A 421898-nucleotide genomic window follows, 5' to 3' on the forward strand; every position below is an offset into this window, starting at 1 on the left:
GAGAACCTCGAAACGCTGGCGGAACACGGGTTCCTCGGGATCAACTTCGACGAAGAGTACGGCGGCGCGGGGATGTCCGAGTTCGAAGCGATGCTCCTCAACGAGCGGTCGGTCGGGTCTGCCCGGACACGGCGTCGTTCCTGAACTCGCTGCATATGGTCGCTCCGCGCGCGATCGATATGTTCGGAACGCCCGAAGCGAAGGCGGCGTATCTCCCGCCGCTGACCGAGGGGAATGACTTCATCGCGATCTGTATCTCCGAACCGGAGGCCGGCTCCGACGTTCACTCGATGAACACGACGATCGAGGAACGCGACGGCGACCTCGTTCTCAACGGCGAGAAGACGTGGGTCTCACGCTTCGACGAGGCGTCGGCGGGGCGTGACGTGGGTGAAGTTCCCCGACGGACTCGGCACCGTCATCGTCGACTTCGACGACCCCGGCGTCGAAGTGAGCAACCACTACACGAACATGGCCGGCCACGAACAGACCCACTACTACATGGAAGACGTCGTGATTCCGCCCGAAAACGTCCTCACCCGCGGCGAAGACGCCTTCAAAGAACAGCTGAAGGCCCTCAACTGGGAGCGACTCGCCGTCGCGTCGATCTCGAACACGTGGGCGCTGGCCGCGCTCGAACACGCGCTCGAGTACGCTCAGGATCGCGAACAGTTCGGGCAGCCGATTGCCGAGTTCCAGGGCCTCGAGTGGAAGTTGTCCGAGATGGTGACACACCTCGAGGCGTCTCGCGCGCTCACGTACCGGGCAGCCGAGGACGCAGTGGCACGGGGCCGCGTGCCCGATCCCCTACAGACCGGCGCGGCCAACCTCTTTTCGGGACAGACCGCCGAGACAGTCATCAGCGAAGCGCTCCAGATCTGCGGGGCGAACGGCTACCAGCAGGGGCACCCGCTCGAGTACCTGTACCGACTCCAGCGCGGCTGGCGGTTCGCCGGCGGGACCGACGAGGTACAGAAGAATACGATCGCCCGGTGGCTCAAACGCGGCGGTGCGCCGTCGCTGCTGAACTGACGGCGACTCGGCCGCGGACGAGGGTAGCCACCGAAAGTCAACGCACAGCCGATCGTATAACGGCTATGCGACCGGTGTGCAAATCGTTTCAGTGGCTACTATAGAACGTATTCATGCGTCGTTCTGTAGCGGCGTATCGAGTGTCGATACGTTCCGCATTTCGGAATTCGCCTTTTCATCGACTCAGCTGGCGTTAAATCCGGCATTTATCGAATCTACGATCGATGACGAGGAGAGTATCGAGGAGTATTTACATCTATATGGTTGTAAAAACTGGGTCGTCTCGCACGCGCTGGGTCTTTGCCCCAGTGTCCAGTTCGGACGAACGGAACGAAGATATTCATGCGTGAATCCACCGCCGTGCGCTAGCAGCCGAACGTAGTGAGAGTATCGGCGAGATAAGGCGGTTTCTATATACGGAACAAAGTATCATACTACGCCCTCCAGTACGGGAAGTGGAGACGAGTTACTGTCGGTAGGCAGTGTAGTTGTATCCGGCGACCTCATGTAGGGACGGAGACGGCACGCTCACCGAGAACTCCCGCGATCACGGCAGAAAACGGGAAACCAACCGACGGTCCTCGATCGCGATCGCAAGCGGTCAGTAGAACGTCTCGTCGTTCTTCGCCTTCTCGACGAGCAGGTCACACGGCAGCGTCTCGGCGAGTTTGTTCGTGTCCCCGTGGCGGCTGGCGACTTCGGTTAGCTTCTCGAGGACGACGTCGGTGCCAACTTCGTCTGCCTTCTCGAGCGGGCCGATCGGCCAATTCCCGCCGAGGCGGGCACCGGTGTCGACGTCCTCGACGCTGGCGACGTCGTTTTCGACCATTTTGGCGGCTTCGTTGATGATCGGTGCCCAGACGAGCAGCGTGTCGAAGCCCTGGCCCGCATCGACGGCGATCTGCGGCTCGTCGCGTTCGTCGTAGTCGTAGTAGCCGGCGTCGGCCTTTCGACCGTATCGCCCCTTGTCGTAGAGCTGATGGAGGATCGGGCAGACCTCCGTGTCGTAGGACATCGGCCGATCGTCCTCGAGGTGGTCCTGTTCGCCCTCGACCCGGAGCTGGATGCCGCCCGTATAGTCGGCGAGTTCGAACGGCCCCATGGGGAATCCCTCCGCGTACTTCATCGCGGAGTCGATCTCCTCGATCGAGTGTTCGCCTCGATAGACCATCCAGGCCGGCCCCTCGCCGTACGGGCGCATCAGCCGGTTGACGATGAACGAGGGGATATCGATCTTGCACCGAATCGGCGTCTTATCGAACGAGTCGACGAGCGCCTCGGCGGTGTCGGCCACGCCGTCGGGCGTGTGTTCGGTCATGATCACTTCGACCAGTTCCATCAGCATCGGCGGGTTGAACCAGTGGGTCCCGACGACCTGCTCGGGGCGGTCCGTCGTCTCGGCGAGCCTGGTAATGTTGAGCCCGGACGTGTTCGTCGCGAGGATTGCGTCCTCGGGAGCCGTCTCGTCGAGGTTCTCGAAGACGTCCTCCTTGACCGATTGCTGCTCGACCGCCGCCTCGGTGACGAACTCCGCGTCGCCGACCGCCTCCTCGAGGTCGGTCGTAAAGGAGAGGCGCTCGAGCGCGTCGTCGATCTCCGACTCGGCCGCGGCCCCGTTCTCGACGGACTTCTCGTACGACCACTCGATCTGTTCTCTCGCTTCCTCGAGTTGTGATTCGTCGATATCGTTGATGTACGCCTCGTAGCCGGCCAGCGCGGCCACGGCACCGATGCCGCGACCCATCTGTCCGCTACCGATCACTGCGACGGTCTCGATATCGTTGATACCTACCACCATACCCGTGAAATCTCAAACGACGCTCAAAAATGTACCGTTCGAACCGGAATCCGGCGGGACGTATCGTGGTCCAATGTCGGGTCGAGAGCGGGACCGCCGTATCCGACAAGAATATGTGTGTCGACGAGTGAAATCGCATCAGTATGTTCGATTGTAGCAAGCGGACTCGCTACCCCGTTCGAGCGGGACCTTCGTTCCTTCGTGCGAAACCGTCGACGGTCGCTCAGACCGTGGGTACCCGCACGGACGCTACGCCGTCCGGCCAAAAGCGACCACCGAAACGGGGGCACCGATGCTCGCGTTAGATGATATCACCGTTCTCAGCCTCGAGAGCGGCGTGAGTGCGCCGCTGTGTACCCGGATGCTCGGCGATTTCGGCGCCGAAGTGATCAAGGTCGAACGTCCCGACGTCGGCGACGTCAACCGACACTGGGACTCGGCCGTCTACGGGGACTCGTCGGCCCACGTCTGGGTCGACCGAAACAAGCTCAGCATCGAGTTGGATCTCAAGTCCGACGACGGATCGAAGATATTCTCCGAACTCGCCGCCGAAGCGGACATCGTCGTCCAAAACTACGCGCCGGGCGTCGTCGAGCGGCTCGGGGTCGATTACGACTCCGTCTCGGAGATCAACGAGAATGTGATCTATCTGAACATCTCCGGATACGGTCGAACCGGCCCGTACAGCGACAGAAAAGCGTACGATCTCGTCATGCAGGGCGAATCCGGCGCGATTCTCCTGAACGGGTCGCCCGACGAACCGGCGAAAATCCCGATCAGTATCTGCGATATCAACGCCGCGACCTACGGGACGATCGCCACGCTGCTTTCGCTGTTCCATCGCGAACGGACGGGCAACGGCGACGAAATCGACGTCACGATGTTCGGGGGCATGCTCTCCTGGATGGGCTATTTCCCACACAAGTACTGGCACAACGACGAACTCCCCGAGCGAATGGGGACGCGTCATCACCTGATCACACCGTACGGCCCGTACGAAACGGCCGACGACCAGTACGTCAATTTCGCAATCCTCAGCGAGGCCCACTGGAAGGAGTTCTGCGTCGATATCATCGACCGTCCCGCCCTCCTCACGGATGACCGCTTCGAGACGAACGAGGACAGGATCGACAACAGGGACGTACTCGAGTCCACGATCGAATCGGTCATCGAAAGCGAGCCCCGTGATCACTGGGCCGATCTCCTCTCCGAAAGCAGCATTCCGTGGGGCGACGTCAACGAACTCGACGACGTACTCGATCACCCCCAGACGGAACACCTCGACCTCGTGAAAGAACTCGAAACCGACGACGGTCCCGTCCCGTACGTCGACAACCCGATCTCGTTCGGCGACCTCGAGACGACAACCGATCGGATGCCGGACCTCGGCGAACACACGAACGACATCCTCGAGGCGATCGGGTACACCAGCGAGCAGATAGACGAGTTGCACGCGAAAGACGTCGTGTAGAGCGACGGATTACGTCGGGTTCATTTCGCCGATTCAGGCACCGTCTACTTAGCGCAGTTTGAGGAACGAGCAGATCGTAGAGTGAGTTTGGACTATGCTTGCAGACCTGCTCAGCGAGTGCTACGCGGCGGAATTTGATGAATATCGGGAGCGTGAGCGAACGGCGACGCCCATCAGAGCGTTCGCCGTCCGACTCCACGCGACCGGTTGTTCACTTCGATAGACACAAGCAATTCTTCGTTCACTCGGTATCGAACGTTCTCATTAAGCGATCTAGCAGTAAATATATTGGCTGGATGATAGCATGACAGACCCGCCGACCGCTTCGCCGTCGCGGGTCGCGGTTGACGAAACCGCTGTCAGTATTAACGGTGATCGATCTGGACGGATACTGCAATAGACCTGGCACGAAACTCCTTCTTGATCTCGCACTCTTCGGACGGCAGGCACCGATCCAACTGCTGCGTTTCTGCATGGACTCGCCGGGAAACACGATCTCTCCGAGGCTGCGTTCTCGTCGATGGTGCTGGCTATCTGACTGCCGTCTCTCGTTTCGGATTAAACGGTCACCTCGACTACGTTGCTCGAAACCAGATCGAAAAGTGGTTTCATACCCTCAAAATGCGGGTTGACCGCTTCGATAATTCATGGGTGGGCAGTCGGGCGGCCGTCAGAGAGTTACTTGAACAGTTTGTACACTACTATAACACGCAGCGACCGCACCAGCCACTCAACGGACAGACGCCAACAGAGGTGCTAAACTATAGTAGCCACTGGAAGTCATTGCACACCTGATCGCGCGATGTCGTCACGATCAGTGTGTAAATCGTTTCAGTGGCTACTATAGACAGTGCCTTCTAATCGACGAGTCGGACCACCGTGTCCGGAACCCGTCCCGGGTTCCGTCGTCTCCGTCGTCGCGTTTCGAGTTCGGTTACTTTCGGTGTCCAACGACGATAGTTGGGTTTTGATCGGAATCGCCCTTCTCGACCGAATGAAATAACGGACTAAGGTCGTTATATTCGGGAGTGTCAATTCGAGTACCAAAATCAACGGAAAGTAATACTCAAAAGAGTTTATTTGGCGAGAGCCGGTCAGACGGAGAACGACGTCGGCCCGAATAGGCGACAGCGAAGCGGCCCTTCGAACCCGGCGATCACAAACCACTATAAGCGATTCGAACGATTCCCGCGTATGGTAGCGACTGACGTTCTCGTGATAGGCGGTGGACCGGGCGGCTACAGCGCTGCGATTCGCGCCGCTCAACGCGACTGCCACGTCACGCTCGTCGACCGCGACGGGATCGGCGGGACCTGTCTCAACAACGGCTGTATCCCCTCGAAGGCGCTGCTGACCGCATCGAACCTCGTCACCGAATTCGAGTCGGCCTCTCGGATGGGGATCTACGCCGAGCCGTTCGTCGAGGTCGGCGAGATGATCAGCTGGAAAAACGAGGTCGTCGACCAGCTCACGGGCGGCGTCGAAACGCTCTGTAAGGCGAACGGCGTTACCCTGCGAGAGGGAACGGCGCGTTTTATGGGCGACCACACCGCCGAAATCACCTCGGGGGACGGGTCCCCCACCGAACTCGAGTTCGAAAACGCGATCGTCGCGACCGGGAGTCGACCGATGGAACTCCCGGAATTCCCGTTCGACGCCGATCCGATTCTGAACTCCCGGCAGGCGCTGGCGCTCGAGACGGCGCCGCGTTCGCTGGTCGTCGTCGGGGCGGGCTACATCGGGACGGAACTCGCGACGGTGTTCGCGAAGCTCGGGACGGACGTGACGGTCATCGAGATGGAAGACGACGTGTTACCGGGGTACGAATCGGATCTCACTCGGCCCGTCAAGGAGCGGGCCGAGTCGGTGGGCGTCGACTTCCGGTTCGGTCAGGTCGCGGCCGACTGGACTCGAGCGGACGACGGGACCGTCACCCTCTCGACTGACGGGACGAACGGGAACAGTCTCGAAATGACCGCCGAGAAGTTCCTCGTCGCGATCGGTCGGGAGCCAGTCTCCGATACGCTCGACCTCGAGTCGGTCGGCGTGGCGCCGACCGATGGCGGGTTCCTCGAGACCGACGATCGGATGCGGACGAGTCGCGATCACGTCTTCGCGGTCGGTGACGTGGCCGGCGAACCGATGCTCGCACACGAGGCGATCGCCGAAGGACTCGTCGCCGCGGAGGTCGCGTCGGGCGGCGACGCCGCGCTTCGCGACGCCGCGATCCCGACGGCGGTGTTCGTGGATCCGGAAATCGCGACCGTCGGACTGACGGAAGCGGAAGCGCGCGACGCCGGCCACTCACCGGTCGTCGGTGAGTTCTCGTTCGACGCCAGCGGCCGAGCGCTCACGCTGTCGGAGACGGACGGGTTCGTCCGCGTCGTCGCCGGAGAGGACGGCGGCCGACTCCTCGGCGCACAGATCGCGGGTCCGGAGGCGTCCGAGTTGATCGGCGAACTCGGACTGGCGGTCGAGACGGGACTGACGCTCGAGGACGTCGCCGGCACCGTCCACATGCACCCGACGCTCTCGGAGGCGGTCATGGAGGCCTGCGAGAACGCGCTCGGACGGGCGATACACACGCTGAACCGGTGACCGACGGCGCGACCGCGACTCGCATCAGGGCTCGACGAGTACTTTGATACGATCGCTGTCGGGATCGCGAAGCTGCTCGAACGCCGATTCGGTCTCCTCGAGCGAAACGGTTCCGGAGATCATCGGTTCGGGATCGATGCGCCCGTCGGCCACGTAGTCCAGCGCGGTCGCGAACTCCGACCGCGAGGCGAGCGGGCCGCCCTGGAACCCGAACGAGCCGACGAGTTCCCGCTCCGCCTGCATGACGTCGTTGGGGTGGATCGGGACCTCCTCCTCGAAAACGCTGAGGACGACGACCCGTTCCCCGTACGCGGTACTCCGGAGCGCGTCCGTGAGCGTCGCGGCCGTTCCGGCACACTCGAACGAGACGTCCACGCGGTCAGTGTCCCGTTGAATCTCCTCGACGGCGTCGACGGCAGTCGGGTCGATGACGACGTCGGCTCCGAGCGCCGCCGCGGCCTCTCGACGGGCCGCTCGCGGTTCGCTGACGTAGATCTCACGGGCACCGGCCGCGGCAGCGCCGGCGACGACGCCGAGACCGATCGGACCGGCGCCGAACACCGCGACGCGATCGGTCGGCTCAAGGCCCGATCGGCGAACGCCTCGAAGCGAGACGCCGAGGGGTTCCGCGAGCGCAGCGTGGCGAAGCGACACCTCGTCCGGAACGGGAACCGCCATCGAAGACGGGACAACGATCCGATCCGCGAATCCCCGGCTGGCGACGACGCCGCCGTCCCCCTGCTCGCAGAGGTGGTACTTGCCGTCCGCACAGTAGCGGCAGTCGTGGCAGGCAGTGACCATATTCAACGTGATCCGATCGCCGACGCGAACGTCGTCGACGTTCGCGCCCGGCATCTTCCGGATCTCCTCGACCTCCGCGAAGACCGTCTCCGTGAGTCGGTTCCGCGGAACGACGCGATTGACCATTCCCAACTCCGCCGCTCGCTGCGCGTCGACAACCTTGCCGGAGAGCAGCAGTTCCGTCGCCTCGTGGAGGTTCGTGACGAAGGGGTAGACCAGCGTCGGCGGGACCCCGGCCATCCGCAATCCCGGGTAGCCGAACGACGATTCCTCGGTCGCGATCACGAGGTCGGACGCCATCGCCAGATCGCTTCCGCCGGCGAGACAGTAGCCGTCGACCGCCGCGATCACCGGTTTATCACACTCCCAGACTGCGTGGACGTGATCGGTCGCGGCGTCGAACTCGTCGAAAACGGAACCCTCGAGCCGGTCGTCCACGAGCGATACTCGCTCGCGGAAGCCGATCGGGCGTTCGCCGACATGGCGGATCGCAACGCAGTCGGGAAGCTCGTCGTGGAGCCCTGATCGGCGGTCCGCGAGCGGGGGTCAGGCGAGTTCGTTCTTCAGCACCTTGCCGGTGGGATTCCGCGGTAGCTCGTCTCTGAACTCGACCTCGCGGGGCTTCTTGAATCCGGCCAGGTTCGCCCCGACGTGGTCGACGACGTCGTCCTCGGACAGCGCGGCTCCGTCTTCGGGAACGACGACGGCTTTCACCCGTTCGCCCCACTGGTCGTCGGGGACGCCGACGACCGCGACCTCGTCTACCCCCTCGAGGTCGTGGAGTACCTCCTCGATCTCCGCGGGATGGACGTTCTCGCCGCCGGTGATGATCATGTCGTCGGCCCGGCCGACGAAGTAGACGAAGCCGTCCTCGTCCATCCGGACGAGATCGTCGGAGACGAACCAATCGTCGTCGAACACCTCGGTCGTCTGCTCCGGCATGCCGTAGTACTCTTTGAACACCGTCGGACCGCGGTAGGCGATCCGTCCCGCCTCGCCGGTCTCGACCTCGTTGCCGGCCTCGTCGACGACCTTGACTTCGACGTTGATGATCGGTCGCCCCACGCTGTCGGGCTTCTCGAGCGCGTTCTCCGGGCGCAGCATCGTCGTCGACGGCGAGAGTTCGGTCTGACCGAAGACGTCGTAGAGGTTACAGTCGAAGGTCTCGATGATCGCCTCCTTGAGAGAGCGCTCCGAGGGCGCCGCGCCGGTCATGTAGTGTTCGAACGACGAGAGGTCGTAGGACTCGGGGTCGGCCGACAGCACCGCACGGCTCATCATCGGGACCATGAACGTCGCCGTCACGGACTCGTCCTCGAGGACCGAGAGGACCGACGCCGGTTCGAAGTCGTCGACCAGAATCGTCGTCCCGCCGACGTAGAACGACATCATGAACAACCCGAACGCGGCGATGTGGAACAGCGGCGTCACCACCATGAACCGGGCGTCGCGGGAGAGGTTCACCTCGTAGAGGGAGTTCTCCGCTGCCTGAACGACGTTATCGTGCGTGAGGACACAGCCCTTCGGCTTGCCGGTCGTCCCGCTCGTGTACATGATGGCCGCCTCGTCGGCCCTGGCGGGGACGACGTCGACGGGATCGGCCGACGCGTCGTCCCGTACCGTCTCGTAGTCGGTCGCGAACGCCGGTGTCGACTCACCGACGTGCAGGTACTCCTCGACCGGCGAATCGAACTCGTCGTGGACGCCGGCGATCGTCTCGCGGCCGGCCTCGTCGAAGATACACAGCGCCGCGTCGCTGTCCTCGAGAACGTAGTTCACCTCGCCGGCTTTGAACCGATGATTGATCGGTACCGGCAAGGCACCGAGCTTCATCGTCGCGAGATAGCTCTCGATCGTCTCGATTCGGTTCCCCGTGTACGTCGCGACCGTCGCTCCCGCTTCGATACCCCGTTCCGCGAGCGCGTTCGCCAGTTGATCTACCCTGCGGTTGAGTTCCTCGAAGGTCTCCGCCTCGGTTCGCTCACCGTCCGCTCGTTGAACGACGGCGTCGCCGTCCGGCTGCGTACGCGCGTTCCGTTCCGCGAGGTAGCCGACTGTGAGTCCGTCCATATAGTGTTTGATGATAACATAACTCAAAAAGTTATGGCTCGGTGCGGTGGATCGGCGAGGTGTCCTCGCCGGTGCGTTCGCGCTCGGAGCGCTTCGAGATCGGTCTCCAGATCGTGGAGGATCGGATCCTCGGTTCGAGCGATCTCGTGGTCGATCAACACAGCGCAGTCAGGACAGTGGAATCGCCGGACAAGGACGGAGCCACCGCAGACGACCCGGACAGCGGCCAACACTGTGGGCTCAGTCGGACAGATTGTCCAACTCGAGCCAGTCGTTGCTGCGTCCGGCCCCGAAGGCGTACGGGAGGAACGATTCGGGGTCGACGGTGGTCACGTTCTCCTGTGTCGTGCGCAAGTCCGCTTCGGTGTACGACGCGCCGAGGACTTCCGCTATTTCGAGGTCACTGAGCGGGCCGTTCGGGCCCTCGCCCAGCGAAAGCGATCCGGTACCGGACTCGTACGCGGCGAGATCGCTGTCCAACGTGACCCGCACCAGCGTCGGGTCGAACTGGAACCCCCGCCCGGTCGCGTCGGGAAGTGCCTTGTAGTGATAGACCGTCTGCGACGTCGGTTCGGGTTCCCGTTTCGCGTCGATAGTCGCGTCGATCTCGATGAGCGACTCGCCTCGACGGCTCACTCGCCCGCGCACCTCGTCGCCGGTGCGCTCGAGCGAGATGGTAGCTTTCGTCTTCGGTTCGCCGAACAGCTCTCGGCCCCACGCGATCGCTTCCTCCGTCGACATCGGCATGGTTACGCAGTACTCTCCGACGTGGCCGTCGTGCTGCGCACGGACGTAGACGCCGCCGCCGCGGAACGAGCCGACGCAGTTACTGCGTCCGACGTCGACGACGTCGGCTCGCATCACCGGGTCCTCGATCGGTTCCAGACCGGGCGGGAGAATCCGCTCGACAGTCGACTCGCGAGTGCGAAACCTGATCGCCACCTGCTTCGCGTCGTAGAATCGGTTCTCCGCCATCCGTTCTTGAATCGCTTCGATCTCGTCTCTCGACCGAACGAGTCCGGACATGGTCCGTGGTCACCGTCCCGGATATTAACGGTTCGCCTCGGGGGGACGCCGTCGAGTCCGAACGCGTCCGTCGACCGGTTCGCGGGCGACCGAACGGGACCGCTGTCCCACCCGAACGCTAATGTATCAGCTCCGAATGTCACTATGTATGGATTTCGGGATCCCGGAGCCGCTCCAGCAGTTGCTCGACGAACTCGACGCGTTCATCGAAGCGGAGATCGAACCCCTCCAGCGGGAACACGACCGGTTCTTCGATCATCGACGCGAGGACGCGCGGACGAACTGGGAGGACGGTACGCCGACGGCCGAGTGGGAGGCGTTGCTCGAGGAGATGCGCCGACGCGCCGACGAAGCCGGGTTCTACCGGTACATGCTTCCCGAGGAGTACGGCGGCCGGGACGGGAGCAACCTCGGAATGGCGGTGATTCGGGAACACCTCGCCAGCAAGGGCGTCGGCCTGCACAACGTCTTGCAGCAGGAGGCCGCCGTCGTCGGCAACTTCAACGTCGCCGAGTTGGTACTCGAGTTCGGGAGCGAAGAGCGAAAAGAGCGCCACCTCGAGGACCTCATCGAGGGCGAGACCACCGCCGCGTTCGGCCTGTCCGAACCCGAACACGGCAGCGACGCGACGCACATGGACACCACGGCCGAGAAAGCGGGCGACGAGTGGGTGATCAACGGCGCCAAGCGCTGGAACAGCGGGATGCACACCGCCGACTACGACGTCATCTTCGCTCGGACCGACGGCGAGGACGGCGACCACGAAGGGATCACCGCGTTCTGGGTGCCGACGGACGCGGACGGGGTCGACGTCGAGTACTTCCACTGGACGTTCAACATGCCGACCGACCACGCCGAGGTGACCCTCGACGACGTTCGCGTTCCCGACGACGCGATCCTCGGCGAGGAAGGGAAAGGGCTCCAGCAGGCGTCGTACTTCGTCCACGAGGGCCGCATCAGGCAGGCCGCCTCGAGCGTCGGGGCCGCCCAGTACTGTATCGACGAGGCGGTCGAGTTCGCGAAGGACCGCCACACCTGGGACGAACCGCTCGCGAAGCGACAGGGGATCCAGTTCCCGCTCGCCGACCTGCACACGGAGGCCGAGCTGGTTCGAAACCTGGTGTACAAGACGGCGTGGCAACTCGACGAGGGCAGTCAACAGAGTGTCAGCGACAAGGTCTCGATGGCGAACTACCGCGCGAACCTGCTGGCGTGTGACGCCGCCGACCGGGCGATGCAGGTCCACGGCGGACAGGGGTACACGCGCCACAAGCCGTTCGAACACGTCTACCGTCACCACCGGCGCTACCGTATCACCGAGGGATCGGAGGAGATCCAGAAGCGCAACGTCGCCGGGCACCTGTTCGACTACCTCGGGTAGGGGTGACCCGCAGTTTTTTGTAACGATACCGTACTATACCAAGGTATGCCATACCTCGATCCGGAGCTGATACTGGACCGGTTCGCGGCGTTCACCCGCGAGGAAGTCCGACCCGCCGTCACCGACGACGAGTTCGTCCACGCACAGGTCGGCTCGATGGCGTCGACGCTCCAGTTCTTGGCCGGCGACGTCGGTGGGCGGGAGGCCGCCGTTCGAGTACAGCGCCGAACCCTCCGCGAGAGCCTGACCGAACTCGAGTCGGCACTCGATCGACACGACGTCGGCTCGTCGGCAGTGCGAACTGCGGTCGACGACGCTCGGAGCGACCTCGAGACCGCAGACGGACCGACGAGAGACGTCGAGGAGACGCTGGTGGCCGTCGCGGACGACGTCCTGACGACGATCGACGCGGAGTTAGACGGGGACGCTGCGGCGGTTGCCCGGCGACCGCTGTACGACTTCCTCCGAACGCGCGTCGACGAGCAGCTCCGACTACTCGGCCGGGAGGACGACGAATGACGGACTTTTCGTCCGACGCGCTCTCGACGTATCTCTCCGGGACACTCGGCGACGGGGGCGTGACCGTCGACGACGTCGTCGCCCACACCGAGGGATGGTCTCGAGACACGGTGTCGTTCACGGCTCGCTATCGCGAGGGAGGCGACGAGGTGACCGAACGGCTCGTCCTGCGAGCCGAGAACGAACTCCAGCACGACATCGACGACGAGTCGCTGCCCGGCAACGACATTCGGACGGAGTACGAGACGGTCGCGGCGGCGCAAGACGCACCCGTTCCGGTCCCGCGGGTTCGCTGGTTCGACGAGACCGGCGGGCCGTTCGGACGCGGCCTCTTCGTCATGGATCACCTCGAGGGGGAGCCGCCGATCACGTGGGATCCGCGCGACCGGCAGGACTTGTACGACGCGTGGGACTCGGACGACCGACGCCTTCCGAACCGGTTCGTCGACGCCGCCGCGGGCGTCCATTCGATCGACGGCGCGGCGATTCCGGGGATCGAAGACGTCCCGCCCGACGAGGTCGTAACTCGCGAGATCGACCGCTGGGAGGAACTGTACCGGAGCGCCGAACTGAAGCGGGAGCCGGCGGTCGAGGAGGCGATCCGCTGGTTCCGCGCGAACGCGCCGACGGTTCCCGAAACGACGCTGGTCCACGGCGACTTCCGGATCGGCAACGCCCTCATCGACGGCGATCGGATCACCGGGCTGCTCGACTGGGAGTTCGCCCGCGTCGGCGATCCCCTGTTCGACCTCGGCTACGCGAGTACGCGGTACTTCGCCGGAAAACTCGTCGAGCCGATCGAGCGGCCCGAACTGGCCTGTTCGCTGCTCGAGCGGGAGTGGTTCTACGACGAGTACGAGCGCCGGACGGGACGGACCGTCGACCGCGAGCGCGTCCGCTACTGGCAGGCGTTCTCGGCGTTCGTCATGCTCACCATCTGCTGCTGGGGTGCCAGTCAGTACGAGACCGGCTCGAGCGACGACGTCCGCAACGCCTGGTTCCAGTACCCCGTCCCGGGGCTGATCGAGGACCTGCTCGCCATCATCGAGGACGACCGTCTCTGAGAGACCGAGACTCGACCCCTCGGAGAACCGCCCCGTTCCGAAGCGACCGCTCCGCCGGTACTCCTCGTCCCGTACAGCCCTCGCCGCTGTAGCCCATTGATAACAGTTACCACAACATATATTGGACCGGCTGTGGACACCGGAGACGAACAGTACATGTATACGCTTGGCATGGACATCGGCGGGACCTTCACGGACTTCACGCTGGTCGATCGGGAGTCCGGCGACGTCACCGTCGACAAGGAGCCGACGACGCCGGCCAATCCAGCGGAGGGGGCGCTGACCGGTGCCCACCGGATCCTCGAGGAGAACGGCGTCGCGTTCGGAGAGTTGGACACCGTTATTCACGGAACGACGTTGGTCTCGAACACGCTCATCGAAGGGACCGGCGCGACGACGGGACTGTTGACGACCGACGGGATCCGCGATACGCTCGAGTTGCGGCGCGGATCGCGGTACGACATGTTCGACTGGGAGATGGAGTACCCCGATCCGCTGGTCCCCCGCCAGCGCCGGCTCGAACTGAACGAGCGGCTGAACGACGCGGGGGAAGTCGTCGAACCGCTCGACCGCGAGGAAGTCCGCGAGCGGACCCGAACGCTGGTCGAGGACCACGACGTCGACTCCGTCGCCGTCTCGCTGCTCCACTCCTACGAATCGGACGAACACGAACGGATCGTGGCGGACGTCATCGCGGAGGAATACCCCGACCTGAACGTCTCGCTGTCCTCGGCGGTCGTCCCGGTCATCAGGGAGTACGAGCGGACGTCGACCACCGTCATCAACGCCTACGTCGCGCCCGTCGTGGCGGACTACCTCGAGTTCCTCCGCTCGGAGCTGGAATCGGAGGGGTTCGCGGGCGAGGTCTACATGATGACCTCGTCGGGCGGTATCGTCGACGTTCGAACGGCGAAGGCGGAGCCGATTCGGCTCGTCGAGTCCGGGCCGGCGGCGGGCGTCCTCGCCTCGCGCATCTTCGGCGAGAACCACGGCAACGACGACGTGTTCTCGTTCGACATGGGCGGCACCACTGCGAAGGGCTCGATCGTCGAAGACGGCGACGTGCGGATGAAATACGAGGCCGACGTCGCTCGCGTCCACCGGTTCAAAGAAGGCAGCGGCTACGACCTCGTCTCGCCGCTGATCGACCTGACCGAGATCGGCGCCGGCGGCGGCTCGATCGCCGCCGTGAACGACGTCGGACTCATCGAAGTCGGTCCGGAATCGTCCGGATCCGACCCCGGCCCGATCTGTTACAACAGGGGCGGTGAGGATCCGACGGTGACGGACGCGTCGCTCCTGCTCGGCTACCTCAACCCGGAGAACTTCTACGGCGGACGGATGGACCTGGCCGCGGAGAAGACCCGCTCGATCTTCGAGGAACGCCTCGCCGACCCGCTCGGCGTCTCCGTCACGGAGGCGGCGTGGCGGGTGTTCGAGGTCGTCAACGAGAACATGGCGACGGCGTTCCGGCGATACGCCGCCTCCCGCGGGCTCGATACGCGCGGGCTCTCGATGACCGCGCTCGGCGGTGCGGGGCCCTCGCACGCGTTCCGGGTCGCCCGCAAACTCGACATCGACGAGGTCGTCTGCCCGTACGGCGCGGGCGTCGGCTCCTCGATCGGACTCACCGAAGCGCCGCGCATGTACGAGGCCAGTTCGACCAGCCAGGCCGTCCTCGAGACGCTGTCTACCGACGACTTCCGGCGACAGTTCGACGCCCTCCGCGAGGAGGCGGCGGCCGTTCTCGAGCGGGCCGGCATCGACCCCGACGAGACCGAGGCGTCGCTCAGCCTCGACATGCGCCACGTCGACCAGGGCCACGAGATCAAGGTCCCCCTCGAGGGGTACGACAGCGACGAGGTGACGCCCGACGTCGCTCGCGAGGCCTTCGAGCGGACGTACCGGGAGACGTTCAACCGCGAAACGCTCGAGTTCCCCGTCGAAGTCCTCACGTACCGGCTCGAACTCAGCGAGGGTGGCCGCGACGCCGAGACCGCACAGCTCGCCGTTCCCGACGACGGGAGCGACGAACCGACCAGCCGCGACGTCTACTTCGGCGCCGAAGAGGGAACGGTCACGACCGACATCTACAGCTGGGACGGGCTCGAAGCGGGCCAGACGATAGCGGGCCCTGTCGTCGTCGAGGCCGACCAGACGACGGTCGTCGCCGATCCGGATTCGAGCGTGACCGTGGCCGACAACTACGATATCACCATCGAACTATGAGCGGAACGAACGACACCGGGGCGACCGATTCGGCAGGCCTCGAGACGCAGGTGCTGTGGAACCGACTCCAAGCGACCGCCGACGAGATGTACGACGCCGCCGAGCGGCTGGCGTACTCTTTCTCCATTCGAGAGGGGGCCGACGCCTCGACGGCAGTCATGACGGCCGACGGCGACGCGATCGGCCTCTCGGACCAGTCCGTCCCCGTTCTCTCGGGGGCGCTCTCCCGGACGACGAGGATTATCCTTGCGGACTACTTCCCGCCCGAGACGCTCGAGCCCGGCGACACAATCATCACGAACGATCCCTGGAGCGGGGGCGGCCACCTGTCGGACGTGGTCGTTCTGAACCCCGTCTTCCACGACGGCGACCTCGTCAGCATCGTCGGCAGTCTGGGACACACCGACGACGTGGGCGGGAACCGCGGCGGCTGGTCGACTGACGCCGAACAGGTGTACGAGGAGGGACTCCTCGTTCCGCCCGTGAAACTCTACGAGGCTGGCGAGCGAAACGACGCTATCGACTCCGTCATCCGGAGCAACGTCCGGATCCCCCATCAGGCGCTCGGAGACCTCGAGGCATTGCGATCGGGGAACACGGTCGGCGAGGAACGAGTTCGCGAAATCGTCGACGAACGGGGCCCCGAAACGTTCGACCGCGTCGCCGACGAAGTTATCACCCGAACCGAACGGGCGCTCCGGGAGCGATTCGCCGATCTGCCCGACGGCACCTACGAGGAGTCGGTCGAGTTCGCCATCGCCGACCACGACCTCGAAATCTGCGTCGCCGCGACGATCGACGGCGACGACCTCGAGGTCGACTTCACCGGGACGTCGGCACAGGTCGAGGGCGGGATCAACTGCCCGTTCGGAAACATCGTCACCATCACCGAGTACATCGTCAAGTGCATGCTCGTCCCCGATCTGCCGAACGCGGAGGGATTCTTCCGGCCGATCGAGGTGACCGCTCCGGAGGGATCGATTCTCAACTGCGATCGGCCGAAGGCCACGATGGGACGGCACCTCACGTACTCGCGAGCGGAAGACGCGCTCATCCGCGCGCTGGGTCAGGTCGTCCCCGAATCGGCGCTCTCCGAGATGGCGGGCATTCAGCTTGCGCCGTTTTCGGGCGCCGACGAGAACGGCGACGAGTTCATCGCCGTCGGCGGGACGGCCGGCGGCCTTCCGCCCAGCGCCGACAAGGACGGCATCCCCGGCGTCTACTTCCCGTACAACGGCCAGAACACACCGATCGAAATGTTCGAACGGTACAGCCCCCTCCGCTGGGAGGAGACGGCGCTCGTCCCCGACAGCGAGGGCGCCGGGGAACACCGGTCCGGCCCGGCGATGCGGACGTCGTACCACAATCCGACCGAGCGGCGGGTGTACTTCGCGCTCACCTCCGGCCGGGCCGATGACGACCCATCGGGGTTCCGCGGTGGTCGGCCGGGCAACCGAGCGACGACCGCGTCCTCGAGCGACGAGAAGGACGTCCCGCCGAACGGGTCCGGCGTACTCGAGCCCGGCGAAACGCTCACGCTCGTCTCGGCGACGCCCGGTGGATACGGCGATCCCGAGGACCGCGACCCCGAAGCCGTCGCGGAGGACGTCGAGCAGGGGCTGCTCACCGAAGAGCGCGCCCGCGAGGTCTACGGCTACCAACCCGACGAGCCATGAACTTCGGCGGGTTCGTCGCCACCGATTCGGTGGCCGACGCGACCGAGTACGCCCGCTCGCTCGAGCGCTGGGGCTGGGACGCCCTCTGGGCGATCGACTCCCAGTAGCTCTACACCGACCTCTACGTCACGCTCACGGCGTGTGCGAGGGCGACCGACGAACTGACGCTCGCGCCCGGAATCACCAACCCGAAGAGCCGACATCCCTCCGTGACGGCGAACGCGATCGCCTCGCTGGATCAAGTTGCCGACGGCCGAACCGTCCTGGGGATCGGCGCCGGCGATAGCGCCGTCTACTCGGTCGGCAAACAGCCGGCCACGGTCGACGAACTCGCGGAGAGCGCCGGGAAGATCCGGCGGCTACTCCGCGGCGAGGAAGTCGCGTTCGGCGGCGAACCCTTCCGCCTCGAGTCGCGGCGGCGAGACGTTCCGACCTACGTCGCCGCCGAGGGGCCGCAGACGCTTCGAATGGCCGGCGAAGTGGCTGACGGCGTCATCTTCGGCGGCGGGCCGAACCCCGAGACGGTCGAGGACCTCGGACTGGCGAACGTCCGCCGCGGGGCGGAACGCGCCGGATGATCCCTCAAAGACATCGATATCGTAACGCTCACGCCGACCTGCGTCGCTGGGACTCGAGCGGAGGCGGTCGAGAAGCTCGAGTCGGTCATCGAACCGATCGCCTACCACAACTTCACGTTCTCCGTCGAGGAAGCGCCGGACGACGTGCAGGCCGATCTCCGCGCGCTCGTCGACGCACACGACATGCAGGAACACGGCGACGAGGAAGCCGATGCGCTCTCCGACATCGACGACGAGGTGTGGGAGTACCTCGGCGACCGCTTCGCCGTCGCGGGGCCGCCCGAGACGTGCCGGGAGCGACTCCGGTCCCTCGAGGACCTCGGCGTCGATCACGTCATGTGCCTGTTCCCGCCCGACCGAGTCGCGGAAAACGAGCGGTTCCACGAGGCGGTCTTCGCGGGCACCGATCTGGTGCCCTGAGAGCGACCGACTCGGGGTCCGGTCCGTCGCGCCCCGTGCTACACGGCGTCGAACGCTCGACCGGGGTACTCGAGGTACTCGGCGAGCCGGTCGAGGAACGCGCCCGAGTCGGCGCCGTCGAGGGCCCGGTGATCGATCGTCAGGCTGAACGTCATCCCGCGCTCGAATTCGACGTCGCCGTCGCGCTCGACGGGCATCGGCTTGCGGCGACCGAGCGCGAGGATCGCGACTTGTGGCGGATTGATGATCGAGTAGGAGACGTCCATGTCGAAGACGCCGACGTTGGTGACGGTGAAGGTGCCCCCCTGGAGATCCGACGGTTCGTGTTCGTTTTCGAGGACCGCGTCGACGAGCCTACGCCGTTCCGACGCTAACTCCTCGAGATCGCGATTCGGCGCGTCGTCGATCACCGGCACCACGAGCCCCTTCTCGCTGTCGACCGCGTAGCCGACGTTGACCTCGTCGATGAGTCGGTGTTCCCCGTCCTCGAAGTGGGCGTTGAACTCGGGGAGATCCTCGAGCGTCCGGCCGACGAAGTGAAGCACGAGGTCGTTCAACGAGACGTCGACGCCGTTCTCCTGCAGTCGGTCCGTGACTTCCTCGAGCCGTTCGATGCCGATCTCGCGCGTCCCCATGACGTGGGGCTTCTCTCGAGCGCTCTCGCTCAGACGCTCCGCGATCGTCTTCCGCGCGCCGGTGAGTTCCCGCGAGTCCGTCACGGTGAGGCCGTCACCGGACGACTCGCCGCTCGCGGACGCCGACGCGTCGGGCCCGTGGTCACCGCCGCCGCTCGCGAACTCGACCACGTCGTCCTCGGTGATCGCCCCCTGCGGACCCGTCCCGTCGACTCGCGACAGTTCGACGCCCTCTTCTTCCGCTCGGCGCTTCGCTCGCGGCGTCGCCTTGACGTCCGCCGTCGATCCGCCGTCGGAATCGGACTCGTCGCCGCCCCCTGCCGACGCTCCGTCGCCGCTCTCGAGGAACGCTTCGATATCGTTCTCGGTGACCGCTCCCTGGGGTCCCGTTCCGTCGATCCCCGTCAGGTCGACGTCTTCGTCGTTTGCGCGGCGCTTGGCCCGCGGCGTCGCCTTGACGTCCGCGGCCGCCGCGGCCGTGCCGCCGTTTGCCTCCGCACCGGCGGAGCCGGCGTTCGGACTCGCTGCCGCCTCATCGGCACTCGACCGGCCGTCGTCGCTTCCGCCGTCGTCTTCGAGTTCCGCTACCGACGGCGCCGACTCTCCCTCCTCGCCGATCACCGCGAGCGGTTTGCCCACCTCGATGGCGATCTCTTCGCCCTCCTCGACGTACTGCTCGAGCAAGACCTCGCTCGCCGGCGCCTCGATCTCGGCGCTGGCCTTCTCGGACTCGAGGACGGCGACGACGTCTCCCTCCTCGACGCGGTCGCCCGTATCGAACTCCCAGGCGACGAGATCGCCGTAGTCACTCAGCCCGAGCTTCGGAATCCGTACTACGTCTACCATGTTTGCTACCATGGTTCACCCTTCTATTTAAATTCTCACCCGCGTCGATCGTCGAAAGGCTGGACGCTCGGTGAACGGAGTCGCAGCCGACGGTCCTAGAAGAGCGACTCGATTCCGTCGGCGATGCGATCGGCCGAGGGCAGGGCTTCCTGCTCGAGCGGCGGACTCAGCGGAATCGGGATCTCTTTCACCCCGATGGTCTTCGGCGGCGCGTCGAGGCTGAAGAAGTCGTTCTCGACGATTTCGTTCGCGATGTGGCCCTGTGTCCCGTAGCGTTCGACGGTTTCGTCGACGACGACCAGCCGCCCCGTCTTCCGGACGCTCTCGGCGATCGTCTCGGTGTCGAGCGGGGCGAACGTCCGGGGATTGACGATCTCGACGTCGGCGTCGACCTGCGCCGCGGCTTCCTTCGCGCGGTGGAACATGAGCTGGGTCGCGACGACGGTGACGTCCTCGCCTTCCTCCTCGACCGCGGCCTCCCCGAGCGGAAGCGTGTACTCCTCCTCGGGGACTTCGCCTTTCGTCTCGCTCAGCATCTTGTGCGGGAGGAAGAAGACGGGATTGTCGTCCCGGATGGCGCTCTTGAACAGCCCCTTCGCGTCGTACGGCGTCGTCGCGGTGACGACGACCCACCCCGGGACGTTCCCGAGCCAGGAGTGGACGGACTGGGAGTGCTGTGCGCCCGCACCGATCCCGGCCCCGGACGGCGCGAAGATGGTGAGCGGGGCCTCGATCTGCCCGCCGCTGACGTAGGGCTGTTTCGGGATCTGATTGAACACCTCGTCGCCCGCCGTCGCCGCGAAGTCCGCGAACTGCAGTTCCGCGACCGGACGGATCCCCCCGACGGCGGCACCGAGGGCCATGCCCGCGATCCCGATCTCGGACAGCGGCGTGTTCCGCACGCGATCGCGACCGTGCTTCTCGTAGAGTCCCTCGGTCTCGCCGAAGTTCCCGCCGAACTCCTCGACGTCCTCGCCGAACAGGACGACGTCCTCGTCCCGCTGCAGTTCCTCGTCTATCGCCTCCGCGATCGCCTGTACGTACGTGATCTCTCGCGTCATCGTCGATCACCCTGTCCGTAGAGCGGTGTCTTGTAGACGTGTTCGTAGGCCGCTTCCGGTTCGGGTTCCGGGCTCTCGCGAGCGAACTCGACGGCCTCCTCGACCTCCGCTTCGATGTTCGCGACCATATCCTCGAGTTCGGCCTCGGTGATGACGCCGTTCTCGAGCAGTCGCTCCCGGTAGTTCTCTATCGGATCTTTCTCTTCCTTGGCCCGTTCGTAGGCTTCCTCGTCGCGGTAGGTCTCTTTGTCCCCCTCGAAGTGCGGAACGAGGCGGACGACGCGGCTCTCGATGACCGTCGGCCCTTCGCCGCTACGGGCGCGCTCGATCGCCTCGGAGACCGTGTGGTACACTTCTTCGACGTCGCTCCCGTCGATGCTCTCGGTGGGCATATTGTGCGGGATGCCGTAGTCCGAGAGGCGGTCCGGTGACAGCGATTCGGCGGGCGTCGAGATGGCCCACTCGTTGTTCTCGATGACGAACACGACCGGCAGGTCCCAGTACGCGGCGAAGACGAGCGCCGTGTGGAACGAGCCGCGGCTCGTTCCGCCGTCGCCGATGGTCGTCACCGCCACGTTGTCGGTGCCTTTCATCTCCTCGGCGAGCCCGAGTCCGACGGCCGGGTTCTGCCCGGAGCCGATCGTCGCGGCGTGCCCGTACAGCCGCCGATCGACGTCGGAGACGTGCATCTGACCGCCGTGACCCTCGTTCGATCCCCCGACGCGTCCGTAGAGTTCCGCCATGATCTCCGGGAGCGGCACGCCCTTCGCGATGTACTGTCCGATCAGCCGGGCGCCGCCGACGGCCAGCCAGTCGTCGTCGTCCATCGCGGCGCCCATTCCGACGTGTGATCCTTCGTGACCGCCACTGAGGTGTACGAATCCCGGAATCTCTCCCTCTCCGAACCGCTCTTTCGTCTCCTCCTCGAAGACGTCGATGCGGAGCATCTCCTCGAGGAAGTCTCTCGCCAGTTCGTCGTCGACGCTAACTTTTTGTGTCATGTGATCTCACAGTATGGGGTTGCTTCGGTGAGGCGTATAAAACTATCCCAGGTGATACGTCCGACGGAAGGGACCACGGGACGGTACAACTCGAGTATGGAGAACGGAGATCGAAATCGGTCCGTCGACGGACCGGTCGGCCACCCGTACTTTCTTATGGAAGACTCGCCTCTTTGGAGCCGAATGCGAGGGTTACGAGACAAGACTGCGGTGATCACGGGCGGTGCCTCGGGTATCGGACGCGCGACGGCCCACCGACTGGCAGAGGAAGGCGTCGACGTCGTCGTTACCGATATCGACGCCGACGGCGGCGAAACGACCGTCGAGCAGATCGAGACGAACGACGCGGCGGACGGGACCGCCGAGTTCCGTCCGCTCGACGTCAGCGACTACGACCGGTTCGAGGAGTGCTTGCTCGCCGTCGCGGAGAGCTACGGCGGACTGGACGTTCTGTTCAATAACGCCGGCGTCGGCGAAGCGCGCTCCTTTCGCGAAACGACGCGCGACCACAGGGACGAACTGATCGACGTGAATCTGAACGGCGTGTAGAACGGGTGTCACGCCGCCCTCCCCATCTTCGAGGAGAACGGCGGCGGAGCCGTCGTCAACACGGCGTCGATGGCGGGCTGGAAACCGGCGCCGATCACGACCTACGCGCTCACGAAAGCGGCAGTGCTTCACTTCACGCGGTCCGTCGCCGGTGAGTTCGCTCAGTACGACGTGCGCATCAACGCGGTCTGCCCGGGTCTGATCGATACGGCGATGACCGACGAGTGGTACTCCGCAGAAGAACAGGAGGCCATGCGCCGACAGACGGCGCTCGACCGCTGGGCCGACCCGGAAGAGGTCGCGTCCTGCGTCGCGTTCCTGGCCAGCGAGGACGCGTCGTACGTGACCGGCCGCACGATGAAAGTCGACGCCGGCTACGTCTGAACGGCTGGTATACGGTAGTCGGTACAGTACGCCGTCCGGTTGCTCAAAACGGGTCAAGGAAGCGGTCGGGCGTGACGAGTGACGCCACAGACCGACTCGAAGGAGATCGTGAGACACCGTCCGAAAACGGGTCTCGCCGAACGAGTCGATCGATACTAGGGCGGGAATGTGTGACACGTACTCTTATGTCGATCGCCGACGAACCGCTCAATCGCAGGGGTGAATCCCGCCTCGTAGCTGCCAAATCCAGCCACTACTGCCGCCCCTGCTCATGGAATCCCGTGTCTGGCCGGTTCCCGACGGCCGTTCACCGTTCGTTTCGGAACAACCGTTCGATCAGATCCCCTCCCGTCCTTGTGCGAGTTGGGGCACGAGAACAGTTCGGTATCGCCCTGACGAACTGAAATCGCGGCTTCAGCTACGCATTCGATCGATCGCCCTCGAGAGACCGATTGATCGGTTTCCGGCCTCTATCGAATACGTCGCACAGTCACCACAGCGTGAGAGTCGCTCGTCAACTCTCTGTTCTCATCAACCGTCGGCAGCTGTCTCGTCGAAGTACTCCGCTCGGCGAGCGGCTTTCCGTTTCTGTCGCTGCTGCTGTGCTTCCTCGGCCATCATCCCCGTGTGCCAGTCGACGCCTTCGTCCGTCTCGAGAGTGACGGACGTCACCCCCTCGATGGCCCCGACCCGCTCGTCGATTTCCTCGACGAAGTAGGGGAGTTGCATACAGAAGGGCGTGGTGAGTCGCATCGAGACGGTAACGTGGCCCTCATCGATGTCGACTGCGTCGAGGAGGCCCATCTCGATAATACTGAGGTCCGTTCCGTTGGCCGCGCTACACGGGTCGACAACCTCGTCCAGTCGCTCGCGGATCCGGTCCTCTAGGGCGGACATCACGCCACCTCGCCGTTCGTCGTCGAGTACGGTTCTGCAAGTTCTCCGTCCGGTTGTGCAACATCGAACTCGTCGTCCTCGAGACGAGCGCGGGCCTCGTCGATGTCGAGACCGATGAGATTCGCGTAGTTCTCGCCGAGGATCTTCCGCTTGTGGTCGTCGGTGATCTGCGGGAGTTCACCCATCATACTGGTGTTCTTGCGGACCGCCTCGGAGAACTCGAAGTCGCGGAACGCTTCGAGTTGGGGCCGCGGGTGGACGGACATCGCTCCCGAACTCCAGAACAGCCGGTCCATACCGTCTTCGCCAAGGAAACTGATCAATTCGGCCAACAACTCGCCGAACCGCCGTTCGTTACCGAGCAGAATAGCCGGCAGTCCCTCGAGGTTGACGTAGACGTTCGGGAAACGAGCGAGCTGCCAGGCGGTCTCTTCGGTGAACGAATAGCCGCCGTGGACGATACTGAACGTGAGGTCGGGAAAGCTCTCGGCCGCTTCGTCGACGTCTCCGGGGTGATACGGCCCTCGCGGGACGGGCCCGAACGGAATGGCTTTGTGGATATCGATGAGTTCGATGCCGAGGTCGTGAGCCTTCTCGAAAACGGGGAACGCGACCTCCGGATCTCCCATGCTCCAACCTTCGTGATGGTCCTCGCTCCAGTGGGACGGATACAGTTTGATCCCGAGCGGGTCGAAGTCCCGGATCTGCGCCTCGAGTTCCTCCTCCCACTCGTCTCGGAGCGGATCCACGCAGGCGTAGGAACGGAACCGATCGGGCCATCGGTCCACGACCTCGCCCGCTTTGTCGTTGGCGACCAATCCGTCGTGGAAGGCGTACATCGGAACTGGATGGAACGTCGCCATGTCCGTGTAGCTCTCTTCGAACAGCATGGTCGCCGTCTCTTCGACGCCCCAGTCTCGCACGAACCCCTCCGGAGTGAGAGTGTACTCGTCGGAAACGACGCTCGACACGTTCCCGAAGAGCATCTCCGTGATTCCCTCGGCGTGCTGTTCGTTCCGGTAGTTCGATGGGGCCATGTTGTACGAGTGCGTTACGGCGTCGTACACGAACGTCTCCTCGAGGTCTAACATAGGTACTCCCCGCCTCGTTCTCGGTTTCGTTGCTCGAATTCACACGGAACTGCCCGCATAGTGTTTGACATTGTATATGTTGTTTGTTAACAGATCACTATTAATAGCTTCGGACGAGACTCAAATAGTGATTCGACAGGAGTGATGCGGGACAGGAGAGGGTCTGTCAATCACCGTCAACTGCCTCTGAACAGGAACTTCCACAGGCGAATTTTTCGGTACTGTGACGGCTGCGACGATGAGACAGCACCTCTCCACCACCGAACCCGAACGCGAAGACGAGCAGGGACAGACGGCCGTCACGGTGAGAGTGGGAGTCCGCCCGGCCCCGAAAACGGGTAATACGTTCTCTACTCAGCAATCTACCGAAAGCGCTAACGGGAACGGGAGAAGCGTTCGCCGCTAGACCCGCTCGAGGATCGTGGCGATCCCCTGTCCGAAGCCGATGCACATGGTCGACAGCGCCGTGTCTTGGCCCGTCCGCTCGAGTTCGTGGGCCAACTTGGTCAGCAACATCGCGCCGGTCGCGCCCAGCGGGTGGCCGTGGGCGATCGCGCCGCCGTTGACGTTGACGTCCTCCCAGGACGCGCCGGTCTCCTCGAGCCAGGCGGCGACGACCGAGGCGAAGGCCTCGTTGACCTCGAACAGATCGATGTCGCCGACCGACATGTCGGCCTGCTCGAGGACGTTCTCGGTGGCCGGAATCGGTCCCTTGAGCATCGTCACGGGGTCGACGCCGACGACCTCGGTCTGGACGATGCGGGCCATCGGGTCCCAGCCGTGTGCCTCGGCGGCCGCCTCGCTCGCGATCAGCAACGCGGCCGAGCCGTCGACGATCCCCGAGGAGTTTCCGGGGTGGTGAAAGCCCTCGCCCTCCTCGCGGAACGACAGCGGCAGTTCCGAGAGGGTTTCCATATCGGTTCCGGGACGGGGGTGTTCGTCCTGTTCGACGACCACCTCTTCCCCGTCGAGTTCGGTCTCGACCGGCGTGATCTGGTCATCGTAGCGGTCCCCGTCCCAGGCCTCCTTCCAGCGCCGTTGGGAGTCGACGGCGATCTCGTCGAGTTGCTCGCGCGTGAACCCATACTCCTCGGCGATGCGTTCGGCGCCTTCGCCTTGGTGGGTCAGCTCGTCGAAGTGTTCGAAGTAGGTGTCGGTGACGGATTCCGATCCGTCGGCGCCGGCGACGCCGTCCGACCCCATCGGCACGCGGGTCATGTGTTCGACCCCGCCCGCGATGAGGACGTCGTGCTGGCCGGCCATGACGTTCGCCGCGGCGAAGTTCGCCGCCTGCTGGCCCGATCCGCACATCCGATTGAGTTGGACGCCCGGAACGATATCGCCCCAGCCGGCGACCATCGGTGCGATTCTGGCGATGTTTAACCCCTGTTCGTCCGTCGGCGTTACGCAGCCGTAGATGACGTCTTCGACCGTCTCCGGCTCGAAGTCGTTGCGCTCGCGCAGCGCCTCGAGGGGTTCGGCCGCGAGGTCCTGAGGATGGGTGTCGCGGAACGATCCGTCTCGTTTTCCGAACGGCGTCCGAACTGCGTCGACGATAACTGCGTTTCTTATTGTCACGTGTCTCGTTAACTACCGGCTCGGTAATAGGCTTTGTTCCCGTTCGTCGCGGTAGACGGTCCTCTTAGCGTCTCGTTCGATCGTTTATCGACACCATGTGACGTTATAACAACTAACGCTCCCGTTGGCTTTCCGGCGGACTTGACCGCGAATCGGACGATCAAATAACGAACTAAGTCAGTTATCTTTTCGACCGGTGTTGTGGATCCAAACACCGACTATTGTATATGGTATCTAATATCGAACTGACGTTCCACATACGGAAGGCACCGAATCTGAGCCGCGCTTTCGAACGACTCGTCGCCCTGCGCATCGCGGCGTATACCGAACGAGCAGTCACCTCGGGAAGACGCGGCGACCGGCGAAGAAGGGGTTCGGTAACTGAGAGCGCCCCACGATCGCCTCGTTCGGTCGCGAGAGGCGTGTTACGAATCCGTGATCCCCGCTCGCTCGCGCAGCGTCTGACGGCGTACCTTGCCGGTAGACGTCTTCGGGAGTTCGTCGACGAATTCGATCGTCCGCGGGTATTCGTAGGGCGCGAGTCCGTCCTTGACACGGTCCCCGATCCGCTCTTTCAGTTCGGGCGTCTGTCGGTCCTCGTCGGTCGTGACGACGAACGCTTTCGGCACCGTCCCCCGCTCGTCGTCGGGGACCCCAATCACCGCGGCGTCCGCGACGGCGGGGTGATCCGCGATCGCCCCCTCGACCTCTTGGGGGCTTACGCGGTACCCCGACGTGATGATCACGTCGTCCTTGCGGCCCTCGAACGAGAAGAACCCGTCTTCGTCGACCGATCCCAGGTCCTCGGTCAACAGCCAACCGTTTCTGACTTTTCGGTCAGTCAGGTCCGGTTTCTCCCAGTACTCCTCGAAGCAGACCGGATTACCCTCGTATCGGACCGCAATTTCGCCGACCGTCCCCGGTTCGTCGATCGGCTCGGCGGTCTCGGGATCGACGATCGCCACCTCGTGGCCCGGGGCCGCGAGCCCCATCTTCCCGACTCGAGGCCGTTCCAGCGATCCGCAGTCGGCGACGACGAGGTTCGCCTCGGTCTGACCGTAGAGTTCTTCGACGGCTGCGCCGTCGAACGTCTCCTCCGCCCAGTCGACGACCCCCTCACCGACCGCCTCGCCGCCCGCGCCGACGCGCCGAACAGATTTCAGGTCGTATCGCTCCGCCGGTGCGTCGACTTGCATCATCATTCGCAGGGCGGTCGGCGGCGACCCGAGATCGGTCACTTCGTACCGCTCGAGGAGTTCGGACGCCGACTCGGCGTCGAACCGGTCGGCGTCGTACGCGACCACCGGCCGCCCGTAGTACAGCGCCGGCATCACGAGCGAGAACAGCGATCCGATCCACGACCACTCGACCGGCGTCCAGAACACGGTTCCGTCCGAGGTTCCCTCCTCGAGGAAGCTCTCGGCGAACGCCGGCAGGTGGCCGAGTAGCAGTCGTTGTGCGTGAAGCACTCCTTTGGGGTCGCCCGTGGTTCCGCTCGTGTAGATGAGGAGCGCATCGTCGTCAGCGTCAGTCGCCGCCGTTTCGAAGTCCTTCGGTGACCGCCGTTGCACTGAATCCCACGTCGTCTCGGTCGGAACCGGATCGCAGTCGACGGTCACCACCGTGTCCAGCGACGCGAGGTCGTCGCGGATCGAACGGAATGTTTCGACGCTCGAGTCGCCGACGACACAGGCCGTTGCGCGACAGTCGTCGAGTCGGACGCCCCGATTACTCCTCGAGCGCGGACCGCTTGATCTTGCCGCTGGCGGTCTTGGGAAGTTCGTCGAGGAACTCGACCTCGCGGGGGTACTCGTGTTTCGAGAGTTCGGACCGCGCGAACTCCTGCAGTTCCTCGCCCAGGTCGTCGCCGGGCTCGTGATCGCCGACGAGTGTGACGTACGCCTTGACGATCTCGCCGCGGGTCTCGTGGTCGACGCCGACGACCGCGGCCTCCTCGACCGCGGGATGGTCCAAGAGCGTTTCCTCGACCTCCGCGGGGCCGATCCGGTAGCCCGCCGAGATGATGACGTCGTCGGCCCGGCTGACGTACCAGTAGTAGCCGTCCTCGTCCCGCCGCGCCAGATCGCCGGTCCGGAGCCAGCGGCCCGTGAACGTCTCGAGGGTCGCTTCGGGTCGCCCCCAGTAGGATCCCCGCGCGTCCTCGTCGCGCTCGATCGCGATCTCGCCGACCTCGCCCTGCTCGACGCGGTCGCCGTCCTCGTCCACCAGCGCCACTTCCTCGCCCGGCGTCACCTTCCCCATACTCCCCGGCTTCACGTCCCAGTCATCGAACGCGAAGTTACAGATCGCCATGCCGACCTCGGTCAGTCCGTAGGCGTCCTGAGGCGGCGCGCCCAGCCCCTCCTCACACCAGACGACGGTCTCCTCGTCCAGCGACTCGCCGGCCGAAATCAGCACCCGGAGGTCGATGTCGTACTCCTCGAGATCCATCCCGGCGGCCCGCGCCTGCCGGAGCGCCGTCGGCGGGACCATGGCGTTATCGACGTCCCACTCCTCGAGAGTCTCGAAGAACGTGTGGGGATCGAACTCCCCGCAATAGCACCCGATCGCCGTCCCGCGGATCCCGGACATGATCGTTCCCATGTTGAGTCCGTACGACCACGACGGCGACGCGGCGACGAGATAGACGTCGTCCGGCCGCAAATCGACGACGTACTCCGTGTACGCGTACAGTTCGATCGGGCCGCGATGCGCACTGAGGACCCCCTTCGGCGGGCCGGTCGTCCCGGACGTGTACGTCAGCGTATAGGGATCGTTCGGATGCGTCTCGCCGGTCTCGAAGTCGTCGGAGCGGTCCCGGACCGCGTCGTAGTCGTCGACCGTCACGTCGCCGTCGAAGGCGCCGTCGCCCACACCGTCGACCGTGACAACGCGTTCGAGCGTCGAGGGTCCCGTCGGCGACCGCACACCCGTCCGCCGTCGTGAACAGGACGGCCGCCCCGGAGTCCTCGAGGCGATAGTTCAGTGCGTCGGGCCCGAACACCGGAGCGAGCGGCGTGTAGATCCGACCGGCTTTGATGGTTCCGAAGACGACGGCGTACAGTTCGAACCGCGTCGGCAGCATCGCACCGACCCGGTCGCCTCGATCGGTGTGTGTCTCCAGGTAGTTACTCACGTCGTTCGTCGCCGCGTCGAGTTCGGCGAAGGTGTAGGTGCGGGTCTCGCCGGTCTCGAAGTCCCGGATTCGAAGTCCGGTCGACGACGACGCGTGCCGACCCAACGCCTCCTCGGCGACGTTGAGTGCCTCTCTGTCGCCGACGTGTGCGTGTTCGTCCCAACTCTCGTCGGTCTCGTACCGATCGGAGATCGTTTCGTAGATGCTTCTATATGACCTACGGTACCACTTATCACGATATACGATATGGGTTTTTCGTCTGTCAGAAAAGCAGGATCGACCGGACGGGGACTGCGGTCACCGGTTCGCAACGCACCGTTAGTACGACCGCGGGAGACCGAGGTGGTGTTTCGCGATGTTGGCTTTCCGACGAGGAATGGATTCGCCCGTACGACCCTACGGCGAGTCGAGAGTCCCGCGAGCCGTTCACTTGCTCTCGTAGAACCGAACGCCGTCGTCGAGAACGCTCCGGACAGCACCCCCGTCCTCGAGGTATTCGACGAGTCCGACGGTCTCCGCCAAGATCCGGCTGATTCCGCGTTTCGTGCCCGCTCTCTCCGCCGCGATCTGAAAAGCCGTCACTCGGCCCGATTCGATCCGGTCGAGACACTGCTCGAGTTTGGACTCCAGATCAGCGATAGATCGATCGAGACACTTCTCGTACCGATCGTGTACCGGGCCGTGACCCGGGAACACGCGCTCGAACTGATACGTCTTGAGTCGCTCGAGCGTCGCGTAAAACGTTCGCACACTGTCTTCGACTCCGTCGTCGAAATTGACGAGTAGCGACGGCGCGCGGAACGGTTCCATCGCCATGTCGCCGGAGAAAACGACTCGATCACCATCGAGAGTCGTCCCGAAGCAGGAGTGACTGATGTGATGGCCCGGTGAATAGATCGGGTCGATTTCGCGCGTCCCGACCGTAAACGGGTCGTCGTCGATCCAGACGTCGACCGCGTCCGCGGGAAGCGCCTCGCGTACCGTGCGGTGAGCGGAAAGCAGGCGGTCACTGGCCGAATCGAGGTACTCGGGCTCGAGGCCGGCCTCGAGTAGATTCGTCCGAGTCCGCTCGGCGACCGTTTCCATATCCCGCTCGTATCGATCGCGTAGTTGCGTCGGCGCATAGACGGTCGGCGACCCGGCCTCGAGCAGCGTCGGCGTCTGACCGACGTGGTCCGTGTGACCGTGCGTGAGTACGACGTGGTCGATGTCCGACGGTGCGTACCCGTGGTCATCCAGTTCGGCGCGTAACTCCTCGGCGCCGCGCTCACCGGGCGTCCCCGCGTCGATGAGAATCGGTTCATCGCCCGGAATCACGTACGCCGCCGCGTGGCCAGGCGGCCACTCGACGGTGAACTCCAGTCGGTGGACCCTCGCATCGCGGTCGGTCTCGTCGGTCCGGTTCGTTCCGCTCATGGCGATAGCTACGGTCATCCACGATGGATAAGCTTCGATTAGCGGCAAAGTCGTCCAGAAAGGGTACCGGCTCGACGGACGTCTCGGTACTGGACTCGAGGTCCGCCCCTGTCGTCCGGTCTACGTTTCCACGCCGTATTGCTTCGCGATCGTGTTGAGCTGGATCTCGTCGGTCCCTTCGACGATCCGCTGGATCCGTGCGCGGTGAAGTCGATCCATGAAGAGGTTCTCCTCGGCGAGTCCGTTGGCGCCGTGAAGCTGGACGACGTCGTCGGCGATCTCCCAGAACGCGTTGGTCGCGAACCACTTGAGGATCGACGATTCGGCGATCGCGGGGTCGCCCTGATCGAGCAGCCACGCGCACTTGAGGCCGACAGTGTCGGCCGCCATCGCGTTCGCTCGACCGCGCGCGATCTTGTGCGATACCGCCTGATACCGGCCGATATGCTCGCCGAACGCTTCGCGTTCGTTCGCGTACTCAGTGGCCTTGTCGAGCAGCCCTTCCGCGTGGCCGACCGCCGTCGCACCGATCTCGACGCGGCCGAGTCCGAGGAACGACATCGCGTCGTAGAACGCGTTGTCGACGCTCCCGAGGACGCGGTCGGCCGGAAGCCGGACGTCGTCGAGGTGGACCTCCGCCTGAACGCCGGTCGCACCGACGGCGTTGTTCAGCGTCCCGATCTCGTACTCGTCTTCCTCGACGATGAAACACGTGATGCCGCCGTGTCTGCCGGCCTCCTCCTGGGGCGTCGTCCGCGCGAACACCTGAATGAAGTCCGCGTAGGGGGCGTTCGTGATCCACTGCTTCGTTCCGTTCAGCTCCCACTCGTCGCCGTCCTTCTCGGCTCGCGTCTCCATGTTCGGCGAGTCCGATCCGACCCCGGGCTCCGTCTGCCCGAACGCGGTCGTCTTCTCCCCTCGCATCGCCGGCTCGAGGTATCGCTCGACCTGCTGTCCCTCGGCCTGTGCGAGCAACGGCTTCGGGCCCTCCGGACCGGCGAGAACGTCCGACGCCAGCGGCACGTCCTTCGTCGCGAGGCGTTTGTTCGCCCGGTACCAGGTCACGGCCGACACGTCCTCGCCGCCGACCGCTTCGGGCATGTTCATCGCGTAGAATCCGGCCTCGGCGCTCTTTCGTCGCACTTCGTCTTTCGCCTCGAGGACCTCGTCGGTCAGACGGCCATCGGGCTCGTGTCCGAGTCTGGGGTTGGTGAGCGTCTCGCCGAGTTCGTCGGCGAGGGGCTCGACTTCCTGCTCGACGAACTCGTCGAGGCTCTCGAGGATGAGTTCCGTCTCGTCGGCGGTCCCGAACGAAACGCCGGAACCGGTCTCCGCTGATCGTGCCATGCGTACGCACTCCGTTAGTCCGAATACACATATAAATCTCGCCATCGACAGAGGAATGCTGTCAACTACGACCGGCCGCCGGCCCGGGACCGTGCCTCGAACCGTTCGACTCGAGGGGCGAAGCGGCGGTACAATTAAGGCGAATCTGGTCGTCCCTCCGGTATGCGAGAGGTTGGCACTGGTCACGTACTCGTGGACGTCGACGGCCACCGCGCCGACGTCGTTCTGAACCGTCCGGACAAGCGAAACGCGATGAACGAGGCCCTCCTGTCGGACCTGAAGCGAGCGTTCGAGACGGTCGACGCGAACGAGGACGTTCGCGCCGTCGCACTGCTCGGCGAGGGGCCCGTCTTCTGTGCGGGGATGGACCTCGAGATGATGCGCGATCGAGGCGAGCAGGCCCAGGAAGGAGAGCGTCGCGGAGACGATAGCGCCGGCGACCTGCTCGGAGACGTCGTCGAGGCCATCGATACCGCACGCGTTCCGACCGTCGTCGGGATCAAGCGCGCCGCGCCCGCCGGCGCGTTCGAGCTGTCGCTGCCCGCCGACTTCCGCGTCATCTCCGAAGACGCGAACTACGGCGTCATCGAGGTCAAACTCGGTACCTTCCCGCACGGCGGTGCGACCCAACGGCTGCCCCGCATGATCGGGCTGGCGAAGGCGAAGGAACTGGTTCTGGGCGGGGAGTTCATCGACCCCGCGGAAGCCGAGCGGATCGGGCTCGTCAACGAGGTCTGCGACGCGGACGCGGTCGACGACCGCGCTCGCGAACTGGCCGACGACCTCGCCGAGAACGCGCCGCTGGGAATGGAACGTGCCCGAGAGGCCCTCAATGCGGCGCTCGAGATGCCGCTCGATGACGGACTCGCCTACGAGCGCACCCTCGGAGCGCAACTCGACGACACGCACGACTATACGGAAGGGTTCACGGCCCGACTCGAGGGACGCGAACCGGAGTTCGAGGGTCGCTGAGCGACCCGACCGCCAGCGGGTCGGCGACGGCAGCGTCTCAACTGTCCTTGGGGGCCTAAGAAGCCGCGGAACGTCGGCGAAGAGGGAGAGGAAAGTCGGCTCGAGACCGCCCGTCCCCCGTCGCGTCGGCGATGCGAGCGGAGTACTCGTCGACGCCGAGAACGACGACGTCGGCTCCCTCGTCCGCGATTGTTCGACAGTCTTCACTTCCGATCCGTCCGGTGCCGCCGGTGACGACGGCAGTCCTGTCGCTGAGTCCTAGGTCCATCGCGTTTCGCACGAATGTGTCGATTCTAATACCGTTTGGTGTTCGGCGGGGTCCCCGAACGCCGCCGCTCGCTTCGTCGTCCGTTCGGCTACCACGCCGCGACGATCGAGGGGCCGGTGAACCGATCAGGAGAATTATAACGGTAGATCGTGTCCGTGGTAGCATGGCGCATTCACTGCCGGAGTGTGAGAACTTCGTCCTCGAGCGGGACGGTGCCGTCCTCTCGATCACGATCGACAGCACGACGAAATTCAACTCGCTCAACGACGGGATGGGCGACGAACTGCTCGAACTGGCGAGTTTTCTCGCCGGCGACGACGAGACCCGATGTGCCGTGATGACGGGAACGGACGGAGTCTTCTGTGCCGGTGCCGACGTCGAGAGCTTCGCCGGCGACGACCACGGACCCGACTCTGTCCGGCGCGGAGCGTCGATCCTGCACGACGCGATCGTCCAGTTCCATCAGGCGGACGTCCCGCTGGTCACCGGCGTCAACGGCGTCGCGACCGGTGCCGGCCTCGGAATCGCCCTTCTGGGCGATCTGGTCGTCGTGAGCGAGGACGCCCGGTTCGAATACGGCTATCCGCGGCTCGGACTCCCTGGGGACGGCGGGGCGACGTTCCACCTCCCGCGGCTCGTCGGTCTCAGACGGGCGAAGGAGATCGCACTGCTCGATCGACCGATCTCGCCAGCGGAGGCCGTCGACTGGGGACTGGCGACCGAATCGGTCCCCGGCGACGAACTGGACGACCGGCTCGAGGAGTTGGCGAGCGAACTGGCGTCCGGACCGACGCGAGCCTACGGTGCCGCCAAACGACTCCTCGCGCGGAGCCTCGATCGATCGCTCGAGGAGCAACTCGCAGCGGAGACCGACGCCATCGCCAGGGGAGCAGAGACCGACGATCACGCCGAAGGCGTCGCGGCGTTCGTCGAACGGCGCGAACCGAAGTTCGAGGGACACTGAAACGAACTCCCTCGAGCGACCGAGAGACCGCGACTGCGTTTTCCGGTGAGGAAACATACAAACGGTCGGCTCCCGCACTATGGAATAGAGTACCATGGCAGAGAAAATCAACCTCTCGCGGGTAGAGCAGGTACCACCGGACGCGCGGGTCTACCACTACGACGAACTGCCCGAGCGTGCGAAGACTCACCTTCCCCGCCTGGTCGACGCCGAGGCGTCGGAAGTGTTCGCCCCCGAACGGGTCGCTGAGGAACTCGAACCGTACGATCTCGTCAAGTTCACCGAATACTATCGAATCACGGTCCGCGAGGACCCGCTCTCGACGCCACAGTTTTCCTGATAGGGGCCCCCGGTACCGGCCCTGACCGACCCGATAGCATCAGGCATCGAAACCCATCGGTATCGTCCGATTCTGTCCACCGTGTCACATTGCCCGTACACTACGATGATTTGATTTCACATATCGCTTCGATCCGTCGCGAATTGAATAACGTCCTTAGTCCGTTATTCCCTCCGGTCGGAGTTGCAGTACAAATCCGCCGGGTGCGATTATCCGGACTACATCGAACGTGAAAAGTACTATAACGTTATCCCGTGAGACCGCTCCGGTCACTCTCCGATTCGGCTCCGGCACTCCGTCCGTCAGTAATTATATTACGGTGGGTACGGATGCTAGTGGTGAGGCATGACCTAGCATGAATGTCGCAGTTTTGGGAGCTGGTTTCATGGGTCACGGTATCGCCCACGTCAGCGCCCTCGGTGGACACTCGGTTATCGTTCGCGACGTCGAACAGGAACTCGTCGACGAGGGCCTCGAACAGATCGAGGCGAACCTCGAGGAAGGCATCGAACGCGAGAAGATAACGCCGGCCGAGAAGGAAGACGCCATCGAGCGACTCACCGGGACGGTCTCGCTCGAGGCGGCCGTAGAGGAGGCGGATCTCGTCATCGAGGCGGTCCCCGAACGGCTCGATATCAAGCAGGACGTCTTCGCAGACGTCGAGGAATACGCCCCCGACGACGCGGTCGTGGCGACGAACACGTCGTCGCTGTCGGTGACGGAGATCGCGAGCATACTCGACGACCCGTCCCGGTGCATCGGGCTTCACTTCTTCAATCCGGCCCACATCATGCCGCTGGTGGAGATCGTCGTCGCGGAACAGACCAGCGGCGAAACCAAAGAGTTCGCGGACCACTACGTCGAGAGCATCGAGAAGACGCCCACGACCGTTACCGACGTCCCCGGGTTCGCATCCTCGCGACTCGGCGCGATCTTCAGCCTCGAGGCGATCCGAATGGCCCAGGAGGGCGTGGCGAGTATCGAGGACATCGACGAGACGATGCGATTGGGGTACAACCTCCCGATGGGGCCGATCGAACTCGTCGATCACACCGGGATCGACGTCAACGTCGAAGTGATGGAGTACCTCAGGGAGGAGTTGGGCGAGCGATTCAAACCGCCGCAGCTGTTGAAACGCAAACTCCGCGCCGGAACGCTCGGTCGGAAGACCGGCGAAGGGTTCTATATCTGGGAGGACGGGGAGATCGCCGGTGTGAGCGACGAGGAGTAAGTCGACCGCTCGACGTTCGATTCGCAAGCGACGCCCGCGTTCGTCACGTACTTTTATTATGAATGCAGAATACGCCACAGACATGACCGATAGGGACGTCTTTCTGCCGGTCGGCGCACAGCCCACGCTCGAGGATCTCGTCGAACAAGCGGTCACGGCGGAGGAGTTGGGGTACGACCGCGCTTGGTTCCCGGAAACGTGGGGACGCGACGCCGTCACGGCGATGGCCACGGCCGCGGAACGGACCGACGAAATCGGAATCGGAACGAGTATCGCCAACATCTACTCGCGGTCGCCGGCGCTGCTCGGCCAGACGGCCGCGACGCTACAGGAGGCCACCGACGGCCGGTTCCGTCTCGGCGTCGGTCCCAGCGGCCCGATCGTCATCGAAAACTGGCACGGAATGGAGTTCGGCAATCCGCTCCGCCGGACTCGAGAGACGGTCGAGATCGTCAAACGAGTCCTCTCCGGGGATCCCGTCTCCTACGACGGCGAGTACTTCGACCTCGAGGGGTTCCGGCTCCGCTGTGATGTGCCCGAGCCCGCGCCACCGGTCGACGCGTCGGGCCTCGGTCCGAAAGCCGTCGAACTCGCCGGCCGCTTCGCCGACGGTTGGCACGCCGTCTCCTACACCAGAGACGGCCTCACCGAGCGCCTCGCGGATCTTCGACGGGGCGCCGAACTCGGCGACAGAGATCCGAACGACCTCCGCGTGACGGTTTCGGTGAGCTGTTGTGCCCTCGAGGACGGCGAACGCGCTCGCGAACTCGTCGCTCAACACACCGCCTTCTACATCGGCGGCATGGGGACGTTCTATCGCGATAACCTCGCCCGACAGGGATACGAGACGGTCGCTAACGAGATCTACGAGCGGTGGCAGGACGGCGAGAAAGAACGCGCCACGGCGATCGTCCGAGAAGAACTGCGCGACCAGATGGGGGCCGCGGGAACGTCCGACGAGGCTCGCGAGCAGTTGCGGCAGTACCTCGATCTCGACGGGCTGGACGCCGTCAACGTCTCGTTCCCTCGCGGCGCAGGACCCGAGGAAGTCCACGAAACGATGACTGCATTAGCCCCGTAATCCGACGGTTCCGACTGGCAGCGACTGTGAAGCTCCCGTTCGGACGTCCCGACTCGTCGCGGGGCCGACCGAGCCGACTCCGCGGTCGGTGCAGGTCCGTGTCTCTCCGCGAGAGACTTTAATAGGTAGTAGTCACAGTACCCGACTATGACGGCCTCATCCGACGACGATGACGTTCTCGAAATAGACGAGATCGATCGACGGATTCTCGAGATACTCGCGAACGACCCGCGGAGCCCGTACGCGGACATCGCCGACGAGTTGGCCGAGTACGACATCGAACTGAGCAGCGAGGGGGTCCGCCGCCGCGTGACGTCGCTGCTCGAGAACATGACCAGTTTCTTCTTACCGCGTCCGGAGCGAAACAGCTGGGAGATCGTCCTCGTCACGGCCAGAACGGCCGACGAAGCGAACTCGAAACGGGAGGTCTTCGAGGCGATGTCGAACATGGACTTCTGGTTCGTCGCCGAAGGGTTCGGCACCGTCGACCTGTACGGAATCGCCACGGCGAAATCGAACACCGAGATCGACGAGTTACTCGTCCAGATGCGAGCGCTCGACTCGGTGACCGAAATCGACTACTTCATCGAAACCGACCGCGCCGTGAACATCAGGAACTACCTTCCCGTGTACTGACTGCGGTCGGCGAGATGGGCCGTCGATCGGAACTCTCCGGAACGAGGTCAGTTCTGTACCGGTTGCTCGAACGAGACGGTGTCGAACTCGGTATCGACGGCGGACTCCGGATGGGTCGTCGCGACCAGGTACTCGGTTTCGTCGGCGAAGTAATCGACCAAGCGGCGGGTCCGTTCCGCATCGAACGCCCCCAGCGAGTCGAGGACGAGAACCGGCGTCACCTCGTCGACGTCGTACGTGACGAAGCCGGCGAGCGCGAGGACGAGACCGATCATCTCGCGTTCGCTCTCGGCGAGGTGTTCGATCGAGTCCGACTGCGTTCGGCCGTCGACCTCTCGAGCGACCACGAGGTCGAACTCGCCGTCGAGCCAGACGCGCTCGATCCGTTCGAACTCGAGTGCGTCCAGTAACTCGTCCATCGTCTCGTTGAACACCGTCCGGAGTTCACTTTCGAGGTTCTCGATTCGATCGGTCAACGACGTGATCTCCCCGGAGAGTTCGTCGACCTCGTCGCGCTTGCGTTCGAGGTCCGTGCGAGTTTCACGGAGCGAATCACAGGTCTCTTCGAGTCGCGTGATATCGCGCCGAAGCGTCTCGATCTCGACTCGCGTCTCCTCGATTTCGTCGGTGAGTTCCGACTGCTCGGAGCGCTGGTCGGCCGCCCGATCGTCGATTTCGTCGTCGAGTTCCGAGAGTCGGTCGCGGATCTCCTCTAACTGGTCGCGTCGTTCGTTTAGGGAGTCGCGCCGGCTCGATAGTTTCTGTTCGACGTCCTGTTTCTCCGTCTCGAGTCGCTGGATGTCCTGCTCCGAGCGCCGCACCTCTTCGATCCGCTCGGAGAGTTCTTCGATCTCGGGTTCGCGTTCGCGCTTTCGGCGCTTCTCCGCTTTGACGAGCGCCGTCAGATCTTCGATCGTTTCCTCGAGGTCCTCGGTCGGCGCCGAGCGACCACACGCCCAGCAGGTCACTTCGTCGCCCATCAGTCCCGAGTTGCGACCGAGCGCACCCGTGAATTCCGAGTCGACCATCTCCCGGTTCGCGGTCAGGACCGACTGCAACACGCCGAGACGTTCCGTCACGTCGTCGAGTTCGGCTCGTGCGGACTCGCGCTCCTGCTTGAGGGACTTGATATCCGTCTCCTCGACCGCGGCGCGTGCGTCCTCGAGTTCGTCGTCGATCTCGTCCGCTCGTTCCTCGAGACGATCGATAGCCGCTTCGAGCTGCTCGATCTGCGTCTCGCACTCGGCCTCGTTAGAGCGGACGTCGGCTCGCTCGTCGCGCAGTTTCTGAAGCGCACCGTCGGTTTTCGTCGTGTCCTGCTCTTCGTACAGTTCCTCGAGCGTCGACTCGAGTTCGTCGAGGTGGTCACGTTTTTCCGCGAGTTCCCGTTTTCGGTCCTCGAGTCGGCTCTCGACGTCTCCGGCGGACTCGATCTCGTTCGTAAGTTCTCGCTTCCGAGCCATCAGCTCCGATCGTTCCGCCTCGAGCGCCTCGATGTCCATCGGTTCTTTCAGAAGCGATTCGACGCCCTCGTTCCGGGCGACGGCGCTCCTGAGCGAGTTCGTCTCCAGCAGTCCCGCGAACCGCTCGAGAAGCGTGATGTCGTCGGCGTCCGATACCCACGCCTCGCCGCTCGTTTCGATACCTGCGTCGGTCCGTCTGGCGACCCGTTCGATGCGTTTGTCGCCGGCCGAGAGTACTGCCCGAGCCTCGTCAGTCCCGCTTCGAATCGGAACCGACGAACTTCCCAGCGCGAAGAGGAGTCCCCTGAGGAACGACGTCTTGTTCGCGGCGTTCGGTCCCTGAATGAACGTCGGCCCCGCGGTAATCGACAGTTCCTCGTGTTCGATGCCACCGATGTTTTCCAGTTCGAGGTGAAGTGTTCGGTCAGACATAATCAGTCGTCGCAACGACAGACGTATTCGCGGCGGATCGCCCGATCGACTGGGACGCGAGCGTGACAGTTCTCGCACTCGAGTTCGGCGGTCACGGAAACGCTCACGTCACCGCCGGCACTCAGCCGGCCCTTGTTCCGGAGCGAGCGGACGGCTGCTTCGATCTTCGTGGTCGCATGATCCGTCGAGATCTCGATCGCGTCCCGTTCCCAGTCCCCGCTGGAGAGGTCGACATCCGCCGACAGACACTCCTTCAGATGGGTTCGAATCACACCGTAAGAGACGAAATCGCTCCGCAGTCGCTCGATCGGAACGCCTGCATTTGCCAACTCCGACGCGACCTCCTCTGCGACCGCTTCGTCCGACCGCAGCCGCTCGTACTTGGACTCGGCTTCGTCGCCGAGCGTCGAGAGTCCCGCTCGGTCCATTTCGCGGCGCAGCATGAGCGTATTGAACCACTCGGCGAGTTGCCGATACCCCTTCCGCTGGGGGCCGTCGGCTTGCCACTGCTCGAGGAGTTGCTCCTCGTATCGCTCCATTCCGTATTCGTCTAGTATTCGGCAAACTTTACACCCGTATTCGCTCATTGGTCGTACCTACGCCCGTGGACAAATAAGGACCGCGATTCGAACTAAATCGGCCGCACTCGGTGACTTCAGCCGTCTGAACCGGATCGTTGGACTCGGTCCCGAAGGTCCGTCTTGACGACTTTTCCGACCGGGTTCCGGGGGATTTCCTCGACGACTTCCAGTCGCTCGGGACGCTTATAGACGGCGACGTCGTCGCCCATGTACCCCGTAATGTCTTCGAGCTGAAGATTTTCGCCCGGCTGTGGCACTGCGAAGACCGCGACCCGCTCGCCTAGGTCTTCGTGCGGTTCGCCGACGACGGCGGCGTCGGCGACTTTCGGATGCTCGATGACTATGTTCTCGACTTCCTTCGCGCTGATAGTGAACCCGCCCCGGATGATGACGTCCTTCTTCCGGTCGAAGAAGCTCATATAATCGTCCGCCTCGATCTGAAACAGATCGCCGGTGTAGAAGTAGCCGTCTTCGTCGAACGCGTCCGCCGTGAGGTCGGGCTGGTTGTAATAGCCGGCCATGAGTCCCGGGCCCTTGAATGCGACCTCGCCGACCTCGCCCGGTTCGGTCACGTCGTCGCCGCTCTCGGGGTCGACGATACGGATGTCGACGGTGTCGATCCGCGGGTCGTTGATGCCCCAGTCGACATCCTCGGCGAACCGCGGAAAGTCAGTCGCGCGCCGCTCGAGGGGCGTCGTCTTCGGGCCACTAATGGCTGACGTCCCCTCGTTCTGGCCCCAGATGTTGATGATTTCGATCCCCCACCGCTCGTTGAACTCCTGCATCGCCCACTCCGAGGGGGCGGCCGAGCCGGTGGTGATCGTCTCGACGTCGCTCAGATCGAACTCGTCCACGTCGGGATGTTTGAGCAACTGATTTAGCATCGTGGGGACGAGGATGGTGAACGTGACGCCCTCGTCTTGCATCTGCTCGACCATCAGCCCGAGATCGATGGGGTGGTGAAGCACGAGCGTTCCCCGAGTGAGCAGCCACGGCACGTAGTTGACGCCGAGCGCGGTCATGTTGACCAACGGCGCCGCACAGAGGACGACGTCGCCCTCGTTCATATCGCACAGCAGCGGCGTCGGGTTCGACTGCCAGTTGTTGTGCGTCATCGGGCACGCCTTGGGATCGGCGGTCGTCCCCGACGTCCACTGGAGGTTAAACACCTCGTTGGCACCGACCTCGACATCGTCGAGCGCCGCGGTGTCCGCGTCGGCTGTCGTGAACTCGCGCACGTCCGCGAACGAGATGACGTCGTCGAGCGTCGCCGACTCGTCGGCGAACGCCGTCGCCATCTCGACGTGGTCGAACCCGTCGAAATCCCGCGGCCCGACGTAGGCGACGGCCTCCGTCACATCGACCACGTGCTCGAGTTCGTGTCGCCGCCACTGGATCGGCATGGGCGACAGGACGGCGCCCGCTCGAGCGACCGCGAGGTACAACATGGCCAGTTCCCACGTGTTCGGCAATTGCGCCACGACGAAGTCGTCCTTTCCGATGCCGCGCTCGCAAAGCGACGTCGCGACGGCGTCGACGGCGTCGGCGAACTCCGTGTACGTCAATCGCTCGGGTTCTCGGTCGACCAACGCCGGCGTGTTCGGCGGATCGACGACGGCCGTCCGATCGGGATACCGTTCGGCGGTGTTCGCGAACCGCTCGAGTAGCGTCTCGTCGCCCCAGGCACCCGCGTCCTCGTATCGCGCTATCTCTTCCGGATCGTGGAACTCCATGGACATTGAGTGTAGGCAACATACACCATGATAGATGTTTCCCTCGCTGACAGTACGTCGATGCGGGCACCGTCTAGTCAGCGCAGTTTGAGGAACGAGCAGGTCGTAGAGTTGGTTTGGAATGACACTCGCAGACCTGCTCAGCGAGAGCTACGCGGCGGAATTTGATGAATGTTGGGAGCGTGAGCGGACGGCGACGCCCGTCAGGGCGTTCGCCGTCCGGCTCCACTCGACCGGCTGTTCGCTTCGAGAGACACAAGCGATTCTTCGCTCAATCGGCGTTGAACGCTCTCCTCAAGCAATCTGGCACTGAGTACATCAGCTTGCTGATAGCGTGCCAGACCCGCCGACGGCTTCGCCGTCGCGGGTCGCGGTTGACGAAACCGCTGTCAGGATTAACGGCAACCGATCTTGGCTGCACGCTGCAATAGACCTTGAGACGAAACTCATTCTCGATGTCGCACTCTTTGGTCGGCGAGGCACCGATCCAGCTGCTGCGTTTCTGCATGGACTCGCCGAGAAACACGATCTTTCCGACGCTGAGTTTCTCGTCGATGGTGGTGGCTATCTGACTGCCCTCTCTCGATTAGGGTTGAGCGGTCACTCGACTATGTCGATCGAAACCACATCGAAAAGTGGTTTCATACCCTCAAAATACGGATCGACCGCTTCCACAACTCGTGGGTTGGCAGTCGGGCCAGCACCAGCGAATGGCTTGAACAGTTTGTACACTACTATAACACACAGCGACCGCACCAGTCACTCAACAAACAACCGCCAGCGGAGGTGCTAAACTATAGTAGCCGCTGAAACGATTCACACACTGATCGCACGACAGCGCTGCGATCAGGTGTGCAATGACTTTCAGCGGCTACTATAGACAGTGCCTCAATGATGGACTTGTTAAAAGTATTACTTGAGATGCTCCAGCTGGATTGAGGGACGATCGTCTGGATTTCTCTTGATGAAAAGTCTCCGATATGCTCTACCGGCGTCGCTCTGAATTTCCCGGGACAGTCGACTCGGTGTCAGAATTCCTTTGTCAGGGCACGGGGATGTCACTCCTCGACCCATTCGCTCCGGAGCGCATAGCGGCTCATATCGTCAACATCGACCGCCAGCGTGAACTCCAACGTGATCGTTTCTTCGACGCCGATGGACTTCTTCAGCTCGAGCCCCGATCGGTGCAGCGTACCGCCGCCGTTGTCCAAGAACGTGCAGACGACTCGTGGGACCCGCCCCTCCGGCGTAATTGGCTCGACCCCCTGGTTTTCGGCTGTCACATCGACGACGACACGGGTACCGGAGTACGTCGCCTGCGTCGAGTACTCGTGGGAGAAGACGAGCGGTGTTTCATTTGAGATGACCTCCCCGTCAACTCTCGACCCGGAACAGCCCGCAAACAGTGCCCCGCAACCTGCGGCAAGCGTCCCGAGAACGGCTCGACGGTGCATACTCCAACCACCGAGCAGTCTCACTGTGAACCTATCGTCCGTAGAGTCCGTACTTCGTCGGCTTCGGGAGCTATAGTCGCTCTTGAAACGATTTACACACCGATCACAACGCTGTCCTGCGATCGGGTGTGCATTGACTTTCAAGAGCTACTATAGAAGAGAGTGACAGTCGCTGTCAGCGCTGTTCGGTCAGTACTTCAACCAGCGACCGGAGATCCGGTACCTCAGCAGTTGGCTCAACTGAGAGGGCCACGTCTGCGACGTGGTCTCGGCGGAGAAAGACCGAGTCGATATCGGCACGCCGGGCCGCGACGATGTCCTTCTCGGAATCACCAACGTACAGCGCCTCGCTCGCATCTAAGTCCGCCAGCGCCCGCTCGAGGTAATCCGACTCCGGCTTCCGTCGGGCCGCACCTGCGAGCGTCGGCTGTCGACCGTAGGCCGTCCTGAACCCGTCCAGATCATAGTGTGCGAGCAGAAACTCGATCGTTGCGTGCTGGTTGTTGCTCACTATCCCGAGAGGCAGGTCCAGCTGTCCGAGTGCCGCGACGTCGTCGTAGACTTGCTTGCCGCCATCCCGGACGTGGGCCTGCTGGGCGAGGCTGGCGGTCAACTCGCGGTGATGCCAGAACGCTTCCGGATCGAGTCCGTGTTCGCGGGCCGCCTCGATCGGGACGGTGTCCTCGGCGACCGTCCGTCGGGCGACCGACCGATCGATTTCGACGCCGAAGGCTCGAAACGAGTCCACGACGGCGTCGACGAGTACCTCGCGCTCAGTCGGGGCGACCAGCACGCCGTCGTTGTCGAAGACGACGGCATCGTAGTCATCCGCCCATCGGTCACTCACGGGCCGTCAGCTCCGTTTCGGGGGGCGTTTTGTCGGTGCCGACGCTCGTCGCCAGGTCGCCGACCGACTTCGTCTCGAAGACGAAGTAGTCCGCCGGAATCGCCTCGACGACCGACTCGTAGTCGGGAAACGGCTCGTGCTGGTCGGCAGTGCCGTCGTTATCGTGGAGGTGACAGACCCGGATCCGATGGCCAAATTCCTCCACGAACGCGCGCCAGTCGTACCCGTTGACCTTCGCGTGGCCCACGTCGAGCGTGACGCCGAGATACTGCGGTGGTACGTCGACGGTGTTCCGCATCGCCGCGAGATCTGCTGGCGTCGTAGTGTAGCGCCGCTTCTCCTCATTGATGGGCTGGTTTTCCAGACATAGTGGCACGCCAACCAGTTGAGCGTACTCTGCACACTCCGCAAGCGAGTGCAGCGCGTTCTGCTTCGCGCGGTCGCGGATCCACTCGGGGTAGCGATTCGGGACCGACCCACCGTGGACGACGACGGCCCCAGCCCTGGCCTCGGCGGCGTCATCGAGCGTCCGCTTGACCCGCTCGACGGAGTCCTGCCGGACCACTTCGTTGTAACTGCCGATGTTCCAGTTCCGGAAGGGTGCGTGGTACGTGACGCTGACGCCGTAGCGGTCGGACAGTTCCCGAATCCGCTCGGGGCCGGGCGTCTCCGGATGGCCCGCGAGGTACTCGCGTTTGAACTCCACGTGGTCCAGTCCGATGTCGGTGACGTAGCGCATGAACTCTTCGACGGTCTCCCCGAAGCGAATGTCCATCGCTGCGCCGACGCTCGGGGTCATCGCACCACCCGATCGGCGCGGTACACCGGCTGGCCGGCGACGAGCGCGCTAACGACCGTCGGTGTCGGGTCACGGTCGACGACGAGCAAGTCGGCTCGCGCCCCGACTTCGATCCGACCGCGGTCGTCGAAACCGACCGCGTCGGCGGGATTGGCGCTGACGCGGTTGACCCGCTTGGGCAGTGGTTCCCCGGTGTCGACGAACGCGGCCGCGAGCAGCGACGGCGGGTGGTAGTCGGCCACGAGAGTGTCGACGACACCGGCGTCGATGGCGTCGCCCGTCGAGAGATTGCCCCACTGGCTCTCTCCGCGGACGAGATTCGGAGCGCCCATCGCGGTCGTCATACCGAGTTCGGCCGCGCGCTCGGCGGTCTCTAACGTGATCGGATACTCCGTGATGTCCACGCCGGCATCAGCCAATCGCTCGACTTCCGCGGGATTCTCATCGTCGTGCGAGGCCGTCACTGCACCGGTGTCGTGGGCGGCCTCGACGATCTCGTCGACGCGCTCGCGCAGCGTCGCCATCGCGATGTCGGTTCGCTCTTCGATCATTTCTTCGGCCTCCTCGGCCGTGTGCTCGCTGGCGTTCTCGTAGTACCGTTTAAACGCCTCGACGTCGCGGAACTGGCCCTTGCCGGGGATGTGGCTCATCACCGAAACGAGGTCGGCGTCGCCGTTCTCGACGACTTCGAGAACCGCGTCGACACAGCGTTTCTGGGTGACTTCACAACGGGCGTGTAGGCGGTGGTCCACGAGGAGGTCGTCGGCAGCGGTGATTGCCGCTGTCAACGTCGCCGCGAGTTCGGGCGACCGATCGGCCTCCTCGTCGAGTTCGAAGGAGATGGCGTGAAACTTCGTCGTGATTCCTGCCGCAACATTCGCGCGGTCGGCCGAGGCCAGCGCCATCGGGAGCGCCATCCGCGCTCCCGAGCGCGGATGGAGGTGATTCTCGATGTCGTCGCCGTGGAGATCGACCAGGCCGGGCATGATAAGGCGGCCGTTGACGTCGATCACGGTATCAGCGTCGTCGTCGATGTCACCGACTTCGACGATCCGGTCACCCTCGATACGAACGCCGCCCTCGAGCACGGCTTCGGGCGTGATGACGCGTCCGCCAACGACGGCGACACTTCCCTCTGTGGTCTGGGTGGTTGAACTCATCCGATCACCACCTCCTCATCGTACGCCTCGATGGGGGCGACGCGCTGGAGGCGACCATCGTCCAGGACGACCACTCGATCCGCGACGGCATCGACCACATCCGTGTTGTGGAAGACGCCGATGACCGTCGTCTCCGAACCGAGATACGTTGAAAGGAGATCGATCGCGGCCTGACGGGTGTCGGGGTCGAGCGCGCTGGTCGGTTCGTCCAGCAGGAGCAGGTCCGGTTTCGGTGCGAGGGCCTGTGCGAGGTTCACTCGCTGGCGCTCGCCGCCGGAGAACGTCGCCGGATACGCCTGCCACAGCTCTTCGGGTACCGACAGCGCCGACAGCAGGTCACGAGCAGTCGACCGCGCATCCTCGCGGTCGACCCCCTGTTCGACTAGGGGCCGAGCAACCACGTCGACTGCGGGGACCCGGGGAATTTCGTCGAGGAACTGTGAGGTGTATCCAATGCTGTCCCCCCGGAGGTCGATGACCGTCCGGTCGGGACACGAGGCCAGATCGACGTCGCCGTCGGGACCGTGGTAGACGACCTCGCCCGAACTGGGATCGTAGGTTCGGTACAGACATTTCAGCAGCGAGGACTTACCGCTGCCGGATTCTCCGACGATAGCGAGGAACTCGCCCTCGCGGACGTCGAACGATACGTCGTCGAGACCGACGACCTGGGTGTCGCCGAGCACGTGCATGTCGAAGGTTTTGGAGAGACCGTCGACGGACAGGACTGTCATATTACTGAATTGATAAGGGTCTGGGTGTACTCGTGGTGCGGGTCTTCCATGATGCGATCGGTGAGACCGGACTCGACGATGCGACCGTGGCGCATCACGAGCGTCCGATCGGCGAGTAGGCGGACGACGCTCAGGTCGTGTGAGACCACAATGGCGGCGACGCCCTCTTCGCGCTGGACGCGGCGGAACATGTCCAGTACGCGGGCTTGGACGCTCACGTCGAGCCCTGTCGTCGGTTCGTCCAGCACGACCAGGTCCGGGTCGGTCGCCAGTGCGCGGGCGATCTGAACGCGCCGCTGCATCCCTCCGGAGTAGGTGCTGGTGGGGTCGTCCATCCGGGCGACCGGGATCTCCGTCTCATCGAAAAGATCCCGAACGCGCCCGCGGACATCCTCATACGAACGGTTTCCGGCCGAGAGCAGTTTCTCCGCGACGTTGCCGCCGCCAGTGAACTCGAGATTCAGGCCGTCGCGGATGTGCTGGTGGACGAGTGCGATCTCTCCCGTGCGGAGATCGTGGCGCGTTTCGTAGTCTACCCCGAGCAGATTACCGTCGTGGCCCGCGTAGTTGACCTCGCCGGCAGTTGTAGCGTCGTCGTCGCGCTCGAGCGCGAGCAGTTCCGCGAGGCTGGACTTACCGGACCCGGACTCGCCGACGATGCCCAACACCTCCCCGGCCTCGACGCTGAGGTCCGCCTCGGCACAGGCGACGACGCTACCGCAGTGGGGGCACTGGTTCGTCCCAGCGCGGTCGCCGGTCGACTCGACACAGCGGGGACAGCCGGGTCCGTAGCGCGTCTGCAAGTCGTGGGCTTCCAACAGCGTCATTCCTCGGCACCTCCCTGTTCGATCGCAGCTCCGGCGTCGTTCGTGCCCGCGTCGGGCGTTCCCGGCCCCCAGTCGACTTCCTCCTCGAGGTGATGGTCCTTCGGGAGGTCGGGATCCTCGCGGCGTTTCTCACAGAAGCTCGAGTCGTTGCAGGCGTAGCGGGTCTCGAAGGCGTCGTCTCCGTCCTCGGTGGCCTCCTCTGAGACCTCGACGAGGTATGTGTCGGTCGATCCGCAGGCGTGGCAGGCCTGCTCGGGGAAACGCTCGACGGTGAACTGCCGGTCCTCGAAGGCTAGTGGTTCGACCTCGGTGTGTGGCGGGACGGCGTAGATACGCGCCTCCCGGCCCGCAGCCAACAACGTGAGATGGTCCGCGTGATCGAGTTTCGGTACGTCCCATCGCGGGATCGGCGAGGGGTCCATCAGGTAGCGCCCGGCGACCATCGTCGGATACCGAGAGGCGATCTTGATCTCGCCGTACTCGACGATGTTCTCATAGAGGTGGACCCACATTTTCCCGTAGTTCTTGTGAGCGTGTCGCCGACGGTTGGCTGCGTCCGAGGGATCGACCGTCCGCAGCGCGTCGGTGATCGGAACCTGCAACACTAGGCGCTGCTTGTCGGTCAGTACCTCCTCGGGGATGCGGTGACGACTCTGGATCAGGTCCGCCTCAGTGGTGTCGGTCGTCGTCGCCACGTCAGCGGTGGTCTCCGCCAGCCGACGGATGTTGGCGGCGTTGACGCTCTCGTCCGCGCCCTGGTCGATCACTTTGAACGTGTCCTCGGGATCGAGGATCGATAGCGAGGCCTGAATACCGCCGGTGCCCCACCCGCGGGCCAGCGGCATCGGCCGGGAGGCGTAGGGTACCTGGTGGCCGGGGATGGCAACGGCTTTCAGTATCGAGCGTCGGACCTCGCGTTTGGTGTGCTCGTCGAGGTACGCGTAATTGTACCCTTCCAGGCCGTCACTGTCCAGGGACTCGAGAGCGGCGTCGACGGAGTCGGTCGCGACGGGCGTGCCCCCGCCGGGCGATACGTCGTCGGTTGTGGTCTGTTCAGTCATCGTCACTCGTTCCCGCGACTGCTGGGTCCGCGAGTTGTTCGTCGGTTTCGATGCGGCCGCCCTCGCTCAACCCCTTGCGCTCTCTGATGGCGCGGATGCGGTCCAGGATCGACTGGAACGTGACGTAGTGGGGCAGTTTGAGGTGTTCGATGAAGCCGAAGGAGTCCATCCCGTCGACCGTGTCGAGGACGAACTCGGCGTTCTCGGCGGGTTCCTCGTCGCTGTCGAGCTGGATTGAGGCGTCCAGAATGGTCATCCCGATGGCCTTGCGTTCGTTGCGGCCGAAGGTCAGCCCGTATCCGAACGCGAACTGTGGGTCCTCGCGCTTCTCGTAGACGGGGACGACCGCCTCGGACTCGGTGACCTCGGTGTGGGTGACGGTCACCTCCTCACCGGTGTACGGGTGTTCGATCCGGACAGGCAGGCGTCCGACCCGAACCTCCGCCAGCGTCGGATGGACCTGACCGTACCCCCGCAGCGCGGAGTAGCCCAGCGCGGTCACCGCGCCGGTCTCGCCGCGGGCCAGTTCTTGGAGGACCTCGTCGCGCTCGGGCGGGTGTGTGACCGACTCCCGGGTCGTGTCGTTGGGTTCGTCGACCACCGGTTCGTCGGGTTCGTGCAACAGCCCTTCTTCCCGAAGCAGTTCCGTGACGTTGGTCAGCCGCTCGGGATCACCCTCGTCATCGAGGTCCCACTCGGCGGTGGGGTCCTCGGGATCGTCGTCAGCGAGATCAAAATCCAGTAGTCGCTGGGTGTAGTCCTTGGTCGCACCGAGGATCTGGCCACCGGGGACGTCCTTGAACGCCGGTGAAACCCGCCTACTGGCGATCATCTCGCCCGGATCGACTGTGATCGTCTCATCGAACCGTTCCAGCGTCGAGCGGTACGCCCGCAGCAGGAACGCGGCCTCGACCGTGTCGCCCTGGGCCTGCTTGACCGCCAACGCGGCCAGTCGTGGCGCGTAGAGGCCGCCCTCACTCATCGCCTTTGCGGTGAGGCGGCCGAGTTGCCCCTCGATCTGATCGATACCGATATCGTCGGAATCGTCGTCGATGCGCTGTTTCTCGAATAACTGTTCGGCGCGCTCGATGAGTTCCTCCCCAGCAGTAACCGCGACGTACCCCACTCAGACCACCTCCATCGTTACCGACCGCGGGAGTGCAGCCACGCGATCCTCGGTGGCGAAGATAGCGTCGACGCCGCGCGGGTAGTCGGACTGGGCCGCAGCAAGTGCAGACAGTTCCGTCTCGGGTAGAGCCACCGATAGCGTTGCCGTCCCGTCGACACCTGGGCCCGAGAGGCTCAGTGTTGTTCCGTTGGCCGCGTCGTCGTCGAGTGTTTCGACGCGGTAGACCACGGTCGCACCGTCGCTGGGTTCGGTCAGCGAGCCACGCCTGCAGTCCTGTACATCCCAATCGATGTGTTCGCGGGCGTGGACGATGTCCGCCTCCCCGAACGGAGCGCGTTTGAACCGGCCCTGATCGGCCAGGGCGTCCCGCACGGTCTCGTCGTCGGTCGCAAGCGTCACCTCGTGGTCGACGAGGGTCGCGACGACGGCGTGGTCCGCGGGCGCCGGGACGGCGTGGACGGTTCCGGGCCGACTCATCGCCTCGAGTAGCCCGTCGAACGTCCGGCGAGTATCGTGAACGGGGTCGATGCCGAGGGCTCTCACTCTTGGCCCTCCATCGTCTCGAACTCGACGGCGGTGTGTTTGCTCTGTGCCCAGTCCCGGCGTCGCTGCTCGCGCTGTCGGGCCGCCACGTCCTCGAGTGCGGCGACGATCGCGGGCGTCTCCTCGTGGCCCGCGGCGACAGCAGCATCGACGATCGCGCCCGAGAGCGCGGCCCGTTCGCCCTTGCCCGGCACCATGGCAAAGCCGCGCGTCTCCTCGAGTTCCACCTCCGCGGGTGTCACCAGAACCTCGCCGAGGTTGAACGGGCGATGTTCGACCGGGTCACACACCTGTTGCATCAGTAACTGTGGCCGCGGTTCTTGACGGACCGACAGCGGCGGGTCCCCTTCGAGCACGTCGTTGGCGAACTGAGCGAGTGTCGCCCCCTCGCAGGCGGCGATCAGCTCGAACCGATCGGATCTGTCGTGTGGATCAACCATACACTCGGTCGAAACACGTCCAAACGACTGCATAAGAATTCTCTCGGTACTCTCTATGGACCGCTCGTCGTCGGGGTTGATCCCACCGATCAGTGAGCCGAGTACAGACGGGTACGTACTCCGTGTGATAGTCGGTGTCTCTATCCGGGAAGCAGACGGACCGACACGGAGCCTTCGGACTCTACCCAGCCAATCGTTATTCGGTCGATTTTCCAGTGTTGAATTGATGTGTGACAGACAGAGCAACGACAGAATGGGAGAATCAACACCCAACGGAGACAGTCGGAGCAACGCGGTCGGTCGACGCGGGTTTCTTTCCGGAACCGCGGCGACCGCCCTCACTGCGAGTCTAGCAGGCTGTGGGGGCGTCCTCGGCGGGACCGCTGACGAAAACGTCGTTACGATGCTATTGACGCCTGGGACACCGGCGGACGCTCGCCGCCGATATAAACCCGTTCAGAACCTCCTCAACGCAGAAATCGACGGTGCAGAGTTCGAGATGCAGGTTCCGACGGACTACTCGGCGATTCTCCCGGCCCTCGAGAGCGAGCAGGCCGAAATCGGCATGGACGACGTGACGGTGCTGGCGAATCCGGATAAAATGGACATCTACGGCTCGACCGTGACTGGCGGGTCGGCGTTCTACTTCTCGCTGATGGTCGTCCCACCGGAATCGGATATCGGTGGGCCCGAAGACGTCGAGGGCCAGACGTGGGCCTTCGCCGACCGTCTCTCGACCAGCGGTTCTATCTTCGCGCTGTACGCGCTCCAGGAAGCCGGGCTCGATATCGGTGACGCGCCGAAGGATGATCCGGTCGACTTCGAAGGAAGTTGGACCGACCACGACCAGGCACTCCAGCGGGTCGGGGAGGGGCAGGCCGACGGGGCGACGACCTGGGGCGGCAACGGCATCCCGCACCTGCCAGAAGATACCGAAGTGCCCGACCGCGTCGAGGAAAATAGCTCTTTCCTGGAAACGATGGGCACCGAAACGCCGGAGTTCAAGGCGGTTTGGTGGTCGTTCCCGATCCCGAAACAGCCGATGTACGCCCGGACCAGCTGGGAGTCTGATGTGAAAGAGGAGGTGGGGGAAGTTCTTCGAGGCTCTGATAAAGAGCAGATCGAAGAACACTATCCGGATGACTACAACGAGGATGAGCTACCGTTCACCACGCTCAGTGACACGTCGATAGAGGATTACCAACCAATCATCGAACGGATGAACGCAGTCGGTATCGAGCCCGGCGAATAACCACCACAATTATCATTTCTATGAGTACACTCAAAGTCGAGAACCTGTCGAAACAGTATGGCGACGTGACCGCACTCGAAGACGTATCCTTCGAGATAGAGGATGAGTTCGTCGTCCTGCTGGGTGAATCCGGCGCAGGCAAGTCGACGCTACTGCGGTGTGTGAACGGACTGACCGAACCGACCGAAGGTTCAATCTACCTCGACAACGAGGAGATATCCGGCTCGCAGACGGACGTCGGGATGATCTTCCAGCAGCACAACCTCGTAGAGGGCGTTTCGGCGTATCTCAACGCGCTAACCGGCTCGCTCAGTCGCGTCTCGATGCTCCGGAGTATGCTTCAGTGGCAATCCCAGGAGGACAAGGTCCGGGCCCTAGAAGCCCTCGAAACCGTCGGCCTGCTTGAAGAGAGCCACCAGAAGGTCGCACAGATGTCCGGCGGCCAACAGCAGCGGGTCGGTATCGCCAGAGCGCTCGTTCAGGACCCGCGACTGCTGCTGGCCGACGAGCCGGTCGCCAGTCTTGACCCTTCTAGTGCCGAGACGGTGATGACATATCTTCGTAAGGCCGCGAAGGAGCACGACGTGACCGCGCTCGTGAGCCTCCACCAAGTGAACGTCGCCGCCCACTTCGGTGATCGGTTCATCGGGCTTCGTGAGGGACAGAAGCTGTTCGATGTCGGACGCGGGGAACTCACCCCCGAGCTGATTGACGCCCTCTATGGCAGTGTAGAGACCGTCAGCCTCGCCGAGCAACCGAGCACAGTTGGGAACGAACAGGACGAGGGGGTACCGCTCGACGACATCGAGCAGGGGATCGAAGCATGAGTGCGCCACCCTCGAAGATGGACTCACTCGCGGCTTACTTCGGCTACGCTGACATCGGAGACTCGCCAGCCGAGCAGAAGCTTCAGGACATGAAACGCCGCAAAACGAAGCGGCGGCTCTGGACGCTCGGCGGACTCATCGCGACCTACCTGTTGTTCTATGCGAGCCTCCTTCTCATCGAGTTCAACGTCGCCGAACTGGTTGGCCAGCTTGATCAGTTCTACGATGCGCTGCTGGGGTACTTCCCGCCGACGACGTACTTCGGTATCCCCTTTATTGATCTGGGAGCCTACACGAGCTTCATCATCGAGGAAAATCTCATCCTCACAGTCGAGGGTGGCCAGATTGTCTGGGGTGCGATGTTCGTCACGATGGCTGTCGCCATCGTCGGGACGGTACTCGGTTTGCCGCTCGCGCTATTCTTCGGAGTCATGTCTAGCGAACGGGTCATTCCCTACCCGTTCAATTTCATCTTCCGCGGGACGATGAGTCTCATCCGTGCGATTCCGGGGCTGGTGTGGTTCCTGATCCTGATCCCGCTGGCAGGTGTTACTCCGTTCACAGGCGCCCTGGCGATTATGGTCGATACCACCGGCTACCTCGGGAGGCTCTTTACCGACGAACTCGAGGAGATCGAAGACGGTCCGATCGAGGGGATCCGTTCAACGGGTGCGAGCAGTTCACAGATTGTCTCCTTCGGTATGTTGAGTCAGGTATTCCGGCAGTTCATCGCCTGGATTGCTTTCGATCTCGAACACAACGTCAGAGCCGCGATCGGGCTCGGTATCATCGGTGCTGGTGGGCTCGGACTCGAACTGTACGTCCAACGCCAGACGTTCAACTACACCGAGATGATGGCCTGTATCATCCTCATCTTCCTGCTGGCAGCCTCCGTCGAATTGGTTAGCCAGCGCGTCCGCTCGACCCTTCGCGACGACGACGATGTCGAGAAGTCGGGAATCATCGAGGCGTTCGCTAACGCACCCAGGAATATCCTCTCCTCGACGATGGGACGACGCGGCCAATGACCTACTACCAGGACTACGGGCCGGACCGGACGCGCACGCTCGAGCCGGAACCGACGCTACACGACCCCGTCTCGATCACCGAGAGCGAACTCGGAGCGTGGACGGAGGTCCGGCATCACGCCCGGCTCAACGAGTCGGCGATCGGTGACTACACCTATCTCATGGAGCGCGTCCAACTCGATTACGCCACCGTCGGGAAGTTCGGCAACGTCGCGGCCGACGCCAGGCTCGGCCCGACGAACCACCCGATCGACCGGCCGACGGCCCACCACTTCACCTACCGGGCGGCGATGTACGACCTCGGCAGCGACGACGAATCGATCTTCGAGTGGCGGGCCGATCAGCCGGTTGAGATCGGTCACGACGTCTGGATCGGGCACGGTGCGATCGTTTTGCCCGGGGTCACTATCGGTAACGGTGCGGTCGTCGGTGCCGGTGCCGTCGTCACCAAAGACATCCCCGCCTACACGCTCGTCGCTGGAGTCCCTGCCGAACCGATCCGCCGGCGGTTCCCCGAGGACGTGGCCGCCCGCATCGAGGCGACCGAGTGGTGGCACTGGGACCACGCGACGCTGGCCGAGCGACTCGACGCGTTCCGTGATCTCGAGCGATTCCTCGCCGAGTTCGCTCCCGAAGAGAGCCGTCAGTGTGGACAGGCCGACGCGTGACCACCGAGCCGGTCGGCTCCCAACGTGAGCCCCGGCGCGGCCCGTTCAGTCTGCGAGAGCGCCACCGCGTCCTGCTGGTGACGGCGGCCGTACTGTTTCTGTCGGTGCTGGTCTGGTTTAATTACGCGGCCGTGCTGCCGCAGGTCGTCGATGACTGGGGACTGAGCGGAACGCAGGCCGGCGTCCTCTTCGGTGCGTTCCAGGCTGGGTACCTGGTCGCGATCCTCCCCGCTGGATGGCTTGCCGACCGCTACTCCCCACGGTGGGTGATCGCGGTTGGCGCGAGTGGAACCGCGCTGCCGAGCCTCGCGTTCGCCGCGGTAGCAGAGGGTGCGGTCCTCGGAACGGCCCTGCGGTTCTGCTCGGGGCTGTTCGTGGCGGGCGTCTACGTGCCGGGGATGCGGTTCATCAGCGACTGGTTTCCCGAGCGAGTCAGGGGTCGCGCGCTCGGGGCCTATATCGGGACCTTCGAGCTTGGAAGCGGGCTCGCGTTCGTCTCCGCCACAGCGGTCACTCAGATAACGGGTTGGCGGTTCGCGATCGCCGTGACGAGCGTCGGGGCGCTTCTTGTGTCGCCGCTGGTCGTCCGGTCGACGAGAGACGCGTCGAACCGTGCCCAACCCCAGTCGGGATTCGACTGGTCGCTTCTCGAAAATCGGACCTACCTGCTCGCGACCGGCGTCTACGCCTGGCACAACTGGGAGCTATTCGGCGTCCGGAGCTGGATGCTCGCCTTTCTCGTCGCGACCCCCGCTTTCGCTGCGACGGGCTCGTCTCTACTCCCCGGAGTCCTCGTGGGCGCGATGATTGTCGCGAGCGGTGTCGGTAACGTTCTCGGCGGCTGGCTCAGCGACCGAGTCGGCCGACCGATCGTCCTCGCGGTCGGGCTCGGATCGAGCGCTGCGATCAGTGCCGTAATCGGCCTGCTCGGAGCCCTCTCGAGAGCGGTGCTGATTGTTCTCATTTTGATCTACGGTCTCGTCCTCGCGCTCGATAGCGCGCCGACGTCGACGCTCGTGACCGAGGTCGTCTCCGAGGAACGCGTCGGCTCCGCGCTCTCGTTGCAGTCACTTGCTGGTTTCTCAACGACGATTGTCTCTCCGATTGTCTTCGGGCTCGCACTCGATCGGGGCGGATACGCCGCTGCCTTTCCGACGCTGGCAGCCGGCGCGGTCCTCGGGCTGTTGTTCGTCGGCGGGCTGGCGGTAAAACGGGCCAGTTAGATTGCGGTGTGATCCGGCTGGTGGCCGGAGTGAATTTGCACCGCCAGTTCCGCGGCGTCGACCCAGTAGTAGATCGCTCGCTCGAGCGCCCGTGTAACCGTCACCAGATAGCCGTACATGTCCGGATCGTACGCCGTCACGAGCTCGAACAGTTCGTCCAAGTCTCGGTGGACGGTCTCCTCCTGGTCGCGGAGCTGTCGGTGGACCGCGAGTTCACAGTCGAACAGGATTTCCGAGAAGTACTCGTTGATCCGCGTACCCGACGCGAAGATGTCTGCCATGCGCTCGCCAACGATCCCATTCGGACCGGTGCCCTCGCGGTCGACGACATCGGCGATGAAGCAGGCTCGATCCCCGACAATCTCGAGGTTCGTTGCGATGGTTGACAGGTCCGCTGCAACGCGGTTGCCCGGCCAGTCGGTCGTCAACGTGTATGACTTCAATTCCGCGAGGACCGCCGAGTAGCGCTCGTTGGTAAGCGACTCCAGAGTTTTTGCTGAGTGCTCTACGCTCTCGCCGAGAAATGCCGCGCGGGCGGCGTCGTACTGGCGCGTAGTCACTGACTCCAGGCGGTCGAGCAGTCCCAGCACTTCCGTCCCACGATCACTGGTCTCTCCGTCCGATGCTATCTCCGCGCCGTCGGCATCGTCGTTGAACAATTTTGAGATGCGTCTCGAATTGTCGTACAGCGCTGCGTCGTCGACGACGTAGCCTTTCTGGACTATCTCTTCGGCTTTGAGTTCCTGCAGCAACTCCGAGAGATACTGTTCGGAAATACCGACCGTATGCGCAAGTTCCTCTTTGGTTTCCGGTGCGATCCTGTCGATCGATTCGACGACCTGAGCACGCGTCGCGTCACGACCGCCTGTTCCCAGCGGGCGCTGCCATGTTCGATGGGACATACCTGCTGGTCACGGCTGCCAGTATTAGGGCTGGTCCACAGATTGTTCGGACGATTATATAGCTCTATGACCAAATCGAATCGATTTCGCCTTGAATCAACTCTCTTGTATATGCTGTACTGATATATGTGTCTCACTATCGGCACGGACCATTCATACCAAATCTAAGGTTTCATCGGCCCCATGATGGTTCACGTATGGAAACACGCAAAGTCCAACTCTCCGGAGGGACGACGTACACCATTTCGCTTCCGAAATCGTGGGCACAGGAACACGGCATCGACGCCGGGTCGGCGCTCTCGTTGTATCCCAACGGCGACGGTTCGCTGCTGGTCGAGGCGAAGGCCGACCGGTCGACTGAGACGCGGTCGACGACCGTGGACATCTCGACCGACTCGGACAACGCTACCAGACAGTGGATTCACGCGCTTCACGCCGTCGGCTTCGATACGGTGACGTTGGTCGACAGGACGGGCCATTCCGCCGAGCGCCGTAAGGTTGTTGAGGACACGGTCGCGAACCTCTCCGGATTCGAGTTGCTGGAGGCTGGCGATACCAGAATTCAGCTGACGAACCTCATCGACGCCGAGAACGTCGACATACGAAAGTCGACACTGCGCCTCCGCCTCGTGATGCTCGGGATGCACCGTGACGCGGTGAGTGCCGTCGTGACTGACGACGAGACGCTGGCACAGCGCGTCATCGACCGCGATAACGAAGCCGACAAGTTGTTCGCGATGGTGACCCGTCACTTCCGACGGGCACTGACGAACCTCCACGAGGTCGAGAAACTCGAGTACACCCGGGACGAACTGTTCGAATATTACTACGTCAGCCGGCAGTTCGAGCGCATTGCCGATCACGCCGAGAAAATCGCTCGCTTCACCCTCGATTCTGATGTCACGATACCGGCGAATTTCGAGGATCGAATCGATTTGCTGGCCTCGAGTTCCAGGCATGTCATCAATACTGCCGCGGACGTGATCCTTGCCGACACCGGTATCGAGGGAGCACACACAGCACTTACCGAACGGGACGATCTCACAGACGACCTCAGGGAGTTGGACCGGGAACTCTACACGCACGACGACCCCGCAGAGGCGTACGTCGTCGGTCTCCTTCTCGACAGTATCCGTCGGACCGCCGAGTACGGGGCGAACGTCGCCGGTATCGCCATTCAGCAGGTCGCACGCGACTGCGAATGTCTCGAGTAACATTGCTCGGTACAGAGCCATTGAGACCCAACTTCACCGGCGAATGAATGACATTTAATTGATTCTGATCGCCATCCGAAGCTGCCATCTTTCCATTTGCAGACATCTCTTTGGTAACGGTTCTGGCGAGTATGTTCGAGGAATGCGGGTAACAATTCTCGGCAATGTTTGTTCTGTACCGCACCGACGGTCTTGTCGTTCATAGGCTTCCCAGTCGAGCATCCCGAAGCAGTAGCTTTCACAGAGTTCGCGGACTGCCTGCGGATCCAATACGATCGCGCCGGTCGACATCGTCGCAGCTTGCAGTGTGGCCATATCTGGACCTTGCGGGGCGACCCCCGCACCCCTGCCAGAGGCAATAAACCGACGCGGGAGGTGCCTCCCTAGGCGCGGTCGGCAACGTTTTCGGTGGTACCCTGTCCGACCGAATCGGTCGGCAGATCGTCATCGCAGCCGGATTGACGGTCAGCGGGACGGTGAGCCTCTTGATCGGCGGACTCCAATGGCTCCCACTGTGGGCGCTCACGGGAGTGATCCTCGTCTATGGCATCGTCATCACCGTCGACAGCGCTCCGACGTCGACTATGATCACCGAGGTCGTCGACGACGGCCGTGTCGGGTCCGCGCTGGCGATTCAGGCGTTCGAGACGCTCGCCGGCATCGTCGCACCGGTGATTTTCGGGGCTGCTGTCGACTACAGCGGATACGGTCTCGCCTTCCAGACACTGGGGTGTCGCCGTCTTTGTCGGTGTTGGTACGGTCGTTCTCGTGCGGTCACAGTTCGATATTGAAACAAGTGCAATGGCGAGTTCCGACTAAGAGGAAACTGTCAGTCTGGGCTCCGACACGTGACATTCACGAGATGTCCCTGTACACCGAGAGAAAGCGCCGGATGTCCGATTCGGTGTTGAATCCGTGGATCGAGAGACGGATAACGTCCGGATCGCTGATCGGTTTCACCTGGATATCGTGCCTTGCCAGGCGTTCGACGGTGCGTTCTGGCGCGTCGTCGGCGATAGCGACGAGGCCCGATTCGAACGACTGCGGCGACAGGAGTGCCTCCGCCGGAAGTTCGTCTTTCAGGTGCCCAGTCAGCGACTCGATTCGGCGTTCGATCGTCGAGACACCGACTGACGTCGTTCGTTCGAGTGCCGTCCCGAGTCCGACGTAGGGGGCCGCCGATGTCGTCCCGATTTCGAGACGGCGAGCGTCGGGATGGGGGTCGAGCGTCGGCGACTCCCTGTCGACGCCTCGGTAGCTCACGTGGCGTGGACGTAACTGTGGAACGACGTCCGAATCGACGTACAGAAAGCCCGCTCCCCAGGGACCGACGAGCCACTTGTGACTCGCCGCAGCGACGTAGTCCGCCCCCCATTCGGTCACGTCGACAGGCACCTGCCCGACCGACTGAACGGCGTCGACGAGGACCTCTGCCCCCGCATCGTGGGCAATGTCAGTAATGTCGCTAATCGGCAGTCGCCGCCCGTATTTTCGTGAGATCGAGCTCACACAGACCAACCGCGCGCCGTCGACGGCGTCTTTCAGCCGATCCAAATCGACGTGACCAGCGTCCGTTTCGAGGACGTCCAGGTTCAGGTCGTGCTCGCGTTCGAGGGCGTTCCAGGGAACGACGGCAGTGGGGTGTTCGAGGTCAGTTCGGACGACCCTGTCACCGCTCTCCCACTGGATCGCGTTTGCAATACGGCTCGCCCCATCGCCGGTACTCTGCGTGAGGGCGATCTCTTCCGGGTGAGCGTTCAGGAAGTCCGCGACGTCTCGCCGTGTTTCCTCGAAAGCCTCGTAGACCGGTTGATACATGCCCTCCGCAGTCGGTGACTCGTATCCGTGCTGTTCGAGGAACGCCTGCATCGATTCGACGACGGCAACGCTGCTCGGGCTACTCGAACCCGTATTCAGGTACGTTGCCTCGTTCGCTGCTGGGAGAGTCGCTCTGAAGCCGTCTAGGTCCATCGTTTCGATGTTGGGTGTATTCGAACACTCGGAGAGTAGCTCAGTCGGTCACCCTCGGAGAGCAGTGCCGCCGATTCGTCCGCGAACGTCTTCCCTGTCACTCGCTGGGCGGCGAGAAGAGTTCATGGCCGATGTGGACGATCAGTCGTCGGAATGGAACTCGTCGAACAGGGCGACGACGCGCTGTTCGATATCGTCTCGAATCTCCCGGATCTGGTCCATGTCTTGGCCATCGGGATCTTCGAGTGCCCAGTCGCGAATATCGACCGACTCCGCATCGAGTTCGAGCGTCGAACAGCCCATGGTCGCGACGACGTCGCACGATTCGAGTTCGGCGGTCGAGACTTCCTGGGGCGTCCGCTCGGAGAGATCGAATCCCTCCTCACCCATCACGTCGACGACTTCCTCGTGGACGTGCTCGGCTGGATGGGTTCCTCCGGTGAGGATCTCGACGCTGTCTTCGAGATCGCGCCGCTCTCGCTCTCGTTCCGCGAACGCTGTCGACATCTGGCTGCGGCCGGCGTTCTGTACGCACACGAACGCGAACGTCGTCGAATCAGTAGACATGGTTACTGGTTCAGTGTCGCAGTCTTTAGCTTTCGTATGTGTACTATAGGTCCCACCGTATCTCTCAATAGAGCCGTTCGGGAGCCTCGCGTGGGGCCGCCTCATCTGCGAGATCCGTTGAGTGCGACGAGGAGTGCGTCGGCCCGCACAGTCGTCCGGGTATTTTCGCCATTTCCCGTCTTTCCGACGAGTCATGAGTCCGGCGTCGGTGATCTGCGAGAGGGCATGACTGATCGCGCTGTCGCTGACGTCGAGAAGCGGCGAAAATTCACAGACAGAGAGTTAATCATGCGTATCTCTCGTACGACGAACTCGCATCGACCATCGAGAATTCCACCGACCCACAGAAAGCGTAGATGGCCACCACACGGACACCAGCCAAAGAAGTTGTCGAGCCGAATAGCGACGACATATCCTGATGTTCCGAATACGGAACGTGGTCCAGATTATGCCAATAATCACGACCACTTTGAAGTACCCCGACGCCGTCCGGTAAGCACGAATGCTGCAATCGTCTCGTGAGGCCGCTTCCCCGGGTAGAGCCGCCATGACTGGGATGCCACTTTGCTCTGAATTTAGTTAGCGTGCGTCGACAGAATGGTTGGAAACTGACATCGATATAGAACGAACAACCTCAACCTATATTAAGAGGGTGTCATAGAACGAGTAGCACACCAAAGAGCAGGGTGAACGCTGTGGTGGATGAGCCCAGCGACCCTGCAAGAGCAGTCTTCGGTAGAGACGTTCTTCAATGTCGTGGAGACAGAGACGCTAGCGTTGTTTGAGCATCTCTCCTTCGAGTTTCTCGAAGAGTTCGACGTGTTCGCCCCGGCGGAGACGGGGCGAACACGAGATCATGAGCCACCAGAGATGATGCGTGGCTTCCTCCATTGCTACTATAAAGACATCTACGGCATCCGCCCCGTTGAACGAGAACTTCAGAATGCAGTTGTCTGTCTCAGTTGTGGCTTCGATCGACCGCCGTCGAGAGACGCGGTCGATCGCTTTCTCACCGATCTCGAACACGTCGTTGACGAAATCTTCGACCACCTCGTCGAGCAGGCCGCCCGCCGCGGCCTGCTCGACTTGACCTACTGCATCGATTCAACTGACGTGAGAACGATGCCAGCCGATCAAGATGCGTCGAAATGCTACGATCCAACCGCCGAAGAATACTACTACGGCTACGGCTGCACGATCGTCTCGACCGGACAAAAGATCCCTATTGCCGCGGAATTCACCGAGAGCAAACAAGCACCAGAAGAGACGGCGATGCGCGTCACGCGTGACGCGCTCGCCGTCGCCAAGCCGATCTGGATGGTCGGTGATAGTGCCTACGACACGCTTGACTGGCACGACCACCTGCTGGCCGCAGGGGTCGTGCCAGTCGCTCCGTACAACGCACGAAACACTGACGACCCGAAAGATATCGAGTACAGGGTCGAAGACCGCATCACTGAGCACAGTAAGGACGTTCAGTTGAAGCAGTCGACGTTAGACGAGACGTACAACCGCCGCACAGGAGTCGAACGAACCAACAATGCAGTCAAAGACTGCGGCCTCGGGCACGTCCGAGCCCGAGGCCGCGTCCATGCACGAGCGCAGGTATTTCTTGCTCTATGTCTCCGTCTCGTCGTTGCGATCACCAACTATGAACGTGGAGACAACCCAGGAAGTACCGTGATCTCGGTGTGAGAAGACTTCTATGACACCCTATATATTAAGACAAAGCACGAACTGTCGCTTATGACCGAAGATAAATCAAACTCCGAGAGCCTGATGGACCGTCAGACCACGGGTGAAGACCGTGTACGGATGGTCGCACGACAGTTGTCGGAGCCGCGGACGGCAAACTGGATCGCGTCTGAAGCGGGCTGGTCACACGAACCCACCAAGCGCGTCCTCGAGCGACTCGTCGACGACGGGATCCTTCACCGTGACGAGAGTGGCACTCATACCACGTACTATCCCGATTACCGTCGTCAGGCGATGCAAGAGGCAATGCGCCTTCGAGATAGCGGTCACACTGTCGAGGAGCTCACGGATCGGCTCGCCGACATGAAGGCACAAATCTGTGATTGGAAGGATAAGTTCGATGTCGAGTCGCCGAACCAGCTTCGTGGGACGCTCGCCAACGAGACCCTTGACGCTGACGAAGAAGACTATCGACGTGAGATCGCTCGTGAGTGGGAGCATCTCCAGCGCCGCATCAAAATCGTCGGGTTCGCCATCCGCGAGTGGGACTTCCTGTCCCCAACGACAGAGCCCGCTGAGGCCAGCAGCTAACGGATGTCGGTCCCGCATCCCGGTGGTGACCCGAACGCGAATCTCTATGCCCAGCTGAAGCGGGATGTCCTCGACCGTGTCCCACAGATCACGGCAATCGAGTACGAACGAGATCCACCACGGACGACTGTATCCCAACCTCGATGATGTCGTCGACAAAGGACTCGTCGAGAAAGGCGAGGTCGACAAACGAACGAACTACTACACGATCACAGCGCGTGGTCGGCGCGAACTCGAGGCCCGTCGGGAGTGGGAAAATCAGTACGTCGGTGAGTTACTCTCGAGTTCGAAGTAAGACGATTACAACCGCTGAGCGTGCGCGCTGGATCGAATCCCTCGAGTACTCTATCACGGCCACAGTTTCAGGATATCGTGAATGATAAGAGAGGCAGCTAGTGGTATAAAGAACCGACTAGTTTGATTAGCTTACAGCTACGTACGTATGGTATAACAAATATCATCTGGCCTGAATGGCTGGGCCATGGACGACCTTACAGGATTCCAACGAGACCTGCTGTACGTGATCGCGGGCGCCGACCGCCCATCCGGACAGGATGTTAAAGACGAGATCGAGCAGTACTACAGTTCAGAGATCAATCATGGTCGGCTGTATCCCAATCTCGATACGGTTGTGAATAAGGACCTTGTCGAGAAAGGACAACTCGACAGACGCACAAACTATTATGAGATTGCAGACGAGGGGGAGCAAGCGATCGAGGATCGCCGTGAGTGGGAATCACAATACATCGACTAAACCGAGATCAGAATCGTTCAGGATCCTTGTTTTGATTTCTCGAACCGATAAGCACAGGTGAGATAAACATCAGAATATCGCATGTTTGAATCACATCTCATCAATGACAGCGAGTATCGCACAACCAATGATGACTGTCCCTCCTGGAAATAGGATCATTAATACGGTTTCCGCCAATGGTGATCAAATTAGGTGAACGCCAAAGAACCAGTAAATTAGGGCACCGAGAAACGCAAAAAATGGCGAACCCACATAGACATATCACCTATTGTTCCACGTCCTGGAACCAAATAGTTTTCCAACTAACACATTTCGCATGCAGAAACGGAGGAATTTCTGTCAAAAATAAATTTCGTTAAGTAAGCAACTGTAGTGTGCGGATGGGATCACTGAAACAGTTGTGATGGAGTATATTTCAGAGAGTGGCTTGCAATAATAGGTGAAAGCCCCTGGCACGCTCGAGTTCCGCGTCTGGCGAGACGCACGCGTCTCGCTGCCCTTCGCTCGTTTTACTCGCGAAGACCTCGCTGCGCTCCTCACAGGCTGTGGTGCTTGCGTCGGCGGGGTTCCTCAAGCGCGCCAGCCCCTTTTAATCCCACCCACGTGGACTGATCGGGATGCTGTTGCGTTGGTTGCCTGCTCTTGGTATTCGGCCCGCCCCGCTCGCCGCGTGCCGCCCTCCGCGTCGCTCGCGACCGACCATTCCGGGCTGCGGTTCGCTCCTGGCGTCGCTCACCGTTCCGGGCTAAAATGAATCTGGTCTCGACGCCAGCATTAAGCGCGTTTTCGGTTGCGCCCCTCGCGGGCTTTCGCGCTGGACACGAACCCGCAGTTCGGGCCGGACACGAGAAACGGCTTAAAGCTGGCCGCTCGCTTCGGGCGGATCGCCGAGACGCTCACACCGTTCGCGCCTCGAGCCCTGCCTCGCTTCGCTCGGCAGGACGCCGCGCGGTGCTGGTTGGGACACCGCATTCAGGCGCGCTCTCGCTCGCGCCCAGATGGGCGCTCGCGAAGGCGCGAGCGCGAGCGCGCAGATTGATCTAGTCGGTCGGTGTCGTCGGAAAACCGCGATGCAGGGACATCGCGGTGGCAGGCGCGTGATCGCCTTTAGAGTTAGTGAACTCCAATGTCTAGTAATAACTCGAGTAGCAAGGTCGTTACGGTCGATGAACAGGCACTCAAACAGACGGACGAGCAGGCGGTCGATGAAGACTGTTTCCCGGTCGTCGACGAAACGCCGGAATTCGAGGCAACGGTCGAACAAGAGGTCCAAGCAAAGGTGGATGCGAACCACCCAGACGGAATCGTCGATACGAGCGACGACCGGATACACGGAGCCACCCTCGAACAACAAGAGCGCATTCGGGCACGAGAGGATGAGCTCGAGCGGATCAGTGCCCAGGCCGAGATAGGAACGCAAGAAGGTCGAGAGAAGCGGACGCGAACGATCGCTGCGAACCAGAACAAAGCGCGGCGTGTGGAATTCCAGAAACGGGCGGCGAGCGTGGACCCAATGGCGGACCCGGAGCGGGCGGATCCTCGTACAGAGCTCTCTCGAGAGCAGTTGGCGGCCGTGAACAAACAGTCGATGCGACTCGCGAAGGAGTTGGATGGCTGGTCTCGAGCAGCGATCAGCCGGCGGTTAAGTGAGGCCGTCGTCGGTGGTCAGGACTTGACGAGTGCAGTCGTCAACGTGTTCGAGGAGTTGCAGACGGCGCCCGGACACGTTATCCCCATTGTAAAACTCGAGGAGGTCTCTCGGAAGGAGGCGAGCATCGAAGGGCGTGTCGAAACCCTGTGGGATCCCTCACATCCGAGCATCGCGCAGGTTGGTCTCATCGCAGACGATAGTGGCCAGACACGCGTGACGATCTGGAAGTCCTCAGACGCGCCGTGGATCGAGGAAGGTGAGCAAGTGCGCATTCACAAGGCTGCCCGGAACTGGCACGAAGGTCGTGTTTCACTGGCCGTGACCGGGTGGTCGACGATCCACTTCCCCGGGCGCGGCCGCTGGTGGGAATAGCCGAAGCAGACCCCTTTTTTGCTGGTGTGAACGCAGTCACCGCCACCTCCCACCACCTCCACGGTCCGGGCTGCTCACGGCCAGTGGCCGCTGCGCTGCCGGGCTTTCGCCAGAGTGTGAGTCCAATCCCTGACGCTTCCATCATCTAGAGCAAACGTTGCGACCGGCACACTCACTGCATAGCCAGTCATGATAGCAGGCAATTTAATCATCAATAGGGAATGAGAGTCCCATTGCTTGGCGAGTGAGAGTTGTATTACGAAGTCGTGAGTCCAGTAATAACAGCCCTTATCTAGTGGTGAGACCAACGTAGTATTGTGATGGACGCACAAAACAAATCGGATAGTCAGATGGGGTCGCTCACCCGACTCCAGTGGCTCGCAGTTGTGTTAGTCGCGATTACTGGCGTGCTACACGTGTTTGCTGGCATCATCGAGGGGCGGGTTCCCGTGGCACTAGCAGGCGTTGGTTATGCCGGCGCGCTTGTACTGTTTTTCCTTAACTACCGACGCCGTCTCCTCTACCTCATCGGCGTCCCGTATACGGCCGTTCAGATCCCGATTTGGCTCGTGGCCAAGTCGGAATACGGGGTGGTTGACTACGTCGACAAGGCGGTTCAGGTCGTCTTGATCGTCGTGTTAGTTTACCTCTATCTGAACACGCCAGCTGAACCAGCCAAACCCACGGCAACGCCAGCAGACTGAACGACAGTATTTGCTATCTTCCGCCGCTCTCAGTTATCTCTGATGACCATGGTTTTTACCCGGTTCACGCCATCGAAATCACGAAGGCGGTAGGTCAGTTCTCGGACCCGCTCGCCAGCACCCTGACAGAACAGCGACTCGAGACACCACTCCCCCTGGTGGGTGTGACTGGTATTGAGGATCACGTCTTGATACTCGTGTTGGACACCGTGGAGTTCCCCGATTACCTCGTGATGCCGGTAATCGAAGGCAACGAGTGCGATGACATCATCCGTCAAGTCCTCGAGTTGTGAATACGATTCGATGTACTCCTGCATCGCTTCACGGACCGCTCGTGATCGATTGGCGAGTCCTTCATCTTGCCAGACCTGATCGAACTCTTCGACAACTGCGTCTGGGATATTGAAGCTCGTTCGCATAGATTTCTGTTCGTCGCCCTTGTACAAGAGTTCTGAGTAAAGCGATCCCCCAGTTCGGCATTAACTCGGTCCTCGTTCAATAGGTGCCTCCCAGAGCAAGATCCCCGTCGAGCTGATGATGAGGATGACACCGGCCACTGCGAGAGCGAACAATGGAGTGACGATGTCAGAGATAATGCCACTCCCGAGTTGGAAGGGGACAACTGCGAGTCCGCTGACCATCGCCATCGCGCTGAGAACAGTCGCACGTCCCATCGTCTCAATCCGGTCGTTGATGTACTGGCTAGCGAACGACCGTGTCACATCAGAAAGTCCGCGAACCAGCAGGAACGTCGGCAAGGCAAGAACCGGGACAAAATACATCCCCACCAGTGCTCCGCCGACGACGAAGGGCAGCCCTAGGAACCACATTCGCAGTCCGAGACGGTCGCGAATCGCACCAGTGTAGTAGCTCAGCCCTGCGCCGAAGAGACTATACGCCGCGTAGAACCATCCAAGCAGGGATTTAACCTGCGTCTGCGACACACCAAAGTCGAGAACGACTGTCTCGAAAATCGGCTGGAGAAACACGAACACGAGGTACGTCACCGCCGCATAGAGGACATAGTAATACAGCACGAACGCCCGTATGTTACGCTGTGAGACCGTCCGACGGATCATCGAGAGTGTCCGCCGAAAACTCAGGTCCGTGGTGTCGGCTTGTTCGTAGGTTTCAGGTTCGTCGATCGTCAGGAGGACGAACACACCGATTGCCGTCACTGTAGCAGCGACGAACCACGGATATGACAGGTCAATACTCCCGAGATAGCCACCGATAATCGCCGCACCTGCGCCAATCGCCAGTGAAACGGACTCTCCCCGCCCACGGACGTGTGCGAATTCGTCTTCCGAGAGGTCATCCGTGAGCGTATCATACAGCCAGGCATCTTCGCTTCCTGAACGGAAGTTGTAACCTGTCGACCAGCACACGTACAAGGCCACAAGGGCCCCGAAGGAACTGGACAGCCCGATCCCGAGCAGTGTGAGTGAAATGAGGGCGGTTCCGATGAGGAGACTGTTGCGCCGACCAACACGGTCACCGATATAGCCTGTTGGAATCTCCCCCAGCAGCGTCGTCAGATTGTATACCGCTTCAACAATGGCGATCTGCGTGAAGGTGAGTCCTTGGGCAAGAAAGAAGAGATACATAATCGGCCGGTAAAACTCGACCGCTTTTGTCGATTTATAGAGGTAATATTTCAGAACGCTTGGAGAGGGAAGATCAGAGGGATTCCGAGACGGAACGGCCATATCGGATATGGATACCCTGGTAAAATGGTTGTTGTGTTATGATCACTCTGGCGTTTCGTAATACTGCTGTACCGAATCGTGAGAGCTGTTCGTCAGTATCCAAGATTCAGAGTCGATTTGAAGGGCTCTGTTGAAGAGCGGTGCTGGCCAGGGCAGTCGAAATTTGAGTCGGCTTGTCACCGGTTGACGCTAGTGGTTCCAAGATTGATGTCGCTTCACCTTGGCTCAGAGGCTGCTATTCAACACGGCAATTTGAAGTCGCTTCCAATTTACTCATTCGGCTGAAACAATACCCACAGCGTCGCTAAACCCCCGTAGTCTCAACTTCCCACCAGAGAAGTTTCTGTGCCCCGTGAGTGGGGTGAGGGGCAGTCAGAGTTGTTCATTGCCCTTCTAACACCATGACCCTCAGAGAGATCTACCAGACAACATTCGACGAAGACGTCCAGCCCAACTCGAGCGCCAGTCCGTGCCCCAACTGCAACGGACGGGTGACCACCAACGCAGTCGAAATTCGTTGTGAAGACTGTGGGCTCCTTATCGAACCGCAACACTACCAGGCACAGAAAAGAGTCAATCCCACTTAGATAGAATGCCATTGGGGAAAATTACACAAGTATTAAAACAAGATATTTACTAGAGTAACAACATAGATTTGGATAATGCCAGAATGTGATTGCTGTGGCTCTCAGGTCACCGAGAACTACTACCGGGTTTTCGCCGTTGATGGTGATCTGCCAGCGTGTATCCATTGTACCAGCAACCGTGAAGCTCGAGAAGCAGGACTTCGCCAGCAATAGCGTCTCAGTGATCTCATTTCTAGATCTTCTTTACCGGACTGGGACCTGATCAAGACGCGAGACAACACGATCCACTAAGCCAATGACTGACCGAGATTCTGACTTTGAGGAGCTTCGTCCGACCGGCGAAGCGTCGCATATCCCAGACGAGACACCCAGCGAAGATGATGACGGTAAGCCTGATCGACAGCGAGTTGCGACGGCGACGGCTGGGTATCCAGGCACTCCAACGGAAACAGACACCGAGTGTCGGTCCTGTGGCGCACCGATCCCAGCTGACCGGACCAAATGCCTGTTCTGTCTCACCAACAATCTCGAGGACTGCTCTTCTAAGACAAACGCACCAGCAACAGAGTGGACACTCCTCGGTGTCGTCCACATGCTTGTTGAGTCGTCGACGTTCTACGGCGCCGTCGCGAAAGGCGCGGCTGCTGCGACGCTCCTTGCCTCGAATGCGACCGAACAGGCTGTCGACGACTGCACGATCATCTACGATTTCGAGGACGAGCCTGCAGCCCAATTGACCGATCGGTGGCCTGTACTACCCGATGCAGTACGGATCTCATCCACTGACGGTGAGCAGCTTTTCGCAGCGGCCCATGATCGAACAGCGTGGACTGACCAATCAGCGGTGGATAGTGACCACGAACCCACAACGTATCTCTACGACGAAGGTGGAACTGGCATTCGCGACGAGCAGCGGCTTGCGACGTTGCTCGACAACGCCGGCGATGATGCGTGGTTAGTCCCCGCAATTGCTCTCCAGCAGACAGCTGACGAGCGTGAACCCGAGCATCAGGACAGTTGCATTCCGACCAAACAACGCCTCGAGTGCCACCAGTGCGGACGCACAACCGATCATCGATTCAGCGGTCATGAATCAGTTCCCGACGAAACCTGGACCGGCCACGCAATCGGGGAGTGCCAGGTCTGCGGGACGCCGCGCTATGGGCCGTGCCCAGAATGACTTGCTCCGCGTCATGTCTTAACCAACAGACGGCGATGGTGCAGCGTGGCTGTTGGTTAACAGAACGGTCGCCCGTGCTATCGTGTCATGTTTGTCTGCGCCGCGATCGGCTGAGGCGATTCAATGGACCCACGAAACACACCAGGATACAGACTGCATCGTGCACTCAGCCAACTCAACCATCTCGAGGGCAATCAACTGACTGACGCAGACAGAGACCGAATCGAGGCAGCAACGGCGCTCTTGGAGGAAGTGAGTCTTCTCACTCGACCAGAGCGTGGTGAACCTACTGATACCCACAGTAACTCCTAACCGAGCATGTCATAAAACCGATCACAGGTCTATTGGACTCTGTAGTGAACGGTCAGTACAGGTGAGCGATGTAACGGAGCTGGTAGCAACATACTCAATTCCTGTCGCAAGTGCCGTGCAAGACTTAGAGAGTGAAGTTAGCACACTTCGTGTGTTATATCAGGTTGAATTAGATGTTCGAATGGACATGCAAATCGGTTAATTTTCAACGGGTGCGTCAAATTGGGGAAGGATCACCCGTTTGTAAAAGACAAAATAGGTGACCGTGACGAAAAGATACAATGCACTTATCAACAGAGGTGGCCAGTCCAGTACAAAAATCAAAAACACGGCCCAAAACCCACCTAACACGACACCACCAAGCGAAATGATATGCAGTCCCTCTGTAGACTGAACTTGTAGGTCGTTGCCAGTTGTCAGCCGAATTCCAATCATTCCGACTGTAAGAGATGCCCACGTGAGAATCGGGAGTCCGACTACCGTCCAGACGGTTGCTGGCAACTGATCGGATGTGCTGATGAGTATTGCCCAACCGAATAAACCGAGTCCGGCCCACGCAATACTCCGTAGGAACTCTTCACGGAAGATCAGATGGACTCGTGGATGATGTAGGAATTCATAGAGTGGGTTCCCTGTCTCGGCCGACTCTCGGTTCAGTGCCTGCTTTCCTTCTGGTGAGAGCGGCCACTCTGATTCCGGATGGTTGATGTAATACAGAGTCAGTGAGTCGGCAAGCGTTTCTGTTGCGATAATCCCGTGTTCTTCCAGTTCGTCCAACCGATTGCGGACAGTGACCTTCGAGACATCTGGTTTGATCTGCTGTTGAATCTGCTGTAGTGAAAAGAATGGCCGATCGGACTGATGCATTGTCTCAATGACGTGCCGTTGCGTGAGCTTCGTATTCACCCTCCTGTTTTCCGGCAATTGCTCAGAGATCCATGGAGGGAGTGACATCTGTTGTTCACAAACCGTCAGAGAAATATGGACGTTTCGGATTGGAAGACCAGTCTGCTGGTCCTGGCCTGAAGTCGCTGTCCCCGAGAAGGGACTACGTCGTCATTGGAGTGTCAACGGTATCTGATCCCACGAACCAGTACCAGAGGACGGTAATACCAGTCACGGCGACATACGCGGCAATAATCCACAGAGCAGAATACCCACCTGCTGTGACAAGATACACTGCGCCGACGCCGCCAAGCACGATCCCGAAAAGGAGGCTTATCGAGAGACCAACCGGAGTCTGAACCTGTAACTCTGTGGATGTCGCAACGCGGACGGCGATCGCGCCTGTCGTCAATAACGCCCACGTGAGCGCGGGTAGGCCAAAGACCGTCAGAGCCGTCGTATCTAACCACGCTACCTCCGAAATCACGATTGGCCATCCAACAATTCCGAGACCAATCCACGCGATACTTCGCAACAGTTCTTCCCGTATGATACGCCGTAGTTGTGGTTTCATATCTACAGGTCGACCAAGGATTGCTGCTCATAAAGCAACGTTGAGAATTTTGTGTCTGAATGGTGGAATTTTCCGGGCGGAAAACGCACTTTGCGTCTGCAAAGGCAGGTTCTGAGGCTCTTTCGGAGCAATCTCTCGTCTTGGCGATGATTCGATGAACTTGATTTGGATTCCTCTATCGGTGCGAGATACGCGTTCTATATTGCACAACTCCAAGAACATTTACCGTATCTGGCAGAACCCACACTGGTCGGTTCGCATACGCAGTTACCGGTTAGTACAGCACGGAGAGTTAGTGATCAGTACGGCCTAACGATTACTATGTAGGCAGCATACGCAGAACTACAAACATGACCAATAGAGTGAACGAGTATCTGCGGAAACGGCCTTTTCTTGGCACAGCGTTTTTTCTACTGATGTTTGTCAGTGGCAGTATCATGTGGATAGCGATAATGCAGCCGTCTCGTCCGCTATTCTCAATTTTATCCGATGGGGGAGTCTGGTTTACTATTGGCCTACTCGCAGCGCCCTCTGGACTGGTCTATTTTATCGTTTCGAAGCGGACTCACTCGCAGACCTGATTGAGGAGAGACCTTCCAGTCAATACGCACATCTACTTGCAGCTGCTTCAATCAAAAGGGGGGGTGAAGCAAACCACTTGCGCGTCTGTCTGTCATATGCTCCCTAACCAGCAACTCCACTCGAGGCAGAGGTGCAAGTTTCCGAAGGCACCCGCAGCCAATTCGAAGCTGTTGACGAGTTGAGCGACCTGACGATCGCTGTCGATGCTATTATCCATCCGGATCGCTCTACTCCATGAGACAGACGCGTTCCAACAGTGATTTTGTGCGCCGAGAATGGCTGCCGGCGCACTGAGTAAGAACAGACGAGTACTGACCAGAGCGTCGGCACAGTGAGGTATCCCAGATGCATATGATCATTTACGCACTGGTAGAGGCATCGACAGCAGACGAGGCACTGTCAACCGGAAAGACCGTGTTCGACCGACTGGTTGGCGCAGAGCCGCATTCCTGTGCAGTGTTCGACTACTCCGTCACCTTCGACGAAGAGGAGACGACAGTGGCTGGAAAAGCACGGTGGGGCGACCTGCCGACGGCTGCGCCCGTTATGTCCGACGAAGGTGAAGAACTCCTCGAGCGGGCCTGGGAGACCACGACGGAAACGTTCCAACGAAATCTGGATCGGGTGAAGAAAGCACTCGAGGAACGCAGCGACGATGAGATCATGCGCGATGAGGGCCTCGCTCGGCACGCCTTCCAGCAGGTCGGTGCTTCCCGTGGCCCGTCGATCTGCCTGTATGATCAACACGCGACAGGCATCCGCCATCGCGGACATCTCGATCGCCTCCTCGAGGACACTGACGAGCGCGAGACGTGCTGGATCGTGCCGGCAGACGTCCATTTCTGAGTGACCATGCCTCGAATCACCAACTGGACACGTGAGAGTCGAACACCCACGCAGGCATATCGAAACACGGAGACTGGAGCGCGAGCAGTCTGCATCGTGCCCCGAACTCCTACGCGTACAAGTGGCGGGCAGCGATCCTCGTCGACGGCTATCCAGTGTGGTCGCGCGGCTTCGAGACAAAAGAAGCGACCAGTGTTCGGGATGCACTCCGGGACCGACCAGCCCCCGAACTCGCTTGTCCGGAGTGTCCGAACGACAACGTCATCGTCGGCCAGAAATCTGCGGATGGTGCGAAGGTCTAACGATGGTTTGACTGTCCCAACTGTGGCTACGAAGCTCCTTCCCAGATCGTCTATGGCGCAGAACGCTAACAGCTGGTGAGAGCGCAAGCTAATCGCTCAGAGTAACCATGTGTCTCGAGGTAGCGGAGCAAGGCGTCGATTTCGTCTTCGAGGCCATACTTCACCGCCTGCTCTCGGAGGGCCGCCTCGTCGATGTCGATGTGGCTGAGCAGGAGGAGACAGTACGAGCGGTGGCGGCTGCCGTCGTCGATTAACAGTGTGTGACAGCAGAGCTCCGCCGGCGAGACTGCGTCGAGGTCCTCGGAGTAGACGTAGTAGCGGTGGCCGGTAAGCAGAAACTGGAGGTCGAAGGCCGCGAATCGAGCGAGGCCGGTTTCGTGGAACGCCTCTGCGTCGATCTCCGTCTCGGTCTGGGTGAGGAATTCGTCGTAGTCCTCCCAGAGAATCGTGCCCTTCGGGGCGACGGCTTCGAGGCGTTGACGATGCAGATGGTGTGCGAGTTCACGGGCGAACTCGTGGAGGCGGTCGAAATCGGCGTTGAAGTCATAGCGGCCGTCGGCCGTCCCGACAAGCCCACGGTCACGAAACCGCTTGAGGACGCGGTTGACCGTGTTGCGGTAATTGTCGCTTCGGTCGGCGATCTCGGAGACGGTTCGCGGCTGGTTGAAGTAGAACAGCACCTCGAGTGCCTTCCCGGTCAGCAGTTCGGGGAACTCGATGTGGGAGTGCTAGCGGACGAGGTCCCGATAGAGTTCGACGGCACGAGCATCCGACGGGACGACTTGTTTTCGCCGGCCATCGCGTTCCGTGTAGACGAGCCCCCTTCTCGACGAGGTCGCCGACGGCACGAGAGAGGTAACTCTCGCTGTGGTCGAACTTCGTCGCGAGTTCGGAGATCGTGTCGCCGCGGTCGACCGTGGCGAGGACCTCGAGTTCGATGCGCCGGAGCACGATGTAACATAGTACGAAACTTATATATAAAGAAGTTTCGAGTAGTGTTACAGTCAGCAGGCACGAGAGCCGTCTCCACCGTCTTAACCAACAAAACTATCGATTCGTGGGACGTGTTGGTTAACACGAGAGTAGCCGATGTCCTACGAACCCCCGACCCTACCGGCGAATCTCCCGACGGAGGTCGTCAACACGCTCAACGAGTCGGACCCGGAGCAGTTCCGAAACGTTGCTTTGTACGCTGAAGCGCTCGCCGAGCACAAGGAACGAGAGGCTCGTCTCGAGGAGTCGGCAGATCAAGAAGAGGTCGAAGAGCGACCAGACGATCTTCCGGACGACGTCCCTGCCAAAGCAACGATCGCGATCAAGGAGATCAACGACAATCGCTACTACTGGCAGTGGCGGGAGGGAGCGAAGATTCGTTCTCAGTACAAGGGTCCGGTCAACCCGGACGAGTAAAACTCGATGAGGGAGGACACCCACCCCACGTTTCCGTCGTAACTGGATGTGGGTGGAGGGGGTGCGGCTGATTTCGAAGGGACCACACCCCCGCGTTTCCGTCGTTTCTCCACGACGGCGTAGGGAGAGGCTACAGTTAGTAGTATACAGTCACTAATTATGTTAGCCTAAAATTAATATAAGATGAATTAACTTCTGGAATACATAGATTAAAGTAGTATAGCTAGAAAACTTTCATTAAGTGTACTTCGACCAACGAGGGGGCGAAGTACTTCGCCCCTCAGATGAAACAATCCTTTCCAGTTGCTTCTATAGACGGCCAACTTTGGACGGCTAGGCCGCTCTCGTCTTTGTAATCTTGTCGTGGACGTCTTCTTCGAGTCCCTCCCCACCTGTTCAGTGATTACGACGGAAACGTGGGGTGTGTGGGTTCTGGATTCGACATCGAGGCGACCAACGAAGCGCTTCGAGAACAACTCAGCGACTGTCAGGAGACACTCGAGCGTCGTGAGCAGTCTTCGAACCCCGAGATGGATGAGACTGGGTGCTGGTGAAGACGACTCGATCTGGGGCCGTGCACGGCGGTTCGTCGGGGATAACAACTGAAGTCCGTTCCAAAGCACTCTGACGGGTTTATCGACTCCCCGGAGGGGTGAGGCGTTCAACGATGACTGCAACCAACCAGACAGATGACCACGGCATTGTGTGGTTAGACGAACCACTCGAGGAGTGCGGGCATGATCCGATTCCAGCGACGATTGGTTCGACTGGATCACCAATCGACTGCTCGAGATGCGGCGCATCAGGCGTACTGATCAATCACTATGCAGAAATTCAAGCAGAACTGCATTCGACGGCGCTAGACGAGGATACATTAATGACGCTGCCGACCGAGTATGTAGCTAGAACCCATGGCAACTGATCGCCACAATCCCCATGCCGATCACACTGAGGAGCTCGCGACCACGATCGGGCTCTACGTGCTCGGTGAAATCTCCCTAGGGAAGGCTGCAGAGCGGGCTGATGTCACCCGCTGGGAGATGAAAGAGATTCTCACTGAGGCCGGTGTTGAGATTCGACTTGGCCCACAGACCATGGACGATCTTGAGGATGAGGTCGAGACAGCACTCGATATCGAATGAGTGAGTCGTTTTCGCCGCCGGTCATTCTTGATGCAACAGTGTTGAGCAACTTCGCGAGCACTGAGTCGGTAACGTGGCTTACGTCGGTACTTGAGAACCTAACGACTGTTCCTGCCGTTGAACAGGAACTTCAACGCGGTACCGAGAATGGGTATCCGTATCTTGAGAACGCACTCGAGGCCATTGAGACTGGACAAATTCCTCTCGAGAAGAGTGCAACAGAACAACTCGAGCAAGCGTATCCAACGATTCGAGACCAACTCGATCTAGGTGAGGCAGAGGCATTCGTTGTTGCCGATAGAACTGGTGGCACACTCGTGACCGATGACAGTGCAGCCCGAAACCTTGCTTCTACATACGAGATTGAACTTACGGGTTCTATTGGGATACTCGTTCGTGGTGTTGTACGGGAGGATCTCACTGTCGAGACAGCTGACAGTTGGCTCACAACCTGGATTGATGAATGCAGTTACTATGCACCAGTTGAGAGTGTCAGTGATGCTCTTCCTGACGAGTATACTCCAGAATAGCTTCTCTCGCTGTGGTCTCAGCAGGATTCAAGATTCGTTTCTCACGCAATCCTGTCCCTGAAGTGCACGTTTTCTTTCACCCGTTCTCGGAACGCTTATAGCCTTATACTCAATAATTTCGATATGTACGATTTGACTGGCTTTCAGCGTGATGTCCTGTATGCAATCGCCGGCCAAGACGAGCCCCACGGGCTTGCGATCAAAGACGAACTCGAGAGCTACTACGAGACAGAGATTCATCACGGCCGGCTGTATCCAAACCTCGACGAGGTCGTCGACAAGGGTCTCGTCGAGAAAGGCAAACTCGACAAGCGAACGAACTACTACACGATCACTGCCCGTGGTCAGCGCGAACTCGAGGCCCGGCGCGAGTGGGAAGACCAGTACGTCGATGGATTCGACTCGAGCGACGAGTAGCTAGCTCGGCCGGCTATCGGAGGATGGACCCTCCCTTGTCCGAATACGCCGTTTCCTCAGGTGACGCGCGTGGTCGAATTGAACAAATCCTCTCCTCACGAGTCTTGTTGTGACGCTCCTCGAGTTGCTCGCTACGCTCGCAGCGGTGGGAGGGCTGTGGGTGTCTCACGGATGGGTCTCGGCATGCCCTGCCGAGTGCTACGGCGAACGTAATCCACCTCCCTCCAGTCGTTTATCAGATACTACCTATGAATAGCAAGGTTACCGATAGTGATATGGTAATATATAGCTAAAAGACTTTTAATAGATCTGTTTGATAGGCACTATCCAGTTCTGAACCTTCTCAATCGGCGTCTTTCCATCGAGAGCTTGATGCGGTCTCTGATGATTGTAGTAATGCATGAACTGTTCAAGCCACTCGCGGACGCTCGACCGACTGCCCACCCACGAGTTATGGAAGCGGTCGATACGCATTTTGAGGGTGTGAAACCACTTTTCGATGGGGTTTCGGTCGGTATAGTTGACCTGACCGCTCAATCCTAATCGAGCAAGGGCAGTCCGATAGCCGAATTGATCAACGAGAAACTCAGCATCCGAGAGATCGTGTTTCTCGGTGAGTCGATGGAGAAACGCAGCTGCCGGATCGGTGCCATGCCGCCCAAATAACGCAACATCGAGAATCAACTTTGTCTCGGTGTCTATTGCAGCGTATAACCAAGACCACTCGCCGTTAATCTTGACAGCGGTTTCGTCAACGGCGACCCGCTTCGGCTGCGCCTCAGGCGGGTCGCGTCCGCTGTCAGCTAGCCGATGAACCCAGTTCCAAACCGCTCCGTGAGAGCGTTGAACGCCTAATTCAGCGAGAATCGTTGTTGTCTCTCGAAGCGAACAACCGGTCTGATGGAGGCGGACGGCGAACGCCCTGACGGGCGTCGCCGTCCGCTCGTTCTCCCAAGATTCTTCTAAATCCGTCTCATAACTCTCGCTGAGCAGGTCTGCGAGCATCAACCAACTCAACAGTACGACCTGCTCACTTCTCAAACTGGCTCAACTAGACAGTGCCTCGAAAGCGATGGTCCGGACAGATGGAGTCGAATACCCAACTCCATCAGTTGACGCGGTGTCCGCTCACGCTCCACAAAATCCAAATCAATCCAGCCGCTACTACCGGTGAAGCGTGCGATTTCTGCCATGAACCAGCTGGAAATCAGCACGCCTCACTTTTTACGCTTAATTATATAGTAGCTCTTGAAACGATTTACACACCGATCACAACGCTGTCCTGCGATCGGGTGGGCATTGACTTTCAGCGGCTACTATAAACACCACCGCCCGACGTGACCAAACAGTTATCCACAGCGGGCGGTAAGATAACCCTGCAATGAGAGCAGCAGTTTATTACGGACAGGAAGACGTTCGTGTCGAAGAGATTGAAGAGCCAGACGGACCTGCTGCAGATGAAGTACGTGTTGCCGTGGAAGCGTGTGGGATCTGCGGTTCGGATCTTCACGAGTATACGGCAGGTCCGATTTTCGTTCCTGACGAAGGAGAGCCAAATCCGGTAACGGGCGAAGAGCTTCCGGTTCCGATGGGTCACGAGTTCGCGGGCGAAGTAACGGAAGTGGGTGAAGAAGTGAACACCGTCTCCGTTGGCGATCGAGTGGCAGTGAATCCGATCATTTACTGCGACGAGTGCCAGCACTGTAATGCAGGGATGTATCACCTCTGCGAGTCGGGTGGATTCATCGGTCTGTCCGGTGGTGGTGGTGGACTCTCCGAGGAAGTCGTCGTTCCCGAGGAGAAAGCAATCACGCTTCCAGACTCGGTCCCTACGGAGTATGGCGCTCTTGTCGAACCGTTCAGTGTCGGATTTCATGCAGTCCAGACCAGTGATTTCGCCGCTGGCGATTCAGTTGCCGTCTATGGAACGGGTCCGATTGGGCTGACGGTGATTCAGGTGCTGCAGGCAGCCGGCGCTGGCACGATCTACGGTGTTGAACCGCAGGATTCGCGGCGTCACCTCGCAGCTGAAGTTGGAGCAGATGAGACGATAAACCCGATCGAGACTGACGCAACTGAACACATTACTGAGCAGACCGACGGCGGCGTCGACGTGGCGTTCGAAGCCGCAGGGATCGAGCAGACGGTTCAGGACGCGATCGCGTCGACCGCTCCCAGCGGGAACATTACGATCGTCAGCATCTTCGAAGACACCGTCGAACTGAATCCCAACGAGTTCGTCATGGGTGAGCGGACACTCAGTGGGACGCTCGCCTACGAAGGTGGTCCACAGTCGGACGAGGAGTTCGGTGCTGTCATCGATATGTTCGAATCGGAGGCCCTCGATCCGGAAGCGCTGATCAGCAGTCGGATCGACCTGGAGAATGTCGTCGAAGATGGGTTCGAGGCACTTCTTAACCCGGAGCGAGAAGCGGTGAAAATTCTCGTCGAACTGTAGTCGGTTGGCGTTGTAGCTGTTCTATTTTATATTTTCCAGCGGAGATCCCGATCCAACCGTGGTCGACCGTGGTTCGATGCTCCCGACGGTTCGGTTGTATAGTATTGATTAGTATAGCATAAAATATCCACTACTATGGTTGAACCCATCAGGGGCTTTCCTCCGGCTTGTATTCGTCTTTCAGCCCGTATTTGACGCCATCACATGCTACCTATCCACTAATAGTATTGTGGATCGAAGCCAATATTAGGCGCGGGGATCGAGTCTCAGTTGATGACCTACGAGTTCGAACTCCCGGAACTTGGAAACGGCACAGACGAAGGAACGTTCGTTGCCTGTCACGTCGAACCGGGCGACGTCGTTACCGAAGGCGATCTCGTCGCCGAAGTCGAAACCGACAAGTCCGTCATCGAGGTGTCGACACCGGTCGATGGGGCCGTTACCGAAGTCGTCGCTGACCTCGGCGATACCGTCTCCGTCGGCGACGTCGTCCTGCGCTTCGATCCCGACGGGCAAACCACAGGCGACACTGCCGCTGACGCGGACGACGATGATCCCACCCCGGCTGTAACGCGACTCGAGACACCGGACGAGGAAACCGACGCGGACGAGTCGGACTCCGCGGGCGTGACTCCGGTAGTCACCCGTATCGATGATGAGGCCGGATCACCCGGACCGGTAGAAGCGTCCGCGAACACCGTCGACGGCGTTCCCGCGTCGACCGAGGTACTCGTCATCGGGGCCGGTCCCGGTGGATACGTCGCGGCCATCCGCGCCGCCCAGCTCGGGCTCGAGGTCACGCTCGTCGAGAAGGACGCCTACGGGGGCACGTGCCTCAACGACGGCTGTATCCCGTCGAAGGCGCTCATCCACGGGGCAGACGTGGCCCACGAAGCGACGAGCGCGGAACATCTGGGAATCTCCGCCGAGATCAGCGTCGACGTCGATCGGCTGACCGACTGGAAAGACGGCGTGGTCGATCAGTTGACCGGCGGCGTCGAGAGCCTGTGTCGCGCAGCCGGCGTCACGCTCGTGGACGGCCACGCGGCGTTCGTCGACGACCACCGCGCCCGCATCTCGACCGACGACGGAGAGGCCACCCTCTCGTTCGAGTACGCGATCGTCGCCACCGGCAGCCGTCCCATCGAGATTCCAGGGTTCGAACCCGACGGTGAGCGGATCCTCGATTCGAGCGATGCACTCGAACTCTCGGACGCCCCCGACCGGCTGCTCGTCGTCGGCGCGGGCTACATCGGTATGGAGCTGTCGACGGCCTTCGCGAAGCTGGGTACGGACGTCACGGTTGTCGAGATGTTCGACGATGTCCTGCCGATGTACGACGACGAGATCTCGCGCGTCGTCCGCGAACGGGCCGTCGAGTACGGCGTCGAGTTCCGATTCGGCGAGCGCGCCGCCGACTGGGAGTCGACCGAGGGCGGCGTCCGCGTCACGACCGAAGACGAAGACGGCACGACGGCGGAACTCACCGCCGACGCCGTGTTAGCCGTCGCCGGGCGCGAACCGGCGACCGACACGGTGAACCTCGAGGCGGTCGGAATCGACCGCGACGAGAACGGGTTCGTGCCGACGGACGCACAGGGTCGAACGAGCCGCGACCACGTCTTCGCCGTCGGTGACGTCGCCGGCGAGCCGATGCTCGCACACAAGGCCAGTCACGAGGGCGAAGTCGCCGCGGCCGCAATCGCCGGTCAGCCGGCCGCCCTCGACCGCGAGGCGACGCCCGCAGCGGTGTTTACCGATCCGGAAGTCGCGACGGTCGGGTTGACCCGCGAAAGCGCCGCCGAATCAGGATACGACCCGGTCGTCGGTCGGATGCCACTACAGGCAAACGGTCGTGCGCTGACCGTCGAGGCGACCGATGGATTCGTTCGCGTGGTCGCCGACGCGGCGACAGAACGCGTCCTCGGCGCGCAGATCGTCGCCCCGAACGCCTCCGAACTGATCGGTGAGGTCGCTCTCGCACTCGAGGCCGATGCCGACCTCTCGATGCTCGCGGAGACGGTCCACACGCATCCGACGCTGTCGGAGGCGATCATGGAAGCCGCCGCCGACGCTCGCGACGAAGCGATCCACACCAACTGACCATCTGCTGTCGTCGGGGCAATTGGCGTCGGGTTGTTGCCGATCTGTTGTCACACCGACGTGAGTACGCCCGATCCGCAAGGTACTTTCCTGTATGGTGGATACCACACAATACAGACATGGACGACATCGCTCTAACGACGACCAGTGAAGACGGTTTCGACACCGAGAGCGTCATCGGTGATTTCGCGCTCGCTATCGATCCGATGGAAGAGACGGGCCCGAACCCGGTCTCGGTACTCGTCGCCGACTACGCGTCGTGTTTCCTCCCCGCCGTCCGAGTCGGTGCACAAAAAGCCGGCTACGACGGCCTCGGTCGGATGGAGATAAACGCATCGGCCACGCTCGACGACGAGGACGACCTCGAGGCCATCGAGTTCACGCTGAAAGTCGAGGCCGATGTCGACGATCCCGACGAGTTGGCGGCCCTCGGCGAAGAAGAATGCCACGTACACGCGGCGCTTCGCGAGGGCCTACACGCCGACATCACCGTCGAAGACGACGCGTTCTAAGCCCCCGACTCGGCGGCACGATACCCAACCGGTTTCCGACTATGCACGACAGCGCGACACTGAAAGTTCCGACTGGAAAGCTCCTCGAGGTCGCGGTCACCTACGACGAACGCGTGACGGACGCCCGTGTGACCGGTGACTTCTTTCTCGAGCCACCGGAGAGTCACGCGGCGCTCGAGGCCGCACTCGAGGGACACCCAACAGACGTGTCTCGAACGACGCTCGTCGAGGCGATCCAGGACGTCGATGCGACGTGCATCGGTTTCGACGCGGAGCATCTGGCAGATGCAACGCTAGAGGCGATCCGATGACCTACCGAATCATCGACGACGGAACGTACAGCGAGCCGGTGCAACAGGCCCTCGAGGGCGTTCTGGTCGAGCGGCTCGACGAGGGCGATCTCGAGCCGACGTTGCGGTTCTGGTATCGCGAGTCGCCCGCGGTCGCGCTCGGACGGTTTCAGGCGTACGAAGACGAAGTCGCGGTCGACTACGCCGACCAACGGGATATCGACGTCGTCCGGCGGCTCACTGGCGGCGGCGCGATGTACGTCGAACCAGGGGCGGTCATCACCTACTCGTTGTACCTGCCACGCGAGGCGGTCTCGGCCGATATCGAGGCCAGTTACGCTGAACTCGACCAGTGGGCGATCGACGCCCTCGGGAGTATCGGGCTCGAGGTCTCTCACGAGCCGTTGAACGATATCACTCATCCTGACGGCAAGATCGGCGGCTCGGCACAACTTCGCAAAGACGACGCGGTCGTCCACCACACGACGATGAGCTACGCACTCGATACGAGCGAGATGCTTCGAGTGCTCCGTATCGGCGAGGAGAAAGTCTCCGACAAGGCGATCGAGTCCGCCGAAAAGCGCGTTGCTGTCATGCGTGACTACGTCGACGCGAGCCGGGAAGAGATCATTGCTGCGCTGAAGGACACGTTCGCCGAGCGCTTCGATGCCGAGCCCGGGTCAGTGCCAAACGAGGTTATCGGTGAGGCGCGGACACGTGCCAGCGAGACGTTCGCCACCGAGGAGTGGAACCGAAAGCTCTAGACTCGACGTTCTCCCCGCCCTGAAGGGCGAGGCTTTCGCCTCGGACTTTCCGCAAATCGCCTCGGGGGGCAAGCCCCGTGACACTCGCCTTGCTCGGCTGTAGGTGATAACTGTTCTCCCGAAAATGCGGGACTGGGGTCGAGCGTGTTCAGTTAGGCGCGAAAACGGGGCGTGCTGATTCTATAGTAGCCACTGGAGTCATTGCACACCCGCTCGAACGACGGCTATGCGATCGGTGTGCCCATCGTTCAGTTGTTACGGGGATACCAAATAGCGGACCATGTCGTTCTCAAGTAAACATATCCCGTGGGCGATCCGATCGACGGCCCATGAATTCGTGTCGTGGCGAGACACCCCTCCCGATGTGTGTTTGGTATATACAAACCTATATGCCGCGGTGAAAATGAGAAATACCATGGACACCGACGACTCGAGCGATTCACCTCGTCGCATCAAATCCATTCAGACAGCGAGTGCCATCTTGGAAGCGATTCAGTATCTCGAGACGCCGACGTTTACGGACCTCTGCGACGAGGTCGAAATCTCGAAGGGGACGGTCCACACGTATCTCGAGACTCTGGAAAGCGAGGGGTTCATCACGAAATCGGGGAACGAGTATCGACTCGGGGTACGACTGGTAACGATGGGCGAGAGCGTCCGAAACCAGACGGATATCTACCGCGCGGGACAAGACGAGGTAGAAAAACTCGCCGAGAAGACCGGTGAGTGGGTTCATCTCACGGTCGAGTGTCAGGGGCAAGAAGTGACGCTGTACGAAAGTAGCGGCGACAGGGCGATCGCGATGGATTACCACCTCCGAATGCGGGAGTCACCGCAGTACCTGTACCACACGGCAGCCGGAAAGGCGATGCTCGCGTGTTTCAATCGAGACCGGGTCCGGGAGCTAGTCGACCGACAGGGATTCGTCCAGCGAACCGAAAAGACGATCACCGATATCGACACGCTGTTCGAGGAACTCGATCACATCCAGACCCAGGGGTACGCGGTTAACGACGAAGAGGAAGTGCGAGGAATGCGCTCCGTCGGAACTGCAATCACGAGACCGGACGCCACCGTCTGTGGGGCAATAAGCGTCACAGCGCCGACCAGCCGTCTCTCCGGGGACTACTTCGAATCCGAGATTCCCGAATTAGTGATGGAGGCCGCAAACATCATCGAAGTGAACCTCGAGACGGCCGGTGTCAAACAGCCACGCTGAGTCCGATACCCGAGTCGAAGACGGGACTGCTCACGAATCGCCATCGGCGATCACGTTACGAGCCGATGTCCGCCGGAGTCTATCGACCGCCCTATGGCCAGAGTCCCCGGGCTTCCTTCGCCTCGCCGATGCGGTTGAGCGCCACGATGTACGCCGCATCCCGCCAACTCACGTCCCGGTCGTCGACTTCCGCTTTCACGTCGGACCACGCGTCGAGCATCGCCGACTCGAGTTCGTCGTTGACCCGCTCTTTGGACCACTGACGGCGGTTGATGTCCTGGAGCCACTCGAAGTAGGAGACGGTGACGCCGCCCGCGTTCGCGAGGATGTCGGGAATGACGTGTTTGCCACGCTCGTGAAGGATCGTGTCCGCGGTCGAGGTCGTCGGACCGTTCGCGCCCTCGACGACGATGTCGGCTTGGATTCGATCCGCGTTGTCGGCCGTGATGACGTTCCCGATTGCGGCCGGGATGAGAACGTCCACGTCCAGTTCGAGGAGTTCCTCGTTGGAAACCGTACTCGAGCTGTCGTAACGCATCACGCCTTCCGGTTCCTCCTTGTGGGACGGAACGTCCTGTGTATTTAGGCCGTCCGGATCGTACAGCCCCCCGTTGACGTCGCTGACGGCCACGACGTCCGCACCCCACTCGTCGAGCAGGCGGGCGGCGTTCGCACCGACGCTCCCGTACCCTTGCACCGCGATCGACACGTCCTCGAGTCGCTCGTCGTAGTACTCGACTGCTTCCCGCGCGACGATGGCGACGCTCCGTCCTGGCGCTTCCTCGCGACCGTAACTCCCGCCGATGACGGGCGGTTTGCCGGTGACGACGCCGGGGATCGTTTCCCCTTCCTGCATGCTGTACGCGTCCATGAACCAGGCCATCGTCTGTGCGTCGGTCCCCATATCGGGCGCGGGGATGTCCCTGCTGGGACCGACCTCGTCACGGATCTCTTCCGCGAATCGTCGGGTCAGGCGCTCCTTCTCGTCGTCGCTGAGTTCCTTCGGATCGACGACGATACCGCCTTTCCCGCCGCCGAACGGAATATCCATCACGGCACATTTCCACGTCATCCACATCGCGAGCCCGACACACTCGTCGGCGCTCACCTCGGGGTGATAGCGGAGTCCGCCCTTGTAGGGGCCGCGAACGTCATCGTGCTGTGCGCGATAGCCGGTAAAGACGTCGACGGATCCGTCGTCTCGCTCGAGCGGAATGGAGACCTCGACGACTCTGGTCGGGTGTTTGAGGCGTTCGATGACCCCGTCGTCGACATCGGTCCGGCTCGCAGCGGTGCGGAGCTGTCGGCGCGCCGTTTCGAGGGGTGATTCGGTCGTCGATTCGCCGTCCGATTCCGCCTTGGTGGTCTGCTTCTGTGTCATTGTCAGTGGGTCGGTGTTTCGCTGGTCGTGATCGTCGTGCAACGACTGCCGTGAACGCGTAGGTACGTGCCTGAGCCGTGTCGACGGAGCTGCGTGACTCTCACCTGGGCAATCGGTTACGATTCCACGTGGTCGATCGCGTCGTCGAGTAGTTCGACGGCGATGTCGAGTTCGCGCTCGCGAACGTCGAGGGGCGGGAGCAGTCGAAGCGTCTTTTGCCCGCATCCGAGCGTCAGTAGCCCCTGTTGGAGGGCGGCATCGACGACGGCCTCTCGACGGTCTTTCGTATCGAACTCGATCGCGGTCATCAGGCCGAGTCCGCGAACGTCGACGACCGTCTCGGGGTGATCGGCCTGCAGTTCCTCGAGTTGTCCCGCGAACCGCTCGCCGGCCTGCTTCGCGTGGGTAAGGAGGTCGTGTTCCTGTATGGCTGCAACCGTGAGCGTCCCCTGAATCGACGAGAGGATATCGCCGGCACCCCACGTCGAGGAGAGGCGACTCTTCTCGTCGGGGAAGACCTCCTCGGACGCGATCGTCGCGCCGACGCGCAGCGCTTTGGCGCTCGTGATGACGTCCGGGTCGAAGTCGTAGTGGTCCGAGGCCCACATCTCACCGGTGCGGCCGACCCCGGACTGGATCTCGTCGGCGATGAGCGGGATGTCGTGTTCGGCACAGAGATCGTTGACCGCACGCATGAACTCCGGCTCCGGAACCTGGTAGCCGCCCTCGCCCTGGACCGGCTCGAGAATGAGGAAGGCGACCTGTTCCGGCGGGATGTGGCCGTGGTCGGGGTCCAGTTTCTCGCGGAGGCGTTCGACGCCGGCCAGACTGTGGGGCACGTCGTGGATGCCGCTGAGTTCGGGGAACCCACGACGATGCACGGACTTCGACCGGTTCAGTGAGAGCGTCCCGAGCGTGCGCCCGTGGAACGCCCCTTCGAACGTGAGTCCGTATTTGGGCTGCTCGCAGTTGTCGTAACAGACCTTCATCGCGTTCTCGACCGCTTCAGCCCCGGAGTTCGACAGGAAGACCGTATCCATCCCGTACTGCTCGGTGATGTCCGTCAGCGTGTCCATGAGATGGGCGGGGCCGGGAAGATCCGTGTCTGCCGGCGTTCCACCGGTACTGACGTAGAAGTCCTGTCCCGCGATCTTCAACGGATCGACGAGGTCGAACGCCCGCAGCTTGTCCATCAGCTTCGGATTGTTGTAGCCAAGCGGCGCAGCGGCGACGTGACTCGTAAAGTCGAGCAGAACGTTCCCGTCGGGATCGGTACAGAACGGCCCTGCAGCATCTTCGGTGATGTCCCAGACGAAATCGTAGACGTACGTACTCGTCGCTGCCGCCTCGCGGTGAAACTCGACCCACTCTTTGGCCTTCGGTCCTGGTAAGTTTTGGACTGATGGCTCAGCTTTTTCTCTCTGCATACATTGGCCACATCCGCTACCACGATATAAACATTTCGTCCGATGACGGTGTCTCGGTGCGATAGGACTGGCACCAATTATTTGATATAACCAAACTATTGCGGGACGAATCCGTGTCAGTCGCCGATCATCGCCATCCGAAATACGACCGAGAATTACAAACATATGGACGTATGGAAAGATCGCTCGTCCGCCGTCATCGTCTCGCCCCGTGAACGGAACTACGAGGAAACATCGACGAGTGCCGGGTACAATGTTTTGAAATTTTCAAACAGAGCCGTACTCGGATCGCCGTCAAACGGATACTCGGACGACGGCCGACCGCTGCCCGTCCCGTATTCGTTCGGTCGCCGTGGGATTGATGTCTGTTCGCTCTACACTCGTGTCACGTGGCTGCCCTTGCCGACCGCAACCGTTTCGAACGAACCCGTTGCCCGCGATATTGCCAGTTCAGTGTCCGCGCCAGAACACGAACGAGTCGCAACGAGAGTGTCACTGCAATCCGTCCGGAAAGCGGGACAGAACGCGAATTTAAACGAATAGTCCCGGCCCGGGTTCGTGTACCTCAAACGAGTGGCTCGAATATCCTGGCCGATTTCTCGGCGGAATAGCAGCGTGTAACCGCGCTGATTTCTCCCGTCTCGAGGTGAACTGGCAAGAGCGGTAAACGGCCGTCAACCGCTCTCGATGGGTCAATGGAAGGCAATCTTCGCTGTACCGTCTCGAGAACCGCTGAAGTCGTGACTCGAACCGGAAATGACGAACGCTTCGGTCGCTCGAGCGGGCATCAGGTGTGCTCCCGTACGGAACGAACGGAGCGATCAATCCAGGAGGTCACCCTCTGACCGCTACGTCGGCCGTCACACTCTCGGGTTCGTTATAATCAAACTGGGTACTGTCACATTGTGGTCGGTAACCTCATAGATATAGACACACGACGTTCTCCGAGAGCATAAGATACATAAACGATCATTGTAATCGTTGAACCGGAATGCATTGTCAACCCTACCCTTACGGAGCGGACATATCGTCGACTGGATCTCGAGGAACGGTTGTCCGGACTGCGAACGCGTCAGAATCGCGCGTGACCTGTCGTGACTGAAAACAATGGACTACGATATTCAACTCTACGACGATCTCGATCCGGATACCCGTCCCTCGTTGGGTGAGGCGTTGGTACCGGTCGCGGGGATGCTGTCGTTTCTCGCCATCGGCATCGGCATCTACGGGCTGGACCCACAGTTCCCCCTGTTCTGGGGCATCACGTTTACCGGGTTGTTCAGTTACTACTGGCTCGATATCTCGTGGGACACGTTGTACGAGGGGATCACCCAGAGTCTCCTGATGGGGATTCAGGTGGTGTTCATTCTCTTTATCGTGTACGCGCTTATTTCCACGTGGATTCAGGCGGGCACGATACCCGCGATGATGTACTACGGGCTCAGTCTACTGACGCCTGCAGTGTTCCTCCCGATGACGGCGGTGATCACCGCCGTCATCACGTTCGCCATCGGATCCTCGTGGACGGCAGCGGGGACGCTCGGCGTCGCTTTTATCGGAATCGGCTCCGGGCTCGGTCTCCCCGCACCGATGACGGCCGGAGCGATACTCACTGGGGCGTACACGGGCGACAAGCAGTCACCGCTGTCGGACACGACGAACCTCGCGGCAGCCGTTACCAACACCGATCTCTACGACCACATCAACGCGATGCGGAACGGAACGACGCTCGCGTTCGTGATCAGTGTCGCGTTATTCGCGTTCCTCGGTCTCCGCGCCTCCGGATCCATTCCGGCCGATCGGGTCGCCGAGATACAGACGGCACTCGCCGGGACGTACACGATCTCCCCGCTCGCGTTCTTCCCGATCGTGGTGACGTTCGCGCTCGCGATATACGGTATTTCCGCGATCCCGGCCCTCGGGACGGGAATCTTCGCCGGCGCAGCGACCGCGATCGGACTGCAAGGAACGGGCTTCGAGCAGATCTGGACGGCGGCCCAGAGCGGCACGAACCCCGAAACCGGACTCGAGGTCGTCAACGACCTCCTGGCGAGTGGCGGCATGGTCGGCGGCTCGTGGGCCGTTACGATCGCCATTTCCGCGCTCGCACTCGGCGGGATGCTCGAATGTACCGGTATTATCGCCGTCCTCGCTCACCATCTCGGTCGGCTGAGTCGTAGCGTCGCGAGCCTGACCGGCGTGACTGCGTTCTCGGCCGTGTCGATGAACGTTCTCGCTGCGGAGCAATACGTCAGCATCGTCGTTCCGGGAATCACGCTTCGGAATCTCTACGAAGAGAAAGGCCTCAAGAGCGAAAACCTGTCGCGAGCCATCGAGTCGTCCGGGACGGTGACGAGCGCGCTCGTCCCGTGGAACAGTGGCGCCGTCTTCATGGCGGGAACGCTCGGCGTCAGTACGTTCGACTACGCGCCGTACTATTTCCTCGGCTTCCTCTCGCCGCTGATACTCGTCCTGATGGGTGTTACTGGATGGAACATTACGCACAAGGAGACGGCAAACGCGGAGAGTTCCACAGTCGAACACGCCGAACCCGTTCCAGCCGGGGACGAGTAAGGCCACTCGGTCGTTCGACGCGACTCGACTGACGCTCGCGATCGCCGCCTCGAAGAGGTCCACGCCGACGTCGAGTTCGCGGTCGCGAACGTCAAGCGGCGGCAGCAATCGGAGCGTCTTCCGCCCACAGCCACGCGTTAACGGCCGTGCTCGAGCGCGGCAGTTACGGTACAGTTGGCTCCGCTGTTTCGCGCTGCATACCCTCTCACATTGAGACGAGTGTGTTATAAGTCAGTGTTTCGATAAGATAGTGTCCTCGCGGGCGGCGATGGGTGGCCGACAGGGAGGTCGCTTCGGCGGGGGGCCGCTACGCTGTGCCGGTCGTTTCTCCCGCAACAAGGGGACTCAAATCGAACGGTGACCGGAGCGTTACGCGATCCGCTTGCCGAGGAGGCTGGCGGCGAGTTCGGCCGCGACTTCCGCGGTGCGGTTATCCCGATCGAGAATCGGATTCACTTCGACGATGTCGACCGAGCGAAGTAGCTCCGCGCCGCGGTCGCGGTCGGCAACGCACTCGAGTGCAGCGTGGGCCTCCCTGTATTCGACGCCGCCGCGAACGGGAGTCCCGACGCCCGGTGCGACCGTCGGGTCGAGCCAGTCGAGATCGAGGCTGACGTGAACCCCGTCCACGCCGTCGGTCGCGATATCGAGGGCGTCCTCGACGACGGCGGTGATACCGCGTTCGTCGATGTCGTGCATCGTGAACACGGTGACGTCACTTTCCTCGAGGGCGACCCGTTCGGCGTCGTCGAGGCGACGAGCGCCGACAACGACCGCATTCGACGGTTCGACAGTCGGTGTCGCCGTCCAGTCGAGACCGTCGAACGCACCGTCGCCAGTGACGGCCGCCAGGGGCATCCCGTGGACGTTGCCGCTGGGAGAAGTGTCGGGCGTGTTGTAGTCCCCGTGGGCGTCGAACCAGAGGACTCCGATATTCGCCGCTCGTGCTGCGCCGCGGACGGTTCCCATCGCAGTCGCGTGATCGCCGCCCAGAGCGATCGGAACGTCGCCGTCCGCAATCGCGTCGGCGACCTCGTCGGCGAGTTCGTCGGTGACGTCGGCGATCTCGTCGAGATACTTCGCATCGTCCGCCGTGTCCGGGACGTCGCACTGCTCGAGTCGGGGGACACGCAGATCACCGAAATCGGTGCAATCAACGCCGGCTGTTTCGAGTTCGCCAGCGATATCCGCATACCGGATGGCTCGCGGTCCGATGTCGACGCCGCGCCGATCCGCTCCGAGATCGAGCGGCGCGCCGAGCAGGCGAACGGTTCGAGTCGTCGATCGGTTCGAGTGATCGGTTCTGTCCTCGGTTGATGTCGTCATACTGGTGGAAAGACTCGTCGATAGGTTCGTCTCGTCGGCGGGACGTCAGCCTTCGTGTCCCACGCGTCGCGACGTCGCTGCCACTGGATAGCACGGACGGCAGTTCGCCACGTGACGTCTCGCTTTTCGATCGCCGTCCGGTCGGCCGGCAGGGCTCGAACGGGAGTTTCCCGCTTCGTCACGGACGTACTCGAGCGATCAGCTCCGAGGGCGAGCTGCCGGAGACGCGCGTCAGTCACTCGGTTGTTTCGCGCCGTTGCTCCAGTAGCAGTTCCCGCACCTCGGTTCCGGTTCGTGAGTGTCAATAACAGTACCACACGCTGGACACCGTCGCTTGGTAGTTACAGGCATCGTTCCGTCTATCGTCACGGTAACTCTACGGCAGTATATATACTCTTTGCAACTTCCGGCTCGACGTCGAGACGGAGCAACCGTCACGCTGTGCGGTTTCGAGGGTGACCTCGATGAGAGCGGCGGTCTCCATAACGAGTTCGGGGACTGCCGACCGAAACCGCTCGTCTTTCAGCCGGCTGGCCGGTGCGCTCATACTCACACGAGGTGGACGTATTCACCGGTACGTTCGGCGAGTTCGTCGATCTCGTCGTGGCCCGCCATGGACAGACCGGTTTCGTTCGTACGTGTTCCGCGACCGTGACGAACTGTACGCTGAGTCGGTAGACGTCGTCTTCCTCCGTAAGGTAGCCACAGTTGTGAAGCGTCCGGAGATACGTATGGGCCGTCCCCTTCGTCAGATCGACTGTCTCGGTGGTCTCCGTGAGCGTCCCCTCGGTGAGTCGTTTCGTGATGGCCAGTATTTCATCGAGCTTGTGGACTGGTTTGATCTCTCGTCGACCGTTCATTTCCGTTCCGGTTCCGAACAAAACCCTTCGTCTATAGCGCTGTTTTCCGATATTTGTATATATCAAACGGATTCATCCGAGCGCGGAACCGGGACCGACCTCGAGAGGGAACCGCGAAAGGGAAAATCGTCACCGACTCGCAGCCGATCCGACTCGCGAGCCCAGTTAGTCGTCGGTCGTGATGTCGGCCGACAGTCCCTGAGCCATCTCGATCTCTTTGGAGTTGTTCATCGTCCAGGCGGTGCGTTCGGTGACGGCCTCGATCGCCTCGCGAGCGCTCGGGTAGCCGTTGCCCGATTTCTTGACGCCGCCGAACGGGAGCTGGACCTCCGCGCCGATACACGGCAGGTTCGCGTACGCGAGCCCGATATCGGCGTGATCGCGGAAGTAGTTGACTTGTCGGTAATCCTCCGAGATGATCGCCCCCGCCAGCCCGTAGGGCGTGTCGTTGTGGATCTCGACGGCGTCCTCGATCGTCCCCGAGTACTCGAGGAGGGCGACGTGGGGGCCGAAACACTCCTCGTTCAGACAGCGCAGGTCGGACTCGTAGTCGATCTCGTAGACGAACGGGCCGACCCAGTGGCCCTCCGCGTGGCCCTCGGGAATCTCCTCGGCCTCGAGTTCGAATCGATCGACCAGCACGTTCGCGCCCTCCTCGCGCGCGAGTTCGTTGTGCCGGCGGATCTTCTCGACGTGGTCGGCCTCGATCGCCGGCCCCATGAACGTCGACTCCTCGAGCGGGTCGCCGACGGCGACGTCTTCGGCGATATCGACGAACCGTTCTTTGAACTCGTCGTAGACATCGGTGTGGACGATCAGGCGCTCGGAGGAGACACAGCGCTGGCCGGTCGTCTTGAAGCTGGACATGACCGCCGCGTGGACGGCAATGTCGAGATCGGCCTCCTCGGTGACGACGATCCCGTTCTTGCCGCCCATCTCGCAGGCCGCGAGCTTGCCGGGCTCGCCGCCGACTTTGTCGGCGATCTCGTGACCGACTTCGGCCGAGCCGGTAAAGAGGACGGTATCGACGCGCTCGTCGTCGGTGATCGCCGCACCGGCGTCGCCGAAGCCCTGCACCATGTTGAAGACGCCGTCGGGAATCCCGCTGTCCTCGAACATCTCGGCGATGATCTGGGCACACCACGGGGTCTGCTCGGCGGGCTTCCAGACGACCGTGTTGCCCTCCACCAGCGCGATGGCCATGTGCCAGAACGGGATCGCGACCGGGAAGTTCCAGGGCGTGATACAGCCGACGACGCCCCGGGGCTTGCGGCGCATGTACGCGTCCTTGCTCCCGATCTCGGAGGGGACCACGTCGCCGTGTGGGTGTCGGGCGTTGCCCGCCGCCCACTCGACCATGTGCCAGGCCTCGGTCACGTCCGCTTTCCCTTCCGAAATCTCCTTGCCACACTCCCTCGAGACGATCTCGCCGAGTTCCTCGTGGCGCTCGCGCAGCTCGTGGTAAATCTCCCAGAGGTACTCCGCCCGGTCGATCGCCGACAGTTCGCGCCACTCCTCGAAGGCCTCGTCGGCCGCCTCGAGGGCCCGATCGACGTCCGCCTCGGTTCCGCGCTGGAACGTCGCCAGCGTCTCGCCGGTGGCAGGGCTTTCGCTCTCGAAAGTCTCGGAGCCGGTTCCGCTCGTCCATTCGCCGTTGATATAGTGGAGATTGGCTCCACTCGCTGTTGATCGACTCACGTTCGACCGTTCGCCGGTGGCGCATATAATTGTTCATCTTTGAGTGAGCGATCCGTGATACGGCTCGCTGGGAGATGTTTTCGTATATATCAAACACAGACTCGAACGAACGCGGCGACTGCGAGGGGAGCGAACACGAACGGTAGAGCGTGGTAGGCGGTCACCTATCGGACGCTACACGATCACACGAACCCCGAGATATTACATACATATGTTAGTAATGTAGGGCGATGCGCGTGGTTTGATATTCTGAAATGAAGCGGTATCGTGACGGGAGTTCCCGGGACCGTCGACCACGCGAACGCGAACACGGACTCGATACCATGTCATAGAACATCACCCATGGAAAGACTTATCAATAGACATGATGGAGTAAGCTCCATGGGTGAATTCGGGATACTATCCCTCGTACCACCGCTTTTAGCAATCACGTTAGCAATTACTACGAGGCGTATAATCCTTTCACTGTTCGGTAGCATCTGGTTCGGTGCCGTCATCTATACCGGCGGACTCGGCGTCGGACAGACGTTCGACTGGGTCGTCGCCGCCATCATCGCCGATGGCGGGTTTCACGCGGAAATCCTGATTTTCACGCTCCTCCTCGGGTCCGGCGTTGCGCTGATCTGGCGACTGGGCGGTGCAATCGCTATTCAGGAGATTGCGAGCGAGCGCCTCGAAACGAGACGGAAAGTCGGGGTCGTCGCCTGGCTGTTGGGTATCGCGCTGTTTTTCGACGACTACGCAAACACCGCGATCATCGGAAACACGATGCGCGAAACGTCGGACCGCGTCAACATCTCGCGCGAGAAGTTGTCCTACATCGTCGACTCGACGGCCGCTCCCGTCGCGACGATCGGAATTTCGGGATGGGTCGCGTTTCAGCTGTCGATGATCGACGAGGCGTTCGGCAATATCGAAACCGAAGCGGGCGTCCGGACACCGGACGTCTTCACCGTCTACCTCGAGTCGATCCCGTACAACGCCTATGCGATTCTCGCGATCGTCATGGTCGGCATCATCGTGGTTACACAGCGGGATTACGGCGAGATGCTCACGGCGGAGCGCCGGGCCTGGCAAACGGGCAAGGTCAACGACGACGATGCGGACCCGCTACAGGAGGTCGAGGGCAATCTCAGTGATCCGATCACTGATCGACCCATGCTTCGGACGTTCCTGCTCCCGATCGTGGTCCTGATCGCCGTTACGATCGGCAGCGCGCTCCGTACCGGGTACGACGGCCAGCCGGTGGTCGAGTCGCTGCTCGCGGGCGAGTTCGCGACGTTCGTCGAAACGGCGACGACCGTCGCCGGCAACGGGTCCTGGACGACTGCACTGGTCTGGGGCTCGTTTGCAATGGTCGCGACAGCGTTCACCATCGGTATCGTATACGACCTGTGTACGGCCGACGAAGGCGTCGACGCGGTCCTCGAAGGGTTCGAACTCATGCTGACTGCGGTGACGGTTCTGATCCTCGCGTGGTCGATCAGTACCGTCGCCGACGCGCTGGGGACGGGGGCGTACGTCGCGACGCTGGTCGAAGGTACGATTCCGATGACAGTGTTTCCCGTTGCCGTCTTCATCACCGCGACGTTCATCTCGTTCACGATGGGATCGTCGTGGGCGACCATGAGTCTGCTGACGCCCGTTGCACTCTCCGTCGCGTTCGATCTCACCGGCGGGTTCGGGCTCGCTCCCGCCACCGTGGGAGCGGTGTTCTCCGGCGCGATCTTCGGGGACCACACGTCACCGATCTCCGACACGACCGTTCTCTCGTCTACCTTTACGGGTGCCGATCTCGTCGACCACGTCCGGACGCAAGCGTACTACGCGACGACCGTTGCGACCGTCGTCGTCGTTTGCTATCTCCTGTACGGGTTCTTCGACGTGCCGCCGCGGGTATTCTTGCCGATCGGCGTCGTCCTGCTTGCCGGACTCGTATACGGTCTGTCGGAATTCGACGCTAACCGGAGAGGAATCGACGTCGGGGCAGTACGACGCGGCGTTGCCCCGGCCGAGCAGGATGCCGACTCCGACCGCGGTACGTCGCCGGAGGGGACCGACTAACGCCCGCGACGATGTCCCGGCACCCGCCGTCTCTCGGTATCGTTCCGCTCGATTCGAAAGGCGAGTCGCCCCCTCCGAACCCCCCGTCCGGAACGGATACGTAGCAACGAGCGGGCCAAACCGCTTCAGCCGGCGAAGTGATAACCGGAAGGGGAGATCATAAGTATCTGGTTTACGATGACAGTGTATGGACGTTAATCGGGCAGTGATAGAACGACTGACGAGCAATGGGATCGACACGATGTTCGGCATCCCGGGCAAACAGACGCTCCCGTTGAACGAAACGATCGGGACACGCGATGACATCCGGTTCGTCGTCGCACGCCACGAAACCGCCGTGTCCCATCAAGCGTGGGGGTACGCGGAAACGAGTGGCGCGCCGGCGGCGACGGCCGTCGTCCCCGGGCCGGGCGACATGAACGCGATGAACGGGCTGAAGAACGCGCTCAACGATTGTACCCCGCTCGTTCACATCGCCGTCGAGACCGACCCCGAGGTTCGCGGGGGTGACGGAATCCACGAGACGCCGCCGGAGACGTACGACACCGTGGTCAAGGAGAACCTGCTCGTCGAGCGTCCGGAAAGTACGGCCGCCGTCGTCGAGGAAGCCATCGCGATCGCCGAGACGCCGCCCAAGGGCCCGGTCCGGATCGGAATCCCGAAGAACTTCTTGACCATGGACGTCCCGCTGGCGACACCCGGCGAGTACGACCGGACGTACGTCGAGGGAGTCGCCGAATCGGACATCGAGGCGGCTGCGACGCTGCTGGCCGAGGCGACGGCGCCGGTCATCGTCGCCGGCGGTGGCGTCCGTGCCGCGAACGCGAGCGACTCACTTCGGCGGCTCGCCGACCGACTCGAGGCACCCGTCGTGACGACGTACAAGGGCAAGGGCGTTCTCCCCGACGACCCCGACGGGTACGTCGCCGGAACGCTCTCCGGCAGTGCGTCTCCCGAATTGCTCGAGTTGCTCGCGACCGCCGACGCGGCACTCGCGGTCGGAACGGACTTCGACGCGGTCGCGACCCGGACCTGGAGCGTCGACCTGCCCGAGGACCTCGTCCACGTGACGCTCGACGCAGACGATTTCGGGAACGGCTACGATCCCGCGGTCGGCATCGTCGCCGATGCCGGGGTGGCGCTGTCGGAACTCGGGGCCGCGCTCGCGGACCGAACGATTCGCGCCCGCGACGGGATAGAGCGGGCGACGGCGATCCGGAAGGCGACGAGCGACCGTCTCGACGCCCTCCGGGACTCGTCGCCGCCGCTGACGTCGGTGAGCGCACTCGAGAGCGTCCGGGAAGCCGTGCCACGGGACGCGATCGTCTCCGCCGACGCCGGTGGGTTTCGCGTCTGGGCGCTCAACGTCTTTGCGGCGGCCGGTCCACGGTCGTACGTCAACCCGGGGTCGTGGGCGACGATGGGGACCGGTCTACCGGCGGGAATCGGCGCACAGTTGGCCAATCCCGACGAAGACGTCGTCGTTCTCACCGGCGACGGCGGCCTCATGATGTGCATCCACGAACTCCACACGGCCGTTGCGGAGAACGTTCCGATTACGGTCGCCGTATTCACGAACGAGGACTACGCGATCATCAGCGACCAGGCGGGACGGGACTACGACCTCTCCGACGGCGAGTACAGCTGGAGCGGCGCGCCGATCTCGTTCACGTCGCTCGCGGAGAGTATGGGAATGCGCAGTGAGTGCGCCGAAACCCCCGCCGAGATACGGTCGACGATCGGGGCCGCAACCGCGGCGGACGAACCGGTCCTCGTTCGGATCCCCACCGATCCGTCGGAGCCACAGGCGAGCGACTGGATGAGTCCCGAGTGACGACTCGCCGAACGGCTTCCGTTCCGGACGCGCTGACTGGGTTTACAGCCATATTACTGTCACACCCGATCGACCGTCCGATCGAGTCGAACGGCACGAAAACGACGGCCGATGTCCCCCGATCGGCGACTCGTGGCTCATCTGATCGAGAGATCGACCTCGATCTCGTTGACTGCGGTTTCGATCTCCTCGACGAGTTCTCGCCGGTAGTCGTCGTCGAGTCGCTTGGTCGGTCCCGCGATCTCGAGGGCACCGTAGGGTCGTCCGTCGTCGTCCAGTATGGGCATCGCGATCTCGAGCAGCCCTTTGACGCTCTCCTCGCGAGCGTACGCGATGCCGTCCGTCCGGATCGTCTCGAGTTCGGCGGCGAGTTCCGCCTGGTCGGTAATCGTCCTCGGAGCCGCTTGGGGCATCCCCCATCGTTGGACGATCTCGTCGGTCCGTTCGGGTGGCAGGTGTGCGAGGATCGCCTTGCCGGTCGCGGTGTTCGTCATCCGTGCCTGGCCGCCGGGCAGGAACTGCCTGCGGATCGACCGTTCGCCCTCGGCGACGACGACGTTCGTAGCGAGACCGTTCTCCTCGACGGCGAAGTAGGCCTGTTCTCCCGTCTCAGCAGCTAACGTTTCGACCGTCGGCGAGACGATCCGGCGCAGTTCGTGTGATTGCTCGATCGTCCGACCGAGGTGAACGAGCCGGTAACTGAGACGGTAGGTACCGTCCTCGTTGATCAGATAGCCCAGCTGGTTGAGCGTCGTCAGATGCGAATGGACCGTACTCTTGGGTAGCTCGAGTCGGTCAGCGAGCCCCGAGACGCTCTCGGCCGTGTTTCGTTTGAGTGATTCGATGATCTTGAACGTCGTTCGAACGGATTGGAGCTGATTCGTTTTCGGCCCGTGTCGTGCCATACCGTATGCCATTCGGGCCGATCAATAAAGCCATCCAATAATCTCGGACGCGGGCCGATCGAGAGAAACGACCGTGGGCTCGAGTCGCAGATCCGTCCCGATCGGGTTGGACCCGCCCGCGCGAGAACAAAACCCCCTTCCGGTGAACGCCGGCTCACCTCGAGTCGGGCTCCAAACCCGTCGGCGTAGTCGTCGGTCTCGGTCAACGCCTCGCCGCGTTCGCCCTCTCGTTCGAGACCCTGCTCGAGCAGGGTATCCAGTGCGACGTTCAACAGTTCCCGGGCGTGTGTTATACCGAACGGGGCGTTTTCGGTCGACTCGTCGACCCACCCGCGAGCCCCGTCGGTCGGCGACGTGACCGGCGTCCGGGCCGCCTAGATCGGGTTGATCGATCGCTTTTTCGGCGGCCAGTCCCGGTCGCGGCCGTCGTCGGCTCGGTCGAACGCCCGCCGAATGCGGTCACGCGTCTCCTCGGGTTGGACGACGCCGTCGACGCCGACGCGTGCGGCCGCGCGGACGGCGTCGGTCCGGTCTTCGAACCTGTCGATCAGTTCCTGCCGACGGCTCTCGGGGTCGTCGGCCGACTCGATCTCGTGTCCGTAGGCGATGTCGACGGCGCCTTCGATTCCCATCGCCGCGAGTTCGGCCGTGGGCCACAGCACCGTCAACTCGGAGTCGAGCGAGCGGCCGCCGCCCATGGCGACGTAGCCGAACCCGTAGCCGCGTCGCAACACGACGTTGGCGATCGGCACCGTCGCTCGAGCCAGTTCGAACGGGAGTTTCGCCGAGTGGCGTGCGATCCCCTCCCGTTCGGAGTCCGGGCCGGGCAGGATACCGGGGACGTCGGTCAGGGTGACGATCGGCAGTCCGAACGCGTCACAGACGGCCGCGAAGTGGGCGGCCTTCTCCGAGGCGGCGGTATCGATCGTCCCCGCTTTGAACCGCGGATTGTTCGCGATGACGCCGGTCGGCTCGCCCTCGAGGCGGGCGAACGCCGTGACGATGTTGCGACCGTACGTCGGTTTGAGTTCGAACGTCGAGTCCCGATCCACGATGCCCTCAATGATCGCGTCGATGTCGTAGCCCTTTCGCGGACTCGAGGGAATGATCTCGCGCAACCGCTCTCGAGCGCTCTCGGTCGGCGGTGTCGGCTCGACGGTCGGGGGCTCACACTCCGCGTTTCGCGGCAGGTACGAGAGGTACGTCCGGATGGCGTCGAGACACGCCTCGTCGTCCTCGCAGGCGAGGTCGGCCATCCCGGTCTCGGTCGTCTGGAACCGCGCGCTGCCGAGTTCCTCCTTGGTTCCCTCGACGCCGAGGGCGGACTCGACGAGCGAGGGGCCGGCAACGCCCATCGTTCCGGTCCCCTCGACGATGGGGACGAAATCCGAGAGCGCGGCGAAGTTCGTCGGTGCCGCGAAGGCCGGCCCCATCATCGCGGAGACGACGGGGACCCAGCCCGAGAGCGCCGTCTGGAGGTTCGAGAAGCCGTTGTCGCCGCGAGCGAACGGTGCCGCGTCGAGGCCCTCCTGAATTCGGTGGCCGCCGCCGTCGTGCAGCATGATCAGCGGGATGCCACGCTCCAAGGCGCGTTCGGTCACGCGCGCGATCTTCCGGCCGCCGGCGTGGCCGATCGAGCCGCCCTTGACGGTAAAGTCCGTCGCGAAGATGGCCACGGGTCGATCGTCGATCCGACCGAATCCGGTAACGACGCCGTCGGCCGGTGCGTCCTCGCGCTCCCAGCCGGTCGTCTCCGGCGTCGTCGGCATCGGCGCGGCGAGCCGTCCGATCTCGTCGAACGACGCCGCGTCCAGCAGGTAGTCGATTCGCTCTCGAGCCGTGAGCTTACCGAGATCGTGTTGGTACTCGACGGCGTCTTCGCGGGCGTCGTCAGAGAGCGCGTCTTTCGCGTCGGCGACGGCCTCGAACGGATCGTCGTCGCTCATTCGAGGAGTCGCTCCCTGAGTTCGACCTTTCGCATCTTGTTCGTCTCCGTCGTCGGGATTTCGTCGACGAGAAACGTCTCGTCGGGATGCATGAACGACGGGATCCGCCCCTCGAGATGCGAACCGATCGTCGCTTCGGTCACCGACTCGTCGCCGCGGGGTTCGACCGCGAGCCCGATCCGGTCCTCGCCGCCTTCGGGTGCCGGAATCGGGAACACGGCGGCCGCTTCGACGGCGTCGTGAGTCGAGACGGCGTCTTGAATCTGCATCGAGGAGATGTTCTCGCCGCGCCGACGGATCACGTCGCCGAGTCGATCGACGAAGTAGAAGTTGCCGTCCGCGTCGCGGTAGGCCGCGTCGCCCGTGTGAAACCACAGGTTCGACATCGCTTCGGCCGTCCGCCCGGGTTTCGCGTGATAGCGCTCGAGCAACAGTCCCGGCCGCTTCGGCCTGATACAGAGTTCGCCGACCTCGCCCGTCTCGACCTCGCGGTCGTGTTCGTCGAGGACGGCGACCTCGACGATGTCTTCGCGAACGCGACCCATGTAGCGCTCCTCGTCGACGCTCTCGACCACGGGGAGGTTCATCTCGCGGGCTCGCTCCTCGACTGCGTCGGGCTCGAGGCCGCGGCGGTACGACGGCGGCGTTCCCCCCGCGTCGTCCGTGCGAATGACGCCGACGATCGGCGACCCGGTCTCGGTCTGGGCGAAGGCGACGGTCGCGATCTCGAATCCGAAGCGGTCGGCCAACTCCTCGTACTCCTCCGGCAGCGGCTGCATGTGGACCTTGTTGAGCGTGTTCTCGTGGTCGGAGTCGGTCCGCGGTGCGTTCATCAGCCACGGCATCATCACCGAGATGAGCGTCACCGACGTCGCCTCGTAGGTGTCGATGCGGTCCCAGAACGCCTGCGGGGAGAACCGGTCCCAGAGCGCGACCGTCCCGCCCGCGACCAGCCCGGCGACGACGTCGGCGTAGACGCCACCGATGTGGTACAGCGGCAGCGAGGTGTGGACGACGTCGTCCCCGTTCAACACCGCGCGTTTGGGCGCGATGTAGTTCGCGAAGATCCACCGGTGCGGGATGACGACCCCCTTCGGCATCCCCGTCGTCCCGGAGGTGTAGACGATACTCGCGGTGTCGTGCCAGGCGACGTCGACGTCGGGATCGATCGCCGGCTGTTCTCGCAACTCGTCGAACGACGTCGCCTCGAGGCTCGTCTCCGGACGCGGGCCGTCCGTCTCGATCACGACGAGTTCGGGGTCGGTCTCGAGGTCATCGCGGACGGCCTCGAAACGGTCGAGATACCGGTCCTCGAGAACGAAGACGTCGGGGTCGGTATCGTCGAGTTGGTAGGACAGCGTCTCGCCTTCGTACTCGAAGTTGATCGGCGAGTAGACGCCGCCGGCCTTGTTGATCCCGAACATCCCGCGCAGCGTCTCGAGCGGATGGGCGGCCATCAACGAGACGTTCGACCCCCGTTCGACGCCCAGCTCGCGGAGGCCGTTCGCGATCCGGTTTGCGGTCGCGTCGAGCTGTTCGTACGTGACGTGGATGTCGTCCGGGCCGTAGATCAGCGCCGTTTCGTCGGGGATCCGATCCGCTCGCGCCCGGAGCATGCTGTCGACCGTAATTTCGTCGATGGGTCTATCGTCCAATGTGCTTGTAACTCCCATACCCACAAATCGACAACCACCTTTGATAAACGTTCTGGTGAATAACCCGTCGATCGTGACGGGTCGCCGTCAGTATCCCGCGAACGTGCGATAATCGTTATGTAATAGCCTATTATGCCGTGGTATGAATTATTACAACAATGCGATAGCGATCGGGGAGCCGATGGCACCGTCTCCGCGTCGCTGGTTACGGACGCGCCCTCGGTCGAGAAGGTTGTTCGCGAGCGAACGACCGCTGGCGTCTGTCTCGTCGACGTCTCGTCGCTTCCTGCCGACGACGAGAGAGAACTGGCAACTCTCATGCGGACGGTCATGGACCGCCTCAAGTGTGACCCGTGGGATCTCGCCGACCATCCGCGGTTCAGGCTCGCGGTCGCACAGCGGTACAACATTCGAGCGAAGTGGCGGTACTGGTCGCGGGCGGACACGACCGGTGGTTCGGTGTCGTCCCCGTCCTGACGATCCCCGTTGTGATCGTGTGGGCCCGGTATGGTTCAGACAGATATATCGCTTTCGAGTAGTGATCAGACCCTCTATATATGGGTGGATCGTCCGGACAGATTCGCCGACGACGCCGACCGCCCAGAGCATGCGCACGTTCCGTTCGGCGACGGACCTCGTCACTGCATCGGGGTGTGATGTCCGCCCGTGGGAACGAAGGCCGACCTCGCAGCCGTTCGCAACGAGTACTCGTTCGAACTCGCGTCCGACCCGAACCCGGAGCTGATCGCCGGTACGGGCTTCACGTCCGGCGAACCGATCGAGACCGAACGAAGACGGCGATCGCGAGGTGCGCTGGGAGACACAGAGCGAGTACGGTACCGATGAGGCCCCAGTCCGATGGTTCGAGCGGAACGGTCCCGAAGTGCCGATCGAGCGGCGTGTAGAGTACCGCGAGTGGGAGCGTGATCGAAGCCGCGACGGCGGCCGCGAGCCACCGGTTCGACAGCACCGGCGTCCCACGAAGCCAGCGGCTGACGTAGAGCTTCCCGAACCGCTCCCGGCGATCAGTCCGAGCATCGGTCGGTCGATGATCCCCTGGTCGGGATCGCGCGGCGGACGATCCATCACCCCGTCGCTCGTCAGTCCGTCGGAACGCGACTCGAGGGACCCCACGACGCGTTCGGCCGCGAGTTCGTATGGCTTCTCGGACACTAATCGGCGTTCATCCCGGTACCCATAGATGTACGCGCCGGATCGGGCCACTGGATCGTGAAAGCGTGTCTATCGGCGACGTTACGACTGGTCCCCGTCGTGACGTGCCGTCGGCCGGTCCACTCCTGGCGCTCGCTGCTGGATGCCGGTGGCCCGAAGGAGAGACGGGAGTAACGTTCCTTGGACGAGCGTCCCGATGATCGCGACGCCGAAGACGACCGCGTGAATGAACTCGCGATGGGGGACCCACGCAGGGAGACCGAGCGCCAGCGAAATCGGAACGACGGTGTGTAACCCGCCCGAGACGAGGACGTGCTGATAGCTGCGGGGAAGCGGTCTCGAGACGATCTCGTTGACAGCGGCCACGAGAACGTAGACGACCGCCGCTCGGACGAACAACACGAGGACGGTGACGAGAAGCGCCGACGGCAGGTACCCGACGAGCGTGTCGATCGGAACGTGAACGCCGAGGAGTACGTAGACGGCCGTAGACAGCAGGAACGACCCGCCGGCCCAAATGTCGTGGACGAACTCGAACGCGTCCCGGTCGATACCGTCGTCAGCCTCCAGTTCCACGAACGAGCCCGCGCCGACCGTCGCGAGGATGCCACTCATGCCGACGCTCTCGGCGAGGACGTAGCTTCCGTACGCGGCCAGAACCGTGACGAGCAGGACTGCCATCCGCTCGGGAAGTCGACGGATGAACCGCGTGGTCCCGTATCCGAGGATGCACCCGAGGAAGAAGCCGCCGAGGCCGACGATCAGGAAATCCGTAACGACGCGCTCGGCGATCTCGAGGCCCGACATCGGTCCCGACTGCTCGGCGACGAGCGCAAGTAGCACGTTGACGATGGCGATCGCGACGCCGTCGTTGAACAGGCTCTCGCTGTCGATGATGACCGTCAACCGCTCGGGCGCGTCCAGGTCCTCGAACAAGGAGAGGACGGCGACCGGCTCGGTCGGAACGAGGATCGCGGCAAGCAACAGCGAAACCCCGATCGAAAGCCCGAACACGAGGTCGATGATCGGTCCCAGTAGCACGACCGCCAGCGGGATGCCAAGGCCGACCAGCGTCAGTGGGACGGCCAGGTTCTCGCGTAGCGCCGTTCGATTCAGTTCGATGACCCCGTTGAACAGGATCACCGGCAGGATGAGACCCATAATGACGTCGGTCAAGAGCCGGATTCCGACATCGACGCGCAGCAGCGAGATCGCGACCCCGACCAGAATGAGAACCACCGAATACGGCACGTCGATCCACGCGTCGACGACGATCCGAACCGCCAGCGCGAGCGCGAGCAAAGCACACACCCGGGTGAGGATCTCGAGAACGGCGACCACCGAGCTATAGTAGCTCTTGAAACGATTTACACACCGATCACAACGCTGTCCTGCGATCGGGTGTGCATTGACTTTCAAGAGCTACTATAGTACTCGAGGAACGGATCCTTGACATCTTCCCCGCCCTGACGGGGCGTTCCCCTCGTCCTTCCGTACTACCTGAGAGGCCCGGGGATCGCGTGAGCGAACGAGCGGCGACGCCGCGACTCCGAGCCGGTTCACCGAAGACGACGCGCTTCGACTCCTGCGGCGGCCGAGAACGGCAGCGAACGACCGGTCGCTCCGTGCAGTCCCGATCGTGATCATCGCATGGATCTGGACCGTACCGCGTCGGGTCCCGGGAGCCAAGCAGAAACGGTCGACCGACTTCTCTGCATCCGGCTGTGGTAGCTCGAAACGGACGGACGAGACGGTCGGCCGCCGTGGTCCCTTCGCTTGCCTGCGAAGCGATCCGTCTCGCCGTGGCCGTGTGTTTTATTGTGAAGAAAATACAATACAGAGCGATGATTCCACCGATCGGACGGGCGAAGAAACGGACGACGGGCAGGGACCGGTGCCCCGGACAGTCCTCCCGAACGTTGAGACGGTCCCCTCTGCAGTCGGGGCACTTGCCGAGCGACAGACCGAGGGACACGGGTACCCGAAGGTCCCGTAAGCGATTCCGTCGGGCCACGGGGACGCTCCAGTCGCGTGACGTCGTTCTCGAGCTGGAACCGGGGGAGGGCGGAGACGTGACGGCGTCGTCCCGAGGGACGTGCTGTTCCCGTCGGGAACACTGATTTCATCAGTGTTCCGGGGCAATACGATATTACCCTCGTTATTTCGACGATATCGAACGTTGTTCTGCATCGAGTGCGAGCGAAAGGTTGTCGTATATAATTCTTAGTAATATTGTATTAAAATTGCAACTATGTCCCCGGGGATGGGTCGCATCCTGATCGCCGACGTCGCGGCGCTCGGCGGCGGTATCGTCGCGACGGAGTCGGCCGTCCCGTGAAACTGACTCACTCTCGCGTTTGCAGTCGCGATCGCTCCGTCGGGCTCCTCGCGGGCCGGGACGCGAGAGGCGGCGCGGTTCGAAACGCCTGCCCGTCGTCGATCGATCACGGCCCTCCTCGAGACGTATATTCCCACGAATCGGTATAGGACTCGTAGACGCGACGGATCATCCCGGCGTCGGAGATCAGTTCGAGCGCGGTCGCCGGTCGCCCCGCGACGCGTCGCATCACGGTTGCGGGTCGGCGGGTGACGTCGTCGATCGTCAGTCCCTCGAGCGCCTCCGTGACGGCCGCCAAGAGGTCGATGTCCTCGTGTTCGACCCACGCGCCGCGCATCAGCCGGGCGAGGCGGTACTCGGACCGCATCAGTTCGTAGAGCTTCCGCGGATACGCCGACTCGTTCCCGTCCGCGATCAGTTCCGTGAGGAGGTACGCCGATCTGATTCCCTGACAGATCCCCTCGCCCTGATATCGGTTAGCGATCCCGGCCGCGTCGCCGACGAGAAACACCTTCGCCTCGGGATCGCAGACGCGGTCGGGACCGAGGCTCGGTCCCCTCGGGATGGTGGCGATGTTCACGTCCGCCCGGTCCGGGACCGGAAACGCGTTCCGCTCGGCGGCGGTCTCGAGCGCGGCGAAGTAGTCGGCGGGACGCCGATCGCCTGCCCAGCCGATGCCGACGTTCGCGTGGCCATCCGACTTGGGGAACGCCCACGCGTAGCCGACGTATCCCTCGAAGAAGATCCGCGGCCGGTTCCGATACGCCGAGAAGTCGCCCTCGACGGTCGCGTTGAGGGCGACCATGTCGCCGGTGTACTCGCTCGCGTTCCCGTTCGCTTTGAGCGTCAGGGACGGCTGCCCCGACGCGTCGACGACGTAGTCGTACGAGTTCACGATGTCCGCGTAGTCGGTCGGCGAGACCGATCGCCCGGTCCGGAACTCGACGCCCCTGGCCTCCAGTTCCGCCGCCCACCGTCGTTCGACGACGGGGCGTTCGCAGATGTAGCCCGACTCACAGCACACGTTCGATTTCGCGAGCGGCGGGGCGTCGAGCGGCCGGTCAGTCCCGTCGTAGACCCGGATCTGGAACCCGTCGATGTCGTTGACGAACCCGTTTTCGGGCGTCTTCGGGAGCGGTATCAACGTCGTATCGTTGATCGCCTCGCCGCAGTCGACGCGTTTGTCGTCGTACTCCTGCCGTTCGTAGACGGTCACTCGGTCGAACTCCTCGATTCGGAGCAGTCCCGTCGCCGCCGCGAGGCCGGAGACAGAGCCACCGAGTACCGCCGCAGTCGGCTGGTTGTCGTCCATCGCTGTACCGTCCGAACACAATCACGTCGACGGTAATGAGCGTAACCGATCCACCATCGGTCCGGAACAGTCACGGCGCAGTGCTGGTCTCGTTGCTCGGGCGACTCCAGCGAATCCGGCGGGGTCGAGTCGCCCTCCGGGACCATCGACGGTCAGGTGTATCCGGACGCCGACACGCTCGAGATCAGCGAGGGCGATCACGTCCGTGTGCGGATGGTAAATCGCAGTCCGGCGATCCACCCGATGGACCTCCACGGTCACTTCTTCCAGGTCGGCGACGCGGTCAAGGACACCGTTCTGGTCGCGTCCCACGGTGATCGGGTGACGTTCGAGTTCCGCGCGGACAACCCGGGCGACTGGCTGTTTCACTGTCACAACGTCTACCACCTCGAGCGGAGGATGGCCCGCGTGTTCGAATACGACTGAGCGCCACCGCCGCCTCGGGGACAGTACCCGTCTGACGACCGAACGGTGTTAGGCGATCTCGGGTCCGTCGCGACAACGAACTGTGCGGCGGCCCCGAAGCGCCGGACCGCCGGTGGGTCGCGACCTCGTGTGCAAGCGGACTCGGCCCACGTTCGGCCGGCTCGAGTCGATTACTACCGATGGGGTATATAAACAGCCAACACTGGGTGGAACAACTGTCTTTCGTCGCGGGGCTGTGGGTCAGGGAAATGACGGCACGAGAACGAACCGGTCCCCTCGACGGGCTCCGGGTCATCGACATGTCCGGGATGATAAGCGGCGCCTTCGCGACGACGATGATGGGCGATTTCGGCGCCGACATCGTCATGATCGAGCATCCCGAGAACGGTGATCCGATCCGCGAGTGGCCCCAGAAGACCGAGGAGGGCGAATCGCTGGCCTGGAAGTCACTTGGTCGTAACAAACGGTGTATCACGCTCGATCTCGGCTCCGAGCGCGGGCGCGAGATCGCTCTCCTGTTGATCGAAGACGCCGACGTCGTCTTCGAGAACTTCCGTCCGGGAACGATGGAGCGGTGGGGACTCGGTCCCGACGACGTCCACGCGGTCAACGAGGAGGCGATCATGGTCCGGCTCTCGGGCTACGGCCAGACGGGGCCGAAGTCCCAGAAACCGGGATTCGGGACGATTGCGGAAGGCATCTCCGGATGGGCTCACGCGAACGGGTTCCCCGACAGCGAGCCGCTGTTGCCCCCGATCAGCCTCGCGGACTTGACGGCAGCCCAGTTCGCGATGCAGGCCGCCATGATGGCGATCTTCGAGCGTGACGTCGGCCGCGGCGGGAGCGGCGAGGGACAGGTGATCGACGTCTCCCTCATCGAACCGCTCTGGCGGCTGTTCTTCGGCGAAGTCGAAGCCTACGACCGGATGGATCACGTCCGGGAACGGACCGGCAACCAGCACCCCAGTACCGCTCCGCGGAACATCTACGAGACCGCCGACGGCTACATGACGATGTCCGCGTCGAATCAGAAGATCTTCGAACGCGTCGCCGAGGCCATCGACAAACCCGAACTCGTCGAGGATCCGCGATTCGAAGACAACGAGGCCCGCGTCGAGAACAACGAACCGCTCAACGCGGCGATCGAGGAGTGGACGGAACGGCGAACGACCGCGGAGGCGACAGAGATTCTCGAGGCCCACGACGCCATCGTCGGCCCGGTCTACGATATGGCCGATATCTTCTCGGACGAGCAGTTCCAGGCCCGTGACAGCATCGTCGAGGTCGAGGATCCGGATATCGGATCGATCAAGACCTTCGCACCGATCCCGAAGTTCTCCCGGACGCCCGGAGCGGTGGAGTTCCTCGGACCCGGACACGGCGAACACAACGAGGACGTCTACCGGGGCGAACTCGGGATGACCGACGAGGAGTACTCGGAGCTGGAGGAGGAAGGGATCATATAGATGCAACTCACTGATGTGACGCTCCGAGAGGGCGATCAGATGCCGGGACGCGAGTACACCGCCGAGCAGAAGATCGACTGCGTCCGGGCGCTCGACCACCTCGGCGTCCCGTTCATCCAGCCCGCTTTCCCCGCGACGGGCGAGAAGGATCGGACTGTCGTCTCCGAACTGAGCGGGACGACCGACGCGACGATCGTGGCACTGGCCCGCGCCCTCGAGCGCGACATCGACGCAGCGGTCGACGCGGGCGCTGATGTCGTCGAGACGTTCGTCTCGGTCTCCGACAGACACCTCGAACATCTCCTCGATGCCTCCCGCGAGGAGATGCTGACGATGCTGACCGAAGCGGTCGATTACATCGACGAACGGGGTGCCACGCCCCACGTCACGCTCGCGGACGCCTTCCGAACGGACCACGATGATTTGGTCGACGTCTTCGAGGCGGTCCCGAAGGTCCCGTTCGTCACCCTTGCGGACTCCGTCGGCGCCCGGACGCCAGCGACGGTCAGGTCGTCGCTCGACCGACTCGGCGACGACGTGGACTTCTCCCGCGTCGGCGTTCACTTCCACGACGACATGGGCTGTGGGACGGCAAACGCTCTGGCGGCGTATCACGCCGGCGTCGCGAAGGCCGACGTGAGCGTCGCCTCCCTCGGCGAGCGGGCAGGAAACAGTTCGCTCGAGGAGGTCGTCGTCGCCTGCGCCGTCGACCTCGGGGACGACCTCGGTATCGAGACGGACGAACTCGTCCCCGCTTGCCGGGACGTACTCGACACGCTCGACGAGGAGTACGGCGACCGGAAAGCGATCCTCGGCGGGGAAATCTCCGAACACGAGTCGGGGATCCACACCGCGGCGATGCTCAGCGATCCCGCGACGCTCGAACCGTTCGACCCCGCGGCGTTCGGTGGCGAACGCCGGCTCGTGTTCGGGAAACCGACCGGGAACGACGGCGCGCGCAAACTCCTCGAACGCGCCGGCCTCGAACCCGACGACGAGACGGTGTCGTCGTTCAGAGCGACGCTGGCCGAGCGCGGCCCGCTCGAACTGGACGAGGCCCTCTCCCTCGCGAGCCGAGAGTTCGGTGACTGAGTCCCCGATCGATACCCGACTCGAGCCCCCATTAGTGGGGAATACTTAGGCAAGTATTATGTTGCGGGGATAAGTACCACACCACACGAGCAGGTAGATGTTCCAAGCCGAGATCCACCTCCAACAGGAGAAGTCCTGCGTCCTCAGCGACTTCGCGGAGTACTTCGATACGTCGTTCGACGTCGACATCGAGGAACTTCACGACCACCGCGTAACCTTCACCATTCGGATGGAAGAGCCCTACGAGGAGTACATCGAGTTCTTCGAGGACGCCGAACAGGTCGAACACGTCGAACGGCTCGACGAAGCGAACTACCTGATCACCAAGACGTCGTGTGGGGCGTACTCCGCCGTCGACCGAAACCACGGCGTCCTTCGGCGACAGAGCCGCGTCTTCGCGGACCATCGAGTCTATACCGTCCTCTTTTTCCGCCGTGAGGATCTCCGGGCCATGATCGACGATTTCAATCGGATCGGCACCGTCACGCTCGGCAAACTCACCGAATTCGAAGAGTCGAAATCGATGCTCACCGACCGTCAACTCGAGGTCGTTACCTGTGCGCTCGAGGAGGGATACTTCGAGTGGCCACGGGGGATCAGCAGCGAAGAACTCGCCGACGAGTTGGGAATCAACCGAACGACGGCGCTCGAACATCTTCGGAAGGCCCAGTCAAAGCTCTTGACGAGCGCCATCAAGGAGAATAACCACCTGCAGGGCCACGGTAAACCGTAGGCGTCGGTGACCGATGAGACGGCTGCGGCCCTGACCCGCCCTCATCGTCGGCCATGTCTTCTCTCCGTCCTTCCATCGAATGATCGTTTTGTCTGAGAACGATCGGATCGAGCCGCTAACGATACATGGAATAATCGTCATATTCGGCCTCCCCTAACTCAGGCGTCAAGTTGGCCGAGCCAGAATCGATGAGGACTTCAGACACCGTCACGCTGTCATTGAGACTTCATCGGCGAAATCGTCCGTCGTCCTTCATCCAAATCGCGGACGACGGGCGGATGAGCGCATCTGGCGACAGCAACGGAGAGGAGAGCTGTCGTACCTGCGAGGACGTGACGGCGACGCATACCGGTAATGCGGCGACGCGTTCGTCGTCCCCGCGCTCACGGATGGGAAGTCCCAGCGACTCCTCGTAGACCCCGGCGCTGGATCGAGGTGTTTGGCCTTCGGACGATTCGACGGTTGGACGAACATTCGATCGATGGACGCGAAACGATAGATAAGGAAGTGAACTCTCTTCACCTGTCCCATGAGGATCCCAGTTCCAACGAACAGGCTCGTTTCGCTCACGCTCGCCGGCGCGGTGTTGACCGGTATCGTCGCGCTCGCGCTGGCAGCCCCCGGGCTCGGACTCGGCGTCGATTCGCTGACCGACGACGAGAACCCGACGGTCGCAAGCGACGCGCCGACGGCAAACGAGGACTTCACACCGGCGGTCGGGACGCAAGGCGGCGGTGAACACGAGGACGACGAGTACGAGGAACACGAAGACGAGTACGAAGACGAATACGAGGAACACGAAGACGAGTACGAAGACGAATACGAGGAACACGAAGAGGAGGACGATTAGCAATGAGTTTGGTGGACGCCGTCACTGCCGCACGCACGCGACTCGGTGACGCCAGACTCGAGTTCCGGTGCTGTGACACCGACTTCGTCGTTCGGACGGCGGGCTACCGTGCCGACGTCGCGGCCGAGCGCGCCCGGGAAACCGCGCTATCGCTCGAGGTCGAACTCGACGCGTTCGATCCGGAAAGCGCAGTCGCGCGTCTCAACCGGACCGGACGCGTCGAGAACAAACACGTCGCTCGTCTGGTTCGGCGGGGCCTCGAATACGGCGAGCGCACTCGCGGCGTCTTCGACATCCGGCAGGGGTCGGTCGAACACGGCCTGAAGGCGTACCTGCGCGGCGACCGAGCATCGATTGCGCCGGCGTTCGAAACCGGGTCGGTGCGCGTCGACGGCGACCGCGTCGTCACCGAGACGGAACTCGACTTGAACGGCCTCGCGAAGGGGTACATCGTCGACCGTGCGACCGCCGTCGCGGCGGGGCCGGGCCGACGCGGCTTCGTCAGCGGCGGTGGCGATATGTCGCCGCCGACCGGCCCGGTCGCCGTCGAGAGCCCCTACGGGGATTCGCGCCCGCTCAAAGTCCTCGAGACCGACTGGAACGTCGCCACCTCCGGGAACTATCGCCGGGAGCGCGACGGCGTCGACCACGTCTACGATCCGACGACGGAGCGACTCGGTGCGCGCCACGAGTCGGTCACCGTCGTCGCACGGCGCGATTGCATGGAGGCCGACGCACTCGCGACGACGCTTGCTGCACTGCCACTGTCGGACGCGCTGGAGCGCGCAGCGGCGTGGCCGGCCCTCGAGGCGTTCGTGGTTCACGACGGCGTCTTTCGGACGACGGAGGGATTCGATGCACACGTCGCATAGCGGGACGATCACCGTTGTCGCGGTCGTACTCCTCGTCGCCACGGTTCCAGTGCTGTGGGGGATCGCTGACGTTCGCGAGGCGCAGGCGGTCGACCGCGAGCAGGCGGACCTCGTCGACTCGACGGTGCCGACGAGACAGGCACCGAACGATTACGACGGCGACGGGATTCGTGACGACGCGGACCAGTGCCCGACGCGACCGGAGACGACGAACGGCTTTCAGGACGGCGACGGTTGTCCGGACGTCGTCGAGACGACGGGGGCCTCGTAATGGAGATTATCTGGCATCTCGACCGGAGCGCGGCACTCGTCGCCTATCCCGCGCTGTATCTGGCGGTCCTGACGGGGATTCTCTACACCGCGCGGTCGTTCGGCCCGCTCTACCGGCTCGCCCGCAAAATCCACATCGAAGTGTCGGTGTTCGCGATGCTCGTGACGCTCCTTCACGGCGTCCTCGGCGTCCTCGACACTTGGTTCATCGTCACCGGATCGGCACCCCAGCCTGCGTACTCGACGACGTACCTGCTCGCCGGCGTCGTGGTCGGCGTCGGAGCGCTGCAGGTACTCGCCGTCGCGGCGCTTGGCTTTCTCGATGCGGAGCGGTTCGACCGTCCCTGGGGTCCGCGAATCGTCCACGCGTTCGCTTACGGTGGCTTCGCGTTCGCGACCGTCCACGCCGCGGCCGTCGGAACCGACGTCGCGGGGCTGATCCGACCAGTCTTCGGCCCGGCAATCTTGTTCCTCACCTCCGTCCTGCTGTTGCGCCTGCTGGCGGCACGGAAGTGGCTGTCGACGCCCGCGACAACGAAGCAGTAGCTAGTAGCTGTCCCACAGGTCGAACAGCCGATCGACGACTCGGTCGGTGAACGTCCGCCGGTGGATCGTGTAGAGATACTGCACGCGCTCCGGATCCCGCAGTTCGTATTCGACGCTGCGACCCTGCCGCTCCTTGGTCACGAGATCCGCGTCCTCGAGTTTCGAGAGGTGCCACGACACCGTCGACGGCGCCCGCTCGAGGCGATCGCTCAGGTCGGCGGTCGACAGCGCCCCGTCGACGGCGAGGTGGGCGACGATCCGGCGGGCGTACTCGCGTCGCAGTGCGTTCATGACGGCCTGATCGGTCTCGTCGAACTCCTCTGCCGGGTAATACCGGGTGTATTTCCCGTCGTCTGACTTCTCGAGCAACCCGTGGGTTTCCAGCCAGCGGAGGTGGTACTGCAGTGTTCCCTGCGCGTACTCGAGAGCCTCGAGGAGAGCCCGAAAGTGGATCCCGGGATTGTCACGGACGTGCTGGTAGATTCTCCGCCGCGATCGCAGTTCCAGCGCCGGGTCCGCGTCGGGATCGGAGTCCGTCATTGTCAATCCCAGCTCAGTGCGACGAAGAACGCGAGCAATCCGATCAGGATGAGTCCCGCGGAGCCGTGTTCTAACAACTCGACGGTCCGCACGGAGAAATACGGCAGGAGGTAGTACTCGAGGAAGACGACGAACCCGTAGACCGCGAACATGAGATAGCCAACGGCGACGACGGCCATGCGACGGTCGCGTTCCCGTCGCCACGCCAGCGCGCTGAGCAGTGCGAGCGCCGCGCCGAGAACGAAGATCCCGAAACTGATCGTCTGCTCGAGTTGCTGGGCCAGCGTCAGTGCAACGAACATCGTGACGAATCCCGAAATGAGCCCTGCCATTCAATACGATTCGGCAGAGGTGTCGGGAAAGCAAAAGGATTGTCGTCCAATCGTCGAATTGGACAGTTGGATCGGTCCCGGCGTCGGGTCGGGGGTCGGTTTGCTGTGGCGGCCGTCCTGTGGTGGATCGTATACGGAACGGTTTCGTGACGGTAACAAACTGGTGCGACAGAACGAGATTCCGTTGCCGTTCAGGCCAGATCCGAGAGGTCTCCCCTGCCGTAGCGACTTCCTCACCGTCGTTCCACGATGTGGGTCGCGACGTTCGAAACGTCGCCGATAGACCGCGTTCGAGGAGGGTTTGATTCGTTCGGGTCGCTCGGAGGGAAGCCGAGACCGACGGCGACGGAACGAGGGGCGACGGAGGTCCGACCGAACTGCGAGCGACCGGTACATAAATCACCATCACTGGTTGGGAGAACGCTTACTCGAACTGCTCCGGTCATGGTATTCGTACGATACCATATGGCACACAACCTAGGAGTGGACGTGGGTGGGACGTTCACTGACGTCATCGTCTTCGACGAGGACACCCACGAACTCACGACCGACAAGGTACTCTCGACGCCGTCGAACCCGTCGGAGGGGGTCATCGTGGGGGTCGAAGAGGCCGTCGAAAAGGCCGGAACGACCGTCGGCGACCTGAACCTGCTGTTCCACGGGACGACGGTCGTGACGAACATGCTACTCGAGGAGACGGGGTCTCGAGTGGGACTGCTTACCAGCGAGGGCCACGAGGACGTCCTGCACTTGGCACGTGCGTGGACGCCGGGTCCGCTCTACGGCTGGATGGACATGGAGAAACCGGCACCGCTGGCGGACCTCGTCGACACGCGCAGCGTCGGCGGGCGGATCGGTTCGCCGGAGGGGGACGAACAGGAGCCGATCGACGAGGCGGAGGTCCGAGCGGCGGTCCGGGAACTCGCCGATTCGGGCGTCGAGTCGCTGACCGTCGCCCTCCTGAACTCGTATCTGAACCCGGCCCACGAGCGACAGGTTCGAGACATCATTCGGGACGAGTGTCCCGACCTGCCGGTATCGATCTCCGCGGAGATCGTCCCGGAGTACGGCGAGTACGAGCGGACGCTGACGACGGTCATCAACGACTACGCCCGGCCGCAGGTAATCGACTACCTCGAGGACCTCGACGACTCGCTCGAGGTGGCCGGGTCGTCGGCGACGATGAACGTCGTCCGCTCCGACGGGGGGCTGATGAGTTCCGAGGCCGCGAAACACCGGCCGGTCGAACTCGCCCTGTCAGGGCCGTCGGGCGGCGTCGTCGGCGCGGCGACCATCGCCGAAAAGAAGGGCGTTCCCGACGTCCTCACTCTGGACATGGGCGGGACCTCGACTGACGTCTCCCTGGTCGAGGACGGCAAGCCCGAGACGACGCGGCAGACGAAGGTCGGCTACCGTGAGTTCAAGTCTCGGGCCGTGGACGTCAACACGGTCGGCGCGGGCGGGGGCTCCATCGCCCGCGTCCAGCTGTCGGGATCGCTTCAGGTCGGGCCCGAGAGCGCCGGTGCGGATCCGGGACCGGCCTGTTACGGACAGGGCGGCGAGGAGCCGACCGTGACCGACGCGAACGTCGTTCTCGGTCGGATTCCGTCGAACGTCCAGCTCGGCGGGACGATGGACCTCGACCGCGACGCGGCCCGGGACGCGATTCGAACGGTCGCGGACGAACGCGACAGCTCCGTCGAGGAGGCCGCACAGGCGATCCTCGACATCGTCAACGAGAACATGTACAGCGCGCTCCGCGTCGTCTCCGTCGAGCGCGGCTACGACCCGCGGGACTTCGGACTCGTCGCCTTCGGCGGTGCCGGCCCGATGCACGCCAACGCGCTGGCGGACGTGATGGACGCCTACCCGCTGATCGTCCCGCCGGGTCCGGGAGTCATGAGCGCCTTCGGCTTCCTGACCAGTGACGTCCAGAACGAGTTCTCCGAAACGTACCTGAAGACGGACCAAGACGTCGACGGTGCGGCGGTGTACGACGCGTATCAGGAACTGAAGCAGGAGGCCACCGACTGGCTCGTCTCCGAGGGCGTCGGCGAGGAGAACCACGCCTTCGAGTACTACGCCGACTGCCGGTACTACCGGCAAGACGTTCAGATGTCGATCCCGATCGACGTTTCGAACCTCCGGACCGACGAGGGCATCGCGGAGATCAAAGACGACTTCGAGACGCGCCACGAGCAGCGCTTCGGCTTCTCGCTCGACGCGCCGCTCGAGATCGCGAACCTCCGTGTCATCGGCAAAGGCACGATCCAGGGCGTCACGCTCGAGGAACGCGAGATCGGCGGCGAGGACCCGAGCGGGGCCGAGGTCGGTACGCAGGAGGTCTTCTTCGACGACGATTACCACGAGACGCCGATCTACGACCGGACGCAGTTGCGTCCCGGCAACGCTATCGCCGGCCCGGCGATCGTCACCGACGACGACTCGACGGTCGTCGTCCAGCCGGATCACACGGCGACGGTCGATCGGTACGCGAACCTCGAGATAACGCGAGGCGATTCACGATGAGCCAGCACGCAGCCGACGCCACCCCCGATTTCGTCGGCGATCACGACATCGACGCGACGACCCTCGACATCATCGAGAACACGCTCTCGAACACGCGCCACGAAATGGACCGCGTCCTCGAGACGACGGCGATCAGTCCGGTCATCAGGGAACAGTCCGATCAGTTCCCGCTGATCGCCGACCCGCAGGGACGGATGGTCATGGGACAGTTCGGCAGCGCCATCGACACGATCATCGAGAACGCCCCCTTCGGCTGGGACGAACTGAACGAGGGCGACGTCATCGCGACCAACGACCCGTACATGTGTGCCGGTGCGGTCTCACACACGCCGGACATGTTGTTGCTCCGGCCGATCTTCTACGAGGGCGACCTCGTCGGCTTCGGCAGCCAGTGGGGCAACCTGATGGACGTCGGGGGGAAGACTCCCGGCAGCATGCCCGTTCAGGCGGCGACCATCTTCGAAGAGGGGATGCGACTCCCGCCAGTCAAACTCTACAAGGGCGGCGAGTTCGACAGCGAACTCCTCGAGACGTTCGCGCACAACACGCGGCTTCCCGAGCACGCCGAGGCGGACATCAAGGCGCTCGCGGCCGGTACGGCCGTCGCCGAATCCCGCGTACAGGAACTCTGTGAACGGTTCGGGAAGGAGACCTACCTCGAGGGCTGTGACGCCATTCTCGACCGCACTCGCGACGGGATGATCGATCTCATCCGCGAGTTCGTGCCCGAAGGCGAACGCTACACCTTCGAGGACTACGTCGACGACGACGGGATGGGCAACGGGCCGATCAAACTCCACCTCGAGATCTACCGCGAGGGCGATACCGTCTACCTCGATTGGGAGGGGACCGACGACCAGGTTCCCGGAACGGTGAACTTCCTCCTGAACGAGAAGATGTTCAAGATGTTCACCGGTGTCTTTCTCATCATGGCGTTCGACCCGCTGCTGACGTTCAACGACGGGTACTACGATCTCTTCGAGGTCAACCTGCCCGAGGGGACCGTCGTTCAGCCGGAGTTCCCGGCCGCCCTGGGTAACCGGTTGCCCCTGATGGCCCGTCAGTTCGACGTCCTGCAGGCGACGTTCTCGAAGCTCATCGACGACTTCAGCGTCGCCGGCAGCTACGGAACCTCGCCGAATCTGGTCTACGCCGGCACCGACTCCGAGGGGAACGACTTCCAGATGCTCGAGATCCTCTACGGCGGCATCCCCGCTCGACCGGGCGGTGACGGCCTCGACGGTCACTCCTGGTGGCCGCTGTTCCGGACCGTCCCCGCCGAGTATCAGGAGGCCTACTACCCGCTCACGATCGACGAGTACAGCACGCGAACCGATACCGGCGGTGCCGGCCGGTACCGCGGCGGCCACGGAATAACGAAGGTCTACACCTTCGAGGAGGACGGCGCGATCACGTTTCAGGACGACCGGGCACACACCTATCCGTGGGGCGTCGACGGCGGGAAACACGCCCAGACCAGCGAGAAGAAGCTCGTCCGAACGGACGGCACCGAGGAGGAACTCCCCTCCAAGGTCGAGAACGTCGCCGTCTCGACCGGCGACAAGCTCGTCTTCCGGACCGCCGGCGGCGGCGGTCTCGGTGACCCCCTCGAGCGCGACCCGGAACTCGTCGCCGAAGAGGTCCGGCAGGGGCTCGTCTCGCCCGGCGACGCCCGCGAGGAGTACGGCGTCGTCCTCCAAGACGGAACCGTCGACGAGGCTGCGACCGACGAAGCTCGCGAGGACCGCCGCGAGACCCGCGGCGAGCCCGCGGAGTTCGATTACGGGCCGCTCCCGGACGACGAGGACCTCGCCGACCGGATCGCCGACGAGCGCCGCGAGTTCGAGGACCGACACGACTGAGAAACGCACGTCTATCATACCGCTATGAACTGGCTCGACGACACGGAGGACCGCTACGACGACCTGGAGTTCGGCGAGAGCGTCGGCATGGGGGACCGGCCGGCGCTGCTCGTCATCGACCTCATCAACGCCTTCACCGATCCGAGTTCGAACCTCGGGGCCGACGTCGACGACGTCCTCGAGCAGACAGGACGGCTGCTCGAGGCGTTCCGGGAGCGCGACCTGCCCCGATACTTCACCACCGTCGCGTTCGAGGAGTCGTACGGCGACGCGGGGATGTTCGTCGAGAAGGTCCCCGCACTCAAGGAACTCCGTCTCGGTACTGACCGCGTCGAGGTGGACGAGCGTATCGAACCGATCGACGACGAACGGGTCATCCTGAAGAAGTACGCAAGCGCCTTCTTCGGGACCGATCTCCAGTCGGAACTGACGACTAACCGCGTCGATACCCTCGTACTCGCCGGCGTTACGACCAGCGGCTGCGTCCGCGCGACGGCGGTTGACAGCCTCCAGCACGGCTATCGAACGATCGTTCCGGCAGACGCCGTGGGCGACAGAGCGGACGGCCCCCACAGGGCGAATCTCCTCGACATCGACGCGAAATACGGCGACGTCGTACCGACCGAGACCGTTCTCGAGGAGATTCCGACCTCGTCCGAGAAGTAAGAGCGGACGGACGCGCGACGAGGTGCGAACGGGAGACGGCACCGAGCGTAGTGGGATCGGGTACTACCCGTCACGCTGACCGGAACCCCCTGTCGCGTTCCTATCGCACCACACGACGGATGTAATCACGGTCTACCGCAGGGGATATACAAGTTTATTGTCCGATGACGCAAGACGATATGCATCGTGTCACTTAAACGGTCGAAACCGATCGATCGACTGTATCGCGAGGTCGCCGATTCCGACCTCGTGATCGTTCCCGACTCGCCGCTGGCGGACGCCCTCAACCGACGCCTCGAGCGGCCCCATTTCGGTCCCTTCGCGATCACGCCCCGGCGGCTCGCGACGGCGCGTCGCGAGACCGCGGAGGACCGGACCGCGTTCCTCGAGGTGATCGGCGAGACCGACCTCGGGTGGAAGGAAGTCGCGTACGCCGTCGGCAACGTTCTCCAGTGTTGGGAGTACCGGGGACGCGCCGACGCGATCCTCGAGTACGACGCGTTCGATACGCACGCGACCAGAACCGTCGTCGACGTCGTCGACTCGCTGCAGACGTCCTCGCGGCTGCTCGCGGACTACGAGATCGACGTCGGTGCGGACGGGTCGGTCGCGGTCGTCGGCGAGTCCCAACTGACGAACCTCGAGCGGTCGATCCTCCCCGACGAGTACGAGTCGATCGATCGGTTCACCGAGGACGCGTTCGCTCTCCCGCCGTTTCGGCTCTTCGAGTCGCCGGCGGCGATCGTCGACGCGATCCTCGATACCGTCACGCGGGACAACGCGGACGAGATCGGTATCGTCCTCGACGCGAGCAGCGCGTATTCCCCGCTCGTCGAATCGGCGCTCGAGACGGCGGAGATTCCGTACTACGGCGGCCCCGACTTCATGGACGATCGGGATCACCGCGCGTTCGTGCAGTTGCTGCGCCGCGTGACGGCCGGCTCCGATACCCGCGTTCGCGCCGTCAGGGCATTGCTTTCCTGTCTCGATGCAACGGTATCCGTCGAACACGACGAGAAGCGACTCGTCGACGTCGACGACCCCGAGGTCGAGTGGCTTCGCGAGTTCATCGGGCGAGCGGACGCGCTCACCTTCGAAGCGGCGTTGCACGCGTACGAGGAGCGGACGGAACGGACGCTGGAGGCGTTCCGCGACGAACTCGAGCGACTCGGCCTGCTCGCGGAACCGATCACGGCGGACGCGATCGATCGACTCATCTTCTACCTCGAGACCTACGAGGTGCCGATCGACCGGGACGACGAGGGGGTCCTGCTGGCGGACGCGAAGTCCGCCTCGTTCGTCGATCGGCCGGTCGTCTTCTATCTGGGACTCGACGAGGACTGGACCCGCGACTCGCCGAACCGGCCGTGGGTCGACCGCGACGAGGAGTACGGACGAAACGTCGACGGCTTCCAGTCGCTCCTCCAGAGCGGCGTCGAACGCCACTACCTCGTGCAGGACGCGGCCGGCGGCGCGCCCGTTACGCCGTGTCTGTACTTCGACGAACTGCTCGAGACCGAGTTCGACCGGTTCAGCGATCTCGAGTCGGTCCGTCATGCCCGGACGGCCCGACCGACCGGTGGCGGCTTCGACCGGGAGCCGCTGGCGACGGCCGTCGAATCCGAACGCCTCGAGACGATCAGTCAGTCGAGCCTGAACGCCTACGCGAACTCGCCGCGGGACTACGCGTTCGGTCGGCTCGTGGATTCGCCTGACAGGAACCGCTTCGTCGAGGGAACCCTCTTTCACGACTTCGCCGAAGTCGTCGCCACCCATCCCGGGTTCGTCGACGACGCGCGTCTCGAGGACGTCGTCGACCTCGTGATCGAGGAAACGCGGCCGTTTCATCGGTCGATCGACCTCGAGACACAGCGGACGCGGTATCGGATCGGTCTCGAGACGATCCGCGAGTACCTCGAGGGACACGCGCCGATCGAGACGGCGTTTCTGACGCCCTCGAGCGGCCGGGGAACGAATGCCGTCGCGGACTACTTCGATCGCCCCGTCGACTCGCCGGCGACCGAGCGGTGGTTCGACGACGAGTCGCTTCGGCTCAAGGGCAAGATCGACCTCGTCCGGTCGCCGACGCAGCTGGTCGATTTCAAGAGCGGGAGCCGAACGTCAGCGTCGCAGGTGACGGAACGCGCCTCGATCGAGGAGCCGAGCGACAGGCCGAACTTCCAGGCCGTGTGCTATCTCGCGTACTGGCGACGGCAACGGCCCGACGAGCGCCTCGAGTTTACGTTCTTTCACTTCCTCGAGACGCTCGACGACGTCGTCACCGGCGACGCGTCTCTCGAGGACTGCCTGACGACGGTGACGTACCGTCCCGTCGCGTTCGACGAGTTCGTCCAGTCCCGGACGGTCTTCGACGAGCTCCGAAACGATGCCGCCAACAAGTGCAACAAAACGTTCTCGAAGACCGACTACGAGACGTATCTGTCCGTCTTCGACACCCGCGACGTTCCGAGGACGCGGGACGCCGACGAGCTGGCCGACTCGCCGTTCGGCGAAGCGCTCCGCGAGCGCCTGCTCGACGCCGTCGGCGACTACAAGTACGTCAGGAAGGGCTGTACGCAAGCGTTCAGACACCTCTGTCGCTATCGGAAATCGGGGTACTTCGTCGAAGACCTCGACGCGTTCGAGCGCTTCGTCGACGAGCAACTCGAGGCGGTGAACCGCTATCGCCGCGGCGAGGACCGCTTCCCGGTCGACGGCCGCGCCGGCGAACCGAACTACCGCTACGTGGACAACCGCGAGATGCTGCTTACCGACCCCCGATCCGCTCGAGACGACACACGAACTCCGACGGGTGCCGGAGACGAGGGCGCGGAGGTGGGTCGGTGACGACACCGACCGAAGAGCGATCGGCGGGCGAGACGCCGTCGCCCAACGAGCGGCAGCGTGAACTCATCGAGGGAACTGACGGATTGTATCTCGTCGACGCCGGCGCCGGAACGGGCAAGACGTTCACGGTGACCCGGCGCTACGCGAACGTCGTCGCCCAGCCCGATGTCGAACCCGACGACGTCCTCCTGATCACGTTCACACGGAACGCGGCGACGGAGATGAAAGACCGGATCGTCGCCGAGTGCGACTACGACATGCGGGCGCTCAACGACGCGCCGATTCAGACGTTCCACAGCCTGTGTCACGACATTCTCGATCAACACGGCTTCCACGCGCCCACCTATCTCGGGATCGACGACGCGATCACCGGCTCGACGCGGATCCTCGAGAACGAGGCCATCGAGGAGGAGTACTTTCGGGAGTTCGTCGATCGGTTCGGCGACGACCGCGACGAGTACGCCGACCTCCTCCGGCCCCTCTCCGATCCGACGGACCTGCTCGAACTACTCAACACCCTCGCGTCGAAGGGGATCTTTCCGACCGCGGACGGCTGGTATCGCGACGGTCGGGAGGCGCTCGAGGGCGACTTCGAGGCGTTCAAAGCGGCGTTCGACGAGGCGAACCGGCCGCGAAACGGCGGCAGCAAGCAGTCGACGCTCCGATCGCGGCTCGGTCGCTACGGCCGGAACAAGTGTTACCTGCCGGATGCACCCGATCGGAGCGACCTCCGCGGCGAGTACGGCTCGAAGGCCGTCCCCGAGGGCGTCGCCGAACGGGTCTTCGACGAAGACCGCGACGGCCTCATCGAGTTCGTCCACGACGTCTACTTCGAGTATCTCGAGTTCGCGCTCGGGCGGAACTACCTGAACTTCTCGTTCCTCCAGCTGTTCGCGTTCGTCCTGTGCCGTGAGGACGACGACCTCCGCGAGGACCTCGCGTTCGAGTACGCGATGATCGACGAGTTCCAGGACTCGAGCGAGATCCAGTTCAAACTCGCCTTACTGTTGTCGGGAACTGACAACGTCTGCGTCGTCGGCGACTGGAAACAGAGCATCTACTCGTTCCAGTACGCGGCGATCGAGAACATCACCGAGTTCGAGTCACGGCTGAAGCGGTTCGCCGACGACCTGAACGACGGCACCGAGCGGGTCTCGTTCCCGCTCGAGCCCGTGACGACGATCGAACTCGACCGGAACTATCGCTCGACGCAGTCGATCCTGGACTTCTCCGAACGCGCGCTCGTGACGCCGGGTACCAGTACCGAATCGGTCGACCGGGAATCGGTCCTCGAGGACGTCGTCTCGCTGACCGCGAACACCGACCGCCATCACTCGCGGATCGAGGCCGTCCAGCACGCCGACGAACACGAGGCGATCCTCACGAAGATCCAGGAAATCGTCGGTAACGACGAGTACGCGGTCGACGCCGACGGCGAGTTGCGGCCGCCGACGTACGGCGATATCGCCGTTCTCACCCGAACCCGTGACTTCGGCCGTGAGCTGCTCTCGACGGCCGAGGCGTACGAGTTCCCGATGGCCTACGAGGGCGGGATCGAACTCTTCCGAACCGATCAGGCGAAGCTGCTGTTGGCGTGGCTGCGTATCCTCGAGGACGATGCGGACGCCGACCGGGGCTGGGCGGTCGTCCTCGAGCGGGCCGGCTACACGCTCGACGAGATCGAGTCCGTCCTCGATCGTGACGCCTCTCCCGACGAGATGGCGGCGTTTCGCGCTAAACTGGCCGCTCTCGAGACCCACGCGGCGGTCGCTCGCAGCGTGTTCGATCGGTACGGCTACGACGGGGCGACGGCGGACATCGTCCTCACGACGATCCAGTCGGTTCACAGCGCGACGACGACGACGACGCGTGGCGACCTGATTCGCCACATCGAACGCGGGATCGAGGATGGCGCCACCGAGGACGTGCGGGCCGCCGCCGGCGACGATTCGGTCACCGTCCAGACGATCCACTCGGTCAAGGGCCTCGAGTATCCGATCGTGATCCTCGGGAACATGAACAGCGGGACGTTCCCGCCCGATGGCGGCACCGAGGGCACGATCGCGTACTCCGAGACGACGGGGCTCCGCCAGCGGAAGTGTTACGCCGACGCCCACGGTGTCCCCCACGTCTACGACAACTGGCGAACCGACGTCCTCCGCAAGTGCCGACCGACCGACCACGACGAGGAACGGCGGCTCCTCTACGTGGCGATGACGCGGGCGGAAGATCACCTCCTGTTCGCCGGGGGCGACGAACCGAACACCTTCCTCGAGGAGTTGCCGGTCGAGGTCGCCTCGGTCGAGCCGGCCGTTTCGGCGGTCGACGTCGACGAGGAGCGTCACACGCGACTCGAGGCCGACGTTCCCGATCCGGCGGGGCCGGAGGGGTACTCGCCGCACTCGCTGATGGACGACAGCGTCTTCGAGGACGGTCCGAGTGGGAGAGGAACGGAGTTCGGCTCGCGGGTTCACGCGTTCGCCGAAGACTACGCACACGACAAGGACGTGACGCCCGCCAGTGCCGACGAAGAACACGTGGAAGCGTTCCTCGACGGGCTCTCGGGCGAACTGCGCGTCGAGGAGCGGGCGTACCTCCCGCTCGCGGTCGACGGCGAACGGGTCACGCTCTCCGGCGTTATCGACCTGGTTCACGTAACCGACGACGCCGTCGAGATCGTCGACTTCAAAACGGATCGCAGTCGGCACGCCGAATCCGAGTATCGAATCCAGCTCAGCGTCTACTACCACGTTCTCCGAGAGTGGTTCAGTGATCGTCCCGTCGCTGCGTCGCTCTTCTATACGGACGCGGACGCTCGAGTCCCGATCGACCCGCTGTCGAAAGCGAAACTCGTTGCGATAGCTGAGAGACGATCGTAACAGACAACGGGCGATCCACCCCCTTCCAAGCGGGGTGAAGCCGGTCGGTTACGTCACGAGCGAGGATGCTTCGGTCGACGGCGAACTACTCCTGTGGTACCGTCTGGCTGTGATCGCTGTGGAGGTTTTCCGGGACGTCCGCGACAGGGACTTCGATCTCGTTGGTTCGCATAAACGGCGGCGTCCACGGATCGTTGTACTGGAGTAACGCCGACTCGCCGTCCATCTCGAGATCGCGTCGCGTGAGGTCCTCGCGGAGCCGCTCCCGTTCCCGACGGACGCGCTCGTCCGTCGCGTACCACGAGAACCGGCGAACTGCGACCGTCCGCGGCGGTTCGACGACGAGTCGAACGTCGGCATCGGTCGGCGTCGGCGCGGTTTCGAACGTGTACGTCTGCGGAAGGTAGAACGCCATCGTCACGTCGCCACCGTCGGACCCCGTTCGCACGGGCGCGGTCATCGGGATCGAGGTCCCGCGGACCGTCACCGGCGCGGTCATCGCCACCTCCTCGCTGCGCGCGTTCGCGCCCGAGATGTAGCGAAAGAGGCGTCCGAACGCCGTCCGCGCGTCCCTCGCCGTCGTTTCGGCGAGAACCGTCCTGGGATAGCGACGGATCTCAACGCCGTCGAAGCGGCCCAGCGTCTCCGACGGGACGCGTTCGGTCGTTCGATCGACGTACACGCCCCACCCGATCCACAAGACGAGCAGGCCGCCGATACCGAGTAGTGCCTTTCGTGCCGATTGCATAGGGCCCGTACACCGTCCCGGTCAATAGTCCCACGGGGTCGCTTCGAGGGATTTCACATCGGTCGTCGATCGCGCAGACTGCCTCGAAGTGACGCCGTGTACCCGACGCGGGGCGACGACGGTTCGCCTGCTACGTATAAGTCACGAGACGTCGTCGCTCATTGCGTGGGCAGCGACAGTCCGGACCCGATCGAACTCGATTCCCTGACGAAATACTACGGCGACGTTCGGGGCGTCGAATCCCTCTCGTTCACCGTCGAGCGCGGGGAGAGCTTCGGCTTTCTCGGTCCGAACGGCGCGGGTAAGTCGACGGCGATCCGCGTCCTCCTCGGCCTGTTGAAGCCCACTGAGGGCACGGCGTCGTTGATGGGGCGCGACGTTACGGACCGAAACGAACTGCGCGATGCGAAACGACACCTCGGCTACCTCCCGAGCGACGTCGCCTTTTACGATCGCGTGACGGGTGCGGACGTCCTCGACCACTTCGGTCGGCTGCGTGGCGACGTACGACGCGAGGAACTCCTCGAGCGCTTTCCCGTTCCCCTCGATCGGAACGTGAAGGCCTACTCGAGCGGCAACAGGCAAAAGCTCGCCATCGTCGCGGCGTTCATGCACGAACCCGACCTGGCGATCATGGACGAGCCGACGGCCGGACTGGATCCGCTCGTTCAGAACGAGTTCTACGAACTGCTCGCGGAGCGGCGGGACGCGGGCCGGACGAGCTTCTTCTCCTCGCACATTCTGAGCGAGGTCCGTCGCGTCTGCGATCGCGTCGGCATCATCAGGAACGGTCGCTTGATCGAACTCGACACGGTCGAGAACATCCTCGCGGAAGGCGGGACGATCGCGACCGTTCGATTGGCCGAGGAGCCGCCGGCGGCGGCGCTCGAGTTCGAGGGAGTCGCACGCGTCGACCGACGGGACGGCGAGTACAGGCTCGTTCTCGCACGAGAGTTCGACGCCTTGATCGATCGGTTGCACGAGTACACCGTCCTCGAGATGGAGGTCCGTGAGGCGTCCATCGAGGACGTGTTCATGCACTTTTACGGAGGCGGTGACGAAGGGGGAGCCGATTTCGAAGCGACCGAGGGCGATACCGAACCGTGATTCGACCACGCGCGATGGACCCACCTCTCAGCGCCTGCGGACCCACCAGATCGCCGCGAGTACGAACACGAGCGCGACGGCAGCGAACGGCCCAGCGGCGTCGACGTCGGTGTCCTCGTCGTCGACGATCGTGACGGGGACCGGAACCGGTTCCGCACTCGTGCGGCCGTCGGTGTCAGTGTCGTGCGAAAGCGTGATCGTGACGCTGGTGGTCGTCTCGACCGCGTCCGGCGACGATTCGAGAGCGAACCGCGCCGTTTTCGAGTCGCCCGGCTCGAGCGTTCCGACGTACGCCGTCGGCGAGTCGCTCGACAGCGGTGGCTGGGCCTCGACCGTGGCGACGACGCCGGTTACTGTCGCCTCGCCCTCGTTCGCGATTCGAACCTCGTAGGTCCCCGTGCTATCGACGGGGATTCCGTCGTCGACGGGAGTCACATCGAACGACCGGGACTCGGTGACCGCGATCCCGAGTAGCGTCGGACCGCCGGTTCGAACGGTTTTGTCCTCCTCGTCGTCGTTCAGTTCGTCGGCGTCGTCGCGGTCGGCCCCGTCGGCAGCGGACTCGGCGTCGACGCGGTACTGAACGCTGGCAAACAGCGGATACGTCCCCGGATCGACCCGTGCGGCCGCGACCTCGACGTCGACGGTCTCGGTGTCACCGGACCCGAGTTCGGCGATAGCGATCGACCGGGTCGTCTGCGGCGCGGTTGACGGGCCGAACGTCACGGCACCGTCCGCTGTCCGCACCGTCACGACGACATCAGTCGCCTGTCGGTCGCCGTCGTTGGTTACCTCGAGCGCGATCGGCGTCGCATCGCCGGCTCGAACTGACTGGTTCTCTGCGACGGCAACGGTGACGTTTCCGTCAGGACCCTGTACGAGCTGCGGGTCCGTCGCTGGCGGCGCGGCTGCCGGCGGTGCGGACGTGTCGTTCTCGGCGAACGATTGCGCCGCGGTCCCGTTTTCGGCCGCCGTGTCGGTCGGCCGTTCGCTCTCGTTTTCCATCGGTCCGGCGACCGGGCCGGTCGTGTTCGTGTCGTCCTGTGGAAACACGTCCCGTTTCGGTGTGGCCGCTTCGGAGGTGAACGTCGCCGTAGCTGCGACGAGTCCGGTCGCCAGCAGTCCGGCGAGCAAGAGAGAACACGCCGCGATGGCCGTTTGTCGCCGCTGTCGACTCGGTGACCCCTCCCGGCCCTCCATGTCGCTTCGAGACGGACGAACGGCGATAAATCACGTCGCCCGTTCCACGTCCGAACCGTCGGTTACCGAACTGTTCCCGTGACAACTGGTCGTTACCTCGAACGGACGCAGTGTAGTTATAAGGCGACGTCTCCCGTCGGAAACCGGCGACGGTTCGATATCCGATGCTCGAGATCACTTCGTTCGAAGCCGGTCGTCGACTTCGGGGCACCCTGTTGCTCGCCGGTGCGATGGTTGCGCTGATCGCCCTCACCGTCGCACTCTTTCCGTCGATTCGGGACAGCGGTGCCGATCTCGACGCGTATCTCGAGTCGCTGCCGCCCGAAGCGACGCGCGCGTTCGTCGGGAACGTGACGACGCTGACCACGATCGAAGGCTACCTCGTTTCCCAGCTCTACCAGTTCGGGTGGGTGTTGCTGCTCGCGGTCTACTACGCGTACGCCGCGGCCTCGACGGTCGCGGGGGAGGTCGAACGCGGAACGGTAGGACTGACGCTGTCGGTACCGGTGACGCGGACGCGGGTGGTAGTCGGCAAGTTCCTGTCGCTCGTCCCGGGCGTCGTCCTCGTGAACGCGACCACGTTCATCGCGGTCGTTCTCGGCGTCGAATTCGTCGGCGAATCGATCGACGTCGGCCGCCTGTTTGCCGTCCACGCGTATTCGATCGTCTATCTGCTCGCCTGCGCCGGCGTCGGGCTCGTAGCCTCCGTCGCGTTCGATTCCGTGCGACGCGCACAGACCGTCGGTGCCGGGTCGGTCTTCGGTCTGTTCTTGCTCGATACGTTCACGTTCGATACCGACTACGAGTGGCTGGGGGACGTCGCGTTCTCCAGGCACTTCGATCCCGGTGCGATTCTCGTCGACGGCGACCTCTCGTGGTCCGATCTCTCCGTCCTCCTGGTCGCCGTCGTCGTCCTCGTCGTCGTCAGCGGCGAGTACTTCGAACGGCGCGACCTCACCGGGTGACTCGCGGCGTCCGAGAAAGGTATTGTGATCCGACTCGAGAAGGTCAGGCGTGGCGACCTCCTCGACCGAGGCGACGCGTGGAAGATTCACGGAGACCGCACTATCGCTCGTGGGAGAAAAGCGCTATTTGTGATAGTGCGTGGCAGAGCGGTGTATGGAACCGCAGGCAGAGCGCTGGTGTCACGTGTTGGTCGGCGTGTCATTGCTTCTCCTGACAGTCGGTATCGGATACGATTTCGTTTTCGGAACGAAGTTAGCGGACTTCCTGGTGATAATCGCCGGACTCTTCGTCGGGTGGGTGGCGTTTCTCTACTGCTTGGGGAACGCTTCGTTCTGGGAATAGTCCGCCCAACCATCAGGGAACACCCCCAAATAACGATTTTGGGCGTAGAACCCGTCTACCTGTCGGTGTGTACCGGTTCACAAGAGGTAGCGAATACATCACTTGAACGCCCGGGTTCGATGGGTGCCGTCAAACACAGCCTGCTGATGGGTGAGTTAGGGGCTCCGGCATTTCGAGTCAACAATCCGATACAATTCGTTCCTGTGGCTCAGAATTACCCCAGTATTCAGAAACACATCAGATATAGCACATAGTCTATATTCACGACATTACTCTGAATGAGATTATTTCCTAGCAAGGATTTATCCCGCACCAAGCTAACAATCTCATATGAACGAATGTCCAAAACCTCACAATTCGAGTTTCAGGACGCTATTCGCCCGGATAACGAGCGAGTAGACGAAGAGTACACAGCGCCAATAGAGTACGAGAACCATCCGAACGAAGAATCCTATGGGCCCATCCAGTTACGCGGGATCGAAGTTGAGTACTCAACTGCAGTCGAGTCTGTCGAAACGTTACACAGCAAGAAGCACTTAGCTGACCAACTCCATCAGCGGAACCGATCCAAGTGGGCTGACCTCGATCATCCTAACGATGGGTCAACGCTTTACAGCGTAGCCGTGCTTGAGGTCGCGGAGACGGCTCTTGCTGAAGAAAACCTCGAACTTCTCCCGTGATCAATACTCAACCGACAGTTCAAGGTCGCATTTCTTGAAAAATGTCAGTTTGTGTCGAATCAAAGTCAGTACTACAGGCATTTGCAAAATAGTCCTGCGGTCTGTGAAGCGCTTGGGTATGATACACCACAGGCCCTTCCGAGTTACAGCACCGTCAGCAATCTTCACTCGGAGATTCCGCCGGAAGTCTTCGACGAGGAGCAGGAGTTCGAAGCAGCGTTCGAGAACGCGGCTGTGCGCGCGGCGTACGCAGCGTATCGAAACGGTCTCGTTCCTCCGGAATCAGTTCGAGAAGCGTACGGGCTGAACGCGTTAATCCCGACATTCTCGGAGAAGACGCTTACGCGGGCTGATGAGCGTGAAGCACTCCGTAACTGGGTTCGATTATTGAAGCGAGAGACACTTGATCCGCTAACGTTCGGACGGGACGACCCACAGTTCACCGTGTTTGATTTCATCAGCTTGCTTGCGGCCTCGGCACGTGACGGCGCTGGTCTGGAAACTGCAGCCGACGTCGCCTTGTGGGATTACGATTACGAACAAGTCCCGAAGGGAACTGCCCTCCCGAAATACATCGCAAACGAGTTGCCCAATCCGACGTGGTTCGATTCGTACACCGATACTGCTGTGCCGACTGTCGATGAACAGTTCGCCGCGGTCCATCAGCAGACGCTGAGCTTGGCAAACGACATGGGGTTCTTTACCGATCCGGTTCCGATTGCATCAGATATTCTTGAAATCGAGTGGATTGGTGGTGAGGCACCGACCATTAGCCGGTACGGGAAACGGATGAACGATGTTACGGAAGAGTGGACGTTCTCGATCGTCAGTATCATCAACAACGAGAATCGGTTCACCCTGGGAGTCAGGTTCCTCGAAGAGAAGTCCGAGTACCAAAGTAGTGTGAGAGACATTCTGTCAGGACCAACTCAACTCTTGGACGTCGAGATGATGCTAGCAGATGCAGGGATGGTTCCCGGGGAACTCCTTGGCGTTGCCCGGTGCGCCGCTGATGGGGACTGGATAATTAGCGCACCTGATAGACCCCCAGTCAAGACGTTGAAAGGACTTACTCCGGAAGGATACGTCGGGTACACTGAGGGGGTGAAGGCAGGGGTAGTCCCGAAACCGAATTTGGTGGTGTATCCGAAAGAGGCGACAAACCCGGAAGTAGTTGAGGTTACCGCTACCGAGATCGAAAACCCGGAGATCGATGAGGAGACGATCAAGACTTACCAAAACCCCGAGGAAGCGGAGTTGCAGACACGCACCCTGAATGACTGGGAGCGGGATTCTGACGCGGACGATTCCTCAGGTTCCTCACTCACGAGCGCGTTTCCTCTCCCGTCATTCCGGGGAAAATCTCGAATCCTGCAGCAATGAAGGGCGTTGGGGTAATGGACACGCACGTTGCGTTTTTGACGGGGCGGGCACTACCAGCTCGGTCAGCAGACGGGGTTCGTGCCGATTACTTCCAGCGATGGGCGATTGAGGAGTCGATCAACCAGATTTCGAACGACTTTATGCCCGTATTAGGCGGGTCCAACCCGAAGATTCGTCGGTACGGCATCAACATCGCTGTACTCTTCCAGAACTGGCACACCATGATCAATCGGGCTCGGTCGCCAGAACTCGGGTATCGGCTGGACGGAACCCACACGGAACTACTCAAAGCGATTCAGGATGTGGCCTTCTCTTGACGTTCTCACCACCCTGAAGCGGCATGACGAGACGCGTTGCATCTCGTTGCACCCGAAAACGCGAAGCGTTTTCCAGGACGAGGATTCTCACATTGGGATATTGTAGTTTATGACGTGACTTGTTCTCGAGGCTCGAGTTCGCCAGTTCCAGGTTGTGATAGCTCGAAAGACGGTGGTGTTGAGGGACCGTAACTCGATGTCAGGGGTAATCGCGTCGCGGACATTCGAGTTGATACCATCCGCACCGACGAGAATATCAGGCTGGATCCGTGTCCCGTCTTCGAATTGGGCGACCGGTGACTTCGTGTCCTCAACCGCTGCACAGACCTTGCCTGTCTTGATTGGGGAGTCAAGTTCGTCAAGAAGTATTTGTTGAAGATCACCGCGGTGGATGGCGACGTAGCCGTAGTCGAAGTGCGTTCGTTCGACATCGTCGAGATCAAATCGCTTCAGAGTGCGGCCACTCGCCGAGAGGATCCGAGTGTCGTCGAGTGAGACTCCAACTGATAAAATTCGGTCTGCGATACCAAGGCGTTCGAACACCAGTAACGCGTTCGTCTGGAGGAGAATACCGGCACCGACTGGGCGGTATTCGGACGCTGCTTCGTACACTGTCGGCGAGAACCCTCGTCGTTCAAGCGCGAGCGCGGTCGTCAGGTACCCACCCCTAAAGGGGTTGGCTTGTCAGTGGACTCCCGCTCTGGCCACGAGACGTGGCAGACGTAAACTCGCCATTCGCGTTCAACATCCCTGACTTCAGGGCCACCCGACAGTTGGCCCGTCCAGCACCAGACTTGAGCCAGTACTGGACAAGACGCCACCCGATATTCCGAGCGGCGTTGTAATCCGCGTGCAGTTGCTTCCCGCACTTCAGGCACTCGAACTCGTCACCATCACGGTTGTCTTCATGGGTGAACCCACATTTGCCGTGACTACATCGCTGACTCGTGTATGCTGGTTGTACTGTATCAACTAGAATGCCGTCTTCTTCGGCTTTGTACTCGGTGTACTCCAGTATCGTGCGGAATGCCCACTGCTGGAATTTCAAGGCGTTCGAGATACGCTTACGGATGTTCTCCAAGTTCTCGAACGCGGTTGCAGGACAGTCGTGGCGGCGAGATTCCCGCACGATGGCTTTCGAGACACGGTGCAGGTAGTCTTCGCTCCATCGGGCGAACGTGTCCCCGAGACTCTGGATGGTGAGGTGTGCCGAGCGAGTGCCTGTTTGTTGGAGGCGGCCCCTCCGCCGTTCGTACTCGTCGCGTTTGTGGTTGAGGTAGTCGGCGTTGCCGAGGAATGCACCTGTACTGGTGACGGCGAGGTAGCCGTCTACGTTGAGGTCAACGCCGAGAACCGCTCCGTTCTCGACTGTTGACGCATCCGTCGCAGGCTCTTTCTCTACGGCGATGTGAAGGTAGTACTCGCCGTCACGCTTGTGAAGTGTGGCTTCTTTGCGTTCCCACTCGTTACACTCCCAATACTCCTCGAACGGTGTTCCTTCGCTGTCCTCTGGCGTGATGTATTCGGCTCGGATGCGGCCATCGACAGTGGCGATCGTGCAGTGGTCGTCGTTGTACGTGATGGTACGCGTGCCGTACACGACGACTGTGCCACGGAACGTGGGTTCACTTGCGTTGCCGCCGTCGAAGAGACGGTTCTGGCAGTTTGAGAGCGGGTCAGCAGCGAGACTCCGAGCTGATTGGACGTGGTCCGAGTGGAGGCCGGTGTTTTCGCGTACGTCGTCGTAGGTGGCAGCGTTGAGGTCTTGCTTGTCGGTGACGATTTCAGTCGGGTCGTTGGCCCATCCGTAGTCCGCTACGTATTGTGCAGCGTAGCGGAACTACTCGAACGTCTCGTCAAGGACGGTTTGAGCGTCCTTTGGCACGTTGAGCTTGACTTGGATGTTCCGAACGACTGCCACACCCCATATATATATATATATATATATATATATATATATATATATATATTATTACTTGAATATGGAGGCCGTGTTGGGAGTCGCCCTTGCTCTCGTCGGCGGATTGTGGGCTGGAGTGTACGCGCTTCTTCCCACGGCTAAAGCCGTGGGTTTCCGCGCTGCATCTGTATGAAGAGCGACAGACGGGCGGTCACGGTCGGATACTACGAAATACCCCGAGATGGAACTATCGCGGATATCGCAGCCGTTCTGGACTGCTCTCAGGGTACGGCGGGTGAACTAGTGCGGAAGGCAGAAGCAGCCGTGATTCACGACTACATGGGGACGGAGAGATAGCACGATACTGGACCGATCGTCCGTTCGGGTTCGCACCGTCATCCGGAAACAGCGAGCAACCGGAGAGGGCTACCTGAGACGGGCCGCTCCGGAAGCGGCTTCGACAGCGATCTCGATGCGCGTCTCGGCGACGGCAGTCACTTCGCCGTCGACGGAAGCGTGGTGGGGAATGCCGATCCCCTTCGACGGCGACGTCGCAACGGCCGTACCGGCCTCAACGCGATCACCGGGTTCGACAGCGGGTATCCCGGGACTGACTGTCCCTTCGAAGTCCGGATTCGTGAGAAGTGGGATGCGAACAATGTCCGGTTCGATCGTCGCCGTCGGTTCGGTCTCCATCGGTCCGGCCGTCCAGTCACGCGATTCGAGAACGTCAATCCGGCCGTCGCCGAGCGTGTTGTCCGCGACAGTCGATTCGTCCAGCACCAACAGCCCGTTCGTTGACTTATCGACCACGAACTCGTCCGGCGGCGTCTCAGTCTCGAAGCACCAGCCGGGGCCGCCCGAGACGAGTACTGCGTCCGACGGAAGCTCGTCCGGCGGGCGACCTGCGGCCGACAGGAGCGCACTCGCAGACGTCCCGATCGGAACCTTGAGGAATCGATGCTTCGGGACAGCCCCGTCAACGTGGACGTATGTGTGCGTAACCGGGGTCCCGTCAGTCAACGCCCGGTAGATGTTAGCCATCGTTTCGGTGTTCTGGACGAGCCAGCCGTGATCGGTCGGGAGGTCGCTGCCAACCACGGTGTCGGCGACGACGTTAAGAAGGACGCTTTCCATCCCGTACTGGTATTGAGCGTCCGTGTATGCGAACACGACACCGGATTCGCTCTCGATGTCAAGCGGCAGATCATCCGGCGGAACCACCGTCCCGTTGGTCTCGGCTTCCAGTTCGGTCATGTATTCGTCCCGGTCCGTCCACTTGGCGCTGACCACCACGGCTTCGAACGTGTCCTCGAGTAAGGCGTCGAAGAGCGCCGCGAACTCAGTCGCACGTGACTTCCCGAGCCACTTGTCAACGAAGAAGTTCGGTTCGCTTTCCTGGTGATTCACCAGCAAATAGTCCGTCGAAGCCACCTGCTCCCACTTCGCGTAGGACGGGAACCCGGCGCCGCCCGCACCCGCGATACCGGCGTTTCGAATGCGTTCGACACCGTCGCCTCGCATTGACGGCCAGTCAGACAACCGGTCGGGCTGAAGCACCTCTTGTGTCATGACGATCAGTACTACACGTCGATCGTGAGTACGAATTCTGCCGCATTAGAGAGGCTATTTTTATACCGTTCGTTGAGATACTGTGACAACATCGCAAACAGAGACAACGGACACTGTATTTCGCGCGAGCAGACTCACCATATCCCGTCAGCTACTGCCTCCACCACTCACGCGCTGCAAACCTCATGGCTCTCGGCAACTGAGCAGCATGTCTCTCCGACCGTGGGCGTGGACGCCATCCTCGTTTCAGGTTGCCTGTGGTGACCACACGTTCACTCGGCAAACCATTCGCAGCACGTCCAACACAATCACAGCGCCAGCTAGAATACCGAGATACGAGGGAAGGGGCATCACAGACACCAGGATGCCGAACACCAAGGCAGCAATGCCGACGCGAAGAACGGTGTTTCCTACCGCGTCCTGCACTACATCGTCTGGAACGGTCGAAGTCTCGTCGTAGCCCGCGATGAGGCCCGTCCACCCGCGAAATTTGATCAGTCCTCCCGCGACTATCAGGAGGCCATCGACTGCGAGCCACTCCAACGCATCGGCGGACAATTCCATCATCATTCATCACCCCGGTCGAAGAGCATCTCGACGATGGTGATTGTGTCGACGAGTCCGGTACTACTGTCCTGACCCAGAGACCCGCCGCGTAGCGACGCAGCCAGACGGTCCTCCAGACCTGGTCAGCCCAGCGTACGACCGCAGAGGCGTGTTCGTGCGATTCACGGCCGCGGTAGTGTCGTCAGGAAGGGCACTGACTTCCGTGTCCATGAGCAGGTCGGCGGTTGAGTGGTGTTGCTGTTGCATCGTCCACAGGCAGACAGTTTCCGGTATCGTTCAGTAGGCGCTCTGCCTCACCCATGGTGGAGTTTAAATACAATAGCCGTAGCTGTTTAACTACGCACACTCTAGGCTAGTGTATGCGATATCTCACGGTCCTAGTCAAACCAAAGGGAGAGGGCGCTTTCCATCCACTTGGGGAGAAACTGACAGATGAACCTTCCATCAAGCGAAGGGCCATTCATCGTGTCGAACTTCTTGGCGATGATACCGTGTTGCTATTTGCTGAAGCAAGCGGTAGCCAAGAACGGTACAAGCAAATTATGGAGACATCTCCTGCCGTTCTCGAATATCTTACCGCCGGAGAAGATCAATGGATGGCTGTCAGTCAGTTTGAACCGACAGAAGAGGTCCGCCGAGCACTAGAACTCCAGCGAGAATCACTCTTGGTAGTTGATACACCTATCCGTTTCACTTCCGAGGATTACCTGAAGATAACGTACCTAGGGACTGATGAGACATTCAGAAAACTGTCTAAATATGTTGAAGAGAGGGAATCGATAACGTTTGATATTCTCGACATGGGTGATTTTGAGACTGGCGAATCATCGTTTAACAGGCTGATCACCCCTCGGCAAGAAGAAGTGCTTGAAGCAGCAGTTGAGCTAGGATATTATAGTGAGCCTCGCCAAGCATCACTTGAGGACATTGGCGCAGTTGTCGGAATCTCTCCTGGAACGGTTGGTGAGCACCTTCGAAAAGTCGAAGCACGCGTGTTTAGCGAAATCGTTCACTGAGTGGCCTTAAATATCCCTGTCGGAGAGCAGCAACCGATCCGCGATGTCAGCCGGATCGAACCCGTGTTGCTCAACTAGACTTCACGCGAGACACAGTGCCTGCTCAGTATCGTCGGTAATCGTTCCCGCCGGCTGACTCCATGTCCCGTACCCGACCATCTCGTTGAGTTCTCCGTACTCCGCGGTGATTCCCGACGCTAATTCGAACTCGACCGGTCGTCCGAGCGCATCCCCACACGCAAGCCCGAGCAGAACATCGCGGGCATCATTCGAATCCATACCTCACCCAACGAATACGTTCAAGAAAAATGTAATGTCGCGGTCACTTGCTAGCTTCGTATCCGTCCAGAGATTCTCCAGAACGGCACGTCTGTCCGTGAATGCAGCTATTCGTCTTGGAACATTCCTACGTTAAATTCAGTTTCCCACCGCGGGCGTTCTGGCCCCGGCATCTCATCAGCACGATCGCGCAGTTCAGCCATCGTCGTCCAAGAATGACACTGGCTCATCGCCTCAAACCGTTTGAAGAAGTTCAGGTGGACCCAGCTATATTCGGCGGGCGACTCATCAATATCGCTTTGACGCTCTTTGATGAGGTCGGTGAGTTCTCTCTCGGTGATCTCAATGCCTTCCTCTTGTGCTACTGTGAGCAGTGATGCAATTTCCTCTTTCTTCTTCTCGGCGACTCGCTGCTTACTCTCAATATGATCAAAGTCAGCATAGTATACCGCCAGAGCAGCTTGGATGATATCTTCTCGTGTCTCTAGGCTATCGCGGGTGAGACCAGTATAGTCGCGTGGGAACGCGACTGTCTTATTTACGAAGAGTGCTCTGACAACACCGAGTTCCGGGCTCTCACCACCGCTTTCCTTCTCATAGACGCCAGCGATGTAATCTGCCGCCTCACTGAGGAGGTTGATCTTGATATCGAATTCGGGGACAACCGCGGTATCCAAGTCGATCGTATCCCCGAGAACGATTGATTCCGCGTTCGTTGGCATGTTGAGGCAGTTCGCGAACTCCCGCAGACGTCGTCCGTACGCGTCGCGGTAGCTGCCAAGAATCAGGTAGCTACTATCGACTTGCTCGAACCGGGGAAGCTCTTCGTTCATATACCGGACGACTTCGTGATAGTCCCCCTGCGGTGGAGAGCTAATACCTTCGAAAATACGGTTGACAGCCCGGTAAATGGCGTGTGAATTGCGTGGAATCCGTGGGCCGCTCATGTTCCTGGCTACAGAAGTATGTGGCTTAAACGTTCATACACAAGTTGGGATAATCGATATTATCCCAACTTGCCTATTCCGAACAGTTACATGAGTAGAGACGGAATAGACACCCATGAGCAATACGGCGGGGGGTCAACGAAATCCGGTCGGCGACGAGGCAGACCCATTCGGTGGTGACGACGTCCTGCCAATCGAGAAACAGCGACGGGCACACCGATTCCTCACGCAAGAAACCCGCTACCACATCATCCAAGCCGTGCTTGGGCATCCAAAGTACCTGGCGACGCTCGACGAACTTGAATATCTGGTGCCCAAGAATCGCTCCACGATCCGGGAGCATCTTGACCGGCTTGCAGAGAAGCAGGTAATGGCGAAGTACAAATACCGTGGAGATGAGGCCGGACAGAATGATCCACGGGAGTTCTGGGGAGTTACCAGTTACGGGATCACCCTCTTAGATGAGTACAGCTACCTCCGGTACGTCCCGGTTCTGCGCGCCTTACAGGAAAATCTCTATCTCACCGAAAAAATCGAACGGCATCAGGATGCGCTGCGACCAAACCTGCCAGAAGACGTTAGTGACCCCCTCAAAATCCCGGAAATAGACGACGAAACAGAGGCAATCATCGAAGACGCGCTCGCTGCCCGAGAACACGGTAGCGGCCGACTCTTCGATGCACCCCCTATTGAGCCGGTTGAAGATGTCGAGACCGAAGACGGTGCAGACCGCCCTCTCGACGAACTCTTCTAGCTCTTTGTCTACTGTCGAATTATTGCTCGCCAGAAATGCCTTAGCAGAACACTGCGGGGTCGATCCGAACCTATGCGTCAGCCAAACGTCTGACAAAATCGTATGGGGGGGTTGCGGAAATCCAAGGAGAAAGCCCCGTGCTTTAGCGCGGGGGTAAATCCGACACAACCCTTCGCAGTCCACTGTCGGCTGGCATAGCAGGATATTCCACGCTTCCCAAGCCATACTTTCAAGTAGAGGTAAAATCCTTAGCCGTTGGTAGTTTTCAATCCCTTTTGATCGGTACCGGAGATAGACGTGCCACTCACTACAGTACGGTTTTTCCGGTGCTGCCTCGAAAGAAGTGGTGACTACCACCGCTCAAACTGGGCGGATTTGAAGGCCGAGATATTTTGTTAGCAATCGTTGTAGGTCAGGTATGGCAAACGACAACCAAGGTCCGACACTGAGGCAGAATCGGCAACTAATGAGACGGAACGTGAAGGTGAGCGGGTGATGAGTCGGACAGACGGCGCGGAGATCATCCGTGAAGTCGCCGATGGTGTCGAGAACGGGACAATCGACGGCGAAGGAGAGGACGGCTTCACGGTGGCGGCGCCAGAGCAATTCGAACTGGAAGTCGAATACGAGGTAACCGACGGCGAGGCTGAGTTCGAAGTCGAACTCGAATGGCAGATGGAAGACGGCGAACCGGTATCAGCAGACGAATGATACGGTCGCCGGCCTTTATTTCAGCCAATATTGTGGGAATCTTACCCGTTCAATACTCGGACGGTGGAGTGGCCTCCGAACCTAACAAGAACCGAATTAAGATGTAGCGGTTCCTGTCTGCTGCACCACCGACTGGGTAAGGAGTCTGTACGATGGCTTACACGCCCTCGAGTGATGCCCGATCTGGGAGTGAATCGCCGCCAGTTTTGCAGGTTCGGCGGTAGAAATGTTGGTCGATAATCACGTCGCCGGACCGTCGGAAAGAGTGTGTGGATGGTGAAGCATCTACAGCGTACAGACCGCCCGGGTCGACACGCACGGTGGATTAATAGCTCTCTCACCCGAATACACGGCCGTGACAGTATCCGGCGCCGGCTTTCACTCGTTGACCACCGAAGTCCACGACCATTACCCGACGGTCGAGGGCACCATCCCCAACTGGCTCTCTGGAACGCTGGTTCGCAACGGGCCCGCCTGTTTCGAGGCAGGCGATCGCCGCGTCAACCACTGGTTTGACGGGCTGGCAATGCTCCGGCGCTATGCGTTTACCGACGGCCGGCTCCGCTACTCGAACCGATTTCTCCGTACCGATGCCTACGAGGAGGCGATGGACGGGCGGCTGATCGGCCAGTTTGGCACCGACACGCGTGGCTGGCGTCGTCTCCTCGAGACGGTAACTTCTCTGGGAGTCCCCGAACCGACAGACAACGCGAACGTCCACGTCGCCCGCATCGACGGCGAGTACGTCGCGCTCACGGAGGCCCCGCGCCGGGTCGCCTTTGATCCCGAGACGCTCGAGACACGTGGGCACTTTCGATTCCACGACGACCTACCCGAGCACATCACGGCTGCGCATCTCGTCGACGACCCTCATCGGGACGAACTGGTCGGCTTCGCCACGCAGTTCGGTCGGACGCCACAGTATCATCTCTATCGTCTCCCACAGAAGAGTCGGACGCGAGAGGTTATCGCCTCCATCGACGCGAACGGGCCGGCGTACATCCACGACTGCAGCGTCACCACTGACCACGTCATCATCGTGGAGTCGCCGCTCGTCCTCTCGGTACTCCGGGCACTGAATCCGTTAACCGAGGGTGCGATCGACATGCTCGACTGGCAACCGGAACGCGACACGCGCGTACTCGTCGTCGACCGCGATACCGGTGACCTCGTGGCCGACCCAACGCTCGATCCGGCCTTCACCTTCCATCACGTCAACGCCTACGTCGACGGCGGAACGATTGTCCTCGACCTCGTGGAGTTCCCGGACGCCGACATCGTCGACACGATGGCGCTGTCCGAACTCGACGGTGACGGTTTTCCTGCCGTGCCCGACGCTCACCTAATGCGGTACCGTATCGATCCCGATGCGAACACGGTCAGTCGAACGCGACGCTACGATGGCGCGATGGAGATGCCACGCGTCGCTCGTTCGGTCGTCGGTCGACATCACCGCTACGCGTACGGCCAAGCGACCGATCGCACAGGGGCGAACGGACTGGTCAAAGTGGACTGTGAGACGGGCACCGCCAGGGAGTGGTGGGAGCGGTCGGTCTACGTCGAAGAACCAGTTCCCGTCCAGCATCCCGATGCCGACGCCGAGGATGCGGGAGTCGTACTCGCGACGGCGCTAGACACCCAACGTGAGCGGACGATGCTTATGATTTTTGATGCAGCGACGCTCGCTGTCCAGGCGCGGGCAGTTCTCCCACACCCGGAACCCTTCGGCTTCCACGGCCGGTTCTTCCAGGGCGTGTAGCTAAAACGACGATCGGTCTCTGAGGATGGGCACCTGTTGGGTCTTGTGCCCAGCAAACATCTCCTGCCGATAGGTTACTCATTCAAATCTCCCATATCGTCTTCCAACTCTGCGAGTTCTGCATCGAGTTTCTCGTCAGTGCGACCCTCACCGATTTGTTTCTCTGGTTCTTCGGGGGTAGCGTCCGCATCGCGGTGGTGACCGAACATCCGATCGACTTGGTTGAGACTAGAGATGTACCGTCGGATGTCTTCCCGTTCGCTCAGCGCATAGTAGTACCCATCGTCCGTTTTCCCGATGTAGCCGTCGTCGTAGAGTCGTTTGAGTGTGGTTGTCGCGGTTCCGCGGGGAATGTTGAGGGTTTCCTTGAGGTCCTGCGGGGAGTATCCCCACTTGGGATTTTGGTACAGGTACGCTACGATGTCTGACTTTGTGGTTCCTGGCCGAAGGTTGAGATCGGGGTCGTGGTCTTCGAGGAGCACTGGCATGTAGTACCCAAATGTAGTCGATTGTGTCATGAGTGTGTTTCGGTCAGCTCGCACGTGCAACGATCAGTAGTTTCACGAGATCAGACATCTGAAGAAGAGGGTTGCAACAGAGCCGAATCACTGGACATACTGCCCAGTCAGGGAGTAGTCTGTCAAGATGGGTCTACGGACGGCGACGCTATCCGATCACGCCGCTGCCCGCCGCCATCGGCCGGATCGACGTCGTCCTTCCGTCGGGACCTACACCGTCTCCTCAGTTGCAGAGAGATCGTCGCGAATCGTAGCCATCACATCATCCCCTCAGACCCAGTGTCGGCAGCAGTTCCCCCACTTCGTCCGGTTCGCCGAGCGTCAGTTCCGCATCGGCCACCTCCGACGAGTTCCCCTGCTCGAACTGCTCGAGCGGGACAGTCGTACGCCTGCGCGCGGTATTTTTTGTTCCACGTCGCCCGTCGAGAGATTCCGAACACGTCCATCACCGCTTTCCGGTCACAGCCACGCACCAGAGCTCGGCGCACGCGCTCATCATAGGCCCGTTGCAACAGCGTCCGCGGATCGTCCGGAATACGACCACGCACCGAGTTCGTGATCTGCTCGACCAGTCTCCACTCACCGGTGACGGCATCCTGATCGACCAGTGGGTGGTCACGTGACGCTACCTCGTAATCGAACCCCATCAAACGATAGACGTGTTCTCGAACCGCTGACGGCGACAACAAAATCGCCATTCGGTCCTGTACCGTCCGCATCGAACACGGCCCCACGTCGTGCAACACCTTCAAAATCAAGTAATCGACCGGCTGCAACACACGCTCATCAGCCGCACTGAACTCGATCGGGACGATATCACTCGTCGGTTTCTTGTGAATCTCTCCTTCGAGACGGAGACGGCGGGACGCACGCTCACCTTGAACGCCGCGCGTGCGGAGTGGACGATCGTCGAGAAACGGGTCGCGGGCGAGTACCGGCCGACGTGGGACGACCTCCGCGACGCCTAACTCAGTCAGCCGTCATCTCCATCAGGTCGGTCAGGTCCATGTCGGGATCGGCATGCAACATCTCCATGACCTCGAAGATGCTGAGGTCCGGGGTGTCGCCCGCCTGCCCGAGGTCATCGAGCGAGTTCGCGAGCATGTACCCCTCGTATCCCTTCTCCTTGACCTCGCGGATGATGTCGTGGTACATGTCGACACCGCCGGGGTACGGCGTGAAAACCGTCGGTTTGTCCGGAATGTTCTCGTTCATGTACCACGAGTCGACGGTGGTGTACAGCGTCTGCTCGGCGAGGTCCATGTTGTGCTCGGTCCAGTCCTCCTCGGCGGCCCGCGTCGGCTCGATATACCGCGTCCCCTCCTCACGCAGGTCGGCGATGGTGCCGGAGATCCACTCGACGTGGTGTTCAATGGGGACTGGCATGTTGCTGAGTACCGACGGGCTCTGCGGGCCGGTGACCGTGAACATGTTGGGGAACCCGTGGACGCCCAGGCCGAGGTAGGTGTTCGGCCCGTCGGCCCACTTCTCATCGAGTGTCACACCGTTGCGGCCCTCGATGTCCATCTGCAGCAGCGTGCCGGTCATCGCGTCGAATCCCGTGGCGAAGATGACCATGTCGAACTCGTGGACCTGGCCGTCACCGGTCTGGATGCCCTTGGGCGTGAACCGCTCGATGGGGGTCTCTGTGACGTCGACGAGGCTCACGTAGTCCTCGTTGAAGGTGGCGTAGTAGTCGGTGTGCAGCGGCGGGCGCTTGGTCCCGTAGTAGTGGTCGGTTGGGACGAGCTTCTCGGCGGTCTCGGGGTCGTCGACGGCTTCGCGGATCTTCTCGCGGAGGTATTGGGAAATCTTCTCGTTGGTGTCGCGGTTGATGAGCAGGTCCTCGAAGGCGGCGAGAAACCGCCAGCCCCCCTCCTTCCAGCGGGGCTCGAGGATCTCCTCGACCTCCTCCATGGTGAGGTCCTCGGCCGTCTGTCGGATGGAATCGAACGGGAAGCCCGCCCTGTCGTCGTGGGCGTCGGCCATGATCTCCTCGTAGTTGCGCTGGATTTCCGCCCACGTCTCGTCGTCGAGCGGGCTGTTCCGCGCCGGGACGGCGTAGTTCGGCGTCCGCTGGAATACCGTCAGGTGTTCGATGTCCTCCTTGCCGACCTCCGGGATGACCTGGATGCCGCTTGCCCCGGTGCCGATGACCGCGACCCGCTTGTCGTCGAAGTCAACGCCGTCGTGGGGCCACTTCCCGGTGTGGTAGGTCTCGCCCTCGTAGGCGTCGATGTCATCGAAGTCCGGGACGTACGGCGTCGAGAGACAGCCGACGGCGGTGATGAAGAACTGCGAGCTGACGGTCTCACCGTCGTCGGTCTCAATCACCCATGTGCCTGTCTCCTCCTCGAAGGTCGCCGACGTGACCTCGGTTTCGAACTCGATGTCCTTCCGCAGGTCGAGGTTGTCGGCGACGAACCGGAGGTACTCCAAGACCTCCGGCTGCTCGGGGTAACGCTCCGACCACTGCCACTCCTCCATGATCCCCTCATTGAAGGAGTAACAGTAGATGTGGCTCTCGCTGTCGCAGCGGGCGCCGGGGTATCGGTTCCAATACCACGTCCCACCGACATCGTCGGCCTTCTCGATCACTTTCACGGACAGTCCCAGCTCGTCGCGCAGACGATGGAGCTGGTACAGCCCGGAGAAGCCCGCCCCCACGACGACGGCGTCGTAGTCTGTTCCCTCGGTCGCAGTCTGTGAATTAGTATTGGACACTGTCACTTATGCGCTAACAATGAACAAACAGTTAAATGTTACTCGACTGACGGTCATCCCCGACACTGCTGGCAGTGGTCGGTCGATCGGGCAACGCCGATCGATTTACAGTCCCGACATACCGGGTTTCCACAATCAGCGCACTCGAATCCTCGACCGTCCCCTCGCGGAGGCGGCTCCTGTTGACGAGGTGCACCCGGACACGAAAGGGCTCGGGCTGTCGGTCCACGGCTTCCCTAACGTGTTTACGATTACTGGTTCACGGGGTCGTCAGTACTGAGTCACATGCCCGTTTCTGATACCAATCCGTGGTTGACGCAGTGGGTTAGTCTCCACTACTGTGTACTGACACACTTAGCCACGACAGCGTTGACAGTGGTCGGAATTCGTCGCGATTCCAAGTGATTTACACTCAAGACAGGTTACTTTGCCGCAATCTGCACATTTGAAGCCGTCAGTGCTTTCCGTAATTGCACCGCCGTTTTCGAGAACAGTACTACTACAGATGTGGCAGGATACTACCATATTCTGACACCATTATGGATTCATATATATCTTATCCTGACACTCGCCTAGTGAACGCGTGACTCTGACAGTGACCGTGAATCGAACTAGTTGCCATCAACAGTTCTCCTGCGACTCGACGCTGGTATCTATCAAGCGAGGGCACAGCGGCGATTAGTGTATTATCTGATAGATCAACACGTTTATTGTGGGGTATGTTGACAATCGACGATGATGTCCTCAAAGAAACCGACAGAAGTGACGGCTGCGGACGAACCACACCCGGAAATTTCGGGACTCCTGCAGCAAATGGGTGCGGCCCCGGCACCTACGTTTAACTCGCTCTCACCCGAGGGAGCGAGGGAACTGTTCAATACGATGTTCCCAAGGCCTGAGGAGCCAGAACCGGTTAGAGACACGATAGATCTGGCAATCGGTGATGAGGGAATTCCGATCCGCGTATACATTCCAGAAGGGGAGGGTCCCTACCCAACGCTCCTGTATCTCCACGGTGGCGGCTGGGTCGTTGGCAATATCGACCTATACGATGCTACCTGTCGGGCGATTACCAACGAAGCCGACTGCATGGTCGTTTCGGTTGACTACCGACTCGCACCCGAATACGAATTCCCGACGCCGCTGGAAGACTGTTACACTGCCGCAGAGTGGGTATTCGAGACCGCAGAGGCGATGCAGATCGATACGGACAATGTTGCAATCGGTGGCGACAGCGCCGGCGGAAACCTGGCGGCAGCTGTTACACTGCTCGCTCGCGAACGGGATGGGCCCACGTTTGACCAGCAGCTACTCATTTACCCGGTCACAGACCACGAATTCGACACCACATCCTATCAGGAAAATGCAGAGGGATATCTCCTCACGAAAGCCGACATGGAGTGGTTCTGGGATCACTATCTCAGAGATGATCTCGACGGGATGAATCCATACGCATCGCCATTGAAAGCCGAGAGCCTCGAGGGTCTCCCCTCTGCAACCGTCACCACCTGTGGGTTCGATCCGCTCTGTGACGAAGGTGCTGCCTATGCCGCTCGCCTCGAAAACGCCGGCATTGACGTCACGCATTACCACTATGACGATGCGATCCATGGTATCGCACAAATGCTAGTTGAACCGATGGATCTGACCCGAGGACGTGAACTCATCGACGACGTTGCAACTGATCTGCAGCGAGTGTTCGATTGAGTCACTGTCGACGACGAGCAATCTTTGGCCATTCGGCTGTTCCAGCTATTTTAGGTGTTAGAAACCATGTCACTGTCTAGTTCTCACCTCCTCGACCGGCGTCTTTCCATCGAGAGCTTGATACGGTCTCTGACGGTTGTCGTAATGCACGAATTGTTCAAGCCACTCTCGGACGCTCGCTCGACTGCCCACCCATGAATTATGGAAGCGGTCGGTCCGCATCGTGAGGGTGTAAACCCACTGTTCGATGTGGTTTCGTGCAGTATCGTTGATCCGACCCCTTAGTTCTATTCGAGCGACGGGAGTCCGATAGACAAATTGATCGACGAGAAACGCAGCATCGGAGAGATCGTGTCTCTCACGGCGTTTCTGGAGGAACGCAGCTGCTGGATCAGTGCCGCGGCGACCAAATAACGCGACATCGAGAATCAAGTTTGAGTCGAGGTCTATTGTAGCATATAACCAAGACCACCCGCTGTTGATCTCGACGGCGGTATCGACCTCTTATCCTCTAAAACATGGACAGAGCTGCTGATCTACAATGATTTGTCTAAATTCCCGTGACAGGACATCAGTAGCAGTCACACTCTCCACAGAAAAGGAACCATAGCAATCAAAACCACTGTATTCCCCTTCTCTGCCTATGGGCAGTTGGCTCTGTTGAAACCCTATTCTTCAGATAGATTCTCGACTGGAACAGCTGTTCGCTGAATCCTGCGAACTTATCGAAACCCATTTTTTGACAGAGATCCATCTACTATTGCATGCAAAATTTATTAGTTGGAAAATTAATCGGAACCAAGATGTGGAACAATAGGTGGTACGTCTATGTAGGTTCACCCGTTTTTGCGTTTCTCGGTGCCCTACTTTACTGGTTCTTTGGCGTTCACTTAGTTTCATCACCATTAGCGGAAACCGTATTAATGATTCTATCTCCAGGGGTTACAGTCATAATTGGTTGTGCGATACTCGCTGTAATTGATGAGATGTGATTCAAACATCTGATGTTCTGATATGTATTTCATCTGTACTGAGCGATTGGGGGTGCAAAACTATCAATTTATGAGGGATTCAACAGAACCGCTCTTTTCACTGATGACGCAGCGACTCAGCTATTCTGACAAAACACACAATGGGGTTCCTTCACAAAAGAACGGCGCCTTTATGTAACTATATTAATATATTGGGTATGCCCTCCCGACGTGATGTTCTTGCAAGCGCAGTAGCAGGTGCTGCTGGATTGGCAGGTTGTCAGGCATCCGCCTTCGAGAGTTCCGGTTCCGTGAGTGGATATGTTCAACTAAAGAGTATTGAAAGTTGGCCAGCGGACGGTGCCAACGAGACCGTACTGGATGTTTCCTTTGATGATCGTGGAGAAAAAGTGGACGGCTATGTTTCCGAACAGTGGAGAGATTACATTGATGACCCCGACCAACCGACGATCTCGGAGACATTTCACGACGAATTACACCAGACATACGATCAGGTTTGGTATGTGATCGGTGTCTGTAGTGAGCAATGGGAAACTGGTGCTTCCACGGGTTGTCATAACGATTTCACGGACCGTGGAAATTTCAATCAAGCACAGGTCTACGACCGGGTGGAAGCGTCCTATTTGGAAGAAAAGAAACACATAGAAATCCATGATGTCATTGGTATAAGACAAGATCATCTGCGGAATAACCACCATAACCAACTCGTTGGCTCTGGTGAATCGCCAGACAGCATCGAGTTGAACCGTCACAACTAGGGAGTTGAAGCGGGAAACGGCGGATGGTTCATGTCCAAAATTTCCCGCTTCACTTGGAAAGTGGTGACGTTGGCTAAAAGTGCTGTTGGTGGCCGAGGAGAATCCGCCGCCCCGCAGGGTGGCGGCGGATTCGCCGACTAGGCCGTCGTTTCGCTCCATTGTCTGCGGATTTACTTGGAGAAATCCTACCGCGAAGCGCTTGATCTCCTGAGCGAGATGTCACAAATACTTGGGACGCTCTTGCGTAGTTCATTGTTGATTTCAGAGTGTTGCTCGAATAGCGTGTTTGAGTGCGTCTCGTCCCGGTTTTCGATATAGTTCTCGGCGAAGCTGGAACGCTCTGAGATACTGTGTCAGCTTATCTTTCGAGATACCTCGATGCGGCGAGAGCCACCGTCGCGTCAGCGACGCGTGGCTCTCGCAGGTATTGACGTGGACCTCTTCGTCGGCGTATTCACCGTCACCGTGGACGACGTATTCACGGGTGAATGCGTCGTCTTCTTCGAGTGGCTCGTACGCTCGAAAGCCGTCAGTATAGACAGTCAACGACTCCTCTTGGCGGTCTGCCAAGAGGAGTCGAATCGTCGATTCGTCGGCGGCTTTCGCTGGGATTACGTACCGCTGTCCAGTGCCGCGATCAGCGAGAATGAACACGGGTGGCTTGTCGCCGTTGTATGAACCTCGCCCACGCGTGGACAGGCCACGCGAGCGCGACTCCTGGTCGCGCTTGCGGCCTTTCTTCCCGGCAGAAACGTACACTTCATCGATTTCGACCGGGCCGACAAGATCGAGAGAGGGCGCATCGAGCGCTCTGGCGAAGCGCTCGATGCGCCGGTGCATCGTTTTGTGTGTGACCTCGATTTCGCACTGGAGTTGTCGGAGACTCGTGTTAAACCGGAGAAACGCGTAGATCGAGAACAGCCACCGGCGGAGTGCAACCTTCGAGTGAGCGAAAATCGTGCCTGTCTTGTCGTTGAACGTGCGGTCGCAATCCTTACAGAGATACCGTTGGAACTCTCTGTAGCTGCCGTTTCTGACTGTTCGGTCAGAACGGCAGCGGGGACAGGTAACACCGTCACACCAGCGAACCTGCTGCAACAGGTCCGCTGCGACCGATTCCGACCCAAACACATCGAGTGGAATCATTCGTGTCGGGCACCGCTGACGCGGTGCCCTTGTCCTCTTTGACTTCACAGCGACCGTTCAGCAGTATCAACAATCTCCTACGGATGAGCGTACTTGGGAAGATCGGCCTTCTCAAGGCCGATCTCCCTGACCACTCGACGCTAGTGAAGGCGTTTGACAGGATTAAGATGGCGGTCTGGCGAGTGCTGCTGCGCCTGTCGGCGCAGCTGCACGAACCATCTGGTCATGCAGCGATGGACGCGACGTTTTTCGACCGCGAAAACGCCAGCAAACACTATTGCGGGCGGACGAGTTACCGCGTGCAGACGCTCAAAACAGCTGCTCTCGTCGATACAGAGTCACAAGCTGTCCTCGACGTTCACTGTACGACCGAGAAACGTCACGACACCCAGTTCGGCTGGCAACTCGCCCGCCGCAACGCGGGCGAGTTGCACAGCCTCGCCGCCGACAAAGGTTACGATTGGCAGCAATTACGCGATAAGCTGAGGAAAGAAGGCATGAGACCGCTAATCAAGCATCGTGAGTTCCGTCCCATCGATCACGCGCATAACGCGCGGATCGATGGAACTCTCTACGGTCAGAGAGCGTTGTCTGAAACTGTCTTCTCGGTGATCAAGCGCACGCTCGGCGACGCCGTGCGTGCGCGACCCTGGTATCGAGAGCTCCGTGAAATCGTGCTGATGTGTACCGTCTACAACATCAAGCGTGCTGTGAGCTAGACAAATCCAACGCCGTATGGCGATTCACCACGGCCCATCCAACGGAATCGCGGTACGGGCTCGATTCGATGACGCTCGAGGACTCATGACTCGATCCGAGCAACCGGGACAGAAACCAACTCCCACAGGGAAACAACGACCGCATTCTGCCGGCGTGTGAAACTAATCACTGCCACTCCTGTACCAAACTTCGTCGAAGCCGTGAACAGGAGCTTCGATCGACTGGACGGGTTCAGTGTTCGTTCCCCACAGTCGATTTTCTCTGCATCTTCGTCGGCACCTAAATGCTCCGCCGTCCGTGCATGGGCGCGCTCACTGATGCAGCCACTACTCGTTCGTGCCGGACCGTCATATCTAAATAATGATTAACACGGTCACACAACAATTGATCCGTGTTATCACCATCCCCACAAATCGTTTACTTGAGCCGCTTATAGAGACTACATCGACTTTGAAGCAATCACATACTACGCAATGATAACATGACAAAGGCAGGAGACGTGCTGTTGTTCGGTGCGCTTGCACTCGTCTGGGGAACAGCGTTCACGGCGATCGAGATCGGGCTCGAAACGCTCCCACCGCTCCTCTTCGCAGCGGCCCGGTTAGATATCGCTGCGGTCATTTTTATCGGAGCGGTGCTACTCGGTCGGCTTCGGTGGCGCCCCCGGACGAAAGCGGACCTCGCCCTCATTCTCTCGAACGGCATCCTCGTCATCGGAGCGCACTTCGCGTTCTCGTTCATCGGCCAGAGATACGTCACGAGCGGTGTCGCTGCGATCGTCCTCAGTTTCACACCGATCATCACGCCGATCATCGCCATCCGCGTCCTCTCGACGGAACGGATCTACGCCACGGATGTCATCGGGCTCTGTACTGGGCTCGCCGGCGTAATCGCGATTGCGGTTGCTAGTGGATCCTTTGACGGACAACTCCTCGGCATGGGGCTTCTCTTGGCGTCCGCAGTCGTCTTCGCACTCGGCTCCGTACTGACGGAACGCTGGTCGGCGGGCCTCCCGACGACGGCACTCCACGCGTGGTCGATGGTTACCGGTGCAGTGTTCCTCCACGCGACGGCGTACGCCTATTCTGGAGCAACGCTTCGAACCGTGACGTGGACGGCGTCAGCGGCCGCTGCGCTCACATACCTCGGGATTTTCGCGACGGCAGGTGGATTCCTCCTGTATTTCACGTTGTTGAACAGGCTCGGCGCAACGAACGTTAGCCTCATCAACTATGCATCGCCCGTCGTCGCGACGGTCTTCGGTGCGGCCCTGCTCGGGGAGCAAATCACGACGGCGACCGTCGCTGGATTCGCGCTCATCGTCGTCGGGTTCGTGCTTTGCAATATCCGGCCGCTCTGGCGGCTGACCCACTCTATTTGGAACACGGACGAACGCGATCGGTTGCTCGAGCGGGATGAAGTCCGTATCCAAGGAAACGTGTATAAAACGGAAACTGACTCACGGAACTCACTGCAACCGGGAGATTAACTGCCGTTCAGTAGTCCGCTCGGGACCGACTTCGCGCCCGCTCCGAACGCGCTCAACGGTCGGCCGAAGCGTACGTGACGTCCCTCTCGTGAACGCCTCACGGTGTGTCTTGGGTCCGGTCACGGTCCGACGTTCGACAGGTTCACAGACCAGTTCTCGGCCGGGCCGTATCGGCCCACACGAACAGAGCGCGTGGTAGTACAACGGTTTCTCAGCCCTTCCACGTTCTGCCCGTCGCACGCTGGAGACGGTCATGGACGATATTACGGAACTACCGATCCTCGCGTCACTGATCGTTTCCATCGTCGGTGGGACAGTGATCACAATCCTCTCCTATTTGGGGATTCCCGCGAGTCTCGCGGTAAGTACGATGTCGACGATCATCGGGCTCGGATGGGGTCGAGCGAGTCGAGCGGCGACACTGGCGGAGTTCGCGATCCCAGCTCCCGAGCGTCCAGAAGTAGATGTCGGGACAGGGGCATTGGTCACCTCCCGCGCCGAGGAGGCTCCTGCTGGCCCGACCATCGGGACATTGCTCGCCAGGAGGAGCCGGCAGAGAAACCAGCGGAAGTCCCGGACGCACCGGATGTCGGCGCGGAAGGGCCGGCGGATCTCGACGAGCGGAGTCTCTTCGATCCGGGCGCGGCCAAGCGCATCGTAACGATGTGGGTGTTGACGCCGGCGCTGGCGATTGCCACCTCGTACCCGGTGTTCGCGTTCCTGCTGTGAGTGGCACGCTCCGAGACAACGCCCTCCACGTGGGACGGAGCCGGTCCCAGTGCGATGTCGAACGAGTCTAAACGGATGTCAGCTATCAAAAAAATAGCTCACCTGACGATCTACGATTTGTAATTGCGACTGCTGATTTGATCACCAGCGTGATATTTTCGTGATGGGGTAATTGCCTGTGTTATCCTCCGGAAAAAGCGTAAATACAGTAAGTACAAAACGGTAAGAAGTGTTGGTAGTAATCCACCGAGTGCATAGATAATAAAGAGCGCAGATAGCTTTAATATCCAGACAAGATATTTAGTCAGATTTGGACCAAGAATAGAAGCTACTGTCGTTCGGTCGACTTCATCATCTCCAGCGACATCACTAATATTTCGAGACTCGACTCCCGCAAAGACGATAAGAAACCAAGACACAAACATCCCTACTGTTGAGGGGGTGATTTGTTGGGGAGTACTGAGAAAGACAGGAAATAAAATTAGCACCGCCCAAGTTATTGCAACGTATGAAGAGTCAATAACCGGATAGCGTTTTGAATAGTCATAGGTGTATATAAATATAAGTGGCAGTTGAGCAACAAGAACTGCAATTAAGACATATGATATTGATGACTGTTTGATCGCAAAGAAGAGAGTGAGAGTTTGGTATATAGAAACAGCAGTGAGGCTCGTATAGAACAGCGGTTTATTAAACTGTTCAACAAGCGCTGTCCTGTATGTGTTGTTGATGCGGTCTTCTGGACTGGTTTGTCTCCTGTCCTCTACATAGATAAAGTATACAGCCAGTGCAGGAAGAAGGAGTCCAATACCAATAGTTGAAAACGGAATACCAACTGCCAAAATAGTAATGACCAGCATCAAGACAGCACCAATGCAGAGCCAGAGATTAAGCAAGAGTGCAACATGAGTGGTCCGAGTATTCATAACATTCGTCCTGATATACTAGAACGATTTATATTTTCGGATAACACGCCAAACCGATCAAAATAACAGATAGATACTACATCAAATTATATGATCAATTATCTGAAACAGGCGAATCTAAAAAAGCCGATACTGACTCGTCATGCTGATCGGAATAGGGGAGTGTAATCCGTATCCGCGTACCTCCATTGCTTATATTGCTACATTCGAAAACGCCGTCTGCTTTTTCAATCAGGTGCTTCACTATCCAGAGTCCGATTCCGCTAAGATGATCCAGTTGACTTTCTCCTTCTCGTCTCAGGACATCAAGTTCATTTTCAGGTATGCCTTCTCCATTATCTTCTACGAATAATGCTACAGACTCGTTCCCCATTTCAGTCCGGAGGATAATACGAATCTGGTCATCCGGCCCATGATGTTCAACCGCGTTTTCAATCAATTCTTGCACCGCAAAAGCAAATTTCGAATGACACATCACTTCAGTATCGTCAATAGAGACGTCAACAACAGCATTAGAAGGGATACTTGCCTTTTCAATACCGTCCTCAACCATCTTTGGAAGACTGGCAACCACTGTCTCATCTTCACCGAATACACTATCAATAAGCCTGATTTTATGAGCCTTATTCACGATGTCTTCAGACGCACTAATAATATTGGACAATTCTGTCGCAGTCTCATCTGAAAGGTCATTTTGCAGATTCTCTGATTGACCTAGAATAACTTGCATCGAAGTGCGGATATCATGTCTAAATAATCTGATCAAGACATTTTTGACCAATTCAAGTTCCTCTTCCCGCTTTTTTAGTTTGGTTATTTCAGCTGCGACAACTAATTTGCCAACTAGTCCTCGACCGTACACAAACGACTGCGTTTGGGTTGTATAATATTTAGATTCTCTTCCTTCTGTTCGGGAAAATGTCTCTTTAATCTCCCCTGTGTTGGAGGTCATGGGGAGAATATCTTCAATTTGTTCTCGGGCACTTCGATCCACGTCAAAGACTGTAGCAGCAGCGCTGTTCCCATCAATAACTTCATTTTCTGAGTTGAGAATGAAAACCGCTTCATCGATCATATTAAAGGCCTGATCTCGAGCTACAGGCGAGAATTGTATGAACCCATGCTGGATCACAGAATGAGAAAAATAAACTCCTGCAATGCCGTACATAAGTGATGTTAAGTCATAATATGACGGGAAATAATCGATTATTGTCAATGTAGTGGCAACTAGCACCCCTATAAAAAAGATTACGAGGATAGCTGCTCGACGGCGGCGCTTTCCAGTGGCATGAATAGCTTCTGCGAAGAAAAGCGAAGTACTGGCCACTGTCATCAAATATCCGTAACCTTGGACAATAGTAAAAAACAGAATCCCTTGTGGAAAGCCAATCTGAAGAATTCCTTGGTCAGTAACAGTGTATTCAGCAGTATAGATAATTCCGCCTGGATTGACCCAACTAAGCGCGAAAAGTATGATTGCAGGCACAAAAAAGAGAAAGGCAATCCTGTTCGATACCGGCTGCTTGTATGTGAACTCATAGGCAAACAGAAAAAATGCCCCTGCTGTGGCAGGAACAACTGTCCAGAATATATTTGCGATTGCATACGTGAGTTGTTCAGATGTAACAAAATTCATTGTAGCGTAAAGAAACGCCCATGCAGCCGCAAAAACCATAAAAATGATAAACCACTGAATTGCTGGTTTTCTCCGGTCACTGAACACTATGTAGGCACTGTATAGTGCTGGAAGGGCACTCAAGTATAGCAAAAGTATTGCACTTGTATAAGTTAGCAAAGTTATCATCCAGTCTTATAGTGAGCTAGTTCGCTCCTTGTTAAAAAATACTCTTATTTAGGTGTATAGAGCTACCTTAATTATAGAGACTGAACAAGATATGTGGAAGCAATAGCTATTGCATTAGCCAAATGAAGGGTTCGAAAGCTCAATTACCAAATGTAATATATTGATAGAAGAACCATATTCTTTCATAATTATTTATTCGAATGGGTATAGAAATCAGGAATAATAGTCAGTATACGATTGAGAGTTCTAAGTCACTGCTGTGTTGAATAGATGCTGAGTCACGGTTACAGTGGTTCACACAGCGATTCTATGTTGATAATGGCAAACATCAAAACGATCTCACGGAACTGCCGATACCAGCCTAGCGCTCTCACGGCGTCGCCGGGAGCGCCCGCTGCCACGCCGATTCGAGGGCGAGGACGCCGAACGGGGCGCCGAACCCAGCGGCGACCGCCGCGACGGAGGGAGCGTAGTAGGCGAGGCCCGCCACGACGGCGATGCCACAGGCTCCGACTGCGGCCGCCACCCCGGCCACGCGTCGGTCGAGTGGGCCGAACTCCGGCGTCTCGACCGGAAGTTCGAACACCTCGACGGCCCGGCCATACTCCCGGAGGTGTGCGACACTGAGTTCGTACTCTCCCGCGGACGGCATGAGCGAGAACGTTCGGGTGTCGCAGACGCGGTCGACAAACTTTCCCTCGCACAGTTCGGCGTCCCGAAGATCATCGACGGGGGTCGCCCACTGGACCGCCCCGGTGAAGTCATCGTATGCGACTACCGCATCGTCGCGGCGCTGGTACGCCAGTGTACCGTGAGTGAGGGTATACTCAACGGCCTTCAGCCCGCCGATACCGGCCGGCAGGAGGCCGAAACAGACCACCGTGGCAGCGACCGACCCTGTCGATCCGCCGGTGAGCCCAACCCACGCGAGGAGGTACACCGGGCCGCTGCCGACTGCGGACTTCGCGCCCCGCCAGAGCGCGGCGCCGCGGACGGCGCGCCGGTCAGGACGGACCTCAGCCGTCGGCGACGCGTCCGGAGCCGCCACAGGCGGGAGCGTCCCCATCCCCTTGTCGGTGTTGGGCGACTGCCCGCCGCGGTAGCCCCACCACTCCGCGAATAGCTTCACCGTGACGAACGCGACCAGCGCGCCGGTCGGACCACCGGCGGCCGCGAACCAGAGTACCACCACGGCTACCCCAGCCTCGTTCTTCGCGCTTCCGATCACGTCCCGGGGGGTACTCGTCTCGTGGCGCCTCTTCCGGAAGTACTCGCGGTTGATGACGCCGACTTGAGAGACGATCAGGGAGAGGGCGCTCGCCGCCACAATCGGATCGGCGAGCGTCGCCGGCACGTCGATGAAACGGCTCAGTACGAAGAGGAACATCCCGACGAGCGCCACGGCAGCCCCGACCGCTCGCAAGACGAACGGGAAGTTCCGGAGGTAGATCGGCGGGAGCGGGTCGACGACCGTGACGTTCCCACGCCGGCGGTTGAGGTCGCTCGGTCCGACGGAGACCCCGCCCCACTCGTCGGGCTTGAGCAGGTTACCCTCCTTTGGGCGCTCCAGTTCGTCGTAGTTCGGCGGGCGGCGCGCGAACAATGCCTTCAACCCGGCGAACGGGACAGCGACGACCAGTTCCATCGCGTAGACGACCGCGAACCTCTGTGCGCTCCACCCGAGGTGGAACACGCCGACCAGCGGGACGACGTTCGTCGCGACAGTCACCAGAAACACGGCAGACGAATCGTTTGATGCTGGCTCCATCGATTCATCATCTATATTTAGTGAATAAAAGTTGTTGGTGTGGGGCCGACGGCCGTGTTTAATCGCCATAATTCTTGGGAGTAGAGGCACTAAATCAGAGGAGTTAGCCCGAGAAACTTCAGTTGTTCATGACCCAGATCTCCCGCTTCACCGGGGAGGTTGTGCCGATTATCGTATAATTGATAGTTTCCCAGTCCGTTCGAATTGCTGTATTAAATAGATTCTGAGTCACGGTTACAGCATTTCTATGTTGATAATGGCAAACGTCAAAACGATTTCACGGAACTACCGATACCAGCCGAGCGCTCGCACGGCGTCGCCGAGCGAGCGCTTCGTTGTCGAGTAAGATGTTTCGGCCATCCATCGCTGGGAGTAGCCGTTTGCTCGGTTGAGCGCGTTGTTTGCGGCTGCGTTCGCTGACGAGTCGCGGTAGTGAACAAGGTACTTAATGTCGTGTGCGGCGATTTCGCACTCGGTGAGCCAGTCTTGGAAGCCGTTGTCGGCGCCGACGGACTGCAGGTCGTCCGCATTTCGGCGGACGACCTGCGATCCGGTCTTCGTATCGTGCTTCCACCGCGTTGTGATGTGAACATCAAGAACAGCCAGCGATTCCACATCAGTCAATGTCGTCACTTTTAGTGTCTGTACCGTCCGTCCTGACCGCTTGCGGAAGTACGACGACGCACGTCGGCGGTCGAAGAACGTGCTGTCAAGAGCGGCGTGACCAGACTGCGGGTGCTGCTGCGCGGAAACGCGCAGCAGCGCCCGCCACACCCACATTTTCAGTCGATCAAACGACTTGTAGAGCGTGGTATGATCGGGGAGATCGCCCCCATCAAGATTGAGAGCGTCACGTACCTCGGTCATGGATTTCAGCCTATTCGGCGTTTCACGGTAGCTGTGGCCCTCTTCGAGCCGAAAACAGTGGAGTACAACGTGGGCCCAGCGGGCGAACCCGCCGCTGGCGGACTCGCCCGCGTACTTTCCTGTTTAGCTATAGTAGCTCTTGAAAGTCAATGCACACCCGATCGCAGGACAGCGTTGTGATCGGTGTGTAAATCGTTTCAAGAGCTACTATAGGTCACGGCACTGCTCAGTGAAGCGGAGGATATCGATTTCCATGCCAGGTTCGATCCCCCCCCCCGGCCTCATCCTCCTAAACCGGTGAAATCGGGAGCTAAGATCGCTATTCAACACAGCACAAGTCACCAATATCAATCCCATTGTCAACAACGCAGTACACTACTGACGTTTGTGTTGCTGGAGTTGCGTGGTCAAAAAGTAACGATTCAAGAAGGTCTCAAAATAGTCGGGAATTCTTCTTGAACCAGTGTAACACAAGCATGTCAAACTTTATTATAGTGCTTAATTTAATTATTTGTTTTAGTAAACGGCTATAAAGAAATTCAAATAGCTTTAATAGATGCTACGTATTACATATTGACTGTGAACGACGTATCTCTTTCAAACAAACACCGAAGTTTAGTGGATAATTTTCCGAACGGTGTCTTGGCCCTGTTTGACGCTAACCTCTACTATCGGATAGTCGGCCCGGAAACACTCCCATTTTCGGGTCAAAAAGCAGCAGATATAGCTGGCAAGCAAATTTATGATCTTTTTCCTGAAGAGACGGCAGCTAAACTCGAACCGAAACTCGAAGCCACAATCGATGGCGAACCACGTTCATTTGATATTGAACATGAGGAGTTGACTCACCACATCGAGACGAAATCGGTTAGTATCGGGGGTGAACCGTATGGCGTCTTGGTAAGCCAAGACGTGACTGATGTCCGGCAGAATGCGGAGAGAATCGAGCAACAGAACGAGCGTCTAGATCAGTTCGCGAGTATGGTCTCACATGATCTTCGAAATCCGCTTTCGATTGCCTATGGAGAACTTGAACTATATCGCGAAACGATGGAGGAGGCTCATTTGGATGAAGTTGAAAACGCACTAGGTAGAATAGAGAATCTGATCGTCGATCTTACGGCACTTGCTCAGAATTCTACCTCAGATGAGTATCGACCTGTCTCGTTGACCGCCGTTGCTGAGGACGCATGGGAATTGATCGATACACGAACAGCTAGCCTTGAGACGAACGAGAATGTAATCGTCGGTGATCAAAGCCAACTCCAAGCGCTTTTCGAGAACTTATTCCGAAACGCAGTCGGTCACGGCGGAGAGAGCGTTACTGTCCGGGTCACTCCCTTAGACAACGGCTTCTACGTTGAGGATACGGGAGATGGTATTCCACCCGAGAAACGAGATCAGATATTCGAACACGGATTCACGACAGGGTACGGCGGTAGTGGAGTCGGGTTGACGATCGTCAAGCGCATTGCTTCGGACCACGGTCTGGAGGTTTCCGTCTCTGAGAGTCCTGAAGGCGGTGCCCGGTTCGAGTTCCACGCTGTTCAATAATTAGTGGTGGCTCTGTTGAAACCCTATTCTTCAGATAGATTCTCGACTGGAACAGCTGTTCGCTGAATCCTGCGTACTGAGCGGCTGTTTCACGCGAGAAACCATCTGAAGAAGATGGTTTCAACAGGGCCAAATTAGCTTATATTGTAACCGGTGACAGTCATCACTTCTCGACGCTGGCAACCATGTGATACTGCGTGATTTCGAAGCCGAGTTTCTCGTAGAAGGCAATGGCTCGCTCGTTGTCCACATGGGGATCGAGACTGAACTCTTCACAGCCAGCTGCCCGGGCCCACGTTCGAAGTCGGTCAAAGAGGTTCTCGGCCAATCCCGTTCTGCGGTAGGGCTCGCGAACATAGATGTCACAGATAAATAGCCGGTCGGGACGGTCAAACACACTCGGGGCGTCGTCGATCTCGGCTGCGATGTACCCGGTAAACTCTCCCTCCATCTCGGCTAACGAGGAAGCATCGGTGGGCCCGTCAACGGCAATCCACTTCCGGTAACCGTCCATCGCGACGCGGTCAAGCCGGAATGGGAGTTCCTCGGCGACCAGATCCACATCGTCGGCAAGCGCGAACTGGTCACTGATCGTTTCGAGTTCACGGTTGTACGGCAGCCAGAGGTCCTCGATGAAGCGACGGACTGCAGCCTCTTCAGCGGAGAGTTCCACGATGTCCATAGCTGTCCGGATTCGTACCAAACACTTTCGTCTGTCGCTCTTGGGAGAGTGATAGTAAAGGGAGCATTCTAGTTGTTTTACCGACACCTTCAGACTTGGTTGGTAAGTTCTTCACCTGTACTGAGCGATTGGGGGTGCAAAACTATCAATTTATGAGGGATTCAACAGAGCCTTAGGGGGTCGCAGAGCAGACTCACAGCATCTCGTTTCGACAATGTATCTCACTTCTTGCGCACTAATTGGGCCTATTTTCTCCCTGACTCAATTAGTGTTAGAAGGATTGCGGCTACCCTCGAGCGAATCGGCCTAAGGCTCAATCAGCAGTATACTCGAGTTCAGTCGGCGGCTTCACAACGACCTCGGTTTTCGGTTCGTCTTCGGCTTCCTGGATCGCGTGATCGACGGACGCTTTGTTTGAGGGGAGATCACGCTCCCGTTCGGCTACCATCAGCACGAACGAGCGTCGGAGGTCAGGAACCTTCTTCCGGTACTTGCGGAGCTGGGAGAGTAATCGTTCACGGCTACTGTAGTTACCCGCGAGTTTGGCTTCGATGAGGTAATTACGGTCCTCGTGATCGTGAGAGACGAGGAGATCCACACTGCTGCGGCCGAAAGACGCCTCCTGCTGGATTGCGTAGGGAAGGTCCGCAAGTTCGTAGTGCAGCGCCTGGTAGAGTTCCGAGCAGATCCAGCGTTCTCTGACGGCTCGACTATCTTTGTATCCAGCACAGGGAGAAACTGAGAGGTTCTGCAGTGTCTGTCGGATGCAGGTCGTTGCTCGTTCTGGCCCGTTCGATTCGAACTCGCTCCGGAGGAAGGCAACGAGATCCTCGTACGTGAGGTCGCCGTCATCGATCGAGCGTTTCAGCGAGTTACGGAGACGATCGACGAACGCGTCTTTATCGCCGTCGTATTCAGTGACCTGTGGGCAGTGAGTGCGGCGCAGGGAACGGAGTTCGGCGACTGTGAGTCCGCGGAGAAGCTGTTTGAGTGGGCCGGCTCGAGGCATCTGGTATGTGGATGGCTGTGGTTGGAAAAAGTAGGTGTCGGAATATAAGAGAGGGCGGTGTGAGACATGGTCTCTTAGATGATTGTATAGTACGCAGAACGCGCACCGCGCTGAAAGAAGATTGATACCAACGGAGACCTTGCCGTGTCTCTAGAAGAGAGAACGCGGATTCGTCACTGCCGATTTTGTTCGCGTCTTCAGTGTCGATGGTGAACTGCATAACTGCCCATCGTGTACTAGTTATCGGGAACTCACGGACGCACCAGACGACCACGGGAGTTGAACATCGAGATTGACGAGGTTGACAGCCGGCTACCACGCCCTCTCGAGCGTTCACAGCTGTCGTTCTCGCGATGGATCGAGAACACGGTGCAGGCAAGAGCTGTTGCTTCGAGATTATCTAGTACAGAAACGCCGGCCAGAAACCGGCGTCGGAGCCCCCATCTTTCCCCTGGTGATGGTCACAGGTGGGTTCGGGGTGGATGCAAGGGGATCCGAGATCGATGGACAATATGGCTATTGAGTCTGACCGATCTCGTCCTTGGCGAGACGGCTCGGATGTCTCGGGTCGGATTCAGCAGCGGCGGAATCCGTGCCTGCTCTCGCCGATAGCAACTTTGAAGCAACCCTATATTAAACTACTGGGCGATAGTATTGGGAAATAATTGAATTTAGTTTCTTTTGTGGGTGCGATTCCGAACCCAATTCAGCATCAGGTCCCATCCGTAACCGCGTTTGCCTCGCTCACAAGCGGGACCTCGACTTCGTCGAGAACGAGTCCGAACGCCTTCCGGCGTTGTCCGCCGGGGGAAGGGACCATCGTCGTCTCGAGGGCCCCGATCGCCTCGAGTCGGTTGAGGCGCCGGTACACGGTCGGACGAGAGGCACCCGTCTCGTCGGCGACCTCGCGGGCAGGTACGGGTTCGTTGCCCACTACCGCAAGGATCTCGGTCGTGTATTCTTCGGCCAACACTGCGAGGAGGGCGTCGATATCGATCGATCGCTCCGTATCGCTCGAGGCGGTCCCGATCGCGGGACCGGATCGTGACTCGGATTCGGTATCGGACATCAGGTACGTCGTTCGTACCAGTTGGACGGTTGTGTAGTGTCTCGCTACTATTCGGCACTCCCAGTCGGTAACACCCTCTAGCTATGCAGAGGCGGGTGGATATCGCGTTCGCACTCGACACGGTCGCTCGCTTCGATCGTGAGCCCGTCGCTGCCGAACTCGAGTCGCACTCGATCGACTACGACGCGGTATCGCCGTCGGTGGTGCCCGTCCGCCCGAACGCTCATCGCACTCCGGACGAGCCCCGCGTCCTCGAGACTGTCCAGCCGCCGGTAGACGGTCGCACGGGAACTGTCCAAGCGCGCTGCCAACTCCGTTGCGGAGAGCGGCTCCCCGTCGAGTTCGTCCAGCAACCGCCGGGCGTGGTCGTCGCTCAGGAGTTCGAGCGTCGCATCCGCGTCTATCGCCGCCTCGTCGTTCTCGGACGGATCCGTCCATCGTCCGTTCGGTAGTCCCTCGTGCTGGGTGAGATTTGCCTGCGACATCGATAGTCGTTGATTCGACGGGATGGTCCCTGTACGATGGTGCTACTAGTCGCGACGGACTCATCGCGCGACTCTAGCTATCAGCAGAGACGCGCGTCCGACCGTGTTCCGGTGTGCAGTATCCGGGCAGCATGGGGGTCGCCGTTCGTCTCACGCACGTGACCGCGGTCCGCTCGTGCCGGGATATTAGTACGGTGACGGATTACCGACCTGTAGGATGGGAAACGAGATGCGCGTAGCAGAGCCCCGGGTCCTGATGGTCGACGACGAGAAGAAGGTGGCCGACGCGTACGCCCTCCGTCTCGAGGACGTCGCCGACGTGACCGTCGTATACGGTGGCGAGGAGGCGCTCGCCGCCGTCGACGATCATCCGGTGCCCGATGTCGTCCTGCTCGATCGACATATGCCCGGCCTCTCGGGGGACGAGGTACTCGATCGCCTTCGGGATCGGGATCTCAGAACGCGGGTCGTCATGGTGACGGCGATCGACCCCGGACTGGACATCGTCGATATGCCGTTCGACGACTACCTCTCGAAGCCCGTCGAGCGCGAAGACCTCCGGGCGGTCATCGACCAGCAGTGTCAGGTCCTCGCGTACGAACTCCTCGGCGAGTACTTCCGGCTGGAGTCGACGCGAGCGGTCATCGACGCCGAACTCACCGCCGACGAGATCGAAAGCGACGAGCGACTCGACGAAATCGAGGCGCGTCGGGCCGCGATCGAGGAGCGGGTTCTCGGACTCCTTCCCGACGCCGAGGCGTTGCTGGCCGAGTTCTCGGGTATCGACCGCGGCCGGTACTGACTCGAGCTACGTTCCGTCGGTCGTACTCGGTCCTCCCTCGTCGATACCCGTCTCCGAAGTCCCTGCGTTCGCCGCCGAGTCGGCGTCGAAAAAGGCCTCAACGAGTTTCTGCTCCGCCCGTCGGAGGTGATACAGCATCGTCGAGCCGGCGATGTCGAGCGTCTCCGCCACCTCTGCCGAACTGCTCCCGCGTGGCGACGTGAAGTAGTCCGACAGGTGGGCAGTCCGAAGCACCGTCCGTTGCCTGTCGGTCAGGCGCTCGTCGAGGGTCTCCTGAAACCCCCCGGTCGACCCGGGCGTCCGAGTCGTCTCCCGTTTGGCGACGAGTTGCGTCTCCGAAACGACGGCGTCGACGGCCTCGAGCAGCCGTCGGACGTCGCCGTCGGACGGGACTTCGGCGACGAGTCGAGCCGACTCGGCACCGTACTCGCCGCCTTCGATCGTCGCACCCCACGCCGCGAGCGCGGTGACCGGTGTGTCGCCGGTGACGGTTGCCTGGAGGAGCGGCTCCGTTTCGGCCCGTATCTGTCGCACGTCGGCGACGGCTGCGCGGTCCGTCAGTACGTCGTCGACGCCCTCGATCGGGCCGTCGGCAGTGAGATAGCAGACGACGGCGCCGTCGCCGCGAGGGACCGCCCCCTCCACGGACAGGACGCGGTCGGCCTCGCGGGCGGCATCGACGAACGGCACCGTCTCGTCGCGGACTTCGACGGTCACCTCGGTACCCGTATCGGCGACCAGCAGGTCCTCCTGCTGTCCGGCCTTGATCGCGAACCCCGCGAGGCTTCCCAGCGTCTCGAGGGCGACTCGCTCCTGGTCGCTGAATCCGTCTTCCCGGCCGGAGTATACCGTTACGACGCCGTAGACGGTCCCCTGGTATGCAAGCGGGATCGCCAGACACGACTGGAGTCCGTGACCGAACGCCGCGCGACGGATACCGCGGGGAACGGTATCGTCTTCGGCGATCCTCTCGTGACGTTGCGTCTCGCCGGACGCGACGGCGGCTTGACCGGGGACGGTGCGCTCGTCCTCGAGGCTCTCGTCGATCCGCTCGCGCAGGTCGGCTGCGTCGCCCGCCGCGGCGAGTACCCGGAGACGCTCCTCGGAGAACGACCGGTCGCCGACCCACGCGAACCTGTAGAGGTCGGTCCCGCCCAACTGCTCGCAGACCGTCCGGGCGATGTCCGACCGGTCCGACGTGCCGATCACCTGCTGCAACACGGTCGCGACCAACGAGTTGATCCGCTGGATCCGGTCGAGTCGCTGGTCGACCCGATCGACGGTCTGCTCGAGTTCCTTGCGGGGCGTGCGGTCCCGAACGTAGACGAGCGCACCCCCGTCGACGTGGACGTCGACCGCGAGCCACCGGTCGATCAGCGGGTAGTACTCCTCGAAGGACGCGGGCGTCGGTGACGAGCCGTCGAAGGCCTCCCGTAGCGTCCCGACGGCCGACTTCGGGAAACTCTCACCGATCGCCGTCCCGCGTAGCGCGGACGGATCGGTCTCCAGTACCGTCGCAGCGGCGTCGTTGACGTCGACGACGTGACCGTCCGCCGTCGTTTCGATGATCCCGATGGGTGCCCGTCGTAATCGATCGTCCATCGTGTCCGAATCGCTGCCACCCGCCGCCGTCTCGTCATCAGATCGGTCAGTCATCGTCTGTGATCGGGCGAAACTCGAACTTCGCACCACCGCGTGATCCTTCGGCGACCGAGACGGTCCAGTCGTGCGCGTGGGCGATCCGCTCGACGATCGTCAATCCGAGACCGGTTCCGCCCCCTGCGTCGGTCGACGAGTACCCGGGCTCGAACACTCGCTCACGCTCGGCAGCTGGAATCCCGGGTCCGTCGTCGACGACGGAGAACCCACGGTCGGCGCTTTCGACCCGGACATGGACCGGTTCGTCACGGGCCGATTCGGTCGCGTCGGGGCCGTCTGTCGAACTGTGCTCAGTATCTCGACGAGCGGCCGAGTCAGGGCTCGTCGAACCGTGTTCGACGGCGTTCCGGAACAGGTTCTCGAACAGCCGCTGGAGCCGGTCGGGATCGGCATCGAGCCGCGGGAGGTCCTCGGCGACCTCGAGCGACGCGGCCTCCGTCTCGACGGTCGCCCAGGCGTCCGATGCGACGGCAGCGATCGCGACGTTCTCGGAAGCATCGATCGCGCGGTCCCCGCGGGCCAGCGTGAGCGCGTCTCGAATGATCCGCTCCATCCGGTCGTGGGCCTCTTCGACCTGATCGAAGTGGTCCGTCTCGCCGGTCTCCCGCGCCGCCCGGAGGTGTGCCTTCGCGACGTCGAGCGGGTTCCGCAGGTCGTGCGTGATGACGCTCGCGACGCGGTCGAACTCGACGGGATCGGCGCTCGTCGGTTTCAGTTCGGTTATCAGGACGTACCCGTCAACCGCGTCCCCGCCGTCCGCTCCGTCGCTGGTATCGTCGTCGCTCGAGCGACCGGCGCTGCGAAGCCGGAGCGATCGGCGTTCAGCGTCGTCCGTGCGGACGCCGATCTCCATATCGATCGCGTTCCCGGCGGCGAGCTGATCGCAGGCGGTCGCGATCGTCGAGTCGTCGACTGCGCGGTTCCGACGCAGCCAGTCGCCGACGCTCGTTCCGGTCGACGCCGCGTCGAAGGTCGCATCGAACGCATCGTTCGTCGCTGCGATCTCCGGCGTTCCGGCCGAAGCGTCGTACCCCATGACCGGCACCGGAACGGCATCGATCGTGATGGTCTCGGACTCGTCCGTCCGATCGTCATCGCGGCGGTCCGTCATCTTGCGGTAGCGAGGAAACCCCGCTCCTTGGGGCGGGGAGGAATCGCGTTCGTTCGTGTCTCAACTCGCCCTGCTACGGCTCCCCGGTGTCCAACGCTTCCGCGCCTTCGAGCATCAGCCCCTTCCAGGTGTAGCCGCGCTTGTCTTTGATTTCTTTCAACCGCTCGTACTGTTCGTCGTCTACTTCGAATCGGATTGATTTGCTCACACATGATTATCGTATCCGTGCAGTTTATGTGCATCGATTGCGTAGACTGTCCTGTCGAATGGCCACTGAAACGACCGCCACGAAAACGCTCGAAGCCACACTTGCTCCGCCCACCACGGACAAAGAGCAACGGCTCGAGCGGACCGTGGCGACCTACCGCCGTGCGCTCTCGGCCGCCTTCGAGAGCGGTGCGGACACGCAGTCGGCGGTCAACGATGTCGTCACCGGCTACTCGCTCACGTCCTACGCGAAAGACGCGCTCAAGAACTACGTCCCGCAACTCCGACGGACGTACAACGCCTCGGAAATTGAGGACGGTCACCCAGTTCGGTTCACGAGCCGTGGCTTCCGGATCGATCATTCCGGCGATCGTATGCACGAGTTCTGTTGGCGCGTTCCTCAGGCCGGGCGTGGTAACGCGTTCTGGATTCCACTTCGGATCAACCCCGAACAGGAATCGCTCTGGTTCGACCTGCTCGACGAAAGCGTGAGCGTCGGCGAGTTCCGACTGCAGCAACACCGAACGAGCTGGGTGCTGCACGTCACTGTCGAGTACGAGATCGTCGAACCTGAGACGCCAGACGACCCGACTCGAATCGGGTTCGATATCGGTGAGTCCAAGCTTCTGACGGGCTGTGCCTGTCAGAACGATACTCCGACCCAACCGTATATCTACGACGGCGGTCGTGCAAGAGCACTCCGCAAAGAGATGCACACGACACTGAAGCGCCTCCAAGACCGTGACGCCGACTGGCGCGTGGACGAACGGTTCGACCACTTCCAGAACGCCTTGACGGATATCATCGAAAAGGCATCTCGCGAAGCCGTCAAATACGCTGAGTCCTTCGAGGACCCGGTAATCGTACTCGAGGACTTGTCGTACATCCGTGAGAACTTGGACTACGGCAAGTACATGAACCGGCGACTCCACGCGTGGGCCTTTGCCCGACTCATCGACCGTATCGAAGACAAGGCTCTCGAAGTCGGTATTCCGGTCGAGTTCGTGAACCCGGGCTACACGTCCCAGACGTGCCACGCGTGTGGTCACATCGGTCGTCGAGGGTCGCAAGCCGAGTTCAAGTGTACGAACGCGGAGTGTTGGGTGACGGAGTATCAAGCGGATATCAACGCGGCCGCGAATATCGCCGGTCGCTTTGATCCGTGGGGAGAGAGCGTTCCTTGGAAACCGGAGCGCGATGACTCGCCACGGAATGGGAGCCGTTGTGACACGGCCACAGGACACCGCATGCCGAGTCGGCAATCCCGACAGACGACGCTTGCGGCCTTCGAGTCCTGAAACCTCCCTCAACGCGAGGCTTCCCTTGTAGGAAGCCCCGCCGTTTACGGCGGGCGAGGATGTCACACGTTCATCGTTGCGACCCTGACCCATAGACGAACACTCTAGTAATAGCGAAAACCCCGTTGAAACATGTTTCGACCGTCCGACACGACGACCGACGGCCGGCGTCCTGCGAACGGTGTTTCTCGGCGTGACACACGGCGGCGACCGTTTTCTCTCCCGTCTTCGAAGCCGCGGCTATGACGGCGATCACCGCCGACGGAGTATCGAAGCGGTACGGAACGGTCACGGCACTGGATCGCGTCTCCCTCTCGGTCGAGGAAGGTGAAATATTCGGGTTCCTCGGCCCGAACGGCGCCGGCAAGTCGACGTTTATCAACGTCCTGCTGGACTTCGTCCGGCCGACCGACGGTTCGGTCGAACTGTTCGGTCACGACTGCCAGGGCGAAGGGGTCGCGGCGCGCGAGCGCGTCGGCGTCCTCCCAGACGGCTACTCGGTGTTCGACCGACTCACCGGTCGCCAACACCTCGAGTACGCCGTCCGGTCGAAGGCCGCCGCCGACGATCCCGCCGAGATCCTCGACCGCGTCGGGATTTCGGAGGCGGCCGACCGCCCGGCCAGCGACTACTCCACGGGGATGAAACAGCGCCTCATACTGGGCATGTCACTGGTCGGCGACCCCGACCTCCTCCTCCTCGACGAGCCGACGACGGGGCTCGACCCGAACGGGGCCGCCGAGATCCGATCGATCCTGCGCGAGGAGCGCGACCGCGGCGCTGCGATCTTCTTCTCGAGTCACATCCTCGAGCAGGTCGAGGCGATCTGTGACCGCGTCGGTATCCTGCAGGACGGCGAACTGGTCGCCGTCGACACGATCGACGGGCTCCGCCAATCGATCGGCGGCGGTACCAAGCTCCTGATCGACGTCGACGAACTGGACGACGCGACGACCGAGACAGTCCGCAGCGTCGACGGGGTCGAGACGGCGACGGCCAGCGACGGGACGACGCTCGAGGTCACGTGTACGAACGACGCGAAGATGGACGTCGTGGTCGAACTCCAGCGCCTCGGTGCGGACGTGGTGAACTTCCGAACCGAGGAAGCCTCTCTGGAGGAAATGTTCGCCGCATACACGCGGGGCGGCAGAGCATGAACTGGCGGGTCATCGCCCGGACGGACGCCGCGCTCGCTTCGACGCCGCGCTCGACTCGTCTGGTACTGGGGCTGCCGGCCGTCACGATCCTCGCGGCCGCGTACCTCTATCCGGTGTTCGGATCCGAGCCGATCACGACCGCTCGCTTCGCCGGGTTCGTGGACGGCTGGCTCGCGACCGTCGTTCCCCTGACCGGCGTCTTGCTGGGCCACGACGCGGTCGTCAGCGAGCGCGAGTCCGGCTCGCTGTTGCTCTCGCTGTCGCTGCCACACGGACGCGACGACTTCGTTCTCGGGAAAGTCATGAGCCGCGTCGGGCTGGTGAGCGGCGCCATCCTCGCCGCGATGGTCGTCGGTGCCGGACTCGTCGTCTACCCGTTCGGCCGACTCGAGGCCGTGCGGTTCTGTGGCTTCGTCGCGACGACCGTCGCGTTCGGCGCGATCTGGACCAACCTCGGGATCGCCGCATCGCTCTCGACCGCGACCAAACAGCGCGCGTTCGTGGTCGCGTTCGGGCTGTTCTTCCTGCTCGTCCTGGTCTGGGACGGTATCGCCGACGGACTCCGGTACGGGCTCGCTCGAGCCGGGCTCGTCGATGGGAGCCTTCCCGACCCCGTCCGGTTCGTCGTCGACCTCGATCCCGGTGCCGTCTTCCAGCGGGTCACCGCGGGCTTTTTCGATCCGAGTGCGACCGTCGACGGCCCGTGGTACCTCGGCGAGTGGGCCGCACTGGCCGTCTTCCTCCTCTGGCTGATCGGCCCCGTGATGGTGACGTACAGCCGCTTTGCCGGGAGTGACCTCTCATGAGTTGGCGGGATATCGCACGCAAGGACGTTCACGATGCCAGCCGCTCTCGGACACTGTGGCTGCTGCTCGGGTTGCTATCGGTCCTGTCAGGCGGCTATGCCATCGCGTACGCCTCGGCGGGCGACGGGACGTTCGCGGGGTTCGTCACGGGTTCGGTCGGACTCGTCGACGGCTTCCTGCCGATACTCGGCATCTTGCTGGGCTATCGGTCGATCTCCGACGACCGGACCGACGGGAGCCTCTTGCTCTCGCTGTCGCTGCCGCAGTCCCGCAGGGAGGTGCTCGTGGGAACGGCGGTCGGTCGGACGGTCACGTTGCTGGTACCGACGCTGTTCGGGCTGTCGATCGCCGGACTGTACGCGGCGCTGCGGTACGGGACAACGGGCGCGATCGCGTATCCGTGGTTCCTGTTTGCGACCGCCCTCTACGGCGCGTCGTTCGTCGCGGTCGCCGTCGCGCTCTCGGCGTCGGTCACGGCGGATCGCCGGATCACCTACGGCGCGGTCGGGGGCTACCTGCTGTTGGTCGGTCTCTGGCGTCCCCTTAGCTCGTTCGCCGTGGCGTTTCTCCACCGCTTCGACACCAGTCTCGGGACGCCCGACTGGGCACTGTTCCTCCAGTTAGCTGAACCCGGTGAAGCGTACGCTCGCCTCCTCCACGCCGGGTTCGATATCGAGCGGGCGAATCGGTACGTCGGGGACGGCGTGCCGGCGTTCGTCGACTGGTGGGTCGCGCTGGTGATCCTCGTCGGTTGGATTACGGTACCGCTGCTGATCGGCTCCCGTCAACTCGAGAGCGGAGATCTGTGATCCGTCGGTTCGTTTCTCCGCTGCTCCCTGGGGCCGCCGACGGACTGTCGCTCCGTCGTTGGACCGAGACCACTGCGTTCATTACATCCTGCTGTCAACACTGTACGAGAGCAACCGATGTCGCTCGTCGGGACGTCCGCGGCCGTCGCCCTCGACGTCACAGCGGTCGCGCTGCTTGGCTGGACGACGTGGCTGGCCGTCCAGTCACGCGACCGACCCAGCGCGGCCCCGTTCATCGCCATACTGGCGATCCTCACGATCCTCGGGTCCCTGTCCGTCCTGGCGGAACTGCCGGGAACGTCGGCAGTTCCGTTGCTGCCGGCGGTCGTCGACCTCGGCCAGTTCGGCGTCGCGATCATCGTTCCGGGCGTCTGGGTCGTGTACGCGCTCAGCTACACCGGTCGGGGGACCGGTCTCACCCGGTGGCGTCTCGCCATGTTCCTCGTGATGGCGGCCCCGATCGCCCTGAGCGCTCTCGTCGTCGCCGTTCGGCCCCCGACCACCGTCGGCGAGCAACTGCTCGCATCGTTTATCGGGACGGAGATCATGCTGTTGCTGGGGCTGTTCACGTACGGTACCTATCTCCTGATCGGACACGGGTGGAACCACGCCCGTATCTCGAGGGGGCAGACCGCGATCGTGATCACGGCGGTCGCAGCACCGTATCTCGCCGGCGGGATGGGGAGTAGCGACCCCGTCGCGGACGGCGTCACCGTCGGTCTCCTCGTCTCCGGCGGGCTGTTCGCAGTCGCAGTACGGCAGTATCCGGTGATGACCGGCTTTCCCAAGGCCGATTACGTCGCCCGAACACGCGTCGTCGAGGCGCTGCAAGAGGCCGTTATCGTACTCGACTGGGAAAATCACGTCCTCGACGCGAACGCGACGACCGCGGAGTTGTTCGGTCGGCCCCCGCAATCGATGATCGGTGATCCGATCAATTCGATCGTCTCCGGTCTCGAGGGCAGCGACCTCTCGGCGGGCGCTACAGGAACGATTCCGCTCCGAACGACGAAGGGACACCGACGGTTCCAGTTCAGCGTCTCAGCGGTCGGCGACGCCGAAAGCGATCCCGGTGGCGAGGCCGACCCAGTCGCTAGAATCGTGCTGTTACGTGACGTGACCGACCGCCAGACGCGCGAACAGCGACTCTCGGTACTCAACCGCGTTCTCCGACACAACGTCCGGAACGAACTGGATGTCGTCCTCGCATACGCCGACCGTATCGACGACGAGGACGTGCGGGACGGGATCCGCGACAGCGCGACCGACCTCGTCGAACTCAGCAGCAAGGCACGGGAGGCCGAGGACGTGATGACCGCCAGTGCGGGTTCGCCTGAGCCGGTCGACCTCGCAGCCGTCGCGCGGGAAGTCGTCGAGCAGTACCGAACCGCCGAACGCCCGTGTGAGGTCTCGCTGTCCAGTCCGGACGAGTTACTCGTCTCGTCGCACCGGTCCGTCGTCCGACGCGTGCTGTCGGAACTCGTCGATAACGCGATCACGCACGCGGACCACTCGCCCCGAATCGAGATCACGGTCCGATCGAGTCCCGACGGTGCCGCCGAACTCGTCGTCGCGGACGACGGACCGGGGATCCCGACTCGAGAGCGAAAAATACTGGATAACGGAACGGAGACGCAACTCGAACACGGGAGCGGTATCGGGCTCTGGTTCGTCAACTGGGCCGTCACGCAACTGGGCGGGGACCTCTCCTTCCGTGAGAACGAGCCGACGGGGAGCGTCGTGACCGTTCGTCTCCACGACACCGAATATACGTCGCGACCGGGCTGAAAAGGAGAGTGTCGGCGGACGGATGGCGTGTTAACTGGCAGTGACTAACTCCGGCATTGCGGAGCGACAGGGGTCGGGCGAGCGGGATCGCCTTCCTCAACGGACTGTCGTCTGGTCACCTCGTTCGGCTTTGGCGTCACTGATGATCTTGTACACGTGCAGCGGAACGATGACGATACCCAGCAACAGGTAATTCAGCGTGAGGAAGTTGATCACCGCTAGCTTCGTCCGGCCGACGTAGTAGTACGCGGCCGGCGAGAGGACGAACGCTAACAGGATTGCCACGGGCGTGGACTTGTCTGCGAGCGGTTGTGCCTGTCGGCTGTCGTCGTCAGCGGGGGACCTATTCGTCGCCATGGCTGTCAGAGGAATCGGTCGAGCGGCGCCGATGGAGCGCGTATCCGAGTGCGGTCGTGACCGCAACGATGCTCGCTATCCTCGTCTTGCTCACCTCCATGTCCGAACGATGGGACGGGAAACAAATAGACCCCGAGCCAGTGTCTCAACGCCGGAAACACCGGTGGGTTTCCGAAGTATAAGACTAACAACATGTATAGGGCAGGTGAAATAGATCACGTCCGTAGTATCGGCTGAAAGTAGGAAGTACTGGCGCAACTACGATTCATTCTGTGGTGACTCTTCCTGCCTTCCAAGGAGCCAGTAAAGCGCCAACCCCAATACAGCTTCGAGTGGCCCAATGAAAACTGCGCCAAGAAGAAACAGAAAATACGCCGCGAGACCATGGTTGGAACGGCTGGTATCCATCCCGTTCTCGTATTCCGTTGATTCCACAAAAAGTTCTTCGCTCAGTTCGCAGACGTAGTTACCGCAAGGACGGTGTCCGAGAATTGGAACAGAGTCGGGACAGGAGAGCGTGAATCGCGGTAAGTACAGCTACTTCAGTTATCACTCAGTCCAGTAACTAAGACGATGAGGAGAAAGAGTGGAAGAGCAAATACGAGGATAATTGCGAAGAGAGAGATAGCGGTGAATAACGGCCCTGAGTTTCCAGAACCCGTCTGAAGGAAAATCAGGATGACAAACCACAGTGTCAGAGTCTGAAAGAAATCCATCACGTCCATGTTATTAACGCATTCAAATGAATGAATTATTAAATCGGTTTTGATACGTTGGCACCTGTAGTTGCTGTTCAGTACAGGGCGTGTATTCAGCACCCCGGGCCGCACAGCATAAAGAACTGAATTGTGAACGTTGAGACGATAGCACTCGCAACGAACACGACTCCGCCTGTGATGAGAGACCATTTCTGTGTGTATAAATAATGGGCAGCAACAGTGGGGATGAGGGCAAGAGTGAATGCTGGGAGGATGTGCATAAAGAGCAAGTCTGGCGCGTACACGTCCAGTCCCGAGGAATCGATGATGACCATCCACACAAACTGTGCAATGAGGGTGAGCGCAACCGCAACAAGACTTAGGAGACCAAACCTGAGGTCTCGAACTCCAATACTACTATTGGCGGCCATACGAGGATTTTTATCAGTGATTCACATGAATATTTTGACTGTATTGTGACTTCAATAGATGATGCACATTGCGTGCTGACTACGCACCTGTAGTTGCTGTTCAGTATAGGAAACAGACTTACCAGTGCCGGGCGTGTCCCGAGGTGTGCAACGTCGCCAAGTTCTTCTCGGCGCGACCGCTGTGGTATCCGGCTTCACTGGCTGTATAGGCTCGTTCACGTCTGCCGGCTCCCTCAGAGAAGTGAACGTCGAACTTCGGAATGCGGACGATAGAGCACGGACGTTCCACCTTACGCTCGAAACCGAAGCTGGTGTGCTGGACTGGGAATCACACCACATCGACGCGGACGTTGACAAGCGAGTGACGATGACGCCGAACGAAGAAGTCTCTCCCGTCGCGTTACACGGAGCCGTCGAGGATTTCGCAGGGAGTGTGGACATTCTAGGCGTTGACGACCTCGACGAGGACTACTGTCTTCGGTTCCATTTCTGGTCTGCACATCCCAGCGACGAGCGCCCGCAGATGGGGCAGGTCGCTGACATCGAATGCTGACTATGAACACGTTCTGCCGATAGATACGCAGACGTAGTTCCTCCAGACACGATGTCCGAGAAGAACGGTAGAGTCGGTCAGGAGATCGTGAGCCAATGGTAAGTACAGGTAGGACAGTTATCAAGCCAGCACCGGTCACTCTGATTGTTGTCAATAACGGTGTGCTGTATTGAGAGGATGAATTTAGCAGAAGTATCGTCTATTGGGTTCTCTGAGTGTGAGGCCCCATATCTGCCAGTACCACAGCACTGATTTCAGTCTGCGAGGATTTTCAAAATCACATATAGATGTACAATGCCAGTCGAACGTTCATTCGATGAGGACGAATTTAACCTTCCACTGAACTTCTCGACTCACGAGCGGTGCACAACGTGTGCGGAGTTCAGAGACAAGTTCAATCAATGTGTGGAATTCGAATCTATTGGGATGTGGGGTGGTCCAAGAATCGAAACAAAACAAGGCGAAACGATCGCTGAAGGTCACGAAAGCGTCCGGATGATACTCAACGCGGTGCTTGGAGAAGAATCAGACGACATAACGTCTTGTCGTATGTACGACTGTGACTCCGAAGCAACGCATACGGTTGAGATTGAGTTTACTGACCCTGAGGAATGGTTCACAACTTACTATTGTACTGATTGCGCAGACAAGGATAACTCCAATATCCAATCGGTATACGAGAATCTCTCTACCAAATTCTGTGATTATCGCCGGTGCTATAATTTGGTCCATGAATCACGGGACTACTGTCCGTCGCATCAGTACGAGTAGTAGCGCCAGACATTCAAAGCATTCATAATGAAACTTTGTTTTCATTTCCAAGTAACCGATAGATGCCTATATTTCGCACGAGTACCGAAACTCCCCTCGCAAGTGGCAGAACCCTGGCGATCCGTTTGCAGTCCTGCATAACGGCCTTTTCACCGAGGACAGTGTCTAACAAATGGGTTTCAGCAGAGCCGAACGCTTTGCGACAGCGCACGAGGAACGACGGCGACGGCGGATACAGTCGCTGGTGCGGAGACGGGACTGTTTCGGAGCGAGAGACACCGCAACCGGGTTCTTGCTTCCGTGGCCACAGGGACTGTCCATGGAGGCGTCGAACTACGATATCGAGGGGCTCGACCTCTCGGCCGACCGGTACACCGTCGAACAGAACCTGATACGAAATAAGTACACGGCCCTCGATGACCGCGGTAATACGGTTCTCGAGGGGAAGCAAAAGACGTTCAAACTCAAAGAGGAATTCCCGTTCGTCGACGCGGACGGCGAAGACGTGTTCACGGTGAAGGCACAGCAGATCCGAGACTACGAGGGCCAGTACGTTCTCACGGACGCTCGGAGCGGCGATGACGTCGTCGTCCTCGACCACGAGTACTCGCTCCTCGAGCAGGTCACGGGAGCGAGCTGGACGATCCGCGACCCCGAGACCGACGCCGAACTGGCGGCGATCACATCTCGAAAGTTCGTCGGACTGTTCCGAACGGGGCTCTTGGGGAACGTGATTCCGCACCGCTACGAAATCACCGACGCCGACGGCGGGCACGTGGGTTCGATCTCGGGTCACCTCTCGATGAAAGACCGGTACGACGTCGAGATCGACGACGCCAGTTCCGTCCCGCGGGCTCCGGTCGTGGCCGCCGCGATGGTCATCGATGCGATCGAGGGACACTGATCCCGAACCATGGACGGACACGCTCCCTCGAGTGGCACCACTCGCTGCCGAGATGGTGGCCAGAAACGGACGTCTCGAGACGGCACCGACACCAGACGAGCGGTTCTCGCTTCGAGCGCAACGACACTGCTGGCGGTAACGGCTGGCTGTACGACCGTGATGGACTTCGTCGGGGATCGGTTGCTCGAACAGGTCAACGTGTTCAACGAAACCGATCGGCGAGTCACCGGTTCCATTGCGGTCGTCGATCCCGCCGGTGAGACGGCCCTCGACGAGACGTTCGATCTCGCTCCGTCGGATTCGGGAGACGACGAAGGGGCGGCCTCCGGAGACGACGAACAGTCCGTCGCAGTGTACGACGACGTGTGGGGCGAGGCCGGATCGTACGAAGCGAACGTCGAACTGACCGGGACGGACATAGACGGGCAATCGCAGGCGAGCGAAATGGTGACGATCGACGATTCCGACGAGCAGTTGCTCGGCGTCGCACTCGGCTCCGAGGCGGTGGACGAACCGATCGGCTTCCGCGTCGGCGAGAGCCTCTCGGATCTGGCCTGACGGGAGACGGTCTCTCATACCTTCCACCCGATCCACCCCTTTCATCCGGACAGCCTCGAGACCGAGGACGCCCGAATGTGGCTGCTGAGAGACGAGCCGGTTTCCGACGTTGGGACCGAAATCGGTAATCGCGACGTCACCTCCGAAACGGTCCGCTCGGCACCGGTCTTACGGCGGCAGGCGTCGAACGCGACGCCCTCGCCGACGCGCTCGAGGGCGAGCAGACGGCGGTGGTCGACGTCTCGGTGACGGATGAAAGCGGCGAGACGACCGAGTTCAAGCCGAGTCCACGGACAAGCCCCTCCCTCAAAGCGCCGAAGGCGCTTCGGGTGGGGTAGTTGACCGCGAGCGCTATCAGCCATAGTCGAGATCCGTCCACGACCCGCGGGTCGGCGCTGTGACGATACTAAAACTGTTTCGCAGACTTACGGGCTCAACAACTGGGTTGTCACCTATACAACTACTCACGACACTCGTCCGAACAACACATGAAATTGCGACTGGAGAACATCGGCAAACAGTACGCGAAAGACGTATGGGGCGTCCGAGAGATCGATCTCGAACTCGAGGCGGGGATTCACGGCCTGCTCGGGCCGAACGGCGCGGGGAAATCGACGCTGATGCGAATTCTCACGACCGTTTCGAAGCCGACGACCGGGACCGCCCACTGGAACGGCACTGACATCGTCGAGACGCCGTCGGTCGTCAGAGACGGACTTGGCTATTTGCCCCAGAGTTTCGGCGTCTACCCGGACCTCACCGCCGAAGAGTTTCTCGAGTACATCGCCGCGCTGCGGGGACTCGACGGGGAAACTGCCGATGCCAGGATCGACGAGCTGCTCGCGCTAACGAACCTCGAACACGTTCGAGGCGACAAGCTTCGAACGTTCTCCGGCGGGATGCGACAGCGCGTCGGCATCGCCCAGGCGTTGGTGAACGACCCGGAGTTGCTGATCGTCGACGAACCGACGGTCGGCCTCGACCCCGAAGAACGGGTCCGGTTTCGAAACGTCATCTCGTCGACCGCGAACGACCGCGTCGTGGTCCTCTCGACGCACATCGTGCCGGACGTCGAGGCGACGGCGAACACGGTCGCACTCCTCGACGACGGTACGTTGGTGACACACACGGATCCGGAGACGCTCGTGGAGGCCACCGACGGGAAGGTCTACGAGTATCTCGTCCCCCGAGACGACCTCGAACGGGTCCGGGAACGATATCAGGTCTCGAGTACGGTCCAGCAAGCGGACGGCGTCAGCGTCAGAGTGATTGCCGACGAGCGACCGGCTCCCGACGCGACGCCGGTGACGCCGACGCTTGAGGACGCGTATCTCCACCGGATCGAACGGGGCGGTGTGTAGTATGAGCATCGGACGCCGATCCTGGCGGCGGATCTATCACGTCGCGCGTGCGGACTTTCTCCAGCGAATCCGCTCCCGGAAGGTACTCGTCGTCCTGGCCGTGGTCGCATACTTCGGGTATCTGGTCACTGTCGGAAGCGTTGAAATCTTCTATCAGGACTCGAGCGGCGACCAGCTGGTCCAGTATACCGGCGAACCGACATCGGCGTACGTCGGTCTCACCGCTGGCGTGACCGGTGCAACGATCCTCTTTTTGGCCGGGTACGTCCTTCTGAGTGGATCACTCGAGCGTGATCGACGAACCGACGTCGATCGAGTCGTCGCGAGTACGGGGATTTCCACGCGAGAATTCCTCCTCGGAAAGTGGCTCAGCCACGTCGGATACGCCGGCGTCGTACTCGGGACGCTTGGGGTCGCAGCGGTCATCAACCACCTCGTTCAGGGAACGGGAGCGACGGAGCCAATCTGGATTCTCGGACCGATATTTCTGCTCGGCGGTCCGGTCGGCTGTTTGGTCGCCGGCGTCACGCTACTGTTCCAGTCGACCGATCGATTCAGTGGAACGGTCGGAAACGTGACGTACTTCTTCACAGCGACGATCGCGATGACGGCCGTCCTAGCCACATCCAATGAATATGCACGAACCGAAATCCCCCTCTGGCTTCGACTGGGCGATACGGTCGGCATGCTCGTCACCGCCGATCTGACCTACGACGCGTTGCTCTCGGTCTGGCCAGGCTATGACGGCATCGGGATCGCGAACTTCGGTACAGGAGCGTCCAGCGCGGAGATCGTCCGGTTCCACTGGGACGGCGGCGCGTGGCCGCACTGGTTCTACGCAAACCGCGCCGGGTTGATCCTGCTCGGACTCGGACTGACGGCCGTCGCAGTCGTCCCGTACGATCGGTTCGAGTCCGAGAGTTCCTCGTCCGGCGAAGGAATCGTCGCCCGGGTCAGCCGTTTCCTTTCTGTTCTCCGGTCAGATTCGAGCGGAGAAGTTGTCGTCCAGAACGTCGAAAGCATCTCTCTGACACCCGTGACGGACCGGACCGCCGGTGGAATCGGACGGCTCGTTCGGCAGGAACTGCGGCTGCTGATTCGCGGCCAGCCGTGGTGGTGGTACGCCGGTGCAGCCGTGATCGGCATTATCGGACTCACCGGGTCTGTTGCCACCGAGGCGATCGTCTCGATCGCGGCGGTGTGGCCGATCTTCCTGTGGTCATCGATGGGAAGTCGGCCGATGCGACACCGGATGACGCCGTTTATCGTTTCGTCGAAACAACCTTACGGGCAGTTCGTTGCGGAGTGGATCGCCGGCGCACTCGTCGCGACGGCGTTTTTCGGCGTCTCTCTCTGGCCGACGGTGGCCGAAACGGAAGCAAGTGGTGCCGTCGTCCTCGTCAGTGCCATCCTCTTTGCTCCTTCCCTCGCACAGGCGTTGGGGTATTGGTCAGGAACGAGGCGACCGTTCGAACTCGTGTACTTACTGCTCTGGTACGCCGGTCCGCTCAACCAAGTTCCGACGCTTGATTTCGCCGGTGCCACGTCGGAGACGATCGGAACGACGACACCGCTGCTGTTTGGCGGGATCGGTCTGGTGGCGCTCGTAGCCACGTTCATATACCGGCGTCGTCAGATGTAGGTCGTTGGAGACAGAATACCAACTGCTGACAGCGTTCGAGATTCGACCAGTGAGAGCCTGCTCGAATACGGGGCTGCGACAGCTGATGTTTGCGTCGATAATTTCTACTAACGATACCTGTAGTTGTCTCTGGTGAGAAAGAAAACCGCCTTCCTGACGCGGCACTCTGCAGGCGTCACGCCCGAAGGAGATTGATTTGGAGGTTGTTGAGCGTGAGTGGACGCCGTGTCAACTGCTGGATTAGATATTCGGCATCATTTGTCCGAGCTATCGCTTTCAAACACTGTTCGAGAGTTAGAATGGTTCGGTACCCAGCGATCGCGGGAGGCCGTTCATGATTGAGTTCACAATGTGATCTACAGCCCGCCACTGATGCGTTATCGAACTGTGTGTCGTGGGTGGAGCAAAACATCTCCAACTGTACTCCGTCGTCCTGGGCTCCGATTTCGATACGAAAAACATGGCAATCGGAACGCCGCTGAACGTGTTTTTCACGATAAGATTCGCTGTACTTTCTCGTTCCCAAACTGCTTCTGTCACGCAAACCCGTAACAACTGAATCCTGGCTCCAAACCTTCGCCGTCTGGTACAATGCTACAAACTAAACACGATCTACAGATTGGCCTTCAGATTTATATGTCCTCATCCGATAATTGTTTGAGCATGTGTACCCCTCGCCGCGAGAATACTACTTCCCTACGAAATGTTGGGACCAAAGATATGATTTCAATTCTTTACGTTGACGATCAAGCTAACGCCGCCGAGATGGCTGCCAAACTTCTCGAGAAGGAGCATGAGCAGTTCGCTGTTGTGACGGAACCCAGTGCCAGCGAGGGACTCGAGCGACTTTCCCAAGCGGAGTTCGACTGCGTCGTCAGCGAGTACCAGATGCCCGATATGGACGGGCTGGCATTTCTGCAGGCTGTACGCGAAGAGTATCCGGATCTGCCGTTCATTCTGTTTACCGGAAGTGAGGAAATCGCGGGTGAGGCTATCTCGGCCGGTGTCACCGATTATCTTCAAAAGAAGTCCGACGCTGACCAGTTTTCCGTCCTGGCCAATCGCATCGAAAACGCGGTCGACCGGACCAGAACGGACCACCGCCTCGAGGAAAGTCAGCGACGCTTCCGGACGTTGCTCAGCAACGTTCCGGGAATGGCCTACCGTTGTCGAAACGAACGTGGCTGGCCGATGCTCTTCGTCAGCGATGACTGTGTCGAACTCACGGGATATGAGCGATCGGTTCTCGTCGACGGCGACTGCAGTTACGGTCGAGACGTGATGCATCCAGACGACCGCGACCGAGTCTGGAACACCGTCCAAGACGCTCTGGAGGCCCGGGAGCCGTTCCGCGTCGAATATCGCATCCGGACCGCCGATGGCGCGAAGAAGTGGGTCCGTGAGCAGGGCCAGGGCGTGTTCGAAGACGGCGAAACCGTCGCTGTTGAGGGGGTCGTCACGGATATAACGGAGCGAACGGACGTTCAAGAACGACTCGAGTATCAGTCGTCGCTGCTGGAAGCCCAGATGGAGACCACGATCGACGGGCTCCTCGTCGTCGACGAGGACCGTACTGTTACGGCCTACAACGACCGGTTCGTCGAGATGTGGGAGGTTCCCGACGAGTTGGTCGAGACGGAATCGGACGAAGCGCTGTTGGACTGGGTCATCGAGCACAAGCTTGCGGAGCAGGAACCGTTCATGGAGTTAGTCGAGGAGCTCTACGAACGCCCCGAGGAAACGAGTCGCGACGAGGTCCGGCTCACGGACGGCCGGGTCTTCGACCGCTATTCGGCTCCGGTTATCGGCGACGAGGGAACCCACTACGGCCGGTTGTGGATGTTCCGAGATATCACTGAGCGCAAAAAGCGCGAGCGGGAACTCGAAAAACAGGAGTTCCTGTTCAGTCGGATCCAAGCAATTGCCGACGTCGGCATCTGGGAGTACGACCCACGAACGGACGATCTCACGTGGTCCGACGGTGTCCGCCGCATTCACGGGGTTGCTGATGACTACGAGCCGGCCTTAGCGGACGGAATCGACTTTTATCACCCCGACGACCGCGACGAGATTTCCGCTGCAGTCACCCGTACGATCGAGGACGGAGCGCAGTACGACCTCGAATTGCGTATCGTCCGCCCCGACGGCACAGTCCGGAACGTCCGTACACAGGGGGAAGTTAGCACGGCCGAGAACGGGGAGACGGAACTCGTTCGTGGCGTCTTTCAGGACATCACTGACCGAAAGCGACGCGAAGCGGAACTCGAAGAGGAGCGGGAAAAATACGCGACGCTGGTCGAACAGAGCCACGACGGCATCGCGATATTCCAGAACAGGAAGTGCGTCTTCGTCAACTCTCGACTGTCGGATATTACCGGCTACGAAACGGACGAACTCCAGGGGATGGCGCTCACCGAGATAATCGCGCCGAAGGACCACCAACTCGTCCGGGAGCGGTACGAACGACGACTCGATCCCACTGTCGACCCGCCGCCGTCGCGATATACCCTGGCCTTTGAGACCAAGGATGGACGCAAGCGAGTCGCTGAAGCAAGTTTCGCCGCCATCCAGTACGAGAATGCGCCGGCCGATCTCGTGTCAATTCGAGACGTAACCGAACGACAGCAGTACGAAGACGAGTTGGAACGTCTCAATGAGGAACTCGAGGTGCTGAATCGGGTCGTTCGCCACGACATCCGCAACGACATGGCGGTCATGCTCGGGTGGGGCGAACTGCTCGAAGATCACGTCACCGACGCGGGCGAAGAACACCTCGAGAACATTCTCACGAGCGGTGAACATATCGTCGAGCTCACGGAGATCGCCCGCGACTACGTCGAGACGCTGACGAACGACGGGGAGGTAGACGTCAAGCCGACGCGATTACAGCAGGTACTAACGAACGAAATCGCCCTTCGTCGAGATGCACACCCGGACGCGGAGCTCAGCATCGACGGACAGATTCCGGATGTCACCGTTCGCGCGAACGAGATGCTTTCCTCGGTGTTTCGGAACCTCTTGAACAACGCCGTCCAGCACAACGACAAGGACACGCCGATAGTCGAGATTGCCGTCGACGAACGGGAAGACGACGTGTACGTGGCGGTCGCCGATAACGGACCGGGGGTTCCTGAGACCCAGCGCGAGCGGATATTCGGGAAAGGCGAGATGAGTCTCGAAAGCAGTGGCACGGGTATCGGACTCTATCTGGTGCAGACGCTTGTCGACCAGTACGGCGGTGCTGTCCGGGTCGAGGACAACGAACCGGAGGGTGCAGTGTTCGGCGTCACGCTTCCGAAAGCGGACTGAGGCCGGCGGTACGTTCGCATCGATATTGGATTCAGCCCAGCCGAGAGACTGCTGGGAACGCCTTCGGAGGGACTGGCTCGCTGATCGAGCGAATATCCCAGCGGAACGCTGCCACGTTTGCGACCGAACTCGCTCTGCAGTCTGTCCCTCGCCGAGAACTATGATCCGTAGTCGGTGGTTCGGACGTTGGCAGTTTTCCGTGATCGAACAACTTTGAGAAACAGGATATCGTCTCCTTTTTATAAAATATTATAGGTTTGACAGCGGTCCGATTCCACGGTTTTCGTATCGAAGCCCAACCCACCGAACCGATGGTGCGCAGTCTGGAGATGGATTGCACACCGACGAGAAACACGGCAGCATCGAACTCGTGATTCGCAGTATGGTCGTGGATCTGTCGTTCCGTCAGCGCGGTCGTAGTCGTCGAATACAGCCGAATACATCGGATGTCGTTCGGATCCGGAGCGATAGTAGCGCCCAGCCGATAGCGATCGCCATCGAGTTGCAGCATCGTCCCCTCGAGCGTGACGTGTTCCGGGTTCCCCTCCGCTGTCGGCTGTCGATCACACGTGTGAGTCCAGCCGTGGACTGCCTCGCGACTTCGTTCGACACCAAATAATCAACATCTCGAGTAGTATCTGAAAGCGAGAGGTGGACAAACTGGAGCCGAATCTCGAGTGTCAACTACTGACGCGGTGTCCGCTCGCGTGAGACACCGTTCAACTTTCAGCTCGATCCAGTCGTTCACTCCATTGGGACGGTCGGTTTTGCCATGGCTAAAACCGGACCGACTCACTGTGATCTGGGGGTTGCCCGTCGGCTGGTGGTGTGCGTGACCATCGAGTGGCGGGTGTCTGCGATTCCAGTAGGACCGCGCTGTGGCTAGCCCACCGTCAGCCGCCGCCCAGTATTTACGATCATATGAATGTAAATCATAGATGGAACGACCGCTCGAGCATCGTCGCGTGGTCGGTTCGGAGCGGTCACACGACCGTCGTGTGCGGCTCTCGTTTCGGGAGAGCAGAATGGGGCAATTTCGGCAACGAGATGCTCTCAGGTATCGGTATCTGGAACGTGATCGCCGATATCCGGCTCACGACATTTCGTCACACTCGAAACCGAACGTAGCGCCCGGATGGCGCGTACGTAGCGGTGGCGTCACCAGTTACTGCCGGGACAGCATCCGGCAGAACCCGATGGCTCGAGTCCACGTTGGCTCTGCCAGCCGCGGTCGGTTCGCGATCCCGGTCAGGATCGAACGGCGAAACTCGAAATACCGTTCAACAGAGCCGAAATATTTCTATGGGTTCGGTGGAATGGTGAGGATGATGACGGGCTCATCAAACCGATCGGTCGAACGGGCGTTCAGGATCGTCGACGAACTCGCGGAAAACGGCGGCGGGCGGGTCTCGGAACTCGCGGATCGCCTCGAGATGCCGGTCAGCACCGTCCACAACTATCTACAGGCGCTCGTCGAGACGGGCTACGTTACGGTCGAGAACAAGGAGTATTCGACGACGACCCGGTTTCTCGAAGTCGGTCACCGACAGCGCCATCGCTTAGAAGTGTTTCAGGCCGTCAGCGACGAACTCCAGGACATCGCAACCGAGACCGGCGAACACGTGACGCTGCTGGTCGAGGAAAACGACCAGTGCGTGATCGTCGCGGTCCAGGAGGGTCCCGACGCCGTGAATCTGTTCGCGTATCCCGGTGCGCGCATGCCGTTGCACGCGGCGGCTCCCGGGAAAGCGATTCTGGCACACATGCCCGAGGACCGCGTCCGGGGGATCATCGACCGGCAGGGCCTCGTGGAGATGACGAACCGGACCATCACCGACCCCGACGTCCTCTTCGACCAGCTCGCGGAGATCCGCGAGCAGGGGTACGCCGTCGACGAGGGCGAACGCATCGCCGGCATGGTCTGTATCTCCGCGCCGGTGCTGGACAAAAGCGACGAGATCCGTGGAGCGATCTGTGTCTGTGGCCCACAGAGTCGGATCGACGAGGGACGCCGCGAGGAAATCGCCGACGTCGTCAAGCGATCGGCGAACGTGACGCAGGTCAATCTAGATTACGTCTAACCCGGCTCCGGTCGACCGCCGTCAGCCGTCGCCGACCGGCTCCCGCGCCTGTCATCCCGTGTCCGCCGTCTCCGGATCACAGCCGGGCCAGCGACACCCCTGCCCACGATTCGATCCCTCTAGCGGCCGACGAACTCGGGCTCGCCGTCGTCGAAGAAGGCATCCAGACCGCGCTCGTAGTCCTCCGTTCGGGTCGCGTCTGCGATGCCGTCAGTCTCCGCCGCGAGCTGTTGCTCGAGCGAGCGCTCGTAGCTGTCGGTCAGCAGTCGGGTCGTCGTCCCGAACGCCGCGGTCGGCCCTGCCGCCAGCTCGGCGGCGAGTTCGGCCAGCCGGTCGTCGAACTCGTCGCCGGGGACGACCTCGTTTGCCAGTCCCAGCTCGCGGGCCTCCGCAGGGCTGATGGGATCGTCTTTCAGGACGAGTTCCTTGGCGGCTCGCAGCCCGACTAGCCGCGGCAGGAAAAAGGTCGCGCCGCCGTCGCCGGTCAGGCCGATTCCGGGATACGCGAATTTGAGCGTCGCGTCCTCGCCGAGGACGAGCAGGTCCGGAAACAGCGTCAGGCTAAAGCCGATCCCGGCGGCGATGCCGTTGACGCCGCCGACGACCGGCGTCTTCGTCCGGTGGAACTGGACGATCGCTTCGTGAGCCCGTCCGGCCAGCTCCCGGATGTGGGCCGCGTCGGACTCGTCACCGGAGAGCGCGCCGAGGTCCGCGCCGGAGCCGAAGAAATCGCCCGCGTGCGTGAGGACGATACACCGCGTGTCGGGGTCCTCACCGAGGGTCGCCGCCGCCGACACCAGTTCGTTGGCCATCTCGAGTGTGAGCGCGTTTCGCCCGGCGGTACTCTCGAGCGTCACCGCTGCGACGCCGTCGTCGTGATCGATCGAGAGGTTGTCGTATGCAACCATCGGATCGGTATTTGACGTAATCTCGCTTAACGGTTCCTGCTTTGTCGGTTCGAGAACGGGGCTCGGCCCCACCTATAGTAGCCGCTGAACGTCATTGCACACCTGATCGCACGACGGCGCTGCGATCAGTGTGTGAATCGTTTCAGCGGCTACTATAGATCGCGTCGGTCAGGTCGAGCGGCTCGTCGGCAAACAGTGCGGGGTTCATCTCCGCGAGATCGTCGGCCACGAGCGGCTCGAAGCCCAACTGATCGATCACGTCGGCTTCGAGGTCGATCCCGGGCGCGACCTCCGTGAGCTCGAGGCCCTCGGGGGAGAGTTCGAAGACCGCGCGCTCGGTCACGTAGACGATCGGCTGGTCGATTTCGACGGCGTACTCGCCGCTGAACGTGATCTGCTCGACCGAGTCGACGAACTTCGAACTCGAGCCGTCGCTCTCGATCGAGAGGTCACCGTCGCCGGCCTCGATTTCGAGGCCGTCGGTCGTCAGCGTGCCACAGAAGACGACCTTCTCGGCGTTTTGCGTGATGTTGATGAAGCCGCCACAGCCGGGTAGCTGCGAGCCGAACCGGCTGACGTTGATATTGCCCATCGCGTCGACCTGTGCCATCCCCAGAAAGCCCATGTCGAGGCCACCGCCGTCGTAGAAGTCGAACTGCTGGGTCGAGGAGACCAGCGCCTCGTGATTGGCGGCGGTCCCGAAGCTGATGCCGCCGGAGGCAGCGCCGCCGACCGGTCCCGACTCGACGGTCTGGGTGATCTCGTCTGCGATGTCGCCTTCGGCTGCGACCACCGGGACGAGTTCCGGCACGCCCACGCCGAGGTTGATGACCGAATCCGGCTCGAGTTCCATCGCCGCCCGGCGGGCGATGATCGTCCGCTCGTCGAGTGCAAGCGGCTCGCTGTCGTCGTCGGTCGGCTGCTTGATCTCGCCGCTGTAGGCGGGGTTGTAGTCTTCCGCGTACGTCTGCTGGTGGTGACTCGGCGGCGCTTCGACGACGGAATCGACCAGCACGCCGGGGACGGCCACGTCGCGGGCGGTGAGCGTGCCCGACTCCGTGACGCGCTCGACCTGGGCGATCACGGTGCCGCCGGAGTTGTGGGCGGCCTGGGCCATCGCCAGCACGTTCGAGTCGAGGGCTTCCCGCTCCATGGTGATGTTTCCGTTCTCGTCGGCCGTCGTCCCCCGGATGATCGCCACGTCGATCGGCACCGACTGATAGAAGAGATACTCCTCGCCGTCGACGGTCATGACCTCGACGATGTCCTCGTCGGTGACGTCGTTGGCCTTCGCGCCGTCCTGACGCGGATCGACGAACGTTCCCAGCCCGACGTGGCTGAGCGTGCCGGGTTTGCCCGCGGCGGTATCGCGAAGCAGGTGATCCATCACGCCGAAGGGGAGGTTGTAGGCCTCGATCTCGTCGTTGACGACCTTCTCCATCAGGTCGGGCGTAAAGCCCCAGTGGCTCGCGATCGTGCGCTCGAGCATCCCCTCTTGGACCAGATGCGAGAGCCCACGCCCCTGCCGGTCGCCTTCCGCGGCGGGATGATAGAGGGTGAGATCGCGCGGATGGCTCGTTTCGGCGTACCGCTCGCCGAGTGCCTCGAGAACGTATTCGGGAATCCCGACGGCGACGAAGCCGCCGACGCCGACCGTATCGCCGTCGTCGATACGTTCGACTGCTGCCTCTCTGGACTGTCGAATCGTCATACCTCACTCTCGCGGGAGCCGCTACTTTTAGTTACCTATCTCAGCGCCACGCCGCCGTAACAAGCGCTCGCACCGGTATCGACGACGTTCCCACAGCTGAATCGTACGCTTTACTATCCCGCCCCCGAATCAGTGTGTATGGAGCTAACAGACAGTCAGCAGCTGATACGGGACACCGTCCGTGAGTTCGTCGAGACGGAAGTCGTCGAGACGGTCGACGAGCACGACGCGGCCCAGACGTTTCCGGAAGACGTCTGGGACGGGCTCGCGGAACTCGACCTGACCGGGCTCACGGTCCCCGAGGAGTACGGCGGGTTCGACGCCGACGAAGTGACCTACAGCATCGTCAACGAAGAAGTGGCGCGGGGACATCTGGCGGTTGCGACGGCGCTGTCGGTCCACTGTCTGGCCACCTCGTGTATTCGCCAGTTCGGCACCGAAGAACACAAAGAAGAGTGGCTGCCGAAGATGGTCGACGGTCGCCCCGTCGGCGCGTTCGCGCTCTCGGAACCCGACGCCGGCTCGAACCCGGCCGAGATGAGCACCGAAGCCCGCCTCGAGGACGGCGAATACGTCATCAACGGGAAGAAACAGTGGATCACGAACGGCAAACGTGCGGGCGTCGTCATCCTGTTTGCGAAGACCGACCGCGACGATCCCGACACCGTGACCCAGTTCTTGGTGCCCAAGGACACGCCGGGACTCGAGATCGGCAAGAAAGAGGACAAGCTCGGGCTGCGTGCCAGCGACACCACGACGCTGCTCTTCGACGACGTGCGGATCCCCGAAGAGAACCGCCTGACTGAGGTCGGCGACGGGCTCAAGGCCGCGTTCTCGATCCTGACCGGCGGCCGAATCGCGATCGCCAGCCAGGCCGTCGGCGTCGCCCAGGCGGCTCTCGACGCCGCCGTAAGCTACGCCAACGAACGCGAACAGTTCGGCGAACCGATCAGCAACCATCAGGCGATCGCCCACAAGCTCGCGGACATGCAGACGAACGTTCAGGCCGCACGCCTGCTGACACGTGACGCCGCCCGGAAAAACGACGGTGGCCTCGATCCGCAGGCAGCGAGCATGGCGAAGTACTTCGCCAGCGAGACGGCGGTCGACGTCGCCAACGAGGCGGTGCAGGTCCACGGCGGCTACGGCTACACCAAGGACTTCGACGTCGAGCGCTACTACCGCGACGCCAAGATCACCACGATCTACGAGGGGACCTCCGAAATACAGAAGGAGGTTATCTCGCGGCACTTAACCGAGTGACGCGACGCGTTACTCGTATTCGTAGAAACCGCGGCCGGTCTTCTTGCCGAGTTCTCCCGCTTCGACCTTGCGCTTGAGGAGATAGGCCGACTTGTACCGATCACCTGACTCCTCGCGGAGCGTCTCGGAGGCGTGGAGACAGACGTCGAGGCCGATGTGGTCGGCCAGCGTCAGCGGTCCCATCGGGACGTTCGTCTCGGTTCCATTCCCGCGTCGATGTCGTCCTTCGAAGCGACGCCCTCGTCGTAGGCCCGGATCCCCTCGTTGATCCAGGGCATCAGGATCCGGTTGGTGACAAAGCCCGGCTTGTCGTCGGACTCCCAGGTCGTCTTCCCGAGGTCCTCGGCGAACTCCAGTTCGACGTCGCGCATGACGACGTCGTAGCCTGCCGTTGCGGCGACCTGTGCGATACCACTTCCCATCGTGCCAGCGCCGACGACGCCGACACGGTCGATCGTCTCTATAGTAGCTCTTGAAAATCAATGCACACCCGATCGCAGGACAGCGTTGTGATCGGTGTGTAACTCGTTTCAAGAGCTACTATAGGTCTGCACCCATCATTCCGTGGTGGTCGGACTGTCGTAGTGAACCGCCTCGGGGGCAAGCCTCGAGGCGATCGCCTTGACTGCCTGTAAATGTCTCGACTCTCGTCAGTGGCGGAACCGACGGTCGTCGTCCGACACAGCTATACCGCACGAACTGAGACGTAGTGGTGATAACTAATGTCACAGGTACAACTCGCCGGCACAGGCATGACGACGTTTGGGTCACATCCCGATCGGACGGGCAGGGACATGTTCGCAGACGCCGGGCTCGCCGCCCTCGAGGACGCCGGCGTTCCGGCTGCGGACGTCGACGAACTCTTCTACGGCAACTTCGTCGGCACCCTCTCGGAAGGACAGGGCCACCAGGGGCCGCTCATGGCGGAGGCGTTCGGGACGACCGCTCCCTCGCGCCGAATCGAAAGCGCGTGTGCCTCGAGCGGGCTCGCGGTCCATGATGCCGTGCGTGCGATCCGCAGCGGCGAGTCGGACGTCGTCGTTGCCGGCGGTATGGAGCGGATGACGAACATGGGGACGGCTGGGGCGACGAAGGGGCTGGCCAGCGCGGCCGACGACCTCTATGAAGTCCGGGCGGGTGTCACCTTCCCCGGCGCGTACGCGCTGATGGCACGGGCCTATTTCGACGAGTGCGGCGGCACTCACGAGGATCTGGCCCATATCGCGGTCAAAAATCACGACAACGCGCTCGTCAACGACCACGCCCATCTCCAGGAGGAGATTACGGTCGCGGACGCACTCGATGCGCCCGAAATCGCATCCCCGTTTACGCTGTACGACGCCTGTCCGATCAGCGACGGGGCGGCCGCGATCGTCTTGGCCTCTCCCGAATACGCCGCGGAACACGACCTCGAGGCCGACGTGGCGATTACGGGCGCCGGCCACGGCGGCGATACGATGGCGCTGCACGATCGCCAGTCGCTGTCGAAGACGCCCGCGACCCGCGACGCTGCAGTGGATGCCTACGACGACGCCGGCATCGAACCCAGCGACATCTCCGTCGCGGAGGTCCACGACTGCTTTACGATCGCCGAAGTCCTCGCCCTCGAGGCGCTCGGCCTCTACAGTCACGGCGAGGCGATCGGGGCGGCTCGCCGCGGCGAGACGCGCCGTGACGGCGAGTTGCCGGTGAACCTCTCCGGCGGCCTGAAAGCGAAGGGGCATCCGGTCGGCGCAACCGGCGCCGCTCAAGTGGCTGCCGTCGCGACGCTGCTCGACGGCACCCATCCGCGGGCCGACGCCGTCGACGACGCCGCGGTCGGCGTCGCCCAGAACGCTGGTGGAACCGTCGCCAGTGCGACCGTGCACGTTCTGGAGGTGACGGAGTGATGACTGACGTGACCAACGGCGAGTACGACGCGTTCCTCGAGGCGCTTGCAGCGGGCGAGGGGTACTACCGCACCTGCGAGAACGACCACGGCCTGCTGCCGCCACGGCGTGCCTGCCCGCACTGTGGCGATCGCAATCTCACGGAGCGGGACCTCCCGTCGGCCGGCGACATCGTCACGCACACGACCGTGTCCGTTCCGACGCCGCAGTTCGAAGACGATGCCCCCTACGTCACCGCCGTCGTCGACTTCGACGGCGTCCGACTCACGGGGATCGTGCGGGGCATCGATCCGGAAGCCGTCGAAATCGGCGACCGCGTCACCGCGACGGTCGAATCCACCGAGACTGACGGCGAGCGGACGATCGTCTTCCGCCCGGCAGAATAACGGAGCCACTTCGCGATACGAACCCCGCTCCAGCGGGCGTCGGCCCGGCTACAGGCCGTGTTTGTGCTGTTCTTCTTTGCGGAGTTCGACGCGGCGGATCTTCCCGCTCGAGGTCTTGGGGAGTTCGTCGGTGAACTCGATCCGGCGGGGGTACTTGTAGGGGGCCGTCTCGTCTTTCATGAACGACTGTAAGTCGTCTTTCAGTTCGTCGCTGCCCTCGTAGCCCTCGGCGAGGATCACGTAGGCCTTGACGACGCTGCCGCGTTCTTCGTGTGGACTGTCGACGACGGCGGCCTCGGCGACGGCGTCGTGGGTGACGAGGGCGTCCTCGACCTCGAAGGGGCCGATGCGGTAGCCCGACGAAATAATGATGTCGTCGGCCCGGCCTTCGAAGAAGAAGTAGCCGTCCTCGTCTCGGGAGGCGAGATCGCCCGTGCGGTAGTAGTCGCCGGAGAGTTGCCGCTCGTCGAGGTCTGGTTTCTCGTAGTAGCCGTCGAAGATCGCCGGCGAGTCGACCGGCACGGCGATCTCACCGATCTCGCCGGGTTCGACCGCTTCCTCGTCGTCGACGTCGATGATCGTCGCGCCGACACCGGGCGTCGGCTTGCCCATGCTGCCGGGCTTGACGTCGATCCCGGAGTAGTTCGTCACCAAGGCGACGGTCTCGGTCTGGCCGTAGCCGTCACGCGGGGTCACGCCCCAGACGTCCCGAATGCGCTCGATCGGCTCGCGGTTGAGGGGTTCGCCTGCCGACAGCGCGTCGTTGAGTCGGACGTCGTACGCTGCGAGGTCGGCGTTGGCGAACATCCGGTACTGGGTCGGGACGGCACAGAGCTTGGTGACGCCCTCGTCCTCCATGATCTCGAGGAAGGTGTCGGGTTCGAACTCGCCGTCGTAGATGAGTTGGGTCGCGCCCGTCGTCAGGCCGACGCCGACCGGGCTCCAGAACCACTTCGCCCAGCCGGTCCCCGTGGTGGCCCAGAGCAGTTCGTCCTCGAGGTCGGTGTCCGCGTCGATGCCCCACCAGTAGGGCGCGTTGATCCGGTTGAAACAGTACTGCCAGCGGTGTTTGTGCAACACCGGTTTGGGCTGGCCGGTCGTTCCGCTGGTGTAGTTGATCGTCATCGGGTCCTCGGCTGCCAGTTCGGGGCCGTCGTAGTCGGTCGACTCCTCGGCCATGACGTCCGCGACCGTCGTCCAGCCCTCGCCCTGCAGGTCGTCTTCGGAGCCGTCGAGGACGACGACCCGCTCGAGTGGGGTCTCCTCGAGTACCGGTTCGACCATGTCGGTCAGCGATTCGTGGACGACGACGCTCGTCGCGGTACAGTCGTCGGCCCGGAACGCGATGTCTTTCGAGCGCAGCATCGACGAACAGGGGACCAGCAGCGAGCCGGTCGCCAGCGCCCCGAGTTGAATCGCGAACGCGTCGGGATGGCGCGGGAACAGGTGCATGACCCGATCGCCCTCGGTGACGCCGAGGGACTCGAGGCCGTTGGCAAAGCGGTTCATGTCGTCCCGGATGTCGGCGTAGGTCCGTTCCTCGCGGGCCCCCTCGTCGTCCAAGAACCGGGCGGCAACGCGATCGCCGACCGAGTCGGCGTGATCCGTGACGACCGACGTGATCGCATACGAGTCCGGAATGTCCCACTCGAAGCTGTCTGCTTCTGTAGTGTAATTAACACCCATACGCTGGCAATCAAAACGCGCAATCTTGAATCTTTTGTTACAATTGGTAATTTCTCTCACCCACGTGTTCAATAGCTGGCACACTCCCGATGTCGGCCGCCGACTCCACCTGTCGGCTGTCACTCTCGCCGAAGAGTCGCCTCGAGCGGCACAACATTTTAGATGAGTTGCATCTATATGCTAGACAATGTTCGACGAGCAAGAACTGGCAGCGATTTCTCAGCAGCGGGAGTCGTGGGAAGCGGAGACGCTCGATCCGTCGTTAGAACGCGGCGAGCGCAAAGAGCGATTCGCGACGGTCTCGAACCACGAGGTCGATCGCCTCTACACGCCCGAAGACATCGCCGACCTCGAGTTCGACGAGGATCTCGGCTTCCCCGGTGAGCCGCCGTACACGCGGGGGCCGTATCCGACGATGTACCGCGGGCGCACGTGGACGATGCGCCAGTTCGCCGGGTTCGGGACCGCGGAGGAAACCAACGAACGGTTTCACTACCTGATCGACGAGGGACAGACCGGGCTCTCGACGGCGTTTGACATGCCGTCGCTGATGGGGATCGACTCGGATCATCCGATGAGCGAAGGCGAGGTTGGTAAGGAAGGCGTCGCCGTCGACACGCTCCGGGACATGGAAATCCTGTTCGACGGCATCGACATCGGCGACGTGTCGACCTCGTTTACCATCAACCCGTCGGCAGCGGTCATCTACGCGATGTATATCGCGTTGGCCGACCAACAGGGCGTCCCACGTGACGAAGTCCGGGGCACCCTCCAGAACGACATGCTAAAGGAGTTCATCGCGCAGAAAGAGTGGGTCATCCCGCCGGAGCCCTCCCTCGAGATCGTCACCGACACGATCGAGTTCGCCGTCGAGGAGACGCCGAAATTCCACCCGGTCTCGATCTCGGGCTATCACATCCGGGAGGCCGGCTCGACTGCGGCCCAGGAGGCCGCCTTTACGCTCGCCGACGGCTTCGCCTACGTCGAGGACTGTCTCGAGCGCGGGCTCGACGTCGACGAGTTCGGCCCGTTGCTGTCGTTTTTCTTCAACTCGCACAACTCCATCTTCGAGGAGGTTGCGAAGTTCCGGGCCTCACGCCGCGTCTACGCCCGTCTGATGGAGGAGTGGTACGGCGCGGACGAGCCCGAATCCAAGCGCATGAAGTTCCACACCCAGACGGCGGGCCAATCGCTGACGGCCCAGCAGCCGTTGAACAACATCGTCCGGGTGACGATCCAGGCGCTGGCAGGCGTCTTCGGCGGCACTCAGTCGTTACACACCAACAGCTTCGACGAGGCGCTGGCGCTGCCAAGCGAGAAGGCTGTCCGCGTCGCCTTGCGGACCCAGCAGATCATCGCCGAAGAGTCCGGTGCAGCCGATATCGTCGACCCAATGGGCGGCTCCTTCGCCGTCGAGAAACTCACAAACGAGATGGAAGCCGAGATCATGGACTACCTCGAGGAGATCAAAGCGATGGGCGACGGCTCGGTCCGTGACGGCGTCCTCGACGGCATCGACCAGGGCTACTATCATCGCGAGATTCAGGGAGCGAGCTACGAGTACCAGCAACGCGTCGAACGCGGTGAGGAAGTCGTCGTCGGCGTCAACGAGTACACCATCGAGGAAGACACCTCGCCGGAGCTGTTACACGTCGACGAAACGACGCGGGATCGCCAACTCGAGCGCTTAGCACAGGTCAAAGCCGACCGCGACGATGCGGCCGTCGATGCGACGCTCAAGGCGCTGTCGGACGCGATCGAACGCGACGAGAACGTCATGCCGTACATCGTCGACGCCGTGAAGGCCTACGCGACGATGGGAGAGATCATGCAGGTCTTCGAAGACCACCACGGCGCGTATCGAGAGGAGATCAGCCCAGTCTGAGCCGGTCTCCCGTCAGATGTCGCTCCCCACCGATTCCCGAGCCCGTCTTTCCCCGGTCGGAAGCGCCGTTTCGGCGGTCGAGACTGGGGACTCCGATAGAACCATACGTTTCCTCTTCGAACCGAGATCCATGAGTATCGAGAACGATGAGCGGACGATTCGGTGTCTGGTTGCAAAGGTCGGTCTCGACGGCCACGACCGTGGCGCACACGTTATTTCTCGAGCGTTCCGTGACGCCGGCTTCGAGGTCATCTACTCCGGACTGCACAAGGCACCCGACGACATCGTCCAGGCTGCGGTGCAAGAAGACATCGACGTCCTCGGGATCTCGATTCTCTCCGGGGCGCACGATACGCTCGTCCCGAAAATTATGGACGGCCTCGAGGAATACGGCGCGAAAGAGGAGACGCTCGTACTCGTCGGTGGCGTGATTCCGGAGGAAGACCGCGACGAACTCGAAGCGGCGGGGGCTGCTGCGATCTTCGGCCCCGGAACGTCGATCGAAGAGACGATCGACTTCGTCCGGAAAACTGTCTCCGACGGTCGTATTTAATTACGGAAAAGTGAGCGGTGAGAGTAGACCCCGCGTCGGTTGATGGAGCTCGGTGTTCGACTCCATCTTACCGAAGTGTCGCTTTCGAATACTGCTCGGGGATTAGAGAGATTTAGTGACGAACGATCGCGCACGGCTGTAGACGACTGGGTACAGAAAGCCGATCTACAGCCAGCAACTGATACGAATCCGAATCACGTTTCGGTTGACGAAACCGTGATTCGAATCGGCGATCACCAGTAGTGGCTGGACGCTGCAGTGGGTCGGGAAACAAACAAAGTCCTCCATACACGGCTTTTTTCGACGACTACGACCGCATTGACTGAACGGTTTCTGTGGGAACTACTCGAGAACCACGATGTCGAAACTGCGGTGTTTCCCGTCGAGGGTGCACAGCATCCCCAGGAAGCACTCCACCGGCACGGGCCCAAATTTCGATACGAAAAACAGGAATCGGAAGAGTGCTAGACATATATTTTGAGGGAGGAAACGACGTACCCATTTATTCTCAAACGGTTTTAACCACGTTAAACTATCAATCGCGGAGTCATGGCTCCAGGTCTTCGCCGTCCGGCAGAATTCGACAACCTAACCACGACCACCACTTGACCCCGAGGCGGTTCACGACTACATCGGGACGGAGAGCTATAGTAGCCACTGAAAGTCATTGCATACCTGATCGCACGATAGCGTCGCGATCAGTGTGTGAATCGTTCAGTAGCTACTATACGTAGTGCCGAAAATATCATTATTTCCTGTTTAGTGTGCTTTCGGTAACTGGACCAGAATGAACAATAGAAAGCGTCCTGAACAGATGAGTTACCAGTTATGCTCGAGTCACTCCTACGCGTGGACGTGGTCCTTTTCGTTACTATCGGGCTGCTTGGCGGAGCACACTGTATTGGAATGTGTGGGCCGCTAGTGACGATGTATGCCGAGCAGATGTCTTCACGTCCGGATAGGGAAACAGCAACAACAGGATCCCAAAATCGGCGTGGACATCTGACGCCATATGAGGTTCGTCAGCATGCGCTGTTCAACTTGGGACGGACACTCAGTTACGCACTTATCGGCGGGGCGTTTGGCGCGTTTGGTGGTTTCGTGTTTGTCACGACGGAGCAGCTGACAGTAATCGCGGATTTTGTGCGTGGGAGTGTTGGAATTATTATCGGTTCATTTATAATTATAGCCGGTGTGAAATACCTTTTAGGTGGTGTTTCCGGGGTTAGAATTCCGGGTGTTCAGCGGATAACAAATCGGATTGCTGTTCGTATCGATCGATACGTAAATAGTCCCGGGATTATCGGTCTCGGTGCGCTTCACGGATTGCTGCCGTGCCCCATTCTATATCCAGCATATTTGTTCGCGTTCGCGACCGGCTCTGCTGTATCCGGATTTCTCGCGTTAGGGACGCTTGGAATCGGAACAATTCCAGCCGTCTTCGCTTATGGAACACTCATCGAGTCCGTTGACACGATCCATCGCCAACGACTCCATCGTCTTCTCGGAATCGTCTTCATTATACTCGGATATATCTTGTTGACACATGGATTGATGGCGATCGGTATCCACCTTCCGCATCCGATGCTTCCGCATTATCAACCTCTTGGGGGAGCAATGAATCACTGAACAGTAGTCACAGTTCAGAGCAATTCAACGGTGTATCGAAGAAGGCATAGGGGAGATAGCAGTTGGTGACCTCAGCAACGTCCGCGAAGACGAGAACGGCGACTCGCGGAACTGGGGTCAGTCGGGGAACAAGAAGTTGCACGGCTGGGAGTTCGACCGATTCGTCCGACTCCTCGAATACAAGGCCGAGGAAGACGGCACTTTCGTTGACCGCGTAGACGAGAAAAACACGTCGAAGACGTGTTCGTGTTGCGGTCAGATTCGAGATACGAACCGCGCGGAACGTGGGCTGTACGTCTGCGAGTCAATCCTCCGACAGGGGATATGAGTAACAGCTGGTTGGCACAGCCCGGTGTCTTCCCGTTCGACCGCGGGAACGGGACGTTCAAGACGAGAGCACAGGGAGTCTGCAAACCCTACTAACCCAACGCTGAGCAAATCGGAGATTTGCGATGTACGCGAATCTTCGATTCGGTTGACTCGGGATTCCTCCGCCTTCAAGCGGAGGTGGATGTCAATCAAGGAGGGGTACAGCATTGGACCACAGCTGTTGGAAGTGTTTCTCAAACTCGGAGACGACTTGCGAATCTTTAATTCCAATTACACCGATTCGGTCTTCATCAGATACTGGATGCAGAACATCAATCGTCGTCTCTACATTATCCACGACATCAAACGAAAGCGCAATTTCAGGAATCGTTCTGACAGTTATGTCTGTAGACTGACTTTCAATTAGGTGTGGGAATCGGTCAGGGAGTACGGTAACTGCTTTTTCACTGAAAAGGAGGTTGACAGACAAATCTGCATTAGCACCTTCGAAGAAGCCTTCCACTTCAGATTGGAGTGTCTCCCACGTCGCATCCTCGTAGGGAGGCCCAATAGCCGCTTTGACAACGTTCTCCGCAGTTCGCATATGCTGCTGGAGTGCTGTACTCATTTCGTCGCTCCCGAGCGATCCGAGCCAGAAACTACTCTCTGTTGGTGGTGTCGGCAAAAGGTTCGAACGAACTGTGTCTGCTTTCTCGCGGTAACGATCCCACTCTTGGTTCAGCTCATATGCTCGTTCAGCCAGAAGCCTGTCGACGACGGTTTCTGGCTGTACGGCCACGTATCGATTTGGGTTGCTTGACTGTCTCCAGATCAGCTTGCGAGCCTCAAGGCCGTTTAGAACGTCGTAAATACGTCCTTTTGGGACCCCACTAGTATCAGAGAGTTCGGCTGCCGTCACTGCTCCCGTCACGAGAAGCGTTCGATAGGCCTTCTCCTCGTAACTTGAGAGTCCAAGCTCGCCCAATTCCGTCATAGATTGTTATTGTACCTCCAAACAAATTGTAAGTGCTGTTTTGTTTCAATAGCCGTATAGTAGCGGCTTCGAAATCCAACGGTATGCATCCGTACGTACTGCTCGCTGGTGCAATACTCTCCGAATTATTCGGGACAACTGCCCTCAAACTCTCTGAGGGGTTTTCACAGCCGGTTCCCAGTATTGGGGTTGTCCTCGGATATGGAGCGGCGTTCTATCTACTATCCCTGACGTTAGAGGAATTACCGATGGGTGTCGTCTATGGGACATGGGCAGCATTGGGTATCGTCGGTGTGGCAGGTATCGGGACCATTGTTTTTGGTGAATCAGTTGACCTGGCAGGCCTTCTCGGAATTGGCCTCATTATCGGTGGCGTCTACTGCGTTACCGTGGTGTCACAGATGTCTGCCCACTAAGATGGTGGGCACCGGGTCTGTGTGACCCACCTCGGGGTTACGTCCCGAGGCACTCGCCTTGCTGATCTGTAGAAACAACCGAGAAGTGGCACTGTGTTCCAACATCTTGTTCGTCCTCTTTTGAGTAGTTGTTCTCCAACGATGGCCAACAGTTATGATGTGATCATCGCTGGGGCAGGTCCAGCGGGGGCGCAGTGTGCACGAGATCTGGCTGACCGTGGGTACGATGTTGTCGTTCTGGAAACCGAAGCAGAAGATAAATTCCCAGCTCAAAGTGACAAATCTACTGGCGGAACGTTTGCATCGATGATGACCTCCTTCGGCATCCCGGACGACGTCGTCATGCACGCGACTGAATCAGTCGTTCTCGAATCTCCGAATGAACACTTTATCCAGGACCAGCCGGGCTTTGTCTTGGACTTCGAGGCGTTCAAGAAGTTCCTTGTCGAGGATGGTCGTCACAAGGGTGCTGAGTATCGGTTTGATGCTCGTGTTCGTGACCCAATCGTCGAAGATGGTGATCTCGTCGGTGTCCGTTATAATCGTGATCAGGAGGTCTTTGGCGAGATTGTCATCGATGCTACGGGTCCGGCCGCGCCATTGGCCAAGGATCTGGGGATAGCCAATCTTGAGCGGGAGAACCACGCGATTGGTATTGAATACCTACTCGAGGGCGTCGATCTCAATCATCCTGGTTTTGCTGATCTCACCGACGCGATGATGTTGCGGTTGGACCACGAGTACGCCCCTGGGGGTTACTCGTGGATCTTCCATACGGGCAACGACACAGCGAAAGTCGGTGTCTGTTACATCCAGAATGAACGCTATCAAGAAAACGCCATTCACGATCGCACCGTCGACGGGTATCTCGAACATTGGCTCGATACTGATCCGCGGTTCGAGAACGCCAGACAAATTGCAGCGAGTCCGGTTCGGGGATCAGCACATGTACAGTCACCCGGATCGATGAGTACTGATTCGTTTATGGCGATCGGTGATACTGTCCCGTCGATTGATCCCGTCTGGGGCGAGGGAATCTACAAGTGTATGAAATCAGCTCGAGCAGCTGCGATGACAGCCGATCGTTGTCTGACGAAGAAGATAGACACCTCTGCTGAGGAGATGAGAGTCTACGACGACCTCTGGGTGGAGCAAGTTGCCCCCAGACAAGACCGTCGATTGATGATGACGAGGTTGCTATACCTTGCACCAAACGAACGATACGACCGGCTAATGCGAGATCTGAACAAGCTCTCTCGAGATACCCTCTCAGATATTAACGATGGGAGCAAGCAGGAAATTGTAAAACTGTTGTACCCCAGTGATCTATCCTACCTCTTGAGATATTGGCAAGAAACACGATTTGGAATGTTCTCATACTTCAACTATAGTAGCTCTTGAAACGAGTTACACACCGATCACAACGCTGTCCTGCGATCGGGTGTGCATTGACTTTCAAGAGCTACTATAATTACAACACTTCTACTGATGGGGGTGCCCACTGTCGAATATTGATTGGCTGGACGTTTTATCGTGGACGGCGGCGTGAAGACGATGGACGCCGACGCCGTGCGCGACCGCGTCGAGGCCGCGGTGGACCGCTTCGACCCCGAAACAGACTGGCACCTCGGGATCGGGGGGGGAGCGAACCGCCGAGTAACCTCGCGCTGGATCGTGTCGTAGTTCGTCCGACGATCGACTTGACGAACGTACAGTACAGCGGTTCCGGTGGACAGGTCTTGACTCGAGTCGACGACGGAAAACTATCTCACCTATCTCCGCCACAAGAGCGTTCGACGGGAGCATACCGGTCGAGGGGTGTAGACTGGCAGTGCCAGGAGAGATACCCATATATTTATACGTCGTAAAGAGTAATGCATATAAAACGCATGCGTGTCACATATCAACATGCCAACATAGCTGCTGGGAATGAGTCGACGCTGTTGCGGTGTACCGCTGCGGACGGCACGCATGCCTGCGTTCTCATCGATTCCGGGGAGGGCGTCGATCTCGACAGTTTGCTTGCGGATGACGAGTACCTGAACGCGATTCTACTGACCCACCCGCATATCGATCACTATCGAACGCTCGCGAAAAACGTCCGACACAACGCACCGATCTACACTGCTGACGCAACCGCAACCGTCCTCGAACAGACGCTCCCGGAAGCCACGAAGGACAACGACCTCGGGGACATCTCCGACGCAGTAGCCGCACTCGAGCCGATCGACGACTGGACAGCGATACTCAACGGGCTCGAGATCCGACCGGTTGCTGCCGGGCACACACCCGGCGGGGCAGGGTTCCTCATCAGATTTCGCGACGAGACCGCGACTGGTCCCTTACACGGGCGGCAACATATCCTCGTTTCGGGAGATTTCACGACGCGACCGTGTGCTGGGTTTCCGGGCCTCGCCACGTCGTATCCGTTCGACATCGACTGTCTTCTGCTGAACGTTGCGACCAACAACTCCTACGTAACCGCCCTCAACGAGTCGCTCGAGACGACCCTCGAACACGCGTACGCCGGCTCCCGCGTCGTCGTCGCGGCGAGTTCGCTGACTGGCGTCCACTACGCGGCGCTGCTGGGCCACTGTACGACGACACTCGAGCGCGAGGTGCCGATCACGCTCGTCGGTCAGGCGGCGAAGCTCTACGACGCGCTCGAGTATGCTGTTCCGGGCGTCGAATCGACGACGGTCTTCGACCGAACAGACGAGGTGCTAACAGATGGTGGGATCACGATTGCGGGACCGGACGCACCGACGACCGGTAGTACACGGCGACTGCTTCGTGCGATCGCCGATAACCCTGCGGCTGCGTTCGTCCAGCTGGCGACGGACGACGGCGGCAGCCTGTCGGACACCCGCTGTACCACGCGGTCATTTCCGCTGTCGAATCATCCTCACAGCGAGACACTCACCGACGTTGTTCGCGAGATCGCCCCGAAAGAGGTCGTCGTCAAACACACGTCGGGGAGCGGACTCAAGCAGTTTCAGCGGCGCTTCGATCGCTGTTTCACCTGGGGAACGAACGATACCGACATCCACTGTCTCTACGAGGACGGCGAGTGGCTGGTCCCCGACTGGATTCCCGAGTCGACTGCGAGTCGGATCCGAAGTCGACAGTGGGAAGCCACCCAAGACCGCTCGCTCGAGTTCGACGCCTCGCTGACTCACTGCCGACGTGTGCCGGTCGATCTCGAAGGGGAAGGTGTCGACCTCGAGAGCCTCGACGAGACGTTTTCACGCGAGATGGAAGATCCGTACGCTTCGCCTCCGGAAACCGACGATTCTGGCGGGACAGAGACTGAGAGGAATGCTGTCTCTCAGGAGGAGCGATCGTTCGAGACGGAGGTTCTCGATCGTCTCGCAGCACTCGAGACGACACTCGAGCAGTCCGAGGAGACGGTTCCCGCTCGCGTACTAAGTGACGGTGCGAACGACCAGTTCTTGCACCTGCTCGAGTCCGTTGATGTCGATGCCGGCGACGTCGTCGAAGTGACAATCAAGATAGAGACAGACGACGACTAGTCCGGCACGGAGGGCGTAGTCAAATATTGGGGCGGCCCGGAATGCCGCTCTCTCCGTGGGAAACCACACGCGAGACAGCGCTCGGGCGGCTCCGTTACAATCGTCCCGTCTATAGTAGCTCTTGAAAGTCAATGCATACCCGATCGCAGGACAGCGTTGTGATCGGTGTGTAAATCGTTTCAAGAGCTACTATAGGTTTCTCGAGGCGGGCTCGCAGCTGGGCAACGTAGTGGCTGTTGTCCCAGCTTCGGTGCGGACTAATCGTTGCGAAGAGCGCTCGCGCGTCGTCGTCGCCGTATATATCGATGTCCGCAAGCGCGTCAAGAGCCAGTGGTGCGTCCTCGAGGTCCGCCTCGAGCAGGCGAAGACGCTGGGCGGTTTCGGTGCCGACCAACTGCTTGACGGTCTCGAACTCGAGCTGGTCGTCGTAGTAGTTCGTTGCGACCAGTTCCTGGAACGTCTCGCTGTCGGCGGTCTCTTCGAGCTACTCGCAGGCCTGTTCGCCTACCTTTTCTCGGAGTTCGGCCGCTGCTCGCTCGAAGTGTTCCGCGAGGAATGGCGTTCCCGACGTCGCCCGCTCATCGAGAAATGCGACGGCGTCTGTGGCTGTGTCGGCGTCGATTCTGGCCCCGACACAGTCGACGTATCCGTCGAGTGCCCGTCTGAACGCACTCGAGAAGTGGTCGTATGCGCCGTCGACGCGATCCATGTTGTCGTCAAGCGACTCGATAAGTGCCCGGTAGACGATCGTCGCCGATCTGTACTGCTCCTGCTTGCGGTACTCGTTCGCGAGATTGAACCACTGCGTGAAGTCGATCGGCTCGAAGACGACGTCGTACTCAGGGTTCGTCTCCTCAAACCGCCGATCGATCGAGGTACGAAGTTCGTTGGCCGACCGCCTCGTTGACTCTCCGGCTTGAGCGAGAAACCGATCGCGGAGGTCCGCATCGGCCGCGAGTTCTTCACGCAGGAACGCGCGGAGTTCGTCGGCGTCGGCGCCGTCGAGTGCGGCGTCGAGTTGATCACCTTCGTCTGACGGTGGGTCGTCGACACACCGAAGCAACACGGCGACGACGTGCTTGCACGCTCTTGGCCCGTCGTACGGACAGTCGCACCACGGGGCAAACCCGTCGGTGACAAGGTCAACACGAACATCGTACTGACGGCTGCCGCTCACGACGGCGGTGACGGTGCTGTCGACGCGGTGAATCTCGTGGATACGACCCTCAGCAAGATATCGTTCGCCGCGTTCGAAGACCGCGTCCGTGCAGACATCTCGAACTGTGTCCTCAGTTACGTCCATGTGTGTGGACGGTGTTCCAGCGTGAGCGGAAAAAACGGCACCGTCTAGTTAGCGCAGTTTGAGGAACGAGCAGGTCGTAGAGTTAGTTTGGATCAATGCTCGCAGGCCTGCTCAGCGGGAGGTACGCGGCGGAATTTGATGAATGTTGGGAGCGTGAGCGGACGGCGACGCCCGTCAGGGTGTTGGCCGTCCAACTCCACGCGACTGGTTGTCGCTTCGAGAGACACAAGCGATTCTTCGCTCACTCGGCGTTGAACGCTCTTATCAAGCAATCTTGCACTAGGTACTTGATGTATGCTGCAATAGACCTCGACACGAAACTCATTCTCGACGTCGCTCTCTTTGGACGGCGAGGCACCGATCCAGCTGTTGCGTTTCTGCATGGACTCGCCGAGAAACACGATCTCTCCGACGCTGAGTTTCTCGTCAATGATGCTGGCTATCTGACTGCCCTCTCCCGATTGGGATTGAGCGGCTACCTCGATTACGTTGATCGAAACCACATCGAACAGTGGTTTCACACGCTCAAAATGCGGATCGACCGCTTCCATAATTCGTGGGTCGGCAGTCGGGCGAGCGTCAGAGACTAGCTTGAACAGTTTGTACACTACTACAACACACAGCGACCACACCAGTCACTCAACGGACAGACGCCAGCGGAGGTGCTAAACTAGACAGTGCCTGGTTTTCAAATCCTTGTGGTAGCTGACCTTTGCACCCTGGAATCGCTGAATATAGCGCCCACGCAACTAGACAGCACGAAATCATACGCTCGTCACATCCCGCATCGCACCAACCAATCTGTCAACGTGTCCCTCGCTAATGACGGGTGTGACTTTCGTTTCCCACTGCCGTTGCTCGCCATCAACTGGAATATCTTTCGGATATTTGATCGTTTCCTGCCGTTGCACGCACTCGCGGTACTGCGACTCGATTTCACTGCCAATCTCTTCACCAATAGCTTCCGTGGGTGTCTTACCGGCGATTTCGGCGTTCGAGAGTCCCGTCAACTCTTCATAGATCTCATTAACACGCTCGATGCGGAACTCGCGGTTCTCGGTCACATCGATAACGAACAGTGCGTCTTGGGTGTTCTCGAACACGGTCTCGGCTAACTCCAGTTGTTGCTTGCGTTCGATACGCTCGGTAGCATCTTCTTGGAATCCAACCCAATTGCTTACAGCACCGTCTTCGTCTCTGATCGGGGCAATCGTCACGTGATTCCAGAATATCTCACCATCGTTGCGATAGTTTCGAAGTACGGTCGATACTGGTTCCTCGTTGTCGATGGCATCGCGTATCTCGGCAACTGGTTCGGGATCTGTCTCTGGGCCCTGCATGAATCGACAGTTCCGCCCAATTATGTCGGCTTCCTCGTACCCGGTTAATTCACAGAAGCGTTCATTCACGTATACCAGCGGATTGTCCGACTGATCCGGATCCGAGAGTACTACCCCGACTGGTGCCTTCTCCATCGCCTCTGTTTTCCGGGTCAACTCCGCTTCACGTTCCTTGCGCTCGGTGATGTCAGTGACGATGCCAACCATCCGCTTGGTATCGTCACCGTCGTCATAGACTTCACCCCGCGATTCGACCCAGATCTGTATGCCATCCGAACGCTGGATACGATATTCCGTCTGGAATCGAGTCTCGGTTTTGGCGGCCTGCTCAACAGCAGCCGTAGCTTTCTCTCTGTCGTCAGGATAAATATACTCCGCGAACGCATCGAAGGTGCCCTCGAACGTCCCTGGTTCGATTCCGACCAGTCGTTCCAGCGACTCACTCCAGCGTACCTCGCCCGTCCCGATAGTCCAGTCCCAGACACCCGTGTCCGTTCCCTCTAGGGCGAGTTGGAGCCGTTGTGTGGTCTCTTCAAGTTCCTGCTCGCGTTCGATCTGTTCGGAGACATCCCGGAAGGTACCGTAGATCACCGGGTCATCGGGGAGCGAGACCGTTGTCGCGCTGATCTCAACAGGGACGCGATCCCCGTTGGCGGTGACAATCGTTGTGTGTGATCCATCGGGAAGTCGCCGCTTCGATCCGCCCGATTCGACGTGTTCTTCGAAGAATTGTTGATAGAGTTCGGCCTGTTCCGAAGGGTGGAGCTCGGATTGATGCATCCCGATAATTTCGTCAGATGACATCCCGAGCAACTTTTCGGCAGCTTCATTCACCTCGATGAGTTCTCCTGTCTCAGCATCCGCAACGAACACGGGATCGGGGGCCGCCTCAAGCAGGGTTTCGTACCGCACTTTCACCATCGAGAGTTCCCGTTCACGCTCTTTGCGCTCGGTGATATTTCGCATCGCGCCCACCAATTGTGTGACTTCGCCGTCCTGAATGAGTGGCGTCAGTCGTACCTGCCAAATTCTCGATCCGCCCTCTACCGGGATCACTTGTTCGAATTCAACCATTTCCTGCCTCGCCACACACTCGTTGAACCGTGACTGTACCTCGGTCCCCGCCTCGTCACCCAGCAGTTCCCAGGGATCCATTCCCGTAATATTGTCGCTGGAACGATGAGTGAGGTCTACGAACGCGTCGTTGACGCGATTGAGGCGATACTCCTGCTCACCGACAACGTCTGCCAGAAACAGTGCATCTTGGGTAGTCTGGAACACGGTCTCCGCTACTTCCAACTCCTTTTCGCGCTCCCTGCGTTCGGTAATATCCCGGCTAATGAACAGGTGTTGGCCAGGGATAATATCTGACGTTCCTGCATACTCAATACTTTTCTCTACGTCATCGGCACCGATTATCGTCGTTGTATCTCTCTGATCGCCAGTCTCTTGGAAAACCTGCCACTCGGTATCGAACGCAAATTCATCAGGGAAAAACTCTATTAACGACCGCCCGAGTAGCTCGTTGTCTTCTACGCCGAATATCGTACTTGCTGCTTCGTTCGCGTCTACAATTCTACCGTCATTATTAACAATAGTGATCGCATCAGTCGCTTCTTCGAAGCTGGTCTTGTACTTGTCACGCGACCGCGTGAGTTCTGTCACCTGTTGTTGAACAGTAACATCGGGCTTTCGAGGGATAGTAACCGTCATCGTCGTCCCGTGTTCCGTAATCTCCGGGTCGATAGAGCCGTCGTGGCTGGACACAATCCAGTAGGCCAACCAAAGGCCCAAGCCGGATCCGTGGGCGAGTGGCGTCTCTACCCCTGAGTTGAGGACTTCAGCTTCGTGATCAGGAAGCCCGGGTCCATTATCTTTAATCTGAATCTCGATACCGTTCGGGACCGTCTCAATATCAACCGTAACACTGGTATTGTCGCCACTGTGTTTGACAGCGTTCTCGATGAGTTCCTCGATGGCCCGATCGAAGTTCTGCAGTACTTTCCCCTGAATTTCGTTGTCGTATTCAACGGTGATCGATGCTGCCGGGTATTCCTGTGTGATCTCCGCAGCAATATCCTCGATAAGAGTTCCAATCTCTGTCGCCTGTCGTTCGGAACTGCTAGTGACGACTCCTTCCAGTTCGCGGGCTTTCTGACTCAAATCGATCAAGCCGTCGATGTGGGTAAGAACAGTTTCACCGACGGACTCGTCATCCACTTGATCGGCCATAAGTTCCGTGTAGCCTCGAATGACGGAGATGTCGTTGCGAAGATTGTGCCGCAGGACGCGGTGAAGAACCGTGGCAAGGTTGGTTTGATTCGTGAGTTCGCCTTGGATGAGCTCTTTTTCGAGTTCGCGTTCGAGCAATCGTGTGAGGTGGTCAGAAAACTGCGTTTCAGCCTCGCTAAACGAGTCAGAACGGGGGTCTTGGGCGGCAAAACAGACGGTTCCGTAGGGTTCTTCTTCAGTAATAAGTGGGATACCGAGATACGTATGGTTCCCGCTTCTTTCGAAGGCCGGATCATCTCCCCAGTCCTGGTCAGGTGCATCGTGGAGTGTGAGCGGGGTGTCGTCTTCGATGGTCTCACGACAGTATGTGTCTTGAAGCTCTAGTTCAAGGCCGGGCGAGGCCTGCCCGTCTTCCATATCGGTCGTGACGACAATCTCCCAGTGATCGGTTTCTTGATCGATCCGGGTGAGATAGCCGTTGTCCACGCCGAGATATTGTTTGCCAAGCTCTAACGCCTCACGAGCTTTTTCATTAAATGGCACATCCTTTCGAACGATTTCATGGAGTCGTTGACGGGCCTCATGATCGGTTACTGTGGAATCTACCATCGTTAGAAATTTCGCACTACCCCCCTGTCACGGATCTCCTCACGTCCATTATTCATTTCCTATAATACTAGGTAGTGCCAGTACTTACCAGTGTGGGATATTCCGTCGTTTTCCAATCTTCGATAAGGTACGTTGCAACCCGCTCGTCAGCCGTCATCGTCACGGTCTCATCAGTCGATGGCCGACTGGCCGACCGCAAGCCAGTTGACTCGCTCGTGGTGAACTCTGCTAACGTCGGATGTTCTGTCATGGTGTCGCCCATCTGTCACCACAGAAACTGTATTGGGCGGTCACGTTGGAATCGAGTCGACTCAATTTTGACCCGTTGAGATGGCCGTTCGAGTAAACAGCCAGCAATTATGTGTTGTACTCGAGAGGGGAGGTTGTCGAAGCCAAAAATATAGTTTGTATGTGAGTGCTTTAATAGGCAGCTACCCAAAGAAAAGGTGTAGATGGCGAAACAAACAGAGCAAATTGACGAAGCGACGACTGACGTACCTGGCATTGGCGATACGTTCCCCGACCTGACCGTCGAGACAAGCATGGGTGAGCGTTCGCTGCCCGACGACTACGAGGGCAAGTGGCTCGTCCTGTTCAGTCACCCCGGTGACTTTACGCCTGTCTGTACGTCTGAGTTCGTCGCCTTTGAGCAGCGCCGCGAGGAGTTCGAGGACCTGAACGCCGAACTGCTCGGGCTGTCGGTCGACCGTGTCCACTCGCATATCAAGTGGACCGAATGGATTGCCGAGAACCTCGACGTCGACATCCAGTTCCCGATCATCGCTGACGATCAGGGAACGGTCGCCCAGCAACTCGGCATGCTCCACCCCGGTGCAGGAACGGCAACCGTCCGTACCGTCTTCGTCATCGATCCAGAGGGGGCAGTTCGGCTGCGTCTGACCTATCCGATGGAGATCGGTCGCAACATCGACGAAGTCCTCCGCTCGCTACGTGCACTCCAGAAGAGCGACGACGACGGTGTCGCCGCTCCCGCCGACTGGCCAAACAACGAGAAGTTCGGTGACCAAGTTCTCCTGTCACCGCCGGGCACCGAAGCGGACGCACAGAGCCGAAAAGCCGAGGCTGCTGACGACGACGAACTCAACTACTACGACTGGTGGTTCGTTACCCGCGACCAGTAACTGACTCACGGACCAACTGAACGGCAGTCTGCTGGTGATACCCGAACCCTGGTGTCGTCACCGATTCGTACCACTCTTTGTCGAGTTCGTCGCTGATATCGAGCAGAAGCGGTCGATCACTCATCGTTGATCAGTTCGCTGACAACGTCGATGATCTCCTGGGCGGTCGAACTGATTCGCTCAAGCCGATCGATGATCGTCTCTGGCTCGTCTCCGTGCCACCCGGCAAGGTAGAACGCCGATCCACTGGTATCCAACTCGAAGTACCGCCCAACGATGTAGCCGACCGCTTCGGCCTCGAGTTCACGTTTCGATCGCTCAGCCTCGTCGTCGACGCCACCGTGTAACAGCACGTGGGCGTATTCATGAACGAGCGTGACGGCGAGATCAGCGTCGTTCTCACGATCTCGGACGGCGACGCGTGGTTGCCCTTGCGGGCGATACTCACAGACGCCCTTGGCATTCTCATACGACCAATCCCGGGGTGGCACGACTTCTACGTCCACCTCGAGTGAGTTTGCTGCGTCGAGGAGTGCGGAAACCAACTCGTCAGCCTGTCCCTTTGCTTCGGTTTCGAGGTCGGGCAGTGGCTCGCCGTCAGTCTGTGAGATATCGAAGACGGGTGCTGGCCGAAAACCCACGGGTCCTTTCTCCCAGCTGTCCGGAGGGGTTTCATCGTATTCACAGCCACTGCGCTCGTGGTACGACGGGGAGTTCCCACAGTCAGGGCACTGCTTTGCAATGATGGGTTCCCAGATCCAGATCGCTGTCTCCCCTTCCTTCACGTGTCGGCCGAACTCGTTTTGCCACGTTCGGTAGCCGGCAACGCGCGTTGTCACTGGACATTGGAGTTTGATCAACAGCGTGTTTCGATGGGAGTAGTCGTGGAATCGACTCTGGACGTCCAACCACGCTGTGAACTGCTCGCGCGAGACGGCGTCATCGACCTCGTCGACGAGGTCCTGAACCCACGCCTCGATCGTACTGTGCATCTCATCGTGCCAGGTGTCCGAATCGTCGAACGTTTCCCGGGAGCGGCTGCTCGTAGCCATGTTCGATCACTGCTTCTCGAGTCGGATCGAATCGAACTGACCTCGAGAAGACCGCCACCCCTCAGTAGTCTCACAAAAAACGCCGGACTCGAGCAGCCGAAGAGTCAGTAGTCAGCGGACGCCGGAGTCTCCATTTTGATCGGCGCGTCATCTGGTGTTTCGCTCTTGTTCAGGAGCGACGCTGGGGACGATCGTACGCCGTTCCGATTCGGAGCGGCTCGACCTCTCCAGATAAGCAAGGAGAATTCGAGGCTTGACTCCGAGGTGGTTCGCAGAGCTATTCTACTGTCACTGTGACTAGTTCACTTTGTTCACCCAAAACGTCAACCACACCGGATAGAGCCGTAGATTCCCATGTCACACGCTCCATGGTGCCACCACGTTTCCTATGAGTGCCGAAAACAAGATGCTCGGTAACTGCCCGTTCTGCAACGCTACAGTCCCGAAACATCAATCTAGCATCGAGTTCGAGACGAACGGCGAGCAACGCGTATTCGCAGACTGCCCAGAATGCGGTGATATCGTTGAACCCGAAAACACCGGCTGACCGCCGGATACTGCTGAGATACACTCCGATTAGATACGTCAATTTTTCTATTGATCGATAGCAGTCATTAGACGAGTAGATCCGACTGGTGCCGGTTACTCGAGTCAATGACCGTCGGTTCGCAGGAGGAATACGCGAAACTGGGGTGTCGTTCCTATCCGTCGAACGTTCCAGTATATCCTGACAAGAGTTTACGAGTGTCTAGCGCGTATGTCGGATGGCAGGTACCGAGACGATTCATCATGAGCGCAGACAAACCCCACCAAAATCTGGCCATCATCGGCCACGTCGACCACGGAAAGAGTACGCTTGTAGGACGCCTCCTCTACGAGACGGGGAGCGTACCCGAGCACGTCATCGAACAGCACCGTGAGGAAGCCGAGGAGAAGGGCAAGGGTGGCTTCGAGTTCGCCTACGTCATGGACAACCTCGCCGAGGAACGCGAACGCGGCGTCACCATCGACATCGCTCACCAGGAGTTCTCGACGGACACGTACGACTTCACCATCGTCGACACGCCCGGACATCGAGACTTCGTGAAGAACATGATCACTGGGGCCTCGCAGGCCGATCACGCCGTCCTCGTCGTCGCCGCCGACGACGGCGTCGCGCCCCAGACCCAGGAGCACGTCTTCCTGGCTCGTACCCTCGGTATCGACGAACTCATCGTCGGCATCAACAAGATGGACATCGTCGATTACGAGGAGTCAACCTACAACGAGGTCGTCGAAGAAGTCACGCAGCTACTCAAACAGGTCCAGTTCAATACCGACGACGCATCGTTCATTCCCGTCTCGGCCTTCGAGGGAGACAACGTTTCCGAACACTCCGACAACACGCCGTGGTACGACGGCGAGACCCTGCTCGAGGCGCTGAACGACCTGCCGGAGCCGGAGCCGCCGACGGACGCGCCGCTCCGACTGCCGATCCAGGACGTCTACACGATTTCGGGTATCGGTACCGTCCCCGTCGGCCGTATCGAGACCGGCGTCATGAACACCGGGGACAACGTCTCCTTCCAGCCCTCTGACGTGGGCGGGGAGGTCAAGACGATCGAGATGCACCACGAAGAGGTGCCCAAGGCCGAACCCGGGGACAACGTCGGATTCAACGTCCGCGGCATCGGCAAGGACGACATCCGCCGCGGTGACGTCTGTGGTCCCGCGGACGACCCGCCGAGCGTCGCAGAGACGTTCCAGGCCCAGATCGTCGTCATGCAACACCCCAGCGTGATCACGGCCGGCTACACCCCGGTCTTCCACGCACACACGGCGCAGGTCGCCTGTACGATCGAGTCGATCGACAAGAAGATGGACGGCAGCACTGGCGAAGTCGCCGAGGAAGACCCCGACTTCATCCAGTCGGGCGACAACGCGGTCGTCACCATCCGACCGCAGAAGCCCCTCAGCATCGAGCCTGCCAGCGAGATCCCCGAACTCGGGAGCTTCGCCATCCGCGACATGGGTCAGACCATCGCCGCCGGCAAGGTCCTCGAAATCCACGAACGAACCTGACACCAGCGTCGAAAAACACGCTTGCCGTCCCCGCTGCCGCGCTCGGGACGCCGTGCTTTGTTGGCTGGGTCCTCGCCCTCGAAGCCCGAGAAGTTCGTTCCCTGAGTTCACGCAGCGCGACTGAGCCACTTGAGAACTCGGTACTACGAGTACCAAGCGTGAGAAGACTTCTGTAACACACTCTAACGGAGTAACAGCATCTCCCAGAGATCTTCAGAACACGAGCAACTGCAGGATCACCGCGGTGAAAAAGAGCGCGACTAGAAAAGCGAATCCGGTTCTCTGGACGCGTTTCCCGTAGCTATCGAGGTCGTAGTTCCCCAAGAGAATCGTAACAAGCCGAGTCGGATGCTTGAACGGGCTTGGCGGCCGCGGCTCCGAGATCCGGTCGCGGAGACGTCGATACTCGGTAAACGACCAGACACCGTAGAGGAGCACCGACACAAGCAACACGAGTCCCGCGAGAAACGCCGTTCCTAACAGGAGACCGACCGGATCCAAGAGTGAGACCTGCACCTCCGAACCGGTTCCCGATCCCGACTCCGTGCTGAGGAGAACGAGTACTAACCCGCCTAGCGAGAGAAATAACACGGCCACCGAGCCCTTCATCAACTGCTTGCTAACGCGGTTGACCGTCTCACGGTCAACACCGAACAGTGTGGGATACCGCTGTGGATCGTGTTCATCTACCGGCTGAAGATCCGTCCCGTGACCTGGTTTCCGTGCGCCGACAGCGTCAAGCGTGAGTACAAGCAGCAGTAGGCCGCCGATGGCCATGAACTGTAATGGTCCCTGTGACGTTCGCTGCTCCAAGAACCCGTTTGCCGGGGCGTCAGGATCGACGTATGCCGTTACCGTATCCCCGTCTTCGTACGGCTCCAGCGCCGATTCCGCCTCCCTCCTCGTGTCGTACGTCGTGTCGAAACTCCCGGGAACTATCTGGTCGCTCCTGTACTCGGCACCCTGATATCGGTACGTGAACTCGGCGTGGGTGTCGTACTCGATGCCGCTCCGCCCGCTCTCGATCTCCGTGACCGATGTCTCAACAATGGTGGCCTCAACTTCGACAGCGTCATCCACCGTTTGTGACTGCTGGGCGTAGTCGTATCCGCCATACCCGATGAGGGCGAGTCCGATGACTGCGAAGATGACCGTTCCCGCTGTAACTGCGACCGGTGTTCCACGTACAGAGACCTTCATTGTTCTTCCGGATCAAATATATCCTCAATACTACACTTAAAATGTGCTGCGAGTTTGAACGCGAGCTCTAATGACGGGTCGTACCGGTTGCGTTCGACCGCATTGATTGTCTGGCGGGTCACACCGACTGCTTCGGCGAGTTCACCCTGACTCAGCCCTTCATCTTCGCGTCTCTTGGAAAGATCGTTCTCCATAGCTTAGATGCGGCGTTTCGCGATTCCAAGACAAACACCGTACAGCAGGAAGAGTGCCGAGAGGGTGACGACTATTCCCGAGACTGGTCCCGTGATTTCGATGTAGCTACCGGCATCAAGGACGTACAGTGCCGGAAACATACTCAGACCGATCACCATCGTGATCCCGACCAGGATTCCGCTGGCACGGTTGTGTAACTCCCAGTCTCGCTCGTCTTGAAGTGTCGCCTTACTCCACACCGGCGCAAGGACGGCGATCCCGCCGGCGGTCCATGCACCAAGCAGGTAAATGATCGTCCCGGCAAAGTGTTGATCGAGTACGAACCCGGCAAGCAAGCCGAGTATCGCTAGTCCACCGACTCCGTATACGAGCCCTCGATATTTCTGCCGGGTGAGTCCGTCGGCAGTAAGTGCGTGCTCAACCATACTGGTGTAAAACCTCTTTTACAGTCAAACATACTTTACATGCAGTGTTAAAGCTGTTGGTCGTCCCACTTGACCCACTCCCGCGCCTGAAGAGACGGGAACCCCGGCACGGGATTTCAGGTCGAGTGCAACTGATCCCGGTGATTTCAAGACGCATACATTCCAAGCGTCAACTGCTGGGTTTCAGCATCGGCTTGGCTGTCTTGTGGCGCGGTCAAACGCGCCTCATCCTCGGCCGAGTCATCGTCGTTCGTACATGTGATCGACGCGACGAAGATGCTTGCAGCCGCCTTCGGGTGAGCGCTGCTGCCAGTCGGGATAGGTACACGAGTAGTTTCGGTTGGAGACGCGGACTGTGGTTGACGAGGCCCAGACTGCGCTCGAGGGAGAGCCGCTGATACTTCGAGAGGTTCAGGACGACGGCTTGGCCGTCGACACGGAAGCCGACGGACTCGACTATGTCTCGGTGGGACTGTCCGGGCGATGCGACTGGAACCGATTCCGAACTGGCCAGGGGAACATTCCCGTTCATCGTTGCTCGCGGGCGGCTCGGTGACTCCCACCCCTCTCAGGGGTTCAATAAACAGGACGGCGTAGCGTTCGGCAACGTATTTGGCAGTTGCAACGTACTGTCCACATAATTGAGGATGGCTGTACTGGACGATCTCTCGGGGTTCGAGTTCGAGGACGTGATGGAGGACGTGTTCCGGAACCTCGGCTACGAGAACGTCCGCCAGGCCGACCGCACGGCTGACGAGGGTCGCGACGTCATCATGGAGGAGGTCGTCGACGGCACGCGGCGCGCGATCATCGTCGAGTGCAAGCACACGGGGACGGTCGGACGGCCGGTCGTCCAGAAGCTCCATTCCGCCATCGCGACCTTCGACTTCGACGGCCCCAAACGCGGCATGGTCGTCACGACCGGCCGGTTCACGAACCCGGCTCAGGAGTATGCCGACCGCCTCCAGCAGAACGACGACCCACATCCAATCGAGTTACTCGATGGCGAGGACCTCCGGGAGATCGCCGACGAGATCGGACTGGACCTCTACAACGGCCGCATCGAGATCCTCTGCGACGAGACCTTACGCCCGTACGACCCGGCCGCCGACGTCGACGCGGCCGTCGCGGAGGCGTTCCGCGACATCGAGAATATCGAGGCTTCCGACCTCCCAGAATCACATTCGTCGGTGACGTTCCGCCCAGTGGTCGCGGTCACCGCGGACACGAACGCCGTCTTCGAGACGTCGGTAGGCGTCATCCACCGGATCAACGACCGGACGCGATTCGTCGCCCACGCCGAACGCGGGCAGCCACAGGTCGTCGATGAGGACGTCGGGACGCTGGTCACTGAGAACCTCCACGCGACGGTCGACCTCAACGCAGAGCAGTTCGGAGAGGTGTTCGACGACCTCGAGGAGCGCCGGTTTGGACAAACCCAAACGGAGTACAAGGAGTGGGCCGTCGAGCGCCTCCAGCAGCACCACACGACGACGGTGACCTACACCGGCGACAACAACGTCACGTACAACAAGACCTGCGAGCCGAACCGCTCGGATATCTCCGTCCAGTCGATCGAACCAGTGTACCTCCCCGAGGTTCGGCACACGATCGACCTCCAGGAGTACACCTACCCCTACGAGTACTACGCGGCAGGCCCGTCACGAGTGACAGCCGAGGACGGCATCCACCGCTGCGTCCACTGTGACACGAGCGGCGGCGACGAGACGTACACCTACTGTCCGAACTGCGGGGCAATCGCCTGCACCAGCCACACCAAAACGGAGCGGCTGGAAGGCGAGCCGATCTGTACGGGCTGTGCGGTGACGGAACGGTTCGCGCTGAAGACGAAGTACTTCTACGACGAGGAGAATCTCGAGGCCTTCCGCGAGGAGTACGCCGAGATGCCGCTTCACGAGAAGGCGATGGAGAACAAGTGGCTGGCCGGGGGAAGCGTTGCCGCGACGCTGCTGGTCGTCGTCGGACTACTCGTCATCGGCGGCACCATCTGAGCGGGCTAAGCGTTCACGCCGGCTCAGCGACCAGCTCTTCGAGCGCGTGCTCAAGCGGGCCGTGGAACTGCCAGCTGGCCCGCTCGAAGGCTTCCTCGGTCGGGCCATCCCAGCGCGGGAAGACGGAGTGACCACTCACCTTGACGGGCCATTCGGAGGGGTCCTCGAACGGATTCCGGGTCGGGAGTTCGACGACGTAGAGGTACTCTTCGTCGCCGTGGATGCCGTTAGACGGATTTTCGACACCGTGTCCCAGCAGGAACAGCGGCTGGTCGAGGTGCTCCATATTGTCCGGGTAGAGGAGATCCGAGGGTGGTCAGCGTGGATGCTCCGGTCACGCCCTTCGTCCACGTAGAGGGTCATCGTCGAGAGCGTGTCGAGGAACAGGAACTGGGCAGCGGCGTACGCAGGCCCGCGCTCTGTTCGTGTCTCGTCGAGCAGCTGCTTCAGCTGGTCCAGGTCACGGAGGACGCTATCGGGATACCCGTCCGAGTGGCGGTAGATTTGTGCGATGCGGTCGGGTTCGGACTGTTCGCCTGCGGTCTCGCTCCGTTGGATGAATCGGAGTTTACTTCGTGTCGACGTACACTCCTGTCCAGCCGGCCGCGACACTCGGCGACCCAGCTACCGTCCTGGTGGACTCAGAAAGAGCGAGGCCGCCTCGGTCGTCCCCCGACCCCGCAAGCACCGCAGGGACGAGGAGCGCAGCGGCGGTCGCGGGATGCCGAGCGGCCGAGTGCTTTCGAGTGCCGTCGCCGGCGCTGGCTGTTCGGCGTCGCCACTCGGAGGCCAGTCACTCTTCGAGACGGTGGAGCAATTGCGTGACGTAGAGGCTGTTCTCCCAGCTCCGATGCGGGCTGATCGTCGTGATCAGCGTTCGAGCTTCCTCGTGACTCAGAAGCCCGTTTCGGGCGTAGTCGACGATGAGCCGCGGCGTCGGGACGATCCGCGGGCCTTGCAGCACGGCGTGAATCAGTGGGAAGTTCGTCCCGCCGAACTCGTCGATGAGAAACTCGTCGACATCGAGTGCGTTCGCGAGAACGATACCGTCGGTTTCGCCGTCGTCGAGCCCGAACGTTGGCCGGGAGTCCGGCGTCTCGTCGCGCTCGTAGGGGTCGTCAACCGTGTAGTAGTCGCGGGCCGCGAGGACGTTGTTCGCAGCCGCGGCGTGGATGTCCTGGTACTGTGTGATATCACGAGTTCTACGATCACTTCCGAGGGACGACCGCATCACAGAAGAGAAGCAGGTACTGGAACAGGTATAGAACGTCTATAGTAGCTCTTGAAACGATTTAATACCGATCACAACGCTGTCCTGCGATCGGGTGTGCATTGACTTTCAAGAGCTACTATAGCTCGACGGCAACATCCACACGGGCACTGCGCGGCTGGCGAGGGCGCTGGCGTCAGCGGCGACCGTTCGCAGTCGTGGACCGTTCAGTCATCGTCGTCAGCCTTGGTGTCGACTGTCGTCACGTCCCCCTCGTAGATATCGATGTCGTCGGAGGCAGCGAGATCGAGTGGGTCATCCTCGAGGTCCGCTTTGAGGGGCGAAGTCGCTGGGCGGATGTGGCACCAACGAAGACTGTGAGCTGATCAACGACGAACTCGGCATTGTAGTACGTAGTTGCGATCGCCGTCGGAAGCCGGTCTCCCCCGCTCATCGGTCGCACAGCCGATCTCGAGCGGCTGCAAACCGAACTGGATCCGTATCGCCAGCAGCGGCCATGTCGTTTGGCGACTGGAGCTGCGAGTCAATAAGCCGATTCTGTTGGCGTGACCACTCTCTGTCGTCGTGCGTCCGAACGTACTCAGCCCATCGCTTGATCATCGCACGCCGTTGCTCCGTGTTCCGGCGGTGGTCGTCCTCAAACTCCTGTGAGTTCAGCATCGTACTCTTCAACTCCAAGCTCGTTGACGTACGTTTCGAGCTGCTCCGTGTTAAATCGTTCCTCGAAGATTAAGTACAGGTGGAGTGCATCTTCGAAATCCATCCCGTTGAGACTCTCTGCAGCTTGCGCAAGTCGGAGGTTGTATGCAACTTAGAGTTCAATCGGACTGATCTCGACCTGTCCCTCATCAAATGTCACCGTGAAGGGATTCGAGAGGGCCTCACGCTCAACGTCGTTTGAAACAAACCATGTTTCGAAGTTCGGGAACATCTCCCCGTCCTCAGCAATTCGGATTCGGCTGCCCTCGCTCAACATCGAATACATCTCATCAAGTGGCATTGCCATCCCCCAGTACTCTCGATCTTTGAGTTCCGTAACCAATTGCTCAGTCTCCGCTTCGGATAGTGACTCCAGAATGACGTCGGTATCTTCTGTTGATCGAGATCGCCCAGTGAGGATCGCGACGTACCCACTAACGATGACGTAGTTAACATCGCAGGCATCGAGGATCTGTGTGAACTCAAGTACATCTTTGTCAAGCTCTGAAAGCTCTCGTGACACCGTGAGTGTGTCGTCACTGAGTTCCATCAGTTCTTTCCATGGAACGCCGACAAACTAAGCGCTGTGTCATGTGTGTCCGATCGCTCGGTTTGATGCTCATACGTTGACCCCTTCTTCGGCATCATGATGTACGTCCTCCTTGATGTCGTAGTGCTCGTGGACGACGGGCCGGAGTGCCTGGAGGATCATCTCCGCAGCCAGCGGCGAGATGTCCAGATCCTCCGCCATCAGCCGGTGGGTCACCTCGCCGCGTTCGCGGGCGACCGCGTAGGTGAGCGCGGTCGCGAGGCCGGCGACGCCGTGGCGGTCGATGTAGGTGTCGATGTCGGCGTCCGTCTCGCGGCGGCCGACGGCGTCGATGAGCGCCGGCGTGATCGTGTACTCGCGGTCGCCGGCGGCCGTCGTCACGGTCAGGTCGATCTCCCGGGCGGCGTACCGGCGTGGCTGCTCGTCGTCGGTGACGTCGATGACGCCGGCGTCGACGAGCCGATTGACGTAGCTGTAGGCGGTCCCCTGGGCGAGCTCGAGGTCGTCTATTACGTCCTGAACGGTCGCGTCCCGCTCCCGAGCGAGGTACGCGAACAGCTGGGCCAGCTGTGGCTCCTCGAGGAGGTCAGCGACCGAGAGGAAGTCCTGGACGATGTCGCCGTCGGCGCGGTTTGAGGTGCGTGACACGGGTCGTTCTTTATTACAGTTTACAGCGAAACAGTAAAGAGTGTTTGGGTCACTCTGCCGGCGTCGCGACGAGATGCTCCTCGAGGTCGCGCGTCCAGTACGTCGCGAGCCCGCCCGGACTACAACGGGCGCACAGCTGTAACGGGCCTTCCAGATGCCCGAGTTCGACCCGGAACCGCGTCAGTGCTGCAAGCGTGTCGACGGCCAGCCCACAGCCGTCACAGGCGACGTGATCGCACTCATCGGGATCCGGCTCCGTCTGAATCGCATAGTCCACACAGATAGGGTGGGTGACCCGTTCGTCTTGGCCCCAGGTGTGGGCCTCGCCAGTCTCGGTACCGGGCAGCGCGTCGCAAAACGCACAGCCGATGAGCGTCTGCTGCATCACTCGCCCTCCGCGTCGGCGTCGCGGCCAGCTGTCCAGCCACGGTGGAAGACGGCCAGCTGCGTCGATGAGTCGAACGCGGTGCCGCTCGGCTCGTGAATCAGAACTTGGTCCTCGGGAACCGGAGTGACGACGTCCGCGTCGACGAGGTCGCTGACCAGGCGTTGGGCCGTCGTGTCGTCGACGTCCGCCGTGTCAACGCTGGCGGCGTCGCGGTCCTGGGCGAACTGTTCTTTCTCGAGCCGTTCGTAGTCGGCACTGGTGTCGTCGTGAGGTTCGGGACCAGGCATGGTGAGTCACGCAGCGCACACCGTCGCGCGCCGCACGCCTCCCGGCGCCGACAAACAGTCAGGGCGGACAGTATCAGTCCGGTCGCGGGTCTCGATAGCCGATGACGGCGACGGCGTCGATGAACAGGACGCCCTTCATGAAGTCGAGTTTTGTCAGGCTGTGCTGGTAGAGGTTATGCCGGCCGAGATAGTTCACCGGTACCACCAGACAGCCGAACTCGATCTTCGGCTGGCCGTCATTCTGGGTGCGGTACCCCTTCTGGAACTTGAGGAGGTCGTCGCTGACGTTCTTCCGCTCGCTCTTCTCGACCCCGATGGCGATGCGGGCGTCGGCGTCGTAGAGGTCAACGCTGTAGTTAAACCCCTGATGTGACCAGAGCTTACAGTTCGGGTTGTAGCCGCCGTCGGTGTCTCCCTCATATTCGTACTGCGAGAGGCCGTCGGCGATCGCGGCATCGAACCCACCGACCTCTGTGTGATTCGTCGAGTCGTCGAAGACACTTGCCGGGACAGCTTCGACGGCTACACGAATCGACGCCAGTGCATCGTCCGGAAATGCCTCGGACGAGGTTTAGGTGCGGCGCTCGCTCAGTTTGGTGACCTCCTCGACGACGACCATACTCGCTCCCGACGAACAGTGCCCCGATAAAACCCGTCGCGACAGCCATTCGAGACGACCGGAGCCAGGATTCACTCATTCGAGGAGTAGGGCGATGGGTGGGGGCGAGGAAGTGGATCCAGACCCAGCGTTAACCAACACTGTGCCGGTATTGGTTCAGAATGTTGATTAAGCCCGGCCGCTACGGCGTTCGGAGATCTCGAACTGCCTTCACGACAAAAGTGTCTGGCTCGCTGGCTGCTTCTTTACCTGACCGCTCCGCTGGTGACGGTTGATACCCATCTACTGGGCGCTTTTATAGTTTTCTCGAGAAGGATATCAAATCATCTCTCACCTATCTCGAGTGTATCGACGGCCTCGGCAGGCCCGGTGTCATACTCGACGAGACGGTTCGCTGCAAGCTGCCACGCCTGTTCATCGAGTTCGGGATCAGCGATCTCATAGTGAACACTGAACGCGGTTAGTGCAACTGCGACGAGGAGACCCTCCTGTCGATCGGTGAGAGACATCGCCGATGTTGGGTGGGGCTTCTTCGACAAACCTCAGGACTATCGGTGCTTGACTGGAGCATTTGTAGAAGAGAGGGATGGGACACGCTGACAGGTGCGACTCATAAATCTCGTTGAGAGGAACCCGCTTGTCATCGCTGACACTCTGTTCTGGCCTATCCTCTGATTACATCCTCCTGAGCGGCGTCTCGAGCATCCGCTTGGAGGTGCTCATAGCGGATCTCACACCTGTTCGAACAGAAGCGGTCAGCGTACCCTGCCTGATCACGGACAAGTCTTGTACAGGTCGGTACTCGGCACTCGTCGCGGTCAGTCATCTTGTGATACCTCGTTTCAGGAATTGAGGCGTCTCAGCGCTGCCGAATGCTGTTGCTATGAATCTTGATTTCATGCATTGTACAGTGGACTGTATTCGCGTCCCCTGACCCCTTTGGGGGAGAGAAACACCCTCAAATGAGCGAGTCCCCTCCCTTATCGAACGAATGTTCCATCCGGTGCAGGCACGAGCCCGGTTCGAATTTCGAGATCGACACGGCGAAGATGCTTACAGCCACTCTCTGGCTGGCGCTGTTCGAAGTCTGGGCAGTTACAGGCCTCTGTTTCGATATCGAGTTTGTATGTGTTTCCACTCTCACTAGCGACTTCGTAGATCGGTCCCGCCGCGGTGAAGCGGACGTTCATTTCCTCGCTCAGTGCACGGCGTGTTTGCGCATCGTCGATCGAGTACCCTTCTGCCTCGAGCGGGATCGGTAGTGCTGGCGTCTCGCACTGGTTTCGAAACTCGTTGCGGTGATTTCGTTCTTGCCCGCAGTTCCGACAGCGCCAGTAGCGCGTTCGGTACTCGTACCCGTCAGTGAGGTCCAAGTCATAGGGTGTTGGCTCCGTGCCTGGGAGCCACTCGTCGATCGCGATGAGTTCATGTCTGTTTAGTGAGTAGTGTCCCCGGAATAGTGTTGCTTCCGGTCACTGGTATCGCTGTACTCGTGTTGCTCGTAGTGCTGTTCTCGGTGGATTGGCTGATCTGTACTCATAGCGAACCTCGAGCACGGTGAGAGCGCCTCACCCGTCAGGCGCGAAAAGTATATTTAGACCATCATGTAGTCGAGGAGCCAGTCTGATTCGAATGTCCGAGAGGGAGTCAGAGAGCGGCTCGCAGATCTATTCTGTGACTACCCGACGAACGATAAGTATAGGTGAACGACTAATCGCTCATTGGAATCCCAGGACAGAATATGTTCAAGGGCCGAGGATGTACGTACCTATATGACTACTGAGTTATCTCGCGCAGAGAGTGATACCTTACTCCGCGAGTCAGGCGTTGGTGTATTAGCACTTACTGACAGCACAGAAGCGTATTCAATTCCCGAATCATTCGGCTACGACGGTGAAACACTGTACTTCCAGTCCGTCTACACACCGGAGAGCAAGAAGATGGCGTTCCTAGAACCAACAGAGACAGCGACGTTCACCGTCTACGACGAACAGCCAGCAAAGAGCGTCATCGTAAGTGGAACGCTCGAACCGGTCCCAGAAGACGAAGAACCCAAGGCCGCGACAGCGATCACGGAAAACGCTTCCATTCCTACGCTAAACGTCTATCCTGACACGAAACCTGACGAGTTCGCAGTGGACTACTATCGCTTAATACCAAACTCAATCACTGGTCGACAGTTCAACGCCTTCACCCCCGCACCCAACGACCAATAAGCACACTTACTGACCGGCTATTTCACCTCAAATTAGATGGTGAGAAACCGCCTTGATGTAGTGAATAGCTTCGGAAGTGCAGGCGATTCACTGACCGCGGGTGTAGACGAATTGTGAGATGAGAAATACAAACGCAGCAGAAAAGAAAATTCCCATCGTTTCAAATGCTAACTCACCAATAGCCCAGTACTGGTACGAGAGATCAATAAATCCAGCAAGGAGAGCAGCCGCGAATCCATTTCTGTAACTTCTCGCTTTACTGGCATCCAAGTCCGAGTCTAAAACTACTTCTAAAATTCCCATACCCGATATGTATCACAGCCAGTGTTAAATATTGTTCTATTGACATCCATGGTATGTCGTCCTCGATATTCAGTAAGCACATGTGCTTACCGTATATTGTATCGAAGAATTTGGTCTGCGTTGGATACGCTGACTCGAGTCCACTGGAAGCGAAAATACTCAACTGTGGGGTATGGAGATGAGGTGAACCGGAACGCTTTCATCCAAGCTGTCTATCATTTCGGGTATGCGCCGTCGTCAGTTCCTCGCAAGCGGAACAGCCCTCCTCTCCGTTGCTGTCGCCGGATGCGCCCATCCACCTGTCGTCCTCGATCTAGATGAGGCAACGGCAGAGGATATCGCCGCTGAGGTTTCGGTGACCGTTGAACCCGGTTCAGAGGAGTACAGCCTTGTAGCATCAGTTCTCGAGAACGGATCGACCGGCCGGAGTGAACGGTACGAACTATTCGACCGTGCTGACACGATTCGGTTCGGAGACTCATTCTATGACGTTTCGGAGACACGACTCAAGAGCGGTGAGAGAACGGTGTATGAGGTATTTATCGATGTTGATCCGGCTAATTCGACACCGGAGGTTGGGGAGATCGAATACGGTGATCTACCTGAGACGGATCGTCAACACCTTGACCAGATCGTTTCGAAGGATAGTACTCGTGGTGAGGACGGATCTGATATCGGCGTCGAGTACGGAACGGGTGAGAATGTGGGGAATGGATCGGTGTTTGTTCCGGAGCAGCAGTACGATATTCTGGTCCACAATGAGAACCGGTATCGGATCACGATCGATTCACGAACGACATCTGAGACAGCGTATCGATATGAGGTGAGTGAAGTCGCATCCGGAGTTGAGCCGTTCGCCGACCAGGTCAGAGACCGGTACCTGTTCACACTTACGGGCCTTTCCGACGCTGAACGGGATGTCGTCGAGGAAGCGATCGACGGTGGCTACTTCCAAGATGACGACGCTTTCCGGTCGGTCGTCGACCGGATCCGAGACCACAAGGGAATCAACGTGGCTGATTTCTACGGAACGTGGCTTTTCGAGTATGAAGGCGCGGAGTATCTCACCTACGCCGAGTGGTAGCCTATCGTCAAGTGTTCTTAGATCCGTATCATCAGTCGATAGTTGTTCGGTGTAGCCACGGATAATGCTGAGAGAGTGACGGAGGTCGTGGGAGAGTATGCTGACGATGGTTTCCAGTTGTTCGATCCGGGTATTTCGCTGGAGTTCAGCGCGCTTGCGGGCAGTTATATCTATGTGGGTGACGGTAGCGTGCCGTGTGCCGTCACGAGAGACCGGTGCGGCCTCGAGAAGAGACCACCGCTGATCGTCGGGCGGTGGCACGGATACTCCAGCCGGAACCTGCCTGGTCACCGGCTAACAGGGCGTCAAGCGCGTCGGCGACATCAGTAGCCATCTCGTCATCGGCTTGGCGGCAGACGGTGAGGTAGTTCTCTCCTACCCAGTAGGAGTCATGTCTTGACGGCGTTGACGTAGATACGCCGGGAGTAGATGTTGTTGAACAGATTGGCTGGGACAAGCCGGACGGTTCTGGTCGCTACATTCACGCCGGCCAGCGAGCGTCGGCTACCGCTGACGAAAAACTGAACCGAATAGACGACATTGTTGATCCTTCCGAGATGACGGCTTTCTCAGGCCTCAGTCGTGTGCGGATGCTTGGACGGGTTGCCATAGGCTTCTCCATCGGCGGCTTCGTCACCGTACTCGCGGGGTTTGTCGTACCGTCGCTACAGACGACTGCACTTGCAGGACTCGCGAGCTTCGGACTGCTGTATCACGGGGTACGGAAACTCATGGACAGTTCCCGAAGCCGGTCCGATTCGTTCGGTACCGTCGGCGGTGTCGCCGTAACCGCGATAGTAGTTACCGTACTCAACCCGGTGAGTTTGTTCCCCGAGGCTAGTTCATCCGTACTCGGCACGGGTGTGTTCCTGACCGGCTTCCTGTTGTGCATCGCTGTCTGAGAATATGGACAACCAGAATTAATTTATAAATGGCAACTAAACATAAGGTGCCCTCCACATGACTGCTATCGAAACCACAAACCTGACGAAGCAGTACGGAGAACGAACCGCACTTGACGAGTTCAATCTCGAAATCGAGCACGGAGAAATATTCGGGTTTCTCGGCCCAAATGGGGCCGGGAAATCCACAACCATTGATATCTTCCTCGACTTTATCCGGCCAACAGACGGTCGCGCTATCGTCGCGGATCACAATCCACAGGACTCGCCTCTCGAAGTACGGCAGAATATCGGCGTCCTACCCGACGACTACAGTCTCTACGATTCACTGACTGGATCAGAACACATCGAACTAGCCAAAGATTTGAATGGGAGCGATGAGGACACCAACGCTCTCCTCTCACGTGTTGGGTTAGCCGACGCTGGTGATCAACCGACCGGGAACTATTCGAAAGGGATGGCTCAACGACTTGCGTTCGGAATGGCACTTGTCGGCGATCCAGATGTACTTATCCTTGACGAGCCATCAACGGGAATCGACCCGAATGGGGTACAAGACATAAGAGAACTAATCCGAGAGGAAGCCGCATCCGGCACAACGATTTTCTTTTCTACCCACATCCTCGAACAAGTCGAAGCCATCTGTGATAGAGTTGCGATCATCAACGAGGGAGAACTCGTTGCCGTCGATACGATCTCCGGGCTGCGAGAGACCTTCGATACCCAGTCAATTCTGACACTTTCAGTTGACGGAACGCCAACTGATCTTGACCTACATGACCTCAACGGTGTAAGCCAAGTAGAACATTCGGAAGATACCATCAGGGTTTACCTGCGAGATCCGCAGTTGAAATCCACAGCCATCACCCAAGTCGAAGCTTCTGGAGCCTCGATCTCCGACATCGAAATCAAAGAAGCCTCGCTAACGGAGTTGTTTAACCGGCTCACAACCGGAGGTGACGGGGCGTGAGTTCGCTGGCAACCATCGCGCGGAAAGATTTCAAAGACTCGATCCGAACACGATCCATCTGGATCATCGCAGGGGTGATGACGATACTCAGCCTGTCGCATATCCTCGCCTTCATCTCCTCCCCAGTATCTGAACAACACAGCCGCCCATTCGTTTTCGCAGTCGCTCAGTTCTCTCTCTGGCTGCCGCTTGCCGCGATTGGAATTGGGTTCAAATCTGTCGTCGGTGAGCGAACCTCCGGAAGCATTCGTATCCTTCTCGGACAGCCAGGTACCCGTCGGAACGTAGTCTTCGGAACCTACCTCGGGCGGCTGCTGATACTGACTACAACGATCATACTTGCCCTCATTATCGTCGGTATCGTCGTCACTATCGAGTTCGGAGATCTCGGCAGTATCACCGACGTGATCGGTGGGATCATAGCGCTTTTCCTCTTCGCTCTCGCATGGATCGGACTCGTTGTCGGAGCCTCTAGTGTCGTCGCAAGTGAAACGCGTGCCATCGGCCTTGTAATCGGAGTTTATACGCTCGTTGAGCCGCTCTGGCAGAATCTCGTCCTCCGGTTGTTCGCGTTGATCTTTACTGGAACTATACAGACACCGAGCCAGGCATCCGTGTTCTACTCGCTTGAGAACCCGACATGGTATCTCTACGTCAATCGCCTCAGCCCTACAGAAGCGTTCAACGCCGCACGCTACTACATTCCCGAACTCCTTGAAGGACTTTGGTACGGAACAGCGATCTCTGGCCCCACACTTCCGAACCTATTTGGGATCGCCGTCTTGATCGGGTGGGCAACGGTCCCAGTCTATCTCGGATATCGTCAATTCGAACGCGTGGACCTGGGCTGACTCAATACTATCCTTCATCACCGCTCTTGTGGCAGAGATTGGTGATCAGTTTCCTGTCGTCGGCTCGAGTCAAGACTTGTCCGCTAGAGTCGCTGAGATGCAAGTTCGAGATCGATTGTACTCGCCGCAGAATCGCAGGACTGCTCCGTGTCAAAAATGTGCCACACAAACACGAACGGGCCTCAAATCTCACCCTACTGGTACACAAGGGCATACAACACGAAACCGAGTCCTGCGACGGTCACAAGCCCGCGTGTAAGCAGCACCAGTCCGGTTCCAGCGTCCAACCGGCTGACGACGGCAACCGTAATGAATACACCGGTAGTCAAGAGAAAGATGCCGATTGCAAGTGAGCGCATTTTTGGTGCGTCGTTGCGCCAGTACCCGCGGTAGGCGAGGGAAGCGACCAAGAGGCCGACGAGCGCGGTCAGCGCCCGCGATCCCCACGCAATTAATTGTCGTGACGTACCGCTTGAAGTGGTTGCCGTCCGAATCAACCACCTGTTGGTCGGTTACGAGACCAGCCGCTTCAAGTCGCTCGAGACGACGATATGCTGTCGGACTCGACATGTCACACGACGCACAGATTTCGGAAGCGGACATAGGTTCAGTCGTGAGCTCGGCGAGGATGGCCCGCGCGTACTCGTCTTCAAGCAACGCGAGAACTTCGTTCTCATCCTCGTCCATATGCCGACTCGTGTTTGGGTGATAGTAAAAAAGCAACCGTAGCTTCCGGGTCAGAAGTCGTCCCTCCGGTAATAATATCCTTACTCTTCTCGGTTGGACTATGTCACCACAATTGCCAGTAGAGCTGACAGCCCCAACTGGACTTCGACAGGCGTGGCAATATGTTACATGGCCAGTCTGGAATCATGATCACCACCGCCTACGCGCACCCTTCCGTGCGATTATTCCAGTCATCGCTACATTTCTCGCCCTCGCCATCGTTCAGTCGGTCGTCAGATCCCAGTTTGAGCATCCAGTCAGAGAGTCAGCCGAAATGATTGGGATAGCAGGTGTCCTCATCGGTGCGGTTCTCGTCAGTAGTCGACTGATTGATCGTCGCCCAGCCACAGAGTACGGTCTGTCGTTTAATCGTCAGTGGTTGCAGATGTTCGCCGTTGGCGGGTTGGCTGCGACACTTATTAACGCCGGTGCGGTTGCAGTGGGACTTGGTGCCGGCTGGGTAACTGTCGCTGGTATCGTACAGACACCGGGTGTCATTTCGTTTCTCCCAGCGATGGTTGTTGTCTTCGGCTATATCATGGTTGCGGGACTGTGGGAAGAGTTCATCTTCCGAGGAGTGCTGTTGAAGAACATCGCTGAAGGGGTCAACGGATACGTGCGGAATGAAATCGCGATCGGTATTGCGCTTGCTATCAACTGCATCGTTTTCGCGTTCTTGCATGGCGGGAAAGTCACACATCTCAGCCATTACGGATACTACCTATTGGCAGGGCTAGTGCTCGGTGGCGTCTATGTGTTGACCGGTGAACTTGCACTGTCTATGGGATTCCATATATTCTACAACTACACCCAGAGCGCAGTGTTTGGACTTGGTGTTTCACAGCAGACGCCGGAACTACTCGTCTTAAATCTTGTCGGACCGACCCAATATATTGGTGAAGAGGGGCTCGTCCATGTCGGTGCAACAGCTGTTGGTGGCCTCCTTTTGCTGGGATATGTATACTGGATGGATGGCGAACTTCGCATCCACGATTGTCTAACTCGATGGACAAGTACCGTCTAGTTCGCCGTTTGACAGCGCTACACGTGCTCAAGATGTCGGCTTGAAGTCCGCGATCCAGGCCTCGAGGTCCTCGAGACCGTCGTCGACGCCGGCCTCGCGAAGCCACTGTTCGATGCGGGCCCAGACGTCGTCTTCCCACTCATCACCCCGCCGTTCGTTCTTACGCAACGAGACTCGTCGTGCCCGTACCAGCCGACGGTGTTCGGGTCCCAGATGTGTCTGATTGCTCTGGAAAAGGCGATCGCGAGCAAATTCCGGTCGTCGTAAGCCCCGTCGGGAGTCTCCAGTCAGTCGGTTGCGGGTTGTCTGTACCCACGGTCAACTGGGACTCGAGATCGAAATAGCAGTCGGGAATATCAGAGTCTCGTACTCGTGAGATCACGGGTTAACCAGACTCAGATTCGCATATCGGGCGGTGGTGTACACCCGAAGAGCGAGCTTCGAGTGCTTGGATTGACCGACGAAAAGGGAAACGTGAAAGATCAACTGATCCGGGTGACGTAGACTAATGCCGAGACGTGGGAGGTGTCAGTGATCGACCCGAACGATTCCTATTGACCCAGTATAATTGAATCTAACGGGGCTAGATGCAAACAGTGCCCTATTGATATGGTATAGGTGAATTCAGCAGTATCGAATCCAAACAGCGGTCTTAGAAAGGGAGACTTGTTGTGTATCCGTGGATTGGGCCCGGTTGAAACCCTTAACAATTGATGGTTTTGCACCCAATCGCTCAGGACAGAGCGCTCACAGAGCGGCCAGGTTTGTTATCTATGCCTTCCCTATCACTATTACCGTGCAGGATACGGGAAAGTTTATTTCATTGTCGTATAAATAACTCGGGGATGATTAACACGGATCGCGAGGCTGATCTGCGGGCACAGACGATTCGCCCCGGGTTTGTGCGCCCGGACTACGACGGGCATTGTATCACCCGCGTTCCGGGCACGGCAGCGGCTACACTTGGCGCTTCCGTGGGTCCGAGGTTGCCAGAGGATGTCTTCATCGGTGTCGATACGAATGTTTCCAATGTCGTCGTCCTGTTTGTCGACGCGTACGGTTTCGAGCAATTCCAAGAGACGCATTCCAGCCAGCCATTCTTCGACCGGATTGCTCGCCGCGGCCGAGTGACACCCTTGACAAGTGTCTTCCCCTCCGAAACGCCCGCATGTGTCCCAACTCTCCACACCGGCCTCCAACCGATCGAACATGGCCAAGTAGGCTGGAACCTCTATCTTCCCGAACGTGATCTGGTTGTCGAATCGCTGCCGTTCCAGACCAAAAGCGGCGACCCGATCGACCCTACCGAGGTTCCTTTGTTCGCCGGTGAGCCTATTTATCGCCAACTTGAAAAAGCGGGCATCGATACGCACGTCGTTGAACCGTTCGATTCCAGTGACGACCCCAAGACTGCTGGCGCGACGTGCCATACCTATAGCACTCCTGCAGATTTTGCACTTAGTTTGCGGCGTGTACTCGAACAAGCCCCCGCCCCGACGTACTGCTATGGCTACACACCACTCGTCGACGCCGCCGGACATGCCGAAGGCACACGCTCGGAACTGCACAGCGCCGAATTGAATTGCCTTTCAGCAACGCTCCAGCACGAACTCTGTAATCGTCTCCAGAAGGATGTCGCCGAGGAAACGTTGCTCCTCCTCGTCGCCGACCACGGACACGTTGACAGTCGCCCCAACGAAAATATCGACATCTTGTCGGACCCGATCGTCGAACAGCACCTCCGGCGAGACCGTGACGGCTTCCCGGCGATCAGTGGTTCTGGCCGTGCCCTCCATCTCTTCGTTGAGAACGGCAGCGTCGACCGTGTTCGCGCTCGACTCCAAGAGCAAACCGATGCGCTGATTCTCACTCCGAAAGAGGCACTGGAGATCGAACTTTGGGGAACCGGTGATCCGTGCGCTTCGTTCACCGAACGCCTCGGTAACCTCGTCGTGATTCCCGAAACAGCCACGATGTGGCACAGCGAAGAACCGGACGAACTGGACCTAGTCGGAGACCACGGCGGACTCCATCCACGGGAACAACTCGTTCCGTTTGGGGCTGTTACGCTGGATCGACTTGCGGGGGACGGTAGTTACACACAGCCAAACTTTCGATGACCGTGAGAACGTTTCGACATCGGTGTGTAATCCGTTCCACTACACTGACTGGTACATAACCAATCTCGCGGTCGATACGCATAATGCCCTTCTCTCGGGGAGCCGTGAACACTACTTCACCTGAGATGATAGGACACACAACAGTCAATAAGCAGGATTCAGCAAAGAGTTGTTTTAGACTAGGAGATATACAAATCGCTCTTGCGTAGCACATTGTTGAGGTAGAGACGTCTTGCGCTTCTGCGGGGAATTGAGCGAGGATAGTATCTGGTCGATAGGCGATCAAACGGCCGGTTTCTGTTCCAACCCTTCTTTGGAGAGTTGGATCAACAATCTCCGACGGAAGAGCGTACAAATAGAGTCCCAACAGAGCCGTGGGTTGTATGCAGCCACGACCTGGTGTGAGTCCGTGCAGTATGCCGTGTCCGCGAAGTAGAGTCGGATGGAATAACCCTGATCTCCCTCTCGAGAACGACTGGTCTAACCCGCTTGAACCGATGGCGATCTCGAGGGGAATCGACCGAATCCTCCGGCGGTGCTGACGGACGATATGGCTACAGAACTACTCACGAACTCGCTCGAGTACCGCATTGGCTGTCTCGACACCGACTGGGGAGCCGCCTCGATTCCGATCGGTCCACCGGAGGCCCCCGAACGTCACGCACTCGTGACCGATCGCCTCCCTCGTCTTTGGCCCCGGCCGATACTTTCGTGAACAGAAGCATAATCTCTACTTCAGGTACTTCGATACAATAAAATATATGAGTACACTATGGATGTATCTCCTTTGCCGTTTTTGGCTATCTTTTCGACATATTTGAAAATCCAATGTACTGAATATAACAATTTTTATTAACAGCTCTGCTGTTCACCGTGGTTGTGACAAACACACTCAGACGATCGGCGGAACGATTGAGCGTCGGTGTGGAAAAGTACATGCCCCACTCGTTTGTCTTTGCAATAACACTCACAATTATTGCATACATTGTCGGGGTCCTGGCGACATCCACTGGGCCTTTTGATGTCGTTATGGAGTGGAACAGCGAGTTTTGGGGTTTCCTCGGGTTTGCAATGCAGCTCACGATAATAATTGTCACAGGATACGGAATTGCTACTGCACCTGTCGTAAGAAACGGTATAAACAGGCTAGTCCGAATTCCGAACACGGCGTTTCAAGCATATATATCTATTGCCATTTTTGCATTTCTTGTTAACCTCGTTCATTGGGGGCTTGGGTTAGTCGCCGGGGCACTCTACGCGATCTTCCTCGGAAAGGAACGAGATGACGTTGATTTCGGGTATATCGTTGCAATCGCTTATTCCGCAGGTGTCGTCGGCGCCGGGGGTTCAATATCTCAGACGGCACCGTTGTTGGTGAATACTCCTGGCCATTTCATGGAGGACCAGATCGGACTAATACCGCTCAGCGAGACGATATTCAGTCCGTTCCACTTAGTAATGATCTGGAGTACATTTCTTGTTCTCCTCGTCATTGTCTACTTCACATATCCAACCCAAGAAAACACAGAGCCGCTTCCGGATGAGAAAGTAGACGATCTGGTTCCAGAATATCAGAGTGATCTTGGTTCTTCAACACTGGCATCACGCCTCAATAATTCGAGGATATTTAACATCAGTATTGTATTGCTCGGAGGAACGGTGTCTGCATCGCTAATAATCTCTGAAGGCCCGTTCCAGATGTTGGAACTCAATACCATGAATATGATCTTTCTCACAATGGGGATCGCCCTTCATGGTAACGTGGTTACCTACGCCAGTGCAGTAACAGATGGTGCAGAACGATGTGGACAGGTGATCCTCCAATTTCCCTTCTATGGGGGGATTCAGGGAATTCTGATTGGAACTGGACTTGCGGGAATTCTCATCGATTCTGTCGCATCAATCTCATCAGCAGAAACCTTCCCCTTCCTTGTATGGTTAATGACGGGAATTATCAACGTGTTTGTGCCGTCAGGAGGGGGACAATATATCGTCACCGCCGAAATCATACACCCCGCTGCGGAGAGTTTAGGTGTACCACATCCGGCTATTGTGACAGCCTATACCGTCGGCGACGTATGGACGAACTTGCTTAATCCGTTCTGGGCGCTGCCTGTGCTCGGTATTGCCGGCTTGAAAGTTCGAGACGTATGGGGATACGTCATCATGGTACTGATCGCCTATGGTGTAATTGTCGGTGGTCTTGCCCTACTATTCCCTGTACTCGGACTCATCTAAGATACAAGACTGTTATTTCATTCGCTCTTGCGTAGCACATTGTTGATGGAGAGCCGTCTTGCGCTTCTGCGGGGAATTGAGCGAGGATAGTATCTGGTCGATAGGCGATCAAACGGCCGGTTTCTGTTCCAACCCTTCTTTGGAGAGTTGTATCAACAATCTCCGACGGAAGAGCGACTGACGAAAGCGAAAAAACGGTTCACCGACGAGGAGATCGAACGCAAGCGCGAGGAGTTTCGGGCGCTCTTCAACGACTGGAACGTGGAGTATGGCCCGGACGCGACGCCACGGCCGTGACGGTTCCCTGATCGTCAACCTCCCCTTCGGTCCAGTCCGTGGAGAAATTCGATTTCTGAATAGGCGAATAAGAGTCTTTCAGTTTATACCATCGTAGCCAGGTATGCAAGCCACATGAGTAGGCCGATCGCACCCACACTAGCCATCAGGCCCGAACTGACGACTTTTTCTTCTTCGTCATATAATTTATACCCACAGAAGACAGCGAGAAGGCCAAATAGCGGAATAAGAACCCACGAGATAATTGCCGAGATCGCACCGCCAACGAGGTAGAGTTGTCCGTCTTCATTGTACTCACGCAGTGTTGATTTCAGGTTTGAGGTGTCGCTCATAGCTATCCAGGGCAACCGCCCTATATGTACTAACTATTCCGTCAGTACTTAAATCTAGGCTATACCCAACTGTGCAGAGGCTGATCATATCTTTCTGAACCCGAAAGGAACACGCATCTAGAGCAATTTCTTACTGTTGATGAGTACCCCCGATGAACTTGATCCCGGAAAGCGGGACATCATGGAAGCCACTTACGACGCCATCAGCGATACCGGATACAGCGATCTCACAATCCAAGATATTGCAGATGAATTTGACCGGAGTAAAACATTAATATACTACCACTATGACGGCCGAGAAGAGTTGCTCGTTGACTTCCTTGATTATGTGATGAAACAGTTTCGGACGATGCTTCCGGACAGTACTGAATCCCCACAAGAAGAACTCGAAACACTCGTTGATACCCTCCTACCGACCACTATTGATGAAGAGCCGTTTCAGGTGATGCTTGCGATGTTTGAGTTGCGGGTCAATGCACCCTACGACACTAACTGTCGAGAGCAGTACCGGGCCGTTGAGGATGAACTCAACACTCTTCTTGTCGATATTTTATCCCGTGGTGTTGAGATGGGAGAGTTTGAAAATATTGATCCCGAAATTGAGGCAGAACTATTTGTTTCGCTATTAATTGGGACGCGCGCACGGCGTCTGACAGTCTATGATCCAAAAGAGTCTATCACATCACTCAAAGAAGCACTCCAGTATCATATTGATCGGATTACGGCAACTCCCGAAGGAAATGCTTGAACAGGGGTGATTGCAACACGTGTTGGCGGCACAGGAACAAAAACTACACCATATCAAGCGATTCTGTCGTAGTATGCAGCGGTTCACGTTTGATCGTGTGTCGGAGTGCTCCCACTCGTTCAGACGAACACTCCTGCGTTGCTGCAAGGATGGCATGAACTTCTTCTCGTGACACCTTCACTTTACCAGTCGTGAGTGCTGCTGTCGGTTGGTTCTCTAGCGTGCGAAGTGTTGCAACCGCAAGCAAATACGGAACAGTCCAAGCAGCCACTGTATTGCCGCCACCGGTGGGCATTACTTGTATATATTCTGCTGCAGGGTCCAAACACGATCTGGCCCGGTCAAGGACACGCTCGAGAACACGACTGACGCTAGCTTGATTCTCGTCGTCAAGGAGTTGGTCCTGAGAAACGCTCTCTGCTGTGAGCCACTCTGAAGGGAGATAGACGTTCTGTTCTTCAAGGAAGTCTTCACGGACGTCTTTTGCGATATTAACGAGTTGGAGGAGTCGGCCAAAATCTTCCGCAGTGCGCTCGAGTGTCTGGATCTGTGCTGTGGGAAGTGATTGCTTGGGGAGAAGATCAGTGATGAGTGCACCCACCGTTCCAGCAACGTAATGACAATACCGGTCAAGTTCAGGACCGGTTTGGATACGGAGCCCTGGTCGATCGCTATAACGATCGATGAATTGGCTCATCCCACTCGTCATTTCTTGTACTTGTGGGCGGATCGCCTGCTTTGCTGGGGTAGAAAACGTTTCAAATGTCGCCAAAACGGTTGGGACGGCTTGTATGATATCCCAATCAGCTGACTCCCCTCGAGGTGGTACCCAAGGCGAGACCGCATCAACGAATGCGTAGATACTGGTCGACTCACTCGGATCTATCGCTGCTTGATACGTCTGCAACAATTGGCGCTGTGACTGCGCTGGAATGTGGGCTGCGTCTTCGATCGTATCCGGGATACGGCAGAGGAGGTAGCCAACACAGATGTGGTCAGAAAGCGGTTCGTTGAGCAGATCGATTGTAAGAGCGAACGTGCGAGAAACATCTTGCACGACGGTATGGCAGTACGGGAGATCTGGACGTCGGTCGAATTTTGAGTTGGTCTTGTCCTGGGTCATAGTACTGGCTCGATATGATGATCGACTATGGAGTCCGTGCGGCTAGCCTTAACAAAAAGTTAGTATATATACTTAGTGGTTTATCTAATTCTATTATCTCCTAATTTGACCATGAGACCCCACTAGAGCGCAATACCAGAAAGTACTTTACTATTTGTTCAATATATAAGTGTGATGTACGACTTCACTGACACCGTAGCGCTCATCACAGGTGCGGGATCTGGAATTGGACAGGCGACTGCCACCAGATTCGCAGCAGAAGGAGCACACGTCGTTGTGGCGGATATCGATACAACCGCTGGACAAGAAACCGCGGCAGAGATCGAATCGAAAGGCGGCTCTGCATCGTTTATCGAGGTCGACGTCAGTCGACCGTGGCCAATTGAGAACGCCATCAACACGATTCTCAATGAACACGGACGCCTAGATTTCGCGATCAACAATGCAGCGACAGGAAATCAGCCAGCACCGATTACGGAAATTGACGAAAACGAGTGGGAACGGATACTTGGTGTGAATCAGAAAGGGGTTTGGGCCGGCATGAAATACGAGATTCCTGCACTCATCGACTCTGGAGGGGGTGCAATTGTGAACGTGGCCTCGAAAGCCGGCATTCGGGGCAGCCCTGGGCGGACACCCTATAGTGCGAGCAAACACGGCGTTGTTGGACTGACTCGCTCAGCCGGTCTTGAGTTCGCAGGAGATGGGGTTCGAGTGAATGCTGTCTGCCCCACAATTGTTGACACACCTGCACTTCACTCTCTGCCGGAGGCAGAACAAAAAGAGATTATCGAGAATGTTCCGATGGAGCGTCCAGCAAAGCCAAGCGAAGTTGCAAGCGTAATCACCTGGCTTTGCTCGGACGAGGCTTCCTTCATTACGGCACAATCAATCCCCATTGATGGGGGTGAAACGCAGCAGTAAGTAGTCGACTATGATCACTTCGAGGCCCGGTACCGGTCGATTCGGGCCTTGTTCTCCACGTAGGACCGGCTCGAGTCGTAGATCGGGTCCTCAAGTAGGGTGCCGCACCGTCGGGAACAGTCGCGACGGGGTACTCGACCTCGACGAGTAGTTCCTGGACCATCGACTCCCACGCCCCGGTCGCCGACTCGTCGTCCATCATCCCGCGCAGACGCTCGAACACGTCCGCGACCTCGGCGTAGGCCTCGTTGAAGTCCGCAACCCACGCCTCGAGATCGTCGGTCACGAGCGCCTCGCGAAGCCGCTGTTGGATCCGCGCCTGGACATCGTCCTCCCACCGGTCGCCCTGTCGTTCGTTCTTCGCCGCGAGATCCGGATCGGTATACCGCTCGAGGGCCGTCCGAACGATCCGGCGAAACTCATCGGGATGTTGCTCGAGGGCGTTCAACTCGGTCGCGCCCGCGCCGTGTTTCTGCTCCCACTCGGTGATCCGCCGGTTGTACGCGACGCCGCCGGTTCCGGTCGCCGAACTCTCCTCGATCGGCTTGCAAGGCGCAGGTCCAAGGCCCCGATTTGGGCTTTCGTCGCGGCGAGCCGTTCGATCACGATCGTTGCTCGAGGTCGCCGCGCTGGTGGAGCCACGTGAGTTTGCCCGCCATGTTCGCCGGCGTCGAGTAGCCAACCGGGTCGTAGTCCGAGAGGTAGAGGATCACCGCGGGCTTGCCGGCGGCCTCAACCCGTTGGGCGAGTTCGTTCGCGACCGTCAGCGACAGATCGCCCTCGCCCTCCACGACAACGTTACAGCCGAGATCCGCGGCCAACCCACCCTCGCCGCGGATGTCATCGGGCAGCGCTTCTCGCTCCAGAGTTCGATGTGATACGGCGACTGCCGCGCCTCGCTGAACGACAGCTCATCGCGGGCCCGATCGGCGACGCGGTCGGCAACCCACTCAGAGTAATCGGTTTCGCCGGGATCGAACACGAACTCCGCACGCGCCTCGGGGCTGGGGATCTGGGGCGTCGAAAACCCCGTCGGTGCGGGCAGCCCCTCGAGGCCGGACTGGACAGTGTGGGTGCCGTACTCGGTGACCGTTCGCGTGTCCACGCTTGTCGGTGATCCCGTCGAGTATGATGTAGCCGAGGATCCGCGCGAGGACAGCACACTCCTCGAGGTAATCGGAGCATTTCTGCGTGTTGTCGTAGGTATCCCACGAGCAGTCTGTCGGCGGCTCGACCTCGGGGTCGGACATGTTAGACCGTGTAGTGGACGCAGCGGACGTGGATGCGGTTGCTCTCACGTTGCTCGACGGCCTTCTGCCAGAGGCGGGCGAACCACTCGGCCTTGGCGTGATCGGTCTCGGTCCCCTTGTACATCGGGTCGCGGCGACGGCTCTGGATCAACAGGTCGTCGACGTCGACGCCGTACTGTTCGGCGAGAACATCGATTTGCTCGCGTGGAGAGCTGTGCTGGCGCTCGCGATCGTGGTCGTCTGGAGGCATGGCTTGGTCTCGAGAAAGGCGCTCGTCGGTTGCTGTTCGATACTGCTAGTTGGCACTACGTCTTCTTTACACAGAACTGATCGTGAACTTTGTAGTCAGTCCAGCCGAGCCACTCATTTTAGCCGTCCGAATCGATGTCTCCCAGTGCGGCCAGACCGCCGATGCTGCTGGTCGCAAAGAACACGGCACCGCCCCGAGAACCGGTGGGATAGCCTCCGAGTGAAATCCGTCCAACGCGTAGTTCCACCGTACGTCCCCGGCTTCGCGATCGAAGGCGGTTATCGTCTCCCGGAGCTCAGTGGACACGTTTTCGGACCCGTCGACCATGGCAACGACTGTCTCGCTCCCGACGGAGAACCCCTGAGCGTACACCCCGTCGTCGTGTCGCCACCGCGTCGTTCCAGTCTCGATATCGACCGCGAGAAGTTCCTCGTCGGTCGCCACGAACGCCGTCCTCTGGTCCACAGCCATCGTCGTGCTGAGCGTCTCACCGGGCTCGAACAGGCGGGTCTCACTGTTCCGGTCTCCCGTTTGCCGGTCGTGGATGCCGAGTGTGTTCCCGTCGACGACGAACACGCCACGCTCAGTGACCACCTGATCGGCGCTCGTCGACGGGTTCGCCAGTGTTCTCGTCTAGCGGGTCGTTCCGTCGTGGAGCTCGAACGCCGCGAGGCTGTCCGTCCCGTCGATCCGCCCGACCGCGTAGACGGTCCCGTCGTGGATCGCGGGCGTGAGTTGCTGCTGTGATATCCCGGCTGTCTCCCAATGCGATTCGCCGTGCGCCGCTCGGACGGCCTCGAGCGAATCGGCCTAAGGCTCAATCAGCAGTATACTCGAGTTCAGTCGGCGGCTTCACAACGACCTCGGTTTTCGGTTCGGCTTCGGCGTCCTGGATCGCGTGCTCGACGGACGCTTTGTTCGACGGGAGATCACGCTCTCGTTCGGCTACCATCAGCACGAACGAGCGCCGGAGGTCGGGAACCTTCTTCCGGTACTTGCGGAGCTGGGAGAGCAAGCGTTCGCGGCTGCTGTAGTTGCCCGCGAGCTTGGCTTCGATGAGGTAGTTGCGGTCCTCGCGATTGTGAGAGACGAGGAGATCGACACTACTGCGGCCGAAGGACGCCTCCTGCTGGATCGCGTAGGGAAAGTCCGCGAGTTCGTAGTGCAGCGCCTGGTAGAGTTCCGAGCAGATCCAGCGTTCTCTGACGGCTCGGCTGTCTTTGTATCCAGCACACGGAGAGACTGAGAGGTTCTGCAGTGTCTGTCGGATGCAGGTCGTCGCTCGTTCTGGCCCGTTCGATTCGAACTCGCTCCGAAGAAAGGCAACGAGATCCTCGTACGTGAGGTCGCCGTCATCGATCGAGCGTTTCAGCGAGTTACGGAGACGATCGACGAACGCGTCTTTATCGCCGTCGTATTCAGTGACCTGTGAGCAGTGGGTGCGGCGCAGGGAACGGAGTTCGGCGACTGTGAGTCCGCGAAGAAGTTGTTTGAGTGGGCCGGCTCGAGGCATCTGGTATGTGGCTGGCTGTGGTTGGAAAAAGTAGGTGTCGGAATGAGTGAAGTGAGATGTGGTTCTAGGGGGTGTCGCCAAGGCGACAGCGCCAAAAAATTACAGCGCCCCACCCCCACCATCGTACGCAAATCTCCAGATGATCCACTCGAAACGGGCCTTTTGACGAATATCCCTGCAGGATGCGTTACATGGATGACTTGCTAATCAGGTGACGAGAGATTCACTCCTCATTATCCTCATCGGAGGATTCTGAAGACCAAGCATCATGATCTAACCGCGCTTGTGGGAGTTCCTCCAAAACTTCGTTCACATAGTAGTCTGTCTCACGTTGTACCGCTTGAATGGTCTTTGATGTTCGGCGCCACTCCCGCCCCTCAGTTCCAGCAATTTTTTCTAAATATTCATTAAGACCTGAATTTAGTAGTTCCAAGTATATTATCTCAACGCGGTCTCGGAGTTCATCGCGCTTCCCCTGTCCTAGTTTGTCCCAGTATGGATGTGAGTGGTCAAGGATATCATCAATAGATAATTCGCCTTCTTTCATTGAAAGGGAGATCACAGTACTAAATATATTTGACACCATTGCCTCCTTGTCTGCTTCATATATATCGAATGGATAATGGCCTGTTGGAAGTGGTTCACTTGGTTTGATATTTATAGGGAACTGTTCCTTAACATCTTTATCTTCGAATTCATGGCCATCTAAATTCCAAATCGCTAAACCACTATATGGGTCCTGATCAAAATGAACTATCGCAAACTCATCTAGAACGTCTTCTCCGCTCAATTCTGAGAAGGAGGAAAGAACCGTATCAGCAGTCAAATTATCCGACTCTACGTCATTGACAAGGCCTTGGATGACGAGCTGATCTTCATTCTCGTTCAGTCTCAGATATCGACGGAGTTGGTCAGGATCAACCTCTTCAGATTTGCAGTCCACAACAAGGGAATGGCTATCCTCAGATTCTGTTAGGACCACATCAGGATGAATAATGTCATTCCCATCTCCATCGTGAAGGTACAGCCGCTCCTCAATGACATCGCATTCATAACCTATCTCACCTAATGTGGTAGAAAATGTCGGTTGGAACTTAGAAAGGGCGATCCACAAGTTGATTTGATGTGTGTGCCATGAAAGTTCACGCATCAGCTATGACCAACTCGGCTGCAGGGTCATAGTATTGTTGAATGTTTGTGAATATACGCAAGGCAGTATTTCCACAGGCCCCTTCATAGAGGTAAAGTCGAATCCACTCTGACGACATTTCAATTGCGATTTTGTCTCCATTGTGAGCGTCTACACCATCAACCTTGTACGACTCGTGTCCGATTTGTCGAGTATGTCCCCAGAGGCGAAACGGATCTCTCGCATTGACCACGTAAGATAAGAACTCCTCAACATCTGGGACTGGCTTACTGAATCGGATAACGATAGGAGATCCCTGTGAACGGCCACCGTGATCCTGCTCTTTGGCACCGATTATATGGTTATCTTCGATGGTTTCGAGCAAATTTGAGTATTGATCTTTGATCCGTTCAACTGTCGCAATATGAAGACTAGCGTCGCTGCCGCCCCTTGTTGTAAAGGTCCCTTCATTTGTGACTCTTTCACGAACAAATTCTCCATCTACCTCTCGTCGGATTTGTATCCGTGATAGTGCTAGAAAATCATCTATCTCATCTGTTGATTTCAATATCTCAAATAGATGCCGGGAGCTTTGTCCTGAACCATCAATATTGAGGTCGGTGAATTCCAAATTGTCTTCGATGAATTCCTCAGGAAAGACATCATCTGCTCCAAAGCTTATTTTAATACCCTCATATTCGCCCATCTTTCCTATCTCTTCAACTTGGCCTGCTGGAATCCAGAGTCGATCTAGTCCACCACCCTCACTACGCAGAATTTCATCAATAGCAATGTTGAAGAAATTCGAGTTCCCCATTGAATAGATTATCCAGAACCGATCATCATGAAAATCAACGAACAACCACCCTTCATCCTCCGTATTTTCGGTTTTCACCATCCACAAATCGGAGCTAATTCTGATGGTTTCTTCAACAGCGTCATTCTCAGCAAACTCCTCAGAAGAGATGTTGCTCTCGATGATCGCGGTTTTGAGCATATTCCGACCAAATTCGAGCTCCGTATGCTCTAATAGGTCGGATTGGGTGTTCTGGATTCGTGCAGTAAACACGGAGAGCATATCCCTCCTGCTATTGATTGGTTGGGTGACAGACATGGGCTTTATTGGTTGTTGTGGGCGGAGCCACCTAGTTAGATTTTTCCCAAGTAATTCAACGTGGGGGTGGGTTGGACTGGTTCTAGAGTTTAACTCGTATTAGATCATTGTGGCTGTTTCGTTCTCTCCTTCTCATATTTCCTCTAATACTGATTTGGAAGGCTCAATTACACAATAGTATTCCCTAATTACCTGTGTGACCTTGCAGCCTATTCTCTCTCTATCTTCTCTCCCCTGGACCAGCGTGTTGCGAAAATTGATTCTCCGAATATGCACACGAACGCCGATCAATCGTGTGTATAATCGAGATCAATCATTACAACGTCCAGAGTAGTTCCTTAGCCTATTCTTGCATGAAGACTGGCGTTCAGATCAGCAATAGCCGGTGCAAAACATGGAATCTGTGTTCACTAGCAGGCAACTGTATGCTATCTCCCTGAACCAAGATGCTCGAGCCAGTACCAGTTCTGAGCGCAGTGGGAAAGAGAAGCAGTTGTAAATGGAGAGGCGAGACAGTTTCTGAGATCAACTCTCGTCCGTCGACTCGTCTAACTCGCTAGCGTCAAGTTCGCCCTCGAGGTATTGCTCACCGAGATCAGTGATCCCGTAGTAGCCTTCTTCAGGACGCTCAACGAGTCCATAGTTACAGAGTTCTCTGAGACGGTTGCTTACTGTAACGCGATGCTTGTCGATATTTTTCGCGATCGCAGTGGGACCGAGCATTAGCCCGGTGTCAAGAACTTTTAGAACCTGCTCATCAGTCGGAGTCTGCATCCAGTTACCGTGCTGTCTCATCAGTTCTCGTCTGTCGACTCGTCTAACTCGCTGGCGTCGAGTTCTCCCTCGAGGTATTGCTCACCGAGATCGGTGATTTCGTAATACCCACGTTTCACGCGCTGGACTAGCTCATGGTCTACAAGTACCGATAGACGTCTGTTAACCTCATCTCTAGACTTATCGATATTGAGCGCGATCACTGCAGGAGATAGGATTAGGCCGGAAGATTCCAACGTTTCCAGTATTCGATCATCGATAGGCAACTGCATCCATGACGCAGGTTTTCGCACTCTCCTTGTCACCTGGACCGGTATCGTTGCTACTGGGATATATCAGATTTGGATAATCAATTGGAGTTTCTAATCTCATTAATTCATGTGAAGATTTATAGTGGTGTAGGAAAGAATGGTTGAGTAACGGGAGTTTCATTTGAATCGGACTATTGGTCGGGTTCAAATTGAAAACGCGGATCGGTGGTGGTGACACCGGCCCGCAACGGCTCCCGTATCTGCGGTACCGAAGCCATGTCGGACAACACTGCACGGGACCTTGAAGGTCCCGAACGACTAGAGGCATCGCTCGAGAACACCACGCCCATCGCCGACGGCGGCACGACCTGGACGGACCTCAGCGCGTTCCAGCGCGATCTCCTCGCGACGATCGCCCGACTCGAGGACAGCGACGAACCCTCGTACGGGCTGGCGATCAAAGCCGCCCTCGAGACGCGCTACGGCGAGGTCAACCACGGACGGCTCTACCCGAACCTCGACGACCTCGTCGAACGAGACTTCGGCGAGAAATCCGAACTCGACCGACAGACGAACGAGTACACGCTCACCGAGGCCAGCTACACGCTCCTCGAGACACGAACTCGCCAGCTCGCCGCAACCTGTGGCATCACGACCCAACGGCCGGTCACCGACGGGGGCGACCGGTAATGGCGAACGTCACCCCCGAGCGCGACCTCGAGTTCGGTTTCGAGTACACGACGATCGACGGCCGTCGCCGGCGCGTGACGATCCTCTCCGAGACGGGTGGCGACGCCTGGCGGATCGTCCACGAGTATCGCGACGGCGAGTGGCGCGAGGTCGGCCGGGAGCCGATCTCGAGCCTCCGCCTGCAGCTGTCGTCGTTCGACCCCACCGACGCCCGGACTGACCCACAAGAGACCCGCGACACGCCGACCGACGGCAACCCGGACGAGATATGCAGTCCCGCTCGCGAGGCCGAACCCGCACACGGTGATCGAGATGCGTAACGCCGATCGAACGGCGATCGGCGTCGACCTCGGTGAGTACAACCTCTACACCGCCTGTCCGGCGGAGATGCCCGACTGGAAAGGGGCCTACACGATCTGTGGTGACGATCTCTGTACGCGTCTCGACGACCTTCGCGAACAGGTCACCGCCCTGCTCGCCAGCGAGGACGACCGTAACGCGATCGTCGAGTACGTCCAGCAACGCCGGGATGCCCTCCTCGAGGAGATCGACGCTGCGGCACGGGAGATCTGCGAGTACGCGAGCGCGTACGACCACCCCGTTCTGGTGACCGAAGACAGCCACTTCGAGCCCGATCTCTGGGCGTGGCTGACCGATCCCGACGCACACCGCGGGACGGCGTGGCTCCTCCCGGCGGCACACCTGCGACTCCGCACGATCGCCGCCGAATACGGCATCGAGGTGACGACGGTCCCGGAAGCGTACTCCTCACAGGAGTGTCACGGCTGCGGCGTCATCGGCGATCGCGCACGGAACAAGGCGTTCCGGTGTAGGAACCCGGAGTGTCACGTCGACAGCGTCTGCCCCGATCGCAACGCGGCGAAAGTCCTCGCACAGCGACACTACCCCGGGCAGCGGTGTGCGTACCGACCCCCGCTTGCAGTCACCCCGGGAGAGCGCCCAGCACTCGTCACTGACGATGGTTCACCACGAGAGGATGGTAAGCCCTCGCCGACGGGGCAGCATTCGAACCGGTCACCGTGGCACCTCGAGCGGCCACTCTGCAGTTATAGTAGCCGCTGAACGTCATTGCACACCTGATCGCACGACGGCGCTGCGATCAGTGTATGAATCGTTTCAGCGGCTACTATAGTGTGGTCGTCGATCGCCCGCTGCCCTCCTAGCCCCTCTCGTATGGCCACCGAGCGGCAGCTGAATCGATTCCCACCCACCCAAGAGACTATGAACGCAACTACCGAGCAATCCGAACCGGCCGGATCGACGATCGAAACACTAATCGACGAACTCGAGGCCCTTCGCAAGCAACTCGAGAGACTCGAGTCCGGCCTCGAGCGGAAAGACGATCGCCTCGACCAGCTCGAGACCGAACTCGAACGCACGCGCACAGAAAACGCCCGTCTCGAAGAACGGGTCGAGGAACTCGAGGAGGCCCAGCCGCCGATCGAGGCGCGACTGGACGCCCACGAAAAGAAGCTCAACGCGAACAAGGACCGCGTCGGCGAACTCCAGGCGCGTGAACTCGAGAAGGGGGCACACCTACTCGAAGAGAACGTCGACGAAAGCGAGATCGACGTCGCCGATGGTCGTCTCGAGCGAGTCAGCAAAGACGACGGGCAGCAGTACTTCCGACTGCCCGAGAGTGACGACCCGCTGGAGCGGGGCGGCGAAATCGCCCTGGCGCATAGCGATCTCTTGCCGATTCAGCAACTCGCCAAGATGGACGACGACATGCTCCATGCAACGACGTCGTCGCTTCCCTCACGGCTCGCTGCCCAGCTCTGGAAGGCACGGACCGATCCGGGCGTCGGCGATGACCCATGGCAGACCGGCAGCAAGAACGTTCACGAGTTCGTCACGGCAAGCGATATGAAACACTGGATCCGCCGGCAAGAGAGGGGGATCAGCGACGACTACGCGAAGAAACTCGTCTCCAGAACGATCGATGCGTTACTCGATCTCTCGAAGAATCGGCTCGCGATCACCCGGAAGCGCCAGCGCAAGAACGGCCTCGAGTACACCGAACGCCGCGTCCTCCTGATGGAGGATGCAGATATCCCTGGCGAAGGAACAGGAGCGACTACACAGGACGATCCGGAGACAGGTGACGTCGACAGGTGAGGCTGTCGCCGGGTTACTCACACCACCCTGAGAAGGGGGTCACTCTCTACGCCTAACACAAACCCAGCGCGATTGCGGTTGTTTGCTTGTCTTGTTACTTGCTTGTCTGTCACTCGATCGGTCGTCGTCGGTCCAAGACTACGGACGGTCTGAGAGAGGTCACTGAAGACGTCAGGTGTCACCGGAAACAAGACGCGAGACAAGAGTTTACGATCTCGTTCTGGCTTTGCTAACCATAGAGATCTGCGTTCAACCAAACATTCCAGGCATTCTGAAGCGGCAAGAACTCTCGATGTTTGGCAAATTGCTGGCCACCCTCGTCACGGGCCAACACCTGATCTCCTGGTTATTGTATCCCTTGCTAATGAAGAGAATCACCACCTCACCGGACTACTGCTCTATGTGAGTGTCTCAGTGAATTGGTGTTGAAGTTGCTTCAGGAACGCATCCTGATCCTTAATCAGGAATGGGACTTCCTTTCGTGCGTATTTCGAGGTCACACCCCTCTTGTGCATAGCATTTATAATTTCTTCGAGATCTTCTTCCGACGCATGTTCAAGCTGATTCAGAAATTCAGTTCTATTTTCGATATTATCGTTCGCATATTCGGTGACGGATTTATATATCTCAACCTTCTGATGAACATCGCGGAACTCATCATCCAATCCAGAAATAAAATTAGCGAATTCAGGCGGTAGGATGGTGAAAGATCCATCGGAATGCTGTTCAGCGATCCCCAGTTGCGCCAAGTCGTCTTTCAAGTTTTCGTAATGAGATTGAACGTCCTCATCGGAGAAGATGTCATTGCCAGGATATTTGAGCGAACCACCACGGGTACTATAATGCCCTGTATCGGTGCGTGAGAAGCCGAACTGGATTAGAAAGGCCAAGAGATGGTCATCGTAGGTTGACAGTGTGTCTCTGATAGAGTCACGATTCTCATTGAAAAATGCAGTGACGGCCTCTGATCCGATCGTATCACCCATTGATGTTGTATTATATCCGAAATTGTACTTTCCAGTGTAATGATTCTCTTTCACGAGTCCAAGCCGTTTTAGAATGTTAATATTGTCTCGTTGGTATTGTTCTTCGGCTTCAGCATGGGGGTATCCAATTGTATTCGACTTTTCCTGACCAGTATAGATAGCCATTAGTGCGGTGGTTACCTTATCGATCTCAGAGTCGTCGAATCCATAGACGTGCTTGAGCTTAGTTTTGAGCGTAGAGAGTGACTGTACGCCTTCAGGAAGAAGACCATACTCTAGAGCCATGTCTTCGATGAAATCTTCGAAGGTCTGGTCGGTGGCACGAGCTTCATCTATTGCCTCATATAGCTTGTCGGATATTCTGACGGTTTTTGACATGGTGATCACAGTGAGTTACGGATCTTGTGATTAAACGTGATGAGACATATACTTTGGGAAAAGCTCTATTTAGAAGGCAACCAAGACTCTGTAGAGGGAAGGCGCCAGTAGAACCGGTTTGACTAACTTGGAAGGACGGGTCGCTGATGATTGGCCACTTCGGGTTGCTCGAGCAACAGTGCCGGCAGCGTCGGGAGACGATCTCGGCCTCAAGTCTGTTCCGGACGGCCAGCACCTCACACCGATCGTTCGGTCCCAGATCAAGGCCACACTGATCGCACCGAAGCTATAGTAGCTCTTGAAAGTCAATGCACACCCGATCGCAGGACAGCGTTGTGATCGGTGTGTAACTCGTTTCAAGAGCTACTATATTGGTCAGCGGAGATCGGCACCCACTCAAGTAAGTCGGCAGAGTCGACGACGGTTATGACCAGGCCTCCGCGAGGACATTGTCGAGTCGCTGGTCGGCGATACGGCATACGATCGCGAGCAGACCCCCGAGAGCGTGTTACTCGACGCGGTCGAAGACGCGATCACCGAGCCGACGATTCTCTTTCTCGACGAGGCCGACAAACTCGTCGAGGACGATATCCTGCGGGATCTCTACGAGATCAACGACGTCCGCCTGCTGTTCGCGGCGAACGATCGCCACCAGGTCGTCGGCGACCTCGAGCATCGCGTCTACTCCCGCATCGGGACTGCACAGGACATCGAGTTCGAGAAGTACCACGACTACCAACTCGTAGAGATCCCGGAGACCGCATGGTCGCGGCGAAGGTCAATCCCGAAATCGTCCCCGACGAGGCGCTCGCGGGAATCGCCGACGCCGCTGGTCGGGACGCTCGGAAGGCAATCGCGACGCTGCGGAACGCCCTCGATATCGTCCTGATTGACGACACCGAGTGTGTGACCGATCCGATCGTCGAGCGGGCCAGACAAAAGGCAGAGGTGGATATCGCTCGGTTGCGTATTTCGTCGCTCGCCGATCAGCAGACAGCCGTCCTGAAAGTGCTGGCCGACATCGAGCCGGCGACCAGCGGGACGATCTATGACGAGTACGAGCGCCGGATCGACGATCCGTCCGTCAGTCGGACCGTCCGCGGGTGGCTCAGTACGAAGTTCCACCAGTACAATCTCGTGACGATCCTCGAGGACGAACACCCACAGGAGTACGAACTGACGGAGACTGCACGGGAAATAGTGGAGTGAGTAATCTTCGTCGTCCGAGTCATCTTCTTGCTCGCTGCTCGAGACGAGTAACAGGCCGGAACTGAACTACACTACCAGACGCACGAGGAACTGGCTAAAAAGCAGACGGCAGTGTAATCGACAGATGAAACGAATGCTGGAATAGAAGTGGGAGGTCCGCTATTTGTCGCCACGTCGACCCGACAGCAACTCAGCAAGGAATTTCGGAGCCTTGTATCCGCGCTGGCTCATCCTTGCACGGCGAGTCTGTTTTGGAGGCTCTTTCTCTCTCATATGACCATCATTCCAACCATGAATTCATAAAGGTTGTCATCGGTTACACCTCTCCATGCGCCGTAGGCTAACAGCAGCAGGCCAACAACCAATAGAAGTTGCGTGATAACGAGATACCAACCGTTTCGTCGAACGACTCCTTCGTTCTTATACATCCAGTAGGCGTAGCTTTGCGTCGCTTCGATCCGTTCTTTCTTTTCTGAATTTGCCTTTTGGATAACATCTGATAGATAGTTAGGCCCAGGGCCGAGGTCAAGATTTGAAGCGGAGTATGTGATTACGCCGGATATTATTGAGAGAATGAGGAACGTGCTACCGAGCGTTGTGATCGGATTGAATATTGGATCAGCATTTTCTACCTGAGCTGCAGCGACTACAAACCCAATAACGACCATCGTAATTCGGACCGTTCGGAGGGCTTTATCGTCGATATCGTTCAGATCATTAATCTGATGGTCGATGACGTTTCGTGATTCCTCGCAGATGAACCGGAGCGCCTCGAGATCGTACTCATCTGGATTCGGGCGGAACGAGTGGTCTGTTTCATCAACGCCGTCGTATGTTAAGTCCCGTGACGGGGACTCCCCAGTCGATTCTGTTTCGCCCTCACTCATCGTCGTCAATCAACTAACTGAATTGTCCTATTTCAGCCAGTGTTTATTATTCTTACGAGAAGTAGAATCGCCTATATCAGATTGGACTAACCATCTGATTAAACGCAGCTGTGAGAGCTACGAGTCTGCCGAAGAAGCGGGAGAATCGATCAAAGAACTTCGCGACGAGACCGACTGGGACTCCGGTGTCATGCGGCGTGAGTAGAGAATGTTTAGTTACGCGAGTTTCACCAGACGGCGAAAGCTTGAAGCCACGATTCAGCGGTTGCTGGTTCAACGTGACTAAAACTATAGCTAAACGAAGACGTTCGTCGTTTTACTTCTCGAAAGACACGTTCGACAGCATTCCGATTTCCATGACGAACGGATTGAAATCGGAGTCCTGCTCGTTGCAGTGCTGCCGCTAGATGCTGGGCGTGATCGACGAGAAACACAGTGTCGTCGAGGTCGTGTTTCTCACGAAGCTCTTGCAAGAACTGTTTCGTCAATGCCGTTGTAGTCGTGGTAAACAGCCGAATGTGCAGAAATTTGTTCGTCTCTGGATCGACAGCAGCGTACAGCCAGAACTGCTGGCCGTTGATTCGGATCACCGTTTCATCGAGCGCAATGTGATCCGGACTCACGTCAGTGGCGGGCTGTAGATCGGCTTTGTGTACCCAGTCGTGAACGGCTTTCCGCGACCGTTCGACACCGAGCTTCTCTAATTCTGAAACGGTAGTCGAAAGTGATAGTCCAGCCAAATAGAGCCGAATACCGGTCTCCATCAGTTCGCTCGGTGTCCGCTCTCGCTCCACAAACTCCAAGCCTATCCAGTCGCTACGACCGCTGAGGCGAGGGATTTCAGCCATCAACCAGCCGAAATTCGGCTCGCCTCACTTTTCAGCCTTAACTAAACACGACCAAAATTAGGGCCAATCGATATTTATGCCTCTGTTGATTACAGGCTCAATCGGTAGTTTGCGTAGATGCAAACCCTCCCAAAGTCTCGGTTGCTCGGTTTACCGAGGAAGCATTTCGATCAGCGCAACGTGCCGTAGCTCGATACTCCTCGAAGTCCTCGAAACAACGCTACACGCTCCATCAGCACATCGTTTTCCTGTGTCTCAAAGTTCGAAAGGATACGACTCACGGATCGCTCAGTACAAATAAAAGATAGTTGATATCTCGTCCGCGAAAAACCGCGGTCGTCAAGAACTAAAGAAAGTTTATAATTCGTCGACAGCAACACAAAGATATGCCTGAGTACAGCATTCAGAATAAGATAGCTGCAGTAACGGACAATCCATTTCTCATCGCCGTACTTCTCGGTCTCGTTTCAATTCCGTTCACACTACTCGTCTCACGGGAAACAACGGCCTTGGTAAATAGCGCCCCAATGATAGCGACCGGACTTCTCGTTGGATATCTGTTCAATGCAAGACCAGCGGATAGTCATCGGGCTGGATTAATTGCTGGTTTCGTAGCGTCCCTTGGGGGAGTTACAGTGTTTGCTATGGAGGTTGCAGCAAGAATTTCTCCGGATGGAAGTACGAGACTAGAAGTTGTTACAATTCTACTTGTACTCGTTCTACTGGTAATCTGTCTTGCTATACTGGTGATGGGCTGTGCTATAGTCGGAAACTGGGTAGCAGAGATGACAACTCGTTCTCAGTCCGTTCAGTAACTCAAATAGGGTGGTACAGCCCCTGCACAGGTCTATGATCCGATGTCCTGTTAACTCCCTCGAGGTCAAGCCCCGAGGGCACTCGGCCTGCTCCGCCTGTAGATTCTACTTGGTATAGGGACGTCCTCTCTCCCACACGCTGTCTCCCAACAGTACGGAGACCTACTGAAACAGAAAGCAGCCAGTCCGCTCGTGTGGTATATCGTTGATTCGCGTGAAAATCGCTAAACAAGAGGATTTCAACAGAGCCGTTTATCCGTTGACTCTCGTTGTGGAGAAACGGTCCGACCCGATTGATGAACTGGTCAACCTCGTCTTCGTCGAACTGGGTGTAATGGATGAGGTAGTTCGGATCGATCGCGGTGAAGTCAGGGGCGAGTTCGTACAACCGCTCAAGACGGATGTCCCAGTCGTCCGTTTGGAACTCTTCGATCTCCGTGGGGTCGATCGAGACGGTCTCGAGTTCGTCGTAGAAGTGACTGTGTCCGAACACCGAGTAGTTGCTGTACATCGCGACGAGCGAATCGAGTTCATCGAGTGCTGCCACGATGTCGACGACGAAACCGAATCGCCCCACGAACGTCTCGGGGACGCTCGAGAACCCGACCTCGCCCATCGGCTCCATCGAGACTGTGTGCGTTCCCTCGCCTGTTCCATCGGTTCCTGATGGACTGGAGGTACAGCCTGGGAGCGCACCCGCGACCCCAATCCCACCAGCAGTTATCACCTGTCGTCGATTCAGTTCCCCGCCCATCACCAGATACGACAGATGCCGTACTAAAAATATCCTGAATTAGATCAATCTGACTTGTGTTACTGAGGAGACATAACCTAGAGCTCTATTGGACCAGAGAGATGGTCCACAGATCGTCTTGTGTGTCACCCAGATTTCGTGCTGCAGTTGTCAGAGACTCGTGTTGAACCGGCAAAGCGCGTAGATTGAGAACACCCACCGGCGGAGTGAAATCTTCGAGTGAAAGAGCATCGTACCCGTGCTATAATGAAACAGGCTCAATACCACGCTGTTCACGGCGTGGATACGCGCCGTCACTCGGGACGGAGAAACCGTTTGGATGTATACTCCGAGTTACCATGCAGACATTTAAGTTTCAGATCGCTCAATCGAATGGTAGGAATTGGTCGGAACGGAGCGGATTCCGAACCGTCCTGGGGAGGGAGCCTGTCCACCTCCGATAACGAGGTCGTTCGGAAATCTCCGATTTCCATGATCGCGAGAGACGGAGTCTCTCGGACGACAGTATCCGAAAGAGCAGTCGGTGAACGCCACATCCTCGAAAGGTGTGCCGATGTGCCGACTGCTTCAAGCACGAGAGACGATACCCCCAGTCCGCTGACTCCTGCTGGCATCCCAGTGGCCAAAACAACACCGGGATGCCGTACACGGTTGAGGATAGGAATAACGGCCACTCGGTCTGGCCAGCAGTCCACCAGTTCGCCGCTGTGAGACTACCTGTCCCTGAAAGGACTGGTGTTAGACTGCAAACCTGAAACTCCCACCGCTCGGGATTCCTCCGCGTTTACGCGAAGGAGGATATCAAGTAATCAGGACTGGCTTTCGAGAGAGTACGAATGCCAGAATGCCACAGCTGCGGCGCATTCGTCACCGCTGATTTTGTTCGTGTCTTCAGTGTCGATGGTGAACGTCGTACTCGACGAGGTTGCCAGGTCGACTACCAAGCCCTCTCGAGCGTTCACAGTCGCCGGTCTCGCGATAGAATAAGAACACGGTGCAGGCAAGAGCGGTTGCTTCAGGGTTCTCTATAGTAGCCGCTGAAACGATTCACACACTGATCGCAGCGCCGTCGTGCGATCAGGTGTGCAATGACGTTCAGCGGCTACTATAGTACAGAAACGCCGGCCAGAAGCCGACGTCGAAGCCCCCAATCCCCTAGGGATGGTCACAGGTGGGTTCGGTGTGGGTGCAAGGGGACTTGAAATCGGTGGACAACATGGCTATTGGTTTGACCGATCTCAGTCTTGGCGAGAGTGCTTGGATGTCTCGGGTCGGATTCAACAGTAGCGGTGGAATCCGTATCTGCTCTCGCCGATAGCAACTTGGCAGCAACCCTATATTAAACTATTGGCTAGCTAATCGAAGTATAACTGTATTTGATTTCGTTTATAGATAGGGCCCCGAACTCAATTCAGAGATGGTTACTGTTCTGGGCATACAGTCGGGAGAGCGGAACAAGTGATCAATTCGAAGACATAGTTGCCGCGACCAGTGGTCTGAGAAGGAGAACAAAATCGGATAGGTGACTGTGAACCAGCGGTACGTACGGGGTCCAATGAGCAGATGAGCAGTCTCTATTTCAGTTCTTTCGGAAGTCCATCTACACCACATACCTGCAGCACTTGGCGAACGTGGAAATCCTTTTCTGCTGGATCATCCGTCTGCAACGCAACCTCCCCACACCTCTCGAAAGTCCTCGAGCCACTGACCCACGGTATCGCTCCCAACGACGCACGGGCCTCCAGGTGCAGGCAAGACGTGTGCGGTGACGTGTGTGACTGACGAGTTACCCGCCACCGAGACGGTATTCATCAACTGTCTTGGCAGTCAGTCCTCAATCGCGTCCTCGAGGGGATTGGCGACGGACCGGCAGCGACCCGCCAATCAGTCTCAACAGTTGACCGTCCTGTACGTTAGACACTCAGAAATGTTGGTGACTCACTCCATGAAGGAGATGGGAACACCCACACCCCGTGTGCGAGATGAAATCGAGAATAAGGTAGGGAGGGGGGAGCAACGAGTTAGACCAAGAAACCGCTGAATACACGATTTCGTGAAAAAGACGGCCTGAAGAGACCGAAACGACGAAGGACATCTAGTAGGAGAAGTTTTATGTGGATACTCTATAAACGGGAACCGTACTGGAGCTATAGCTAGCCTATTACAATATTGATTGATTTAGTAGTCAGACCGTAGATCTCTTGCTCCGTTCTTCCGTATACTTTCTCTATATCGCCTCTCCCGTCTATTTTCAGCTGACTTCCGTATTTTCTCTGAGTTGATCGCTCCGACCGATTCATCAAATTCATCTCGCACACGGGGTGAGGGGGTATCCATTATCGAATTCCACAGAACTACTGTCGGTCCATAGCCCCCTGACGGTAGTTGACCAGATCACCAGCCCCTCAACACGCGTTTCATTTCGCACACGGTGTGTCTTCTTCAGTCGTCCTGAGTTGAACCACTTTTCTAACTCGAGCTGGATTTCATTTCGCACACGGGGTCTAGTCGACCAATTGACTTCGCCCGCGGTTATCCGTGCTTTTACTTTCCCATCCTGAATAGCCTTCTAACCCACAAATATGGCGTATTTAATCTCGCACGCGGTCCCCCATATTTATTTATAGCACGGACGACATTCCGCGAGTATGGCTGATGGCGACGATCAACAGTCTCTCTCACAGTCTATCAAAGGCCGTCTTCAAGAAGGCGTTCAAAATTCTGTGTTCCGTGACAAGGGGCTACTTGATCCTGACGCGGTCATCGACGAGGATCGCATCGTCGGTCGTGACAACCAATTGGACGATATCATAACGTATCTCCGACCGGCGCTGCAGGGAAACCGCCCTCCTAATATGCTCCTCTATGGCCCATCTGGCACTGGAAAGTCGCTCATCATCAACGCGGTCTGCCAGCAGGTTCTCGAACTTGCGAACTCACAAAGCGACCGTTTCGGGGTCATCGAAATCAACTGTCAGACAATCAAGTCTCACGACCGTGCGGTCTATCGTCTGGCTAAGAATGCAGCTGACGAGGCTGGCGTCGATGTCGGTATTCCTCAGAGCGGAATCTCGACAGACCAGAAACTCAACCGCTTCTACGAGGTTCTGAGCAACAACTTCGACTCGGTGATCATCATTCTGGACGAGGTCGATCTCCTGGTCGGCCGACAACGAGATCCAAACGACGAACCGGCTTATTCGAAACTGCTCTATCAACTGTCTCGCGCCTCACAACTCGGTCGGATCGAGGGGCACGTCTCTGTCGCCGCCCTCACGAATGATCCGCGATTTATGGAGGACCTCGACGGGCGAGCCGAGAGCTCGTTCAACCCGCAAGACGTCGTGTTTCCCGATTACGACGCGAATCAACTCCAGTCGATTCTCGAGCGCCGTCGCGACGCGTATCAAGACGATGTCCTCGAGGACGGTATCATCCCACTCAGTTCGGCGTTCGCCGCACAGGACCACGGCGACGCCCGGAAAGCGATTGACTTGTTCCGGAAAGCCGGGGAGATCGCGGACCGTGCGGGCGAAGATACGATTCGTGAAGAGCACGTTCGGGACGCCCAGAAAGAGGCCGAACGCGATCGAACGTTGACGCAGATGCAGGGACTGTCGACACAGAAGAAAATCTCGCTCTATGCAACTGCGGTTGTCCCCGTTTACTCCAGGCAAAATCTAAATGCTGTCCCGAGTACCGTCGCGTATCGTGTCTATCAGTACCTTACAGACCTGCTCGATGCCGACGAAAAGTCACGAGACTCTTATTTACGATACATGAGTGAAGCCGAGACCTACAATTTCGTCACGTCTGAGAAACGTGGACGGGGCTACGGGAACGGCGTTCACAAAGAGTATACTTTCGTTGATGATCCAGAAGTGGTCGCCGAGACGCTTCAGTCCGATATCCGTCTTGAAGAGGCAGAACACGAGATGGAACTTATCAAATCAGTTGTTAACGCTCAGATAGAGGAGTTCTTCGAAGGGAACTAACGCGAAGCGTTATCAGCCACAAAATCATCTCGCACACGGGGTGGCCCCCCTCCCCCATCTATAGTAGCTCTTGAAAGTCAGTGCACACTCGATCGCAGGACAGCGTTGTGATCGGTGTGTGAATCGTTTCAAGAGCTACTATAATCCATCTCTCACACAGGGTGCCCTCGCTGCCAGATCAGAGAATCATCTCGTACACGGAGGGTGTTCGGTAATGTTCTCCGCTAATTCACTTCGCACACGGGGCGTCCCTACTCAACCCGTCACTCAATTCATCTCTCATACGGGGTTCCCTTGCTGCCGGACCAGAAAATCATCTCGCACACGGGGACTCTCTTGACGTTCCCAGCCAATTCACTTCGCACACGGGGTATCTATTCCGCTGAATTGACTGGTCCCTCGCATTTCGAGGTCACCGTGTCGCCTTCTCGCCACTGCCAGTAGCAGCAGTCGTCAGTGATTTGCTTGAGTGTGATTGTCGCCTTTGCGTGGACGTCGTCCGGTAGATCGTTGACTCGTTAGTAGGACAGCGGTTGTTGGTTCGTATTAACCAACACACGGCGTCAATTCATCGTTTTGTTGGTTAAGACGGTGATCCGACTCTTAGCCCTCCAGTCTGGATTCATCCCCGCGCTAAAGTACGCGGCTTTCTCCTTAGATTTCCGTAACCTCGGGTGTTGAGTGCCTGATGTGGTGGTCTATGCATGCGCGGGCTTTGCGAGATGCGCCATCAGGACTCGCGCCACTTGTGGCCGCACTCGACGCAGGTGAACAGCCGAACCTCGTAGGAGCCGCCCGGCTTCGGCATCATCTCGGAGTAGGCCTGGTCGCTGTCGCAGTCGTCCGCCGGACAGGGCTCCTGCATCGTCTCGGTGGAGCCCTGGATCGCGTCGGCCACGGCGGGTGCCCCGTCGTCCCGCTGTCCATCCTGGGTCGCCATCGCCGCTTCTGCTTGCGAGTCCCGCGGCTCCTCGTTCTCACAGGCGCGACACACCCACGTGTCGCCCTCCGTGTGCATCATCGAACCACACTCGTCACAGAATTGCATATAATGAAGGAGTGCACGGTTTCGGATATATGTGTTAACTTCTGATCCGCTGTAGATTTCGGCAACTTCCCATGCTGACTGTGCTGAGCTATCGAAGAGACAATCGGTTCACTCTGCACTGACCCACCTTTCACCGACGCAAATCAAGCCGAAGCTTGTGCAACGTTCACGCCTTGTATTCAGCACACGATTCCGAATATCCATCAGTCCTCATAGACCGTCCAGGGTTCAACGAGCATCTGTAGTTACCGATTCAGGTGTCCCAGTACTGATCTTCCGATCGCGACTCGAGAACACCGGCGTTCTCGAGTTCGTCGCGGACGATCGCCCGAATTTCGGCCTCGCTGCGCGTGGTCCGTGCGTCGGCTACCTCCTCGTTCATTGCCGCCAGCAGCTCGAAGACGTTCTCGAGTTGGTCGTGTGCCGACTCATGCTCGCCCTCGAACATCTCGGGGGAGAGAACAGCCGTCTCGGGTTCGACCTCGCTCTCGATCGGGATCGGTGTCAGCCGCCGACTCCGAGTGACGTTGGCGACGCTCTCGACGTTCTTTGCGAGGTGATTCCCGAGGTGTTCCTGCGCGTAGTCGGGGCCGTGTATCAGGGCGATCGTCTCCGGATCGACAGTCCGTGCAAAGTCCAGCAAACCGGGCTGGGCGGCGTGGCCGCTGAGTCCACCGACCATCGACACCCAGTCGCTCGGCATCGTCACGCGAGTCGTCGGTTCGGCCGCGCCGTCAGGGGAGATCCAGGTCACGTTGTCGGCGGTCGGCCAGTCGGTCCCGAAGGGTTCGGCGTCGGTCGTGAACTGGATCTCCTCGGCCTCAGCATCGACTTGGTTCTGGATCGTCCGTCCGGTGGTCTGCAGGGCCTGATACCCGGAGAGCATGACCGTTGCGGAGTGAAACTGGGCCACAAGTTCGACGAGGTAGCGCGGGGAGTTCCCGCCGGTGAGAATCCCCGACGGGGCGATGATCACCGGGACCTTGCCGCCCGCAGCGGGGTCGACGTCCTCGAGGATCGCCCGGCGGTCGGCGTCGCTCTCGGGGAACTCGACCTGCGACGGTGAGAACGGCGTTTCGTCGCCGCTTTCCTGCGCGCGGTTGACGACCGACTCGGCCAGGTAGTCCGTGTCGGTGACGTACTCGTGATAGCGGTCGGTCGCCTCCTGGGCCATCCCGTCGACGACGAGGCGGACCCGCTCGCTGAGATCGCCCGGCAGCGTGTGGAGACGGTTGGCGAACAGCAACTGCAGCGTCTGGGCCCGACCGACGGCGAAGGTCGGGATCAAGACCGGTTCCCGGTTGTTCAGGGCCCGCTCGACGGCGTTGTAGATCCTCGTCTGGGCGTCGCTGAACGACGTGTGACTGTGCGTCCCGCCGTAGGTACTCTCGAGAAAGAGGACGTCGGCCTGCGGCGGGGGTGTGATATCGGGCAGGTGGCTTGCCCGGCCGCCGAGGTCGCCCGAGAACACGACGCGATACCCCTCGGTCTGGAGCATGAGCCACGCCGATCCCAGCAGGTGGGCCGCGTTGCCGAGCTGGTAGACCAGTGGATCGCGCTCGAGTTCCTCCGCGACGGCCCCGACGCGGCCGCCGCCGTAGTCGACCGGCTCGAAACGGTCGAACACCGTCGTCACGTCCTGTTGGGAGAACTGCTGCTGGTCGCCGTGACGGTTCGTCTCCCGGCGATAGATTTTCAGCGAGTCCTCGAGCAGCGTCTTCGCGAGGTCGATCGTCGGTCGGGTCGCGATAATCGGCGCATCGTCATCGAGATGGCCCCGTGCCTCGAGGACGGGAAGGCCGCCGCAGTGATCGATATGCGCATGAGTCAGAAAGACGGCGTCGACTGATTCCGGACCGAGCCCGCGGAAGTCGGGGTAGTCGTCGCCCTCGCTCTGGTTGAGGCCGCAGTCGACGAGGTAGGTGCCGTGTTCGGTGTCGACTTGATAGCAACTCCGACCGACTTCGCGATCGCCGCCCCGCGGGGTGACGATCATGGGTGTGTCGGGCGATGGGCCCACTCCCGCATGCTCGAGTGGGTCAAAGTCTTGGTCGGTGTCGGCCGGCAGCCACGGCGTTTCGGGATCGACTCCAGTCATTACTGGGGAATCTCGTGGTCACTACTTGGTGATTTGGCAAACAGACTGAAAGTGGATCTATGAGACGTCGTTCAGAGAGGTCAGCAGCGTCGAAAACTTTCTTTCCGGTTGTTTCTCCGTCGATAGTCCGATAGAAACAGGAACGATATCCAGTGTGGAAGGCACCTCTTTCCTTTGTAATTCGATATAGGTGGCTATCATTATCACAATCTTCACGGATCCCTTGGACCTTCTGACTGTGTCACTTGCACTGCCTTTCTTCCAGAACTGAGCCGCCACATCTCCTGAACTATAGTAGCCACTGAACGTCATTGCACACCTGATCGCACGACAGCGCTGCGATCAGTATGTGAATCGTTTCAGCGACTACTATAGATCGTCTCCGGAGAAACTCATAGATATGTTGCGACCTCCATATGAGTATGGTACTACCTACCTCTGAAGGTAGGGTTCGTAGGTCTTAAATAGGTGTCCCCGATTACAAAGTAATACGAAGAAGATGAGGACCCCATCCCTGCGGTCCGCCGTACAGATGGGATCTGATGTTAGCCTTGGTAGTTCGGTGACGCTCGATCGGTCACACGACCGGCGTCAGCGAACGTGGACCCCTGTGTGAGTGTGTACCAACATTCACCGCCAACAGACCCTCCCCAACTGGGGAGATCAAATAGCATTCCGGTTGATCCTGCCGGAGGTCATTGCTATTGGAGTCCGATTTAGCCATGCTAGTTGCACGAGTTCAGACTCGTAGCAGATAGCTCAGTAACACGTGGCCAAACTACCCTATGGATCCGAATAACCTCGGGAAACTGAGGCTAATTCGGGATACGATTCACGACCTGGAGTGGTGTAAATCCGAAACGCTCCGGCGCCATAGGATGTGGCTGCGGCCGATTAGGTAGACGGTGGGGTAACGGCCCACCGTGCCCATAATCGGTACGGGTTGTGAGAGCAAGAGCCCGGAGACGGTATCTGAGACAAGATACCGGGCCCTACGGGGCGCAGCAGGCGCGAAACCTTTACACTGCACGCGAGTGCGATAGGGGGACTCCAAGTGCGAGGGCATATAGTCCTCGCTTTTTGCGACCGTAAGGAGGTCGCGGAATAAGTGCTGGGCAAGACCGGTGCCAGCCGCCGCGGTAATACCGGCAGCACGAGTGATGACCGCTATTATTGGGCCTAAAGCGTCCGTAGCTGGCCGTGCAAGTCCATCGGGAAATCCGCGCGCTCAACGCGCGGGCGTCCGGTGGAAACTGCACGGCTTGGGACCGGAAGACCAGAGGGGTACGTCCGGGGTAGGAGTGAAATCCCGTAATCCTGGACGGACCACCGGTGGCGAAAGCGCCTCTGGAAGACGGATCCGACGGTGAGGGACGAAAGCTCGGGTCACGAACCGGATTAGATACCCGGGTAGTCCGAGCTGTAAACGATGTCTGCTAGGTGTGGCACAGGCTACGAGCCTGTGCTGTGCCGCAGGGAAGCCGCGAAGCAGACCGCCTGGGAAGTACGTCCGCAAGGATGAAACTTAAAGGAATTGGCGGGGGAGCACTACAACCGGAGGAGCCTGCGGTTTAATTGGACTCAACGCCGGACATCTCACCAGCATCGACAATGTGCAGTGAAAGTCAGGTTGATGACCTTACCGGAGCCATTGAGAGGAGGTGCATGGCCGCCGTCAGCTCGTACCGTGAGGCGTCCTGTTAAGTCAGGCAACGAGCGAGACCCGCACTCCTAATTGCCAGCAACACCTAGCGGTGGTTGGGTACATTAGGAGGACTGCCAGTGCCAAACTGGAGGAAGGAACGGGCAACGGTAGGTCAGTATGCCCCGAATGTGCTGGGCGACACGCGGGCTACAATGGCCGAGACAGTGGGATGCAACCCCGAGAGGGGGCGCTAATCTCCGAAACTCGGTCGTAGTTCGGATTGAGGGCTGAAACTCGCCCTCATGAAGCTGGATTCGGTAGTAATCGCGCCTCAGAAGGGCGCGGTGAATACGTCCCTGCTCCTTGCACACACCGCCCGTCAAAGCACCCGAGTGGGGTCCGGATGAGGCCGACGCAACGTCGGTCGAATCTGGGCTCCGCAAGGGGGCTTAAGTCGTAACAAGGTAGCCGTAGGGGAATCTGCGGCTGGATCACCTCCACAGACCGGGACCGAGGCGTCGCCCCGGCCCAAAAGTCGTGGCGCGTAGCGCCACGCAGTCCACGTTCGATCGACCCACGTCGTGGCCGATCGGGCACCTTTGAACTACCAAGGCTAACACCTACTCCCGCTGTCCGCCTTTGTGGCGGACGTGGGCCCATAGCTCAGTGGTAGAGTGCCTCCTTTGCAAGGAGGATGCCCAGGGTTCGAATCCCTGTGGGTCCATGGCTCGGGTTGGATCGAATCGTGCCCCTTAAGTGGGGCAGACGATTTCGGTCTAATCCGAACGAACCGATGCACCACCCCGCGCAAGCGTGGGTGGGAAGGGTCAATGCAGGCCGGCCGTCTACCGGCGTGCAGATGAGACCGTGTGTACGTGTAGTCCAGGCGTCCACTGGACCCGTTCCCGGGTCACGATGTTGCGACTCTGTCGCAACGCCGATCCGATGAACGTGGCTACTGTGCCAGCTGGTGGATCGCTCGGCTTGAGAGCTGACGAAGGACGTGCCAAGCTGCGATAAGCCTATGGGAGCCGCACGGAGGCGAAGAACATAGGATCTCCGAATGGGAATCCCCACCGCAATTGCTTCGCGCAATGGGGAACGTCGGGAATTGAAACATCTTAGTACCGACAGGAAAAGAAAGCAAACGCGATGTCGTTAGTATTGGCGAAAGAACGCGACACAGTCCAAACCGAAGCCCTCACGGGCAATGTGGTGTTCGGACTGACGATCACTTCCCGAACGGCGACGCGAAGTCTCTTGGAATAGAGCACGAGACAGGGTGACAGTCCCGTACCGTCGGCAAGTAAGGAACGAGTCAGTTCCAGAGTATCGGGGGTTGGATATCCCTCGTGAATATCGCGGGCATCGACCGCGAAGACTAAACACTCCTCAAGACCGATAGCGAACAAGTAGCGTGAGCGAACGCTGAAAAGCACCCCACGAAGGGAGGTGCAATAGGGCGTGAAATCAGTTGGCGATGGAGCGACAGGGCACAGAAGGTCCCGGACAAAACGATCGAGGTGCGAACCTCTAGTAGGAAGTTTGGGAAGCCGGTGTTCTGTCGTACGTTTTGAAAAACGAACCAGGGAGTGTGCCTGTTTGACGAGTCTAACCCGATCATCGGGGAAGGCGAAGGGAAACCGACATGGCCGCAGTGCGTTGCACGAGGGCCGCCGTGTTCAAGCGCGGGGAGTCAAACGGGCACGACCCGAAACCGGACGATCTAGGCGTGGGCAAGGCGAAGCGTGCCGAAAGGCACGTGGAGGCCTGTTAGAGTTGGTGTCCTACAATACCCTCTCGTGACCTACGTCTAGGGGTGAAAGGCCCATCGAGTCCGGAAACAGCTGGTTCCAACCGAAAGATGTCGAAGCATCACCTCTGCCGAGGTAGTTCGTGGGGTAGAGCGACGGATTGGGGGACCGCACTCCGAGAGGAGTGTGCCCCCCTGTCCAACTCCGAACCTACGAACGCCGCTCGACGCAGGGAGTCCGGTGCACGGGGTAAGCCTGTGTACCGTGAGGGAGACAACCCAGAGCTGGGTTAAGGTCCCCAAGTGTAGACTAAGTGCGATCGAAGGTGGTCTCAAGCCCTAGACAGCCGGGAGGTGAGCTTAGAAGCAGCTACCCTCTAAGAAAAGCGTAACAGCTTACCGGCCGAGGTTTGAGGCGCCCAAAATGATCGGGGCTCAAGTCTACCACCGAGACCTAGCAGCACCACTTAGACTGGTGATCTCGTAGGTTGGCGTTCTGTTCGGGTGGAAGCACGGCTGAGAAGTCGTGTGGACCGTTCAGTAACGAAAATCCTGGTCATAGTAGCAGCGTTAGTCGGGTTAGAACCCCGACGGCCGAACGAGTAAGGGTTCCTCAGCAATGCTGATCAGCTGAGGGTTAGCCGGTCCTAAGTCAGCCCGTAAGTCGAAGCTGACAACAGGGAGATAGGTTAATATTCCTATGCCAGTGTGCACTCAAAGCCGACGCTTTGGGGCCGCCTGAGCCGGGCTTTCGCCCGGTCGAACAGTCGAAGTTCGTGGAAGCCGTAACGGCACGAAGCGATCGAATGACTGGATAGCGCAAGTCAGGTCAACCTAGAGCCCGTGAAAAGGCGAGCACACTGTCCGTACCGAGATCCGACACAGGTACTCGTGGCGGCGAAAGCCAAGGTCTGTCGGGAGCAACCGACGTTAGGGAATTCGGCAAGTTAGTCCCGTACGTTCGCAATAAGGGATGCCTGCCCTGCAATGGGGCAGGTCGCAGTGACTCGGGCGCTCCGACTGTCTAGTAACAACATAGGTGACCGCAAATCCGCAAGGACTCGTACGGTCACTGAATCCTGCCCAGTGCAGGTATCTGAACACCCCGTACAAGGGGACGAAGGACCTGTTAACGGCGGGGGTAACTATGACCCTCTTAAGGTAGCGTAGTACCTTGCCGCTTCAGTAGCGGCTTGCATGAATGGATCAACGAGAGCGCCACTGTCCCAACGTTGGGCCCGGTGAACTGTACGTTCCAGTGCGGAGTCTGGAGACCCCCAAGGGGAAGCGAAGACCCTATAGAGCTTTACTGCAGGCTGTCACTGAGACGTGGTCGCCATTGTGCAGCATAGGTAGGAGGCGGTACACAGGTACCCGCGCTAGCGGGCCACCGAGCCAGCATTGAAATACTACCCGATGGTGACTGCGACTCTCACTCCTGGCGGAGGACACTGGTAGCCGGGCAGTTTGACTGGGGCGGTACGCGCCTGAAAAGATATCGGGCGCGCCCCAAGATTTCCTCATCCGCGTCGGAGACGCGGAACAGAGCGCAAGAGCAAACGGAAGTCTGACAGTGTCCGGCACAACGACGGACGCTGACGCGAAAGCGTGGTCTAGCGAACCAATTAGGCTGCTTGATGCGGCCAATTGCTGACAGAAAAGCTACCTTAGGGATAACAGAGTCGTCACCCGCAAGAGCACATATCGACCGGGTGGCTTGCTACCTCGATGTCGGTTCCCTCCATCCTGCCCGTGCAGAAGCGGGCAAGGGTGAGGTTGTTCGCCTATTAAAGGAGGTCGTGAGCTGGGTTTAGACCGTCGTGAGACAGGTCGGCTGCTATCTATTGGGGGTGTAACGGTATCTGACGGGAACGTTCGTATAGTACGAGAGGAACTACGAATGGGTGCCACTCGTGTACCAGCTGTCCGAAAGGGCACGCGCTGGGCAGCGACGCACCACGGGGTAAGAGCTGAACGCATCTAAGCTCGAAACCCACCTGAAAAAGAGATGCCACGGAGGCCACTCGTAGAAGACGAGATCGATAGACTCGGGGTGTACGCACCAAGGCAACGAGGTGTTGAGCCCGCGAGCACTAATCGGCCAAGCCACACACTCATACACTACATCGCATTGGATCCGTGACGCGCGAACGGGTCCGGACGCAAACTGGACTACACGTACACTCGGTCTTGGACAGACACCGATTAGGGTTTGACGACGGTTCGAGTCCGTCGGTCGGCGTTACGGCGGCCATAGCGGCGAGGTGCCTCCCGTACCCATCCCGAACACGGAAGATAAGCTCGCCTGCGTTTCGGTCAGTACTGGAGTGGGCGACCCTCTGGGAACCCCGATTCGCCGCCTCCATTCATATCGGCCGATACGGCCGATCTCCCGACAGTGGTCTGACGGCGGTTCGATTCCGCCGGTCGGCATTACAGCGGCCACAGTGGCGAGGTGCCTCCCGTACCCATCCCGAACACGGAAGATAAGTTCGCCTACGTTTCGGTCAGTACTGGAGTGGGCGACCCTCTGGGAACCCCGATTCGCCGCTTCCATTCATACCTTCAATCCATATAGCAACTGCTCCGTGATCTTCTTATCAGAGAGGCGAAGTACCGGCAAAAACCTACGGTAGTTACAGCGGTAGCGAGGCGAAAGCCTACCGGCTTTAGCCGTGGGAGAATGTCAGAACTGTACACCGAAAATACACTACCGCTGGTCGCACTCGTCCTCGAGGATCTAGCAAGTATTCCGGTACTGCTCACTGTCTGGAGGATAATTGAGGCACTAAGCCCCCTTCCTCAGCGAGGAGGAAATACAGCGCCGCCCGTATTTTTTGGGCGTATATCTTGGCGTCGACGGACATCTTCTCTCCGGACATAATGTGGGTACTCTTTTTGACGTTCAATTCGTGTAGTTGCAAAGACATGCCTTCCACGAACTTCGCACTCATACTTGTCCCACCAGTTCCCTGGTCTCTTGATACTATGGCGCATGGGTAAGAAATATTTGACGTCCCCTATAGGTATCAGTCGTGCCTGAGTTCCTTACTCCTCCCCCCGTTGAACCCGGCGATCAGGTCGCGGTTGTCGCACCGGCATCAAACGCACCCGAGTCTGCGCGGTTCATATACGAACTCGGTCTTGAACGCATGCGCGAGGTTTTCGACCTTGATCCGGTTGAGTATCCGACCGCGACCGCCGACCCGGAGTGGCTTGCGGATAATCCAGAGGCACGCGCCGAAGATGTTATGGACGCCTTCCGCGACTCGAATATTTCGGCCGTGATCGCTAATATTGGAGGCCACGACCAAATCACAATCCTCCCGTATCTCGATGGGGACGTACTCCGCAAACACCCGACGCGATTCTACGGTTACTCAGACAACACGAACCTGGCCCTGTTTCTCTGGAATCACGGGATCGTTTCGTACTACGGTGGATCGACACTGCTTGAATACGCGATGGATGGCGAGATGTTTGACTACACCGAAGAGTACCTACGGCGTGCGCTCTTCGAGGATTCTGTCGGTGAATGGACCGAAGCAGAGGTTTTCACTGATGAGGCCGGTGACTGGGAAGATCCAGAGTCAGTCAAAACCACGCGCGAAATCGAACGATCTGATGGCCGAATCTGGCGTGGTGGTAAAAAGACCGTCTCGGGTCGAATCTGGGGCGGCTGCTATGCAGTCCTCGTCGAGCAGTTCCTCGCCGATCGCTACCTGCCCGATCCCGACGCATTGAACGGCACCGTTCTTGCGTTAGAGACAAGCGAACTGATCCCTGACCCGGCTGTCGTCGGTGCGAACCTCCGGGCGCTCGGCGAACGCGGTCTCCTCGAACGATTCGACGGTGTGCTTGTCGGACGCGCTGCCGCACGCTCACACACTGAACAAAACCCACGAGAATGGCGAGTGGGGTATCGAGAGCGCCAGCGTGACACGATTGCTGACGTGTTCGAAACGTACAATCCGAACGCACCCGTTGTCTTCGATTGCGAGTTCGGACACACCTATCCGACGTGTCCCATTCCAATCGGCGGTGAGGTCGAAATAGAACCCTCGACCAAATCAATTCACTTTCCGTGATTTCACAGCAGGTTAATGTTCGCCGTCCGGTTCGTCCGGTTGTTCGCTTCGAGACACCGCTAGGTTGCGGTCTTGGATTTCTTGTGGCAAATAGAGAAACAGTGTTAATCGACGGCGACAACAACACATACGCTGTGGAGTCCCCCACTATAGCCAGATTATGCTCACGCCAACAGTTATCGGGGAATTCGATAGCCAAGCACCGGAAGCCACGAAGACGGCGACGTTCGGTCTGGGTTGTTTCTGGGGACCCGACGCGGCGTTCGGTGCAGTTGACGGTGTCGTGCGGACTCGAGTCGGCTATGCTGGTGGGACGAAATCCGACCCGTCCTATGAGGTTCTCGGCGACCATACGGAAGTCGTGCAGGTCGAATACGATCCCGAGCAGCTCTCGTTCATTGACCTACTCGAGCGAGCGTTTTCAGAACATGACCCATATCAGCAGCCCTCGAGGCGGCAGTATCAGAATATCATTTTCACTGAGACGGCTACTCAACACGATCTGCTGCAGACGTTTCTGGACGCCAGTGATTTCGACAGTACCCGGATCACAACGCGTCTCGAATCACTCGATCGGTTCCATCTCGCAGAAGCCTATCACCAGAAGGTCAACCTCCGTGGAAAACGGTGGATCTCCGGTGTATTTACTGACGCGGAGTACGATGACGCGGCGATCAGAGAGTCGCCAGCAGCGGCGAAGCTGAACGCTCACGTTGCTGGCCACGCTGTCAGTGTTCCGTTTATTAATTAGGCGTTCGATTCAGAGTCACAGCACTAACACCTCATCGTTCGAGACGCGAACTCGCCAATCCGACGCAGTAGGCTCGAGTTGTTTTGCTCGTGTGGTCCGTATTTCGAGAACGAAACCCACACACTCTCCCCACTCTGGTGATCGATATGACGGCATCGATCCACTCACCGAGGCCCGGTGTCCCGCTGATTGGCTGAGCGAGGACACTAAATTATCTTCGGAATCTCTTCCAAGTGGCCGAAGGTGTAGGCGAGCGCTCGAGTGCGGGCGGTCACCGATTTGGTTCCGCTCGAGCGATCACCACTGGTGGACGATTACTCAGCGCGATTCTCGGTTCGTCTCCATGTTGCTCCCCACCGTCGAAACAACGGGGGGTCGAGTCGGTTCAGCGTGGGACAATTCTCTCGAGGTTCAAGCCGAGTCCACGGACACGTCCCTCCCCCAAATAGCCAAAGGCGCTTAGGGTGGGGTAGTTGACGAGAATCGCCGCACCGGCCACTAGTACAATAGTTGAAATAGGTACAATAGGCGAATTCTACTGGTCGTTATGAGATTTGTTGTGAACTCGGTTCAACAGCCAGCTACAGTTAACCTCTCTAGGAACGGAAAGTAGGATAGTTTTCCTCACCAGGCATACCATCTACAATAGGTACCTTTCTATTACCATCTGTTTTACCTACCTCATCTATTATACCTATTTCACCTATTCCATCGATTTCACCTACTGTTGCTACCCAACCGATTTGAGTTGCAATAGGTAGAACTATGCTTCAGGAATGTAGTACAGTCTCAACAGGCTGAGACGGAACCTTCCGAGACAATAGGTTCCTATTGCGAATCAACAAACCGAACCGATATGCCAATGAATAAGACAACAGCCAAGCCACGTGCCGTCAGCGTGGTCATCCTGAAAGGCGGTGTCGGGAAATCAACGACTTCGATGAATCTCGCGCGCCAGCTCTCGGAGCGCGGGGCGACCCTCTTCGCCGACCTCGATCCGAACGGTCACGCGACGAACGGGCTCGGGTTCGAAGCGGCATACCAGAGCGAGACCAATCTCGGGGACGTCATCCTCGAGGGGTCGGCGACGCCACACGACCTGATCCGATCGACCGACCACGGCTTCGATCTACTGCCGTCCTCGAACACGCTCGAGGACGTCGAGAAAGATCTCGCCGGCGCGATGCAGGGCTCGGCACGAATCAAGTCGAAGATCGTCGACCCACTGCTCGGCGACGAATACGAGTACGTGGTCTTCGACTGTCCGGCATACCCGGGGATGCTCAACAACAACGCCCTCGTCGCGACGGGGAACGTGATGATCCCGATCGAGCCGGGCTCGAGCGCGATCGGCGGCTACAAGCGAACGATGGAGCGACTCATCGAACCGGCACGGGAGTACATCGACGTCGACGTGCTGGCGGTCATCCCGAACAAACTCTCGGACCGGATCGACCAACAGACCGAGGATCGAGAACTCCTCGAGAACCTCAACACTGCCACCTACGAGGTCAACCCCGGACAGCCGCTCCAAGAGGCGGTTCCCGACTTCGCCCGAATCACCGCCGAGGTGTTCGACGCGATCGATGCCGGCGAGACGAGTCCGCCGAAGCCGGGGATCCGCCATCGATCGGCCCTGTCGCGATCGCTCCAGCACAACCAACCGCTCCAGGATTACGATCCGGAGAACGACCAGATCCCCTACTACGAGGAACTGGCCGAGATCGTCGCAACTGGAGGGATCCAGCGATGAGTAATCCGTTCGACGATCTCAAGGAAGACGACGAAGAGACCGAGACGGCCGACTCGACCACCGAGACCGAAACCGAGGTTGACGCAAAATCGCCGTCGGGAGGAACCGACGAGGGCGCTTCGGAGCCGACAGCGTCCGACTCGAGTCCGAACAGGGAGTTGGACCCAGAACCGCCGACCGACACCGAACTCGCCGCTGAAAACGCGACGGGCATGGCCGACGAACCAGAATCACCCGCGGAAGCGGGACCGGCGTTCGAATACAGCGAGGTCCAACAGAAGCCGTTCTACGCTCGCTCCGAGACGGTCGACGAGTTCGAGAACGCGATCCGAACGACGATCGTCCCGACACTCGCCGAAGCGGACGTCATCGACGAAGAAACCCGAGAGATTCACGACGCTGTCCTTCGACTCGCGAACGAAGAACCCGAACGGATCGCCGAACTCGTCCTCGAGGAACGGCGACAGGCAGGAGACCATTGATCGCGGAAATCGACAGTTGCGTATCGACTGTCTTCGCTTCGGCGACATACGGCTGGGACGCCGTGTGAATCGGTCTGTTCACTCTTCGAAAGGCTGTTGTTCGAGCGAACCAGATCCTGTTTAGTTTCGCCTCGAACCGAAGCGGTCGTCAGATCTGGCCGCCACCGGAGCCACCGAGACCCCCTCCAAGGCCGCGCGTGGAGGACGACCGGTCACCACCGAGTTCGCTGAAGTCCATATCGTCGAAGAATTCCGGCGCGGTACTCTCGGTCGCGTAGACGTAGAGCGCGGTCTTGGCGACGCCGCTGAGGGCTTTTCCGACCAGTAGCCCGAAGAGGAACGCGGAACCGCCGATCAGTACCGTTGCCAGCAGTTGAACCGTACCCGTGCCCGCAGTCACGACGAACGTAAGGGCACCAAGTCCGAGGCCGGCGACCGCCAGCAGGAACGAGAAGATGTCGATCGCTCCCACCGCACCGATGGATTCGCCCCACGTGTCTTTGAACGTGCGCGCACTCTCCGAGAACATCTCCGTGACCGAGGGGTCACGGAAGACGATCACGGGGACGACGAAATAGGTCATCACACTCCACGCGACTGCGAAGAGTCCGGCGACGATCTGAGCGGCGAGGTTCTCTTCGGACTCGATGGCCCGGATGATCACGCCGACGATTGCGGCGATAACTGACCAGATCAACAGCGGAACTTTCCGCTGCCAGGCTGTCGCCAGCGCCGCACGGATCGACGGCTCCTCGCCGTGGAAGGCAGTGTGCGTCGCGGCGACGAGAGCCGCCGTGAAGAACGATGCGATGAACGTTTCGACGAGGTACGCAACGAACAGGGCGGCGTACACGGTCGGCCCAGGATCTTCGAAAAGCGGTCCCGTGAGGTACAGACTCCCGAACAACGTTGCGATGAACGCGATGCCGGAGAGTCCACCCACGAGCGGGAACACGAACAGTTTCGGGTGGGCTCTGAGCACGCGGCCGCTCCGCCGCGCCATACCGAACCCAGTCTTGAGGCGGCTAAACACTCCCATAGCACGTCGGCGTTGATTCTCAGCGCTGGTAAAAGATGTGCAATAAGTTCAGCTACGTATCACGATCTGGATCGGCGGAGATGCATACTATCATGGACGGCTCTCACGATCGGAGTTGGCTTTCGTGCTGGTAGGTGCTATCGCGCGGATAGGGTATGCAATTGCGGGTGCAGCGACGCTTCTCTCGCACTGAATCGTGAATTTAGCTCGTTTCGTGTAGTGTTCGATGCGTAACTGTGGTCAAATCCTGACGCATTAACTCCGACGGCTCCGATTGTCGGGAGTAAGAAGGGTGTCCATCTCAGCGAGGTCGAAAAGCGACCAGTTGTCGTCGAGTTCGTCGGCGAGTCCGTCGACGAACCCGCTCCTCGAGAAGAGCGCAAATTCCTCGGTTCGCGTGTCCGGTCCCCATCGAACGCGGGTCGCTTTGTCGCGCAACGAGTCGACGAGCGCGTGGCCGACCGGATCCGATGTCCATTTGCATTCCCCGAGCAACACCCGGTCAGCCTCCGGCGCGAGACCGACGATGTCGATTTCGTCTTCCCCGTACCACCACCGACCGACCTCCGAGTAGGGCTCGAGTGCGTCGCGACGGATCGCCTCCCACACGGCTTCCAGACAGACGTCCTCGAACGTCGACGCGACGTGATCTGGGAGATTCGGTTCGATCGTTCCGTCGTAGACGACGCCGGGGGCCTCTTCGATACCGGATCGGTTCGGCTCGACGAATCGGAACCAGAACCGAAGGAATTCGTCCGCGACCCGATACCGCGAGCGCTTCGATTGCTTGGCGGAGGCGGTCACCGGGACGTCACGATCAATGAGCCGCAGTCGACGTAACGTCTGCAGGTACTTCGATAGCGGTCCCGATCCGATACCCGTCGCACCGGCGATCTCGTTCGGCGTCGTATGGCCCGTTGCGACGGCTTCGAGAATGCTCATGTACCGGGCGGGGTTTCGCAACTCCGTCCGGAGCAGGAATTCGGGTTCGTTGTACAGGACGGCCGTCGGCGTCAAAATATGTGACCGGACGTTTTCGGCGAGTGACCGCGTATAATCGAACAACGTGAGGTACATCGGCGTCCCGCCCGTGATCGCATACGAGCGAATCGCGTCGTCGATGTCGTATGCGATCGCATCTCGAGCCTGCCGGAAGGAAAACGGCTGGAGATCGATTTGCCCCGTACGGCGACCGTAGAGCGGACTCTCGTGACCGAGGACTTCCGACTCCATGGTGCTGACGCTCGAACCGCACAGAACGAGCATCGATTCCGTCGTCTGCAGGTGTTCGTCGACGAACGACTGAACGTACGACGGGAGCGAGTCGTTCTCCGCGACGAGATAGGGGAACTCGTCGATAACGACGACGAGTCGTTCCGTCGCGAGTTTCTCGGCGAGATAGTCGAAGGCCTCGTCCCACCCCTCAATGCGCGGAACGCGGTCGTCGAAGTGACCGGCGATTTGCTCGACGAATTTCTCCCGCTGGCGGTGTTCGGCCTCCTGCGACGCGAGGAAATAGATGTGCGGCCGGTCGGAACAGAACTCCTTGAGGAGTTCGGTCTTCCCGACGCGACGGCGCCCGTAAACGACGTAGAACTCGTGGCCCGGCGACTCGAGCGCTGTTTCGAGGGCGTCGAGTTCGTCGACCCGGTCGTAGAAGGTCATACTCTAGATAATGGTTATTGCGATAATGACTTATGTGTTTCGTCGATCGCAACCCCATTGGAGTACTGGCCGGACCAATCGTCTGGCGGCGCCGATCCGACGACTTCCGCTACGGGGATTAGGTTGTCAAAGCGCTCAGCCAGTCCAATGAAATCGAACGACGACCGGACCGAGAGATCTGTTCCAGTAGCTTGATCCCATATTCCCGCGTATTACCGCCTCTTGCACAGGAATAGGTAAAATAGCTACAATATCATGAATAGGTTCAAAATGTAGTCTAGTTACAATAGGTAGCCAAGCTATTCCGACTGGTCCCCGCTCCGGATGTACTCGAGCAACAAGCCCCGGGACTCCGAACGATAGGACGCTGAAACTCCTATACGTCTCGAACCGACTCACCGAGATGGCGCTGAACCGACTGCCAGGTACCTGAACGGGCCGACGCAGGCTGCGACTCAGTATCGAACTACGTCGAACACATCGATAAGGAGAGTCCTATAAGAAACGGACACGAAACGCGGATCGCGGAACGAGCCGATCAGATCGAGTGGCTTGAGATGACTCATGTTCGTGATCTCGAGGCGGTCGTCGGTTGTCTCTGGGTCGGGTTCGCTGACTGCCACGAGTGTATGAACGTTGGCTTGACCGATATAGCGGAAGGGGGATGGTTCCACCCGTTCCACCCTCTGCTTTCTGGCGGTTTTCGAGTTCCACCCTTGAGTCGACAGCAACGAATAGCTACCAAAGAGTCGTAAAGGTAGATTCTAGCAACTTGACTTCCTCTAACGTAGATGTTAGATCGCGTCTCAGTCCGAACTCTCCACGAAGTACGTGTCCACTCGCACAGTTTAACCGTCCTCCTAACACTTCGAACACATCGATAGAGGGGTGTCTCTGTCCGCTCAATCAGATCTCCCCTTTCTCGAGCAGTACCCCTTTGAGCCAAACAGATCGATAGAGGGGTCTCCCGGTGTAACTCGAGTCCTCGTCGATTCGTTCCTGGTCGATCATTCGTTCGGCACCGAGATATCAGTGAACGACTCCCACTGACACTTCGATAGAGGTGTGTCCGATGGTTTCCTTCCAGTGGCACCGAAAGACGGTTTGGTTCTAGCTGATTAACCAACACTAGTCTTTTCACCCTTTCTGTCGGTTAAGACACTACGTTCGGTAGCTGCCGGTTCGTTCACTCCCGTAGCGTTGAAGATAGGATAGTAGCTACTCAAGCGTATGATCTCTTCTGGCCACCCACGGTACGACGCCGATCGGGTCTCTCGAGTCGGTGGGCATGCGGTGGTTGTTGGGGCGAGTATGGCGGGTCTGTTAGCCGGTCGTGTACTCGCGGACGCCTTTCGGACGGTGACGATTATCGATCGCGACCCGTTACCAGACGAGGCCGTCGCGAGACCGAGCGTGCCCCAGGCCGACCACGTACACGTGATGCTCGAGCCGGGACGCGTGATTCTGGAAGACCTGTTCCCCGGATACGGCGAGGAACTCCTCTCGTCGGGCGGGCTGGGTATCGACAACGCGACCGATCTCGAATACTATCAGCGGGGTGAGTTCCTCGCCGAGGGACCGAACCGTCTCCCGATGTATTGTGCGAGCCGCCCGCTGTTCGAACGGATCGTTCGCCGACGCCTCGCCGAACGCGACGACGTCACGCTGCGGGCCGAGTGCCAGTTCACTGCATACGATTTCGACGGCTCCGCCTCTCGGATCGAGGGCGTTCGAATCGCCAACAGCGACGGCTGCAATGAAACGCTCGCGGCCGACGTGGTCGTCGATGCGACGGGCCGGACGTCTCGAACACCCGCGTGGCTCGAGCGACATCACTACGCTCCACCGGTCGAAGAGGAAGTCACGGTCGATCTCGCCTACAGTACGCTCGTCCTCGAGCGTCCGTCCGCGGACCGACACGGGGTGATGATCGTTCCCTCACCGCCGGACACTCGCGGCGGAACGGCGATCCCCGTCGAGGACGATCGCTGGATCGTGACGCTGTTCGGTCTCCACGGGGACCACCCACCGACGGACGCCGCCGGCATCGAGCGGTTCGCCCGCCGCTTGCCGACGCCGGAGATCCATCGCCTGCTCGAGACGCACGAGTGGGTGTCCGACGACGTTCGCCAGTACCCCTTCCCGTCCAGTCGCAGACGGCGATACGAGGATCTCCATCGGTTTCCCGACGGACTGCTCGTTATCGGCGACGCGATCGCGAGTTTCAATCCGATCTACGGACAGGGGATGTCCGTCGCTGCCCTCGAGGCGATCCAACTTCATCACGCGCTCGCAGATGGCGGACTGGCGGACCTCGCTTCGCGGTTTTTCGATCGCGTCGGGGACGTCGTCGATACCGTCTGGCGAATGGCTGTCGGTGCCGATTTCGAGTTCGCCGACACGACGGGTCCGAAACCGTTGGGAACGGACCTATTGAATCGCTATCTCGCACGCGTTATCGAAACTGCACAGACGGACGCTCACGTGTCGGACCGCTTTGCCAGGGTCCTACGCCTGGAGGAACCGCCGCCGACGCTCTTCGCCCCGTCCGTTCTCTGGCGGGTACTCGCCCCGACGGAGGTGGGTCGTCGTGTTCGATGACCTCCCGGACTCGACCAGTCACGAGATGGTCGAGACCAACGGGATCCGACTGCATACGGTCACGGCGGGACCGGACGACGGCGAGCCGGTCGTGCTACTCCACGGGTTTCCCGAGTTCTGGTACGGCTGGCGGTCACAGATCCCGGCGCTTGCCGCGGCCGGCTATCGGGTCATCGTCCCGGATCAGCGGGGATACAATCGGAGCGAGAAACCAGCCGGTATCGATTCCTATACCGTCGATACGCTGGCCGCCGACGTGATCGGCCTCCTCGATGCGTTCGGGTACGAACGGGCACAGTTCGTCGGACACGACTGGGGTGCCGGCGTTACGTGGCAGGCGTTGCTTGCCCATCCCGAACGGATCCGGCGTGCCGTCACGATGAACGTTCCCCACCCGGTAGCGCTCGAGGCGTTTCTTCGGCGGAAGCCGAGCCAACTGCTGAAGAGCTGGTACATGTTCTTCTTCCAGCTGCCGGCGGTCCCCGAACGGACGTGGCGCGCGGCCGACTGGCGTCTCCTTCGGTGGTTCGTGGATACGTCGAATCGGGACGAGACGTGCACCGAGGCTACCCTCGACCGATACCGGGACGCGTGGTCCCGCCCCGGCGCGTTCACCGGGATGCTCAACTGGTACCGGGCGCTCTTTCGCGGCGACGTGGCGGATCCGCCCACGATGACGGTCGAGCCGCCGACGATGCTGCTCTGGGGTGCCGAGGATCCGTATCTCCATCGCGGGATGGCGAGACCGAGCATCGAACGGTGTACCTCCGGTCGACTCGAGTTCGTCGACGACGCGACCCACTGGCTCCACCACGAGGTTCCGGACCGCGTGAACGATCTCCTCCTCGAGTTTCTGGAACGCTGACGCTCTACCTATTGGAGCTATTGAAGCTATTTGGAACACTCTACCTATTGGGGCTATTGAAGCTATTTGAAACACTCTGCCTATTGGACTATTCTGTAATCCATTCCGGTCGTTCGGAATCAGCGACGACTAACAAACCGGCTCGAAGCTCACCGCTGCTCCCACACCCGTCAGCGCCAACTACGGCAACCCCAGTACGATCGCTGTAACTTGGTCGGTCGAGTTCGCCGAGGACTTTCATCGGGCCCCTTCGTCGTCGCCTTTTTTTGCCTTCGGCTTTCGTCCCGACGGTTGCCAAGCCCGGAGTAGCAAGCGGACCAGTATCGGGACCTCCCTCTTCCCGCGGAGACGCTCGAAAAAGACTTCCCTCGAGTCCGAACGCCCCGCCTCAGTCCCCCAGCGGCAGGGAACCGAATCCGACTCTTTCAGGGCAGGCCGTCGCGCAGCGCCTCGACGTCGTCGGGGTCGTGGCCGCAGTACACGTCGGCGTCGGTCCGGCGCTCGATTTCTTGCACGCGGTGGAGACTCTCTTCCCAGTGGCGCTTGCTCCAGAGCAGTTCCCCGCCCATCGGGTGTTCCTCGACGTAGTTGGCCCGCGTGTACGCCTGATCGCTGGTGAACACGACGGTCCCGTATCCGTCGATGTCGATACGCGTGCCCATCACACCCGGCGTATGTCCCGGTAGGTGGAGAAACTCGATGTCCTCGAAGTGGGTCTCGATGTCGCCGTGGACGATCCGCCAGTTGAGGTCGTGATCGAAGTCGTCGGGCACGTACGCGCTCGAGCCCTGCTCGGTCTTGGCGGAGTAGTAGGCGTATTTGATCTCTTGTTCGTGGACGAACACCGGGACGTCGGTGCCGGCAAAGCGATGGAGGCTCCCCGCGTGATCGAGGTGGAGATGTGTCTGGAACACGGCGTCGATATCGTCGACGCTGTACCCGACGTCCTCGAGCGCGTCGGGGAGCGGATGCTCGTCGGCGTCGTGGTGTTCGAAGGCGGCGTACAGTTCCGCTGGCCAGTAGCCGTCCCCGCACTCGGGGTGGGATCCGGTGTCCCAGAGGATGGTCGCCTCGGGGTGGTCGATAACCAGGTTATACACCGGCCCCTCGATCATCTCTACGTCCGGATTCGGGTCGACGGCCGATCCCATCGTCTCGTTTTCGATGAGGAAGTTCCGGTCGGTTCGGATCGATCCCCTATCGACGAGACTGATGGTAGCATCTACCATGATGTATCCTAACTCCTGTTTCGCTGTTAAACCTTTCTCCGATTTTTCACCTTACCTTTTTGTTACCGTCCATCTATGTGTCACTCGTTACCTTGCCGAGCGAGTAGATCACCGGAGGAAACGATGCCACGATATCACAGACACCCATGACACGAGGACGACGCCTGGACGCGTACCACTTCTACGAGGACGACTGGGACAGCTACGAGCAGTTACGGGAGGCGTTCGAGTGGGACGTTCCCGATCGGTTCAACATGGCGACGTACCTGTGCGACCGGTGGGCCGACGACAAGAGCCGCGTCGCGCTGTTCGCCGAAGATGCGTCGGGCACCGAGGAGACGTACACGTTCTGGCAGCTGCGAAACGTGACGAATCGGCTGGCGAACTACCTGCGGGCACAGGGCGTCGAGGAGGGCGATCGGGTTGGCGTGAACGCGCCACAACGTCCAGAGACGGTGTTCGCCCATCTCGCCGCCTGGAAACTCGGGGCGATGTCGGTCCCCCTCTCGACGCTCTTTGGCCCCGACGCCATCGAGTACCGACTCCACGATTGCGACGCCGTCGCGGCCGTCGTCGACGAGTCCAATATCGAGAACGTCCGGGAGGCCCGCGAGTCGCTGCCGAACCTCGAGACCACGCTGACCGTCGGCGACGTAACGCCGGACGGAGCGGCCGGTGAGGCGGCTTTCTGGGACGCCATCGAGGACCACTCACGGGAGTTCGACACCGTCGAGACGGATGCCGAGGACGACGCTATCCTCATCTATACGTCCGGAACGACCGGTGATCCGAAAGGCGTGCGCCACGCCCAGCGGCTGATACTCGGCCACCTGCCGCTTTTCGTCACCACGTTCGGGAACATGGACCTCCAGGAGGGCGACGTGTTCTGGACGCCCGCCGAGTGGGCCTGGATCGCCTCCCTGTTCGACGTGGTGATGCCCGCGCTCTACTACGGGAAACCGGTCGTCGCCTACAACGGCGGGCAGTTCGACCCCGCGGCGGCGTTCCGGCTCATCGAACGGTACGGCGTCTCGAACTTCTTCGCCCCGCCGACCGCTCTGCGCATGATGATGCAAGTCGATGACACCGATCGGTTCGACGTGGGAACGCTCAGAACCATCGCCAGCGGTGGCGAGTCGCTGGGCCAGTCCATCGTCGACTGGGCACAGGAAACCTTCGGGGACACCGCCGTCCACGAGGGCTACGGGCAGACCGAGGCGAACATGCTCGTCGGCGACTGCACCGCTCTGACGGAGTTCCGCGAGGGCTATATCGGCCGCGCCGGCCCCGGTCACGAGGTGGCCATCGTCGATCCCGAGACGGCCGAACCGACCGTCGAGACGGGCGAGACCGGCGAAATCGCCGTTCGATACGAGGACAACCCCGTCTGTTTCGTGGAGTACTGGAACAAACCGGGGAAGACGTCGGGCAAAGTGCGAAACGGCTGGCTGCTCACCGAGGACCTCGGGCGGATGGACGAGGACGGCTACGTGGCGTTCGTGGGACGGAAAGACGACGTGATCATCTCCGCGGGCTACCGCATCGGCCCGGAGGAAGTCGAGGACAGCGTCGCCGGCCACGAGTCCGTCGCCGACGCCGCGGTGATCGGCGTTCCCGACGCCGAGCGCGGAGAGGTGCCGAAGGCGTTCGTGGTGCTGACCGCCGACGCCGAACCGAGCGACGACCTCCGCGAGTCGATCCGCCAGCACGTCCGCGACCGCCTCGCGAAGTACGAGTACCCGCGCGAAATCGAAGTCGTCGACGAACTTCCCAAAACCGCCACCGGCAAAGTCCGGCGAGCCTCGTTGCGAAATCGCGAGGAACGCTGACCGACGCGGGCGAGGACGTCACGAGTCGTGTTCCGAAAACGCGTGGCCGGCGTCTTCGGCCATCTCTTTCGCCTCGATATGCGAGTACGACTGCCGAACCACTTCCTCGCTGTTATCCAGCAGTCGAGCAGCGGCGGTAAAGCCCCGCTGGCGGACCATGACCTCGCCGGCTCCGCGTCGGCCACCGTGGGGTGCGAGATACCCGTGTTTATCCTCGAGTCGAATTTCGGCGTCCTCACACAGCCGTCGCATGATCCGTCGAGCGCCGTCCGTATTGATCGAGGGTGGCGTCAGTTCGTGCTCGCGAAGTACGTCGACAACGGCTACCTGTCCGGTTAGCTCGTCGACGAACTCCTCGATCTTGGCGTCCGACCAGCCGCCTTCGTCCCGTAACCCGGTCCGAAGCGTCTCGTAGAGCGTCGGGAGATGAAACGTGGGGAAGACTGGCCAGTCTCCACCAGCGGGATCGAGTAACCTTTTGTATCGCGATATAGGATTTATAGATTGTTCCGTCAGTGACCGATCCGACCAGTCCTGCTTTTTCGCGAGGACGGTCATCGTCCGATCCTCGATCGAGACGTCGTCCCACCTGAGGCCGTTTCGACGGTCGTCTTTCGGATCCGCGAAGATCTCGCCGCCGCGGACCCCAGAGTAACAGAGGACGTAGACGAGCGCCCGATCGCGGAACTCCCGGATCGCCTCGAGTCCCCTCTCGTCGGCCGCGTTGTGCGCGCGTTCGTCGACGTAACGCGTGATTCGAGATCGGTGCGTCTCGGTCCAGGCCTGCTGATCGCCCGACCGCCGACCGTCGGTTTCCGGGAGCGGTTCCGTGGCGACGTTGCGCTGGGCGTAGTTCGCCTCGAGGAGCCCCTCGCGGACGCACCAGCCGATATAGGCACTGACCTGCGCGTAATACGTCCGAATCGTCCCCGACGCGAGGTCTCGACTCGTGAGCTCGCGCGCGTATCGCCGAAACGTACGCTCGGTGAGGTCGTCGAAGGTTCCGGTCGAGTCGGGATCGGCCTCGAGCCACTCGAGGAAGTCCTCGACACAGCGCTCGAGGTTCCGTCGGTAGTTCCCGCTGTCTTCGCCGCCCTTCGATTTCGATCGGAGGAACTCCTCGAGCGGGTCGGTAACCGACGCTGAGCTGGAATTCACGCTCGATCACCCTCGAGAACCGGATTCCTGCTGGGTTGCATCGTTCGTGATTCGTCGAGGGGACGAACTCTCATAAAACTACACTTGATTATTCGACTAATCAAGTGTGTTGTGACAGATGGTCGATTCGGGCGAAATCGGCGAATAGACGCCACTGATACGGCAACTAGCAATTGCATAAATTACATGATGCTATATAAAATTGCCCTGCGTGGAAGATGAGACTGCAGCGGGTTTAGCGGGTCCGTGATGCGTGAATTTGACCGGTTCGGTCAACGGAAACTCCCTCAGATGGCTCTCCAAGCGGCTATTCTTATCATACCACCAATCATATGGGCGAATTTTCGAGACGTCCAGCAGTGTAGCCACTCAGACGGCGCGTCAACCCGAACAGAGTACAGAGCACCTCACTATCCGCTTCCCGTCTCCTTCTTCAGCAGCGTCAGCGTATCGTCGGCTGTCACGATTGGCGAACGCTCGTACTCACCAGTCGATTCGACCTGTACGAACAGGTTCACCGCTCGCCGGATAGAGTCAGCAGACAGGCGAACGTAAAGTAGAAGAAACGGAGTCCGAAGCCTTTGGACATCGTCGCAGCCATGAACCGCTTGATCGACCTGTACCCACTTTCGATTCCCCACCTGTAGCCACACTCAGTGAGGTGCCTACTCCCCCAATTCGACATGAACACCGAATACTACCGGTGGTCGTCGTGTTCGGAGTTCTCTTTGCGTCGGTAGATGAGCGTCGTCTCGTGCCACTCATTCTTTCCGAGGTGGAGCTTCCGGTCGATTTCGCATCTGTCTTGACCCCGTTGGAGCAACCGCTTTGCCTGGGCTTTTTCGCTGGTCTGCATCTGCTTTGGCACGACGTACGACAGTCCATTGATGAGATCGTCCGTGCAACTGTCTCGGTTGTGCTGCGAAGTTCGGCACTGAACCGTTCGTGCCAACTGCGCCACAGCGTCAATTGGTCTGGAACGGTCACCTGATCCAGTTCCTCGCAGAGTGCTGGGCGACACCTGAAATACTCGAAGAGTGCTGTTTCGTGGCGCCACCCGTGACATTCTTTCAGCACGAACACTTGAAAGAGCGTGTCCATCTGGTGGTGTGCCGAGCCCTCATAGGGTCATGGACGGTGAACCGGAAGTATGCCAAGGGAAGTGAACAAATGAACTGTGCGACCGATTTGTGGCTATCGTGGCCGAACCACGTCTCTGAGACCGTCCGGACATTGGACTCTAGTCCGGCAACTGGCGTTCGAGCGTACAGCGGTATCGAATCATACACAAGTCACTCAACGTACTGATGTTTGGCGACCCGTCGAAAGACAGTTCGCTGAGACCCGCGATTCCGAACCACTCTCAGAGGTCCTCTGAAAAGACTCTCACCCCGCCCTCGTTGGTAATCCCGATATCAACCGGCGCCATCAGTTCGTTCTGTTTCGCACACTCTTCGAGCACCTCGTAGAGATGTGTATAGAGATCCGGGCGACAGTACGCGATCTTGATGCCAGCCTCGTCTCCGTGTGAGTACACACTGGCGATCAGGTCGTCAAAACTCGTTCCTGGAGAAACAGAAAACTGAACCGGCGACCGAATCGTCCGGACGAGTTCTAATGTTCGGCGAGCTTTCTCAACGTTCTGTTCAGCCGCCCGTTCGATAGCGCTCACGTTCGAGCCTGTCGTGTCGAACTCTTCGGCTACTTCTTGTTGTGTGAATCCTCGCTCTCGGAGTTCGAGCACCTCTATTTGCCGGTCAGTCAGGCTCGTCGAGTCTGCAGAGACCATATCGGTCAAACAGTAGTGTTTGAGATAAACTTTTTCCCCAACCTCTTCTCTATCAGCACGTGACGAATACGCGATCTGTTATCACCCGGAGGCAATTCCTCACTACAGTCGGTGCGGCGACCATCTTCGGGATTGCTGGCTGTAGCGGCAGCAACAGTACGGGTAAAATAGAGTTATTATCAGCGGGAAGTCTATCGATAATTCTCGGGAACAAGGTAGGAGAGTCGTTTGAACAGGAGACGGGGATAACGTTTCACGGGGAATTCCACGGCTCGAATGCTGTCATGCGGTTCATCACGTCAGGGCAGAAATCGCCAGACGTGGTCGTAAGTGCTGATGCCGGCCTGCTCCGTGACGAACTCCAACCCGACTACACGACGTGGGATGTCGTCTTCGCCTCGAACTCCGTGGGTATAACGTACAACCCCGACACGCAGGTCGGACGGAGGATCGAAAACGGGACACCGTGGTACAGGGCGTTACGTGAGGCGGATTCGGAGATAGCGATGAGCGACCCCGATCTCGATCCGCTCGGGTATCGAACGGTCCAAATGTTCAAGCTTGCCGAGGAGTACTATGACGTCGATGGTCTAGCACAGGACCTCATCAACCGACTCGAAATCGATCCACTGGAAGCACATCTGCTGGCAGGAATTGAGACGGGAGACCGGGCCGCTGCTGTCTGTTATAAGAATATGGCAGTCGACCACCGTCTCTCCTTTGTTTCGCTACCCGACGAACTCAATTTCTCGAACCCAGAGTACGCAGATCATTACGCCCAAGCGACGTATACGACTGACGAGGGTACGACTATCGAAGGGACGCCGGTACTGTACAACGCGACCGTCCTCACCAGCGCTGACCATCCCGGGAACGGACGACGGTTCCTCAGCTCCCTCCTGCAGAACCGGGATATTCTCAGCGAGAACGGCCTCGTAGTCGATGATAGATTCCCCAGAACGGATGGAGATGTTCCGGAGGGAGTCCTTCCATGACTCGGATGCACGAAACCAAAAGTAACCGAACAGGATTCAACTCAGTCTTCGGTGGTGACTACACTTTCTTTGGTCTTCTCGGGGCAATTCTGGCCGTCTATCTACTCTACCCGTTTGTGACCTTTTTTGCGGGCGCTCAGGGGAACGGAATCTCTGTTGCTGACTTCACACGTCCAGAGGTCATTTCGGCAGCTAAATATTCGCTCACGACAGCCCCTATTTCGACGGCTGTAGCCACAGCCTTCGGCGTACCTCTGGCCTACTTTCTCTCACGATCGGAGTTCAGGGGCAAACTTCTCGTTGACTCTCTGGTCATACTTCCACTCGTGCTTCCGCCAGTCGTTGGCGGTGTGCTACTCCTCACGGGCTTCGGTAGCTTCACACCTGTCGGACAGGTTGCCAACTCGCTGGGACTGACGCTCACCGATTCGTACATTGGTATCATCTCTGCACAGACCTTCGTGGCATCACCATTCGTCGTCATCACGTCACGTGCAGGTTTCGACTCCGTCGAGGAGTACGAGAGAGCGTCGAGAAGCTTGGGAAAGGGACCTGTTGAAACGTTTTTCCGGGTTTCGCTGCCGCTCACCAGCGGACACATACTCGCGGGAGTCGCCCTCACATTCGCACGTTCGATCGGCGAGTTTGGTGCAACGATGATGACAGCGTACAACCCCCATACAATGCCGACGCAGATATGGGTGACCTTCATATCGAGAGGGGTCTACGCCACTCTCCCGATTGTCGCAGTGCTGGTGACTTTCGGATTGGCCGTCGTCGTCGGAATCCGATATTCCGGAAAGAGCATAGGTGTGAAAGAATGATCCGTCTCGATGGGGTCACAAAGACATACGGCGGCTTTGGGCTTGATGTTGACGTCGAACTCGGAAACGAGATTACTGCGGTCATTGGACCTAGCGGGAGCGGGAAGTCGACACTCCTCGAGATCGTCTCCGGCTTCGAGACTCCCGACTCGGGTTCCGTTTTTCTCAATGATCGACCGCTCGATGGTGTTTCCCCCGAGCAGAGAAATATCGGGATGGTCTTTCAGCGACCGACGCTCTTTCCCCACCTCCCCGTGCGTGAGAACATCGAGTACGGGACTGCGATCAGCGACGACGAGATACGCGACCTGTGTGAGCTGCTGGAGATCGATGGATTACTCGACGCTGACAGATCGCCAGAGACGCTCTCGGGGGGCGAAAAACGTCGCGTCTCGGTGGCCAGAGCGATCGTTACAGATCCCGACGCATTACTCCTTGACGAGCCCACGACGGGACTTGACGAACCCATCCGCCGGCGTCTCAAGTACGAACTCCGGTGCGTACTCGCCGACCTCGACATTCCCTGCATCTATGTCACACACGACCAAAACGAGGCGTCAGTCGTCGCCGACTCGGTCGCCGTGATGCGGGATGGCACTGTACTCCAGCAAGGTAGTTATGAGGAGATACTTGAATCGCCACGGAACGAGTTCGTCGCCGACTTCGTGGGCATCGAGAATCTCATACGCGGTGAGATACGTGAGACCGACTCCGGCCGAACAGTTGTGGATACCGGTGTCGCGTGGGTTGAGCCGGAACCCACTGTTCTCGATGACGGTAACGTATCGAAATCCGATGTCTGCGTCGGCATTCTCCCCGAATCCGTAACGGTTACAGAGAACACGAGAGTCGACGGTGGTCGCCGTACTCAGACCCGACCACATCGATTTGATGGCATGCCTATCAACAGTATCGACTGTACCGTAGAGCGGGTCATATCCGAGAGAGGATCGCAGACGGTCTTCCTCGACTGTGGCCTCTCAGAGACGTTCAAAGCAGTCGTCAACTCCGGTGTCACTGTCAACGAAGGGGATGACGTTGCCGTCGAATTCGACGGTTCGGACGTTGTAGTCGTATGAACTGTTGCGAGGTCGATACGAGTGACGCATACGAATTCACAGAAGTAGAGATCAGTGAGTTGCGTTTTTATCTCGATGTTAACCGAGTTGCTCTGCTCGACGAGGCTGTTGAGCGAGTGTTCCGAGAGACGCCCCGAACTCCATAGGCAGTGAATTTGGATCGGTGACTATATTAATGCTCGTGCATTGGGAAATCCAGTCTCGACTCTTGGCCCTGCGTTTGCTCCTTGTGGCGCTTTTCCATCGTGGCGAGCTCTTCGCGTTCGCGTACGATCTCAATTCGATCGTGCACCTGCTTGAGTGCCGTTCGCGTTTCGTGGGGTCCCTCGAGTTTGGAGTTCTCCTCCTGTCGCTGTTCGATGTCGACGTTCGCTTCCTTGAGGTCCCCAAGCTATTCGAGGGAATTTGCCCGGTTCTGCATTACCCGATTACACTTTGGACAATTACCAGGGTGAGACGTTGAACGTGTGATTTCACCGCACTGCAAACATTCATACGTCGATTCGGTTTCCGAATCGCCTTGGCTGTCAAACATCACTACGCTCTGCGATACAGACGGATATAATATTTATTGTGACATGGTATATGATTTCCTAATATGGAACTAGATGTACCGAGTAGTAGGATTCAGATGGCGATCCCCCCACGTAATGCGATCCCACGTCCGTTCGTAGAGGTAGTACGTTCCAGTCTTCACGAGGTTAGCGACGAGTCCGATATTTACTGCAGCATCCACGTCACCAACGAACAACCACGCAATAGTTACCGTAATTAGGAGCAGGACCAGCCGATAACAGATTATTTTGACGATCGCCCGCTTTTGAGCCTGAATTGCAGACTGTGGCGTAATAGGTCGTCTCGTGGTAATCCTTCGAGGAGGAATAGTATAAATAACCGATATAGGTAATAATTTGCCGAGAAACAATCTGTATTGATTTCATTAGAACGATATCTTCGGCATGTCGTACTGGTAGCTGATAGAGTTTTGTCAGATCGTATAATCGAAGCACTGTCTCTCTTCGTCGTTTGGCACACTGTATCTCGTCCACTTAGCGCAACCGCCACTTACGGACAGACGGACCACTTCATATTCCCAGTCACCCTCGACAGTCGCTCTCCTAGTCTTTTTTGACGACAGCGACAGAGGTCGGATTATGCGCCTCCATAACAGGGGCGTCCGTCAGGACGTCCGCGAGCTCGGCGCATTGCTCGGTGACATCCTCGAGGACCAGACCTCTCGCAAAGCGTTCGAAGCGGTCGAATCGTCTCGCCGGTCCTCGATCGAGTACCGGTCCGGTGACCGAGAGTCCCGGAAGCCGCTGATCACGGAACTCGAAGACCTGTCGTCTCATCACCAGCGGATCGTCGCTCGCGGGGTTACGACCTATTTCGAACTAATCAACCTCGCAGAAGAACGCGAGCGGGTTCGGACGATCCGAACCGAATCTCACGAAGGTATCCTCGACGATAGTCTCGAGACCGTGGCCGAAGAACTCGGCGAGGCTGATATCAAAACTGTCAGACAGATCCTCAACGACGTGCTGATCGAACCGACGTTCACCGCCCACCCGACCGAAGCCCGTCGCAAGACGGTCAAGTCCAAACTTCGCGAGATTGCAACGTGTCTCGAGACGCTGGACGAACAGTTGCTAACCGAGAAAGACGAGGGACAGGTCTGGCGCGATATCGACGCCGAGGTGACACGTCTCTGGCAGACACCGCAGGTCCGCAATCGCCAGCCCGAGCCCGAAGACGAGGCGCGCAACGTCCAGTGGTACCTCGAGAACACGCTGTTCGATGTCGTCGTCGAGGTTTACGACGAGTTCGACGACGCGATCAATACGGAAGTCTCCGGTCCCCTCGACATTCCGAAGCTCTTCGAGTTTCGTTCTTGGGCGGGGAGCGACCGCGACGGCAACCCCTACGTCACCCCAGAGGTGACCGCGAACACGCTCGAGCGCCAACGATCGGTCGTCCTCGAGCGCTACCGGGACCAACTCAAGCGCCTCTCCGGTGTCCTGAGCCAGGACGGCAGCCGGATTGACGCCGGCTCGGTGTTTCAGGCCTCCCTCGGTCGCGACCGTGAACGGCTTGCCGGATAGCGCACGTATGGCCGCGGAGCGCTACCCCAGCGAACCGTATCGCCAGAACTCCAACTCATGCGCGAGCGGCTCCGCCGCGTCGGCGATGTCCGATCTGGTGGCTACGACGCCGTCGACGATCTCCTCGAGGATCTGTCAGTCGTCGCGCGGAGTCTGCGCAACAATGGGGCCGAGAGCGTCGTCGACGCCCACGTCGATCCCATCCGCCGGCAGGTCGCGACGTTCGGCTTCTCGCTGGCCAGTCTCGATCTTCGAGACCACCAGCAGAAACACACCGCCGCCATCGCCGAGGCTCTCGAGGCCGAAGGGATCGACTACCACGACCTGTCGGAGAACGAGCGCGTCGAGTTCCTGACCGACGCCGTCCTGCAGGACGAACCCGTGATCGATCTCGAGGCGACCGTAGACCTCTCGGAAGACTCGGCGCGGGTCCTCGAGTTGTTCGACAACTTCGCGGCGTGGCAGACCGAGTACGGCGTCGAGGCGATCGACACCTACTGTATCTCGATGACCGAGGAGCCGAGCTACGTCCTCGAGGTGCTCTTTTTGGCGGACCAGGCCGGCGTCGTCTCCCTGCCCGAGCATTCGGGGATCGACATCGTCCCGCTCTTGGAGACGGAGTACGCCCTCTCGGGCGCACGTCGGATCATGGGCACGCTGTTCGAGAACGAGGTCTACGCCCAAGCCCTCGAAGCGCGGGGCCGGACCCAGGAGATCATGCTGGGGTACTCGGATTCGAACAAGGAGAACGGTTTCCTCGCGGCCAACTGGTTGCTGTACAAGAACCAGCGCCGGCTGGGCGAGATCTGCGACGATCACGACGTGACGATGCGGCTGTTTCACGGCCGCGGCGGCTCGATTTCGCGGGGCGGCGGCCCGATGAACGAGGCGCTGCTGGCGCTGCCGAACAGCACGGTGACGGGCCAGGTCAAGTTCACCGAGCAGGGCGAGGCCATCGCCGAGAAGTACGCCACCCCCCGCATCGCCGAGCGAAACATCGAGCAGATGCTCAACGCCCAACTGCGAGCGCGCAAGCAGGCGATCGACCAGCCCGAAGAGGAGGTCCGCGAGGAGTGGGTCGAGGCCATGGAGACGATGGCCGACGCCGCCCGCCGGGAGTACCGGGACTTCCTCGAGAGCGACGGGTTCGTCCGCTACTTCGAGCAGGCGACGCCGATCACCGTCATCGAGGATCTTGATCTGGGCTCGCGGCCGGCCTCCCGCAGCGGCGAGCGCACGGTCGAGGACCTGCGGGCGATTCCGTGGGTGTTCTCGTGGACCCAGTCGCGATGTATCCTGCCGGGCTGGTACGCTCTTGCGACGGGAATCGACACGTATCTGCACGACTGCGGGTCGATCGAGACGCTCCAGACCATGTACGAGCAGTGGCCGTTCTTCCGAACGACCCTCGACAATGCCGCGCTCTCGTTGTCGCGGACCGACCTCGAAATCGCCGAGTGCTACGCGGAGATGGCCGAACCGGCCCTTCGCGATAGGTTTTTCTCACGGCTGGGCGCCGAGTACCAGCGGGCGACCGAACTGACTACCGAGATCGGCCAGCGCGAACGCCTCCACACTCGCGACTGGCTCAGTGAGAATTTAGAATTCCGAAATCCGTACGTCGACCCACTGAATATACTACAGGTGTATCTACTCGACCAGACTGATCGGATGAACATCGAGGAACGGACGTTACGGCTGACGGTCAAAGGAATCGCTGCCGGGATGAAAAATACGGGATAAACTATCTGGCGACCGCGATTGTCTGTGGATGACCGACCGGAAAACGAGCCCCGTTCAGCGAAACAATTCACTGTCTTTGTTATTCACCTTCGACGAGGTACAGCCTCCGATTTATAATGAGGTTAGCGATCGTATTACTATCCATAATTTCAGTTCTGCCCTCGTCCGGATCCGTCCCCTCGGGATACCGCTTTACTTCGAAGGAATCGAGTGCGTTCCGGTTTTCGGTGACCGGTTCGATAACCTCGATCAGTTCATCATCCACTCCGTTGTGGAGCGTGTCTCCGACTTCGAAACCGACGACTGGAACGTCATCGGGCCAGTCCCACTGGAAGTTCCGAACGTACTGATCGAACTGCCAGACCAACTGTTCGATACCACTCTCCTCAGTGACGGTGTTTTCGGTCGACTGTTCGAGATGGCGGTCCCAATAGTCGATAGTACACTCCTTCAAATCAGCTTGGAGGTTATCTTCAACGAGTTTCTCTTCGATCGGATAGCCGATCTCGATCGCGATGATCGCATGCTGGTCGAGGTGATTGAGACATCGCTGGCACTCCATTTCGAAGATAGAGATATCTACCGAGGTTTCTAGAGTGAGATGAGCGAGCTCCTTGCCACAGTTCGGACACCAGAGGAAAAGAACGTCGTTGTCTGCCCGGTACATTTCACTGAGGACCGTGAGCTCGTCGAAAGCTTTGTCTTCGGGCAACTGCTGATCTGCGTTCGATGTGCTCTCTTCGGTTTCGACGTCTTGCCCAGCAAACTTGGCTAGTTCCCGGTCTTTCAACAGCGCTTTGATCACCGAATCGTGTGAGGAATGAGACTCTTCCTCGAGAATCTCTTCGATCTGTTCTTTCGTCCAATCTCGAACCCTGATCGTTGCCATTGTGTGTGAACTCTTCCCCTATCCAAATAACGTTTCCTATATATTCGACTATCTATTTAGCAAAATAAATGCTGGAGGCGATACGGTCCTCTCAGCAGAGATATAGACGAGACGATTCACTAGCTCACTTACACGCCTCTACTCGCATGGAATGCAACACGACCGACTGTCGGGCCCGCGGCAACGTCCGTCGGGCACTACGGGTTTACTGCGGGGTGTCCTGATCGGTCAGAGCGATTCGTCGCCGTACTTCCTCCGGAGATACGGTGATCTGTTCGGCACCGAGACGCTGTGTGACGAGGTCTATCAGCGCAGTTTCTTTCAGGAGTCGTCGGGCGAGGTCCTGATTGACGCCCAATTTAGTTTTGACCTCGTGGACTGTGATCGACTCGTTGACGATCGTTGTGAGTTCACTGACGGTCAAGCCCTTGGGAATACCGTGTCCGTCGGCGATGAGCGAGTCATCGCTACCTTCGCTGTTCGTCTCGGCGAGGAGATCGGCTACGGACGTATCGTCTATCTCGGATGGGGTCGAATCGTCGATTCCGCCTTCGGGAGCGGTATCACGGCTGCTTTCGCTGGTGCCGTTCCCGTTGGTACTGGTCGGAGCGTCCGAGTTATCGGTTTTAATAGCTGCCTCTGGAGCGTCGTCTTCAACTGACTCCGCTGACCGATCTTCGTCGAACGATGCGGTAGTCTCAGAGGTAGCCGCGTTCGGCTTATCAGACCCGCTTGTCTCTCTGGCTTCTTCTCTCGATGGATCTGGCTCACTCCGATTGGGGTTCGTATGGTTTCGCATCTGTTTGGTATCGCTGGGGTCGTGGATGTCGTATTCGACCATGTATCGTCGGACCGTCTCCGAAGTGACATCGACACCCAGCGCCTCGGTCATCTCGGGGAAGGTATCGTACCGTTCGTAAACGTTCCGTAACGCATCCGGGTCTTTGTATGCTGGAACAGTGTTCGAACGAGTCCCGTCCGAAGGCGAGCCGACGCTGGTCGGTGAAGCACTATGGGCTTTCTGAGACCCCTCGACCGATAGCGTTATCAAGAGGTCGATGTTCGCGTATCGGTCCTCGAGGTCGATGTTGTCCCCTTGGACCGAGATCCCATCGTGAAACTCGATATCGGCGAGGACAGGCACCCCGACAGTCAGGTTCGCGGTTATTTCATCACGTTCGTGGATCACCTGTTCACCGATTTCGACGTTCTTGACCTCGGCATCGGTCGTTTCTAGGTACTCGAGTACCGCAGTTAGTTCCCCAAATGCGTCACTAACTCCCATGTGGTATGGTTCTACATGGCACTATTATTGGGTTCACGTGCCGGATATTATTACCGGAGAATCTGCGAACTCGCGGTACAGAGAGGGGTGATCGATAAGAAGCAGTGTGCCGAAGTCGAGGAGAGGTGGTTCACCTCTGTGAATCAATCGACGAGGTCAGTCTGGCGAGGTGGTCGTTCGATCGAATGGTCTTTCGGACTCGTTTCGCCACCCACGATCGGTCAAGACGCTGTGGCCCGTGAATCTCTCGCTCTTGGTCGACATAGCGTTCGTAGACCGAGAGCCGTTCAGTTACACACTTCCCCGCGTCATCTGCTAGCTTCTCGAGTCGCCGCAGTTCTGGCCACGAGAAATTCGGGTTGATACGGTCTTGCGTGATCGGAGACACGCCGCCGAAATCACCGATGCCGCAGTCGAGGAGGTCATCGACCGAGAAGAGGTTCGGTGGTACTTGGAGTTCGATCGCATCCGGCAACCCGTATCTCGCCATCGCTGTCACACGGCGCATGGTATCGATCGATGGGGACTCGAACTCGGATCGCTCGTTTGGGACCACGTTCTGTACGATCACTTCCTGAATGTGACCGTACCGCTCGTGGAGCGCTTTGATCGCGAGAATACTCTCTGCACGATCGCGCCACGTCTCACCGAGTCCGACGAGAATACCCGTCGTGAACGGGACGGCGAACTCACCGGCAACCTGAATAGTTCGGAGACGCTGTTCCGGGGTCTTCTGTCGCTTCCCCGCGTGAGCGTCGACAGTAGCGGTCGTCTCTAACATAACGCCCATGCTCGCATTGACCGATGCGAGATACTCCATCTCATCGTAGGTGAGATCACCGGGATTGCTGTGGGGGAGGATGCCTTCCTCCAACGCGACTTCGCAAGCCCGGTGGAGAAACTCGTGGACGGATCCGTATCCCCATTCGTCGAGTTGGTGGTGGATCTCGGTTACCGATCGTCCGGTTTATCCCGAACGTAAACAGAGCTTCCGTGCAGCCGGCTTGGACGCCCTGACGAAGCACCGTTCGGATCTCATCCATAGACATTAGCGAGGCTTCGCCCGGTGGATCGAAAAATGAGCAGTACGTACAGGTGTACCGGCATGCCGTCGTCAGAGGCAAAAATACGTTTCTCGCGACGGACAACGTCTCCGGCGCGGTGACGTCGTCCGCGGAAACAGAGAGCAGTTCCTCGATCTCGTTTGCTCGGATCCGGATTTCATCTTCGCCGAACTGCAGCCTCGACCCCGCGGAATCGTTCGCAGTGTCCATCATCCCTCGTGTCACTGCGTCCGGACAAAACAGTTGTGACGGAACGAACCGCAATGGTGGGAGACGAAACGGTCACTCAGTCAGTGATGGCCTGCCTGTTTGTCGCGACCGCCCAATTGCTGGGGTCTATCTCACGGCCCTCGAAAGCCGTGTACTCCGGATATGCGGTGAACACGAGGTACTCCGTTCGTTCGTGAAGGTACTCGACTAGAGTATGCAGGTTGTCGTCCGCTAGCCCGCCGAGACCGTCGACGAGCAGAAGCGGCACCGCCTCGTCGACGTCGAACGATTCGTAGCCTGCGAGCGCTGCGACGAAGCCGATAAGTTCGAGTTCGCCCTCACTGAGGGCATCGAGACTGGCTTCTCGGCCGTCACGAGCGACGACCAGATCGAAGTCGGCGGTGAGACGGGCGGTTTCGAACCCCGTTCCAAACCGGGAAAGAATTTCATCCATCGCTTCGTCGAACGCCTCTCGAGCGCGGTGTTTGATCCTGTCTTTGCGATTCCGGAGTTCTTCGATCTCGGACCGAATTTCTTCGCTCTCGGCCTCGAGCGTCTCGACTTGTTCGGCCCGAGTTTCGAGTTGGGATAGCTCGTCTCTGACGTCGTTCAGTTCTGCTTCACGATACTTTATTTTGCTTTCAACGTCGGAGATCGCTTCGACGGTCTCGTCGACGGCGTCTGAGAGCTCTTCGACCTCTTCTTGGGCGTCTCGGTACCGTTCCTCCGCTTCGTCGAGACTCTGACGCCGATCGGCGAGCGTGTCCTCCAGTTCCGTTATCTCACTTTCCAGATCACGCTTTCGACGCTCCGCCTGATCGATCTCTTCGCGGCGGGCTTCGAGTTCCTGTACTCTATCGTGATACTGCTCTTTCTGTGCCCGCAGATCCGTGATTTTGTCACCAAGCTGGTCGAGCCGTTCCTCCATCTCCTCACGCTGGGCCTCGTTCCCGCAGGTCCAACAAACCACGTTGTCTTCCGTTAATTCGCGCTCGACCTCCGTCAAGAGATCGAGTCGATTTTCCTTTAGAACCATCTCGTTCGCGGAGTACACTGACTGCAGTACCTCGGAGTCCCGTTCGATTTGTTGCAGTTTGTCTCGGGCAGTTGCAAGTTTCCCCTCGATATCATCGTCCTCTGGAATTTCGAGCGACTCGAGCTCCGATCTGCGCTGCTGGAGACGGTCTTCGGTCCGTTCGATGGTCCGTTCCAGTCTATCGATCTGGTTTTCGGCCTGATTCAGTTCCGTCTGGACGTCACTTAACCGTTGCTGTGGTGACGCGTCCTCGTCTTCGTTAGTTCCCTCCTCAGAGTCGCTGGCGGTGATTTCGTCGCGCTTTTCGCGTAACTCCTCGATCTCTTTCTCGAGTTGGGTGACTTGTTCCTGTACGCCGGGTAGGCGTTTTTTCGCCTCTCTCGCCTGTGAGAGCTCCGACTGTATCTGTTCGCGTTCGCGTTTCAGATCGGCAATTTGTTCGTCGATATTCTGAAAATCGAGCGGGCGCATGAGAACCTCCTCCAAGTTCTCTCCCTGGCGAACGGCACTGCGGACCTCGTTCCGCTCGTCGAGACAGGCGAACAGCTCCGTTCGAATGACGTCGTACTCGTTTTCGAGGTACGGGGTACCGCTCCGCCGGACGGTTCCGTTCTCGCGGGCGAGAGTGACCGTGATATCACGGTCGGGTGTCTGGAGCTTCACCCGGCCGCTATCCTTGTTTTCGGTCAGTTCCGTCGACGTTCCGAGTGCAGTCTTGATGGCCTCGATGAAGCTCGATTTTCCCTGCCAGTTCGAGCCTCTAACAGCGTTCAACCCCGGTTCGATGGTCGTCTTTCCGTCGAGTATTCCAGCGATGTTTTCGATTTCGATATTCCAAGTCATGATCAGTGAGAGGTGGCGTGCGTTTTGTCGTGCTTTTCGCAGACGTAGCCCTGCTCAACCGCTACTTCGAACGGGATACGAGTCGGACAGGATTCGCAACTGAGTTGGATTTGAACCGCAATGGATGACGATTCGACGCCTTCGATCTGCCCTTTCGACTCCAGAGACGATAGTGCACGTTCGGCTTTCTCCCTCGTGACCTCACGAGCTACTTCGATGCTCTCGCGCTCCCACTCCGTCTCGGCAGTCTGTGGCGATTTGTCCCCGCCGAGACACTCCTGTAGGTGGTTTCTCATCGTCCCGTACGATACCATGTCCTCGAGAACCTGATCGCCGTCGATTCCGTCTGCCGAGAGGCTCTCGATCATTTCCTCACGGACTAGTTCGCCGTCACTGCGTAGCGCCTCGTAATCGCTATCGACGCGAGCCCCCAGCGAATCGCGACCGTGCTCATCGTACACCTGTTTGAGGAGGCGTTTGTTGAACCACTCCGTGAGCGATCGGTACCCCATCGGTGCCCGGTCATCTAGCCCTTTCCACCGGGCGAGGAGTCCCTCATCGATCGATTCGTACCTCGGATCGGCGGATTCCAAACCGTACCGTTCGACGGCAGCATCCACTTTGCAACCGGGATCAGTTGGCATTACATATTCTTACTCGACCACCAGTGATAAATCTTGACGAAGCGTGTACGTGCCGTACCTCCTCTGCGCTTACCTGTTTGACTGGTGAGGACTTAGTTAACATACTAAGTCTGTTAATGGCTGCTGACGGAGGGTGCGCGGTTAGATAGTTAACAAGATTAGTCCGTTAATTATAGTTGGTAAAACGTCTTTTATCGGCAGCGAAGAAGTACACCGCTGGCAGATAGTCGGTACTACCAGTTCAGAGCCGGTCCCAGAGTTCGGCGCTCGCCTCACCGACGGACTCCAGTTCAGCCTCGTCGACGCCACTGATTCCCTGGTCTGGACTGTACGCGATTTTTCCATCGATGACGGTCCGCGTCACGTCAGCTCTGCTTGCGGCACTGACGACGTAATAGGGAGCACTTTCCGGGAGCACAGGGTTCGGACCGAGGTCGAGTGTGACGAAGTCGCCGCGTTTCCCGACTTCGATGCTACCGATTCGGTCTTCCATTCCGAGAACTTCCGCGCTGCCGATAGTCGCCCACTCGAGGGCTTTCGCCATGTCGAAGCCGCTCGGGTCGTTCTTCTTCAGTTTGTGGATGCCGACGGCCGACCGCATCGTTTCGAACATGTCGGGATCCCAGCCGTCGTCCCCGATGCCGATCGTCATGTCGAGTTCTTCCATCGTCTCGACGTCGGCGATGCCGACCGCGTTGTTGATGTTCGAGTACGGGTTGTGCGCGACCTTAACGTCGTTTTCGGCCAGAATCTCGAGTTCTCGTTCCGTGGAGTGGACGCAGTGGGCGGCGATGACGTCCGCCTCGAAGAACCCCATCGAGTCGAGCGCTGGTACGGGTCGCTCGCCGTACTCCTTGATCGACTCGTGGACGTCGACCAGTCCTTCCTCGAGATGGATCTGGATCGGTCGATCGTCCTGAATCGCACGCTCGACGCACTCGTCGACGACGTCCTCCGTGTTCGTAAACAGGGTGTGGAGGCAGTAGTGGCCGGTGATATCGTCGTACTCGTCCTCCACCTCCTGAATGTACCGCTGGTTCTCGTCGATCCCCTCGAGGGCTTCCGCTTCGGAGTGCCGCGCGGTCGTCTCGAACGAAATCATGCTGCGGATCGGCGTCTGGGAGACGCCGTCGGCGACGGCGTCGAGCGCGCCGGGAAGCGTGTTCGGCCCGGAGTAGTTGTCACAGAACGCCGTCACGCCACCTTCGACCATCTCGGCAGCCGAGCCGAGGGCGGAGAATCGGGCGTCACGCATCGTGAACGCTTCGTCGACTTCCCACCAGATGTCGACGAGCGCTTCGTAGAAACTCTCCGGGGACGCGGTCAGCGGGGCGCCGCGAATCGGAAGCGCGTACATGTGCGTGTGGCAGTTCACCAGGCCGGGAATAACGACCTCGTCGCGAGCGTCGATCGTCTCTTCGGCGGACTCGTATCCGTCGGCGATGTCGATGATTTCGCCGTCCTCGACGACGACGTGGACCTCTTCTCTGACCTCGCGCTCATCGTTCATGGTGATGAGCGTGCCTGCGTTCAGTATCACACCATGGCAGATACTGTCGTTCTACAAAAAGGTACCTCTGGTCGATGTCGCCGACGTTTCACAGATGGCGCCACATCGGTGCCACAGGCGAGGTCGCTACGTGGCTGCGTTAGCCGAGACGTTACGCCCGAAATATGACAAAATAATTACCGTATCGCTAACTGTTTTGGTCGTTCGCGATACGGTTTTGTTCATGACTGATCGGCTCATCGAAGACGCGCGTATCGTCAGTGCGACCGGCGTTCGGGAGGGATCTATCGCCATCGACGACGGCCAGATACGGGCAGTCGGCCCGGATGTCGCGAGCGAATACGGCGACGCGACTGACGTGATCGACGCCGCGGGAAAGATCGCCCTTCCGGGCGTCGTGGATATCCACAACCATCTGCACGATCCGGACCTGTTTCCGACGGATATCGACTTCGCGTCACAGACGGCGAGTGCCGCGGCCGGCGGGGTGACGACCGTCGTCGAACTCCCGACACAGAGCCCGATCACATCGCCGGACGCGTTCCGGAAGAAGAGAGACGAATGCGCCGAACTCGCACATATCGACTTCGGACTGGTCGCGGGGAACGTCGAAGAGGCGGACATCGACGTCGAGGGGATCATGGCGGAGGGGACGCGCGATTTCAAGACGTTCACTGCCGAGCCGTACCTCGCATCCGACGAGACGATCGTATCCCTGATGGACGCCGTCGGAAACGCCGGCGGGAAAGTCCGCGTTCACTGCGAAACGCAGGGCATCCTCGACCACGCTCGAGCGTCGATAGACGAAGGCACACCGGACGTGTACATGGAGTCCCGCCCGCTCGAAGCGGAACTCGACGCCATCAATCGGATGGGTTGGTTCGCCGAGTACGCTGAGTGTCCCCTGCACGTCGTCCACGTCTCTAGCGGGAGCGGGGCGCGCGAAGGCGGCCGATTCAAATCTCGATCGAACGTGCCGGTGACCCTCGAGACCTGTCCGCATTACCTCGCGTTCTCGGCGGAAGACGTCGACGAGAAGGGACCGTTCCTGAAGGTCAATCCGAGCCTCAAATCGCCAGAAGAGGTCGATCGGCTCTGGGACGCCGTCCGCGACGGAACGATCGATCTCGTCGCCAGCGAACACTTCCCGACCAATCGGGAAGACCGAGAGCACGGCTGGGAGAATATCTGGGAGCCTTACGCCGGACTGCCCAGCATCGAAACGATGCTCGAGTTCCTCGTCAGTGCCGGCGTTCACGAGGACCGTCTCTCTTGGACGCGACTTCACGAACTCGTCTGTTCGCGGCCGGCACGCGAGGCCGGTATCTATCCGCGGAAGGGATCGCTTCAAGAAGGGGCCGACGCGGACATCGTCCTCGTTCGTGAAGACCAGTACACGGTTTCGGCCGACGACCTACAGTACGTCGGCGGCTGGACGCCGTACGAGGGTCGCGAGTGGAGTGCACGTGTCGACACGGTCATTGCAAACGGCGACGTTATCGCCAGCGATCACGAGGTCCGATCTTCGCCCGGCCGGGGTGAGTTCCTCTCACGGCCGTAGCTCACCGCTTGAACGGGCGAAAATATCAACTGTGTGATGTATACGAAACGAGAGGGGGACGGTAACGCCGCAGGCAGGTATAACGTGACGCAGTACGTCAGTCTGCGCTGGTCTGTTGCGTAGCTTGCAGTTCCTGTTCGTCGTCGAGATGACTGAGCAGGTCCTCGTGGACCGGTCCGTTCGATCCGACGAGTTCGTTCCGCGTCTCGTGGGCCGCGATCGGGTCGTACTGCTCCCCGTCCGCGTTCGTGATCGTGGCGCCGGCTTCGCGGGCGATAACTACCCCAGCAGCGACGTCCCACGGATACGTGTCAAACTCCCACACCGCGTCAGCGCTTCCGGCCGCCAGGAAGCAAAGGTTCAGCGCAGCCGAACCGATACTGCGAACACCGCGGGTCTCCTGATAGCAGTGCGAGAGGAACGTCCCGTTCGGATCGTATCCGGAGAGGAGCATACACTCGTCCAGCGACGTTCGATCGGTCGTCGAAATCGGAAGGCCGTCCAGCGTCGCTCCTTCACCTTCGATCGCGGTGAACATTTCGTCCGTCTCCGGCGCGTAGACGACGCCCATGACGGGTTCCTCGTCCTCGAGAAGCGCGATGGAGATCGAGTAGTTCGGGTTTCCGTGTGCGAAGTTCCCCGTGCCGTCGAGCGGATCGATCAACCAGGTGTACTCGCTCGTCCCGACTTGTTCGTCGCTCTCTTCCGACCGGATCCCGTGGGTAGGGAACTCGTTTTCGATGACGGTCGTGATGATGTTGTCCGCTTTGTAGTCTGCCTCGGTGACGATGTCCGATTTATCGGATTTATACTCGACAGACTCCGTCTGTCCGTGGAGTTCTCTGAGCGCCTCACCGGCCGCCTTCGAAGCGTCCTCCGCTACCTGCTTGGCCCGGCGGACGACGTCTTCCGCTTCTGAGGTCTCGACCGCCCTGTCGGTATCACCGTGATCGTGTCTGTCTTCGCGGACGCTCCAGCCGAGTTTCTCGGAGATAGACGTGAAGAAATCGTCGTCGTAACTCGTGTTGACGACGAGTGCCGACGTGTCGGCTCCGCTGATCGTGATCGTATCGCCCTCCTCGAGACGAGTCTGCGCGCGTCCACCGTCCACGAGGAGGTTTGCGGACCCCTCCGAGACGACTTCGATGGTGGTGTCGGCATCGACGATGAGCGGGCGGGTACCCATCCGATGGGTGTGCAGCGGCACGATCTGTAACGACGAGTTGTTCATCGGGTAGTGGACGGGGCCGCCGGCGGACAGTGAGACGCCCGTCGAACCCGTCGGCGTCGACACTGCGAGCCCGCTCCCTTCGTACTCACCGACGAACTCGCCGTCCGCGAACACCTCCAGCTCGGTGATCTTCCTGTCGACGGGGTTCTCCGGCGGCTCGTGTTCGATCATGACGTCGTTGATACCGGTACAGTCGACTCCGTTGCCCTCGACGTGTAACTGCTGGCGGCGATCGACCGTCGCACCGCCCCGAACGGTTTCGTCGAGAGCGTCCGTGAGGTCGTCCGGGGAGATACTCGCGAGGAACGCGAGGGTTCCGGCGTTGATCCCGAGAATCGGGACCTGCCTCGGACTGAATTGCCGGACGCCCTCGAGGTACGTCCCGTCACCGCCGAGAGTGACACCCAAGTACTCGCGTTCTGGGGTGTATACGTCGTCGATGTCGTCGCCTACCTCGACCGCGTGGACAGGTATCTCGTGATCGGCCGCCCACGTTTCGAGCGTCGATAGTTCGTCCTCGCTGTCCGGGCTGACGAGCGCGATGATCTCCTCTATTGTCGCCAAGCGTCTTCCGTACATGGTTGTAACTCGCTGCTAGCTCTCCGTCTACTCTCATCGGCGTCCGTGCCGACGGTAGTAGACTATGCTAGCGTCCACCGAACCATCGATCGATTACAGTATAAAAGCACTGTCGCCACGTCGAGTGTGGCATGAGTGTGCCGTCAGTGTGGCTCGTCCGTTCGGTGTGTGGCGCCGGACGCAATAGCCGTATGACGCGAAGATCGTCGAGGAGTTACTTGATGAGCGGCGTCCCGTCGGCGGCAGGTCCGAGGCGGGGGCCGATTCGGTCCGACCCGACGTCGATGCGACGGCGCTGTTCGTAGTCCGACGAGCGTTCGACCGGCGGTCGTCCGATCGCCGAGAGCATGTCGCAGTACTCTTCGAACGAACGGAACTGGCCGTAACTGCCACCGGCTCGCTTGGTGATCTCTTCGGAGAGGATCGTTCCCATGAAATCGTTCGCTCCGCAGTTGAGCATTTTCAACCCCTGAGCGTCGCCGTATTTCACCCACGACGATTGGATGTTCTCGATGTTATCGAGAAACAGGCGCGAGACGGCGATCATGAGTTCGTCCTCGTCGGTGCTGGCACCCGACTCGACGACGCCGTGTTCGGCAAGTGGGGTCTGTTCGTGCACGAACGACAACGGCACGAATTCGGTGATGTTCCCTGTCCTGTCCTGTAGGTCTCGAATGACGTCGAGATGCTGGACTCGATGCATTTCGTTTTCGACGTGGCCGTACATGATCGTGGCCGTCATCGGGAGACCGACCGTGGCAGCTGCTTCCATCGCTTCGATCCACTCCTCGGTTCCGATCTTCCCGGGGCAAATCACCTCGCGAACTTCGTCCACGAGGATCTCCGCGGCAGTCCCTGGAACGGAGTCCAGGCCGGCGTCTCTGAGACGACGATACACCTCCTCGTACTCCCAGTCGGTACCGCGCCGTGCGTGGTAGGCTTCTTCCGGCGTCATCGAATGGACGTGGACGCCGTCGACGCTCATCGCCTCCATCTGGTCGCAGTACGTCCCGGGATCATCGGTATATGCGGCGGGGGGCTTGTAATCGAGGTCGTTACGGTCGCACACCTCCAGTCGTTCCCGGTGTTCATCGTCGAGCGCGAATGCCGGATGAAGACCGCTCACGGAACAGACTTCGTAGATACCTCGCTCGACGGCGTCTCGCACGATCTCACGAGATTCTTCCGGCGTCTTCGTGAAGCCCCCGTGATCTTCGGTATATTCCGTTTCGAATTTGCTGGCGGTGTCCTTGAAGTTGCAGAATTGACACCCCGTGTTACACGCCGTCGTCACGTTATTGTTGAGATTGGCCACGAACGTCACCGCCTCACCGACCGTCTCCGCGCGTCGGTAGTCGGCGATCCGGAGCACTTCCTCCTTGCGCCCCTGGTCGATTTCGGGGCTTTCCGTCCCCGTGGTGAGCAGTTCGACTCCGTCGTCGACGGTCAATCGCTCTCCGTTACGGGCCTTTTCGAGCGCGTTCTCGAACGATTGCGTCGTGTCTGGACGGTGGCTGTATTCCATTCGACCGGCGGGTCCAGTGACCCCCGCTCGAAACGCGTCGGACATGAAACGAAGACGTACAGCCGCAACGATAAATGTGCCCCTAGCCGATTACTAGACGACTCTGCGAGACATTTGTGACGGGTTTGGGAATCGTGTGTCAGCCGGAGACTGCGATTGCTCTGTTGTGTTTCGAAAACGGGGCACATTGTCAGCGACAGCCGTTTTGAATGGTGTGCGGTGTCTTTTAGTGGGTGCCTTGCTTGACATCTCGTATGGCAATGGACCATGTCACTACGTTAGAGTGTACGATTTGCGAGAGGGAGTACGATCCCGATCAGATTACTTATACCTGTCCGGAACACGAGGGCGTCAAAGGCATTCTCGAGGTCAAGTACGATTACGACGTCATCGACGACAACTTCGACGCCGACCTCGACGGAAACATTCAGAGCCAGTGGAAGTACGAGGCATTCCTGCCGGTCGACGACGACGCGGAGGTCGTGACACTCAACGAAGGTGGGACGGACCTGTTCGACGCACCGAACCTGAGCGAGGAACTCGGCGTCGAGACGCTCGTCAAAGACGACGGGCGCAATCCGACTGGCTGTTTCAAAGACCGCGCCAGTTCCATCGCGGTGACGAAGGCCAAACACGCCGGCCGTGACATCATCACGTGTGCGTCGACGGGGAACGCGGCGGCTTCGCTGTCCGGATACGCGGCGCGTGGCGGTCTGGACTGTCGCATCTTCGTTCCGGGGGCCGCGCCCGCCGGCAAGCTCGCGCAGCCGCTCGTGTACGGCGCCGACGTCCTCGCCGTCAACGGGTCCTACGACGAAGCGTACGACCTGAGCGTCGAGGTCACGGACGAGTACGGCTGGTACAACCGCAATGCTGCGATCAACCCCTTCCAGGTGGAAGGGAAACGAACCGTCGGTCACGAACTCGCGGAACAGTCGGTGGTACGCGGGGAAGTGCCCGATTGGGTGGTCTTTTCGATGGGTGACGGCTGTACGATCGCCGGCGCTTGGAAGGGCTTCAAGGAATTTTACGACCTCGGCTACGTCGACGACTACCCGAAGATGCTCGGCGTGCAGGCGGAGGGGGCCTCGGCAATCCACGACGCGTTCCAAGGCCACGAGGACCTCGACGATATCGCAGACACCATCGCCGACAGCATTGCCGTCGGCCGGCCGCGCAACACGATCAAGGCCTGCCGCGCTCCTCAGGAGAGCGGCGGGGACACCGTGTTGGTCTCCGACGAGGAGATTCTCGAGGCCGAGAAACTCCTCGGAAGCGCGGAGGGGATTTATGCCGAACCTGCAGGAGCGACGCCGGTCGCCGGCGTTCAGGAGGCGCTGGAGCAGGGCATCATCGAACGGGACGAAACCGTCGTCGTCGTCTCGACGGGCTTCGGCCTGAAGGATACCGAGAGCGCGAAGAAAGCAACGGGCGACGTTAACCGAATCGAACCCGAACTTTCCGAAGTGGAAGCACTGTTCGGGGACGCCCAGGCCGCCGCCGACGACTGATCGTCGTCGGAGCGCCGCTGAAGGTCCGTCTTGATCCGGGATGCTATTCTCGAGCGGAAGATGGGAACACGCCGAACAGAACGGATGGTCCTATCGCTCGCCCGAACCGGAAACGAGTGCGTGCCGTATCACTATAAGTAGCCGTCAGCGAACTCGTCGATCATCAGTTCGCGGTCGTCGCCGAGCGGATAGAGGATCGGGCACTGGCAGCCGCTCTCAGCGTACTCGCGGACTTTTTCCCGACACTGCTCGGGAGTCCCGCTGGCCGTGAGCTTGTGGACGACGTCGTCCGGAATGAGTTCCATCCCCTGCTTGATGTCTTCCTTGTCCGCCGGCCAGCCGCCGATCGCGTCACCGACCTCGTCGATGAGGTCTTGACTGACACCACTCGCCTTCATGATGTGGGGCTGCTGGCCCAGATACTGCGTGATGAGTTCGCGTGCGTTGTCGAGGGCCTTGTCGACGTCGTGGTCCATCGAACAGACGATCAGTTGCGGTCGGTCGATGTCCTCGAGCGAGCGGCCGCCGCGATCTGCCCCGGTCGCGAGGGCGTCGAGTGCCTTCTCGTTGTACTCGGGACTGACGAGGTAGTTCATCAGGGCGCCGTCGGCGAAGTGACCCGTGAGCTCGAGCATTTTGAATCCAGTACCGCCGACGTAGACCGGTACCGTCCGCGGACCGGAGTCGCCGTGGACGACGTCGAGTTCCACGTCGCGCATCTGGACGAACTCGCCGTCGTAGGTAACGTTCTCCATGGCCAGGAGGTCCTGCGTGACCTCGACGCACTCTCGCATCGCGCGGAGAGCACCGCTTCGGTCGATGCCGACCTTCTCTGCAAGCGGGTCCCACCAGGCGCCGATTCCACACTGGATGCGGTTCGGGCCGGCGAGTTCCTCCAGCGTGCTCATCGTCTGGGCGATGAGTGCGGTGTTTCGCGTCCAGTTGTTGATGACGCCGGTCCCGAGCTTGATCTGATCCGTGACGGCGGCGTACGCGCCGAGTGGCGTGATGCCGTCGCGTGCGAGTCGAGACTCCGCCTGCCAGATCTCGTCGATTCCCTGATCTTCTGCGTATTGGACGAGCTCGAGATTCTCCTGTAACGAATGTTTGTCCTGCAGGTAGATGCCAACACGGTCGCCTCTATCGAACACTTGTTTGCTACTGCTCATTGGAATTCCGTTGAGAAATAACCCGAGGTCTACTAAATAAGTATGGGTGATAAACTCAGGCAATACCGAACAACCGACTGCAGATCTGTACCGACCGATTGCGCGAGCGGACCAAATCGGTGTGGCTCTGTGTCGGTCGTGTGCCACAGTAGGGTCCGTGTGTCACGACTCGATGGACGACCTATCGAGTGCCGGTCGGTCGGAGCCACCCCACTCGTCGGTCGAGCGGAGAATCTCACCGTTCCGAACGCCCGTCGGCGACCCGTCCTCGACGGCCATCGCGCCGCCGACGAGAATATACTCGAAGCCGTCTGTGAGCTGGAAGGGGTCCTCGTAGGTGGCGTTCTCCGACACGGCGTCGAGATCGAAGGCGACGAGGTCTGCGACGTATCCCTCCTTCACGTATCCCCGGTCGTCGAGTCCGAGGATGTCGGCGGGGTGGCCGGCCGCCTTGCGTGCCATGAGCGGCAGGGATAGCACATCGCGCTCACGGACGTATCGTTCGAGGATGCGACCGAACGTCCCGATGGCTCTCGGATGGGGTTTGCCGCCGAAGATGCCGTCCGTACAGAACGTTCCTCGGTCGTCCGCGAGGAACCGCTCGATGTCTTCTTCCGACATGACGAAGTCCGCCATCGTCACGTCCAGGTGCTCCTCGGCCAGGAGTTCGCACATCGCATCGACCGGGTCGAGGTTTCGCTCGGTCGCGATCTCCTCGACCGTGTCTCCCTGATAGTCGCCGCTCGCAGTCCGCGTAATGAGGATGTTATCCCACGTGCCCGCCGCGCGAGCCAAGTTTTCCCATTCCCCGGGCGACGAGATGTCCTCGGCGATTCGCTCTCTGACATCCTCCCGTCGCAACCTGTCGAGAATGTCCGCCGTTTCGCCCTGTCGTGCCCACGGCGGTAACAGCGCGGTGAGCATCGTCGAGCCCGCCGTATAGGGGTACTGGTCGAACGAAACCCGCTGTCCCGCTTCGACCGCTTCGTCGAACAGATCGAGGACGTCCGTGGAGTTCCCCCAGTTCTGTCGGCCGCCCACTTTCAGGTGCGAGACGTGTGCGTGACACCCGCCGCGCCGACAGAGCGCGAGATAGCGGTCGATCGATTCGACGACTCGATCGGTCTCGTTCCACACGTGAGAGATCATAAACGAGTCGCGGGTCGCGAGCGTCTCGGCGAGCGCCTCGAGTTCCGGGTCCCGCCCGTAGGAACTCGGCGGATAGATCATCCCCGTAGACAGTCCGAACGCGCCACCATCGATAGCCCGTTCGAGCCTCTCCTGTAGTTCGGTCACCTCTTCCGCCGCGAGTTCGCGGTCCTCGAAGCCGGCGATGTGAGAGCGCAGATTCCCGTGTGGGGCGTAGTGGGCGGCGTTGACGGCCGGTGCTGCTTCCTCGAGTTCGTCGAGGTACTCGGAGACGGAACTCCAGGGCCACCGCCTGTCGATCGTGCCGTCCAGCGACTGGATGCGCTTCTCCCACTCGGTCTTCATGTCCTCGGGCACGGGCGCGACGCTGACCCCGTCCTGGCCGAGCACTTCTGTTGTGATACCCTGCGTGATCTTCTCCTCGGCAGTGGGCTTGGAAATCAGCCGTAGCTCCGAGTGGGCGTGCATGTCCACGAATCCGGGGGCGAGATACGATCCGTCGAGGTCGATCTGCCGGTCAGCGCCGGCCGACTCGTCGCCGATGCGTTCGATTCGACCGTCGTCGACAAGAACGTGTGCGCGGAAGGCCGGCCCGCCGGTGCCATCGAGAACGCGTGCGTTCCGGAACTCTACGGACCCCGTGCTAACAGACGACATGTATCGACTCTCGAGGATGGGCCGTTTGGTTCTTTCGGTGAGGTGCGACACGTTTGGCAGTGTTTGGCCGCCGTTCTACGGCGGATCCCTCCGGAATGTTAAAGTTAGCCCCGCTGGTGCGTTCTCATATGGCTGAAGTGAGTATCGACGAGCAGCGATTCCGCCGACGGTTCGACGAGTTCAGCGAGATCGGGGCGACCGAAAACGGCGGGGTGAACCGCCCGAGCTTGTCCGACGAGAACGAGGAAGCCCGAGACACCGTCGTCGAGTGGTTTCGCGAGGCCGACCTGACGGTCCGCATCGACGAGATGGGGAACATCTTCGGCCGTCGATCCGGGGCGGATCCGGACGCCGACCCGGTCATGTTCGGCTCCCACATCGATAGCCAGTACAACGGCGGCCGATACGACGGTGTGATCGGCGTCCTCGGCGGCCTCGAAGTCGTCGAGGCCCTCAACGACGCCGACGAGACGACGACTCGTCCCCTCGAGGTCGTCGCGTGGAGTAACGAAGAGGGCGTCCGGTTCCAGCCGGACATGCTCGGAAGCGGCGTCTTCTGTGACATTTTTGACCTCGACTACGCGTACGAGCGCGAGGACAAAGACGGGCAAACGTTCGGTGAAGAACTCGAACGAATCGGTTACAAAGGCGACGAGCCCTGCGAGCCCCACGACATCCACTGCTATTTCGAGATGCACGTCGAGCAGGGACCGTTCCTCGAGCAGGAGGGCCTCCCCGTCGCGGCCGTCGAAGGCGTGTTCGGCTTCTCCTGGATGAACGTCACGTTCGAGGGGCAGGCGAACCACGCCGGCCCGACGCCGATGGACATGCGTCACGACGCCTTCGTCGCGACGGCCGACGTGACCGACAGCGTCCGGCGGATCACCGCGACCGAAGGCACCGACCTCGTCGGCACCGTCGGCAGCGTCGACGTCTGGCCGAACGCGATCAACGTGATCCCCGAGAAAGTCGAGTTCACGATCGACTTCCGGTCGTACGACGACGAGGCCGTCGACGCTGCGGTCGAACAGATCCAGCGCGAGATCGCCCACGCGGCCGAACGAGAGGGCCTCGAGTACGAGTTCGAGGAGATCATGCGCGTCGACGCCGATCCCTTCGACCAGGGCTGTATCGAGACGGTCGTCGACGCCGCCGAAACGGTCGGCTGCGACTACACGCGCCTCGTCAGCGGTGCCGGCCACGACGCCAACTACCTCAACAAGATCACGCCGACGAGCATGATCTTCGTCCCGAGCGTCGACGGCATCAGCCACCGGGAGAACGAGTACACCGAATGGGAAGACATCGTGACCGGAACCGAAGTGCTCCTCGAGGCGGTCCGGTCGAAGGCGTCAGCGTAGGCGGTGTCCGGGACGGCCTCGTATCATTTCCGTTCGGCGTCGTTGCGACTTCCGACTGCCGAGTTTACACCATCCGAGCGCGAAGTCGCGACGCGAGCGCGTCGGACAGCACCACGAGCGCGAACACAGCGGCGATCGAAGTGACGAGTTTCTGACACTGTAACCGCTGAATCGAGATGACGAGGTAGTAGCCGATCCCGCCGGCGCCGACGAAGCCGAGTATCGTCGCCGAGCGGATGGCACACTCCCACCTGTAGAGCGTGTCCGACGCTACCGTCGCCGATACCTGCGGGATCATACCGTGACAGACGGCCTGGAACCGCGTCGCCCCGCTCGACGCGACCGCTTCGGTCGTCATCGGATCCGTATCCTCGAGGAAGTCCGCGTACAGTTTGCCGAGCACGTATTGTGAACCCCGAGTGCGAGTGCGCCGGCGAACGGTCCCAGTCCCACGGCGGTGACGAAGAGGAACCCTCAGACGAGGCCGGGGACCGATCGGAGAAAGCTCAACAGAAGTCTGGCACCGCGATGGAGCGCGTATCCGAGCGCGACTCGCGAGGTGGACGCACTGGTATACAACGGCCCCTGATGGGTATCGATGCACTCGCGAGCGCGAGCGGGATCGCGAAGGCGACGGCGAGGGTGGTGCCGACGATGCTGATCGCGAGCGTTTCGATGACTGCCCACAGCAGTCCTCGGATGGTTCGACCGAGCAGGAAATCGTGGCCGATGTCCGGCGGATATCCTTCGGTGACGAGCAGCCACATCTGGCCGCGAGCATCCGACGATAGCAGGAGGAACGGATCGACGTCGACGATCCACCCGGCCACTACGAGGACTACTGTCGCCGCTAACACGGGCGACAGCGATCGTTTCGAGAGGAGTGTACGACCTCCGTGTAGATCGGTTCCGGCGTGGCGTTGAGTACTATCGGTCATGGATGGCGTCTCTGACGAGCGACGATCCCGGAGTCGCGGTCGGAACGGGAAAGCAGAAACCATCCCGATGGGATCGGCGGTGATTGCGTCTCCGTTGCCACTCGTACGCGAGAATGTATCAATGTTACCCCGACTCGAACCGGCCCTCGATGACGGACTTTGCTCCACCGGTAACTCGTTGTCCCGACGGACGAATGGGGCCTCGAGATTGAGTTCACGCGACTCGTCCCGTCGTTGTGGTGCATCAGGCAGCAAGTCCAACGGCGAGATTCACAGTTCGACGTTGGTTCGTCGATGAAGCACAGCCGATTTGCGACCGAGTGATCGATGTCAACCGCGATGGAGAACGTCTCCGCTCGTCACTCGAACCGGACGCCGAGGTCGTGCATTCCGTCGTTGTTCATCGCGAGGTTGATCAGAAGCGGCGTCACGCTCTCGACGACGCCGGTGTTCGCGAGCGGACCGCCGTCGAGTGGCCTGAGACCGTCGATGTCCTCTGCCAGTGCCATGACCGTCTCCTTCGCCTCGCTATCGTCACCAGTAACGACGACGTCGGCCTCGAGATCGGTCTCGAGGTCGCTGAGCGCGCCCGCAGCGAGGTTCTGGAACGCGCTCACGACCGGTACGTCGTCGGGGGCCGCGCGATCGACTACTTCGGCGACGGATCCCGCTTCGGGCGGATCGTAGTGAAAGCCGCTCGCGTCACGCGACATCTGAACCGCCGGACTGACAAGGATATCGTCCTCCCCAAGGACGGGAGCGACCGTTTCGACCGTCTGCGGCGCGTATTCGGGCGGGACGCTGACGACGACGACTTCGGCGGAATCGGCGGCCGTCTCGTTACTATAGCCGGCGATATCGAGAGTGACGCCGATCTCTTTCAGCGACGAGTGGTACTCGTTCGCCTTCCGCTCGGCCTTGTCGGCGTCTCGCGATCCGATGACGACCGAGTGGTCGGTGTCCAGCGCCCAGCGCAGCGCGAGTCCCTGTCCGATGTCACCAGTTCCTCCGAGGAGTGCGATCTCCATACGGTGACAATACAGGGTGTGCTTCAAAACTGTATTCGTCACACAGCGATCGGACAAACCTGCGACACAGCCGCCACTACCACACGGCTGTGCCAACGGACGAACTGACGGGTGACGAACCCGATCGCGGACGACGCGGGACGCCACAGTTGCCTAACGAACCTGGCCGGTCGGTCTGCGGAGTCTGGGCCGTCTCGGGCCGGCATTGAGGCAGTCACCCATAGATATATGTGTTGTTGTCTCGCATCCTACACCACGACGTGCGTGTGCGAGAGCCACACCTACACCAATGGAGGGATTTCCGTGGAAATCGAACTAACGATCAACGACGAATCGACGACTGTGGCGGTCGAATCGGACGACGACCTGGCGACTGTACTGCGACGGAACGGCTACACGGGCGTGAAGTGTGGCTGTGATAGCGGTGTCTGCGGCGCATCGAAAGTGTTCGTCGACGGCGAAGTGAAGATGGCCTGCGGCGTGGATGCCCAGAACGTCGACGATTCGGAGATCGAGACGATCGAGGCACTGGGGACGCAAGATGATCTCCATCCGATTCAGGAGGCGTTTGTCGATCACTTCGCCGTCCAATGTGGCTTCTGTATTCCCGGCATGATAATCGAGGCCAAATCGCTACTCGCGAACAATCCTGATCCGACCGAAGCCGAGGTCCGCCAGGCAATCGACGATAACCTCTGCCGGTGTACCGGCTATCAGAAATCCGTCGACGCGATCCTTGACGCCGCCGATCGAATGCACGGCGATCGATCGGTCGCGGCCGACGGCGGCTCGCGGATCGACTCATGCCGACCCGGCGACGCTGCTCGCGACGGTGATTCCGATGAGTGACGACACGAACGACCCACAGCCCGACGGTGGAACCGCGTCGAAGCCGACTTCGGAAGAGCCACCGGAGTTCGAAGAACATCCCCTCGAGTGGGACGAACCGGAGAACAATAATAAGGCACCAGACGAGCGAAAGAGCGTTTCTCAGCCGGCGGAAAAGTTCGACGACCGAAAACTCGTCACGGGCCAAGCCAAGTACACTGCAGACTACGAGGAACGGTTCCCGGATCTCGCTCACGCCGCGGTCGTCCGTAGCGAGGTTCCACACGGCCGCGTGACGGCCGTCGACACGACCGAGGCCGAGGCACTGGACGGTGTCTACGCCGTTCTCACACCGTGGTCCGACGCCGTACCGGACGCGAAGTACACGAGCGCCGGTCAGTCGTACCCAGAACCGAGCCCGTGGGACATGAACGTGCTCAACAAACACGTCCGTTACATCGGCGATCCGATCGCGGCGGTCGCGGCCGAGGACGCGTCCACCGCTGCGGCCGCGGCCGACGCCATCGAGGTCGAGTACGAGGAGTACGACCACGTCGTCGATCCCGAGGAGGCGTTCGACGGGGACGCGCCGCAACTATTCGCCGACGACGAGGTCGAGAACAAGATCGTCGGTCACGACTACAGCCGCAACCGGATGTCCAACATCGAGGGCGAGATCGGGGACGTCGAGGCCGCGCTCGAGCGCGAGGACGTACACGTCCACGAGACCGAGTGGGAAACCATCCGGCAGTCCCACGCACAGATCGAGAAGCACACGTCGCTCGCCTACACCGACGAGGACGACCGGAAAGTACTCATCACGAGTACCCAGGTCCCGAACCACACTCGCCGCCAGCTGGCGCACCTGTTCGATATCCCGATCCGGGACATCAGAGTAAAGAAACCTCGCGTCGGCGGCGGTTTCGGCGGCAAACAGGCGATGGTCGTCGAACCGATTCCGCTCGCCCTGTCGCTCGCGGCGGACCGTCCCGTCATGTACGAGGCCTCTCGCGACGAAGAGTTCTACGCGATGCGCTCGCGCCACCCGATGAAGGTTCGTGCGCGGACGGCAGTCACCGACGACGGGACGATCGAAGCGATCGATCTCTACGCGCTCTCGAACACCGGCGCGTACGGAAGCCACGGGATGACTGTCGCCGGGAACGTCGGCAGCAAGCCGATGCCGCTGTACTCGAAGGTCCCGAACGCTCGCTTCGAAGCCGACATCATCCACACGAACACGCCACAGACAGGTGCGATGCGAGGGTACGGTGCTCCCCAGGGGACGCTCGCTCTCGAGGGCCACCTGGACGAGGTCGCGCGGGATCTCGACTTCGATCCGATCGAATTCCGCCGGCAACACTACATGGAGGTCGGCGATCTGGACGAGATCGCCGGGATGATGGGCGGCGAGGGTGCTGAGCGGCGCATCCGTTCCTGTGGGCTCGACGAGTGTATCGAGCGTGGCAAGGAAGCCATCGGCTGGGACGACCTCGAGCAGCCCCCGGAGCCACACCGCCACCGCGGTATTGGCATGGCCCTGTCGGCACAGGGAACCGGCGTCGCGGGCGACGAACTCGGCGCCGCACAGATCATGATGAACGAGGACGGCTCGTTTCACCTGCAAGTCGGCGGCGTCGACATCGGCACGGGCGCGGACACGGCGTTCATCCAGATCGCCGCCGAGGTACTCGGTTGTGACGAAGACGACATAATCGTCAAATCCTCGGACACCGACAACACCCCGTTCGACTACGGCGCGTACGCCTCCTCGACGACCTACATCAGCGGGATGGCGGTGAAGAAGGCCGCGGAGGACGCCAAAGAGCGCATCCTCGAATGGGCGTCGCGGATGCTCGACGAACCCGCGGAAAACCTGGAGACCCGCGACGGCGAGGTATACAGCGAGGAGAGCGGTGAGGCGGTCACGCTCGAGGACGTCGGCTACGAATCGGTGTACGGCCACGACGACCGGGAGCACATCCTCGGCAAGGGAACGCACTCCACGGAAGAGAGCCCGCCGCCGTTTGCCGCCCAGTTCGTTGATGTCACCGTCGACGAACAGACGGGCGAGTTCGAGGTCAACCAGCTCGTCGTCGCCGTCGACTGTGGCGTCGCAATCAATCCCGGAATGGCGGAGGGACAGGTCGAGGGTGCCAATCACATGAGCTTCGAGATGGCCGTAAGCGAAGGTATCACCGTCGACGAGCAGGGCCGCGCGGAGGTCTCGGATTTCGACGAGTACGGACTTCCGTCGGCGACGGAGACGCCGCCGATCGAGAGCCTTCTCGTCGAGACCCACGAGCCGACGGGTCCGTTCGGCGCAAAATCCGTCGCGGAGGTACCGACCAATACTGTGCCGCCGGCGCTCAGTAACGCGATTCGAGAGGCCGTCGGCGTGCGCATCAACGAGATGCCGGTCACTGCCGAGAAGATCAAGGCGGCGCTCGACCAGAAGTAAACCGTTCGTCTTCGCTTCGATTTCCTCCGGCGAACTGTCCCCGTGATCGTCCTGCGGGTGGTTCGCGTGACTTCAGAGCCTCGCTCGAGTTCCGTCAGGTCGGTTCGATCGTCGCTCGGTATGCCGTCTCGGGTTTTCGGCTCAGGATTACCGTAGTGGTGTGTCCCGTTCGCATGGAAAATGTGGCGGCGTTTGCCCGCTGTGGGAGGATCAGCTCACGTTCCACGCGATGGTGCGCCCGCGCTGTGTTTGTGTCTGGCAGTTCAGCACAGTCGATGCGTGTGCCCGTTCGGACGACCAATTCACACGCGAACTGCTATTTTCTCCGAAATCGTCCGTTCGCCGGCGATTCGCTCCTTTTCCCCCGGCCGCTATCGTCGCACTCCGGAGTAGCTATTTAGGTTCTCGAGACCGATACTCGGAGGAAGGGAGGGTCTCTCTCCCACGATGAGACTCATGCAACTCGAACTAGAGCTAAACGGCCAACATCGGACGCTCGAGGCGGAGAAATCGGACGTCCTGCTCGACGTGCTGCGGCGAAACGGCTACACCGGCCCGAAACGCGGCTGTGATACGGGCGCGTGCGGGATGTGTACGGTCCAAATCGACGGTGATCCGGCGATGTCCTGTGTTACGCCGGTCGCGAAAGTCGACGGATCGACGGTGGAAACGATCGAAGGGCTGGGAACACAGAGCGATCTCCACCCGCTCCAGCAGGCGTTCGTGGACAACTCGGCGCTCCAATGTGGGTTCTGTATCCCGGGCATGATCATGCGTTCGAAGGCGCTGCTGGAATCGAACCCGGATCCGACCGAGACGGAGGTACGGGAAGCGCTTTCGGACAACCTCTGCCGGTGTACCGGTTACAAGAAGATCGTCGAAGCGGTTCTCGACGCCGCAGATCGGATGGTCGGTGAGCAGCCCGTGGCGGCAGACGGCGGGGGAAGCCGCTGCGAGGAGTTTTCCTCGCCCTGTCCCCGCGAGGAGGGGCGACCGCAATGAGCAATCTGGAAGAGACACCGGGACGAAACGAGAGACCCGACGGCGATCGGGCGGAGGAGGAGGCTACGGAAGCGGACGCGTTTCCGGGGGAGAGCGAGGTGGCCGCGAACGACCGGAAATCCCGGGACGAGCGCGAGCATCTGACCGAGGACGTCGAGAAAGACGACGCTCGGAAGATAGTCACCGGGGAGGCCCGTTACACGGCCGACTACCGCGATCGCTTCCCCGAACTCGCCGAAGGGAAAGTGGTCCGGAGCGAAATCGCGCACGGATACGTCCGTGACATCGATACGAGCGAGGCCGAAGCGATGGAGGGCGTGTACGCTGTGATCACGCCGTGGGACGACGTCGTACCCGACAAAGCGTACTCGAGCTCGGGCCAGTCCTACCCCGAACCGAGCCCCTGGGATCTGCGCGTACTCCGGGAACACGTTCGATACGTCGGCGATCCTATCGCGGCGATCGCCGCGACGGACACGGAGACGGCCGACCGCGCCGCGCGGGTGATCGACGTCGAATACGAGGAACTGGAACCCGTCTTCGATCCCGAGGCGGCGACGGATCCGGACGCGCCGCAGTTGTTCGATCCCGACGAGGTCGAGAACAAACAGCACGGTGCCGACTACGAGCGGAACCTCGAGTCGCACTTCGAGGGGGAGCGAGGCGACGTCGAGCGGGCGTTCGATCGAGCGGCCGACGACCGTGTGATCGAGACGGAGTGGGAAACGCCGTACCAGTCACACTGCGTCCCCGAACCCCACACGACGATCGCCCACACGGACGAAGACGACCGGTACTCGTTCATCACCGCGACGCAGGTTCCGTTCCACACCCGACGACAGATCGCACATCTGTTCGACGTTCCCATCCGTGACGTCCGCGTCACGAAGCCCCGTATCGGAGCCGGGTTCGGTGCGAAACAGGAGATGGCGATCGAACCGATCGCGTTCGCGCTCCATCTGGCGGCCGACAGGCCGGTCAAACTGGAGATGACCCGCCGCGAGGAGTTCTACGCGCTCCGTTTTCGGCATCCGATGCAGATGCGAATGCGGACGGCGGTGGACGAGGACGGCACGCTCGAGGCCATGGAGCTGTACACGCTGTCGAACTCGGGGGCGTACGGCACCCACGGGATGACCGTCGCGAACAACGTCGGAACGAAACCGCTTCCGCTGTATCCGCGGGTTCCGAACGTCCGATTCGAGAGCGACGTCGTCCACACGAATCTGCCGATGGGTGCGGCGATGCGGGGATACGGCGCCCCGCAGGGCCACTTCGCGGTCGAGTCGCACATGGACGAGATCGCGCGCCGTCTGGACTTCGATCCGATCGAGTTCCGCAAACGCAACGCCGTTCGTGAGGGCGATATCGATCGGAACGTCACCATTCTGAAAGACGGCGATCGGTTCGACCGGGAGATACGGTCGTGCGGGCTCCGCGAGTGCATCGAACGCGGGAAGGAAGCCATCGGCTACGACGACGTAGAGCAGCCCGCGGAGCCCCATCGCCACCGTGGCGTCGGAATGGCGATGATCGCCCAGGGCAGCGGCGTCGCCGGGCGGGAACTCGGCGCGGCCCAGATCAAGATGAACGAGGACGGTTCGTTCCATCTGCAGGTCGGCGGTGTCGACACCGGCACCGGCTCCGATACGATGTTCAGTCAGGTCGCTGCGGAGGTGCTGGGCTGTGAACCCACAGATATCGTCGTTATTTCCTCGGACACCGACCTGACGCCGTTCGACTACGGCGCGTACGCCTCCTCGACGACCTATATCAGCGGCCAGGCCGTCAAGGAAGCCGCCGAGGATGCGCGGGAACGGCTCCTCGACTGGGGGTCGAAGATGCTCGACGAACCCGTCGAGAACCTGACAACGGGCAACGGACAGGTGTACAGCGAGACGAGCGGTGACGGTGTGTCGCTGGAGGAGATCGGATACGAGGCGACCTACGGCCACGACGACCGCGAGCACATCCTCGGCAAGGGCAATCACTCGACGGACGAAAGTCCGCCGCCGTACGGTGCCCAGTTCGTCGACGTGACCGTAAATGAGGAAACCGGCGAGTACGAGATAAACCGCATGGCCTTCGCCGCCGACTGTGGCGTCGCGATCAATCCCGCGCTCGTCGAGGGGCAGATCGAGGGAGGAGAGCACATGAGCCTCGAGTACGCCACCAGCGGTGGACTCGAGTTCGACGACGAAGGGAATCCGGAGGTACTCGGCTTCCGGCAGTACGGGATGCCACGGACGACCGATCACCCGCCGATGGAGACGCTTATCGTCGAAACGCACGAACCGACCGGGCCCTTCGGCGCGAAGTCGATCGCCGAACTCCCGACGAACGGCGTTCCGCCGGCGCTCAGCAACGCGGTCCGTGACGCCGTCGGCGTTCGCGTCACTTCACTTCCCATTACCGCCGACGATATCAAACGGGCCCTCGACGAACGAGACGGTTAGTCGTCGTCAGCGCGAAGCGGTCGTCCACGACACCGTCTCCTACACCGGATCTCTCGAGCCGTGCGAACTATTATTATCGCTACTCCGTTACGGTAGCGCATGGCATCCATTGGGATTCTATTGACCGGTGGGCCGTTCGACAGTGAGCGCTGGCGAACGGCGTACGAACTCGGGAAGGCAGCGCTCGAGAAAGGTCACGACGTTTCGTTCTTTCACTATCTCGACGGTGCTCTGGTGCCCGTCGACGGACAGACGTTTCCCGACTGTTCGAACACCGGGCTCTACGACGCGATGCCGACGGAGAAGTTTCAGGAACTCATCGCTGACGGTGCCCAGGTGATCTGTTGTGGCCTCTGCGTCGACGCCCGCGGTATCGATGCGCCGGACGACTATCCGGACGGCGTCGAGGTTGGACTCCTTCCGGACCTGGCGGACATGATCGGTGACGCGGACCGAGTGATCTCACTATGAAACGCGACGTCGTCGTGTTACTGACTCGAGCACCGTACGGGCGCGTGCACGTCCCGGAGGGTTTGCGGGCGGCGCGGGGCGTCGCCGCGGGATTCGACCAGCACGACGTCACAGTCGTCTTCACGGAAGACGGCACGTATGCCGCCCGAAGCGACGTCGACCGAGACGCGTTGAACATGCCGGGGCACGTCGCCGATCTGCGTGAACAGAACGGAGCGATGATCGTCGACGCCGCCGCCATGACGGAGCGGGGTATCTCCGCCGACGAGATCGCTGACGACGTGACCGTTCGCGCCGGCGACGAGGTTTCGGCGCGCATTCGAGACGCCGATTGCGTTCTGGACTTCTAACCATGCTATACCTGATAGACGAACCCATGGCTGATATCGGACTTCGAACTGCAGCGGACGACCCGGACGCATGCGTCGTCCTCATACAGGATGGTGTGTTCCTGTCTCCCGAACTCGACGCGGACCTCTACGCCGTCGAGAAAGACGCCGCCGTCCGCGGCGTCGACCTCCCCGAGGGAATCGAGGAGATCACGTACGACGGTTTGATAGACCTGATAGTCGAGAACGAGGTGAAAAACTTCGTATGAGCGTGTTCGAACGGATCACCGAACTGGTCGGCGACGGCGAGCCGGCTGCGATGCTGACGATCGTCGACAAGGACGGGAGCGCACCCAGGGACGTCGGGGATCGGATGCTCGTCACGGCGGACGGTAACTACGGTACGATCGGCGGCGGAACGGTCGAACACCTCGCCGTCGAGGACGCGAGAACAGTGCTGGACGGTGAGGCCGACTCCGGCGTTCGAACGTACGAACTCGAGCCCGGCGGGAACACCGGTATGGTCTGTGGTGGGACGATGGACGTCTTCATCGAGCGGATTCGCGGACGGGCACGGCTCTACATCGCCGGTGGTGGCCACATCAGCGTCGAGCTCGCAGCGCTGGCGGAGCAGTTGGGGTACGACGTCACGGTGGTCGACGACCGCGAGGAATACACCGACCCGGATGCGTTCCCGGACAGTACAGACGTCATCCACGGGGAGTACGGAGAAGCGCTGTCCGAACTCCCGACGACTGCCGAAACGTCGGTTGCGGTGGCGACGCGCAGCGGGACGTTTGATCAGCGCGCTGTCGCTGCGGCGCTCGACGGAAACGCCGGCTACGTCGGCCTCGTCGCCAGCGACACGAAGGCAGAACACGTCGTCGATTCGCTCGCCGAGGAGGGGTACAGCCGGCGAGAACTCGCGCGGGTCAGAGCCCCCGTCGGACTCGATCTCGGCGGGAGCGGTCCGGAAGACGTTGCGCTGGCGATCCTCTCGGAGGTGAACATGGATCGGTACGGCGCCGGGGGACAGCGCGCGACACGACTGAATCTCGACGACCTCGTCGTTGTCCGGGGCGGTGGCGACCTCGGAAGCGGCGTCGTCTACCGACTGCATCAGGCCGGGTATCCGGTCGTGGTGACCGAGGTCGACCGACCGACCGTCGTTCGACGGGAGGTGGCGTTCGCGGCGGCGATGTACGAAGACGAAGTATCGATCGAAGGCGTCGTCGGACGCCGAGCGGCCGACGTCGACGAGGTGGTCGAGATACTCGAGGACGATGCGGTCCCGGTCCTCGAGGACCCGGAAGCCTCGATCGCGACGACGCTCGACGCGGCCGTGGTCGTCGATGCGATACTGGCGAAAGGGCGGACCGATACGGGAACTCGGCGTGACGACGCAGACGTGGTCGTCGGTCTCGGTCCCGGATTCGAAGCCGGCGAGAACGTCGACGCAGTCGTCGAGACGGACCGAGGCCACGAGTTAGGTCGCGTGTTCTACGACGGCCGGGCGAGTCCGTACGACGGCGAACCGGGGGAACGGCGCGGCTACACGCACGAACGGGTCCTCCGTGCGCCGGGAGAGGGGCTGTGGGAGCCCGTGGTCGAAATCGGCGATCTCGTTTCGGCGGACGAGACGGTGGGCCACGTCGGCAATACCGACGTGGTCGCGGAGATCGACGGCCTCGTTCGCGGTCTCGTCCACGGTGGACTCGAGGTCGGCGAGGGGACGAAACTCGGCGATATCGACCCGCGCGGCGACGACGTCGACCCGACGAAGATTTCGGATAAGGCGCTCTGTCTCGGCGGCGGCGTCCTCGAGGCCATGCTGAAACTCCGCTAACGAACGGTCGGTTCTACTGTTGGTCGCGCCGAATCGGTTCTATCGTCGGATCACGGAGCGAAACACCGCTGCCGTCGGTGACGCGTCCGATCTGACGGTAGAAGACATCAGCGTCGTCGAACCGTGTTTCGAGCGTGGTCGTCTGCGACTCGGGGACCGAAAGGAGCAAGCCGCCGCTGGTCTCTGCGCTCTCGCCGTCCTCGAGGCCGTATCCGAACAGCCTCGAGAGTCCGTCGGTACCGTCGATAATCGGTATCCGTGTCACTTCGATCCTCACGTCAGCGTTCTCGGCGAGGACCTGTGCCTGTCCGCCGAGACCGAACCCAGTTATATCGGTTGCCGCAGTCGCGATGTCGCGACTGGCCATCGCAGCGTCGCGGTTCGGGGTTGCCATCCAGGCGAGCGCTTCGTCGCCGATCGTCTGCACGGACCGGCCCGCGGCTTCCGCGACGACCTCGGCGAACTCGTCGTCCGAAACGCGCAGTCCGCCCATCGCCGACTGCGTTCCCAGCGGCTTCGTGAGGTAGAGGCGGTCACCGGCCGTCGCTCCCTGTGATGTCAACAGCGCCTCGGGCGGTGCGGTCGCGGAGACGGCACCGCCGGCGAACGGCCACGGGCTGAGTATCGTGTGGCCGCCAGCGATCACGCCGCCCATGTTGTCGATCGCATCGGCGATACCGGTCAGGATCATCGGGGCGGTGTCCGTCAGTTCCCGAGGGAGACCGAGGACGACAAGGCAGTCGAGATTGTCGGCGGCTCCCGTCGTGAAGGCGTCGCTCGCTGCGTTACACGCTGCGACGCGGCCGAAGTCGTAGGGGTCGTCGATGATCGGCGTGAAGAAATCGACCGTCGAAACGAGCGCCAGATCGTCGGTCAGGCGCCGTGCGGCCGCGTCCTCGCCGACGCCGAACAGCAGTTCGTCTCGGGACTCGGTCAGCTCTGCCTCCCGAAGGAGATTCTCGAGGTCGCTCTGGCCCACCTTGCAGGAACAGCCATGGAGGTCGGCGTACTCGGTAAGCTTGACGGCAGTGTCGGCGGATCGATCGGTCATCAACTACGCCTCCGGAATCTCTGCGTCTTCGGTCACTTCGATACGTAACTCGAACGCGCTCTCGCCGCTCCCGTCTTTGGTCTTCGTGACGGTGAATCCGCGTTTGCGACACATTCGACAGAGATTCCGTTCCGCCGGGGGGTAATCACCTTGCACGAGTAATTCGTCACCCGTCTCCAGTTCGGCCAGTTGCCGGCGGACGATCAGCGCCGGCCTCGGGCAGATTTCTCCGCGCACATCCACTCGTGTCATACGCCGACGTATGTGAGTGGATCGCAAAACAGTATCGGCTCGATTCACCCCGCCGCTCGCACTCTATGAGGCAAACCTATTTTCGCTCCCGTCGCACAGTGACGGTATGCAACTGTCGACCGCGCTCGGTCTCGGCGACCGAGCGCTCGTCGCGTTCGTCGGTGCCGGCGGGAAGAAGACCGCCATGCACCGACTCGCGATAGAGGGGCCCGAGCGGGGGTTGGACGTCGGGTTTACGACGACGACACAGATGCCGCCACCCGATCTACCGCTAACGGTCACGAACGCCGAGCGACTGCCGGAGGCGCTTCTCGAAACTGAGCCATCGGTCGCGTTCGCGAGCCAATGGGTCTCCGACCCCGAACGGGTCGACCGAAAAGTTCGCGGCTTCGATCCGGAGCCGCTAACGTCGGTTCTCGACCGTGGGTTCGTCGACTGGCTCCTCGTCAAAGCCGACGGCGCTCGACGGCGGGAGTTCAAGGCCCCCGATACCAACGAGCCGGTCGTCCCCGACGAGGCGACCCACGTCGTCCCCGTGGCCTCCGTGCGTGCCGTCGGCGAACCGCTTTCGGAGACCGTCGTTCACCGTCCCGAACGCGTCGCCGCGATCGCCGACCTCTCCGTCGGGGACACGATCATGCCCGAAACGATCGGCACCGTGCTCGCCAGCCCCCGCGGAGGACTCCAGCACGTGCCGGACGATGCAGCTGTCATACCCGTGGTAAACAAGGCGGACGCACCGGCCCTCCAGGAGACGGCGCGAGCGGTACTCGAGCACGCGCTCGCGGAATCGGCTCGGTTTACCCGTGGCCTCGTGACGTCGTTCGAACGAGATGTCTGTCTTCCCGTCAAAAACGAGTCGGCGTGATAGATAATCGAACCATCGAAGACTCGTACCGCTTGAGCGTGCTCGCTCTCGGGCCCTCGTCGATCGAATTCGCAACGGGAAAAGAACCAGTACGACCCGTCGTGAACTGGTCGTATGGCAGATCGATCAGACGTGGCACGTAGTGGAGACGGATCGGATGGCGGTGATGGAGCCGATACTATCGGCGGTGTAATCCTCGCCGCAGGGAAGGGGACCCGGTTCGAGGGAGGGAACAAACTTCTTGCGGACGTTGAGGGGACACCTATCGTGAGACGTGCGGCTGAGACGCTCTGTCAGTCGCGAGTCGACGATATCGTCGCCGTCGTCGGTCACGAGGCAGACCGTGTGGCGGCGGCTCTCGACGATCTCGATCTCTCAGTCAGGTACAACGAGAACTACGCAGCAGGACAGAGCGCGTCGGTCCGAATCGGCGCCGACGCCGCACGCGACGCAGGCTGGGACGCCGTCATCTTCATGCTCGGAGATATGCCGTTCGTGCGTCCACCGACTGTCGACACGTTGTACACAGCGTACGCGACCGACGACGGGAGCATCGTCGTTCCAACGTACGAGGGACGTCGTGGGAACCCCGTCCTGTTCGGTCGACAGCACTACGACACACTGTTGACCGTTTCCGGCGACCGAGGCGGCCGAGATCTCATTGAGAATCACGAAAACGCCGTGGTCGTCGACGTCGACGATCCGGGCGTGTCGAGAGACATCGATTCCCAGACGGATTTGGAGCGGTTCACCGACTGATACCTCACCGGTGCGGAAAGCGAATTAACTCCCAACGGAATACGGCGAATCAGTATCAGGCGGAGGAGCGTTCAGGGCCCAAGTACCGATCACCGGCAGCGCGACCATTGTCTGAATGTGCCAGGTATTGCCACGAACGTCTGGCAGTGTGTCAGTTCAAGCAACTATATACATCGATTTCGACTGTACCGTCAACAGCCGCGGATTCCGGGAAACGGCCGGACTACAACCGTGGTGAGAGGAGAAACTATGTGCGAAAATTCGAGTCCGACTGGTGCCGTGGTACGGCCGAACATCGCGTCGGTAACCGAAATCACCAACGAGGAGCGACAGACCATCTACGAGTACGTCGTCGAACACGCTCCAGTTCGTACTCGTCGACTGCAAGAGGCACTGTACCCCAACGATAGACGCGCGATTGATCACCATCTAGCACTCCTCGAGCAAAACGGATTGTTGGTCGAGACTGACGACCGGGTCCGTGTGACTGCCGATCTGGCCCGCGTGGCGAAGCCGGAAACGGTCGGTCTCTCGAGTTTCGATTCACCCGTCGTATTTCGACCAGCGACCGAGGACAATCGTTCGGAACTGGTCAGCGTCATGCGATCGATGGCCGACGAACAGCCGTCCGTCGAAACGGCGTCGACCGTGGCAACGGAGACGGACAATAGACCGCTCTACTGGCACGATTCAGCCGGCGAGTACGCAGTCTGCGTGGCGACCATCGACGACACGGTCTGTGGGTGGGTGCGCGTTGACGCGACGGCCAGAGCGCAAACCGCCCACACGGCGACGGTAACCGGTGGCGTCGTGGAACCGCGACGCGAGGCGGGAATCGGGACCAGACTGTTGGCGTACGCTCGGCAGTGTGCCGACTGCTGTGGCTACGAGAAACTGTATCAGCATCTTCCCGCCGCGAACCAGCGGGGAATTGACTTTCTCGTCAATCGGGGCTGGACCGTCGAAGCGACGTGGGACGACCACTACCTACTGGACGGGTCTTACGTGGACGATGTGATTCTGTCCGCTGCGGTCGATCGGTGAACGACGGTGCATCAGGGCTCACTGACGCTATCGTCGGGAATCGACCGCCGGTCGGCATCAGGGCCCTGTTCTTCGGTGTGCTCCGACACCGTCACGTCCACGTACTTGCCGTCCGTAACGTCTACGAGGCCATTGTTTGTGAGCCGATACGTCGGAATCACCTCGAGGGCGAGGAAGGAAAGTTCCATCAGTCCGGTTTCGGCCATCCCGAGCCGCGCAGCGTGGGACTCTACGGTTTCGAACTGTTCGTAGACGGTTTCTATCGGCTCGCTCGACATCAGGCCCGCGACCGGAAGCGCGAGCGAAGCGAACTCGTCATCGACGGGATCGTACGCGACGACGCCGCCGTCTAACTCCTTGAGTTTGTTCGCGACGGCTGCCATGGCTGTGTAATCAGCGCCGGCAACGACGCAGTTGTGCGCGTCGTGAGCGATCGTCGACCCGACAGCACCGCGGTCGAGTCCGAGTCCGTGAACGAAGCCGCGGCCGATCCCTTCCTTCCCGCCGTGTCGTTCGATGACTGCGAGCGAGAGTAGATCTTCGTTCGGCTTCGGCGTCAGAGTGCCGTCACGCACGGGAACCTCGGCTATCATAGGCTCGGTCTGGAGGCCGCCGACGGCGTCGATGACACGGACGTGCGCGCCGCGACCGTGACCGTCGGGAGCCGTGATCGCGAGGTCCGGCGCTGAGACCGAGGGGAACTCGACCGTGTCCGTCGGAATGTTGGTCGGTGAAGGAGTGTGCCCATCCTCCGTCGGATTCAGCTCACCGTCGATGAGTACGTCGTCGACGCGCCAGGAGTCCAGTTCCTCGAGCAACACGAGGTCCGCCGGTGCTCCCGGTTCTACCTTCCCGAACGGTAGATCGTAATTCTCCGCCGTATTGATCGTCGCCATCTGTACCGCCTCGACCGGATCTGCCCCTTCCTGGATCGCTTTCCGGACCGCGAAGTCGATCCCGCCTCGATCGACGATGTCCGTGACTTCACGATCGTCCGTACAGAGTGAGAGCCGGCGAGTGTCGATCTCTTCGGTAAGCGGCAGGAGCTCGGCGAGATTCTTGCTGGAGGATCCCTCGCGCAGGTAGACGTGGAGACCGACATCGGCTTTCTCCCGAGCCTCGGCGAGCGTGATACTCTCATGGTCGTTGTCCAGATACCGTGCGGCCTCCTGGAGGTCGTCGCCCGTGACCCGTGGCATGTGACCGTCGACGGTCAGTCCGCGCTCCCGTGCGGCGCGAACCTTCGCGTGGACGTCCTTCTCCCCCGCGAGCAACCCGGGGATGTCCATTACTTCGCCGAGCGCGACGACGTTCGGTTCCTCGAGCAGGGCCGTCACCATATCGGGAGGAAGCGTTGCCCCGCCGTCTTGGAGGTCCGACGCTGGGACGCTGGAAGGGACGGTGAAGCGGGCCTTCAACGGCGTCTGTTCAGCGTCTTGGATGACTGCGCGGACGCCCGTGGCACCGATCACGTTCGCTATTTCGTGGGGGTCGTGTACGACGCTCGTCACGCCGTTAGGAACGACCGCGTCCGCGTACTGTGGCAGCGTCACCATGCTCGACTCGACGTGCATGTGTGCGTCGATGAGGCCGGGCGCGATGTAGTTCGCGTGGAGTTCGCGCTCGGCGGGACGTTCGTCCAGCGCAACGATGGCCCCGCCGTCTATTGCCACGGGGCGCTCCTCCAAATTGCCGGTGTTCACGTTGACCAGCGTTCCCCGGACGAGCGTGTCGACGGACTGGGTCACGAGAGAGTCGCCTCCTTGTAGGTTTTCTCAGCCGCTGCATCCTCGCGGAACCGATGTCGGGTCCGGTCGCTACGTGCGTAGCTATTGCACCACATAGTGGCACGTCCAGTTCAATCACAAAATAGTTTGTTATGGTGTGACATGCCATTCCGGGATCAGAGGTGAAGCGTGAGAATCTAGCTATTCAACACCGCGAACACACGGCATCCCGGTACTACTCCGAAGTCAGGTTCCCGTTTCGGAATGGAAGAGTCTCGAGTTAATCTTCGGAGGAGCCGACTGCGTCGGCCCCCAGACCCTCGTCGAGATCGCCCGTCGCCGCCTCGTCGATGTCGGTGTCCGCCTCGCGCGGAACCAGCGTATTGAGAAGGATCGCCGAAATGGCGGTCACGATTATCGCGTTCCCGAAGAAGATATTCGCCTCGTCAGGTAGCGCACTGAGCGCATCCGGCCGGACCTCGACGCCCAGTCCAGCGCCGATCGAGGTTGCGATGATAACCATGTTCCGCCGGTTCATGCGTTCGTTCAGGAAGATGAGACGAAGGCCGCTCGCCATCACCATACCGAACATGACCAACACCGCACCGCCGAGCACCGCACTCGGAATCGTCGTCACGACGGCACTGACCTTCGGAATGAAACCGAGAACGAGCAGCACGGCCCCGCTGACGCCGACGACGTAACGACTCATGACGCCCGTGAAGTTGATGAGGCCGACGTTCTGTGAGAACGTGGTCAGCGGGAATGCGCCGAATAGTGCACCGATCGAGCTACCGATCCCGTCGACGAAGAGGCCGCCCGTCACCTCGTCTTCGTCGGGGGTGCGACCCTCGGCGGCCGTGATGCCGGAGATGTCCCCGACGGATTCGATGGCTGCCGTGATGTGTAGGGCGGTGAACGTCAGAATGGCGACCGGCTCGAAGGAGAACCCGAACCGACCAGGGACGGGAACGGCGAACCAGCTCGCGTCCGCGACCGGCGAGAAGTCGACGACCCCCATGGTGATTGCAGCGATGTACCCGACCAGGAGGCCGAACAGGATACTCAGTATCCGCAAGGGACCATCCGTGAAAAGATTCAGGCCGACGGTGACGGCGAGGACGAGGAGCCCCAGACCCAGGTTATGGTACGCGCCGTAGTCGGAGGCACCAGCGCCACCTGCCAGGTAATCCATTCCCACCGGAATCAGGTAGAGGCCGATGATCATAACGATGAGGCCAGTCACCAGTGGCGGGAAGAATTTTTTGACCCGCTTGAACTGCCATCCGATCAGCACCTCTACCAGCGCCGCGATGACGATCGCGCCGAAGACGGCGTCGAGCCCGTACTGGCTCCCGATAGCTGTCGCCGCGCCGACGAACGCGAAGCTCGTACCCATAACGATGGGTAACCGGGCCCCCACGGGACCGATCGGGAACACCTGCACGAGCGTTGCGAGTCCCGAGAACACGAGCACCATCTGTACCAGGAAGGCTGTGTCGGCCGAACCGACTCCGACCCCCCCTCCGACGATGAGCGCCACCGCCGTCGCCGGAACGATCATGGCCGCTACGTGCTGGACACCGAGAAAGAGCGCCTTGATCGCCGGTGGTTTGTCTTCCAATCCGTACGCCAGTTCGATGGAACCGTCTCTCTCTGACATGTGCTGTCGATTCGCATAGACATGGGTTTCGCATAAATAACTTATTAAATATATATTTTCGTACATAAGTTCTCTCTGTGTTTAGATGGCGGTCTGGCACGTCGAAACCATGCGAATGGTCAAATAATGTACGTCAACTAGAAACAACCCTGAAGGGTATAACAGCAACTGACCAGTCATTTGTCGGTCTGTTCTCCCGTTATGAGGAACGGCTCCCGTTCGGAGAGCGTTCCAGTTCACCTGAAAAAACGGACGAAAGGGGTTTGTGATAAAATACCCAACCCATCGTTATGGCACACGACCACGAATCGATGCTATCTCGTTCCGAGGCCGTGCGAGAGGTTCTCGACGTCCGCGACCGGGCGCTGTCGAACCGCGAGCCGAGTGAATCGAGCGTTAGAGACGGTGTAGCCAAACGGTTTCTCGCAGAGTCGATAACTGCTCCCCGAGACGTTCCGCCTCACGACCACGCGACCATGGACGGATTCGCCGTCGACGCGACCGAGTCGTACCCCCTCACAGTCAGTGACGGAGAGGTATTTCCGGAGGACGAGCCCCCGTCGCTAGCGGCCGGGGAAGCTGTCCGCATCGCCACAGGGGCACCGCTCCCAGAGCGCGCAAACGCCGTGCTCAAAATCGAGGAAGCGTCCGTCGAAGCGGGTGAACTCAGGGGGAGCAGCATCGAACCGGGTACGTATACTTACGAACGGGGGAGCAACGTGTCTGCTGGTGACGTGCTATTTCGGTCCGGAGAGCGGATTTCCGCGAAAGATCTGATTCTGCTCAGAGACCTCGGTATCGAACGCGTCAGCGTATACGACCCCTTCTCCACAGGGTTACTGGCTACTGGATCCGAGATTCACGAGGAAAAGGCCGCTGACCTCGACTCCCCGATGCTGGCCGCGCTCGTCCGTTCGTGGGGGCACACCGCCACCATCGAGGGAACAGTTCCCGACGAATACGAGAAGACGAGGGACCGAATCGCACAGTTGGCCGACGAACACGAGGTGATCATCACGACTGGCGGAACGAGCGTCGGCAAGAAGGACTACGTTATCCGTGCCCTGGAGGCGTTGGGCGAGGTAACGTTCCATCGCGTCCGGATTCGTCCCGGCAAACCGATCGCAGTCGCACGACTCCCCGATCACGACGCGGTCGCCTTCGCGATTCCGGGAAAGCCAGTCGGCGCGCACACGGTTGCGACACTCGTCATGCGTTCGTTCTTCGTCGGCGAGACGGAGCCGCTATCGACGATCGAGGCGACCCTCACGTGCGACGTCGGTATCGGGACGAGTGGCTTCGAGTACGCTGTGCCGGTTACGTTGGACGAAGGGGACGCCGTTCCCCTGGGCCACGTCGACTCTCCGCTCGAGGTCTACGATGAGACGTTCGATCCTAGCGTTCTCTCCTCCAGTACGCGTGCGACGCGAGCTGACGGCATCGTCCTCGCAGAGTCCGATCTGTCGACGGGGGAGTCGGTCCGCGTGATCCCGTATTCGGTGCTCGAATAGCCGACCGGAGTCTCCGGAATCGCCGTGTTACTATCGGCGACCAAACGCGAGCAACACGAGTACACCGCCGACGAGCGACGCCATTCCACAGCACAACAACAAGAAGCGATAGCCGGTCACCGGTTCGTCGAACGCGGTGCTCACAATCCCGGTGAACGTTATCGGGCCGACAGTCTGTCCGAGCCAGAGCATACTCGTCAGGACGCCCAGCATGCTCGCGCGGAATTGGCTCGAAACGAGACCGACGACGGACGTATCGAGAGACGGCATCACGAGTCCGAACCCAAGACTGAAACAGAGCAACATCGCGCCGATCAGTACCGGCGTGGACGCGGCCCAGACGTCGAGGAGGCTCACACCGAATCCGACGAACCTGAGGGGGATCAGTTCCTTCGGATCGAGGGAACGAGAGATACGTCCGTACTGCGACGCCACGGTCTCGTTGGCGATGGAAACCATACTGAATAGTATCCCGATCTGTCCGGCGGAAAGGCCGTGAACATCGCTTAGAAGTAACGAGAGCACGGTTAGAATACCGCCGTAGAACAGGAAAAACGTGAGAAAGGCGACGGCTCAGAGGGCGAGTGCTCGCGGGACGAGGGCTGCGGAGAGCACTCGAGAAACGTACGTTCTAATCGTAGGCGGATCTTCTATTGACGGTTCCTCGAGCGTGAACAGCGCGATACACCCGACCACTATAGTAGCCGCTGAAAGTCGTTGCACACTTGATCGCACGACTGCGCTGCGATCAGTGTGTAAATCGTTTCAGCGGCTACTATAGACTGAGTCCGAAGAACGCGAACGGGACGTTCCAGCGGATGGCGGCTAACGCGCCACCGAGTAGCGGATACGTGGCGGCACCGATGCCGATGGAGCTACTGTTTATGTCCATGACCCTGTTCCGTCGTTCGCCGCCGTAGAAGTCGCCGATAAGCGTTATCGCCAGCATCATCAGCCCGCTTCCACCGATTCCCTGTAGCAAACGAAGGGCTAGTACGCCGCGAAACGAGGGACCGAGAGCGATGCCGCCGCCAGCGAGGCCGAAGAGAAGCAAGAGGGGAAGAACGACCGTTCGGCGTCCCAGTCGATCAGATAGTAGCCCGATAAACGGCGTCAAGATCACACCGGGGAGTGTATACGCTGTAATTACGAGGCCAATTTGCGTGTCGCTGATCCCGAACACAGCACGGAGATCCGGTAGAATGGGACTGATCAGTGGAACGCCTATCACTCCGATAAGCGAACACGCCAGAACCGTCTGCAAGCTGGTGGACGACCAAGGAACGTCTCCGTGTGCTCGGTGGGAAGTCATCAGTAATGTGGACAGTCGGTACAGCCGTGATCGCGAGCCGACGCTAATCGATTTTCGTCTCTCCAGTAGCAATACTGTCCTTCCCAGACTATCTGGGTTGCAGTACCGCCCTCGTCACTCGGAATGAGTGATGGTCGCTATCCGATCACACCTCCGGAGGTAACATAGAAATAGAGGACGAACGCTCCTGCGAGCACCCACTGTGCCGTGTGGATGTCTTGGTGGTCCCCTTGGGCCGTTTTGACGATCGGGTAACTGATGATCCCCGCGGCGATACCGTTGGCGATCGACGCCGTTAGCGGCATCATCACCATCGTCAAGCCACCCGGGATCAGCCAATCGGACTGTTCCCAGTTCACTTCGGTGATTCCTTCGAGCATGATCAGACCGACGACGACCAACGCTAAGTACGACGCGTACGTCGGAATGGCAGCAACGAGGGGTATCGCGACGAGCGAGAGCAGGAACAGGAGGCTGACGATGAGAGCGGTCATCCCGGTCCGACCTCCCTCTTCGATCCCCGTGGAACTCTCGACGTAGGTCGTGACAGTCGTCGTTCCGACTATCGCTCCGAAGGTCGTCGCGATCGCGTCCGCCATCAGCGGCTTCTCCATCTCCGGCAGGTTCCCGTCGTCGTCCAGAAAGCCGCCGAACTGCGAGACGCCGATGAGCGTTCCGGCCGTATCGAAGAAGTCCACGAAGAAGAACGTGAATACGACGATCGCAAATGTCACTGGTTCGATGTTCTGGAACCCTTGCAGGAACGAACCGACCAGCGGCGTAATATCGTAGTGTGGTTCGGGAACGGTCCCAGGGGTGAGGAGACCATCGTTGACCACGCCGGCGATCGTCAGCCCCCACCCGGCAAAGGCCGTGGTGAGGATACCGATGATAATCGAACCGGTCACGCCACGCGAATAAAGGATGAGCGTGAACGCCAGGCCCACGAGGGAGAGGATAGCGACCGGATCGGAGGCGACGTTCCCCAAGGTAACTAACGTCGAATCGTGTGCGGTCGCGACGTTCATCTCGATGAGCCCCAACAGCAGGAGGAACAGTCCGATACCGGCACCAACGGCGAACTTGACCGGTTTCGGGAAAAATTCGATGATGTACCGTCGCGCGCCGACCGAGGACATCGCCATGAAAATGACCCCCTCGACGAACACCGCCGCGAGCGCGGTTTGCCACGGGACACCGAGCGTGATGACGACGGTGAACGCGAAGTACGCATTGAGCCCCATTCCAGGTGCGAGACCGAACGGGCGGTTAGCGTAGAGGGCCATGACGGCCGTCCCCACCACTGCTGCGAGGATCGTCGTAATTGCGATCATCTGGAACACTTCTCCGTCGGAGTAGCCGTCGATACTGATCGCTTCCGAGAGGATCACCGGATTGATGACGATGATGTACGACATCGTCAGAAACGTCGTTATCCCGGCGATCACCTCTGTTTTCGTGTCGGTACCGTACTCTTCGTAGCCGAAGAAGGATGCCACCTTCGACTGCCCCTCGTTAGACTTTGACACACGTGGGGATGGTGTGGTACGATTTGATAGTACTTCCGGATAACAGACATAGTCCAACGGACAATCGGACTCATCTCAGAGACTCCAATTTGCCAAATCTGTGTGCCGAATGGGCCGCGGTCGCGAATCGTGTCGGGAGCGATCCGACAGCAAAACGCGGATATTGATGGTGTCGCACCGGTAACTGGAAAAGAGAATCGACATGCGAGTCATCGTACCCTTCGACGCTCGAGGCCCCAAAACGAGGTTATCGACGCTCCTCGATTACGACGACCGGAACGAGTTTGCGCGAGCGATGTTGCGAGACGTCGTTTCCGTCGTTCAGGATACCGGCAGAGACCCACTCGTCCTCTCTTCGGCGCCGATCGAGTTCGAGAACTGTCCCGTGCTCGTCGACGAACGGTCGCTTTCGCGTGCCGTCAACGAACGTCTTCGTGCTGCTTCGTCGGCCGTCGCAGTCGTCATGGCCGATCTGCCGTTGATTACGGACGCGGCGCTCGAGCGTTTGCTCACCAGAGAGGAGGACGTCGTGCTCGCGCGCGGAATCGGGGGTGGGACGAACGCGCTCGTTTCCCGTACGACTGACTTCGCGGTCGATTATCACGGCACCTCTTACCTCGACCATCGGTCCACAGCGCTCGAAATCGGGGCCACGCTGGCGGAGATCGATTCGTACCGACTCGCAGTAGACATCGATGAACCGGACGATCTCGTGGAAGTACTGCTTCACGGGGAGAGTCGTGCGACCCAGTGGCTGCGCGATCGGGGCTTCCGACTCGCCTCAGGTACCGGACGGACCACCGTTCGGCGCACAGATGTCACACACGAGCCATCCCAGTAGTCGTCTCTCTTGCCAGAGATTACTATTAAGAGGAGAGACTGGGACTCTCACTGTGCATGAAGCGAGTTATCAGTGCGAGCGATGCTCCAGAGGCAGTCGGTGCGTACAGTCAGGCGACGACCGACGGTGAGCTCGTCTTTACTGCCGGGCAGATACCGATGACGCCCGACGGAGAGTTACTCTCCGACGAATCGATCGCCGCACAGGCCGAACAGTCTCTCTCCAACATCCAGGGCGTTCTGTCGGCGGAAGGGCTGGATATGAGCGATATCCTGAAGGTCACGGTGTTTCTGGACGACATCAACGATTTCGAAGAGATGAACGATACCTACAGCGAATTCTTCGACGACGAGCCTCCCGCCCGCAGTGCCGTGGAGGTCGCAAATCTCCCCAAAGGAGTCGGTGTCGAAATTGAAGCAATCGCGTCGAGCGAGTGATCTAAGAGCCGGGAAACCTCACCGACCACCGGTTCCGCTCCTCGAATCGGAAGCGGTTCTGCCCCGGCCGTCACGTTTTCGCTGCACTGGGCACACGAATTCGAAGCGCAAACTCCGCATCAGCGTCCGTCGTGGATGTCGCTGCGACGCTGTACCCGTGTTTGTGACAGGAGCGGCGGATGCTACGCTCTGCCGGTGGATAGTCCCCGATGACCGTGAGCTCGTTACCGGGCTCGAGTTCCTCCAGACATCGTCTCACGATGAGCACCGTCTGGGGACACACTGTGCCACTCACGTCGATCTCCATATGACACGACAGCGTACGCACGTCCATAACATTGTCCCACTGCCAAAAGGCACGACGCAGCAAATCGGTTGTCCACCTGGGCCTGCCTCCGGAAGATTGCGGTCAGAGCAAACTATTCGTACTCCTCCCGAAATAAATGGGACTCGTGAACACTGCTAAAACGAGACGAGCGGTTCTCGGAGTGGTTGGTGCTGGTCTCGCCGGTGGCTGCCTCCAAAGCGAACGGCGCTCCCAGACTCTCACTATGGGCGTCATTCCGGCCGTCGATCCCGAACGGCTATCGAACAAAATACCGAGCTCGCCGCGTATCTGGAGTCCGAACTGGACGCGTCTGTCGATCTGCGCACGACGACGGACTACGCCGGCTTCGTCCAGGCGATGACGGCCGAGCAGGTCGATCTCGGCTACTTCGGGGGTGTCTCCTATATCCTCGCTCACCATCGAGCGAACGCGAAACCGATCGTCGTCGGGAGCAAAAGCGGGATGACCGATTGGCACTCCGTCTTCATCGCTCACGAGTCGACCGCGGTCTCCTCGATAGATGACCTGAAGCGGTCCGCAGATTCGTTGGACCTAGCTTTCGGCGACCCCCTCAGTACGAGCGGCACGGTGATGCCGGCCTATTATTTTCGACGCCGTCACGACCTGTTTCCGGCTCGGGCGTTCAAATCTCTCACTCACGTCGAGGCCTACGATGCCGTCGCGGGAACGGTTTCTGGTGGCAACACCAGTGTCGGAGCGCTCAATGCCCGTATTTACAACCGACTCGTCGAGACTCGGTCCGTCGATGAGACTGTCATCGAAGTCTGGCGAACGCCCGGGTTCGCCGACTATCCCTGGGCAGTCAACGGCACCCTGGAAGAGGAGACTGTTGCAGCGATTCGCGACGCTTTCATCGGTCTCGACGAGAAAGAAAGTGAGACTACATTAGACCAACAAAACGTCGACAAGTACGTCACAACTGGCCACGAAGAATTCGGGGAATTAGGTGACGCAGTCAGAATGGTGGTCATTTTGAACGATGATGATGACTGAGCGACACCACGAGTTGCGATTCGACGGATTGACCAAAACGTTCGACGGTGACCGTCCCCGTTCCGCAGACGTGGCACATGCATATCCCGGTGGCACGCTCGTCGACCGGCGGACTGCGTTGGCCAACGTGCTCGTCGGCAGTAGTTTGTCTCGTTCCTGGTGGCGGGGCCTGCTCGAACCGCTCGCGCCCCGAAATCCAGCCCGAGCACTCGAGTTGCTCGACCGCGTCGGACTCGATGGGAAGGCCGACGCACGAACTGACACGCTCAGTGCGGGCGAACGCCAGCGAGTAGCGTTCGCTCGAGCGCTGATGCAGGACGCACCCGTTATCGTCGCGGACGAACCGACAGCCAACCTCGATCCGTCGTCGAGCATCACTGTCCTCGACGTCCTCGAGGACGTTGCGGGGAAACGGATGTTGATTACCGTCCTCCACGACATGGACCTCGCGGTCGAGCACTACGATCGAATCGTCGGAATCGTCGACGGCTCAGTTCGGTTCGATCGCCCCGCGGAGAGCATTACGGCTGCCGAGTTAGAGGAGTTGTCCGACCGTGACGATGCAGACGCATCGGCAGTGGCCGCTACCGAAAGTCGGCCGCCTCGAGACGCGGATGCGACGACAGAGGTCGCGGAGAATCGGTACAGTCCAGCACGACACTGGAAATGATGGTGATTCAGTGCGCTCGTTGCCCGAACTTCGTCGATCACTGATTTACGGCTCCCACCGAGTCGAACTCCTCGCTGGTCGGGTTAGTCCAGTCGCCTCGAAGGGCACCGACGAAGCGGAAACGGTCGACCGGCGTCACGGTTTGACTTCCTGTGCCGCCTCGCGGTGAGACTCGAGTGAGAGTCCGACATCGTCTGCCCGTTGCCGAATCGCTTCTGCGTCGACGGTCGTCACGTCGCCGTCTTCGACGAGTACGTCCCCGTCGACCATCGTGAACACCACGTCTTCCCCGTGGGCGCCGAACACGAGGTGAGAGAGAACGTCGTGCAACGGCGTTGCACGTGTGATGTCCGTCCGGACACCCACGATATCGGCACGCCACCCTTCGCGAATCGCTCCTAGCCGGTCGAAGCCGGCCGCTTTCGCGCCGTTAATCGTGGCCATTTCGAATATTTCACTGGCTGGGGTTGCGGTGGGGTCGAGTCGATCCACTTTCTGCAGGAGGCTCGCCTGTCGCATTTCGGTGAACGGATCGAGGGTGTTGTTACAGGGGGGCCCGTCATTGCCGAGCGCGACGTTGATATCTCGGTCGAGGTAGTCCCAGACAGGGGCGATGCCGCTCGCGAGTTTCATATTCGAGGACGGACAGTGGGTGACGTGAGTCCCCGTTTCCTCGAGGACCTGTCGTTCGCTTTCGTCCGTCCAGACACAGTGGGCGAGGACGACATCGTCACCCGTGAGACCGACCTCGTCTAACCAGTGAATATTCCGCATTCCTGTATCTTCCTTGACGGTCTCGATTTCACTCTGGTTCTCGCTCGCGTGCGTATGGATTCTGACTCCCTCGTACGTATCCGCAAGTTCGCGAGCTCCGCGCAGACACTCTTCGGTACAGGATACGGCGAACCGCGGAGTGACGGCATACCGAATGCGGTCGTCGAACGAACCGTGGTACTTCTCGATGAGACGTTCCGTCTCTGTCAGTGCGGCCGTCGTCTCTTCCAAAAGCCCCTTGGGTGAGCGGCGATCCATCAGTACTTTGCCGAGGACACCCCGAATGCCGATCTCTCCCGCGGCCTCGAACGCCTCGTCCGCGTGATCGACTGAGAGATGATCCACACACGTCGTCGTTCCGCTTTCGATCATCTCGAGGTATCCGAGCTTTGCGGCCACTTCCATCTCCTCGGCCGAAAGCGACGCTTCCATCGGTAGAATGTAGTCGAACAACCAGTCGAGGAGTTCCGTATCGTCGGCGATTCCACGACCGAGACTCTGTACGGAGTGAATATGACCCCCGACGAGGCCGGGCAAAATAACGTCGTACTCCTGGCTTTCGTGATCGGGATACTGATCAACGATATCATCTCGGTCTCCGACGCGCTCGATGACTGAATCCTCCACGAGGACGGCCCCATCTCGAATGATGGTACCGGAGTCGACGATTACCGTTCCAGTTATTAACATCTGTTAGCAGATACCATATATGTCTCCAAAAACCTTTCTTCCTTCTCGCCTGAGGACGGTCACGGCGTACTGACGTGGTCAAATATTTCGGAATTGGACGTATAGAGTATGTAGTTAGTTCGTGTCTGGTGCGTGGCTTCAGCGTTGGAGACACGTGAGACGCGGGAATTTTGGTCTGGCATTAACAGGCTTAGCCCGTTAAAATATGGTCGCCCATCAGACAATCCGTTCTCGGTCGGTCGTCGGTCGGAATCATCCGTCAGCGCAATTTTTCTCGGATGGGCCGATAGCGAACAGGATCGTTCTGTCCGCAACTGCACTAATCCGAAGTCGGTAAAAGTTCACGAATACCGCACACGATGTCATCACTGGACGTGAACTAGTAGTTATTCCACGAATCGATCAATGATAAAAATACTGTCCAATCAGTTTTCGGCCCGCTGTCGGGTTATATATCCCGCAATCCTGTTCCGAACCCGTGTAGACCCGACATTGGTCATCTTTGTCACTGCTTTATTATTCGTATTGAAATCGTTCGTGAATGATTCGGGGTGTTGGCTTAACAGTCGGTCTCCGATGCTGATAATGTCTTCCGGTTCTGCCGTCATCAGTTATCGGCTTTGTTCATTTTCTGCTTAAGTGCTCTGATTGAACGGGTCTCTTACTGGTTCTCTGTCGAGAATTGCCACATGCTAACCGGTCGGGATCGGGCTTGCATAACTCTTCTCAGGATAGTTTTACTAGTTGACTAAGGGAAGTCAGCGAGGACCGTTAAGCCGAAACCGAACTGCTAGCTCTGTGGTCAGTGAACTGAACATCGTAGTACTCGATAAATTTGATCAGGTCGTACTGTACGAGTTCCGTAGCGATTTCGGGATCAACGCCGGCTGTGATTTCGATCTCGATCGTCCGTAGGAGGCAGTCTTTCGCTCGTTCCGATAGTTCGTCAAAGTGGCAAACGCGAGTCTGTTCAGAGGGCGTTTCTCTGCTAGTTATCGTGAGGCTTTGTGCCATAGTGATCGCTCTCAACTCACCTTCTGGCCAGAGGATAATTAATATACCGGCGACACATGGCATCCTGATAATCAACAATCACTGCCCGGGGAGAATGGACTCCACAATCGGTATCACGACCGCGTTTGGTCGCAGAGTCAATTTGCTAGCCACTACTAACACAAAGTTTGCCAAAGAACTATTGTCAATGCTATCGTGCTAGCACTATGTCCTCGAACGCCAACGAAATCATGTCTATCGGCGATTCGCTCATCGAACAACATCCAAGCACTTTCACTGAAGACTTCGAGGAGAACAAGGCACATGTCGAACAACTAACCAACGTAGAAGCCAAACGGGTAAGAAATAGAATAGCTGGTTATATCACCAGAATGAAGAAAGATCGCAACCCGTAGTATGATCGCTATTGGCCTCTACCGACGTATCCGGCCAATTCAGTGACAAGAAGTTTTTCTGTGGCCTTTTGGTCGTGTTTAGTTTGTAGAATTCTGCCAGACGGCGATGTCTTGGAGCCACGATTCTGCGGTTGGTGGTTTAGCATGACTGAAACAGTTCGAGAATGAAGAGGTTCGGCGTTTTATCTCTCAAAATATATATTCGATTGTATTCCGATTTCCCTGTTTTTCGTATCGAAATCGGAGTCCGTGCCGGCGGCGTGCTGTCTGGAGATACTATGCGCCATCGACGAGAAAAACTGCATCTTCGACATTGTGTTTCTCGCTTAATTCTCGCAGAAACTGTTCAGTTAATGCGTTCGCAGTCGTCGAAAATAGTCGTATATGGGTGACTCTGTTTGTTTCAGGTTCGACTGCAGCATACAGCCAATACTGGTGATCATCGATTTGAATCACGGTTTCGTCGAAAGCAACGTGATTCGGAGTTACGTCGGTTGCTGGCTGTAGATCGGCTTTCTGCACCCAATCGTGAACAGCCTTCCGCGATCGATCGACACCGGACCTCTCGAGTTTTCGAATGGTATTCGAAAGCGATAATCCGGCAAGATGGAGTCGAATACTAAGCTCCATCAGCCGACGCGGTGTCCGTTCTCGCTCCACAAAATCCAAATCAATCGGCTTTGGTGAATCGCTGGATAGCGACGGATTCGACCGTCAGAACTAGGGAGATGAAGCGGGAAACCGCCGATGTCTATGTCGAAGATTTCCCGCTTCACGAGCAAAGTCGTTCAGTTAGCTAAAAATGCTGTTGGTGGTCGAAGCGAAGTCGCCGCCCCCGAAGGGGGTGGCGGCTTCGCCGAGTATGCGGTGGTGTCGCTGCACTGTCTGCGGGTTTACTTGGAGAAGTCCTACCGGGAAGCATTGGATCTGCTGAGCGAAATGCCACAAATACTCGGGGAGATCGGCCTTAATGCGGCCGATCTTCCCGATCACTCGACGCTAGTCAAGTGGTTTGATAAGATCAAGACAACACTCTGGCGAGTGTTGCTGCGCCGAGAGGCGCAGCTGCGCAAGCGGTCACACCGCCATCGACGCGACGTTTTTCGACCGCGAAAACGCGAGCAAACACTCTGCCGCCGGACGAATTACCGCGTGCAGACGCTCAAAGTGACAGCTCTCGTCGACACAGAAAGCCAAGCCATTCTGGACGTTCACTGTACGATCAAAAAACGCCACGATACACAGCTCGGCTGGCAGGTCGCCCGCCGCAACACGGGCGACCTCGCCAGCCTCGTCGCCGACAAAGGCTATAACTGGATGAAATCACGCAAGAAACTCCGCGAAGATGGCGTGAGACCGCTGATCAAGCATCGTGAGTTCCGGCCCATCGATCACGCGTACAACGTGCGGATCGATGGGACTCGCTACCGCCAACGAGCGATGTGCGAGACCGTCTTCTCAACGATCAAGCGCACGCTCGGCAACGCCGTGCGTGCGCGAACTTAGTACGGTGAATTTCGTGAACTCATCCTGATGTGTGCGGTTCACAACATCAAGCAATCTCTGAATCCGTGAATCAAGCCCCGTCTGGCGATTCACCACGGCCCCGTCAACTAATTCAGGAGATTAGCGAAACTCTGGATAGTGTCACCACTCAGACGACGCGCCCCACGGAGGGAGATCCTCGCTATCCGATTCCGGTTTCTTTCTTCACCAGTGTAAGCGTGTTATCTGCTGTTACAGAGTTCGAGATGGCTTTCGAGGTACTCGCAGAGTGCGGTCTCGTGCTCCCACCCGTGGAGTTCCTTCAGGACGAATAACCGAACTATAGTAGCCACTGAAACGATTCACGCACTGGTCGTAACGCTGTCGTGCGATCTGGTATGCAATGACGTTCAGCGGCTACTATAATGTGTCAATCTCGTAGCGAGTTGGTCCCACGTAGCGGTCGTGTACGTTGAACTGAAATACGCTAGCGGGAGTGAGCAAACGAACTTCTCAACTGACTCGTGGTGGACGTGATCGAACCTGGCTCCTGCGACGGCGCGAATATCTGACTCTAATCCGGCAAGTGAAGCGCGGTCATACAGCGGGCTTGAAGTATAGACTGGCCACTTGATAGTCGGTTGGCGAGCAATTCGACGGAAGACAGTCCGGCGTGACTCACGCGTCACACCCACATCAGGAGATAGCTGGAGATGCTAAAGAGTCCGTCTAATCGGTGAACGAAATCCGTCTATGAAAGCCACCTCAGACCTCTGAAAAATTGATGCGAACTCAGGTCTGGCTCTGATAGAGGAGAACTAGGATGGCAAGTCCGATGAAGAAGTCCGGGAGAAACACGAACGCGCCGATATTTGGGCGAGGGCGGAATCCGAAGACGTTGTGTACTACTGGATTTGACGTACCCGCGTATAGGAGCAGCGCGAGGCTTAGCACAAGCAGGCTTGCTGTGTACTTGTTCGGAAGATCGCGATAAAGCTGCACGTAGATGGCTGCGAGTGCCACCAGTAACACGAGGTTCAGGGTTGTAAAGAAAATCTCCATCCGAATGAGCAGTTCAACCTGTGAGGACAGCGCCCTCGAGGGAGGGCCATGGGATGGGATTGAGGTGAAGAGTGCGACTAAGAGTGCGATACCACTCGCGACGGTCGTACTCGCTACTGTCGTTCCAAGTGGGCTCTTGATCCAGTTACGAATCATCATCAACTCCGGCCTGTTCCGCCACGTCTTCCATGATATCGAGGTTGTTCATCATTCTGTCTGAAAGGAAGTACATCTGCCCGTAATTGTTACCCTCCGTGGTCACGATATTGCTCTCCTCGAGGATTTCGAGGTGGTGCTGCACTGTTTTGTAGTTCAAATCCAGGTCATTCGACAATTGATTGGTGTTTCGTGGCTGGTCGTTGAGTGCGCGGAGGATACGAAGCCGATTGCGGCCTCCGCGAGACCCACCAATGAGCCACCAGAGCAACTGCCGCATCTATCGAGTATTCATTCGGTCGGTGCAAATACATTCTGTCTCGGTTCGAACGGTACTACACCCCAGAATCAGTCACTAATCCAAGAAATAATCCGATCAGCGATGTCACCGTTATTGTCGTCTTGCATCATGAGATGTGTATTTCCGGATATCCCTTCGTCCGGAAGGCTAAGCAGCGTCGATGCGGGACTTGTCTCTCCTGCGAGTTCTGCAGTTGTCTGGGTCGCTTCCTTGCGACCAGTCTGTCCACGCTCGTCGACGTAATCGCCATACACTCCCATAAACGGTGCATCACCACCCATCTCCGCCACAGTTTGCGGGTCGGTCGGCGCACCGACCGGCTCAACTGCGACGAGCCGTTCAACGAGGTCCGGCACAGCTTGTGCAACCGCGAATCCGGAACTACCGCCCGCTGAGTGAACGAGCAGCACTGCCGGACCAACACGGTTGAGAAGCGCCTCCAGAGCGGTAGTCTCCTGAGGTGATGCGAACCGACTCCCACCGCCACCTCCGCCACCAGTGCTAACGTATGCGGGGAATGACGCAACGAGTTGGTCAACCGACTCGACCGGGTATCGAACGTCCTCGTATGGGTCACCGACTTCAGGTCCGAACCCCCACGTCGGCCATGCTCGATCGATAGACCATCGAGAGAGTGACGCAGAGTCAGAGTTTTGGAAGGCGGCAGTGTCTAAGCCACCTGAATCGACGTTTCGAGGGGGGTTGAATACATACACTGGATGGCCAGCTTCGGCAAAGTACTCCACCCAGCCGCGTCGACCGTCAGGTGTCGTCCGGTAAATGTACGGTGACAACCCGAGGCCGGGCACCATTACGACGGGTGACTTGTCGGTGGCCGTATCGGGCCGTGTATGTACGACTTCAGCACGTCCGTCGATGACCGTACTACTGCTTGTGTTTGCGTTGCCGACGTAGAAATTTCCGAACGTCGGCGAGTCGTCATTCTGTTGTTCGGATTGCGGAGAAGCCTCAGAAGAGGGCTGTGTATTGGTGTTCGGTCCGCTGTTGTCAGTTGTGCTATTGCACCCTGCGATAGTCGCAGCAAGTGCGACTCCAGTTGCGCGAAGAAACGCTTTCCGAGAGATGCCCGATGACATACAGATCGTACTGGCCGGGGAACTGTCTTAGTCGATTGCCGAAATCGGCCACAGGTTAGGCACAAATTCATTCCAGTTCATGCAGAACGCCAGATATTGACAGATGATTGTAATTTGAGGCAACTACTGTGTCGCTCAGAGCGTATGCATTGAGAGCACCGGTTTCAATTTCTGTGGGGTCTGGAAGTTGCCACAGTTTCGGAGGATGGCTATAGTAGCTCCTGAAACGATTTACACACCGATCACAACGCTGTCCTGCGATCGGGTGTGCATTGACTTTCAAGAGCTACTATAGTTCGTCTGGACTACGCCACTCTTATCGAGGATATCTCATGGCTATCGATCCCAACTTCGAAGAAAACCGTGATGTCGCCGAGCAACACGAGGGGCACCGAGTCTGGGGCCGGTCGACGAACCGGAGCAGCTATAGTAGCCGCTGAACGTCATTGCACACCTGGTCGCACGACGGCGTTGCGATCAGTGTGTAAATCGTTTCAGTTGCTACTATAGGTATCCACGGCACACACGTGGCTGTCGACTTCGATATCTGCATCGCCGACGGTGCCTGCCTCGAGGACTGTCCCGTTGTCTTGTTTCACGCTCTCCTAGGGTAGCAGCGTTTCCATCGAGTCAACAGAGCACAACTGATTTTTCAGACACATCTCTGCTAAAGACGTAGATTGTCACAGGGATTCCGCTCGTTGATTAGTCGACTCAAGTAGAAGGCGTCCGATTCGACCTAATCGGAGCAAAGAAAAGATTGATCATCCACATTATATTATCGTGTCTTGTGACCGCCACTTATTCGGAGGGAGACAGTTTGTACCTTTGGTTGTATGGGGCCGTCTATGGTGTACTCCTCGGTGTCCCGTTGACAGCAGTCGGCGTCGGAGTGATCGAGAGTCCGCTCTACGGTGCGATTGCTGGCCTGTTCGGTGCCGTCGGTGGATTCCTATTTCTCCCGTGGCTGTTGTGTATGAATGCTGCTGACACTACCGAGGCAGGTGTTTCGTACTACGAAATGCTTGATCTGTGGGGCATGAATTTCCGTCTTGGTGTGTTCGGGATTGGACTGAAAGTCGGCGGGATTTTGATACTCGTCATCGGAAAAAATACACAGTCGGTTACCGACCTGGCGCTTGGCATTCGCGCTGGATTCATTACGATTGTGGGGAGCACGCTCCTTGCGCTTATCGCGGGATGGTACTTTGACCGGCACCAGGATGGACCCACTCGTGATCGTTCTACGCTCCGTAAGTTCCTTACTCAGCAGGAGCAATCAAACGATGATTCTGGGACTACTCCTATTAGTGTCGAGAGATTGCTGTCTCCGGACACGCTTGGAGAGGCATTCGGTGTGTTCTTTATAGCCTCTATTGTCTTTCTGTTCCTATCTGTGATTGGTTTCGGGATCTACCTGATGCTGATTCCAGAGGCAAGCGGGACGCTAGGCATCGCTGCACTCACCGTGTCGTGGGTCGGTATCACAGTCTCTCTGTTCGGATATAGTGTCTGGTCGGCGTGGCAACTCCGACAACTACCGCGAGCCGACCAACCAACCGTCCGATCTCTGGTTGGAATCCTGATACACGCGACTGTACTGGTTATCGTTGAGCCCGACAATCTGGATGCATACGACAGGCGACTGCGTCTAACAGCCATAACGCTCGTTCTATCCATAATCGCACTTTCAGCACCCTTACTCGCACAGATCGGCGGTCCTGGTCGCATTCCGGATAGCTAAAAAGGGGGAGATGCGGCACTCCGCACGCGTCCTCAAGAAAAGAGGCAATACCAGCGAGTGAACTGCCTCGGGGTTATGCCCCAAGGCAAACGGTCTGCACCGTCTCTGGATAGAGTACCACGTAGCAGAGGCTACTCTTGGCCGCCTCTGTTGATCCTATTTCTTCAAACATACTCTTACCCGAAACAACCGGTTGCTGAAGAGTGCGAACTATTTTATAACTCTACCTCTGACATAACCCTCAAAGATTAATGAGCATTGCGTATCAGACGTGAGTTATGGAAAAGCATCCGAAACCACAACTAGGGACGAATGGAAATGTGATCTGGCACCGAGTGGGTGCATTCTTCATCGACTCGATTCTTATGGGACTAATCTGGATTCCTGTTATAGTCGCCGGGACGGCCCTGGGCGATATAGGTTTCCTCGTGTTCACGTTAGCGGGGTTGGTCGCAACATTAATTTACGGTTTTTTGCTTGAGGGACTGTACGGCTACACGCCGGGAAAATACCTACTTGGACTAGTCGTTATCAAGCCCGACGGTTCCAACTGCACAATCGGCGCGTCAATACTACGGAACCTGTTATGGATCGTTGACGCACTCCCGACTTTCAACCTCATCGCAATGGTGTCAATATTGCTTACTGACGACAATCAGCGGGTCGGCGACCTAGTTGCAGATACAGTCGTCGTTAAGCAACAGTAATAGGAACAGATCTGCTTGCCCCGTGTTGACCGCAGCTAGGTCGAAATATATTCATACGGAGATTTTACCAGGGCCTCTTGACCCACATTAACCTGAGTCACTTCTTCTCATCAGTCGTCGTGAACAGGTTCGAATACTGGCTCATCTATCGCCACCATATCCGAGGTACTGGTCGGGTCTTCAACAGTGAAGCCGCGGGACTCGTTCCCGTGGTACTTCAGCCCTGAGCCTCTGCTGATTCAGTACAGATATCGAATCGCTCGGGATTAATATCTGTTATCGCAGGAATACTACGTAATCGTGTCCGAAGCGCGAAGTAGAGACCGGCGAACCCGAACCCACCCGCGGCGAGTTCCATCGTGGATACCGGTCCTAATTGCTCTGCGATGAAGCCGCCGATTAGTGATCCGATTGGCAGCGTGCCTGTGGACACGGTGCCTTTGATAGCAGACACCCGACCGAGGCGATCAGCGGGGAATACCTTCTGGTTCAACGTTTCAACCATAACAGCATCAATTCCCGCTGATACCCACGCCAGGCCAAACAACACGACAGTGAGTACTATCGACGACGAAACGACCGATCCGAGCCAGAGGAGAGCTGAGAACAAATAGGTGACCGCTTTGAACCTGCCATACGCCATATGAGTGACATACGATGCGGCTATCGAACCGACAACTCGTCCGATACCGAGTGCTCCAAGCAGTAGTCCGTAGATAGCTGGTCCGCCAAGTATCTCTCCGAATGCCGGAAGAATGGCGAGAGTGACGCCGACGGCGAAGTTGAACACCGCTGAAGTGACCATAATTTCCAGAAATACTGTCCCTCGGAGTATGTTTATACCCTCACGGAGGTCTGTCAGGTACGCTGTGGTGGCGGACTCGGGAGTTTCGTCAGTATCGTCGCCGACTGCCGGTATCATCATCCCGGAGAACAGGAGCCCTGCTATCGCGAAGGTAATCGTATCGAGGAGGAACAACGTCGTCACCCCGAAGAGAGCGATAAACAGTCCGCCCATCGCATCGAATACCATGTCAAGTCCGTGTGTGATGGTTGTGAGCGCCGAATTACTCCGTGACAGTTGGTCTTCGGCAACGATTCGCGGGATGACCGTCGCCCGTAGTGGATCAGCTACGAGTGTCATCAGCGACAAAACCGGAATCGTCAGGAAAAGAATCGCTACGCTCAACGCCTCGGTATACGCTGCGATGGGAAGCACGAGGACAACGATACCTTGAATCACCTGTGTTCCGACCAGTACCTGTTTGATCGGGAGCCGGTCAACGAGAGGTCCGGCAACGATTTGCAGCAGGAATGGGAGGAGCAACAGCGAGTTCGCGACCCCTGTGAGGAACGTCGACCCGCTGAGTTCGAAGACCGCCCACAGGATAGCGACACTGTAGAGACTATCTCCGGCGTTCGTTACGAACTGTCCGAAAATAAACCGCAAGAAATCCCGATTTTGCCAGAGAGGCGGATGCTCCTCTTCCCTGTCTTTGGACTCTCTCATAGCTCAAACACCTCGAAACTCCGGGCAAACGGGGCTACGTGGGGTTGTCCTAGTGGTGGCTGCTTACGATGTGTCCAACGGGGTCGGTCGATACTGTATGTCGATACGTCTCTTTTTTCGTCCTGGTCCTGACGTCTCGAGGACGTGATGGCGAGCGACATTTGCGTGGATGATCAGTACGGCGACGTTGCAACTACGGAGTCCGTAGCGAAGCGACCCGGGTGCTGCAGCTATCCGGCCTAATTTGCGGCCGGACGCGGGAGTGGCTCAAAATACGGACGACCGAACAGTCGCCGGGTCATATGCCGCTCAGTTGGATTTTCTATGCAACTACTATAATATACCATCGGTTCGGTCGCGCGATATCGGAAAGATCCGTTAACTCCTCTGTGTCGGCCTCAAGAGACCTCAGCCTCTGCTTCTTGAGATTGCACTCCCGATGCTATTGGGGTGACGCAGGGAGCGTTGGCCACGTCGTCGCTACTGTTTCCTCGATGAGCTGTGTTTGAGCACGACGCAACCGTTCTGTTACCGACGAGGCAGTGATATCCAACTCTGCAGCAATCTCCTCGAGTGAGACTTGTCTCGGAATCTCAAAATACCCCCGCTCGTAAGCAATCCGGAGTGCCTCGTATTGACGGTTAGTTAGCCCTTCCCCTGGCGGTTCTGGCGTCTCATCCCGATTGAGACGGTCCAGTTGAAAGTCAGCGTTGTGCTGCCAGAACGAGGAGAATTTGCTGAATTCCTCTCGGTCGGCGAACCAGCCTGTTTGTCGCCAGCCATCCGGTTCAACCGTAATCCGGTCGATGAACGCATCTGCTGTGGCTAGCTGTTCAAGTCCGGTGAGATCATCGATATCGTCCCCGAGTTGCTCTTCGAAACTGAGCGCCGGTTGGATTTGATACCGGCGGGTCTCACCGGCCTGTCCGATTTGCGTCCAGTCCCCGACGTCGTACGTGTCAGTGAGCGTTGTCTCGAGTGTTTGCTCGGACCCGCCATTCACAGTGATAAGAAATAATGGTCGCTTCCCGTGATTGTACTGGAGATTAAGAATCACCCTTGCGTCGGGTACTGCTGCGGCTACGTCGACGAGCGGGAGCGCCTCGCAATATATTTTGAATTCAGCGACAAGTCCCATACCAACCAGTTTATATCATCGATAATGGGGGTGGCGGTTGAGACATTCATCGATACCCGCTGCGAGGACTACTTTATAAAGAACGCCATCAATTCGAGAAGGCGCTACCCGGTCCCAACTGAAACGATACAGTGCGATGACGAGCCGACAGACACATACCCAACAGAATAGCGCTGACCAATCTCAGGAAACAGACCTCGCAATTGACGCGCAGAACGTCACTGTCACTTACGAAGACGGAACCGAGGCAGTTCGTGGCGTCTCCTTACGCATCGAGAAGGGCGAGTTCTTTGGCTTCCTCGGCCCGAATGGGGCCGGAAAGACGACCACTATCAAATCGCTCGTCACACTCCTGCATCCAACGGAGGGGTCGGTACGAATCAATGGCTATGACACCGCGACGGAGCCGGAGAAGGTCCGGCGATCTATCGGGTATATGGCCCAGGAAACGAGTATCGACAGAGAGTTGACGCCGCGAGAAAACCTCCAGTTGGCCTGTAAATTGTACGGCGTCCCGGGAGACCAGCGCGAGGACCGCATCGAGGCACTGCTTGATCTCGTTGATCTGCAGGACGTCGCTGACACCCGGTCGGAGAAGTTCTCCGGCGGGATGAAAAAGCGATTAGATGCCGCGAGTGTCTTGGTGCATCGCCCGCCGGTGGTCTTTCTCGACGAGCCGACGACTGGACTCGATCCAGAAGCACGATTGCGCCTCTGGGACTACTTCGAACGGATCAACGAGCAAGGAACGACAGTGTTTCTGACGACGCAGTACCTAGAAGAAGCCGACCAACTGTGTGACCGACTCTCCCTACTCCAGGATGGACAGATTATCGCAACCGGCTCGCCGGACACACTCAAGTCCGAATTTGGAACAGACGTCTTCGAGATAACGCTCGATAACCCGGTCGAAGACCAAATCGAGCGCGCCGTGCAGGCCGTTCGTCGTATCGAAACACTCGACGAGCCGACGATACGAACGACCGAGAACGGATTCACCGTCAGGTCGGCACGCGCCCGCGAGGTTGTGAGTGATCTTTTTGCCGCCCTCGACGACACAGGCGTTTCGGTCAGCGACTTCGACATTCGCTCGCCCACGCTCGACGATGTCTTCCTCGCACTGACGGACAGCTCGTCCGACACCGCTGGTAGGGCAGACACAGGTATGGCGTCGCTCTCCGCTCAGGAGGTGTCGACATGAGCAGTCACTCGACCGACAAAGGCCCCGCCGTGAACGACACCGCACAGGAAGCCGCAGGCAACAGCGCAACAGCTGACACTCGCATCAGTTTCAAGCGGTGGCTGGTCAAGAACTTGCGCAACCCCTACGTCATCTTTACGTCGCTAGTGCAACCGATCATCTTCTTCGTCCTGTTCGTCGAGGTATTCGGCGCAATCGCCGGTAGCGCGCTCTCGGAGGCACTTGGCCCCGACATCAGCTACGTCACGTACCTGTCTCCAGCTATCATCATTATGTCCACACTCTCGTCGGCAGCCACCTCCGGCATCGGACTCGTCGACGATATGGAGGAGGGAATGTTCGAGAAGATGCTCGTCTCGCCGATGAACCGGTCGGCCATGTTCTTCGGCAAAGTCCTGTCCGAGGTAGCCCGAATCGTCGTCCAGACGGTGATCATTCTCCTCCTTGGGTACCTACTATTGATTCTCAAAAACGGCGCAGCGTTCGATCAGTACCTCCGTACGGGCGTCGCTGGTATCGTTGGCGTCGTGCTCGTCACGGTGATCTTTGGCGGCGCGTTCATGGCGTACTCGAACATCGTTGCCCTGGTTACCCGCGATCAGGAAGCGACGATCATGTTCGCGAACCTGCTCACGTTCCCGCTGGTATTCATTTCGAGTGCCTTCCTCCCCCTCAGCGTACTTCCGGGATGGATCAGGACTGTCGCCGTGTTCAACCCCATCACGTACGGTGTCGACGGCGTCCGTGCTATCATGCTGGGACAGGACGTGATGACGGTCTTCGAAGTGACGGCATTCGGTGGAATCTGGAACACAGTCGTGCCCGCAGTAATCATTCTCGTTGGATTCAATGTTCTATTGGGTTCGGTTGCAATCCGTCTATTACGTCGCGCTGCCAGAAGCAAAGTACAGTAGTTCAAGACACCATCCAATTATTGGGAATTCGATCTAACGGGTCCACTAAACGAAACTACGAGAGATCACAGCATATGCATTGAGACAACCGGTCTCAACTTCTGATTCCGGTTGTAAGTTGTACAGTTTCGGAGGATAGGCTAAATTTGGGCCAAATTAGCGTCGGCCCGTCGTTAGATGCATCAATAAGATACCGATTCGAACCTTTTTAGCCGTAATTGTCGGGCAGGTGTGAGAAGTCATACGAATTCTGTCGCTGTCGAACAGCGTTGCTACTCCCGGGCGGCGGACTCGGAGGGTGTAGCTGGTTAATCGGGCGGGATCAATGCCGAGGCAACAAGCTCAACACACTCGCCCGCTGTCAGTATAGGCGCGTAGTCCATCCCGCCGTCGACGCCCGTTTTCAGCAGGAAGTCAGTCAGCCGCCAAATATTGTACAACACCGCGAACACGAAATAGAACAATCGTACACGGTAATATTTCAAAGATATCTTCGCTAGAAAACCATTCTTGATGCTCTTGTACTTATTTTCGATCTGCCAACGGCAGCTATAACGCCGACAGAATCCCTCAGCCTCGTCCGGCCCGGCTCTGAGATTCGTCGCGAACACAGGTGTTCCATCGCCGTTCGTTGAGGGCACGTACAGAATTTGCATCGGGTGGTTCTCCGACTCAACGTGTACAGGAGCAGATTCGACGGCTACGTCTTGGCGGTCAATGTCCATCTGGTTGATTACCTTACGCTCGTTGCTGTTGATCCGTTTTGGAATGAGGTAGTTCACACCGAGGTTCGAGCGGGTCTGAAACACACGTATCGAGTCACACTCGCGGTCGCACAGGACTGTCTCAATTGGAACATGTTGCTTGCTCGCTGAACCAACCGGCGGACGATGCGATGGATCTGATTGGAAGGGTTCTCGTCCCACGCTGAACTCTCTCGGACTGGTTCAACAGCTAGCACAAGCGGGATATTCAGCCCAACAATGGATAACGTGGCGAACTTGAACGCACGCTCCTCCCGATTGAGTCCGCTGACCACCGCCATCCCGTCGACGCCACCGTAGTAGGTGACGGTTGTGATGTCGATTGTGACTGTGACCGGCCGCCGGAACGACGCTTCCGAAGCAATTCTCGACACCAACTGATTCGTCGCTGTATCGACTCCTTCGATCAAACATCTGGAGTCGAATTGCTTGACGGCGCGAAGATGAGTCTCATCATGTGGGCCATACTTCTCGCCTCGTCGGAACTGGAAGCGAGCGGCCCCCTGAGCGGTCCCACAGCCGACAATCCCCATGAACGTCTGCAATTCGAAGAATTACACGTCCTCGTACGAGGCGTTCTGTGCTCGACCAGAGTCGAACCCATCGAAACCATGATCTCGTGCGAGACGTGTTGTTCGGCGAATCTTCTCGGTCGAGAACTTAACGTCCGTAGGCTCGTCTTCCTCACTGTCTTCGATCAAGTCCGGTTTCGAGTCAGTGACCTCTTCTTTCGGCCGTATCGCGGGGAAGGGTGAGCCGTAGTCGTGGACTTCTTTGACTACAAAATGAGCAGTGACAGTCACGTATTCGTGAACATCATCGTCGAAGCGGTTCCGCCAAGTGCGCGAGAGCACGGATTCGTCCGGAACGTGGTCCAATTCGAACGGTTCAGCGAGTTCCTGATACGTTTCGAGTGAGCGGTAGCTGTCGCCCGTGATTTCCCGGTAGATAAACAGACGGTGCATCCCTCGAAACGAATCGGGTGCCACGCCGGATAGCCGTCTTCGAGTCGATCTGTGTAGATAGTGACCTCGCTCACTACAGCCCGGAGACACGTTCCATTCCGTAGTAAATCTCTGAGTTCGATCCCAGTCCTGTAGTCGTCGGTTATCCGACGGGCGCGATCTGAGAGTGGGTGCAGCGTATCCGGCATTGAATCTTGGTTGTACCGGCTGAATAGAAGTGACTGAGGATTTAGTCTGCCCTGACTAATCACGGAGGTGATTAGTCTATCAGAGCTACTCATACATCGTACTGAGCTAGCGATCAAATCAACGCTTTGTGCGCAGGTGGGTGACGCCTCTGCTGAAATACTCGCGTGCTTCGTCGAAGAGATTATTCTACAGAGATACAGCGAGAGTGCCTCGAGGCTTGACCCCGAAGGCAAATCACGTAAGCTATATGATGGATACCACCGTATTGGAGAGTACAGTTGCGACATGGATTAAAGACCGTAATCCGAAGCAACTGCCGGTAGTTGCGAGGAATGCGACTCCTCTCAAAACCCGCGTCTTTGGCGTGGTGAGACGGGAGTTGTCGGGCCGTGGTGGAGCGGCCGACCCTCACGGACGCACCGGGCGTTCGGGTATGAATTACAGACGACTCGTCATGGGAAGTTCGAGGGGAATTAAACTCGCCTGCGACCGCACGGCCCGTTTCGGGACGTGCGGTCAAAACGGTGAAGCCGCGGGGCTTGCCCCCGCGGTACTTCACGATGGCAATCGGTCTTCGTTGTCGAGTCACTGTTTGTGAACGCCGCTCGTGAACAGTTTTCGCTGCGCGGCACGGAGATGCTGGGTGAAGGTGGCTCGTGAGATGCCCAGAGCGTCCGCGAGTTCGCTCGTGTTGTTGTGTCGGGGGCGTTCGAAGTATCCCGCTTCGATGGCGAGTTCGAGCACCTGTCGCTGGCGGTCTGTCAACTCCTCGCTCGCAGTATCCTCTTTTGCAGGCCGCTCAGACGCCGTCCAGACGGTCATCACGTTGCTCTCACCGTACGCCTCGGAGAGAATGCCGACACACTCCTGAACCGTCGTTTCTGGGCCGACGACAGCCGTGACCTTCGCTGTTTCGTCCTCGATGACCGTGTGAGAGAGCGAGACGCCGGCGTCAACGAGCAGCGTCTCCGGGGTCGGTGATGCGACGATGAGCCCGCACTGGACACGGTTCTCGGCGTCGGTTCGGTAGAATTCGATCGAAGAGATGGTATCACTCGACGCAGCGCGGGTAGTGAGATCGGCTTTCGTCGTCCCACGCAGAGTCGTCACGTAGAGGACGTTGTCGTCGTTGCGCGGGATGACTGAACTAGTCTGCAACGTCACCGTCTCGGGAAGGGCGGCAGCGAGCGTGGCGAGTGGATGGTCTCGACTGTTGAGAGAGAACGTCACGGTCGCGGTTGCTGACGACAGGAGCGTTCGTTTCCACGCGGTCGTCTGGAAGGCATACCCCACAGTCTCGGTGTACTCCGAGAGGAGCGTTTGCTCCGAACTGTCGATCCGCGGGCTTTGACTGTAGACCGTCAACACGCCGAAACAGAGCTCGTCGTGACTGATCGGGAGCGCCGCTACCGACCGGAAGTCGTGGTCGGTAGCGAGTTGCTCCCACTTCGCGCCTTCGGCGACAGATTCGGTCGTCCCAACCGTGTGTTCAAGCGATCGGACGACCGGTTCGGTTCTATCGAGCGCGAGAAACGCGGGCTCCGAACGGTTCGTCGGTCGAGTGTCGGGGGTGAGAGCGGCTTCGAGATACGCCCTGTCCCCAGCCGCCGAGAGCGGAACGAGCTGCCGGTCATCGTCGAGAATACCGATCCACGCGCAGGCGTATCCAGTGTCGACCAGGTGTTCACAGACGTTTCGACCGAGTTCCTCCCGGGTGGTCGAAGCCGTCACCAGTTCGAGCAACGTCTCTTTGGTTTTGCGCTCTCGAGTCAGGGCTCGTCGGGTCCGAGCGGCCGTGACTGCCGATTCGATCCGTCTGGCGAGTCGCGTCGGCTGGGCACTCAGATCACGCTTCCGGATGTAATCAGTGACCTGCTCACCGATGGCGTCGCTCGCAACTGCTTCGTTCCCCTCTCCAGTCACGAGGAGAAACGGGATTTCCGGCTCGTCGGCACGGATCGCGGTCAACAGATCGAGTCCGGTTCCGTCTCCGAGCTGGTAATCGCAGACGATACAGTCCGGCTCTTGCTCGTCCAGCGTGGTCTGTGCCTCCTCGAAGCTGGTCGCCGTCGACACCTGCAGCCGGTCGTGAGCGCGTTCGAGCAGTCGACGCTGGGTTCGGACCCACGTCTCATCGTCGTCGATCAGCACGACAGCAATCGACCGTTCGTCCGATCCCGCGACCGGTCCATCCGTTGAGTTCACGGTCACACGCCACTCGACAGGTGGTCGTTGCCACGATCGGGCGCACTGTCTCGAATTCGGATCGTCATACCTGTACGTCTTGTAACACCTATTTAAACATCATACCAGCATATGGTGGTGTTCGAACGGCACCTGGCCCGACTATCACGTCACGTTGGACTCACGTGTGTGAGATGCGGTCTCGATCTCGAAGCGTGCGCCGCCGTCTGCGGCGTCGCCGATCGCGAGTGACCAGCCGTGCGCTTCGACGATCGTCCGGACGATCGCCAGCCCGTACCCGGAGCCACCCCCGGTCGAAACACCGAACGAAAGGATGTCCTCGCGGCGATCCGTCGGAATTCCCGGCCCGTCGTCCTCGACGTAGAATCCGGACGACGCCGACAGGTTACCGACGCGGACGGTCGTCGCATTCGCCCGCCCGCCGACAGCGTGATCGGTGCAGTTCTGAAAGAGGTTCTCGAAGGTCTGCTGGAGCCGACTCGCATCCGCCCGAAGCGAGTGCGTCGATTCGACGACGAGTCGAAGGTCGCCGGTATCGACCACGTCCCAGGCGGCTCTCGCGACGGTTTCGAGGTCGCAGTCGGTCGGCGTCTTCACGTCGGTGCTCTCGCGGGCCAGCGCAGGCAGCCCCTCGGCGAAGGCCCGAAGTCGGCGATGGACCGCTTCGAGATCGGATAACGACCGTTCGATCTCCGGCGCGGGCTCATCGAGGTCCACACGGAGGAGATGGAGCAGGCTCTCGCCGGTCGCCAGCGGCGTCGCCAGATCGTGACTGACAACGCCTGCGAGCCGTTCGAGCTGTTCGTTTTTGGCTTCGAGGCTCTCCTGTTGGCGCTTTTGCAGCGTGATGTCGGTCAGCGAGAGGATGTAGCCCCGCGGGTCCTGCAGGTCCGGATCGGTCCGGCGAACGCGGCCGACGTACTGCCGTGGGCGGCCGTCGACTTCGATCACGCACTCCAGGGCCGTTTCGAGATCGGGGTGGAGTTGGCCGTCATAGAGCAGGGCGTCTGGGAGGAGCGTGGTGAGATCGGCACCCTCGATGGGGGCGGTGGCGTCGACCAGTTCGCGTGCGGCTCGATTCGCGTCGAGGATCCGGTTCGAGTCGGTGATGACGAAAACGGGATCGCCCAGGGTGTGGAAGATTCGCTCGTGGGCGACCGGGAGAAAGCTGGCGAGTTCGGCCCGCTGGACGATGACCGCGAGCGGGATTCCGGTGAGGACGAAGACGACCGGCGAGAGATCCGCCGTGGGGATCGGGTCGAACCCGAGATGAAACAGACCGTTGGCGATCCAGGGGATGCTCAGACAGACTAACAGGACCAGCGATTGGCGTCTGTACAGTCGGTTGTTCGTAAAGGTCTCGCCGGCGAGTAGCCCCGTACCGATGACGAGAAGACCGTAGGAGTAGACGACGTTGATACCGTGGGCGATCCCGGGCGTCGTTTCCAGAACCGCCGTGTCGCCGACGGTGGTGGGGACGATCTCGGCATAAAACAGCGAGTGATACGGAGCTGTCCAGACGAGCGCGAGGACGCCGGCCGGCACCACCGAGAGGAGAAGAACCAATCCCTGTGAGAGCCATTCCTCACGGTCGGTGTACTGGAGCGCGAAGACGATCCAGACGATCGGGACGGTGACGACTGAGAGATACGAGAGTTGACTGAAAAACAGGAGCCACGCCTCGCCCGTCGACACCAGATACCCGACGTACGTCGACGCCCAGAACGCGACGATCAGCAGGAACACCCCGAACGTGAAGGCTGGCTGTCGGCGGTCGTACCGGGTCAACAACGCGACCGCGAGCAGGCCGCCGACGAGCGCCGACCCCGCGTACGCGATCAGCCCGGCGACGTGCATGAATCTGCGAATCCCTTGTGCGTCGACACGTACCACTCTATCGGTTCCGGTCACACACAGAATATCTCACGGAGATGGGCAAGTGAAGGTCCCATGCCGCGAGAAACACAATTATACCACCATTCGCTGGTATCCCATTTAAGTCGGTCGTGTCAGTACCGATCAACAAAGAATGCGACATCTCTCATCAGTGGTAACAGTCAGCACCCCGCTGTCACAGCCCCTCTCGAACCTACGGAGAGTTGTCGTGGTTCGGAGACGCGACGAATTGCCACCCGCTTACAGAACGCTGAACCAATGATCCGTCGGAAACTCGTTGCAAAGACGCGAAGGATTCAGAGCCGCTCGAATGGTCGAGACAGCGGCGCAGTCACGTTGGTCCTTTCAGTCGTGCTGGTCGTGTCGACGCTCGCAGCCGGGACGGTCGTCCTCTCTGCGGTGTCGGCTGCCGACTCGTCGAGCACCGTCCAGGCGGACGAGGGGCCGAACCTGCTCACCAATCCGGGGTGTGATGCTGACGACGGTAGCGGTTCCCCACCGGACGGGTGGTCGTTGGTGTCGAGCAACGTCCAGTGTACTGACCCAGCGACAGTCGGTGACCCGACGCCGCCCGACGGCTCCGACGCGTTCGTCGACTTCTCCCAGGACGACTCCGACGGCATCGTCGAGCAGGAGGTCGACGTGTCCGGCGGGGCGGAGTACAACCTCGGCGGCGAGGCCGGGCGAGGGTCCGGCACCAGCGACTACGTCGAGGTCGAGGTCGAGTACCTGAACGAGAATGGCGACGAGATCTCCGGCGGTACCACGGTGGAATCCAAGCCGGCGAGCGGCACCTACGAGTCGTTCGAGGAGACGACCGTGGCCCCCGAAGACGCGGCCACCGCCGTCGTCCGGGTGACTCTCGTCGACGTCGACGACACCAGCTACTCGGACGCATACCTCAACGAGGTGGAGTTCCGCGAGGTCACGAGCGGAGTGGCTGCGTTCCCCGTCAGCGGCGTCGAGACGGGCGTCGAGCAGACGCTCGACCCGTCGTGGACGCTCCACGACGATGACTACGCGGAGCAGGGCGACGACCTCGGGAGCGAGCCTGCCGACCTCGTGAGTTTCGGCGGCGGGGATCTCGGGGGCGATGCGACTGAACACGACGCGGGAGCCAACGTCTCGCTCGCGGGCGGGCATCTCCAAGTGAACGCCGACGGGTCGTACGAACTCACGAACCCGACTCAGACCGGGACGTTCACGTTCGATTACCGAATCGAGGATTCGAGTAGCTCCGACGAGGCGTCGGTAGAGATAACGGTCGATGATAACACGCTCCACAATCCGGGCTGTGAGGAGACCGATACCGACAGCAACCCCATGGGATGGGCCGTGGCGACCGGGAGTATGACCTGTTTGGACCTCGACGAAGACGACGACACGAGCCACTCGTCCATCGACGCAACCAGTTTCGCAGCCGACATCGGCGGTGACGCGGAGGCCGAACAGACCGTCTTCGTCGTTCCGGGCGAGGAGTACACCCTGGAGGGGTACTACGGTACCGACGACGGGGACGACGACGGCGAGGTCGTGGTGGAGTACCTCGACGAGAACGGCGACGTGATCACCGGCGAGGGGATGACGCTCTCGGACCTCCAGTCGGACTCGACGACCGAGTTCGACCAGTTCAGCGACTCCGCGGTCGCGCCGAGCGGGGCGAGGCGGGCCACCATCAGACTCTCCATGAATCACGTCGACGCCGGCACCTACGCTGGCGTCTACTTCGACGACCTTTCGTTCGAGCGGCTCGACCCCGCCCCGGACGCGAAGGACGTGGACGGCCTGTCGGTCGACATCGACGAGACGCTCGCGGAGTCCGTCTTGGACGACCACGGCGACGGGACGGACTACCTCGGTGACCCCCAGGCCGAGGTCGTGGGCTTCGGCGGCGGAGATCTGGACGGCGAAACGACAGCGTACGACGCAGGAGAGACGGCCTCGCTTGCAGGTGGAGAATTGACCGTTGCGTCGGACGGCACGCTTCAACTCGAGGACCACACGAAGGCGGGCACTTACACGTTCGACTACCGCCTGGAGAACGAGGCGGGGAGCGACGACGCGACGGTGACCGTTACTGTCGAGGACACTACCCCACCGACTGCCGACGCGGGCTCGGACCTGACCGTCGACGAAGACACGGCCCTGTCCTTCGACGGGTCGGAATCGACCGACAACGGAGCGATCGACAGCTACGAGTGGGAGTTCGGTGACGGGAAGACCGCGACCGGTGCAACTCCGAGTCACACCTACGCCGATCCGAGAACGTACACGGTGGACCTCACCGTGACGGACACGGCCGGGAACGAGGACACCGACACCGTCGAAGTCACCGTGCGGGACGTGACGCCGCCGACGGCCGACGCCGGAGGCGACCGGATTGTGGCATCTGGTCAGCAACTCGATTTCGACGGCTCCGGTTCCACCGACAACGTCGACGTCACCGGCTACGAGTGGGACTTCGGCGACGGAGCGACCGACACCGGCAAAACCGTCACGCACACGTTCGGAGCCGCCGACACCTACGACGTCTCGCTGACGGCCGCGGACGACGCCGGGAACACCGACACCGACACCGCGACGGTGACCGTCACCGATGGAGTGCCTATCGACACCTGCACGACGATCGACGTCCCGGGGAAATACGTACTCACCGACGACCTCGAACGCGACGAGACGTGTCTCGAGATCACCGCGAGCGACGTCCATCTCGACGGCAACGGCTACACCGTCACGTCGACAGCGAGCGAGAACGAAGACGCCGGCATCATCGTCGACGGCTCGGCGGGCGAGTTGACGAACGTCTCCGTCGAGAACGTCACGCTCGTCGACTGGGACGGGGGGAGCGACACGGCCCAAAGCGACGGGAATATCGACGACTTCGGGCAGGGACTCGCCCTCGACACTGTCTCCGAGAGCGTCGTCTCGAACGTGACCGCGACCGGCGCGTACGTCGGCGTCTACCTGAACGAGGTCGAGGACGTCACCGTCACAGACAGCACGTTCGGCGGAAGCGAGGACGCCGGCATCGGGCTGCGTGAGACGGCCGACAGCACGATTCACAACACCACCGTGACCGACGCTGGCAGGAACGGAATCGAGGCCGACGGCGTCACGGCCACACGCATTGCGAACAACTCCGTCGAAGGAAGCCAACGCGGTGGTATCGTTCTGCTGGGAGACTCTGGCGCCGTCACCGTCGACCGAAACACAGTCACTGATAGCGACGGTTCGGCGATCGAAATCGATGTCGACGACGTGCCCTCGGTACCGTTCGAGATCGCAGGCAACGAACTGAACGCCACCGGATCGCAGATGTCCGCTCTCTACGCCAGATCGTCCGGCCGGGCGAACGTTACCGGAAACACCGTCGTGGCCGGGGCAAACGGTATTTACGTGCAGGCCGACGACTCGAGGGTCGAGGACAACGACGTCCGGAACAGCGCCTACCGCGGTGTGTATCTGAGTGGCGCGGACGGAGGCGTGGTCGAAGGCAACGATATTACGTCCATCGACTCTACTGGTGTCGAAATCAGTAATACCGACGGCACGGCCGTCCGGGACAACGAGATCGCGGCCGCGGGCGACCACGGCGTGGAAGTCAGGACATCAGGTTCCGTCACGCTGACGAACGACACGATCGGGAGCACCGACGCCGACGCGCTGGCGGTCGACGAGCGATCGAACGCCACCGTGACGAGCCTGCGGCTTTCGAGCGCGACCGTCTCGTTCGACGCGACCGACGTGGCGATCGACAACACGCCGTCGCCACCCCCAGGCCCGGCGAGCTACCGGAACGCGAGTGCCTTTTTCGATGTGACCGGCGACGGCAGTCTCACGGCCTTCGAACTCGGCTACGACGAGTCGGCTGTCGAGATCGACGAAAACGCCCTCCGGTTGTGGCGATACGACGGCTCAGAGTGGCACGCGGTCGACGCCGACGTCGACGCGAGTCAGGGGATCCTGGCTGCCGACGAGATCGACGAGCCCTCGACGTTCGGCGCGTTCGGCTCCGGGGTCGATTCGATCGATGCGGCGGAAACGACGGCGACCACCAGTGAATCTGGCGAGCTTGTGGTCGCGGCGACCGACGACGCCGGCGACCCTTTGGAGGGCGTCCCAATCGAAGTGACTGCTGACGGCGGTTTGAGCGGCCTCTCGACCGGCGATACCGAAGCGACCGATGAGAACGGAACGGCGACGTTCACGTTCGACGAGGCAGATCCTGGAGAGTACGACGTCGGATTCGCCTGGCAAGCCGATAACACTAGCAACGATACCGCGACGGTGACGGTCTCGAACCCATCCAGCGGCGGCTCGTCCAGCGACGATCCACCAAGTAGTACACCGTCGCGGAACGACGACGACGACGAGACTGATGAAGACAGGGTCGACGTCGAAACTCACGCCGACGGGAGTGTGAGTGCGACTGTCTCCGCTTCGGCGAGTGAGCCCGTCAGCGTCGACCTCGGTGACTTAGAGTCACGCTATGAACGCGTCGACATCACGTTCGTGGAGGATACGAACGCGACCGTCTCGGCTCGCTCCACGGGTCCCGAGGAACTTCCCGAGGGCACACCGCTGCTTTTCGGTGATGGCAGTACCGACCTTGGCACCGAGAACGCGAGTGAGCCGGGACGTGCGACATCTTACGTCGAGTTCACCGTCACTTCCGGTGACGTCGACGCCAGCGACCGAATCCGGTCGGCGACCGTCCAGTTCGAGCTGCACACCGACACGCTCGAAGTACGCGGGGTGGACGCCGAGAACATCGCTTTACACCGCTACGACGCGGACGCAGGCGAGTGGACCCAACTCGACACGGTCGTCCTCTCCGAAGGCGAAGGGACGGTCACCTACGAGTCGATCACGCCAGGTTTCTCGACGTTCGCCGTCGGGACAGTGGATCGGCAATCGTCTCCCGACGAATCACCGAGCGATGGATCGACGGCCGAGCAGACGAGTGACGAAACCGGTGATGGCGAGAATGGAGGCGCGGAGAGCGAGGGACAAAGCGACCGGGACGACACCGATGATAGCACTGGGGAGGGTTTTGGCTTCGGTATCAGTATCGCGCTGCTCGCACTAGCCGGAATCGCTTTGCTCGCGATCCGGAACCGCCGATAGCAGGACGTCGCCTGTGAAGCCAGCACCCACCTTACGGATTGATCCAAGACCGCAGGCGTTACCGAGTCGTCTGCAACCCGTTCGCACATCGGAATCGCCGATTCACCAGTGAGTGACACAGAAGGATATTCACTCACGACCGGATTCGCTGTTTGGTGGATCGGTGCACACAGCAGGGGACGACAGAACGGAGTCCGAAGGCCAGTGGAGTGACGATACGCACCGATAGGATATGTTACGACACTTGCTCCGAGAACTGCGTAACTGCATCGTCTGGTCCAGCGACGACGAGTTGGTCGCCACGCTCGATGCGGAAGTCAGCACCAATATCGGCGAGGACACGACTGTTTCGCTCGACCGCAACGACCGTACAGTTCATCTGCTCGCGGACCTGGGCTTGGGCGAGTGTTTGGTCCTCCAAACCAGGTGCTGGTGTCTTGACTATAGTAGCCGCTGAACGTCATTGCACACCTGATCGAACGACAGCGTTGCGATCAGGTGTGCAATGACGTTCAGCGGCTACCCTAGTCGTGGGATTGAACTCCGTGTCGGACAGTGGATACTGACAGACGAACGCTTCGACCGCCTCGTGGGCATCGTGTTCGAACCAGATTCTCGAGACGGTCCGGAGAGTCGCAGTGAGCGCCGTCAGTGAGTTCGGGTCGTACAGTGGCGTCGAGTCGGAGGCCGGCCAGTCGAGATACTGCGTTGTCGCTATCGAACGGAAGACATCGCGCCGAGAGACAGCAGTCGGTGCTATCGGGGACACGTCTGCCGTTCTCGGCCAATGATATGACGTTCTCTGCGACGCCCACGAGCGGGGACTCACGTCTCCTCAGTTTCGGGATCGTTCACAGACAGCAACCCCGTCGCCATTAACCGTCGCGTGATCGCGACCAGTCCGTTGTCGAACCCGCGACCAAAGACACCTTGTTCGTGTTCACGGCCGTCTGCCCTCGTTTCGGTGAACGAACTTACAAAATCGCCTCACGGTCGGCCAGTAACAGCCGACTGATTTCGGTATCATCATTTGGAAGCGGTGACCGGCTCAACCAATCCAATCCCGAGACGAATGCTTCGACACCAGGTAGAGCATTCTGGATCGTGGCCTGGAGCTCCTCGCCGACTGTCCCAATGATGACGTTCACATCTCGTTCCTGGGCCGACTGCAACTGTTCGGCCAACCGGTCGGTGAAAATGCTCTCGTGTCCGATCACGAGGACCAACTCCTCTGTCGCACCCTCGATCAACTGTCGCGTCCGGCTCGTAATGCCCTGATCACCCGAGATGGACCACACCTCGTGGGTGGCCTCCGTTGAGTCTCTCTCGTCAGCCGGTTCAAGCCTGCTCAGGGCGCTCCGGAGTGACTCGGTGCGCTCGGCGTACTCCGACTGGAGGGTGTTGACAGCCTCGTCGATAGAGACCGATCGAAATACCTGCGGCTTCGAATGCTGGGTTTCTACCAGCCCCTTCGATTCGAGTACGCGAATCGCGTCGTAGACGCGTGTCCGGGCACTTCGGAGGTCTCGCTGATGTCCTTGGCCGTCCCACGCTGGCGACGTGCGAGCGCCACGAACGACCTGGCCTCGTACTCTTTGAGCCCGAGTTGTTGGAGCAGTTCGATCGCTTGGTCTTGATTTGAAACGTCGTCCATTGGTCCCAACCTCTCTGTCGCTACACGTCACAAACCACCATACACGGTGGTTTTCACGAGACTGGTGACGAGTCAATGTCCGACGACCCATCCGACCAAGCACGATCCACGGCCGTCAAACAGCTCAAAGCGCTCGGCCTCAGTACCTACGCCGCCCGGACATTCGTCGCACTCGTCAGTCTCGGCGAGGGAACCGCCCAAGACGTGAGTGAAAGTCAATGCACACCCGATCGCAGGACAGCGTTGTGATCGGTGTGTAACTCGTTTCAAGAGCTACTATAGAGGAGGTGTGGGACGAGGAGTGGGGTGACAGAGGAACCCGACTCGTCCTTATCGGTACCGACATGGACCACGCTGCGCTCCGAGCGGATCTCGATGCAGCGACGCTGACCGACGAGGAGATGGACGCCGACTGGGGTAGGTTCGAAGACCGTTTCCCACGGTTCGCGGACAACACCGAAGACGCTCGGGAAGCGACCGAACCGGACGATCAGAAAACCGAAGATAGCGCTGCGGAGGTCGGCCTCGCCGATTGACGATTCCGAACCACGTTCACGCTTTTAGACAGCTCCGATCAATCGGATCCGTCCCGACCTGTCTCCCAGCACCGGGAAATCCGAGGATTTACAAATAATATTTCACTACTACAAATTAGATTGATGATGCGGATGATATGGGCCAATCGATTTCGGAACGGCGACACCCGTCACGAGCGATCGCGAACCGCGCACGTTCGCCGAACACCGCTTCACACCGGGTCGACTCGAGCGGGCGGCCGCGGTGACAACTGCGGCGGTTCGGGACGTCGCGACCGACGCGGTATCGATCGCACCAGTCGCTCGTGTGACAGCACTCGACCCCGATCGACAGTTCCCGCCCGAGACTAATCCCGATGCTGCGTGCCTTCTTCGTCCGGCTCGGATCGCTGTCGTCGGTCCTCCTCGGCGTTTCCCTGATCACGTACGGGTTCGCGTTTCTGACGCCCGGAGATCCGGCGTACACGATCCTCAGAGAGCAACGCCAGAGCCCGCCATCGGAACCCGAGGTAGCGAGCTTTCGCGCCGAACACGGGCTGGACGACCCCTTCCTCGTCCAGTACGTCTCGTGGCTCACTGACGCGCTTCGTGGCGATCTCGGCACGTCGTACTACCAGTCAGAATCGGTCACGTCACTGATACTCGCGTCCCTGCCGAACACGCTCGAGCTCGCGCTGGCGGCGACGGCCGTCTCGCTCGTGCTTGCGGTTCCGCTGGGCGTATTCAGTGCCGTCCACCGCGACACGTGGATCGATCGTACGAGCCAGATCGCCGCCCTGGTCGGTGTCTCGATGCCGAACTTCTGGCTCGGTTACCTGCTGCTTCTCGTCTGTTCGCTCTGGCTCGGACTGACGCCCGTCGGCGGCGTCGGCACGCTCGGGCATCTCGTCTTGCCTGCGATCACGCTCGGCACCGGGATGGCCGCGATCGTCACCCGAATCGTCCGCACGTCGATGCTCGAGATCCTCGAGGCCGACTACGTCGATACCGCGCGATCGAAGGGGGTCCGCGAACGGCTCGTGATCTACAAGCACGCGCTCCGGAACGCCCTCATTCCGGTCGTAACGATCGTCGGCCTCCAGTTCGGGTATCTGATCAACGGTGCCGTGATCGTCGAGAGCGTCTTTCAGCGGCCGGGGCTGGGGACGCTGCTCGTCGATGCCGTCTTCGCCCGCGACTACCCGATCGTTCAGGGCGTCGTGCTGGTGACGGCCGTCGCGTTCGTCGTCACGAACCAGTTGGTCGATCTCGCGTACGTCGCACTCGACCCGCGCGTCGAACGAGGTGAGCGCCCGTGAGTGAGCAAAATCGACTCGAGTGGCGGGGCCGACTCGATCGGTGGCGGCCCGAGATCCGGACGAACACGGCGATCCGACTCGGCGGCGGCGTCCTCGGATTGCTCGCGATCGTCGCCCTCGTCGGCCCGTTCGTCTCGCCGTACGATCCGACGACGCAGGCGCTCGAGACGCGCCTACAGGGCCCCTCCATTACCCACCCGCTCGGAACTGATGCGCTCGGGCGGGACGTGGCGACCCGACTCGTGTACGGTGCACGTGTTTCGCTTGCACTTGCGGTGACCGCGACGACGATCCGCGTCGCCATCGGAACGGCGATCGGTCTGCTCGCGGCCACCGGCGGTCGGTTCGTCGACGCCGTCCTGATGCGGCTCGTCGACGTCCAGCTGGCGTTTCCCGGGCTCGTACTCGCGCTGGTGGTCGCCGGCGTACTCGGGCCGAGCCTGCGAAACGTCGTGATCGCGCTCTCGGTCGTCGGCTGGGCATCGTATGCCCGGGTCGTCCGCGGGAGCGTCCTCGCGATTAGGGATCGGCCGTTCGTCCAGTCGTCGAAGCTCTACGGGACGCCACGCCGCCGGCTCGTCCGGCGACACCTGTTGCCCCACGTCGTCAGCCCGGTACTCGTCCTGGCGACGCTGAACCTCGGCACCGTCGTCCTCGCGGCCGCCGGCCTCTCGTATCTCGGCCTCGGCGCACAGCCGCCGACGGCCGAGTGGGGTACGATGATCGCCGGGGGCCGGAACTACCTGCGATCCGCTCCCTGGCTCGTCACCGCGCCCGGGGTCGCGATCATGCTGACGGTCATCGGCTTCAACCTGCTGGGCGACGGCCTGCGAGACGCGCTTGATCCAGACCACCTCGACGATCGCAAGCGACAGCGAACCTGATCGAAACGACGACTCCGAACACGACTATGACACGAACCAACACGCTCGAGATCGAGAACCTCCACGTTCACTTCGACACCGGATCCGAGACCGTCCGCGCGGTCGACGGCGCGTCGTTCGCGATCGAACCCGGCGAGATCGTCGGGCTGGTCGGTGAAAGCGGGTGCGGCAAGTCGGCCACCGCGCGCTCGATCGTCCGGCTCGAGTCGCCCGGCGAGATCGTCGACGGGAGCATCCGATACGGCGACCGAGACCTGACGACGGCCGACGAGCGGACGCTCCGCCGGCTTCGCGGCCGGGAACTGGCGATGGTCTTCCAGGACCCGTCGACGACGCTGAACCCGGTGTATCCGATCGGCGAGCAGATCGCCGAGGCGGTGCGGATCCACCGGGAACCGGACAGACAGCCACTCCTCCAGGAACTCGCCCGTGGCGCGAGTTCTCGGCTCCGCTCCTCGGAGGTTCGGTCGAAAGTACTCGAGTTAATGGACACCGTCGGTATCCCTCGACCGACCGAACGGATCGATTCCTACCCCCACCAGTTCAGTGGCGGGATGCGCCAGCGGGCGATGCTCGCGATCGCGCTCGCCCGGGAGCCGTCGCTGCTGATCGCCGACGAACCGACGACCGCACTGGATACGACGACCCAGGCGGCGATCCTCGAGCGACTGGCTTCGCTCAACGCCGAACACGGCACGGGAATGCTGGTGATCAGCCACGATTTCGGCGTCGTCTCACAGCTCTGTGACCGGCTCGTCGTCATGTACGACGGGGTCGTCGTCGAGCGAGGGCCGACCGAGCAGCTCCGGTCGAGCCCGAAACACCCCTACACGAAGGCGCTGTTGGGCTGTCTTCCTCGTCACGCCGATCCCGACGCTCGGCTCCCGACGGTCGAGAGAGCGCCGGCGAGCGGGAACGCAACTCTCGAGGGGTGTGCGTTCGCCGGTCGCTGCCCGTTCGCGACCGAGGAGTGTCGTGCGGTCGATCCGCCGAGCGTTTCGGCCGGCCCCGACCACGACGTGCGGTGTGACGTGCCCGACGCGCGCGAGGCCTCGCTCGAAGCGATGCGAGACCGGCGAGCGCAAACGGGCACCGCGACCAACGCGGGCGAGACCCCGACCGAGCCGCACTCGTTGGCCGTCGACGGCGGCGTGACCGCACCTGCAGACTCGATCGGGGATTCGCCGAGCGAGCAGTCGAGCTCCGACACCGGCGGGGGTGCGGGACCGGTCGTCGCCCTCGAGGGCGTCACGAAGTCCTTCCGGACGTCCGACAGGCTCCTCGGACGCATCTTCGATGCCGACGACCGCATCCCGGCCGTCAGAGGCGTCTCTCTCGAGTTGCGATCCGGCGAAACCGTCGGGCTGGTCGGCGAGAGCGGCTGCGGCAAGTCGACGCTGGCGAAACTGCTCGCTGGCCTCGAGACGCCCGACGAAGGCACCGTTCGCCTCCGCGGTCGGCCGGTCGACGGTGTCGGCGATCGGACGGACGCCCAGCTATCCGAGATCGGCGTCGTGTTCCAGCACCCGGGCGCGAGTCTCAACCCCAAACGGACGGTCGGGGAGGCGATCGCCGAACCGCTGGTCGAGGCCGGCTGGTCGCGCTCGCGCCGAGAAACGCGGATCGCGACGCTGTGTTCGCTGGTCGGCCTCTCGCCCGAGATCGTCGACCGCTATCCCGCTCAGCTGTCCGGCGGCCAGCGCCAGCGGATCGCGATCGCTCGCGCGATCGCGCTCGAGCCGTCCGTCCTTGTACTGGACGAACCGACTGCCGCGCTCGACGCGTCCACTCAGGCGACGGTTCTGAATCTGCTTGCGGACCTGCAGGCCGACCTCGGCCTGACGTACCTGTTTGTCTCGCACGACCTCGAGGTCGTGCGCCACGTCGCCGACCGCGTCGCGGTGATGTACTGTGGGCGACTCGTCGAAGCGGGCCCGGCCCGCGCGACGCTCTCGCGGCCGACGCATCCGTACACGCAGACGCTGCTGAACGCGATTCCGGGAGCCGAGCGGTGCGAGGGATTTGCGGACCGAACGGACGCGATCGCGGGCGATCCGCCGAGTCTCGCAGCCCCACCTTCGGGCTGTTCGTTCCATCCCCGCTGTCCGGTCGCCGAGGACGACTGCTCGCGGGTCGAGCCGCCCCTCGAGGCCGTCGACGGCGATGGCGACGTCCGGTCGCGCTGTCCGTACGCAAGTGAGTGGCGTGACGACTCCGACCCGACCGGAGCGTTCGACGTGCGCCTCGAGGCCGACTCGAGCGCGTCCGACGCCGCTTCCGACACCGACGAATCAACGATCGACTCGATCGAAACACGCGAAATCGACTAATGAAGGAAACGAGATCCACGATGGACCGACGTACCGCACTGCAGACGACGATCGGCGCCGCGACGCTCGCCGTCGCGGGCTGTCTCTCGAACGATCCCGACGATGCCGACTTTCGCATCGGGGGCCCGTGGAAACCGAGCCGCGATCCGCTCGACGGCGGGAGCCAGATTCGCCGTCTCGGCATCACCGAGGCGCTGGTTGGCGTCGACTACGACGCGAACCCGACGCCGGAGCTCGCGACCGAGTGGGAGCGCCTCGACGAGTACCGCTGGGAGTTCGCGCTTCGAGAGGACGTCCCGTTTCACGACGGCGAGTCGCTGGACGCGGCAGCCGCCGTCGAATCGCTCCGACGGACCGCCGACGCCAGCGCGTTCGCGGACGTCCCGATTGACACGATCGAGGCCGTCGACGAGGGCACCGTCGCCGTCGAAACTGAGACGCCGTTCACGCCGTTGCCGGCCCACCTCTCGCGCAACGAGGCAGTACTGCTCAGTCCCGAGGCGATCGATGGGGACGGGTCGGTCACCGAACCCGTGAGTACCGGCCCGTTTGCAGTCGACACGTTCCAACCCGGCACCGAGCTACGAGCCGTCCGTAACGACGACTACTACGGGGAGCGACCCGAGATCGAAACCGTCCGCTACGAGGTCGTCGACGACGACCAGACCCGGCGGATGAAACTCGAGAACGGCGAACTCGAGATGGCTCGCATCCTGCCCCACGAGATGGTTAGCGCGCTCGAATCGACCGACGGGATCGACGTCTACACGCCCGAGATTCCGCGGATCAGATTCCTCACGTTCGACACCCAGTCGGAGCCGTTCGACGACGTCCGCGTTCGGTGGGCGGTCGATCACGCGATCGACCGGTCGACAATCACCGAGAGAATTCTCAACGACATCGACGATCCCGCCGCGGGGCCGTTTTCGCCGGAACTGACGGAGTGGGCGAACCCGAACCTCGAGACGGATCGCTACGATCCGGATCGCGCGCGGTCGCTGTTGTCCGAAGCCGACTGGACGGTTGACGGTGGGGGCGGCGTCCGAACCCGTGGCGGCGACGAACTCGCCGTCGACGTGTTTACCTTCGATGCCCGGAGCCTGCCGTTGATCGCCGAGGTGTTGCAGGACCAACTCGCTACGGTCGGGATCGATCTCGACGTGACGGTCATGGAGTACTCCACGATGGTCGATCGGGTCGGTCAGGACTCCTTTGACAGCTATCTCACGTCCTGGGGAACGCTGTGGTATCCCGATCCTGATCGGCTTTCGGACATGTTCCACTCGGAGGCTGCGTCGCTTCACCACGGCTACGAGAACGAGCGCGTCGATACCCTACTCGAGGAGGCGCGCGAACTCGGCGAGCGCGAGGCGCGACGGGAACGCTACTACGAAGTCCAGTCGATCGTCCGCGAGGACGCGCCGATCACGGTGTTGACGAGCTACTCGAACGTCGTCGCGACCGCGAGCGGGGTCAGCGGCTACGAACCCCACCCGACGGAATCGCGGTACGGACTCGAATCGATCACGCTCGAGGAATCATGACAGGATCCGAGCAAACGGCGGACGACGTCAAAGCGGCCGTCCGAGAGTACTGGGACGACCGCGCCGACTCGTTCGACGCCGACAGTCAGCACGGCATTCACAGCGACGCCCAACGCGACGCGTGGCTGTCGGTACTGTCCGTGGCGGGTGAACCGACGAAACGAATCCTCGATGTCGGCTGCGGCACCGGCGTGATCTCGCTGCTGTTAGCGGAGCTCGGACACGACGTCAACGGGCATCGACTTCGCTCCGAAGATGCTCGAGCAGGCGCGAACGACGGTCGAGCAGTCGGACCGATCCGCCACGTTCCGACACGGCGACGCGGAGAATCTAGCCCAGCCCACTGACGCGTACGACGTGGTGACGGCACGTCACCTCATCTGGACGCTCCCCGATCCGGAGCGCGCGATCGACGAGTGGCGACGCGTCGTCCGCCCCGGCGGGCGGCTCGTCTTGATCGCGGGACACTGGGATTTCGACGAGACGTTCGAGGGCTACGAGGAGATCCGCGACGACCTGCCGCTGTACGACGGTCGCCCGCCCGCAGAGCTGGCGGCGTTCCTTCGAGATCGGGGCCTCGAGAACGTCGAGTACGAACCGTTAGTCGACTCTGCGCTCTGGGGACAGGAGCCGAATTACGAGACGTATATGATGGTCGGCGACACGTCCGAGTGACAGTCCGTACATCGGAGCGGGACGGCCGCGTCACGAACTGACACTTCCTGCCGTTGGGTCCTGTTGGACGGTCCCGACCCGCTCGAGAAACGACACGAGCGCCTCGACGGCCGTCTCGAACACCGCTTTCCCCTGCTCGGCCGAAGCGTCAGTCGCGTCACCGACTGCGCCGTTCTCGCTAAACTCGTCGGTAAACTGGTGGACGACGCCCCCGTCGACCGTGTCGGTCCACGCGGCGGCGTCACCGGCAACTGGCTCACCGACGTCGTCCGGACGGAGGTGGAGTAACACGGCCGTCTCGAGTTCGCCCGCGTGACCGACGTGTTCGTCGACGGCGCGCATCCACTCCCAGCGGGACACCTCGAGTTCGATAGCGTCCGCTTCGGTCACCTCGCGGGCGAGATGCGAGAGGGTCTCGCCGTTGCCGCCGTGACCGTTGACGAAGACGACCGTCTCGACGCTCGAGTCCGCAAGCGACTCGACGACATCGCGAGCGTAGCGACGGAGCGTCTCCGTCGACACCGACAGCGTCCCGGGAAAACGACCGTGGTAGGGCGCGACGCCGACCGGTAGCGCCGGGAGTACGACTGACTCGCCGTCCCACGTCCGATCAGCCTCGCTCGCCATCGCGCGAGCGATGATCGTGTCGGTCCCGACGGGCGCGTGCGGACCGTGTTGTTCCGTACTCCCGACGGGAACGAGCGCCGTCGTCGGTGCCGCTGTCTCGATATCGGTCCAGGAACTCGTCTCGAGTTGCATGACCGATACTACCGACGGGACCGATTAAGTGACTTCGACTTCATCGAGGTGATGGCCGTTTCCCCCCACTGAAGCGTGCGATGATCTATAGTAGCTCTTGAAACGATTCACACACCGATCGCAGCGTTGTCCTGCGATCGGGTGCGCATTGACTTTCAGGAGCTACTATCGAAGCCACCGAAATGACGAACACACTGATCGCAATGCCGTCATGTGAGCAGGTGTGCGTTGCCGTTGTCGCTAATCCACTTTGCAAGCAAGTTACAGCGGGATGCAGGTTCCGATTACGAGCGGCTCCACGTCTTCTGGCCGAGTCATCTTCGTTAACTCGAGACCGGAGTTACTAGTTCGTAGCAACCTCATTAACCCTATTCTCAATAACTCTTTTAGAGTCTTGGAGCCTCAGTTATTACTATAATGTCGTACACCTGCTCCAGTTGCGATGCACAGTTCCAGAGCGCCGCCGGCGTGACCCAGCACGTCGCACTTCACCACAACACGTGTGCCGAGTGTGACGAAAAGTTCGACGACACTGATTCGCTGCGCGAGCACATCCACGAGAGTCACTGAGTAATCACTACGCCACGGAAGAGATCCGTCTCGGCCACGATACTGATTTTTCGCTACAAGACGAAACCACGAACGTGCCCGAAGACACGTACAGCTACGAACCGATTGGGGTGATTCGGACGCCGTTCGAATCACCAGAAGGGATGCCGATTCAACCGACCGGGGCGGATTCGGTCACGGGAACCGTCGAGATCGAGGCGTCGTATGCGGATGGATTAGCGGATCTTGCCGAGTTCTCGCACTGTATCCTGTTGTACCATTTTCACGCATCTGGCGATGACGTTCCCCTACGGGTCGAACCGTTTCTCGATGACGAACGGCGAGGCGTCTTCTCGACACGGGCGCCACAACGTCCGAATTCGATCGGCCTCTCCGTTGTGGCAATCGAGTCCGTCACAGAACAGGAACTGACCGTGAGCGGTATCGACGTCGTCGATGGGACACCGTTGCTGGATATCAAACCGTTCGTTCCCGAGTTCGATATCCCGTCCGAGGTGCAGACGGGCTGGCTCGATGCGTCGGAATCGACGATCCGATCAGAACAGGCCGACAAGCGGTTTCTCTGAGGCGGTCGGCCGCTACTCGTGGGTAACTTGGGCCGGACATTGGGTCCCAGCAGTGACTCGCTACGGCCCGTCGTCGCCAGTTGAGGACGTCGTCCCAAGCCGCCAGTCCGCAGCCGTTGCAGCCTCCGTCACCGATTGGTAGGCCCAGTCAGGAACACGTTCTCCTCTCTCGCGGGTCTCGTCCAACCCGACGAACACGTATCGTTCCGTCTCGAAGTAATTTCGAAGACTCGAGCGGCCCCTTCGATCGGACGCGGACACGATACGAAGCCCTGCTGGTCGCCCGCCTCTCGGACCCGCCATCGTTCGACGAAGGACGACTCCGCGGAGACGATCCTGATGTCGCTGGTCCACGTCGAGGCGTGTTAGAGTACTCGGTTCGGTCGTCCGAACTACTCGAGAGCCCGTAACGAGAACGCGAGCGTGAGGTCGTTCGACGGTATTTCAGGACCTCCCTCTGGGAGCCGACGGGACTCTCTCCGAACCGGGCCCCTGTCGTGACGCGAGGAGTCGCTCCGCGACTCGACGAGCGCCGACGATGTTCCGGGCGAAGGGACCGACGCTGGGTTCTGCGAGCGCTCCCGAAACGGACACCGCAGAACGGGTGCCGTCGGTCCTTCGCCACGCGAGCGTCCGGTCGTCGAGGACCGGAAAGCCGTCGGCCCCACGCTCGAGTGACAACGATTCGGCGACGGATCCGACCAAGGGGTGTTCCGGGATCGGATCGAGTCCGGTCGCGAGGACGACCTGCGCAATCGTTGCGGTCGTGCCGTCGTCGAACCGCACGAGCAATCCGTCGTCCGTCGCGTATGCAGACGCGATCTCGCCCCGGCGGATGTCGAGGCCGTTACAGTCACGGGCCTCGTCCAGCCGACGTTCGACGTACGGGGGGATCGTCGCATCGTTGCGAGCGGCTCGGATCCGGTCGAGACGGGCCTTCGATCCCGGTGGGAGCGTGTGGATCTCCCGTTCGACGTGTCGCCAGTTGATCCAGTACGGGTCGGCTTCGGTCAGTTCGACCTCGAGGTCGTGACGCGAGAGGAGTGTCACGTCTGTGTGTTCCGAGAGGCTGCAGGCGAGTTGCCCAGCGGTAATGCCGCCCCCAACGACGAACGTGGGTCCCGCAAATTCCGCTGCTTTCATCGGATCGAACTCGTCGTCCCAGACGTGTACGAGCGGGGCGTCGTCGGGGAGTGACGTCGCCCACGTCGGAACCGTCGGCGAGCTACCGAGTCCGATGGCCAGCACGACGCGGCGAGCCTCGAGCGTCCCCATGTCCGTCCGTACTTCGAGTCGGTCACCCGTCCCAGTCCTCGTCACTCCCGTTACCCTCGACTGGCGGTGACACTCCTCGATGCGACGCCGATCGATGACGGAGCGGGCGTGATCGAGGAAGAGTTTGCGCGTCGGTCGGTTCGGATAGTTCTCCGTCGAGACGAGCTCGTCCTCCCGACCCGCCCCCTCCGCGAACGATTCGAGCGAGAACGGCTCCGTGTCGATGTGCTGGACGAACGTCGACCGGAGCGTCCGCAGTCCACACTGACGGGCCTTCGCCACGAAGGACGCGAGTAACTGCTCGCGGGGTTCGACGAGACGGAGATCCTGGTGACTGTACTCCCCCTCGGCGAGGAGATAGTTCGCCAGGCACGTTCCGTGAATGCCGCCACCGATGATCACGCACTCGTAGGGTTGTCGACCGCTCGACGTGTGATCGGCGTCCGGTCCGTCGTCGGTCACTCTCGCTCGCCTCCGTCGGCCTCGAGTTCGTCTCGGGTCCCTCCGGGCCATTGGCTGCGGAGCCGTCGCACGGTCGGGAGACGATGCGACAGTCCCTGGAAGCCGAGGGCGACGGCGTACACTGCGATCGCCGCAACGACGATCGAGCCACCGGCCGCGATCCCGTAGACGTACGATAGCGTTACACCGGCGATCGCCGCGAACTCGGCAGCGAGGATCGCCAGCAAGATGGACTGCTTGAAACTCCGAGCGACCTGCGCCGCGGCGGCGACCGGAACGACGAGCATCGCAGCGACCAGGATGACGCCCATGATTTGCATCGCGCTGACGACGACGAGTGCCGTGAGTACGACCATGAGGTGTTTGTACAAGCGAACGTTCAGCCGCGCCGCGCGGGCGGCCGTCGCGTCGAACGTGACGTACAGGAGTGGCCGGTACGCCAGCGTGACGAGGCTACCGACGAGGACGCTCATCAACACGAGGATACCGACGTTCTCCATCGAGACGGTCGCCAGACTGCCGAAGAGGTAAGCGTCGATGCCGACCGCGATGCCGCCGTCGGTTGCAGTAATGAGGATACTGCCGACGGCGAATCCCCCAGTCAGGACGATCGCCAGTGAGGTATCACTGTACGCGCCAGCGTGTTCGACGAGCAACTCGACGAGCAGTGCCGTGACGACTGCGACCACGAACGCGGTGAGCAGCGGGGACAGCGTGAGCGAGAGGGCCGAATTGAGGAACAATCCCACGGCGACGCCGGCGAAGGCAGTGTGTGCGAGCGTATCGCCGATCATCGCCATTTCCCGATGGACGAGGAAGGTGCCGACGAGCGGTCCGATGACGGCGATACACACCGCAGCGAGGTAGGCCCGCTGCATATAGGCATACCCGAGCATCGGCATGCCGAGCAGGTCGGCCAGCACGTCCAGTCCGGCGCCGAAGATGTGGTCGAGGAACCACTCGAGGCCGTCGAGGAGTATGCCACCAATCCGTCGGACGGTCGTTGCTTCGTCGAACGGCAGGCTTACGTCGAGAGCGGAGGCTCCTATCATGGTCAGTGGTCGTGGTGGAGGACGTGCTGGTCAGTTCCGTACGCTTGCTCGAGAGCGTCCGTTTCGACGAACGCGCTCGGGTCACCGTCGAAGTACAGCTGCCGGTTGAGACACGCGATATCAGTCGCGTAGGTGGTGACGACTCCGATGTCGTGCTCGATGAGGATAACGGTCAGCCCGGTCGCGTTCAGGTCGGCCAGGAGGCTGTAGAACTCCTCTCTGGATTCGGCATCGACGCCGACCGTCGGTTCGTCGAGCGCGAGCAGATCGGCCTCGGACGCGAGCGCGCGAGCGATGAAGACTCGCTGCCGTTGGCCGCCGGACAGTCGGCCGACGCGACGCGACGCGAGATCGGTGATGCCGACTCGTTCCATCGCCCCTTCGACCGCTCGCCGATCCTTACTCGAGAATCGGCCGACGAGTCGCCGCGGGTAGCGCCCCATCTCGACCACTTCTCGGACCGTGATCGGCATATCGCGCGCCGCTTCCGTCGCGTCCTGTGCGACGTATCCGATTCGTTCGCCCGCATCAAACTCGTCTGCCGGCTCGCCGAACAGGGTGACAGTCCCGTCGTCGGGCCGGCGGAGGCCGAGCATCAGATCGAGCAACGTACTCTTGCCGCTCCCGTTCGGCCCGACCAATCCGAGGAAGGACCCGGGTTCGACGTCGATCGACACCGACTCGAGAACCGGAACTTCTCCGTAGCCGAACGTGGCGTTATCGACGCTGATGAGTGGCTTCGCCGACCGTTCGCTCTTTGCAGTTGCGGTCGTCATCGGCAGTCGTCGAGGTCGACGAACGAGTCCCCGTACGCCGTTATCCACGTCGTCGATCGATACGGAGCAGCCACGTCCGGCGGATAAATCGTACAGATGGATCTGTGGGATCGACCGGCGATCAGTGCCGTTACTCCCGAACGTGGACGATCGGACGGCCCGGGTTCGGCGTTCCCGTCCCACTCCGGTTCGGGGTCGCCAGACGTGGATTCGGTCATTCTGCGTCCAGGGCCGTCGCGAGCGTTTCGAGATTGACGTTTTCCATAATATCGACGTAGCCCCAGTCCTCGTCGGCCCACTCCTGGGTCTGACCCGGAATCGGCGTTAGCGGCAGGATCTCGGTGGCGTCTGTCTCCTCGACGAGCCGGTTCGCCGCCGTCTGGGACTCGAGCGGATCCGCACAGACGTACTCGAGGTCGTGTTCGGCGATGATCTCCTGGGCCCGCTCGATGTCTTTCGGGGTCGGCTGGTCGTCCGGCGACAGCCCCGTCAGGGTCTGGACCTCGAAGCCATAGCGTTGGCCGAGATAGTGGAAGGCGTTGTGACCGGCGACGAACACGACATCCTTCGAGGCACTTTCCAGCGTCGACTGGAACGAATCGTCGAGTTCGCCGAGTCGATCGCGGTACGTCTCGGCGTTCTCCGCGTAGGTCTCGGAGTTGTCGCCGTCGACGTCGACGAATCCGCTCTGGATGTTGTCTACCGCCTGCTTCGCGCGCTCGGGATCCAACCAGAAGTGCGGGTCGGTCCCACCGGAATGGTTGTGCCCGTGTCCATCCTCTCCTTCGTGATCGCCCTCGTGGTCACCGTCACTCTCGTGTTCGTGGTCACCTTCGTGGTCACTTTCGTGTTCGTGATTGTGCTCTCCCCCGTGGTCATGTTCGCCGGCGCTTTCGGTCACCTCGGGTTCGATAGCCGACCCGCTGTCGTCGGTGAGCGTCGCGTCGAACTCCGCGGGAACGTGCTGGCCGAACAGCACGTAATGGCCCTCCGTTTCGACATCGAGGGTGAACGTCGTCTCGCCGGAGTCCGCGAACCGGAGGTGATATAGCGCTTCGCTGGACGGCGTGAGTGTCCCGCCGTCTTCTACAGGCGTGTGCGTGTCGTGATTGCCGTAGAGGTGCGTTGCCGCCTCCTCGGCGTGGTGAATGCCGTGGTCGCCGCCCTCCTCGGTTTCGAGGACGGCCAGCTGCATCTTGGAGTCTGGTCCGTCGTGGAACGTGTACGTGTAGGAGCCAGCCTCGAGGTGGTAGAGACCAGCCCACACCCAGGGAGTCTCTCCGCCGTGGCCGTATTCTCCCTCGCCGTCGTGGCCGTCCTCGTGTTCCCCCGCGTGGTGTTCGTCGTGACCGTGATCGTGACCACCTTCGATGAGGTCGATACCAGCACCGGCAGCGACGATGTCGACATCGGCATCGTCGTCACGGAGACTCGTCACGAGATCGTCGGCCCACGGTTGGAATCCTTCCATCCCGTAGAGGAAGAGGGCCGAGCCGAGGACGGTTCCCTGCATCTTGGGTCCCGGTTCCCAACCGTGGCCGTGTCGGCCGATCGGGACGAGTGTCTCCGCCGTCGTGACGCCGCCGGCGATCTCACTCGCGAAGTCACCGAACACAAAAAATGACGCCTGTGCTGTCGCTCCCTGATTCGAGTTGCTATCGCCCAGGCAACCCGCGGAAGCACTGATCGTGGCGGCACCGAGTCCAGTCGCGATGAGTCGTCGTCGAGTGTACTGCGGCATGCATTATTAACTGTACCTCGCTAGGTAATAAGAGCTATGATATTTAACAACAGAGTTAATAATAGATCATAGGTTAGGAGATACCCTTAATAATCTATAGCTGGATGACTAATCTAGGTCCTGGAATTGCTACTCGTTACTGCCTCAAATTCCGATTACATAACCCTGAGAAGGGATCTAACAGGCATTTAGTAGCTGTGGCTCTCAGATACGGTTGCAATGTGCCACTGCTTCAGCGACTTGACCGGGATGAGTGACGAAGAGCGAGCGGAGGTTCTCGAAGAACACTCGACGGAAGAACTCCGCGCGGAATACTCCACCGAAGAACTATAGTAGCCGCTGAACGTCATTGCACGCCTAATCGCACGATGGCGCTGCGATCAGTGTGTGAATCGTTTCAGCGGCTACTATAGAAACCCTCGGCGTCATCGCCTGAGGCCACTTCACGTTGGTCCTACCCGGACGACCGACAGCGTCCGCCCATCACGCAGACCCGGTCGCCTCCCGTTTCTCTGCGTACGCGAGCGTGTAGTAGTTTCGATCGGTCAGTTCGTCGGGGTCGTTCGTAACGAGAGTCTCTTCCGTATCGATGAAGAGTCGCCGTCCGAACGTCACCTCGTATCCTGCTTCAGTCATCTTTTCGTAGGTCGTCGGTGCGTCAGTCACTTTGAACAGGATCAACCGATTCGGACCGATCGGTGCTTCTCCGTCGGTCGCCTCGCGTAGCGTCAGTTCAGCGCCAGCGTCGATGTCGGCCCCGAGGACCGAAGCGAACGCCGTCACACTGCTGACACCGGGAACGACTTCGATGTCGACGCTGGGATGCTGCTCGCGAAGCGTCCGACGCAGGTGCCCGAACGTCGAGTAGATACAGGGATCGCCGAGCGTGACGAACGCCGCGTCGGCCTCTCGCGCTTTCGGCGCGACTTCCGCGGCCGCCGTCTCCCACGCTGCCTGCAGTTCTTCGGGATCGGTCGTCATCGGGAACTCGAGATCACTCAGTTTCGATTACGATGGCCACGCCAAGCGGGTCGATACAGTCGTGACCGTCGGTATCCGTCGTCCGTCGATCCTCTGCTGGATAGAGTTTGCGACGATTCCGGATCACTGGCGGTCACCTACCACGAGGCGTTGTTCCATCGGGGGCTGCGACCACCCCATCGTCCCCGGGAACGGATTCTCGAACGCCTCCCAGTCGTCTTCCATCCCTGTCTCCGAAACGAGGCAGTCGTCGAGCGTATCCACGATGCTGGATTCGTCCATCCCAGCCCCGATGAAGACGAGTTTCACTTCGCGGTCACCCCACTGGTCGTCCCAGTGGAGGTCCGACCGCGATTCGCGGTAGGACTCGCGCTGGAACTCGGGGAGTGTGACCGCCCACCGCCCGTTGACCCCGACGTGGGTCCGTGTTCCCGCATGGCTCAGGTCGAGGGCGTAGCGCTCGCGGCCAGCGACCCACAGGTGACCCTTGGCTCTGACGACGGAATCGGGGAACGAACGGAGCCACTCGCTGAAGCGTTTGGGATGGAACGGCCGGTGGCGCTCGTAGACGAACGAGTCGACACCGAATTCCTCTGGTGGGTGACGATGGTCGTGCGCTTCGCCGTGGCTGTGGTCGTGGTCGTCGCCATGTTTGTGTTCGTGACTGTGGTCGTCCGCCTCCGTCTGGCTCTCGTAGTGTTCGTCTGAATCGACGTCTGTGCCGTCTCCGTGATCGGGAGAGAGTGCCTGTTTCCACCGGGCGGAGTTACTGGCCTCGTCTTGATCGAACCGGCCCGTTCCGAGAGCTCGTTCCGGGTCGACGGTGCTTTCGGTCGCTCGGACGATGTCGACCCCGGGATGGAGTGTTCGGACGACGCGTTCGACTGCTTCGCGCTCTGTCTCGGAGACGAGATCACACTTGTTGAGGACGAGTACGTCGCAGAACTCGACCTGTTCGGCGAGGAGGTCCGACAGCGGTCGGGCGTCGTCGTCTGTCGACTTGAGTGGGCGGCCATCGACGAACGCCTGATGGAACTGTGCGGCGTCGACCACCGTGACGGTCGTATCGAGATCGTACAGTGCCGACGCACGTGCGGGCGAGACGAACCGCTGGGCGATGGGGACGGGGTCACTGATACCCGGGGCTTCGATGACCAGATAGTCGAACTCCTCGTCGAACGCGAGGTGTCTCAGCTCCTGATCGAGTTCGTTCTGCAGCCCACAGCAGAGACAACCGTTCGACAGTTCCGTGACACCGCCATCCTCCATCGAGAGTTCGGAGCCGTTCTCGATGAGGTCGGCGTCGACGTTTACCTCGCCGACGTCGTTGACGAGGACGGCGATATCGTACTGTTCGCCGCCGACGGTGAGGAGGTGATTGAGCAGGCTCGTCTTTCCGGCTCCGAGCCCGCCGCTGAGGATCGTGACCGGGGGTTGCTCGTCGACGGCCATCAGTCGTCGGCCAGTGCGAGTTCGCGCTGTTCGTCGGCGGTGAACGGGTCCGGGTACTCGTTCCAGTCCTCCGCCATCTCTGCGTCCGAGAGGATACAGTCTTCCAATCGCTCGACCAGTCTCGCCTGATCGAATTCGCGGCCGATGAACACGAGTTCTGATCCGCGGTCGCCCCACTGGTCGTCCCAGTCCTCTTTGATGCCGGGACGAGCAGCGAAGTAGCGCTCCTGTTGGGCCTTCGGGAGCGTGGCGATCCACGTCCCTTTCGGACCGGCCCGGACCGACTGGCCTGCTTTGTCGAGCCCCATCGCGATGTCTTCGCGACCGGCGGACCAGAAAAAGCCCTTCGCGCGAACGACTCCGTCGGGGAGATCAGCAAAGAGACAAGCGATTCGCTCCGGGTGGAACGGGCGGTCAGCGTCGAAGACGAACGAGGTGACCCCGTGTTCCTCGGCGGCTGACTCGTGATGGTGGCCGTGCTGGAGTTCGTGCTTCCACCCGGCGGACTGACTTGCTGCCTCGAAGTCGAACCGACCCGTGTTCAGGATCTCCTCGGGATCGACCACACCGTGTTCGGTCCGAATGATCTTCGCTCGCGGCTGGAGCGTCTGCAGGACGGCCTCCATCTCCTCGAGTTCGTCGTCCGGGACGAGGTCACACTTGTTCAACAGGAGGACGTCGCAGAACTCGATCTGGTCCATGAGGGCTTCTTCGGGGACACGATTGCCCTGCGGCTCCATACCGTCGTCGGTGAGTACCTGACCGGAGTCGAAGCCCTGCCAGAAGCTGTGTGCGTCGACAACGCTGACCATCGTATCGAGTTCGTAGACGCCCGTGGGGTCGAACTCCGCGTCCTCGAACCCGCGGGCGAACGTCTGGGCGACCGGAATCGGTTCGCTGATTCCGGACGATTCGACGAGGAGATAGTCGAAATCGCGCTCTTTTGCCAAACGCCCTACCTCGTCAAGCATGTCTCCGCGGAGTCGACAGCAAATACAGCCGTTCGACAGCTCGATGATTTCCTCGTCGCTCTGTGTGAGTTCCGACTCGCGTTCGACGAGGTCAGCATCGACATTCACCTCCCCCATGTCGTTGACGACGACGGCGGCGTTCAGTTCTCGCTCGCTACTGAGAATGTGGTTGAGCGTCGTCGTCTTTCCGGCACCGAGGCTTCCGCTGAGGATTGTTACCGGGATCGGGTTGTTGAACGGCATACTCGGATTGTGAATCTGCATAACTATAATACTAATTATTACGGTTTAGCTATCTAACCATGATAGAAACTAATAATACAGGATAAAACTTTAGTGCATAGGCGTCGTTAGTATCTCGATGCCTGAAGCGTTACTCGAACGCATCGACGAGTTCGCCAACGCTCACGGGTACAGTGGCCGAAGCGAGGTCGTACGCGAAGGCACACGCACGCTACTCGAAGAGTTTCAGGGGCGAAATATCGACGGGCAAAAACATATGTGTACAGTAACGGTGGTCTTCGAGTACTGCCAACCCGCCGTCCAAGGATGTTGACGCTCGTGCGCATCGTGTATTACTTTACGATCTATTGTTGGCTGATCTCCGCGCTTATGGTATCGACAGGAACGACCGTATATTCGACCGAGACTGACTCGTCTGCTCCTCGAACGGTCCCGATAAATCGCAGTGTATCATCGTACGCAGCTTCGATGACGAACGTCTCAACACAGCCGGCGTTCTCCTCGAGGCAGTTGTGGGAGTTCGATCGGATCGCCGCTTCGAATTCGTGACGGATCTCCATCGTTCGGCGTTCGATCTCCGGCTCGTCGTATCCGAAGACGGCAGTAACTGTCGCTAACACCCGCTGATCCTCGTCGTCTGTCTTTTGGTACTCCGTTCGAGTAGTCGGAACCCGACGTCCATACAGAGGAACGCCAGGCTGATGAGGAACATGTAGGCGACGCTGGTCGCCATCGCGAGGCTGTTCGAGGCGTTGATAATCTCGTAGCCGACGCCTGGTGCGCCGAACAGTTCGGCACCGACGACGACCATCCAGCAGCGACCAATGCTCGTCCGGAACCCGGTCAGCACTTGGGGTGCCGCACTCGGGAGCGCGACGAGTTTCAGCATCGATAGGTCGCGCTCCACGCCGAGCGTCGACGCGGCATCGGTGAGTTCGCTCGACATGCCCTCGACGCCACCATACGCGCCGTAGAAGTTGATCCAGAACGCGCTGACGAAGACGATGAACGCGGCGACGGTGTGGGGATGCCGACCAGACGATGGCGAAGACGACCCACGCTAGCGGCGGGATGGGCCGAAGCATCCGGACGAGTGGCCGCAACCAATCGTCGAGTACGCCGTTCCAGCCCATCGCCAGGCCAAGACCGATACCACAACTGGCACCGAGAAGGAGGCCGGAGACGTAGTGGAATAACGTCTGTGCCAGGTGCGCGAGCCCGGTCGGTAGTACTAGATTCGATCCCAAGACGGGGACCACAATCGCAGTCGAGGTCGCGAATACAACGTCGACGTCCCCACTCGCGAACGCCTTGACAACACCGGGGCCAGAGCTGAACCGCTCTGTTGTGACATCGGCTGGAACGTCCTCGTAGTTCCCCTCTTGTTCCATCACGTAGTGTTGCATGTTCGGGTAAATCGGGACGTACGCGACCGTGACGGAATCGAGTGACCCACCTCCTTGAGCGAGACAGCCAGCGATTCCCGCCGTCGCAATCGTGGTTGCCCCTGCCTTCTGGAGCAGTTTTCGGCGCGAGAGTTGAACCCTCAGTGTTAGTAATACTAGTACCGGCTATAATAACAGCTATGAGTGCTCAAGAGTGTAGATATTACTAGAAACGGTATGAATTCAGCGAGAAAGGAAAAACGGAATCGGTTCATCTCAGCGAGCGGACCAAAGTCATCCACCGGCAGCACTGAGTAGTTGATGCGCTGTCTACGACTCGAAGACGTTATTTGAGACTGTCTATTTAATTTGCTACAAACAATTCGGTATAAGTCAATGTGAGATCTCTGAGATGGAGGCCACTCACCTAGCATAATGAACACAGTGTATTAATAATAACAGAATTTTGGCCTCTCTCGAGCGATCTAAGGGTAGATTCTATCTCAACAAAACCAACTATTAGCTTGGTGACAGCAGCAAAGACGAATCGAAGATATTCGAAACGTACTTATCCCAAACCGAGAAAATTCGATATGGATGGTGGCTCCGAATCCCGGTGGGACCATGCCCATCACAGGTCGAACGAGATCAGTTGCCTGTGACTATGGTTTCAGCGGCGCCGCTAGTGATGGAGTTGCCAGAGGGATACAATGAAAGTCACAATCTACGGACCAGACGGTTGTAGCAACTGTTCGAATCTGAAAGACAAGACACAAAACGTTATCGACGAACACGGATTCGACGCCGAGGTCGAGAAAGAAGGCGACACCGTGAAGCTCGCGGAGAAAGGCATCATGTCGACGCCTGGGTTCGAAATCGACGACGAGATGGTGTTCACTGGATCGAACCCGTCTGAAGCCGAACTGAAGGAGTACATCGAGGAGCACCTGTAACAGGATGGTCTTCGAGCAGTTCGCTACCTGGGTCGTCGAGACGCTCGGCCTGACTGGCGCACCCAGAGCAGCAGTCCACTTCTGGGTCTACGACACGCTGAAGATCGTCACGCTGCTGGTGGCGGTCATCTTCGGCGTGGGCTACCTGCGGACGTACTTCCCGCCGGAGAAGATTCGAGACTACCTCTCGGGCAAACGAGCGATCACTGGCTATCTCCTCGCTGCACTGCTCGGCATCGTCTCGCCGTTCTGCTCGTGCTCGACAATTCCGATCTTCCTCGGAATGGTCGGCGCGGGCATCCCCTTCGGCGTCACGATGACGTTCCTCGCCGTCTCCCCGATGATCAACGAGGCTGCGCTCGTGGTTCTCCCCGGTGTCGTCGGGTTCGAACTGACGGCACTGTACGCCGTCAGCGGCATCACCATCGGTATGACGAGCGGGTTCGTCCTGAACAAGGCCGGCCTGGAAAAGTATATCGAAGAGTTCGATTTCGGTGACTCAGACGTCGACATCGACGAGCCTACGCACAGAGAACGTGCACGACAGGCGTACGTTGAGGCGAAAGACATTATCACCGAGATAATCCCGTACGTCGTGATCGGCGTGGGACTCGGCGCAGTCATCCACGGCTTCGTTCCACAGACGATCGTGACCGAGTACCTGTCCGGCCCGCTCGGTGTCTTCGGCGCGGTCGCCGTCGGTGTCCCGATCTACACGAATATCCTCGGCGTCATTCCGGTCGTCGAATCGCTCATCGGGAAGGGACTGCCGGTCGGGACTGGACTTGCGTTCATGATGTCCGTCGCAGCGCTTTCGCTCCCACAGTTCATGATCCTCAAGAAGGTGATGAAAAAAGAGCTCATCGCCGCGTTCGCAGCGACGGTCGCGACAGGCATCCTGCTTATCGGGCTCCTGTTCAATCTGCTGCTGTAACACAGCAGATTGCTTTGCGCGAGGCCGTGCCCAGCTGAGTGCCCCCAACCGACCTTCGCCAAATCGAACATCACCGATTTATAGATTGAGGACGTCTACTAGCACGTCACCACGACCGACGGGGCGACTCGGCCCGAAATACGAGCAGGTATTCCCTTGGAGACGCGATCAAGGAGACAAACAGACGAGAGAATGACTGACTCAGTACCCGAATCGACGCGACAAACGCTGGATCGACTGTACGAGAACCCGGAAAATCGACTGACGTCGCTGTTCGAACTCGCTCCGGACGACGAACGGGTGGAAAGCCAGCTCACGATGTTCAAAGCGCTGGCGAACCAACACCGGATTCGCATCCTCGAAGCCCTCAGGGATGGCGAACTCTGTGCGTGTGAGCTACAGGTCGTCCTTGATGCCCCACAATCGACGGTCGCGAGCCACCTCCGAGAACTCAAAGACGCTGGCCTCGTCAAAACACGCCGGCAGGGGAAGTGGACCTACTACCGCATCGGTGATACAGCTGTCCTGCAATTACTCGATATCGCGGACGCACTGACAGAAGAGCCCGTATAGTCCGGTAGAGTATTGAAACGGCGCTGTTTCGTTACGCGTGAAAAGTGAGGCGGCACGATTTTGTGGTGCCTCTGCCAAAAACCGACCGCCTCAGCGGGTGTAGCGACTGGATCGCTTTGAGTTTTGTGGAGCGAGAGCGGACACCACGTCAGCTGATGGAGCTTGGTATTCGACTTCACCTCCTAATCTATCGCTTTCGAATACTGTTCGAGAATTATATAATTTCGGTGTCGAGCCCAGTCGAAAGGCCGTTCACGATTGGGTTCACAAGTGCGATCTACAGCCAGTGTTGACGAGAAACCGAATCACATCACGCTTGACGAGACAGTGACTCAACTTCACGAACATCGATATTGGCTGTACACTGCTGTTGATCCAGAGACGAACGAAATCCTCATTTCCGGCTGTATTCAACGACTACGACCGTGTTGACAGAACGGTTCCTGCAAGAACTCTCCGAGAAACATGATCTCGACGGTGCCGTGTTTCTCGTCGATGGAGCAAAACAGCTCCAAACTGCACTCCGTCGATCCGGGCTCCGATTTCGATACCAAAAACATGGAAGTCGAAACGCTGCTGAACATATATTTTAAGATGTAAAAAACCGAATCTCTATGCTCTCAAACTGCTTTAGTCACGCAAAACTGTCAACAGCAAAATCGTGGCTCCAAGCCTTCGTCGTCTAAACGAAAAACAGTGCGAGTTCCCCGCCCCACCGTGTGACACGTCACGGTCACACGCGAGTTCAACATTCCTGAACCCGATACTAGCGACACGGTAGTCGGCGTGGACATCAACGAGCGCAACGTCGCTCTCACCGCCCTCGACCGCGAGACGATGCAGACGAAGGGTACGCTCGTCCTCGACTACGGACGAGTCAAGCAGGAACGCCAACGCTACCACACCATCACTACTCGCTGTCAGGAACACGGTAAAACGACTATTCATCGGCAATTCGGTGAGAGGGAAGAAAGGTTCACCGAGTGGGTATTGCATCGTCTCTCCCGTGCTGTCGTGAAGTTTGCAGAGCAGTTCTCGAACCCGGTCATCGTGTTCGAGGATATGAGTGGTATCCGCAACGAAATGCAGTACGGGTCGTACATGAACCGTCGGTTGCACAAACTGCCGTTCCACAAGTTCGAGAGGTTTGTGTCGTACAAGGCGACGTGGCGAGAGATACCCACGGACACGGTGGATGCCTACTACAACTCGCGGACGTGTTCGTGCTGTGGCGAGCGTGGCAGTCGGCAGGGGCGGCGGTTCCGGTGTCCGAACGACGAGTGTGACGTGGCGCAAGACCACGCCGATCGGAACGCATCGGTGAACATCGCGTGGCGCGAGAAGGCGAAACTCGGCGATACGGATACGAATTACCGGACTCACAAAACCCAGCCGCAAGTTCGGTTGGTGCGTCTGTCCGGGTCGGGGCGCGTAAGCCGCCCACCCTCATCCCGTTCCCTCGCGGAACAGGGAGTGCTAGCGCACGGCTGAGGGAACGCATAAAAGCCTCGGGCCACCGTGCCCGAGGCTGTTTACTCAAATACTACAAACTAACACGAGCCTATCGGACGGCTAAAAAACAACACCGGACGGAAATCAGGTTCGATGACGGGTTAGACGCGTGCTAATCACCTGCGGGCCGGATCTTGAAGCCGTAGCGAGTGACGCCTTCTTGCGTGTAGATCCGGCGAATCGTCGTCTGGATACGGTCACCGACGCCGAACGCGTCGGGGTCCGCGTCGGTGCCCATCGCCGGGGCGCTGACGGTCTCGTCGCCGCCATCGGTTTCGAGCGCGACGATCGCGGCCGCGTAGTCGCCGGATTTGGCCTGCTGTTCGGCGAACTCGGGCGGCGCGCCGCCCTGAGAGATGGTCGTGACGGCCTCGATGGTCCCCTCGCCCGCGAGTTCGACGGGGTCGTACTCGGCGAGCGCGCCGCAGTCGTCACACGCGCCCTCCGGCGGGAACGACAGCGCACCGCACGCCGAACAGCGGCCGGCCTCGAGCCGGTAGCGCTGGGGAAGCGAGCGTCGCCAGGAGGGGACGCTGACGTAGGCGCCGCCGCCCGACGGCGGGCCGGTGGTCACGACCCCGCGCTGGCGCAGGTACTCCGCGTACGAGAGCGGATCCGCCCCCTCGAGGGCGGTCACGGCCGGCACGTCGCCGTCGGCGGCGACGACCAGAGCGTCGGCGCCCGCGCCGCTGCCGTGGGAGACCGCGAGGACGGACTCGTCGCCGTCCTCGAGCGCGGTCGCGAGCGACAGCGGCACGCTCGCCGCGCCGGTATCGCCCAGGTCGTGGACCGTCGCGGCGGCCTGAATCTCGTCGGTGCCGACGCCGGCCGCGCCGGCCGCGCGGTAGGGAAGCTTCCCGTCGGGAGCCTGGATCGCGGCCGCGTCCGGTTCGGGGTCGACCTCGAGGCCGGAGACGGCACCGCCGATCGTTTCGGTGAAGGCCTGCCGGTCGTACTGGGTGATACCGAGCCCCTGGGTCTCGTCCTCGCCGGTGTCGCGGAACCGGGTGCCCGGATACGGCGCGGCGTATTCCGCCCGATCGACGATTTCGGCGGGGCCCTCGCGCTCGAGGACGAACGCGGCGCTGCCGGCCCCGGCGGCGTGGTCGATCCCGTCGTCGGGGTCACCCTGCGGCGCGTCGGCGGCGACGACGAGCGCGGTCGTCGCGTCGGCCTCGAGGGCGTCGAGGCCGGCCCAGAGCGCGCGGGTGCCGGCGCGGGTGCTGCCGGTGAACGCGTGGCGGGTCGCCGACTCCGAAAGCGCCAGCATCGCGCCGAGTCGGGCGGTCAGGTCCTCCTCTGCTTCGGGCGGCCGCGAGGCGGCGAATGCCAGCCAGTCGATGTCGGCGGGATCGGTCTCGGCCGCCTCGAGCGCGCGGGTCGCGGCCTCGTAGCCCATGGTGAGGGCGTCCTCGTCGGCGGCGGGGACGGCCTTCTGGGTGACGCCGGCGGCGTGGAACTGGCCCCAGGCTTCCTCGAAGGCGTCGCTGGTGATGCGGAACCGGGGCGCGTACGCGCCGACGCCGGTGATCGCGCTCATGCTTCCACCTCCTGTTCCTTCTCTCGCGCACGATGTGCGCTCGAGTTCCTCGAGGAGCTACGCTCCTCGCGCTCAAAGACGTGAACGACGGCGGCACCACCGCTGCCGCCGACGTTGTGGGTCAGCCCGCGGGTCGGGTTCTCGACCTGTCGCTCGCCGGCCTCGCCGGAGAGCTGTTTGTAGGCTTCGACGACCTGTCCGGCGCCGGTCGCGCCGATGGGGTGGCCCTTGGACTTGAGGCCGCCCGAAGTGTTGACGGGGAGGTCGCCGCCGAGTTCGGTCGCGCCGGACTCGATCAGTTGGCCGGCCTCGCCGGTCTCACAGAAGCCGAGGTCCTCGTAGGCCAGCAGTTCGGCGATGGCAAAGCAGTCGTGGACCTCCGCGAAGTCGAGGTCGTCGGGCTCGAGGCCGGCCATCTCGTAGGCCTGCTCGCCGGCCCGCTGGCTGGCCGGAATGCCGGTGTAGGTGTCGCGCTGGAAGAGCCCGACGGTGTCGCTTCCGGCGCCGACGCCGGCGACCCGGATCGGATCGTCCGTGTACTCGTCGACCACGTCCTCGCTGACGATCAGCGCACAGGCCGCCCCGTCGGAGGTCGGACAGCAGTGATAGAGGTTCAGCGGGTCCGCGACGACCGGCGCCGACTGGGCGTCCTCGAGCGAGCACTCGAAGCCGAGTTGCGCGTGGGGGTTTTTGGCGCCGTTTTCGTGGTTCTTGACGGCGACCCGCGAGAGGTGTTCGCGCGTGGTGCCGTACCGTTCCATGTGGACCGAGGCCATCTGGGCGTAGACGCCCGAGAAGGTCGTGCCGGAAAGGCGCTCCCACTCGGTTTCCCCCGAGACGCCGAGCCAGTACTTGGTCGCGTCCGAACTCATGTCGGACATGACCTCGAAGCCGCCGGCGAGGGCGACGTCGGCCATCCCCGACTTGACGGCCTGCACCGCCTGTCGTACCGCGAAGCCGCTGGCCGCACAGGCGTTTTCGACCCGCGTCGTCGGCACCCCCTCGAGGCCGACGTGTTCGGTTACCGCGGGCCCGGAGAGGCCCAGCTGGCGGCCGCCGACCCCGAGGTTCCCGACGAACGCCTCGTCGACGTCGTCGGCCTCGAGTCCCTTCGGTACGCTGTCCGTCGCCGCGTCGAACGCCGTGCGGAACAGGGACCGGTAGCTCTCCGAGGGGAAGGCTCCGTAGTCCGACTGCCCCGCGCCGACGAGATACGCATCTCGCATACCTACCCCTCGGTCGTCCGGTGTGAAATAACTGTATGCTTCGTAGTGACTGATCGTGACGACTGCGTCGTCAGTTCCGCTCACCTATGCTCGCGGTCCATTCGGCGGATCGACGCTCGGATGCCATACTAAGAGAACGGAGTTCCAGTCACGGTGACCCGCGACGGCAGTACCGGCCCCGGAACACGAAGCGTTCTCACCGGAGTCGGCCCGACTGTGGGGACTCGTGGCTGGCTCACCGATCGTTTCACTGAATCAGCCGAGCGCCGACCCGAGATTCGCCGGCGGCCGTCACCAACGACGCAGTTATACGACTGTGACGGGCCGATTCGTCTCGAGGATCACGTCCTGTGTAACGCTGCCGAACACCGCTTTGCCGACGGGCGAGCGCTTGCGGGTGGGGACGACCAGGACGTCCGCGTCTACCGAGTCGGCGTATTCGATAATCTCGTCGGCAGGGTCGCCGTGACGACGGACGACTTCGGTCTCGATTCCGATGTCCTCGAGTTCGTCGCGCGCGACTCTCACAGCCGTCGGAAGGTCGTCGGGATCATATAGCTCATCGGACGTTACTCGACTACCCTCGTCGACGGCGTGCATCGCTCGCTCTTCGTTCGTGTCGATAGGAATGACTACCTGATACATACTCACCACTCGCACTGACTGCTACTTAGTAGTACCTCCTCCGCGAGCCACGGGGAGAAAATCGGTCGTTCTCGGTACTATCGCGAAGGGTTCGAGTAGTTTCGATGTCGTGACAATCGAACGGATCGACACACTGAGCGCAACGATATCGCACTGGCGGATGTGGGATTGTAGTCGCACTGACACAGTTTGCCGTCCCAACTTCCCGGTGGGAGCAGGAGGTCGCGGTCCCACCGGCACTGACGGACAGGAGATCGTCTGAAACGATTGACACACCGACCGTACCGCAGTCGTGCGAGCGGTGTGTCATGGCTTTCACTGGTACCGCGGGACTGTGAACACGACTGACCGAACGGCTGCGTTCGGGACGCTACTCGCTCATCCAGTCGCTGGCCTGCGGTTCGCGTGGATCCGTCGGCACTTCGATCAGGACTGGTTCGTCAGCCTCGATCGCGGACGCGAGTGTCTCCTCGATCTCGGCCGGAGTCTCGGCGTGTTCGGCCCGCATTCCGAGGCTCGTCGCGAGGGTCGAGAAATCGATCGGTGCGTTCGTCCACTGGTATTCACCGTTCGAGAGATCGTAGTTTCGGCCGGCGTCGTCGCTGATGATCGCGTAGTCCTCGTTGACGAAGACGACGACGGTCAGTGGCAGACCCTCGGAGACGGCGGTGTGAAGTTCGTGGACGCACATCATGAGGCCGCCATCGCCGGTCAGGACGACGACGTCGTCGTCGGGGTTTGCCAGTTTCGCGCCGATTCCCGACGGCAGGCCGGTCCCCATCGTTGCCCACGAACCGGGGTTGACGTACGATCGTGGTCCCGCAGCTTCGAAAACGTTCAATCCCCAGACGCGGAAGCCGCCCGCGTCGACCGCGACGACTGCTTCGTCCGGGATCGCGGCGCGAGCGGTCTCGAGCGCGCTCACCGACGTGATCGGCGGCGACGAGACGCGCAGGTCCTCGAGCCGGTCACTGGTGGCCTCCCGAACCGCGGAGGCGCGGTCGACAGCGTCGTTGGCGTCGACTTCGCGGTCCGCGAGCGCGTCCTCGAGTGACGACAGCGCCGCAGCGGCGTCGGCGACGATACCGACGGTCGGTTCGTAGCCCGTCCCGAGATCGTCGGGCTCGAGCGTCACGTGGACGAGGGTCTCGGGGACATCGACGTCCCACGCGCGGGTAGCGACCGCGTCGAAGTCCGTCCCGACCGCCAGTGCCGCGTCGGCGGTCGCGAGCAACTCGAGCAGTTCGGGCGACGCGCTCCCGGAGAGACTGCCAGCGACGTATCCGCCGTCCCCGTCGGGGAGGACGCCTTTGCCCTTGTACGTGGTGACCACGGGCGCACCGAGTCGATCGGCCACACGGCGGAGTTCGTCGCCGGCGGCCGCGGTACGGACGCCCCCGCCGGCGACGATCACCGGGTCGTCGGCCGCGACCAGCGATTCGGCGGCCGCCTCGACGTCACGGGCTGCGACGCCCGATACCGATTCGCGGCTGTACTCGGCCGGCGTTGCGAGCGGAACGTCCATCTTCAGGAAGTTCTTCGGGATACCGATCCGGACCGGTCCCTTCGGTTGGGTCTCCGCGATCGCGATCGCTTCCTCGAGGACGGCGATCGTGCTTTCGGGATGTTCGACGAGCAGGTTCTCTTTGACAACGTTGTCGTAGGTGTTCGGTGGCGTTTCGTGGATTCCGTCACCACCGCGAATCTCGGGGTCGGTTTCGACGGCGATGTGGATCATCGGCGTACAGTCGTTGAGCGCGTTTTTCAACCCGTTCATGGCGTTCATATCCCCGGGGCCGGGGATGACGGCCGTGGCCGCGATTTTCCCGCTGGTTTCCGCGTATCCCCACGCCTCGTGAGAGACGGCGGTCTCGTGACGAGCCACGACGAACCGAATATCGTCTCGTGTTCCGATCGCTTCGTTCAGTGGCAGCGTCTGCTTCCCGGGGATTCCGAACACCGTCTCGATCCCGTTCGCTGTCAGTCGCTCGATGACTGCTTGGCTGACGTCCATATTCGACCCTCGTAAACCAGATACTTATCCTCTCCCCTCCGTACGGCACCGACTTTCGACTCCGCCGACGCTATGAGCGGTCCGTTCGACCGACCGAACGATGGGCCGTTTTTCGAGTTGTGAAACGGCTTCGCCCGTTCGTTCGAGTGAACTCGGACTCAGAGGTCGAACGGTGGTGACTGTCGTCAGTGGCAATATTTTCGAGATCGGCTTCGACCGCCGTTCTATCGCCCAACGAAATGTCTACTGGTCGAGTTAGCACGCCCGCCGACGATACCGACCGCGCTAACACGTTCTCGAAAGCGATTTCGTTATTCGAAATACACTGTGTTCGTTCGAATCTACCGTGAGGGTTGTCACCGTTTCCTTCGGGGAAGTACTACTCGACCACCGTTACTATACGTTCATATGGTTGTAAATTCGGATCGTCGGTCCGTCTCGCCGCTCTTTTAGAATCGGTTCGCGAACGCGTATCGATCATTCGCTCGCTCGATCTACCAACAGATGGGACGTTGTCAGTAGTTGTTTATTTGGCTCTATAGGACAATCGAACGATGTGTGATCGATATTGAATATATAGGCTTTGGTTGAGAATGATGTGCGTTATTCGGCGCTATCGGCCGGCTTTCGCTGTTTATTCTCTCACACAGTCCTCGAGTTTCGGAATACGAAACGAATTCGGAGATACCGTCGTCTATGGAAATCGGTCACACGACTCGATCACCGGCTGCAACCGCCGTCGAATCGACTGCGGCGGATTTCTCGCTGCAATCGAGAGACGAACCCGTCTCCGAACCGAATCGACTCGAAAAAGCGGGTCGTCGAACGCGCGACTCGAGTACCGCGATCGTGGTTGGCGTGATTAAATCACGTTCTCGGACTCGAGGGTCGCGATCTCTTCCGGCGAGTAGCCGAGATCACCGAGAATCTCCGCCGAGTGTTCGCCGAGATCCGGCGGTGCGCGCTCGTGTGTCGTCTCGAGTGAAGAGAAGTTAACCGGATTCGCGGGCGCTTTTACCGTTCCGTGTTCGGGGTGGTCCATCTCGGCGATCATATCGTGAGCCTCGATGTGTGGATCGTTTACGACATCCTCGACGTCGTTGACGGGCGTACAGGGGACGTCGTAGTCTCGGAGATGGTCGACCCACTCTTCGGTCGTCTTCTCGGCGAAGATGTCGTCGAGACGACTGTCGAGTTCCGCTCGATTCTCGGTTCGATCCGTAAACGTCGCGAACCGCTCGTCGTCGATCCACTCCTCGCGACCGAGGGCACGACAGAGGTCGGGCCAGATCCCCTCGCTGATCACGCCGACGACGATATGGGAGTCAGCCGTTTCGATCGCCTGATACGGCGAGAGGTTGGGGTGTTTCGTTCCCATCCGCTGTGGTACCTCGCCGGAGGCGAAGTAGTTCGTCACGTGGTAAAGCAGCCACTGGAAACTCGTATCGAAGAGTGAGAGTTCGATATGTTGTCCCTCTCCCGTCTGTTGGCGGTGGTACAGCGAGGTCAGGATGGCATACGTTGCCGTCATCGCACCGGAGACGTCACAGATCGAGATGCCGACGCGAGCCGGCTGGTCTTCGGTGCCGGTGACGCTCATCATCCCGGCTTCGCCCTGTAGGATGATGTCGAACGATTTCTTCCCGCTATAGGGGCTGTTGGAGCCGTAACCGGACACGTCGCAGTATATCAGGTCGTCGTTCAGAGCCGAGAGGGTCTCGTAGTCCGCGCCGAACGCTTCGGCCTTCCCGGGACTGAAGTTCTGCATGAAGACGTCGGCTTCCTCGATCAGGTCGTGAAGCACGGTCTGTCCCTCCTCGCTCGTCAGGTCGAGCGTGAGGCTTCGCTTGTTCCGATTCAGACTCACGAAGTACGCTGACAGCCCCTCGTACTCGGGACTGTACGCGCGGGTGAGATCCCCGTGTCCCGGCCGCTCGATTTTGATTACGTCGGCTCCGAGGTCGCCGAACGTCTGTGTTGCCATCGGACCGACGAGTGCCTGTGTCGCATCGATAACAGTCACGCCTTCTAGAGGCTGCATACCACGGGGATGGTGATGCCTCGATTTATACGTTCCGCTCACGCGGGCGTATCGCCGTCTCCGTTCGTGGTAGTGGATCCGTGGGGTGATTCGCTGTCCAGGGCTTGTGCCACTCCGGCCATTTCCCAAAGCTTTAATTAGGAAGAATACAGCGGGTAGTGTGTATGACTCCCACCAACAGACGGGACATCCTGAAGGTAGCGAGTGGTATCGGAGCCGTGTCACTGGCCGGCTGTCTCGGCGGCAGCAGCAATTCAACGTCGCTGAGCGTCGGCATCCCGAGTTCGTCGACGACGACCGGCGCGGCAAGCAACTCCTTCCAGCGCGTCGTCAAAGAGCAGTCGGGCGACACCGAACCGGCTGGCGAAATCCGCTGGCAAAATCAAGAAACCGGCGGTGACCCGCCGAGTCTGCGCCAGTTCTCACAGGGGAACCTGCAGGCGCTGACCGCAGGCAACTTCATCGCCGCCTCGGCCCAGGAGGACCAGCCGCCGTTCGCGGAACAGCCGCTGGATACGCTCCCCAACCAGATGTTTTCCATCAGTTCGCTGCACATGCACGTGCTGTCCGTCAACGGGTCGGGCATCGAGACGACCGACGACCTCGTCGGGAGCAATTTCTGGGCGCTACCGCCGTCGTGGGGACTTCGCCAACAGGCCGAGGCCGTCTTCTCGAACGCCGGCCTCTGGAGCGAACTCCAGGACACCGACTCGATCGTCAACGCGGACACGGGCGACGTCGCCGGCCTCATCGAAGAGGGGAACATCGACGCGCTGATCGCGTACGGTGCCGGCTTCCAGAACCTCGCCGGCTGGGCGACCGAAGTCGACGCCCGCGCCGACCTCCAACTCGTCGAGTTCTCCGACAGCCTCGTCGAAGCCGCGAACGACACCCGCGGGACGAGCCACAGCGAACTCGACGTCTACGGCTGGGAACAGCAGGACTTCCAGCAGGACCAGATGGACGTCTACGGCGCGGACTTCCAGTTCTGGCTCGGCAGCGACGTCTCTCGAGACGTCGGCTACGAACTCGCGCGGATCAGCAACGAGAACACCGAGTCGATTCAGGAGGGCCAGCCGGCGTACCTCGATCACAGCGATCCCGAGACGATGGCCTCGCTGTACCTCGAGGACATGCCGGTCCACCCGGGTCCGTACGACTTCCTCGAGGAACAGGGCGTCGACATGAGTGCCTACACGCGCGGCGACGAATAGACGCCCATGAGCGAGACCCAGAGCGAACCGCCCGTCTGGTCGCCATTTGATCTCCGACGGGAGCACCTGCTGAATAACTTCGTTACGGTCGTCGCCCTGCTTTTTTGGGCACGAGTCCTGCTCTACGCGCTCAATCAACAGGTTCCCCGGCCCAAATACGGCGTCGCCTTCCTCGCCGGCGGCGTCCTGATCTACGTCCTCGACGAACTCAGGACCCTCGAGAGAGGGAACCGTCTCGAGCGCCTCGGGCTGTGGATCTGTGCGGTCGTCGGCACTGCCGTGCCGGCGTACGTGTGGTTACACTACGATGTCCTCGAGACACAGCGGATCGGCTACGCCTTGGGATACGAGTACATCATCGGCGGCCTGTTCGGGCTCGTCGTCCTGTATTTGACCTACCGGTCGTTCGGAGCCGCCTTCGCGGGCGTCGTGATCGCATCGATCCTCTACGCCTACTTCGGGAACCTCATCACCGGACTGTTGAGCCACGGCGGGATCGCCGCCGAACAGATCATCAACGTCCTGACGATGGAGTTCGACGGCTTCTTCGGCTCGATCACGCAGGTCGTGGCCGTCAAAGTCGCGTTGTTCCTGCTCTACGCGGGACTGATGCGGGGCTACGGGGCGTTCGATTTGATCATGCGACTCTCGTTCCGGACGGCGAAGTACCTCCGGTCGGGCGTCGCCCAGTCGGCCGTGATCTCGAGCCTGATCGTCGGCTCGATCAACGGCGCTCAGACGGCCAACGCCGCGATGACCGGCTCCTTTACCATCCCGTTGATGAAGGAAAGCGGGATGCGGTCCGACTCGGCGGGCGGCATCGAAGCCGTCGCCTCCTCGGGGGGGCAGATCATGCCGCCGGTCATGGGTGCGGCCGCGTTCGTCATGGCCTCGCTCATTCCGAGCATCGGCTACGTCGACGTCCTCGTTGCGGGCGTCATTCCGGCGCTGGTGTTCTACATCTCCGTGGCCATCGGCGTCCACTACATGGCGGTCAAACAACTCCCCGAGGGCGGCGTCGATATCGAGAGTCGACTCGAGGACCTGGGCGAGGGATACCACCCGATCGTCGAGACGATCCGCTTCGGGGTCCCGTTCGCGGTCCTGCTGTACACGCTGGGGATCGCCCAGTGGACGGTCATCAGCTCCGCGCTGTACACCTGTGCAGCGATGGTCCTGACCGGCAGCGGGCTCCCCATCCTGCTGAGTTTCGTCGACGACGACGCGGATCCGGTCGGGACGGTCCGTGACGCTGCGAACAACACCGTCTCCGGATTCAAGTTCGGCGCCGTCGCCATCGCGCCGATCGCGATCATCATCGCGGCGGTCAACGGGATCGTCGACCTGCTGAACGCGACCGGCCTGCCCGGGAAGCTCTCGCTCGCGATCGTCGGCGTTGCCGGCGGTCTCCTCCTGTTCACGGCCCTTCTCTCGATGGTCGTCTGTCTCGTCCTCGGACTGGGAATGCCGACCGTCGCCGCGTACACGATCGTCGCCTTGTTGATCGCGCCGACGCTGACCGGCGAGTTCGCGCTGGATCCGGTCGCCGCGCACTTCTTCGTGTTCTACGCGGCGATCCTCTCGGGAATTACGCCACCGATCGCCATCTCGGTGGTAGTCACGGCCGGCATCGCCGGGTCGAACTTCTGGCGAACCGCGCTCGAGGCACTGAAACTCGGGCTGCCGCTGTTCGTCCTCCCGTTCACGTTCATCTACAACCCCGAGATCGTGACGGGCGGGTTCGGCCTCACGACCGCCGCCTCCGGCCTGGTCGTTCTGTTCGGTGCGATCGCGATCACTCACGGGCTCAACTGCGCGCCTCGCCCATTCGGCATCTCGTCGCCACTGAGTTACGGCGTGCGCGCAGTGTACGTCGCACTCGGCGTCGCCGCGATGGTGTGGCCGGGACTACTGCCCCGTGTCGGGGCAGTCGCAGCCGCGATACTGTTCATCGCGTTGCAGACACAGATGGCGGAGACGACGAACATCGGCCACGTCGCCGAAGGCGACTAACCGACTCGCGGCGCTGTTTTCGACCGAACGCCGACTGCCGTGCGTTCCTCCTGCCAACCGGGAGTAACGACGTTCGAAACTGGCTACCGGAGTAGCGCGATCGTCCGACGACGCCAGTGCGGGCCGTCGGTCGCGTCGCCCGTGATACAGTCGCAACTGAAACGACTTACACACCGATCGTACACCCGTCGTGCGACCGGGTGTACAGCGACTGTCGGCGGCGACTCTAGAAATTGCAGGTCCCGTGGTCGTCTCGCTCGAGTCGACGGTCAGTCGAGGTAGACGCCGTCGGGGTCGAGTTCCTCGCGGATCAACCGGAGTTCCTCGTCGGTCGGTTCCCGCGTTCGTTCGACGTCGTCAACGAACTGGATCTCCCAGCCGGTGGCCGCCTGCACGTCGGCTTCGGTGACGCCCGGATGGAGGCGCTCGACGATCATCTCGCCGTCGTCGTCGAACCCCATAATGGCCTTGTCGGTGATGACAGCGTCCGGTCCACCACGCAGTCCGAAGTCGTCCCGCTCGGTCTCGGCATCGAGATAGCCCGGGCTGGTGACGAAGTCGACCGCCTCGGGGAACCGTCGCTCCTCGAGCGGTGAGATGATGATGGTCCGGTGGGCGTTGCTGGCGATCTCGCAGGCCCCGCCACTGCCGGGGAGCCGAACCGCCGGATCCTCGTAGTCGCCGATCACGGTCGAGTTGATGTTGCCGTACTTGTCGACCTGCGCGCCGCCTAAGAAGCCGACGTCGATCCGACCGCCCTGCAGGTAATACGAAAAGCCGTTGAGCATCGATTCGATGCCGACCGCGCCCGAGGCGAGTACCGGATCGCCGACTGACAGGGGAAGCGAACTCGGGTTCGAGCCGATCGTCCCGGACTCGTAGATCATTTCGAGATTCGGTGCGTGGTTGCGCTTCGCGAGGTTACAGGCCAGGTTCGGGACGCCGATTCCGACCAGAACCGAGTCGTCGTCTTCGAGCTGTTCCGCCGCCGCCGTCACCATGAGTTCCGTGTCCGTATACTCCATCAGTAGTCACCCATATCGACCGCCGTCGCGTACCGCGAGTCGACCTCGAGGTCCAGCAGTCGTTCCGCGCCGAGTTTCTCCACGTATTCCCGTCTGTCGTCGACGCCGTAGACCCACTCGTCGAGCCACGCCCGCGTGTCTTCGTGATCCTTCGAGACCTCCTCCCACTCGAGGTAGGCCGCGTTGTCCCGGTCGTAATAGCCCTGTGCGTACGACGGGTGTGCGCCGTAGGGAACCTCAACGACGTAGTCGACCGCGTCGGCGGTAAACAGCGTCCGATTGGGATCGCTCCGAATCGTCTCGGTCGAACACAGCTCCTCGACACAGCAAATAACCGTGTCAGCCGCCAGCGCCGCTTCTTTCTGTTCGCCCGGGATTCCCCAGAGGTGAGCGTTGCCGTCCTCGTCGCTGCGCTGTGCGGAGACGATCGCCACATCGGGCTCGATCGGCGGTACCACCGGGATCTCGTCGTCTCCGTACGGACTCGAGACGGTTCGAATCGCGTCGTTTTGATCGACGAGGTCCGAACCGGCGAACGTCCGAACCGGCATGAACGGCAGGTCCGCCGCGCCGGCGTGTAGCGCCGCCACCATCCCGTAGTGGGTGTACTCTTCGGTCTCGATCGGGTTCGGGACGCCGTCTTCCACGGCTCGTCGAAAGGCCCGGAGACTCCCGATACCGGGGTTACCGGCCCACGAGAACGTTACCTTGGAGACACAGCCTGCAGCGATCAGTTGGTCGTACACCAGGTCGGGAGTCGCACGGATGAGTTCGAGATCGCCGTAGCCGGCGCGGATGATCTCGTGACCTGCCGCGAAGGGGATCAGATGCGTAAACCCTGCGAGGTACAGACTATCACCGTCGTCAACGGCGTCGCTAATCGCAGACGCCATCGTCGTCACGTTTGACATCGGGTCTATCAGTATCTACAGCGGGCCCTCGTATAAGCCCACCTCTTTTCCGTTACCGTCCGCGTTCCCGACGAATAATTCGGAGAGATCGACGGCTGTATCGAATGAGGAAACATAACTGTTAGTAGTTTCTTTGCGTGAACTTTTTTACGGATCGGTCCGTACGTGGGGTAGCATGCCCCGAGACGAAGCCGAACACGGCGATTCCGAACCGCGATCGCCGACGATCAAGAGTGTCGAAACCTCGCTCGAAATCATCGACGAGTTACAGGCTCGAGACGGGGCCAGAGTTTCGGAACTGGCCGAAACGGTCGGGAAATCGAAGGGAACGATTCACAAACACCTCATTACGCTTCTCAAACACGATTACGTCGTCAAAGAGGGCGACGAGTACCGGATCGGTCTCCGATTCCTCGACGTCGGCGGCTACGCGCTCAACCAAATCGAAGGGCGACAGTACATCGAGTCGAAGATTCGCGAACTGGCGGATCTCACCGGTGAAACCGTCCAGTTCTCCGTCGAACAGCGAGGGAGATGCGTTATCCTCGGCCGGAAGGCCGGTCAGAAGGGCGTGTTCAGCCGCGCCCGAGTCGGAAAGCGCTTCTACATGCATCAGGTCGCCGGCGGTAAGGCGATTCTGGCGAACTTATCCGACGAACGCGTCCGTGAGATCGTGGCCAGACACGGGTTACCAGCCGCGACTGATGCAACCATCACCAGCGAAGCGGCGCTATTTGACGAACTCGAGACGGTCCGCGAGCGGGGGTACGCGTTCAATATCGACGAAAGTACACAGGGACTCCACGCGGTCGGCGTTCCGCTCATGGGGCCCGACGGAGACGTCTTCGGCGCGTTCGCAGTCGCCGGCCCGAGCCACCGAATGCGCGGCGAGCAGTTCAAAGACGAAATCCCGAACATAGTTCGTAGTATCGTCAACGAACTCGAGTTGAATCTCGCTCACTCCTGAGAATTCGGTCGACAGGGTCGGGACGACGGCGGTCGGAAGACGTGTCGACGCCGTCTCTCGGTCGCTCCTGACAGTCGCTGGACCCCGACCGCGCGACAGCGGTTTGAAGCCACTTTGACGAGACAGTGTAATATGTGGAAACGGTGGAACAATTATGTTATTTGACCGGCTTCGGAACTACAGACTGGAAACCGAACCGATCTCGATTTCGAGCAGATAACTGATTTATCAACGGATATCAAGCGAATTCGGGTATTGTGCCAAACGAATATAAACAAAATACGGGACTAATATCCTGATTAATAGGTAACGAAACGGTGTTCTGTGAATTTCGCTTTCGAGAAATCGGGGCGCTCGTTCGGACACGTGTTGCGGTGGTGCCCGAGACTCAACGGTGAAGACAACGCGGTCCGACCGATCCGACCCGATCGGGGAGTCCAGTGACGCCTCACGGACTACCATCCGTTCGTTCTGCTGATCGTCCGCTCGGTCCGCGCTGCGTCTCCTGCCGAGCGGTCCGCGATGTTCTCCGACGGTCGTTTTTCGTTGCAACGCCCCAGCCATCCCCGCTCCTCGAGTCGTTCCAGTAGCGACTATTGCCGATCGCTATCGCTCGAGCAGAACAGAATATTTATGATTGGTACTGAAAAATGGCTCAGCGTGGGCGACAATCACGTCGGGACGCTCTCCGCGTTACGTAGCAGCGCTGGCGACCTCTGGAGCGGTGGGCGCGGCAAAGTTCTCACTGCAGTCGCGGGCGGCTGGTTCCTCTCGATCGGCGTCCGAATGATCTACCCGGTGATGCTTCCCTATCTGCGTTCGGCGTACGGACTCGACTTGTCGGCTGCCGGCCTCTTGCTGACGGTCCTGTTCGTCGCATACGCGCTGGGCCAGTTACCGGGCGGTGTCCTCTCGGATCGGTTCGGCGAGCGGACCACGCTCACGACGAGTGCAGTCCTCTCCGCGGTCACGTTGACGCTCGTCGTCACCGCCGGCTCGACGATCGTCCTCTTTGCGGCGACGGCGCTGTTCGGGTTCGGGACGGCACTGTACGCAGTCGGCAGGTACACCGTTCTTTCGCGACTCTATTCGGACCGGCTCGGTGCTGCAAACGGCATCACGGCCGCCTCGCAGGACGCCGGCCAATCGGTTCTGCCGCCGGTCGCGAGCGTCATCGCGGCGACGGTCTTCTGGAAGTTCGGCTTCGGCTTCGTCGTCCCGTTATTTCTGCTCGTGGCCGGTGTCCTCTGGTTCGTCGTCCCGCCTCGAGCGCCGGACGCGTCCGACGGCGGGTCCGGACTCGACCGCGAGGACCTCCGCCTGCTCGGTTCGGTGCTACGACAGCCGTCGGTCACGTACGCGACCGCGGCGATGATCCTCGGACTCGTGGTCTGGCAGGCGTTCACCAGCTTCTATCCGACGTATCTGGTCGACGTGAAAGGATTCTCGACGACCGTCGCCAGTTTCCTGTTCGGCACGTTCTTCGCGCTCGGCATTCTGATCAAGCCGCTCGCGGGCGCAGCGTACGACCGATTCGGCATCAAGCGCTCGCTCACGGCCGTCGCGAGCGGGCCGACGGTCGCCCTCGTCGCCCTCCCGGTCGTCGAGGGCTTCTGGTCACTCGCCGTTTTGACGGCGCTCGTGAGTACGTTACTGGGGTTCGCGACGGTACTCGAACCGTCGATGCTCCGGTCGCTTCCGGCAGAACTGCGCGGAACGGGGTTCGGCTTTCTCCGGTCGGTCAGTTTCACGATCGGGGCGACGAGTCCGGCCCTGTTCGGCGCGGCGGCCGACCGCGGCTTCTTCGACGAAGCGTTCGCGGTTCTGGCCGCGTTCGCCGGTGGTATGCTTCTGCTGGCGTTCCTGATTCCGGAACGCTGATCTGCTGCAGGTCGAATTCATCGTGGGAAGGGACGTTCAGTTGACGACGGCGATGTCCCGACCGAAACGGGAACGAACGATGGAGCGTCGCCGGACGATAGCGCGTCCGAACTGTGGGTATCAGAAGACTTTACATCAGTAGCGCTAGTGATCGCCAGTATGCTCTCCCTCTCAGCAGAGCAAGAACTGGTCGTCTCGTCACTGGAGGAGTTAGCCCGCCGTGAATTTTCCGACGCGGCGTTCTCGTGGGACGGGGACCTCCCGTTGGAGAACATCGAACTGCTCGCCGATCGCGGATATCTCGGATTGAACATCGCCGAGGAGTACGGCGGCGGCGGGATGGGCGAGTTCGAGGCCATGCTCAGCATCGAAGCCGTCGGTCAGGTCTGTCCCGACACGGCCGAGTACCTCTACAACCAGCAGATGGTCGCTCCTCGCGCCATCGAGATGTTCGGCAGCGAGGCGATCAAGGAGCGGTACCTCCCGGGCGTTACCGCCGGCGATGAAAGCGTTGCCATCGCGATCTCCGAGCCAGAAGCCGGTTCCGACGTCGGTGCGATGACTACCCGCGTCCGCGAAGACGGCGACGACCTGATCCTCGACGGCGAGAAGGTCTGGGTCAGTAATATTCCTCACGCATCGGCCGTGGTCGTCTGGGCGAAGTTCCCCGACGGAATGGGTTCGGTCGTCGTCGATCTCGAGGACGACGCCGACAGCGTCGAGATCGAGCAACACTATACGAACATGGCAGACCACACCCAGACGCAGTTTCGCATGCACGATATCGAAGTGCCCGAGACGCACGTCCTCACCCGCGGCAAAGAGGGGTTCAAACAGCAACTGCAGGCACTCAACTGGGAGCGACTCGGCAGCGCCACGCTCGCCAACGCCATCGCCCGCTGCGCGCTCGAGAAGGCGCTCGAGTACGCCCAGCAACGCGAGCAGTTCGATCAACCGATCGCCGAGTTTCAGGGCATCGAATGGAAACTCGCGGACATGGTCAAGCGACTCGAGGCCTCGCGCGCGCTGACGTACCGCGCGGCGAGTAACGCCGAAGCACAGGGTCGCATTCCCGACCGCATGGACGCCTCGCTGGCGAAACTCACCTCCGGAGAGATGGTCGAACACGTGGTCAGCGAATCGCTGCAGATCCACGGTGCCAACGGCTATCAGCAGGGCCATCCCCTGGAGTACCTCTACCGGCTCGCCCGGGGTCGCCGTCTCGCCGCCGGGACCGACGAAATCCAGAAAACCCAGATCGCGGCCGCTCTCAAACGCGACGGCCTCCCCCCGCTCGCCTGAGGCGGCAGCGTTCGACCGCTGGGTGATCGATTCGGTTCAGGGGGTGAACTCCCGATCGTAGTCGGGGTCGCGCCCCTCGCTGAACGCCTGCGTCGCCTCCTCGTGTTCCGGGTCGGTGACGCACTCCCACTGGTACTCGATGGCGCGTTCACAGTACGTTTCGAAATCCTGCTGCGGATCGACGAGTCGCTTGGTGTAGCGCACCGCCGTCGCGGGGAGACCGTGGACCCGCTCGGCGAACTCCTGCGCTGCGGCGAGTGGATCGGCCGTTACATCGGCGGCGAGTCCGAACTCGAGGGCGTCTTCGGGCGTGATATCTTTCCCGGTGAGGAGGTACTCCCGGGCTTTCGATTCGCCGATCAATCGCGGGAGCAGCCATGCGCCACCGTCGCCGGGAACGAGGCCGACTCCGACGAAGCCCTCGCGAAGGACGGCGTCCTCGCCGACGTAGCGGACGTCGCAGGCGAGCGCGAAGTCGCAACCGGCGCCGATCGCGGGGCCGTTGACCGCCGCGATAGTCGGTTTCCCCATATTCCGGAGTTGACGGACGACGTTCTGCACGCTCCAGAGATAGGCCCCGTACTCCTCTTTGGACTGTTCGCTCCAGTCGGGCATGTCGGTAACGTCGGCACCGGAGCAAAACCCCTCTCCGGCACCGGTGAGGACGACAGCGTAGGCGTCGTCGTCGTCGCGCGCACGCCGGAGCGCCTCGTTCAATTCGAGGATCATTTCCTCGTTGAAGGCGTTGTAGACGTCGGGTCGGTCGAGCGTCAGCGTTGCATAGCCGTCAGTACAGTCGTAACGGACGTGACTCATTGTGGTTTGGTAACCTCTTTCAGGCAGAGGATCACGCTATGACGGTTTGAATCCATCGGTACCCGAACCGGGTGACCGTTCTCGTCCGTTCTCGGTCCGCGCCGTTTCGCTCGGCCCACCGAGAAATATCACAGCGGCCTCGAGTAGTGCCGACGGCGGGGCACCGAATCAGAAGTGTGCCAGCAACTCGGTCACGTCGTCGACGACGCGGAGGTCGGTGAGCATCTCGAGGGTCGGTTCCGTCGCGTCGAAGTCCGGTGCGTGGTTGCCACACATTCGATACTTCCCCCGGAGTTCGTCGATGGTGAGCGGATCGGCGTGCGTCCCCGGCGGACGTTCTTGCACGCGGTCGTGTTCCGCGCCCGACGATGTGGAAAGGGAGATCCACGCGGCGTTCGAATCGTAGTCGACGGACGGGTCCGTCTCGAACGAAACCCGTTTCCGGACGCGTTGGACGTCGGGATCGTCGATCCGCTCGTCGTCGAACGCCGTCAACCCGATGTGGCCGTGAACGAGCGCGCGGGCGACGACGTACTCCATCGAGAATTTGGCTTCGAGCCCCGTCGACGGATCCGCGTGGTGGAGCGCGTCCGCTGCCCCTTGCGACGCCGTTACGCGTACCGTCTCGATCTCTCCCGGCTCGATATCGTGTTCCGCTGCGAGTTCGGCGGCACCGTAGATCGCGGCGTGCGTGTAATAACAGCACGGGTATTTCTTGACGTCGATTCCGTCTTCTAACAGCGCCCAATCGGCGCCGAGGTCCGGCAACTGGTCGGCGTCCGGCTCGGTGCTGCTGTAGAGATCGAGGAACCCGCTTTCGCCAGTGACGGCGGCGGAATCGGCCGTGACTCCCTCTGCGGCGAGCAGGGCCGCGGTCGTTCCCGATCGTGCGGCCTGTCCGACGTGAACCGGCTTCGTCATCGAACCGAAGTTGCGTTTGAGACCCGCGGGCATCGATGCGGCGATGTTCAACGCGTGAGCGACTTCCGCCTCGGAGAGATCGAGCAATCGTGCGACGGCCGCGGCGGTGCCGAACGTTCCGATAGTCGACGTCGCGTGCCAACCGTCTTCGTAATGTTCGGGGCTAATTGGACGCGAAACGTACCGCTGTGTCTCGAATCCGGCCGCGTACGCGCTGATGAGTTCCTCACCGGTGACGCCGCGTCGTTCCCCGACGGCCAACAGCGGCGCGACCATGGGGACGCTCGGGTGGCCGTCCATCGCGGCCAGCGCGACATCGTCGAAATCCAGACAGTGACCGGCCGTCGCGTTCACGAATACCGCGTCGTGAAGGGGAAGGGACTGGTCGGTGCCGAACACGGTCGTCTCACCGCTGTCGAAACGGTGCGCTGCGAGGACCCGATTCGCGGTGTCAGTAGCCGCTCCGGCAAGCGTGACGCCGATCGTATCGAGAAACGCCCGTTCGACGAGATCGACGGCATCGTCGGGAACGTCCTCGAACGAAAGGGACGTAACGAACGTTGCAACGTCCGAACACTGCTCACTACCGAGTTCCGTCGCCATGTTTTCGTACGTGTGTGATACCCACATATAGCTTCTCTTCTCAGGGGATCGCCCGTGCGACTGATCGCGTCTCGCGCTCGGCGAGTCGACGCTACCGGACCGACCGAGCACGTCGACGGACAGGGAAACGGACGCGGTTTTCGCTGCCCGGCAAAACGGGCGTGACTCCCCGGCTATTCCCGACGGGGAACGAATACGGGAACCGCGGCATCCGCCCCTTCGATCGCTCTGAAACGGACTTCGACGGGAGTGCCGATCTCGATCTCGTCCGGCTCGCACGCGAGGTTCGTCATCACGCGTGGTCCTTCGTCGAGTTCGACGTACGCGACGATGAGCGGTAAGTCTTCGTCGGGCCATCCCCCCATCTTGCGCGCCGTCGAATAGGAGTACACCGTTCCCGTTCCGTTCGTTTCCCGCCAACTGACGGAATCGCTGAAACAGTCGGGGCAGAGTTCTCGAGGGTAGTGATAGACCAGCCCGCACTCGTCGCACTCGCGGACGAGTAACTCGCCGTCGGCGGCGGCCGACCAGTATCGCTCCGTCTCCGGCGTAATGTCGGGCGTCGGTCGCGGGTCCCAGCTCATCGGTCCTCACCTCCGAGAACGACGGTCGCGGCCCCGTGACGGGTCCCGATGCTGCCGCCGGTACCGTGTGCGAGCGCGAGGTCGGCGTCGACCTGCACTTCCTCGTTCGTTTCCCCGCGGAGTTGGCGCACCGCCTCGATGACTTTGGTCATCCCACCGCGGTTCGCGGGATGGTTCGAACACAGCCCGCCGCCGTCCGTATTGAACGGGAGATTTCCGTTCGGGGCCTTGAGTGCCCCGTTTTCGACGAACTTGCCTCCGTCGCCTTTTTCGCAGAACCCCAGATCTTCGATCGCCTCGAGGACGGTGATCGTAAACGAATCGTAGATCGACGCGTAGTCGATATCCGACGGTTCGAGGCCCGCTTCGTCGAACGCTCGGCGTCCGGATTGCTCCGCGGCCGTCCGGGTGAGATCGATTCGACCCGCCCGGTGATGGCCGATTGACTCGCCGTGGCCGAGGACTTCGACGCACTCGCGCTCGAGACGGGACCGAGCCTCCTCCGAGACGACGAGTATCGCACCGCCGCCGTCGGAGATAACGCAACAGTCGAGCAGGTGTAACGGATCGGCGACGACGCGCGACTCGACGACGTCTTCGACGGTCACCGGCTCCTGAAACATCGCGTGTTCGTTGTACTGGGCGTGATGTGACGCCGCGGCGCGAATTTCGGCCAGTTGCTCCGGCGTCGTCCCGTATTCGTGCATGTGTCGCTTGGCGGCCATGCCGTACATGGTGATGTTCGTCGCGCCGTAGATTCGCTCGAAGCTGTCCTGTACCGACCGAACGTCGCGGGCGCCCGAACCCGTCGCCTGTCCTCGGGATCGCGGTCGACCGGCCAGGGTGATCAACGCGACGTCGCACTTTCCGTCTCGAATCGCGCTTACCGCGTGGCCGACGTGACTGATATACGAAGAGCCGCCGAAGTCAGTCGTATCGGCGTACGAGACGTCGAGACCGAGGTAGTCAGCCACGATCAACGGACTTAGCCCGCTCTCGTACTCCGGAACGCCGGCGGTAAAGTACGCATCGACGTCGTCCTTCTCGAGTCCGGCGTCGCCGATCGCACCGCGTGCGACCTCCGCGTGTAACTGCATCGTTGACTTGTCCGGCGCTTCTCGCGTCGGGTGTTCGTACACCCCTGCGATATAGGCTGACGACTGACCTGACATCAGTTATCCATTTTCATACTCCTACTAAGTGTTACCGTCTCCCCGTTCCGGGACGGAATCACGCCGTTCGAAGCAGCGGAATCCCCGTCAGTTTCGAACGACACGCCCGTTTCCCGGCTATCTGCAGTACGACCGAGTACTGCATCGACTCTCCGCCACGATCACGGCGGTCCGTCCTCGTGAGTAACTGGATACTCGTCCGCTATACCGGCCGAAATCGGGAGCTGTACCTCGGTTCGATGAACTCCTCGGCGAACGTGATAGACGGATCACTGTTCGAAATGATCGAACTATCAGTTCGGAATCTGATCGACGGACGCGCTCAGAGATTACACACATATAGTAGTAAAGAAACGGTGAAGACGTCCGGTGTCCCCTCTCTACGACCGAAACGAGACGCGAGCGTGCCCCGATAACCGATCTGCTACGAGTACTGAATGTTGAGTTCGAGTTCGTTCGCGGTGCCGAGGAGGAGGTTCGGGAGCGTCTCGTCGAACAACGTCCCCCGAAACCGATGCGTCGGACCGGAGACGCTCAATGCGCCGAGTGGTTCGCCGGTCTCGTACTGCACGGGAACGCCGATGGCCCGCAACCCGCTCGTGTTCTCCTGATCGTTGATACTGTATCCTCGGTCGCGGATCTCCTCTAGTTCCGTCCAGAGGGCGTCTTCGTCCGTCGTCGTGTGTTCGGTCAACGCCGGTAATCCTCGTTGGTCGATGATTTCGTCGATGCGGTCGTCCGATAGACTGGCGAGAATCGCTTTCCCCGCCGCAGTCGCGTGAATCGGAATCCGCTTTCCGATCTCGGAATCGGTGCGTACGGCCCGTTCGCCGGTCTCTCTGAAGATGTAGACGCCCTGGCCGTACTCCTCGACGATAAACTGGGAGCGCTCTTCGGTCTCGGCGGCGAGATCCGCGACTTTTTCCTCGGCGAGCTGGTACGCGTCCGATCGCGTTCGCGTCCGTTCGCCGATCTCGAGAAACCGCAGTCCGGTTCGATACACGTCGTCCTCTCTCGTGACGTATTCGAGGTCCCGAAGGGTCGACAGGTGCCGATGGACGGTACTCTTCGCGAGGTCGAGTTCTCGAGCGAGTTCGGAGAGCCCCATCCCGTCTTCCTCCATGAGTAACTCGATGATTCGAAACGCGGTTACGGTCGTTTTCACCCGCCCGCGATCGTTGTTCTCGGGCATGTCTGCGGATATGCTCCCACCACCCATTAAATGTTCTGAATAGTCGAACGTCTTCTCGATCCGATCGATACCGATATCGTCAATCATCGCACTCCTCGCGCCACGATTCCCGTGAATTCGCGTTCAGGTGCTTCCCACTTCGTTCTGAATGTTCGAACACAGTCTCCCGGCACTCCCGGCGGCGATCGATCGACCACTGCCTGTCGCTTCACCGTTTGATAGTTCCCCATGATTTATGTGCTGGCTCACTCGAGATCCGGTATGGTTCACGCGTGGAGAGATAGCGTACCGCTATCCGACGAGCAAACGTTGGTTCGGGATAGTATCCGGGAGATCTGCCAGGAATTTGATACGGAATACTGGCGGAAACGGGACGAAAACGAGGAATACCCCCACGAATTCGTCGACACGCTCAGCGACCATGGCTGGTTGGGGATTCTGATTCCGGAGGAGTACGGCGGTGCCGGCATGACGACGTCGGAAGTCGCCGTCATGATGGAGGAGATCGCTGCGAACGGCGGCGGATTCAGTGCCGCTCAGGCAGTTCACGGCGGTATCTACAACAGCACGCCGCTGGTCGAGTACGCCGACGAAGATCTCAAGTCGGACCTGTTGCCCAAAGTAGCCGACGGGGAGGTCGCCGTTCAGTCGTTCGGTCTCACGGAGCCGAACGCCGGCTCCGATTCGACGTCGATCGAAACGAGCGCCGACCGGGACGGTGACGAGTACGTTATCAACGGACAGAAGATTTGGATCTCGCGGGTCGATGCGACGGATTACCTCGTCCTGATGGCTCGAACGACGCCGCGAGAGGAGGTGGACAAACGAACGGAGGGCATCTCCATGTTCCTCGTCGACATCGAGGACGCGTACGACCAGGGCGCCCTCGAGATCCAGCAGATCCCGAAGACGGCCAGCGGCTTCGTCCACTCCTACGAAATGTGGTTCTCCGACCTCAGACTGCCGGCGAGCCGGCTCATCGGCGACGAAGGGAGCGGATTCTATCAGGTCCTGGACGGACTCAACGAGGAACGACTCGCGATCGCAGCCGAATGCGTCGGGCTCGCGGAGGTCGCGCTCGAGCGCGGGATCGAGTACGCGAACGAGCGGGAAGTCTTCGGCGGCCCGATCGGGGCGAACCAGAGCATTCAGCACCCGCTCGCGGAGGCCTATACCGAGACGCTGGCGGCGAAACAACTCCTGTACGGTGCCGCGGAAACGATCGAGAGCGCGAGCCAGAAGGAAACCGGTGCGATGGCAAACGCCGCGAAGTACCGGGCGGCGGAGGCGGCGTTCGCCGCAGCGGACGCCGCGGTCCAGACCCACGGCGGGTTCGGCGTCGCTCGCGAATACGACGTCGAACGGTACTTCCGCGAGGCTCGACTGACGCGGATCGTCCCGATTACGCAACAGCTCGTCCTCAACTACATCAGCGAGAACGTCTTGGGACTGCCCCGCTCGTACTGAGCGACACCGAACTCCACAATCCACACGAATGACCAACGACACCGACGACACCACCGAATCGGACGCAACGACTGACAACCGACTCGTCGAAGGCTGGCACGGCCGCTACTACGAGGACTTCGAAGTCGGCGACATCTACAAACACCCGTTCGGTCGCACCGTCACCGAGACGGACAACGTCTGGATGACCAACGTGACGATGAATCTCAACCCGATGCACTTCAACGAGGCCTACGCCGCGGAGACGGAGTTCGGCGAGCGCCTCGTCAACGGACTCGTCGTCATTGCGACGGCCGTCGGGATGAGCGTCGTCGACGTCTCGGTCAACGCCACTGCGAACCTCGGTTACGACGACATCCGCCACCACAACCCCGTCTTCCACGGCGACACCATCTTCGCCGAGAGCGAGGTCCGCTCGAAGCGCGAACTCGAGTCCCGCGACCACGTCGGCACCGTCGAGACGGAACTGCGGGCGTACAACCAGCACGACGACCTCGTCCTGAGCTTAGAGCGCACGCCGATGGTGCTGAAACGCGAGTACGCCGAGCCCTCCGCGGCCGAGCCGCCGGGCTGGCCCGAGGGGATCGGTACACAACCGGACGAGATCGGCGACTGAGTCGCCAACCGGCTATCGACCACTGCGTCTCGGCGAACGACGAGATCAGTTCGTTTGCCGATACGCGGATACCATCGGTCAGCCACCGTCATCGAGCGATAGAAAGAACTAACCGTGACACAGCATACCTCAACGCATGGCCTCGCTTAGCGACGAGCAGCAGATGCTGCTCGAGACGGCGTCTGATCTCGCGGAAAACGAGTTCGCCGAGAAAGCGTACGAGTGGCAAGGCGAAACCCCCTGGGAGAACCTCGAAACGCTGGCGGAACACGGGTTCCTCGGGATCAACTTCGACGAAGAGTACGGCGGCGCGGGGATGTCCGAGTTCGAAGCGATGCTCCTCAACGAAGCGGTCGGTCGGGTCTGCCCGGACACGGCGTCGTTCCTGAACTCGCTGCATATGGTCGCTCCGCGCGCGATCGATATGTTCGGAACGCCCGAAGCGAAGGCGGCGTATCTCCCGCCGCTGACCGAGGGGAATGACTTCATCGCGATCTGTATCTCCGAACCGGAGGCCGGCTCCGACGTTCACTCGATGAACACGACGATCGAGGAACGCGACGGCGACCTCGTTCTCAACGGCGAGAAGACGTGGGTCTCACGCTTCGACGAGGCGTCGGCGGGCGTGACGTGGGTGAAGTTCCCCGACGGACTCGGCACCGTCATCGTCGACTTCGACGACCCCGGCGTCGAAGTGAGCAACCACTACACGAACATGGCCGGCCACGAACAGACCCACTACTACATGGAAGACGTCGTGATTCCGCCCGAAAACGTCCTCACCCGCGGCGAAGACGCCTTCAAAGAACAGCTGAAGGCCCTCAACTGGGAGCGACTCGCCGTCGCGTCGATCTCGAACACGTGGGCGCTGGCCGCGCTCGAACACGCGCTCGAGTACGCTCAGGATCGCGAACAGTTCGGGCAGCCGATTGCCGAGTTCCAGGGCCTCGAGTGGAAGTTGTCCGAGATGGTGACACACCTCGAGGCGTCTCGCGCGCTCACGTACCGGGCAGCCGAGGACGCAGTGGCACGGGGCCGCGTGCCCGATCCCCTACAGACCGGCGCGGCCAACCTCTTTTCGGGACAGACCGCCGAGACAGTCATCAGCGAAGCGCTCCAGATCTGCGGGGCGAACGGCTACCAGCAGGGGCACCCGCTCGAGTACCTGTACCGACTCCAGCGCGGCTGGCGGTTCGCCGGCGGGACCGACGAGGTACAGAAGAATACGATCGCCCGGTGGCTCAAACGCGGCGGTGCGCCGTCGCTGCTGAACTGACGGCGACTCGGCCGCGGACGAGGGTAGCCACCGAAAGTCAACGCACAGCCGATCGTATAACGGCTATGCGACCGGTGTGCAAATCGTTTCAGTGGCTACTATAGAACGGTATTCATGCGTCGTTCTGTAGCGGCGTATCGAGTGTCGATACGTTCCGCATTTCGGAATTCGCCTTTTCATCGACTCAGCTGGCGTTAAATCCGGCATTTATCGAATCTACGATCGATGACGAGGAGAGTATCGAGGAGTATTTACATCTATATGGTTGTAAAAACTGGGTCGTCTCGCACGCGCTGGGTCTTTGCCCCAGTGTCCAGTTCGGACGAACGGAACGAAGATATTCATGCGTGAATCCACCGCCGTGCGCTAGCAGCCGAACGTAGTGAGAGTATCGGCGAGATAAGGCGGTTTCTATATACGGAACAAAGTATCATACTACGCCCTCCAGTACGGGAAGTGGAGACGAGTTACTGTCGGTAGGCAGTGTAGTTGTATCCGGCGACCCTCATGTAGGGACGGAGACGGCACGCTCACCGAGAACTCCCGCGATCACGGCAGAAAACGGGAAACCAACCGACGGTCCTCGATCGCGATCGCAAGCGGTCAGTAGAACGTCTCGTCGTTCTTCGCCTTCTCGACGAGCAGGTCACACGGCAGCGTCTCGGCGAGTTTGTTCGTGTCCCCGTGGCGGCTGGCGACTTCGGTTAGCTTCTCGAGGACGACGTCGGTGCCAACTTCGTCTGCCTTCTCGAGCGGGCCGATCGGCCAATTCCCGCCGAGGCGGGCACCGGTGTCGACGTCCTCGACGCTGGCGACGTCGTTTTCGACCATTTTGGCGGCTTCGTTGATGATCGGTGCCCAGACGAGCAGCGTGTCGAAGCCCTGGCCCGCATCGACGGCGATCTGCGGCTCGTCGCGTTCGTCGTAGTCGTAGTAGCCGGCGTCGGCCTTTCGACCGTATCGCCCCTTGTCGTAGAGCTGATGGAGGATCGGGCAGACCTCCGTGTCGTAGGACATCGGCCGATCGTCCTCGAGGTGGTCCTGTTCGCCCTCGACCCGGAGCTGGATGCCGCCCGTATAGTCGGCGAGTTCGAACGGCCCCATGGGGAATCCCTCCGCGTACTTCATCGCGGAGTCGATCTCCTCGATCGAGTGTTCGCCTCGATAGACCATCCAGGCCGGCCCCTCGCCGTACGGGCGCATCAGCCGGTTGACGATGAACGAGGGGATATCGATCTTGCACCGAATCGGCGTCTTATCGAACGAGTCGACGAGCGCCTCGGCGGTGTCGGCCACGCCGTCGGGCGTGTGTTCGGTCATGATCACTTCGACCAGTTCCATCAGCATCGGCGGGTTGAACCAGTGGGTCCCGACGACCTGCTCGGGGCGGTCCGTCGTCTCGGCGAGCCTGGTAATGTTGAGCCCGGACGTGTTCGTCGCGAGGATTGCGTCCTCGGGAGCCGTCTCGTCGAGGTTCTCGAAGACGTCCTCCTTGACCGATTGCTGCTCGACCGCCGCCTCGGTGACGAACTCCGCGTCGCCGACCGCCTCCTCGAGGTCGGTCGTAAAGGAGAGGCGCTCGAGCGCGTCGTCGATCTCCGACTCGGCCGCGGCCCCGTTCTCGACGGACTTCTCGTACGACCACTCGATCTGTTCTCTCGCTTCCTCGAGTTGTGATTCGTCGATATCGTTGATGTACGCCTCGTAGCCGGCCAGCGCGGCCACGGCACCGATGCCGCGACCCATCTGTCCGCTACCGATCACTGCGACGGTCTCGATATCGTTGATACCTACCACCATACCCGTGAAATCTCAAACGACGCTCAAAAATGTACCGTTCGAACCGGAATCCGGCGGGACGTATCGTGGTCCAATGTCGGGTCGAGAGCGGGACCGCCGTATCCGACAAGAATATGTGTGTCGACGAGTGAAATCGCATCAGTATGTTCGATTGTAGCAAGCGGACTCGCTACCCCGTTCGAGCGGGACCTTCGTTCCTTCGTGCGAAACCGTCGACGGTCGCTCAGACCGTGGGTACCCGCACGGACGCTACGCCGTCCGGCCAAAAGCGACCACCGAAACGGGGGCACCGATGCTCGCGTTAGATGATATCACCGTTCTCAGCCTCGAGAGCGGCGTGAGTGCGCCGCTGTGTACCCGGATGCTCGGCGATTTCGGCGCCGAAGTGATCAAGGTCGAACGTCCCGACGTCGGCGACGTCAACCGACACTGGGACTCGGCCGTCTACGGGGACTCGTCGGCCCACGTCTGGGTCGACCGAAACAAGCTCAGCATCGAGTTGGATCTCAAGTCCGACGACGGATCGAAGATATTCTCCGAACTCGCCGCCGAAGCGGACATCGTCGTCCAAAACTACGCGCCGGGCGTCGTCGAGCGGCTCGGGGTCGATTACGACTCCGTCTCGGAGATCAACGAGAATGTGATCTATCTGAACATCTCCGGATACGGTCGAACCGGCCCGTACAGCGACAGAAAAGCGTACGATCTCGTCATGCAGGGCGAATCCGGCGCGATTCTCCTGAACGGGTCGCCCGACGAACCGGCGAAAATCCCGATCAGTATCTGCGATATCAACGCCGCGACCTACGGGACGATCGCCACGCTGCTTTCGCTGTTCCATCGCGAACGGACGGGCAACGGCGACGAAATCGACGTCACGATGTTCGGGGGCATGCTCTCCTGGATGGGCTATTTCCCACACAAGTACTGGCACAACGACGAACTCCCCGAGCGAATGGGGACGCGTCATCACCTGATCACACCGTACGGCCCGTACGAAACGGCCGACGACCAGTACGTCAATTTCGCAATCCTCAGCGAGGCCCACTGGAAGGAGTTCTGCGTCGATATCATCGACCGTCCCGCCCTCCTCACGGATGACCGCTTCGAGACGAACGAGGACAGGATCGACAACAGGGACGTACTCGAGTCCACGATCGAATCGGTCATCGAAAGCGAGCCCCGTGATCACTGGGCCGATCTCCTCTCCGAAAGCAGCATTCCGTGGGGCGACGTCAACGAACTCGACGACGTACTCGATCACCCCCAGACGGAACACCTCGACCTCGTGAAAGAACTCGAAACCGACGACGGTCCCGTCCCGTACGTCGACAACCCGATCTCGTTCGGCGACCTCGAGACGACAACCGATCGGATGCCGGACCTCGGCGAACACACGAACGACATCCTCGAGGCGATCGGGTACACCAGCGAGCAGATAGACGAGTTGCACGCGAAAGACGTCGTGTAGAGCGACGGATTACGTCGGGTTCATTTCGCCGATTCAGGCACCGTCTACTTAGCGCAGTTTGAGGAACGAGCAGATCGTAGAGTGAGTTTGGACTATGCTTGCAGACCTGCTCAGCGAGTGCTACGCGGCGGAATTTGATGAATATCGGGAGCGTGAGCGAACGGCGACGCCCATCAGAGCGTTCGCCGTCCGACTCCACGCGACCGGTTGTTCACTTCGATAGACACAAGCAATTCTTCGTTCACTCGGTATCGAACGTTCTCATTAAGCGATCTAGCAGTAAATATATTGGCTGGATGATAGCATGACAGACCCGCCGACCGCTTCGCCGTCGCGGGTCGCGGTTGACGAAACCGCTGTCAGTATTAACGGTGATCGATCTGGACGGATACTGCAATAGACCTGGCACGAAACTCCTTCTTGATCTCGCACTCTTCGGACGGCAGGCACCGATCCAACTGCTGCGTTTCTGCATGGACTCGCCGGGAAACACGATCTCTCCGAGGCTGCGTTCTCGTCGATGGTGCTGGCTATCTGACTGCCGTCTCTCGTTTCGGATTAAACGGTCACCTCGACTACGTTGCTCGAAACCAGATCGAAAAGTGGTTTCATACCCTCAAAATGCGGGTTGACCGCTTCGATAATTCATGGGTGGGCAGTCGGGCGGCCGTCAGAGAGTTACTTGAACAGTTTGTACACTACTATAACACGCAGCGACCGCACCAGCCACTCAACGGACAGACGCCAACAGAGGTGCTAAACTATAGTAGCCACTGGAAGTCATTGCACACCTGATCGCGCGATGTCGTCACGATCAGTGTGTAAATCGTTTCAGTGGCTACTATAGACAGTGCCTTCTAATCGACGAGTCGGACCACCGTGTCCGGAACCCGTCCCGGGTTCCGTCGTCTCCGTCGTCGCGTTTCGAGTTCGGTTACTTTCGGTGTCCAACGACGATAGTTGGGTTTTGATCGGAATCGCCCTTCTCGACCGAATGAAATAACGGACTAAGGTCGTTATATTCGGGAGTGTCAATTCGAGTACCAAAATCAACGGAAAGTAATACTCAAAAGAGTTTATTTGGCGAGAGCCGGTCAGACGGAGAACGACGTCGGCCCGAATAGGCGACAGCGAAGCGGCCCTTCGAACCCGGCGATCACAAACCACTATAAGCGATTCGAACGATTCCCGCGTATGGTAGCGACTGACGTTCTCGTGATAGGCGGTGGACCGGGCGGCTACAGCGCTGCGATTCGCGCCGCTCAACGCGACTGCCACGTCACGCTCGTCGACCGCGACGGGATCGGCGGGACCTGTCTCAACAACGGCTGTATCCCCTCGAAGGCGCTGCTGACCGCATCGAACCTCGTCACCGAATTCGAGTCGGCCTCTCGGATGGGGATCTACGCCGAGCCGTTCGTCGAGGTCGGCGAGATGATCAGCTGGAAAAACGAGGTCGTCGACCAGCTCACGGGCGGCGTCGAAACGCTCTGTAAGGCGAACGGCGTTACCCTGCGAGAGGGAACGGCGCGTTTTATGGGCGACCACACCGCCGAAATCACCTCGGGGGACGGGTCCCCCACCGAACTCGAGTTCGAAAACGCGATCGTCGCGACCGGGAGTCGACCGATGGAACTCCCGGAATTCCCGTTCGACGCCGATCCGATTCTGAACTCCCGGCAGGCGCTGGCGCTCGAGACGGCGCCGCGTTCGCTGGTCGTCGTCGGGGCGGGCTACATCGGGACGGAACTCGCGACGGTGTTCGCGAAGCTCGGGACGGACGTGACGGTCATCGAGATGGAAGACGACGTGTTACCGGGGTACGAATCGGATCTCACTCGGCCCGTCAAGGAGCGGGCCGAGTCGGTGGGCGTCGACTTCCGGTTCGGTCAGGTCGCGGCCGACTGGACTCGAGCGGACGACGGGACCGTCACCCTCTCGACTGACGGGACGAACGGGAACAGTCTCGAAATGACCGCCGAGAAGTTCCTCGTCGCGATCGGTCGGGAGCCAGTCTCCGATACGCTCGACCTCGAGTCGGTCGGCGTGGCGCCGACCGATGGCGGGTTCCTCGAGACCGACGATCGGATGCGGACGAGTCGCGATCACGTCTTCGCGGTCGGTGACGTGGCCGGCGAACCGATGCTCGCACACGAGGCGATCGCCGAAGGACTCGTCGCCGCGGAGGTCGCGTCGGGCGGCGACGCCGCGCTTCGCGACGCCGCGATCCCGACGGCGGTGTTCGTGGATCCGGAAATCGCGACCGTCGGACTGACGGAAGCGGAAGCGCGCGACGCCGGCCACTCACCGGTCGTCGGTGAGTTCTCGTTCGACGCCAGCGGCCGAGCGCTCACGCTGTCGGAGACGGACGGGTTCGTCCGCGTCGTCGCCGGAGAGGACGGCGGCCGACTCCTCGGCGCACAGATCGCGGGTCCGGAGGCGTCCGAGTTGATCGGCGAACTCGGACTGGCGGTCGAGACGGGACTGACGCTCGAGGACGTCGCCGGCACCGTCCACATGCACCCGACGCTCTCGGAGGCGGTCATGGAGGCCTGCGAGAACGCGCTCGGACGGGCGATACACACGCTGAACCGGTGACCGACGGCGCGACCGCGACTCGCATCAGGGCTCGACGAGTACTTTGATACGATCGCTGTCGGGATCGCGAAGCTGCTCGAACGCCGATTCGGTCTCCTCGAGCGAAACGGTTCCGGAGATCATCGGTTCGGGATCGATGCGCCCGTCGGCCACGTAGTCCAGCGCGGTCGCGAACTCCGACCGCGAGGCGAGCGGGCCGCCCTGGAACCCGAACGAGCCGACGAGTTCCCGCTCCGCCTGCATGACGTCGTTGGGGTGGATCGGGACCTCCTCCTCGAAAACGCTGAGGACGACGACCCGTTCCCCGTACGCGGTACTCCGGAGCGCGTCCGTGAGCGTCGCGGCCGTTCCGGCACACTCGAACGAGACGTCCACGCGGTCAGTGTCCCGTTGAATCTCCTCGACGGCGTCGACGGCAGTCGGGTCGATGACGACGTCGGCTCCGAGCGCCGCCGCGGCCTCTCGACGGGCCGCTCGCGGTTCGCTGACGTAGATCTCACGGGCACCGGCCGCGGCAGCGCCGGCGACGACGCCGAGACCGATCGGACCGGCGCCGAACACCGCGACGCGATCGGTCGGCTCAAGGCCCGATCGGCGAACGCCTCGAAGCGAGACGCCGAGGGGTTCCGCGAGCGCAGCGTGGCGAAGCGACACCTCGTCCGGAACGGGAACCGCCATCGAAGACGGGACAACGATCCGATCCGCGAATCCCCGGCTGGCGACGACGCCGCCGTCCCCCTGCTCGCAGAGGTGGTACTTGCCGTCCGCACAGTAGCGGCAGTCGTGGCAGGCAGTGACCATATTCAACGTGATCCGATCGCCGACGCGAACGTCGTCGACGTTCGCGCCCGGCATCTTCCGGATCTCCTCGACCTCCGCGAAGACCGTCTCCGTGAGTCGGTTCCGCGGAACGACGCGATTGACCATTCCCAACTCCGCCGCTCGCTGCGCGTCGACAACCTTGCCGGAGAGCAGCAGTTCCGTCGCCTCGTGGAGGTTCGTGACGAAGGGGTAGACCAGCGTCGGCGGGACCCCGGCCATCCGCAATCCCGGGTAGCCGAACGACGATTCCTCGGTCGCGATCACGAGGTCGGACGCCATCGCCAGATCGCTTCCGCCGGCGAGACAGTAGCCGTCGACCGCCGCGATCACCGGTTTATCACACTCCCAGACTGCGTGGACGTGATCGGTCGCGGCGTCGAACTCGTCGAAAACGGAACCCTCGAGCCGGTCGTCCACGAGCGATACTCGCTCGCGGAAGCCGATCGGGCGTTCGCCGACATGGCGGATCGCAACGCAGTCGGGAAGCTCGTCGTGGAGCCCTGATCGGCGGTCCGCGAGCGGGGGTCAGGCGAGTTCGTTCTTCAGCACCTTGCCGGTGGGATTCCGCGGTAGCTCGTCTCTGAACTCGACCTCGCGGGGCTTCTTGAATCCGGCCAGGTTCGCCCCGACGTGGTCGACGACGTCGTCCTCGGACAGCGCGGCTCCGTCTTCGGGAACGACGACGGCTTTCACCCGTTCGCCCCACTGGTCGTCGGGGACGCCGACGACCGCGACCTCGTCTACCCCCTCGAGGTCGTGGAGTACCTCCTCGATCTCCGCGGGATGGACGTTCTCGCCGCCGGTGATGATCATGTCGTCGGCCCGGCCGACGAAGTAGACGAAGCCGTCCTCGTCCATCCGGACGAGATCGTCGGAGACGAACCAATCGTCGTCGAACACCTCGGTCGTCTGCTCCGGCATGCCGTAGTACTCTTTGAACACCGTCGGACCGCGGTAGGCGATCCGTCCCGCCTCGCCGGTCTCGACCTCGTTGCCGGCCTCGTCGACGACCTTGACTTCGACGTTGATGATCGGTCGCCCCACGCTGTCGGGCTTCTCGAGCGCGTTCTCCGGGCGCAGCATCGTCGTCGACGGCGAGAGTTCGGTCTGACCGAAGACGTCGTAGAGGTTACAGTCGAAGGTCTCGATGATCGCCTCCTTGAGAGAGCGCTCCGAGGGCGCCGCGCCGGTCATGTAGTGTTCGAACGACGAGAGGTCGTAGGACTCGGGGTCGGCCGACAGCACCGCACGGCTCATCATCGGGACCATGAACGTCGCCGTCACGGACTCGTCCTCGAGGACCGAGAGGACCGACGCCGGTTCGAAGTCGTCGACCAGAATCGTCGTCCCGCCGACGTAGAACGACATCATGAACAACCCGAACGCGGCGATGTGGAACAGCGGCGTCACCACCATGAACCGGGCGTCGCGGGAGAGGTTCACCTCGTAGAGGGAGTTCTCCGCTGCCTGAACGACGTTATCGTGCGTGAGGACACAGCCCTTCGGCTTGCCGGTCGTCCCGCTCGTGTACATGATGGCCGCCTCGTCGGCCCTGGCGGGGACGACGTCGACGGGATCGGCCGACGCGTCGTCCCGTACCGTCTCGTAGTCGGTCGCGAACGCCGGTGTCGACTCACCGACGTGCAGGTACTCCTCGACCGGCGAATCGAACTCGTCGTGGACGCCGGCGATCGTCTCGCGGCCGGCCTCGTCGAAGATACACAGCGCCGCGTCGCTGTCCTCGAGAACGTAGTTCACCTCGCCGGCTTTGAACCGATGATTGATCGGTACCGGCAAGGCACCGAGCTTCATCGTCGCGAGATAGCTCTCGATCGTCTCGATTCGGTTCCCCGTGTACGTCGCGACCGTCGCTCCCGCTTCGATACCCCGTTCCGCGAGCGCGTTCGCCAGTTGATCTACCCTGCGGTTGAGTTCCTCGAAGGTCTCCGCCTCGGTTCGCTCACCGTCCGCTCGTTGAACGACGGCGTCGCCGTCCGGCTGCGTACGCGCGTTCCGTTCCGCGAGGTAGCCGACTGTGAGTCCGTCCATATAGTGTTTGATGATAACATAACTCAAAAAGTTATGGCTCGGTGCGGTGGATCGGCGAGGTGTCCTCGCCGGTGCGTTCGCGCTCGGAGCGCTTCGAGATCGGTCTCCAGATCGTGGAGGATCGGATCTCGGTTCGAGCGATCTCGTGGTCGATCAACACAGCGCAGTCAGGACAGTGGAATCGCCGGACAAGGACGGAGCCACCGCAGACGACCCGGACAGCGGCCAACACTGTGGGCTCAGTCGGACAGATTGTCCAACTCGAGCCAGTCGTTGCTGCGTCCGGCCCCGAAGGCGTACGGGAGGAACGATTCGGGGTCGACGGTGGTCACGTTCTCCTGTGTCGTGCGCAAGTCCGCTTCGGTGTACGACGCGCCGAGGACTTCCGCTATTTCGAGGTCACTGAGCGGGCCGTTCGGGCCCTCGCCCAGCGAAAGCGATCCGGTACCGGACTCGTACGCGGCGAGATCGCTGTCCAACGTGACCCGCACCAGCGTCGGGTCGAACTGGAACCCCCGCCCGGTCCGCGTCGGGAAGTGCCTTGTAGTGATAGACCGTCTGCGACGTCGGTTCGGGTTCCCGTTTCGCGTCGATAGTCGCGTCGATCTCGATGAGCGACTCGCCTCGACGGGCTCACTCGCCCGCGCACCTCGTCGCCGGTGCGCTCGAGCGAGATGGTAGCTTTCGTCTTCGGTTCGCCGAACAGCTCTCGGCCCCACGCGATCGCTTCCTCCGTCGACATCGGCATGGTTACGCAGTACTCTCCGACGTGGCCGTCGTGCTGCGCACGGACGTAGACGCCGCCGCCGCGGAACGAGCCGACGCAGTTACTGGCGTCCGACGTCGACGACGTCGGCTCGCATCACCGGGTCCTCGATCGGTTCCAGACCGGGCGGGAGAATCCGCTCGACAGTCGACTCGCGAGTGCGAAACCTGATCGCCACCTGCTTCGCGTCGTAGAATCGGTTCTCCGCCATCCGTTCTTGAATCGCTTCGATCTCGTCTCTCGACCGAACGAGTCCGGACATGGTCCGTGGTCACCGTCCCGGATATTAACGGTTCGCCTCGGGGGGACGCCGTCGAGTCCGAACGCGTCCGTCGACCGGTTCGCGGGCGACCGAACGGGACCGCTGTCCCACCCGAACGCTAATGTATCAGCTCCGAATGTCACTATGTATGGATTTCGGGATCCCGGAGCCGCTCCAGCAGTTGCTCGACGAACTCGACGCGTTCATCGAAGCGGAGATCGAACCCCTCCAGCGGGAACACGACCGGTTCTTCGATCATCGACGCGAGGACGCGCGGACGAACTGGGAGGACGGTACGCCGACGGCCGAGTGGGAGGCGTTGCTCGAGGAGATGCGCCGACGCGCCGACGAAGCCGGTTCTACCGGTACATGCTTCCGAGGAGTACGGCGGCCGGGACGGGAGCAACCTCGGAATGGCGGTGATTCGGGAACACCTCGCCAGCAAGGGCGTCGGCCTGCACAAACGTCTTGCAGCAGGAGCCGCCGTCGTCGGCAACTTCAACGTCGCCGAGTTGGTACTCGAGTTCGGGAGCGAAGAGCGAAAAGAGCGCCACCTCGAGGACCTCATCGAGGGCGAGACCACCGCCGCGTTCGGCCTGTCCGAACCCGAACACGGCAGCGACGCGACGCACATGGACACCACGGCCGAGAAAGCGGGCGACGAGTGGGTGATCAACGGCGCCAAGCGCTGGAACAGCGGGATGCACACCGCCGACTACGACGTCATCTTCGCTCGGACCGACGGCGAGGACGGCGACCACGAAGGGATCACCGCGTTCTGGGTGCCGACGGACGCGGACGGGGTCGACGTCGAGTACTTCCACTGGACGTTCAACATGCCGACCGACCACGCCGAGGTGACCCTCGACGACGTTCGCGTTCCCGACGACGCGATCCTCGGCGAGGAAGGGAAAGGGGCTCCAGCAGGCGTCGTACTTCGTCCACGAGGGCCGCATCAGGCAGGCCGCCTCGAGCGTCGGGGCCGCCCAGTACTGTATCGACGAGGCGGTCGAGTTCGCGAAGGACCGCCACACCTGGGACGAACCGCTCGCGAAGCGACAGGGGATCCAGTTCCCGCTTCGCCGACCTGCACACGGAGGCCGAGCTGGTTCGAAACCTGGTGTACAAGACGGCGTGGCAACTCGACGAGGGCAGTCAACAGAGTGTCAGCGACAAGGTCTCGATGGCGAACTACCGCCGCGAACCTGCTGGCGTGTGACGCCGCCGACCGGGCGATGCAGGTCCACGGCGGACAGGGGTACACGCGCCACAAGCCGTTCGAACACGTCTACCGTCACCACCGGCGCTACCGTATCACCGAGGGATCGGAGGAGATCCAGAAGCGCAACGTCGCCGGGCACCTGTTCGACTACCTCGGGTAGGGGTGACCCGCAGTTTTTGTAACGATACCGTACTATACCAAGGTATGCCATACCTCGATCCGGAGCTGATACTGGACCGGTTCGCGGCGTTCACCCGCGAGGAAGTCCGACCCGCCGTCACCGACGACGAGTTCGTCCACGCACAGGTCGGCTCGATGGCGTCGACGCTCCAGTTCTTGGCCGGCGACGTCGGTGGGCGGGAGGCCGCCGTTCGAGTACAGCGCCGAACCCTCCGCGAGAGGCCTGACCGAACTCGAGTCGGCACTCGATCGACACGACGTCGGCTCGTCGGCAGTGCGAACTGCCGGTCGACGACGCTCGGAGCGACCTCGAGACCGCAGACGGACCGACGAGAGACGTCGAGGAGACGCTGGTGGCCGTCGCGGACGACGTCCTGACGACGATCGACGCGGAGTTAGACGGGGACGCTGCGGCGGTTGCCCGGCGACCGCTGTACGACTTCCTCCGAACGCGCGTCGACGAGCAGCTCCGACTACTCCGGCCGGAGGACGACGAATGACGGACTTTTCGTCCGACGCGCTCTCGACGTATCTCTCCGGGACACTCGGCGACGGGGGCGTGACCGTCGACGACGTCGTCGCCCACACCGAGGGATGGTCTCGAGACACGGTGTCGTTCACGGCTCGCTATCGCGAGGGAGGCGACGAGGTGACCGAACGGCTCGTCCTGCGAGCCGAGAACGAACTCCAGCACGACATCGACGACGAGTCGCTGCCCGGCAACGACATTCGGACGGAGTACGAGACGGTCGCGGCGGCGCAAGACGCACCCGTTCCGGGTCCCGCGGGTTCGCTGGTTCGACGAGACCGGCGGGCCGTTCGGACGCGGCCTCTTCGTCATGGATCACCTCGAGGGGGAGCCGCCGATCACGTGGGAATCCGCGCGACCGGCAGGACTTGTACGACGCGTGGGACTCGGACGACCGACGCCCTTCCGAACCGGTTCGTCGACGCCGCCGCGGGCGTCCATTCGATCGACGGCGCGGCCGATTCCGGGGATCGAAGACGTCCCGCCCGACGAGGTCCGTAACTCGCGAGATCGACCGCTGGGAGGAACTGTACCGGAGCGCCGAACTGAAGCGGGAGCCGGCGGTCGAGGAGGCGATCCGCTGGTTCCGCGCGAACGCGCCGACGGTTCCCGAAACGACGCTGGTCCACGGCGACTTCCGGATCGGCAACGCCCTCATCGACGGCGATCGGATCACCGGGCTGCTCGACTGGGAGTTCGCCCGCGTCGGCGATCCCCTGTTCGACCTCGGCTACGCGAGTACGCGGTACTTCGCCGGAAAACTCGTCGAGCCGATCGAGCGGCCCGAACTGGCCTGTTCGCTGCTCGAGCGGGAGTGGTTCTACGACGAGTACGAGCGCCGGACGGGACGGACCGTCGACCGCGAGCGCGTCCGCTACTGGCAGGCGTTCTCGGCGTTCGTCATGCTCACCATCTGCTGCTGGGGTGCCAGTCAGTACGAGACCGGCTCGAGCGACGACGTCCGCAACGCCTGGTTCCAGTACCCCGTCCCGGGCTGATCGAGGACCTGCTCGCCATCATCGAGGACGACCGTCTCTGAGAGACCGAGACTCGACCCCTCGGAGAACCGCCCCGTTCCGAAGCGACCGCTCCGCCGGTACTCCTCGTCCCGTACAGCCCTCGCCGCTGTAGCCCATTGATAACAGTTACCACAACATATATTGGACCGGCTGTGGACACCGGAGACGAACAGTACATGTATACGCTTGGCATGGACATCGGCGGGACCTTCACGGACTTCACGCTGGTCGATCGGGAGTCCGGCGACGTCACCGTCGACAAGGAGCCGACGACGCCGGCCAATCCAGCGGAGGGGGCGCTGACCGGTGCCCACCGGATCCTCGAGGAGAACGGCGTCGCGTTCGGAGAGTTGGACACCGTTATTCACGGAACGACGTTGGTCTCGAACACGCTCATCGAAGGGACCGGCGCGACGACGGGACTGTTGACGACCGACGGGATCCGCGATACGCTCGAGTTGCGGCGCGGATCGCGGTACGACATGTTCGACTGGGAGATGGAGTACCCCGATCCGCTGGTCCCCCGCCAGCGCCGGCTCGAACTGAACGAGCGGCTGAACGACGCGGGGGAAGTCGTCGAACCGCTCGACCGCGAGGAAGTCCGCGAGCGGACCCGAACGCTGGTCGAGGACCACGACGTCGACTCCGTCGCCGTCTCGCTGCTCCACTCCTACGAATCGGACGAACACGAACGGATCGTGGCGGACGTCATCGCGGAGGAATACCCCGACCTGAACGTCTCGCTGTCCTCGGCGGTCGTCCCGGTCATCAGGGAGTACGAGCGGACGTCGACCACCGTCATCAACGCCTACGTCGCGCCCGTCGTGGCGGACTACCTCGAGTTCCTCCGCTCGGAGCTGGAATCGGAGGGGTTCGCGGGCGAGGTCTACATGATGACCTCGTCGGGCGTATCGTCGACGTTCGAACGGCGAAGGCGGAGCCGATTCGGCTCGTCGAGTCCGGGCCGGCGGCGGGCGTCCTCGCCTCGCGCATCTTCGGCGAGAACCACGGCAACGACGACGTGTTCTCGTTCGACATGGGCGGCACCACTGCGAAGGCTCGATCGTCGAAGACGGCGACGTGCGGATGAAATACGAGGCCGACGTCGCTCGCGTCCACCGGTTCAAAGAAGGCAGCGGCTACGACCTCGTCTCGCCGCTGATCGACCTGACCGAGATCGGCGCCGGCGGCGGCTCGATCGCCGCCGTGAACGACGTCGGACTCATCGAAGTCGGTCCGGAATCGTCCGGATCCGACCCCGGCCCGATCTGTTACAACAGGGGCGGTGAGGATCCGACGTGACGGACGCGTCGCTCCTGCTCGGCTACCTCAACCCGGAGAACTTCTACGGCGGACGGATGGACCTGGCCGCGGAGAAGACCCGCTCGATCTTCGAGGAACGCCTCGCCGACCCGCTCGGCGTCTCCGTCACGGAGGCGGCGTGGCGGGTGTTCGAGGTCGTCAACGAGAACATGGCGACGGCGTTCCGGCGATACGCCGCCTCCCGCGGGCTCGATACGCGCGGGCTCTCGATGACCGCGCTCGCGTGCGGGGCCCTCGCACGCGTTCCGGGTCGCCCGCAAACTCGACATCGACGAGGTCGTCTGCCCGTACGGCGCGGGCGTCGGCTCCTCGATCGGACTCACCGAAGCGCCGCGCATGTACGAGGCCAGTTCGACCAGCCAGGCCGTCCTCGAGACGCTGTCTACCGACGACTTCCGGCGACAGTTCGAC

General features: G+C 60.2%; 355 protein-coding genes, 1 tRNA gene, 4 rRNA genes and 58 pseudogenes. 219 read left to right on the top strand and 199 right to left on the bottom strand.

Annotated features, from left to right (window positions below; all coding sequences use genetic code 11):
• Positions 1-15: 15 nt before the first annotated feature.
• Both A6E15_RS21495 and A6E15_RS21505 read left to right on the top strand, forming a co-directional pair.
• On the top strand, positions 16-144 hold the full coding sequence (locus tag A6E15_RS21495; RefSeq protein WP_277612961.1) for an acyl-CoA dehydrogenase family protein: 129 nt from the start codon (positions 16-18) through the stop codon (positions 142-144).
• Positions 145-381: 237 nt separating this feature from the next.
• Entirely contained in the window at positions 382-1032 is a 651-nt protein-coding gene (locus tag A6E15_RS21505; RefSeq protein WP_076148446.1) for an acyl-CoA dehydrogenase family protein, read from the top strand.
• Positions 1033-1633: 601 nt separating this feature from the next.
• On the opposite strand, the gene A6E15_RS17510 is transcribed toward A6E15_RS21505, so the two are convergent.
• The gene (locus A6E15_RS17510; protein WP_076148448.1) at positions 1634-2830 is read right to left on the bottom strand and encodes a 3-hydroxyacyl-CoA dehydrogenase; all 1197 of its coding nucleotides are present in this window, start codon (positions 2828-2830) and stop codon (positions 1634-1636) included.
• A gap of 292 nt (positions 2831-3122) precedes the next feature.
• Here A6E15_RS17510 and A6E15_RS17515 point away from each other — a divergent pair, with 292 nt between their 5' ends.
• The 3 genes and pseudogenes from A6E15_RS17515 to lpdA (A6E15_RS17525) all read left to right on the top strand — a co-directional run bounded on the left by A6E15_RS17515 (position 3123) and on the right by lpdA (A6E15_RS17525) (position 6899).
• Positions 3123-4301 (top strand): CaiB/BaiF CoA transferase family protein, encoded by a 1179-nt coding sequence (locus A6E15_RS17515; protein WP_076148450.1) that lies wholly within the window; start codon positions 3123-3125, stop codon positions 4299-4301.
• 94 nt (positions 4302-4395) lie between these two features.
• A pseudogene (locus A6E15_RS20130) lies at positions 4396-5096 on the top strand (IS6 family transposase).
• 399 nt (positions 5097-5495) lie between these two features.
• A complete protein-coding gene (lpdA, locus tag A6E15_RS17525) occupies positions 5496-6899 on the top strand; it encodes a dihydrolipoyl dehydrogenase (protein ID WP_076148451.1) in 1404 nt (467 codons plus the stop codon).
• A gap of 24 nt (positions 6900-6923) precedes the next feature.
• Here lpdA (A6E15_RS17525) and A6E15_RS17530 read toward each other — a convergent pair whose 3' ends face one another.
• Complete coding sequence (locus tag A6E15_RS17530; RefSeq protein ID WP_084177405.1) at positions 6924-8138, bottom strand: zinc-binding dehydrogenase; 1215 nt, start codon at positions 8136-8138, stop codon at positions 6924-6926.
• On the opposite strand from A6E15_RS17530, the gene A6E15_RS21510 reads away from it, so the two are divergent.
• Positions 8082-8225 (top strand): zinc-binding dehydrogenase, encoded by a 144-nt coding sequence (locus tag A6E15_RS21510; protein WP_245800606.1) that lies wholly within the window; start codon positions 8082-8084, stop codon positions 8223-8225. The two genes, A6E15_RS17530 and A6E15_RS21510, sit on opposite strands and share 57 nt — an antisense overlap.
• Positions 8226-8246: 21 nt before the next feature.
• Here A6E15_RS21510 and A6E15_RS17545 read toward each other — a convergent pair whose 3' ends face one another.
• Genes A6E15_RS17545 through A6E15_RS17555 form a run of 3 tightly spaced genes read right to left on the bottom strand, consistent with a single transcriptional unit; the run spans position 8247 to position 10796 of the window.
• Positions 8247-9770 (bottom strand): class I adenylate-forming enzyme family protein, encoded by a 1524-nt coding sequence (locus tag A6E15_RS17545; RefSeq protein ID WP_076148453.1) that lies wholly within the window; start codon positions 9768-9770, stop codon positions 8247-8249.
• Between the two features lie 23 nt (positions 9771-9793).
• Positions 9794-10003: an acetone carboxylase subunit gamma gene (locus A6E15_RS21925; RefSeq protein WP_076148455.1), complete on the bottom strand. Its 210-nt coding sequence runs from the start codon at positions 10001-10003 to the stop codon at positions 9794-9796.
• Positions 10004-10010: 7 nt separating this feature from the next.
• On the bottom strand, positions 10011-10796 hold the full coding sequence (locus A6E15_RS17555; RefSeq protein WP_076148456.1) for an acetoacetate decarboxylase family protein: 786 nt from the start codon (positions 10794-10796) through the stop codon (positions 10011-10013).
• A 148-nt stretch (positions 10797-10944) separates the two neighbouring features.
• Between A6E15_RS17555 and A6E15_RS17560 the strand changes: the two genes are divergently transcribed.
• From A6E15_RS17560 to A6E15_RS21515, 6 genes and pseudogenes are all read left to right on the top strand, one after another.
• Entirely contained in the window at positions 10945-12177 is a 1233-nt protein-coding gene (locus A6E15_RS17560) for an acyl-CoA dehydrogenase family protein (protein ID WP_076148457.1), read from the top strand.
• A 45-nt stretch (positions 12178-12222) separates the two neighbouring features.
• The gene (locus A6E15_RS17565) at positions 12223-12696 is read left to right on the top strand and encodes a hypothetical protein (RefSeq protein WP_076148458.1); all 474 of its coding nucleotides are present in this window, start codon (positions 12223-12225) and stop codon (positions 12694-12696) included.
• Entirely contained in the window at positions 12693-13760 is a 1068-nt protein-coding gene (locus A6E15_RS17570) for a phosphotransferase family protein (protein WP_076148459.1), read from the top strand. The genes A6E15_RS17565 and A6E15_RS17570 overlap by 4 nt, the downstream gene beginning before the upstream one ends.
• 156 nt (positions 13761-13916) lie before the next feature.
• Positions 13917-15989 (top strand): hydantoinase/oxoprolinase family protein, encoded by a 2073-nt coding sequence (locus A6E15_RS17575; protein WP_076148755.1) that lies wholly within the window; start codon positions 13917-13919, stop codon positions 15987-15989.
• Positions 15986-17665, top strand: coding sequence for a hydantoinase B/oxoprolinase family protein (locus A6E15_RS17580; RefSeq protein ID WP_076148460.1), 1680 nt, complete (start codon positions 15986-15988; stop codon positions 17663-17665). Before A6E15_RS17575 ends, A6E15_RS17580 begins: the two co-directional genes overlap by 4 nt.
• A 128-nt stretch (positions 17666-17793) precedes the next feature.
• Positions 17794-18663, top strand: a pseudogene (locus A6E15_RS21515) (LLM class flavin-dependent oxidoreductase); the annotation flags it as partial.
• A 38-nt stretch (positions 18664-18701) separates the two neighbouring features.
• Here A6E15_RS21515 and A6E15_RS17595 read toward each other — a convergent pair.
• The 3 genes from A6E15_RS17595 to A6E15_RS17605 form a co-directional block, all read right to left on the bottom strand.
• Entirely contained in the window at positions 18702-20144 is a 1443-nt protein-coding gene (locus A6E15_RS17595; protein WP_175607293.1) for a dihydrolipoamide acetyltransferase family protein, read from the bottom strand.
• 95 nt (positions 20145-20239) lie between these two features.
• Complete coding sequence (locus A6E15_RS17600; protein WP_076148464.1) at positions 20240-21205, bottom strand: alpha-ketoacid dehydrogenase subunit beta; 966 nt, start codon at positions 21203-21205, stop codon at positions 20240-20242.
• Positions 21202-22206: a thiamine pyrophosphate-dependent dehydrogenase E1 component subunit alpha gene (locus A6E15_RS17605; RefSeq protein ID WP_076148466.1), complete on the bottom strand. Its 1005-nt coding sequence runs from the start codon at positions 22204-22206 to the stop codon at positions 21202-21204. The genes A6E15_RS17600 and A6E15_RS17605 overlap by 4 nt, the downstream gene beginning before the upstream one ends.
• Positions 22207-22389: 183 nt before the next feature.
• Here A6E15_RS17605 and A6E15_RS17610 point away from each other — a divergent pair.
• Positions 22390-23139, top strand: a pseudogene (locus A6E15_RS17610) (SDR family NAD(P)-dependent oxidoreductase).
• A 531-nt stretch (positions 23140-23670) separates the two neighbouring features.
• Here the strand turns inward: A6E15_RS17610 and A6E15_RS17615 are convergent.
• From A6E15_RS17615 to A6E15_RS17645, 9 genes and pseudogenes are all read right to left on the bottom strand, one after another.
• Positions 23671-24036, bottom strand: coding sequence for a metal-sulfur cluster assembly factor (locus A6E15_RS17615; protein ID WP_076148468.1), 366 nt, complete (start codon positions 24034-24036; stop codon positions 23671-23673).
• Positions 24036-25127 (bottom strand): amidohydrolase family protein, encoded by a 1092-nt coding sequence (locus A6E15_RS17620; protein ID WP_076148470.1) that lies wholly within the window; start codon positions 25125-25127, stop codon positions 24036-24038. The genes A6E15_RS17615 and A6E15_RS17620 overlap by 1 nt, the downstream gene beginning before the upstream one ends.
• A gap of 402 nt (positions 25128-25529) precedes the next feature.
• Positions 25530-26699: a thiolase family protein gene (locus A6E15_RS17625; protein ID WP_076148757.1), complete on the bottom strand. Its 1170-nt coding sequence runs from the start codon at positions 26697-26699 to the stop codon at positions 25530-25532.
• A 431-nt stretch (positions 26700-27130) separates the two neighbouring features.
• A complete protein-coding gene (locus A6E15_RS21520; RefSeq protein ID WP_245800672.1) occupies positions 27131-27451 on the bottom strand; it encodes an AMP-binding enzyme in 321 nt (106 codons plus the stop codon).
• A gap of 153 nt (positions 27452-27604) precedes the next feature.
• Positions 27605-28414, bottom strand: a pseudogene (locus tag A6E15_RS17630) (AMP-binding protein); the annotation flags it as partial.
• Between the two features lie 19 nt (positions 28415-28433).
• A complete protein-coding gene (locus A6E15_RS21735; protein WP_277612947.1) occupies positions 28434-29579 on the bottom strand; it encodes an acyl-CoA synthetase in 1146 nt (381 codons plus the stop codon).
• A 109-nt stretch (positions 29580-29688) separates the two neighbouring features.
• Positions 29689-29841 (bottom strand): annotated as a pseudogene (locus A6E15_RS21740) (hypothetical protein); the annotation flags it as partial.
• Positions 29842-30267: 426 nt separating this feature from the next.
• A complete protein-coding gene (locus tag A6E15_RS17640) occupies positions 30268-31257 on the bottom strand; it encodes an MBL fold metallo-hydrolase (RefSeq protein WP_076148474.1) in 990 nt (329 codons plus the stop codon).
• Positions 31258-31377: 120 nt separating this feature from the next.
• Positions 31378-32604, bottom strand: a complete 1227-nt coding sequence (locus tag A6E15_RS17645) for an acyl-CoA dehydrogenase family protein (RefSeq protein ID WP_076148476.1) — start codon at positions 32602-32604, stop codon at positions 31378-31380.
• A 162-nt stretch (positions 32605-32766) separates the two neighbouring features.
• Between A6E15_RS17645 and A6E15_RS17650 the strand changes: the two genes are divergently transcribed.
• Positions 32767-33576 (top strand): enoyl-CoA hydratase/isomerase family protein, encoded by an 810-nt coding sequence (locus A6E15_RS17650; protein ID WP_076148478.1) that lies wholly within the window; start codon positions 32767-32769, stop codon positions 33574-33576.
• 112 nt (positions 33577-33688) lie between these two features.
• Here A6E15_RS17650 and A6E15_RS21815 read toward each other — a convergent pair.
• Positions 33689-33844, bottom strand: a pseudogene (locus A6E15_RS21815) (dehydrogenase); the annotation flags it as partial.
• Between the two features lie 163 nt (positions 33845-34007).
• Here A6E15_RS21815 and A6E15_RS17660 point away from each other — a divergent pair.
• From A6E15_RS17660 to A6E15_RS17680, 5 genes are all read left to right on the top strand, one after another.
• Entirely contained in the window at positions 34008-34808 is an 801-nt protein-coding gene (locus A6E15_RS17660; protein WP_076148482.1) for an enoyl-CoA hydratase/isomerase family protein, read from the top strand.
• Between the two features lie 94 nt (positions 34809-34902).
• Complete coding sequence (locus tag A6E15_RS17665) at positions 34903-35148, top strand: hypothetical protein (RefSeq protein ID WP_076148484.1); 246 nt, start codon at positions 34903-34905, stop codon at positions 35146-35148.
• A gap of 355 nt (positions 35149-35503) precedes the next feature.
• The gene (locus A6E15_RS17670; protein WP_076148486.1) at positions 35504-36379 is read left to right on the top strand and encodes a 3-hydroxyacyl-CoA dehydrogenase family protein; all 876 of its coding nucleotides are present in this window, start codon (positions 35504-35506) and stop codon (positions 36377-36379) included.
• 82 nt (positions 36380-36461) lie between these two features.
• Positions 36462-37460 carry a TIGR04024 family LLM class F420-dependent oxidoreductase gene (locus A6E15_RS17675; RefSeq protein WP_076148488.1) on the top strand — a complete coding sequence of 333 codons (999 nt, stop codon included), beginning with the start codon at positions 36462-36464 and terminating at the stop codon, positions 37458-37460.
• A gap of 147 nt (positions 37461-37607) precedes the next feature.
• Positions 37608-38096, top strand: a complete 489-nt coding sequence (locus A6E15_RS17680; protein ID WP_076148490.1) for an Lrp/AsnC family transcriptional regulator — start codon at positions 37608-37610, stop codon at positions 38094-38096.
• Positions 38097-38143: 47 nt separating this feature from the next.
• Here A6E15_RS17680 and A6E15_RS17685 read toward each other — a convergent pair whose 3' ends face one another.
• The 3 genes from A6E15_RS17685 to A6E15_RS17695 all read right to left on the bottom strand — a co-directional run bounded on the left by A6E15_RS17685 (position 38144) and on the right by A6E15_RS17695 (position 42311).
• The gene (locus A6E15_RS17685) at positions 38144-39991 is read right to left on the bottom strand and encodes an archaea-specific SMC-related protein (RefSeq protein WP_076148492.1); all 1848 of its coding nucleotides are present in this window, start codon (positions 39989-39991) and stop codon (positions 38144-38146) included.
• 2 nt (positions 39992-39993) lie between these two features.
• A complete protein-coding gene (gene rdfA / locus A6E15_RS17690) occupies positions 39994-40578 on the bottom strand; it encodes a rod-determining factor RdfA (RefSeq protein WP_338141490.1) in 585 nt (194 codons plus the stop codon).
• 68 nt (positions 40579-40646) lie between these two features.
• Complete coding sequence (locus A6E15_RS17695) at positions 40647-42311, bottom strand: class I adenylate-forming enzyme family protein (RefSeq protein ID WP_217693454.1); 1665 nt, start codon at positions 42309-42311, stop codon at positions 40647-40649.
• A 115-nt stretch (positions 42312-42426) separates the two neighbouring features.
• Here A6E15_RS17695 and A6E15_RS20135 point away from each other — a divergent pair.
• Positions 42427-43115, top strand: a pseudogene (locus A6E15_RS20135) (IS6 family transposase).
• Between the two features lie 248 nt (positions 43116-43363).
• On the opposite strand, the gene A6E15_RS17705 reads toward A6E15_RS20135, so the two are convergent.
• The 10 genes from A6E15_RS17705 to phnG all read right to left on the bottom strand — a co-directional run bounded on the left by A6E15_RS17705 (position 43364) and on the right by phnG (position 51299).
• Entirely contained in the window at positions 43364-43759 is a 396-nt protein-coding gene (locus tag A6E15_RS17705; RefSeq protein ID WP_076148497.1) for a hypothetical protein, read from the bottom strand.
• A 175-nt stretch (positions 43760-43934) separates the two neighbouring features.
• Positions 43935-44606: an HAD family hydrolase gene (locus tag A6E15_RS17710; protein ID WP_076148498.1), complete on the bottom strand. Its 672-nt coding sequence runs from the start codon at positions 44604-44606 to the stop codon at positions 43935-43937.
• Positions 44599-45405 (bottom strand): sugar phosphate isomerase/epimerase family protein, encoded by an 807-nt coding sequence (locus tag A6E15_RS17715; protein WP_084177411.1) that lies wholly within the window; start codon positions 45403-45405, stop codon positions 44599-44601. Before A6E15_RS17715 ends, A6E15_RS17710 begins: the two co-directional genes overlap by 8 nt.
• Positions 45402-46565, bottom strand: a complete 1164-nt coding sequence (locus A6E15_RS17720; RefSeq protein ID WP_076148499.1) for an alpha-D-ribose 1-methylphosphonate 5-triphosphate diphosphatase — start codon at positions 46563-46565, stop codon at positions 45402-45404. The genes A6E15_RS17715 and A6E15_RS17720 overlap by 4 nt, the downstream gene beginning before the upstream one ends.
• Positions 46562-47299, bottom strand: a complete 738-nt coding sequence (locus A6E15_RS17725) for a phosphonate C-P lyase system protein PhnL (protein WP_076148500.1) — start codon at positions 47297-47299, stop codon at positions 46562-46564. Before A6E15_RS17725 ends, A6E15_RS17720 begins: the two co-directional genes overlap by 4 nt.
• The gene (locus A6E15_RS17730) at positions 47296-48126 is read right to left on the bottom strand and encodes an ATP-binding cassette domain-containing protein (protein WP_076148501.1); all 831 of its coding nucleotides are present in this window, start codon (positions 48124-48126) and stop codon (positions 47296-47298) included. Before A6E15_RS17730 ends, A6E15_RS17725 begins: the two co-directional genes overlap by 4 nt.
• Entirely contained in the window at positions 48123-49187 is a 1065-nt protein-coding gene (locus tag A6E15_RS17735; protein ID WP_076148502.1) for an alpha-D-ribose 1-methylphosphonate 5-phosphate C-P-lyase PhnJ, read from the bottom strand. The genes A6E15_RS17730 and A6E15_RS17735 overlap by 4 nt, the downstream gene beginning before the upstream one ends.
• Positions 49180-50313 carry a carbon-phosphorus lyase complex subunit PhnI gene (locus A6E15_RS17740; RefSeq protein WP_076148503.1) on the bottom strand — a complete coding sequence of 378 codons (1134 nt, stop codon included), beginning with the start codon at positions 50311-50313 and terminating at the stop codon, positions 49180-49182. The genes A6E15_RS17735 and A6E15_RS17740 overlap by 8 nt, the downstream gene beginning before the upstream one ends.
• Positions 50314-50859: a phosphonate C-P lyase system protein PhnH gene (phnH, locus tag A6E15_RS17745; protein WP_076148504.1), complete on the bottom strand. Its 546-nt coding sequence runs from the start codon at positions 50857-50859 to the stop codon at positions 50314-50316.
• Entirely contained in the window at positions 50856-51299 is a 444-nt protein-coding gene (gene phnG, locus A6E15_RS17750; protein WP_076148505.1) for a phosphonate C-P lyase system protein PhnG, read from the bottom strand. The genes phnH and phnG overlap by 4 nt, the downstream gene beginning before the upstream one ends.
• A 55-nt stretch (positions 51300-51354) precedes the next feature.
• Between phnG and A6E15_RS17755 the strand changes: the two genes are divergently transcribed.
• Genes A6E15_RS17755 through A6E15_RS17775 form a run of 5 tightly spaced genes read left to right on the top strand, consistent with a single transcriptional unit; the run spans position 51355 to position 56297 of the window.
• The gene (locus A6E15_RS17755; RefSeq protein ID WP_245800607.1) at positions 51355-52551 is read left to right on the top strand and encodes a PhnD/SsuA/transferrin family substrate-binding protein; all 1197 of its coding nucleotides are present in this window, start codon (positions 51355-51357) and stop codon (positions 52549-52551) included.
• 20 nt (positions 52552-52571) lie between these two features.
• On the top strand, positions 52572-53378 hold the full coding sequence (locus tag A6E15_RS17760) for a phosphonate ABC transporter ATP-binding protein (RefSeq protein WP_076148507.1): 807 nt from the start codon (positions 52572-52574) through the stop codon (positions 53376-53378).
• The gene (gene phnE / locus A6E15_RS17765; RefSeq protein ID WP_084177413.1) at positions 53375-54406 is read left to right on the top strand and encodes a phosphonate ABC transporter, permease protein PhnE; all 1032 of its coding nucleotides are present in this window, start codon (positions 53375-53377) and stop codon (positions 54404-54406) included. Before A6E15_RS17760 ends, phnE begins: the two co-directional genes overlap by 4 nt.
• Entirely contained in the window at positions 54403-55074 is a 672-nt protein-coding gene (locus A6E15_RS17770; RefSeq protein ID WP_076148508.1) for a DapH/DapD/GlmU-related protein, read from the top strand. The genes phnE and A6E15_RS17770 overlap by 4 nt, the downstream gene beginning before the upstream one ends.
• The gene (locus tag A6E15_RS17775; RefSeq protein WP_245800608.1) at positions 55071-56297 is read left to right on the top strand and encodes an MFS transporter; all 1227 of its coding nucleotides are present in this window, start codon (positions 55071-55073) and stop codon (positions 56295-56297) included. Before A6E15_RS17770 ends, A6E15_RS17775 begins: the two co-directional genes overlap by 4 nt.
• On the opposite strand, the gene A6E15_RS17780 is transcribed toward A6E15_RS17775, so the two are convergent.
• A complete protein-coding gene (locus tag A6E15_RS17780) occupies positions 56294-57049 on the bottom strand; it encodes a PhoU family transcriptional regulator (protein WP_245800609.1) in 756 nt (251 codons plus the stop codon). The genes A6E15_RS17775 and A6E15_RS17780 overlap by 4 nt on opposite strands.
• 347 nt (positions 57050-57396) lie before the next feature.
• Here A6E15_RS17780 and A6E15_RS17785 point away from each other — a divergent pair, with 347 nt between their 5' ends.
• Both A6E15_RS17785 and A6E15_RS17795 read left to right on the top strand, forming a co-directional pair.
• The gene (locus A6E15_RS17785) at positions 57397-58413 is read left to right on the top strand and encodes a phosphate signaling complex PhoU family protein (RefSeq protein WP_076148510.1); all 1017 of its coding nucleotides are present in this window, start codon (positions 57397-57399) and stop codon (positions 58411-58413) included.
• A gap of 398 nt (positions 58414-58811) precedes the next feature.
• Positions 58812-59204, top strand: a pseudogene (locus tag A6E15_RS17795) (MFS transporter); the annotation flags it as partial.
• A gap of 64 nt (positions 59205-59268) precedes the next feature.
• On the opposite strand, the gene A6E15_RS17800 reads toward A6E15_RS17795, so the two are convergent.
• Complete coding sequence (locus A6E15_RS17800; RefSeq protein ID WP_076148513.1) at positions 59269-60384, bottom strand: aminotransferase class V-fold PLP-dependent enzyme; 1116 nt, start codon at positions 60382-60384, stop codon at positions 59269-59271.
• 141 nt (positions 60385-60525) lie between these two features.
• Positions 60526-60951: a low molecular weight phosphatase family protein gene (locus tag A6E15_RS17805; protein ID WP_076148514.1), complete on the bottom strand. Its 426-nt coding sequence runs from the start codon at positions 60949-60951 to the stop codon at positions 60526-60528.
• Between the two features lie 702 nt (positions 60952-61653).
• Here A6E15_RS17805 and A6E15_RS17810 point away from each other — a divergent pair.
• From A6E15_RS17810 to A6E15_RS17840, 6 genes and pseudogenes are all read left to right on the top strand, one after another.
• Positions 61654-62646 carry a transposase gene (locus A6E15_RS17810; protein WP_076148515.1) on the top strand — a complete coding sequence of 331 codons (993 nt, stop codon included), beginning with the start codon at positions 61654-61656 and terminating at the stop codon, positions 62644-62646.
• Between the two features lie 51 nt (positions 62647-62697).
• Positions 62698-63237 (top strand): DUF7342 family protein, encoded by a 540-nt coding sequence (locus A6E15_RS17815; RefSeq protein WP_076148516.1) that lies wholly within the window; start codon positions 62698-62700, stop codon positions 63235-63237.
• Between the two features lie 109 nt (positions 63238-63346).
• Positions 63347-63532: pseudogene (locus A6E15_RS17820) on the top strand (helix-turn-helix transcriptional regulator); the annotation flags it as partial.
• 186 nt (positions 63533-63718) lie between these two features.
• Entirely contained in the window at positions 63719-63991 is a 273-nt protein-coding gene (locus A6E15_RS17825) for a PadR family transcriptional regulator (RefSeq protein WP_076148518.1), read from the top strand.
• Between the two features lie 1126 nt (positions 63992-65117).
• Positions 65118-66014, top strand: coding sequence for a DNA-binding protein (locus A6E15_RS17835; RefSeq protein WP_076148519.1), 897 nt, complete (start codon positions 65118-65120; stop codon positions 66012-66014).
• 320 nt (positions 66015-66334) lie between these two features.
• Entirely contained in the window at positions 66335-66718 is a 384-nt protein-coding gene (locus A6E15_RS17840; RefSeq protein ID WP_076148520.1) for a DUF7475 family protein, read from the top strand.
• 29 nt (positions 66719-66747) lie between these two features.
• On the opposite strand, the gene A6E15_RS17845 is transcribed toward A6E15_RS17840, so the two are convergent.
• Both A6E15_RS17845 and A6E15_RS17850 read right to left on the bottom strand, forming a co-directional pair.
• Positions 66748-67137 (bottom strand): CopG family ribbon-helix-helix protein, encoded by a 390-nt coding sequence (locus A6E15_RS17845; protein WP_076148521.1) that lies wholly within the window; start codon positions 67135-67137, stop codon positions 66748-66750.
• A 60-nt stretch (positions 67138-67197) separates the two neighbouring features.
• Positions 67198-68325: an MFS transporter gene (locus tag A6E15_RS17850; RefSeq protein ID WP_084177414.1), complete on the bottom strand. Its 1128-nt coding sequence runs from the start codon at positions 68323-68325 to the stop codon at positions 67198-67200.
• Between the two features lie 764 nt (positions 68326-69089).
• Here A6E15_RS17850 and A6E15_RS22065 point away from each other — a divergent pair.
• From A6E15_RS22065 to A6E15_RS21535, 3 genes are all read left to right on the top strand, one after another.
• A complete protein-coding gene (locus A6E15_RS22065) occupies positions 69090-69227 on the top strand; it encodes a DUF7563 family protein (protein ID WP_449406652.1) in 138 nt (45 codons plus the stop codon).
• 82 nt (positions 69228-69309) lie between these two features.
• On the top strand, positions 69310-70194 hold the full coding sequence (locus A6E15_RS17860; RefSeq protein WP_076148524.1) for a biosurfactant protein 1: 885 nt from the start codon (positions 69310-69312) through the stop codon (positions 70192-70194).
• Between the two features lie 123 nt (positions 70195-70317).
• Complete coding sequence (locus tag A6E15_RS21535) at positions 70318-70506, top strand: hypothetical protein (protein WP_076148525.1); 189 nt, start codon at positions 70318-70320, stop codon at positions 70504-70506.
• Between the two features lie 198 nt (positions 70507-70704).
• Here A6E15_RS21535 and A6E15_RS17870 read toward each other — a convergent pair whose 3' ends face one another.
• Both A6E15_RS17870 and A6E15_RS17875 read right to left on the bottom strand, forming a co-directional pair.
• Complete coding sequence (locus A6E15_RS17870) at positions 70705-71460, bottom strand: helix-turn-helix domain-containing protein (protein WP_076148526.1); 756 nt, start codon at positions 71458-71460, stop codon at positions 70705-70707.
• A 94-nt stretch (positions 71461-71554) separates the two neighbouring features.
• Positions 71555-71965 (bottom strand): hypothetical protein, encoded by a 411-nt coding sequence (locus A6E15_RS17875; RefSeq protein ID WP_076148527.1) that lies wholly within the window; start codon positions 71963-71965, stop codon positions 71555-71557.
• A 927-nt stretch (positions 71966-72892) separates the two neighbouring features.
• On the opposite strand from A6E15_RS17875, the gene A6E15_RS17880 reads away from it, so the two are divergent.
• Together A6E15_RS17880 and A6E15_RS20525 are read left to right on the top strand one after the other, a co-directional pair.
• Positions 72893-73393, top strand: a complete 501-nt coding sequence (locus A6E15_RS17880) for a hypothetical protein (protein WP_076148528.1) — start codon at positions 72893-72895, stop codon at positions 73391-73393.
• 6 nt (positions 73394-73399) lie between these two features.
• Positions 73400-73764, top strand: a pseudogene (locus A6E15_RS20525) (DUF7568 family protein).
• Here A6E15_RS20525 and A6E15_RS17890 read toward each other — a convergent pair.
• A pseudogene (locus A6E15_RS17890) lies at positions 73761-74646 on the bottom strand (MarR family transcriptional regulator). The pseudogenes A6E15_RS20525 and A6E15_RS17890 overlap by 4 nt on opposite strands.
• Before the next feature lie 138 nt (positions 74647-74784).
• Between A6E15_RS17890 and A6E15_RS17895 the strand changes: the two are divergent.
• The 6 genes from A6E15_RS17895 (at position 74785) to A6E15_RS17910 (ending at position 77194) form a co-directional block, all read left to right on the top strand.
• The gene (locus A6E15_RS17895; protein ID WP_076148529.1) at positions 74785-75105 is read left to right on the top strand and encodes a hypothetical protein; all 321 of its coding nucleotides are present in this window, start codon (positions 74785-74787) and stop codon (positions 75103-75105) included.
• Positions 75106-75530: 425 nt separating this feature from the next.
• Positions 75531-75659 (top strand): hypothetical protein, encoded by a 129-nt coding sequence (locus A6E15_RS21745; protein ID WP_277612949.1) that lies wholly within the window; start codon positions 75531-75533, stop codon positions 75657-75659.
• Between the two features lie 113 nt (positions 75660-75772).
• Positions 75773-76027: a hypothetical protein gene (locus A6E15_RS20530; protein WP_139326637.1), complete on the top strand. Its 255-nt coding sequence runs from the start codon at positions 75773-75775 to the stop codon at positions 76025-76027.
• Positions 76017-76247, top strand: a complete 231-nt coding sequence (locus A6E15_RS17900; RefSeq protein WP_076148530.1) for a UPF0175 family protein — start codon at positions 76017-76019, stop codon at positions 76245-76247. The genes A6E15_RS20530 and A6E15_RS17900 overlap by 11 nt, the downstream gene beginning before the upstream one ends.
• A complete protein-coding gene (locus A6E15_RS17905; protein ID WP_076148531.1) occupies positions 76244-76777 on the top strand; it encodes a hypothetical protein in 534 nt (177 codons plus the stop codon). The genes A6E15_RS17900 and A6E15_RS17905 overlap by 4 nt, the downstream gene beginning before the upstream one ends.
• A 123-nt stretch (positions 76778-76900) precedes the next feature.
• Positions 76901-77194: a PadR family transcriptional regulator gene (locus A6E15_RS17910; RefSeq protein WP_076148532.1), complete on the top strand. Its 294-nt coding sequence runs from the start codon at positions 76901-76903 to the stop codon at positions 77192-77194.
• Between the two features lie 300 nt (positions 77195-77494).
• On the opposite strand, the gene A6E15_RS17915 is transcribed toward A6E15_RS17910, so the two are convergent.
• Positions 77495-78199 carry an IS6 family transposase gene (locus A6E15_RS17915; RefSeq protein WP_076148533.1) on the bottom strand — a complete coding sequence of 235 codons (705 nt, stop codon included), beginning with the start codon at positions 78197-78199 and terminating at the stop codon, positions 77495-77497.
• 376 nt (positions 78200-78575) lie between these two features.
• On the opposite strand from A6E15_RS17915, the gene A6E15_RS17920 reads away from it, so the two are divergent.
• The 7 genes and pseudogenes from A6E15_RS17920 to A6E15_RS17945 all read left to right on the top strand — a co-directional run bounded on the left by A6E15_RS17920 (position 78576) and on the right by A6E15_RS17945 (position 84540).
• Positions 78576-79652 (top strand): 2,3-butanediol dehydrogenase, encoded by a 1077-nt coding sequence (locus tag A6E15_RS17920; protein ID WP_076148534.1) that lies wholly within the window; start codon positions 78576-78578, stop codon positions 79650-79652.
• A gap of 273 nt (positions 79653-79925) precedes the next feature.
• Positions 79926-80138, top strand: a pseudogene (locus A6E15_RS21930) (biotin/lipoyl-containing protein); the annotation flags it as partial.
• Between the two features lie 162 nt (positions 80139-80300).
• Positions 80301-81755 (top strand): dihydrolipoyl dehydrogenase, encoded by a 1455-nt coding sequence (gene lpdA, locus A6E15_RS17925; RefSeq protein ID WP_394329278.1) that lies wholly within the window; start codon positions 80301-80303, stop codon positions 81753-81755.
• Positions 81756-81874: 119 nt separating this feature from the next.
• Positions 81875-82267, top strand: a complete 393-nt coding sequence (locus A6E15_RS17930) for an OsmC family protein (protein WP_066301619.1) — start codon at positions 81875-81877, stop codon at positions 82265-82267.
• 41 nt (positions 82268-82308) lie between these two features.
• Complete coding sequence (locus A6E15_RS17935) at positions 82309-82578, top strand: hypothetical protein (RefSeq protein ID WP_076148536.1); 270 nt, start codon at positions 82309-82311, stop codon at positions 82576-82578.
• Positions 82575-83321 carry a lipoate--protein ligase family protein gene (locus tag A6E15_RS17940; RefSeq protein ID WP_076148537.1) on the top strand — a complete coding sequence of 249 codons (747 nt, stop codon included), beginning with the start codon at positions 82575-82577 and terminating at the stop codon, positions 83319-83321. Before A6E15_RS17935 ends, A6E15_RS17940 begins: the two co-directional genes overlap by 4 nt.
• Before the next feature lie 415 nt (positions 83322-83736).
• Complete coding sequence (locus A6E15_RS17945) at positions 83737-84540, top strand: IclR family transcriptional regulator (protein WP_076148538.1); 804 nt, start codon at positions 83737-83739, stop codon at positions 84538-84540.
• A 91-nt stretch (positions 84541-84631) separates the two neighbouring features.
• On the opposite strand, the gene gdhB is transcribed toward A6E15_RS17945, so the two are convergent.
• The gene (gdhB, locus tag A6E15_RS17950) at positions 84632-85921 is read right to left on the bottom strand and encodes a glutamate dehydrogenase GdhB (protein ID WP_076148539.1); all 1290 of its coding nucleotides are present in this window, start codon (positions 85919-85921) and stop codon (positions 84632-84634) included.
• A gap of 116 nt (positions 85922-86037) precedes the next feature.
• Positions 86038-87348, bottom strand: coding sequence for a class-III pyridoxal-phosphate-dependent aminotransferase (locus A6E15_RS17955; protein ID WP_076148540.1), 1311 nt, complete (start codon positions 87346-87348; stop codon positions 86038-86040).
• Between the two features lie 1107 nt (positions 87349-88455).
• On the opposite strand from A6E15_RS17955, the gene arcD reads away from it, so the two are divergent.
• Entirely contained in the window at positions 88456-89922 is a 1467-nt protein-coding gene (arcD, locus tag A6E15_RS17960) for an arginine/ornithine antiporter ArcD (RefSeq protein ID WP_076148541.1), read from the top strand.
• A gap of 369 nt (positions 89923-90291) precedes the next feature.
• Here arcD and rocF read toward each other — a convergent pair whose 3' ends face one another.
• The 3 genes from rocF to A6E15_RS17975 form a co-directional block, all read right to left on the bottom strand.
• Positions 90292-91248 carry an arginase gene (gene rocF, locus A6E15_RS17965; protein ID WP_076148542.1) on the bottom strand — a complete coding sequence of 319 codons (957 nt, stop codon included), beginning with the start codon at positions 91246-91248 and terminating at the stop codon, positions 90292-90294.
• A 434-nt stretch (positions 91249-91682) separates the two neighbouring features.
• Complete coding sequence (locus tag A6E15_RS17970; RefSeq protein WP_245800677.1) at positions 91683-92108, bottom strand: helix-turn-helix domain-containing protein; 426 nt, start codon at positions 92106-92108, stop codon at positions 91683-91685.
• 165 nt (positions 92109-92273) lie between these two features.
• Complete coding sequence (locus A6E15_RS17975) at positions 92274-93806, bottom strand: aldehyde dehydrogenase family protein (RefSeq protein ID WP_076148543.1); 1533 nt, start codon at positions 93804-93806, stop codon at positions 92274-92276.
• A 381-nt stretch (positions 93807-94187) separates the two neighbouring features.
• Between A6E15_RS17975 and A6E15_RS17980 the strand changes: the two genes are divergently transcribed.
• On the top strand, positions 94188-95870 hold the full coding sequence (locus A6E15_RS17980; RefSeq protein ID WP_076148544.1) for a Na+/H+ antiporter NhaC family protein: 1683 nt from the start codon (positions 94188-94190) through the stop codon (positions 95868-95870).
• Between the two features lie 187 nt (positions 95871-96057).
• Entirely contained in the window at positions 96058-97704 is a 1647-nt protein-coding gene (locus tag A6E15_RS17985) for a thiamine pyrophosphate-binding protein (RefSeq protein WP_076148545.1), read from the top strand.
• Positions 97705-97841: 137 nt separating this feature from the next.
• Here A6E15_RS17985 and A6E15_RS17990 read toward each other — a convergent pair whose 3' ends face one another.
• The 3 genes from A6E15_RS17990 to A6E15_RS18000 all read right to left on the bottom strand — a co-directional run bounded on the left by A6E15_RS17990 (position 97842) and on the right by A6E15_RS18000 (position 102228).
• Positions 97842-98609, bottom strand: a complete 768-nt coding sequence (locus A6E15_RS17990; RefSeq protein WP_076148546.1) for an IclR family transcriptional regulator — start codon at positions 98607-98609, stop codon at positions 97842-97844.
• Between the two features lie 374 nt (positions 98610-98983).
• On the bottom strand, positions 98984-100555 hold the full coding sequence (locus A6E15_RS17995) for an acyl-CoA carboxylase subunit beta (RefSeq protein ID WP_076148547.1): 1572 nt from the start codon (positions 100553-100555) through the stop codon (positions 98984-98986).
• On the bottom strand, positions 100552-102228 hold the full coding sequence (locus A6E15_RS18000; RefSeq protein WP_076148548.1) for a class I adenylate-forming enzyme family protein: 1677 nt from the start codon (positions 102226-102228) through the stop codon (positions 100552-100554). Before A6E15_RS18000 ends, A6E15_RS17995 begins: the two co-directional genes overlap by 4 nt.
• Positions 102229-102342: 114 nt before the next feature.
• Here A6E15_RS18000 and A6E15_RS18005 point away from each other — a divergent pair, with 114 nt between their 5' ends.
• Both A6E15_RS18005 and A6E15_RS20550 read left to right on the top strand, forming a co-directional pair.
• A complete protein-coding gene (locus A6E15_RS18005) occupies positions 102343-102687 on the top strand; it encodes a hypothetical protein (RefSeq protein ID WP_245800611.1) in 345 nt (114 codons plus the stop codon).
• A 30-nt stretch (positions 102688-102717) separates the two neighbouring features.
• Positions 102718-102867: a cytochrome P450 gene (locus A6E15_RS20550; RefSeq protein WP_139326638.1), complete on the top strand. Its 150-nt coding sequence runs from the start codon at positions 102718-102720 to the stop codon at positions 102865-102867.
• A 103-nt stretch (positions 102868-102970) separates the two neighbouring features.
• Here the strand turns inward: A6E15_RS20550 and A6E15_RS21820 are convergent.
• The 3 genes and pseudogenes from A6E15_RS21820 to A6E15_RS18025 form a co-directional block, all read right to left on the bottom strand.
• Positions 102971-103308, bottom strand: a pseudogene (locus A6E15_RS21820) (cation transporting ATPase C-terminal domain-containing protein); the annotation flags it as partial.
• Positions 103309-103464: 156 nt separating this feature from the next.
• The gene (locus A6E15_RS18020) at positions 103465-104724 is read right to left on the bottom strand and encodes a cation:proton antiporter (protein ID WP_076148550.1); all 1260 of its coding nucleotides are present in this window, start codon (positions 104722-104724) and stop codon (positions 103465-103467) included.
• Positions 104725-105827: 1103 nt separating this feature from the next.
• On the bottom strand, positions 105828-107033 hold the full coding sequence (locus tag A6E15_RS18025) for an NAD(P)/FAD-dependent oxidoreductase (RefSeq protein ID WP_076148551.1): 1206 nt from the start codon (positions 107031-107033) through the stop codon (positions 105828-105830).
• A 117-nt stretch (positions 107034-107150) separates the two neighbouring features.
• On the opposite strand from A6E15_RS18025, the pseudogene A6E15_RS18030 reads away from it, so the two are divergent.
• From A6E15_RS18030 to A6E15_RS18065, 8 genes and pseudogenes are all read left to right on the top strand, one after another.
• Positions 107151-107459, top strand: a pseudogene (locus A6E15_RS18030) (multicopper oxidase domain-containing protein); the annotation flags it as partial.
• A 248-nt stretch (positions 107460-107707) separates the two neighbouring features.
• Positions 107708-108925, top strand: a complete 1218-nt coding sequence (locus A6E15_RS18035) for a CaiB/BaiF CoA transferase family protein (RefSeq protein ID WP_076148552.1) — start codon at positions 107708-107710, stop codon at positions 108923-108925.
• Complete coding sequence (locus A6E15_RS18040; protein WP_076148553.1) at positions 108926-110017, top strand: LeuA family protein; 1092 nt, start codon at positions 108926-108928, stop codon at positions 110015-110017.
• A gap of 97 nt (positions 110018-110114) precedes the next feature.
• Positions 110115-110750: a helix-turn-helix domain-containing protein gene (locus A6E15_RS18045; protein WP_076148554.1), complete on the top strand. Its 636-nt coding sequence runs from the start codon at positions 110115-110117 to the stop codon at positions 110748-110750.
• Positions 110751-111279: 529 nt separating this feature from the next.
• Positions 111280-111600, top strand: a complete 321-nt coding sequence (locus tag A6E15_RS18050) for a hypothetical protein (RefSeq protein ID WP_076148555.1) — start codon at positions 111280-111282, stop codon at positions 111598-111600.
• Positions 111601-111602: 2 nt separating this feature from the next.
• Positions 111603-112472 carry an FAD:protein FMN transferase gene (locus A6E15_RS18055; RefSeq protein WP_076148556.1) on the top strand — a complete coding sequence of 290 codons (870 nt, stop codon included), beginning with the start codon at positions 111603-111605 and terminating at the stop codon, positions 112470-112472.
• Complete coding sequence (locus tag A6E15_RS18060) at positions 112456-112743, top strand: thrombospondin type 3 repeat-containing protein (protein ID WP_076148557.1); 288 nt, start codon at positions 112456-112458, stop codon at positions 112741-112743. The genes A6E15_RS18055 and A6E15_RS18060 overlap by 17 nt, the downstream gene beginning before the upstream one ends.
• Positions 112743-113288 (top strand): hypothetical protein, encoded by a 546-nt coding sequence (locus A6E15_RS18065; RefSeq protein ID WP_076148558.1) that lies wholly within the window; start codon positions 112743-112745, stop codon positions 113286-113288. The genes A6E15_RS18060 and A6E15_RS18065 overlap by 1 nt, the downstream gene beginning before the upstream one ends.
• Here A6E15_RS18065 and A6E15_RS18070 read toward each other — a convergent pair whose 3' ends face one another.
• The gene (locus A6E15_RS18070) at positions 113289-113828 is read right to left on the bottom strand and encodes a winged helix-turn-helix transcriptional regulator (RefSeq protein ID WP_076148559.1); all 540 of its coding nucleotides are present in this window, start codon (positions 113826-113828) and stop codon (positions 113289-113291) included. It lies immediately after the preceding gene.
• A 2-nt stretch (positions 113829-113830) separates the two neighbouring features.
• Complete coding sequence (locus A6E15_RS18075) at positions 113831-114160, bottom strand: hypothetical protein (protein WP_076148560.1); 330 nt, start codon at positions 114158-114160, stop codon at positions 113831-113833.
• A 465-nt stretch (positions 114161-114625) separates the two neighbouring features.
• On the opposite strand from A6E15_RS18075, the gene A6E15_RS18080 reads away from it, so the two are divergent.
• From A6E15_RS18080 to A6E15_RS18100, 5 genes are all read left to right on the top strand, one after another.
• Positions 114626-116689 carry a hydantoinase/oxoprolinase family protein gene (locus A6E15_RS18080; RefSeq protein WP_076148561.1) on the top strand — a complete coding sequence of 688 codons (2064 nt, stop codon included), beginning with the start codon at positions 114626-114628 and terminating at the stop codon, positions 116687-116689.
• A complete protein-coding gene (locus A6E15_RS18085; RefSeq protein ID WP_076148562.1) occupies positions 116686-118551 on the top strand; it encodes a hydantoinase B/oxoprolinase family protein in 1866 nt (621 codons plus the stop codon). Before A6E15_RS18080 ends, A6E15_RS18085 begins: the two co-directional genes overlap by 4 nt.
• 24 nt (positions 118552-118575) lie before the next feature.
• The gene (locus A6E15_RS18090) at positions 118576-119217 is read left to right on the top strand and encodes an isochorismatase family protein (protein WP_076148563.1); all 642 of its coding nucleotides are present in this window, start codon (positions 118576-118578) and stop codon (positions 119215-119217) included.
• 186 nt (positions 119218-119403) lie between these two features.
• Entirely contained in the window at positions 119404-122064 is a 2661-nt protein-coding gene (locus tag A6E15_RS18095; RefSeq protein ID WP_076148564.1) for a PD-(D/E)XK nuclease family protein, read from the top strand.
• Entirely contained in the window at positions 122061-124943 is a 2883-nt protein-coding gene (locus tag A6E15_RS18100; RefSeq protein WP_076148565.1) for a UvrD-helicase domain-containing protein, read from the top strand. The genes A6E15_RS18095 and A6E15_RS18100 overlap by 4 nt, the downstream gene beginning before the upstream one ends.
• Positions 124944-125028: 85 nt before the next feature.
• Here A6E15_RS18100 and A6E15_RS18105 read toward each other — a convergent pair whose 3' ends face one another.
• Positions 125029-125691 (bottom strand): SOUL family heme-binding protein, encoded by a 663-nt coding sequence (locus A6E15_RS18105; RefSeq protein WP_076148566.1) that lies wholly within the window; start codon positions 125689-125691, stop codon positions 125029-125031.
• A 165-nt stretch (positions 125692-125856) separates the two neighbouring features.
• Between A6E15_RS18105 and A6E15_RS18110 the strand changes: the two genes are divergently transcribed.
• On the top strand, positions 125857-126798 hold the full coding sequence (locus tag A6E15_RS18110; RefSeq protein WP_076148567.1) for an ABC transporter ATP-binding protein: 942 nt from the start codon (positions 125857-125859) through the stop codon (positions 126796-126798).
• Between the two features lie 27 nt (positions 126799-126825).
• Here A6E15_RS18110 and A6E15_RS18115 read toward each other — a convergent pair whose 3' ends face one another.
• Positions 126826-127998 (bottom strand): COG1361 S-layer family protein, encoded by a 1173-nt coding sequence (locus A6E15_RS18115; protein WP_076148568.1) that lies wholly within the window; start codon positions 127996-127998, stop codon positions 126826-126828.
• Positions 127999-128162: 164 nt separating this feature from the next.
• On the opposite strand from A6E15_RS18115, the gene A6E15_RS18120 reads away from it, so the two are divergent.
• The 5 genes from A6E15_RS18120 to A6E15_RS18140 all read left to right on the top strand — a co-directional run bounded on the left by A6E15_RS18120 (position 128163) and on the right by A6E15_RS18140 (position 131686).
• The gene (locus tag A6E15_RS18120) at positions 128163-128963 is read left to right on the top strand and encodes an ABC transporter permease subunit (RefSeq protein ID WP_076148569.1); all 801 of its coding nucleotides are present in this window, start codon (positions 128163-128165) and stop codon (positions 128961-128963) included.
• 154 nt (positions 128964-129117) lie between these two features.
• Complete coding sequence (locus A6E15_RS18125) at positions 129118-129306, top strand: hypothetical protein (RefSeq protein ID WP_076148570.1); 189 nt, start codon at positions 129118-129120, stop codon at positions 129304-129306.
• A 338-nt stretch (positions 129307-129644) separates the two neighbouring features.
• Entirely contained in the window at positions 129645-129986 is a 342-nt protein-coding gene (locus A6E15_RS18130) for a hypothetical protein (protein ID WP_076148571.1), read from the top strand.
• Between the two features lie 81 nt (positions 129987-130067).
• Positions 130068-131369, top strand: coding sequence for a hypothetical protein (locus A6E15_RS18135; protein ID WP_076148572.1), 1302 nt, complete (start codon positions 130068-130070; stop codon positions 131367-131369).
• A 14-nt stretch (positions 131370-131383) separates the two neighbouring features.
• On the top strand, positions 131384-131686 hold the full coding sequence (locus tag A6E15_RS18140; RefSeq protein ID WP_139326639.1) for a hypothetical protein: 303 nt from the start codon (positions 131384-131386) through the stop codon (positions 131684-131686).
• Between the two features lie 87 nt (positions 131687-131773).
• Here A6E15_RS18140 and A6E15_RS18145 read toward each other — a convergent pair whose 3' ends face one another.
• Together A6E15_RS18145 and A6E15_RS18150 are read right to left on the bottom strand one after the other, a co-directional pair.
• Complete coding sequence (locus tag A6E15_RS18145) at positions 131774-132298, bottom strand: FAD-dependent monooxygenase (RefSeq protein ID WP_245800613.1); 525 nt, start codon at positions 132296-132298, stop codon at positions 131774-131776.
• A 55-nt stretch (positions 132299-132353) separates the two neighbouring features.
• Positions 132354-133469, bottom strand: coding sequence for an RNA-guided endonuclease InsQ/TnpB family protein (locus A6E15_RS18150; protein WP_245800679.1), 1116 nt, complete (start codon positions 133467-133469; stop codon positions 132354-132356).
• Positions 133470-133793: 324 nt separating this feature from the next.
• Between A6E15_RS18150 and A6E15_RS18155 the strand changes: the two are divergent.
• Positions 133794-133943, top strand: a pseudogene (locus A6E15_RS18155) (helix-turn-helix domain-containing protein); the annotation flags it as partial.
• A 69-nt stretch (positions 133944-134012) separates the two neighbouring features.
• Here A6E15_RS18155 and A6E15_RS18160 read toward each other — a convergent pair.
• Together A6E15_RS18160 and A6E15_RS18165 are read right to left on the bottom strand one after the other, a co-directional pair.
• Entirely contained in the window at positions 134013-135146 is a 1134-nt protein-coding gene (locus A6E15_RS18160) for an NADH dehydrogenase subunit (protein WP_338141491.1), read from the bottom strand.
• Between the two features lie 258 nt (positions 135147-135404).
• Positions 135405-135722: a hypothetical protein gene (locus A6E15_RS18165; RefSeq protein ID WP_245800614.1), complete on the bottom strand. Its 318-nt coding sequence runs from the start codon at positions 135720-135722 to the stop codon at positions 135405-135407.
• 362 nt (positions 135723-136084) lie between these two features.
• On the opposite strand from A6E15_RS18165, the gene A6E15_RS18170 reads away from it, so the two are divergent.
• A complete protein-coding gene (locus A6E15_RS18170) occupies positions 136085-136741 on the top strand; it encodes a helix-turn-helix domain-containing protein (RefSeq protein ID WP_076148575.1) in 657 nt (218 codons plus the stop codon).
• Positions 136742-136825: 84 nt separating this feature from the next.
• Here the strand turns inward: A6E15_RS18170 and A6E15_RS18175 are convergent.
• Positions 136826-137020, bottom strand: a pseudogene (locus A6E15_RS18175) (ADP-ribosylglycohydrolase family protein); the annotation flags it as partial.
• A gap of 107 nt (positions 137021-137127) precedes the next feature.
• A complete protein-coding gene (locus tag A6E15_RS18180) occupies positions 137128-137967 on the bottom strand; it encodes a hypothetical protein (RefSeq protein ID WP_076148576.1) in 840 nt (279 codons plus the stop codon).
• A gap of 115 nt (positions 137968-138082) precedes the next feature.
• Between A6E15_RS18180 and A6E15_RS18185 the strand changes: the two genes are divergently transcribed.
• From A6E15_RS18185 to A6E15_RS18195, 3 genes and pseudogenes are all read left to right on the top strand, one after another.
• Complete coding sequence (locus A6E15_RS18185) at positions 138083-138721, top strand: hypothetical protein (RefSeq protein WP_076148577.1); 639 nt, start codon at positions 138083-138085, stop codon at positions 138719-138721.
• 480 nt (positions 138722-139201) lie between these two features.
• A pseudogene (locus A6E15_RS18190) lies at positions 139202-139432 on the top strand (amphi-Trp domain-containing protein); the annotation flags it as partial.
• A gap of 355 nt (positions 139433-139787) precedes the next feature.
• A complete protein-coding gene (locus A6E15_RS18195; RefSeq protein WP_076148579.1) occupies positions 139788-141191 on the top strand; it encodes a carotenoid oxygenase family protein in 1404 nt (467 codons plus the stop codon).
• A gap of 74 nt (positions 141192-141265) precedes the next feature.
• Here the strand turns inward: A6E15_RS18195 and A6E15_RS18200 are convergent, their stop codons facing one another.
• Complete coding sequence (locus A6E15_RS18200; RefSeq protein WP_076148763.1) at positions 141266-141679, bottom strand: winged helix-turn-helix domain-containing protein; 414 nt, start codon at positions 141677-141679, stop codon at positions 141266-141268.
• An 863-nt stretch (positions 141680-142542) separates the two neighbouring features.
• On the opposite strand from A6E15_RS18200, the gene A6E15_RS21750 reads away from it, so the two are divergent.
• Positions 142543-142677 (top strand): hypothetical protein, encoded by a 135-nt coding sequence (locus A6E15_RS21750; RefSeq protein WP_277612953.1) that lies wholly within the window; start codon positions 142543-142545, stop codon positions 142675-142677.
• A 1-nt stretch (position 142678) separates the two neighbouring features.
• On the opposite strand, the gene A6E15_RS18205 is transcribed toward A6E15_RS21750, so the two are convergent.
• Positions 142679-144439 carry a flavin-containing monooxygenase gene (locus A6E15_RS18205; RefSeq protein WP_084177417.1) on the bottom strand — a complete coding sequence of 587 codons (1761 nt, stop codon included), beginning with the start codon at positions 144437-144439 and terminating at the stop codon, positions 142679-142681.
• A gap of 732 nt (positions 144440-145171) precedes the next feature.
• Between A6E15_RS18205 and A6E15_RS18210 the strand changes: the two genes are divergently transcribed.
• Positions 145172-146140: an alpha/beta hydrolase gene (locus A6E15_RS18210; protein WP_076148764.1), complete on the top strand. Its 969-nt coding sequence runs from the start codon at positions 145172-145174 to the stop codon at positions 146138-146140.
• Positions 146141-146209: 69 nt separating this feature from the next.
• Here the strand turns inward: A6E15_RS18210 and A6E15_RS18215 are convergent.
• Positions 146210-146638, bottom strand: a pseudogene (locus A6E15_RS18215) (IS6 family transposase); the annotation flags it as partial.
• A gap of 266 nt (positions 146639-146904) precedes the next feature.
• Between A6E15_RS18215 and A6E15_RS20555 the strand changes: the two are divergent.
• From A6E15_RS20555 to A6E15_RS18225, 3 genes and pseudogenes are all read left to right on the top strand, one after another.
• Positions 146905-147132 (top strand): hypothetical protein, encoded by a 228-nt coding sequence (locus tag A6E15_RS20555; RefSeq protein WP_139326641.1) that lies wholly within the window; start codon positions 146905-146907, stop codon positions 147130-147132.
• Positions 147133-147329: 197 nt separating this feature from the next.
• Positions 147330-147890 (top strand): hypothetical protein, encoded by a 561-nt coding sequence (locus A6E15_RS20560; protein WP_139326642.1) that lies wholly within the window; start codon positions 147330-147332, stop codon positions 147888-147890.
• A gap of 30 nt (positions 147891-147920) precedes the next feature.
• A pseudogene (locus A6E15_RS18225) lies at positions 147921-148130 on the top strand (IS5/IS1182 family transposase); the annotation flags it as partial.
• 21 nt (positions 148131-148151) lie between these two features.
• Here the strand turns inward: A6E15_RS18225 and A6E15_RS18230 are convergent.
• Positions 148152-149036 carry an IS1595 family transposase gene (locus tag A6E15_RS18230; RefSeq protein WP_076143337.1) on the bottom strand — a complete coding sequence of 295 codons (885 nt, stop codon included), beginning with the start codon at positions 149034-149036 and terminating at the stop codon, positions 148152-148154.
• 89 nt (positions 149037-149125) lie between these two features.
• On the opposite strand from A6E15_RS18230, the pseudogene A6E15_RS18235 reads away from it, so the two are divergent.
• The 3 genes and pseudogenes from A6E15_RS18235 to A6E15_RS21935 all read left to right on the top strand — a co-directional run.
• Positions 149126-149755, top strand: a pseudogene (locus A6E15_RS18235) (IS5 family transposase); the annotation flags it as partial.
• Positions 149756-150237: 482 nt separating this feature from the next.
• On the top strand, positions 150238-151245 hold the full coding sequence (locus A6E15_RS18240) for a DMT family transporter (RefSeq protein WP_076148582.1): 1008 nt from the start codon (positions 150238-150240) through the stop codon (positions 151243-151245).
• Between the two features lie 229 nt (positions 151246-151474).
• Positions 151475-151974, top strand: a pseudogene (locus tag A6E15_RS21935) (inorganic phosphate transporter); the annotation flags it as partial.
• 110 nt (positions 151975-152084) lie between these two features.
• Here the strand turns inward: A6E15_RS21935 and A6E15_RS18250 are convergent.
• From A6E15_RS18250 to A6E15_RS18265, 5 genes and pseudogenes are all read right to left on the bottom strand, one after another.
• On the bottom strand, positions 152085-152900 hold the full coding sequence (locus tag A6E15_RS18250; RefSeq protein ID WP_245800617.1) for a UbiA prenyltransferase family protein: 816 nt from the start codon (positions 152898-152900) through the stop codon (positions 152085-152087).
• A gap of 94 nt (positions 152901-152994) precedes the next feature.
• On the bottom strand, positions 152995-154704 hold the full coding sequence (locus tag A6E15_RS18255; RefSeq protein ID WP_277612954.1) for a sensor histidine kinase: 1710 nt from the start codon (positions 154702-154704) through the stop codon (positions 152995-152997).
• A gap of 284 nt (positions 154705-154988) precedes the next feature.
• Positions 154989-155087 (bottom strand): annotated as a pseudogene (locus A6E15_RS20565) (IS5/IS1182 family transposase); the annotation flags it as partial.
• Positions 155075-156472: a DUF6498-containing protein gene (locus A6E15_RS18260; protein WP_175607294.1), complete on the bottom strand. Its 1398-nt coding sequence runs from the start codon at positions 156470-156472 to the stop codon at positions 155075-155077. The pseudogene A6E15_RS20565 and the gene A6E15_RS18260, both read right to left, overlap by 13 nt.
• A gap of 288 nt (positions 156473-156760) precedes the next feature.
• A pseudogene (locus tag A6E15_RS18265) lies at positions 156761-157459 on the bottom strand (transposase); the annotation flags it as partial.
• A gap of 459 nt (positions 157460-157918) precedes the next feature.
• Between A6E15_RS18265 and A6E15_RS21550 the strand changes: the two are divergent.
• Positions 157919-158893: a sensor histidine kinase gene (locus A6E15_RS21550; RefSeq protein ID WP_245800619.1), complete on the top strand. Its 975-nt coding sequence runs from the start codon at positions 157919-157921 to the stop codon at positions 158891-158893.
• A 163-nt stretch (positions 158894-159056) separates the two neighbouring features.
• Here the strand turns inward: A6E15_RS21550 and A6E15_RS18275 are convergent, their stop codons facing one another.
• Both A6E15_RS18275 and A6E15_RS18280 read right to left on the bottom strand, forming a co-directional pair.
• Positions 159057-159575, bottom strand: a complete 519-nt coding sequence (locus A6E15_RS18275; RefSeq protein WP_076148585.1) for a GNAT family N-acetyltransferase — start codon at positions 159573-159575, stop codon at positions 159057-159059.
• Between the two features lie 313 nt (positions 159576-159888).
• On the bottom strand, positions 159889-160584 hold the full coding sequence (locus A6E15_RS18280) for a hypothetical protein (protein ID WP_076148586.1): 696 nt from the start codon (positions 160582-160584) through the stop codon (positions 159889-159891).
• A gap of 181 nt (positions 160585-160765) precedes the next feature.
• Here A6E15_RS18280 and A6E15_RS22070 point away from each other — a divergent pair.
• Positions 160766-160867: pseudogene (locus A6E15_RS22070) on the top strand (DUF7563 family protein); the annotation flags it as partial.
• A gap of 429 nt (positions 160868-161296) precedes the next feature.
• Here the strand turns inward: A6E15_RS22070 and A6E15_RS18285 are convergent.
• Together A6E15_RS18285 and A6E15_RS18290 are read right to left on the bottom strand one after the other, a co-directional pair.
• Positions 161297-161653, bottom strand: a complete 357-nt coding sequence (locus tag A6E15_RS18285; RefSeq protein ID WP_076148587.1) for an ArsR/SmtB family transcription factor — start codon at positions 161651-161653, stop codon at positions 161297-161299.
• Positions 161654-161730: 77 nt separating this feature from the next.
• Positions 161731-162138, bottom strand: coding sequence for an ArsR/SmtB family transcription factor (locus A6E15_RS18290; RefSeq protein WP_076148588.1), 408 nt, complete (start codon positions 162136-162138; stop codon positions 161731-161733).
• Positions 162139-162355: 217 nt separating this feature from the next.
• Here A6E15_RS18290 and A6E15_RS18295 point away from each other — a divergent pair, with 217 nt between their 5' ends.
• A complete protein-coding gene (locus A6E15_RS18295) occupies positions 162356-162940 on the top strand; it encodes a response regulator transcription factor (protein ID WP_076148589.1) in 585 nt (194 codons plus the stop codon).
• 6 nt (positions 162941-162946) lie between these two features.
• On the opposite strand, the gene A6E15_RS18300 is transcribed toward A6E15_RS18295, so the two are convergent.
• The 3 genes from A6E15_RS18300 to A6E15_RS21755 all read right to left on the bottom strand — a co-directional run bounded on the left by A6E15_RS18300 (position 162947) and on the right by A6E15_RS21755 (position 165918).
• Positions 162947-164596 (bottom strand): bacterio-opsin activator domain-containing protein, encoded by a 1650-nt coding sequence (locus A6E15_RS18300; protein ID WP_076148590.1) that lies wholly within the window; start codon positions 164594-164596, stop codon positions 162947-162949.
• The gene (locus A6E15_RS18305; protein WP_076148591.1) at positions 164589-165710 is read right to left on the bottom strand and encodes a sensor histidine kinase; all 1122 of its coding nucleotides are present in this window, start codon (positions 165708-165710) and stop codon (positions 164589-164591) included. Before A6E15_RS18305 ends, A6E15_RS18300 begins: the two co-directional genes overlap by 8 nt.
• A 73-nt stretch (positions 165711-165783) precedes the next feature.
• A complete protein-coding gene (locus tag A6E15_RS21755) occupies positions 165784-165918 on the bottom strand; it encodes a hypothetical protein (RefSeq protein WP_277612955.1) in 135 nt (44 codons plus the stop codon).
• A gap of 58 nt (positions 165919-165976) precedes the next feature.
• Here A6E15_RS21755 and A6E15_RS18310 point away from each other — a divergent pair, with 58 nt between their 5' ends.
• From A6E15_RS18310 to A6E15_RS18330, 5 genes are all read left to right on the top strand, one after another.
• On the top strand, positions 165977-167215 hold the full coding sequence (locus A6E15_RS18310; protein WP_084177418.1) for an RNA-guided endonuclease TnpB family protein: 1239 nt from the start codon (positions 165977-165979) through the stop codon (positions 167213-167215).
• 242 nt (positions 167216-167457) lie between these two features.
• Entirely contained in the window at positions 167458-168372 is a 915-nt protein-coding gene (locus A6E15_RS18315) for an ABC transporter ATP-binding protein (RefSeq protein ID WP_076148592.1), read from the top strand.
• Positions 168369-169178 (top strand): ABC transporter permease, encoded by an 810-nt coding sequence (locus A6E15_RS18320; RefSeq protein WP_076148593.1) that lies wholly within the window; start codon positions 168369-168371, stop codon positions 169176-169178. The genes A6E15_RS18315 and A6E15_RS18320 overlap by 4 nt, the downstream gene beginning before the upstream one ends.
• Positions 169175-169987: an ABC transporter permease gene (locus A6E15_RS18325; RefSeq protein ID WP_076148594.1), complete on the top strand. Its 813-nt coding sequence runs from the start codon at positions 169175-169177 to the stop codon at positions 169985-169987. Before A6E15_RS18320 ends, A6E15_RS18325 begins: the two co-directional genes overlap by 4 nt.
• A gap of 117 nt (positions 169988-170104) precedes the next feature.
• Positions 170105-171775 (top strand): sensor histidine kinase, encoded by a 1671-nt coding sequence (locus A6E15_RS18330; protein WP_076148595.1) that lies wholly within the window; start codon positions 170105-170107, stop codon positions 171773-171775.
• Positions 171776-171871: 96 nt separating this feature from the next.
• Here A6E15_RS18330 and A6E15_RS18335 read toward each other — a convergent pair whose 3' ends face one another.
• Positions 171872-172060, bottom strand: a complete 189-nt coding sequence (locus A6E15_RS18335; RefSeq protein WP_245800621.1) for a TM2 domain-containing protein — start codon at positions 172058-172060, stop codon at positions 171872-171874.
• 883 nt (positions 172061-172943) lie between these two features.
• Positions 172944-173261, bottom strand: a complete 318-nt coding sequence (locus tag A6E15_RS18345; RefSeq protein WP_076148598.1) for a hypothetical protein — start codon at positions 173259-173261, stop codon at positions 172944-172946.
• A gap of 145 nt (positions 173262-173406) precedes the next feature.
• Between A6E15_RS18345 and A6E15_RS18350 the strand changes: the two genes are divergently transcribed.
• The 7 genes and pseudogenes from A6E15_RS18350 to A6E15_RS18380 all read left to right on the top strand — a co-directional run bounded on the left by A6E15_RS18350 (position 173407) and on the right by A6E15_RS18380 (position 182359).
• Positions 173407-173814 carry a hypothetical protein gene (locus A6E15_RS18350; protein WP_076148599.1) on the top strand — a complete coding sequence of 136 codons (408 nt, stop codon included), beginning with the start codon at positions 173407-173409 and terminating at the stop codon, positions 173812-173814.
• 1090 nt (positions 173815-174904) lie between these two features.
• Positions 174905-175489 carry an LURP-one-related/scramblase family protein gene (locus A6E15_RS18355; protein WP_076148600.1) on the top strand — a complete coding sequence of 195 codons (585 nt, stop codon included), beginning with the start codon at positions 174905-174907 and terminating at the stop codon, positions 175487-175489.
• Positions 175490-175648: 159 nt separating this feature from the next.
• Complete coding sequence (locus A6E15_RS18360; protein ID WP_245800622.1) at positions 175649-176047, top strand: hypothetical protein; 399 nt, start codon at positions 175649-175651, stop codon at positions 176045-176047.
• A gap of 488 nt (positions 176048-176535) precedes the next feature.
• Entirely contained in the window at positions 176536-177408 is an 873-nt protein-coding gene (locus A6E15_RS18365; RefSeq protein WP_076148602.1) for an ABC transporter ATP-binding protein, read from the top strand.
• A 1-nt stretch (position 177409) separates the two neighbouring features.
• Positions 177410-179050, top strand: coding sequence for a hypothetical protein (locus tag A6E15_RS18370; protein ID WP_076148603.1), 1641 nt, complete (start codon positions 177410-177412; stop codon positions 179048-179050).
• 166 nt (positions 179051-179216) lie between these two features.
• Positions 179217-179655, top strand: a pseudogene (locus tag A6E15_RS18375) (hypothetical protein).
• 160 nt (positions 179656-179815) lie between these two features.
• Positions 179816-182359, top strand: coding sequence for a hybrid sensor histidine kinase/response regulator (locus A6E15_RS18380; RefSeq protein ID WP_245800623.1), 2544 nt, complete (start codon positions 179816-179818; stop codon positions 182357-182359).
• 178 nt (positions 182360-182537) lie between these two features.
• Here A6E15_RS18380 and A6E15_RS21940 read toward each other — a convergent pair.
• Positions 182538-183155 (bottom strand): annotated as a pseudogene (locus A6E15_RS21940) (IS6 family transposase); the annotation flags it as partial.
• A gap of 532 nt (positions 183156-183687) precedes the next feature.
• Between A6E15_RS21940 and A6E15_RS18390 the strand changes: the two are divergent.
• Complete coding sequence (locus A6E15_RS18390) at positions 183688-184440, top strand: IclR family transcriptional regulator (RefSeq protein ID WP_076148769.1); 753 nt, start codon at positions 183688-183690, stop codon at positions 184438-184440.
• Positions 184441-184559: 119 nt separating this feature from the next.
• On the opposite strand, the gene A6E15_RS18395 is transcribed toward A6E15_RS18390, so the two are convergent.
• Both A6E15_RS18395 and A6E15_RS18400 read right to left on the bottom strand, forming a co-directional pair.
• Positions 184560-185348, bottom strand: coding sequence for an enoyl-CoA hydratase/isomerase family protein (locus tag A6E15_RS18395; protein WP_076148605.1), 789 nt, complete (start codon positions 185346-185348; stop codon positions 184560-184562).
• Between the two features lie 142 nt (positions 185349-185490).
• On the bottom strand, positions 185491-187059 hold the full coding sequence (locus tag A6E15_RS18400) for an acyl CoA:acetate/3-ketoacid CoA transferase (RefSeq protein WP_076148606.1): 1569 nt from the start codon (positions 187057-187059) through the stop codon (positions 185491-185493).
• A gap of 138 nt (positions 187060-187197) precedes the next feature.
• Between A6E15_RS18400 and A6E15_RS18405 the strand changes: the two genes are divergently transcribed.
• Complete coding sequence (locus tag A6E15_RS18405) at positions 187198-188322, top strand: acyl-CoA dehydrogenase family protein (protein ID WP_076148607.1); 1125 nt, start codon at positions 187198-187200, stop codon at positions 188320-188322.
• Positions 188323-188331: 9 nt separating this feature from the next.
• On the opposite strand, the pseudogene A6E15_RS18410 reads toward A6E15_RS18405, so the two are convergent.
• A pseudogene (locus A6E15_RS18410) lies at positions 188332-188744 on the bottom strand (3-hydroxyacyl-CoA dehydrogenase family protein).
• A gap of 300 nt (positions 188745-189044) precedes the next feature.
• Here A6E15_RS18410 and A6E15_RS18415 point away from each other — a divergent pair.
• Both A6E15_RS18415 and A6E15_RS18420 read left to right on the top strand, forming a co-directional pair.
• Positions 189045-190211: a thiolase C-terminal domain-containing protein gene (locus tag A6E15_RS18415; RefSeq protein ID WP_076148608.1), complete on the top strand. Its 1167-nt coding sequence runs from the start codon at positions 189045-189047 to the stop codon at positions 190209-190211.
• A complete protein-coding gene (locus A6E15_RS18420; protein WP_076148609.1) occupies positions 190211-190597 on the top strand; it encodes a Zn-ribbon domain-containing OB-fold protein in 387 nt (128 codons plus the stop codon). Before A6E15_RS18415 ends, A6E15_RS18420 begins: the two co-directional genes overlap by 1 nt.
• 48 nt (positions 190598-190645) lie before the next feature.
• On the opposite strand, the gene A6E15_RS18425 is transcribed toward A6E15_RS18420, so the two are convergent.
• Positions 190646-192283: an acyl-CoA synthetase gene (locus A6E15_RS18425; protein ID WP_076148610.1), complete on the bottom strand. Its 1638-nt coding sequence runs from the start codon at positions 192281-192283 to the stop codon at positions 190646-190648.
• 187 nt (positions 192284-192470) lie between these two features.
• Here A6E15_RS18425 and A6E15_RS18430 point away from each other — a divergent pair, with 187 nt between their 5' ends.
• From A6E15_RS18430 to A6E15_RS20150, 5 genes and pseudogenes are all read left to right on the top strand, one after another.
• Positions 192471-194168 carry a methylmalonyl-CoA mutase family protein gene (locus A6E15_RS18430; RefSeq protein WP_076148611.1) on the top strand — a complete coding sequence of 566 codons (1698 nt, stop codon included), beginning with the start codon at positions 192471-192473 and terminating at the stop codon, positions 194166-194168.
• A gap of 130 nt (positions 194169-194298) precedes the next feature.
• Positions 194299-194721, top strand: coding sequence for a cobalamin B12-binding domain-containing protein (locus tag A6E15_RS18435; protein ID WP_076148612.1), 423 nt, complete (start codon positions 194299-194301; stop codon positions 194719-194721).
• Positions 194722-194748: 27 nt separating this feature from the next.
• A pseudogene (locus tag A6E15_RS18440) lies at positions 194749-195313 on the top strand (IS6 family transposase); the annotation flags it as partial.
• 236 nt (positions 195314-195549) lie between these two features.
• Complete coding sequence (locus A6E15_RS18445; protein WP_076148613.1) at positions 195550-196350, top strand: sulfite exporter TauE/SafE family protein; 801 nt, start codon at positions 195550-195552, stop codon at positions 196348-196350.
• A gap of 22 nt (positions 196351-196372) precedes the next feature.
• A pseudogene (locus A6E15_RS20150) lies at positions 196373-196773 on the top strand (zinc ribbon domain-containing protein); the annotation flags it as partial.
• Positions 196774-196864: 91 nt separating this feature from the next.
• On the opposite strand, the gene A6E15_RS18455 reads toward A6E15_RS20150, so the two are convergent.
• Positions 196865-197653, bottom strand: coding sequence for a TrmB family transcriptional regulator (locus A6E15_RS18455; protein WP_076148615.1), 789 nt, complete (start codon positions 197651-197653; stop codon positions 196865-196867).
• Positions 197654-197736: 83 nt separating this feature from the next.
• On the opposite strand from A6E15_RS18455, the gene A6E15_RS18460 reads away from it, so the two are divergent.
• The 4 genes from A6E15_RS18460 to A6E15_RS18470 all read left to right on the top strand — a co-directional run bounded on the left by A6E15_RS18460 (position 197737) and on the right by A6E15_RS18470 (position 201602).
• Positions 197737-198069, top strand: a complete 333-nt coding sequence (locus A6E15_RS18460) for a DMT family transporter (RefSeq protein WP_076148616.1) — start codon at positions 197737-197739, stop codon at positions 198067-198069.
• Between the two features lie 141 nt (positions 198070-198210).
• Complete coding sequence (locus A6E15_RS18465) at positions 198211-199470, top strand: digeranylgeranylglycerophospholipid reductase (RefSeq protein WP_076148617.1); 1260 nt, start codon at positions 198211-198213, stop codon at positions 199468-199470.
• A gap of 153 nt (positions 199471-199623) precedes the next feature.
• Entirely contained in the window at positions 199624-199752 is a 129-nt protein-coding gene (locus A6E15_RS21760; protein WP_277612956.1) for a hypothetical protein, read from the top strand.
• Positions 199753-199958: 206 nt separating this feature from the next.
• Positions 199959-201602 (top strand): MBL fold metallo-hydrolase, encoded by a 1644-nt coding sequence (locus tag A6E15_RS18470; RefSeq protein WP_076148618.1) that lies wholly within the window; start codon positions 199959-199961, stop codon positions 201600-201602.
• Positions 201603-201888: 286 nt separating this feature from the next.
• Here the strand turns inward: A6E15_RS18470 and A6E15_RS21945 are convergent.
• Positions 201889-202086: pseudogene (locus A6E15_RS21945) on the bottom strand (hypothetical protein); the annotation flags it as partial.
• Complete coding sequence (locus A6E15_RS18480; RefSeq protein WP_076148620.1) at positions 202087-202905, bottom strand: SWIM zinc finger family protein; 819 nt, start codon at positions 202903-202905, stop codon at positions 202087-202089.
• A 95-nt stretch (positions 202906-203000) separates the two neighbouring features.
• Between A6E15_RS18480 and A6E15_RS18485 the strand changes: the two are divergent.
• Positions 203001-203579, top strand: a pseudogene (locus tag A6E15_RS18485) (integrase core domain-containing protein).
• Between the two features lie 90 nt (positions 203580-203669).
• Here the strand turns inward: A6E15_RS18485 and A6E15_RS18490 are convergent.
• Entirely contained in the window at positions 203670-207086 is a 3417-nt protein-coding gene (locus tag A6E15_RS18490) for a PAS domain S-box protein (RefSeq protein ID WP_084177420.1), read from the bottom strand.
• Positions 207087-207538: 452 nt separating this feature from the next.
• Here A6E15_RS18490 and A6E15_RS18500 point away from each other — a divergent pair, with 452 nt between their 5' ends.
• Entirely contained in the window at positions 207539-208228 is a 690-nt protein-coding gene (locus tag A6E15_RS18500; RefSeq protein WP_076148623.1) for a peroxiredoxin, read from the top strand.
• Positions 208229-208344: 116 nt separating this feature from the next.
• Here A6E15_RS18500 and A6E15_RS18505 read toward each other — a convergent pair whose 3' ends face one another.
• Positions 208345-209280 (bottom strand): ArdC-like ssDNA-binding domain-containing protein, encoded by a 936-nt coding sequence (locus A6E15_RS18505; protein ID WP_076148624.1) that lies wholly within the window; start codon positions 209278-209280, stop codon positions 208345-208347.
• A gap of 406 nt (positions 209281-209686) precedes the next feature.
• Between A6E15_RS18505 and A6E15_RS22075 the strand changes: the two genes are divergently transcribed.
• A complete protein-coding gene (locus tag A6E15_RS22075) occupies positions 209687-209827 on the top strand; it encodes a DUF7837 family putative zinc-binding protein (RefSeq protein ID WP_449406655.1) in 141 nt (46 codons plus the stop codon).
• A 242-nt stretch (positions 209828-210069) separates the two neighbouring features.
• The gene (tuf, locus tag A6E15_RS18510; RefSeq protein ID WP_076148625.1) at positions 210070-211341 is read left to right on the top strand and encodes a translation elongation factor EF-1 subunit alpha; all 1272 of its coding nucleotides are present in this window, start codon (positions 210070-210072) and stop codon (positions 211339-211341) included.
• A gap of 213 nt (positions 211342-211554) precedes the next feature.
• Here the strand turns inward: tuf and A6E15_RS18515 are convergent, their stop codons facing one another.
• From A6E15_RS18515 to A6E15_RS18525, 3 genes are read right to left on the bottom strand one after another with little or no spacing between them, the layout of a single operon-like run.
• Entirely contained in the window at positions 211555-212541 is a 987-nt protein-coding gene (locus tag A6E15_RS18515; protein ID WP_076148626.1) for a DUF3592 domain-containing protein, read from the bottom strand.
• The gene (locus tag A6E15_RS18520) at positions 212538-212735 is read right to left on the bottom strand and encodes a helix-turn-helix transcriptional regulator (RefSeq protein ID WP_076148627.1); all 198 of its coding nucleotides are present in this window, start codon (positions 212733-212735) and stop codon (positions 212538-212540) included. Before A6E15_RS18520 ends, A6E15_RS18515 begins: the two co-directional genes overlap by 4 nt.
• A 3-nt stretch (positions 212736-212738) precedes the next feature.
• The gene (locus tag A6E15_RS18525; RefSeq protein ID WP_076148628.1) at positions 212739-213161 is read right to left on the bottom strand and encodes a DUF2178 domain-containing protein; all 423 of its coding nucleotides are present in this window, start codon (positions 213159-213161) and stop codon (positions 212739-212741) included.
• A 647-nt stretch (positions 213162-213808) separates the two neighbouring features.
• Here A6E15_RS18525 and A6E15_RS18535 point away from each other — a divergent pair.
• Complete coding sequence (locus tag A6E15_RS18535; RefSeq protein ID WP_076148629.1) at positions 213809-215173, top strand: restriction endonuclease; 1365 nt, start codon at positions 213809-213811, stop codon at positions 215171-215173.
• 13 nt (positions 215174-215186) lie between these two features.
• Here A6E15_RS18535 and A6E15_RS18540 read toward each other — a convergent pair.
• From A6E15_RS18540 to A6E15_RS21565, 10 genes and pseudogenes are all read right to left on the bottom strand, one after another.
• Positions 215187-215785 (bottom strand): annotated as a pseudogene (locus tag A6E15_RS18540) (hypothetical protein).
• A gap of 181 nt (positions 215786-215966) precedes the next feature.
• Positions 215967-216426 (bottom strand): annotated as a pseudogene (locus tag A6E15_RS18550) (hypothetical protein); the annotation flags it as partial.
• A gap of 615 nt (positions 216427-217041) precedes the next feature.
• A complete protein-coding gene (locus A6E15_RS21765) occupies positions 217042-217167 on the bottom strand; it encodes a hypothetical protein (RefSeq protein ID WP_277612957.1) in 126 nt (41 codons plus the stop codon).
• A 48-nt stretch (positions 217168-217215) separates the two neighbouring features.
• Entirely contained in the window at positions 217216-217653 is a 438-nt protein-coding gene (locus A6E15_RS18560) for a hypothetical protein (protein ID WP_245800625.1), read from the bottom strand.
• A gap of 69 nt (positions 217654-217722) precedes the next feature.
• Positions 217723-218301, bottom strand: coding sequence for a DUF7437 domain-containing protein (locus A6E15_RS18565; protein WP_076148631.1), 579 nt, complete (start codon positions 218299-218301; stop codon positions 217723-217725).
• Between the two features lie 49 nt (positions 218302-218350).
• On the bottom strand, positions 218351-218686 hold the full coding sequence (locus A6E15_RS18570; RefSeq protein ID WP_076148632.1) for a DUF7558 family protein: 336 nt from the start codon (positions 218684-218686) through the stop codon (positions 218351-218353).
• On the bottom strand, positions 218686-218976 hold the full coding sequence (locus A6E15_RS18575) for a hypothetical protein (RefSeq protein ID WP_076148633.1): 291 nt from the start codon (positions 218974-218976) through the stop codon (positions 218686-218688). Before A6E15_RS18575 ends, A6E15_RS18570 begins: the two co-directional genes overlap by 1 nt.
• Positions 218977-219049: 73 nt before the next feature.
• A pseudogene (locus A6E15_RS21560) lies at positions 219050-219595 on the bottom strand (hypothetical protein).
• Between the two features lie 323 nt (positions 219596-219918).
• Complete coding sequence (locus A6E15_RS18585; RefSeq protein WP_076148634.1) at positions 219919-220104, bottom strand: hypothetical protein; 186 nt, start codon at positions 220102-220104, stop codon at positions 219919-219921.
• 471 nt (positions 220105-220575) lie between these two features.
• Positions 220576-221135: pseudogene (locus A6E15_RS21565) on the bottom strand (hypothetical protein).
• A 232-nt stretch (positions 221136-221367) separates the two neighbouring features.
• Between A6E15_RS21565 and A6E15_RS18595 the strand changes: the two are divergent.
• The gene (locus A6E15_RS18595; protein WP_076148635.1) at positions 221368-221811 is read left to right on the top strand and encodes a pyridoxamine 5'-phosphate oxidase family protein; all 444 of its coding nucleotides are present in this window, start codon (positions 221368-221370) and stop codon (positions 221809-221811) included.
• 87 nt (positions 221812-221898) lie between these two features.
• On the opposite strand, the gene A6E15_RS20575 is transcribed toward A6E15_RS18595, so the two are convergent.
• Positions 221899-222114, bottom strand: coding sequence for a hypothetical protein (locus A6E15_RS20575; RefSeq protein WP_139326644.1), 216 nt, complete (start codon positions 222112-222114; stop codon positions 221899-221901).
• A 226-nt stretch (positions 222115-222340) separates the two neighbouring features.
• Between A6E15_RS20575 and A6E15_RS18600 the strand changes: the two genes are divergently transcribed.
• The 4 genes from A6E15_RS18600 to A6E15_RS18615 all read left to right on the top strand — a co-directional run bounded on the left by A6E15_RS18600 (position 222341) and on the right by A6E15_RS18615 (position 225921).
• On the top strand, positions 222341-223198 hold the full coding sequence (locus A6E15_RS18600) for a hypothetical protein (RefSeq protein ID WP_076148636.1): 858 nt from the start codon (positions 222341-222343) through the stop codon (positions 223196-223198).
• Between the two features lie 557 nt (positions 223199-223755).
• Positions 223756-224100, top strand: a complete 345-nt coding sequence (locus A6E15_RS18605) for a hypothetical protein (RefSeq protein WP_076148637.1) — start codon at positions 223756-223758, stop codon at positions 224098-224100.
• Between the two features lie 58 nt (positions 224101-224158).
• Positions 224159-225070, top strand: coding sequence for an ABC transporter ATP-binding protein (locus A6E15_RS18610; RefSeq protein WP_076148638.1), 912 nt, complete (start codon positions 224159-224161; stop codon positions 225068-225070).
• Positions 225067-225921, top strand: coding sequence for an ABC transporter permease subunit (locus A6E15_RS18615; RefSeq protein ID WP_076148639.1), 855 nt, complete (start codon positions 225067-225069; stop codon positions 225919-225921). The genes A6E15_RS18610 and A6E15_RS18615 overlap by 4 nt, the downstream gene beginning before the upstream one ends.
• A gap of 194 nt (positions 225922-226115) precedes the next feature.
• Here A6E15_RS18615 and A6E15_RS22080 read toward each other — a convergent pair whose 3' ends face one another.
• On the bottom strand, positions 226116-226418 hold the full coding sequence (locus A6E15_RS22080) for a DUF7521 family protein (protein WP_449406653.1): 303 nt from the start codon (positions 226416-226418) through the stop codon (positions 226116-226118).
• Between the two features lie 25 nt (positions 226419-226443).
• Positions 226444-226608, bottom strand: a pseudogene (locus tag A6E15_RS22085) (ArsR/SmtB family transcription factor); the annotation flags it as partial.
• A 100-nt stretch (positions 226609-226708) separates the two neighbouring features.
• On the opposite strand from A6E15_RS22085, the gene A6E15_RS18630 reads away from it, so the two are divergent.
• Positions 226709-227671 carry a CPBP family intramembrane glutamic endopeptidase gene (locus A6E15_RS18630; protein WP_076148640.1) on the top strand — a complete coding sequence of 321 codons (963 nt, stop codon included), beginning with the start codon at positions 226709-226711 and terminating at the stop codon, positions 227669-227671.
• 27 nt (positions 227672-227698) lie between these two features.
• On the opposite strand, the gene A6E15_RS21135 is transcribed toward A6E15_RS18630, so the two are convergent.
• Positions 227699-227839, bottom strand: a complete 141-nt coding sequence (locus tag A6E15_RS21135; protein WP_175607296.1) for a hypothetical protein — start codon at positions 227837-227839, stop codon at positions 227699-227701.
• 677 nt (positions 227840-228516) lie between these two features.
• On the opposite strand from A6E15_RS21135, the gene A6E15_RS18640 reads away from it, so the two are divergent.
• From A6E15_RS18640 to A6E15_RS21140, 3 genes are all read left to right on the top strand, one after another.
• On the top strand, positions 228517-229791 hold the full coding sequence (locus A6E15_RS18640) for an alkaline phosphatase family protein (protein WP_076148641.1): 1275 nt from the start codon (positions 228517-228519) through the stop codon (positions 229789-229791).
• 879 nt (positions 229792-230670) lie between these two features.
• Positions 230671-232029 (top strand): short-chain fatty acid transporter, encoded by a 1359-nt coding sequence (locus A6E15_RS18645; protein ID WP_076148642.1) that lies wholly within the window; start codon positions 230671-230673, stop codon positions 232027-232029.
• A gap of 147 nt (positions 232030-232176) precedes the next feature.
• The gene (locus A6E15_RS21140) at positions 232177-232326 is read left to right on the top strand and encodes a hypothetical protein (RefSeq protein ID WP_175607290.1); all 150 of its coding nucleotides are present in this window, start codon (positions 232177-232179) and stop codon (positions 232324-232326) included.
• A gap of 83 nt (positions 232327-232409) precedes the next feature.
• Here A6E15_RS21140 and A6E15_RS18650 read toward each other — a convergent pair whose 3' ends face one another.
• Entirely contained in the window at positions 232410-232658 is a 249-nt protein-coding gene (locus A6E15_RS18650) for a hypothetical protein (protein ID WP_076148643.1), read from the bottom strand.
• Positions 232659-232797: 139 nt separating this feature from the next.
• Between A6E15_RS18650 and A6E15_RS18655 the strand changes: the two genes are divergently transcribed.
• Positions 232798-233406 (top strand): TetR/AcrR family transcriptional regulator, encoded by a 609-nt coding sequence (locus A6E15_RS18655; protein WP_245800626.1) that lies wholly within the window; start codon positions 232798-232800, stop codon positions 233404-233406.
• 43 nt (positions 233407-233449) lie between these two features.
• On the opposite strand, the gene A6E15_RS18660 is transcribed toward A6E15_RS18655, so the two are convergent.
• The gene (locus A6E15_RS18660; protein WP_076148644.1) at positions 233450-234529 is read right to left on the bottom strand and encodes a phytoene/squalene synthase family protein; all 1080 of its coding nucleotides are present in this window, start codon (positions 234527-234529) and stop codon (positions 233450-233452) included.
• Between the two features lie 174 nt (positions 234530-234703).
• On the opposite strand from A6E15_RS18660, the gene A6E15_RS18665 reads away from it, so the two are divergent.
• Entirely contained in the window at positions 234704-235453 is a 750-nt protein-coding gene (locus A6E15_RS18665; RefSeq protein ID WP_076148645.1) for an SDR family NAD(P)-dependent oxidoreductase, read from the top strand.
• On the opposite strand, the gene A6E15_RS21575 is transcribed toward A6E15_RS18665, so the two are convergent.
• The 9 genes from A6E15_RS21575 to A6E15_RS18695 form a co-directional block, all read right to left on the bottom strand.
• Positions 235407-235901, bottom strand: coding sequence for a hypothetical protein (locus tag A6E15_RS21575; protein ID WP_245800627.1), 495 nt, complete (start codon positions 235899-235901; stop codon positions 235407-235409). The two genes, A6E15_RS18665 and A6E15_RS21575, sit on opposite strands and share 47 nt — an antisense overlap.
• A gap of 154 nt (positions 235902-236055) precedes the next feature.
• Complete coding sequence (locus tag A6E15_RS21580) at positions 236056-236274, bottom strand: hypothetical protein (RefSeq protein ID WP_245800628.1); 219 nt, start codon at positions 236272-236274, stop codon at positions 236056-236058.
• Between the two features lie 430 nt (positions 236275-236704).
• Complete coding sequence (locus A6E15_RS21585; protein ID WP_245800629.1) at positions 236705-236953, bottom strand: hypothetical protein; 249 nt, start codon at positions 236951-236953, stop codon at positions 236705-236707.
• Positions 236954-237019: 66 nt separating this feature from the next.
• Positions 237020-237577, bottom strand: coding sequence for an outer membrane protein assembly factor BamB family protein (locus tag A6E15_RS18675; RefSeq protein WP_084177424.1), 558 nt, complete (start codon positions 237575-237577; stop codon positions 237020-237022).
• Between the two features lie 193 nt (positions 237578-237770).
• Positions 237771-238466 (bottom strand): hypothetical protein, encoded by a 696-nt coding sequence (locus tag A6E15_RS18680; RefSeq protein ID WP_076148647.1) that lies wholly within the window; start codon positions 238464-238466, stop codon positions 237771-237773.
• Between the two features lie 223 nt (positions 238467-238689).
• Positions 238690-239616: a hypothetical protein gene (locus tag A6E15_RS20590; RefSeq protein WP_139326645.1), complete on the bottom strand. Its 927-nt coding sequence runs from the start codon at positions 239614-239616 to the stop codon at positions 238690-238692.
• Positions 239609-240592, bottom strand: coding sequence for a hypothetical protein (locus tag A6E15_RS18685; RefSeq protein WP_139326646.1), 984 nt, complete (start codon positions 240590-240592; stop codon positions 239609-239611). The genes A6E15_RS20590 and A6E15_RS18685 overlap by 8 nt, the downstream gene beginning before the upstream one ends.
• A gap of 642 nt (positions 240593-241234) precedes the next feature.
• Positions 241235-241504 (bottom strand): transcriptional regulator, encoded by a 270-nt coding sequence (locus tag A6E15_RS18690; RefSeq protein ID WP_394329277.1) that lies wholly within the window; start codon positions 241502-241504, stop codon positions 241235-241237.
• Positions 241504-241755 carry a phenylalanine--tRNA ligase subunit alpha gene (locus A6E15_RS18695; protein WP_076148649.1) on the bottom strand — a complete coding sequence of 84 codons (252 nt, stop codon included), beginning with the start codon at positions 241753-241755 and terminating at the stop codon, positions 241504-241506. Before A6E15_RS18695 ends, A6E15_RS18690 begins: the two co-directional genes overlap by 1 nt.
• Before the next feature lie 255 nt (positions 241756-242010).
• Between A6E15_RS18695 and A6E15_RS18700 the strand changes: the two genes are divergently transcribed.
• From A6E15_RS18700 to A6E15_RS18715, 4 genes are all read left to right on the top strand, one after another.
• Positions 242011-242424: a helix-turn-helix transcriptional regulator gene (locus tag A6E15_RS18700; protein WP_139326647.1), complete on the top strand. Its 414-nt coding sequence runs from the start codon at positions 242011-242013 to the stop codon at positions 242422-242424.
• On the top strand, positions 242424-242744 hold the full coding sequence (locus A6E15_RS18705; RefSeq protein WP_076148650.1) for a hypothetical protein: 321 nt from the start codon (positions 242424-242426) through the stop codon (positions 242742-242744). The genes A6E15_RS18700 and A6E15_RS18705 overlap by 1 nt, the downstream gene beginning before the upstream one ends.
• On the top strand, positions 242737-243507 hold the full coding sequence (locus A6E15_RS18710; protein WP_245800630.1) for a transposase: 771 nt from the start codon (positions 242737-242739) through the stop codon (positions 243505-243507). Before A6E15_RS18705 ends, A6E15_RS18710 begins: the two co-directional genes overlap by 8 nt.
• Positions 243508-243666: 159 nt before the next feature.
• Entirely contained in the window at positions 243667-244563 is an 897-nt protein-coding gene (locus A6E15_RS18715) for a hypothetical protein (RefSeq protein WP_076148651.1), read from the top strand.
• 398 nt (positions 244564-244961) lie between these two features.
• On the opposite strand, the gene A6E15_RS18720 is transcribed toward A6E15_RS18715, so the two are convergent.
• Together A6E15_RS18720 and A6E15_RS20595 are read right to left on the bottom strand one after the other, a co-directional pair.
• Entirely contained in the window at positions 244962-245927 is a 966-nt protein-coding gene (locus tag A6E15_RS18720; protein ID WP_076148652.1) for a hypothetical protein, read from the bottom strand.
• 508 nt (positions 245928-246435) lie between these two features.
• Positions 246436-246657 carry a hypothetical protein gene (locus A6E15_RS20595; protein ID WP_139326648.1) on the bottom strand — a complete coding sequence of 74 codons (222 nt, stop codon included), beginning with the start codon at positions 246655-246657 and terminating at the stop codon, positions 246436-246438.
• 32 nt (positions 246658-246689) lie between these two features.
• On the opposite strand from A6E15_RS20595, the gene A6E15_RS18725 reads away from it, so the two are divergent.
• Positions 246690-247136, top strand: coding sequence for a Cdc6/Cdc18 family protein (locus A6E15_RS18725; RefSeq protein ID WP_076148653.1), 447 nt, complete (start codon positions 246690-246692; stop codon positions 247134-247136).
• Between the two features lie 269 nt (positions 247137-247405).
• Here the strand turns inward: A6E15_RS18725 and A6E15_RS18730 are convergent, their stop codons facing one another.
• Together A6E15_RS18730 and A6E15_RS18735 are read right to left on the bottom strand one after the other, a co-directional pair.
• On the bottom strand, positions 247406-248023 hold the full coding sequence (locus A6E15_RS18730; protein WP_076148654.1) for a hypothetical protein: 618 nt from the start codon (positions 248021-248023) through the stop codon (positions 247406-247408).
• Positions 248024-248250: 227 nt separating this feature from the next.
• Entirely contained in the window at positions 248251-248871 is a 621-nt protein-coding gene (locus A6E15_RS18735) for an IS6 family transposase (RefSeq protein ID WP_076148655.1), read from the bottom strand.
• Between the two features lie 117 nt (positions 248872-248988).
• Here A6E15_RS18735 and A6E15_RS18740 point away from each other — a divergent pair.
• A pseudogene (locus tag A6E15_RS18740) lies at positions 248989-249161 on the top strand (IS5/IS1182 family transposase); the annotation flags it as partial.
• A 96-nt stretch (positions 249162-249257) separates the two neighbouring features.
• Positions 249258-249686, top strand: a complete 429-nt coding sequence (locus A6E15_RS20600) for a DUF5518 domain-containing protein (protein WP_139326649.1) — start codon at positions 249258-249260, stop codon at positions 249684-249686.
• Between the two features lies 1 nt (position 249687).
• Here the strand turns inward: A6E15_RS20600 and A6E15_RS18745 are convergent, their stop codons facing one another.
• On the bottom strand, positions 249688-250440 hold the full coding sequence (locus A6E15_RS18745) for a hypothetical protein (protein ID WP_245800631.1): 753 nt from the start codon (positions 250438-250440) through the stop codon (positions 249688-249690).
• Between the two features lie 836 nt (positions 250441-251276).
• Between A6E15_RS18745 and A6E15_RS22090 the strand changes: the two genes are divergently transcribed.
• On the top strand, positions 251277-251471 hold the full coding sequence (locus A6E15_RS22090; protein ID WP_139326650.1) for a DUF7563 family protein: 195 nt from the start codon (positions 251277-251279) through the stop codon (positions 251469-251471).
• Positions 251472-253088: 1617 nt separating this feature from the next.
• On the top strand, positions 253089-254435 hold the full coding sequence (locus A6E15_RS18750; protein ID WP_066304210.1) for an orc1/cdc6 family replication initiation protein: 1347 nt from the start codon (positions 253089-253091) through the stop codon (positions 254433-254435).
• A 730-nt stretch (positions 254436-255165) separates the two neighbouring features.
• Here the strand turns inward: A6E15_RS18750 and A6E15_RS18755 are convergent.
• From A6E15_RS18755 to A6E15_RS21950, 3 genes are all read right to left on the bottom strand, one after another.
• Positions 255166-255483: an RPA12/RPB9/RPC11 RNA polymerase family protein gene (locus tag A6E15_RS18755; RefSeq protein ID WP_076148656.1), complete on the bottom strand. Its 318-nt coding sequence runs from the start codon at positions 255481-255483 to the stop codon at positions 255166-255168.
• Positions 255484-255736: 253 nt separating this feature from the next.
• Positions 255737-257581: an MBL fold metallo-hydrolase gene (locus A6E15_RS18760; RefSeq protein WP_076148657.1), complete on the bottom strand. Its 1845-nt coding sequence runs from the start codon at positions 257579-257581 to the stop codon at positions 255737-255739.
• Complete coding sequence (locus tag A6E15_RS21950; protein WP_394329279.1) at positions 257523-257801, bottom strand: phosphoribosyl-AMP cyclohydrolase; 279 nt, start codon at positions 257799-257801, stop codon at positions 257523-257525. Before A6E15_RS21950 ends, A6E15_RS18760 begins: the two co-directional genes overlap by 59 nt.
• Positions 257802-258253: 452 nt before the next feature.
• Here A6E15_RS21950 and A6E15_RS18770 point away from each other — a divergent pair.
• From A6E15_RS18770 to A6E15_RS21955, 6 genes and pseudogenes are all read left to right on the top strand, one after another.
• Positions 258254-259726 (top strand): 16S ribosomal RNA (locus A6E15_RS18770).
• Between the two features lie 152 nt (positions 259727-259878).
• A tRNA-Ala gene (locus A6E15_RS18775) sits at positions 259879-259950 on the top strand.
• A 222-nt stretch (positions 259951-260172) separates the two neighbouring features.
• Positions 260173-263094 (top strand): 23S ribosomal RNA (locus A6E15_RS18780).
• Between the two features lie 128 nt (positions 263095-263222).
• A 5S ribosomal RNA gene (gene rrf / locus A6E15_RS18785) occupies positions 263223-263344 on the top strand.
• A gap of 69 nt (positions 263345-263413) precedes the next feature.
• Positions 263414-263535, top strand: a 5S ribosomal RNA gene (gene rrf / locus A6E15_RS18790).
• Together the 16S, 23S and 5S rRNA genes with 1 tRNA gene alongside form the textbook arrangement of a ribosomal RNA operon.
• A gap of 133 nt (positions 263536-263668) precedes the next feature.
• A pseudogene (locus A6E15_RS21955) lies at positions 263669-263761 on the top strand (formate/nitrite transporter family protein); the annotation flags it as partial.
• Here the strand turns inward: A6E15_RS21955 and A6E15_RS21145 are convergent.
• Entirely contained in the window at positions 263742-263933 is a 192-nt protein-coding gene (locus tag A6E15_RS21145) for a hypothetical protein (protein ID WP_076148658.1), read from the bottom strand. The pseudogene A6E15_RS21955 and the gene A6E15_RS21145 overlap by 20 nt on opposite strands.
• Positions 263934-264014: 81 nt before the next feature.
• Between A6E15_RS21145 and A6E15_RS18800 the strand changes: the two genes are divergently transcribed.
• The 4 genes from A6E15_RS18800 to A6E15_RS18815 all read left to right on the top strand — a co-directional run bounded on the left by A6E15_RS18800 (position 264015) and on the right by A6E15_RS18815 (position 268053).
• Positions 264015-265067 carry a S66 family peptidase gene (locus tag A6E15_RS18800; RefSeq protein WP_076148659.1) on the top strand — a complete coding sequence of 351 codons (1053 nt, stop codon included), beginning with the start codon at positions 264015-264017 and terminating at the stop codon, positions 265065-265067.
• A gap of 157 nt (positions 265068-265224) precedes the next feature.
• Positions 265225-265818 carry a peptide-methionine (S)-S-oxide reductase MsrA gene (locus tag A6E15_RS18805; protein ID WP_076148660.1) on the top strand — a complete coding sequence of 198 codons (594 nt, stop codon included), beginning with the start codon at positions 265225-265227 and terminating at the stop codon, positions 265816-265818.
• Positions 265819-266680: 862 nt separating this feature from the next.
• Positions 266681-267571 (top strand): ParA family protein, encoded by an 891-nt coding sequence (locus A6E15_RS18810; RefSeq protein ID WP_175607297.1) that lies wholly within the window; start codon positions 266681-266683, stop codon positions 267569-267571.
• On the top strand, positions 267568-268053 hold the full coding sequence (locus A6E15_RS18815) for a hypothetical protein (RefSeq protein WP_076148662.1): 486 nt from the start codon (positions 267568-267570) through the stop codon (positions 268051-268053). The genes A6E15_RS18810 and A6E15_RS18815 overlap by 4 nt, the downstream gene beginning before the upstream one ends.
• A gap of 148 nt (positions 268054-268201) precedes the next feature.
• Here A6E15_RS18815 and A6E15_RS18820 read toward each other — a convergent pair whose 3' ends face one another.
• A complete protein-coding gene (locus A6E15_RS18820) occupies positions 268202-269056 on the bottom strand; it encodes a DUF6159 family protein (RefSeq protein ID WP_217693455.1) in 855 nt (284 codons plus the stop codon).
• 291 nt (positions 269057-269347) lie between these two features.
• Complete coding sequence (locus A6E15_RS18825; protein ID WP_076148664.1) at positions 269348-270757, bottom strand: ATP-binding protein; 1410 nt, start codon at positions 270755-270757, stop codon at positions 269348-269350.
• 1230 nt (positions 270758-271987) lie between these two features.
• On the opposite strand from A6E15_RS18825, the gene A6E15_RS18830 reads away from it, so the two are divergent.
• Both A6E15_RS18830 and A6E15_RS18835 read left to right on the top strand, forming a co-directional pair.
• Complete coding sequence (locus A6E15_RS18830; protein WP_076148665.1) at positions 271988-273358, top strand: FAD-dependent oxidoreductase; 1371 nt, start codon at positions 271988-271990, stop codon at positions 273356-273358.
• Complete coding sequence (locus A6E15_RS18835; protein ID WP_217693456.1) at positions 273348-274223, top strand: alpha/beta fold hydrolase; 876 nt, start codon at positions 273348-273350, stop codon at positions 274221-274223. Before A6E15_RS18830 ends, A6E15_RS18835 begins: the two co-directional genes overlap by 11 nt.
• 425 nt (positions 274224-274648) lie before the next feature.
• Here A6E15_RS18835 and A6E15_RS18840 read toward each other — a convergent pair whose 3' ends face one another.
• Complete coding sequence (locus A6E15_RS18840) at positions 274649-275452, bottom strand: N-acyl homoserine lactonase family protein (RefSeq protein WP_076148666.1); 804 nt, start codon at positions 275450-275452, stop codon at positions 274649-274651.
• 146 nt (positions 275453-275598) lie between these two features.
• Here A6E15_RS18840 and A6E15_RS18845 point away from each other — a divergent pair, with 146 nt between their 5' ends.
• Positions 275599-277281 (top strand): acyl-CoA synthetase, encoded by a 1683-nt coding sequence (locus tag A6E15_RS18845; protein ID WP_076148667.1) that lies wholly within the window; start codon positions 275599-275601, stop codon positions 277279-277281.
• An 18-nt stretch (positions 277282-277299) separates the two neighbouring features.
• On the opposite strand, the gene A6E15_RS18850 is transcribed toward A6E15_RS18845, so the two are convergent.
• The 3 genes and pseudogenes from A6E15_RS18850 to A6E15_RS18860 form a co-directional block, all read right to left on the bottom strand.
• A complete protein-coding gene (locus A6E15_RS18850; protein WP_076148668.1) occupies positions 277300-278439 on the bottom strand; it encodes a tyrosine-type recombinase/integrase in 1140 nt (379 codons plus the stop codon).
• 410 nt (positions 278440-278849) lie between these two features.
• Positions 278850-279800, bottom strand: a pseudogene (locus A6E15_RS21960) (hypothetical protein).
• A gap of 2 nt (positions 279801-279802) precedes the next feature.
• Positions 279803-280228, bottom strand: coding sequence for a Tfx family DNA-binding protein (locus A6E15_RS18860; protein WP_076148669.1), 426 nt, complete (start codon positions 280226-280228; stop codon positions 279803-279805).
• A gap of 59 nt (positions 280229-280287) precedes the next feature.
• Here A6E15_RS18860 and A6E15_RS18865 point away from each other — a divergent pair, with 59 nt between their 5' ends.
• Genes A6E15_RS18865 through A6E15_RS18875 form a run of 3 tightly spaced genes read left to right on the top strand, consistent with a single transcriptional unit; the run spans position 280288 to position 283126 of the window.
• Complete coding sequence (locus A6E15_RS18865) at positions 280288-281223, top strand: extracellular solute-binding protein (protein ID WP_076148670.1); 936 nt, start codon at positions 280288-280290, stop codon at positions 281221-281223.
• On the top strand, positions 281220-282047 hold the full coding sequence (locus A6E15_RS18870; protein WP_245800634.1) for an ABC transporter permease: 828 nt from the start codon (positions 281220-281222) through the stop codon (positions 282045-282047). Before A6E15_RS18865 ends, A6E15_RS18870 begins: the two co-directional genes overlap by 4 nt.
• Positions 282044-283126: an ABC transporter ATP-binding protein gene (locus A6E15_RS18875; RefSeq protein WP_076148671.1), complete on the top strand. Its 1083-nt coding sequence runs from the start codon at positions 282044-282046 to the stop codon at positions 283124-283126. Before A6E15_RS18870 ends, A6E15_RS18875 begins: the two co-directional genes overlap by 4 nt.
• A 391-nt stretch (positions 283127-283517) precedes the next feature.
• On the opposite strand, the gene A6E15_RS20615 is transcribed toward A6E15_RS18875, so the two are convergent.
• Entirely contained in the window at positions 283518-283661 is a 144-nt protein-coding gene (locus tag A6E15_RS20615) for a rubrerythrin-like domain-containing protein (protein ID WP_139326652.1), read from the bottom strand.
• A 69-nt stretch (positions 283662-283730) separates the two neighbouring features.
• On the bottom strand, positions 283731-283976 hold the full coding sequence (locus A6E15_RS21770) for a DUF2061 domain-containing protein (RefSeq protein ID WP_076148776.1): 246 nt from the start codon (positions 283974-283976) through the stop codon (positions 283731-283733).
• Positions 283977-284280: 304 nt separating this feature from the next.
• Here A6E15_RS21770 and ppc point away from each other — a divergent pair.
• A pseudogene (gene ppc, locus A6E15_RS18885) lies at positions 284281-286971 on the top strand (phosphoenolpyruvate carboxylase).
• 79 nt (positions 286972-287050) lie between these two features.
• Here ppc and A6E15_RS18890 read toward each other — a convergent pair.
• From A6E15_RS18890 to A6E15_RS18915, 6 genes and pseudogenes are all read right to left on the bottom strand, one after another.
• Positions 287051-287860, bottom strand: a complete 810-nt coding sequence (locus tag A6E15_RS18890; protein ID WP_076148672.1) for a hypothetical protein — start codon at positions 287858-287860, stop codon at positions 287051-287053.
• A gap of 205 nt (positions 287861-288065) precedes the next feature.
• A complete protein-coding gene (locus A6E15_RS18895; RefSeq protein ID WP_076148673.1) occupies positions 288066-289145 on the bottom strand; it encodes a hypothetical protein in 1080 nt (359 codons plus the stop codon).
• Positions 289146-289275: 130 nt separating this feature from the next.
• Positions 289276-290419, bottom strand: a pseudogene (gene cofG / locus A6E15_RS18900) (7,8-didemethyl-8-hydroxy-5-deazariboflavin synthase subunit CofG).
• A gap of 76 nt (positions 290420-290495) precedes the next feature.
• Positions 290496-292298: an archaea-specific SMC-related protein gene (locus tag A6E15_RS18905; RefSeq protein WP_076148674.1), complete on the bottom strand. Its 1803-nt coding sequence runs from the start codon at positions 292296-292298 to the stop codon at positions 290496-290498.
• 2 nt (positions 292299-292300) lie between these two features.
• On the bottom strand, positions 292301-292942 hold the full coding sequence (gene rdfA / locus A6E15_RS18910; RefSeq protein WP_076148675.1) for a rod-determining factor RdfA: 642 nt from the start codon (positions 292940-292942) through the stop codon (positions 292301-292303).
• 241 nt (positions 292943-293183) lie between these two features.
• Positions 293184-294482, bottom strand: coding sequence for an amidohydrolase family protein (locus tag A6E15_RS18915; RefSeq protein WP_076148676.1), 1299 nt, complete (start codon positions 294480-294482; stop codon positions 293184-293186).
• Positions 294483-294675: 193 nt separating this feature from the next.
• Between A6E15_RS18915 and A6E15_RS18920 the strand changes: the two genes are divergently transcribed.
• On the top strand, positions 294676-296013 hold the full coding sequence (locus A6E15_RS18920) for a dihydroorotase (protein ID WP_076148677.1): 1338 nt from the start codon (positions 294676-294678) through the stop codon (positions 296011-296013).
• Positions 296014-296110: 97 nt separating this feature from the next.
• Here A6E15_RS18920 and A6E15_RS18925 read toward each other — a convergent pair whose 3' ends face one another.
• A complete protein-coding gene (locus tag A6E15_RS18925) occupies positions 296111-297823 on the bottom strand; it encodes an NAD(+)/NADH kinase (protein WP_076148678.1) in 1713 nt (570 codons plus the stop codon).
• 214 nt (positions 297824-298037) lie between these two features.
• On the bottom strand, positions 298038-299393 hold the full coding sequence (gene cofH / locus A6E15_RS18930) for a 7,8-didemethyl-8-hydroxy-5-deazariboflavin synthase subunit CofH (RefSeq protein ID WP_076148679.1): 1356 nt from the start codon (positions 299391-299393) through the stop codon (positions 298038-298040).
• Positions 299394-299602: 209 nt separating this feature from the next.
• On the opposite strand from cofH, the gene thrC reads away from it, so the two are divergent.
• On the top strand, positions 299603-300859 hold the full coding sequence (thrC, locus tag A6E15_RS18935) for a threonine synthase (RefSeq protein WP_076148680.1): 1257 nt from the start codon (positions 299603-299605) through the stop codon (positions 300857-300859).
• Between the two features lie 131 nt (positions 300860-300990).
• On the opposite strand, the gene A6E15_RS18940 is transcribed toward thrC, so the two are convergent.
• Entirely contained in the window at positions 300991-302028 is a 1038-nt protein-coding gene (locus tag A6E15_RS18940) for an LLM class flavin-dependent oxidoreductase (protein ID WP_076148681.1), read from the bottom strand.
• A gap of 162 nt (positions 302029-302190) precedes the next feature.
• Positions 302191-303834: an N-acyl-D-amino-acid deacylase family protein gene (locus A6E15_RS18945; protein WP_076148682.1), complete on the bottom strand. Its 1644-nt coding sequence runs from the start codon at positions 303832-303834 to the stop codon at positions 302191-302193.
• A 128-nt stretch (positions 303835-303962) separates the two neighbouring features.
• Between A6E15_RS18945 and A6E15_RS18950 the strand changes: the two genes are divergently transcribed.
• On the top strand, positions 303963-305195 hold the full coding sequence (locus tag A6E15_RS18950) for a Zn-dependent hydrolase (RefSeq protein WP_076148683.1): 1233 nt from the start codon (positions 303963-303965) through the stop codon (positions 305193-305195).
• A gap of 64 nt (positions 305196-305259) precedes the next feature.
• Here the strand turns inward: A6E15_RS18950 and A6E15_RS21220 are convergent, their stop codons facing one another.
• The 3 genes from A6E15_RS21220 to npdG form a co-directional block, all read right to left on the bottom strand.
• A complete protein-coding gene (locus tag A6E15_RS21220) occupies positions 305260-305598 on the bottom strand; it encodes a PhnE/PtxC family ABC transporter permease (RefSeq protein ID WP_217693458.1) in 339 nt (112 codons plus the stop codon).
• 103 nt (positions 305599-305701) lie between these two features.
• Positions 305702-306025, bottom strand: coding sequence for an ABC transporter permease family protein (locus A6E15_RS21225; RefSeq protein ID WP_217693459.1), 324 nt, complete (start codon positions 306023-306025; stop codon positions 305702-305704).
• A gap of 467 nt (positions 306026-306492) precedes the next feature.
• Positions 306493-307161 (bottom strand): NADPH-dependent F420 reductase, encoded by a 669-nt coding sequence (gene npdG / locus A6E15_RS18960; protein WP_076148684.1) that lies wholly within the window; start codon positions 307159-307161, stop codon positions 306493-306495.
• A 303-nt stretch (positions 307162-307464) separates the two neighbouring features.
• On the opposite strand from npdG, the gene A6E15_RS18965 reads away from it, so the two are divergent.
• The 8 genes from A6E15_RS18965 (at position 307465) to yqeB (ending at position 316554) form a co-directional block, all read left to right on the top strand.
• Positions 307465-308010 (top strand): (2Fe-2S)-binding protein, encoded by a 546-nt coding sequence (locus A6E15_RS18965; protein ID WP_084177425.1) that lies wholly within the window; start codon positions 307465-307467, stop codon positions 308008-308010.
• The gene (locus A6E15_RS18970) at positions 308003-310450 is read left to right on the top strand and encodes a xanthine dehydrogenase family protein molybdopterin-binding subunit (RefSeq protein WP_076148778.1); all 2448 of its coding nucleotides are present in this window, start codon (positions 308003-308005) and stop codon (positions 310448-310450) included. Before A6E15_RS18965 ends, A6E15_RS18970 begins: the two co-directional genes overlap by 8 nt.
• A gap of 456 nt (positions 310451-310906) precedes the next feature.
• On the top strand, positions 310907-311452 hold the full coding sequence (locus tag A6E15_RS18975) for a (2Fe-2S)-binding protein (RefSeq protein WP_076148779.1): 546 nt from the start codon (positions 310907-310909) through the stop codon (positions 311450-311452).
• Entirely contained in the window at positions 311449-313908 is a 2460-nt protein-coding gene (locus A6E15_RS18980; protein ID WP_076148685.1) for a xanthine dehydrogenase family protein molybdopterin-binding subunit, read from the top strand. The genes A6E15_RS18975 and A6E15_RS18980 overlap by 4 nt, the downstream gene beginning before the upstream one ends.
• A 99-nt stretch (positions 313909-314007) precedes the next feature.
• Complete coding sequence (locus A6E15_RS18985) at positions 314008-314379, top strand: DsrE/DsrF/TusD sulfur relay family protein (protein ID WP_076148686.1); 372 nt, start codon at positions 314008-314010, stop codon at positions 314377-314379.
• The gene (locus tag A6E15_RS18990) at positions 314376-314729 is read left to right on the top strand and encodes a DsrE family protein (protein WP_076148687.1); all 354 of its coding nucleotides are present in this window, start codon (positions 314376-314378) and stop codon (positions 314727-314729) included. The genes A6E15_RS18985 and A6E15_RS18990 overlap by 4 nt, the downstream gene beginning before the upstream one ends.
• Positions 314730-314755: 26 nt before the next feature.
• The gene (locus tag A6E15_RS18995) at positions 314756-314977 is read left to right on the top strand and encodes a DsrH/TusB family sulfur relay protein (RefSeq protein ID WP_245800638.1); all 222 of its coding nucleotides are present in this window, start codon (positions 314756-314758) and stop codon (positions 314975-314977) included.
• Positions 314974-316554 carry a selenium-dependent molybdenum cofactor biosynthesis protein YqeB gene (gene yqeB / locus A6E15_RS19000; RefSeq protein WP_076148689.1) on the top strand — a complete coding sequence of 527 codons (1581 nt, stop codon included), beginning with the start codon at positions 314974-314976 and terminating at the stop codon, positions 316552-316554. Before A6E15_RS18995 ends, yqeB begins: the two co-directional genes overlap by 4 nt.
• 13 nt (positions 316555-316567) lie before the next feature.
• On the opposite strand, the gene selD is transcribed toward yqeB, so the two are convergent.
• The gene (gene selD / locus A6E15_RS19005; protein WP_076148690.1) at positions 316568-317605 is read right to left on the bottom strand and encodes a selenide, water dikinase SelD; all 1038 of its coding nucleotides are present in this window, start codon (positions 317603-317605) and stop codon (positions 316568-316570) included.
• Between the two features lie 3 nt (positions 317606-317608).
• Positions 317609-317857 (bottom strand): sulfurtransferase TusA family protein, encoded by a 249-nt coding sequence (locus A6E15_RS19010; protein WP_076148691.1) that lies wholly within the window; start codon positions 317855-317857, stop codon positions 317609-317611.
• A gap of 106 nt (positions 317858-317963) precedes the next feature.
• On the opposite strand from A6E15_RS19010, the gene yqeC reads away from it, so the two are divergent.
• The 3 genes from yqeC to A6E15_RS19025 all read left to right on the top strand — a co-directional run bounded on the left by yqeC (position 317964) and on the right by A6E15_RS19025 (position 320528).
• The gene (gene yqeC / locus A6E15_RS19015; protein WP_076148692.1) at positions 317964-318725 is read left to right on the top strand and encodes a selenium cofactor biosynthesis protein YqeC; all 762 of its coding nucleotides are present in this window, start codon (positions 317964-317966) and stop codon (positions 318723-318725) included.
• Between the two features lie 114 nt (positions 318726-318839).
• Complete coding sequence (locus A6E15_RS19020) at positions 318840-319484, top strand: nucleotidyltransferase family protein (protein WP_084177426.1); 645 nt, start codon at positions 318840-318842, stop codon at positions 319482-319484.
• A 483-nt stretch (positions 319485-319967) separates the two neighbouring features.
• A complete protein-coding gene (locus tag A6E15_RS19025) occupies positions 319968-320528 on the top strand; it encodes a GNAT family N-acetyltransferase (protein ID WP_245800640.1) in 561 nt (186 codons plus the stop codon).
• An 11-nt stretch (positions 320529-320539) separates the two neighbouring features.
• Here the strand turns inward: A6E15_RS19025 and A6E15_RS19030 are convergent, their stop codons facing one another.
• Entirely contained in the window at positions 320540-322276 is a 1737-nt protein-coding gene (locus A6E15_RS19030) for an adenine deaminase (RefSeq protein ID WP_084177427.1), read from the bottom strand.
• A gap of 259 nt (positions 322277-322535) precedes the next feature.
• Positions 322536-323918 carry a uracil-xanthine permease family protein gene (locus tag A6E15_RS19035; protein WP_076148694.1) on the bottom strand — a complete coding sequence of 461 codons (1383 nt, stop codon included), beginning with the start codon at positions 323916-323918 and terminating at the stop codon, positions 322536-322538.
• A gap of 290 nt (positions 323919-324208) precedes the next feature.
• On the opposite strand from A6E15_RS19035, the gene A6E15_RS19040 reads away from it, so the two are divergent.
• On the top strand, positions 324209-325429 hold the full coding sequence (locus A6E15_RS19040; RefSeq protein ID WP_076148695.1) for a molybdopterin molybdotransferase MoeA: 1221 nt from the start codon (positions 324209-324211) through the stop codon (positions 325427-325429).
• 30 nt (positions 325430-325459) lie between these two features.
• On the opposite strand, the gene A6E15_RS19045 is transcribed toward A6E15_RS19040, so the two are convergent.
• From A6E15_RS19045 to A6E15_RS19055, 3 genes are all read right to left on the bottom strand, one after another.
• The gene (locus tag A6E15_RS19045; protein WP_076148696.1) at positions 325460-325954 is read right to left on the bottom strand and encodes an MFS transporter; all 495 of its coding nucleotides are present in this window, start codon (positions 325952-325954) and stop codon (positions 325460-325462) included.
• 250 nt (positions 325955-326204) lie between these two features.
• Complete coding sequence (locus tag A6E15_RS19050) at positions 326205-326741, bottom strand: MFS transporter (protein WP_076148697.1); 537 nt, start codon at positions 326739-326741, stop codon at positions 326205-326207.
• A gap of 137 nt (positions 326742-326878) precedes the next feature.
• Positions 326879-328270, bottom strand: a complete 1392-nt coding sequence (locus A6E15_RS19055; RefSeq protein WP_084177429.1) for an NCS2 family permease — start codon at positions 328268-328270, stop codon at positions 326879-326881.
• A 202-nt stretch (positions 328271-328472) separates the two neighbouring features.
• Between A6E15_RS19055 and cofC the strand changes: the two genes are divergently transcribed.
• Positions 328473-329111, top strand: coding sequence for a 2-phospho-L-lactate guanylyltransferase (cofC, locus tag A6E15_RS19060; protein WP_076148699.1), 639 nt, complete (start codon positions 328473-328475; stop codon positions 329109-329111).
• A 56-nt stretch (positions 329112-329167) separates the two neighbouring features.
• The gene (locus A6E15_RS19065) at positions 329168-329548 is read left to right on the top strand and encodes a Rid family detoxifying hydrolase (RefSeq protein ID WP_076148700.1); all 381 of its coding nucleotides are present in this window, start codon (positions 329168-329170) and stop codon (positions 329546-329548) included.
• Positions 329549-329618: 70 nt separating this feature from the next.
• Here the strand turns inward: A6E15_RS19065 and A6E15_RS19070 are convergent, their stop codons facing one another.
• On the bottom strand, positions 329619-329855 hold the full coding sequence (locus A6E15_RS19070) for a sulfurtransferase TusA family protein (protein WP_076148701.1): 237 nt from the start codon (positions 329853-329855) through the stop codon (positions 329619-329621).
• A gap of 321 nt (positions 329856-330176) precedes the next feature.
• Here A6E15_RS19070 and phnD point away from each other — a divergent pair, with 321 nt between their 5' ends.
• On the top strand, positions 330177-330890 hold the full coding sequence (gene phnD, locus A6E15_RS19075; protein ID WP_245800682.1) for a phosphate/phosphite/phosphonate ABC transporter substrate-binding protein: 714 nt from the start codon (positions 330177-330179) through the stop codon (positions 330888-330890).
• Positions 330891-331035: 145 nt separating this feature from the next.
• Complete coding sequence (locus tag A6E15_RS19080) at positions 331036-331560, top strand: ATP-binding cassette domain-containing protein (RefSeq protein ID WP_245800642.1); 525 nt, start codon at positions 331036-331038, stop codon at positions 331558-331560.
• Positions 331561-331695: 135 nt separating this feature from the next.
• On the opposite strand, the gene A6E15_RS19085 is transcribed toward A6E15_RS19080, so the two are convergent.
• The gene (locus tag A6E15_RS19085; protein ID WP_076148703.1) at positions 331696-333024 is read right to left on the bottom strand and encodes a 5'-deoxyadenosine deaminase; all 1329 of its coding nucleotides are present in this window, start codon (positions 333022-333024) and stop codon (positions 331696-331698) included.
• A 425-nt stretch (positions 333025-333449) separates the two neighbouring features.
• Positions 333450-333632, bottom strand: a complete 183-nt coding sequence (locus A6E15_RS19090; protein ID WP_076148704.1) for a 30S ribosomal protein S17e — start codon at positions 333630-333632, stop codon at positions 333450-333452.
• 612 nt (positions 333633-334244) lie between these two features.
• Here A6E15_RS19090 and A6E15_RS19100 point away from each other — a divergent pair.
• Positions 334245-334433 carry a 30S ribosomal protein S17e gene (locus tag A6E15_RS19100; RefSeq protein WP_076148705.1) on the top strand — a complete coding sequence of 63 codons (189 nt, stop codon included), beginning with the start codon at positions 334245-334247 and terminating at the stop codon, positions 334431-334433.
• 78 nt (positions 334434-334511) lie between these two features.
• Here the strand turns inward: A6E15_RS19100 and A6E15_RS19105 are convergent.
• Positions 334512-335108, bottom strand: a pseudogene (locus A6E15_RS19105) (IS6 family transposase).
• A gap of 72 nt (positions 335109-335180) precedes the next feature.
• Here A6E15_RS19105 and A6E15_RS19110 point away from each other — a divergent pair.
• Positions 335181-335939, top strand: a complete 759-nt coding sequence (locus tag A6E15_RS19110; RefSeq protein WP_245800645.1) for an IS5 family transposase — start codon at positions 335181-335183, stop codon at positions 335937-335939.
• A gap of 771 nt (positions 335940-336710) precedes the next feature.
• Here the strand turns inward: A6E15_RS19110 and A6E15_RS19115 are convergent.
• The 3 genes from A6E15_RS19115 to A6E15_RS21230 form a co-directional block, all read right to left on the bottom strand.
• Positions 336711-336941 (bottom strand): hypothetical protein, encoded by a 231-nt coding sequence (locus A6E15_RS19115; protein ID WP_245800647.1) that lies wholly within the window; start codon positions 336939-336941, stop codon positions 336711-336713.
• Positions 336942-337125: 184 nt separating this feature from the next.
• A complete protein-coding gene (locus tag A6E15_RS19120; protein ID WP_076148707.1) occupies positions 337126-337416 on the bottom strand; it encodes an ArsR/SmtB family transcription factor in 291 nt (96 codons plus the stop codon).
• 68 nt (positions 337417-337484) lie between these two features.
• Positions 337485-337847 carry an alpha/beta hydrolase family protein gene (locus tag A6E15_RS21230; RefSeq protein WP_245800649.1) on the bottom strand — a complete coding sequence of 121 codons (363 nt, stop codon included), beginning with the start codon at positions 337845-337847 and terminating at the stop codon, positions 337485-337487.
• A 1019-nt stretch (positions 337848-338866) separates the two neighbouring features.
• Here A6E15_RS21230 and A6E15_RS21965 point away from each other — a divergent pair.
• From A6E15_RS21965 to A6E15_RS19140, 3 genes and pseudogenes are all read left to right on the top strand, one after another.
• Positions 338867-339130 (top strand): annotated as a pseudogene (locus tag A6E15_RS21965) (hypothetical protein); the annotation flags it as partial.
• A gap of 236 nt (positions 339131-339366) precedes the next feature.
• Entirely contained in the window at positions 339367-340278 is a 912-nt protein-coding gene (locus A6E15_RS19135; RefSeq protein ID WP_139326655.1) for a hypothetical protein, read from the top strand.
• Positions 340279-340556: 278 nt separating this feature from the next.
• A complete protein-coding gene (locus A6E15_RS19140; RefSeq protein WP_076148710.1) occupies positions 340557-340985 on the top strand; it encodes an RDD family protein in 429 nt (142 codons plus the stop codon).
• A 217-nt stretch (positions 340986-341202) separates the two neighbouring features.
• Here the strand turns inward: A6E15_RS19140 and A6E15_RS19145 are convergent, their stop codons facing one another.
• Complete coding sequence (locus A6E15_RS19145; RefSeq protein WP_076148711.1) at positions 341203-342495, bottom strand: MFS transporter; 1293 nt, start codon at positions 342493-342495, stop codon at positions 341203-341205.
• Positions 342496-342937: 442 nt separating this feature from the next.
• Positions 342938-343633, bottom strand: a complete 696-nt coding sequence (locus tag A6E15_RS19150; protein WP_076148712.1) for a helix-turn-helix domain-containing protein — start codon at positions 343631-343633, stop codon at positions 342938-342940.
• 136 nt (positions 343634-343769) lie between these two features.
• Between A6E15_RS19150 and A6E15_RS19155 the strand changes: the two genes are divergently transcribed.
• Together A6E15_RS19155 and A6E15_RS19160 are read left to right on the top strand one after the other, a co-directional pair.
• Positions 343770-344834: an ABC transporter ATP-binding protein gene (locus A6E15_RS19155; protein ID WP_084177430.1), complete on the top strand. Its 1065-nt coding sequence runs from the start codon at positions 343770-343772 to the stop codon at positions 344832-344834.
• A complete protein-coding gene (locus A6E15_RS19160) occupies positions 344831-345748 on the top strand; it encodes an ABC transporter permease (protein WP_076148713.1) in 918 nt (305 codons plus the stop codon). Before A6E15_RS19155 ends, A6E15_RS19160 begins: the two co-directional genes overlap by 4 nt.
• 308 nt (positions 345749-346056) lie before the next feature.
• Here A6E15_RS19160 and A6E15_RS21970 read toward each other — a convergent pair.
• From A6E15_RS21970 to A6E15_RS19175, 3 genes and pseudogenes are all read right to left on the bottom strand, one after another.
• Positions 346057-347665 (bottom strand): annotated as a pseudogene (locus tag A6E15_RS21970) (transposase).
• Positions 347666-348251: 586 nt separating this feature from the next.
• Positions 348252-349877, bottom strand: coding sequence for a helix-turn-helix domain-containing protein (locus tag A6E15_RS19170; protein WP_076148714.1), 1626 nt, complete (start codon positions 349875-349877; stop codon positions 348252-348254).
• 138 nt (positions 349878-350015) lie between these two features.
• On the bottom strand, positions 350016-351728 hold the full coding sequence (locus tag A6E15_RS19175; protein WP_076148715.1) for a histidine kinase N-terminal 7TM domain-containing protein: 1713 nt from the start codon (positions 351726-351728) through the stop codon (positions 350016-350018).
• A gap of 399 nt (positions 351729-352127) precedes the next feature.
• Between A6E15_RS19175 and A6E15_RS19180 the strand changes: the two genes are divergently transcribed.
• The gene (locus A6E15_RS19180) at positions 352128-356894 is read left to right on the top strand and encodes a PKD domain-containing protein (RefSeq protein WP_139326656.1); all 4767 of its coding nucleotides are present in this window, start codon (positions 352128-352130) and stop codon (positions 356892-356894) included.
• Positions 356895-357129: 235 nt separating this feature from the next.
• On the opposite strand, the gene A6E15_RS21975 is transcribed toward A6E15_RS19180, so the two are convergent.
• The 3 genes and pseudogenes from A6E15_RS21975 to A6E15_RS21245 all read right to left on the bottom strand — a co-directional run.
• On the bottom strand, positions 357130-357315 hold the full coding sequence (locus tag A6E15_RS21975; RefSeq protein WP_076148717.1) for a cation:proton antiporter regulatory subunit: 186 nt from the start codon (positions 357313-357315) through the stop codon (positions 357130-357132).
• Between the two features lie 553 nt (positions 357316-357868).
• Positions 357869-358111: a hypothetical protein gene (locus tag A6E15_RS21240; RefSeq protein WP_245800657.1), complete on the bottom strand. Its 243-nt coding sequence runs from the start codon at positions 358109-358111 to the stop codon at positions 357869-357871.
• Positions 358112-358369: 258 nt separating this feature from the next.
• Positions 358370-358548, bottom strand: a pseudogene (locus A6E15_RS21245) (helix-turn-helix domain-containing protein); the annotation flags it as partial.
• A 278-nt stretch (positions 358549-358826) separates the two neighbouring features.
• Between A6E15_RS21245 and A6E15_RS19195 the strand changes: the two are divergent.
• The 6 genes and pseudogenes from A6E15_RS19195 to A6E15_RS19220 form a co-directional block, all read left to right on the top strand.
• Positions 358827-359084, top strand: a pseudogene (locus A6E15_RS19195) (GTP-binding protein); the annotation flags it as partial.
• Positions 359085-359440: 356 nt separating this feature from the next.
• Entirely contained in the window at positions 359441-360382 is a 942-nt protein-coding gene (gene nikB / locus A6E15_RS19200; RefSeq protein ID WP_076148718.1) for a nickel ABC transporter permease, read from the top strand.
• Positions 360383-360435: 53 nt separating this feature from the next.
• Complete coding sequence (nikC, locus tag A6E15_RS19205) at positions 360436-361266, top strand: nickel transporter permease (RefSeq protein ID WP_245800684.1); 831 nt, start codon at positions 360436-360438, stop codon at positions 361264-361266.
• Positions 361267-361292: 26 nt separating this feature from the next.
• Complete coding sequence (locus A6E15_RS19210) at positions 361293-363596, top strand: dipeptide ABC transporter ATP-binding protein (RefSeq protein WP_076148720.1); 2304 nt, start codon at positions 361293-361295, stop codon at positions 363594-363596.
• A 20-nt stretch (positions 363597-363616) separates the two neighbouring features.
• Positions 363617-365140, top strand: coding sequence for an ABC transporter substrate-binding protein (locus A6E15_RS19215; RefSeq protein WP_245800659.1), 1524 nt, complete (start codon positions 363617-363619; stop codon positions 365138-365140).
• Positions 365137-365815 (top strand): annotated as a pseudogene (locus tag A6E15_RS19220) (class I SAM-dependent methyltransferase). Before A6E15_RS19215 ends, A6E15_RS19220 begins: the two are co-directional and overlap by 4 nt.
• A 30-nt stretch (positions 365816-365845) precedes the next feature.
• Here the strand turns inward: A6E15_RS19220 and A6E15_RS19225 are convergent.
• Positions 365846-366574 carry a creatininase family protein gene (locus A6E15_RS19225; RefSeq protein ID WP_076148722.1) on the bottom strand — a complete coding sequence of 243 codons (729 nt, stop codon included), beginning with the start codon at positions 366572-366574 and terminating at the stop codon, positions 365846-365848.
• A gap of 417 nt (positions 366575-366991) precedes the next feature.
• On the opposite strand from A6E15_RS19225, the gene A6E15_RS21160 reads away from it, so the two are divergent.
• The gene (locus A6E15_RS21160) at positions 366992-367144 is read left to right on the top strand and encodes a C2H2-type zinc finger protein (protein ID WP_175607301.1); all 153 of its coding nucleotides are present in this window, start codon (positions 366992-366994) and stop codon (positions 367142-367144) included.
• 74 nt (positions 367145-367218) lie between these two features.
• Positions 367219-367710, top strand: a complete 492-nt coding sequence (tsaA, locus tag A6E15_RS19230) for a tRNA (N6-threonylcarbamoyladenosine(37)-N6)-methyltransferase TrmO (protein WP_076148723.1) — start codon at positions 367219-367221, stop codon at positions 367708-367710.
• Positions 367711-367770: 60 nt separating this feature from the next.
• Here tsaA and A6E15_RS22095 read toward each other — a convergent pair whose 3' ends face one another.
• From A6E15_RS22095 to A6E15_RS19275, 9 genes and pseudogenes are all read right to left on the bottom strand, one after another.
• Entirely contained in the window at positions 367771-368013 is a 243-nt protein-coding gene (locus A6E15_RS22095) for a DUF7124 domain-containing protein (protein WP_449406654.1), read from the bottom strand.
• 141 nt (positions 368014-368154) lie between these two features.
• Positions 368155-369447: an FAD/NAD(P)-binding protein gene (locus A6E15_RS19240; protein ID WP_076148724.1), complete on the bottom strand. Its 1293-nt coding sequence runs from the start codon at positions 369445-369447 to the stop codon at positions 368155-368157.
• Positions 369444-370499, bottom strand: a complete 1056-nt coding sequence (locus tag A6E15_RS19245) for a metal ABC transporter permease (RefSeq protein ID WP_084177435.1) — start codon at positions 370497-370499, stop codon at positions 369444-369446. Before A6E15_RS19245 ends, A6E15_RS19240 begins: the two co-directional genes overlap by 4 nt.
• Before the next feature lie 2 nt (positions 370500-370501).
• Positions 370502-371275: a metal ABC transporter ATP-binding protein gene (locus A6E15_RS19250; protein ID WP_076148725.1), complete on the bottom strand. Its 774-nt coding sequence runs from the start codon at positions 371273-371275 to the stop codon at positions 370502-370504.
• Positions 371272-371493 (bottom strand): DUF7511 domain-containing protein, encoded by a 222-nt coding sequence (locus tag A6E15_RS22100; protein WP_076148726.1) that lies wholly within the window; start codon positions 371491-371493, stop codon positions 371272-371274. The genes A6E15_RS19250 and A6E15_RS22100 overlap by 4 nt, the downstream gene beginning before the upstream one ends.
• On the bottom strand, positions 371490-373016 hold the full coding sequence (locus A6E15_RS19260) for a metal ABC transporter substrate-binding protein (RefSeq protein ID WP_076148727.1): 1527 nt from the start codon (positions 373014-373016) through the stop codon (positions 371490-371492). The genes A6E15_RS22100 and A6E15_RS19260 overlap by 4 nt, the downstream gene beginning before the upstream one ends.
• A 483-nt stretch (positions 373017-373499) precedes the next feature.
• A pseudogene (locus tag A6E15_RS19265) lies at positions 373500-374024 on the bottom strand (cobalt-factor II C(20)-methyltransferase); the annotation flags it as partial.
• A 96-nt stretch (positions 374025-374120) separates the two neighbouring features.
• On the bottom strand, positions 374121-375449 hold the full coding sequence (locus tag A6E15_RS19270; protein ID WP_076148728.1) for a CobW family GTP-binding protein: 1329 nt from the start codon (positions 375447-375449) through the stop codon (positions 374121-374123).
• Complete coding sequence (locus tag A6E15_RS19275) at positions 375449-376663, bottom strand: GTP-binding protein (RefSeq protein ID WP_076148784.1); 1215 nt, start codon at positions 376661-376663, stop codon at positions 375449-375451. Before A6E15_RS19275 ends, A6E15_RS19270 begins: the two co-directional genes overlap by 1 nt.
• Before the next feature lie 97 nt (positions 376664-376760).
• Here A6E15_RS19275 and A6E15_RS19280 point away from each other — a divergent pair.
• Positions 376761-376967, top strand: a pseudogene (locus A6E15_RS19280) (CopG family ribbon-helix-helix protein); the annotation flags it as partial.
• 40 nt (positions 376968-377007) lie between these two features.
• Here A6E15_RS19280 and A6E15_RS21980 read toward each other — a convergent pair.
• Positions 377008-377316: pseudogene (locus tag A6E15_RS21980) on the bottom strand (CopG family ribbon-helix-helix protein); the annotation flags it as partial.
• A pseudogene (locus A6E15_RS21250) lies at positions 377277-378144 on the bottom strand (ABC transporter permease subunit). The pseudogenes A6E15_RS21250 and A6E15_RS21980, both read right to left, overlap by 40 nt.
• 614 nt (positions 378145-378758) lie before the next feature.
• On the opposite strand from A6E15_RS21250, the gene A6E15_RS19295 reads away from it, so the two are divergent.
• From A6E15_RS19295 to A6E15_RS19315, 5 genes and pseudogenes are all read left to right on the top strand, one after another.
• Complete coding sequence (locus A6E15_RS19295) at positions 378759-379001, top strand: thioredoxin family protein (protein WP_076148729.1); 243 nt, start codon at positions 378759-378761, stop codon at positions 378999-379001.
• Positions 379002-379005: 4 nt separating this feature from the next.
• The gene (locus A6E15_RS19300) at positions 379006-379935 is read left to right on the top strand and encodes a permease (RefSeq protein WP_076148730.1); all 930 of its coding nucleotides are present in this window, start codon (positions 379006-379008) and stop codon (positions 379933-379935) included.
• A gap of 192 nt (positions 379936-380127) precedes the next feature.
• Entirely contained in the window at positions 380128-380508 is a 381-nt protein-coding gene (locus A6E15_RS19305) for an ArsR/SmtB family transcription factor (protein ID WP_076148731.1), read from the top strand.
• Between the two features lie 71 nt (positions 380509-380579).
• A pseudogene (locus A6E15_RS19310) lies at positions 380580-381194 on the top strand (IS6 family transposase).
• 37 nt (positions 381195-381231) lie between these two features.
• A pseudogene (locus A6E15_RS19315) lies at positions 381232-381999 on the top strand (RNA-guided endonuclease TnpB family protein); the annotation flags it as partial.
• 133 nt (positions 382000-382132) lie between these two features.
• Here A6E15_RS19315 and A6E15_RS19320 read toward each other — a convergent pair.
• The 5 genes from A6E15_RS19320 to A6E15_RS19340 all read right to left on the bottom strand — a co-directional run bounded on the left by A6E15_RS19320 (position 382133) and on the right by A6E15_RS19340 (position 389486).
• The gene (locus tag A6E15_RS19320) at positions 382133-383560 is read right to left on the bottom strand and encodes a zinc ribbon domain-containing protein (protein ID WP_076148732.1); all 1428 of its coding nucleotides are present in this window, start codon (positions 383558-383560) and stop codon (positions 382133-382135) included.
• A complete protein-coding gene (locus A6E15_RS19325; RefSeq protein WP_076148733.1) occupies positions 383557-384786 on the bottom strand; it encodes a thiolase domain-containing protein in 1230 nt (409 codons plus the stop codon). Before A6E15_RS19325 ends, A6E15_RS19320 begins: the two co-directional genes overlap by 4 nt.
• 306 nt (positions 384787-385092) lie before the next feature.
• Entirely contained in the window at positions 385093-385431 is a 339-nt protein-coding gene (locus A6E15_RS19330; protein WP_076148734.1) for a universal stress protein, read from the bottom strand.
• 370 nt (positions 385432-385801) lie between these two features.
• A complete protein-coding gene (locus A6E15_RS19335) occupies positions 385802-387445 on the bottom strand; it encodes a thiamine pyrophosphate-binding protein (RefSeq protein WP_076148735.1) in 1644 nt (547 codons plus the stop codon).
• A gap of 862 nt (positions 387446-388307) precedes the next feature.
• On the bottom strand, positions 388308-389486 hold the full coding sequence (locus A6E15_RS19340) for a CaiB/BaiF CoA transferase family protein (RefSeq protein ID WP_076148736.1): 1179 nt from the start codon (positions 389484-389486) through the stop codon (positions 388308-388310).
• 164 nt (positions 389487-389650) lie between these two features.
• Here A6E15_RS19340 and A6E15_RS19345 point away from each other — a divergent pair, with 164 nt between their 5' ends.
• Both A6E15_RS19345 and A6E15_RS19350 read left to right on the top strand, forming a co-directional pair.
• Positions 389651-390700: a TAXI family TRAP transporter solute-binding subunit gene (locus tag A6E15_RS19345; RefSeq protein ID WP_076148737.1), complete on the top strand. Its 1050-nt coding sequence runs from the start codon at positions 389651-389653 to the stop codon at positions 390698-390700.
• A gap of 6 nt (positions 390701-390706) precedes the next feature.
• Positions 390707-392713: a TRAP transporter permease gene (locus A6E15_RS19350; protein ID WP_076148738.1), complete on the top strand. Its 2007-nt coding sequence runs from the start codon at positions 390707-390709 to the stop codon at positions 392711-392713.
• A 269-nt stretch (positions 392714-392982) separates the two neighbouring features.
• On the opposite strand, the gene A6E15_RS19355 is transcribed toward A6E15_RS19350, so the two are convergent.
• Together A6E15_RS19355 and A6E15_RS19360 are read right to left on the bottom strand one after the other, a co-directional pair.
• Positions 392983-393738, bottom strand: coding sequence for a CoA-transferase subunit beta (locus A6E15_RS19355; RefSeq protein WP_076148739.1), 756 nt, complete (start codon positions 393736-393738; stop codon positions 392983-392985).
• Positions 393738-394631, bottom strand: a complete 894-nt coding sequence (locus A6E15_RS19360) for a CoA transferase subunit A (RefSeq protein ID WP_076148785.1) — start codon at positions 394629-394631, stop codon at positions 393738-393740. The genes A6E15_RS19355 and A6E15_RS19360 overlap by 1 nt, the downstream gene beginning before the upstream one ends.
• 193 nt (positions 394632-394824) lie before the next feature.
• Between A6E15_RS19360 and A6E15_RS19365 the strand changes: the two genes are divergently transcribed.
• The 3 genes from A6E15_RS19365 to A6E15_RS19375 all read left to right on the top strand — a co-directional run bounded on the left by A6E15_RS19365 (position 394825) and on the right by A6E15_RS19375 (position 398799).
• Positions 394825-395616, top strand: coding sequence for an IclR family transcriptional regulator (locus A6E15_RS19365; RefSeq protein WP_076148740.1), 792 nt, complete (start codon positions 394825-394827; stop codon positions 395614-395616).
• Positions 395617-396276: 660 nt separating this feature from the next.
• Entirely contained in the window at positions 396277-397497 is a 1221-nt protein-coding gene (locus A6E15_RS19370) for an MFS transporter (RefSeq protein WP_076148741.1), read from the top strand.
• A 159-nt stretch (positions 397498-397656) separates the two neighbouring features.
• Positions 397657-398799 carry an acyl-CoA dehydrogenase family protein gene (locus A6E15_RS19375; protein WP_076148742.1) on the top strand — a complete coding sequence of 381 codons (1143 nt, stop codon included), beginning with the start codon at positions 397657-397659 and terminating at the stop codon, positions 398797-398799.
• A 36-nt stretch (positions 398800-398835) separates the two neighbouring features.
• On the opposite strand, the gene A6E15_RS19380 is transcribed toward A6E15_RS19375, so the two are convergent.
• From A6E15_RS19380 to A6E15_RS19400, 5 genes are all read right to left on the bottom strand, one after another.
• Positions 398836-399615 carry an enoyl-CoA hydratase/isomerase family protein gene (locus A6E15_RS19380; protein WP_076148743.1) on the bottom strand — a complete coding sequence of 260 codons (780 nt, stop codon included), beginning with the start codon at positions 399613-399615 and terminating at the stop codon, positions 398836-398838.
• 168 nt (positions 399616-399783) lie between these two features.
• Positions 399784-401139, bottom strand: a complete 1356-nt coding sequence (locus A6E15_RS19385; RefSeq protein ID WP_076148744.1) for an MmgE/PrpD family protein — start codon at positions 401137-401139, stop codon at positions 399784-399786.
• 173 nt (positions 401140-401312) lie between these two features.
• Positions 401313-401723, bottom strand: a complete 411-nt coding sequence (locus tag A6E15_RS19390; protein WP_076148745.1) for a Zn-ribbon domain-containing OB-fold protein — start codon at positions 401721-401723, stop codon at positions 401313-401315.
• Positions 401720-402895 (bottom strand): thiolase domain-containing protein, encoded by a 1176-nt coding sequence (locus tag A6E15_RS19395; protein WP_076148746.1) that lies wholly within the window; start codon positions 402893-402895, stop codon positions 401720-401722. The genes A6E15_RS19390 and A6E15_RS19395 overlap by 4 nt, the downstream gene beginning before the upstream one ends.
• A gap of 424 nt (positions 402896-403319) precedes the next feature.
• Entirely contained in the window at positions 403320-404087 is a 768-nt protein-coding gene (locus A6E15_RS19400) for an IclR family transcriptional regulator (protein WP_076148786.1), read from the bottom strand.
• 261 nt (positions 404088-404348) lie between these two features.
• Between A6E15_RS19400 and A6E15_RS19405 the strand changes: the two genes are divergently transcribed.
• The 3 genes from A6E15_RS19405 to A6E15_RS19415 all read left to right on the top strand — a co-directional run bounded on the left by A6E15_RS19405 (position 404349) and on the right by A6E15_RS19415 (position 407446).
• Complete coding sequence (locus tag A6E15_RS19405) at positions 404349-405554, top strand: acyl-CoA dehydrogenase family protein (RefSeq protein ID WP_076148747.1); 1206 nt, start codon at positions 404349-404351, stop codon at positions 405552-405554.
• A gap of 28 nt (positions 405555-405582) precedes the next feature.
• Complete coding sequence (locus A6E15_RS19410; RefSeq protein ID WP_076148748.1) at positions 405583-406170, top strand: MaoC family dehydratase; 588 nt, start codon at positions 405583-405585, stop codon at positions 406168-406170.
• Positions 406171-406306: 136 nt separating this feature from the next.
• A complete protein-coding gene (locus tag A6E15_RS19415) occupies positions 406307-407446 on the top strand; it encodes an acyl-CoA dehydrogenase family protein (RefSeq protein WP_076148749.1) in 1140 nt (379 codons plus the stop codon).
• A 603-nt stretch (positions 407447-408049) separates the two neighbouring features.
• Here the strand turns inward: A6E15_RS19415 and A6E15_RS19420 are convergent.
• Complete coding sequence (locus A6E15_RS19420; RefSeq protein ID WP_076148448.1) at positions 408050-409246, bottom strand: 3-hydroxyacyl-CoA dehydrogenase; 1197 nt, start codon at positions 409244-409246, stop codon at positions 408050-408052.
• 292 nt (positions 409247-409538) lie between these two features.
• Between A6E15_RS19420 and A6E15_RS19425 the strand changes: the two genes are divergently transcribed.
• From A6E15_RS19425 to lpdA (A6E15_RS19435), 3 genes and pseudogenes are all read left to right on the top strand, one after another.
• The gene (locus A6E15_RS19425; protein ID WP_076148450.1) at positions 409539-410717 is read left to right on the top strand and encodes a CaiB/BaiF CoA transferase family protein; all 1179 of its coding nucleotides are present in this window, start codon (positions 409539-409541) and stop codon (positions 410715-410717) included.
• A gap of 94 nt (positions 410718-410811) precedes the next feature.
• Positions 410812-411512, top strand: a pseudogene (locus A6E15_RS20175) (IS6 family transposase).
• Positions 411513-411911: 399 nt separating this feature from the next.
• Positions 411912-413315 carry a dihydrolipoyl dehydrogenase gene (lpdA, locus tag A6E15_RS19435; protein WP_076148451.1) on the top strand — a complete coding sequence of 468 codons (1404 nt, stop codon included), beginning with the start codon at positions 411912-411914 and terminating at the stop codon, positions 413313-413315.
• A gap of 24 nt (positions 413316-413339) precedes the next feature.
• Here lpdA (A6E15_RS19435) and A6E15_RS19440 read toward each other — a convergent pair whose 3' ends face one another.
• On the bottom strand, positions 413340-414554 hold the full coding sequence (locus tag A6E15_RS19440; protein WP_084177405.1) for a zinc-binding dehydrogenase: 1215 nt from the start codon (positions 414552-414554) through the stop codon (positions 413340-413342).
• Here A6E15_RS19440 and A6E15_RS21605 point away from each other — a divergent pair.
• Positions 414498-414641, top strand: a complete 144-nt coding sequence (locus tag A6E15_RS21605) for a zinc-binding dehydrogenase (RefSeq protein WP_245800606.1) — start codon at positions 414498-414500, stop codon at positions 414639-414641. The genes A6E15_RS19440 and A6E15_RS21605 overlap by 57 nt on opposite strands.
• A gap of 21 nt (positions 414642-414662) precedes the next feature.
• Here A6E15_RS21605 and A6E15_RS19455 read toward each other — a convergent pair whose 3' ends face one another.
• From A6E15_RS19455 to A6E15_RS19470, 4 genes and pseudogenes are all read right to left on the bottom strand, one after another.
• Positions 414663-416186, bottom strand: coding sequence for a class I adenylate-forming enzyme family protein (locus A6E15_RS19455; protein ID WP_076148453.1), 1524 nt, complete (start codon positions 416184-416186; stop codon positions 414663-414665).
• 239 nt (positions 416187-416425) lie between these two features.
• Positions 416426-416905: an acetoacetate decarboxylase family protein gene (locus A6E15_RS19460; protein ID WP_076148750.1), complete on the bottom strand. Its 480-nt coding sequence runs from the start codon at positions 416903-416905 to the stop codon at positions 416426-416428.
• A pseudogene (locus tag A6E15_RS21985) lies at positions 416827-416997 on the bottom strand (acetoacetate decarboxylase family protein); the annotation flags it as partial. The pseudogene A6E15_RS21985 and the gene A6E15_RS19460, both read right to left, overlap by 79 nt.
• 16 nt (positions 416998-417013) lie before the next feature.
• Positions 417014-417214, bottom strand: coding sequence for an acetoacetate decarboxylase family protein (locus A6E15_RS19470; protein WP_076148751.1), 201 nt, complete (start codon positions 417212-417214; stop codon positions 417014-417016).
• Positions 417215-417627: 413 nt separating this feature from the next.
• Here A6E15_RS19470 and A6E15_RS21990 point away from each other — a divergent pair.
• From A6E15_RS21990 to A6E15_RS21830, 8 genes and pseudogenes are all read left to right on the top strand, one after another.
• Positions 417628-418029, top strand: a pseudogene (locus A6E15_RS21990) (acyl-CoA dehydrogenase family protein); the annotation flags it as partial.
• Positions 418030-418168: 139 nt separating this feature from the next.
• A pseudogene (locus tag A6E15_RS21995) lies at positions 418169-418234 on the top strand (hypothetical protein); the annotation flags it as partial.
• A 215-nt stretch (positions 418235-418449) separates the two neighbouring features.
• A complete protein-coding gene (locus A6E15_RS22000; protein ID WP_394329280.1) occupies positions 418450-418596 on the top strand; it encodes an acyl-CoA dehydrogenase family protein in 147 nt (48 codons plus the stop codon).
• A gap of 44 nt (positions 418597-418640) precedes the next feature.
• Positions 418641-418994 carry a hypothetical protein gene (locus A6E15_RS19480; RefSeq protein WP_076148752.1) on the top strand — a complete coding sequence of 118 codons (354 nt, stop codon included), beginning with the start codon at positions 418641-418643 and terminating at the stop codon, positions 418992-418994.
• Positions 418970-419116, top strand: coding sequence for a hypothetical protein (locus tag A6E15_RS21175; protein WP_175607302.1), 147 nt, complete (start codon positions 418970-418972; stop codon positions 419114-419116). Before A6E15_RS19480 ends, A6E15_RS21175 begins: the two co-directional genes overlap by 25 nt.
• A complete protein-coding gene (locus tag A6E15_RS21610) occupies positions 419113-419646 on the top strand; it encodes a hypothetical protein (protein WP_245800668.1) in 534 nt (177 codons plus the stop codon). Before A6E15_RS21175 ends, A6E15_RS21610 begins: the two co-directional genes overlap by 4 nt.
• A gap of 26 nt (positions 419647-419672) precedes the next feature.
• Positions 419673-420143 (top strand): phosphotransferase, encoded by a 471-nt coding sequence (locus A6E15_RS19485; RefSeq protein ID WP_245800686.1) that lies wholly within the window; start codon positions 419673-419675, stop codon positions 420141-420143.
• A 212-nt stretch (positions 420144-420355) separates the two neighbouring features.
• Positions 420356-421898: pseudogene (locus A6E15_RS21830) on the top strand (hydantoinase/oxoprolinase family protein); the annotation flags it as partial.

The sequence above is a fragment of the Natrinema saccharevitans genome (genome assembly GCF_001953745.1).
GTDB lineage: Archaea > Halobacteriota > Halobacteria > Halobacteriales > Natrialbaceae > Natrinema > Natrinema saccharevitans.

What these genes read in the sequence shown, in the direction of transcription:
- A6E15_RS18060 (WP_076148557.1), top strand. Translation starts at nt 112,456, where the DNA reads ATGCACACGTCGCATAGCGGGACGATCACCGTTGTCGCGGTCGTACTC.
- A6E15_RS17905 (WP_076148531.1), top strand. Translation starts at nt 76,244, where the DNA reads ATGAGTGAGTCGTTTTCGCCGCCGGTCATTCTTGATGCAACAGTGTTG.
- A6E15_RS19470 (WP_076148751.1), bottom strand. Translation starts at nt 417,214, where the DNA reads ATGTCCGGACTCGTTCGGTCGAGAGACGAGATCGAAGCGATTCAAGAA.
- A6E15_RS18275 (WP_076148585.1), bottom strand. Translation starts at nt 159,575, where the DNA reads ATGGACATCGTGGAACTCTCCGCTGAAGAGGCTGCAGTCCGTCGCTTC.
- A6E15_RS18600 (WP_076148636.1), top strand. Translation starts at nt 222,341, where the DNA reads ATGCGCCGTCGTCAGTTCCTCGCAAGCGGAACAGCCCTCCTCTCCGTT.
- A6E15_RS18980 (WP_076148685.1), top strand. Translation starts at nt 311,449, where the DNA reads ATGAGCAATCTGGAAGAGACACCGGGACGAAACGAGAGACCCGACGGC.
- A6E15_RS17510 (WP_076148448.1), bottom strand. Translation starts at nt 2,830, where the DNA reads ATGGTGGTAGGTATCAACGATATCGAGACCGTCGCAGTGATCGGTAGC.
- A6E15_RS19380 (WP_076148743.1), bottom strand. Translation starts at nt 399,615, where the DNA reads ATGAGTCACGTCCGTTACGACTGTACTGACGGCTATGCAACGCTGACG.
- A6E15_RS18330 (WP_076148595.1), top strand. Translation starts at nt 170,105, where the DNA reads ATGTCGCTCGTCGGGACGTCCGCGGCCGTCGCCCTCGACGTCACAGCG.
- A6E15_RS18750 (WP_066304210.1), top strand. Translation starts at nt 253,089, where the DNA reads ATGGCTGATGGCGACGATCAACAGTCTCTCTCACAGTCTATCAAAGGC.
- A6E15_RS18460 (WP_076148616.1), top strand. Translation starts at nt 197,737, where the DNA reads ATGCATCCGTACGTACTGCTCGCTGGTGCAATACTCTCCGAATTATTC.
- A6E15_RS18250 (WP_245800617.1), bottom strand. Translation starts at nt 152,900, where the DNA reads ATGAATACTCGGACCACTCATGTTGCACTCTTGCTTAATCTCTGGCTC.
- A6E15_RS19085 (WP_076148703.1), bottom strand. Translation starts at nt 333,024, where the DNA reads ATGTTAATAACTGGAACGGTAATCGTCGACTCCGGTACCATCATTCGA.
- A6E15_RS19250 (WP_076148725.1), bottom strand. Translation starts at nt 371,275, where the DNA reads ATGACGACCGCAACTGCAAAGAGCGAACGGTCGGCGAAGCCACTCATC.
- A6E15_RS18465 (WP_076148617.1), top strand. Translation starts at nt 198,211, where the DNA reads ATGGCCAACAGTTATGATGTGATCATCGCTGGGGCAGGTCCAGCGGGG.
- A6E15_RS19225 (WP_076148722.1), bottom strand. Translation starts at nt 366,574, where the DNA reads ATGCAACTCGAGACGAGTTCCTGGACCGATATCGAGACAGCGGCACCG.
- A6E15_RS18180 (WP_076148576.1), bottom strand. Translation starts at nt 137,967, where the DNA reads ATGAGCGGCCCACGGATTCCACGCAATTCACACGCCATTTACCGGGCT.
- A6E15_RS18390 (WP_076148769.1), top strand. Translation starts at nt 183,688, where the DNA reads ATGACGGGCTCATCAAACCGATCGGTCGAACGGGCGTTCAGGATCGTC.
- A6E15_RS21765 (WP_277612957.1), bottom strand. Translation starts at nt 217,167, where the DNA reads ATGGATTTCGAAGATGCACTCCACCTGTACTTAATCTTCGAGGAACGA.
- A6E15_RS18745 (WP_245800631.1), bottom strand. Translation starts at nt 250,440, where the DNA reads ATGGGCGGGGAACTGAATCGACGACAGGTGATAACTGCTGGTGGGATT.
- A6E15_RS17565 (WP_076148458.1), top strand. Translation starts at nt 12,223, where the DNA reads ATGCCATACCTCGATCCGGAGCTGATACTGGACCGGTTCGCGGCGTTC.
- A6E15_RS17910 (WP_076148532.1), top strand. Translation starts at nt 76,901, where the DNA reads ATGTACGATTTGACTGGCTTTCAGCGTGATGTCCTGTATGCAATCGCC.
- A6E15_RS19275 (WP_076148784.1), bottom strand. Translation starts at nt 376,663, where the DNA reads ATGCCGTTCAACAACCCGATCCCGGTAACAATCCTCAGCGGAAGCCTC.
- A6E15_RS17725 (WP_076148500.1), bottom strand. Translation starts at nt 47,299, where the DNA reads ATGACAGTCCTGTCCGTCGACGGTCTCTCCAAAACCTTCGACATGCAC.
- A6E15_RS17805 (WP_076148514.1), bottom strand. Translation starts at nt 60,951, where the DNA reads ATGTCTACTGATTCGACGACGTTCGCGTTCGTGTGCGTACAGAACGCC.
- A6E15_RS18140 (WP_139326639.1), top strand. Translation starts at nt 131,384, where the DNA reads ATGGACACGCACGTTGCGTTTTTGACGGGGCGGGCACTACCAGCTCGG.
- A6E15_RS18970 (WP_076148778.1), top strand. Translation starts at nt 308,003, where the DNA reads ATGAGTGACGACACGAACGACCCACAGCCCGACGGTGGAACCGCGTCG.
- A6E15_RS19330 (WP_076148734.1), bottom strand. Translation starts at nt 385,431, where the DNA reads ATGTATCAGGTAGTCATTCCTATCGACACGAACGAAGAGCGAGCGATG.
- A6E15_RS18945 (WP_076148682.1), bottom strand. Translation starts at nt 303,834, where the DNA reads ATGTCGTCTGTTAGCACGGGGTCCGTAGAGTTCCGGAACGCACGCGTT.
- A6E15_RS18730 (WP_076148654.1), bottom strand. Translation starts at nt 248,023, where the DNA reads ATGAGTGAGGGCGAAACAGAATCGACTGGGGAGTCCCCGTCACGGGAC.
- A6E15_RS18920 (WP_076148677.1), top strand. Translation starts at nt 294,676, where the DNA reads ATGACTGATCGGCTCATCGAAGACGCGCGTATCGTCAGTGCGACCGGC.
- A6E15_RS22065 (WP_449406652.1), top strand. Translation starts at nt 69,090, where the DNA reads ATGCCAGAATGTGATTGCTGTGGCTCTCAGGTCACCGAGAACTACTAC.
- A6E15_RS18720 (WP_076148652.1), bottom strand. Translation starts at nt 245,927, where the DNA reads ATGTCAAAAACCGTCAGAATATCCGACAAGCTATATGAGGCAATAGAT.
- A6E15_RS17920 (WP_076148534.1), top strand. Translation starts at nt 78,576, where the DNA reads ATGAGAGCAGCAGTTTATTACGGACAGGAAGACGTTCGTGTCGAAGAG.
- yqeB (WP_076148689.1), top strand. Translation starts at nt 314,974, where the DNA reads ATGAGCGTGTTCGAACGGATCACCGAACTGGTCGGCGACGGCGAGCCG.
- A6E15_RS17605 (WP_076148466.1), bottom strand. Translation starts at nt 22,206, where the DNA reads ATGACACAAAAAGTTAGCGTCGACGACGAACTGGCGAGAGACTTCCTC.
- A6E15_RS17560 (WP_076148457.1), top strand. Translation starts at nt 10,945, where the DNA reads ATGGATTTCGGGATCCCGGAGCCGCTCCAGCAGTTGCTCGACGAACTC.
- A6E15_RS18005 (WP_245800611.1), top strand. Translation starts at nt 102,343, where the DNA reads ATGCCGTGGTATGAATTATTACAACAATGCGATAGCGATCGGGGAGCC.
- A6E15_RS17645 (WP_076148476.1), bottom strand. Translation starts at nt 32,604, where the DNA reads ATGGCACGATCAGCGGAGACCGGTTCCGGCGTTTCGTTCGGGACCGCC.
- A6E15_RS17875 (WP_076148527.1), bottom strand. Translation starts at nt 71,965, where the DNA reads ATGAAACCACAACTACGGCGTATCATACGGGAAGAACTGTTGCGAAGT.
- A6E15_RS19405 (WP_076148747.1), top strand. Translation starts at nt 404,349, where the DNA reads ATGGTTCACGCGTGGAGAGATAGCGTACCGCTATCCGACGAGCAAACG.
- arcD (WP_076148541.1), top strand. Translation starts at nt 88,456, where the DNA reads ATGGACTACGATATTCAACTCTACGACGATCTCGATCCGGATACCCGT.
- A6E15_RS17850 (WP_084177414.1), bottom strand. Translation starts at nt 68,325, where the DNA reads ATGTATCTCTTCTTTCTTGCCCAAGGACTCACCTTCACGCAGATCGCC.
- A6E15_RS18035 (WP_076148552.1), top strand. Translation starts at nt 107,708, where the DNA reads ATGACGGCACGAGAACGAACCGGTCCCCTCGACGGGCTCCGGGTCATC.
- cofH (WP_076148679.1), bottom strand. Translation starts at nt 299,393, where the DNA reads ATGTCCGACGCGTTTCGAGCGGGGGTCACTGGACCCGCCGGTCGAATG.
- A6E15_RS20550 (WP_139326638.1), top strand. Translation starts at nt 102,718, where the DNA reads ATGGTTCAGACAGATATATCGCTTTCGAGTAGTGATCAGACCCTCTAT.
- A6E15_RS19305 (WP_076148731.1), top strand. Translation starts at nt 380,128, where the DNA reads ATGACTGACTCAGTACCCGAATCGACGCGACAAACGCTGGATCGACTG.
- A6E15_RS19375 (WP_076148742.1), top strand. Translation starts at nt 397,657, where the DNA reads ATGCTCTCCCTCTCAGCAGAGCAAGAACTGGTCGTCTCGTCACTGGAG.
- A6E15_RS18975 (WP_076148779.1), top strand. Translation starts at nt 310,907, where the DNA reads ATGCAACTCGAACTAGAGCTAAACGGCCAACATCGGACGCTCGAGGCG.
- A6E15_RS19040 (WP_076148695.1), top strand. Translation starts at nt 324,209, where the DNA reads ATGGCACACGACCACGAATCGATGCTATCTCGTTCCGAGGCCGTGCGA.
- A6E15_RS17575 (WP_076148755.1), top strand. Translation starts at nt 13,917, where the DNA reads ATGTATACGCTTGGCATGGACATCGGCGGGACCTTCACGGACTTCACG.
- A6E15_RS18480 (WP_076148620.1), bottom strand. Translation starts at nt 202,905, where the DNA reads ATGGACGTAACTGAGGACACAGTTCGAGATGTCTGCACGGACGCGGTC.
- A6E15_RS18075 (WP_076148560.1), bottom strand. Translation starts at nt 114,160, where the DNA reads ATGGCAGGGCTCATTTCGGGATTCGTCACGATGTTCGTTGCACTGACG.
- A6E15_RS17935 (WP_076148536.1), top strand. Translation starts at nt 82,309, where the DNA reads ATGCACGACAGCGCGACACTGAAAGTTCCGACTGGAAAGCTCCTCGAG.
- A6E15_RS17970 (WP_245800677.1), bottom strand. Translation starts at nt 92,108, where the DNA reads ATGAACGGTCGACGAGAGATCAAACCAGTCCACAAGCTCGATGAAATA.
- A6E15_RS18310 (WP_084177418.1), top strand. Translation starts at nt 165,977, where the DNA reads ATGGCCACTGAAACGACCGCCACGAAAACGCTCGAAGCCACACTTGCT.
- A6E15_RS18890 (WP_076148672.1), bottom strand. Translation starts at nt 287,860, where the DNA reads ATGGCAACGATCAGGGTTCGAGATTGGACGAAAGAACAGATCGAAGAG.
- A6E15_RS18755 (WP_076148656.1), bottom strand. Translation starts at nt 255,483, where the DNA reads ATGCAATTCTGTGACGAGTGTGGTTCGATGATGCACACGGAGGGCGAC.
- A6E15_RS18260 (WP_175607294.1), bottom strand. Translation starts at nt 156,472, where the DNA reads ATGGAGCCAGCATCAAACGATTCGTCTGCCGTGTTTCTGGTGACTGTC.
- A6E15_RS18200 (WP_076148763.1), bottom strand. Translation starts at nt 141,679, where the DNA reads ATGCCAGTGCTCCTCGAAGACCACGACCCCGATCTCAACCTTCGGCCA.
- A6E15_RS19145 (WP_076148711.1), bottom strand. Translation starts at nt 342,495, where the DNA reads ATGAGAGAGTCCAAAGACAGGGAAGAGGAGCATCCGCCTCTCTGGCAA.
- A6E15_RS19345 (WP_076148737.1), top strand. Translation starts at nt 389,651, where the DNA reads ATGACTCCCACCAACAGACGGGACATCCTGAAGGTAGCGAGTGGTATC.
- A6E15_RS19035 (WP_076148694.1), bottom strand. Translation starts at nt 323,918, where the DNA reads ATGTCAGAGAGAGACGGTTCCATCGAACTGGCGTACGGATTGGAAGAC.
- A6E15_RS17995 (WP_076148547.1), bottom strand. Translation starts at nt 100,555, where the DNA reads ATGAGCGACGACGATCCGTTCGAGGCCGTCGCCGACGCGAAAGACGCG.
- A6E15_RS18665 (WP_076148645.1), top strand. Translation starts at nt 234,704, where the DNA reads ATGTACGACTTCACTGACACCGTAGCGCTCATCACAGGTGCGGGATCT.
- lpdA (WP_076148451.1), top strand. Translation starts at nt 411,912, where the DNA reads ATGGTAGCGACTGACGTTCTCGTGATAGGCGGTGGACCGGGCGGCTAC.
- A6E15_RS18585 (WP_076148634.1), bottom strand. Translation starts at nt 220,104, where the DNA reads ATGTCTCTCACCGATCGACAGGAGGGTCTCCTCGTCGCAGTTGCACTA.
- A6E15_RS19480 (WP_076148752.1), top strand. Translation starts at nt 418,641, where the DNA reads ATGCCATACCTCGATCCGGAGCTGATACTGGACCGGTTCGCGGCGTTC.
- A6E15_RS17545 (WP_076148453.1), bottom strand. Translation starts at nt 9,770, where the DNA reads ATGGACGGACTCACAGTCGGCTACCTCGCGGAACGGAACGCGCGTACG.
- A6E15_RS18290 (WP_076148588.1), bottom strand. Translation starts at nt 162,138, where the DNA reads ATGTCGCAGGCAAATCTCACCCAGCACGAGGGACTACCGAACGGACGA.
- A6E15_RS18045 (WP_076148554.1), top strand. Translation starts at nt 110,115, where the DNA reads ATGTTCCAAGCCGAGATCCACCTCCAACAGGAGAAGTCCTGCGTCCTC.
- A6E15_RS19155 (WP_084177430.1), top strand. Translation starts at nt 343,770, where the DNA reads ATGACGAGCCGACAGACACATACCCAACAGAATAGCGCTGACCAATCT.
- A6E15_RS19300 (WP_076148730.1), top strand. Translation starts at nt 379,006, where the DNA reads ATGGTCTTCGAGCAGTTCGCTACCTGGGTCGTCGAGACGCTCGGCCTG.
- A6E15_RS19410 (WP_076148748.1), top strand. Translation starts at nt 405,583, where the DNA reads ATGACCAACGACACCGACGACACCACCGAATCGGACGCAACGACTGAC.
- A6E15_RS18430 (WP_076148611.1), top strand. Translation starts at nt 192,471, where the DNA reads ATGTTCGACGAGCAAGAACTGGCAGCGATTTCTCAGCAGCGGGAGTCG.
- A6E15_RS18680 (WP_076148647.1), bottom strand. Translation starts at nt 238,466, where the DNA reads ATGCCTCGAGCCGGCCCACTCAAACAACTTCTTCGCGGACTCACAGTC.
- A6E15_RS18995 (WP_245800638.1), top strand. Translation starts at nt 314,756, where the DNA reads ATGGCTGATATCGGACTTCGAACTGCAGCGGACGACCCGGACGCATGC.
- A6E15_RS21760 (WP_277612956.1), top strand. Translation starts at nt 199,624, where the DNA reads ATGGACGCCGACGCCGTGCGCGACCGCGTCGAGGCCGCGGTGGACCGC.
- gdhB (WP_076148539.1), bottom strand. Translation starts at nt 85,921, where the DNA reads ATGACACAGAAGCAGACCACCAAGGCGGAATCGGACGGCGAATCGACG.
- A6E15_RS17705 (WP_076148497.1), bottom strand. Translation starts at nt 43,759, where the DNA reads ATGCACCGTCGAGCCGTTCTCGGGACGCTTGCCGCAGGTTGCGGGGCA.
- A6E15_RS18065 (WP_076148558.1), top strand. Translation starts at nt 112,743, where the DNA reads ATGGAGATTATCTGGCATCTCGACCGGAGCGCGGCACTCGTCGCCTAT.
- A6E15_RS17685 (WP_076148492.1), bottom strand. Translation starts at nt 39,991, where the DNA reads ATGTCTGACCGAACACTTCACCTCGAACTGGAAAACATCGGTGGCATC.
- A6E15_RS18280 (WP_076148586.1), bottom strand. Translation starts at nt 160,584, where the DNA reads ATGCCTCGAGCCGGCCCACTCAAACAGCTTCTCCGCGGACTCACAGTC.
- A6E15_RS19260 (WP_076148727.1), bottom strand. Translation starts at nt 373,016, where the DNA reads ATGCCGCAGTACACTCGACGACGACTCATCGCGACTGGACTCGGTGCC.
- A6E15_RS20530 (WP_139326637.1), top strand. Translation starts at nt 75,773, where the DNA reads ATGACTGCAACCAACCAGACAGATGACCACGGCATTGTGTGGTTAGAC.
- A6E15_RS18445 (WP_076148613.1), top strand. Translation starts at nt 195,550, where the DNA reads ATGCTCGAGTCACTCCTACGCGTGGACGTGGTCCTTTTCGTTACTATC.
- A6E15_RS18610 (WP_076148638.1), top strand. Translation starts at nt 224,159, where the DNA reads ATGACTGCTATCGAAACCACAAACCTGACGAAGCAGTACGGAGAACGA.
- A6E15_RS19140 (WP_076148710.1), top strand. Translation starts at nt 340,557, where the DNA reads ATGGAAAAGCATCCGAAACCACAACTAGGGACGAATGGAAATGTGATC.
- A6E15_RS22000 (WP_394329280.1), top strand. Translation starts at nt 418,450, where the DNA reads ATGCAGGTCCACGGCGGACAGGGGTACACGCGCCACAAGCCGTTCGAA.
- A6E15_RS17720 (WP_076148499.1), bottom strand. Translation starts at nt 46,565, where the DNA reads ATGAGTTCAACCACCCAGACCACAGAGGGAAGTGTCGCCGTCGTTGGC.
- A6E15_RS18560 (WP_245800625.1), bottom strand. Translation starts at nt 217,653, where the DNA reads ATGGAACTCAGTGACGACACACTCACGGTGTCACGAGAGCTTTCAGAG.
- lpdA (WP_076148451.1), top strand. Translation starts at nt 5,496, where the DNA reads ATGGTAGCGACTGACGTTCTCGTGATAGGCGGTGGACCGGGCGGCTAC.
- tuf (WP_076148625.1), top strand. Translation starts at nt 210,070, where the DNA reads ATGAGCGCAGACAAACCCCACCAAAATCTGGCCATCATCGGCCACGTC.
- A6E15_RS18990 (WP_076148687.1), top strand. Translation starts at nt 314,376, where the DNA reads ATGAAACGCGACGTCGTCGTGTTACTGACTCGAGCACCGTACGGGCGC.
- A6E15_RS18525 (WP_076148628.1), bottom strand. Translation starts at nt 213,161, where the DNA reads ATGGTTGAGCACGCACTTACTGCCGACGGACTCACCCGGCAGAAATAT.
- A6E15_RS18050 (WP_076148555.1), top strand. Translation starts at nt 111,280, where the DNA reads ATGAGGATCCCAGTTCCAACGAACAGGCTCGTTTCGCTCACGCTCGCC.
- A6E15_RS18425 (WP_076148610.1), bottom strand. Translation starts at nt 192,283, where the DNA reads ATGGGTGTTAATTACACTACAGAAGCAGACAGCTTCGAGTGGGACATT.
- A6E15_RS19365 (WP_076148740.1), top strand. Translation starts at nt 394,825, where the DNA reads ATGCCCCGAGACGAAGCCGAACACGGCGATTCCGAACCGCGATCGCCG.
- A6E15_RS18650 (WP_076148643.1), bottom strand. Translation starts at nt 232,658, where the DNA reads ATGAGCGACACCTCAAACCTGAAATCAACACTGCGTGAGTACAATGAA.
- A6E15_RS19295 (WP_076148729.1), top strand. Translation starts at nt 378,759, where the DNA reads ATGAAAGTCACAATCTACGGACCAGACGGTTGTAGCAACTGTTCGAAT.
- A6E15_RS19390 (WP_076148745.1), bottom strand. Translation starts at nt 401,723, where the DNA reads ATGAGCTGGGACCCGCGACCGACGCCCGACATTACGCCGGAGACGGAG.
- A6E15_RS18380 (WP_245800623.1), top strand. Translation starts at nt 179,816, where the DNA reads ATGGCTGCCAAACTTCTCGAGAAGGAGCATGAGCAGTTCGCTGTTGTG.
- A6E15_RS17730 (WP_076148501.1), bottom strand. Translation starts at nt 48,126, where the DNA reads ATGACGCTGTTGGAAGCCCACGACTTGCAGACGCGCTACGGACCCGGC.
- A6E15_RS17810 (WP_076148515.1), top strand. Translation starts at nt 61,654, where the DNA reads ATGAGCCCAGCGACCCTGCAAGAGCAGTCTTCGGTAGAGACGTTCTTC.
- A6E15_RS18300 (WP_076148590.1), bottom strand. Translation starts at nt 164,596, where the DNA reads ATGACTGACCGATCTGATGACGAGACGGCGGCGGGTGGCAGCGATTCG.
- A6E15_RS19455 (WP_076148453.1), bottom strand. Translation starts at nt 416,186, where the DNA reads ATGGACGGACTCACAGTCGGCTACCTCGCGGAACGGAACGCGCGTACG.
- A6E15_RS17760 (WP_076148507.1), top strand. Translation starts at nt 52,572, where the DNA reads ATGAGTACACTCAAAGTCGAGAACCTGTCGAAACAGTATGGCGACGTG.
- A6E15_RS20615 (WP_139326652.1), bottom strand. Translation starts at nt 283,661, where the DNA reads ATGTTTGACAGCCAAGGCGATTCGGAAACCGAATCGACGTATGAATGT.
- A6E15_RS17665 (WP_076148484.1), top strand. Translation starts at nt 34,903, where the DNA reads ATGGCAGAGAAAATCAACCTCTCGCGGGTAGAGCAGGTACCACCGGAC.
- A6E15_RS19425 (WP_076148450.1), top strand. Translation starts at nt 409,539, where the DNA reads ATGCTCGCGTTAGATGATATCACCGTTCTCAGCCTCGAGAGCGGCGTG.
- A6E15_RS18810 (WP_175607297.1), top strand. Translation starts at nt 266,681, where the DNA reads ATGAATAAGACAACAGCCAAGCCACGTGCCGTCAGCGTGGTCATCCTG.
- A6E15_RS18090 (WP_076148563.1), top strand. Translation starts at nt 118,576, where the DNA reads ATGAACTGGCTCGACGACACGGAGGACCGCTACGACGACCTGGAGTTC.
- A6E15_RS17735 (WP_076148502.1), bottom strand. Translation starts at nt 49,187, where the DNA reads ATGACTGAACAGACCACAACCGACGACGTATCGCCCGGCGGGGGCACG.
- A6E15_RS18895 (WP_076148673.1), bottom strand. Translation starts at nt 289,145, where the DNA reads ATGGGAGTTAGTGACGCATTTGGGGAACTAACTGCGGTACTCGAGTAC.
- A6E15_RS20575 (WP_139326644.1), bottom strand. Translation starts at nt 222,114, where the DNA reads ATGGGAATTTTAGAAGTAGTTTTAGACTCGGACTTGGATGCCAGTAAA.
- A6E15_RS17615 (WP_076148468.1), bottom strand. Translation starts at nt 24,036, where the DNA reads ATGTCCGCCCTAGAGGACCGGATCCGCGAGCGACTGGACGAGGTTGTC.
- A6E15_RS19400 (WP_076148786.1), bottom strand. Translation starts at nt 404,087, where the DNA reads ATGCCCGAGAACAACGATCGCGGGCGGGTGAAAACGACCGTAACCGCG.
- A6E15_RS19020 (WP_084177426.1), top strand. Translation starts at nt 318,840, where the DNA reads ATGGCAGATCGATCAGACGTGGCACGTAGTGGAGACGGATCGGATGGC.
- A6E15_RS17870 (WP_076148526.1), bottom strand. Translation starts at nt 71,460, where the DNA reads ATGTCACTCCCTCCATGGATCTCTGAGCAATTGCCGGAAAACAGGAGG.
- A6E15_RS17515 (WP_076148450.1), top strand. Translation starts at nt 3,123, where the DNA reads ATGCTCGCGTTAGATGATATCACCGTTCTCAGCCTCGAGAGCGGCGTG.
- A6E15_RS18505 (WP_076148624.1), bottom strand. Translation starts at nt 209,280, where the DNA reads ATGGCTACGAGCAGCCGCTCCCGGGAAACGTTCGACGATTCGGACACC.
- A6E15_RS18125 (WP_076148570.1), top strand. Translation starts at nt 129,118, where the DNA reads ATGGAACCGCAGGCAGAGCGCTGGTGTCACGTGTTGGTCGGCGTGTCA.
- A6E15_RS19385 (WP_076148744.1), bottom strand. Translation starts at nt 401,139, where the DNA reads ATGGCGACGGAACTCGGTAGTGAGCAGTGTTCGGACGTTGCAACGTTC.
- A6E15_RS19010 (WP_076148691.1), bottom strand. Translation starts at nt 317,857, where the DNA reads ATGACACGAGTGGATGTGCGCGGAGAAATCTGCCCGAGGCCGGCGCTG.
- A6E15_RS18295 (WP_076148589.1), top strand. Translation starts at nt 162,356, where the DNA reads ATGGGAAACGAGATGCGCGTAGCAGAGCCCCGGGTCCTGATGGTCGAC.
- selD (WP_076148690.1), bottom strand. Translation starts at nt 317,605, where the DNA reads ATGACCGATCGATCCGCCGACACTGCCGTCAAGCTTACCGAGTACGCC.
- A6E15_RS19350 (WP_076148738.1), top strand. Translation starts at nt 390,707, where the DNA reads ATGAGCGAGACCCAGAGCGAACCGCCCGTCTGGTCGCCATTTGATCTC.
- A6E15_RS18320 (WP_076148593.1), top strand. Translation starts at nt 168,369, where the DNA reads ATGAACTGGCGGGTCATCGCCCGGACGGACGCCGCGCTCGCTTCGACG.
- A6E15_RS19110 (WP_245800645.1), top strand. Translation starts at nt 335,181, where the DNA reads ATGTCTATGTCGAAGATTTCCCGCTTCACGAGCAAAGTCGTTCAGTTA.
- A6E15_RS17770 (WP_076148508.1), top strand. Translation starts at nt 54,403, where the DNA reads ATGACCTACTACCAGGACTACGGGCCGGACCGGACGCGCACGCTCGAG.
- A6E15_RS18115 (WP_076148568.1), bottom strand. Translation starts at nt 127,998, where the DNA reads ATGGAGGGCCGGGAGGGGTCACCGAGTCGACAGCGGCGACAAACGGCC.
- A6E15_RS17840 (WP_076148520.1), top strand. Translation starts at nt 66,335, where the DNA reads ATGGACGCACAAAACAAATCGGATAGTCAGATGGGGTCGCTCACCCGA.
- A6E15_RS18365 (WP_076148602.1), top strand. Translation starts at nt 176,536, where the DNA reads ATGAAATTGCGACTGGAGAACATCGGCAAACAGTACGCGAAAGACGTA.
- A6E15_RS19050 (WP_076148697.1), bottom strand. Translation starts at nt 326,741, where the DNA reads ATGACTTCCCACCGAGCACACGGAGACGTTCCTTGGTCGTCCACCAGC.
- A6E15_RS18570 (WP_076148632.1), bottom strand. Translation starts at nt 218,686, where the DNA reads ATGCAGCAGACGCTCATCGGCTGTGCGTTTTGCGACGCGCTGCCCGGT.
- A6E15_RS19100 (WP_076148705.1), top strand. Translation starts at nt 334,245, where the DNA reads ATGTCCTCGAACGCCAACGAAATCATGTCTATCGGCGATTCGCTCATC.
- A6E15_RS18240 (WP_076148582.1), top strand. Translation starts at nt 150,238, where the DNA reads ATGACAAAGGCAGGAGACGTGCTGTTGTTCGGTGCGCTTGCACTCGTC.
- A6E15_RS18470 (WP_076148618.1), top strand. Translation starts at nt 199,959, where the DNA reads ATGCGTGTCACATATCAACATGCCAACATAGCTGCTGGGAATGAGTCG.
- yqeC (WP_076148692.1), top strand. Translation starts at nt 317,964, where the DNA reads ATGCAACTGTCGACCGCGCTCGGTCTCGGCGACCGAGCGCTCGTCGCG.
- A6E15_RS18735 (WP_076148655.1), bottom strand. Translation starts at nt 248,871, where the DNA reads ATGGCTGAAATCCCTCGCCTCAGCGGTCGTAGCGACTGGATAGGCTTG.
- A6E15_RS18695 (WP_076148649.1), bottom strand. Translation starts at nt 241,755, where the DNA reads ATGCAGTTGCCTATCGATGATCGAATACTGGAAACGTTGGAATCTTCC.
- A6E15_RS17940 (WP_076148537.1), top strand. Translation starts at nt 82,575, where the DNA reads ATGACCTACCGAATCATCGACGACGGAACGTACAGCGAGCCGGTGCAA.
- A6E15_RS17555 (WP_076148456.1), bottom strand. Translation starts at nt 10,796, where the DNA reads ATGTCCGGACTCGTTCGGTCGAGAGACGAGATCGAAGCGATTCAAGAA.
- A6E15_RS18685 (WP_139326646.1), bottom strand. Translation starts at nt 240,592, where the DNA reads ATGCTCAAAACCGCGATCATCGAGAGCAACATCTCTTCTGAGGAGTTT.
- rdfA (WP_076148675.1), bottom strand. Translation starts at nt 292,942, where the DNA reads ATGCCAACTGATCCCGGTTGCAAAGTGGATGCTGCCGTCGAACGGTAC.
- A6E15_RS17900 (WP_076148530.1), top strand. Translation starts at nt 76,017, where the DNA reads ATGGCAACTGATCGCCACAATCCCCATGCCGATCACACTGAGGAGCTC.
- A6E15_RS21145 (WP_076148658.1), bottom strand. Translation starts at nt 263,933, where the DNA reads ATGAGTGCGAAGTTCGTGGAAGGCATGTCTTTGCAACTACACGAATTG.
- A6E15_RS18395 (WP_076148605.1), bottom strand. Translation starts at nt 185,348, where the DNA reads ATGGTTGCATACGACAACCTCTCGATCGATCACGACGACGGCGTCGCA.
- A6E15_RS18705 (WP_076148650.1), top strand. Translation starts at nt 242,424, where the DNA reads ATGGCGAACGTCACCCCCGAGCGCGACCTCGAGTTCGGTTTCGAGTAC.
- A6E15_RS18400 (WP_076148606.1), bottom strand. Translation starts at nt 187,059, where the DNA reads ATGACGATTCGACAGTCCAGAGAGGCAGCAGTCGAACGTATCGACGAC.
- A6E15_RS18700 (WP_139326647.1), top strand. Translation starts at nt 242,011, where the DNA reads ATGTCGGACAACACTGCACGGGACCTTGAAGGTCCCGAACGACTAGAG.
- A6E15_RS18905 (WP_076148674.1), bottom strand. Translation starts at nt 292,298, where the DNA reads ATGACTTGGAATATCGAAATCGAAAACATCGCTGGAATACTCGACGGA.
- A6E15_RS18815 (WP_076148662.1), top strand. Translation starts at nt 267,568, where the DNA reads ATGAGTAATCCGTTCGACGATCTCAAGGAAGACGACGAAGAGACCGAG.
- A6E15_RS18185 (WP_076148577.1), top strand. Translation starts at nt 138,083, where the DNA reads ATGAGCAATACGGCGGGGGGTCAACGAAATCCGGTCGGCGACGAGGCA.
- A6E15_RS20600 (WP_139326649.1), top strand. Translation starts at nt 249,258, where the DNA reads ATGCCTGAGTACAGCATTCAGAATAAGATAGCTGCAGTAACGGACAAT.
- A6E15_RS17800 (WP_076148513.1), bottom strand. Translation starts at nt 60,384, where the DNA reads ATGGACCTAGACGGCTTCAGAGCGACTCTCCCAGCAGCGAACGAGGCA.
- A6E15_RS18535 (WP_076148629.1), top strand. Translation starts at nt 213,809, where the DNA reads ATGGCTGTACTGGACGATCTCTCGGGGTTCGAGTTCGAGGACGTGATG.
- A6E15_RS18040 (WP_076148553.1), top strand. Translation starts at nt 108,926, where the DNA reads ATGCAACTCACTGATGTGACGCTCCGAGAGGGCGATCAGATGCCGGGA.
- A6E15_RS17985 (WP_076148545.1), top strand. Translation starts at nt 96,058, where the DNA reads ATGGACGTTAATCGGGCAGTGATAGAACGACTGACGAGCAATGGGATC.
- A6E15_RS18760 (WP_076148657.1), bottom strand. Translation starts at nt 257,581, where the DNA reads ATGACTGGAGTCGATCCCGAAACGCCGTGGCTGCCGGCCGACACCGAC.
- A6E15_RS18025 (WP_076148551.1), bottom strand. Translation starts at nt 107,033, where the DNA reads ATGGACGACAACCAGCCGACTGCGGCGGTACTCGGTGGCTCTGTCTCC.
- A6E15_RS20555 (WP_139326641.1), top strand. Translation starts at nt 146,905, where the DNA reads ATGCAAAATTTATTAGTTGGAAAATTAATCGGAACCAAGATGTGGAAC.
- A6E15_RS18500 (WP_076148623.1), top strand. Translation starts at nt 207,539, where the DNA reads ATGGCGAAACAAACAGAGCAAATTGACGAAGCGACGACTGACGTACCT.
- A6E15_RS18515 (WP_076148626.1), bottom strand. Translation starts at nt 212,541, where the DNA reads ATGAAGGTCTCTGTACGTGGAACACCGGTCGCAGTTACAGCGGGAACG.
- A6E15_RS19420 (WP_076148448.1), bottom strand. Translation starts at nt 409,246, where the DNA reads ATGGTGGTAGGTATCAACGATATCGAGACCGTCGCAGTGATCGGTAGC.
- A6E15_RS17660 (WP_076148482.1), top strand. Translation starts at nt 34,008, where the DNA reads ATGGCGCATTCACTGCCGGAGTGTGAGAACTTCGTCCTCGAGCGGGAC.
- npdG (WP_076148684.1), bottom strand. Translation starts at nt 307,161, where the DNA reads ATGGAGATCGCACTCCTCGGAGGAACTGGTGACATCGGACAGGGACTC.
- A6E15_RS18405 (WP_076148607.1), top strand. Translation starts at nt 187,198, where the DNA reads ATGGAGCTAACAGACAGTCAGCAGCTGATACGGGACACCGTCCGTGAG.
- A6E15_RS17815 (WP_076148516.1), top strand. Translation starts at nt 62,698, where the DNA reads ATGACCGAAGATAAATCAAACTCCGAGAGCCTGATGGACCGTCAGACC.
- A6E15_RS18415 (WP_076148608.1), top strand. Translation starts at nt 189,045, where the DNA reads ATGTCACAGGTACAACTCGCCGGCACAGGCATGACGACGTTTGGGTCA.
- A6E15_RS17915 (WP_076148533.1), bottom strand. Translation starts at nt 78,199, where the DNA reads ATGCTCGCAGACCTGCTCAGCGAGAGTTATGAGACGGATTTAGAAGAA.
- A6E15_RS18660 (WP_076148644.1), bottom strand. Translation starts at nt 234,529, where the DNA reads ATGACCCAGGACAAGACCAACTCAAAATTCGACCGACGTCCAGATCTC.
- A6E15_RS18130 (WP_076148571.1), top strand. Translation starts at nt 129,645, where the DNA reads ATGTCCAAAACCTCACAATTCGAGTTTCAGGACGCTATTCGCCCGGAT.
- A6E15_RS17640 (WP_076148474.1), bottom strand. Translation starts at nt 31,257, where the DNA reads ATGAGCGGAACGAACCGGACCGACGAGACCGACCGCGATGCGAGGGTC.
- A6E15_RS18055 (WP_076148556.1), top strand. Translation starts at nt 111,603, where the DNA reads ATGAGTTTGGTGGACGCCGTCACTGCCGCACGCACGCGACTCGGTGAC.
- A6E15_RS19340 (WP_076148736.1), bottom strand. Translation starts at nt 389,486, where the DNA reads ATGCAGCCTCTAGAAGGCGTGACTGTTATCGATGCGACACAGGCACTC.
- A6E15_RS18655 (WP_245800626.1), top strand. Translation starts at nt 232,798, where the DNA reads ATGAGTACCCCCGATGAACTTGATCCCGGAAAGCGGGACATCATGGAA.
- A6E15_RS19160 (WP_076148713.1), top strand. Translation starts at nt 344,831, where the DNA reads ATGAGCAGTCACTCGACCGACAAAGGCCCCGCCGTGAACGACACCGCA.
- A6E15_RS18070 (WP_076148559.1), bottom strand. Translation starts at nt 113,828, where the DNA reads ATGACGGACTCCGATCCCGACGCGGACCCGGCGCTGGAACTGCGATCG.
- A6E15_RS22075 (WP_449406655.1), top strand. Translation starts at nt 209,687, where the DNA reads ATGCTCGGTAACTGCCCGTTCTGCAACGCTACAGTCCCGAAACATCAA.
- A6E15_RS18520 (WP_076148627.1), bottom strand. Translation starts at nt 212,735, where the DNA reads ATGGAGAACGATCTTTCCAAGAGACGCGAAGATGAAGGGCTGAGTCAG.
- A6E15_RS18575 (WP_076148633.1), bottom strand. Translation starts at nt 218,976, where the DNA reads ATGCCTGGTCCCGAACCTCACGACGACACCAGTGCCGACTACGAACGG.
- A6E15_RS19215 (WP_245800659.1), top strand. Translation starts at nt 363,617, where the DNA reads ATGGACCGACGTACCGCACTGCAGACGACGATCGGCGCCGCGACGCTC.
- A6E15_RS18940 (WP_076148681.1), bottom strand. Translation starts at nt 302,028, where the DNA reads ATGAGCAGTAGCAAACAAGTGTTCGATAGAGGCGACCGTGTTGGCATC.
- A6E15_RS22090 (WP_139326650.1), top strand. Translation starts at nt 251,277, where the DNA reads ATGCCAGAATGCCACAGCTGCGGCGCATTCGTCACCGCTGATTTTGTT.
- A6E15_RS18455 (WP_076148615.1), bottom strand. Translation starts at nt 197,653, where the DNA reads ATGACGGAATTGGGCGAGCTTGGACTCTCAAGTTACGAGGAGAAGGCC.
- A6E15_RS18860 (WP_076148669.1), bottom strand. Translation starts at nt 280,228, where the DNA reads ATGGTCTCTGCAGACTCGACGAGCCTGACTGACCGGCAAATAGAGGTG.
- A6E15_RS17955 (WP_076148540.1), bottom strand. Translation starts at nt 87,348, where the DNA reads ATGCAGAGAGAAAAAGCTGAGCCATCAGTCCAAAACTTACCAGGACCG.
- A6E15_RS19210 (WP_076148720.1), top strand. Translation starts at nt 361,293, where the DNA reads ATGACACGAACCAACACGCTCGAGATCGAGAACCTCCACGTTCACTTC.
- A6E15_RS17570 (WP_076148459.1), top strand. Translation starts at nt 12,693, where the DNA reads ATGACGGACTTTTCGTCCGACGCGCTCTCGACGTATCTCTCCGGGACA.
- A6E15_RS18925 (WP_076148678.1), bottom strand. Translation starts at nt 297,823, where the DNA reads ATGTACGGAAGACGCTTGGCGACAATAGAGGAGATCATCGCGCTCGTC.
- A6E15_RS18325 (WP_076148594.1), top strand. Translation starts at nt 169,175, where the DNA reads ATGAGTTGGCGGGATATCGCACGCAAGGACGTTCACGATGCCAGCCGC.
- A6E15_RS19395 (WP_076148746.1), bottom strand. Translation starts at nt 402,895, where the DNA reads ATGTCAGGTCAGTCGTCAGCCTATATCGCAGGGGTGTACGAACACCCG.
- A6E15_RS21160 (WP_175607301.1), top strand. Translation starts at nt 366,992, where the DNA reads ATGTCGTACACCTGCTCCAGTTGCGATGCACAGTTCCAGAGCGCCGCC.
- A6E15_RS17715 (WP_084177411.1), bottom strand. Translation starts at nt 45,405, where the DNA reads ATGACCCCGAGCGTCGGCGCAGCGATGGACATTCGCTTCGGGGAGACC.
- A6E15_RS19325 (WP_076148733.1), bottom strand. Translation starts at nt 384,786, where the DNA reads ATGCGAGATGCGTATCTCGTCGGCGCGGGGCAGTCGGACTACGGAGCC.
- A6E15_RS19320 (WP_076148732.1), bottom strand. Translation starts at nt 383,560, where the DNA reads ATGAGCGCGATCACCGGCGTCGGCGCGTACGCGCCCCGGTTCCGCATC.
- A6E15_RS17945 (WP_076148538.1), top strand. Translation starts at nt 83,737, where the DNA reads ATGGACACCGACGACTCGAGCGATTCACCTCGTCGCATCAAATCCATT.
- A6E15_RS18305 (WP_076148591.1), bottom strand. Translation starts at nt 165,710, where the DNA reads ATGACGGACCGCCGCGATGACGATCGGACGGACGAGTCCGAGACCATC.
- A6E15_RS17825 (WP_076148518.1), top strand. Translation starts at nt 63,719, where the DNA reads ATGGACGACCTTACAGGATTCCAACGAGACCTGCTGTACGTGATCGCG.
- A6E15_RS17845 (WP_076148521.1), bottom strand. Translation starts at nt 67,137, where the DNA reads ATGCGAACGAGCTTCAATATCCCAGACGCAGTTGTCGAAGAGTTCGAT.
- A6E15_RS18690 (WP_394329277.1), bottom strand. Translation starts at nt 241,504, where the DNA reads ATGAGACAGCACGGTAACTGGATGCAGACTCCGACTGATGAGCAGGTT.
- A6E15_RS19360 (WP_076148785.1), bottom strand. Translation starts at nt 394,631, where the DNA reads ATGGCGTCTGCGATTAGCGACGCCGTTGACGACGGTGATAGTCTGTAC.
- A6E15_RS17755 (WP_245800607.1), top strand. Translation starts at nt 51,355, where the DNA reads ATGGACCGCTCGTCGTCGGGGTTGATCCCACCGATCAGTGAGCCGAGT.
- A6E15_RS19090 (WP_076148704.1), bottom strand. Translation starts at nt 333,632, where the DNA reads ATGACGGCAGAACCGGAAGACATTATCAGCATCGGAGACCGACTGTTA.
- A6E15_RS17990 (WP_076148546.1), bottom strand. Translation starts at nt 98,609, where the DNA reads ATGGCACGACACGGGCCGAAAACGAATCAGCTCCAATCCGTTCGAACG.
- A6E15_RS17785 (WP_076148510.1), top strand. Translation starts at nt 57,397, where the DNA reads ATGGAAACACGCAAAGTCCAACTCTCCGGAGGGACGACGTACACCATT.
- A6E15_RS22095 (WP_449406654.1), bottom strand. Translation starts at nt 368,013, where the DNA reads ATGGCGGGTCCGAGAGGCGGGCGACCAGCAGGGCTTCGTATCGTGTCC.
- A6E15_RS17620 (WP_076148470.1), bottom strand. Translation starts at nt 25,127, where the DNA reads ATGTTAGACCTCGAGGAGACGTTCGTGTACGACGCCGTAACGCACTCG.
- A6E15_RS18230 (WP_076143337.1), bottom strand. Translation starts at nt 149,036, where the DNA reads ATGATTCCACTCGATGTGTTTGGGTCGGAATCGGTCGCAGCGGACCTG.
- A6E15_RS18875 (WP_076148671.1), top strand. Translation starts at nt 282,044, where the DNA reads ATGATCCGTCTCGATGGGGTCACAAAGACATACGGCGGCTTTGGGCTT.
- A6E15_RS18255 (WP_277612954.1), bottom strand. Translation starts at nt 154,704, where the DNA reads ATGATAACTTTGCTAACTTATACAAGTGCAATACTTTTGCTATACTTG.
- A6E15_RS19270 (WP_076148728.1), bottom strand. Translation starts at nt 375,449, where the DNA reads ATGGCCGTCGACGAGCAACCCCCGGTCACGATCCTCAGCGGCGGGCTC.
- A6E15_RS18595 (WP_076148635.1), top strand. Translation starts at nt 221,368, where the DNA reads ATGACTACTGAGTTATCTCGCGCAGAGAGTGATACCTTACTCCGCGAG.
- phnE (WP_084177413.1), top strand. Translation starts at nt 53,375, where the DNA reads ATGAGTGCGCCACCCTCGAAGATGGACTCACTCGCGGCTTACTTCGGC.
- A6E15_RS18605 (WP_076148637.1), top strand. Translation starts at nt 223,756, where the DNA reads ATGACGGCTTTCTCAGGCCTCAGTCGTGTGCGGATGCTTGGACGGGTT.
- A6E15_RS18000 (WP_076148548.1), bottom strand. Translation starts at nt 102,228, where the DNA reads ATGGGAGTTACAAGCACATTGGACGATAGACCCATCGACGAAATTACG.
- A6E15_RS22100 (WP_076148726.1), bottom strand. Translation starts at nt 371,493, where the DNA reads ATGACCGAATCCACGTCTGGCGACCCCGAACCGGAGTGGGACGGGAAC.
- A6E15_RS18715 (WP_076148651.1), top strand. Translation starts at nt 243,667, where the DNA reads ATGAACGCAACTACCGAGCAATCCGAACCGGCCGGATCGACGATCGAA.
- A6E15_RS17675 (WP_076148488.1), top strand. Translation starts at nt 36,462, where the DNA reads ATGACCGATAGGGACGTCTTTCTGCCGGTCGGCGCACAGCCCACGCTC.
- A6E15_RS17930 (WP_066301619.1), top strand. Translation starts at nt 81,875, where the DNA reads ATGGACGACATCGCTCTAACGACGACCAGTGAAGACGGTTTCGACACC.
- A6E15_RS18355 (WP_076148600.1), top strand. Translation starts at nt 174,905, where the DNA reads ATGGAGGCGTCGAACTACGATATCGAGGGGCTCGACCTCTCGGCCGAC.
- A6E15_RS17650 (WP_076148478.1), top strand. Translation starts at nt 32,767, where the DNA reads ATGCGAGAGGTTGGCACTGGTCACGTACTCGTGGACGTCGACGGCCAC.
- A6E15_RS18085 (WP_076148562.1), top strand. Translation starts at nt 116,686, where the DNA reads ATGAGCCAGCACGCAGCCGACGCCACCCCCGATTTCGTCGGCGATCAC.
- A6E15_RS18080 (WP_076148561.1), top strand. Translation starts at nt 114,626, where the DNA reads ATGGCACACAACCTAGGAGTGGACGTGGGTGGGACGTTCACTGACGTC.
- A6E15_RS18370 (WP_076148603.1), top strand. Translation starts at nt 177,410, where the DNA reads ATGAGCATCGGACGCCGATCCTGGCGGCGGATCTATCACGTCGCGCGT.
- A6E15_RS18870 (WP_245800634.1), top strand. Translation starts at nt 281,220, where the DNA reads ATGACTCGGATGCACGAAACCAAAAGTAACCGAACAGGATTCAACTCA.
- A6E15_RS20560 (WP_139326642.1), top strand. Translation starts at nt 147,330, where the DNA reads ATGCCCTCCCGACGTGATGTTCTTGCAAGCGCAGTAGCAGGTGCTGCT.
- A6E15_RS17980 (WP_076148544.1), top strand. Translation starts at nt 94,188, where the DNA reads ATGGGTGAATTCGGGATACTATCCCTCGTACCACCGCTTTTAGCAATC.
- A6E15_RS19245 (WP_084177435.1), bottom strand. Translation starts at nt 370,499, where the DNA reads ATGATAGGAGCCTCCGCTCTCGACGTAAGCCTGCCGTTCGACGAAGCA.
- thrC (WP_076148680.1), top strand. Translation starts at nt 299,603, where the DNA reads ATGGCAATGGACCATGTCACTACGTTAGAGTGTACGATTTGCGAGAGG.
- A6E15_RS18950 (WP_076148683.1), top strand. Translation starts at nt 303,963, where the DNA reads ATGGCTGAAGTGAGTATCGACGAGCAGCGATTCCGCCGACGGTTCGAC.
- A6E15_RS18170 (WP_076148575.1), top strand. Translation starts at nt 136,085, where the DNA reads ATGCGATATCTCACGGTCCTAGTCAAACCAAAGGGAGAGGGCGCTTTC.
- A6E15_RS18490 (WP_084177420.1), bottom strand. Translation starts at nt 207,086, where the DNA reads ATGGTAGATTCCACAGTAACCGATCATGAGGCCCGTCAACGACTCCAT.
- A6E15_RS18630 (WP_076148640.1), top strand. Translation starts at nt 226,709, where the DNA reads ATGTCACCACAATTGCCAGTAGAGCTGACAGCCCCAACTGGACTTCGA.
- A6E15_RS18985 (WP_076148686.1), top strand. Translation starts at nt 314,008, where the DNA reads ATGGCATCCATTGGGATTCTATTGACCGGTGGGCCGTTCGACAGTGAG.
- A6E15_RS21535 (WP_076148525.1), top strand. Translation starts at nt 70,318, where the DNA reads ATGGACCCACGAAACACACCAGGATACAGACTGCATCGTGCACTCAGC.
- A6E15_RS17695 (WP_217693454.1), bottom strand. Translation starts at nt 42,311, where the DNA reads ATGTCCATGGAGTTCCACGATCCGGAAGAGATAGCGCGATACGAGGAC.
- A6E15_RS17860 (WP_076148524.1), top strand. Translation starts at nt 69,310, where the DNA reads ATGACTGACCGAGATTCTGACTTTGAGGAGCTTCGTCCGACCGGCGAA.
- A6E15_RS21610 (WP_245800668.1), top strand. Translation starts at nt 419,113, where the DNA reads ATGACGGACTTTTCGTCCGACGCGCTCTCGACGTATCTCTCCGGGACA.
- A6E15_RS18120 (WP_076148569.1), top strand. Translation starts at nt 128,163, where the DNA reads ATGCTCGAGATCACTTCGTTCGAAGCCGGTCGTCGACTTCGGGGCACC.
- A6E15_RS19415 (WP_076148749.1), top strand. Translation starts at nt 406,307, where the DNA reads ATGGCCTCGCTTAGCGACGAGCAGCAGATGCTGCTCGAGACGGCGTCT.
- A6E15_RS18710 (WP_245800630.1), top strand. Translation starts at nt 242,737, where the DNA reads ATGCGTAACGCCGATCGAACGGCGATCGGCGTCGACCTCGGTGAGTAC.
- nikB (WP_076148718.1), top strand. Translation starts at nt 359,441, where the DNA reads ATGCTGCGTGCCTTCTTCGTCCGGCTCGGATCGCTGTCGTCGGTCCTC.
- A6E15_RS18640 (WP_076148641.1), top strand. Translation starts at nt 228,517, where the DNA reads ATGATTAACACGGATCGCGAGGCTGATCTGCGGGCACAGACGATTCGC.
- A6E15_RS18725 (WP_076148653.1), top strand. Translation starts at nt 246,690, where the DNA reads ATGGTCGCGGCGAAGGTCAATCCCGAAATCGTCCCCGACGAGGCGCTC.
- A6E15_RS19065 (WP_076148700.1), top strand. Translation starts at nt 329,168, where the DNA reads ATGAAGCGAGTTATCAGTGCGAGCGATGCTCCAGAGGCAGTCGGTGCG.
- A6E15_RS20590 (WP_139326645.1), bottom strand. Translation starts at nt 239,616, where the DNA reads ATGCGTGAACTTTCATGGCACACACATCAAATCAACTTGTGGATCGCC.
- A6E15_RS17600 (WP_076148464.1), bottom strand. Translation starts at nt 21,205, where the DNA reads ATGACGCGAGAGATCACGTACGTACAGGCGATCGCGGAGGCGATAGAC.
- A6E15_RS18840 (WP_076148666.1), bottom strand. Translation starts at nt 275,452, where the DNA reads ATGGTAGATGCTACCATCAGTCTCGTCGATAGGGGATCGATCCGAACC.
- rocF (WP_076148542.1), bottom strand. Translation starts at nt 91,248, where the DNA reads ATGACGACATCAACCGAGGACAGAACCGATCACTCGAACCGATCGACG.
- A6E15_RS18420 (WP_076148609.1), top strand. Translation starts at nt 190,211, where the DNA reads ATGACTGACGTGACCAACGGCGAGTACGACGCGTTCCTCGAGGCGCTT.
- A6E15_RS18360 (WP_245800622.1), top strand. Translation starts at nt 175,649, where the DNA reads ATGGACTTCGTCGGGGATCGGTTGCTCGAACAGGTCAACGTGTTCAAC.
- A6E15_RS18105 (WP_076148566.1), bottom strand. Translation starts at nt 125,691, where the DNA reads ATGCAATCGGCACGAAAGGCACTACTCGGTATCGGCGGCCTGCTCGTC.
- A6E15_RS19070 (WP_076148701.1), bottom strand. Translation starts at nt 329,855, where the DNA reads ATGGAGATCGACGTGAGTGGCACAGTGTGTCCCCAGACGGTGCTCATC.
- phnG (WP_076148505.1), bottom strand. Translation starts at nt 51,299, where the DNA reads ATGGTTGATCCACACGACAGATCCGATCGGTTCGAGCTGATCGCCGCC.
- A6E15_RS18825 (WP_076148664.1), bottom strand. Translation starts at nt 270,757, where the DNA reads ATGACCTTCTACGACCGGGTCGACGAACTCGACGCCCTCGAAACAGCG.
- A6E15_RS21585 (WP_245800629.1), bottom strand. Translation starts at nt 236,953, where the DNA reads ATGCCTCCAGACGACCACGATCGCGAGCGCCAGCACAGCTCTCCACGC.
- A6E15_RS18210 (WP_076148764.1), top strand. Translation starts at nt 145,172, where the DNA reads ATGTCCTCAAAGAAACCGACAGAAGTGACGGCTGCGGACGAACCACAC.
- A6E15_RS18845 (WP_076148667.1), top strand. Translation starts at nt 275,599, where the DNA reads ATGACACGAGGACGACGCCTGGACGCGTACCACTTCTACGAGGACGAC.
- A6E15_RS19335 (WP_076148735.1), bottom strand. Translation starts at nt 387,445, where the DNA reads ATGGACGTCAGCCAAGCAGTCATCGAGCGACTGACAGCGAACGGGATC.
- A6E15_RS18820 (WP_217693455.1), bottom strand. Translation starts at nt 269,056, where the DNA reads ATGGCGCGGCGGAGCGGCCGCGTGCTCAGAGCCCACCCGAAACTGTTC.
- A6E15_RS18315 (WP_076148592.1), top strand. Translation starts at nt 167,458, where the DNA reads ATGACGGCGATCACCGCCGACGGAGTATCGAAGCGGTACGGAACGGTC.
- A6E15_RS19150 (WP_076148712.1), bottom strand. Translation starts at nt 343,633, where the DNA reads ATGGGACTTGTCGCTGAATTCAAAATATATTGCGAGGCGCTCCCGCTC.
- cofC (WP_076148699.1), top strand. Translation starts at nt 328,473, where the DNA reads ATGCGAGTCATCGTACCCTTCGACGCTCGAGGCCCCAAAACGAGGTTA.
- A6E15_RS19175 (WP_076148715.1), bottom strand. Translation starts at nt 351,728, where the DNA reads ATGCACGTCGCCGGGCTGATCGCGTACGCGGGGTCGGCGCTCGTCGGC.
- A6E15_RS17835 (WP_076148519.1), top strand. Translation starts at nt 65,118, where the DNA reads ATGTCTAGTAATAACTCGAGTAGCAAGGTCGTTACGGTCGATGAACAG.
- A6E15_RS17895 (WP_076148529.1), top strand. Translation starts at nt 74,785, where the DNA reads ATGTCCTACGAACCCCCGACCCTACCGGCGAATCTCCCGACGGAGGTC.
- A6E15_RS18435 (WP_076148612.1), top strand. Translation starts at nt 194,299, where the DNA reads ATGAGTATCGAGAACGATGAGCGGACGATTCGGTGTCTGGTTGCAAAG.
- A6E15_RS18830 (WP_076148665.1), top strand. Translation starts at nt 271,988, where the DNA reads ATGATCTCTTCTGGCCACCCACGGTACGACGCCGATCGGGTCTCTCGA.
- rdfA (WP_338141490.1), bottom strand. Translation starts at nt 40,578, where the DNA reads ATGAGCGAATACGGGTGTAAAGTTTGCCGAATACTAGACGAATACGGA.
- A6E15_RS17580 (WP_076148460.1), top strand. Translation starts at nt 15,986, where the DNA reads ATGAGCGGAACGAACGACACCGGGGCGACCGATTCGGCAGGCCTCGAG.
- A6E15_RS19120 (WP_076148707.1), bottom strand. Translation starts at nt 337,416, where the DNA reads ATGCGGCAGTTGCTCTGGTGGCTCATTGGTGGGTCTCGCGGAGGCCGC.
- A6E15_RS18345 (WP_076148598.1), bottom strand. Translation starts at nt 173,261, where the DNA reads ATGGCCGCCAATAGTAGTATTGGAGTTCGAGACCTCAGGTTTGGTCTC.
- A6E15_RS17880 (WP_076148528.1), top strand. Translation starts at nt 72,893, where the DNA reads ATGCATATGATCATTTACGCACTGGTAGAGGCATCGACAGCAGACGAG.
- A6E15_RS17680 (WP_076148490.1), top strand. Translation starts at nt 37,608, where the DNA reads ATGACGGCCTCATCCGACGACGATGACGTTCTCGAAATAGACGAGATC.
- A6E15_RS18165 (WP_245800614.1), bottom strand. Translation starts at nt 135,722, where the DNA reads ATGGAATTGTCCGCCGATGCGTTGGAGTGGCTCGCAGTCGATGGCCTC.
- A6E15_RS17670 (WP_076148486.1), top strand. Translation starts at nt 35,504, where the DNA reads ATGAATGTCGCAGTTTTGGGAGCTGGTTTCATGGGTCACGGTATCGCC.
- A6E15_RS17595 (WP_175607293.1), bottom strand. Translation starts at nt 20,144, where the DNA reads ATGGTAGACGTAGTACGGATTCCGAAGCTCGGGCTGAGTGACTACGGC.
- A6E15_RS19355 (WP_076148739.1), bottom strand. Translation starts at nt 393,738, where the DNA reads ATGGAGTATACGGACACGGAACTCATGGTGACGGCGGCGGCGGAACAG.
- A6E15_RS18285 (WP_076148587.1), bottom strand. Translation starts at nt 161,653, where the DNA reads ATGTCCGATACCGAATCCGAGTCACGATCCGGTCCCGCGATCGGGACC.